This is a genomic window from Pseudomonas gorinensis (assembly GCF_042015035.1).
Taxonomy (GTDB): Bacteria; Pseudomonadota; Gammaproteobacteria; order Pseudomonadales; family Pseudomonadaceae; genus Aquipseudomonas; species Aquipseudomonas gorinensis.
In genome coordinates, this window is record NZ_CP167125.1 from 4,463,770 (window position 1) to 4,925,142 (window position 461,373).

Sequence of the window (461,373 nt, forward strand, 5' to 3'; positions counted from 1 at the left end):
GGAATACTCCTTCCAGGACGGCCTCACCGGTATCGCCAACCGCCGCATGTTCGATACCGTGCTGGAACGCGAATGGGCCAGCGCCCAGCGTAGCCAGTTGCCGCTGTCGTTAATCATCCTGGATATCGATTTTTTCAAGCAGTACAACGACCACTACGGCCATATCAAGGGTGATGAATGCCTGCGCCAGGTGGCACGCACGCTGTCATTGGCGGCCAACCGACCGCGGGACTTCATCGCGCGCATCGGCGGCGAGGAATTCGTTTGGTTATTGCCGGAAACCGACGCCGCATCGGCCAGGCAAGTGGCGCAACGTTGCCTGCATCTGATTTGCCAGCAACAGATCGAACATGGGTTTTCACCGGTATCAAACCTGCTGAGCCTGAGCCTGGGGGTCGGCACGCATATCGTGACGCCGAACAGTGCGATGCTGGGGTTTGTCGAAAGCGTCGACAAATTGCTGTACCAGGCCAAGCACAATGGACGGATGCGTGCAGAGTTTGCCGAAATAGAAGTGTGATACCGAGGTCAAAACGCGGGCAAAAAAAATCCCAAGTAGCTGATGGAAACTTGGGATTTAAAAATGCATAAACCGTGGGAGGTGAACGCCCGGCAATAATACCCAGTGTAAAAAGCTGTAACAAGATTATTTTAATCCTTTCGTCGGATTAAAAGCGTCGTAAGTCATTCAATAACCACATATTTTTTAAGGTAGAGGGGTATATGAATGCCACTTTTTGGTGCAAGTATCGCGATTACTTCCACCCCATATATCCCTTTATAAACAATGGTTATTAATTAAAGCGGCGTGACACTTTTAGAGGATTGCCCGTTCAACCGTTTGCAGGTTTCTCGAAGTTCGACACTGTTAGACGATGCCGCACTGGCCACACGCTCCACTTGCCGGCACAAGGCAATGCGCTCGGCCGCCGCTTCGCGTTGGCGGTCGACCTCGGCATTGAACTGCACGAAATAGATCCCCAGTGCCCCTGCGACACACAGCACCCCGAACGCGAAATAACGCAAGCTGTTGGACGATTCAGCCGCTGGCGGGTTCATGAGGTTATAGCGCCCTGCTCTTTTCGTAGCGGACGTCGTCACCCATCTCGTTGGCCACCACCAAGGTGCCAATGGCATAAAGCGTTTGCATACTTGCCTCCTCCATGCAGGACGCAATTGTATGCAAAATGAAACATGGGATTGTGGTGGATTTGTAAAGCGCCTGCCCCGCAGGGGCTGATCAAGAGCACAGGCGCTGCTGGCCAGTCGTTTATTTACGCGCCACTTTGTAGCGCAGGCAGTCCTGATAGAACGTCTGGCGAATCGCCTCGGGCTTGAGCCGAGAGCGGCTGTCATAGGTCTGCTCGGTGATGCCCATGGCCATCATGCGCATCCACGATTTATTGAACTTGATGGTCTGGATCTTTTGTCGCGCGGCATACAGCGAAACCCCTGACAGCTTGAGTTCCTGGGCCCTGGCGGCAGTACCTGCGCCCCAACTGCACATGTACTTGTCCCCCTCGCGCAACTCCCGTGCCTGCACGGTAGCCGCGCCGCCGGCCAGGGAGCAGGCGAACAGCATGATTCCAACAGTGCGCATTTGTTCCCTCACCTAACCACCTGAAAATAAAAGCGATTCTGGCGAGAATTTTGTTACAAAGGGGCCACTAAATTGCCTTATTGCACACGGTAGGAGTGAGTTCTATCGCACTTACAGGGACTGCATGGGTTCACCACCGATAAGTGGCGCTCGCCTGCACGGTGCGTTGCGAGCCATACCAGCACCAGGAGTAGGACAAGCAGGACGCCACGTATTCTTTATTCGCCAGGTTGGTGGCGTTCAGCGCCAGGCGCAGGTTGTCCTTGGGGTTGGCGATATTCGCAATGTCGTAGTGCACCGCCGCGTCAAACAAGGTGTAGCCCGGGACTTTCAGGGTGTTGGCCGTATCCCCCCAGGACGATCCGACATAGCGTGCGCCAGCACCGGCGCCGAATCCTTTCAACTGGCCATCATGGAAGGTGTAGTCAGCCCAGGCCGAGGCCGTATGACGCGGCAGGCCGTACGTGGTCGTGCCTTTGACCGGGATCGCCGGCCCTACGCCCACATCGCTGACCGGCGCGTACTGCGCGGTGCTGTTGGACTTGCTCGCACGGTTATCCAGGTACGCGTAGGCGGCGGTGATGTCCAGGTTGTCGTTGAGGCTGGCCTTGCCTTCCAGTTCAAAGCCACGGGATTGCTGTTCGCCGTCCTGGATGTTGCAACGGCCATTGCCACACAGGTGGGTCGGGTCTGGGTCGATGGTAGGCACGTTGCTCTGGCGCAGGTCGAAAATCGCCGCCGTGATAAAGCTGTTGCTGCCTGGCGGTTGGTACTTGATACCGATTTCATACTGCTTGCCCTCGGTCGGCTTGAACACCGAACCACCGTAGCCGGTGCCCGATTGCGGGTTGAACGACTCGGCATAGCTGGCGTAAGGCGCCAGACCGTTTTCAAACAGATAGACCAGGCCCACACGCCCGGTAAACGCCTTGCTGTCCAGGGAGGATTTGCTCTTGGCGCCACTGCTCAGGGTCTTGGTAGTGCTGTCGGTGCTGGCCCAGTCATAGCGACCGCCGAGCAACAGCACCCATTGGTCCCACTTCATTTGCTCCTGCAGGTAGACCCCCGTCTGTTCGCTGCGCGAGGTCGCATCGGTGGTGAACGCTGGCGTGGCCACGGGCGCGCCGTAGACCGGGTCGAAGATATCCAGGTCCGGCCCCGAGCCGTAACCGGCCTTGGTGTCGGTGCTGGTGTTCTGGTAATCGAGGCCCATCAACAACGTGTGCTGCAATGGCCCGGTGTCGAATTTGGCTTGCAGTTGGTTGTCGAGATTGTAGGCGTCCATGTCGACATCGGTGGCAATGGTCGAACGCTTGGACGTGCGGTAATCCGCCCTGAGGTAGCTGTTGTAGAGGCTCCGATAGACACCTTCGGCACGCAGGTAACGCGCGTTCTGGCGCACGGTCCAGACATCGTCGACATGATGTTCGAACGCGTAGCCAAGGGAGTAATACTCACGGTCACTCTTCTCGAAATTCTTTTCGCCGTCGTAGAAGTCCACGTCGATCTTGCGCCCGGTCGGACTGTGCAGCACCGAGCCCCAGGCCGGCACCGAGCCGTAGGATGCGCCCTGGGGGTCCTTCTGGAAATGCCCGAGCAAGGTCAGCGAGGTGGCCTCGTCGGGGCGCCAGGTGAATGCACTGGACAGCGACTGGCGGCGGGTCTCGGTGTGTTCGACCTGGCCGTCGGCCTCGTCGAACAATCCCGCCACACGGTAGGCATACACGCCCTGATCGTCGATCGGGCCACTGAGGTCGAAGGTGGTGCGCTTCTTGTTGAAGGTGGTGCGCTTCTTGTTGAAGGTGCCGTATTCGACGCCCACTTCATGAAACGGCGTGTCCAGCGGGCGCTTGGTGACCATATTGATCACCCCGCTCGGCGTGCCCTGGCCATACAGCACCGACGCCGGGCCGCGCAGTACTTCGACGCGCTCCAGGTCGAAAGCATCCTTTTGCGGCAAGGCGTCACGGCTGGAAGGCACGCGCAGGCCATCGAGGTAGGTGGATGGGGCGAAGCCACGGATGGTCAGTTGGTCCAATCGCGAGGCCGTGGCGCCACGGGTTTCCGGAACGACAGCGGCGCTGTAGCGCAGGATCTGGTTAAGGCTCTCGGCGTTCTGTGCGCGCATCTGGTCTTTAGTGACGATAGAAATCGACTGCGGGGTTTCAATCACTGCGGTGTCGGTCTTGGTTCCTGACAGGCTGCGCGTGGCCACGTAGCCGGCCACCGGCCCGGTCGGACTGTCGGCCCGGTCGGCCGCGCTGATGGTCGTGGCCTGTAACTCCATGGCCCCGCCGTTATCCGGGATAGCTTCCAGACGGTAGCGGTCGGCGGAGATCTTCAGCGCCTGCAAGCCGCTACCGGCGAGCACATGATTCAGCGCTACCTCAGTGTCGTATTGCCCGCTCAAGCCATTGCTGCGTTTGCCACGGGCCAGGCTTGCATCGAAAGCCAGCACCAGGCCCGCCTGTTCGGCCAGGCTATTGAGTGCCTGGCTCAATTCGCCGGCCGGAATCTGGAAACGGCGCAAGGCGCTGCGGCTTTCTTCAGCGAAGGCGGACGGCACGATCAGCAGCGGCACGGCGGCAAAGGCAATCGCCACGGACAGGGCCAGTGGGTGCAAGGGACGAGCAAGGCGCGACATGGGAAATCCTGCGTAATGGAGGTTCTATTAACCATGACGGGCACGCAGGAAAATCGGGCAAGGATGAGAGCAGTTTTTATTTGAGTGGTGTACTGCAATCGGTTGGATCGCTTTTTTGTGTAGCCCTTTGGGTAGGTTTTTCGCGTCTTTTTCCTGACTGTGGTGAGCCCTTTCTGATTTTCAAAACCGTTCATCCAGCCGCTTTTCGCTGCGGCAGACTCCGACGCCTTGCCTTCTGCCGAGACGTCACGGATGACCAACGCTTCCCACATTGCCCATATCGAACATGAGCTGGATGGCTTCCATCAGAGCCTGGTGACGTATCGCCAGCAACTGGGGGCCTGGTATTCGCGCGCGCTGGATTCGGTGAGCCACGCCGCTGATTTACCGTCGTTGCTGGGGATGGATCGGGTGTTGCGCGCGGGGAATTCGCAACGTTCCGTGAGCCTTTCCGATACCGACTTCTCCACCGTGGCCCGCTGCCCGGCGGGCGGTATGTTGCAGATCGAAAGCAAGTTCGAGTCGGTGTATGACGTGCCGATCGGCGATATCCCGGTTGAGGTGATCGGCCTGGATGACGGCAGTTCTACCGTGGTCATGCTCGATGAACAGGGTAAAGGCTCACACCCATGCGTCGCGGGCGCGCGCTACCAGGTACGGGTGCAAGGCGGCGTGTCGGCGCAACAGGTGGACGCGTTGTTTGTGTCCTACGCCGGGTTGACCGCAGACCTGGAGCAATGGCTGCGGTCGCAGTGGGAAGGGTTCAAGCCGCATTGACAACAGTCGACGGCCAGCGCGATTGGCAGCGGGATATTGGCCGGCAGTTGGGCGGCATACTGGCGTCGACGACAAAAAAACAACATCGTGCGTTTAAAGCTACTAGGAGCTGGAAGTGGCTACAGACCAAATAAAAAGGACCCAGACAATCCAATTTTTAATCCATCCATGAACGGCGCAGAAATGAAATTTCGTGAAGAGGGCACGCCTTTCACTCTGTTTCCAACCTCGGAATAAAAATGTTATTTCATCCAAACTCTGACCATATCCCTTTCGACGCCAGCTTGTACTATTTCGTAGGCGTCTTTGACATTTACGACAGAGAGGAAACCAAGGGGGAAGAGCTCGCACACTACAACCCCAACAATAATAAAGACAGAGAAGCCCTCATACTTAAATACTGTCTGGACCCTTCCAGCAAGCTTTCATATCGCCACAGATATAAATTAATGGAAAATTTACTCAGCGCACTAAAAACCGAAAACTTTAACTTTCACTCTTATTTCGAGAATGCCCCAGAGAAATACTCAACAATGGCATGGAACGAAACAGAAATAGCCGATCCACGGGGTTTCTTCGTTGATATCTAACGGTTAGCCAGCGATGCCTGGAAAGATGACCTCCAAAAAGCTAACCTCGAAGACCAATCAGAGTGGTAACGCCACCACTTTCCCAGACCACTTCCTTTTGTGCAAGCTTGCTCGCACTGAGTGTCTAAGCGACCCCAGTCAGAAAAAGGAAAAAAGGGGACAGGAGTAGAAAGGGGAAAGAACTACTTACAGGCTAAAGGCTCGATTCACTATTTGATTAAACAAATCCTTCCCCGCCTCCCAAGAGATAAAAAATTAAAATCGTACATATAAATGAATCTGGAGGTGAGGCCAGGGGAAAGCATACACCCAATAAATGATGCGAGATTCACAACCTTCCCCCATCACCCCCACGCCACCACCAACAACCCCACCCCCAACACCAAACACAACGGCGAATAAAACCACGTATCCAACCGCGCAAACCGCGACCCGCTGACTTTCTTGAAAAAACCCACCAACTCCGAATCCCCAATCGCCCTGGCAAACATGAGCACGGCAATCGCGCTGATCCCCCATTGCAATGCGCCATGGGACACCGGCGAGAAATACAGCCCTGCCCGCAGGCACACCAGCAATGCAATCGCGACCAACCCCATCGCCACCAGGAAAGTGCCCAACGCCGAGGGCTTGAACGCCGGGCGTGGCCCGCTGGCAAATTCGCCGGGCAGTTGGGGGATGGCGGCGAGACTGCCAAGTTTGCCGCCGGCGGCCCAATACAGGTGGACCATGCTGATGCAGGTAAAAATGCCGACGACCCATCGTGCAACGACGAAGCTCATGGTGGTTCTCCCTGAAAAGATGCGAAGTAGGATAGCCCCCCTGAAATTTTTTGCAGGCATTTCGTCGGCGGCTGATGGTAAAGTGCCGCCCCATGAAACTTGCCCGTGCCGACCGCTCGATCATTGCCTGGATGCTCTACTGCTGCGTCCTGTTCAATGTGTTCGCGTGCAGTATCGGGCATGGGCAGATGGTCGGGATGCAGCTCAATGGCCTCGGCGGTCAGTTCTGTACGGTGGACCCGCGCACCCAGGCGCCCACGCCGTCCAACTCCACCGATGAAAGCCTGCCAACCCTGTCCAAGGCGTTTGGTTGCCCGCTGTGTTCGACCGGCGGCATGGGCCCGGCATTCAGTTCCAGCCTGAATGTGGCGGTATTGCCACAGCCTCATGCCCCCCCTCCGGCCATTGTCGCCACCGCTGACCTCCCCGCCCGCTTTACCTGGCCAACGGCCCATCCTCGCGCGCCGCCCGCCTTTGCCTGATCCCTTTGCTTTCTGATCTGCACTGACCACCGTTTCCGCGAGGAAGTACGGCGGCCGTGCGTTGTTTCAAGCCAAGTTTTTCAGGATTCAACTCATGAAACATTTACCCCTGTTAGCAGGCCTGTTCGGCTGCCTGCCTGTCTGCGGCTGGGCCGTTGAGCTGGCCCCAACCACTATTGATGGCGAACAAACCGCCGAGCCCGGCCTGGCCTTGGACCAACCCAGCGGCATGGCGTCGCGGCTGGGCCTGAGCGTGCGGGAAACCCCGGCCTCGGTGGCCATCGCCACACGCAACGACATCGAGCGCCATGGCGCCAGGACCTTCCGCGACGCCGCCAACACCTTGCCCGGTGTCAACGCCAGTGCACCGCCAGGGTTTGGTGGTTTTGTGTCGTATCGGGGATTTACCAGCAGCCAGATCACCCAGATGTTCAACGGTATCAATGTGGCGACCGGCCTGGCGCGGCCAGTGGATGCGTGGATTTATGACCGCGTGGAACTGGTCGGCGGCCCCTCCTCGCTGATCAACGGTGCCGGCTCCGTGGGGGGATCGCTGAACTATGTGACCAAGCTGGCCAGCCGCGAGGAACAGGCCGCCGAAGGCCAACTGACCTATGGCAGCTACGATACCGCCGGCATGGCCTTCGGCCTGAACCATGCGCTCACCGAGCCAGGCGCCGACGTGCAGCACTATGCCCGCCTGGACGTCAGCCGCAACACCAACCACAGCTATATCGACCGCGACCAGCGCGACGCCTGGAGCGTGGCGTTTTCCCTGCTCAGCGACTTGACCCCCAACCTGTCCCACACCCTGGCCCTGGAATACCAGGATGAACACGAAGACAGTCCTTACTGGGGCACGCCCGTGCTCAACCCCAAGGCCGGTGAGTTGAAGATCGACACACACAACCGCTTCAATAACTACAACGTCGCCGACGGTCGTTACGAACAACGCACCCTCTGGGCACGCTCGATCATCGACTACCGGATCAACGACAGCACCACGTTGAAAAACACCCTTTACCACCTGGACAGCCAACGCGATTACCGCAACCTGGAAACCTACCAGTACAACGCCGACAACAGTGCGGTGAACCGTTCAACCGCCTACCAGGTGCGCCATCAGGGCGAACAGCACGGTAACCAGTTCGAGCTGCGTCATGAAGACCGCGTCTTTGGCCTGTCGACCACTTGGTCCGGGGGCTTCGAGTACAAGGTCAATAGCACCACCAACAGCCCGCTCAGGGCGGCCGGCAATAGCACAGTGGACCCTGATCACTACGACCCTGGGCACTTCTACGACATCCCAGGTACACGACCCGGCTTTATCAGGGACAAGACCAACGAGGTCACGACCAAGGCACTGTTCGTGGAAAACCGCCTGGGCCTGACCGATAAATTGTCACTGCTCACTGGCCTGCGTTACGACGCGATCGACCTGGACGTGACCAACCACGGCAGCGTGACGACCACTAACCCACGCCACTTCACGCGCAGTTGGGAGCCGGTGACCGGCCGGGTTGGCCTGACTTACCAGTTCATCCCCTCAGCCAACGTGTATGTGCAATACAGCACCGCCGCCGAGCAGCCGAGTACCACGACTCAAGTGTTTGACGTGTCGACAGGCAAGCAGTGGGAAGTGGGCAGCAAGTTCGACTACCTGGACGGTCGAGGTTCGGCCACCGTCGCCGCCTACAAGATCGAGCGCAAGGACTTTGCCGTCACCGATCCGCTGGACCCGAACAACAGCATCCCGGTCGGCGCGCAATCGTCCAAGGGGATCGAGTTGGCCAGTTCATTACGCATCACACCCAGGCTGCTCGCCGAAGGCAACTTCGCCTGGGTAGATGCCGAGTATGAGGAGTTCAACGAGAAGATCGCCAGCGGTGCGGTGGTGTCGCGCAAGGGCAATACGCCCACCAATGTGCCCAAGCGCGTGGGCAACCTGTGGCTGACATACGATTTTGCCGAAGATTGGCAGGGTGGCGTGGATGCGCGCTACGTCGCCGAAGTGTACGCGGACAATGCCAATACCCAGACGGTACCGGCCTACACGTTGTTCGGCACCTTCCTGCGCTACAAGGTGGACGCGCGCACCTCGGTGACGGGCCGGGTGCGCAACCTGACCAATGCGGTGTATGCCGAATTTGCCCATGTGTCGCCAGCGTATTACCTGGGGGCGCCGAGGACGTTTGAGGTGGCGGTACAGACCCGGTTCTAACGCTGTAATGCGAACAAAATGTAAAAGGGGCTTGCTCCCGACAGCGGTGCATCAGCTGGATATGGAATAGTCCTTACACGACCGCATTCTTTGTGGCGAGCGGGCTTGCCCCGCGTTGGGGCGCGAAGCGGCCCCATTCCAGGCGATGTGTTTTTAACTGACACACCGCGCTGCCTGGTTTTGGGGCTGCTGCGCAGCCCAACGCGGGGCAAGCCCGCTCGCCACAACAGGCCCGCTCGCCACATTTTTAGCACTCCCGCGGTCGAGAGAGGGAACGTTACCTCAAGCTGGCTTCGACTTTCTGCGCCACATCCTCCGTCAACCACGCCTTCCACACCTCTGGGTGTTCCTTGAGGAACGCTTGGGCGACCTCCCGCGGCGCGGTGTGATTCTCGCTCATCGTCGCCAAGGCCTTGTTCAGCGGTTCAATGGGGAACTCGACCTTCTCGAAGAACCCGGCGATCTGCGGATGCGCCTTCTGGAATGGCGTGGATACGCCAATGCTCAATTTGGACGCCAGCGAACGTGTCGGTTTCGGATCGGGATTGTCCGCGTCGGTCAGGGTCTTCCAGGCCTCGGCATCAAATGGCGGCTCTTCGAGCTGGATCAGCTTGTAGCGCCCCATCAGCGGCGTCGGCGACCAGTAGTAGAACAACACCGGCTTGCCACGGCGAATCGACGAAGCGATCTCGGCGTCCAGCGCCGCGCCCGAGCCGCTGCGGAAATTCACATAACTGTCGTCCAGGCCATAGGCCTTGAGCTTCTGCTTGTTCACCACTTCGGAGGTCCAGCCAATCGGGCTGTTGAGAAAACGACCCTTGCCGGGTGATTCCGGGTCTTTGAACACGTCCTTGTAACGCGCCAGGTCCTTCACGCTCTTGAGGTCCGGTGCCAGGGGCTTGAGGCCTTTGGCAGGATCACCCTTGACCACGTATTCCGGCACCCACCAACCTTCGGTGGCCCCCTTGACCGTATCGCCCAGGCCCACCACCTTGCCTTCAGCCTCGGCCTTGACCCACACCGGGCTGCGCCCTGCCCACTCTTCGCCGATCACCTGGATATCGTTCTTGGCCAGGGCGGTTTCCAGGGTGATGGTGGTGCCTGGCAAGGTGTCGGTGGGCAGGTCATAGCCCTTCTCGACGATAAACCGCAGGACCTCGGTGATCAGGCTGCCGCTTTCCCAGTTCAGGTCGGCAAAGTGTACCGGCGCCTCGGCAGCCGATACCGAGGCCACGGATAGTCCCAGGGTGGTCAGGGACGCGGCCAACAGCGATTTCAATCCTTTCATGCCTTTGCACCTCGCATTTTCTTGCAGCCATGGCGGACGGCTTTGCTGCAATGCGCGAAGCCTCTGAATAGTTAAGTCAACTCAACTGTAGTAGAGGTTCCGAGGGACAAAGGATGTTCGTGGTATTGACCGATTACTCACTGGCCTTGAAGGTCACCAGCTCACCCTTGCGCCATTTGGCGGCCTTGCCGGTCACGGCCTTCAGGGTCTTGGTCAGGCCCTCCTGCAGTTGCTCATGGGCGGCAAATACCAGCATCACGCTGTGGCCTTCCTTGAAGACAATGCCCTGGCCCTCGGCGCAGGACACAAAGGCGTAATCACCCAGGCCATACACCGTCAACTTGATATCGCGGAACTTCAATTCAAACTTGCCGCCTTCGCGACTGGGTAATACCGCGGCGCGGAAATGGTCACCGACCTTGAGTTCCAAACGCGGTTTATCATCCACCACCAGTGCGGTTTCGGTATCGATCTCGGCGATATAGATACCTTCCGGCGTCTGCTCAGTGATGTAGACGAAACGGGATTGAAACTGCTTGACCAACTTTGCGCGCAAATCACCCAGCACGAATAACGCGTGCATATCCAGATTACTGACTGCCAAGGAAACGCCCCCACATCGAAAAAAGCACCGTCCGCCAGAGCGGGCAGCACGAAAAAACGGCCGTAACGGCACGATCACACAACACATTCTTTGAAAAAAACTGAAGAAAATCCCGCTGCTGCGCCGTAAGACTAGTACAGGCGTGCACGATGGACCTCTTGCAAGGTCATCAGGCGTCACAGGAAATCACAGGTTCAACGACACGAGAATACGCGCCGACCAGCTTCAGAGAATAACCCCATTAAAAACGCAGTTTCCGACAACTCATACAAACACACACACCTTGGCATGGAACCAGGCAGCGGCCACTGGCGACAATACTAAAACAGCAACACGGGTCAAAACCACCCGAAACGCTGGTGGTGAGTCCACAAGATAGATCGACAGGAGCTGACCATGCTACGACAACAACACGACGCTACGTCTTCCCGCACTCGTTCATCATGTCACGACGAGCGCCAATACTACTGCTTGCACAGCTCCAACGGGTACTCGAATTCGGTTCTTTACCAAGTTGTTCCGGCCGGCAGGAATTTCTTTCATATCCTCGAAGTCACCAGTGGCAGGATCCGAGGATTTCGCAGCGACCACAACCAGGCCTGCGAATTGGCCAAGCAACTGGAGAGCGCCCTGCACGCCCTGCACGGCGGAATCGTTTCGTCACCTGGATGACTTTACTGCGCCACCGCCCTTCAACAACTGCCATACTGGCCCGTCCATTGAAGTTTGCCCCCCGCGGGTCAGGTTTCATCAGTGCAGTTACCTTGAAGGGAAGGCTATACGTGACGGAATTTGATATTGGCGAATTTTTTATTCATGGCGATGCCAGGGAAGTAGACGGGGAGTTTCAAGCAGTTATCGTGATGCGCGCCAAGTCGCCCTTGACCACCGTTACAACGCACCAAGTCGAAAAAGACCGCTGGTTCAAGACACTCGACACTGCCGCGATCGCGGCCAAGGAAGCCGCCAAGGCCCTCAAGACCGCCGTCGATTGCGGGGCACTGACCTCCTGACAATCCGATCGAACTCTACCGCGCCCCAAGCCTCCGATGCATACCCCACCTGAAAAACCTGCACGGAGAACGATATGGACGCGCCGATACCTACGCTGGAAACCCTATTTGCACAACTGGGCCTGGATTCAACCCCGGAAGGCATTGACGAATTCATCGCCGGGCATCCTTTGCCCGCGGGCGTGAAACTCATCGATGCGCCTTTCTGGTCGGACCGGCAGGCACAGTTTCTCAAGGAAGAGCTGCGCGAAGACGCCGAATGGGCGATCGCGGTGGATGAACTGAACCAGCGCCTGCATCAGTCGCAATAACCTCCCTCAATGCAGGCTGCCTGATTGTTCCAGGCGCAACAACGCTTGCCAGGCAGCCCTGCACGCTTGCGCTTCATCCCGGCTGGCGAAGGCGGTGCCACGCGGCTCACCGTTGACCAGCACCACCCAACACGCATTCTGGCCCAGCGCACGCAGGCTTGGCGGCACGCCACTGCCAATCATCACGGCCACATCGACTTTGTTTTGCATGAAGCTTCTCCGCAACATTAGTTAGCTGGCTAACAATGTTGCCCATGCTACGGTTTTCCTCCCGTTGGAAAAAGCCATCTTCGGAACAGCTTCCTTGCATAAACCGCAATAATCCCTAGCGCGCGGCCTTGGTGCCTTCGGGCTTGTAGCCCAGGCGCAAACCGCCCCAATGCCGGCCCCGGACCATGATCGGCACCGACAGGTCGTGCATCAGCTCGCCGGTATCGCGGGTGTAGGTCTGGAGCAGCACCGCTTGCTGATGGCTGCCGCAGCGAATTCCGGTACGGTCATCGAACTTGCGCTTGGTGCGGTTCTGCACCGCATCGACCTGGGCATCGCCCGTCAAGGCCTGAGAAAACGCCTTGTTGTGGGTTGGCACATAACCTTGTTGGGTGCAGGCGATCGCAAACACCAAGCCTTCATGACGCGGCAGCAATGCTTCCTGGATCGCCGGCAGGACCTGGTCGGTGTAACCGTCGAACCGCGTGTGGTATTTGCTGGGGCTGGTGTTGGGGATCAGCGTGTAGCTGCGGTCGAACAAGTCGTCCAGGGTGATGCGGTTTTGCAGCACATCCGCCTCGAACTGCTCGGCAATCCGGCTCGCACCCTCGCGCGCCAGGTCATAAACACGCTGGTGATAGTCATCCAGCCCGACGGCGGCCAGGCGTTCGCTGATGGTTTCGGCCTGCCCTTCCATCTGCACGGCGGCGCCGGCCAATTCACGGGTTTGCTGGTCGCTCACGTCCAGGTCGCTGCGCATCTGTTCCACCGCATGGAACAGGCTGTCCAATTGTGCGCGGTTGGTGTCGGTGCCCTGGGCGATTTCATTGACCTGCCCTTCCACGTCCGCCGCCAGGCTGGCGATGCTCTCCAACTGCTCACCGGCGTGTTCCACCTGTTCGACGCCGGTGTGCAAGTCCACCGACAGTTGGCGAATCTGCTCCACCACCTGCGTCGTACGTTGCTGGATATCCGCGACCATCAGCCCGACTTCATCGGTGGCCGTGGCAGTACGGCCGGCCAGGCCGCGCACTTCGTCGGCGACCACGGCAAACCCGCGGCCATGCTCACCGGCCCGCGCCGCCTCAATGGCCGCATTCAACGCCAGCAGGTTGGTCTGGCTGGCGATGGATTGGATCACCAGGGTCACACGCTGGATTTCCTCGCTGCGCTGGCTCAGCGCTTCGATCAGCTCGCGGCTGGCATTGGCGCGCTGGCTGAGTTGGCGCATGCGTGTGATCGACTGAGTCAGGACCTCACGCCCCTCCGTGCTGCGCTGATGGGCCTGACTGGCCGCGCCCAGGGCTTGGCGGCTGAGCTGGGAAGTGACTTTTTCAGTATCAATCATCACTTCGGCGTTGCTGACGATCTGCTTGGCAGCGCTCAATTGCGATTGCACGCGAGCGGCCAATTGCTTGACCGAATAGGCCACGCCGGCAGCGGACAACGCGTTATGGCTGGTGGTATAGGAAAGATCGCGCGTCAGGTCACCGATGGCATCGGCGGCGTCGGACGACGAAAGGCTAAGGGCAGGTTTTTTCAGGCGTGGCAGCCAGATCACCAGCAAGGCCAGTGGCACGCACAGGTATATCGGCAGGCTGGCGAACGCAAGGCCCAGCAGTACCAGCACCAGGGCGGTGCTCTGCAGAAGCGGCGTCAACCAGCCGGGCAGCCCGCGCACCACCGCTTGCGGAGGCACTGCTGCGCCCATCAGAGATCCGTCTCCAGCCATCTTCGTCACCCCGCTGTTTGTCATTGTTGTCCCTACATTAAACGCCACTATCCAGCCATTATCCATGGGCCTTTAGTGGGGTAGCTTGCAGCAGATCAATAGACGGGGGCGTAACGGTATTTCCCCGGGGCACCGCAGTCGCGGTCCCCGGCTTCAATGCATCAGGCTTGGCGCTGGTGCTTGTCGATCTGCTCGTGGCGCTCTTGCGCTTCGATGCAGTATTTGGTGGTCGGGCTGATCAGCAGGCGCTTGAGGCCGATAGGCTCGCCGCTGTCATCACACCAGCCAAAGGAATCTTCCTTGATGCGTTCCAGTGCGCGCTCCAGTTGCGGCAGCATGCGCTGGTCGCGGTCGATGGCGTTCACCAGCCAAGTGCGCTCTTCCTCGACGGAAGCGGCGTCAGCCGGGTCCGCCGGGGTGTCCAGGCTTTCAATGGCGATACGGTTCTGTTCAATGCGCTCGTGGTGTTCGACTTTCATGTCCTGCAGCAACTTCTCGAAAAAAGCGTGCTGTTCGGCATTCATGTAGTCATCCGCCGGCATGGCCAGCAACTTTTCCTTTGTCATTGATTTCTCTATAAAAAATACGTGCATTAAGGCGAATAAGGGAGCGTTCCGGTCGACCTGTGCAAGTCTCGGAAAGGCGCCGTCCATTTCAAGCGCCACCCGGCACTCAATTTACGAGGGGCGGCAGTCTAAGGCCGACTTGAGGGCTCAGCAACTGAAAAGACAGGCATTTTTTCCGGGACAACCCCCAAAGGCACCAGGACGGGCTTGGTGAACGGGTCATCGGAGTGTGTTTATAGCAAGAAATTCAATGTTGTGGAGCTATATAGAAGACAAACGGTTGAAACAGACTGTTAATCATAAAATATGGGAGAGGGCTTCCCCCCTCCTGCATTCAGTGCTCAACAGTCACACGTTCATTTAGCGCTTAAGCTTGCGCTTGTTGCGGTATTGGTCGATCACCACCGCGACCACGATGATCAGGCCCTTGATGATGTCCTGGATGTACGCATCCACCCCGACGAAAGTAAACCCGCTGGCCATCACCCCAAGGATCAGCGCGCCGATCACGGTGCCGGTAATGCGCCCTACGCCGCCTGCCAGGCTCGTGCCGCCGATCACCGCAGCGGCAATCGCGTCCAGCTCATAAGACATCCCCATGCCGGCCTGGCCGGTGGCCGCACGCGCCGAAGCGACCACGCCGGCCAGGCCCGCCAGCAACCCGGCAATGCTGTAGACGATGATCAAGTGACGCTTGACGTTGATCCCCGAGGTACGCGCCGCCTGCATATTGCCGCCGATGGCATAGGTGTACTTGCCGTACTTGGTGTAGCGCAGGGCGATATGGAAAATCACCGCCACGACCAGGAAGATGATCACCGGCATCGCGCCATGGCCGATGGCCGTGTAGGAGTCCGAAAGCATGCTCACTGGCTGGCCTTCGGTGTAGTAACGCGCCAGGCCACGGGCCGAGACCATCATGCCCAGGGTGGCGATAAACGGCGGGATACCGGTGACGGCAATAATGCTGCCGTTGATCGCCCCCGCCAGCAGCCCCACCCCGAGGCCCATCGCCACCGGGATCCAGACCGGCAGGTCGGTCAGGGACGGAAACACCGCCCGGGAAAAATCGGAAGTCTGTGCCAGGCTGGCGGCGATCATCGCCGATAATGCGAGCACCGAGCCGGAAGACAGGTCGATGCCGGTGGTGATGATCACCTGGGTCACACCGATGGCCAGCAGGCCGATGATCGATACCTGCAGAATCATCAGCACCAGGCGCTGGGAGTTCATCAGGAAGCTCTGGTCGCGCACGATCCAGCCGAACAGCTCAAACACCAGGCCGATACCGATCAGCACCAGGAAGATGCTCAGTTCGGTTGGCAAACGTCGACGGTGCTTGACCGGTGCCGTGGCAGGCTTGTTATCTGTTATTGCGTTCATAGCCAATCACCTTCTTATTCTATGGCGCGGACCAACCGCAGGCCCGCGCGACTGTTCGTCAGTGGACCACCGGCAAACCGGAAGCCAGATGCATGACTTTTTCCTGGGTCGCGTCCGCACGGTCCAGGGTGCCCATCAGTTCACCCTCGTGCATCACCATGACCCGGTCGCTCATGCCGAGCACTTCGGGCAGCTCCGAGGAGATCATGATCACGGCCATGCCTTCACTGGCGAGAAAGGAAATCAGACGGTAAATCTCGGCCTTGGCCCCCACATCGATACCGCGGGTCGGCTCATCAAGGATCAACAACCGAGGGTTGGTCATCAGCCAGCGTGCCAGCAGTGCCTTTTGCTGGTTGCCGCCCGACAGGGTGTCGATGCACTGTTCCAGGGACGGGGTCTTCACCCGCAGCTTCTTGCACATGTCTTCGCACAGCGCGCGCAAGGCTTTCTGCTGGATAAACCCATTGCCCGAATACAGCGGCAGCACCGCCATCTCCATGTTTTCCAGCACCGACAGGCACGGGAACAGGCCGCTGAGCTTGCGGTCCTCGGTCAACAGGGCAAAGCCTTTCTCGATGGCCATGTGCGGGTCGGCGATACGCACCGGCTGGCCATCCAGGGTGATCTGGCCGCTGGAGCTTGGGGTGATCCCGAAAAGGGTTTCCGCCACATTGGTGCGGCCCGAGCCCATCAACCCGGCGATGCCGAGGATCTCGCCGGCATGCAGGTCGAACGACACATCCTTGAACACACCGTCCAGGCTCAAGTCGCGCACCGACAGCAGCAGCTCGCCGATCGGCGCTTCGCGCACCGGGAACAATTGGCTGAGTTCACGGCCGACCATCATCGAGATCAGGCTGTCGCTGTTCATGCTGTCGGCCCGCTGCAGGCCGATATAGTGACCGTCGCGGAACACCGCCACCTCGTCGGCGATGGCGAACACTTCGTTCATCTTGTGGGTGATATAGACAATGCCTTTGCCCTGGGACTTGAGGTCGGCAATGATCGAAAACAGGTGCTCGACTTCCTTCTCGGTAATCGCCGACGTCGGTTCGTCCATGATCAGGATGTCGGAGTCATAGGACACCGCCTTGGCAATCTCCACCATCTGCCGCTCGGCGATGCTCAGGTTGCCGACGTGTTCCTCGGGGTCCAGATTAATACGCAGGCGCGCCAGCAATTCGGCGGTGCAGCGGTGCATTTCGCGGTGGTTGACCATGTGCAGGCTGTTGAGCTGCTCACGGCCGATCCAGATATTCTCGGCGATGCTCATATGGGGCATCAGGTTGAGTTCCTGGTGGATCATCGCGATCCCGGCCTTCTGCGCGGCCAACGGTGTCTCGAACACAATCGGCTGGCCCCGCAGGCGGATTTCCCCGCTGTCGGGCTGGTAGATACCGGCGATGATTTTCATCAGCGTCGACTTGCCCGCGCCGTTCTCGCCCATCAACGCCAGCACCGACCCGGGGCGTACACGCAATTGCACATCGGCCAGGGCCACGACGCCGGGAAAGCCTTTGCTGATGTTGACGATTTCCAGCAGGTAGGGTTCGTCCAGCGGCAGGGGCTGGATACCCGGAGACTGCGAGACAGTGGCTTGAGCAAGCATAAGGGGTACTCCATCTGCAGGGCGGCCGTAACCGCCCTGCCGGCTTATTGTTGTTATGTCAGGGCTACTTGAAGTCTTTGACGTTGTCCGGGGTGATCAACTGGAAAGGGATCACCACGTTCTGCTCCACCGGCTCGTGCTTGGCCATCTTGCGCGCCGCTTCCACCGAACCCACCGCCTGGCCCTTGGCATCCTGGAACGCCGATACGGTCATGTCGCCCTTGGTGATCGCGCTCAAGCCGTCCGGCGTGCCGTCGACACCCGCGATCAGCACACTGCCCTTTTCCTTACCGGCCGACTTCAAGGCCATGGACGCACCGATGGCCATCTCATCATTGTTGGCCAGCACGGCATTGAATTCGCGGCCCTGGGTCAGCCAGTCGTTGACCAGGGTCATGCCCTTGTCACGCAGCCAGATGCCGGTCTGCTCCTGTTCGATCTTGATCCCCGGGTACTTGGCCAGCACTTCCTTCACACCCTTGGTGCGGTTGGTGGTGGAGTTGTTCGCCAGGTCACCCAGCAGGATCACGATCTTGCCCTTGCCACCGAGCTTTTCGGCGATGTACTGCATTTGCAGCTTACCGGCCTCGACATCATCGGAGGTGACGGCGACGACGTCCTTGGGCAGGTCTTTCTGGTCCGGACGACGGTTGACGAACACCAGCGGAATCTTCGCGGCGGTGGCGGCCTTGATGATGTTGGCGGTCGACGCGGTGTCGACCGGGTTAACGATAATGGCGTCGACGTTCTGGCTGATGAAGTTCTCGACCTGGCTCAGTTGCTTGACCACGTCGGCGCGAGCGTCTTCGAATTGCAGTTGCACGCCATCGCCCTTGGGATAGGACTTGGCTTGCTTGTCCATGTCTTCGCGCAGGTAGGTCAGGAAGGTGTCATCGAATGCGGACATGCTCACACCCACCTTGAGATCGGCAGCCGTGGCAAAACCGCTGGCCAGCATCATGGACAGGGCCAGCGCGGTAAAACGGATCGGGGTCTTCATGAACGGTCTGTCTCCAATTTCTTGTTGGTTTTGTGGACGTTGCGTTTATCAGAGCGAATTCGAGGGCAGTCGCACAATCGGGGCCCCGGGAATACAGCAGACCAGGGCGCCTTTGTTTTCGACGCACAGCACATTAAGGAAGGAGAAGTAGAATGGCCGGGCGCGGGGCAGGCCGCGTGGCGCAAGGACGGGGCGTAAAACTCGCAGTACAGCGCTGAAGATTTTCATCTGACGGTACCTGGTTGTTTTTGATCTTGTTTTTGTTGAGTCGCCCGAATCGAGTCCGAACGTACTTTCTGCAACCTGGAAAAGACTTTATTAGAAAATAATTTCCATATCAACCTGTTTTAGAATTTTATTCCATTTTTGTTGAAACCACCTGCTGGCGCTCGGCACTGAGGCGTGCGGCATCCAGTAGCCGGGTGGTTTCCAGTGCGTCATAGGCGTCCACCGGCAGCGGTCCCCGGCCTTGCACGGCGGCTTGCAACTGCCGATAGAACTGGGTCCAGCAGCCCTTCTCCGACGGTACCCGCTCGCGCTCCGGCCCCTGTTCGAACCACCCCCAGCGTCGATGCTCCTCAGCGCCCCAGTGCTCGCCTTCGGTTTTCGGCGACTTACCGGCCATCAGCGCCTCTTCCTGGCCATCCAAACCATCGACGGTGTAGCAACCCAAGGTGCCACTGACGCGAAAGCGCGGCGCCTGGCTATTTTGCAGGGCGCTGCCCCATAAGTGGGAAATCACCCCGTTGGCGTGGGTCAGGGCAACGAAGAAGCCATGGTCGAGGGTGGGATGTTGCGGGGTGAACTGCAACTGTGCGAATACCCGATCCACCGGGCCGAACAGTTGCAGTGCCTGGTCCACCAGGTGGCTACCCAGGTCGCGCAACCAGCCGCCACCGCTAGCATTGCCCACCGCTTGCGGGCTGTAGCGCTCCACACGGGACTCGAAGCGGGTGATGGTACCCAGCGCACCGGCGTCGATCAGTTTGCGCAGGGTCAGGTAGTCCGAGTCCCAGCGCCGGTTCTGGTAGACGCTGAGTAACACGCCCTGGCGTTCGGCGGCGGTGATCAGCGCCTGGGCCTGCTCGGCGTTGGCGGCGAAGGGCTTGTCGCTGACCACCGCCACGCCATGCTCGATGGCCTCCAGCACCAGGGCCGGACGGCCCTTGAGGGTGGTGGAAATCACCAGGGCGTCGACACCGGCTTCGACGATCTGGCCGATGCTGTCAAAGGCCTTGACCCCTGGAAGATCAGTGCTCAATTGCTGGCGGCGCTCGGGTGAACGCGTCACCACGCCGACAAACGCGGCGCCTGGCAGCGTTGCAATCAGCGGCGCATGAAAGAAGCGTCCGCCGTGGCCGTAGCCGACTAGTCCGATTCGCATGATCAACTCCTGAGTTGAATTGGAAACCCAATCAACGGTGGGAGGGGCTTGCCCTAATGCCAGTCATTAAGGCTTTTTTGTAGGAGCGAGCTTGCTCGCGAAAAACTCACAGGCGCCGCGTTCATTCAGGAAACACGCGTTATCGTTGACGTTCTTCGCGAGCAAACTCGCTCCTACACCTCCCACATTGACCGAGTGTTAGCCGTAGAAGCGTGGGCGATCCGGCAGGCTGACCTTGACGATCTGCCCACTGCCCTGCGCTTCGATACACGCATCCGCCGCCACCGCAGCCGCAAAGCCATCCCACGCCGACGGCCCGCCGACGTGCCCCGCCAGCACGCTATCAATGAAGGCCTGCAATTCCACGTCATAAGCGCCGATAAACCGGTCTTTCCAATCCATCAGAATCGCATTGGACAGTTTGGCGCCACTGCGCAATTGCACCTGGGACGGTTCCGGCAGCTTGGCGATGCCAGTCTCCCCCACCACTTCGCACTGGATGTCGTAGCCGTACTGGCAGTTCACAAACACTTCGACGTCGATGCGCGTGCCCTTGGCGGTTTCCAGCAACACGATCTGCGGGTCGCGCAGGTGAGCCAAGGCTTTACTGGTCTTGCGCGGGAACACCACTTGCACGGAAACATAATCGTCGTCGAGCAGCCAACGCAGCACGTCCAGCTCATGGATCAAGGTATCGGTGATCGCCATATCGGTCTTGTAGTTCTCGCCTACCGTCGGGTTGCGGTGGGCGCAGTGCAGCATCAACGGTTCACCGATCTGGCCACTGTCGATCACCGCCTTGAGGGCGCGATAGCCTTCGTCATACGGGCGCATGAAGCCCACTTGTACCAGACGCTTGCCGCAGGCCACTTCGGCCTCGACGATCTTGCGGCAACCTTCGGCGGTGACCGCCAGGGGTTTTTCGCAGAACACCGGTTTGCCGGCGGCGATGGCGGCGAGCACGAACTCTTCGTGGCTCGGGCCCCAGGAGGTCACGAGAACGGCTTGAACTTCAGGCGAACGGATCAGCGCGTGGCCATCGGCATACACCTCGGCGTCCAGCTTCAAATCGGCCACCACCTTGGCGGCCTGCTCAAGGTTGATGTCGGTCACCGCTACCACCTGGCTGTTGAGCAGGGTCTGGCTGCAACGACGAATATGGTCGCGGCCGATGGCGCCGGTACCGATTACACCTAGCTTCAAAGACATACAAACACTCCTCTTGTTATTAGTACTGCCGGGCCTTGGCCAGGTGTTCATTGAGTTTTTTCGCGGCGGCGTTGGTGCGCTCGCTGGTAGACACCTGCGCCACGCCGACCCGCCACCACGACAGGTAGCCGTGAACCATGGTCTTGGGCAGCACCTTGATATCGATCAGGGTCGAGACCGTCTGCTTGCGCGCGTCGGCCAGGGCGGCTTCCAGCTGTTCCACCGTGCTGACCTTGTAGGTCTTGCAGCCATAGGCCGCCGCGCTCATGGCGAAGTCCACCGGTACCAGGCCGCCGTCGAGCTTGCCGCTCTCGGGGTTGCGGAAGCGGAACTCGGTGCCGAAGCTGTCCATGCCATTGCCGATTTGCAGGTTGTTGATGCAGCCGAAGGCCATGTTGTCGAGCAGCACCACATTGATCTTGCGTCGCTCCTGGATCGAGGTGGCCAGCTCCGAGTGCAGCATCATGTAGGAGCCATCGCCGACCAGGGCGTAGACCTCCTTGGTCGGCTCGGCGAGTTTCACGCCAAGGGCGGCATTGATCTCGTAGCCCATGCACGAATAGCCGTACTCGACGTGGTAGGTGTTGACCCCCTTGCTGCGCCAGGCGCGCTGCAAATCGCCGGGCAGGCTGCCGGCTGCGGCGACGATGATCGCGTCGTCAGCCAGGCGCTCGTTGAGTACGCCGAGCACTCGGCTTTGGGTCAGGCACGAGCCGGTCAGTTCGATAAATTCACGCAGCACGGCGCGGTCCAGGTGGTCATCGACCTCAGGCACGAAGGCGTCGCCCTGGTATTCCACCGAATGCACGCGGTCGACTTCCGCCGCCAACCGGGCCTTGGCCTCGCGGACCTGCTCGCCCCAGCCGGCGCGGTAGTCGCCGAGGGCATCGGCCAGCGCTTCCAGGGCGACTTTGGCATCGCCCAGCACTTGCACGCCGTCGAGTTTCACCGCGTCGCAGGGGCTGATATTGAGGTTGAGAAACGTCACCTCGGCATGCTTGAACAGCGATTTCGACGAGGTCGTGAAGTCGGTATAGCGCGTACCGATACCGATGATCAGATCAGCCTCGGGCGCCAGCAGGTTGGCCGCCAGGCAGCCGGTTTCACCGATACCGCCAACGTTCAGCGGATGATCGGACACGACTGCACTCTTGCCCGCCTGGGTTTCGGCGAACGGAATATCAAAACGTTCGGCAAAGGCTTGCAGCGCGGCATTCGCGCCGGAGTACTTCACGCCGCCACCGCAGATGATCAGCGGTTTGCGCTTGCCCCGGAAAGCCGCCAACGCATCGCCGATCATCGCGACGGTGGCCGGGCGGCGGTCGATACGGTGCACACGTTTTTGCAGGAAGTAGTCGGGGTAGTCCCAGGCTTCAGCCTGCACATCCTGCGGCAATGCCAGGGTCACCGCGCCGGTCTCGGCCGGGTCGGTCAGCACGCGCATGGCATGAATCGCCGCGGTCATCAACTGCTCAGGGCGGTTGATGCGGTCCCAGTATTTGCTCACGGAGCGAAACGCATCGTTGGTGCTGATGCTCAGGTCGTGGAACTGCTCGATCTGTTGCAACACCGGGTCGGGCTGGCGGCTGGCGTAGACATCACCGGGCAACAGCAGCAACGGGATACGGTTGGCGGTGGCGGTCGCGGCGGCGGTCAGCATATTCGCCGCGCCTGGGCCGACGGAGGCGGTGCACGCGTAGATCTTGCGGCGCAGGTGTTGCTTGGCAAAACCGATAGCGGCGTGGGCCATGCCTTGCTCGTTACGGCCCTGGTGCACGACCAGGTCGCCGCTGTCCTGCTCCAGGGCCTGGCCCAGGCCGAGCACGTTGCCGTGGCCGAAAATGGTGAACACACCGGCGACGAACTTGCTCTGCACGCCGTCGACTTCGATGTATTGGTTGTCCAGGAACTTCACCAGAGCCTGGGCCATGGTCAATCGGGTAGTGGTCATGTGGCGTCCCTTATCGTTTTTGCAGGTGGGCGATGCTTGCCCCCAACGCCTGCTGGATATCCGTCAGCGCATGCACGCTTTCGGCAAACGGCTCGAACGACAGATAGCCGCTGTAGCCGGTGCTGAGCAAGGTGTCGATCTGGGCTGCATTGCCGAGAATGTCGCCCTCGCCCACCAGCACGCGGTGGCCGTCGCGGATCGAACTCAGCGGGGCCTCGGCCTCTTCCACGCCGGAGATATGCACCAGGCCGGTCAGTTCGGGGAAAAACGCCTGCTCGCCGGCCAGGTGGTGATGGAAGGTGTCGTGCACCAGGCGGAACACATCCAGGCCACCGATGGACTGGATCGCGTCCACCGCCACGCGTTTGTGGCGCAGGGCACACGCCTGGAAACCCAGCGGCTCGATAAAACCGAGAATCCCGTATTCGCGCAGGATCGGCGCCAGTTCGCTCAGTGCCGTGCGCAGACCGGCAGCGCGCTGGGCCTCGTCGCGGGTATCGCCGCGCTCATTGAACGGGCACATCACCAGGCCCTGGGCCCCGCATTCACGGGCGTAGGTGGCGAGCTCGATCGCCTGGGCGCGGCGTTCGGCGTTCCACACATCAAAGGGGTACAGCGCGTTGATCGACAGCACCGTGATGCCCTGTGCCGCGCACATTTCGCGCACGCGGCTGGCCGGGGTGCCGTATTCGATTTGACGGTCCTTGAGGTCGTTGCGAAGCTCGATGGCATCGCATTTCAAGGCCACGGCCAGCTGGATGAAATCCGGTAGGGACAGGTTGGGCGCGACCATACGGTTAAGGGCAAAGCGTAGAGGCGACTTCATTGTTGTTCTCCGTCCAAAACCGGTTAAAGGTCCAGCAGCCAGCTGTGCTGCGGGTCGTTATGGAAATGCCAGGCCCGCTTGGGGCCGGCCATCACGTTCAGGTAGTAGGACTCGTAGCCATACGGCACGCTGACCGGGTGATACCCCTTGGGCACCACCACCAGGTCGCTGTTTTCCACGGCCATGGCCTGGTCGATGCTGCGGTCGTCGGTGTACACCCGCTGGAACACGAAACCCTGGGGCGGGTTGACCTGGTGGTAGTAGGTCTCTTCGAGAAAGCTTTGGTGCGGCAGGTCGTCGGTGTCGTGCTTGTGCGGCGGGTAGCTGGACGAGTGCCCGGACGGCGTGCGCACTTCCACCACCAGCAGGGAATGGGCCGGCTCGCTGTCCGGCAGGATGTCGCACACGTAGCGGGTGTTGGCGCCTTTGCCACGCACGCTGCGCTTGCACTGCTCGGGGCGGATCAGGCGAGGTTCGTAACCCGCCGCACCGGGCGCGGCGCAGACCGCGATTTGCACGTCGCTCAGGGCTGTCACCTGGGCGTCGGTGCCCGGCGGCAAGTAAGCGGCGAACGGCGATTTGTCTTCGAACACCGATTGGCGATCCCCGAGGTTCTGCCAGTTGAAACCTTCGCCCTGGATCGTCACGCGACCGCTGAGCAGCACCAGGCACAGCTCCTGATCGCCGGCGGTGACAGGCAGGGTTTCGCCCAGGCTCAAGCGGTAGGCGGCAAAGCCCACGTACTCCAGGCGGCCGGCTTCCAGGGCGACCATGGTTTGGCCGCGTTTGCTGCTTTTGACCAACAAGCTCATCACCGGGTCCTCTCGCTGAGAAGGGCTCGCAAGGTGTCGTAGCCCTTTTTGGCATAGATATAACTGGGCGCCACCGCCGGGTCCTGCTCGGCTTCCACCACCAGCCACCCTTCGTATCGGGCCGCCAGCAGCACGTCGAGCAGCGCGGCAAAGTCAATATCGCCATCGCCGGGCACGGTGAAGGTGCCGTTGACGATGCAGTCGGGAAAGCTCCACATCTGGTTGCGCGCCAGTTGCACCACCGGCTTGCGCACGTCCTTGAAATGCACGTGGCAGACGCGGTCGATATGCTTGCGCAGCACCTCGAGGGGTTCGCCGCCGCCCATGTAGCAGTGGCCCGAATCGAACAGCAGGCCGACTTCCGGGCCAGTGCGGCGCATCAATTCGTCGATGTCTTGCGGGGATTCGACGTAGGCGCCCATATGGTGGTGGTAGGCCAGGCGCACGCCCTGGGACAGGGTGAAGCGTGCGAGTTCCGTGAGTTTGTCGGCGTAGTCCTGCCACGCCTGCTCACTGTGCAAACGCGGGCGTTCAATCAGGCGGATGCGTGAGCCCTGGATCGAATCGGCGACTTCGCCGTACACCAGTACGGTGGCGCCGTTTTGTTTCAGCAGTTCGACGTGGCCGGCGATGGCCTCGATTTCTTCCGCCACCGAGCGCCGGGCCAGGCGGCTGGAATACCAGCCGGAGACCAGCGCCAGGTCATAGGGACGCAATACGTCGCCGACGCCCTTGGCGTCCTTGGGGAATTTGCCGTTGAGTTCAAACCCTTCGTAGCCGATTTCCTTACCTTCGCTCAAGGCAGTGCTCAGGGGCGTTTCACCGCCCAGGGCCGGCAGGTCGTCGTTGCTCCAGGAGATCGGGTTGATGCCAATTCGGATTGCGGGCATGGCTGCACCTATTGTTTTTATCTGACTTAAGCCTGGTGAGATTTGCTTTTATGTGGGAGGGGACTTGCCCCCTCCCACATTGGAATTGCATTGCACATTGAGAACGGTGATCAGGTTCGGGCACTGCGCCAGGCGCCGATGAGTTGCTCAAAGGTCGCCTGTACCTGCTGAATCAACGTCTCATCATCGATCTCCCCCGCCATCCACAAACGACTCGGTTCCTGGAAGATCGTACGGCCCACGGCAAACCCACGGCAGGTGCTGCTCTGACTGGCGTTGCGGAACCCCTCGGCCAGGCTTTCGGCTGACGCATTCAGGCCCAGCAGTACCACGCCACGGCAGTACGGGTCGCGTTCCTGGATCAGCGCATCGAGCTTTTTCCAATCCTCGGCCGGCTGCGCCTCGATCTTCCACCACGCCGGGTAGATACCCAGGTTGTACAGGCGCTTGAGGCTGCGGTAGAGCACGTCCGGGTAGGTGGACGGATGATCCTTGGGCGGGATGACTTCCAGCAGCAGTTCATGACCGCTGACCAGGGATGCCTCATACACCGCCTTGAGCTGGGCTTCCTGTTCCAGGCGCAGCAATGGCTCGTCATCGGGGTGGTATTGCACCAGGCACTTGATGATCTGCTCCTGGGGCCAGGCGATCAGGTTGCTGCCGATCGACCGCCCATGCTCGAACGCCAGGGGCCGCGAGTTCTGCACCTCCACCGGACGCGCGATCCACCAACCACGACCGCTGGCGGCGTTGAGCGCGTCCTGGCCAAAGCGCTGGTCGGCGAGCAGGCCCACATCGGCCGCCACGCCCTGCTCGCGCAGCTTGTGCTCCACCCGCTCCACCGCCTGGATAAACAGCTGCTTGATCGCACTGATGCGCGTCAGGTCCTGCCCACCGCGCTGCGCCAGGTCGACCAATTGCCAGCGGTGGTCGAAGGCGAAAATGAACAGCTGTTTCCACGCCTTGCGGGGCACGCTGACGCGGTGCAGGCGTTGCAGGGTTGCGTCCTGGTCCGGGCGGGTAATCGGTACCGGGCTGTTGAACAGGTAATCCAGTTCGGCCGGCGTCGGCATGGCCGGGGCGCAGGCGTGGCGGGAGACCACCAGGCCGCCGCAGGCATTGGCCAACTGGCTGCAACGCTCGTCGCTGGCGTCGTTCAGCCAACCGCTGAGGAAGCCCGACATAAAGGCATCGCCGGCGCCCAGCACATTGAGCACTTCAACGCGCACGCCGGGGTAGATCGCACCGTCTTCCAGCCGCGCAGGGATCGCACCGTGAATCACCGTGCAACCCTGGGGGCCGAGCTTGACCACCAGGGTCGCCGGGGTCAGTTCGCGCACGGTGCGCAGGGCGGTGAGCAGATCTTCACTGCCACCGGCGATCAGAAATTCTTCTTCCGTACCGACGATCAGGTCGAAGCGCGGCAGGATTTTCTGCACATGCTGGCTGACCTTCTGGTCGGCGACGAAACGGGTCTCGCCATCGGCCTTGCCCGCCAGGCCCCACAGCACCGGACGGTAGTCGATATCCAGCACCCGCTGGACGTTGTGCTTGGCTGCATAGTCCAGGGCCTGGATGCTGGCCTTGTACACGCCGTCGGTGGAGAAATGCGTGCCGGTGATCAGCAACGCCTTGCTGGAGGCGATAAAGGCTTCGTTGATGTCTTCGCCGCGCAGGGCCATGTCGGCGCAGTTTTCACGGTAGAACACCAGGGGGAAGGTCTCGCGGTCCTTGAGGCCGAGCAGCACCAGCGCGGTGAGGCGCTCCGGGTCGACCTTGATGCCGCTGACGTCGCAGCCCTCACGTGCCAGGGACTCCACCAGGAAACGCCCCATATGGTCGTCGCCCACCCGGCTGAGCATGGCCGACTTGAGCCCCAGCCGGGCGGTGCCGAAGGCGATATTGGCGGAGGAACCGCCGAGGTATTTGGCGAAACTGGACACGTCCTCAAGCCGTGCACCGACTTGCTGTGCATAGAGGTCGACGCCCAGGCGCCCGAGGCAAATCAAATCCAATTGACGCCCACTGGCAAAACGAGTCTGGCCCATGCTGGCTCCTGTTATTTTTATCAGCCTGCGTTGTGCCGCCGTAGCGACGGCAAACGCTCTTGGTGGAAGCAGACTAGAACGTTCAGCGTCCTCAATCAATATTTATTCCAGAATTATTTTTAGTGGAATATTTTTTCCAATACGTCAGCATAGGGGCCTGCCAGCCCGCGTGGATCGTTTCAGCAGACCACGGGCCCGGTGATGCCGGGGTATTTTTTTGCGCCTACCCTGTAGACTTGCGTCCACCCATCAGCGCACCGAAGAACAAGCCAGAAGGATTGCCCATGTCCCGCACCGATCAGCCGGCCACGCCCGAGACCGCTTCCCAAGACACTCTCGCCAGCCCTCCGATCAATGCCGAACGCTTGTTGCAGCTGATCACCGATGAGTACGAAAGCCTGCCGCGCCAGCTCAAGCGCATTGCCAGTTATATGAGCCAGCAGAGCGACCGGATCATGGTCGACCGCATCAGCGACATCGCCCGCGAATGCGAAGTGCACCCGTCGGCCATCGTGCGGTTCTCCCAGCGCTTCGGCTTCAGCGGGTTCAGTGAGATGCAGGCGCTGTTTCGCGAGGCCTACACCCACAAGACCACGCCGGTGCAGAACTACCAGCAGCGCATCCGCAGCATGATCGCCAACAAGTCGCAGAAAGCCAGTGGCGGTGACCTGGCGCGCGAGTGCGTCAACGCCACCCTTTCGGGGATCGAACGCCTGGGGCTGGAGCTCGATGATGCAGCCTTCGAGAAAGCCGTGGACCTGGTGGTCAACGCTGACAATATCTACGTGGTGGGCGTACGGCGCTCCTTCGCGGTGGCCGATTACCTGGTCTACAACCTGCAACACACCAACAAGCGCATTCACCTGATTTCCGGCCTGGGTGGCAGCTATCGCGAGCAGATGCGCAGCGTGCGCGCCAACGACCTGGTGATCGCCATCAGTTTCACCCCCTACGGTAAAGAGACCCAGCACTGCCTGCGCATCGCCCAGCACCACCAGGCCAAGACCCTGATCATCACCGATAGCAACCTCTCGCCCCTGGCCAAGCGGGCGAATGCGGTGCTGCTGGTCAATGAGGGTTCGTCGTTTGCCTTCCGTTCGTTGAGCGCCACCTTGTGCCTGTGCCAGGCGTTATTCATTGCCGTGGCGTATCGACTGGAATTGAAGGTGGACGAAATTCACGAGCAAGTCGGATTCGACGACTGACCATCAAACACCCCAAATCAAATGTGGGAGGGGGCTTGCCCCCGATATAGGGTATCAGTCGCCGGCTCGGCTGACTGACACCCTATATCGGGAGCAAGCCCCCTCTCACAAATAACTCGGATCAGTGCATGAAGATCGCGATCAGGATGATCACCGGGATCGGCACGCCGAGGAACCACAGAAGTAATGAGCGCATGGTGTTCTCCTTGAGTTAACGAACGTAGGTTTCGGTTTCGACGTACACCACGGCATCGCGGCGACGGCCACCAAAGGTCGCGGCGAAGCTGGCAAAGAAGGCGCCGATCAACAGGGCGACAAAGGTCCACAGTGAGGTATAGGCGGCGACTTTGGCGGCCGTATCCGCGGCTTGCTTGGCTTTGAGCTTGGCGTCTTCGACCGCTTTACGGGCATCGCCGTAGACTTTGTCGATACGCGCTTCGGCATCGGCCTGGCTGAGGTTGGTGCGCTGGCTGATCAACTGGGCCAGGTAGGCACGGTCGTCTGCGGCGAGTTGGCCATCATTGCTCAGGGTGCGGGTGAAGATGCGTGCAACCACGCCATGGGCAGCGTCATCACTGACGGCGACCGGGCGATCATCACGAAACAGGCTGTCGACGTAGTAGTCGAAGTCGCCGCCGTTAACGCCTTTGGCTGCGCTGCCCGCGGCTTGAGTGATCCCGTTGGCCGCGCCTGCTGCCACGCTGGCACCGGCTTTCACACCACCGCTCACCACACTGCTGACCGAACCGACCACCAGCACTGCGGTGATCAGCGTGGCGACCGCCCAGGCCAGGAAGCCATGGGCCGTGTCGCGAAAGTACACCTCATCGCCATGCATATTGGCCCACTTCACCCGCAACCGGCCGGCGATGTAGCCGCCCAGGCCCGAGGCGACGATCTGGGTAAAGGCCAGCCAGACAATGGTGGAAATGCCAAGGCCCTTGGCGCTGATACCGCTGTCGGCCCACGGCGACACCGCCGAAAAGCCCAGGCCGAAGCCCAGCAGCACCAGGATCAGGGACAACGCAGCCGCGGCAGCGGCCCCGGCGAAAATCGCCCCCCAGGAAACCCCGGAGAGCGTGCTCGACTCTTGCAGCGTGGATGAGGATGTAATCATTGTTGTTCAGCTCCCGGCAGGAAATTAAGTGTTACAAGTCTCAAAAGGGACAGTGCAGCCAGCGTGCCAGGCAGTTGAAAAAATAAAATTCATAATTTTCAAACAGTTAACAAAATTGAACTCCCTTGAACCATGCAACTTGCAATAAATGACTGTTTCAGGCGGGCGTTATGCATTCCCTGTGGGAGGGGCTGGCCCTAATGCCAACGTACAGCCGCTTGTGTAGGAGCGAGGGGGACGCCTAGTTCTTGCTCGCGAAAAACTCACAGGCGCCGCGTTGATTCAGGAGGCACGCGTTATCGTTGACGTTTTTCGCGAGCAAGCTCGCTCCTACAAAAATGCCTTGACCGACTGGCGTTAGGGCCTTCCCCCCCGCCCTCACCGGCCGATGCCAGCCATGAAACTTGTGTCAGTTTTGCCAATATGAAGTTTTATTTAGGAAGCATTCAGCCATTTCTTGGCAAAATGCCCCCACTTCTAGTGTGAATCGCTCACCAGGTAATCCTATGACCCGCATTTTGACTATCGAGGATGACGCCGTAACGGCCCGCGAGATCGTCGCCGAGCTGAGTAGCCATGGACTGGACGTAGATTGGGTGGACAACGGCCGTGAAGGCCTGGTCCGCGCTGTGAGTGGTGATTACGATCTGATCACCCTCGACCGTATGCTGCCGGAACTCGATGGCCTGGCCATCGTCACCACCCTGCGCACCATCGGCGTGTCGACACCGATCCTGATGATCAGCGCGCTCTCCGATGTGGACGAACGCGTGCGCGGCCTGCGCGCCGGTGGCGACGACTACCTGACCAAACCCTTCGCCTCCGACGAAATGGCCGCCCGCGTCGAGGTGCTGCTGCGACGCAAAAGCACGGTCAAGGAATTTGAAACCGCGTTGCGCGTGGCCGACCTCGAACTCAACCTGATCAGCCGTGAAGCCAGCCGCGCCGAGCAACCCCTGAGCCTGCTGCCCACCGAATACAAACTGCTGGAATTCCTAATGCGCAACACCGGGCAGATCCTGTCGCGGATGATGATCTTCGAGGAAGTCTGGGGTTATCACTTCGACCCGGGCACCAACCTGATCGATGTCCACATCGGTCGCCTGCGCAAGAAAATCGATCCACCGGGCCTCACGCCGCTGATCCGCACGGTACGAGGTTCCGGTTATGTCATTGCTGAACCCCTCTAAGGGCTGGCGTTCTTCCAGCAGCCGCTTGCTGGCGCTGTACAGTTCGCTGTTCGTGGCCTGGAGTTGCATCCTCATGGGGGTGCTGTACTACGAGGTGTCGGGTTACCTGGGCGACCTGTCGCGCCATTCGCTGATGCAGCGCCAGCATCTGTTCCAACGCTTCGACGGCGAAGAACTGGTCGAAGCCCTGACCACCAGCATGACCTTCGACATGAAGGGCGTGGACGCCTATGGCCTGTTCGACGAGCAATTTCGCCCGTTGAGCGGACCGATCCGCGCGATCCCGCCAGACCTTCCGAGGGACGGCAAGATCCACGCCCTGGTTAATTGCGTCGACTCTGACGACCCGAAACTGCCCAAGGACAGCTGCGACGCCGTGGTGACCCATACCGACGACGGCCGCTGGCTGGTGCTGGTGCGCGCCAACGGTTCGCTGTTCGGCGTGACCCGGATCATCTGGCATGCGTTGTTGTGGGCGCTGTCCCTGACCATCATCCCCGGCGCGGCCGGCTGGCACCTGTTGCGCCGCCGCCCGTTACGGCGAATCCGCGGGATCCAGGCCAGCGCCGAAGCCATCGTCGCCGGCGACCTCACCCACCGTTTGCCGCTGTCGAATCGGCGTGACGAGCTCGATATGCTCGCCGCCATCGTCAACGCCATGCTCGACCGTATCGAGAAGCTGATGAACGAGGTCAAGGGCGTGTGCGACAACATCGCCCACGACCTGCGCACCCCGCTGACCCGCCTGCGGGCGCAGCTGTACCGTATCCGGCAGGAGGCAGAGAAAGACTCGGGCTACGCCGTGAAACTGGACGACGCGATTGCCGAGACCGATACCCTGATGGCGCGCTTTCGCGGGCTGTTGCGCATCTCGGAACTGGAAGACCACCAGCGCCGCTCCGGCTTCCTGGTGATGGACCCCCTGCCCCTGTTACGCGAACTGCATGACTTCTACCTGCCCTTGGCCGAGGAAGGCGAATTGCACCTCAGGCTGGATGTTCCGGAGTCCCTGCCGTGGATCACCGGCGACCGTGCCCTGTTGTTCGAGGCCCTGTCCAACTTGCTGAGCAATTCGATCAAGTTCTCCCCACCGGGTGGTGAAGTGATTTTGCGCGGGCTCAATGACGCCGGCAGCGCACGCATCGAAGTGCACGACTCCGGGCCAGGCATACCGGCAGCGGAGCGTGATGCGGTGTTCCAACGTTTCTATCGCGTGGACGAAGGCGACCAGCGAGGAGGCTTCGGGCTGGGCTTGTCGATTGTCGCGGCGATCATCAACTTGCATGGGTTCAAGTTGGAAGTCGGTACCAGCGAGCAAGGCGGTGCGCGCCTGGTCCTTGAATGCCGCCAGCAGCTGATGCCCGAAGCCTGAGAGCCTGTGGGAGATCCCCCTACCTGTGGCTGGCGAGCGGGCTTGTTGTGGCTAGCGTGCTTGTTGTGGCGAGCGGGCTTGCCCCGCGTTGGGGCGCGTAGCGGCCCTAAAACCAGTCTCCCGGTTCTACCAGAAGAAATGCGGTGGCCTTATTGGGGGCTGCTTCGCAGCCCAACGCGGGGCAAGCCCGCTCGCCACAGAGGGGGGCAGTTTGATGCGCCACAGCGCTCCCCTGATAGAGCGGATCAGCCCGGGAAATTCGCCCGCAACGCCTCGACCCCACCTGTGTAAACCCCGGCAAACAACGCTTCCACCGCGGCATCCGTGGTACCCGCCGCCGGGGTAAACACGCCCGACCAGGTCACCTTGGCCGACGACTCCGTCAGCGCCTCGACCTGCAGCGTCGACAGGTACGCACTCACCGGAAACGGTGACTGTTCAATCGTATAGCTGTAGGTGCGCGCCACGTTATCGAAAGTCTGCAAACGCTCGACCACCACGCCGCCGTCAGCGGTTTGCAGGTGACGTAGGCGGCCGCCTTCACCGAGCTCGCTCTTGGTGATCAGCGGCAGCCAGTCCGGCAGGCTGTTGAAGCCACCCACTAGCTGCCAGACCTGATCGGCCGATACCGGAATTTCAATTACTGCGGCTGCTTTTGGCACGGTAAATCTCCAGAAGTCATAGGAAAACATCGCCCAGACTGCCACGCCCTGCACGTCAATGCATCAATTCCCTCAACCGATACCACAGCATCCCCAGTGCCAGCAGCGGCGAACGCAATGCCTTGCCGCCGGGGAAGGTCATGTGGGGCACCTGGCTGAAAATATCCAGGCCTGGGCTTGTACCGGCGTGAATGCCTTCGGCCAGCAGTCGCGCGCACCAATGGGTGACGTTCAGCCCATGCCCGGAATACCCCTGGGCGTAGAACACGTTGGGGTACTGCTTCAAGCGCCCGACCTGCGGGAAGCGGTTGGCGGTAATGCCGATCTTGCCGCCCCATTGGAACTCGATGGCGGTGGTGGCCAACTGTGGGAACACCTTGAGCATTTTCGGCCGCATATAGGCCGCGATGTCCACCGGATCGCGTCCGGAGTAATGGCAAGCGCCACCGAACAACAGGCGACGATCTGCGGATAGCCGGTAGTAATCCAGGCCGACTTTCTGGTCGCACAGCGCCAGGTTCTGTGGGATCAGTTGACGGGCCAGCGCCGGCGACAACGGCTCAGTGGCGATGATGTAGCTGCCGGCGGGCAGCACCTTGCCACTCAAGCGCGGCTCCAGTTCTTCCAGATGTGCATTGCACGCCAGCACCAGGTTGGCAGCACGCACCGTACCGGCGGCGCAACGCACCTTAACCGTGTCGCCGTGGATCAGTTCCACCACCTCGGTGTGTTCAAAGATCTGCACGCCGAGGGACTCGGCGACCTTCGCCTCACCCAGCACCAGATTGAGTGGGTGCAAATGCCCGGACCCCATGTCCACCAGGCCACCGGCATAGACCGTCGAACCCACCACCTGTTGTATATCCAGAGGGCCCACCAGGCGGGTTTCATGGGCATACCCCAATGCCGCCAGGTGCTCCTGCTCGCCGTTGAACGCAGCAAACTGCGCCGGGGTATTGGCCAGTTCACAAAAGCCCCAGCGCAAGTCGCAGTCGATGCCGTGCTCGATAATGCGTTCACCCACCAACGCCACCGAATCGATCCCGGCACGCTCCAGGTAACGCACGCCCTCCTCGCCCACGTACTTGGCAAACCCCGCCACGTCATGGCCGATACCGCGAATCAACTGCCCGCCATTACGCCCGCTGGCGCCCCAACCGATGCGTCGGGCCTCCAGCAGGATCACCGAGAGCCCGCGCTGCGCCAGCTCGATGGCCGTGTTGACGCCGGTGAACCCGCCGCCGATCACACACACGTCGGCGGTCAAGTCGGCGCCCAGTGAAGGGCGCTCGACAACCGCGTTGGCCGTGGCTCGGTAATAGGAACGGGCGTGGTCACGGGACTGCGTCATTTATTGGTCTTCACTTTGCTCCACGCGCGGGTCATCAGGCGCATGGTCGCCGGGGTCGGCGTGGTGGAAATATAGAGTTTGTCGAGGACTTCCTGGGACGGATACACCTCAGGGTTGTTCACCAGTTCCGGGTCCATGAACGCCTTCGCCGCCGGGTTGGCGTTGGCATAGCCGACCGAGGCACTGACCTTGGCAATCACTTCGGGATCCAGCAGGTAGTTGATAAACGCGTGGGCTTCTTTCGGGTTGCTCGCATCGGCCGGAATCGCCAGCAGGTCAAACCACAGGTTGGAGCCTTCCTTGGGAATCGAGTAGGCAATGTTCACTCCGTTCTTGGCTTCCTTGGCGCGGTTGGCGGCCTGGAATACGTCGCCGGAATAACCAAAGGCTACGCAGATATCACCGTTGGCCAAGTCCGAGATGTACTTGGAAGAATGGAAGTAGGTGATGTAGGGGCGCAGCGTCAGCAACTTGGCCTCGGCTTCCTGGTAGTCCTTGGGATTCTCGCTGCGCGGGTCCTTGCCCATGTAATTGAGGATCGCCGGGAACAGCTCGTCCGCCGAATCAAGGAAGGCCACGCCGCACTGGTTGAGCTTCTTGAGGTTCTCCGGCTCGAACAGTACCGCCCACGAATCGATATGGTCGATGCCCAGCACCTGCTTGACCTTGTCGACGTTATAGCCGATGCCATTGGTGCCCCACAGGTACGGCACCGAGTGCGCGTTGCCGGGGTCGTTTTTCTCCAGCAGCTTGAGCAGCTTGGGGTCGAGGTTCTTGAAGTTGGGCAACTGCGCACGGTCCAGCTTGAGGAACGCGCCGGCCTTCACCTGGCGCGCGAGGAAGTGGTTGGACGGCACCACCACGTCATACCCGGTGCGCCCCGCCAGCAACTTGCCCTCCAGGGTTTCGTTGGAGTCGAACACGTCGTAGATCACCTTGATCCCCGTCTTGGCCTGGAAATCGGCCAGGGTGGTTTCGCCGATGTAGTCGGTCCAGTTGTAGACGCTGACGGTTGGCGCCGCCTGGCTGGCACTGCTGAACGCCGCCACCAGGGCCAGCGGGAGAAGCTTTTTCACGAGACGCATATCGACACCCCTTTATGATTATTTAGACGCTCAACAACAGGAACTCACGCTCCCAGGAACTGATCACCCGCTTGAAATTCTCATGTTCGGCGCGTTTGACCGCGACGTAGCCACGCACGAACTTGTCGCCCAGGTACTGCTTGACCGTCGCGCACTCCTCCATGCGCACCAGGGCGTCTTCGAGGGTGATGGGCAGGCGCAGGTTGCGCCGCTCGTAGGCGCGGCCCTCCACCGGGGCGCTGGGTTCGATCCGTTCGATCATGCCCAGGTAGCCACACAGCAGGCTGGCGGCGATCGCAAGGTAAGGGTTGGCATCCGCGCCGGGCAGGCGGTTTTCCACGCGCATGGCGTCGGGGTTCGAGGTGGGCACGCGCAGGCCGACCGTGCGGTTTTCTTCGCCCCACTCCACATTGACCGGCGCCGATGTGTCCGGCAAAAAGCGGCGGAACGAGTTCACGTTCGGCGCGAACATCGGCAACAGCTTGGGGATGTACTTCTGCAACCCGCCAATGTGATGCAGGAACAGTTGGCTCATCTTGCCGTCGGCGTCGACAAACACCGGCTTGCCCGTGGCGATCTCCACCACGCTCTGGTGCAGGTGCATGGCGCTGCCCGGCTCATCGGCCACGGGCTTGGCCATGAAGGTCGCGGCCACATTGTGCTTGAGCGCGGCCTCGCGCAGGGTGCGCTTGAACACGGTGATCTGGTCAGCAAGGTCCAACGCGTCGCCATGGCGGAAGTTGATTTCCATCTGCGCCGGGCCGTCTTCGTGGATCAGCGTATCGAGGTCCAGGCCCTGGGCTTCGCACCAGTCATAGACGTCCTCGAACAGCGGGTCGAACTCGTTGGCCGCGTCGATGGAAAACGACTGCCGACCGGTCTCGGCACGGCCGGAACGACCCACCGGGGTTTTCAGCGGCAGGTCCGGGTCTTCGCAGCGCTGAGTCAGGTAGAACTCCATTTCCGGCGCGACAATCGGCTGCCAGCCTTGCTCGGTATAGAGCTGCAGGACCTTCTTGAGCACATTGCGCGGCGACAGTTCGATGGGGTTACCCTGTTTGTCGAAGGTGTCGTGGATCACGATGGCGGTGGGTTCAATCGCCCACGGCACCACATAGGTGGCATTGGCCACCGGGCGGCAGACCATGTCGATGTCGGCCGGGTCGAGCAGGTCGTAGTAGATATCGTCGTCGACAAAGTCCCCGGTTACCGTTTGCAGCAACACACTTTCCGGCAGGCGCATGCCTCGCTCATGCAGGAACTTGTTGGTGGGTGCGATCTTGCCGCGTGCAATGCCAGTCAAATCACTGATCACGCATTCGACCTCGGTAATCTTGTGTTCTTTCAGCCAGGCGGACAGCTGATCGAAGGGGGCGTTCATAAGGACCTCGTCATGGGTGGAGTGCTGCGCCGGCTTGTACTCCTGGCGCATTGAGGTCTATCTTGGGCCAGCCGTCGAACGGCATCTATCCACTTTGCACGAACCACAACGCACCAATAGAGTGCGTACGGATCACCCCATGACACAGGCAACCGCCTTGCGCGTACAGGCCTTCACCACCGGTGATGTGGCCGCTCAATGCCGTGCGACACCCGGCTGGGTACAGCAGTACCAGCAGATGTCCCCGGGGCATTTCGCCGGCCGTATCCGCTACCTCGACCTGCAAGGCGTCGAGGTCTACGAAGAGTGCATGAACACCCGTGTGGAGCAGCATTTCAATGCGCCGCCGGGGTCCCTGGCGTTCTGTTTCGATGGCAGCGACAACGCGCTGTACCTGCTGAATGGTGAAAGCCGCAACACGTGGATCACCCCGGAGAACTACCGTGAAGTGGCGGTGGTGTTCGGCCCGCAGTTCGTGCAGCGCCATGGGCTGGATGTGGCGAAACTCGAAGGGCTGTTCATGGCGCCGCTGCTCTGCCAACAGAATGCGTTGTTCAGTCGCTGGCTCAGTGGAACCCTGACGCGCTTGTCCAGCACGATCGACCCGGTCAGCCGCGACACCCTCACCCAACAGTTGCTCGACGATTGCCTGTTCATTCTCGATAACGCATGCGTGTGCCTGGACCGCAGTTCATTGCAGCGGCGCAGCCAAGAACGCCAGTTGATGGCACGCATTGGCGAATGGGCGGCGGATGCACCCGATGAAAGCGTCAACCTGCTGGAACTGGCGCGTATCGCCGGCGTGCCGCTTCGCCAGTTGCAGCAGGGCTTCAAGACCTACACCGGGATGAGCCCGGCGCAGTGGTTGCGCTTGCGGCGCTTGAACGGCGCGCGGCGGGAGTTGTTGAGCGGTAGCGGAACGACCGTGGCCGAAGTGGCGATGAACTGGTCGTTCTGGCATTTGGGGCGGTTCTCTAACAGCTATAGAGCGCTGTTCAAGGAACTGCCGAGCGAGACCCTCAAGCGCTCACTTTGAAATGCATTCGACAATGTGGGAGGTCTCACTAAATCCCCGACTTAGCACTGTCGCACAGCAAACTAGAGCCTTGTGGCGAGCGGGCTTGCCCCGCGTTGGGCTGCGCAGCAGCCCCAAAACCAGTCTCTGCGGAATATCTGGTACACCGCATTCGTCCTTCATTGGGGCCGCTTCGCAGCCCAACGCGGGGCAAGCCCTAATGCCGTTCAGTTAAGCGGACATCGCCTTCTGTAGGAGCGAGCTTGCTCGCGAAAAACGTCAACGATAACGCGTGTTTCCTGAATGAACGCGGCGTCTGTGAGTTCTTCGCGAGCAAGCTCGCTCCTACAAAAAAACCTTAACTGAACGGCATTAGGGCAAGCCCGCTCGCCACAACAAGCCCGCTCGCCACAGGGGGGTCAGTTTGCTGCGCGATAGCGCTGTCGTGAGGCCTCCCACATTGGGTTCGCTATCAGGCTTGGGAGTTGAGGAAGGCTGCCATCAACTGGTTCACCCGCTCCGCCGCCTCCAACTGCACCATATGCCCCTGCCCCGGCAATATCTCCACCTGGGCCTCCAGCCCCTGGGCATGGCTGGCCGGGATGATTGCATCGTCATCGCCCCAGATCACCAGGCTCGGCTGCTGCCCCACCACGTTGCGCAGATCCAGGCGCTGCCGCCCGCCATCGAACAGCTGGGCATTGAGTTGGCGTAATGCCTGGTCCACGCCTTCGAGGCGCTTGAACTTGAGCATGTCCTCCAGCATCTGCCGCGTGACCAGTGCCGGGTCGCTGAACAGTTGCACCAACTGCGGCTTGAGCGCGTTGCGGTTGTTGGCCTCGGTAAACCCTTGCAGGTAGTCCCCGTTGATCGCTTCACCCAGCCCGGCGCTGGCAATCAGGGTCAGCGAGGCGACCCGCGCCGGCGCTTGCCGCGCCACTGTCAGGCTGACCAAACCACCCATGGAGTGCCCGGCCAGGTGCACACGGTCGAGTTCAAGGTGATCGAGCAACGCCAGCAGCGCCTGGCCCAGCTCGTCGGCGTCGCCGTTTTGCAGGGCCTTGCCCGACTCGCCGTGCCCCGGCAGGTCCAGGGCGATCACCCGCCGCTCGGCGGCCAGGGCCGCGTGATTGAACAACCAGTTGTTCAAGTCGCCGCCAAAGCCATGCACCAGCACCAGCGGCGTGCCGCCCTCGCCGAGGTCGAGGTAGCGCAGCAGGCGCCCGCCCACCTCGACTTTCTGCGCGCGGGGCCCCGAGGCTTCCGCCTCGGCCGCACTGGACACGAACCCGGCCTGGAAGCCTTCGATCACCGCGTCAATCTCGGCTTCCGTGGCCTCGCCCTCCACCACGATCCCGAGCAACGCCCCCACCGGCAAGGTCTCGTCGCTCAGCGCCAGCACCCGGCGCAGCACACCGCTGAACGGCGCCTCGACACTGCTGGAAATCTTGTCGGTCTCCACATCCAGCACTTCCTCCCCCTTCTCCACCGAGTCGCCGGGTTGTTTCAGCCACACATCAATGCGGCCCTCGGTCATCGACAACCCCCACTTGGGCATGGTCAAGGTATGGATCATGCGGCAGTCCTCTTGTCGGCGATCTTCAGCACAGCCGCCTCGATCTTCGCGGCATTGGGGATGTACAGGTCTTCCAGCGCATCGGAGAACGGCACCGGTGTGTGTGGCGCGGTGACCATTTCGATGGGCGCGCGCAGGAACGAAAACCCGCGCTGTGCGACCAAGGCGCTGATATCGGTGGCGATGGAGCAACGTGGGTTGGATTCGTCGATCACCACCAGGCGCCCGGTTTTCTCCACGCTTTCGAGGATGCTGTCTTCGTCCAGCGGGCTGGTGGTGCGCAGGTCCAAGACTTCGCAGTCGATACCCTGGCGCGCCAGGTTGGCCGCGGCTTCCAGGGCGATATGCACCATGCGCCCGTAGGTCACCAGGGTGACGTCATTGCCTTCGCGTACAAAGTTGGCTTCGCCAAAAGGTACGGTGTACAGCTCTTCCGGCACTTCGCCCTGCAGGCTGTAGAGCATTTTGTGCTCGAGGAAGATCACCGGGTCGTTGTCGCGGATCGCCTGGATCAGCATGCCCTTGGCATCATACGGCGTGGCCGGGCACACCACCTTGAGGCCGGGGATGTGCGTCCACATCGAGGTGAGCATCTGCGAATGCTGGGCCGCGGCGCGCAGGCCGGCGCCGTACATGGCGCGTACCACCAGCGGCGTGGTGGTCTTGCCACCGAACATATAGCGAAACTTGGCGGCCTGGTTGAGCAACTGGTCGAGGCAGCAGCCGATAAAGTCGACGAACATCAATTCGCACACCGGGCGCATGCCGCGGGTCGCCGCGCCGACCGCCATGCCGACGTAGCCGACTTCGGACAATGGCGCATCGAGTACGCGGTCGGGAAACTGCGGGTACAGGCCCTTGGTCACGCCGAGCACGCCCCCCCAGGCATCCTGCTCGCCGGGGGAACCGGTGCCGCCGGAGACGTCCTGGCCGATGATGAACACACTCTGGTCCCGGCGCATTTCCTGGGCCAGGGCTTCGTTGATAGCTTGCTGATAACTGATTTTGCGAGCCATGACGGTCTCTCCACGAATTGTTTTTGTAGTGGGTGGCGATTAGCGGTAAGCCACGTAGACATCGCTGAGCAGGTCGGCGGCCTGGGGCTTGGGATCGGACTTGGCCAGGCGCACGGCGTCTTCGATCAGTTGTGCGACCTCTGCGTCGATGCGCTCGAATTGCGCCGCATCGAGCCAGCCTTCGGCGTTGCAGCGTTGACGAAACAGCGCCAGGCAATCGTGGGATTCGCGCAGGTTCTTGACTTCATCCGGGCCGCGATAGGTTTGCGCATCGCCTTCGAAGTGGCCGTAGAAACGGCTCAGCTTGACCTCCACCAGGGTCGGCCCCTGGCCATTGCGTGCGCGCTCCACGGCCACGCCAAGGGCTGCGTGCACGGCGAAGAAATCATTGCCATCGACAATCACCCCCGGCATGCCAAAGCCCACGGCGCGCTCGGCAATGTCCTTGCATGCCACCGACCAGCCTGAACCGGTGGCTTCGGCATAGCCGTTGTTTTCCGCGACGAACAGGCACGGCAGCTTCATGATCGAGGCCAGGTTCATGGCTTCGAACACCGCCCCCTCGTTGGAGCCACCGTCACCGAAAAACGCCACGGCCACACCCTGGCTGCCCTTGAGCTTGGAGGCCAGCGCCGCACCGGCCGCCAACGGCGCACCGGCACCGACAATGCCGTTGGCGCCGAGCATGCCTTTCTCCTGGTCGGCGATGTGCATGGAGCCGCCCTTGCCGCCGCACACGCCGGTTTTCTTGCCGTAGATCTCGGCCATCATGCCGAACACATCCACGCCCTTGGCGATGCAATGGCCGTGGCCACGGTGGTTGGAGGCGATGCAATCTTCATCGTTGAGGTGCGCCATCACTCCCGCTGCGCTGGCTTCCTGGCCGGCATACAGGTGCACGAAACCGGGGATCTCGCCGGTGGCGAATTCCACATGCAGGCGTTCTTCGAAATCACGGATGGTGCGCATCACGGTGTAGGCATGCAGCAATTGATCGGTGGACAGGTGAGTGGACATCTTGTTGTTCTCCAGGTTGTCTCGACACACAAAAGGCTGGCAGCGGCCAGCTGCAACCTGCTCAGCACAGCCTGTGCCAAGGCGCGAAAAAACCGCGCAAAGCCTTGATCCAGAGCAGTGCCCCGCGGTTGTGCGGCGACACCCCCGAGCCGCAAAATGAGACGGGCCATTGCAACCTGCCCGCGGTGTCTCAGCCCGAATGAGACGCTGCGTCTCACGCCGGGCAGTTGGTCAGGCCGCCCTTGTCCCTCTGCGCACATGCGCGCTTAATGGCGGGCATAACAACAAAGATCGAGAACCGGAGGCCTTATGCTCGCCGCGAACTCCAAGGACCATGTCGACTGCGTCAGTCGCGTGGTGCGCAATGCCGATCGCCTGCCCCAGGCGCCAGTGCCGTCACTCATTTTCGATTCGTGGCGGCGCTCCATGGAACAACACCACCTCGACCCTGGCTCACTGCAAGGCCCGCGCATCCTCAGCGAACCACGGCTCAAGGAATGCCGCGAGCGCGCCGAGCTGTTCATGCGCATCGCCAGCGAGGCCGTCGGTCAGCTGCACCACCGTGTGCGCCAGGCCGACTACTGTGTGATGCTCACCGACGCCCAGGGCCAGACCATCGACCACCGCGTGGACACGGCCATTCGCACCGATTGCCGCAAGGCCGGCCTGTACCTGGGCACCTGCTGGTCGGAAGCCGAGGAAGGTACGTGTGGCGTGGCCACCGTCCTCACCAGCAAGGCGGCGGTCACGGTGCACAAGCGCGATCACTTCCGTGCAGCCTTTATCAGCCTGACTTGCTCCGCCGCGCCGATCTTCGACCCCCAGGGCAACCTGCTGGGGGTGATGGACGCCTCGGCGCTCAAGTCCCCGGATGACCGGCGCAGCCAGCACCTGGTGCGGCAGATGGTGGCGCAGAGCGCCCAGGCCATCGAGAACGCCTTCTTCATGCACAGCGCCCGCCAGCACTGGGTGCTCCAGGCCCACAGCACGCCAGGGTATGTCGACAGCCAGCCCGACCTGTTGCTGGCCTGGGACCAGGACGGCCGCCTGCATGCCCTCAACAGCAAAGCGCGCCAGGCCCTGCGGCTGCGCTTTGGCCAAGTGCCGGAGCATATCGGCGAGGTTTTCGACCTGGACGCCTTGCACGCCGTCACCGATCAATCGACCCAGCAGTTGAACTGGCTCGGCGAACCTGGCGCGTTACATGTGCGGGTCAACCCACCCCGACGCAAACCGGCGCGGGTGGTTGCAAACACCCAGGTCGACCCGCGCGTGGAAGAACACCTGCGCCTGGCTGTGCGCGTGAAGGACCGTAACCTGCCGGTGCTGGTGCAAGGTGAAACCGGTGCGGGCAAGGAGGTTTTCGCCCGCCAGTTGCATGAGCGCAGTGCGCGCCGCGAGGGACCGTTCGTGGCAGTGAACTGCGCGGCGATCCCGGAAAACCTGATCGAAAGCGAGCTGTTCGGCTACGTGGCCGGTGCCTTTACCGGCGCCTCCAGCAAAGGCATGCCGGGGTTACTGGTGCAGGCCGATGGCGGCACGCTGTTCCTCGATGAAATTGGCGACATGCCGCTGGCCCTGCAGACCCGCTTGCTGCGGGTCATGGCCGAAGGTGAAGTGGCCCCGCTGGGCGCCGCGAAAACCCGCGCAGTGGATATCCAAGTGATCTGCGCCAGCCACCGTGACCTGGCCGCGCTGGTGAGCGAGGGGCGGTTTCGCGAGGACCTGTACTTTCGCCTGGGTTGTGCGCGCTTCTGCCTGCCGCCCCTGCGCGAACGCAGTGACAAGCTGGCCTTGATCAACCGGCTGGTGACCCAGGAAGCCCGCGGCGGTGGCATCTCGGTGGGCATCGCCCCGGCCGCGCTGGAGTTGCTGCTGGGCTATGCCTGGCCGGGCAATGTGCGGCAACTGCGCCATGTACTGGCGTATGCCTGTGCGGTGTGCGAGGGCGGTACGATCCAGCTGGCGGATTTACCCGTGGAAGTGCGCGGCGAGCGGGCCGAGGCCGATGTGCAAGCCCCTGTCAGCCCGGAGCGCCAGGTGGTGCTGGATGCGTTGATTCGGCATCGCTGGAAGCCATTACCGACGGCGCAGGCATTGGGGATTTCCAGAGCGACACTCTACCGACGCGTCAACCAGTTGGGCATCGACATGCCGGGCAAACACTGAACCTGTGGGAGGGGCTTGCCCCCCTCCCACACCGGACCGATGCAGCCCCCGAGGTATCAGCGGTAGACCAGGCCACCATCGATCAACGGGGACTGCCCGGTCATGTAATCCACATCCGGCCCCGCCAGGTAAGCCACCAGCCCCGCTACATCCTCTGGGGTTTCCGCACGGCCCAGGGCGATGCCGTCCACGTACTTCTTGTAGGTGGCCCCCACCTCGGCACCAGTGATCTCGGCCATGCGCTTGTCGATCTCGACCCACATGTCCGTGCCCACCACACCGGGGCAATATGCGTTGACCGTAATCCCGACGCTGGCCAGTTCCTTGGCTGCCGCCTGGGTCAAGGCGCGCACGGCAAACTTGGTCGCCGAGTACACACCAAGCAGGGCGAAACCTTCATGCCCGGCAATCGAGCAGGCGTTGATGATCTTGCCCTTCTGCTTGAGCGCCTTGAATTTATTGCCGGCCGCCTGGATGCCCCACAACACCCCCTGCACGTTGATGCCCAGGGTGCGTTCGACCTGTTCCGGGGTCACGTCCAACAGCGAATCGATCTGCGCCACCCCGGCGTTGTTGACGATGATGTCGAAGCCACCCAGGGTCTGGTGCGCGTGCTCCACGGCCGCCACCACCTGCTCGCGCTTGGACACATCAGCGATGAACACCGAAGCCTTGCGCCCCAGGGCCACCACTTCGGCGGCTACCGCTTCAAGCTTGGCGCCATTGATGTCGACCAGGGCGATATCCGCACCATCCCGTGCCAGGCGCAAGGCGATGGCTCGGCCAATGCCTTGCCCGGCGCCGGTCACCAGCGCAACTTTTCCAGCGATGACTTTTCCAGCAGTACTCATGACGAACTCCTGCAATGATCAGAGAAGCCTCGTCTATCGCAGGTCCGCGCCGCAGCTGTCGAGCCGCGAGTGGATCGACGTGCGGGCTGAGACGCGATGTCTCAGCCCGCGCCTGGCCTGAACGCTTGTAAAACCGCGCCGTTATGCCTAGCTTATGCGCCCCTCGCCCCGCGCTTCTAAGGCCCTGCCCCATGGTTTTGCGTTTTCGCCCCGTCGTCACTTCCCGCTTCGCCCTCGGCTTGCTGCTCAGCGGCGGTATTGGCAACAGCCTGGCGGCGGAGATCGAACTGCCGGCGGTGAACGTCCAGGGCCAGGACGAGTCCGGTTATCGCAGTGAAACTGCCGCCGTCGGCGGCTTCAGTGAAGCACCGCTGCTGGACACCCCCGCCTCGATCACGGTGATCAACGCCGCGCTGATCAAGGACCAGCAAGCCCGCCTGCTCAGTGAAGTGCTGCGCAACGATGCCTCGGTGGGCGACAGCTATGCGCCGATCGGCTATTACGAAAACTTCGTGGTGCGCGGCTTCTCGCTGAATGCCGCGAGCAGCTACAAGATCAATGGGCGCACCATCACCGGCGAACAGAACGTCGCCCTGGAAAACAAGCAGCAAGTGGAAGTGCTCAAGGGCCTGGCCGGTTTGCAGAGCGGGATTTCCGAGCCCAGCGGCGTGATCAACTACGTGACCAAGCGCCCGGAAGACGTACGCTCGGTGACGGTCTCCACCGACGATCGCGGCAGCGGCTATCTCGCCACCGATGTCGGCGGCTGGTTTGGCAGCGAGCAGCAATTGGGCCTGCGCGCCAACGTCGCCCATGAAGACCTCAACTCCTACGTGGAGCATGCCGACGGCCAGCGGGATTTTGTGTCCCTGGCCTTCGACTGGAACATCAGCCCCGACGCGGTGCTGCAACTGGATGCGGAGTACCAGAACAAGCAACAACGCTCGGTGCCGGGCTATCAATTGCTCGGCGGTACGCAAGTGCCCCACGACGCCTCGCCGAAAAAACTGCTGGGCCATCAAACCGGTTCCAAGCAGGTCGGCATCGATTCGTTGAACCTCAACGGCACGTTCGAGTACCGCTTCAGCGACCAGTGGAAAGGCAGTGTCAGCGCGGCGCGCAGCAAAGTGGTGATTGATGACTACAGTTCGTTTGCGTGGGGCGGTGCCACGACCGGCCTCGGTAACTATTTCACCCCCGAAGGCAACTACGACGTCTACGACTACCGCAGCCCCGACGACACCCGCCGTGACGATGAAGTCCAGGCGGCGATGACCGGCATGTTCGACACCGCAGGCATCGGCCATGAACTGACCTTCGGCACCAGCGCATTTCGCCGGGTGATCGACAAGCGTAAGTTCGTCAACGAGTACATCGGCACGACCAATATCGACGAGGATGCGCCGAGCTTCACGCCCACCGACAAACCGTTGAACGCCCGCCATCGCAACCTCGACAGCCGCCAGTACGGCGTGTTCGTCACCGACCGCCTCCGCTTCAATGAGCACTGGCAAACCATCCTCGGCGGTCGCGAAGTGCGCCTGGATGAAAAAGCCTTCGACGACAATGGCGACCCGGCGCGCCATACCCAGCAATACGTGTTCCTGCCGCAAGCGTCGCTGATCTACAAACCGGTGGAAGACATTTCGCTGTACACCACCTACAGCAAGGGCTTGTCCCTGGGCGGCACGGCGCCGTGGTTTGCGACCAACCCGGGCGAAACCCTGGCGCCGACCGTGTCGCGGCAGATCGAAGCCGGGGTGAAATACGACTGGCGCCGCATCAGCTTCGCCGCCGCCGTCTTCCAGACGCGCCAGGCCTACCAGTACGCCAAGCCGGATGACGCCGGGGCCTTCACCTATGTGCAACAGGGCGAGCAGAAGAACACTGGCGTGGAATTGTCGGCCAACGGCTGGGCGACCGAGCGCTTGCAGATCGCAACCAGCGTGGCGGCGATTCGTGCACGGGTCAGCGGCAGCGGCACAGCGGCCTACGAAGACCACCAGGCGATCAACGTGCCCAAGCTGCGCGCCAGTGTGTACGCCGATTATGCGTTGCCATGGGTCAATGGCCTGGCGCTGCTCGGCGGCGTGCAATACAGCGCCAAGAAGTACGCCAATCGCACCGGCAATGTCGAAGTCGGGGATTACGCGGTGGTCAACGTCGGCAGCCGCTACAGCACCCGCGTCGACGGGTATGAAACCGTGTTTCGCCTGAGCGTCGACAACCTGTTCGACAAGCGCTACTGGCGCGACGCAGGCGAGTACATGGGCGATGACTACCTGTTCCAGGGCGCGCCGCTGACGGCGCGCCTGAGTGCTACGGTGAACTTCTGATCGCTTATTTGGGCATCTTGCGAAAGCCGACGGCCAGGCGGTTCCAGCTATTGATCGTGGAGATCGCCACGCTCAGGTCGACCTGTTCCTGAGCGCTGAACTCGGCGGCCAGCGCGTTGTAGTCTTCGTCAGGGGCATGGGTCTGGCTGAGCAGGGTCAGGCTTTCGGCCCAGGCCAGGGCGGCGCGTTCACGCGGGGTGAAGAACGGCGTTTCACGCCAGGCCGACAAGGTGTACAAGCGCCGTTCGGTTTCACCGCCCTTGCGCGCATCGGCGGTGTGCATGTCCAGGCAGAATGCGCAGCCGTTGATCTGGGAAACACGCAGGCGCACCAGCTCCAGCAGCGGCAGCTCGATGGACAGTTTGCCGACGGCAGCTTCCAGGGCGCGCATGGCTTTCATGGCGTCCGGGGAGGCGGTGTAGAAATCGGTACGGGTTTGCATGATGGAACTCCAGGGCGGTGAGGATTGGTGGCTAGGTTAGTCACCGCCGTGGTCGGGAAAAATATCCAATTGCGCAGAAGATCAGGTGACCAATTGTGGGAGCAGGCCGCCCTTATCAAACATAAACAAGTTATTGAATATCAAGGATTAAGATTTCTTCCTGAGTGACCACATTTTTGTGGCAGCGGGCTTGCCCCGCGTTGGGCCGCGAAGCGGCCCCTGACAAAGACACCTGCGCGGTGTCAGGTACGCCTCAGTGGCTGGTTGGGGGGCCGCTTCGCGGCCCAACGCGGGGCAAGCCCGCTCGCCACAACAGCCCTCCCACACACGCCCCCAAAAAGCACTACCCCGGCAACGACATCACGCGCAGCGGCCGCACCGATTTGTAGGAAAAGCTCGAGTAAATCTCCTTCACGCAGGGCAGCGTCTGTAACACTTCCCGCGCGAACTCGCCGAATGACTCCAGGTCTTTGGCCACCACCTCCAACAGGAAGTCATAACGCCCCGACACGTTATGACACGCCACGATTTCCGGTATCGCCAACAGCCGCTGCTCGAAGGCGCGGGCGATTTCCTGGGTGTGGCTCTCCATCATGATGCTGACAAACGCCGTTACGCCATAGCCCAGGGCCTTGGGCGACAGGATCGCCTGGTAGCCGCTGATCACCCCGCTCTCTTCCAGGTGTCGGACCCGGCGCCAGCACGGCGAAGTGGTGAGCGCGACGCGGTCGGCCAGTTCGGCCACGGTCAGGCGGGCATTGCCTTGCAACGCGTTTAAAAGGGCTTTGTCGGTGCGGTCCAGACTGACGGGCATAACGTGCCTCTGATCATTATTTTTATGGATGTTTCATCCCATAACCCGGGATTTATCAGCAAACTTTGCAAAGTTCGGCTGTGGTTATGAGCATAGCATTGTAGGAAATAAGGAGCGCCAGACATGAACAATAAACATCCTGCCTTCGGCTTTTCCACCCGTGCCATCCACCACGGTTACGACCCCCAGGACCACCATGGCGCGCTGGTGCCGCCGATCTACCTGTCTGCAACCTTTGCCTTTCCCACCGCGGAATACGGCGCGGCCTGTTTTGCCGGGGAAGAAAGCGGCCACTTCTACACCCGCATTTCCAACCCGACCCTGGCCTTGCTGGAGTCGCGCATGGCCACCCTGGAAAACGGCGAAGCCGCGATAGCGTTCAGCTCTGGCATGGGCGCGATTGCCGCGACCTTCTGGACCCTGCTGCGCCCCGGCGACGAGGTGATCGTCAGCCAGACCGTGTACGGTTGCACCTACGCCCTGCTGCACCATGGCATCAGCGAGTTCGGTATCAAGGTGCGCCATGTCGACCTCACCGACCTGGCCGCGCTGCAAGCCGCACTGTCCCCCGCCACCCGCATGATCTACTGCGAAACCCCCGCCAACCCCACCTTGCAACTGGTGGACATCGCCGCCATCGCCGCGCTGGCCCATCAGCAGCCCAACATCACCGTGGTGGTCGACAACACCTACTGCACGCCTTACCTGCAACGCCCCCTGGACCTCGGTGCCGACGTGGTGGTGCATTCGGCCACCAAGTACCTCAGCGGGCATGGCGATATCACTGCTGGCATTGCGGTGAGCAACCAGGCCCTGGCGCATCGTATTCGCCTGCAAGGGCTCAAGGACCTGACCGGCGCGGTCATGTCACCCCAGGATGCAGCGCTGCTGATGCGCGGCCTCAAGACCCTGGCGCTGCGCATGGATCGCCATTGCAGCAACGCCCAGGCCGTGGCCGAGGCCTTGCAGGCGCACCCGGCCGTGGCATGGGTGACTTACCCTGGGTTGCGCTCTTTCCCGCAGTACGAATTGGCGGCCCGGCAAATGCGCCAGTCCGGCGGGATGATTGCCTTCGAACTCAAGGGCGGTATCGACACCGGCCGGCGCTTCATGAACGCGCTTCAGTTGTTCACCCGCGCCGTCAGCCTGGGTGACGCCGAATCCCTGGCCCAGCACCCGGCGAGCATGACCCACTCCACCTACACCCCGGAAGAACGCGCACAGCACGGCATCAGTGAGGGCCTGGTGCGTTTATCGGTAGGCCTGGAGGACGTCGCCGACCTGCTGGCGGACGTTCGGCAGGCCCTGGCCCAGTGCATGCGTATCGCGCCCCGTCACACCCGGACAGCTGAACCGGCGCTGAAATAACGCCAACGCCTGGGGTTAAGCGTTCCCACAACGGTGGCCGGCCCAGTCCGACCGCCGTTGAGGCAATTGCATCGCGTTTTCGCGGATTGGATCCCCATGCCGAGCCGGGCCTGTACTAGCATAGGTTTTCCGGCGGGCGGGATTTTCACTGTGGGTTATTCGCATTGGCCAGCACCTTGCCCCCCCGTCGCGATAAGGCCGAATACCCGCACTTTTCATGGATGAGTTGATGAACGCACACCTGTTCCCCCATATCGGCAAGGTCATCGCCAGCACCGGCAGCCGCCATTTCCCGCGCATGCTGCATGACCTGATCCTCACCCAACTGGCCGTGGACGCCACCCATATCACGCAACTGCAGGTCAGCCCCGAAGGCCATACCCGGCGCAAGATCAGCCCGGTGTACACCGACTCGGTGACCGCCGGCAGCGCCGAACCACCCGCCGCCCAACTGCACCTCACGCGGCGCAAGGACGATATGCGCTACGTACTGTCGGTGTACCGCTCGCCCCCGTCAGCGTGTTTTTCCGCTCAGGAACGCAGCCTGCTGCAAGACTTCTCCACCTTGCTGCTGCCCATGGTGGAAAAACACATCAACGCCATCCAGCCTTGCCGCACTGTCAGCGACCCGGTCGTAGCGCAAAACCACGGCCTCGACACCCTGCGCCGACGCATCGAAGAACGCCTGGTGCAATCGGGGCTGAACCTGTCCAAGCGCGAGCTGGAAGTGTGCGTCGGCCTGCTGGCCGGGCGCACCGCGCCGGAGCTGGCGGAACAACTGGCGTTGAAGGTCAACACCATCGAGAGCTACCTCAAGCGCGCGTCGGTCAAGCTGGGTATCAGCGGGCGGCATTCGTTGTTGCGGTGGATGTATGCGACGCAGGAAGGGGCGGCCGTGAGTTGAGGGGGCCGCCTCTCAAGCCTTCACCTTCAAATGCCGCGCATACCAGGGCCGCTTCGGCACGCGCTTGAACAACCCCTTCAACATCTCGTCCTCGGCACCGAAGGTAATGCGCAACGCCAGCTTCATGGTCTCCGGGTCCATCTCCATCGACCGCCCCATCTGCAGCCCCGGCGTGGTGCTGCAGCCATGGGTGTCCGGCCCCAGCCAGGGGTCGCCGACCTCGACCCAACGCCCCGCTGCGAACCATGCCACGCCGTTGACTTCAAGCCGGCTGACCTCACCGGGATGGAAGCGTTCATGGGCGCGAAACCAGTCTTCGACGCGGTCGTCGATCCAGCCATGGAAGTGCCAGAACACCGGGTTCACATGGGAGGAAAACGGATCGCCAAGGAAGTCGTTTTCCGCCGCATACCAGCGTGCAGCAAAGTCCGCGGGGTCACGGGCGAACGGTACCGGGGCGCCGTTGGAGGGGTCGCGAGGCACGGAGGCCCAGCGCATGTGCAGCCAGTCGTGCAGCCCCAGTTCCATCTCGGAGCCGAGTTGGCCCAGGGTCAGTTTGGCCAGGTAGCGTGGGTCGCGGTACTGGGATTCCCACACCTGGAAGTTGCTGTGGTAGGTCTCGGCGGCCTTGATATCGCTGACCCATTGGGTGTAGTCGCCGTCGTCCGGTGCCAGCCAGGTGGGGGGCAAGGCAAAGCCGTCGTGGTTGTCGAAGTAACGCACGAAGCCCAGGCGATCGCGCTCCAGGGGCGGTTGCGGTTCGGGGAATTGCGCCCATGAGGGCAGGTGTTGCATCGAGCGCGCGGTACCGAGCATGTGGCGGTGCATGAAGAAGAAGTCGATGCCCGAGCCGTTGCGGTCCTTGAGTGTGCCGCGGGCGTCGCGTTCCTTGCCGCGCGGGCCGGGTTGCCAGCCGATGCCGCGCAGCGCGTCGCGTTTTTCTTCGGAGAGTTTGTGCCATTGGTCACGGGTGGCGTGCCACAGCTGGTGGAACAGCCGGTGCTCCGGTGAAACCAGCCAGGCCAGCAGGGCCGGGTTGAGGCCGATGCGTTCGCGGGCTTCGGGAAACACCTGTTTGTGCGCGACGAAGCGGTTGTCGCGTTCAACCAGCGCGAGGGGCCGGTCCAGGTCGAGGATGTGCCCGCTGAGGGTGCTGCTGCCGGCATTGGCGAAGTTGGCCCAGACTTCGTCCAGGGTCATCTTGAATTCATAGGCCGGTGTGCCGTCGGCGGTGTCGCGGTCGATCAGGCGCCAATAGAGCACGGCGCCCTCGCCCGTGAGCAAATCACCGAGGACGCGATAGCGCGGTTCAGCGTCGGCACGCAGGTTTGCAGCCGTGTCGAGATAGCCGCGCAGGCCACGGCCGCGTGGGGCGATATCCAGCAGCAATTCCAGCCCCTGCAACGGCAGGCCCTTGAGGCCAGCATCGCGGCCTTCCAGGCGCAGGCTCCACACGCCGCGCAGCGTGTTCGCCAGATGTTGGCCGGCAGTGTCGGCCAGGTCTACGGTGGCTTCGCCGGGCGTGATGGGAAATTCTTCGCGCGTCAACTCGCGATGGGCATAAAAGGCCGCCGGCACGGCTGCGCCGGTCAGCGCCAGGCCTGCGATGAACCCACGTCGAGAGATGGTCATTGTCTACCTTAGGAAACGCCTTTATCAGAGCTAGAACGTTTGCTCATGGGGGAAATTTAGCTTGCCGCCCGCGACGCCTAAATTTGCGCGCTCATGGCTCGTTCTTCCCAGATAGCAAAGGCCTCAACTGACTGAGACGGCAATGACAAAACCACGTTCGAAAAAGGCGCTGTATATCGGCTTGCCGCTGGCATTGGCCATCGGTGCCGGCGCCGGCTTCCTGGCCTGGGATCACTGGTTCAGGGGCAATGCCGGTTACCCGTTGGCGGTGATCAAGCAGGCCAACGACCTGCAGGATCGCTTGCTGTCGTTCGACAGCCATATCACCGTGCCGCTGGATTTCGGCACGGCCGGCAACGAAGCCGACAAAGATGGCGGCGGCCAGTTCGACCTGGCCAAGGCGGCGCGGGGTCGGTTGTCCGGCGCGGCGCTGACGATTTTCGGCTGGCCGGAAATCTGGAACGGCGCCAATGCACCGCACAAACCCACCGAAGGGTTTGTCGAAGAGGCCCGCCACGAGCAGGAAGTGCGCTACAAGATCATCTCCGGCATGGTGCGCGACTTCCCCAATCAGGTCGGCATCGCCTACACCCCGGACGACTTCCGGCGCCTGCATGGCGAGGGCAAGTTCGCGATCTTTATCAGCATGCTCAATGCCTACCCGCTGGGTAATGACCTGAACCAGCTGGACTTATGGGCTGCGCGCGGCATGCGCATGTTTGGCTTCAGCTATATCGGCAATAACGCCTGGTCCGATTCGTCGCGGCCGCTGCCGTTTTTCAATGACTCCACCGATGCCCTCGAAGGCCTGTCGGACATCGGCAAGCAAGCGGTACAGCGCCTCAACGATTTGGGGGTGATCATCGATGTGTCGCAGATGTCGACCCTGGCCCTGGAGCAAGTGGCACAACTGAGCCGCACGCCAATGGTCGCCTCGCACTCGGCGCCACGGGCGTCAGTGGACATCCCGCGCAACCTCAGCGACAAGGAACTGCAACTGATCAAGAACAGCGGCGGCGTGGTGCAGGTGGTGGGCTTCCCCGCCTATTTGCGCCCGCTGAGCCAGCCAACCCAGGACAAGCTCAACGCCCTGCGCGCTCGTTTCGACCTGCCACCATTGCCCAACCTCGCCATGGCCCTGATGCCAGGTGACGCGATCATTGCGGCATGGCCCGAGCAGAAGTTCGGCCAGTACGCCCAGGGCCTGTACGGCATCCTGGAGGAAGAACCCAAGGCCACGCTCAAGGATTGGGGCGACGCCATTGACTACACCGTGCGCAAGATCGGTATCGATCACGTCGGCATCGCCTCGGACTTCAACGACGGCGGCGGCCTGCAGGGCTGGGAGAACGTCGGCGATGTGCGCAACGTCACCGCCGAACTGATCCAGCGCGGCTACTCCGAAGCCGATATCGCCAAGCTGTGGGGAGGCAACTTCCTGCGGGTGTGGGACCAGGTCCAAAAAGCCGCCAAACCTTTGGCCAACCGCTAACCACCGGTGAAGTAAGTCCATGACCGACCGCCGTACGTTTCTCAAACAGGCCGGGGTAATCGCCGCCAGCCTGCCGCTGGGCGCTGCCCTCCTGCCCCAGGCATCGGCCGCCAGCGCGCCGGACAGCCCATGGGCGGACCTCAAGCAACTGTTCGACCAGGATCCGAGCTACCTGCACTTCTCCAACTTCCTGGTGGCGTCACACCCCAGGCCGGTGCGTGAGGCCATCGAACGCTACCGCCGACAGATCGACCGCAACCCTGGCCTGGCGATGGACTGGGGACGTGAAGAAGCCTGGAAACGCGAAGGCCAGGTGCGCGAGTGGGCCGGCCGTTACTTGAAGGCCAGCCCGCCCCAGATCGCCCTCACCGGCAGTACGTCCGAAGGGCTGGCGATGATCTATGGCGGGATCAAGGTGCGGCCCGACCAGGAGATCCTCACCACGGTTCACGAGCATTACGCCACGCAGAACTGCCTGGATTTTCGTGTCGCCAAGCAAGGCACCCAGGTGCGCCGCATCCGCCTGTTTGAACAGGCCAGCCAGGTCTCCATCGACGAGGTGCTGGGCAATATCCAGCACTCGATCCGCCCCAACACCCGCGTACTCGGCATGACCTGGGTGCAGTCCGGCAGCGGCGTGAAGCTGCCCATCGGCGAAATCGGCCAACTGGTCGCAGAACATAATCGCAACCGTGACGATCAGGACCGCATCCTGTATGTGGTCGACGGCGTGCACGGTTTCGGCGTGGAAAACCTCGACTTCCCGGATATGCACTGCGACTTCTTTATCGCCGGCACCCACAAATGGATGTTCGGCCCCCGTGGCACCGGGCTGGTCTGCGCCCGCGACCCGGTGAATAAATACGTCACGCCGATGGTGCCCACGTTCTCCGAAGACAAGGACTTCGCCACGATCATGACGCCCGGCGGCTATCACGCCTTCGAGCATCGCTGGGCGGCGGACGAGGCCTTCAAGCTGCATTTGCAACTGGGCAAGGCGCAGGTACAGACGCACATCCATGCCCTCAACACCGAACTGAAAACCCAGCTGCTGGCCCTCCCTCAGGTCGAACTGGTCACGCCTCGCAGCCCCGGCTTGTCGGCCGGTTTCACCTTTTTTCGGGTCAAGGGCCAGGACAGCGACGCCGTAGCGGATTACATGATGAACAACCGCGTGGTGATCGATGCGGTGGACCGCGATGTTGGACCGGTGATCCGCACCGCCCCCGGCTTGCTCAATAACCTCGATGAGATCCAACGCTTCATAAGCCTGCTGAGCCAGCAAGTGTGACGGTGATTTTTCCCTTTGAACGAGAGGCTCCCATGACTCCATTGCGACTCACCCCTTTGACCGCCTTGACGCTGACGGCCCTGTGCACGGCATGGCTGCCCAACCTGGCCCAGGCAGCCACGCCGCAACCCGGAAAAGTGTTCAAGGACTGCAAGGACTGCCCGGAAATGGTGGTATTGCCGGCCGGCACCTTCACCATGGGCACCCCGGCAGATGAAGTCGGCCGCGAGCCGGACGAAGGCCCACTGCATGACGTGACCTTCGCCAAGCCCTTCGCCATGAGCCGCTTCCAGATCACCGCCGGCGAGTGGGACAGCTACGTGCGCCAGACCGGGGTGAAGATCGCCGACGGCGACACCCGCCCCGGCCGCGAATGCATCGCCAGCAAGCCACGCTATCCTCAGGGCCCGCGCCAACCGGCAGTGTGCATGGACATGGACGACATCAAACGCTACGTGGCCTGGCTGTCGAAAAAGACCGGGCAGCAGTACCACATGGTCAGCGAGTCCCAACGTGAATATGCCGCGCGCGCAGGCTCGACCGGGCCATTCCCCTTCCCGTTCGACGAGGGCAAGGGCTACAGCATCGCCCAGCACGCCAACACCTACGGCCCGGCGGATGGGTACAGCTATTCGTCGCCGGTGGGCAGCTACCCGCCGAATGCGTTTGGCATGTATGACATGCACGGGAACGTCTATGAGCGGGTGGCCGACTGTTACCACGCGGATTACATCGGCGCGCCCACCGATGGCAGTGCCTGGGTCGAGCCCACGTGCGAGCTGTACCAGATTCGTGGCAATGACTGGGGTGAGGCGCCGGTGTTCTCGCGCTCGGGCAATCGCAACAACATCTACCCGCAGACCCGCGGGGATTGGATCGGCTTCCGCGTCGTGCGCGATCTCTAAGCCCAGCCCCTACCCTGTAGGAGCGAGCGTGCTCGCGAAGAACTCATTGGCACCGCGCTGATCCTGAATACACGCGTTATCGTTGACGTCTTTCGCGAGCAAGCTCGCTCCTACAGGGGATCGCGGCGCTTCAGCCTTTGAGCGCCAGCAACTCCAAACCTTCATGCAACGCCGGGAACAGGCTGTTGTTGAAGTTGTTCCAACGCAGTTCAAGGATGGTGTCGTCCGGCGAGATCTCGGTCTTGAGTACGTCGTGGAACACTTCGCCGGAATCGATGCCATTGTCCACGTAGTGGAACGAGGCGCCGGTCAGGTACAGCGGCTCGCACGGTGTGGTCGCCTTGGTCGCCCAATCCACCACCGCTTGCCCCCGCGCGCCGTACAGCGCATTCCAGGTGGCATAGGCACCACGGCGCTCGTACGGCGACTCGATACGGGTAATGCCCGGGTGGATATTCATGATCCGACGCGCGAACGGCGCACCTGGGCGCACCAGTTCATCGAGAATCACCAGCAAACCATCCAGCACCACGATGTCGGCCTTCAATTCGACCAGCGTGTCATACAGGCGACGTTCGAAATCCTGCTTGCCGGCGATATGCTCCGCACTGCCCCGTGGCAGACGGCGATAGGTGGACGGCACGCTCAGCAGCAGGTCGTTGACCAGGCGCCCCTGCACCCGCAAGTCCGCGGGGTACAGCCATGGGCGCCCAGGCGTGCAGGAAAAGCCATAGTCGGCGACCAGTTGCTGGTCCCGTGGGTTCTGCTCGTCATCGTCATACACCACGCCCACCAGGTGGTAGGCCTCGCCCAGCGGCGTGTCGTTCAGCGACCCCACCAGAAACTCCAGTACCGACTTCATGTAGCGCTCATGGTCCTTGTAGGCCACCGGCTGCCCGGCCTTGTCGGCGGCAGCATTTCTCAGGGACCAGACATACACCAGGTTCTTCTTCGTCATTGTTTCGCTCTCGCTGAAGGGACCACGCCCCGCGTCGTTACGCGTGCGCCTACAGAACAAGAACGAGCCAGCCGCCCGGCAATTTATCCGTCACTGCCGCCGCCGGGCATACCGAGCTAAATACTCGCGCCGACGCTTCGTTTGTCATGGGTAAGGGTCTGTGTGCCCAGCCCCCTCTTTTTCACTCTCCGGGATGTACTTATGACCGACCCCAAGCGCGGCGCCTTCAGCGGTTTGCTCGCATTGCTCAGGCCCTTTCGCACCCTCGTGACGGTCTCCGTTGCCCTGGGCATGGCGGGTGGCCTGGCCATCACCTTGCTGCTGGCGACTATCAATAATGCCCTGCACGCCTCCACCGGCATGACCCAGGGCGTGATCCTGGCCTTTGCCGCGCTGTGCCTGCTGGCCCTGACCAGTTCGATCGTGTCGGACATCGGCACCAACTATGTCGGTCAACGCATCATTGCCGCGCTGCGCAAGGACCTTGGCGAAAAAGTCCTGTCGGCGCCTATCGAGCAGATTGAACAGTATCGCTCCCACCGCCTGATCCCGGTGCTGACCCACGACGTCGACACCATCAGCGACTTTTCCTTCGCCTTTACACCCCTGGCGATCGCCACCACCGTCACCCTCGGTTGCCTGGGCTACCTGGCGTACCTGTCGGTGCCGATGTTCCTGATGATGATCGTGGCCATCGTCATCGGCAGCAGCGTGCAGTTCATTGCCGGCCACAAGGGCATTCGTGGCTTTGACGAAGCCCGCGACCTGGAAGACGAGTTGCAGCGCTACTACTCGGCGATCGCGTCAGGCGCCAAGGAGCTGCGTATCCACCGCCCCCGACGCTTTCGCATGAACACCCATCGCATCCAGGAAACCGCCGACCGCATCAGCGATATCCAGGTGCGCTCGGTGAATATCTACATCGTGGCCAAGACCTTTGGCTCGATGCTGTTCTTCGTGGTGATCGGCCTGGCCCTGGCGATGCAGGCCTACAACCCCAACCCCGACCCCGCGGTGATCACCGGTTTCGTGCTGGTGCTGCTCTACATGAAAGGCCCGCTGGAGCACGTAGTGGGTTACCTGCCGATTATCGGCAAGGCGCGGATTGCCTTTGCGCGTATCACCGAACTGTCCGAACGCTTCTCGTCGCCGGAACCGCACCTGCTGATGGATGGCAGCGAGGCGCCGACACCGGTGGTGCACAGCCTGGAGTTGCGCGGCGTCAGCTACAGCCCGCCGGCGGTGGAAGGCAGCCAGCCATTTCACCTGGGGCCGATCAACCTGAGCATCAAGCAGGGCGATATCGTGTTTATCGTCGGTGAAAACGGTTGCGGCAAGACCACGTTGATCAAGCTGTTGCTGGGCCTGTATCAGCCCCACGCCGGGGAAATCCGCCTCAATGGCGAGACCGTCACCGACCCGCTGCGCGATGACTATCGCCAATTGTTCACGACGGTGTTCGCCGACTATTACCTGTTCGATGACCTCGTCCAGGGCAGCGCCACCCAGTCGCTGGACAGCGCCACCCGGTACCTGGAGCGCCTGGAAATCGCGCACAAGGTCAGCGTCAAGGACGGCGTATTCAGCACCACCGACCTGTCCACCGGCCAGCGCAAGCGCCTGGCGCTGGTCAACGCCTGGCTCGAAGAACGCCCCGTGCTGGTGTTCGACGAATGGGCCGCCGACCAGGACCCGGCCTTCCGACGCATCTTCTACACCGAGCTGCTGCCGGACCTCAAACGCCTGGGCAAAACCATCATTGTGATCAGCCACGACGACCGTTACTTCGATATCGCCGACCAGTTGGTGCGCCTGCGCGCGGGCCAGGTGGTGCATGAAATGGCACCGGCGTGAAATTTTTTTCCGGTTTCTCCAGTTAGGAACGTCTCACTAGTGGTAATGAGAACCAGACTCAATAAATACTTATAAACTGCCCACTTCACACACAGAAGAGAAAGCATTCATGTCAGTACGACTCGGTCTGAGCCCCCTGAGCAAAGCGCTATCCATGCGACGGGCCCTGAACTTCAACCTTACGCCCTGCGCGCTCGCGATTGCGGTATCGCTGCCCATCGCCGGGTATGTACAGGCCCAGGAGCTCGAGATCGATATTCCTGCACAGCCGTTGGGGACGGCGTTGCAGGAATTTGGCCGCCAGACCAATCTGCAAGTGCTGTACAGCCCGACCGATGTGCAAGGCAAGAACAGCACTGCGGTCAAGGGCAAGCAAGCACCCGACAAGGCGATCGCCTCGCTGCTCAACGGCACGGGTGTCCACTACAGCCTGCAAGGCAACGCCGTGACCATCAGTGCAGCCGCGACTTCGGGGCTGGAACTGGGGGCTACGCAAGTCACCGCTAACCAGTTGGGCACCGTGACGGAAGGCACCGGCTCGTATACCCCTGGCACTATTGCCACGGCGACACGCATGGTGCTGACGCCTCGCGAAACGCCGCAGTCGATCTCGGTGGTGACGCGCCAGGTGATGGATGATTTCGGGCTTAACGCCATCGATGACGTCATGCGCCATACCCCGGGCATCACCGTGTCGACCTACGACACCGAGCGCACCAACTACTATTCCCGTGGCTTCTCTATCGTCAACTTCCAGTACGACGGCATCCCGACCCTGCGTGACGCCCAATACTCAGCGGGCCAGACCCTGACCGACATGGCGATCTACGACCGTGTCGAGGTCCTCAAGGGCGCCACCGGCCTGCTCACCGGCGCTGGCGGCCCAGGGGGCACCATCAACCTGATCCGCAAAAAACCGACTTCCGAGTTCAAGAGCAGCATCGAACTGGGCGCCGGATCCTGGGACAACTACCGCTCCCAGGTCGACGTCAGCGGTCCCCTGACCGAAACCGGCAATGTGCGTGGCCGTGCCGTCGCGGCGTATCAGGACAAACAATCGTTCCTTGACCACTACTCGCGCAAGACCGGTGTGCTCTACGGCATCCTCGAATTCGACCTGGACGAAAACACCCTGTTGACCCTCGGCGCCGACTACCAGGACAGCGATCCGAAAGGCTCCAGCTGGACCGGCACACGGACCATCTTTGATGCAACGGGAAACAAGCTGAACCTGCCGCGTTCGTTCAACAACGGCCCGAAATGGGGTTCATGGGAGCAATACAGTCGTACCGCTTTCGCGACCCTGGAACACACCTTTGACAATGGCTGGGTCACCAAAGGCCAATACAACCACCAGATCAACGGCTATAACGCGCCTCTGGGCTACATCTCCCAGGACTCCGCCACCGCCAGCTCCATCTACGCACGCAAATACGTGGGCGACACCACCAGTGACAGCCTCGATGTGTACGCCTCGGGGCCATTCGAGCTGTTCGGCCGCGAACACGAACTGGTGATCGGCCAGTCCCTGTCCATTTCCAAATGGAAAGCCAAGGACTACACCGCGACCACTTACTTCAACAACTCCTATGACTTCTACAATTGGAATGGCCAAGCCATCGAGCCGCTGTGGACCGCCACCAAGATCAATGACGAAACCACCCGCCAGACCGGTACCTACGTCACGGGCCGCTTCAGCCTGACGGACGAGCTGCACCTGTTGCTCGGCTCGCGTATCGCCAACTACCAGGTCACCGGTACCAGCGACACCCAGGAAAGCGGCAAGGTGGTGCCGTATGCGGGCCTGACGTATGACCTGAACGACAATTTCACCGCGTATGCCAGCTACACCGAAATCTTCCAGCCCCAAACCCAGTACCGCACCCGCACACGCGCCATGCTTGCCCCCAACGAGGGCAAGAACTATGAGCTTGGCGTCAAGGGTGAATTCTTTGGCGGCCGTTTGAATTCCAGCCTCGCCTACTTCGAAGTGCACGAAGAAAACCGCCCGCTGGCCGACACGGCGTGGAACTCCCAGCCGGGCGTCGACTATTCGTACATCGGCACCAAGACCAAGACCAAGGGCTACGAAGCGGAAATCTCCGGCGAATTGGCCCAGGGCTGGCAACTGCAAGCGGGCTACACCCACAAGATCGCCCGCGATGACGATGGCAAGAAGGTCGCGACCTGGGAGCCGGAAGACCAAGTCAGTTTCTATACCACCTATAAACTCCAGGGCAACCTGGACAGGCTCACCGTCGGTGGCGGCGCGCGCTGGCAGAGCGCTGGCTGGCAGACCGTCAACAACTGGGGCTACCCCGGTGGTGGCCGCTCCGAGAAATTCACCCAAGACCCGTACTGGCTGGTTGATTTGATGACCCGTTACCAAGTGACCGATAACCTTTCGGCCACCCTCAACGTCAACAACCTGTTCGACAAGCACTACTACACCAACATCGGTTTCTATGACTCGGCTTACCCTGGCGACCCACGCAACGTGATGCTCACCACGCGCTGGGACTTCTAACCCCGCAACCCGCAAAGCCCCTGGTCACTCCGTGGCCAGGGGCTTTTTTGTGCCCGCTGCGCAAGCCTGGATGAACACGCGGTATCAGACAGCAAAACGCCCCTGGCCATCGCTGGCCAGGGGCGCCCTTTACAGCAACCGCTTACTCCATCGCTGCCACAAAGCTGCTGATGAACTCAGCGTTATCCACGATCCGGTGGTGAGTCGTATCGATCACCACCGAACGCCGGATACCCGCCTGGCCAATCACCTCGCGCATACCGGACTCGATCAACGCCTGGTGGATACCGCCCTCACTCAGGGCCGCCCACCAGCAATTGACCGGCGCCCGGATGGCGCGGTAATCGGTGTCTTGCAGGCGCTCATCCAGCACCTGCTTGAGCGCCCAGGAGCGCTCGGTTTCGCCGCCCGACAGCAACTCATCCTTGAGCACGCGGAAGCTATCGCCCAGGGTCCGCTCAGCCCAATCGGACACCTGCTGCCATTGCTCATCCTGGCTGCCGCACGTCGCCTGCCACACCGCGTGGATCTGCTCGGCGTACGCCGGGAACATCACCGCCAGCAACTCCACGCGCCGCTCGGCCGCAGACGTCACCCGCTGATCCAACTGCGCCCCCTGCTGCCAGAACGCAGTAAAGCGGGCCGGGGGCGGCGCATCGATCCAGCCCACTGATTCCACCACGCGGCCCGCCTGTTCCAGGCGGTAAGCCACCTCCATGGCCAGGTTGCCGCCCAGGGACCAGCCGGCCAGGCGGTAAGCGCCGTGGGGCTGTGCGCTCAACAATTGCTGGGTGTAGTCCTCGACCATCTGCGCCCAGGTCGGCACTTCAACGCTTTCGTCCACCAGTGCCCGGCACATCACGCCCAACACCGGACGCTGCTCACGCAACGCCAGGGCAATGGCCTTGTAGCAATGCACCGAGCCAAAACTTGGGTGGAACAGGTACAGCGGCGTGCCCTGGGCCTGGCTATTGAGCCGGACGATCAACGAGCGCTCGCCCTCGCCCTCGAGGCAACGCGCCTGAGCCGCGACCGTCGGGTGCAGCATCAACTGGTTGACGCCCAGCGCGACACCGCACACCTGATGAATGCGGTCCTTGAGCATCAGCACCAACAGCGAATGACCGCCCAGCTCGAAGAAGTTGTCATGCAACCCGACACGTTCGACTTGCAGCACCTGCGCCCATGCCGCGGCAATCTGTTGTTCGGCCTCAGTCTGCGGCGCAACGTACTCGCGGCCAGCGGCCTCGGGCTTGGGCAGCGCCTTGCGGTCCAGTTTGCCGTTGGGGCTCAGCGGCATGTGCTCCAGCACTACCCATTGCGCCGGGACCATATAGTCCGGCAGGTGGCTGGCCAGGTGGGTGCTCAAGCGCTCGCGCCAATCGTCACCGTTCGGTTGCAGCACCACATAAGCCACCAGTTGCTTGCCATCAACCACCTGCACGCTCGCTTCACGCACAGCCGGGTGTTCCAGCAGGCGCGCTTCGATTTCACCCAGCTCGATGCGCAAGCCGCGCAGCTTGACCTGGTGATCGAGGCGGCCCAGGTATTCGATGACGCCGTCGGCACGCTGGCGTACCCGGTCGCCGCTGCGGTACAGCCGCGCCCCAGGGTGGAACGGGCAAGGCACGAAGCGCTCGGCGGTCAAGCCCGGACGCCGATGATAACTACGCGCCAAGCCTGCGCCGCCCAGGTACAGCTCACCGGCAACTCCGACCGGCACGGGTGACAGGTCGGCATCCAGCACATGGGTGCGCAGGTTGGCAATCGGTTCGCCGATCGGCACCGTGTCGTGCCCCTCGTCGACGCAGGTCCAGTGGGTCACGTCGATGGCGGCTTCGGTTGGGCCATACAGGTTGTAGAGGCCGGCTTGCGGCAGTTTGGCAAAGACTTGCTGCTGGGCGTCGACCGGTAGCGCCTCGCCGCTGCACACAATGCGCTGCAGGCTTTGGCAACGGGTCACCGCCGCATCCTGGAGGAACGCCTGCAACATCGAGGGCACGAAGTGCACTGTAGTGACCTGCTCGGCGGTGATCACACTGATCAACCGGGCCGGGTCGCGATGATCCCCCGGCGCTGCAACCACCAGGCGCGCACCGCTCATCAGCGGCCAGAAGAACTCCCACACCGACACGTCAAAGCTGAACGGGGTCTTTTGCAGCACCGTGTCGCTGGCACCGAGGCCATAGGCTTCCTGCATCCATTGCAGGCGGTTGGTCAGGGCCGAATGCCGGTTGCCCGCGCCTTTGGGCTGGCCGGTGGAGCCGGAGGTGTAGATCACATAGGCCAGGTTTTCGCCGTCCAGGACGATACCTGGGTTGCTATCGCTGTAGCCTTCGAACCACGACTCACCCAGCACCAGATGATCCAGGCCCTGGGGTATGGGGAGCTGTTGCAGCAGGTGCGCTTGAGTCAGCAGCAACTTCACCCCGCTGTCTTCAAGCATGTACGCCAGGCGCTCACGTGGATACTCGGGGTCCAGCGGCACATAGGCGCCACCGGCCTTGAGCACCGCCAGCAGGCCAACCACCATTTCGATGGAACGCTCCAGCGCCAGGCCCACCAGCACGTCCGGCCCGACGCCAGCCGCGATCAAACGATGGGCCAGGCGGTTGGCGCGGCGGTTCAGTTGCGCGTAGCTCAGACGCTGCTGGCCAAACACCAGGGCCGGCGCATCCGGCGTGCGCGCGACCTGTGCTTCAATCAACTGATGCACGCAACGCTGCGACGGGTAATCGCGAGCGGTAGCGTTCCAGTCGTGGATCACTGCTTGCTGTTCCTGGTCATCCAGCAACGGTAACTGGCCGATACGCTGCTGGGTGTCCTGGGTCATGCCGTCGAGCAGGTTCAGCCAATGGCCGGCCATGCGTGCCAGGGTGGCCGGCTCGAACAGGTCCGTGGCGTAGGTGAACGAGGCGGCAAGCCCCTCGGCCGACTCATGGGTATTGAGGCTCAAGTCGAACTGGGCCGTGTGGCCGTCCCACGCCAGGCCACTGACCTGCAGGCCGGGCAGCGGCTCAGCCTGGTCGTGACCACTGGCTTGGGTTTGATGATTGAACAGCACCTGGAACAACGGGTTGAAGCTCAGGTTGCGTTCCGGCTGCAACGCCTCCACCAACTGCTCGAACGGCAGGTCCTGGTGGGCCTGGGCCTCCAGCGCGCGCTGTTTGACCTGGGCCAGTAACTGGGCAACCGTCTGCTGCCCGTCGATATCGGCCTTGAGCACCTGGGTATTGACGAAAAAGCCAATCAGGCGCTCGGTTTCCACGCGGTTGCGGTTGGCGATGGGCACGCCGACGCGGATGTCCCGCTGGCCGCTGTAGCGGTGCAACAACGCCTGGAATGAGGCGAGCAGGAGCATGAACAATGTCATGTCCTCACGCTGGGCCAGCGCGCGCAACGCGGTGACCCGTGCCGCCGGTACGTGGATGTCCAGGCTCGCGCCGCGATGGCTTTGCTGGCTCGGGCGGGCGTGATCCAGCGGCAATTCCAACACCGGTTGTTCACCCCCCAGCAGGTCTCGCCAGTAAGCCAGCTGGCGCGCCTTCTCGCCGGCCTCCATCCACTGGCGCTGCCACACTGCATAGTCGGCGTACTGGATCGGCAGGGCCGGCAATTTCGGCACCTCGCCCTGGCTGAAGGCGGCGTACAACTGCACCAGCTCGTCGACCATCACCTGCATCGATCCCCCATCGGAGATGATGTGATGCTGTACCAGCACCAGCACGTGGTCGTCAGCAGCCACCCGCAGCAGCCACACCCGCATCAGCGGGCCCTGGGTCAGGTCGAAAGGCTGCGCAATGTAAGCCTCCACCTGGCTGCGCAGGGCCGACGCATCCACATCGACCTGGGCGATCTCAACGCTGGCCGGCGCGCCAATCACCTGCACCACACGCCCGTCCTCCGGTTTCAGGTGGGTGCGCAGGCTTTCGTGACGCGCAACCAGGGCGTCAAAACTGCGCTGTAGCGCCACGGGATCCAGGCGGCCTTTGAGGCGCAACGCGCTCGGCACATGGTAGGCCGCGCTGTGCGGGTCCAACTGCCAGAGGAACCACTGGCGTTCCTGGGCATAGGACAACGGCAAGGGCTGCCCTCGCTCCACCGCGACCAGGGGTGGCGCCAATGGCATGCCGCTTTCGGTCGACAGCGCTGCGACAAACCCCTGCAGCCGTGGGTATTCGAACAGGCTTCTGAGCGCAACCTCTCGGCCCAACACATTGCGCAGGCGGGAGATGACTTGCATCGCCAGCAACGAGTGGCCGCCCCGCTCAAAGAAGTGATCCGACAGCCCGACCCGCTCGACCCCAAGGATGTCAGCCCAGAGGGCCGCGACCTGTTGCTCAAGCTCAGTCACCGGCGCGACCCAGGCGTATTGCGACGAGCTGGCGTCGGGTTTCGGCAGAGCCTGGCGATCCAGCTTGCCGTTCGGATTGAGCGGCATGCGGTCGAGGAAGATCAGGTGCGCCGGCACCATGTAGTCCGGCAGTTGTTCACGCAAGGTGGCCTTGAGCGCTTCGGCATCCTGTTGCTCGGCGACCAGGTAGGCGATCAGTTGATGGTCGGCCGCCAACACCAGCGCTTCACGCACGCCGGGCTGGGCCAGCAGCAACGTCTCGATTTCCCCCAGCTCAATGCGGAAACCACGGATTTTTACCTGGTGGTCGACACGCCCGACGTACTCGATCACCCCGTCGGCACGGTAGCGCGCCAGGTCGCCGGTGCGGTACAGGCGCGCGCCGGTTGCGCCGAACGGGTCCGGCACAAAGCGTTCGGCGCTCAACAGCGCACGGTTCAGATAGGCGCGGGCCAAACCGCAGTGGCTGCCGATGTACAGCTCGCCCACCGCGCCCAGTGGCGCCAGGTTCAGGTCGCGATCCAGCACATACAGGGCACGGCCTGGCAACGAGCGGCCAATCGGGCTGGCGGTGGCGCCGATGGTCTCGCTGGACGTGCAATCCAGCACGCTCGAGACCACCGTGGCCTCGGTCGGGCCGTAGGTATTCAACAATCGAACATGGCCCAGGCCGGCCTTCAACCACTGTGCCGGGCCGTCCAGCGGCATGGCTTCACCGCCGATATGGATCTGGCGCAGCGCGCCATACGAGCGCGGCCCCGCCGCCAGGCAGTCGAGCAAAAACAGGTTCCAGTAGGCGGTGGGCAAGTCGGCCAGGGTGATGCCTTGAGCGATGATTTCCTCGTACAGCCGCGCGCTGTCCCACAGCTCCGGGCCGCGCAGCACCACGGTGGCGCCGTGGGTCAGCGCCGGATAGAGCTGCTCGACGAACCCGTCGAAGTTCAGGGTGGCGAATTGCAGGACGCGATCGTCCTGGGTCAACCGCGAATAGCCCGCCGCGATGCTGGAGAACTCGGTCAGCGCCCCATGGTTGATCGCCACGCCCTTGGGTTTGCCGGTGGAACCGGAGGTGTAGATCACGTAGGCGAGGTTTTGCGGGTCGACGGCTACCCGCGGATCCGTCTCGGGGTACTGAGTCAAATCCGTATGCGTCAGGTCCAGCGTCGCCAAGCCTTCGGGTAGCGGCAGGTCGAGAGTCGCCTGGGTCAGCACCAGGCGCACGCCGCTGTCTTCAAGCATATGCAGCAGGCGTTCACGCGGGTATTGCGGGTCGAGCGGCACATAGGCGCCGCCGGCCTTGAGCACCGCCAGCAGGCTCACCACCATCTCGAACGAGCGCGCCACCGCCACGCCAACCAGCCCTTCCGGGCCAACACCCCGCGCGATCAGCGCATGGGCCAGGCGGTTGGCTCGGCGGTTCAATTCGGCATAGCTCAGCGACTGTCCGCCCAGGCACAGTGCCGTGTGCTCCGGACGCCGTTGCGCCTGGTGCTCGAACAGGTGCTGCACCCCCTGTTGAATCGAGCACGCCGGGGCCGGGGTATTCCAATCCCGCAGCAGGCGCGCGTGTTCCTGGCGATCGAGCAGCCTCAACTCGCCGATGGGTTGCCGGGCATCTCGCGCCACAGCGTCCAACAGGTTCTGCCAATGCCGCGCCAGGCGTGCCACGGTGGCGGCCTCGAACAGGTCGCTGGCGTAGGTCAGCGAGGCCCATATGCCTTCGGCGGACTCCTGGGTATCCAGGCTCAGATCGAAATGCGTGGTGTGGCTGTCCCACTCCAGCCCTTCCACCCGCAGGCCGGGCAACTGCTCGCCACGCGGCACACGCGCCTCGGCCTGGTGGTTGAACATCACCTGGAACAGTGGGTTGTGGCTCAGGCTGCGCTCCGGTTGCAGGGCTTCCACCAACTGCTCGAACGGCAAGTCCTGGTGCGCCTGGGCTTGCAGGGCGCGATGCTTGACCTGCTGCAACAGCTGGGCAAAGGACATCTGCCCGTCGATATCGGCCTTGAGCACCTGGGTGTTGACGAAGAAGCCGATCAGGCGTTCGGTCTCCACCCGGTTGCGGTTGGCGATCGGCACCCCGACACGGATGTCCGACTGCCCGCTGTAGCGATGCAACACGGCCTGGAACGACGCCAGCAACAGCATGAACAGCGTGACCCCTTCGCGTTGCGCCAGGCCCTTGAGGCGGGCAACCACGTCGGCATCCAGGCCGACTTCCAGCTGGGCGCCACGGTAGCTCTGAACCGCGGGGCGCGGGTGGTCCAGCGGCAACTCCAGTACCGGTTGCTCGCCGCCCAGCAGGCCCTGCCAGTACTCCATCTGGCGCTGCTTCTCGCCGGCGTCCATCCACTCGCGCTGCCACCCGGCGTAATCGGCGTATTGCAGCACCAGCGCGGGTAATTGCGCCGGCCGCCCCTGGCTGAACCCGGCGTACAGTTGCACCAGCTCATCGACCATGACTTGCATCGACCAGCCGTCGGAAACGATATGGTGCTGAACCAATATCAGCACATGTTCCTGTTCACTCAGTTGCAACAGTGTCACGCGTAGCAGCGGGCCCTGGTACAAATCGAAAGGCCGGGCGATTTCCGCTTCCACCCGCGCCTGTACCTGCTGCGGCGATGCACCGAGCAGCCGCGCCTCATCCAGCCTCAGTGTGGCGACGGGCAGGATGTGCTGCCGCGTGGACTCACCGTCGGAGACAAACACGGTGCGCAAGGTTTCATGGCGTGCGAGCAAGGCGTCAAAGCTGCGCTGCAAGGCCGCGCGATCCAGTTGCCCGCTCAGGCGCAATGCGTTGGGCACGTGGTAGGCCGCACTCTCAGGCTCCAGTTGCCAGAGGAACCACTGCCGCTCCTGGGCATAGGACAACGCCAGGGGTTGCTCACGGCTGAGCGCGAGCATCGGCGGGGCCAGCACCGTGGCGTCCTGCGCCTGCAACGCCAGCACAAACCCTTCCAGTTGCGGCTGTTCGAACAACGTGCGCAGGGCAACTTCGCGCGCCAGCAACTGGCGCAGGCGCGAGATCACCTGCATGGCCAGCAAGGAATGCCCGCCCAGTTCAAAAAAGTGATCGCTCAGGCCGATCCGTTCGGCGCCGAGTACCTCGGCCCAGATCGCAGCCACCTGCTGCTGCAAAAGGCTGACCGGCTCGACGAACACCCTCTGGGCCTGGGCAACGTCGGGCAGCGGCAGGCCGCGGCGGTCGAGCTTGCCGTTGGGAGTCAGCGGCATCTGTGCGAGGAACATGAAGTGCGCCGGCACCATGTAGTCGGGCAAACGGGCTTTCAAGGCACGCCGCAGTGCTTCACGGAATTCAACCGCGTTGACCAGGGCAGGATCGGCAGGCACCACATAGGCCACCAGTTGCTTGCCGGTCGGGCCGTCCTGGGCCACGACCACGGTTTCGCCGACGCTGTCCTGCTCTCGCAGGCGCGCTTCGATTTCACCCAGTTCGATGCGGAAGCCGCGGATTTTCACTTGATGGTCGACGCGGCCGAGGTAATCCACCACGCCATCCGGACGGCCACGGGTCAGGTCGCCGCTGCGGTACACGCGGCTGCCGGGTTTGCCGAAGGGGTCTGGCACGAAGCGTTCGGCGGTCAGGGCCGGACGTTCCAAGTAACCCCGGGCCACGCCCTCCCCGCCCAGGTACAACTCACCGGCCACACCGATGGGTTGCAGGTTGAGTTGCGCGTCCAGCACATAGCCGCTGCGGTTGCCGAGCAGTGTGCCGATGGGCGCATAGACCGCACCGCATGGGTCACCCTTGCGGGCCTTCCACAGCAGCGGCGTGACCACGGTTTCGGTCGGGCCGTAGCCATTGAACAGGTAGGTCGGTTTCAGCGCACGCCAGGCCAGGTCGTAGCTGGCTTGCGCCACCGCATCCCCGCCGAAGCAGTACACCCGCACGGCCGGTGGGTTGCCGTCGCGCTCGGCATGCTCGGCCAGCTGTTGCAGGTACACCGGCGGGAACACGGCCATCGTCACCTGGTGGCGATGCATCTGCGCGTAGGTGTATTCGGGCAACCACAGGCTGTCATCGCGGATCAGCACGCTCGCGCCGTTGATCAGCGGGTGCATCCAGCCTTCGTGGGAACCGTCGAAGGCGAGCGACATGAAGTGCAGTTCGCAATCGGCCGGCGAGGTTTCATAGCGCTCGCCCGTGGCAATGATGTGCGCCACCAGCGGGCCGTGGGACACCGCCACGCCCTTGGGCAGGCCGGTGGAGCCGGAGGTGTAGATCACGTAGGCGAGGTTATCGCCGTGCAGCTTCACGTCTGGAGCCGTGTCGCTGTAATCGGCCCATTCCTCGGTGCGATCGATCGCCAGGGTATCCAAGCCGTCAGGGATCGGCAGTTGCTGCAACGCCCGCGTATGCGTCAGCAGCAACCGGGCGCGGCTGTCTTGCATCATGTACAGCAGGCGATCACGCGGGTATTCGATATCCAGCGGCACATACACCCCACCCGCCTTGAGCACCGCGAGGAACGCCACCATGATCTCGGCGCTGCGCGGCATGGCAATCGCCACGCGCACTTCCGGGCCCACACCACGGGCGATCAGCGCACGGGCCAGGCGGTTGGCCTGGCGGTCCAGCTCGCCGTAAGTCAGGGTCTGCGCGTCGAACTTCACCGCCACGGCCTCCGGTGTTTCAGCGGCGCGGTCAGCGACCAATTCGTGCACCAGGCGCGTGGCCGGGAAGCCGGAATCGGTGCGGTTCCACAGTTGCAAGATGTGCTGCTGCTCGTCGCGATCCAGCAGGTTCAATTGGCCAAGGGTTTGCGACTGATCATCGACCATCGCCTGCAACAGGTTCTGCCAGTGGCGCGCCATGCGCTCGATGGTCGAGGCGTCGAACAGATCGGTGGCATAACCCAGCGACGCCCACAGCCCGTCGCGGTTTTCCTGCACGTCCAGGTCGAGGTCGAAGTGGGCCGTGCGGCGCTCCCACGTCAAGCCTTCGATGCGCAAGTGCGCGAGTGCCGACGGCGTATCGCCCGGGCGCCCTTCGGCCTGGTGGTTGAACATCACTTGGAACAGCGGGTTGAGGCTCAGGCTGCGCTCCGGCTGCAAGGCTTCCACCAGTTGCTCGAACGGCAGGTCCTGGTGGGCCTGGGCCTCCAGAGCGCGCTGTTTGACCTGGGCCAGCAACTGGGCAACGGTCGTCTGCCCATCGATCTCGGCCTTGAGCACCTGAGTATTGACGAAGAAGCCGATCAGGCGCTCGGTTTCCACGCGGTTGCGGTTGGCAATGGGCACGCCGACGCGGATGTCCTGCTGGCCGCTGTAGCGGTGCAACAACGTCTGGAACGAGGCCAGCAGCAACATGAACAGCGTTACACCGTGAGCCTGGGCCAATGCCTTGAGATCGGTGGCCAGGGCCGCTGGCAGCGCTACGTCCAGGCGAGCGCCGCGATGGCTCTGCTGCGCCGGGCGCTGATGATCGAACGGCAGCTCCAGCACCGGCTGTTCACCCCCCAGCAGGTCTCGCCAGTAAGCCAACTGACGCGCCTTTTCGCCGGCCTCCATCCAATCGCGTTGCCACAGCGCATAGTCGGCGTACTGGATCGGCATGCCCGGCAATTGCGGCATCTCGCCCTGGCTGAAGGCGGCATACAGCTGCACCAGCTCGTCGACCATCACCTGCATCGACCAGCCATCGGAGACGATATGGTGCTGCACCAACACCAAGACATGCTCGTCCTCGGCCAGGCGCAGCAGGGTCACACGCAACAGCGGCCCGGCTTGCAGATCGAACGGCCGGGCAATCTCGGCGGCGACCTGCGCGTGCAGCTCGACCTCGCTCACCTCACCCAGGGCAATCGACACCGGGGCCTGGGCTTGAATGACTTGGCGCGCTCCCTCTGGCAGCACCTGAATACAGGTGCGCAAGCTCTCATGGCGAGCGACCAGGGCATCGAAACTACGTTGCAGCGCCGAACGGTCCAACGCGCCCTTGAGGCGCAGGGCGCTGGGGATGTGGTAAGCCGCGCTGTGCGGGTCCAGTTGCCAGAGGAACCACTGGCGCTCCTGGGCATAGGACAACGGCAGTGGTTGCTCACGGCTGGCCGGCAACAACGCGAGAACCGGCTCGCCAACGCTCGCTTCCAGGGCGTGCAAGGCGGCGGCAAAGCGTTCGAGACGCGGTTGTTCGAAAAGCAGTTTCAACGGCACTTCACGCCCCAGGGCATGACGCAGACGCGACACCACCTGCATCGCCAGCAACGAGTGGCCGCCTCGCTCAAAGAAGTGATCCGCCAGCCCGACCCGCTCGACACCCAGGATGTCGGCCCAGAGGGCCGCGACCTGTTGCTCAAGCTCCGTCACCGGCGCGACCCAGGCGTGTTGCGACTGGCTGGCGTCGGGTTTCGGCAGCGCCTGGCGATCCAGCTTGCCGTTCGGATTGAGCGGCATGCGGTCGAGGAAGATCAGGTGCGCCGGCACCATGTAGTCCGGCAGTTGCTCACGCAAGGTAGCCTTGAGCGCTTCGGCATCCTGTTGCTCGGCGACCAGGTAGGCGATCAGTTGATGGTCGGCCGCCAACACCAGCGCTTCACGCACGCCGGGCTGGGCCAGCAGCAACGTCTCGATTTCCCCCAGCTCAATGCGGAAACCACGGATTTTTACCTGATGGTCGACACGCCCGACGTACTCGATCACCCCGTCGGCACGGTAGCGCGCCAGATCGCCGGTGCGGTACAGGCGCGCGCCGGTTGCGCCGAACGGGTCCGGCACAAAGCGTTCGGCGCTCAACAGCGCACGGTTCAGATAGGCGCGGGCCAGGCCGCAATGGCTGCCGATGTACAGCTCGCCCACCGCGCCCAGTGGTGCCAGGTTCAGGTCGCGATCCAGCACGTACAGGGCACGGCCTGGCAACGAGCGACCAATCGGGCTGGCGGTAGCGCCGATGGTCTCGCTGGACGTGCAATCCAGCACGCTCGAGACCACCGTGGCCTCGGTCGGGCCGTAGGTATTCAACAATCGAACATGGCCCAGGCCGGCCTTCAACCACTGCGCCGGGCCGTCCAGCGGCATGGCTTCGCCGCCGATATGGATCTGGCGCAGCGCGCCATATGTGCGCGGCCCCGCCGCCAGGCAGTCGAGCAAAAACAGGTTCCAGTAGGCGGTGGGCAAGTCGGCCAGGGTGACGCCTTGAGCGATGATTTCCTCGTACAACCGCGCGCTGTCCCACAGCTCTGGACCGCGCAGCACCACGGTGGCGCCGTGGGTCAGCGCCGGATAGAGCTGCTCGACGAACCCGTCGAAGTTCAGGGTGGCGAATTGCAGGACGCGATCGTCCTGGGTCAACCGCGAATAGCCCGCCGCGATGCTGGAAAACTCGGTCAACGCCCCGTGGTTGATCGCCACGCCCTTGGGTTTGCCCGTGGAGCCGGAGGTGTAGATCACGTAGGCGAGGTTTTGCGGGTCGACGGCTACCTGCGGATCCGTCTCGGGGTACGGGGTCAAATCCGTATGCGTCAGGTCCAGCGTCGCCAAGCCTTCGGGCAGTGGCAGGTCGAGAGTCGCCTGGGTCAGCACCAGGCGCACGCCGCTGTCTTCAAGCATATGCAGCAGGCGTTCACGCGGGTATTGCGGGTCGAGCGGCACATAGGCGCCGCCGGCCTTGAGCACCGCCAGCAGGCTCACCACCATCTCGAACGAGCGCGCCACCGCCACGCCAACCAGCCCTTCCGGGCCAACACCCCGCGCGATCAGCGCATGGGCCAGGCGGTTGGCTCGGCGGTTCAATTCGGCATAGCTCAGCGACTGTCCGCCCAGGCACAGTGCCGTGTGCTCCGGGCGTTGCAGCGCTTGCGCCGCGAACAGCCCATGCACACCCGCACTGTGTTGCAACACTGGCGCTGCGTGATTCCAGTCCTGTAACAGCCCGCGTTGCTGGGCCTCGGTCAACATCGTCAGTTGCGCGATGCGCGCGCCCGCCCGCCCCACGACGGCACGCAGCAAGCCCTGCCAATGCTCGGCCATGCGCTGCACGGTGGCGGCGTCGAACAGGTCAGTGGCGTAGGTCAGCGAGGCCCAAATACCGTCGGGCGATTCCTGGGTGTCCAGGCTCAAGTCGAACTGGGCGCTCTGGCTGTCCCACTCCAGCGCCTCCACCGCCAGGCCGGGCAACTGCTGCTCGCCGCGTACCCTGCGGCCTTCAGTCTGGTGGTTGAACATCACCTGGAACAGCGGGTTGTGGCTCAGGCTGCGCTCCGGTTGCAGGGCTTCCACCAACTGCTCGAACGGCAGGTCCTGATGACTCTGGGCTTGCAGCGCGCGCTGCTTGACCTGGGTGAGCAACTGGCTGAAGGTCATCTGCCCGTCGATATCGGCCTTGAGCACCTGGGTGTTGACGAAGAAGCCGATCAGGCGTTCGGTCTCCGCGCGGTTGCGGTTGGCGATCGGCACGCCGACACGGATATCCGACTGCCCGCTGTAGCGATACAACAGGGTCTGGAACGACGCCAGCAACAGCATGAACAGCGTCACGCCCTCACGCTGGGCCAACGCTTTGAGGCCGGTGACCAGCGTCGCCTCCAGGCCCATGTCCAGTCGCGCGCCGCGATAGCTTTGTACGGCCGGGCGCGGGTGGTCCAGCGGCAACTCCAATACCGGCTGCTCGCCCCCCAGTTGCTCGCGCCAGTACTCCAATTGGCGCTCTTTCTCACCGGCTTCCATCCAACTGCGCTGCCACAAGGCGTAGTCCGGGTATTGAATCGCCAACGCCGGCAAGCGCGCCTCCTGGCCCTGGCTGTAAGTCACATAACACTGCACCAGCTCATCGACCATCACTTGCATCGACCAGCCGTCTGACACGATGTGGTGCAGCACCAGCACCAGCACATGCTCATCCGGCGCCAGTTGCAGCAGCTTGACCCGTAGCAGCGGGCCTTGCTGCAGGTCGAACGGCTTGGCGACTTCTGCTTGCACCAGCGCTTCAAGCTGCTCGGGGTCGCCGTTTTCATGGGCGATTTCAACGCGCACCACGGGGTCGATCACCTGCAGCACCTGCTCGGCATCTTGATGCAGGTGGGTGCGCAGGCTTTCATGGCGGGCCAGCAGGCTATCGAAGCTGCGTTGCAGGGCGACACGGTCGAGCCGGCCCTTGAGCCGCAAGGCGCGCGGCAAGTTGTAGGCCGGGCTTTGCGGCTCCAGTTGCCACAAAAACCACTGCCGCTCCTGGGCATAAGAGAGTCGAAGGGGCTCACCGTCCTGACGCTTGAAAACCGGGGCAATCTCAAACAGGTTGATGCCTTGTTGCTTGAGCATGACCGCCAACGCTTTCTTTTGTTGCGCAGAAAGTGACCCTACCGACTCGATTAATGCTTGCACGCCACGCCCCTCAGGAAATCAATTTATCCAAATCTTCTGCTGATAGACGTTTGAGGGCCTCCAAGGATTTAGCCAATGCGTCCTGCACCGGCGAATTAATTGTCTGTTGCGCCGCCACGCCGGCAGTGAATTCGGCCAGGGTCGGTGTGGTGAAAATCGATTTGACGTCGAATTCGCTGTGCAACTGCTCACGCAGGCGAACCACCACTTGCGTGGCCAGCAGGGAATGGCCGCCCAGTTCGAAGAAGTTGTCGTGCAAGCCCACACGCTCCACCTCCAGCACCTCGGCCCAGATCGCGGCAATCTGCTGCTCCAGCTCACTCTGCGGCGCGACGTACGGCCGTGCCTGCAAGTTGGCATCCACCTTGGGCAGCGCTTTGCGGTCCAGCTTGCCGTTGGGGCTCAAGGGCATGTGCTCCAGCAGCATCCATTGGGCCGGGACCATGTAGTCCGGCAGATGGCTGGCCAGATGGGCGCTCAAGACCTCACGCCAATCCTCCTCGGCGCCTTGCAGCACCAGGTAGCCAACCAGGTATTTGCCGTCGACCGCTAGCACCGCGACCTCACGCACCCAGTCGTGCTCCAACAGGCGCGCTTCGATTTCACCCAGTTCGATACGCAGGCCACGCAATTTCACCTGATGGTCAATGCGCCCGGCGTATTCGATTACGCCATCGTCGCGATAACGCGCCAGGTCGCCGGTGCGGTACAGGCGTTCGCCTTTTACGAACGGGTTGGCGATGAAACGCTCGGCGGTCAGCGCCGGACGACGGTGATACCCCCGCGCCAGGCCGATACCCCCCAGGTACAACTCGCCCAACACGCCGACCGGGGCGGGCTCGAAGTTGTTGTCGAGGATGTAGCAGCCGAGGTTGGCAATCGGACGGCCAATCGGTACGGCGTCGCGACCTTCGTCGAGGCAGGTCCAGTGGGTCACGTCGATGGCCGCTTCGGTCGGGCCATAGAGGTTGTAGAGCGCGGCGTGCGGAAGTTTGGCGAAGACTTGTTGCTGTGCGTCCACCGGCAAGGCTTCGCCGCTGCAGATGATGCGTTGCAGGCTGTGGCAATCGGCGACTTCCGGGTCCTGGAGAAACGCCTGCAACATCGACGGCACGAAGTGCAGCGTGGTGATCTGTTCGGTCTGAATCAGGCTGATCAGCTTGGCTGGATCGCGGTGATCCCCCGGTGCTGCCACAACCAGGCGCGAACCGGTCATCAGCGGCCAGAAGAATTCCCACACCGACACGTCGAAGCTGAACGGGGTCTTTTGCAGCACGCTGTCGCTGGCATCCAGGGTGTAGGCTTCCTGCATCCAGTGCAGGCGGTTAAGCAACGCCGCATGCCGGTTGCCCGCCCCCTTGGGTTGGCCGGTGGAGCCGGAGGTGTAGATCACGTAGGCCAGGTTTTCGCCGTCCAAGGCGATGCCAGGGTTCTCTTCGCTGTAGCCTTCGAGTGTTGATTCACCCAGCACCAGGGTTTCCAAACCTTGGGGGATCGGCAGTTGCGCCAGCACCTGCGCTTGAGTCAGCAGCAGCTTCACGCCGCTGTCTTCGAGCATGTAGGCCAGGCGGTCGCGCGGGTATTCCGGGTCCAGCGGCACGTACGCACCGCCGGCCTTGAGCACCGCCAGCAAGCCGACCACCATTTCGACGGAACGCTCCAGCGCCAGGCCCACCAGCACATCCGGCCCGACGCCTGCCTCGAGCAAACGATGGGCCAGGCGATTGGCGCGGCGGTTCAGCTCGGCATAGCTCAACGACAGATCGCCGAAGCGCAACGCCGGCGCCTGCGGTACGCGCGCGACCTGCGCTTCAATCAACTCATGCACGCAACGCTGCAACGGGTAGTCCCGCGCGGTGGCATTCCAGTCCTGCAGCACCTGCCGACGCTCGGTGATATCCAGCATCGGCAAATCGCCCAGGCGCTGTTGGCCGTCATCGACCATGGCTTGCAACAGGTTGACCAGGTGCCGGCCATAACCGTGCACGGTCGAAGCCTTGAAATAGCCATGGGCAAAACTGAAGTGCAGCGACAGGGTCTCGCCGAGGTCCACCAGCACGGTCAGCGGGTAACTCGTTTGTTCATGGGCCTTGGGCACGCCGAAGCGAATACCGCTGCCGCCGCTCTGTTCCAGGGCTTTGGACACCGGGTAGTTTTCGAACACCAGGATGTTGTCGAACAGTGCCGCCCCGCCCTGCCCGGCCCACCGTTGAATGTCATACAGGCCGGTGTGTTCATGCTCGCGCAGCGCCAGGTTCTGCGCCTGGACCGCCTGCAACCAGTCGGCCACCGTGTGTTGCCCGTCCACGGCGCAGATCACCGGCAGGGTGTTGATGAACAGGCCAAGCTGTTGCTCTACACCGGAAAGCTCCGCCGGACGCCCGGCCACGGTGGCGCCGAAAGACACCACCGCCTGGCCGCTATGGCGTTGCAGCAGAATCAACCAGGCCGCCTGCACCAGCGTATTGAGGGTGACCTTATTACACCGTGCAAAGGCTTCCAGCCGCGCGGTCAGTGATTGCGCCAGGCTGTACTGATGGTCGCCATAGCCGTCGATAGCGTCGGGCTGGTGGCTGCCCAGGCGGGTCGGCGTTTGCAGCGCGCTCAACTGCGCGCGCCAGAAGGCTTCAGTGGCGCCGGCATCCCGCTGTTGCAGCCAGCCAATGTAGTCGCGATAGCGTCCGCCAGCCTCGGGGACGGCCACGCCGGCATAGCGTTGCAGCACTTCGCCAAACAGACGCGAGTTGCTCCAGCCATCCATCAGGATGTGGTGATAGGTGTAGATCAGCTCATGGCGCTGCTCATCGGTGCGCACCAGCAGCAAACGCAGCAGTGGCGCCTTGGCCAGGTCGAAGCCCTGGCGGCGCTGGGCACGCTGCAGGTTGTGCAGTTCCAGTTCACGTTCGGGCATGGCGCGCCAGTCCAGCACTTCGATCCGCACTGGCGCATCGCGGTACACCACCTGGCACGGCCACTCCAACTGGCCTTCCCAGAAGAACCCCGTGCGCAACACCTCATGGGCCTGCACCGTGGCCTGCCAGGCTTGCTGGAAGCGTGCCACGTCCAGGCCCTCGGCCGTGACGCGGACCTGGTTGATGTAGTCACCCGCGGCCTGTTCATACAGGGTGTGGAACAACATGCCCTGCTGCATTGGCGACAAGGTGTAGATATCCTCCACGCCCTCGGCGGCCAGCGGCAGCGACTCCAGTTGTGCCTGGTCCAGGCGCGACAATGGGAAGTCGCAGGCCGTGAAGCCGCTGTTGCCCGGGGTGCAGCAGTGCTCTATCAGGGCCGTCAATTCGCGGGTAAACGCCTCGCTCAGCGCTTCGATCTCACGGGCCTCGAACATCAATGGGCTGAAGGTCCAGCCGATCTGCAACTCACCGCCATACACCTGGCCATTGAGGGTCAACCAGTTGCTTAACGGGGTATCGGGGCTCTGCTCGGCGCCGGCAGGTTCCGACGCGGGGGCAAACAGGCCGTCCGGCTGATCAAAACTGCCGTCGAACTGGCCCAGGTAGTTGAAGGTGATACGCGGCTGCGGCAATTGGCTGAAGGCCTGGCGTGTCGGCGCATCGCCCAAGTAGCGCAGCGCGCCAAAGCCCAGGCCCTTGTTGGGGATAGCACGCAGTTGCGCCTTGATCTGCTTGATCGAGCCGGCCAGGGTCGCGGCCGGGGTCAGGCGGACCGGGAACAGGCTGGTGAACCAACCCAGGGTGCGGGTCAGGTCGATGTCGTCAAACAAGTCTTCGCGGCCATGGCCTTCAAGCTGGATCAGGCTTGAAGCGTGCCCGCTCCACTGGCAGATCACCCGTGCCAGGGCGGTCAGCAGCAGATCGTTGATCTGCGTGCGATAGGCCGTGGGTGCCTGTTGCAGCAGTTGCCGGGTGTGTTCGGCATCCAGTTGGCTGACCACGGTCTGCGCCAACCGGCCGGGGCACGCGCCGTGCGGATCGCGGCACGGCAAGTCGGTGGCCACGCCCTGCAACTGCTGTAGCCAGAAGTCTTTTTCCGCCTGCATCGAGGGGCCGCGCGCGTGGGCCTGCAAGCGCTCGGCCCAGGCCTTGAACGATGACGTCTTGGCCGGCAGCGTATGTTGGCGATACAGGCTTTGCAGGTCTTCAAGGAATACCCGCCAGGACACGCCGTCCACCACCAAGTGGTGCATCACCAGCAACAGGCGCTGGGAGCCATCGGCCAACTCGGCGAGTACCGCGCGCAGCAACGGGCCATGTTGCAGGTCCAGGCTACGTTGGGCCCGTTCGCAGAGGGCCAGGAGTTCGCTGGCATCTTGTACGCGCTCGTGCCACAGCAGGCTCGCGCTCGGTGCGTCATGGCGCGCGACCCAGCCATCGGCCTGCTGGCTGAAACTCAGGCGCAGCACATCGTGATGCCGGGTGATGGCTTGCAGGGCTGCCGTCAACCGCTCGGCCTCTAGCGGCTGGCGCGGGGTCAGCAGCAGCGATTGGTTCCAGTGATGCGCGTGCGGCAGTTTTCGTTCGAAAAACAGTTGCTGGAACGGCAGCAACGGCGTCACGCCCTGCACCGGGCCCTGGTCGATCACGTGGGCGGTCTGCAACTGCGCCACGCGCGCCAGGCTGCGCACGGTCTGATGCTGGAACAGGGCCTTGGCGCTGAAGTGGATACCTTCGGCACGGGCGCGGCTGACCACCTGGATCGAGATGATCGAGTCGCCGCCGCGTTCGAAGAAATTGTCGTTCAAGCCGACGTGCTCGACCCCGAGTACTTGCGCCCAGATCGCGGCGATCCGTTGTTCCAGCGCACTTTGCGGGGCTTCGTACGGTTGCGCGGCTTCGGGTTTTGGCAGGGCCTTGCGGTCCAGCTTGCCATTAGGGCTGAGCGGCATCTGCTCCAGTCTCAGCCATTGGGCCGGGACCATGTAGTCCGGCAAATGGCTGGCCAGGTGGGCGCTCAAGACGTCACGCCAATCCTCCTCGGCGCCTTGTAGCATCAGGTAGCCAACCAGGTATTTGCCGTCGACCGCTAGCACCGCGGCCTCACGCACCCAGTCGTGCTCCAGCAGGCGCGCTTCGATTTCACCCAGTTCGATACGCAGGCCACGCAATTTCACCTGATGGTCAATGCGCCCGGCGTATTCGATTACGCCATCGTCGCGATAACGCGCCAGGTCGCCGGTGCGGTACAGGCGTTCGCCTTTTACGAACGGGTTGGCGATGAAACGCTCGGCGGTCAGCACCGGACGACGGTGATAACCGCGCGCCAGGCCGATACCCCCCAGGTACAACTCGCCCAGTACGCCGACCGGAGCGGGCTCGAAGTTGTTGTCGAGGATGTAGCAGCCGAGGTTGGCAATCGGACGGCCAATCGGTACGGCGTCGCGGCCCTCTTCAATGCAGGTCCAGTGGGTCACGTCGATGGCGGCTTCGGTCGGGCCATAGAGGTTGTAGAGCGCGGCGTGCGGAAGTTTGGCGAAGACTTGTTGCTGCGCATCCACCGGTAAGGCTTCGCCGCTGCAGATGATGCGTTGCAGGCTGTGGCAATCGGCGACTTCCGGGTCCTGGAGAAACGCCTGCAACATCGACGGCACGAAGTGCAGCGTGGTGATCTGTTCGGTCTGAATCAGGCTGATCAGCTTGGCTGGATCGCGGTGATCCCCCGGTGCTGCCACAACCAGGCGCGAACCGGTCATCAGCGGCCAGAAGAATTCCCACACCGACACGTCGAAGCTGAACGGGGTCTTTTGCAGCACGCTGTCGCTGGCATCCAGGGTGTAGGCTTCCTGCATCCAGTGCAGGCGGTTAAGCAACGCCGCATGCCGGTTGCCCGCCCCCTTGGGTTGGCCGGTGGAGCCGGAGGTGTAGATCACGTAGGCCAGGTTTTCGCCGTCCAAGGCGATGCCAGGGTTCTCTTCGCTGTAGCCTTCGAGTGTTGATTCACCCAGCACCAGGGTTTCCAAACCTTGGGGGATCGGCAGTTGCGCCAGCACCTGCGCTTGAGTCAGCAGCAGCTTCACGCCGCTGTCTTCGAGCATGTAGGCCAGGCGGTCGCGCGGGTATTCCGGGTCCAGCGGCACGTATGCACCGCCGGCCTTGAGCACCGCCAGCAGGCCAACCACCATTTCGACGGAGCGCTCCAGCGCCAGCCCCACCAGCACATCCGGCCCGACGCCTGCCTCGATCAAACGATGGGCCAGGCGATTGGCGCGGCGGTTCAGCTCGGCATAGCTCAGCGACACATCGCCGAAACGCAACGCTGGCGCCTGCGGTGCACGCGCGACCTGCGCTTCAATCAGCTCATGCACGCAACGCTGCACTGGGTAGTCCCGCGCGGTGGCGTTCCATTGGTAAACGATTTGCTCGCGCTCAGCCGCGTCCAGCACCGCCAGGTCCTGCAACGGCAACGCCGGGTTGGCCACGGCCACGCGCAACAGGCCCAGCCAGTGGCGCAGCATGCGCGACGCCGTGGCGGCGCCGAACAGGTCGGTGGCGTAGGTCAACGAGGCCCGCACGCCGTCGGCGCTTTCCTGGGTGTCCAGGCTCAGGTCGAACTGGGCGCTGCGGGTCTCCCATTCCAGGTTGGCCACGCGCAGGCCCGGCAGTTGCCGGGCGCTCGCCTGGGTGTTGGCCTGATGGTTGAACATCACCTGGAACAACGGGTTGTGGCTCAGGCTGCGTTCCGGTTGCAACGCCTCGACCAACTGCTCGAAGGGCAGGTCCTGGTGGGCCTGGGCTTCCAAGGCGCGGCGCTTGGTGTGCTGGAGCAATTGAGCAAAGCTCATTTGGCCGTCGAGATCGGCCTTGAGCACCTGGGTGTTGACGAAAAAGCCGATCAGCGATTCGGTCTCGACGCGGTTGCGGTTGGCAATCGGCACGCCGACCCGGATGTCCTGCTGGCCGCTGTAGCGATACAGAAACGCCTGGAACGACGCCAGCAGCAGCATGAACAGCGTCACGCCTTCACCCTGGGCCAAGGCTTTCACCCCGGCCACCAGCGCGGGTTCCAGGGCGATGTCCTGGCGCGCGCCCAGGAAGCTCTGTTGCGCCGGACGCGGGTGATCGAGGGGCAGCTCCAGCACCGGTTGCGTGCCACCGAGCAGCTCACGCCAATAGGCCAACTGCCGCGCCTTCTCGCCCGCTTCCATCCAGCGGCGTTGCCATAGGGCGTAGTCAGCGTACTGGATCGGCAACGGCGCCAGGGTGCAGTCCTGGCCCTGGCTGTAGGCCGCGTAGCGTTGCATCAGTTCCTGCACCATCACGCCCATGGACCAACCGTCCGAGACAATATGGTGCTGCACCAGCACCAGCACGTGCTCGTCTTCACTCAGGGTGAGCAGGCTGACCCGCAGCAGCGGACCTTGCTGCAAATCGAACGGCCGCGCGATTTCGGCTTCCACGCGCGCCTTGAGCCGGGCCTCGTCGACCGGGCTTTCAGCGATCCGGACCACGGTATGGGCCAGCACTTCCTGGGAACGCTGTTCATCGCCCAGGTGCAAACGGGTGCGCAGGCTTTCATGCCGCGCCACCAGGGCATCGAAGCTGCGTTGCAGGGCAGCCTTGTCCAGCCGCCCGCTCAGGCGCAGGGCTCCGGGGACGTGATACGCGGCGCTGTCCGGGTCGAGCTGCCAGAGGAACCACTGGCGCTCTTGGGCGTAGGACAGCGGCAAGTGTTGGCCGTCCTCGCGGATTGCGGCAATCGGCAATTGAGCGAAACTCATGCCACGGCTTTGCAGACGTTGATAGAACTGCTGGCGCTGTTCCAGCGGCAAGCGAAGAAAGCGCGAGACCAGGTCGATATTCGGGTTGGAAAGCATGGTTCAAATCGCCTCTAGTTCGCTCAAAAAGTCACGAAGGTCATCAAAGTCTTCCGCCGTACCCGCGCGGAAGGTGGCAGCCGCCTGGGCATAGGCGCGCAGTGAATCGGTCTGGAACACTTCCACCAGCGGCACTTCCAGGCCCAGTTCAGCCTGAACCCGCGAGGTGATCTGGATGGCCAGCAGCGAATGGCCGCCGACTTCGAAGAAGTTGTCGTTCAAGCCCACCTGCGGCAGACGCAGCACCTCGGCCCAGATCGCGGCGATCTGTTGCTCCAGCTCGGTTTCAGGCGCCACGTAGTGTTGTTGCAACTGGCTCGGGTCCGGCGCGGGCAAGCCCTTGCGGTCGAGCTTGCCGTTGGGGGTCAGCGGCATCTGCGCGAGGAACATGAAGTGCGCCGGCACCATGTAGTCCGGCAGGCGGGACTTGAGGGCGCGGCGCAGGGCATCGCGGAACTCCACCGCGTTGATCAGGGCGGGGTCGGCAGGCACCACATAGGCCACCAGTTGCTTGCCGGTCGGGCCGTCCTGGGCCACGACCACGGTTTCGCCGACGCTGTCCTGCTCTCGCAGGCGCGCTTCGATTTCACCCAGTTCGATGCGGAAGCCGCGGATCTTCACTTGATGGTCGACACGGCCGAGGTAATCCACCACGCCATCCGGACGGCCACGGGTCAGGTCGCCGCTGCGGTACACGCGGCTGCCGGGTTTGCCGAAGGGGTCTGGCACGAAACGTTCGGCGGTCAGGGCCGGACGTTCCAAGTAACCCCGGGCCACGCCCTCCCCGCCCAGGTACAACTCGCCGGCCACGCCGATGGGTTGCAGGTTGAGTTGCGCGTCCAGCACATAGCCGCTGCGGTTGCCGAGCAGTGTGCCGATGGGCGCATAGACCGCCCCGCATGGGTCCCCCTTGCGGGCCTTCCACAGCAGCGGCGTGACCACGGTTTCGGTTGGGCCGTAGCCATTGAACAGGTAGGTCGGTTTCAGCGCACGCCAGGCCAGGTCGTAGCTGGCTTGCGCCACCGCATCCCCGCCGAAGCAGTACACCCGCACGGCCGGTGGGTTGCCGTCGCGCTCGGCATGCTCGGCCAGCTGTTGCAGGTACACCGGCGGGAACACGGCCATCGTCACCTGGTGGCGATGCATCTGCGCGTAGGTGTATTCGGGCAACCACAGGCTGTCATCGCGGATCAGCACGCTCGCGCCGTTGATCAGCGGGTGCATCCAGCCTTCGTGGGAACCGTCGAAGGCGAACGACATGAAGTGCAGTTCGCAATCGGCCGGCGAGGTTTCATAGCGCTCGCCGGTGGCAATGATGTGCGCCACCAGCGGGCCGTGGGACACCGCCACGCCCTTGGGCAGGCCGGTGGAGCCGGAGGTGTAGATCACGTAGGCGAGGTTGTCGCCGTGCAGCTTCACGTCTGGAGCCGTGTCGCTGTAATCGGCCCATTCCTCGGTGCGATCGATCGCCAGGGTATCCAAGCCGTCAGGGATCGGCAGTTGCTGCAACGCCCGCGAGTGAGTCAGCAGCAACCGGGCGCGGCTGTCTTGCATCATGTACAGCAGGCGATCACGCGGGTATTCGATATCCAGCGGCACATACACCCCACCCGCCTTGAGCACCGCGAGGAACGCCACCATGATCTCGGCGCTGCGTGGCATGGCAATCGCCACGCGCACTTCCGGGCCCACACCACGGGCGATCAGTGCACGGGCCAGGCGGTTGGCCTGGCGGTCCAGCTCGCCGTAAGTCAGGGTCTGCGCGTCGAACTTCACCGCCACGGCCTTCGGTGTTTCAGCGGCACGGTCGGCGACCAATTCGTGCACCAGGCGCGTGGCCGGGAAGCCGGAATCGGTGCGGTTCCACAGTTGCAAGATGTGCTGCTGCTCGTCGCGATCCAGCAGGTTCAATTGGCCAATGCTCTGCGCCTGATCATCGACCATCGCCTGCAACAGGTTCTGCCAGTGGCGCGCCATGCGCTCGATGGTCGAGGCGTCGAACAGATCGGTGGCATAACTCAGCGAGGCGCCCAGTTGCTCCGGGGACTCTTCGATGTCCAGGGTCAGGTCGAATTGCGCGACGGCTTCGTCCCAGCTCACCGGGCTCATGTCCAACTGCGCAAGGCCGCGTAAATGCCGGCCGGACTGGCTGATATGGTGGTTGAACGCGACCTGGAACAACGGGCTAAGGCTCAGGCTGCGCTCCGGCTGCAAGGCTTCGACCAGTTGCTCGAACGGCAGGTCCTGGTGGGCCTGGGCCTCCAGCGCACGCTGTTTGACCTGGGCCAGCAACTGGCGGACGGTGGTGTGCCCGTCGATGTCAGCCTTGAGTACCTGGGTGTTGACGAAGAAGCCGATCAGGCCCTCGATCTCCACGCGGTTGCGGTTGGCGATGGGCACGCCGACGCGAATATCCCGTTGGCCGCTGTAGCGATGCAACAGCGCCTGGTAAGCCCCCAGCAACAGCATGAATACGGTCACGCCTTCACGCTGGGCGAGGGCCTGGAGACGCTCGACCAACGGCGCCGGCAGCGCAATATTCAGGCGCGCGCCACGATGGGTGGGCACCGCCGGGCGCTGATGATCGAACGGCAGCTCCAGCACCGGTTGTTCGCCCCCCAGCTGCTCTCGCCAGTAAGCCAGCTGGCGCGCCTTCTCCCCCGCCTCCATCCAGTCGCGCTGCCACTGCGCGTAATCGGCGTACTGGATCGGCATGCCCGGCAATTGCGGGATCTCGCCCTGGCTATAGGCGGCGTAGAGTTGCACCAGTTCATCGACCATCACCTGCATCGACCAGCCATCGGAGATGATGTGGTGCTGCACCAGCACCAAGACATGCTCGTCCTCGGCCAGGCGCAACAGGGTCACACGCATCAGCGGGCCCTGGCGCAGGTCGAACGGCTGGGTGATGCGCGCCTCGACCTGCGCCTTGAGGTGGGCTTCATCGGTGTCGACCGGGTGCAATTCGATCCGCGCCCGCGGGCTGATCACTTGAACGGTACGACCGGCCTCTGGCTGGAAGTGGGTACGCAGGCTTTCGTGGCGCGCCACCAGCGTATCGAAGGCGCGCTGCAGGGCGTCGCGATCCAGCCGGCCTTTCAGGCGCAAGGCGCGGGGCACATGGTAGGCGGCGCTGTGCGGGTCCAGCTGCCAAAGGAACCACTGGCGCTCCTGGGCATAGGACAGGGCCAAGGGTTGGTCACGTTCGGCCCGCTCAATCCGGGTGATTGCAACGCGGGCCTGGGTCAGGGCGCGGACAAAGTTGCCCAGCACGGGCTGCTCAAACAACGCCTTCACATTCACGTCCAGGCCCAAGCCATGGCGCATACGTGACACGGCTTGGGTGGCCAATAGGGAGTGGCCGCCCAGCTCGAAGAAATGGTCGTGCATCCCGACACGTTCCACGTCGAGTACCTCAGCCCAGATCGCGGCGACCTGTTGCTCCAGCTCGCTGCTCGGCGCGAGGTACTCACGGCCGACGACATCGGGCTTGGGCAGCGCTTTGCGGTCCAGCTTGCCGTTGGGGCTCAAGGGCATGTGCTCCAGCAGCATCCATTGCGCCGGGACCATATAGTCCGGCAAATGGCTGGCCAGGTGAGCGCTCAAGACCTCACGCCAATCCTCCTCGGCGCCTTGCAGCACCAGGTAGCCGACCAGGTATTTGCCGTCGACCGCCAACACCGCGGCCTCACGCACCCAGTCGTGCTCCAGCAGGCGCGCTTCGATTTCACCCAGCTCGATACGCAGGCCACGCAATTTCACCTGATGGTCAATGCGCCCGGCGTATTCGATCACGCCGTCGTCGCGATAACGCGCCAGGTCGCCGGTGCGGTACAGGCGCTCACCTTTTACGAAAGGGTTGGCAATGAAACGCTCGGCAGTCAGCGCCGGACGACGGTGATACCCCCGCGCCAGGCCGATACCCCCCAGGTACAACTCGCCCAACACGCCGACCGGGGCGGGCTCGAAGTTGTTGTCGAGGATGTAGCAGCCGAGGTTGGCAATCGGACGGCCAATCGGTACGGCGTCACGGCCCTCTTCAATGCAGGTCCAGTGAGTCACGTCGATGGCGGCTTCGGTCGGGCCATAGAGGTTGTAGAGCGCGGCTTGCGGAAGTTTGGCGAAGACTTGTTGCTGCGCATCCACCGGTAAGGCTTCGCCGCTGCAGATGATGCGTTGCAGGCTGTGGCAATCGGCGACGTCCGGGTCCTGGAGAAACGCCTGCAACATCGACGGCACGAAGTGCAGCGTGGTGATCTGTTCGGTCTGAATCAGGCTGATCAGTTTGGCTGGATCGCGGTGATCCCCCGGCGCTGCCACAACCAGGCGCGAACCGGTCATCAGCGGCCAGAAGAATTCCCACACCGACACGTCGAAGCTGAACGGGGTCTTTTGCAGCACGCTGTCGCTGGCATCCAGGGTGTAGGCTTCCTGCATCCAGTGCAGGCGGTTAAGCAACGCCGCATGCCGGTTGCCCGCCCCCTTGGGTTGGCCGGTGGAGCCGGAGGTGTAGATCACGTAGGCCAGGTTTTCGCCGTCCAAGGCGATGCCGGGGTTCTCTTCGCTGTAGCCTTCGAATGTTGACTCACCCAACACCAGGGTTTCCAAACCTTGGGGGATCGGCAGTTGCGCCAGCACCTGCGTTTGAGTCAGCAGCAGCTTCACGCCGCTGTCTTCGAGCATGTAGGCCAGGCGTTCGCGCGGGTACTCCGGGTCCAGCGGCACGTACGCACCGCCGGCCTTGAGCACCGCCAGCAAGCCGACCACCATTTCGACGGAACGCTCCAGCGCCAGCCCCACCAGCACATCCGGCCCGACGCCTGCCTCGAGCAAACGATGGGCCAGGCGATTGGCGCGGCGGTTCAGCTCGGCATAGCTCAGCGACACATCGCCGAAACGCAACGCTGGCGCCTGCGGTGCACGCGCGACCTGCGCTTCAATCAGCTCATGCACGCAACGCTGCAACGGGTAGTCCCGCGCGGTGGCATTCCAGTCGCCGAGCACCTGGCGGCGCGCGGCCTCCGTCAGCGACGGCAAATCCCCCAGGCGCTGCGCTGTGGTGCTGGCCAAGCCTTGCAACAGGTACTGGAAGTGCGTGGCCAGTTGCTCGATCTGCGCCTCACTGAACACCTGCACATCAAAGCTGAACTCGAATTCCAGGCCCGCGCCTGCCCCCAACAAGACGGTCAGCGGGTAGTGGGTCTGCTCGATGTTCTGCACATCACTGAAGGTCAACCCGGCCGGCGCGCCAGCGGCCAGCGCGGCGGAAACCGGATAGTTTTCAAACACCAGCAGCGTGTCGAACAACGCCGCGCCACTGGCGCCCGCCCAACGCTGGATATCGAACAAGGGCGTGTGCTCGTGCTCACGCAAGCTGAGGTTCTGTGCCTGTACCTGTTGCAACCACTCACTGACCCACAAGGTCGGGCTCGGGGTGGCGATCACCGGCAAGGTATTGATGAACAGCCCGACCTGCTGCTCCACACCCGGCAACCCCGCCGGCCGCCCGGCCACCGTGGCGCCGAACACCACGGTGTCCTGGCCGGTCTGGCGTTGCAGCAGCAACAGCCAGGCGGCTTGCACCAGCGTGTTCAGGGTGATTTTGTGGGCCTGGGCAAACGCCTTGAGTGGCGCGGTCTGCGCGACGCTCAGGGCCAGGGCGTAGCTGCCCTTGGCCGAAGAATGCTCGGTCGGGGTGGCGCACGCCAAGCGCGTCGGCGCCTGCAACGTGGCCAACTGGCCTTTCCAGAACGCCTCGCTGGCCGACGAGTCCTGGCCTTGCAACCAGCCAATGTAGTCGCGGTAATGCCCTTGCAGCGCCGGCAACGGCTGGCCGACATAGTGCTGCAAGACCTCCCCCAGCAATTGCGCCCGGCTCCAACCGTCCAACAGGATGTGATGGTTGGTGAGGATCAGGTGAAAGTGATCGACACCGATACGCACCAGTTTCAGGCTGAGCAACGGCGCCCGATCCAACACGAAACCTTGCGCGCGCGTGGATTCGCTCAACGCATCCAATGCCGCTTGCGGGTCTGGTTGCGCCTGCCAGTCGTACTCGACGAAGGGCAAGGCGCTCTCGCGATACACCGCTTGCAACGGCTGCGCCTGGTCCTGCTGCCAGATAAACCCGGTGCGCAACATGTCGTGCCGCGCCAGCACCTGCTCCCAGGCGCGTTTGAAGCGCGGCACGTCCAGGCCGTGGAGATTGGCGCGCAGCTGGCTGACATAGATTGCATCCTGGCCCTGCTGGTACAGGCTGTGGAACAGCATGCCCTGTTGCATCGGTGACAGTGGGTACAGGTCCTGCACGTCGCGCGATGGCAGCGCCAGGTCGTCCAGTTGCCGTTGAGTGAGGCGGGCCAGGCTGACATCGGCCGGCGTGAAAGCACCGTGTTGCGGATCGACGCAATGCTCGATCAGCGCCAACAGCTCGCGCTGGTAATCGTCCGCCAGGCCCTGAAGGGTCGAGGCCTGGAACATCTCGCGGCTGAAGCCCCATTGCAGCGCCAGTTCGCCACCGTACACCTGGCCCTCCACCGTCAGCCAGTTGGCCAGCGGTGCTGCCGGGTCCTGGGCCTGGCCACTGCCTTGGCTGGCGGGTACGAACAGCGCCGACTCATCGAACTGGCGGTCGAACTGGCCCAGGTAGTTGAAGGTGATGCGCGGCGCGGCCAACCCGGCGAGGGACGCGCGGGCCTCGGGCGTGCCCAGATAACGCAGCAGGCCGTAGCCCAGGCCCTTGTCGGGCACGGCACGCAGTTGCTCCTTGACCGCTTTGATCGCGCTCGACAACTCGCCCTCAGCTTGCAGGCGGACCGGGAACAGGCTGGTGAACCAACCGACGGTGCGGGTCAGGTCGAGCCCATCGAACAGGTCTTCGCGGCCATGGCCTTCGAGCTGGATCAGCGCGGCAGGCTGGCCGCTCCAACGGCAGATCACGCGGACCAACGCGGTCAGCAGCAGGTCATTGACCTGGGTGCGATAGGCCAGCGGCGCGTCCTGCAACAACCGGCGGGTCTGCTCGGCATTGAGGCGGGTCTCGAGCCTGCCCTCCAGGTGGTTTTGCAGGCCGCCCTGGGGGTTGTCGCACGGCAGCTCGGTGTCGCTGGACTGGGCCTGCCAGTACGGCAATTGCGCGCTGAGGGTGCTTGCATGGGCCTGCAACTGCCGCGCCCAGTGCTGGTAGGCGCTGGTCTTGTTTGGCAAGGGCTGCTCGCGATAAGCCTGTTGCAGGTCCTCCAGCAGAATGCGCCAGGACACGCCATCGACCACCAGGTGGTGCACCACCAGCAGCAAGCGTTGTGTGCCATCGGCCAGGCTGACCAACGCGGCACGCAGCAGCGGGCCTTGCGCCAGGTCGAGGCTGCGCTGGGCTTCGTCACACAGTGCTGCCAGCTCAGCATCGGTGCTCGCGTGGGATTGCCACAACGCCGCCTCCGTCACCGGCACGGCGTAGGCTTGCTGCCAGCCGTCGCCCTGTGGGGTAAAACGCAGGCGCAGGGCGTCGTGATGGTTGATCAAGTGCGTCAAGGCGGCGTCCAGCCGCGCAGGCTCCAGCGCCTCGCGCGGGGTCAGCAACAGTGACTGGTTCCAATGCTGGCGCGCCGGGATCGCCTGGGCGAAAAAACCCTGCTGCACCGGGGTCAGGATCACCTCCCCGCTCACCGGGCCCTGATCGATAACGATCGACGCGTCCTGGCTCGCTACCCGCGCCAGGCTGCGCACACTCTGGTACTGGAACAGGTCGCGCGGGCTCAGGCGTATGCCCGCCTGGCGCGCACGGCTGACCACCTGGATGGAGATGATCGAGTCGCCGCCCAGTTCGAAAAAGTTGTCGTCCAGGCCGACCTGCTCGACCCCGAGCACATCGCGCCAGATCGCCGCCAACGCTTTCTGTACAGGCTCCTGCGGGGCCGCGAATGCCTGCTGCGCCACGGCTTCCGGCACTGGCAAGGCCTTGCGGTCGAGCTTGCCGTTGGCGGTCACCGGCAGCTGGTCCAGGGTGATCAAGTGGGTGGGGACCATGTACTCCGGCAAGCTGTCGAGCAGCCAGGCCTTGAGGTCGATTGGCGCGTCGCCATTCGGCACCAGGTACGCCACCAACTGCTTGCCGCCGTGAACCAGCACCACGGCTTCACGTACGCCGGGGTGCTGCATCAGTTGCGCTTCAATTTCGCCCAGCTCGATGCGCAGACCGCGCAACTTGACCTGATGATCGAGGCGGCCCAGGTATTCGAGCACGCCGTCGGCCCGTTGGCGAACGCGGTCGCCGGTACGGTACAGGCGCTCCCCCGCGACGAACGGGCTCGGCACAAAGCGCTCCGCCGTCAAGCCAGGGCGCCGATGGTAACTGCGCGCCAGGCCGGTGCCGCCCAGGTACAGCTCGCCGGATACGCCAGCGGGCACGGGGTTGAGCTGGGCGTCGAGCACATAGGTGGCGAGGTTGGCGATCGGGCGGCCAATGGGCACGCTATCGGCGCCTTCGTCGACGCACGTCCAGTGGGTCACGTCGATGGCGGCTTCGGTCGGGCCGTAGAGGTTGTACAGGGCGGCGTTCGGCAATTTGGCGAACACCTGGCGTTGCGCGTCGAGGGGCAATGCCTCGCCGCTGCACACGATGCGCTTGAGGCGGGTACAGCGCTGCACGCCCGGCTCATGGATAAACGCCTGGAGCATCGACGGCACAAAGTGCAAGGTGGTGATGGCGTGCTGGCCGATGGTCTCGATCAGGCGCGCGGGCTCGCGGTGTTCGCCTGGCGCGGCCACCACCAGGCGAGCGCCGGTCATCAGCGGCCAGAAGAACTCCCATACCGATACGTCAAAGCTGAACGGAGTTTTCTGCAGGACCGCGTCACTGGCATCCAACGCGTAGGCCTGCTGCATCCAGCACAGGCGGTTGACCAGTGCACGGTGGCTGTTGCCGGCGCCCTTGGGCTTGCCGGTGGAGCCGGAGGTGTAGATCACGTAGGCCAGGTTCTGCGCCTGCATGGGCACCGCCGGCGAGGCGCTGCTATAGCCCTCCAGCCACAGCGCGGGCTGGTCCAGGGCAATCACCCGCAGGCCAGCGGCAGGCAACAACGGCAATAGGCTCTGTTGGCTGAGCAGCAGCGCAATGCCGCTGTCTTCGATCATGTAGGCCAGGCGTTCCTGGGGGTATTCGGGGTCCAGCGGTACATAGGCGCCACCGGCCTTGAGGATCGCCAGCAGGCCGACCACCATGTGGAGGGAGCGCTCGACACAAATCCCCACCAGCACGTCCGGGCCGACGCCCTGCTCGCGCAAGGCGTGGGCCAGTTGATTGGCGTGCGCGTCGAGTTGCGCATAGGTCAAGGTGGTGGTGCCGAACACCAGCGCCGGGGCATCCGGTGTGCGCTGCACCTGGTCTTCGATCAAGTGGTGCATGGCACGCTCAGTCGGGTACGGCGCGGCGGTCTGGTTCCAGGCCTGCACCAGCAGGTGCTGCTCGTCGGCGGCCAGCATCGGCAACTCACCGATGCGCTGCTCACCATCGGCCACCATGGCCTGCAACAGACGGATCCAGTGGCGCGCCATACGGGCGATGGAGGGCGCGTCGAACAGGTCGTTGGCGTAAGTCAGCGCGGCATGCAGGGTGCCGGACTTTTCATAGGTATCAAGGGTCAGGTCGAACTGGGTGGTGCGGCCCTGCCACTCCACCAGGGCCAGTTCCAGGCCAGAGGCAGTGCGGACCGAGGCGATGTCGGCCACCACCGGCTGGTGGTTGTACATCACCTGGAACAGCGGCGTATGGCTGAGGCTGCGCTCGACCTTCAGGGCTTCTACCAAGCGTTCGAACGGCAACTCCTGGTGGTCCTGGGCGCCCAGGGCATGCTCCTTGATGGCGTGCAGCAACTCGGCCACGCGGGTCTGCCCGGTCAGCTCGGTGCGCAGCACCTGGGTGTTGACGAAGAAGCCGATCAGCCCTTCGACTTCACTGCGATTGCGGTTGGCGATGGGCACGCCGATGCGCAGATCAACCTGCCCGGTGTAGCGATGCAACAACACGTTGAACGCGCCAAGCAGCAGCATGAACAGCGTGACATTGTGCTTTTGCGCGCAGTTGCGCAGTTGTACCGCCAGTGCCGGGTCGATTGCGAAGGTATGGCGCGTGCCCTGATAGCTGGGCATGGCCGGGCGTGGACGGTCGGTCGGCAATTCCAGTACCGGGTGCTCATCGCCCAGGCGCGCTTGCCAGTAGTCGAGCTGGCGCGCCTGCTCCCCGGCTTCCAGCCAGCAGCGCTGCCACAGGGCATAGTCGCTGTACTGGATCGGCAATGGCGGCAGTTGCGGCGTGTCGTTGCGCTCGTGGGCGTCGTAAAAGCGGATGAACTCGTCGATCAGCACGTTCATCGACCAGCCATCGGAGACGATATGGTGCAGGGTCAGCAGCAGCACGTGTTCCTGTGCATCGAGCTTGAGCAACTGCACACGCAGCAACGGCCCGTGCTCCAGGTCGAACGGCAACAGCGATTGACGGGTTGCCGCCTGGTTGACGGCCTGCTCGCGCGCCGTCGGCTCCAATGCGCTGAAATCCAGGTGTTCGATGGCCAGCGATGGCTCGACGGCCACCTGCACCAGGCGCTCATCGGCCTGGCGCTGGAACACCGTGCGCAACGTTTCATGGCGCGCCACCAGGCTGGCGAATGCCTGCTCCATGGCGCGCTGGTTCAATGCGCCCTTGAGCCGCACCGCCCCCGGCAAATTGTAGGCGCCGCTGGTCGGGTCCAGTTGCCACAGAAACCACATGCGCTGCTGCGCGTAGGACAACGCCTGGCGATCCTGCGCCTCCACCCCTGCCGGAATCGGAAACCGGGAAAAATCCACCCCTTCCTTCTGCAACGCCTGCAGGAACAGCTGGCGTTTTTCCAGGGGCAACCCGATAAACCGGCGAGCAAGTTTCAAGGAGTCTTCAGCATTCATTTCTTGGAGTCCGGAGCAATAGGCGGGAAGCACAAAGGCACGTCGTCCCTATAAAACGAACCGGAGAAGGAAAAATTAGCGGAGGGCGGGAGGCGTCGAGCAGCGCGTCATCAAGGGTTACATCAATCTCCGCTGAGTCACGCCAACTCGGGCTAGCATTGACGCACACCACTTTTTGCAACTACATTTAGTTACACGCAGGGAACGCCGTGTCCAAAAATGAAAAGCTGCTCGCCAAACTGCTCAATGAACACATGACATTCACCTGGCCCGAGCTCGTCACGCTGCTGCGTCGGCTTGGCTACACACAAATCGAGGGGGCGGGAAGCCGCGTCAAGTTCGACATCGGCGACCCCACGGCAATGATCACCTTGCACAAGCCTCACCCCGGCAACGAACTGAAACACTACATTCGTCGCCAGGTCATCGAACAATTGAGATCAGGAGACCTGATTCAGTGAACAACCAACTGAAATACAACGGCTACATCGGCTCTATCGAAGCCAGCCTCGAAGACAACTGCCTGTTCGGCAAAATCCTCTTCATCAAGGCGCTGGTCAGCTATGAAGGGAAAACCGTCGCCGAGTTGGACGCGGCCTTCCGCGAGGCCGTGGATGACTATCTCGCGACCTGCCAGACCCTGGGGCAAACCCCGGAGAAGCCATGCAAAGGCTCGTTCAATGTGCGGGTCGGCCATGACCTGCACCTGGCCGCGGCCCTGGCGGCAACCCGTAAGAAAGTCACGCTCAACGACCTGACGCGCCAGGCGTTGAACGAGTTCCTGCAACACCACGGCGCAGACCCGGCGATCGGTTGATCAGCCCAGTCGCCGATAACCCAGCACCGCCGCCCCCAACACCACGGCGCCCGCCGCCAGCGACACCCAGAAGCCGCTGGCCGCGCCAAACTGGTCGATCATCCAGCCGCAGCTGGCGGCGCCGATGGCCACGCCGATACTGAGACCGGTGATCAGCCAGGTCATGCCTTCGGTGAGGCGGCTCGGCGGGACGATTTGTTCCACCAGGGCCATGGACACGATCAGCGTCGGGGCGAAGAACAGGCCGGAAACGAAGATCGCCACCGCCAACCCAGGGATGTTCGTCACCAACAGCAGTGGCAAGGTGGTCAACGCCGTGGCCACCCCGCAGCACAGAAACTGCCGGGGCAGCGGCGCCTTCAACTTGAGCGCGCCGAACGCCAACCCCGCCAGGCACGAACCGATGGCATACACCGACAGCACAATGCTCGCCGCTGCGGGTTGGCCCTGCTGCTGGGCAAAGGCGACACTGACCACATCCACCACGCCGACGATCACACCCATGGCCAACAGCAGGATCATCAGGATCAGTACCGACGGTGAAGCGATCAACCAGCGGCCGTGATGGCCCTGGTGCTCATGCACCGGCGGTTCCGTTGCGCGTTGCAACACAAAGACGGTGACGCCCACTGCCAGCAGCAGCGCCGCCACCAAAGGCCCTGCTTCCGGGAACAGCACGACGCTCAGGCCAACGGAGATCGGTGGGCCGATGATAAAACACACCTCATCGAGCACCGACTCCAGGGCAAACGCGGTCTGCAGCTTGGGCTGGCCGCGGTACAGTGCGGTCCAGCGCGCCCGTACCATCGCCGACATATTGGGCATGCAACCGGCCAGGGCGGCGAACAGGAACAACGTCCAGCTGGGGGCCTGGAAACGCGTACACAGCAACAGCAACAACAACGCCCCGCCACCGATCAGCGCAGCGATCGGCAGCACCCTGCCCTGGCTGTAGCGGTCGACCAGCCGTGACACCTGCGGCGCGCAGAATGCCGTAGCCAGGGCAAATATCGCCGCCACCGACCCGGCCAAGCCATAACCGCCGTGGACCTGCGAGAGCATGGTGATCAGGCCGATACCGGCCATGGACACGGGCATGCGTGCCAGCATCCCGGCAAGTACAAAAGCCCGGGCACCGGGCGCCTGGAACAATTCGGCGTAGGGGTTTGCCATCACTGCACTGTCTTCTTATAAGGAGGTGCGCAACCTTTTATCACACCAGCCGCTTGATCTGCTTGTGCCGCCACACCAACCGAAAGTACGTCGTCTGCAATGCCAGCATCGCCAGGTACGTCACGGGAAACGCCATCCACACCCCTTCCAGGCCGAAATGCGCGTTGAACAGATACGCCATTGGCAGTTCAACGCCCAGCACGCAGAAAATCGAGATCGCCACCGGCATCAGCACCACGCCGCTGGCACGCATGATCCCGCCGATCACCGCCTGGAAGCCGAACACCAGGATGCTCCACAGCATGATATGCAGCAGGTGTTCGGCGTTGATCCGTGCGGCGTCGTCCGTGATGAACAAGCCCAGCAACCAGTGGGATAACAGGTAGCCCAGCAGGATCAGGCCACCTGTCAGGCACAGGTTGATCAGCAACCCCGTACGCAGGATCGGCCCGATGCGTTCCAGTCGACCGGCACCAATCGCCTGGGCGCCCAGGATCGACGCGGTAATGGCAATCGACAGCGCCGGGAATTGCACATAGTTGACGATTTGGGTGACCGCGCCATAGGCCGCCGTGGCTTGTGAACCATGGCTGTTGACCAGGGCGAGGATGACCAATTCCGACAGCGACAGCACCACCATCTGCAAACCGGTAGGCAGTCCGATGCGTAGCACCTTGCCTAGAATCACCCGATCCAGACGCAAGGCCGCAAGCAGTTCACGATCCGGCGCCATCACATGGTTTTTATGACGCAGGCGCAGGATCAGAAACAGCATCGCCGACGCGTTACCCACCAGCCCGGCATACACCGCACTCTGGATGCCCATCGGCGGCAAGCCAACCCAGCCGCGGATCAGCGCCGGGGTCAGCAGCAGGCCGACCAGGGTCGAGACCATCAGCGCCAACAACGGCGAAACCGTGTCGCTCACCCCGCGCAACAGTTGGGTGTAGAGGATAAACACCAGCAGCAGCGGCATGATCAGCATCATCATCTGGGCATAACCCACCGCGTCATCCAGCACATCGATGGGGGTGCCCAGTGCCTGCAAGGCCGGGCGCGCGAACAGGCTGCCGAGTACCGCCGCGATCAAGCCCACCAGCGCGCCGAGGGTCAAGGTGGCCCCGGTGATGGCCTTGACCATCCCGGTTTCCTGGGCGCCCCAGGCCTGGCCGATCAGCACCGAGGCCCCCGCGCCCAGGCCGATCACCAGCGCAATAAAGAAGAAGACGATGGGAAACATCCCCGACACCGCCGCCAACGCCTGGGTACCGAGCATTTGCCCGACATAGATGCCATTGAGCGTGCCGGAAAAACTCTGCAGGAAGTTGGACAGCACCATCGGTGCCAAAAAGATCAGGTAGATCTGCCACAACGGCCGTTGTTGGGTGACTTCCATGGTAGTTCGAGTCCCTGGATTTATGATCAGGCAGTAAAAGCGTTGCGCGACAGCCAGGCCAGGTACGTCTGCACGTCTACCGGCCAGTGCGCGATCTGCTTGGAAAAGTCCGCCGCATCCTGGGCAAACAGCGCCCGCGCGGCATCCTCGAAACCCGGCAGGTCGCCGCCAATGGCGCTCATGAAGCGATAGCTGGCCTCCTTGGCATGGCGCATTTGATCACGGCAGGCATGGGCATTGCGCGCTTCATCGACCAATCGGCGCAACGCGGCCGAAGCGCCGCCACGCTGCTGGCCCAACCACGCCCAGTGGCGAGGCAGCAAGGTGACTTCCCGCGCGACCACGCCCAGCTTTGGGCGCCCGACCGTGGGCACCGCGGGGGGCTCGTCATCGGTGTCTGTCGGTGCGGGTTGTTCCGGCGCATAACCTGCCGGCCAGGGATAGTCGACCTGGGTGCCGGTAGCGTCGTCAAAGACCAGGAAACTGCCCGCCGACAGGCCAAGGTCAACCAGGGCGGCAGCCACCTGGGCATAGGAACCGGCCGCCACGCGTTGGTGACGAACAAAGGCGCTGCATTGGGGAGTGATGTGCGCAGGCATGGCTTATTACCCGGATATTATTTATTTTACCCGGATCATATTAGCCCTAACGCTTCAACTTACAAGGCGATTCTCGTGAAACCTCCCGCCACTGAGCGCCGCCTGGACTGTGTGGCGAGCGGGCTTGCCCCGCGTTGGGCTGCGCAGCAGCCCCAGTAAGATCACCGCGTTTTTTCAGACAAAATGCAGTGCGGGATTGGGGGCTGCTGCGCAGCCCAACGCGGGGCAAGCCCGCTCGCCACACAGGCCCGCTTGCCACAACAAGCCCGCTCGCCACAGGGAGATTGGTCAGGGTCAAGAGAGTGGTGTAGCTACCCATGCCACCATCGCCTGAGGCATGCGTACCGGGCAACGCTCCTGGTCTAGTGACTGATCATCCAAGGCCGTGGCCCGGTCTGGGTCTTGAGGCCCAAGGGGTTGGCCTTGCTCGGCTCGACTTTTTTACCGGTGCCGCAGCAACTGCATCCGGCCGGATGGCGACGGTTCTCCCGGTATTCGCCGACGGTCTGCGGTGCGTGGGCACTGCGCTCGTTGCCGGCGATGGCCTTGCGTTGGTTGGCCGACAGCGTTTGCAGCGCCGGCGCCGACACCCTCAACGGCCCGCCAGGTCCTTCGCAGTACGGACACTGGCTGGGTTCGTTGCGCTGGGCCATCGGCCGCAGCAGCGTGAAAGTGCCACACGCCTCGCAGGCGTATTCGTAGGTCGGCATGGCTACAGGTCCGGGGCAATGGGCAGGTCGATGCTGCCGTCGAGGTATTTCGTCGGGCCGTTGGCGGTGGGGTTGATGTCGAACTCGAAGATCTCCGTGGGCAACCACAAGGTTGCGCAGGCATTCGGAATATCCACCACACCGCTGATATGCCCCTGCACCGGTGCCGAGCCGAGCAACGCATAACCCTGGGCCGGCGAATAGCCGAACTTGGTCAGGTAGTTGATCGCGTTCAAGCAGGCCTGGCGGTAGGCGATGTTGACGTCCAGGTAGTGCTGCTGGCCCTGCTCGTCCACCGAGATGCCTTCGAAGATCAGGTAGTTCTTGTAGTTCGGGGTGATCGGGCTCGGCTTGAACACCGGGTTCTTGATCCCGTACTTGGCCATGCCGCCCTTGATCAGCTCGACTTTCATATGCACCCAGCCGGCCATTTCGATAGCGCCGCAAAAGGTGATTTCACCGTCGCCCTGGCTGAAGTGCAGGTCGCCCACCGACAGCCCGGCGCCGTTGACATAGACCGGGAAGAAAATCTTCGAGCCACGGGACAAATCCTTGATATCGCAGTTGCCGCCATGCTCACGCGGTGGCACGGTGCGCGCGCCGGTCGCGGCCGCATCGTCACGGGCCTGGCCCTTGAGCTTGCCCATATGCGCGGTGGCGGCCAACGGTGCGTTGGCCAGCGGCGGCACGCGGGTGGGGTTGGTGTCGATCAGTTCCTGCTCGCGGCGGTTCCAGTCGGCAAGCATCACCGGGTCGGGCAGGCAGCCAATCAGGCCCGGGTGGATCAGGCCCGCGAAGTTCACCCCTGGGATATGCCGTGAACTCGTGAACATGCCCTTGAAATCCCAGATGGCCTTTTGTGCGCTGGGAAAATGGTCAGTGAGGAACCCACCCCCGTTCTGCCGCGAGAAAAAACCGTTGAAGCCCCACTGGGAGTCGGCCTTGGCGCCGATATCGAGCAAGTCCACCACCAGTAAGTCACCCGGCTCGGCGCCGTGCACCCCCACCGGGCCAGACAGGTAATGCACGGTGGACAGGTCCACATCGCGCACATCGCTGGCGTCGTCGTTGTTCTTGATCGCGCCGGCGGTCCAGTCGTAGGTCTCGAGGATGAAATCATCACCCGGCTTCACCCAGCACGCCATCGGGATATCCGGGTGCCAGCGGTTATGGATCTGCTCGTTCTCGGTGACGGGCTGGTTGAGGTCGACTTTGATCAGCGTTTCGGTCATGGACTGGCTCCTGGACGGATGACGGGATGCGTTCAATCCAGTCTCAGGGGGCCAGCGAAATCGGGAAATACGTTGGATGACGTATGGGCGCGGTCACCCGGTGCCTCAGATCGCCCGCGCCATATGCTCGGTAATCCGCCCGCGCAACCAGCGCTCTGCCGGGTCGTTGTCATGCACTCCGCTCCACACCATTGACAACTCCGCCGCGTCGATCGCAAACGGCGGGTCTTCGGCGCGCAACGCCGTGCCCTCGGTCAATGCACAGGCGGCGTAATCCGGCACCGTCGCAATAATCTGCGTACCCGCCAGCAGTGCACGCAGGCCGCTGAACTGCGGCACCGCCAGTACCACCCGGCGCGCGCGGCCGATGCGGGCCAGGTCCAGGTCGATATTGCCGCTCAAGTCACCCGAGAACGACACCATCGCATGGGGCCGTTCGCAATAGTCATCCAGGGTCAGAGGTTCTGTACCGGCATCGCCACGCAACACCTTGCAGGGGATATCCCGCAGCTTCTTGCGCTTGGCATTGGCCGGCAGATCCGTGGTGTAGCTGACCCCCACAGTGATTTCGCCACTGGCCAGCAACGACGACATCAACAGGTAATTGGCCCGGCGCACCACCACGATGATCCCCGGCGCCTCTTCGCGCAGTTGGCTGAGCAACGGCGGAAACAGGCCGAACTCAGCATCGTCGGACAGGCCGATGCGAAACACCGCGCAACTGGTGGACGGGTCGAAATCCTTGGCGCGGCTGACCGCGCTTGAAATGGTGTCCATGGCCGGTTGCAGCTCCTTGAGTATCGCCACCGCGCGTGGCGTGGGCTCCATGCCCCGCCCGTTGCGCAGCAGCAACGGGTCGTCGAACAGGTCGCGCAAACGGCCCAAGGCCGCGCTGACCGCCGGCTGGCCCATGAAGAGTTTTTCGGCGACCCGGGTCAGGTTCTTCTCGAACATCAGGGCCTCGAAAATCACCAGCAGGTTCATGTCGACGCGGCGCAGGTCGTTGCGGTTCATGGCGATATCCAAACGGTTGGCAAGCCACCAGATAAGCACGCAGGGCACGCTCTGGATTGCATGCCTGTGCTGTCTTTTCCGTGCCGGCACCTGGCGAAATTAACAACGATTAACTCGTCAGCCAGACGGTTAGGCCCCAAGAATGAAGCGGTCTAGACTGCATCCATTCACCGGGAATGCTCCCATCGACTGCGGAAATTCGTCATGGCCCGACTTGAGCACTGTGCTCCACGCTTATCCTCCATCGGTGGCCTCTGCCCCCGACGCGAACGTATCGCCAAGCAGCTGATCCTCGCCAACCTTGGCGAAAGCCTGGCAATCGCCGACCTCGCCCAAGCCTGCGCCTTGTCGCGCAGCCATTTTTCCCGCGCATTCAAATGCACCACGGGGCTGTCGCCCCAGGAGTGGATACGCCAGCAGCGCATCCAGCGCGCCAAGGAACTGATCATCGGCTCCGCGCTGAGCCTGACGCAAATCAGCCTGGAATGTGGGTTCTGCGACCAGGCGCACTTCTGTCATATCTTCACCCGCAGCGAAGGGGTGAACCCGATGACCTGGCGAAATCACCAATTGCGCCGCAAGCAGGTGATTGCCGCCTAGTGATCCTTGCCGACGTGGAATATGCTCAGGCGATTGTCTTTTCAGGGCCTGCGCCAGCATGAATGACCTCAGCGACCAGGCCGTACACTTCGGCCCGTACCGCATTCACCCGCGCCAACGCCTGGTGCTGGAGGCCGGCCGCCCATTGCGCCTGGGACGGCGCGCGGTGGAGATTCTGCTGATCCTGCTGGAGCAGGCCGGCAATGTGGTGAGCAAGCAGGAACTGATCGCGCGGGTCTGGCCGAAAAGCGTGGTGGAAGACGGCAACCTGCGGGTGCATATGGCGGCGTTGCGCAAGGCGCTGGGCGATGGCCAGGCCGGGCAGCGCTATATCGTGACGGTAGCCCAGCGCGGCTACAGTTTTGTCGCCCCACTGAGCATCGAGCCGATGACCCTGCCCACCGACGGCCCTCCCCACAGCCAAGGCCACAACCTGCCGCTGCGGCGTACACGAATGATCGGCCGCCAGGCGCTGATCGACGCGCTGGTGCAGCAATTGCCGCAACAGCGTTTCATCACCCTGACCGGGGCCGGGGGGATCGGCAAGACCACCGTGGCGCTGCGGGTCGCGGAGCTGCTGATCGGGCACTACGCCGATGGCATTCGCCTGCTGGACCTGGCGCCCCTCAGTGCGCCGTCGATGATCCTGCCCAACCTCGCCGCCCTGCTCGACCTGACGCTTACCGAGCATGAGCCGCTGCTCGCCCTCGCGCGCAGCCTGCACGAACGTCAGTTGCTGCTGGTAATCGACAACTGCGAGCACCTGCTCGATGACATGGCCCTGATCTGCGAAACGTTGCTGCGCCATGCGCCCCACCTGCATATCCTCACCACCAGCCGCGAAGCCCTGCGCGCCGAGGGTGAGTATGTGCAACGCCTGGAGCCCCTGGCCTGCCCGCCCGCCACTGGCAACCGTGCCCAGGCCCTGGGCTACCCGGCCCTGCAACTGCTGATCGAACGGGCCATGTCCCATCAGGACAGTTTTGAACTGAGCGAAGCCGAACTGCCCCTGGCCATTGACATCTGCCAGCGCCTGGACGGCATTCCGCTGGCCATCGAGTTGGTAGCGGCGCAAATCGAACGCTTCGGCTTGCCACGCCTGCTGGTGCAAATGGAAGACAACTTCCGCCTGCTCACCCGTGGCCGGCGCAGTGCGCTGCCCCGCCAGCAGACCCTGCGCGCTACGCTGGACTGGAGCTTCGACCTGCTCACGCACTGCGAGCAGATTTGCTTGCGCCGCCTGGCGGTGTTTCGTGACGGGTTCAGCCTGGCCAGCGCGGCGGCAGTGATCGCCGGAGAGCCGATTGCCCCGGCCGAAGTGCTCGGTTCGATCAGCCAACTGGTGGCCAAGTCCCTGCTCAACGTGGAGCCCGGCGATGACGAGGTGGTGTACCGCCTGCTGGACATTACCCGCACCTATGCCCTGGAAAAACTCAGCCAGGCCGATGAACTCGACACCACCCGCGAGCGCCACGCCGCGCGCTGCCTGGTATTGATGGAGCAGGCGCGGGAGGACTGGGAGCGCACGGCGACCCAAGCCTGGATCGACCGCTACGCACCCCTACGCGAAGACGTCCGCGCCGCCCTCGATTGGGGCTTGGGCGACCAGGGCACGCAGCAGTTGGGCATTCGCCTGACGGTCAGCGCAATGCCGCTGTGGCAGGAATTATCCCTGCTGCGCGAGCACAGGTTCTATGTGGGCAAGGCGCTGGTATTGATGCAGCAGTCGAGCGCGCCCTGCACCCAGTTGATGATGCAACTGCAATTGGCCTTGGGCAGCCTGTCCTATCACGCCCTGGGTGGGGCGCCCCAGACGATCGCCGCCTTCGAGCAGGCCAGGCAGTTGGCCGAAGCGCGTCAGGACGTTGCGGGCCAATTGCGGGCCGTTTCCGGGCATATGGCGGTCAACCTGTGTGCCGGTCACTACCGCGAAGCCCTGGAACAGAGTGTGCAGTTCGATCGTCTCGACCCACGTACCGACCCGCTGCTGGACCTGAGCGCCCAGCGCCTGCGAGTACTGGCGCAGCATTTTGCAGGCAACCAGACACTGGCCCTGCACAATGCCGAACAGGTGATCCAGCGCATGGCCCACAGCGGCCATCTCAATCGGTTCACCCATGGCTTCGGCGTGCAATACGACCAGAGCGTCGCCTCACTGACCGTGCTTGCCCGCATCCAATGGCTGCGCGGGGCTCCCGAGCGCGCCTGGCGGACCGCCAGCCAGGCGCTGGAGCTGGCCTTGCAGATCAACCATGGCACCTCGATCTGCTACACCCTGGCCCTGGCCGGTGTGGTGATCGCCCGCTATAACGGCGATGGCGCGGCCGCACAGGCATTGCAGGCACTGCTGTTACAGCATGCCCAGCGCCATTCGGCCCAGCTGTTCCAGACCTGGGCGGCGCACTATGCCGACGGGCCAGGCCAAGGGGATTTGAACGGCCTCGGCCTGGTCAAGGACATCATGATTACACTGGGCGTTGCGACGGTGGACGAACCCGCGGTCGAGCGGGTGCGCAGCGATGCCGCCGGCTGGTGCGCGCCGGAATTGCTGCGGGTGCGCGCGCAGGCGTTGCTGCACCAGGACGCGCCCGACGCCGCCGAAACCCTGCTGTTGGAAGCCCTGGGCCTGGCGCAACAACAAGGCGCCCTGGCCTGGGAGATGCGCACTGCGGAGTCGCTGGCGCGACTGTGGCAAAAACAAGGCCGCCGGCAGGCCGCTCGCGAACTGCTGGGTGGGGTTTACGCGCGATTCACCGAAGGTTTCGCCAGCCAGGACCTAATCCGCGCACGCAGCCTGCTCGACGAGTTGCAGGACCAACGGCCGGCCTGAAAACGGCCCCAGGTAATGCCCATAACCCTGCTGCAAACGCGCCACCTGCACCGGGTCGCGCAGTTGCATCAGCGCGTAGCTGCGCACGCTGTTAAGCAAGCGATAACGCTGCGCCCCCGGACCGGGCTCGACCGTCAGCAACGAAGTGGCGACCAGACGCCCCAGCAGGTACGCCAGGTCGGCGTGTTCCAGCTCGGTACCCGCGACCAGCGTGACAAGGGTCGGCAAGGTCACCGCCATCTTGAACAAACCCAATTGCAGGAACAGCCAGCGCTCCGGCAGGCTAAGGCGCTGGTAGGTCCAGTCCAGGGCCGCGGCCATGGAGCGGTGCCGTTCAACCGCCGTGCGCCGGCCCCGGGTCAGCACCTGCAAGCCATTGCGCAATTGCGCCTGCACACCGTGTACCCCCAAGGCATCGACCTGGGCAGCCGCCAGTTCGAGGGCCAAGGGAATACCATCCAGACGCCGGCAGATATCACGCAGCGGTGCCAGGTCCTGGGGCCGCAGCGCAAAGCCCTGCTGACCGGCCCGAACCCGAGCGACAAACAGTTGCACGGCCGGGTACATCATTGCCTGCTCGACACTGGCCCAGGCGTACGGCATCGGCAATGCCAACCGGGGCACGCGTTGCACCCATTCGCCGGGGACCTGCAGGGCTTCACGACTGCTCAACAACACCGTCACCCGAGGCGCCCGCTCAAGCAGCGTGCGCACCAGATGCCGACAGGCGGCGAGCAACAGGTCAGCGCCATCCAGCACCAGCAGCAATTGGTGTGAAGCCAACTGGCGCGCCAGTTCACGGGCGTTATTGCAGGCTTCAAGACCCAGCGTTCGGGTCACGTGGCGGAGCATTTCCATCGGCGCCTCGACCGTCGCCAGGTCCACCCACCACACGCCGTCGCCGTAGCGCGGCAGCACGCGCTCGGCCAGTGCCAGCGCCAAGGTGCTTTTGCCCACGCCGGCGCTTCCGGTCAACGTCATCAGGCGTTGCCCGGACAGGCGCCGCACCAGCACGCCCAGCAACTCATCGCGACCGATCACCGCGCTGAGCCGCACGGCCAGATTGTGCCTCGGGGTAGTCGCGGCCACGGTGCCCTGCCCCGGCGCCACGAAGCAATACCCGCGTTGGGGGTCGTTGAGGATATAGCGCTGGCCATCCAATGCCCGGCGCAAGGCCGCGATATGCACGCGCAGGTTGTTCTGCTCGACCACGCTGCACGGCCAGACCCGCGCGATCAGGGTGTCCTTGCTGACAAACTGCCCAGGGGTTTCCAGCAACACCGCCAGGATATCCAGGGCCCGCCCGCCCAGCGGCACCGGCCAGCCAGACTTGCTGACCAGGCGCTGTTGTCGGTGAAACGTGTAGGGGCCGAAGCTCACCGAGTGCGGGTTGTTCATGTCCGTAACAGCGCTGAAACACCCGAGCTTGGGCGTCTGCGCCTCCTTTTCCATGGGCCTGGCGCTATCTTGCCAGCTACCCGTGACAGGACAATGCTGGCACAGGGAGCGTCACGGACATTCAGGTGCGCGAGACGGACATCCTGTCGTTAACTGAACTGTTGTCGGTATTGGGTGGGGTTGAGGCCGAGCTTTTCAGTGAACAGAAAACGCATATGCCGCACGCTGCCAAAACCGGCGTAGAAGGCCACGGTCTTGAGCGGCAGGTCGGTGGTTTCCAGCAAATGCCGCGCGCGGTCGATGCGCGCGCCTTGCAGGAAGGCCATGGGCGTCATCTGCACCTCCTTGGTAAACAGCCGCGCAAAATGCCGGGCACTCATGCCCGCCAGCGCCGCCATCGACTCGATGGTGTGTGGCTGATCCAAATGGGCCAGTACCTGGTTCTGCACACGGGTAATCGCGGTTTCAAGGGGCGACACGGCGGCGGTCATCGGGCTGAACTGAGCCTGGCCGCCCTGGCGTTTCATCACCACCAGCAGCACCTTGGCGACTTCCACTGCCACCTGTTTGCCATGGTCCTGGGCTACGACCGACAGCGCCAGGTCGATACCGGCCGTGACCCCACCCGACGTAATCAAGCGACCGTCCTGCAGGTAGATGCGGTCAGTCTCGACGATGGCCTGGGGGAAGGCTTTGATCAAGCGGTCGGTGTAGTGCCAGTGAGTGGTCACCCGGTGGCCGTCGAGCAACCCCGCATGCCCCAGCACAAAGGCGCCGGTGCAGATCGAACCGAAACGCCGCGACCGAGGTGCAGCGGCTCGCAGCCAGGGCAGCAAGTCGGGATGGCATTCGTTATAGGCACCGGGGCCGCCGGGCACCAGCAACAGGTCGTAGGCATCGTGCGCCTGCTCCAACAGCAGGTCGGGCTGGACGACGACGCCGTTGGACGCACGCAGCGGGCCCGGTTCGGTGCCCAGGGTAAGGATCTGGTAGTGCTGCGCCGGCGGCAGGTAGCGGTTGGCAATCGAAAACACTTCAAGCGGCCCGGCCATGTCGAGCAGGAGGAAGTCCGGAAACAGCGCCATGGCCACGGTTTTCATCACGAGAGACGTCCATCGGAAAAGAATGCGGCCGGCATTATGGCACGTCTTTTACTGTCAACCCACATGAGACAGTTATTCAGTTTTTAGCTTCTTAATGAATATCTGGGTAACCAGTAATCTTCTTCTCAACGCAAGCGCCCTGCATGTCGCAGCCCGCGCTCACTTGAGGACACCACCATGCTGACCCTTCGCAAAGCTTCGGAACGCGGCGCCGCCAATCACGGTTGGTTGAAGTCGTTCCACACCTTCTCGTTCGCCAACTACTGGAACCCCAAGGAACAGGGTTTCTCCGACCTGCTGGTGATCAATGACGACCGCGTCGCCGCCGGCAAAGGCTTCGGCCAGCACCCGCACCGCGACATGGAGATTTTCTCCTATGTGCTCGAAGGCGCCCTGGAACACAAGGACACCCTGGGCACCGGCTCGGTGATCCGCCCCGGCGATGTGCAACTGATGAGCGCCGGCCGCGGCGTGGCCCATAGCGAGTTCAACCACAGCCAGACCCGTGGCGTGCACTTCCTGCAGATCTGGATCGTGCCGAACGTGGCCGGCGCCGAGCCGCGCTATCAGCAGGAACACTTCAGCGAAGCACAGAAACGTGGGCGCCTGCAGTTGATCATCTCGCCGGATGGCGCCAAGGGTTCGCTGCATGTACGCCAGGATGCGCGGGTGTATGCCGGGCTGTTCAACGGCGATGAAAGCGCCAGCCTGGACCTGGCGCCAAACCGCCACGTGTACATCCATGTGGCCCGCGGCAGCGTGGAGATCAATGGCCAGCGCTTGCAGGAAGGCGACGGTGCCCGAGTACGTGACGAGCGCCAGATCCGCATAAGCCAGGGTGAGGATGCCGAGGTGCTGGTGTTTGACCTGCGCCCTCAAGAACAGCCGCAGATGCCATGACGGCCCTTGATGGCCCGCCCATGCGGGCCATCGCCGGCGTCGATAGTCACCATCAGCCCAATGAAGTTCTCTTAAAAAATGCAACGCGTAACATCAAACCCATACCCGGCAACACCCCAACTAAAACACTTGGAGCACACCATCATGAAACGCCAACTCTTGCTTAGCCTCGCTTTCTCGGTACTCGCTGCAAACGCTTTTGCCCACCCAGTCGTCGCTGAAGGCGGCTCGGATCGCCTGAATGCCAACCGCGTCGCCGAAGGCGGGGCCGACCGCCTGAATGGCAACCGTGTCGCTGAGGGCGGTGCTGACCGTCTGCAAGAACGCGGCCTGGTCGAAGGCGGTGCTGATCGCCTGAATGGCAACCGTGTCGCTGAGGGCGGCGCTGATCGTCTGCAAGAACGTGGCCTGGTCGAAGGTGGTGCGGATCGCCTGAATGGCAACCGTGTCGCTGAAGGCGGTGCTGACCGTCTGCAAGCACGTGGCCTGGCCGAAGGCGGTGCAGATCGCCTGAATGGCAACCGTGTCGCTGAAGGCGGTGCTGATCGTCTGCAAGAACGTGGCCTGGTCGAAGGTGGTGCGGATCGCCTGAATGACAACCGTGTCGCTGAAGGCGGTGCTGACCGTCTGCAAGAACGTGGCCTGGTCGAAGGTGGTGCTGATCGCCTGAATGGCAACCGTGTCGCCGAAGGCGGTGCTGATCGTCTGCAAGAACGTGGCCTGGCCGAAGGCGGCGCTGATCGCCTGCACAGCAACAACGCCTGACCCCGCGCTGTTCGCGGGGTACCCCAAACCGGCCTGATCAGCCGGTTTTTTTTCGTCTGCATCAAACCACGTCGCGGTCCACCCACACCACCGCCTTACCTATTTGTTGCCGCGCCTCGATGCGCGCATGCACCTGCTTCACCGTCTCCAGGCTGTAATGTCCCTCGATCTCCACCGTCAGCGATCCTTCCAACATCGCCGCAAAAACAGCATTGGCTCGCCGTTGCACGGTCGCGCCATCGGCCATGTGGTCAGCCAAGCGTGGCCGCGTCAAAAACAGTGAGCCGGCCTCCCCCAGTTCAATCGGGTCCAGGTCCGTCAGCGAGCCCGAGACATTGCCGTAATTGACGATCAAGCCTCGCGTGCGGCAAGCGCGGAAACTGTCACGCAAGGTGGTTTTGCCCAGTGAGTCGAACACCACATCTACGCCCTGCCCCGCCGTAGCCTCGCGCACGCGCTCGGCGAATCGCCCTTCGTCATACGTCCAGGCCTGATGGGCACCGCGTTGCAGGGCAATCGCGCATTTTTCAGCGCTGCTACCGGTGGCAAATACCGTCGCGCCCAACCGCCGCGCCATCTGCACCAATAATTGGCCAATGCTGCCCGACGCCGCATGCACCAGGCAGGTACTGCCGGCGTGCAAGCGCGCCACATCGTCAATCAGGTAATGGGCGGTGCAGCCCTGGAACATCGCGGCTGCCGCCTGATCGAAGGTGATTGCGCTGGGAATCTGCGCGATTTTGTCCGCCGGCACAGCGGCGTATTCAGCATAAGCCCCCCAGGCGATACACCAGGCGACCCGATCACCGACGTGCAAATGACTGACGCCGGCGCCTACGTCAACGACCACTCCGGCGCCTTCCATGCCCAAGGTGCAAGGCAGGCGCACCGGGTACGTCGTCGATTGGGCGTACTTGCCCTGGCGCGTGTGGACATCCATGAAATTGATCCCGGCACAGGCCACCTTGACCAGCACATGGCCTGGCGTGACCTGGGGTATGGGAGCGTCATGGCGCAGCAGGGCAACCTCGGGTCCGCCATAGGTTTGCAGGGTGATGGCTTTCATCGGGAACAACTCCGTTTGCACTGGGAAGCGGCCATGGTAAAAGGACCTTATCAGTAGGAAAATTCCCCAAACCCTCCCAACCTCTGTGCGGAAATAACCCGATGTTCGATTGGCAGGACCTGTATTACTTCACCGTCTTGGCCCGCACCCAATCGCTGTCGGCCGCCGCCCGCGAGTTGCAGGTGGAACACGCTACCGTCGGGCGCCGGGTCGACGCCCTGGAAACAGCCCTCGGGGTGAAACTGGTCGACCGCCTGCCCCGCAGCCGACCACTCACTGCCCAGGGCCGGGCATTGGCTGAACTGGCGGCGGGCATGGGCGAGATGGCTACCGAAGTCATGCGCTTGTCACGGGTAGCGTCCATCGAACTGGCCGGCACGGTACGGGTCAGTTGCCCGCCGTCCATTGCCAACCATTGCATCGCGCCCCACGTGGCGCACTTGCGAGCCCAGTACCCACAGCTGAACCTGGTGCTGATGCCCTCCACCCAACTGGCCGCGCTGGATAAGGGCGAAGCCGATATCGCCCTGCGCACCGTACGCCCCGACGAGGACGCGCTGGTGCGGCGCAAGGTCGGTGTGGTGCGCTTCGGGTTGTATGCCGCGCCAGTGTTCAAGCAACTGCCCGCCGCCCACTGGACGTTCATCGCCTACGACAGCAGCCGCGACCACCTGCCCCAGCAAGCGTGGATGCACCAACTGCGCGGCCAGCGCCCGATCGTATTTGCCGCCAGTGAGTTGATCACCCAACAAATGGCGGCCCGCTCCCAGGTGGGCGCGGTGGTATTGCCGACGCTGGTGGGTGATCACGACCCGCAACTGGCGCGCTTGCCCACCGCCAGCGACGGGCCGGTGCGCGATATCTGGCTGACGGTGTACCCGGATATGCGGCGCTCACCGTCGGTGAAAGTGGTGATGGAATTTTTGGTCGATTGCATTGAAGGCGAGCCGCAGCTGCGCCGTTGATTCAGCCCAGGGTGCTGAGGAATTTCTTGCGATACGCCACCGGCAGCATCCCCACCCACGTTGGGGGGCGAAGCGGCCCTGAATCCTGCCACCGAGTGTTGTCTGAAATAACGCGGTGGGCTTATTGGGGCTGCTGCGCAGCCCAACGCGGGGCAAGCCCTAATGCCGTTCAGTTAAGGCTTTTTTGTAGGAGCGAGCTTGCTCGCGAAGAACTCACAGGCGCCGCGTTCACTCAGGAAACACGCGTTATCGTTGACGTTTTTCGCGAGCAAGCTCGCTCCTACAGAAGGCGATGTACGCTTAACTGAACGGCATTAGGGCAAGCCCGCTCGCCACAGAAAGCGCGCTCAACAGAAATGGATCTGGCGGGATGGGGCCATGACAGGCATGTGCATAAAAATTCTATTGTTTATATTAATGACTGGACTTTATGAATTAGCCCTATAACTACAGGGTTATGCCCGATGAGCAGCAAGCGGATAAAAGTGCCCTAAGCTCAGATCCAAAAATTATTTATCGAATGGTTTTTAGAACTTTATGCTTGGCGCAATTTCGTTGAACATCGAGCGCGCCATGTCCATACGTCGTCCCCTCGCCGCTGTATTAGGGTTACTCGCTTTTGCCGTCGCCGTAAGCGCCGAAGCCCAGGAAACCCTGCGCATCGGTTACCAGAAATCCTCGACCTTGATCACCCTGCTGAAAACCCAAGGCACCCTGGAAAAGGCCCTCAAAGCCGAGCATATCGATGTGTCCTGGCACGAGTTCCCCAGTGGCCTGCCGTTGTTGGAAGCACTGAATGTCGGCAACGTGGACATCAGCGCCGACGTGGCCGACACCGTGCCGATCTTCGCCCAGGCGGCCCAGGCCAAGCTCACCTACTTCGCCCAGGAAGCGCCCTCGCCCAACGCCCAGGCGATCGTGGTGCACAAGGATTCGTCGATCCAGCAATTGGCGGACTTGAAAGGCAAGAAGGTCGCGGTCACCAAAGCCGCCGGCACGCACTACCTGTTGATTGCCGCGTTGGCCAAGGCCGACCTGGCGTTCTCGGATATCGAACCGGCCTACCTCTCGCCGGCCGATGGTCGCGCGGCGTTCGAGAACAACAAGGTGGATGCCTGGGTGACCTGGGAACCCTTCCTCACCAGCGTGCAGCGCCAGTTACCGACGCGCACCCTGGCCGATGGCGCAGGCCTGGCCAGCTACAAGCGTTACTACCTGACCGGCACGCCGTACGCCAAGGCCCATCCCGACGTGTTGAAAGTGGTGTATGAACAGTTGGAAAAAGCCGGCCAATGGATAAAGACCCACCCCCAGGACGCAGCGAAAGTGCTTGGGCCGTTGTGGGGCAACCTGGATGTGGCCACGGTGGAAGCGGCGAACGCGCACCGCAGTTATCAGGTGCAGCCGGTGACGGTGGATCAGTTGGGTGAGCAGCAGAAGATTGCCGATGCGTTCTTCAAGGCGGGGTTATTACCCAAGGCCGTGGATGCCACGGATGTGCAGACCTGGCGCCCTTGAGGCTTGCACAGGCCAAATGTGGGAGGGGCGGTGCGACGATTCGACTTGCCCCCGATGGCAGTGGGTCAGTGACAGATGAGCTGACTGATACACCGCCATCGGGGGCAAGCCCCCTCTCACACTTTTGATCCCTATACACCCCGTCAAATCGCGGCTGTTGCTCAAGGCCGTGGATGCCAAGTTAGAGGAGTGTGCGGGCCAGGGCGTTTTTCCACTCGGTGTAACGCCCTGCCATCGCCGGGTCATCCTGCGGTTCAAACCGCTCGCGCTGGCGCTCCAATGCACCCAGCGCCTCATCACTCGCCCAAATCCCCAGCGCCCTCCCCGCCAGGTGCGCTGCGCCCAGCGCCGAGACTTCCGGCGACAGGCTGCGCACCACCGGCCGTTGCAACAGGTTGGCCAGGAACTGCATCAGCCAACGGTTGCGCGTGGCGCCGCCATCCACCCACAGTTCCTTGAGCGGGCTGCCGATGTCTTGCTGCATGGCCTCGAACACATCGCGAATCTGATAGCCGATCGATTCCAGCGACGCGCGCAGGATATGCGCGCCGGACGTGGCTTCGGTCAACCCGCAGATCAGCCCACGGGCGTCGGCCTTCCAGTGCGGTGCGCCGAGACCGGAGAGCGCCGGCACAAAATACACGCCACCGTTATCCGGCAGTTGCGCGGCCTGTTCGGTCAAGGCGTCCAGGGACTCCCCGGCCACCAACCGCGAAGCCCACTGCACGGCGGCGCCGGTATGGACGATATTGCCTTCCATGCCGAAGGTGGGCTGGCTGCCGTCGTGCCAAGCCAAGGTGGTCGACAGGCCATGGGTGGAGGCAATCGGGCCGCTTATGGGCGTCATCAAGGACGAACCGGTGCCGAGGGTGGCCTTGACCAGCCCCGGCGCGAAACCGCCCTGCCCGTAAAGCGCCGCATGGGAGTCGCCGATCATCGACATCACCGGGATACCGGCGGGCAAGCTGCCCACGGCGACCGTTTCGGCGAAGAAACCGGCGCTCGGCTGGATCGGTGCCAAGGCCGCGGCCGGAATGGCGAACAGCTGCAAAAGCTCAGGATCCCAGGCACAGGTGTGCAGGTTGAACAGTTGGGTACGCGCGGCGTTGGAATAGTCGGTGGCGAACACCTGGCCGCCGCTGAGTTTCCACAACAGCCAGCTGTCGACCGTGCCCAGGCAGATCTGCCCGGCAGCGGCGCGGCCGTGGCCATCCTCAAGGTGATCGAGAATCCAGCGAAATTTGCCCGCCGAGAACATCGGGTCCAATGCCAGCCCGGTCTTCTCCAGGATCAGTGCTTCATGGCCCTGCGCATGCAGCTGGGTGCACAACGCGGTGGAGCGTCGGCATTGCCAACTGATGCAAGGCGACAGCGGCTCGCCGCTACGACGATCCCACGCCACCACCGACTCACGCTGGTTGCTGATCGCCAGCGCAGTGATCGGACGATCCACCTGGGCCAGGCATTCTTCAATCGCCGCCAACGTGTTTTGCCAGATCAACAGGGGGTCCTGTTCGGAAAACCCGGCCTGGGGATGGCTGATGCTCAGTGGCCGCGAACCGCGCGCAATCACCTGGCCAAGTTCATTGACCAGCACCGCCTTGGCGTTGCTGGTGCCTTCATCCAGCGCCAGGATCAGCGGAGTGTTGTTGTTCATGGGATTCACCGCAACCGAGTGGCAGCCGCCACGATCCCAGCCGCATCAATGTTATGCAAGGCGCGCGTCGGTTCGCGGGCGCCGGCGGCGGCGTATTCACCATCGCCAATGCCCAGGCGGATCAAGGGAATACCCAATGCAGCTTCGGCCAGCACTTCGGCGACCAGGCTGCCGACGCCGCCGTTGATATTGTGCTCTTCCACACTGATCACCGCGCGCGTGCCGCTCAATGCGCTGAGCAGTACATCGCGCTGCAAGGGCCGGATCGACGACAGGTTGATCACCTGCGCCTGGATGCCCTGTTCCGCCAGCAATGCGGCCGCATCCACCGCTTCATGCACCACCGAGCCCAAGGCCACGATGCTCACATCCGCGCCTTGGCGCAGGATATCCACCTGCCCAGGCACGAATTGGTAGTCGCCCTCGTGCACATCCGGCAGGGCCTTACCATCGAGCCGGATATACACCGGGCCGTGATAGCGCAGCGCGTAATCGACGATCTGACGGCATTCACGCGCATCCGCCGGGGCGAAAATCTGCACATTGCCAAAGCCGCGCATCACCGAGATATCGTCGAGGCTGTGGTGGGTGCTGGCCAGCGGGCCGTAACTGGTGCCGGCATTGAGGCCGAACATCTTGACGTTGGCCTGGTTGTAGCAGACGTCGACCTTGATCTGCTCATTGGCGCGGGAAATCAGGAATGGCGCCGCATTGCAGGTAGCGGCGATCTTGCCGCCCAGGGCCAGGCCCGCAGCGACGCTGACCAGGGACTGTTCGGCAATGCCGACGTTAATCAGACGCTCGGGAAAGCGCTGGGCAAACGGACCGATCTTGGCCGTAGAGGTGGAGTCACTGACCACCGGCACCACGTCCAGCCCGGCATCGACGGCGGCGATAAACGCGTCCACCATGACGCTCGCCAAATGTTCACTCGCCATGGTTCAACTCCTCCAGTGCCGCGTTGATTTCATCACCCTTGGGCACGCGGTGGTGCCATTCGGGACGGGCTTCGATAAACGACACGCCCTTGCCTTTGATGGTGTGGGCGATCAGCACCTGGGGCGCGCCGGTCTTGGTCTGCATGGTTTCCAGGGCCTCGATCAATTGGCCCACATCGTTACCGTCGCATTCGCTGACGCTGAAGCCGAAGGCCGCCCATTTCACGTCCAACGGGTCCAGCGGCATGATCTCGGCGGTAAGGCCGGCCAGTTGCAGCTTGTTCTTGTCGACGATCACAAACAGGTTATCCAGACCGTACTTGGCCGCCGCCATCGCCGCTTCCCAGTTGGAGCCTTCGGCCAGCTCACCGTCGCCGGTCAGCACGTAGATGCGTTTTTTGCTGCCGGACATTTTCGCCGCCAACGCCAGCCCCACGGCCACCGGCAGACCATGCCCAAGCGCGCCGGTATTGAGTTCGATGCCGGGGGTTTTCTGCCGTACCGGGTGGCCGGGCAAGTGGGAATTGAAGTGCTGGTAGGTCGGCAGCCACTCAGTGGGGATGTAGCCTGCCTGCGCCAGGCAGCAGTACAAACCGCCCACGCCATGGCCTTTGCTCTGGATATAGATATCCCGCTCCGGGTCTTCGGTACGTTCCGGGCCGGTGTTGAGGATGCGGAAATACAGGGTGGCCAGGATGTCGGTCTCCGACAAGTCAGCCCCGGTGTGACCGCCGGCCGGTGAGTCGGCATTCAGGCGGATCACATGGCGACGGATCAGGCGGGCCTGTTCCTTGATCTGGTGGGCGTCGTACTGGAAGGCATTCATGCAGCGGCTCCTTTGAGGCTGACCACGCGGGGTGAAAGTGTCCAAAGCTGTTTTGAATATTTATTCAGCAGTGACAATATATTTCTATTTAGACGCCGAACGCTCAGCAGGTCAAGTGAGCGACCGGCGAAAAAATGAAATAAACCCCGGAAACAGCCCTCGGACAAACGGCCAAAATCCCACGCGGGCTTATCTATCCCGTGGCTTTGTGGCGTGTGAAAGTGCCAGCCTAGAGGCACACATGAAAAATTAAGCGCTTGACTTTGACACGGTGTCACTGGAATCTGAATTAACAGTCAGGCACGCATAAATATTCAAGACGCCTGAAAGCACTCCAAAAAAAATAAATCAGGAGAACACTGTGGACGCCAAAGCTATTGTCCAGCATCCGGCCGAACTCAAGCCGCCACCCCGCCCACGTCTGGTGAAACTGCTGCCCAGCAACATCGGCGGCCCGCTGATCGGCCTGGTGCTGTTGGTGCTGGTCTTCTCCTTCAGCTCTGAATTCTTCTTTTCGTTGCGCAATGGCCTGAACATCCTCGATCAGGTCACCGTACTGGGCATCCTGGCGATTGGCATGACGGCGGTGATCGTGATCGGCGGCATCGACCTGTCGGTCGGCTCGGTGCTGGCCTTTTCAATGATGATGCTCGGCTGGCTGTATCAGGATCAGGCCGTGCCGCTGGGCTTCGCGATTCCTATCTCGATTGCCAGCGGCATGCTCGCCGGGTTGGTGTCCGGTGGGTTGATCACCTACGCCAAGCTGCCGCCCTTTATTGCCACGCTGACCATGATGTCGGTAGCCCGTGGCCTGGCAAATATCCTCACCGAAGGCCGGCAGATCGTCGGCTACCCGGACTGGTTCACCAGCCTGGCCACGGTGCGCCACTTTGGTTTCCTCTCGGCCACCGTGGGGCTGTTCCTGGTGATGCTGGTGGTGGCCTGGGTGTTCCTGCGCTTTCGTGCCGGTGGCCGCAACCTCTACGCCATGGGCGGCAGCCCGGAAGTCGCGCGGCTGTCGGGCATCAAGGTGCGTGCGATTACCTTGTGGGTGTACGCCATCAGCGGTGCCCTCGCCGGTATCGCCGCCGTGACCCTCGCCGCACGCCTTGATTCTTCGCAACCGAGTGCCGGGCTGAGCCTGGAACTGGACGCCATCGCCGCCGTGGTGATTGGCGGCGCCAGCCTCAGTGGCGGCGTCGGCAGCATCGGCGGCACCCTCGTCGGCGTGTTGATCATTGGTGTGCTGCGCAATGGCCTCAACCTGCTGGGTGTTTCGCCCTTCATTCAACAAGTGGTGATCGGTGTGGTCATTGCCCTCGCCGTCACCATCGACACCCTGCGACGCCGCTCCAGCACTGCCCGTTAAACCTGTTCGACAGTTGACACCCTCCAACAATAAAACCAGGAGTCACCGACATGTTCAGCCCCAAGAAACTGCTGTTAGCCACCGCTCTCGCCGCCGCCACCCTCACTGCCGCCGGCACCACCTGGGCCAAGGACCTGACCATCGGCCTGGCCGTGGCCAACCTGCAGGCCGACTTCTTCAACCAGATCAAGCAATCGGTGGAAGCCGAGGGCAAGGCCAAGGGGATCAAGGTGATCACCGTGGATGCCCAGGGCAACTCTTCGACCCAGGTCAGCCAGATTGAAGACTTGATCACCCGCCAGATCGATGTGCTGATCTACATCCCGGCTGGCGCCACTGCGGCCGGTGTGCCGGTGAAAGCCGCCAAGGCTGCCGGCATCCCGGTCATCGCTGTCGACCGCAACGCCCCCGACGCACCCGGCGACACCTTTATCGCCAGCGACAGCGTGGACGGGGCCAAGACCCTGGCCGAATACGTGGGCAAGATCACCGACGGCAAGGGCCGTATCGCGATCCTGCAAGGCCAGCTCGGCACCACCCCCGAGAATGATCGCGCCAAAGGTTTTGAAGAAGGGTTGAAAGCCTTCCCGAACCTGAAGGTGGTGGCCCAGCAACCCGCCGAATGGGCCCAGGACAAAGGCTTCGCCGTGGCCCAGGACCTGCTCCAGCGTGACCCGAATATCACCGTGTTCTTCGGCCGCGCCGATGCCATGGCCTTGGGCGCCGCCCAGGCGGTGAAGGTCGGCAACCTCGATCACCCGGTGGTGGTGGTCGGTTTCGACGGTGACGTGGCCGGGCTCAAGGCCGTGCAAAGCGGTGTGCTGAACGCGACCATGACCCAGCAGACGCAGAAAATGGGGCGCCTGGCCGTGGCCTCGGCCATTGACCTGAAAGCCGGCAAGGCCGTGCCCAAGGAACAACTGCTGCCCACCGTGCTGACCACTAAAGAAAACGTCGCGCCGTTCCTGCAACAGCACCCGTAAGCCGTGGAGGTCGTCATGCAAGCCGCTCTGGATACCCGTGCAGCTGAACCCGATGCCGTGCTATGCCTGCGCAATATCAGCAAGGCCTATGGCCCGGTGCAGGTGCTGTCGCAGATCAATGTGGATATTCGCCCCGGCGAAGTCCTGGCGTTGCTCGGCGAAAACGGCGCGGGCAAGTCGACCTTGTCGTCGATCATCGCCGGGCTCGTGCAACCCGAAGCCGGGGGCAGCATGACCTGGCTCGGCGAGCCCTACACCCCAGCCTCGCCGGGTGCCGCACTGGGGGCCGGGATCGGCCTGATCCACCAGGAAATCCGTCTGTTGCCGCAATTGTCGATCGCCGAAAACATCTTCGTCGGCCGCCTGCCCATGCGCCACGGGCGGGTCGACCGCGAGTACATGGAGGCCCAGGCGCAGATCCAATTGGAGCGCCTGGGGCTCAAGGTGCCGGCATCGCGTAAGGTCGAGGGCCTGAGCGTGGCGGCCCAGCAACTGGTGGAAATCGCCAAGGCACTGACACTCAAGGCCAGCCTGCTGATCCTCGATGAGCCCACCGCGGCCTTGGGCGGGGACGAAACCGAGCTGCTGTTCAAGCAGGTGGAACGGCTCAAGGCCGAGGGTGTGTCATTCATCTATATCAGCCATCGCCTGGAAGAAATCGCGCGCATCGCCGACCGTGTGCTGGTGCTGCGCGACGGTCGCCAGATCGCCCTGCATGCCACGGCGCAAGTGCCAGTGCGGGAATTGGTGGAGCAGATGGTCGGGCGCAGCCTGGAGCGAATTTTCCCTGCGTTGCAGGCGCCGCAAGAGCGCGTGATGTTGCAGGTCAAGGATCTGACCTGCCGCGAGTTTGCCTTGCACGGCATCGACTTCAGCGTACGCGCCGGTGAAGTGTTCGGCATTGCCGGGGTGGTCGGCGCCGGGCGGACCGAGCTGGTGCGCACCATAGCCGGTGCGGCACAGGACATCCAAGGGCATACGGTGCTCGATGGCGAGACATGCCAGTTGCGCTCGCCCTTCGAGGCGATCCAGGCCGGTGTGGTGCTGGTACCGGAAGACCGCAAGCAGCAAGGCGTGGTGGTGGAGCATCGCATCGAAGACAACCTGATTTATGGCAACACCGATTTGCTCGACAAACGCGGCTGGGTGTTCCCTGCCCCGCTGCGCGAATTCGCGCGCACGGCGGTGGCGCGGCTGGGTGTGAAAGGTGCGCCGCAGTCGCGGATTTCCAGTCTGTCCGGCGGTAACCAGCAGAAGGTGATCATCGCCAAGTGGCTGGCGCGCAACCCCAAGGTGTTCATCCTTGATGAACCGACGCGCGGGATTGACGTGGGCGCGCGGGCAGCGATCTACGAAGTGATCGCCGACCTGGCAGCCAAGGGCATGGCGGTGATTGTGGTCAGTTCGGACCTGGATGAAGTGCTCGGGCTGTCACACCGCGTGATGGTGATGAGCCGGGGCCGGCAGATGGGGATTCTGGAGCGTGGCGAGGCCACCCCGGTGTCGGTAATGGAAATGGCCACCGCATAACCAAACACCTGCACAGATCCCAATGTGGGAGGGGGCTTGCCCCCGATGAGGGAGTGTCAGTAGATGCATCTGTAACTGCACCACTGCCATCGGGGGCAAGCCCCCTCCCACAGGGGATCTACTGTGATTTCAAAATTGGAGTTATCCATGCAGCTTTTCAGTCGTGACTTTTGGCGAATGGGGACTCTGGAGCGCGGCGAGGCCACCCCGGTTTCGGTAATGGAAATGGCCACCGCATAACCAAACACCTGCACAGCCCCCTCCCACAGGGGTTCCACTGTGATTTCAAGATTGGAGTAGTTCATGCAACTTTTTAGTCTTCAAGACCAAGTGGCCTTTGTCACCGGCGCCGGCAGCGGCATTGGCCAGGCTATCGCCGTCGGGCTCGCCGAAGCGGGCGCGGATGTCGCCTGCTTTGATCTTCCGGGCAGCCCCGGCATTGCCAGCACGGTAGAACGCATCCAGGCCCTGGGCCGTCGAGCCCTGGCCCTCAGCGGCACCGTCACCGAACGCGCCGCGCTGGATGCAGCGGTCGCGCGAACCGAACAAGAACTCGGCCCACTCAGCGTGGCCGTCAACTGCGCCGGCATCGCCAATGCCCAGGCCGCCGAGGACCTGGAACTGCAACGCTGGCAAACCACCCTGGACATCAACCTCACCGGCATCTTCCTCAGTTGCCAGGCCCAGGCCGCGGTGATGTTGCCACGGGGCAAAGGCGCGATCGTCAATATCGCCTCCATGTCCGGCAGCATCGTCAATCGTGGCCTGTTGCAAGCCCACTACAACACCTCCAAGGCCGGGGTGATCCACCTGAGCAAAAGCCTGGCGATGGAGTGGGCAGACAAGGGCCTGCGGGTCAATTGCATCAGCCCGGGCTACACCGCCACGCCGATGAACTCACGCCCGGAAGTCGCCGACCAGGTGAAGATCTTTGAACAGACCACGCCCATGGGCCGCATGGCCAGCGTGGACGAAATGGTCGGCCCGGCGATCTTCCTGGTCAGCCAGGCGTCGTCTTTCTGCACCGGTGTCGACCTGTTGGTCGATGGCGGCTTTGTCTGCTGGTAAGGAGCCCCTCATGTCGCAACGATTCAGCGGTAAAACTGTGGTGATCACCGGCGCCTGCCGTGGTATCGGCGCCGGCATTGCCGAGCGCTTCGCCCAGGAGGGCGCCAACCTGGTGCTGGCCTCCAACGACCTCGAGCGCGTGACCTTCACCGCCGACCAACTGGCCCTGGAATACCAGGTCGATGTCCTCGCGCTGGGCATCGACGTCACCCGTGAAGACGATATCGAAAAGCTCTACCGCGAAGGCCACGCACGCTTTGGCAGCATCGACGTGTCGGTACAGAACGCCGGCATCATCACCATCGATCACTACGACAAAATGCCCCGTGCCGACTTCGACAAGGTCCTGCAAGTCAACACCACCGGCGTGTGGCTGGGCTGCCGGGAAGCGGCCAAATACATGGTCAAGCAAGGCAGCGGCCGGCTGATCAACACCTCGTCCGGCCAGGGCCGCCAGGGGTTTATCTACACCCCGCACTACGCCGCGAGCAAAATGGGCGTGATCGGCATCACCCAGAGCCTGGCGCTGGAGTTGGCGCGACATAACATCACGGTCAACGCGTTCTGCCCCGGTATCATCGAAAGCGAGATGTGGGACTACAACGACCGCGTCTGGGGCGAGATCCTCAGCACCGATGAAAAGCGCTATGGCAAGGGTGAACTGATGGCCGAGTGGGTCAAGAACATCCCCCTGCGCCGAGCCGGCAAACCCTCGGACGTGGCGGGATTGGTGGCATTCCTGGCCTCCGATGACGCGGCCTACCTGACCGGCCAGGCAATCAATATCGACGGCGGCCTGATCATGTCGTAAGGGTTTGGTATCCTCACCCGCATTGATTTCACCACCGAGGCCTTCATGAGCCAGATCGAAGAACAGCGCCTGATCACCAAGATCGCGAGCCTCTATTACGAAGAAGGGCTCAAGCAGTCCGAGATTTCCGCCCAGCTGGACCTGTCCCAATCCTTTATCAGCCGCGCCCTGCGCCGGGCGCTGCAAGAAGGCGTGGTCAAGATCACGGTCATGCGCCTGCAAGGCCTGCACTTGGAGCTGGAAACCCAATTGCAGCGCCGTTATGGCGTGCGCCGGGTGATCGTGGTGGAAGCCACCGAACCGGGCAACGATGAAAGCATCAAGCAGGCCATCGGCTCGGCCGCCGCTCATTACCTGGAGACCAGCCTGTCACCCCAGGACCATATCGGTATTTCGTCGTGGAGCAGCACCATTCGCGCCATGGTCGGCCATTTGCATGCACAACCGGGCAAGCAAGGCGCCCAGGAAGTGGTACAACTGTTGGGCGGCGTCGGCAACAAAGGCGCCTTCGAAGCCACCCTGCTGACCCAACGCCTGGCCACCCTGCTCAACTGCCCGGCGTTTTTGCTGCCGTCACAGAGCATCGAGCAATCGGTGGAAAGCAAGCAGCGCATCATCGAAATGGAAGAGGTCAAGGAGGTGCTGCAACGCTTTGACAGCATCACCCTGGCGATTGTCGGCATCGGCGACCTGGAACCCTCGCAGCTGCTGCGCAACAGCGGCAACTACTACACCGAAGACATGCTGCGCCTGCTCGCCGAACGCGGTGCCGTCGGCGATATCTGCCTGCGCTACTTCGATGCCCAGGGCAAGCCGGTGCTGGAAGAAGATGAAGAATTCGTGGTGTCGGTAGCGCTGCCCAAGCTGCGCTCGATCCACCGCGTGCTCGGCCTCGCCGGCGGGTTGAACAAGGTCCAGGCGATTCGTGGGGCGCTCAAGGGCGGCTACCTCGACATCCTGATCACCGACCTCGACACCGCCCAGGCGCTGAACCACTAACCCTCATTCTGGAGACTGCCGCTCATGACGTCCAAGCTCGAACAACTCAAGCAATTCACCACCGTGGTCTGTGACACCGGCGACCTGGAAGCCATCAGCCGCCTGCGCCCGGTCGACGCCACCACCAACCCCTCCCTGCTGCTCAAGGCCGCCGCCATCCCGGAATATGCCGAGCTGCTGCGCAGCGCCGTGGCCCATGCCAAGGGTGACGTGGGCCTGGCCTGCGACCACTTTGCAGTGGCGGTGGGTGCCGGCATTCTCAAGGTGATCCCCGGGCGCATCTCCACCGAAGTCGACGCACGCCTGTCCTTCGACGAAGACGCATTGTGGGCCAAGGCCAACCAGTTGATCGCCCTGTACGACCAGGCCGGTATCGGCCGCGACCGCGTGCTGATCAAACTGGCCTCCACCTGGGAAGGCATCCGCACCGCCGAGCGCCTGGAAAAAGCCGGGATCCAGACCAACCTGACCCTGTTGTTCTCCTTCGCCCAGGCCGTGGCCTGCGCCGATGCCGGCGTGTTCCTGATCTCACCATTCGTGGGCCGTATCTACGACTGGTACCGCAAGAACACCGGCCTGGACTACACCGGCGTTGATGATCCGGGCGTGCAGTCGGTGACGCGCATCTACAACTACTACAAGACCAATGAAATCAAGACCGTGGTGATGGGCGCCAGCTTCCGCACCCTCAGCCAGATCGAACAACTGGCTGGCTGCGACCGCCTGACCATCAGCCCGGACCTGCTGCAAAAGCTCGACGAAGACCAGGGCACCCTGGAACGCAAGCTGGTGCCAGGCACCGACGGCGAACCGCGCCAGCGGCTGACGCAGGCGCAATTTCGCTGGGCGTCGAATGAAGATGCAATGGCCACGGAAAAACTCGCGGAAGGTATCCGCCAGTTTGCCCGTGACCAGGAAAAGCTGGAGACCTTGCTCGGCGGGCTCTAAGCCCGCCCGGTCAGGGTGAAACCGCCTGCGCCGCGATGTTTTCGAATGGCATCGGTACCGACTTGATTGCGCCATCCAGGTTACGGTACCGGTGATACACACCGGCTGACGGCAACAGCCGACCGCGTTCAACCACACGGCGACCGTCCAGCACGTAACGCACCGTCTGCTCCCCTGCATCCACCCCCTCGCCCGCGCGCAGGTCTTGTGCAAGCACGCGCATGGTCTCGTCAATGCAGGCTTCGAGTTGCTCATTCACCTTGGCCCACTCCAGGTGGCCATCGTCGATGCATTGCGCACCACAGCTGCGAAACGGCTGCCCGACCACGTCAATGCGCCGTTGATACAGCACCGACCCGGCGATGTCCTGGACCTGTACCCGGTTGACCAGGGTAAAGCTGCCCCGGTCCGCGCTCAGCACCAGCTGCGGTTCGACCAGCACCAGCGCGCTGACCGGCCCCTGTGCCGCAGGCAGGCCAGCCGCCTGGCCGGTCTGTTGATAGCGTCGGGAAAAGGCCGCTTCCAGGTTTTGCTCACCGAGCAGCGTCGTCATCGGGCGTGCATCGTGTTCCGCACTATTGCGCGCATCGCGTTCGAGCACACCCGCGCCGGTCTGGGTATTAATGGCGCTGGCGATCAACAACCCCACCACGCCCCCGGCATTCACCGCGCTGCGGGTGACATTGTCACTGACTTGAGCGGCGTCCGCCGCGCGCTTGCTATCAATCACCATCGACGCGGTGACAAGGCCCTGCGCCGGCCACCGCACTTCGACCTTGGCGCCGTGGGCATTGATATAAGACAGCGCGGACGGTGTATTGAAGCCCGGTTCAGGCAGCGGATGCTGGGCGCACGCCCCCAGCATCAGGCCGCTGACAATGAGCAAGGCACTGCCCAGGACCTTCATTGGGCGAACGGAGTGATGACCAGTTGACGGCTGCTGTCCACGGCCTGGTAGTAGGCGTTCGACAAGTTGCTGAAGTTGGGTTGGTCCCACTCACCCTGCGCCGGCTGAGTCACGGCAAACGGCTTGTACCAGAGCAGGTGATTGTCACGCAGGTCGACCACCAGGCCGATACCGCCCACTTGCGGGGTCGGCACGCTGGTAGGCACCACGCTGTAGTAGGTGCGGTATGCGCCACTGGCGGTGTAGGAGATCAACAGCAGGCGATCCACGCCGTACTTGGCTTGCAATGGCGTCAGGTCACGGCCGAAGAAGCCTTCGCGGAATTTGGTTTCCTTGAACTTGGCGAGGTCGATCGACTCGTCCACGCGCTTGGCCTTGTAACCCTTGGCCACCAGCTTGGCGACGATTTCATCGGGAATACTTGCGGCGTCCTGCAGCTTCCAGGTACTGACGTGGGTGCTGAGTTTACTGTTGACACCCTTGTTGATCGCCAGGTCCAACAGCCCCTGATTGCCACCGAGCACCAGCTCCGAGGGCGGCAAGGCAGTCATGGCCACACCAATGGTCTGGCTCTTGTCGTTCCAGAACTGGGTGTCGAGTTCAACCGGCTTTTGGATATTGGCTGCGCAACCAAACAGGCCGGAGCAGATGAAAAACAGGGCGATACAGTTTCGGAACGTGCGAAATGCCACGGGAAAAGTCCTTTTAAAGAGTGGATTGCCGGCAGTGTCTGACGAGCAAATGCCATCACCATGCCATCATTGGCTGGGGATATTAAAAGCAGGAAAAAATGGCGTCAACTTAATAACAGTGTGGGTGTTCGAAGGCGACCAATGGTCGCCCGCGGCGATCAAGCCGGCGTCTGCGCTACACCCTGCCCAAAGCGCCTGATTGCCAGGCAATACCCGATCAACGCCACCGCTGCCAGCAACCCGCCCGCCGCGCCGATCCAGGCGAAGCCGAATTGGCTGCCGACCCAACTGCCCATCAGCGCGCCACCGCCAATACCAATGTTGTAGATACCGGAAAACATCGCCATGGCCACATCGGTGGCGTCCGGTGCCAACACCAGCACTTTCGACTGCATGGCCAGGCCGAAGCCCATGATCGCCATGCCCCAGAACACACTCAGGCCCACCAGGTACGACTGTGCACCACTCAATGGCAGCAACAGCGCCAGGCACGCCGCGAGCAGGAACACCGCACCGATCACGAACAGATGGGGGTTGAAGCGGTGTACCAGGCTGAACAGCAGCGAACCGAGGATGCCCGCACCACCGAACACCAGCAGGAACAGGGTGACCACATTGCCGCTCAGGCCCGCAACGCCTTCAACGAAAGGTTCGATGTAGCTGTAGGCGGTGAATTGCGCAGTCACGGTCATGGCAGTGAGCACATACAGCGCCACCAGCGCCGGGCGCTTGAACAGCAGTGGCAGGCTGCGCAACGAGCCGGAGTTCTGGCTGGGCAACAGCGGCAAGGTGCGCGCCAGCCAGAACACCAGGGCGGCGGCGAAGGCGGCGATCACCAGGAAGGTGGTGCGCCAACCCATGGCTTCACCGAGCAGGCGGCCCAGGGGAATGCCGAGGACCATCGCCAGGGACGTGCCGGTGGCCAGCAGGCCGAGGGCTTGCACCTGCTTGCCGGCGGGCGCCAGGCGCACGGCGAGGGAGGCGGTGATCGACCAGAACAGCGCATGGGACAAGGCAATGCCAATACGGCTGACCATCAACAGGCCGAAGCCAGTGGCCACGCTGGAGAGGATATGGCTGGCGATGAACAGGCAAAACAACACGATCAGCAACTTGCGCCGCTCGATATTGCGGGTCAGCAGCATCACCGGCAGTGACGTCACCGACACCACCCAAGCGTAGATGGTGAGCATCAGGCCAACGCTGGCAATCGGCATGTCGAAGCTGGCGCCGATGGCGCTGAGCAGCCCGACGGGGACGAATTCGGTGGTATTGAACACAAAGGCGGCCAGCGCCAGGGCGATGACCGGTTGCCAATTGGCTTGGGGGGTTGCGGCTGAAAGGCTCATTGAACGGTACGGCACTCTGGCGATGATCGAGCGGCCACCCAGGAGGAGCGCCGCCGCCCAGCATTCTATAGGTTTCTCGGGCGGCTGTTGACGCTGATCCCAGGCATTCGTCGTCCGATCCCTCATGGCGAGGCCAGGGCCATCACGTCAGCGAGCAACGCCATCGGCTTGCCGAGCTTGCCCCTCCACGGGTAACGCGGGTGGTAATAACGCCCAGCGTGACAGGCCGCCTGGGCGCCGGCCAGCGATGCAGCGCGGTGCCCATTGAAGCGAGTGCCACGGCTGGCGGGGGACTCCCCGTCGCGTCAATCACCGCAGCACTGCGCGCATTTGTCGCACACCCTGTGCCCGGCCAGCGCGCGCCTGAACTCAAGCGGCCCTTGACCGACAACCTGAGCCGCCCTACAGCCGGGAAAGATTCCCCACCCACGACCCCATGTTGATGCACATGTCGACACGGCTGACCGAGCGGCTATTTTCGTCGGCGCCTGGTCATGGGATCACGGATCCACCTGCCCCATCATTTCCGGGATGCTTTCCGGCCGGTTGGCATAGCGCTGCGCCAACGCCGCACAGACCATCAACTGAATCTGATGGAACAGCATCAACGGCAGGATCAGCACCCCCATGGTCGCCCCGGCGAACAGCACCTGGGCCATCGGCACGCCCGTCGCCAGGCTCTTTTTCGAGCCGCAGAACAAGATGGTGATGCGGTCTTCCTGGTTAAAGCCAAACACCTTGCCCAACACGGTGGACGCCAACAGCACCAGGCCCAGCAACACGCAGCAGGCCACCACCAGGCCGCCCAGTTCCCACAGCGGGATCTGGTGCCAGATACCTTCGTTGACCGCCTCGCTGAACGCCCCGTACACCACCAGCAGGATCGAGCCCTGGTCGACGAATTTCAGCCAAGCCTTGTTACGCCCCACCCATGCGCCGATCCAGCGCCGAGCGATCTGCCCGGCGATAAACGGCAGCAGCAGTTGCACACTGATCTTCAAGATCGCATCGAGCGTAGAGCCGCCTTCACCGTGGACATTCATCAACAGGGTCACCAGCAACGGCGTGAGGAAGATGCCGAACAGGCTCGACGCCGCCGCGCTGCAAATCGCCGCCGGGATATTGCCGCGGGCCAGGGAGGTGAAGGCAATCGCCGATTGCACGGTGGCCGGCAGCGCACAGAGGTAAAGCATGCCCATGTACAGGTCTTTGCCGATCAACGGCGACAACACCGGCTTGAGCGCCAGGCCCAGCAGTGGGAACAGCACGAAAGTCAGGCTGAATACCAGCAAGTGCAAGCGCCAGTGGCCCGCCCCGGCGACGATGGCCTGGCGCGACAGTTTGGCGCCATGCAGGAAAAACAGCAGCGCGATCGCCAGGTTGGTCACCCAGCCGAAGGCCACGGCGGTCTGGCCACTGGCGGGTAGCAGGGAGGCGAGGATCACCGTGGCGATCAGCGTCAATGTGAAGTTGTCAGGCAGAAAACGGGGGCGAGTCATAAGCAGGATCTTCCGGGGGTTGCCAAGAGCGTCACCGCGACTCTAACGTAACGCCTTGTTACCGACTAACGCCAATGAGCCAGTAAATGCCGCCTAAAGGACATGACAAAACCGTGCGCCGCAGCGTGCCCGGGCTTTCCAGCCTGCCACGGCCGGTGTATGGGCGTACCGAATCGCTGCCCAATCGCGCCCTCACCCGTCGGCACAGCCACCCGTGGGTGCAATTGTCCTACGCGATTTCCGGGGTGCTGGAGATCCAGACCAGCGCCGGCCGTTTCGTCGCGCCGCCTCAGCGCGCGGTGTGGATTCCGGCGGGCATGCCGCACCGGGTGTACAGCTCCCCCCACACCGAGATGCGCAGCCTCTACTTGGATTGCCGGGTCACCGCCTGGGCCGCCGAACGTTGCCAGGTGCTGGAGGTAAGCAGCCTGTTGCGTGAGCTGATTCGCAGCTTCAGCGCGTTGCCGGTGGAATACGCCGAGGACGGCCCCGATGGTCGCCTGGCCCAGGTGATACTGGATCAATTGGCGGCGGCGCCCCAAGTGGATTTGATGCTGCCATTGCCCCTCGACCCCAGGTTGCGCCAGATCTATCGCAGTTTGAACCTGCACCCGGAACAGCAGACGACATTGGGCGATTGGAGCGGGAAGCTGGGGGTCAGTGAAAAGACACTGAGCCGCTTGTTCGTGCGTGACACCGGCCTGACGTTTCGGGCCTGGCGCCAGCGTTTAAGGTTATTGAGCGCCCTGCCCGCCTTGGAGCAAGGCGAGCGGGTCACAGATGTGGCGTTGAGCTGTGGCTATGAGTCCACCTCGGCGTTTATCAACGCGTTTCGGCAGCAGTTCGATGCCACCCCCGGTGAATTCTTCCGCTGACACTAATGTGGGAGGGGGCTTGCCCCCGATGGCAGTAGAACAGTCAGCTTATCTGTAGCTGACCCACCGCTATCGGGGCAAGCCCTAATGCCGTTCAGTTAAGCGTACATCGCCTTCTGTAGGAGCGAGCTTGCTCGCGAAAAACGTCAACGATAACGCGTGTTTCCTGAGTGAACGCGGCGCCTGTGAGTTCTTCGCGAGCAAGCTCGCTCCTACAAAAAAGCCTTAACTGAACGGCATTAGGGCAAGCCCCCTCCCACAATGTTGACCGTACGTCCAATGGGGATCGACGTTCAGCTGCCGTTGCCGCCGTGGGCCTCTTCGAAGAAGTAGTCTTTCCAGCTCGCCGCCTTGTTTTTCAGCACGCCGAGCTCATGCAATTTCTCGGCATAAATATAGGTCCGCTGCGGCACGATGGTGAAGTCGATTTCCGGGTCCTGGACGATTTTCTCCACCAGGTCCAACGGCAGCTTGGATTGCTCGACGCGAATATACGCCTTGGCCGCCGCCGGTTTGTCAGCCTTGATGATCGTCTCCGCCTCCGCCAGGGCGTCATAGAACGCCTTGTAGGTCTTGGGGTTCTCGTCGTGGAATTTCTGCGTGGTGTAGAGCACGTTGAAGGTGGCCGGACCGCCAAGGATGTCGTAGGAACTGAGCACCTTGTGTACGTTGGGGTTCAACAGTTCCTGGTACTGGAACGGCGGGCTGGAGAAGTGCGAATTGATCTCCGAACCGCCGGCAATCAGCGCCGCCGTGGCGTCGGGATGGGCCAGGCTGATGGAGATGTCATCGAATTTCTTGTAGTGGGCGTCGCCGAACTGCTTGGCGGTTTCGATCTGCAAGGTGCGCGACTGGAAGCCCACGCCGGCGGCGGGCACGGCGATGCGGTCTTTCTCGGTGAAGTCCTTGAGGGTCTTGACCTTGGGGTTGTTGGACAGCAGGTAGTTGGGCATCGAACCAAGGGAGGCGATGGCCTTGACGTTCTGTTTGCCCTGGGTGCGGTCCCATAGGGTGAGCATCGGCGGCACACCGGCCGACACCACGTCCAGCGCGCCGGCCAGCAGCGATTCGTTCATGGCCGTAGCGCCGGAAATGCTGTTCCATTCCACCTGGATATCCAGGCCCTGTGCCTTGCCGTGTTTTTCGATCAGGTGCTGGTCGCGCACTACATCAAGGATCAGATAACCGATGCCGAACTGCTGGGCGATACTGATCTTGCCTTCGGCCTGGGCGCCGGGGCTGAGTAACGCACCGGCGGCGGCCAGGGATGCGGCCAGGAGGGTCAGGGAGGAACGTTTGAAAGTCATGGAGGGCTGCCGCGTTTTCGAGGAGGTGATGAAGCCTAGCGGCGGTTTTTAAGAGCGCAAAAGAATATCGCGATCTATTGTTATGCAAATCATCCCCAAATCGGCGCCCGGCTGCTATTGTGCCGCGCTTTGAAAAGCCGCCTGATACCTGCGAGGAAATGGACGTTGAACACTGACGAAAAAATGACCGGGGACCTGTTCGAGGTGGATAAGCGCCTGTCACTCAAGCCCGTGGTGGACTTCAACGCCTACCTGCGCAGCGCATTTGGCGATGGCCCGTGCACCTGCGTACGGTGTGCGGCCAGTGGCGGCGATGAAAGCAGCTATGAACAGCAACACACGTTCACCTTCGACGCTAAGCCGACCCACCGTCGCTTTGCGTCCACGGCCGGCAGTGATGTGCTGTTGATGCTCAAGAAAGCCTGGTTGTCCTACACCAAGGCCGAGCTGCCGTTGAGTGGGGTGCTGGCAGTGGAGACGGTGAAGGAGTTTGTCGAACCGCCACTGCACAGGCGTTTGGTCCCGTTGTTCCTGGCCAGTGGCTTGGTCAAGGACCTGGAAGGTGAATGGCGCCTCCAGCCACAGGCGATGGCCTGATCCCGAGGCCCCGAACCACCGACCAAGGGGGCGCCCCACCTGAGTCCATTGCAGTATGACAGGCGCGGAGGTTGACGCAGGCCAAAGGACGCGCCGAATGTGTCCAAGCCATGGCTCCCTCGCCACAACGACAGTGCTCGCTATTCAACCCCAAGGAATACCGATGTCCACACCCAGTAAAAAGATGAGCCTGCTGGGCCTGACCGCCCTGGTCGCGATCAATATGATGGGCTCGGGCATCATCATGTTGCCGGCCAGCATGGCGCAATTGGGGGCCATTTCGTTGCTGTCGTGGGGTGTCACGGCGGTCGGTTCGATGGCAATTGCCTACGGCTTTGCCCAATGCGGGCTTTTTTGTAAGCGCAGCGGCGGCATGTCGGCCTACACCGAAGAGGCCCACGGCAAGTCCGGGTTCTTCATGTGTTCGTTCCTGTATTTTCTCTCGCTGATCATCGCCAATGTGGCGATTGCGATTTCAGCGGTGGGTTATCTGTCAGCGTTTATCCCCTGGCTGGGCAGTGGGCCGATGCCGTTGTTTATCGGCAGCCTGGCGTTGATCTGGCTGACCACCGCGGCCAACTTCGGCGGCCCACGCATCACCGGGCGCATCGGCGTGGTGACGGTGTGGGGCGTGATCCTTCCGGTGGCGGGGCTGTGCGTGATCGGCTGGTTCTATTTCCGGGCCGAGGTGTTCACCGCGGCATGGAACCCGCACGGACGCTACCTGTGGGACGCCGTCAGCGCGAGTATTCCCCTGACCCTGTGGGCCTTCCTCGGCATGGAGTCGGCCGCCCAAGGCTATGACGCGGTCGAGAACCCCGAGCGCACCGTACCGCTGGCGTGCCTGCTGGGCACGCTGGGGGTCGCGGTGGTGTATGTGCTGTCGACGTCGGTGATCCAGGGCATCGTCCCCAACGCTGAGCTGGCGGCCTCCTCCGCGCCGTTTGCGCTGGTCTATGCGCAGATGTTCAGCCCCTGGGTGGGCAAGCTGATCATGGCGCTGGCGGTGGTGGCTTGCATCGGTTCGCTGCTGGGTTGGCAATTCACCCTGGCGCAGACGGCCAAGATGTCGGCGGACCAACGCCTGTTTCCACGCTTTTTCAGCCGGGTCACCCAGGCCAATGCGCCGGTGCTGGGGCTGCTGGCCTGTGCGACGTTGCAAAGCCTGATCGCCTTGTCGACCATCTCGCCCAGCGCCAGTGCGCAGTTCAGCAAGCTGGTGAACCTGGCGGTGGTGACCAACCTGGTGCCCTATGTGACCGCCCTCAGCGGCTTGCTGGTGATGATGCACAAGGCGCGCGCCAGTGCGACGGTACAGGCGCGGAACACGCTGGTGGTCGTAGTAGCCGTGGGGTATTCGCTGTATGCGATTTACGCATGCGGGGAAGCGCCGGTGTTTGGCGCGATGCTGGTGTTAGCGCTGGGGTATCTGTTGTATGGGTTTCTGGCCAAGCGGTTTGTTGGGGAACCAGCAGATTCACCCGAGGCCTGACGATCCCCTGTGGGAGATGTCGAGCTTTAGCGAGGCTTCGAAGGCGGTGGTGCTGTTGGCTGACACACCGCCATCGGGGGCAAGCCCCCTCCCACATTCTTACCGAGTACACCAGCCACAACACCGGTCGGTTCCAGGGCCGCAAAAGCCAGAACAAAACCAGACCGAAATTTACCGGATATATGCAGATCCAAATGTGGGAGGGGCGGTGCGACGATTCGACTTGCCCCCGATGGCGCCGGGTCAGTTAACCACTAGGTGACTGACACGCCCTCATCGAGGGCAAGCCCCCTTCCACCGTTTTTACCGCGTGTTCCGGAATGATTATTTACGCGCTGCCTCCCATTGCTTGAGCAGGTCGCCGTAGGCCACGGTCTCGCCTTTAGGCTTCTCGTTGGCCAGTTTCGGTTTCGGTGCGCCCGGCTGGTCGAACCAGTATTGCGCGTCACGCTCAGGGTTCATTTTCGGGCCGCACACCGGCTGCACTTTAGAGCGTTCCAGGCGCGTCATGATCGCGTCTTGCTCCTTGGCCAGGTTATCCAGCGCCTGTTGCGGGGTTTTCTCGCCGCTGGCGGCGGCCGCGATGTTGCTCCACCACAGTTGCGCCAGGCGTGGGTAATCCGGCACGTTGGTGCCGGTCGGAGTCCATTCCACCCGGGCCGGGCTGCGGTAGAACTCCACCAGGCCACCGAGTTTCGGCGCCAGGTCGGTCATGGCCTGGGAGTTGATGTCGGATTCCCGAATCGGCGTCAGGCCGACGATGGTTTTCTTCAGCGACACGGTTTTCGAGGTCACGAACTGAGCATAGAGCCAGGCCGCGAGTTTCTGCTTCTCAGGCGTCGACTTGAGGAAGGTCCAGGAGCCCACGTCCTGATAGCCCTTCTTCATGCCCTTTTCCCAATACGGCCCGACCGGCGATGGCGCCATGCGCCATTTCGGCGTGCCGTCGGCGTTCACTACCGGCAGGCCCGGCTTGGTCATGTCGGCGGTAAACGCGGTGTACCAGAAGATCTGCTGGGCGATATTGCCCTGGGACGGCACCGGGCCGGACTCGGAGAAGGTCATGCCCGCCGCTTCCGGGGGGGCGTAGGCTTTCATCCAGTCCACGTATTTCTGCGTGGCAAACACGGCGGCCGGGCCGTTGGTATCGCCGCCACGGGTCACGCTGGAGCCCACCGGGTGGCAGTCCTCCACGCGAATGCCCCACTCATCCACCGGCAAGCCGTTGGGCAGGCCCTTGTCGCCGCCGCCGGCCATGGAGAACCAGGCATCGGTGAAGCGCCAGCCCAGGGACGGATCCTTCTTGCCATAGTCCATATGGCCATAGATGCGCTTGCCGTCGATTTCCTTGACGTCTTCGCTGAAGAACTTTGCGATGTCTTCATAGGCGGACCAGTTCACCGGCACGCCGAGGTCATAACCGTACTTCTCCTTGAACTTGGCTTTGAGTTCCGGACGCTCGAACCAGTCGGCGCGGAACCAATAGAGGTTGGCGAATTGCTGGTCGGGCAACTGGTAGATCTTGCCGTCCGGCGCAGTGGTGAAGGAGATGCCGATAAAGTCCTTGATATCCAGGGTCGGCGAGGTGAAGGCCTTGCCTTCGTTGGCCATCAGGTCGGTGATCGATTCGGTCTTGCCATAGCGAAAGTGCGTACCGATCAAGTCCGAGTCGTTGACCCAGCCGTCATAGATATTCTTGTCGGACTGCATCTGGGTTTGCAGCTTTTCCACCACGTCGCCTTCCTGCAGCAGGTCGTGGGTCAGCTTGATCCCGGTGATTTCACTGAAGGCCTTGGCCAGCACCTTGGACTCGTACTCATGGGTGGTGAGGGTTTCCGACACCACGTTGATCTTCATCCCACGGAACGGTTCCGAAGCCTTGATGAACCACTTGAGTTCCTCAAGCTGCTGGTCGGCCGTGAGGGTCGAGGGTTTGAACTCGCTGCCGATCCATTTTTTCGCCGCGTCTTCGTACGCATCGGCCCAGGCCGTGGCGCTCAAACCGCTGAGGGCCAGTACGGCGGCCAATGAAATGCTATGTCGCAGCTTATTGTTTTTATTCAACATAGAGACCTCCTGGTTAATTTCAAAAAGGACTACAAACGCCACAGCCCCCCTGTAGGAGCGAGCTTGCTCGCGAAAAACCCGACGACACCGCGTACATCCAGAATGCCCGCGTTATCGTTGGCGATTTTCGCGAGCAAGCTCGCTCCTACAAGGTGTCGAGGCACTAGCCCCAACGCATCACACTCAACAGCCATACCAGGGAGAGCGCGGACGCCACCCAGATGCTCCAGTCGGTTACGCCAATCACCAGCAGGTGCAGGTAGGCACTTCCGAGAAGACCGATAAACAAGCGATCACCACGGGTGGTGCTGATCGGCAACAAACCGCGCCGAGGGATACTCGGCGAACGCAGTTCCCAGGTGGTCATGCCCGCCAGAATCAGGGCAATGCCGCCAAAGAACAGCGCCGTAGGGGTGGTCCAGGCCATCCATTCCATCATCGACTCCTCAGACCCGGCCCAGGGCAAAGCCCTTGGCCACGTGGTTGCGAACAAACCAGATCACCAGCATGCCCGGCAGGATGGTCAACACCCCCGCCGCCGCCAGCACGCCCCAATCGATCCCCGACGCCGACACCGTGCGCGTCATCACCGCCGCAATGGGCTTGGCGTTGACCGAAGTCAGGGTGCGCGCCAGCAGCAGTTCGACCCAGGAAAACATGAAGCAGAAAAACGCCGTGACGCCGATGCCGGAGCCGATCAGCGGGATAAAAATCTTCACGAAGAATTTGGGAAAACTGTAGCCATCGATGTAAGCGGTTTCGTCGATTTCCTTGGGCACGCCAGACATGAAGCCTTCGAGGATCCACACCGCCAACGGCACGTTGAACAGGCAGTGGGCCAAGGCCACGGCGATGTGCGTATCGAACAGGCCGATGGACGAATACAGCTGGAAAAATGGCAGCAAGAACACCGCGGGTGGCGCCATGCGGTTGGTCAGCAGCCAGAAGAACAGATGCTTGTCACCCAGGAAGCGGTAACGCGAGAAAGCATAGGCCGCCGGCAACGCCACGCTCAGTGAAATCACCGTGTTCAGGCTCACGTAGTACAGCGAGTTGAGGTAACCGGTGTACCAGCTCGGGTCGGTAAAGATCACCTTGTAGTTGGCCAGGGTGAAGTCCTGCGGAAACAGCGTCAGCCCGCCGAGGATTTCGGTGTTGCTCTTGAAGGACATGTTCAACAGCCAGTAGATCGGCACCAGCAGGAACAGGATATAAATCAGCAGGGGGATGACTTTTCGCTTGCTCATGCTGGCGACCTCAGCGGTTGGCGTCGGAATGGGTCATGGCGGTGTAGAACAACCAGGACACCAACAGGATGATCAGGAAATACACCAGGGAAAACGCCGCGGCCGGGCCCAGGTCGAATTGGCCTACGGCCATCTGGGTCAGCGTCTGGCTGAGGAAGGTAGTGGCGTTACCCGGCCCGCCCCCCGTGAGGACAAAGGGCTCGGTGTAGATCATGAAACTGTCCATAAAGCGCAGCATCACCGCGATCAGCAGCACGCTTTTCATCTTCGGCAATTGGATATGTCGGAAAACCGCCCAGGCGGATGCGCGATCGATCCGCGCCGCCTGGTAGTACACATCTGGGATGGCCCGCAGCCCCGAATAGCACAGCAGCGCGACCAGCGACGTCCAGTGCCATACGTCCATCACCAGCACCGTGACCCAGGCGTCCAGGGTATTGGCCGCGTAGTTGTAGCTGATGCCCAGGGCATTGAGGCTGTAGCCGAGCAAACCAATATCGGCGCGGCCGAAAATCTGCCAAATGGTGCCGACCACGTTCCATGGGATCAGCAAGGGAATGGCCAGGATAATCAGCACCAACGACGACCAGCGGCCCTTGGTCGGCATGGTCAGGGCGATGGCGATGCCCAGGGGGATTTCGATCAGCAGCACGCAGGCCGAGTAGATGAACTGGCGCAACAGCGAGTCATGCAGGCGCGGATCGAGCAGCACCTGTTTATACCAGTCGGCGCCGACAAAGTAGCGGCTGGACTGGTCGAAGATGTCCTGCACCGAATAGTTGACCACGGTCATCATTGGGATCACCGCGCTGAACGCCACCAGCAGGAACACCGGCAACACCAGCCACCAAGCCTTGTTGTTCTGCACCTTGTTCATGGCAGCACCTCCAGCAGGTAGTCGTCGGCATACACCATCAGCCACTGCGCGGGAAAGCTGATGGACGCCCTGCCCTCCGGCACCGGTTTGTCTTCGGCCAGACGCACTTTCAGGGTGGCGCCGTCGAGGTTGAGGGTCACGATCTTGTAGGTGCCGAGGTCTTCCACATGGGTGACGTCGGCCTGCAGGGCGTCAGGGTTGTGCTCATCCCACACATGGACAAATTCCGGGCGGATGCCGACCTGCAGCTTCGTGTAGTCCGTTTCGGAAATGCGCTGCTGCAAGGCCTCCGACAACGGCAGATACGTACCGGCAAAACGCACCCCGCCGGCTTCGGCCTGCACTTCGATCAGATTCATCCCCGGGCTGCCGATGAAATAGCCGACAAAGGTGTGGCTCGGCCGTTCGAACAGGTCCCGTGGCGTGCCGAACTGCACGATCTGGCCGCCGTACATCACCGCGATCTTGTCGGCAAAGGTCGACGCCTCCAGCTGGTCGTGGGTGACGTAGACCATGGTGATATTGAACTGCTCGTGGATCTGCTTGAGCTTGCGCCGCAGTTTCCATTTGAGGTGCGGGTCGATCACGGTCAGCGGTTCATCGAAGAGGATCGCCGATACGTCATCGCGCACCAGGCCACGGCCCATGGAGACTTTCTGCTTTTCGTCGGCAGTGAGGTTGCGCGCCTTTTTGCTCAGCAGGTTTTGCAGGTCGAGGACCTCCGCAATTTCCTGCACCTTGCTGTGAATTTTCGCCTCGGCCATACCCTGGTTTCGCAGGGGGAAAGCCAGGTTGTCGAACACCGTCATGGTGTCGTAGACCACCGGGAACTGGAACACCTGGGCGATGTTGCGTTTCTCCGGCGTCAGCTCGTTGACCACCTGTTGGTCGAACAACACCTGGCCTTCCGAGGGGCTGAGCAACCCGGAGATGATATTGAGCAGGGTCGATTTGCCGCAGCCCGACGGCCCGAGCAAGGCGTAGGCACCACCCTGCTCCCACACGTGGTTCATTGCCCGAATGGCGTAGTCCTCAGGACCGGCCGGCGTAGGGCTGTAGCTGTGCGCCAGGTTCTGCAAATGGATCTCGGCCATCAGGCAACCCTCGCGACACGGCGCCCGGGGGCCTGGACCAAACGGCCCTGGCCATCGAACACAAACAGTTTATGGGTGGGGATATACACGCGGATCGGCGCGTCGACGTCGTACTCATGCACGCCCGGCAGGTGCAGGACCAATAGGAAGTGTTCACTGCGCACATGCAGGAACGTTTCTGAACCGCTGATCTCGGCGACTTCCACGGTCACCGCCAACTCCAGGTCATCGTCGTTGCTCGGTACCAGGCTGATATGGCTGGGGCGCACACCAAAGCGGAACTCGCCTTCGCCGATGGGGCGCAGGTCGACATTCAACGGAAAGTGCACGAAATTGGCGAAGCTCACCTCGTTACCGCTGATACGCCCCGGCATCAGGTTGATAGGTGGTTCGGAAAACAGCTCGGCGGCCAGCACGGTTTGCGGCTGGTGATAGACCTCGGCGGCCCTGCCGCTCTGGATCACTCGGCCTTCATGAAGGATCGTGGTGGTGCCGCCCAGGGCCAACGCCTCGTTGGGCTCGGTGGTGGCGTAGATGGCAATGGTATGCCGCGCCTTGAACAGCTCGCGCATTTCCTGACGCAGCTCTTCACGCAGTTTGTAGTCCAGGTTCACCAACGGTTCATCGAACAGGATCAGTTCGGCGTCTTTGACCAGGGCGCGGGCCATGGCCGTGCGTTGCTGCTGGCCGCCAGACAGTTCCAAGGGGTGACGCTGGAGGAATTTCTCGATGCGCAGCATCCTGGCGGTTTCGAGCACCTTGCTCTGGATCAGCTCGTCGGACACACCGGCCTGGCGCAACGGCGAGGCGATGTTTTCGAATACGGTCATGGTCGGGTAGTTGATGAACTGCTGATACACCATCGACACGTTACGCAGACGCACCGGTTTGTGGGTGACATCCACGCCGTTCATCAGGATGCGGCCGCTGTCGGGCTTGTCCAGGCCGGCCATCAGGCGCATCAGGCTAGTCTTGCCGGACAGCGTGCGGCCCAGCAGGACGTTGAAGGAACCGGCTTCGAATCGCAGGTTGGCGTCGTCGATCCAGGTCTGGCCTTCGACGACGCGGGAGACATGTTCCAGGGTCAATGACATGACACGCCCTTTTTATTATTGGAATGAATCTGGCCAGTCCTCAGAGCGAGTTTCATGCCAAGACGGCAGGTGCTTGATTCACAAGGCAGTGGGCTGAACGTGATGTTCAGGAACGAACAAAAATGAACAGATCGGGCTGAACAATTGAACAATCCTGGGGTTGACAATGAACAGTTATGAACAACACTGTTTGAACCCGATGGAACGATCAACACAGGTCAAATGCGGGAGGGGGCTGCCAGTCAGTTAAGCGTACATGGCCTTCTGTAGGAGCGAGCTTGCTCGCGAAAAACCTCAACGATCACGCGTGTTTCCTGAATCAACGCGGCGCCTGTGAGTTCTTCGCGAGCAAGCTCGCTCCTACAAAAAAGCCTTAGAGCTTGCCCCGTCCCCCATTTTGTCCCCGTTGCATCGGGTAAATAGTGCAAGACCCCAAAACAATAAAAAGAAGGTCGCCCCATGGCCGAACCCTTGGCTCACGACACCTTAATCCAGGAATCCTGGCGCCGCTGCCGTGCGTACGGCCTGGACCACCAGAGCCCCCCCAGCTTCGACCAGCTCCCCGCCGAAGGCATCAGCCAGTTGCTGGAAAGCCAGCATTCCCTGGTACAGACCACTCATCAGGAAGTGCTGCCCTACTACGAGAACATCCTCAGCAACTCCAACTGCCTGATCATGCTGGCCGATAACCAGGGCCAGGTCCTGACTTCGTGGGGCACCCAGCGCTTTATCGAGCCCAAGCTGGCCCGCGGTTTCAGCGCTGGCGCCAGTTGGATGGAGCGCTCCAGCGGTACCAATGCCATCGGCACGGCGCTGGCCTGTGCCCAGGCGGTGCATATCGAGCACGATGAACACTTCTTGAAAGCCAACCGTTTCATGACCGGCTCCGCGGCGCCGATCTTCGATGCCCAGCGTGAAATCATCGCCGTGCTGGATGTGTCCAGCGACAGCTACCTGCCGCCCTCGCACACCCTGGGCATGGTCAAGATGATGAGCCAGACCGTGGAGAACCGGCTGATCCTCAACCTGTTTCGCGGCGAGCATTTTCAGCTGACCTTCAATACTGGCCTGAGCAACCTCGACAGCCAGTGGGCCGGCCTGCTGATCTTCGATGAAAGCGGCCAAGTGCTCTCGGCCAACCGCCGCGCCGACAACCTGCTGGGCATCAGCCTGTCGCGGGTGATGATCGACAGTTTGTTCCAGGTGTCGTTGCTGGAATTGCTCAATCAGCCGGAGGGGTTGCCGTTCTCGTTGCAGGCGGCGGGACGCAATCGCTTCCAATGCGTGTTGAAACGGCCCAAGCAAACGCCGGTGCAGGCGCGCGTGTTCAGCGAACCGATACCGCCCAAGCCCGTCGCGATGGGCCTCAAGACCTTGCATTTCGGTGAAGCCCGCGTGGAAAAAGCCGTACGCCAGGCCGAGCGGCTGCTGGAAAAAGATATCCCGCTGCTGATCCACGGTGAAACCGGGGTGGGCAAGGAGGTGTTCGTCAAAGCCCTGCACCAGGCCAGTTCGCGCAGCCGGCAGGCGTTTATCGCGGTGAATTGTGCAGCCATTCCGGCAGAGCTGGTGGAATCGGAACTGTTCGGCTATGAAAAAGGCGCGTTCACCGGCGCCAATCAGAAAGGCAGCATCGGCCTGATTCGCAAGGCCGACAAAGGCACGCTGTTTCTCGATGAAATCGGTGACATGCCCCTGCCGACCCAGGCGCGTCTACTTCGGGTATTGCAGGAACGTTGCGTGCAACCCGTGGGCAGCAGCGAGTTGTTCCCGGTGGACTTGCGCATCATCTCCGCCACCAACCGCGCACTGCGAGAGCTTGTGCAGGCCGGGCGTTTTCGTGAGGATTTGTACTACCGCATCGGTGGCCTGACCTTGGAACTACCGCCCCTGCGCGAGCGCACCGACAAGCGCGCGCTGTTCCAACAGCTATGGCAGCAGCATCGCGAGCCGACCCAGTGGGCCGGGCTCAGTCCCGAGGTGCTGGCGCTGTTCGAGCAGCACCCTTGGCCGGGCAATTTACGCCAGGTCAGCAGCGTGTTGCAGGTGGCCCTGGCCATGGCCGAAGAACAGCCGATCCGCGCGGAGCATCTGCCGGACGATTTTTTTGTGGATTTGAACCTGACGGCACCGCTGCCGGCCACTGAATACCTGGATGAGACCCTCGACCTGAAGCAACGCCTGAAGGCAGCAGGCGGGAATATTTCCCACCTGGCACGGGAGCTGGGAGTCAGCCGCAACACCTTGTACAAGCGCCTGCGGCAGAACGAAGCCTGAGCTAGCGAGGTTTGACCACCACCAGCAAATCCGTGAAGTACTCCACCCGGATCGGCAGGTTGTCCGCCAGCGCTGAGAGCGCGGCTGCACTGTCGTCCAGCTTGAATACGCCAGACACTCGCACATCCCGCAGGGCCTGGGCATCGAAGCGCACCACCCCATGACGATAGCTGGCCAGGGTTTGCAGCACCTCGCCCAGCGGTTGGTCGTTGACCTTGAGCAGGCCGCGGGTCCAGGCGTCCGGGTCGGTGTTGGCGATGGCTTGCGCGGCCTGGGCATGGCCGTGGTCGAGGATCGAACGCTGGCCGGCAGCGACTTTCACGCTGTCTGCGCCCTCGCCTTTGACCGCCACGGTGGATTCGATCACCGTCACTACCGTCGTGCCGTCCGCTGCGCGCTTGACCATATAACGCGTACCCAGTGCGGTCGCCGTACCTTGATCGGTACGCACCACGAACGGCCGCTGCGCATCCTTGGCCACGTCCACCCATAACTCGCCCTGCAGCAATTCAATCACACGCTGGTGGCCGTCGAATTTCACGTCGACCGCCGAGTTGCTGTTGAGCTGCAATTGGCTGCCGTCTTCCAGGGCGATTTGACGGCGCTCACCGACACCGGTGCGTTGGTCGGCCATCCATACCGGCAAGTGCTCAAGGCCCAACCAGCCACACAGCAATACGCCGAGCAAGCCCACCACCTGGGCACCGCGCGCGCGTTGCGGGGCGAATGCGCGGTTCAAGGCAATCCGCGCCGGTTGCGCCGGCAAGGTGTCGAGGCTGCCCCACAGGCTGCGCATGCGTTCGATGGCCACCCGGTGGCGAGGGTCGGCCTGGCACCAGGCATTGAAGGCTTGGCGGTCGGTGTCGCTGACATCTTCGTCGTGCAGGCGCGTCAGCCAGTTCGCAGCCTGCTGGATGATCTGCTCGGAACTCATGCCAATGGGTCTGCCGCATGCAGGCTGTGGTAGCAATGCACCAGCGCCGTGGAGATGTAGTTTTTGACGGTGCTGGGGGATACGTCCAGGCGGGTCGCGATCTCGTTGTAGGTCAGCCCATCGAGGCGGCTCAACAAGAAGGCTTCGCGCGCCTTGGCGGGCAAGCCGGCGAGCATCTCGGCGATGCGCTCCAGGGCTTGCAGCGCCACGTGGATCGCGGCCGGATCGGGCATGCCTGCCTCTTCGCACTGGATTCCCAGGGCCTCCATGTAGGCTTTTTCAATACGTCGGCGACGCGCGCCATCGATCAACAGGCGCCCCGCCGTTGTCGCAAGGAACGCACGGGGTTCCTTGATGTTTTGCGGCTCGGCCAGCATCAGTACGCGGATGAACGCGTCATGCGCCAGGTCGGCAGCGTGCTGGGAACAACCAAGTTTTTTGCGCAGCCAGCCATGCAGCCAGCCGTGGTGCTCGCTGTACATTGCCGTAAGGGTTTGCTGACGCACTGAATCGCCCAGCGCGGCCGGAATGTCATGCATGCGCAAAAACTTCTCAAATGGGAAATATTACCAATTGCGCAAACAATGCCAGTAAAACGATATCGGGGCAAGGGGGCTCACACTCTCTAAAAGCACCGCGAACCCAATGGGGGTGGCTGCACTAAGCGCGACGGGGACCTCTGTGGCGAGCGTAACCTGTGGCGAGCGGGCTTGTTGTGGTGAGCGGGCTTGCCCCGCGTTGGGCTGCGCAGCAGCCCCAATAAGGCCACCGCGTTTATCCAGGCATATTGAATCGCCTGGTTTTGGGGCTGCTTCGCAGCCCAACGCGGGGCAAGCCCGCTCGCCACAACAAAGCCGCTTGCCACAACAAGCGAGCTCGCCACAACAAGGCCGCTCGCCACAAGAATGCGGTCGACTGGAATGGCTTATGCGAGGTTACAAACCGGGGACATCGTTTACATTTCTAACCGGGGCATGGGCCTCCCCCATGTTTGCCCTCTTAGCGCCAGCTCCATGACACCCCGGTATAGATGCCACGCCCGTCGCCCGGTGTGGACCGGGCCACGTCCAGGCCCTTGTCGTCGTAACCGGGCGTGACGGTGTTGGCGTAACGCCGGTTGGTGAGGTTGCGCAGGTCGACCCAGGCCTGCCAATCCTGCTTGGGCGCGTCATAGCCAACGGTGGCACCCAGCAAGGTATAGGCGGCGGCGGTGTAGGAATTGGCGTAGTCCACCGCCACCCGTGAGGAATGCTCGGTGTTGAGGCTGGTGTAGAAGCCGGTCGGATGGCTGTAGCGCAGTTGTGCCTGGTAATAGTGCTTGGGGATGCCCGGCAACGTGTTGTCGCCGAAGCGCTCATCGTCGCGGTAGTGGAAATCGCTGAAGGTATACGCCTGGCGCAGGGCGAGCGCGCCGCTGCGGCCACCGTCCCACAACGGGCTGAGCAGGCTCAGTTCCACGCCCTGGTGCACGGTGGGGCTGGCATTGGACTCTGCGACGATGGCATTGCGGGTCGAGGTCTGCGCCTGGGTTTCCACGGTGAGCAGTTCGTGGCGCACTTCGGAACGGTACAGCGCCAGGTCCCACTGGCCGAACCCTGCTTCACCGCGCCCGCCGATTTCCAGGGTGGTGGCGGTCTGGTTTTTCAGATTCACGCCTTCGCGTTGCAAACCTGTGGCCGCACCACTGCCTGCGGGGAAGTATTTGTTCGACCCCCAGATCATCGACCAGGCATGGGGTGGCTCGACCGAGCGGCTCAGGTTGCCGTACACCTGCAATTGCGGGTTGAAGTCATAACGCAGGCCGATGCGTGGCGCGTAGTCCCAGTCATGTTGACTGAGCGGTGCCTGGCCTTCGGGATAGGTGACTTGGGTTTCGCGGCGAGTGTAGATCGCGGCAAGGCCAGTGGTCAGCCACAGGTCCGGGACCAGTTCCAGCTCGTTGCCGAGGTGCAGCACGGTGTCGGAGCCCAGGTAGCTGTAGTCGCGGGTCTTGGTGCCGGGGGCAAAGGTGGCCGTATTGCCAGCGGGCGTTCGCACGTATTCCGACGCACCATTGTTCGGCATCGCCTGGGTGGTGCGCAGGCCGAGGGTGGTGGTGCTGGCATGCCCGAACAGCGTGTCCTGGCGGATGTATTTCAGGGTGCTGCTGATATCGGTGTAGGCGACTTTCAGGCGATTGGTGCCTTCACGCAGGTCCATGGGGTAGTCGTGGTAGGCCAGGCCGACTTCGAGCCGCGAGGTATCGTCCAACTGCAGCGTGGTTTTGTTGGCGATCCAGGTGGAGCCGGGTTGCAGGCGCTTCGAATCGCGGGCGGCGTTAAGGCTGTTGGCGGCACGCGGATCGTGGTTGATCTGGTCGCGCGTAAGCTTGCCGGGCGTCTCATTGGTGGTTTCGCGGTAACGGAAGTAAAAGCGCGTTTCCAGGTCCGGGTTGAAGCGATAGCCGAAATTGGCCGCGACCCCTTTGCCGCTGCCGGTGCTCTGGTGCTGGTAACCGTCGGACTCTGAACCGGTGAGGCTGATGTAGTAGTCGGCGTCCCCCAGCACCTGGCCCGAGCTGATCTCACGCAGGGCATAGCCGCGACTGCCCGCCTCGTAGCGCACTTGCAACTTGGGCGCGTCGTAGCCGGTGCGGGTCACATAGTTGACTGAACCACCCAGCGCCAATGCGCCTTGATCGAACCCATTGGCGCCGCGCAGCACTTCGACACGGCTTTGCCACAGCGGGTCCTTGAGTTCATAGGGCGTACCGCCAGGCCCGGTGAGCGGCAAGCCGTCGAACATTTCATACAGCCCCGAGGCATGGGCACCCGGGCTGCGATTCAGGCCCGAGCCACGGATCGACAGCTTCACGCCTTCGTTATTGGCCGCCTTGGCGTACACCCCAGCCTGGTACTTGAACACGTCTTCATTGGTGCTCACCCGCCCCTGCTGCACGCTGTTCATGTCGATGTAGTTGGTGCCGCCAGGCACGCTCTTGAGCTGCGTCTGGGCCACTTCGCCCGCGCTGGCTTCGCTGCTGGTGACTTCGACCGGAGCCAGTTGCAGTTCTTCGGCTTGCACCAGTGAAGTGAGGGTCAAGGCGGCAAACAGCAGCGGAGGTTGACGCAAAAGCATGGGGAGTCCTTTGAATTCGGGGGCGTGGAAGCCAGGGCCTGGCACGCGAACAGTGATGGGAAGGCAAACCGGTGCATCAGGTCACGCCTGATTAACGGACCAGAGCCTTCCCACAACAGCATCGGACGGGGATTATTTTTAAGTCCAAAATCGAATTAACAAATGCAAACTCAGTATTTATAGAAATAACCGGCAAGCATTACTGTGGAGCCACTGAGTCACCCACGCATCACGAGACCGCCCCCATGCAGACATCCGCTACCGTCATCGACTTCACCCTCCACCGCAAACGCCGCCAGGCACGAGCTGCGGCCGAGTTGATGTGGGCGATGTACGCAGCGCGTGCCGGGTTGATGCTGTTCACCGCCCAAGCTTCCCTGCCCAGCGACACTCGCCGGGCGTAAGGCCGATGAGTTTTCTGCACGTGATTCCCGAAGCACCTGAACCGCTGCCCAAGCCCAGCAACGACGATGACGTCATCAGCCTCTGCGTGGCGCATAACCTGCAACGCCTGCGCAGCAAGCGCCACTTGTCGCTGGACGGCCTGGCACGTGCCTGCGGCGTCAGCCGGGCGATGTTGGCGCAGATCGAATCCGGGCGCAGCGTCCCGTCGATCAAGGTTCTGTGCAAGATCGCCAAGGGCTTGAAGGTATCGGTGGCGGCGTTTTTGGAAGACCGCGCGTTTGAAGGGGTTGAGGTACTGCCGGCGCAACAGAGTAAGCGCCTGGTGAGTGCTGACGGGGCCTTCGTCAGCCGCGCGTTATTTCCATACGATACGGCGCGCCAGTCCGAATTCTATGAGATTCGCCTGCGCGCCTTGGGCGAAGAAATTTCCGCAGGCCACGGCCCGGGCATCCAGGAAAACCTGGTGGTGGCCCAGGGCGTGCTGGAGGTCAGCGTCAACGACGAGCGCTATTTGCTTTCCACTGGCGACTCGATCCTGTTTTATGCCGACCAGCCCCACCGCTACCGCAACCCATCGGACAGCGAGGCGGTGGCGTTTCTGGTGATCACCTATCCGGAACGGTTGGATTAATTTGCGCCAAAAAAAACGCCCCGGATAATCGGGGCGTTTTTCAGCATGCAGAACCTGTCAGCAGGTGCAGCACATCATCGGCATGCCGTTGCAGCTCATCATCATCGGCATGGCACAGTCGTTCATCATCTTGTTCATCAGCATGCAGCAGTTGTTCATCATGTCCATGCTCATGCCTGGCATCGGCATCATTTTGCAGAGCATACCGTCAGCCTGCATCGTGCATTCCATCACGCACTTCATCATCGGCATCGACATGCCCATAGGCATCATCATCGGCATGTTCATGTTCGACATCATGGCCATGGCGTCGGCCGACATGCACATCATCGACAGGTTGGCACACTGCATCATCATGGGCATGCCACAGTTCATCATCATCGCCATCATTTCGGCGTTGGTCTTGAACTGAGCCATATCCATGCCCGCTGCCGGCTTCATGGTGCACATCATGGCGTCGCTGGCCATTTCGCACTTCATGGTCGCCATCATCATTGGCATGCCCATCATCGGCATCATTGGCATGGAGGTGTTCATTGGCATCTGCATGGCATTCATCATGTTCGAAACTCCGTAATCGACAGGAAATGAGTAAGCTCTGGGGGCCGATTCTAGAGCGCGGGTGTCACGACGCAAGAAGGTGATCCAGCAGCGGAAAATGACGTTTGAGCGGGTTTCAATCGGATAATGCAGCCCTCCCTGTTGCGATAACGTCGATTACAACGCTGCAACTTCCAAGGTGGCTGCTATCAAATCAACTACATCGCAATAGATATTCGATCGGGCAATAGCCCCATTCCTGAAGGAAATAAACGATCTAACTGGCGCGAACAAATTCTGGCGAGGCGTCACACCGGGCGGTGCTGCAATTCCAGGGTGATACTGACCCGCCGCGTGAAGATGATCAGGATTTCCACCCTCTCCAGGTTTTCGAGCTATTTGAGCAGGACGTCCCACCCATCCCTGGCCTCGACGCCGACGTGCAACTCGGGCAGCGACGAGGCGACTCAAGACATTGCCGACCCAAGCTGAGCCCGGCGACTAATCGGCAGACGGCTCCAGTGCGCGCATAAAATCGTCAGCCTCTGACCCCGCCGGGAATCTGAAACCCTGCATTTCATCGGTGGCCAGGATGTCGCTGAGCACGTCACGCAATTGCATCTCCGTCGGCGAATCTCGCAGCACCGTGTGCGCGTTCAACAGCAGCTCGGCAGCAACCCCATGGACACGCGCGACGTCGATCACCGCAAAGAGCATAAACCGCAGGCGAATCTCGCGATCAGTGGGCCAAACCGTTTTTCGCTTACCCAAGGTAGGGCCTCATATTTAAGAAAAATCCGAGGCTATTGCCGACCGGGAAGCGTTTCAAGTTGCGAGATGCAAGATAGGCCATTTCCTACAGAGGAAACGGAAGCACCGCACTATCTGGCGCAGAGCGCAAGTTCGGGGGATTTCATTGCACCGGCAGGAAATTCATCAATAACAGGCTTTGCGCATAGTTAAGGCCAATACGTCGGTAGCGCTCATCGAGCATCTGGGTCAGCAGGTCGAGGCGCGCGACGATCTTGCCGAACTCCACCGCAAAACTGAGGTTGCTGCCCTCCTCCGAGATCTCGTTAGAAAACAACAGCAGCACGCCATTGGCATCCTGGCGCTGGCTGAGCAACCAGGTTGCCTTCTCGATGTTGCGCGCAGCGTTATTGACGAACTGCGGATTGATCGAGTCGGAAATGTAGAACTGCGTGCGCCCACCGTGTGCGGTGACGAGCATGCTGCCAATCGCGTAGATAAACGCACCCACCCGGTCGCCGCGAAACTCAGGACTCAAGGAATAGCTCAATGCCGCCAGGTCACGACGATCCCCCAGGGCGGGCAATGGTTGACGATTCTCGATGGCCTTGCGAATTTCCCGCGCCGCGCTCACCACGTCCGGGTACCCCGATTGACGCCACTGGTTGGGGTTACGCAGATAAAGTTTGTTCATCAATAGATACAAGCTTTGCAGGTTGTCGCGCATGCCCAGGGTGGCCATACGATCGACGCTGGTCTGGAAGAATTCATCGGGCTTGCCGTTACTGAATTGCTTGGCGATATCGCGTCCCTGCTGCTGAGTGCAAGCGCTGGCACACCCCATCAACACGACCGCCAGCAGCAACGGCCGGCGCGTCCAAAAGGCGGTAAAAACAGGCAAAGTACGCGGCATCGGCACCCGATCTAGTTGTTCTGGCCACACGCAGTATGGTGTCGCTGGCACAACGATAGATCCAGAAAACTCGAAAAAGTGCAGAGGGGCGGCAGAAAACCCGGCGCCGGGCCGGGTTCGCTGGGCTCAAGCGCTTGAATCAGTTGTCAGGATGCTCGCTCGCCAGCGAGTTGGCGGCGTCGACATCAGACATCTCTTCTTCAAGTGGTGCCCTATCCTCTGGGGGCAATGCCCGGCAGCCTGGGCCGGCACGAACAGTGCTGGAGAATCTCATCCCTACAGGGCGTGGCCGCCAGGAACCCGCCGAAAACGGCTGGCTTGGATGGGAGATAGACAGCCAGGCTACGTCGAACGCCCGGCATTACGGTCATGTTGTTTTTTTACGCCTTTCCCACCCCTTCGTTCATATTGATGGTGAATAAACCAGACGACCAAGAGCAGTCCCGACAGACCGATAATGAACAACAACAGCTCTATTGCGGCACCTTCATGTGAAAACATGTTTCGTTCCTCGTCCTGAAGTATCGCGCCTCAAAAACGGGCGCTTCCTAAATTGTTAGTAACAATTCATACATTTTCAGGGTAGACGCCAACGTCGGAGGTGACAACCCCAAAAACCTCAGAACCCTTGATCTAGACACGTCACTCGTCGAAAAACCTCCGCACCCATCGCTCGAGGCAGGGCAACCTCCAAGCAATGAGGGGGGGCATTGCCGCAGCGTTACTGACGTCGGCAACTCGCTGGGACCGTGTCCCAGCCACTTACAGGCTGTTTTTCTCACTCAATGGCAATGATGCAATGATCTCAGCGCGGCACGTTTCCAGTATTTCATCGGCGAGAGACGAATCATCCGGACACGCCCGTGACAACATGACGGCACCGATGGCATGTGCCAGCAAGTTGATCATTTTTGCCCGAACGTCTTGCCCCATCGTATCCAGCCCCTTCAGGTACTTTTCCTCAAGTGCTGCCAGCGTGCTCTCTAATCCGTCCGCAAAGGTCGCCTTCAGCTCATTTGACTGACGAGCAGCGTCACCACATAGCGCTGCCATCGTACAACCCACTCCCCTGCCGTCCCTGTGATCCCTCGACACGTAAAGATTTACAAACCCGGGAAGGTCGAGATCGCAGGTACTCGTGAGAGATTTTGCAAGACTGTTTTCTGCGGCTTCAGCCATCAAATCGGCCTTAGAGCCAAAGTGCTTGTAAAAGCCTCCCTGGGTAAAACCGGCAGTCGCCATGAGTTCTGCCACACCCACACCATCATAGCCACGCTCACGAAACAGCTCTGACGCCGTCTCCACAATATGGGCTCGATTGGCGAGCGATTGCGTCTTGGTGATCTTCATTTCGCGCCCCTGGGACTCCTGAACAATGGCCTGACTATACTCTGATGTCGATCGCAATCAAAACCGTTGACAGCATTGATTATGATCGACATCATAAAAACACCGCCGCATGTCTCTGGGGCTGCGCGCAGGGCTGAACAGCCCTGAAAACTGCATCGCTTATCCACGTCCACTCAAGAGCATTCATTTATGAGCATCCCTGAAACCGTACTGATTACCGGCGCCTCGACAGGCATTGGCGCAACCTACGCCGAGCGTTTTGCCCAACGTGGCCACAACCTGGTACTGGTTGCCCGCGACAAAAGCCGGTTAGACGCACTGTCCTCCCGGCTGCGCGAGCAACACGGTGTTTCCATTGACGTGATCCAGGCTGACCTGACTCAAACCAGTGATCTGATCACCGTCGAAGCTCGCCTACGTGATGACGCCCGTATCGGCATCCTTGTGAATAATGCCGGAGCCGCGCAATCGGGCAGCTTCATCGAGCAATCCACCGACAGCATTGCCAACCTGGTCGCGCTCAACACCACCGCATTGGTACGCCTCGCCAGCGCCATCGCCCCACGCCTGGCACACGCCGGTAATGGTGCGATTATCAATATTGGCTCGGTCGTGGGGCTGGCGCCGGAATTCGGGATGAGCGTCTACGGTGCGACCAAGGCGTTTGTCCTGTTTCTATCGCAAGGGTTGAGCCTTGAACTCTCGCCCAAAGGCGTCTACGTGCAAGCTGTACTCCCCGCGGCCACCCGTACGGAAATCTGGGAACGTGCAGGTATCGATATCAATACCCTGAGCGAAGTCATGAACGTGAGCGACCTGGTCGATGCTGCGCTGGTGGGTTTTGATCGTCGCGAGCCGGTGACCATTCCGCCGTTACAAGACGCCGCGCGTTGGGATGCTCTGCAGTCTGCCCGCCAAGGTTTGCTTTCAGAGATTCGCCAATCGGTAGTCGCCGAGCGCTATCAAGCCCAGGTGTGATTGCCACGCTGCAAGCGGTGATACGCATACGTTGAGGTAAAGGCGCTTGCTGCAAAGGTTCTAACATTACGTTGGGGTGCGCATGCTGTCAGCCCATTGAAGCCAGAGAACTGAAGCATGAAAGCCTTCCTGATCGACCGCTACGGCGAGAACCATGGACATATTGGCGAGGTACCGGTACCTGAACCAGGCATCTACGACGTGTTGGTCAAAGTACATGCCAGTAGCGTCAATATGCTGGATTCGAAGATTGCCAAAGGCGAATTCAAGCTGATCCTGCCGTATTCATTCCCTTTGATCCTGGGTAATGACCTAGCCGGCGTCGTGGTTCGCGTGGGGTCGGGCGTGCAGCACTTCAAGCCGGGTGACGAAGTCTATGCACGCCCACCCGAATCGCGCATTGGCACCTTTGCCGAGACGATTGCGGTGGAGGAAAGTGCCCTTGCGCTGAAACCCAACAATATCACCCTGCAAGAAGCGGCTTCTCTTCCCTTGGTTGCACTGACCGCCTGGCAGGTGCTGGTTGAAACAGCCCGGTTGAAGAAGGGGCAAAAAGTCTTTATCCACGCAGGTTCAGGTGGAGTCGGCACAGTGGCCATCCAGCTTGCAAAACATCTGGGCGCCTTTGTTGCGACGACGACCAGTACAAGTAACGTGGCTTGGGTTAAGGCGTTGGGAGCAGACGTCGTCATCGACTACACGCAGCAAAAATTCGAAAACGTCTTGCGCGACTACGATGTCGTATTGAACAGCCTCGGCCCGGTCGAGCTGGAAAAATCACTCAGTATTCTCAAGCCTGGCGGCCAGCTTATTTCTATCTCTGGGCCACCGACGGCGGAGTTCGCAAAAGAACAGAAGCTGTTCTGGGGGCTGGGTTGGGTAATGCGCCTGTTGAGCAGTGGCATACGCAGAAAAGCCCGCAAACAGAACGTCAGTTATGCGTTCGTGTTCATGCGTGCGAGCGGCGCTCAGTTGAAGAAAATCACTGCGCTTGTCGAGTCTGGCGTTATCACACCAGTCATCGACCGGACCTTCCCTTTCGAGTCAACGGCTGAGGCCTTGAGTTATGTGGAACGGGGCAGAGCCAAAGGTAAGGTGATCATTAAGCTCATATGACTACAACGAGTACTCGATAACTGAAGCTCAGGGCGAGGGCTCATGTCTTTTGCCGTCAGACGTGTGCGAGCAACACCGCCAACAGTAGTCTGGCGCCCATTAATGCTGGAGCAATAACGTTGAACTCACACCTTGCTATAGCCGAAAGCAACTCACGGACACACTGGAGCACCCAATGAAAACCTCTTCCGAAAGAACCGCGATAGTGACCGGTGCATCATCCGGGATTGGCCAAGCGACTGCCGAGGCTCTGCTGCGTGCTGGGTATAGGGTATTTGGCACGAGTCGCAAGGCTGGTGCCAGTCCAACGCAGGTGTCCATGCTCACCTGCGATGTGACAGACGACAACTCTGTCAGTGCTCTCGTCTCCAGCGTGCTCGCCCAGACCGGGCGGATCGATCTGTTGGTCAATAATGCCGGCATTGGCCTGCTGGGCGGTGCAGAAGAGTTCTCGATCCCACAGGTGCAGGCATTGTTCGATGTCAATCTGTTCGGCGTAATCCGTATGACCAACGCGGTATTGCCTTCGATGCGACAACGTGGCCAAGGGCGCATCATCAATATCGGATCTATTTTGGGATTAATACCCGCGCCCTACTCCGCTCATTATTCGGCGGTCAAGCACGCTCTAGAGGGCTATTCGGAATCCCTTGATCACGAGGTTCGAGCCTTCGATATTCGCGTCTCGGTCATCGAGCCGGCATTCGTGCGTACCGTTTTCGATCAAAACAGCATTGAACCGGACGCACCGTTGAAAGAGTACGATCAGGCTCGATCAGGGTTCCGGGCACTACTCGGCGAGGTGATGCCAAAAGCCGATCTTCCTGAAGTCGTGGCAGCGGTCATAGTCAAAGCGGCGACCGATTTCCAGCCTCAGCATCGCTACACGGTCGGCAAGACAGCGCGACAAATCAGTCTGCTGCGCCGCTTTGCCCCCGCAGGATTCTTCGACAAAGCCCTGCGTAAGCAATTCCGCCTGCCGGTTTGAGCAACACGCCCTGGTGTCCGCGACTATCGGGCTAACACTCAGGGTTGAGGGCAAGCATTACTGCGCAGGGCGACAAGATCATCGAACCGCTATCGCCTTAATCGAATGCTCCGTTGAGCACCTCGTAAATTATGCCGGAGGCAATTGCTACCAATATCAAATCAGTGCCCGCTTGTTGCCACTCGTAGCCGTCGTAATGGGGCAACCTGCCCAGCAACCGGCCATCCAGCTTCTTGGCGATGCCTGGAGGAAGAGGTTTTCCCCTAGCCAGGTTCTTTTGTATTCCGGGCGGCAGTGACGGACCTGGGCGCCAATAGTCACGATAGCCACCAACCACCCCCAATACACCGCCCCGGTCAATGCTAGGCCCGCGCGCCCAATCATCCCCGCTCGAACCTTTCCCCTTGTTACCCTGGTTGCCATGGCCTTGGCCACCTTGGGAGTTGCCTTTTCCATTGCCTTGGCCCTTCCCATTACCAGGGTCGGCCACAGCCGCCACAGAGCCAACAGCCAAAGCAAGGCAGGTAACAGCGGCTACAAGCGAGCGAGATTTAAACATGACCGTCTTCTCCAAAAGGGATTACCCCTTGAAAGGTAGACGGTATTGTCGGTTTTAGTTTCGCCCTCTCCCGACTCGCTGCATCCGGTGGTCAGGGCGGCGCCTATCTGGGGTAAGACACGTGCCCGTCCATCGGCTGGCTCGGCATATACCGGTCCGGGCATCGGCGGGCATGCCCTCTTCTGCCACTACCAGCAAGGCCTGACCGAGTAACCGAGACGGGTTACCGACGTGGCGCGCAGATCGTAAAGCCATCCGGCTAACCGTAACTCGCCACGAGTTGCGGCAACTGCCTGAAATGATGCGGAAACGATCATATTTTCAGAGGGCGGCGGTACCAGCCCCCAGAAACGCAATAGCCCCGCAGTGCGGGGCTTTCATTTGAATCTTGGCGGGAAACCAGGGATTCGAACACTCGCAAACGTAATCACCTCCGATGAGGGTGCGACTGATATGGCAAGTACAGGCCAGGACAACGACGCATGTCATACCTTGAAGCGCGCCACCAGATGATTGAGTTCAATAGCCAGGTTGGCCATCTCACTGCAGGCGCTGGCGGTCTGATTGGCACCTGCCGAGCTCTGTATCGACAGTTCTCGGATGCTGGTCAGGTTCTGGTCCGCCTCGCGGGCCACCTGAGCCTGCTCTTCGGAGGCGGTGGCGATCAGCAGGTTGCGATCATTGATCTGGGCTATGGCCTCAGCGATTTGCTTGAGCGACAGGTCGGCATTCTGCGCCACAGAGATTGAGCTGCTGGCCATCTGGGCACTGACGTTCATTGCGCCCACTGCCTGGGTCGAGTCCGCCTGAATCGCGCTGATCATCTGTTCGATTTCCTGGGTCGACTGCTGGGTGCGGTGGGCCAGGGCACGCACTTCATCAGCCACCACCGCAAAGCCGCGACCTTGCTCGCCCGCGCGGGCAGCTTCAATAGCAGCGTTAAGCGCCAGCAAGTTGGTCTGCTCGGCAATCGCGCGAATCACTTCGACCACCTTACTGATGTCCTGAGCTTTGCCTGACAAGGCTTTGACCTGGTCACCCGTGCTGGCCACGTTGCTGGCCAGACTTTCGATGGCTTTGAGGGTCTGCGCCACATTCTCGATACCCGAGCGCGTGAATTCCATGGACTCGCGGGAAGATTGGGCGGCGGCGTCGGCATTGCGTGCCACCTCGTCCACCGCAGCGCTCATTTCGGTCACTGCCGTCGCGGCCTGATTGACCTCATCGTTCTGTCGCACCAACCCGCGACTGGCCTCTTCGGTTACAGCAGTCATTTCTTCAGAGGCTGACGCCAATTGGGTGGAGGAATCGGCGATACGAGCGATGGTTTCCCGCAGGTTGCCCTGCATCTTCGCCAAAGCGGCCAGCAGGCGACCGGCTTCATCACGGCCAATGATCACGACCTCCTTGGACAGGTCGCTGCCGGCGATGCGCTCGGCCACGGCCAACGCATCGCTAATGGGCGTCGTAATGCTGCGGGTCAGCATTGCAGCCAGCACCACGGTAAGTATGACGGTCGCCACCAGCAAGCCAATCACCAGCGTCACACCATTGCTGTACGTCGCGGCAGCATCCAGACCTGAACGCTTGGCGCCCTCATCGTTGAAGTCCGCAAGCTTGTTCAGGTTGTCTTGCAGGGCATTGGTCATCGGACTGATGCGGGTATTGATCAGGGCAACAGCTGCGGCGTTATCACCACTTCGCAACAAAGGTTCCAGCTCATCCAACAGCTTGAAATACTGCTGCACATCGCCTTCGACTGCCCGGTAGAGCTCATTCTCTGCCGGCCCGGTAACCAGGGGCTCGTAATGGCTGATGGTGTCCTTCAGCGTACTGCGGTAGCCGCTCAACGAAGCGATGCGGGTTTGGCGCTGTTGTTCGTCAGTGGTCACGGTGATACGGATACTTTCCAGACGCAGACGCAAGACGCCCACCTGCATCTTGCCAATCTCACGGATGCTCGCCATCCAATTAGTTTCGACATCTTGCTCCGACTCTCGAAGCTTGCCCATTTGCATCACGGCGACAATGCCCAGAGCAAAAACCACTAGGACAATGAGTGAGAAGAAGGCGGCAGACCTTGGAGCCAGATTCATATTCCTGATGTTCATTTTTATCTCTCTGAGGAAGGTCGGTACAACATGGACGCTACTTCGGCAGCCAACATCCGTAAAAGTCGAACAATGCCGCCAACGCATCCACCGGCTCGATTTCTCGTGACTTCGGAACCTGAAATTCACAAGCGGAATCAGTCAGCTCGAAGAATTGATGTCATATAAAGATCGTTGTAGTTCAGCAGGCTGGCACTCCTCACGCGAAACCGGGCAAAAGCTGCAGAATGGATGGAGTCTGTTTGCTCACTGCCTGTCTCCCGCTCATAACCTGTCGCCTCTGGTGGACAGGTTATGAGCCGCTGGCCAAATAGTGGCTTATTGACACCAATGCAACCATCAGATCATCCCTATTCAAATGTAGGAATACTGGAAAAGCGGTTAGGGAAATCCCTACTCCAATGCGCGGGTCACAAAGTGTCGAAGGTCAGTTTTTGCTAGCGACCAACCAAAGCTGATCTGGCCTATCTGACCAGGCAAAAACTCAGAACTCTGATGCGAACAGAAGCCGGAGAAAACAGCCTCGGGAAATTGGTTAGGGAGATAACAGAAAGGGACGTGCGCCCCCACTCCAAATACTTACTGATCAACAAGCACGGGAAACGGATGACGAAGGGTATGTTGCGTTTGCGCTGGGACACTTTCCGTAATGCCGTCATGACAGTGCTCCCCCGCCAAGCGGTACTGCTGGATCAGATCATCAAGCCGGTATTCACACAGGCCATACCCTGCACCAGGCAGGCTTACCCAAATATTCCGGCACTTTTCGATTGCGGTTCCGACCCGGCCTGCATGCACGTCCGGTAGTGCGCGGCATTCGCGGATGTGCTGCAGAGCCAGCAGGTCCTGGCTGATCGGGCTGAAGTCCGACAGGGTCAGCAGCGTTCGGCAATACGGCCAATCTTTGAGCATCTGCTGGTACCGGCCCGAGGCATTAGATGTCAGCCCCTTACTGTTGATGACCTTCGAGCGTCGTCCCTTTGCGAAGGGGGTGATCACTGAAATCCGTGAAGATCTCAGGCTTCCTGTCGATGCCCGTCACGATGACGTCGTAGCCATCCAGGGCGGTGGCCGGCGATGTGCTGGTCCCTTCGGACCAAGTGAGCATATCGAGGAAGGCCAACGCGTCACGACTGCCCGCTTGGATAGCTGAAATTCGTGCCATTGTCTTTTCTCCAGGCGAAAAAAAACCGCATACAAGGCGGGATCAAGGGTAAAAACCAACTCAGTTGGATAAGGTTGGCAAGATGCTGTATTCAAACGAATTTGGCCAAAGACCCCGTCGCGACAAGAAGTTCCGCTCCGTTATTAATTGACAGCCTTTGTGTAGGGGCACATCGCTATCATCTTCGCCAAATTAACCCTACAAGGAACGCGTCAATGGTGTTGAGACCCACCAAAACTACCAATCACCACGGATGGGTTTGGGTCTACAAAAAGATAAGAAGCTTCGGCTTCTCTCGATTTACAGCATTTTACCGGACGTCCCTCTATGTCCTTCGAGGAGACACGGGGTCATTTAAATACAAGCATGGTTGGTCAAAATTTCGTTTCCGCCGTTGATCAATTCCGATCAAGCTATGCTGGTTTACTGTCAGCCTGCTCGATTACGGAAACATCGATGGGGCCGTGAAGGTATCACCAACAAACCGGCCACCTGCAGCGAAAGCGGTAGCCCCCCCGGCAAGAATGCCAACACCGAAGGTATGCACAAAACCTTCTGAGTTGGTGGCGATGATGGCGGCGCCAGCGATCACCCCGGCGCCGCCCACTATCCATATGTTTTTGCTCGGCGACTTCAGTTCCATTGCAGCGATGCTCCCTGTTAAGAATGCGCTGAGTTTATCGCCGCGACCTTCAATAAGAATCTTTCTCGCTGCATCCGGAGGCCGGCGCCTAACTGGAGATAATCCATGGACGGCCAGTTCTACCTGCAAGACAGCCACAGTCACGCCTACGTCGGCGACGGCTTATCGTTCTGGGGCTTTGGTGGCTCTGGGTACGTCACCCACCTGGCAAAGGCCCAGGTGTTTACGCGGGACGGCGCTTGCGATCACCGCGACACCGACATCCCGTGGCCCAAGGCCTACGTGGATGCCAGAGCGCGAGAGTAGGTGTTGACTGCCAGTATGTGACGCTGAGCGAAGCGCTGGACCAATACCCCGACGCAGCTGAGTTTTACATCCAGAAGCCGCTTGCGGTCGGTTCATAAGCGACGCGCAGCGCTACCGGGAAGACCGCCGCAACTGCGGAAGAAGCAACACGCCTTAATCCAGCTCCATGCCGGTCCCCCGTAATACCCCTATCGCCGAACAGCACCAGACGGCGAGGCTATCAGCGCTTATCGCGAGCTTCGGGATTCCTTGCATTGCAGATAAACATGATCCCAGGAGCAATAAAGATACTCCAATAGCCATTTATGCTTGGATACAAAAGCGGCCCGAATACCCCAGTGACAAGCAAAGCGAGCCCTGCCCATAACCGCTTACGCGGCGTGAACCACTCGCGGAACGCTTCAAGCTTTTTACCGGCCATTACCCACGTCCTTGTTTGATAAGCAGCAAAGCATATCACCCAGTTCAACGAATCACGCCAACCGGCGAGGATCCCCTATGTCCGCACAGCAGAAGCCCCCCCTTCGATTTCAAAACCCAATACGGACTCGGCTTCAACCCTCAGGACAATGAGATCGTTGTCGACTTCTTTCTGTGGTGGAGGCGGTGGCGCCGGGACAAGGCAAACAACGTGCGTGGCGCCCTTGAGACCATCGGCGAGAACGCCGGCCACATCAAGCAAGGTCTAGCCCAACTCAGAAAGCTTCCATGATTCAGCCACTATTTGATTTTGATCTCAAACGCGCCTCACGCGAGCACTACATAACAGATAAAGCTGCGATCAATTTTCCACACGTGGGGAGTACAGCTGGCGGCTGGCATTTTCTATCGTACTTCGACCGCAAGACCGAGGTGTCGATGGTGTCGCTGGCAGGTATTCACTACCCAAACACCACCGGTTTTTTTGGTGACTCGGGCGTCATTGACGTAACTGAACAACTAGCCAAGCGTGGTTGGTTTGCCGGATGTGACTATGACTGGTAACGAAGGCCAAAGCTCAACGACAACCCTAACAAGCCCGAACCGTCGATCTCGCCAAGCATGTGTTGTTCCCCCTCACTTTGCACACACTCGACAACTCGCTAGGGGCGAACTCCAACGCAGTACGATTGAGCGTGCTAAGCCACCTGAGTCGCAAACTTACCAACCGCTTCAACAACTTTCTTGGCTCCGTCCTGAATTTCAACAATAACTTGCCCTGCCTGCGTGGCTAGCTCAAGACCTTGCTCAGCTTGGGACTTACTGTTCGCCATCTCCGCTATAGTTTGATCCACCAGCTTCTGATTTTCCAAAACAACTGATGCGATTTCCTCAGTCGCCGTGCTGGTGCGCCCGGCCAATTGTCGAACCTCATCCGCGACGACTGCAAAACCTCGGCCTTGCTCACCTGCGCGTGCAGCCTCAATCGCAGCGTTCAATGCCAAAAGGTTCGTTTGCTGAGCAATACTACTGATGGTCTGAATGATCGAACTGATTAACAGCGACTGCTTTCCAAGCGCTTCGACGCCACCCGAGGCAGCCTGCATATCCCCAGCGACTTTGCGCATGGTGTGCATAGTGTCGTTAACCACTATCGCACCACGTTGAGCAGTAACGTCAGTCTGCTGGGAGATTTCAAATGCCGTTTGTGCAGCATCACTGACTTGGTGTTCACGGGCAACCTGTTCGGTAATAACCGTTGCAAACTTAACTACCTTGCGTAGTGTTCCTTCGGTGTCGTAGACCGGGTTATAGCTCGCCTCCAGCCATACCGTCTGACCCCGACTATCAACACGTTGGAATCGGCCAGCGACAAACTCACCCTTGTTCAACGTCAACCAAAAATCCCTGTATTGCTGGGAAGAAGCCTCCTCTGGCCGACAGAAAATACGATGATGACTTCCTTGCGCTTGTCCCAGGCTGTAACCCATCGCTTTTAAAAACTGCTCATTCGCCGTGATTACATGCCCGGATAGATCGAACTCAATGACCGCCGTCGAGCGCAGTAGCGCGTCAATGAACGATGCGTTTTCCGATGCCTTTTCCACTCTGGACGTAATGTTCGTCGCATAGCCTGCGATATGACTCAACCGGCCAGTCGCATCAGCTACGGGTTGCCAATGAGCATGAATCCACACTAATGAGCCGTCAGCATGCAGGTACCTGTATTCATCAGATATCGACTTACCGGCGGCGACAGCCGCCCGAAAATTGTGAAAACAGGGAAGTTTTGAAACGTACTGCGGAACAATGTCGGCCATGGCACGACCTATAAGCTGATTCTGGGTGTACCCCAAAGCCTGTGCAAAATTGTCGTTGCAGGTGGTAATTGCAAAATTAGTATCGATACTCAGCGTCAGCATTTCACGGTGTAGGCCATCACGCAGTTGGCGCAACTCCGACAACTCAGCTGTTTGAGCCTCAAGCTGATTCTTGATTTTTTTATTGAACATGGAAAACCACCTGTTGGGTGTTAAAAGGTTTATCGGCGTGATCAGCAACACGTTTAGCTATCAGACGAACGAAAAGCAGTGAGACGACGAACGTCACAATCAGGTCGGCAAGCTGCTGTGGCCACACGTCTCAGCTCCAGCCCCAGAAACAAACCTGAAATCCCGGATCAGGCACCGCTTGGAACCTGATTTCGCCTCGAGGATTAGGCCTGGTTGTCATCGAAGTTTTTTGAGCATATCTTGTCTAAAAACTTATACAAGGTATCAGTAGTTGTACAAGAATGAGCAGTGGCCACTGACGCTTTATTTCGACGGCGAGTGCCCTCTTTGCGCCCGGGAGATCAAGATCCTAAATGTGCGAGCAGCACCGGATCGTCTCCTGTTTGTGGACATCAGCGATCCTACCTTCGACGCAAAATCTCTTGGGTTCACGCTCGTTGAAATGCAGTCGATACTGCACGCCAGGTTGGGCGATGGAACCTGGGTCACTGGCTTAGACGCGACGCTTTGGAGCTGGCGAGCAGCGGGCCTTGGTATCTGGGCGGAGCCGTTATCATGGCGTTCGACTAGGCCACTTCTAAACCTTGGCTATCGCCTATTTTGTCGCTTGCGTCCGCATCTAGCATGGCTGCCCCATCCTGATGGCAGCGTTCGGTGTCGCGATGAGGGCTGCGTAGTGCCTGATACCAAACGCGCCACTGGCAGCAAGACGTCGCCTGCAAGAGGTAATGATGAATAAAGCTAGCAGCCTTCGCCTGATCCTAGGTGATCAGCTGTCGTTCGATCTCGCCTCACTACAGGCCGTTGATATCGAATGCGATACCGTGCTCATGGTCGAGGTGATGGAAGAAGCCAGCCATGTTCCTCATCATCCGCAAAAGATCACCCTTATCTTCAGCGCTATGCGCCACTTCGCCGAGGCGTTGCAGCAACGGGGAGTCAAGGTGCAGTACGTAAAGCTCGATGACCCAGAAAATACTGGATCGGTGCCTCGCGAGTTAGAGCGGTGGCGCGCACTTTTGCGACCGGATGAAATCCACATCACCGAGTGCGGCGACTGGCGCTTGGAGCAATCGATAAAGGACTGTGGTTTAGCGATAAAATGGCATTCGGATTCTCGCTTTCTCTGCTCCCGTGCCGAGTTCTTTACCTGGGCGAATGGCAAAAAGCAGCTGCGCATGGAGTTCTTCTATCGCGAGATGCGCCGCAAGAGCCGGCTATTACTCAATGGGGACGGTAGCCCGGTCGGAGGTGCATGGAACTTTGATGCAGAAAACAGAAAGGCTTTACCCAAGGGCGTAAGGCCTCCATCACCCGCACGTTTTACTCCTGACGCAATTACCCGAGATGTTCTTGCGTTAGTTGCCAAAAATTTCGCAAGCCACTACGGCACGCTCGACACATTCGACTACCCGGTAACCCATGCCGAAGCTCAGGCCCTCTGGGATTACTTCCTCGACTGGGGCCTGGCAGCCTTCGGCGACTACCAAGACGCGATGGCCTGTAACGAGCCGTTCCTGTTTCATGCCCGAATAAGCGCCGCGCTGAATATTGGACTGCTGGATCTTCGTCAGCTGTGCAGCGATGTTGAATCGGCGTACCTGTCGGGCAGCATTGCGCTGAACGCTGCCGAAGGTTTTATTCGACAACTGATCGGCTGGCGGGAGTATGTCCGAGGCGTCTACTGGCTGAAGATGCCTGACTATGCCGACGGCAACGCATTCGGTAATTCGCGGTCGCTCCCAGAGTTCTACTGGACGGGCGACACGCAGATGAATTGCATGCGCCAAGCCATCAACCAGAGCCTTGAGCATGCCTACGCTCACCACATTCAACGTCTCATGGTGACTGGCAATTTCGCCCTGCTGGCAGGTATCGCACCGAGTCAGATATGTGAGTGGTATCTGGCGATCTACATGGACGCTTTCGATTGGGTGGAGCTGCCCAATACACTCGGCATGGTTATGCACGCAGACGGCGGATATCTAGGCTCGAAACCCTACTGCGCGAGCGGGCAGTACATCAAGCGTATGTCTGATTATTGCCGTGGCTGCGCATACAAAGTAAGCGAAAGCACGACAGGCGATGCCTGCCCGTTCAACTCGCTCTATTGGCACTTCCTGATGCGCCACGGCGACCGCCTTCGCGGCAACCAGCGCATGGCCATGATTTATAAAAACCTCGACCACATGGATGAATCCAAACAGCAGGCGTTATGGCGACGCGGCGAGTTGTTACTCGCAAAACTGGATGAAGGTCAGTCGTTTTGAAAAAGAGTGAGCTCCCAGTCAAAACCTGCATGACGTGTGGCCTACCATTTACTTGGAGAAAGAAATGGGCGCGCTGCTGGGAGGAGGTGCTCTACTGCTCGGAGCGTTGCCGGCGCAACAAAGCAACGACGCGGTGAAAAGAAATAGAGGGCATTCGACAGACCCTTTGGTGCACCTGATAAGGCTATCTGTTATGAATGAAGAAAGATCGAGCAGCTGCATCCATCAGATGCTCAGAGCATATGCCTTGAAGAAAAGTCAGACATGGCTCCATGTCATAGCGTCCAAAATTGACTCAATCGTTTTTCAAGCCGAACCTGAAGGAGGACGCGAAAATTATCAGCATCATGGCTCGAAAGAACGCGCTCCATTTCCAGCCTCCACAGAAGCGCATGAGCGTCAAATCGACACAATGGATCGCCGGGAGCAAGCCGGTAAGCTTTGCATTGGAGGACTTCCAAAACGCATTGGAGCAGTTCACTCAGTTGTCGAAGACGAAGCCAGACAACCATTGCGATGCCCCCTTAAGCCCTCAATAGCCTAGCTTAAGTTGCATCATTTTTATCGCTATCAGGCCCACTACCACGTTGAAATGTTGTGACCACGTAGCACGAATTCACAGTGGCCGTACATGCTCCCAGAGGACACGCTGGAGCCGCCATCCTAGTAGAATTCGTCGAGCTGATTACTGCCCACTTTGAGATGTTCTATGAGCTCTGAATTAACTGAAGAAGAAATGCGGCGTGCCCTATTCGGTACGCCTCAGCCCGAAGAGCAGATATCTGCTCCTCTAGTAAATGAGCCTGTGGAAGAAATTGTGCTCGCAAAACCCGTTGTCGCTCCAGCAGCCAAGAAGAAGCTGGCGAAAGCATTTACGCCCAGGCTGCGGGTCACGCTACGGGTTGGAAACGAGTTCGAGGGAAAAATGACCGAGTTGATTCACGAGGCTGATACGTTGAGCTCGTTGCTCGCCGAACAAGATGCTGTGAAGGCTGCCAAGAAGAAATACAAATACGTGGAAGTGCTATCCGTTAAATCGATGTAGAAAATCCAATTGTGCCCATGAGTTGAAAGGTCGCGCGTCTAGGACGTCCTCTTATTTTGAACGAGCAAGCCCCTCTCGGCCCTGCTCTCTGCCTGCATCAACTCGGCGGAGTTGTCGACGAACAGCCCGTCACTTGGGGGTAAGTCTGGCAAACCAGCATAATTTTGTTTTTGGGTTCAAAGCCATGATCAATCATGCAACGCTGCACTTCTGCAGTGCGCCCGATGCTTGCGACGTCCAGATTCGACCCAAGTGGCTTCGCATAGCCGCACGCATACATCACCGGCAGGGCTTCGCTGTCATTAGCTACCTTGAATGAAAAATGGCGTGACGCTCCCGCTCTACGCCATGAGACCTGCATACGTTCATCCCGGCCTGAATTAGGCTTGATTGGGTGAAATGCTTCGTCTTCGACAAACGGTAACGCTTCGAGCTGGGACAAGCTGAGCGGCCTCCCCTGCCTTTCTTCAACACAGGCCGGCATATTCTTCATTATGTCGCAGTATTCAAAGCCGTCTTTTCGAGTAAAACCGAGACGCTGCATGCACTGAAAGTGGATTATTTGTTCGTTTATTGGGAAATGGTTTTGTGGCCCTGCTACAGGGTCGCCACATTCTGCCATTGCGGCTTTAACGCCCTCTACAGAGGTAGAAGCGCGTTTCCATTGGGTGAAAGACGCTGGTGGCGGGCACCCGGTGAGTAAAAGTACCGATGAGATCAGGACTGGGATGGTAATGATCTGAGATTTTCTGAACACATTTTGTCCTTAATTTATGCCAGGCTACGCCAATGGCGCCCAAGTCTTTTGAGGGTATCAACTGAGATCACATCTCACCGAAGTTTTGAATCGTCTTCCACTGCTCTTCCACTACACAGCCCTCATCAAGCAGGTACCGCAAGCACTCGCTATAGAGGCACGGTTAACGGATGGTATTTTTTTGGCAGCATCGACCGTTCGAGCAACATCGCTATCCGGCGCCCCAACACCGTATCTCTCAACGATAGCGACGAACTCACTGACATCATGGCCCCGCAGCTCCAGTTTGGGCATTCCATCCTTCGTGAATTTTGGTTGCCCGCATTGATCGCGGGCTTGAGCGATATGCATGAGTTCATGCTCAACCAGGGCACAGAAGTCGGTATCGCTGCACTGGGCGCAGTAGTCAGCAGCCAGGGTGATGATGAAGGCCGGCACGTCGCCGAACCAATCACGCATCTGCTGCTCCATCCGGGCTTTCTGCCAACCGCCTGCGCGGAACGCTACCTGTTCGGCCTGGCCCAGGACTGTCCTGCCCTGCTTCTCGAAGCTCGACGACGCCCACATGACCCGGATGTCTGCATCCAATAAGTGGGCATGGTCTTCGTTTTGAATGCTGCCGGTGTCGGCAAGGATCTCGGTTTGTAGCCATTCCCAAACCTCTGTGGCTGGAGTCAGGCGAATACCGACGTCGGATAGCTCCGACAACTCAATCAGTGATGCGGGAGGCATCGGTCTGTTCATTTATCACCTGATCTTTGAAGCGACAGCACATTTAATTCAGACCGGAAAACGGTACGAATACAGCACTCAGGAGTGAATTAGGCGTGGAGGATAGGTAGCTCATTCATTACAGGCGATACGCATGAGCTCATCAGAGATAATATCGAAGGCGCTTCTTGTCATCTTGATTGGACTTTATCTAACGGGGCGACTCACACCAAAAACAGTGCTGATATTTGTGCTAGGAGGCGTCACCCTATGGCAAATATTTAAAACCTAACCACAATGCAACCCGGCCCGGTAGGCGCTTTCGATTGCCTCCCAGTCGGGTTGCTTGGTTGTCATAAATTGTCTCAGGTGAGCCTAAAGGTGGAATTGAAATAGTGGCTCGTTGCCGGTATTGGTGAGGATCAATATTTGAAAGGAAATCAACCGATGTCTAAAACAGCTGGCGAATACGCACACGCAGCATCCAAGGCTCACCGCCTTAACGCGGAATTTGAAAGGGCAAATGCAGTTGCTGCAGCCGTGACGCTAATCGAGGCAGCCGTTGCTGGTACGAGCACTCTGGCCTCCGAACTGGAGAACCTGAGCACCTACGCCGACCAGATCCAAGAAGCGCTCAAAGTGAAGTGATCCTTCCGTGCCGCACTCACCCGCGGCACACCTAAGCTGTCAAACCCATCAACGGTCCGAGATGTGGCTACCCGCCCCACTGCTGCTTGTAGGCCGCGACGTGCTCAGGAAAGACATCACCGTATGGTGGATATTCGATTCCTAGAACGCTCAACTCTATTGCGTCTTTCCCGCAATCAAACGAGTAGTCCGCAATGCACACACCGGCAGCACGAATCGCCTCTCCGCCCACAATACGCACTGTAAAATTAAAATGTCTCTGATCACGCTGAGCAAAGGCTCTGACTTGCTCCTGGATAATGGAATATCCAGGAGCAGGAACAAATACGCCGAACGCAACCCCCATGGGCGGATCGCCGAGCTCTAAATCGGACCAACCGATATGCTGCCCATTACTGAAAGCTTCGAATCGCGGCATGGAAATTACCTATCAGAGCACTGCTGAATTTCCCGAAGGATAACGCATCAGCTTGATAGCGGGCATTCAGGACAGCGGGCGTGGTCATGATTGACATGATCTTAATCGCGCCACGATTTGGCGCGCTCGATTGCCCCCCAGTCTGGCTGCTTGGTCGTCATGGGGATTCTGTAACCATCTGGTGCGTCTGGGCATGGGCGTGACCGTGGAGCAATCCAACGACCAGGCCCTGAGGCAGCCCGGTTTCCTTGGCGTCGTCCACGGCATCAGCAATGGCCTTGTCGAGAGCGTTTACCGCTGCGTTGATGTCCAGGCTCATTGGCAGCACGTGCCGCAGGCGGGTGACGTTGGTCATGTATTAGACTCTGCAATGAAACTCTGCACCAATCGGAAACCTCACCATAACTCCGACTCATACTGGAGTGACGGTCAAGCACGTGAACTACCCCACCCTGATTGAATCCATTACAGTAATGGAGACTCGAACAACTGCAATCACGGAAGAAACGCCTTTGAAACTTCGTCTTTTAGTCCTACTTTCCAGCATCGCTCTGTGTGCTGAGGTGCAGGCTGCGCCATCTCCCGAAGCCGAAGCTGTCTTTGAACACGCAATGCTTTTAGGTGATGAAATACAGCAACGAGCTAATCAGTTGGTTGAAAAAGAACAGCAGGGTAAAATTGACAAGCTCACACTGAGCCAATCCATACAGGAGGCAACGAAAGGACTTGAGACCTACGAGGACGAGCTGCGTAAAGCTAGCGCCGGAGGACACGGTGTAGCGACTTTCATGTTGGCGAATATGCAAGAGAGTAAAGCGGCAACCTTTCTAAATGGCTATAAGGCTATGCATGTAGAGGCCTGCGCACTTTACCAAAGCGCCGCGGATCAAGGCTTGGTTGCCGGAGCGATTATGCTGTTGCGTGACTGTGACGAGGCGTTCCTGCGATTCAAGTTCGATGACCCCGAGTTTCTTCGCAAGTATAGCCAGCTAGCTAATGCTCTAGAGCGACCAGATCTGTACTCTGACCATTATCCATTGCCGGCGATACGCTCGTACTGCTTCAAAGATTCACTGAAAACGGAAGCCAACCGTCAACTACCCTTGACCACTATGAGGGACTTCTTCGAACCTGTTTCTCTGAGCCTGGAAAAGTTTCGCGCCGACGGGTATTACCTGTTGGCTCTTAAGGGCGATTTCGCGAACCCGAAAGTTCAGGCCTATTTTAAGCAGTCGCAGACGATAGCACCTGACTGCCTAGACCCTTCCAATCTCAAGTCACTTTTCAAAAATATAGAGAGAAAAAGCCACTGACTTCAGCCATCGTTCAACACGATTCGGCGCATTCGAAAACGTGGCGCGGATTATTTACCCCTGCGCTCGACACCACCTGGTGCCTTGTCGCAATGCAGGCAGTGCTCGCAATTCAGCGTACGGCACAGCCAGATCTTCACTCGCTGCCAGTAAGTGACCATGAAGATGTGGCGCGCGCCGGCCAGGGCCAGGGACACATGCAGCGTCAGGCCGGCACTGGTCGGGCCGAAGAAGATGTTCTGGCTGCGTGCCATAACGACAAAACCGCTGATGGCGATCGCCAAGTAGATCAGCTTCCCGAGGATGCCGTCCCTCACCTTCCCGCTCAGTACGCACCAGGCCGCCCACAGCGCGATAAGGCCGCAGGCGATGGAGTTGATCAGTTCAAGATTCATGGTGGATTGCCTCCCCCGAACCGCTGGCGAATGAGCGCCCAGAGGTCAGCGGATTTGATGGCTCGATTGATGGCCGCCAGAAGCGAGCCGCCGAATGCGCCCAGCAGGAAGCCGATGCCGGCGACGATCTTTGGCTCAGTCACGCCCAGGTAGGTGCTGACCATGCTCGTCAGGTAGATCGAGCAGGCCATGCCGGTGATGAGGAAGATCATCCAGGCACGCCAGTCGTTCAAGTCGTCCTTGTGCCACCAACTGGCGATCACCGCTCCAACCAGGCCCGCGATAAGCAATTCGAACCTGTCGATCTTGTCGAGCAGGCGCTGTAGGTACTCCATGCGCTCGACTCCGTGGGGCATGTTTGAAATAGGTCAGCCCCAACAACACTCCCAGCCATAGCGATGGGTGTGGCGGGGCCGAAAACGAAAAGGGCCCGATCAATGTCGAGGCCTGAAAAGGTACACTTGAGGGGGATAGAGACCGCCGCCCCTTCGAAGAACGAAATACTGGATGGATACAGAAAGAAAGATGAAAGGAAGCAAAATTCTTCCGGCAATGCTCGCAGTTGCCCTTCTAGCGACACAGGGGTGCGAACGCCATGAGGAGCGCATATTTCATATGATTCGATGCACCATGGCAGCGAGCATAGAGAAACAAGACGACTCTGTGATAGAGAAGTCTTGGGAAATAACGGGGCTCTATATGCGAGAAAACGGCATCAAAAAAAGCCAAGCAGAGCTAACTGCGATTGCCGCGAACATAAGAGATGAAATTATGGGCCCACCCGATTCTTCATGGGATGAGCGGGACTCCAGAGTAGTGAAAATCGTTAATAGCGAGTTTTGCACGGCCTATCTGAACTTACTTCAACCGAAATAAGTGCGCGTCTTTCCGCGCTGTCAGCCAAAGACCATCCCAGCGTCGACGCCCCAATGCATCGATCTCGCCAATCTGGTCTCGCGCCACTCTGGAAGTCAGGTGTGAACAGAGCGCGCGGGCGCGACCGGTTTTCAAAGTTACAGAAAAGCAGTCGCGACAGTTGGAAGAGTTTGCTAAGACGGGTCTAGATCCTTAGCTCACGGAGCTTCGACTCAAGAAAGGTCGAATGTCACCTGACCCGGGGCTGCTCGGCAAATTTTGATCATGCTGTCCACCATGTACTTTTGACTTTTGATGGTCAAATGGCCGCCGTTTCCTTTCAGGGTCTGCGCGATTTGAATCACGCTGTCGACCATGTAACCCTCCCCGATTACCAAGCTGCCACCAGCCGCAGCGACCTTCAATAACGAATCAACCATATATGCCATTTTCTGCTCCTTGATCCGGCTCCATGCCGGTCACCCGTAATACCCCAACCGAAAATGAATTGCCAACATCTGTCAAGGAAGACGGCGCCTAACCCAGCCGTAATCTCAGCTCCATCAGATAATCACCAGCGGCTCCTCGCCGCTCAAGACCACCAGGCGCATCAGCTCTCATCAGAGATGCAAGAGCTTCTTCAATTGCGAGGTCGGAAAACGTAGTTCCAGATTGCTTCAGCACTGCCAGTAGCAGTTGCTCAATTGCATCAATTTGCGCCTGATTCGACATCTATACTCCCCCCTAGCCGGCCCGATGCCGGGAAGACTTGATACCGCAACGCAAATCAAAATTCCACTACCATTCACGGATGATATCGTCTTATTAGAAAATCTCACGAACCTACAGATTGAGATTTTAGGACACGGATCTTTGCTCTTCATCAACGACTCGCGGATTTTTAGCTATGATGCTTATATGTCATCACTTTCGAAGGGCGGGCAGCGAATGCGTACTTTACTTTACTTAGCGGCAGCCCTCGCACTATTAATTTCATTTTCCAGCTGTAAATCGATTGATTCAGTTCCAAAAAGAACTCCAAAATTATTGGACCCTGGATATTCTGGGCTTCCAAATCATCAACAGCAATTTCGCAGCGCTCAACTAGCCAGAGTAAATGACTACCTGCTGACTGCCATGAGGGCATCTGACTTTGCTTACAGTGACGGCGAATTAGAGGGTTGGTCTAGAACAACCTTAAGCCGACCTAGCATCGGATCCAAAGAAACATCAACGGTCTATATTTCTAAAGTCGATGAAAAGAATAAAACCATAGATATTGCGGTTCGAGGCACTGCCAATCTTGATGATGCCTACATAGACATTCAGACATCAAAGCAGCTTGATAAGGATACAGGAACTTCGTTTCATCGAGGTTTTCAAATGATCGCCAAAATTGTATATGCGTCTATCAGGGAGAAATACGGTAAAAAAATAGATCAGGGTTATATGATAAGGCTTTACGGCCATTCTTTAGGTGGCGCGGTGGCATCAATTGTATCGATGTATCTTCATGAATCTGGAGCAACAATCGAATTTGTAGGAACTTTTGGCGCTCCGCGCTTCACCAACAATGAAGGCGCAAGAAAATACCAGATATTAAACATTGTTACGTACAGAGTTGTTAGATGCGATGACGCAATACCCTTCATGCCCCCACCAAATATAATTGGATGGTCAAACAACAACTACGAAGCTAACGGCAATGTAATTCTTTTAATGCGGACACCATACTTCGATTACTCGGAGCGCATGGATATAGAACGCGACTTCTCACACCAGTTACGCCTTGAGTTAAGCAATGCCGTATCGAGCAAAGAAATCATCCAGGGGCACCGAATGAAAAATTATGGACGGTTGTTAATAAAGCTATTAGCCTCAGAACAACGCCCAGTATTTTACACATTAGCCATGCAATCAACACTTTGCAGTGGAGACCTTGAAAGCAGACCAACACCAATGTCAATGTAAGTACTACTTTCGAGAAAAGTCTTACCGCTACCGTGCCATCTTGGCGATCGCGGGTGATTAATTCATATACTCATCACTTACCTAACTCACTATAATCCGGTTCCATGCCGGCCACTCGGATATCCGACCTCCAACTTACTAGCTCAATCAACATCTTGCATACGCCGCTCTTTATCGAGGCGATTGGCAAAGTCAAGCATTGAATGAATTCCCCTAGAAAGCGGTTGAAGCTCTTTTTCTTTCATCATTCCCTGCTATCTGATTTTAATCAGTCGATCGTGATATTTGGCAAAAGCGGATAAAGGAGCAATGGCTGCTCGCTTTCCTTGGCGAATAGCTTCTTGCATTTGATGTCGGCGATCTACCGCAGCAAACTCCATAACAAATTTTGCTCGCTCGCGTTTAGCGAGATAGTGCGCTTGAATCCAAACGGTGATCAGGGTCGTACTCGGTCCGATTGCAGCACCGACTAAGCCTGCTACAGCAGCATCCACTTTCAAACTCCCACCGACACTGTGTCGGTCACCCGTAATACCCCATATCAACGAATCACGCCAGCCAGCGAGGATCCCCTATGTCCGCACACCACCCCTCCAAGTACCTGCTGATCAGCAAGCATGGCAAGAGGATGACAAAGGGGATGTTGCGCTTGCGCTGGGACAAGGCGCGGGAGAAGGCGCAGCAAAAAGCAATCGATCAGGGGGATCCGATGCTCGCCGCGAAGATTGGCGGGTTTCAGTTTCGTGACATCCGGCCAAAGGCGGCATCGGAAATCGTCGATATTGGCGATGCAAGCCTGCTGCTGGGGCACAGCAAACAGGAAATTACCAAGCGGGTTTACAGGAGGATCGGCGCTACCGCGAAGCCGTCAAAATAGAGAAATTCTGGAACGCTTCCATAATAGTTATGGAACACCTATGAAGAGCCGCCCCTCGCTGCCAAGTGCCAGAAACACAAAAGCCCCGCAAATGCGGGGCTTTCGTTTGAATCTTGGCGGGAAACCAGGGATTCGAACCCTGGAGACGCTATTAACGTCCGCCGGTTTTCAAGACCGGTGCATTCAACCACTCTGCCAATTTCCCTTGTGCGTCACAGGATTATAGTAGCCCATCCCGTCTCAGCGGGCGCCATAATACCCGAATGAAACACACTGTCAAACTCTCGCCATCGCTTGTTACAGAGCGTCTGTTATGATCTTTGCGACTGAACGTTTCAAAACTGAAGGAGTGTCGCCATGCGCGAACAGAATTACGCAGTGAATGGTAACGCGCAGGCTGAGCAGCTTGAAGTCAGCCGCGTCTTGCGCAACACGTACGGCTTGCTCGCCCTTACCCTCGCATTCAGCGGCGTAATGGCGTTCGTGGCCCAACAGATGCGTGTTGGCTATCCGAATATCTTTGTCGTGTTGATCGGTTTCTATGGCCTGTTCTTCCTGACCAACAAGCTGCGTGACTCGGCCTGGGGCCTGGTGTCGGCCTTTGCGTTGACCGGTTTCATGGGCTTTATCCTCGGCCCGATCCTTAACCGTTACCTGGGCATGGCCGGCGGTGCGGAAGTGGTCAGCTCGGCGTTTGCCATGACCGCCCTGGTATTTGGTGGTCTGTCGGCCTACGTGCTGATTACCCGCAAGGACATGAGCTTCCTGGGTGGTTTCATCACCGCTGGCTTCTTCGTGTTGCTGGCCGCGGTGGTCGCGGGCATGTTCTTCCAGATCAGTGGCCTGCAACTGGCAATCAGCGCAGGGTTCGTGCTGTTCTCGTCGGTGTGCATCCTGTTCCAGACCAGCGCCATCATCCACGGCGGTGAACGCAACTACATCATGGCGACCATCAGCCTGTATGTGTCGATCTACAACCTGTTTATCAGCCTGTTGCAGATCTTCGGCATCATGAGCCGCGACGACTGATTCATCCCGCAATAAAAAATGCCCCGTATCGAAAGATGCGGGGCATTTTTGTTTCCAGCGCTTGGCGTGGATGCTCAATACTGGTTCGGCTCCATTTCCAGCTCGACGTTAAAGCGTTCGGCGATATCGCGCTGGATACGCAGCGCCAGGTTCGCTATATCGTGCCCTGTGGCGCCGCCATAGTTGACCAGCACCAACGCCTGCATTTTATGTACACCTGCGTCGCCATCCCGAAAGCCCTTCCAGCCAGCCTTATCGATCAGCCAACCGGCGGCGAGCTTCATCTGCCCGTCCGCCTGGGGGTAGGCCACCAGGTCCGGGTAAAGGCCCCGTAGCTCTTCGGCCAGCGCCTGGGAAACCAATGGGTTCTTGAAGAAACTACCCGCATTGCCCAGCTCCGCAGGATCCGGCAGTTTTTCCCGACGAATGCTGCAAATCGCCCGACTGACGTCGCTCGGGGTTGCCTCGGTGATCCCCTGCCCGGCCAGGCGCTGCTGCACTGGACCGTAGTCAAGTTTCAGGTGGCTGGCGCGGCTGAGGGCAAAACGCACCCGTAGAATCAGCCAGCGCCCGGTTTCATGCTTGAACAGGCTGTCGCGGTAGGCGAACTGGCATTCTTGCAGGCTGAAATCCCGCAGCTCGCCGGTCTGGCGATCCAGGGCCGTGAGGCCGGCAAACACATCCTTGATCTCCACGCCGTAGGCGCCGATGTTCTGCATCGGTGCCGCACCGACGGTGCCGGGGATCAGGCTGAGGTTTTCCAGGCCGCAAAAGCCGTGTTCGAGGGTCCACAGCACAAACGGGTGCCAGGCTTCGCCCGCTTCGGCCTCGACCACCACGTGCAGGCCATCATCGTGCAGCACGCGAATGCCCTGGGTTGCCATGCGCAATACCAAGGCCGGGATGTCCTGGGTCAGCAGCAAATTGCTGCCCCCGCCGATCACCAGCAGCGGTAACGCATGCATAGCAGCGTAGGCCAGCGCTTCACGGACATCGTCGTCGCTATGGGCCTCGGCGAACAATTGGGCGCGCACATCGATGCCAAAGCTGTTGAATGGCTTGAGCGACACCTGCGTAAGCACGTGCAAGGTCATAACCGCCCCTTCAATTCGATCACCAATAAGTCACAGGCTCGCTCGATCAGGTCCAGGACCCGTTCAAAGCCTTGTTCACCTTCGTAATAAGGGTCTGGCACCTCGTCCACCTCGGCGTCGTAGCGACGCAGGAACAAGTCCAGCTCCGCCTTGCCCTGCACTGGCTGCAGCGCTTTGAGGTTGCGCAGGTTGCTGTGATCCATGGCCAGGATCAGGTCGTAACGTGCAAAGTCGGCGCGAGAGACCTGCTGGGCGCGCTGGGCCGACAGGTCATAACCGCGCAGCAGCGCTGCACGCTGACTGCGCTGGTCCGGCGGGTTGCCGACATGCCACTCACCGGTCCCCGCAGATGCCACGTCGACCTGGTCGGCCAACCCGGCTTCGCGCAACTTATGGCGCAGTACGCCTTCTGCGGTGGGCGAGCGGCAGATATTGCCCAGGCAGACAAACAGGACCTCCATCAGGCCCCCAGCAGGCGACGGACGCGCTCGAGGTCTTCCTGGGTGTCAACGCCCGCAGGAGGAGCTTCCAGGGCATCGCCTACATGGATGCGCACGCCATGCCACAAGGCACGCAATTGCTCCAGGGATTCGGTATTTTCCAACCAGCACGGGCCCCAACTGACGAAGTCATGCAGGAAGCCGGCGCGGTAGGCGTAGATACCGATATGGCGGCGATACGGGACGCCCTCCGGCAACACGTCGCGACTCTGGGCGAACGCGTCCCGCGCCCATGGCAAGGTCGAACGGCTGAATGTCAGGGCCAGACCGTTGATATCGCTCACCACCTTGACCACGTTCGGGTTGAACAGCGTGTCAATGTCCTCGATCGGCTCGGCTAGGGTCGCCATGCGCGCTTCGCCATGGGCCGCCAGGTTGGCGGCCACCTGGTCAATCACGCGCGGTGGAATCAACGGCTCGTCGCCTTGCACGTTGACCACGATCGCATCGGGCGCCAGGCCAAGCTTGGTGGCCACTTCGGCCAGGCGGTCGGTACCGGAATTATGGTCTTCGCGGGTCAGCACCGCTTCGGCACCAAACCCTTTGCAGGCTTCGATGATCCGCGGGTCATCGGTCGCCACCACGACTCGCTCGGCGCTGCTCTTGCAGGCCTGCTCCCACACCAGTTGGATCATCGGCTTGTCGCCGATCAGTTGCAGCGGCTTGCCCGGCAAGCGCGTCGAGGCATATCGCGAGGGAATGACAACGGTAAAGGCGGTGGTCATTTATCCAGGCGCTCATCGGTAGTCAGGGTGCGAGCTTCGCTTTCCAGCATGACCGGAATGCCATCACGGATGGGATAAGCCAGGCCGGCCCCCTTGCTGATCAGCTCGGTTTTGTCGGCGCTGAGCTTGAGCGGGCCTTTGCAGATCGGGCAAGCGAGGATATCGAGCAGTTTGGTGTCCATGAGTGTTTCCTGGAAAGAAGCGTTTTAAGGCAAGAGACGGTCGGGTAACAGGCGCATCAACTGCGTGTCGAACCAAGCGACAAACGCCGGCGACGGTACCGCATCCACCGCAAGGTACCACCAGTCTGGCCGGGCAAAGGCGCGGCACTTCACCGCGTCTTTCTCGGTCATGACCAGTGGTAATGACGGCGTGAAATTCAGGACTTCGGCGCTGTAGGGCGCGTGGTCGGCGAAAGCATGGGGTATTGGACGCCAGTGTAGCGTCTCGAGGGTGTTGAAGAAACGTTGCGGGTTGCCGATGCCAGCGACCGCATGCACCTGCTGGCCCATCGGAAAATGATCGACCGACTGGTGCTCGCCGCTGTGCAGATTGACCAACGTGGTGGGCAGCAGACGAAAGGCAAAACCGTCGTCGCGGTCCGTAGTGGCACCATTGTAGAGCAGCGCATCAACGCTCTGCAGGCGCTCCATCGGCTCGCGCAATGGCCCGGCCGGCAGGCAACGGCGATTGCCCAAGCCGCGCGCGGCGTCAATCAGCACCAGTTCAAGATCGCGGGCCAGGCGGTAATGCTGCAGGCCGTCGTCAGAGAGGATCAGGTCGAGGTTGTCACTGGCCAGCAAGGCCTTCACTGCGCGACTGCGATCGGGATCGATCATCAGTGCTACACCGCTGCGCTGCACGATCAGCAAGGGCTCGTCGCCGGCCACTGCGGCGCTTTGGTTGGCCTCGACGCGCCATGGCAACTGCGGCGGCCTGGCGCCATACCCACGACTGACCACCCCCACACGCAAGCCACTGCGCCGGCAATGCTCGATCAACCATAGGATCAACGGCGTCTTGCCAGTGCCTCCTACGGTGATATTACCGACCACAACCACAGGCACCGGCGATTGATAGATGTCGCCCTCGCCCGCCACGAAACGCGCACGCTTGCGCTGCACCACCCGGCGATACAGACACTCCAGCGGCCTCAACAGCGTGAGCGCCGGATGACCTTCGTACCAAGCCTTGAGCAAACGATCGGACATGGCCATCAGGGTTGGCTCGCCGCCTCGACCGTGGACATGCGCAGATGGCTGAAACCCAGCTTGCCGGCGGCATCCATCGCGGTGATCACGGCTTGATGCTGGGTCTTGCCATCGGCACTGATGGACAGGGGCATCTTGGTGTCGCCACCGGATTCCTTCTGCAAGGCCTCCATCAGGCTATTGAGGTCGTTTTTTTCCAGCAACTGATTGTTAACCGAAAACACCCCGTCGGCGCTGATGGCGATGTCCAGTTGCTTGACCTCCTGGTCCTCGGCCGGCGACCCGCTCACTGCTTCCGGCAAGTCGACGCGCAGCTCGGTCTGTCGGGTGAAGGTGGTGGTGACGACAAAAAACAGCAGCAGGATAAACACCACATCAATCAGCGACGCGAGGTTGATATCGACATTTTCCCGTTGCTTGCGGCGAAATTTCACGCTTTGCCCTCGACCAGGTCCACATCACGGTCGCCCTGCACCACTTCCACCAGCTTGATGGCTTCCTGCTCCATGCCCACCACCAGTTCATCGATGCGGCGCTGCAGGAAGCGATGGAAGAACACCGAGGGAATACCGACCATCAGGCCCGCGGCCGTGGTGATCAATGCCTTGGAAATACCGCCGGCCAGCACGGCAGCGTTGGTGGTCATGCCGGAGCCCGTGAAGGCGCTGAAAATATCGATCATGCCCAACACCGTGCCGAGCAGGCCGAGCAACGGCGCCATGGCCGCGATGGTGCCCAGGGCGTTGATGTAGCGCTCCAGCTCATGGATGACGCGGGCAGCCGCTTCTTCAATGCACTCCTTCATGATCTCGCGACCATGCTTGGAGTTGGCCAGGCCGGCGGCGAGAATTTCACCCAGCGGTGAATGGGCGCGCAGCTCCTTGAGCTTTTGCTTGTCCAGTTGCTTGTTCTTGATCCAGCCCCAGACCTGCCCCAGCAGATGCTCCGGGGTGACGCGACTGGCGCGCAGGGTCCACAGGCGTTCGGCAACGATGCCGAGTGCGGCGATGGAACTCATGATGATCGGCAACATCATCCAGCCGCCGGATTTGACCAATTCCCACACAGTGAATGTCCCCTCGAAAAAGTGCGCCACTTTACCATATAGGTTCGGCAGCAGGGTTCGTCGGCCATGGACCCGCCTCTCACGGGCTCCGGTCTTTGGTAACGCAGGATTACGGTAACGCTTCGCGCCAGAAACGGCGTTGACTGCGCGCAACAGTCGGTGGCAGGAACGCCCCCAATTGCACACGCACAGCCCCTTGTTCAGCACTGTCATAAACCTGGGTACCCAGTGCCCGGTAGCGTTCCATCACCTGGGGGTGGGGGTGGCCGAACGCGTTGCCTCGCCCCCTGGAAATCAGCACCGCCGTGGGCGCCAGCCGCTGCACAAAGGGCCAGGACGAAGAACTGCGGCTGCCATGATGGGGCGCCTGCAACCAATCGGTCCGCACAGCCAAGGGCGAGGCAAGAAAAGCCCGCTCGGCGGCGCGATCAATATCCCCCGTGAGCAACATGCGCTCACCCTTGGCCTGGACCTGTAATACACAGGATTTCGGGTTACCACTAATAGCATCTGGCCACTGCCACAGTTCAAATGACACCCCATCCCACTCCCACTGTTCACCGCTGACACAGGGTTCAGTGCCGAGAAACGCCGGCAAGCCTCGTGTTTCGCCTCCGACTACCCGTCTGATCGGCAGCCCACGGGCAATAGCCGCCGCACCGCCGGCATGGTCGGCGTCGGCGTGGCTGAGCAGCATCATGTCCAATACCTCCACCCCGAGTTTTCTCAATGACGGCAATACCACACGCGCGCCAAGATCGACTTCCCCCGAGCGCGGACCCGCATCGTAGAGCAAGGTGTGATGACGGGTGCGCAGCACCAGCGCCTGCCCCTGACCGACATCCAGTTGCACCACCTCAACCTGCCCATGGGGCACCGGCTCCCGCGGCGGAAACACCGCCAACAACAGCATCGGCCACCCCATCGGTCGTAACGGTACGCCCCTGGGCAACAGCAGTAACACTGCACCCGCGACGCTCACCAGCCAATAGCCCATCGGCACCTCGGCCGGTATCCATGCCGGCAGGTGCCCGGCCAGCAACGCCAAGGCGCGGAACAACCCATCCAGCGCCCCACCCGCCAGCCATAACAGCCCCTCCCCCACAAAGGGCACCGCCACCAGCACAGTGCCCAACAATGCCAAGGGCAACACCACCAGGCTGATCCATGGCACGGCAAACAGGTTAGCCAACGGCGCGCTGAGACTGATGGGCAACCCCAGCACCAGCAACAGCGGAAACAGGCCGATCGCGATCAACCACTGGGGACGGGTCCAGGCTTGCCAGGCGCTCCACGGCCCCAAACGCCCACCGAATGCCAGCACCAATACCGCGACAGCCGCGAACGACAACCAGAACCCCGGCTGCAGGCTGGCCAAAGGCTCAAGGATCAGCACGCCATTAAATGCCAGTAACAATGGCCACCAGGCGCCCAAATGGCGAAAACGCAAACGCCACAGCAATACCAGCCCCACCATCACGCAGGCCCTTTGCACCGGCACTCCGAACCCCGCAAGCAGGCCGTAGCCCAGCGCGGCAGCAAATGCCAGGCCACACGCCCAAGGCAGCCACGGCCAGGCGGGGGGCCAGCAACCGTAGCGCGCCAGCAGTGTGACCAGCCCATAGATCAACCCCGCCAGCAAGCCAATATGCTGGCCGGATATCACCAGCAGGTGCACCGTACCGGTGTCCTGCAACACACGCCAATCCTCGGCGGCCAGCCCCGAGCCATCGCCCAGCACCAAGGCGGCCAGCCCGGCCTCGCGGCCTTGGGCATCCACAGCCATCAGTCGTTGGCGGACCGCGTCGCGCCAAGCGTTGCGCGCCGGCGCCAAACGCTCACCGTCTTTCACCGAGCCGGTGGCACCGATGCGCTGGGCCAACAGCCAGGCCTCATGATCAAAGCCATGGAAGTTGAGCACGCCGGATGGCCGCTTGAGCGTCACGGCCAAGCGCCAGCGCTCCCCACTGCGCACCGGTGGCCCGCCATGCCAGGCCACGCGAATACGCTTGGGTAAACGCGCCTTGGGGGACCGGCCGTCGGTCAGTTCGAAACGCACGCCCGTGCTGGTCTGCTGCGGCAACCCGGTCACCCGGCCCTCCACCCAGCGCGTCTGGCCATCGAGGGCCGGTTGCAGGCGGTCATCCAGCGCCCACTGCGCGCTGATGCACGCCCAACTCAAGCCCAGCAGAAAGAACGCCAGCGGGTGGCTGCGAAACGGCAGCAGCATCAACGCCAGCACGCACATGGCCAACACCCCCGCGGCAGGCGGCAACGCGGGTAAAAAACGCAAGGCGAGCAGCCCCAGCGCGAGCGCGAACATCCCTGTCTTCATGAATCATCCCTTCCAAGTGATCCACTCAGTCTTAGCCGGACACCGAGCAACGCCTATGATGTTTTGTCACAAAGTCTGAATTTTCTGTTTATAGAATGCGGGCATACTTGCCCCTCGAACTGACCTGGACCCCTTATGCCCCGGCGCTTATTCAAACGGTACATGCCCGACCCCACCAGTATCAGGGAACACAAGTCATTACAGTTTCTTGGCACCTTGCTGCATGACCCGAACCTCTGGCACCTGAACCGACACTCGGTGGCGCGTGCCATGGCCGTGGGTTTGTTCGCGGCGTTTATCCCGATCCCCTTGCAGATGCTGCTGGCTGCGGTGCTGGCAATCGCGGTGCGCGGCAATATGCCCATTGCCATCAGCCTGGTGTGGCTGACCAACCCGATCACCATGCCGGTGGTGTTCTTTTGTACCTACATGACCGGCGCCTGGCTGATGAATGTGCCGCCGCGCAGCCTGCCCGATGACCTGACCTGGGAATGGATCAGCGGTCAGCTGAGCACGCTGTGGCAGCCGTTCCTGCTGGGTTCGGTGGTGTTGGGCCTGGTATTGGGTGCGCTGGCCTATTGCCTGACCATGATTTACTGGCGCTGGTGGGTCGCGCACCAATGGAAGAAACGCAAACAGCGCCGCGGTTAATCCGCGCGGGCCGGCAACCGCAGGTGCACGCGCAAGCCCTGCCCGGCGTTTTCCGCCCAGAGGCTACCGCCCTGGCGTTGCACGGCATTGCGCGCGATGCTCAAGCCCAGTCCGAAGCCGCCGTCGCCGGGGCGTGAACCCTCCAGCCGGGTGAACGGCGCAAAGATCCGTTCCAGATCGCCCTCATCAATTCCCCCGCCCTGATCTTCCAGCCACAGGTGCCAGTGCTCGTCATCACGGCGTCCATCAAGCCACACAATCCCGCCCACAGGGGAATGTCGTATGGCGTTGCGCAGGATATTTTCCAGCGCCTGGGCCAAGGCATTCAGGTTGCCGCGCACCCAGCAATCAGCCCCGACCACGCACGGCAGGCGCGTGGCTGGCCAGTCGCTTTCAAAACAGGCGTTCTCGCTGAGCATGTCCCACAGCGCTTGCACCTGGATGTTTTCCACCGGCAGCGGCGCCCGCTCGGTATCCAGCCAGGCCAGTTGCAGGCTGTCATCCACCAGGCGTTGCATGGCATCGATCTCCCGTCCCAGCCGCTCACGCAGTAGCGTCAGGTCTCGCTCACTGTCACAGGCCACCCGCAAACGGCTTAACGGCGTGCGCAGTTCATGGGACATGTCCCGCAGCAGTTGCCGTTGCACCACCACCGTGCCTTGCAGGCGCTCGGACATCTGGTCAAAGGCGCGCCCCAATTCGCCGAGTTCATCCTGGCGACTGGTGGCATCGCGGGACAGACGGGTATTCAATTGATCGGCACGCCAGGCGTTGGCCTGCTCGCGCAGCTGGTTGAGAGGCATGATCAGCAGCCGATAAAGGCCGATGCACAGCAACAGGGTAAACAGGCCTGGGATCATGCCATTGGTCACCACCCGCCAGAACAGCTGGTATTGCCCCGGCATAAAGCGTTGGGGCAGTTCGATGACCAGCGAGCCGACGCTGGGGTCGACGGGAAACGGCACCTTCATCCAGGGCAAGCCTTTGACATGGCGGCTGACCGGCCAATCCAGGCCGCGCAAAAAAGTCAGGCGCTGGCTTTCCTTATCGTTCAGTGGCGCGCTGCTGAGCGACTGCAGGTCATTGCCGATCACGCCGACCCAAGTGCTTTCACGCGTTGCCATCAATTGCAGCCAAGCATCCACGCCGGCACGCCCCTGGGTGCTGAAGGCCAACTCGGCACCCGCCGCGTAGCCCCTGAGAATCTCGCGGGACTTGTCCGCCAGGAAGGCGTTCTGCTCCTCCATGTACCGGCCCCACGACCAACTGAGCCAGATCATCAGCAAGCAGAAAGCAATCAGCAGGCACGCCAGCTTCCAGAATATCGAATGCTTGCCCGGAAGCCGCTGCAATGGCCGCTCAAACAGCTTCATCGTGACCGCTCAGTACATAACCCTTGCCCCACACCGTGCGCACTTCGCGCTCGCTGTAGCCGATGGCCTTGAGCTTGCGACGCATCTGGCTGATGTGCATATCGAGGCTGCGGTCGTGGGGTGCATAGCCGCGCTGCAACACATGTTGATAAAGGAAGGCCTTGCTCAGGACCTCTTCCACGTTGCGGTGCAGGGTTTCCAGCAGACGGTATTCACTGCGGGTCAGTCCGGCCCACTGCGCCTGATAGACGACATCGCACAACTCATCATCAAAGCGCAGGGTGCGTGCGTCGTCGCGCATCGCTTGCTGCGTCGGCAACGGCCGACGGTCCAAGGCCACGCGGCGCAGGATGGCTTCGATGCGCACCCGCAGTTCAATCATGCTGAACGGCTTGGGCAGGTAATCGTCCGCGCCCAGGCGAAAGCCGTTGATGCGGTCAGCCTCGGCGCCCAAGGCAGACATCAGGATGACCGGCGTCGCGTGATGCTGGCGCAAGTGCGTGAGAATCGACAAGCCATCCAGCCCCGGCAGCAAAATATCCATCAACACCACGTCGAACACTTGGCTACGCGCCAGTTGCAAGCCTTGCTGGCCGTTCTGGCACCAAGTGACCTGAAACCCGCAGTGCCCCAAATGCTCGTGGACGTAGGCACCGAGCACAGGGTCATCTTCGATGGTCAGGATATTGGGTAGGCTAACTGCCGCGGGATTCATTAGCGTCTGCAAGTCATTCTCAAATACTAATTATTCAAGATTACCCCGCCTCAGGCAATCGCCGAGCGGCGCGAAATGGCCTGAAGACTGCGATGTATCATTAATTTGCAAGATTCCAGGCCGCGCAAATGGCTACACTGCGCACGTGGCGCGGGCCGGATGCCCGCGCGGGACAATTGATTTCAGTGTGGAAGCAGGAGAGTGGCGTGCTTAGAAGAATGGGGATAAAAGGCCGCGTACTGTTGCTGACCTTGTTACCGACCAGCCTGATGGCCTTGTTGCTGGGGGGCTATTTCACCTGGATGCAACTTTCTGAGCTGCAAACCCAATTACTGCAACGCGGCGAAATGATCGCCGAACAGTTGGCACCGCTGGTCGCGCCGGCCCTGAGCAACAAGAACACCGACCTGCTGGAACGCATCGCCACCCAATCCCTGGAACAGCCCGACGTACGCGCCGTGTCCTTCTTAGCGCCGGATCGCGTGTCCATGGCCCACGCCGGCCCGACCATGCTCAACCAGCCGCCGACCGGCAACAGTTCCCACCTGTTGCAGCGCACCGGCAACGACGCCACCCGCTATCTGCTGCCGGTGTTTGGCCGTCATCGCAACCTGGCGGGCGACCTGATCCCCGATGAATCCGACCGCCTGCTGGGCTGGGTCGAGGTGGAACTGTCCCACAACGGCATGTTGCTGCGTGGCTATCGCAGCCTGTTCGCCAGCCTGCTGTTGATCGCTATCGGCTTGATCTGCACTGCCGCCCTGGCGCTGCGTATCAGTCGTACCATCAACTCGCCGATTGGCCAGATCAAGCAAGCCGTCGCCCAGCTCAAGGACGGCAACCTGGAAACGCGCCTGCCGCCGCTGGGCAGCCAGGAGCTGGACCAGCTCGCCTCAGGCATCAACCGCATGGCCGAGACCCTGCAGAACGCCCAGGAAGAATTGCAGCACAGCATCGACCAGGCGACCGAAGACGTGCGCCAAAACCTGGAAACCATCGAGATCCAGAACATCGAGCTGGACCTGGCACGCAAGGAAGCCCTGGAGGCCAGCCGTATCAAGTCGGAGTTCCTGGCCAATATGAGCCATGAAATCCGTACCCCGCTCAACGGCATCCTCGGTTTCACCCACCTGCTGCAAAAAAGCGAACTGACCCCACGCCAGTTGGACTACCTGGGCACCATCGAAAAATCTGCCGACAACCTGTTGGGCATCATCAACGAAATCCTCGACTTCTCGAAAATCGAGGCCGGCAAGCTGGTCCTCGACAGCGTGCCCTTCAACCTGCGCGACCTGCTGCAAGACACCCTGACCATCCTCGCCCCTGCCGCCCATGCCAAGCAGTTGGAATTGGTGAGCCTGGTGTACCGCGACACCCCGCTGGCGCTGGTCGGCGACCCGCTGCGCCTCAAGCAGATCCTGACCAACCTGATCAGCAATGCGATCAAGTTCACCCGTGAAGGCACCATCGTTGCCCGCGCGATGATCGAGGACGAACAGGAAGACAGCGTACAACTGCGCATCAGCGTGCAGGACACCGGTATTGGCTTGTCCAACCAGGATGTGCGCGCACTGTTCCAGGCGTTCAGCCAGGCGGACAACTCACTGTCGCGCCAGCCCGGCGGCACCGGCCTGGGCCTGGTGATCTCCAAGCGCCTGATCGAGCAGATGGGCGGTGAAATCGGCGTCGACAGCACACCGGGCGAAGGCTCGGAGTTCTGGATCAGCCTGAACCTGCCCAAGACCCGCGATGACGTCGAAGACCTGCCCTGTGCGCCGTTGCTCGGCCATCGCGTGGCGGTCCTGGAAAACCACGAACTGGCGCGCCAGGCCCTGCAACATCAATTGGAAGACTGCGGCCTGGAAGTCACCCCGTTCAATACCCTGGAAAGCTTGACCAACGGCATCACCAGCGCCCACCAGACCGAACAGGCGATCGACCTCGCCGTGCTCGGCGTCACCGCCAATGACATTCCGCCCGAGCGTCTCAACCAGCACCTGTGGGACCTCGAACACCTGGGCTGCAAAGTCCTGGTGCTGTGCCCGACCACCGAGCAAATGCTATTCAACCAGTCGGTGCCCAACCCTAACAGCCAGTTGCAGGCCAAGCCGGCCTGTACGCGCAAGCTGCGCCGCGCGCTGGCCGACCTGATCAGCCCGCGCCCATCGCGTAGCGAGCCGGGCGAGCCGTTGTCCAGCCGCGCACCTCGTGTGTTATGCGTGGACGACAATCCGGCCAACCTGTTGCTGGTGCAAACCCTGCTGGAAGACATGGGTGCCAAGGTCCAGGCGGTAGAAAGCGGTTACGCGGCCATCGAAGCGGTCAAGCAGGAAACCTTCGACCTGGTATTGATGGACGTCCAAATGCCGGGCATGGATGGTCGCCAGAGCACCGAGGCGATTCGCCAATGGGAAAGCGAGCGCAATGGCACGCCCCTGCCGGTGGTGGCCCTCACGGCCCACGCCATGGCCAATGAAAAACGCGCCCTGCTGCAAAGCGGCATGGACGACTACCTGACCAAGCCGATCAGCGAGCGGCAACTGGCCCAGGTGGTGTTGAAGTGGACCGGCCTGGCCCTGCGCAACCAGGGGCCGGAGCGCTCGTCCGACAATCTGGGGCCCGGCGTGCAACTGCTGGTGCTCGATCACGAGGAAGGCTTGCGCCTGGCCGCCGGCAAGACTGACTTGGCGGCGGACATGCTCGCGATGCTGCTGGCATCCCTGGAAGCCGACCGCCTGGCCATCACCGTTGCCCGTGAAGCCAACGACAACCATGCCTTGATCGAGCGCGTCCACCGCCTGCATGGCGCCACGCGCTACTGCGGCGTGCCGCAACTGCGTGCTGCCTGCCAACGTGCCGAAACCCTGCTCAAGCAGGACGATGCCAAGGCCGTGGCCGCGCTGGACGAACTGGACATGGCCATTGCACGACTGGCCAGTGAAGCGCGGGTCAGTGTCTGATCCACCTTAATGCAGGGAGCTATTCAATGCGCATCATCCTTTTCAGCAGCCAGGCCTACGACCGCGACAGTTTTCTCGGTGAGCCCTTGCCCGCGGGCCTGGAACTGCAATTCCAGCCGGCCCGCCTCAACCTCGACACCGTCGCCCTGGCCGAACACCACGAAGTGGTCTGCGCCTTCATCAACGACGATCTCAGCGCCCCGGTGCTGGAACACTTGGCCCGCGGCGGCACGCGCCTGATCGCCCTGCGTTCGGCCGGCTATAACCATGTCGACCTGGCCGCCGCCAAGCGCCTGGGGCTGACCATCGTGCGCGTCCCCGCCTACTCGCCTCACGCCGTGGCCGAACACGCCGTGGCATTGATCCTTGCCCTCAACCGCCGCCTGCACCGCGCTTACAACCGCACCCGCGACGGCGATTTCAGCCTGCACGGCCTGACGGGCTTCGATCTGGTGGGCAAGACGGTGGGCGTAGTCGGCACCGGGCAGATCGGCGCGACGTTCGCCAAAATCATGGCCGGTTTCGGCTGCACACTGCTGGCCTACGACCCCTTCCCTAACCCCCACGTCCTGGCTCTTGGCGCTCGCTATGTGAGCCTGCCCGAGCTGCTGGCCCAGGCGCAGATCATCAGCCTGCATTGCCCGCTGACAGCCGACAGCAAACACCTGATCAACGCCCGTTCCCTGGCGCAGATGCAACCCGGTGCGATGCTGATCAATACCGGACGAGGCGGCCTGGTGGACACCCCGGCGCTGATCGAAGCGCTCAAGGAGGGCCAACTCGGCTATCTGGGGCTGGACGTGTACGAGGAAGAAGCCCAACTGTTTTTCGAGGACCGCTCGGACCTGCCCTTGCAGGACGACGTCCTCGCCCGCCTGCTGACCTTCCCCAATGTAATCATCACCGCGCACCAGGCCTTCCTCACCCGTGAAGCGCTGGCGGCGATCGCCGGCACCACCCTGGCCAATATCGCGGCATGGGCCGACGGCCGGGCACAAAACCTGGTCGAGGGATGATCAGCGGTCACATACCCGGCTCATGATCGAGCGGCACCCGTGATAGGATGCCGCGCCTATTTGGAGGATCCATGGCCGAACACGATTTCCGCTTCAGCTTGCTGAGCCCGCAACACACCCTGATCGAATGCCGCGCCTTGGTGCCGGGCCGTTACCAGGTCACCGGCAACGGGGGCTCGATCAAGCATGGCGACGTACTGATCGTCACCCTGCGCGGCAGTAAAACCCTGTCGATGCGCCTCACCGTCGAAGGTGATGCGCGCTACTCCATCCGCCCGGCGGGCCAATGGGTTGCCATGGCCCAGGGGCCGAAATTCGGCGAGCTGGAGATTCACACCTGGAAGGTCAACTGCGACAGCTGCGACGCTGTGCTGGAGTTTGAATTCGCGGTGGAAACCAAGCTGACCAAGGAGCCGCTGCAGCCGGCCGCCAACGCGCGCATTGCCGAGTTAGGCTGGACCCACGAAGGCGACAAACACCGCTGCCCGAAATGCCAGCAGGCTGCGCAATGAAAGGCCCGCTTCTGCTCGCCGTCCTCGGTACGGCATTGACAGGCTGCGCCGGCGACACGGCCAAGCTCAAGCAGGATCACAGCTACGTGGTGGAATGGATTGGCGAGCGGCCGCTGATGGATTACGCCCACCTCACCGTCACCCTGGGATCTGACGGCCGTGCCTATGGCAACGGCGGCTGCAACCATTGGTTCGCGCCGTACACCGTCAAGGGCGACAAGCTCAGCTTCGGCAAGCTCGGCAGCACCCGCAAACTCTGCGCCGAGGCATTGATGGAGCAGGAACACCGCTTCTTCCAGGCCCTGCAAGGCGTCGAGCGCTGGGATACCTCGCCGATCGAACAGACCCGCTTCTGGCCGGCCGAAGGCAAGCCCATTCGCCTGTGGCTCGAAGAGGGTTGAACCCCCAATCTATGGATTGATGGGATCCAAATGTGGGAGGGGGCAAGCCCGAACGCTAGTCAGTTAAGGCTTTTTGTAGGAGCGAGCTTGCTCGCGAAAAACTCACAAACGCCGCGTTCATTCAGGAAACACGCGTTATCGTTGACGTTTTTCGCGAGCAAGCTCGCTCCTACAGAAGGCGATGTAGGCTTAACTGACTGGCGTTCGGGCTTGCCCCCTTCCACATTTTGAAGTGTTGCTTTAACCGCGCAGGGCCTTAAGTTTGGCGAGCACCCCTTCCGCCGTCTGCTCGCCCATCAACTGCTCACGCACCTTGCCCTTGTCATCGATGATGTACGTCACCGGCAACGCCTCGCTGCGCGGAATATCGAAGATCCCATCCGGGTTCTGCGCCAGCACCGTGAACTTGATGCCCAGCTTGTCACTGGCTTCCTTCAGTTCCGCACCCTGCACATTGTCGAAATTGACCCCGAACACGCCAACGTTCTGCCCTTTCAATTGTTCTGACAAGGCGTTGAGCTCCGGAATTTCAGTACGGCAAGGGCCACACCATTCCGCCCAGTAATTGACCACCAACCATTGCTTGTCCAGGCGCTCGGCCGCAACCTTCTGGCCGTACTGGTCAACGCCATAGTCATTGCCGCAGCCGCTGAGCAGCAGGGTTGTGATGATCGCCAATGCACCGATCAGTCGCCTTGTCATGGGGTAATCCTTCGCAAAAATGAACGTTCACTGCGACCTATCGCCTCTTACGGTTTAAGGACGGGCCGCAGCGCAGGTAGAATACCCGCCACCTTACGCAAGATGCGACCCGCACATGACCGATCTGACGCTTTATCACAACCCGCGCTGCTCGAAATCCCGCGGTGCGCTCGAACTGCTCGAAGCGCGCGGCCTTGCCCCCACCGTCGTGCGCTACCTCGAAACCCCGCTGGACGCCACACAATTGAAGGCCCTGCTGGCCAAGCTGGGCGTCAGCGCACGTCAATTGCTGCGCACCGGCGAAGATGAATACAAGGCCCTGAACCTGGCGGATGCCAGCCTGACTGAAGCCCAGTTGATCGCCGCCATTGCCGCGCATCCAAAGTTGATGGAGCGCCCGATCCTGGAAACCGCCGACAAGGCCATCATCGGCCGCCCGCCAGAGAACGTGCTGGAGATCCTGCCGTGACGGCGCCGTATGTGCTGGTGTTGTATTACAGCCGCAATGGCTCGGTCAGCGAAATGGCCCGGCATATTGCCCGAGGCATCGAGTTGGGCGGACTGGAAGCGCGCTTGCGCACCGTGCCAGCCATCTCCACCGAATGCGAAGCCGTGGCGCCGAGCATTCCCGATGAAGGCGCACTCTATGCGAGCCTGGATGACCTCAAGCACTGCTCGGGCCTGGCGCTGGGCAGCCCGACACGCTTCGGCAACATGGCCGCACCGTTGAAATACTTTATCGACAGCACCAGCAACCTGTGGCTCACCGGCGCCCTGGTCGGCAAGCCGGCGGGTGTATTCACCTCCACCGCCAGCCTGCACGGTGGCCAGGAGACCACGCTGATGTCGATGCTGCTACCGCTGCTGCACCACGGCATGCTGATCACCGGCCTGCCTTACAGCGAACAGGCACTGCTCGACACCCAGGGCGGCGGTACGCCTTATGGCGCCAGCCACCACGCCGGGCCCGACGGCAAGCGCCTGCTCGACCCCCATGAAATTGCGCTGTGCAAGGCCCTTGGCCTGCGCCTGGCAAAAACCGCGGCACTGTTGGAGAACGGCCGTGGCCAGGAAGCCTAAGGTCCTGCCCCCACAGGCGTGGCTCGAACCGCGGGTCAAGGTCGCGCGCGCCCTGAGCCTGTTGGCGTTTTTCGGGTTGGTGGGGTTGCTGTGCATTTACTACCTGTTCGTGGCCGACCTGCATGGCGCACGCCCATGGGTGATCCTGCTGATCGAACTGGTGCCGCTGCTGGTACTGGCGCCGGGAATGCTCATCGGCAGCGCTCGCGGGCATTCGTGGATGTGCTTCGTGGTGAATTTGTATTTCATCAAGGGCGCGCTGGCGGCGTATGACCCGAACCGCCAGTGGTTCGGCGTTCTGGAAATGCTGGCGAGCCTGGCGCTGTTTTGTACGGCGCTGCTGTATGTGCGTTGGCGGCACCAACTGAATCGCCGGCTGGCCGAGTAACGCGGGGCAAGCGGGCTTGTGGTGGCGAGCGGGCTTGCCCTAATGCCGTTCAGTTAAGGCTTTTTTGTAGGAGCGAGCTTGCTCGCGAAAAACTCACAGGCGCCGCGTTGATTCAGGAAACACGCGTTATCGTTGACGTTTTTCGCGAGCAAGCTCGCTCCTACAGAAGGCGATGTACGCTTAACTGAACGGCATTAGGGCTTGCCCCGCGTTGGGCTGCGAAGCAGCCCTGACCCAGGCGCCGCATTCTTTCAGGCAGAACCAATTAGCCGGTCTTAGGGCCGCTTCGCAGCCCAACGCGGGGCAGCCCGCTCGCCACCACAAGCCCGCTCGCCACAACAAGCGGACTCGCCACATTAAAAAACCGGCTCAATGGTTGACGGTGTACGCCAACATCATCGACAACTGGCACATTGGCCGCCCACTCTCGGCATGCCACTGGTTGAACGCGCCCTGCACCGTCGCCAAGTCGCGCAGGCTGGTCGGCGCCTTGTCGACAATCTTCTGCGCATTCAATGCGGCGACCACGTCATCACTCGGCACAAACGTGTCCTTGCCCACCATGCGCAGGAAGCGCGGTGCCGACAGCCCACCCAACTGATGGCCGTGCTTGCTCAGGTACTTCCACAAGCCGACGATATCGGTCACCGGCCAATCGGCGATAAACGCACCGAAGCTGCCTTTCTCCTGCTCGATATCCAGGATCATCTGCGCATTGCGCGGCACACTCTTGAGCTTGCCCAGGTGGCGGATGATACGGGTGTCCTGCATCAGGCGCTCGAGGTGCTCAGCGCCCATCAGCACGACTTTTTCCGGGTCAAAACCGAAGAATACCTGCTCGAACGCCGGCCATTTGGCGTCCACCACTCTGTGCTTGAGCCCGGCACGGAATACACGAAGCGCCAGGGTCGACAGGTAGCGATCATCACTGATCCTGCGCAATTGCGCCGGGGTCTTGGGCACTGGCAGGTGCGCCTCCAACTCGGCCGCCGAACCGAAGCGGTTCAGACAGTATTCGTGCAGCCACTTGTAATCGCGCATGCCCTCTCCTGGAAATTGAAATGAAAACGGCGCCCGTGAGCGCCGTCGTTCAGAGCCTTGAAAAGCGTCAGAGGTTCACTACGTTGACGAAGCGCGAAGCGGCGGTCTCGTCGATACGCAGGCTGGTGAAGTCAAACAGGTTGCGATCGGCCAACTGTGACGGGATCACGTTCTGCAGGCTGCGGAAGATACTCTCGGTGCGGCCCGGCGTCTTGCGCTCCCACTCCTGAAGCATCTCCTTGACCACCTGGCGCTGGAGGTTTTCCTGGGAGCCGCACAAGTTGCACGGGATGATCGGGAATTGCTTGAAATCCGAATAGGCCTGGATGTCCTTCTCGTTGCAATAGGCCAGCGGGCGGATCACCACGTTGCGCCCATCATCGGCGCGCAGCTTGGGCGGCATGGCCTTGAGGGAGCCGTTGAAGAACATATTGAGGAAGAAGGTTTCGACGATGTCATCGCGGTGATGACCCAGGGCCATCTTGGTCGCGCCGATTTCGTCGGCAAAGGTATAAAGCGTGCCACGGCGCAGGCGCGAGCACAGCGAGCAGGTGGTCTTGCCTTCGGGGATGAGTTCCTTGACTACCGAGTAAGTGTCTTTCTCGACGATGTGGTAATCGATGCCCAGCTCTTTCAAGTACGCCGGCAGTACGTGCTCGGGGAAGCCCGGTTGCTTCTGGTCCATATTGACGGCGACGATCTCGAACTTGATCGGCGCGACCTTTTGCAGGTGCAGCAGCACGTCGAGCATGGTGTAGCTGTCTTTGCCGCCGGAGAGGCAGACCATGACCTTGTCGCCGTCCTCGATCATGTTGAAATCGGCGACCGCTTCACCGGCCAGGCGACGCAGGCGTTTTTGCAGTTTGTTCTGGTTGACCGTAAGAGTGCCCATGGCGCTTGGATCCGCTGGAGGTATGTGACGAAAAGCCGGGTATTTTACCGATAAGGTTGGCCAAGTTCCAATGTAGGAGGGAGCAAGCCCTCTCCCACACTTGGCTGCATGGCCGACTACAGACCGCGCCGCGATTAACCCCACTGTTTACAGCGCAATTTGCTCTAAAGCCCTACGGTTTTTCCGGTCATCACTTCCTATACTGCGACTTGAGGTCGCACACATATCCAGACCTTTCAGGCCATCTGGCCCGTGGGCGCTCCAATGGGGGGCGATGGTAATAACGACAGGAGTGACTGGCATGATCCATCACGTCGTGGGGCTTTTTACCCATCCCGACCAGGAATGGCGGGAAATTCGTGGCGATAAAGAAGAAAGCATCGGCCACATGTACCTCACTCATACCTTGATTCTCGCGGCGATCCCCGCCGTGTCTGCCTTTATCGGTACTACCCAGGTGGGCTGGGTCATCGGCAACCGCTCCCCGGTCATGCTGACCCAGGAAAGCGCGCTGTGGATGACCATCATGTCGTACCTGGCCATGCTCGGCGGCGTAGCGGTCATGGGCGCCTTCATTCACTGGATGGCGCGCACCTACGACGCCAGCCCCAGCATGGCGCGTTGTGTCGCCTTTGCCACCTACACGGCGACACCGCTGTTTATCGGCGGGCTCGCGGCGCTCTATCCGCATATGTGGCTCGGCATGGTGGTCGGAACGGCAGCCATTTGCTACACGGTGTACCTGCTGTACGTAGGGCTGCCGACTTTTATGAACATCGACCCCGATGAAGGCTTCCTGTTTTCCAGCTCGGTACTGGCCGTGGGCCTGGTGGTGCTGGTCGCGATCATGGCGTTTACCGTGATTGTCTGGGGCCTGGGCGTGGGCCCGATCTACACCAACTGAGTATTCACACCGCAGGCAAGGCCACCGCAAGGTGGCTTTGTGCGTCATGCATGACCATTCGGCGCCTGACAGATTCGGAAACACCCAGCTTTGCGGCATACTGGGCACCTCTGGAGATATGTACAGCATGCCCGAGCAACTCAATACCCGCGTCGAAGATTGTTTCCTGCTAGCCGAATCCTTTTTCAAACGAAGCTTCAAACGCCCCCAGGTCAGCCTCAAGCTGCGGGGCCAGAAAGCCGGTGTCGCGCATTTGCATGAGAACCTGCTGCGCTTCAACCCACAGTTGTACCGAGAAAACAGCCAACACTTCCTGAAGCAAACCGTGGCGCATGAAGTCGCGCACCTGATCGCCCACCAATTGTTTGGTGAACGCATCCAGCCCCATGGCGAGGAATGGCAGTTGATCATGCGCGGCGTCTATGAACTACCGCCGGACCGCTGCCACACCTATGCAATCAAGCGCCGCCAGGTGACCCGTTACATCTATCGTTGCCCGTGTGCCGACAGCGACTTCCCATTTTCGCCGCAGCGCCATGGGCTGGTGCGGCAGGGGCGGCGTTACCTGTGCCGGCGCTGCCGACAGACCTTGGTGTTTACCGGGGAAACCCGCGTCGAGTGAAGGTTGCGGTGCCTGCCAGGGCCTCATCGCGGGCAAAACCGACGCCCACAGTTGATCGACATGACAGCGCGGTCAAATGTGGGAGGGGGCTTGCCCACCGATAGCGCCGGTGAAGTCACCCCACAACCTTGCTCCGCCGCAAATCGGCTATGCGCTGGGCACTGAAACCCAGCTCCGCCAACACTTCATCACTGTGCGCGCCCACGGCGGCGCCAATGTGCCGGGGCGCGGGCAACCCTTCCGAAAACCTCAACGGGCAGGCAATCTGGGCCTGGCTCGAGCCATCCCCCCTGGGCACCTGGCTGACCAGCGCCCGCGCCTTTAACTGCGGATGGGCCACGGCTTCGCTGAGCGTCAGCACCGGTTCAACGCAGGCATCCACCCCGGCAAACAGCTCGCACAACTCCTCGAAACTGCGCTTCTCGAACTCCACCTGCAAGGCCTGCTTAAGCGCCGGCTGCTGCTCTGGCTTCAAACCCTGCGCAGCCAACTCCGGGCGCCCCAACGCTTCACACAACCGCTGCATAAAAGCCGGCTCCAGGCTGCCCACTGACATCCAGCGCCCATCCCGCGACCGGTAGTAATCGTAGAAACTACCGCCATTAAGCACATGGCTTTCCCATTCCGGCTCCACCCCGCAGGCCAGGTAGCCAGCGCCTGCCATGGCATTCAGGCTGAACGAACAATCGGTCATGCTCACGTCCAGATACTGGCCCACGCCGCTTTGCTGTCGAGCGATCACAGCAGCGAGCAGGCCCACCACCGCATGCAACGACCCGCCGCCGACATCCGCCAACTGTATGCCCAACGGCAATGGCCCGCTGTCCCGACGCCCGGTGTAACTGGCCACGCCGGCCAGTGCCAGGTAATTGATATCGTGCCCGGCGCGGTCCTTATAGGGGCCGGTCTGGCCGTAGCCGGTAATCGACACATAAATCAGCCGCGGATTGATCGCCTTCAATGCGTCATAACCCAAGCCCAGGCGTTCCATCACCCCGGGACGAAATTGCTCAAGCACAATGTCGTAGCCCTTGACCAGCTCGCGCACAATCTCCAGCGCCTCTGCCTGCTTGAGGTCCAAGGCAAGGCTGCGCTTATTGCGGTTGAGGTAGGCATGGCTTGCCGACGTCCCCTGGTCATGGGGCGGCAATACCCGTAACAGGTCCATGCGCGTGGGCGACTCGATGCGCAGTACGTCGGCGCCCATGTCGGCGAGCATCAACGAGGCAAACGGGCCGGGTAGCAAGGTGGAAAAATCCAGGACTTTGAGGGACGCCAAGGGACCTGACATGGAGACTCCTGCTGGGTTTCGAATGCCCACAGACTAGGCAGCCTTGCGCCGACCGGCAATCGTCAGAACGATCAGCGACAGTGACCGTTTTGATCATGGCGGGCTTTTTCGCGTCGGCGGCTTTATCATTGGCCCACGTTTGCTTGCAGAGTGTTCCATGAAGTTCGCGATTGCACTGTTTTCCGCCGCCCACGCGCCCTCCTCGCGCCGCGCCTTGTTGTTCGCCAAGGCCGCATTGGCCGGTGGGCATGAGATTGTGCGCCTGTTTTTTTACCAGGATGGCGTGTACAGCGCTTCCAATGCCATCGTCACGCCCCAGGACGAGCAGGATATTGCCCGCCAATGGCGTGAGCTGGTCAGCGCGCACCAGCTCGACGGCGTCGTCTGCATCGCCGCGGCGTTGCGCCGTGGCGTGCTCAATCACGAAGAAGCCACGCGCTATCAACGCAGCGCGGTCAACCTGGAAGCGCCATGGGCATTGTCCGGCCTGGGCCAATTGCATGACGCCGCCCAGGCGGCCGACCGCCTGATCTGTTTTGGAGGACCGTGACATGGCCAAATCCTTGCTGGTGATCAGCCGCCAGGCGCCTTGGTCCGGGCCGAGTGCGCGGGAGGCCCTGGACATCGTGCTGGCCGGCGGCGCGTTCGACCTGCCCATCGGCCTGCTATTGCTCGATGACGGCGTGTTCCAACTGGCCCCGCACCAGGACGCCAAGGCCGTGCAGCAAAAAGACCTCAGCGCCAACCTGCAGGCGCTGGGACTGTTTGGCATCGACGACGTGTTCGCCTGCAGCCACAGCCTCGCCGCCCGCGGGCTTGTGCACTCGACCCTTGCCCAGCCGCTGGACAGCGCAGCCATCACCCAGCTGATTGACCGTTACGACCAGGTGATCACCCTCTGATGTCGACTTTACATGTGATATCCCACTCCCCGTTTACCGATAGCCGCCTCGAGAGCTGCCTGCGTATCTGCGGCAGCGAGGACGCCATCCTGCTCTGCGGCGATGGCGCCTACGGGCTGCACGCCCCTGCCCTGCTGACCAGGGGGGTGAAGGTCTTTGTGCTGGCCGAGGACATGCTGGCGCGTAATCTACCGCTGCCAGACTGGGCCGATAGCGTGGACTACCCGGGTTTCGTGCAGTTGTCGATTGACTACGACAAGGTCAACAGCTGGTTATGAACACCCTGACCGTAGGCGCTCGTACCCTTGAACTGGACAAGGACGGTTACCTCGTCGACCTGAATGCATGGTCCGTCGACGTGGCCAACGCCCTGGCCGCCGCCGAGCCTCTGGAGTTGACCGCGGACCACTGGGAAATCCTCGAGTTACTGCGCCAGTTCTATGCCGAATTCCAGCTGTCCCCCGCCACGCGCCCCCTGATCAAGTACACCGCCTTGAAGCTGGGCCCGGAAAAGGGCAACAGCCTGCACCTCAACAAACTGTTCAACGGCACTCCCGCCAAACTCGCCGCCAAGCTGGCGGGCCTGCCAAGGCCGACGAATTGCTTATGACCGACTTTGCCCCGCTGACCCTCGAAACCCCTGCCGAGCACCCCTTCGCGCAATTCGTACGCATCCTGGGCAAAGGCAAACGCGGCGCGCGCAACCTGACCCGCGAAGAAGCGCGCGAAGCCATGGGCATGCTGCTCGATGAAAAGGTCGAGGACACCCAGCTCGGCGCCTTCCTGATGCTGTTGCGGCATAAGGAAGAAAGCCCTGAAGAGCTCGCTGGCTTCACCGAAGCCGTGCGCGAACGCCTGCACGCACCGGCACTGAACGTAGATGTCGACTGGCCAACCTATGCCGGCAAGAAACGCCACCTGCCCTGGTTCCTGCTGGCGGCCAAATGCCTGGCGCAACATGGCGTGCGCATCCTGATGCACGGCGGCGGCGCACACACCGCCGGCCGGTTGTACACCGAGCAATTGCTGGAAGGCTTGCAGATCCCGCTGTGCCGCAACTGGCAGCAGGTGGAGGCGGCCTATGAACACGGCAACCTGGCGTTTATCCCGCTCGGCGATTGGGCACCGCAACTGCAACGCATGATCGACTTGCGCAATACCCTGGGCCTGCGTTCACCGATCCACTCCCTGGCGCGCCTGCTCAACCCACTGAATGCCCGGTGCGGCCTGCAAAGCATTTTCCACCCGGGCTACCAGGGTGTTCATCGCGATGCCAGCGGCCTGCTTGGCGACAATGTGATTGTGGTCAAGGGCGACGGTGGCGAGATCGAGATCAACCCCGACACGCTCAGCCACCTGTACGGCACCACGGGCGGGGCCAGTTGGGACGAAGAATGGCCCGCCCTCTCCGCCCAGCGCCATGTCAAGCCGGCCACGCTTGAGCCGGAGCACTTGAAGGCACTGTGGCGCGGCGACGTCGAGGACAGCTACCCGCAACTGGCCCTGATCGCCACCATGGCGTTGGCGCTGCGCGGCCTCGGCCACCCACGGGAACAGGCGTTCGAATTGGCCCAGCAATACTGGGACGCGCGGGACAAATCGATTTAATCGATCATTAACTTCCGGTCTTTGCGCTTTTAGTTCGAACTCATCCCTCTAGACTGGGCTCCAACGTTTATTAGCCAAGGAGCCCATCATGGGTTTGCTGATCAAAGGACACTGGCATGACCAGTGGTACGAAAGTAGCGCCGATGGCGCCTTCCAACGGGAACAGGCGCAACGCCGCAGCTGGGTGACCGCCGATGGCCAGCCCGGGCCAAGTGGTGAGGGTGGCTTCAAGGCCGAGGCCGGTCGCTATCACCTGTATGTTTCCCTGGCCTGCCCCTGGGCGCACCGTACCCTGATCCTGCGCAAGCTCAAGGGCCTGGAAAGCCTGATCGACGTCTCCGTGGTCAGCTGGCTGATGCTGGAAAACGGCTGGACCTTCGACAAGGCCCTCGGCTCCAGTGGCGATACGCTGGATGGCTTCGACTTCATGCACCAACGCTATACCGCCGACACCGCCGACTACACCGGGCGCGTTACCGTGCCGGTGCTGTGGGATAAGCAGTTGAATCGCATCGTCAGCAACGAATCGGCAGAGATCATTCGCATGTTTAACAGTGCGTTCAATGCACTGACCGGCAATACCCTGGACTTCTACCCCGAGACGCTGCGCCCAAGCATCGACACGCTGAACGAGCGCATCTACCCCGCCGTCAACAACGGTGTGTATCGCGCAGGCTTCGCCACTTCGCAGCCAGCGTACGAAAGCGCGTTTGATGATGTGTTTGCCGAACTGGACTACCTGGAACAGCACCTGGGCGACCATCGCTACCTGGCAGGCGAATACCTGACCGAAGCGGATGTGCGGCTGTTTACCACGCTGATTCGTTTTGATGCGGTGTACTACAGCCACTTCAAATGCAACCTACGGCGGATTGCCGATTATTCGAACCTTTCGAATTGGTTGAGGGAGCTGTATCAGTGGCCGGGCGTGGCCGAGACGGTGGATTTCGAGCACATCAAGGGGCATTACTACGCCAGCCACCGGACGATCAATCCGACCGGGATTGTGCCGAAGGGGCCGTTGCAGGCGTTCGATGCCAAGCATGATCGTGGACGGCTGAGCGGTAAGGGTGTCTGGAGCTGATCCAGAGGACTGGTTGGATCAAATGGCCTTATCGGGGGCAAGCCCCCTCCCACATTGGAATGCATTCCAAAATGTGGGAGGGGGCTTGCCCCCGATGCATTTAGGCTCAGACCTGGGCCTGGGCGCCTTCAAACCACTTCAGCTTCTCACGCAACACCACTACCTCACCGACAATCACCAGCGTCGGCGCATGCACTTCATGCTCCGCTACCATGCGCGGCAAGTCAGCCAAGGTGCCTGTAAACACGCGCTGGTTGGCGGTAGTGCCCTGCTGGATCAGCGCTGCCGGGGTATCCGCCGCGCGACCATGCTTGATCAACTGCTCGCAGATGATCGGCAAGCCAATCAGGCCCATGTAGAACACCAGCGTCTGCGAAGGCCCCACCAGGTCCTGCCAAGGCAGGTCCGAGGTACCGTCCTTCAAGTGCCCGGTGATAAAGCGTACCGATTGCGCATAGTCGCGGTGTGTCAGCGGAATCCCGGCATACGCCGCGCAACCACTGGCGGCGGTAATTCCCGGCACCACCTGGAACGGGATGCCATGGGCCGCCAGTTCCTCGATTTCTTCGCCACCCCGCCCAAAGATGAACGGATCCCCCCCCTTGAGGCGCAACACGCGCTTGCCTTGCTTGGCCAGGTCCACCAATTGCTGGTTGATCTGGTCTTGGGGCACGGCGTGATCGGCGCGACGCTTGCCGACATATACCCGCTCGGCATCGCGACGACACAGCTCGAGAATCGCCGGCGCCACCAGGCGGTCATACAGCACCACATCGGCTTGTTGCATCAGGCGTAAGGCGCGGAAGGTCAGCAGGTCCGGATCGCCCGGGCCAGCGCCGACCAGATAGACTTCACCCGGCGCATAAGGCGGCGCACCGTTGACCTTGTCGATCAGCAGGCGCTCGGCCTCATCGCCCTGCCCGGCCAGTTGCCGGTCGGCAATCGGGCCTTGGAACACCTCCTCCCAGAACGCGCGGCGTTGCTGCACGTCCGGGTACAAGGCTTTGACCTGGGCGCGGAAACGCGCCGCCAACCCGGCCAATTGGCCGTAGGTAGACGGAATCCAGGTTTCCAGCTTGGCGCGGATCAAGCGCGCCAGCACCGGCGCGTCGCCGCCGCTGGACACCGCGATCACCAAGGGCGAACGGTCGACAATCGCCGGGAAGATCACGCTGCACAAGGCCGGCGCATCCACCACGTTGACCGGCACACAACGGCGCCTGGCATCACTGGACACCTGCGCATTCAGTGGTTCGTCATCCGTCGCGGCGATGATCAGGGTGCACCCCTCAAGGTCGGCCTCCTGATAACCGCGCAACATCAGCTCCCCGCCACTGCCCAGCACCAGTTCACGCAACTGGGGTTCAATCTGGGGAGCAACCACCCGCAGCAACGCACCGGCGTCGGCCAGCAGCCGGGATTTGCGCAAGGCAATCTCCCCGCCACCGACGACCAACACACGACTGCCGCGCAGGTTATGAAACAGCGGCAGAAATTCCATTTAGCCGATGACCTCAATGCCCGCCATGTAGGGCTTCAGCACGTCAGGTACACGGATCGAGCCGTCGGCCTGCTGGTAGTTTTCCAGCACCGCCACCAGGGTGCGGCCAACGGCCAGGCCCGAACCGTTGAGGGTGTGCACCAGTTCCGGCTTGCCAGTTTCCGGGTTGCGGAAACGCGCCTGCATGCGACGCGCCTGGAAATCACCGCAGTTGGAGCACGACGAAATCTCGCGGTATTTGTCCTGGCTGGGCACCCATACTTCGAGGTCGTAGGTCTTCACGGCGCTGAAGCCCATGTCGCCGGTGCACAACGCCAGTACGCGGTACGGCAGCTCCAGCAATTGCAGGACGCGTTCGGCGTTGGCGGTCAGCCCCTCGAGGGCTTCCATGGAGGTCGACGGCTCGACCACTTGCACCATCTCGACCTTGTCGAACTGGTGCTGGCGAATCATGCCGCGGGTATCGCGACCCGATGCACCGGCCTCACTGCGAAAGCACGGCGTGTGTGCGACAAACTTGATCGGCAGTTGCTTGGCGTCGAGGATCTCGCCGGCCACGATATTGGTCAGCGACACTTCGGCGGTCGGGATCAGGTACAAGTCGGCTTCGCCATCGCGACCGATCTTGAACAGGTCTTCTTCGAACTTCGGCAGTTGCCCAGTCCCCTGCAGGGCCGGCGCCTGAACCAGGTAAGGCGTGTACGCCTCTTCGTAACCGTGCTCGCCGGTGTGCAAGTTGATCATGAACTGCGCCAGGGCACGGTGCAGGCGCGCGATCGGTCCACGCAGCAGGGCGAAGCGCGCGCCGGACAGCTTGGCGGCGGTTTCGAAATCCAGGCCACCGCTCAGTTCGCCCAGGGCGACATGGTCCTTGATCTCGAAATCAAAGGTTTTCGGCGTGCCCCAGCGGCGCACTTCGACGTTGCCGTCTTCATCGGCGCCCACCGGCACGGACTCGTGCGGCAGGTTGGGAATACCCAGCAGGATTGAATCCAGCTCGCCCTGAATCTTCTCCAGCTCGATTTTACCGTCGGACAGCTCGGTGCCCATGCGCTCGACATCGGCCATCAACGGCGCGATGTCTTCGCCGCGCTGCTTGGCCTGACCGATGGATTTGGAACGCGCATTACGCTCAGCCTGCAGTGCTTCAGTGCGGGTCTGGACGGTCTTGCGCTGTTCTTCCAGCGCTTCGATGCGCGCAACATCCAAGGCAAAGCCACGGGATGCCAGGCGGTCCGCTACGTCCTGAAGGTTGCTACGTAACAGTTTGGAATCGAGCATGTCGTTCTCTCGTTTATCAAAGTTTGGTCAAGGACAGGCCGGCCCAGGTGGCGAGCAGCCCGCCGAACACGCTGATGCCCAGGTACCCGAAGGCGACCAGGGCCTGCCCGCTTTCCAGCAGGCGCAGCGTATCCAGTGAAAAGGATGAAAAGGTCGTCAGACCGCCTACAAAGCCGACAATCAAGCCGGCCCGAATTTCAATCGGCACTTCCGGGCGCAACAGGAACCAGCCGTACAACAGCCCAATGATCAGGCAACCCACCAGGTTGACGGCCAGGGTCGCCGCATAAAAATGCTTCGGCCAATTGGCGTTTACCCAAGTACCGGTGGCGAAACGCAATAATGTACCAGCGATGCCGGCAACGGACACGGCAAGAATCGTCTTGAGCACTACTTTCTCCGCTGTTTTGGGCTGAGGCGATCGAGTTGGGCGAGGTGATTGAGCTTTTCACCGATCTTCAGCTCCAGGCCGCGAGGCACTGGCTGGTAGAACGGCTGCGGCTCCAGATCGTCGGGGAAGTAATCTTCGCCGGCGGCATAGGCGTCCGGCTCATCGTGGGCATAGCGATATTCATCGCCATAGCCCAGTTGCTTCATCAGTTTGGTCGGGGCATTGCGCAGGTGCAGCGGTACTTCGAGGGAACCATGCTCGGCGGCGGCCCGCAGGGCCGACTTGAACCCCATGTACACCGCGTTGCTTTTTGGCGCGCAGGCCAGGTAGGTGATGGCTTGGGCCACCGCCAACTCGCCTTCAGGGCTACCGAGGCGCTCCTGCACCTCCCAGGCCGCCAGGCATAGGCTCAAGGCGCGCGGGTCGGCGTTGCCGATGTCTTCGCTGGCCATGCGCACCACGCGGCGCGCCAGGTACAACGGGTCACACCCGCCATCGATCATCCGCGCGAACCAGTACAGCGCGCCGTCCGGGTTGGAACCACGTACCGACTTGTGCAGTGCAGAGATCTGGTCATAGAAGGCTTCGCCGCCCTTGTCGAAGCGGCGGCGGGTATCGCCGAGCAGGCTTTGCAGCAGGTCAACGCCAATTTCGCTGCCGTCTTCGGCCAGGTCGGAGGCGTTCTCCAACAGGTTGAGAAAACGTCGGCCGTCGCCGTCGGCAGCGCTCAGCAGGATCTTGAAGCCTTCGTCACTGAGGCTCAGCTGGCGCTTGCCCAAGCCCTTGTCTTCGCTCAAGGCGCGATGCAGCAGCTTGCGCATCGCCGCTTCGTCGAGGCTCTTGAGCACATAGACCCGCGCCCGAGAGAGCAAGGCGTTGTTCAATTCGAAGGACGGGTTCTCGGTGGTGGCCCCGATAAAGATCAGCGTGCCATCTTCGACATAAGGCAAAAATGCATCCTGCTGCGACTTGTTGAAGCGATGCACTTCGTCAACGAACAGGATGGTGCGCTTACCGTATTGCCCGGCCTGCTGCTTGGCGACCTCGACGGCCTGGCGGATCTCCTTGACCCCGGCCAGGACCGCCGAGACCGTTTCAAAGTGCGCGTCGGAGACCTTCGCCAGCAGCCTGGCCAGGGTGGTTTTACCCACGCCCGGCGGCCCCCAGAAAATCATCGAGTGCAGCGCACCCTGCTCCAGGGCTTCGCGCAGAGGCTTACCGCGAGCGAGCAGGTGTTCTTGACCGACATACTCATCCAGGTTGGTGGAGCGCAAGCGCGCGGCCAGGGGCTGGGCAATCGGGTCACTTCGAAACAGATCCATGGGCAGCGCTTGAGACCTCTAGGCAGGTTATTCCTGGATCACGTCGGCACCCTTGGGGATGTCGAACTTGAACTTGGATGCCGGTACCGGCTGGTTGGCCTTGACCCCGGAGAACAGGATATCGGTACGCTGGCCGACACTGTCGATCAGGCGCATGTTGTTGATCATGCCGTTGCCGAACGACAGGTTCAGGCTGTCAAACAGCGTGTCCTTGGATTTCGGCTTGAGGGTGAATTCGATCACATTGCTGGTTTGCTTGGAGGTGATGTCGAAGCTTTTGTTGATTTCCGACACGTCGCCCGACAGCAACAAAGCTGGGGTCTGGCTCAGGCGCGGATCCAGCGTTTTGATGGTCGCCTGTTCCAGGTCAGGATCCCACAGCGTGACCTTCTTGCCGTCGGAAACGATGGTCTGTTCAGCCTTACCTTCGGTGTGCCAGTAAAACAGGCCTGGACGCTGCACGGCCATCTCACCCGCGGTTTCCTGCAACCGGGTACCACCGGCATCCAGGGTCAGCTGGGAGAAACGCGCAGTCAGGGTCTGGGATTTGTCCAACAGGTTTTTCAAGCTGTCGACGGAAGCCTGGTCAGCGTGGGCCGAGACAGCAGTCAGGGCCAGTGCCGGCAACAACAGCATGCGGATAAGACGCATGGGAGTCCTCATTGAGTCGTTTAAGGCGCGCCGCGTAATGCCACGCGGCGCGTGATCAGTCGCGCATCTGCCCAGGAGCGATGACTTCGCGCGAGCCGTTGGTGTTCATTGCGGTGACGACGCCAGCGTTTTCCATGGCTTCGATCATACGGGCGGCGCGGTTGTAGCCGATCTTCAGCTTGCGCTGCACCGCGGAGATCGAGGCGCGACGACTTTCCAGCACGAACGCCACGGCCTCGTCGTACAGCGCATCGGTTTCGGCATCATCGTCACCGCCGCCGCTGCCACCGTCGAAGCCGCTGCCGGCCTCTTCGACACCGGCGAGGATGTCATCGTTGTACTCCGGCGCGCCGCGCAGTTTCCAGGCTTCCACCACGCGATGCACTTCGTCGTCGGAAACGAAGGCGCCGTGGACCCGGATCGGCAGGCTGGTGCCCGGCGGCATGTAGAGCATGTCACCGTGCCCCAGCAATTGCTCGGCGCCGCCCTGGTCGATGATGGTGCGCGAGTCGATCTTGCTGGAAACCTGGAACGCCATCCGGGTCGGAATGTTGGCCTTGATCAGGCCGGTGATCACATCCACCGAAGGACGCTGGGTGGCGAGGATCAAGTGGATACCGGCCGCACGCGCTTTCTGGGCGATACGTGCGATCAGTTCTTCGACCTTCTTGCCGACGATCATCATCATGTCGGCAAATTCATCGACTACCACCACGATGGTCGGCAGCTTGCTCAGCAAGGGCGCTTCGTCGTGGATGCTTTCGCGCTTGTACAGCGGGTCGGTCAACGGCGTGCCGGCATCCTGGGCTTCCTTGACCTTGGCGTTGAAGCCCGACAGGTTACGCACGCCCATCTTCGCCATCAGCTTGTAGCGGCGCTCCATCTCGGCCACGCTCCAACGCAGGGCGTTGGCGGCGTCCTTCATGTCGGTGACTACCGGGCAAAGCAGGTGTGGAATGCCTTCGTAGATCGACAATTCCAACATTTTCGGGTCGATCATGATCAGCTTGGCGTCTTCCGGGCCGGACTTGAACAGGATCGACAGGATCATCGCGTTCACACCCACCGACTTACCGGAACCGGTGGTACCGGCCACCAGCAGGTGAGGCATCTTGGCCAGGTCGGTGATCACCGGCTTGCCGCCGATATCATGGCCCAGGGCCAAGGTCACCGGCGATTTGAAGTTGTCGTACTCCGGCGTCGACAGCACCTCGGAGAAGCGCACGATCTGGCGGTCTTCGTTGGGAATCTCGATACCCACGGTGGTCTTGCCGGGGATCACTTCCACCACGCGCACGCTGGTCACGGCCAGGGAGCGCGCCAGGTCCTTGGCCAGGTTGGAAATGCGGCTGACCTTGACGCCAGCGGCGGGCTGGATTTCGTAACGGGTAATCACCGGGCCGGGGTGGATCGAATCCACCGATACCTCGACGCCAAATTCCTTGAGCTTGATTTCCAGCAGGTGGCCGACGGCCGCCAGGGACTCAGGGGAATAATTGAGTTGTTTCTTTTCGGCCGGGTCGAGAATCGAGATCGGTGGCAAGGTGCCTTCGACCGCGCTGTCGACAAACAAGGGGGCCTGCTTCTCTTTCTGGACGCGATGGCTCGGCTCCGGGGCCTTGGTCGGCGCAGGGGCGATCACCGGTGGCACCTGTTTCTCACGGTCCGACATGTGCTTGCTCAGGGCCTGCTCGCGCTCGATCAAGCGTTCCTTGACCTTGGCTTGCTCGCGGCGATCCGGCGTACTCGGCGCGACCACTTCGTTGACGCGGGTGTCCACCTCACGCAGTTGCGCGACCATGCGCTTGCGATCGACCCGGGCCGCCCACCAGCGGTTGGCAGCGCCTTGGAACAGTTCCAGCAGGTCAAGGGTGATCTTGCCGGTCACGTCCATCACCTTGAACCATGACAGGTCGGTGAACACCGTGAGGCCGAACAGGAACAATGCGATAAACATCAGGGTGCTGCCCTGGATGTTCAGGGTCTTGCGCGCCAGGTCGCCGAGGCTTTCGCCCAATGCGCCACCCGCGCCCGCCGGCAGGCCGGTGGGCGCGTGGAAATGGATATGAGCCAGCGCCGCGCCGGACAGCACCAGGAACACCAGGCCGATCAGCCGCCAGGAAAACAGCCAGCCACTCCACTGCCACGGCTCATGACGCTGGCGGAAGATCTGCCAGGTCTTGATCGCCAGCAACAGCGGGAAGATATAAGCGAAGTAGCCCAATACCATGAACAGGATATCGGCGCTGTAGGAACCGGCAGGCCCACCGAAATTCTGCACGTCTTCGATCTTGCTGTTGTGGCTCCAACCCGGATCGTCCTTGCCATAGGTGAGCAAGGCCATCATCAGGAACAGGCACAACGCACCGATAGCGATCAGCGCACCTTCCTTGAGTCGATAGTGCAGGTGCTGGCGCCAGGCCGGCACGACTGTCTTGGGTGTCGCGGTGGATTTCTTCAAAACGGGTCTTTTCCTGCGCCTTCAGCGCGTCCATCTGTTGAATGACTGCACACTACCGCTCAATCCGAGCAGTTGAAAAATGAACGAACATTGTTGAATTTACTTTTAACATTCCGTGACTGATTCACGAAACGGCGATAACGCCACAATGGCCGCATTGTACGGGTTTGTGCCCCCGATGCCACGCCACTTGCCTTTCTTCAGGCAGCATAGCCAATTGTGTGTCACACCATGTTCAATTTGAGCATGCATTGTCTTTGCTGACAAAGGCTTATGAGCTGTTTTTGCCAATCCAGGCAAGCTTGGCAAATGGCCTGCATCGGCCAGACCCGATTACGACCACACCTCGCGCACAGAGTTGCAGAACCTTCCGCTCACGTTAATCCACGCCAATGGCCGATTCGGACTGGCCCCATGGCGCTGGGTCGACAATAATCACCCCCTTGGGGCAGGCAACATGCCTGCCACTCCCCTCCCCTTCCGTAAGCCTGGATGCCATGCTGACCTGGTTGCAACGCAATACCCTGACGTTCCCGCCGCTGGCCAAAGCCATGCGCGAACCCAACGGCCTGCTCGCCGCCGGTGGCGACCTGTCGGCCGAACGATTGATCCAGGCCTACCGCCATGGCTGCTTTCCATGGTTCTCGGAAGGCCAGCCGATCCTGTGGTGGTCGCCGGACCCGCGCACCGTGATTTTTCCGGACGAGCTGCACGTATCCCGCAGCCTGGGCAAATTATTGCGCCAACAGCGTTATACCGTGACGTTCGACCAGGACTTCGCAGCGGTCATCCAGGCCTGCGCCGCGCCCCGCGCCTATGCCGATGGCACCTGGATCACCGAAGGCATCCAGAGCGCCTACCAGGCGCTGCACAAACGCGGTTATGCGCACTCCGTGGAGGTATGGGACAACGGAGAGCTGGTGGGCGGGCTGTATGGCCTGGCGATGGGCCAGCTTTTTTTTGGCGAGTCCATGTTCAGCCGCGCTGACAACGCCTCGAAATTTGGCTTCGTCACGCTGACCCGTCAATTGCAGGCCTGGGGGTTTGTGCTGATCGACTGCCAGATGCCCAATGATCACCTGCACAGCCTGGGCGCCCGCGCCATTCCCCGCAGCGAGTTCGCCGGCTTCCTGCACGACCACTTGGATCAACCCAGCTCTGGGCCGTGGGTTTCCTAGGCGACATCCGCGCACCTGGCTTACACTTATTTCAAAGCTTATCCGAGGGTTGATCATGACCGAGCTGGCGCGTTTGAAGTTTTATGCCACTCAAGCCCACTCTTGCAGCTATCTGCCAGACGAACAGGCCACCACCCTGTTCCTCGACCCCAGCCAGCCGATGGATGTGCATGTGTATGCCGACCTTTCGGAAATGGGTTTTCGGCGCAGCGGCGATCACCTCTACCGGCCCCACTGCCAGAACTGTAATGCCTGCGTGCCGGCACGCATCCCGGTGGCGCAGTTTTTACCCGATCGTAACCAGAAGCGCATCCTCAAGCGCAATGCCGACCTGACTGTCACCGCGAGCAAGCCTCGATTCAGCGAAGAATACTTCGACCTGTATCAGCGCTACATTGAACAACGCCATGCCGACGGCGATATGTTCCCCCCCAGCCGCGACCAGTTTTCCACGTTCCTGGTGCGCGACCTGCCCTTCTCGCGCTTCTACGAGTTTCGCCTCGACGGCCGCCTGCTGGCCGTCGCCGTGACCGACCTGCTGCCCAACGGCCTGTCGGCGGTCTATACCTTCTATGAGCCGGCCGAGGAACGTCGCAGCCTGGGACGTTTCGCGATCCTCTGGCAAATCGGCGAAGCTCTACGCCTGGAACTGGAGGCGGTGTACCTGGGCTACTGGATCAAAAACTGCAAAAAGATGAACTACAAGACCCAATATCGGCCCATTGAACTGCTAATTAATCAAAGATGGGTCACGCTTAACTAGAACCCCTTGGCTTAAACACCCTTTTTCGGGCACAATGCACGCCGCTTTTGCCTGGCGCAGTTGCACCGGGCCATTCACTGGATACCGAGGGCTTTACTGCATGTCGAAAGAAGACAGCTTCGAAATGGAAGGCACTGTCGTCGACACCCTGCCCAACACCATGTTTCGTGTGGAGTTGGAAAATGGGCACGTCGTAACCGCGCATATCTCCGGCAAGATGCGCAAGAACTACATTCGTATTCTTACCGGTGACAAAGTGCGCGTCGAGCTGACGCCCTATGACTTGAGCAAAGGGCGCATCACTTACCGCGCTCGCTAATCAAGTCAATACAAAACGCCCGGTTATGCCGGGCGTTTTTGTGTGCGTGCTATTTACCAAGTGCCAAAACCAAATGTGGGAGGGGGCTTGCCCCCGATAGCAGTGTTTCAGTCGCTACATAAGTGACTGATCTACCGCTATCGGGGGCAAGCACCCTCCCACATTGGCGCCCGCAGCTATCGATCAGGCCATTTCAGCCGTGGTTTCGAACTCGAAGGTCAGTTCGCCGTCCTTCAGGTCGATATGCACCACGCCACCATGGTCGGACAATTCGCCAAACAGGATCTCTTCGGCCAATGGCCGCTTGATCTTGTCCTGGATCAGACGTGCCATTGGGCGAGCACCCATTGCCGCGTCGTAGCCACCCTCTGCCAGCCAATTGCGCGCCGCGTCCGTTACGTCCAACTGCACGCGCTTGTCTTCCAACTGCGCTTGAAGCTCGGTAAGGAACTTGTCCACCACGCTTTTGATGACCTCATGGCTGAGGCGACCAAACTGGATAATAGTGTCCAGGCGGTTGCGGAACTCCGGCGTAAAGCTCTTCTTGATGACTTCCATCGCATCGGACGAGTGATCCTGATGCGTAAAGCCGATCGAGGCCCGCGCAGCCGTTTCAGCACCGGCGTTGGTAGTCATGATCACGATCACATTGCGGAAGTCCGCCTTGCGCCCGTTGTTGTCGGTCAGGGTCCCGTGATCCATGACCTGCAGCAGCAGGTTGAAGACTTCCGGGTGAGCCTTCTCGATTTCATCGAGCAACAATACGCAATGCGGCTGCTTGGTGATTGCCTCGGTCAACAGGCCGCCCTGGTCGAAGCCAACATAGCCTGGAGGCGCACCGATCAGGCGCGACACGGTGTGACGCTCCATGTACTCGGACATGTCGAACCGCACCAACTCGATCCCCATGGCCTTGGCCAACTGCCGCGCAGCCTCGGTCTTGCCGACGCCGGTAGGGCCGGCGAACAGGAACGAACCGACAGGCTTGTCCGGCGACTTGAGGCCCGCACGCGACAGCTTGATCGCGGTGGACAGCGAGTCGATGGCCGCATCCTGGCCGAAAACGGTGAGCTTGAGGTCACGTTCCAGATTACGCAGCAGTTCCTTGTCGGAGCTGGTGACGTGTTTTGGCGGAATCCGCGCAATTTTCGCCACGATATCCTCGACCTGGGCCACGTCGATGCGCTTCACCCGCTTCTCGACCGGCTGCAGACGCTGATAAGCACCCGCCTCATCGATCACATCGATCGCCTTGTCCGGCATGTGACGGTCATTGATATAGCGCGATGCCAGCTCAGCCGCCGCCCGCAATGCTTCATCGGTGTACTCGATGCCGTGGTGCGCCTCGAAACGGCCCTTGAGCCCGCGCAGGATACCGATGGTGTCTTCAACCGAAGGCTCGGACACGTCGACTTTCTGGAAGCGACGCGCCAGTGCGCGATCTTTCTCGAAGATCCCACGGAATTCCTGGAACGTGGTCGAACCGATGCAGCGAATGTCACCCGACGACAGCAGAGGCTTGAGCAGGTTGGACGCATCCATCACCCCACCGGACGCCGCACCGGCACCAATGATCGTGTGGATCTCATCAATGAACAGGATCGCCTGCGGGCGTTTTTTCAATTCGCCAAGCAAAGCCTTGAAGCGCTTCTCGAAATCGCCACGGTACTTGGTGCCCGCGAGCAACGCGCCCAGGTCCAGCGAATAGACAACGCTGTTGGCCAGCAGGTCTGGCACCTGGTTATCGACGATGCGCTTGGCCAGGCCTTCGGCGATCGCGGTTTTACCGACACCCGCCTCACCCACCAGCAGCGGGTTGTTCTTGCGACGGCGCGCGAGGATCTGCGCGACACGCTCCACCTCAAGCTCACGCCCTACCAGCGGATCGATCCGCCCCTGGCGCGCCAATTCATTAAGGTTGCTGGCATAGGCATCCAGTGGATTGCCCGAAGAAGAAGACTCACCGCCCTCGTCATCCTGCATTTCCTGCTCACCCTCGGAATGATCGCCGTGCCCAGGCACCTTGGAGATACCGTGGGCGATATAGTTGACGACATCAATACGGGCAACGCTCTGTTGCTTGAGCAGGAATACCGCCTGGCTTTCCTGTTCGCTGAAGATCGCCACAAGCACGTTGGCGCCCGTGACTTCACGCTTGCCGGAGCTCTGTACGTGGAAAACAGCACGCTGCAACACCCGCTGGAAGCCCAGGGTTGGCTGGGTTTCGCGGTCCTCGTCATGCACGGGGATCAGTGGCGTGGTGGAGTCGATAAACTCCTGCAGGTCATGCTTGAGTTTGTCGAGGTTGGCGCCGCACGCACGCAATACGGTGGCGGCAGCTTCGTTATCCAAAAGTGCCAGCAGCAGGTGCTCGACGGTCATGAATTCATGACGCTTCGAACGAGCCTCCTTGAAGGCAAGATTGAGGGTGACTTCGAGCTCGCGGTTTAACATAGCTTCACCTCATACCCAAGTGGTCGGCGTTAACCGTCCTTCTCGATTTCACAGAGTAGCGGATGCTGGCTTTCCCTGGCGTACTGGTTGACCTGCATGGCCTTTGTCTCGGCGATGTCGCGGGTAAACACTCCACATACTGCCCGTCCTTCTGTGTGAACGGCCAGCATTACCTTGGTCGCCAACTCGCGGTTCAGGTTAAAAAACACCTCGAGCACTTCGACCACGAAATCCATCGGTGTGTAGTCATCATTGAACAAAACCACCTTGTACATCGGCGGCGCCTGTAAAGCAGGCTTGGCCTCCTGAACAGCAATGCCTGCAGAACCGTCGTCATCGTGTTCGTGATCCGGTCGATCCTGATTGAATGTTAGTCGAATCTGGCTGATTGCATGCATGGAAAGAAAGGTTCGTCAGTGGTTCAAATACAGTGGTGGGGGCGAGCTGTCAGAATTTCAACTCTGACTATACGGTCGCCTTGACTATCGGCAAAACGGTGTTACAACCAATAGAACCCACAGTGGGTAAAAAAGGTCCGCGCAGTCAACCTTATTTATTCGGGTTAGGACGGATAAACTGGATGATACTCCAGTGATGGAGTCTGGTGCAGAAGGAAATGTGTATGTCTGGCGTCAAGATCAATGGCAAGGTCAAGTGGTTCAACAACGCCAAAGGATATGGCTTTGTGCAGGAGGATGGAAAAACCGAGGACCTTTTTGCGCATTACTCAGCGATCATAATGGATGGCTATAAAACGCTGAAAGCGGGCCAAGCTGTGAGCTTTGAAATCATTCAAGGACCGAAAGGGCTGCACGCCGTCAAGATCGAACCAGTGAAAGCGGAAACACTGGAAAAACCCGCAGCCCCGCACGCTCATAAAGAAAAGAAACAAACGGCCTGAACCATCGGCTGCCGAGCGAGCAAATTGCGATAAAAAAAACGGCCACCCAGTCAAATCGGGGCGGCCGTTTTTTGTTGCCTGAACCCTACACCTACATATGCGAAATCAGCGCATCGCCGAAGCCTGACGAAGAGACCAGCTTGGCACCTTCCATCAAGCGCTCGAAGTCATAGGTCACGGTCTTGGCCGAGATAGCGCCATTGGTGCCCTTGATGATCAGGTCGGCCGCCTCGGTCCAACCCATATGGCGCAGCATCATTTCTGCCGACAGGATCAATGAGCCCGGGTTGACCTGGTCCTTGCCCGCATACTTGGGCGCAGTCCCGTGGGTGGCCTCGAACATGGCCACGGTGTCGGACAGGTTGGCGCCCGGCGCAATACCGATACCACCCACCTCCGCCGCCAGGGCGTCGGACAGGTAGTCGCCGTTCAGGTTAAGCGTCGCGATCACGTCATATTCAGCCGGACGCAGCAGGATCTGCTGGAGCATCGCGTCGGCAATGGCATCCTTGACCACCACATTCTTGCCGGTCTTGGGGTTCTTGAACTGCATCCACGGGCCACCATCAAGCAGGGTGGCACCGAACTCTTCAGCCGCCACTTCGTAGGCCCATTCCTTGAAGGCACCTTCGGTGAACTTCATGATGTTGCCTTTGTGCACGATGGTCAGCGAGTCGCGGTCGTTATCCACCACATATTGCAGGGCCTTGCGCGCCAGGCGCTTGGTGCCCTCCAGCGATACCGGCTTGATACCAATGCCGCAATCCTGATCGAAACGGATCTTGGTGACACCCATTTCTTCCTTAAGGAACTTGATCACCTTGATGGCTTCCGGCGAGCCGGCTTTCCACTCGATGCCGGCGTAAATATCTTCGGAGTTTTCACGGAAGATGGTCATATCCACGTCACCGGGCTTCTTGACCGGACTCGGTACACCCTCGAACCAGCGCACCGGACGCAGGCACACATACAGGTCGAGTTGCTGGCGCAGGGCTACGTTCAATGAACGGATACCACCACCGACTGGAGTGGTCAGCGGGCCCTTGATGGACACCACGTAATCCTTGACCGCATCCAGGGTCTCCTGGGGCAGCCAGGTGTCCTGGTCGTAGACTTGGGTCGCCTTTTCGCCGGCGTACACCTCCATCCACGAGATTTTGCGCTTGCCGCCGTAGGCTTTTTCAACAGCCGCGTCGACTACCTTGATCATCACCGGGCTGATGTCGACGCCAATACCGTCACCTTCGATATAAGGGATGATCGGTTGGTCAGGAACATTGAGAGAATGGTCTGGATTGACGGTGATTTTTTCGCCGACTGCCGGAACCTGAATCTTCTTGTATCCCATGCTGAACTCCATCTATGGATTGAACATCTGGCTGCGTTCGAGCCTACTCCAGATAAATGGCGACTGAAACCTCGCGCCATGCTCATTTGCATCGAAAACAGCACATTTAGTCGCCTACAAGCCTGAAAGCAAAGGGAAAAGCGCCAATCTTGAGCACATCGTGCGACTTTAGGCGTAATCCGGTACCTGCGACCTTTAGACCAATGGACGACACACCTTTTGTATGAAGGCTCGGCGTAAGCATAGCGACCTATGTATAATGCCGCCGCTGACCAAAGAGTCACGACGGCGGACCGCTCTAGAACAACGCCCTCCGCCACAAAGCAGGACTATTACAATAGTCCACCCGCTTGACGCTCGACTGATGCAACCCAACATCACCGCGAAGAAACCTCGACCTTTCGCTCATGGATGACTTTGAACGAACGCGCTCTACCCGGCGCATCTCGAGTTTCTGCGCACGCTTTCAGCAAAGAAGAGAGTTAATCCGAATATGCCCACCCGCTCGAAGATCATCTACACCTTCACCGACGAAGCCCCAGCCCTCGCCACCTATTCACTGCTGCCTATCGTAGAGGCCTTCACCGCTTCCGCTGATATTGCCGTGGAAACCCGCGACATCTCCCTCGCCGGGCGCATCCTCGCAAGCTTCCCCGAGCAACTGGGCACCAAGGCCGTACCGGACCACCTCGCCGAACTGGGCGCCCTGGCCGTGACCCCTGAAGCCAACATCATCAAGCTGCCTAACATCAGTGCCTCGACCCCCCAACTGCAGGCGGCGATCAAGGAACTGCAGGCCCAGGGCTATGCCCTGCCGGACTACCCCGAAACCGTAACCACCGACGCGGAAAAAGAAACCCGTGCACGTTACGACAAGGTCAAGGGCAGCGCCGTGAACCCGGTCCTGCGCGAAGGCAACTCCGACCGTCGCGCCCCCCTGTCGGTCAAGAACTACGCACGCAAGCACCCGCACAAAATGGGCGCCTGGGCTGCCGACTCCAAGTCCCACGTTGCCCACATGAGCAACGGCGACTTCTACGGCAGCGAAAAAGCCGTACAGATCGAAGCCGCTGACACTGTCAAAATTGCGCTGGTCGCCCAAGACGGCACCACCACCGTCCTGAAGGAAAAGACCACGGTCAAGGCCGGCGAAATCATCGACAGCGCCGTACTGAGCAAGAAAGCCCTGCGCAGCTTCATCGCCGCTGAAATCGAAGACGCCAAGAAACAAGGCGTACTGCTGTCGGTTCACTTGAAAGCCACCATGATGAAGGTCTCCGACCCGATCATGTTCGGCCAGATCGTTGCCGAGTTCTATAAAGACGCCCTGGCCAAGCACGCAGACGTGCTGGCCGAGATCGGCTTCAACCTGAACAACGGTATCGGCGACCTGTACGCACGCATCAAGGCCCTGCCGGCCGAGCAGCAAGCGCAGATCGAAGCTGACATCCAGGCGGTCTACGCCTCGCGCCCTTCCCTGGCGATGGTCAACTCCGACAAAGGCATCACCAACCTGCACGTGCCGAGCGACGTCATCGTCGACGCTTCGATGCCGGCCATGATCCGTGACTCCGGTAAAATGTGGGGCACCGACGGCCAACTGCACGACACCAAGGCCGTGATTCCGGATCGCTGCTACGCCACCATCTACCAGGCCGTCATCGAAGACTGCAAGGCCAATGGCGCGTTCGATCCAACCACCATGGGCAGCGTACCGAACGTTGGCCTGATGGCGCAGAAAGCCGAAGAGTACGGCTCTCACGACAAGACTTTCCAGATCAAGGCTGACGGCGTGGTCCGCGTCACCGACAGCAAGGGCAACCTGCTGATGGAACAGCCCGTCGAAGCCGGCGACATCTTCCGCATGTGCCAGGCCAAAGACGCGCCGATCCAGGACTGGGTCAAGCTGGCCGTCAACCGCGCTCGCGCCAGCAACACCCCAGCCATCTTCTGGCTGGACCCGAAGCGCGCCCACGATGGCGCCGTGATCGAAAAAGTCCAGACCTACCTGAAAGACCACAACACCGAAGGCCTGGACATCCGCATCATGTCGCCGGTCGACGCGATGAAGTTCACCCTGGAGCGCACCCGCAAGGGCCTGGACACCATCTCGGTGACCGGTAACGTACTGCGCGACTACCTGACCGACCTGTTCCCGATCATGGAACTGGGCACCAGCGCCAAAATGCTGTCGATCGTGCCACTGATGAACGGCGGCGGCCTGTTCGAAACCGGCGCTGGCGGTTCGGCACCCAAGCACGTGCAACAGCTGCTGGAAGAGAACTTCCTGCGCTGGGACTCCCTGGGCGAATTCCTGGCCCTGGCAGCCTCCCTGGAACACCTGGGCGTGACATACAACAACCCGAAAGCCCTGGTACTGTCCAAGACCCTGGACCAGGCCACCGGCCAGTTCCTCGACAACAACAAGTCGCCATCGCGCAAAGTCGGCAACATCGACAACCGCGGCAGCCACTTCTACCTGGCGCTGTACTGGGCCCAGGCCCTGGCGGCACAGACCGAAGACACGGCACTGCAAGGGCAGTTCAGCGAACTGGCCAAGACCCTGGCCGCGAACGAAGCAACCATCGTTGCCGAGCTCAACGCCGTACAGGGCAAGCCAGTGGACATCGGCGGCTACTACGCGCCGAACCCGGAGCTGACCAGCAAGGCCATGCGCCCAAGCAACACCCTCAACGCGGCGATTGCCAAGTTGAAGTAAGGTTGTAAGGATGCAAAGAAGCCCCGGCCCTGTGCCGGGGTTTTTGTTTATGTGCTTTTTGCTGAAGAAACCCAATCAAGTTGTGGGAGGGGGCTTGCCCCCGATGGCACATACCGACCAGGCTACTTATAGCTGATCCACCGCTATCGGGGGCAAGCCCCCTCCCACATTGACTGCAATCCTGCCGATAGGCCGAGCCGTACAACTGAATCGAGGCATCCCATGACCTGGCAACCCCACATCACCGTCGCCACCATCGTCGAAGACAACGGCCGCTTCCTGATGGTCGAAGAACTCAAGAACGGGCGTGCCGTGCTCAACCAGCCCGCCGGCCACCTCGACCCGCATGAAACCCTGACCGAAGCCGCCGTGCGCGAAACCCTCGAAGAAACCGGCTGGGACGTGGAAGCCACCGGCGTCGTCGGTATCTACCTGTACACCGCCCCCAGCAATGGCGTGACCTACCAGCGGGTCTGCTTTACCGCCAAGGCGCTGAAACACTACCCGGACTATCAACTCGACGAGGGCATCGTGCGCGCCCGCTGGCTGACGCGCGACGAGCTGATAGCCTTGCGCGACGACTGGCGCAGCGAGCTGATCATCCGCTGTATCGACGATTATCTGGCCGGTCAGCGCCACAGTCTCGAATTGATCCGCCCTTCTCTTTAGCCTTGCAGGCGCGAGCCTGCTAGAATCGCGTCCTTTTTAAAGACACCCGTTGAAATCCTATGCGTGATCCAGCCCCTTCTGACACACAAAAGAAGCGCGTCATCGTCGGTATGTCCGGCGGCGTGGATTCTTCCGTTTCCGCCGTTCTGCTCATGGAGCAGGGCTATGAGGTGGAAGGCCTGTTCATGAAGAACTGGGAAGAAGACGATGGAACGGAATATTGCACCGCCATGGACGACCTGGCGGATGCCCAGGCCGTGTGCGACAAAATCGGTATAAAGCTGCACACCGCCAACTTCGCCGCCGAGTACTGGGACAATGTGTTCGAGCACTTCCTGGCCGAATACAAGGCCGGTCGTACGCCGAACCCGGACATCCTGTGTAACCGCGAGATCAAGTTCAAGGCGTTCCTCGACTACGCCATGATGCTCGGCGCCGACCTGATTGCAACTGGCCACTATGTGCGCCGTCGCGACATCGATGGCCGCACCGAACTGCTCAAGGGCCTGGACCCGAACAAGGACCAGAGCTACTTCCTGCACGCCGTCGGCGGCGAACAGATCGCCAAGACCCTATTCCCGGTCGGCGAGCTGGAGAAACCCGAAGTGCGCCGGATCGCCGAGCAACACGGCCTGGCCACGGCCAAGAAGAAGGACTCCACCGGGATCTGCTTTATTGGCGAGCGCCGCTTCAGTGACTTCCTCAAGCAGTACCTGCCGGCACAACCGGGCGAGATCAAGACCACCGACGGCGAGGTCATCGGCCGCCACCACGGCCTGATGTACCACACCATCGGGCAGCGCCAGGGCCTGGGCATCGGCGGCTTGAAAGACGCCGGTGAAGAACCCTGGTACGTACTGATCAAGGACCTGGAGCACAACGTACTGGTTGTTGGACAGGGCAATGAACACCCGCTGCTGTTCTCCCGCGCCCTGCTGGCGTCGGAGATCTATTGGGTCAACCCGATCGACCTGAGCACCCCGCGTCGCCTGACCGCCAAGGTGCGCTATCGCCAGAGCGATCAACCCTGCACCCTGGAAAAAACCGCCAGCGGTTACCGTGCCACCTTCGATGACCCGCAACGCGCGGTCACACCTGGCCAGTCCGTAGTGTTCTACGACGGGGAGATTTGCCTGGGGGGCGGCGTGATCGAAATCGCCGAACCCTGGAGCACCCCGGCATGAGCCCAACCCAGGAGCAACTGACGGCACTCGGCGGTGTATTCCTCGCCGCGGTGCTGGTGGACAAGATCGCCAAGACCGGCCAGGTCACCGAAGCGGGCCTGACCTGCATGCTCGGCAGCCTGCTGATCCGCGACCCCAAGGACACCCTGGAAGTCTACGGCGGCGACGACCTGGCCCTGCGCGAAGGTTACCGCGCGCTGATCGGCGCACTCGAGCGTGACCCGAGCACCTTGCAACGTGAGCCGCTGCGCTATGCCTTGTCGATGCTCGGTCTCGAGCGCCAACTGGCCAAGCGCGACGACCTGCTCGAGACCATTGGCAAACGCCTGCCGCAGATTCAATCCCAGGTGGAACACTTCGGCCCAGCCCACGAAAACGTGATCGCCGCCGTGGGTGCGCTGTACCAGGACACCTTGAGCACCTTGCGCCAGCGGATCCAGGTCCACGGCGACATGCGCAACCTGCAACAACCGAACAACGCCTCGAAAATCCGCGCGCTGCTCCTGGCCGGTATTCGTTCGGCGCGGTTGTGGCGCCAGTTGGGCGGTCATCGTTGGCAGCTGGTCATCAGCCGTCGCAAATTGCTCAAAGAGCTTTACCCGTTGATGCGCAACGAATAAGTCGTATCAACGGGCCCTTTTCAAGCCGTTACGCGTAATACGCCGGTCAGTTGGCAACGGACCGGCGGATTTTTTCATGTATGATACGCGCCCCATTTCGTTGCCCGACTGTCCGAGAACACCCCATGCAGCTCTCTTCGCTCACTGCGGTTTCCCCTGTTGACGGCCGCTACGCCGGCAAAACCCAGGCCCTGCGCCCTATTTTCAGCGAATACGGCCTGATCCGTGCTCGTGTACTGGTTGAAGTGCGCTGGCTCCAGCGCCTGGCCGCTCACCCTGCCATCAGCGAAGTGCCGGCGTTCTCCGCCGAAGCCAACGCCGTGCTCAACACCCTGGCGGAAAACTTCTCCCTGGAACACGCTGAGCGTGTCAAAGAGATCGAGCGCACCACCAACCACGACGTAAAAGCCATCGAGTACCTGCTCAAGGAACAGGCGGCCAAGCTGCCGGAACTGGCCCAGGTCAGCGAGTTCATCCACTTTGCCTGCACCAGCGAGGACATCAACAACCTGTCCCATGCCCTGATGCTGCGCGAAGGCCGTGATGACGTCATGCTGCCGCTGATGCGCCAGACCGCCGAAGCTATCCGCGAACTGGCGATCCGTTTCGCCGCCGTGCCGATGCTATCGCGCACCCACGGCCAGCCGGCGTCGCCGACCACCCTGGGCAAAGAACTGGCCAACGTGGTGTACCGCCTGGAGCGTCAGATCGCACAGGTCGCCGCCGTGCCATTACTGGGCAAGATCAACGGCGCTGTCGGCAACTACAACGCGCACCTGTCGGCCTACCCCGAGATCGACTGGGAAGCCAATGCCCGCGCCTTCATCGAAGACGAGCTGGGCCTGGGCTTCAACCCGTACACGACGCAGATCGAACCGCACGACTACATCGCCGAGCTGTTCGACGCCATTGCACGCTTCAACACCATCCTGATCGACTTCGATCGCGATATCTGGGGCTACATCTCCCTGGGCTACTTCAAGCAGCGCACTATTGCCGGCGAAATCGGTTCGTCGACCATGCCGCACAAGGTCAACCCGATCGACTTCGAAAACTCCGAAGGCAACCTCGGCATCGCCAACGCCCTGTTCCAGCACCTGGCCAGCAAGTTGCCGATCTCCCGCTGGCAGCGCGACCTGACCGACTCCACCGTACTGCGCAACCTCGGCGTCGGCTTTGCCCACAGCGTGATCGCGTACGAAGCCAGCCTCAAAGGCATCAGCAAGCTTGAGCTCAACGAGCAGAAGATCGCCGCTGACCTGGACGCTTGCTGGGAAGTGCTGGCCGAGCCGATCCAGACCGTGATGCGCCGCTATAACATCGAAAACCCGTACGAGAAGCTCAAAGAGTTGACGCGTGGCAAGGGCATCAGCCCTGAAGCGCTGCAAACTTTCATCGACGGCCTGGACATGCCAGCCGCTGCCAAGGCCGAGCTGAAACTGCTCACCCCGGCCAACTACATCGGCAACGCCGTGGCCCAAGCCAAACGCATCTGATTACCGCAAGACCCCTGAGACGCCCGGCCGCGCCGGGCGTTTTTATTCCAGTCTGAAAAGTGCTTTTTTTCAATAGGTTACACATGAATCCTGATATCCCTCTTCAACTTCTGGGCGGCATCACGGCACGGGAGTTCCTGCGCGACTACTGGCAGAAAAAACCCCTGCTGATCCGCCAGGCCATCCCTGACTTCGAAAGCCCGATCGACGCCGACGAACTGGCCGGCCTCGCCTTGGAAGAGGAAGTCGAGTCGCGCCTGGTGATCGAGCATGGCGAACGCCCATGGGAGCTACGTCGCGGTCCATTCGCCGAAGACACCTTCAGCACCCTGCCTGAGCGCGAGTGGACCCTGCTGGTACAAGCGGTCGACCAGTTCGTGCCGGAAGTGGCCGATCTGCTGGAGCAGTTCCGCTTCCTGCCGAGCTGGCGCATCGACGACGTGATGATCAGTTTCGCTGCGCCGGGCGGCAGCGTGGGTCCACACTTCGACAACTACGATGTGTTCCTGCTGCAAGCCCAGGGCAAGCGCAACTGGAAGATCGGCCAAATGTGCAGCTCCGAAAGCCCGCTGCTGCAACACGCCGACCTGCGCATCCTCGCCGAATTCGAAGAAAGCGCCGAATGGGTACTGGAACCGGGCGACATGCTCTATCTGCCGCCACGCCTGGCACACTTCGGTATCGCTGAAGATGACTGCATGACCTACTCGGTAGGTTTCCGTGCACCGAGCGCCGCTGAAGTGCTGACCCACTTCACCGACTTCCTCAGCCAGTACCTGACCGACGAAGAGCGCTACACCGACGCCGACGCCCAACCAGCCGGCGACCCGCACCAGATCCAGAGCGACGCCCTCGACCGTCTCAAGAGCCTGCTGGCCGAGCACATGAGCGACGAGCGCATGCTACTGACCTGGTTTGGCCAGTTCATGACCGAGCCGCGCTACCCGGAACTGGTTACCGGACCGGAAGACCTGTCGGAAGAAGACGTGGTGAGCAGCCTGGAAGACGGCGCCGTGCTGATTCGCAACCCGAGCGCGCGCCTGGCCTGGTCGGAAGTGGACGACGACCTGCTACTGTTCGCCAGCGGCCAGAGTCGCTACCTGCCGGGCAAACTGCGCGAGCTGCTGAAGCTGATCTGCGCCGCCGACGCGCTGCACATCGAGAACCTCAGCCCATGGCTGGCGGACGAAGATGGCCGCGACCTGTTGTGCGAACTGGTCAAACAAGGAAGCCTGGGGTTTGCCGATGAATAAAATTCACGTAAGTGTCGCGGACTGGCAAAAGGATATCGCCGAGATTCGGCGCATTCGTGAAGCGGTATTTATCGCCGAACAATCGGTCCCACCAGAACTGGAGTGGGACGCAGACGACGCAGATGCAGTGCATTTCCTCGCATACGAGGGCGACTTCCCGATTGGCACCGCTCGCCTGCTGCCCAGCGGCGAGATCGGTCGCGTGTCGGTCCTCAAGGACTGGCGCGGGCTGAAGGTCGGCGACAAGCTGATGGAAGCCGTGATTGGCGAGGCCGAGAAACGCGGCCAGACCAAACAGTTCCTTAGCGCGCAGGTCTATGCGGCACCGTTCTATGAGCGACTGGGCTTCAAGATCACCAGCGAGGAATTCCTGGAAGTCGGGATTCCGCATGTCGACATGGTGCGCGGGGGCTGATCCCCGTGGCGAGCGGGCTTGCCCCGCGCTGGGCTGCGTAGCAGCCCCAAAAACCAGACGCCGCGCTCTTTCTGAAGGAACGCGGCGTTTTTTATTGGGGCTGCTACGCAGCCCAACGCGGGGCAAGCCCGCTCGCCACGACAGACTTACCCACTACAGCAGGCTTGATCCTCACTAAACTTGCGACCTGCCAGGCCGACAAACTGGCACTATCAAGCCTAAATGACTCGCAGAGATAACGGACATGTCCCTTCGCACCCTGCTCACCGCTCTCCTCCTGACCGCCAGTTGCACGGCATTGGCCGACACCGAAGTCGTCAACCTGAACAACCGTACCAGCGCCGACCTGCTGCCCGTGGGGCAGAACTTCATCGGCAAGGACGGTACCGTCAGCGCCTACGGCAACCAACTGATCGTGAATGCCGCCCCCGGCAAGATCCAGGACCTGCGCGCCCTGCTCGCCCAACTGGACACGCCGGCCAAACGCCTGCTGATCACCGTCGATACCAATGAAAACAACCAGCAGAACAGCGGCGACAGCCAGACGCGCATCATCAGCTACGGCACCGCCAGCCGCGAGGGCGGCATCCAGCAGATCCAGGCCAGCGAAGGCGTACCCGCGTTGATCCAGGTCGGCCAGAGCGTCCCCCTGACCACCACGCAGCCCGATGCCTACGGCCGCCCGCAGAACCAGACCCAGTACCGCAACGTCACTCAGGGCTTCTACGTCACCGCCAGCGTCACCGGCGACACCGTGCACCTGGCGATCAGTACCAACCGTGACCGCATGAGCCAGGAACGTGCCGATGTAGTGAACGTGCAAAGTACCGACACAACCGTCAGCGGCCGGCTGGGCGAATGGATCCCCCTGGCCGGCATCAACCGTGAGACCCAGGCCGATAAATCCTCCACAACCCGCAGCTACTCTACTCAGGGCCGTGACGACCTGACTTTGCGGGTTAAGGTCGACACCCTGAACTGAAGCACCAAAAACTGACTGACGAGTCGTATTAGACTAAAGATGTAGTGCTATAAAAAAAGCACTACAAAACATTTGACGATCCAAAAAAGCCTGTGCATGATGGCCTCGCTCCCGCTAATCAGGGGCCCTGGCAAGGGCCTTCGGATCGACGCTCCAAGCTACCCACCCGAGCCGATTCGTGTCTGTACCGCCCACAAGGTGTGTTTGACGAGGTTGCGACTGGAACGAAGTTGTCCCGAGGGACGGAAGCTAACCAGGTAACCCGGCTACACACTGATGGATCGTACAAAGGCCCACGATGCCCGAAGACCGTTCGCAGTTCGCCCTTACCTGCTCAACTCCCCCCTTGAGCCATCGTTCATCCCGTCGCCATCCCCGCCGAACTTGACTTGAACACCCAAGCTTCTGGTCAGCGAGCAGCCACAACCACGCATTCACTACGTGGCTGGCAAATGGAATTTTCCACCTAGACCTATGCGACGAGGTTTTCCCCCATGGCACTGACACGCGAACAGCAAATTGCAGCCCTTGAAAAAGACTGGGCTGAAAACCCACGCTGGAAAGGCGTAACCCGCGCTTATTCCGCTGCTGACGTCGTCCGCCTGCGTGGCTCGGTTCAACCTGAGCACACCTTTGCAAAACTCGGCGCCGAGAAGCTGTGGAACCTGGTGACCCAGGGCGCCAAGCCTTCCTTCCGTCCCGACAAAGATTTCGTCAACTGCATGGGCGCCCTCACTGGCGGCCAGGCAGTCCAACAGGTGAAAGCCGGTATCCAGGCGATCTACCTGTCCGGCTGGCAAGTGGCAGCGGACAACAACTCCGCTGAATCCATGTACCCCGACCAATCGCTGTACCCGGTGGACTCCGTACCGACCGTGGTCAAGCGTATCAACAACTCGTTCCGCCGTGCCGACCAGATCCAGTGGAAAGCCGGTAAAGGTCCGGGCGACGAAGGCTACATCGACTACTTCGCACCGATCGTGGCTGACGCCGAAGCCGGTTTCGGCGGCGTACTGAACGCCTACGAGCTGATGAAGAGCATGATCGAGGCGGGCGCCGCCGGCGTGCACTTCGAAGACCAACTGGCCTCGGTGAAAAAATGCGGCCACATGGGCGGCAAGGTACTGGTGCCGACCCAGGAAGCCGTACAGAAGCTGACCGCTGCCCGCCTGGCGGCTGACGTTGCCGGTACACCGACCATCATCCTGGCCCGTACCGACGCCAACGCCGCCGACCTGCTGACATCGGACTGCGACCCGTACGACCAACCGTTCGTCACTGGCGAACGCACCCAGGAAGGTTTCTACAAAGTACGCGCCGGTCTTGACCAGGCGATCGCCCGTGGCCTGGCCTACGCGCCGTACGCCGACCTGATCTGGTGCGAAACCGCCAAGCCGGACCTGGCTGAAGCCCGTCGCTTTGCTGAAGCGATCAAAAAGGAATACCCGGACCAACTGCTGTCCTACAACTGCTCGCCTTCCTTCAACTGGAAGAAAAACCTGGACGACGCGACCATCGCCAAGTTCCAGCGCGAACTGTCCGCCATGGGCTACAAGCACCAGTTCATCACCCTGGCCGGCATTCACAACATGTGGCACAGCATGTTCAACCTGGCGCACGACTACGCCCGCAACGACATGACCGCCTACGTGAAGCTGCAAGAGCAAGAGTTCGCTGACGCCGCCAAGGGCTACACCTTTGTGGCTCACCAGCAGGAAGTGGGTACCGGCTACTTCGACGACATGACCACCGTGATCCAGGGCGGCACCTCGTCCGTGACCGCACTGACCGGCTCGACCGAAGAAGAACAGTTCCACTGAGTGCATGAGCACACGGCCATCGCGGACCCGATAAAGAGCTAACCGCAGTGCCGCACGATCTGACGCCCCGACTGGTTCGGGGCGTTTTTTTGCCTGAGCGATCCGCCCCAGGTCAATGAGCCCCCAAATGTGGGAGGAGGGCCTGCCCTGATGCCTGTCAGTCCAGAAGGAGCACCCTAACTGTGGCGAGCGGGCTTGCCCCGCGCTGGGCTGCGAAGCAGCCCCATTACAGGCGATGTGTTTTCAACTGACACACCGCGGTGCCTGGTTTTGGGGCCGCTTCGCAGCCCAATGCGGGGCAAGCCCTAATGCCGTTCAGTTAAGCGTACATCGCCTTCTGTAGGAGCGAGCTTGCTCGCGAAAAACGTCAACGATAACGCGTGTTTCCTGAGTGAACGCGGCGCCTGTGAGTTCTTCGCGAGCAAGCTCGCTCCTACAAAAAAGCCTTAACTGAACGGCATTAGGGCAAGCCCGCTCGCCACAGGTGACTGTTTGCTCGTTCTATCTCTTAACTGACAAGCCCCCCCCACACCCCGGGAACGCATGCAACCTGAATATTTTTTACAAAACATTGATCCAGCGCGGTATTCGCTGCAAATAAATCGGTTAAAAGATCCGCTCCGGCAACTAGCGGAAATCAACCAAGTAACGGCAACTTCCCCCGCTACACCATCAGCACCTGCTTAAAACCCACCCAAACAATATTCATTATCATTTAGAACAAGAAAGCTTCGTTACAGGTTAAACAAAACACATTTGATCAAATGCCCGCTAATGCCCACTATGCAAGGGCTGCAGCCCCAAGGAGGTGCACTATGTGCTTATTCCCGCGAATAATTTCGCTATAGGAATTTTACTTGCCCGGTGTTTAGCCATAAAATCAACGCGATTGATTGCGCTGCGACATATCGTCACTGCATCGTTACTTTTTCGAGCTCAGAGACCTTTGCTCTCTGTTAAGGATTTCCAGCATGACCGAAGCGACAGGACTCATGGCCCACAACTGGGGCTTTGCCATTTTCCTCCTCGGTGTTGTCGGCCTTTGTGCCTTCATGCTTGGCGTCTCCAGCCTCCTCGGGTCAAAAGCCTGGGGCCGCAGCAAAAACGAACCGTTCGAGTCCGGCATGCTACCCACAGGTGGCGCCCGCTTGCGGCTCTCAGCCAAATTCTATCTGGTCGCGATGCTCTTCGTGATCTTCGATATCGAAGCCCTCTTTCTCTTTGCCTGGTCTGTGTCCGTCCGCGAAAGCGGCTGGACCGGATTCGTCGAAGCCCTCGTTTTCATAGCAATTCTGTTGGCAGGCCTTGTCTACCTATTTCGAGTGGGCGCCCTTGACTGGGCTCCGGAAGCTCGTCGCAAGCGGCAAGCGAAGCTGAAACAATGAGGCTTTGGCGATGCAATACAATCTCACCAGGATCGACCCGGATGCTCCTAACGAGCAGTACCCCATCGGCGAACGGGAAACCGTTTCCGACCCGTTAGAAGACCAAGTCCACAAAAACATCTACATGGGCAAGCTGGAAGACGTGCTGAGTGGCGCGGTCAACTGGGGACGTAAGAACTCCCTGTGGCCGTACAACTTCGGTCTGTCCTGCTGCTACGTGGAAATGACCACCGCCTTCACGGCGCCCCACGACATCGCACGCTTCGGCGCCGAAGTCATCCGGGCATCACCGCGCCAGGCGGATTTCATGGTTATCGCCGGAACCTGCTTTATCAAGATGGCGCCGATCATTCAGCGTCTCTACGAGCAAATGCTCGAGCCAAAGTGGGTTATCTCCATGGGTTCGTGCGCCAACTCCGGTGGCATGTACGACATCTACTCCGTGGTTCAGGGGGTGGACAAGTTCCTGCCCGTGGACGTCTACGTGCCTGGCTGCCCGCCCCGCCCTGAAGCATTCCTGCAAGGCTTGATGCTGTTGCAGGAATCGATTGGCAAGGAGCGTCGCCCACTTTCCTGGGTTGTCGGAGATCAAGGCGTTTACCGCGCCGAGATGCCGTCACAAAAGGAACAGCGCCGCGAACAGCGTATTCAGGTCACCAACCTGCGCAGCCCCGACGAAGTCTGATCCAGAACCGATTCTTTTATAGAACGAAAACCTGGCTTCATTCTTTACGTTGACCGAAAGCGATAAAAAACCATGACTACAGGCAGTGCTCTGTACATCCCGCCTTACAAGGCAGACGACCAGGATGTGGTCGTCGAACTCAATAACCGTTTCGGCCCTGATGCCTTCACCGCCCAGGCCACACGCACCGGCATGCCGGTGCTGTGGGTGGCACGTGCCAAGCTCGTCGAAGTCCTGACCTTCCTGCGCAACCTGCCCAAGCCGTACGTCATGCTCTATGACCTGCATGGCGTGGACGAGCGTCTGCGCACCAAGCGCCAGGGGCTGCCGAGCGGCGCCGATTTCACCGTGTTCTATCACCTGCTGTCGATCGAACGTAACAGCGACGTGATGATCAAGGTCGCCCTGTCCGAGAGCGACCTGAGCATTCCCACCGTGACCGGTATCTGGCCGAACGCCAGCTGGTACGAGCGTGAAGTCTGGGACATGTTCGGCATCGACTTCCCCGGCCACCCGCACCTGACGCGCATCATGATGCCGCCGACCTGGGAAGGTCACCCGCTGCGCAAGGACTTCCCTGCCCGCGCCACCGAATTCGACCCGTTCAGCCTCAACCTCGCCAAGCAACAGCTGGAAGAGGAGGCTGCACGCTTCCGTCCGGAAGACTGGGGCATGAAGCGTTCCGGCGCCAACGAGGACTACATGTTCCTCAACCTGGGTCCGAACCACCCTTCGGCCCACGGTGCCTTCCGTATCATCCTGCAACTGGACGGCGAAGAGATCGTCGACTGCGTGCCCGACATCGGCTACCACCACCGTGGCGCCGAGAAGATGGCCGAGCGTCAGTCCTGGCACAGCTTCATCCCGTACACTGACCGTATCGACTACCTCGGCGGCGTGATGAACAACCTGCCGTACGTGCTCTCGGTCGAGAAGCTGGCCGGCATCAAGGTACCGGACCGCGTCGACACCATCCGCATCATGATGGCCGAGTTCTTCCGGATCACCAGCCACCTGCTGTTCCTGGGTACCTATATCCAGGACGTCGGCGCCATGACCCCGGTGTTCTTCACCTTCACCGACCGTCAGCGCGCCTACAAGGTCATCGAAGCCATCACCGGTTTCCGCCTGCACCCGGCCTGGTACCGCATCGGCGGCGTGGCCCACGACCTGCCGAACGGCTGGGAACGCCTGGTCAAGGAATTCATCGACTGGATGCCCAAGCGCCTGGACGAGTACCAGAAAGCCGCGCTGGACAACAGCATCCTCAAGGGCCGCACCATCGGCGTCGCCGCCTACAACACCAAAGAGGCCCTGGAATGGGGCGTCACCGGTGCCGGCCTGCGTTCCACCGGCTGCGATTTCGACCTGCGTAAAGCACGCCCGTACTCCGGCTACGAGAACTTCGAGTTCGAAGTACCGCTGGCGGCCAACGGCGATGCCTACGACCGTTGCATCGTGCGCGTCGAAGAAATGCGCCAGAGCCTGAAGATCATCGAGCAGTGCATGCGCAACATGCCGGCAGGTCCCTACAAGGCGGATCACCCGCTGACCACGCCGCCGCCGAAAGAGCGCACCCTGCAGCACATCGAAACCCTGATCACGCACTTCCTGCAAGTTTCGTGGGGCCCGGTAATGCCGGCCAACGAATCCTTCCAGATGATCGAAGCGACCAAGGGTATCAACAGTTATTACCTGACGAGCGATGGCGGCACCATGAGCTACCGCACCCGGATTCGCACCCCAAGCTTCGCCCACTTGCAGCAGATCCCTTCGGTGATCAAAGGCGAGATGGTCGCGGACTTGATTGCGTACCTGGGTAGTATCGATTTCGTTATGGCCGACGTGGACCGCTAAGCATGAACAGCACGCTTATCCAGACAGACCGTTTCACCTTGAGTGAAACCGAGCGCTCGGCCATCGAGCACGAGCTGCATCACTACGAAGACCCGCGCGCGGCGTCGATCGAAGCCTTGAAGATCGTCCAGAAGGAACGTGGTTGGGTGCCGGACGGCGCCCTCTACGCCATCGGCGAGATCCTTGGCATTCCTGCCAGCGACGTTGAAGGCGTGGCCACGTTCTACAGCCAGATCTTCCGCCAGCCGGTTGGCCGCCACATCATTCGCGTGTGCGACAGCATGGTCTGCTACATCGGTGGCCACGAGTCGGTGGTCAGCGAGATCCAGAACAAACTGGGCATCGGCCTCGGCCAGACCACCCCGGACGGCCGCTTCACGCTGCTGCCGGTGTGCTGCCTGGGCAACTGCGACAAGGCGCCGGCGTTGATGATCGACGACGACACATTCGGTGACGTGCAGCCTGCTGGCGTGACCCAATTGCTCGAGGGCTACCCATGACCCTGACTTCCTTCGGCCCGGCCAACCTGATCAAGCGTTCGGCCGAAACCCACCCGCTGACCTGGCGCCTGCGTGACGACGGCGAGCCGGTATGGCTCGACGAGTACCAGGCCAAGAACGGTTACGCCGCTGCGCGCAAAGCCTTCGCCGACATGAGCCAGGACGACATCGTCCAGACGGTGAAAGACGCCGGCCTCAAGGGTCGCGGCGGTGCAGGCTTCCCCACCGGCGTGAAGTGGGGCCTGATGCCCAAAGACGAATCCATCAACATCCGCTACCTGCTGTGCAACGCGGATGAAATGGAGCCCAACACCTGGAAAGACCGCATGCTGATGGAGCAACTGCCCCATCTGCTGATCGAAGGCATGCTGATCAGCGCCCGCGCGCTGAAAACCTACCGTGGCTATATCTTCCTGCGCGGCGAATACACCACCGCCGCCAAGCACCTCAACCGTGCCGTGGAAGAAGCCAAGGCCGCTGGCCTGCTGGGCAAGAACATCCTTGGTTCGGGTTTTGACTTCGAACTGTTCGTGCACACCGGCGCCGGGCGTTACATCTGCGGTGAAGAAACCGCACTGATCAACTCCCTCGAAGGCCGCCGCGCCAACCCACGCTCCAAGCCGCCCTTCCCTGCCGCCGTGGGCGTGTGGGGCAAGCCGACCTGCGTGAACAACGTCGAGACCCTGTGCAACGTGCCGGCGATCATCGCCGACGGCGTGGACTGGTACAAATCGTTGGCTCGCGAAGGCAGTGAAGACATGGGCACCAAGCTCATGGGCTTCTCCGGCAAGGTCAAGAACCCTGGCCTGTGGGAACTGCCGTTCGGCGTGACCGCGCGCGAGCTGTTCGAGGACTACGCCGGCGGCATGCGCGACGGCTACACCTTGAAAGCCTGGCAACCAGGCGGCGCCGGTACCGGTTTCCTGCTTCCTGAGCACCTCGACGCACAAATGTATGCCGGCGGCATCGGCAAGGTCGGCACCCGGATGGGGACCGGCCTGGCGATGGCAGTCGACAACACCGTGAACATGGTCTCGCTGCTGCGCAACATGGAGCAGTTCTTTGCCCGTGAATCCTGCGGTTTCTGCACCCCATGCCGCGACGGTTTGCCGTGGAGCGTCAAGCTGCTGATGGCCCTGGAAAACGGCGAAGGCCGCGAGGGTGACATCGAGACCCTGCTGGGCCTGGTCGGTTTCCTCGGCCCAGGCAAGACCTTCTGTGCTCACGCACCGGGCGCCGTAGAGCCATTGGGCAGCGCAATCAAATACTTCCGCTCGGAGTTCGAAGCCGGCATCGCGCCCACCAGCGCCGCCGTCCCGCCTCTGGCAAGGCCGATCGTAGTCGGCGCGTAACGCTTAAACAGGCGAAGGGTCCGTGCCCTTCGCCTTGTCATGTGCTGACGCCTTGATGGCTGTGTTGATGCACATGAATAACAAGATTCCATTAGCCACGCCCGCTGACAACGGGCCAACGAAGAACTTTGAACCATGGCCACTATCCACGTAGACGGCAAAGCGCTCGAAGTCGATGGGGCGGACAACCTGTTACAGGCGTGTCTGTCACTCGGCCTCGATATCCCGTATTTCTGCTGGCACCCCGCGCTTGGTAGCGTCGGTGCCTGTCGCCAGTGTGCGGTCAAGCAGTACACCGACGAGAACGACACCCGTGGTCGTATCGTCATGTCCTGCATGACCCCTGCCACCGACAACACCTGGATCTCCATCGACGATGAAGAATCCAAGGCGTTCCGCGCCAGCGTTGTCGAATGGCTGATGACCAACCACCCCCACGACTGCCCGGTCTGTGAGGAAGGCGGTCACTGTCACCTGCAAGACATGACGGTGATGACCGGCCACAACGAGCGCCGTTATCGCTTCACCAAGCGCACCCACCAGAACCAGGACCTCGGCCCGTTCATTTCCCACGAAATGAACCGCTGCATCGCCTGCTATCGTTGCGTGCGCTTCTATAAAGACTACGCTGGCGGCACCGACCTCGGCGTTTTCGGCGCCCACGATAACGTGTACTTCGGTCGCGTCGAGGACGGCGTGCTGGAAAGCGAATTCTCCGGCAACCTCACCGAGGTCTGCCCGACCGGTGTCTTCACCGACAAGACGCACTCCGAGCGCTACAACCGCAAGTGGGACATGCAGTTCGCACCGAGCATCTGCCATGGCTGCTCCAGCGGTTGCAACATCTCCCCGGGCGAGCGCTACGGTGAACTGCGTCGCATCGAAAACCGCTTCAACGGTTCGGTCAACCAGTACTTCCTGTGCGACCGTGGCCGTTTCGGCTATGGCTACGTCAACCGCGAAGACCGCCCGCGCCAGCCCCTGCTGGCCGGCGGCGCCAAGCTGAGCACCGATGAGGCCCTCGATAAGGCCGCTGACCTGCTGCGCGGGCGCAATATCGTCGGTATCGGTTCGCCCCGCGCCAGCCTCGAAAGCAACTACGCGTTGCGCGAACTGGTCGGCGCCGAGCACTTCTACTCCGGTATCGAAGCCGGTGAACTGGAACGTATCCGCCTGGTCCTGCAAGTGCTGAACGACAGCCCGCTGCCAGTGCCGAACATGCGCGACATCGAAGACCACGACGCGATCTTCGTGCTCGGTGAAGACCTGACCCAGACCGCCGCGCGTATCGCGCTGTCCCTGCGTCAATCAGTCAAAGGCAAGGCCGAAGACATGGCCGACGCCATGCGCGTACAGCCTTGGCTCGACGCTGCGGTGAAAAACATCGGCCAGCACGCGCTGAACCCGCTGTTTATCGCAAGCATCGCTGAAACCAAGCTCGACGATATCGCCGAAGAATGCGTACACGCCGCCCCTGACGACCTGGCCCGCATCGGTTTCGCCGTGGCCCACGCCCTCGATGCCAGCGCGCCTGCCGTCGAAGGCCTGGACGCTGAAGCGCTGGCACTTGCCCAACGCATCGCCGACGCCCTGCTGGCGGCCAAGCGCCCACTGATCATTGCCGGGACCTCGCTGGCGTCCAAGGCGTTGATCGAAGCCGCCGCAAACATCGCCAAGGCCCTGAAGCTGCGTGACAAGAACGGCTCCATCAGCCTGGTCGTGCCGGAAGCCAACAGCCTTGGCCTGGCCATGCTCGGGGGCGAGTCCCTGGACGCGGCCCTGCAAGCGGTCACCGACGGCAAGGCCGACGCGATCGTGGTACTGGAAAACGACCTGTACACCCGCACCGATTCGGCCAAGGTCGATGCCGCGCTGAACGCCGCCAAGGTGCTGATCGTGGCCGACCACCAGAAGACCGCGACCAGCGAGCGAGCCGACCTGGTACTGCCGGCCGCGACCTTCGCCGAAGGCGACGGTACCCTGGTCAGCCAGGAAGGCCGCGCCCAGCGCTTCTTCCAGGTGTTCGATCCGAAGTACATGGACGCCAGCATCCTGGTTCACGAAGGCTGGCGCTGGCTGCATGCCTTGCGCTCGACCCTGCTGAACCAGCCGCTGGACTGGACCCAGCTCGACCACGTCACCGCAGCTGTCGCCGCAAGTGCACCGCAACTGGCACGTATCGTCGACGCCGCACCGTCCGCCGCGTTCCGCATCAAGGGCTTGAAACTCGCCCGTGAACCGCTGCGCTACTCCGGTCGTACCGCCATGCGTGCCGATATCAGCGTGCACGAACCGCGCACCCCGCAAGATAACGACACCGCATTCGCCTTCTCCATGGAAGGTTACTCGGGTTCCGTCGAGCCACGTCAGCAGGTGCCGTTTGCCTGGTCGCCGGGCTGGAACTCGCCGCAGGCCTGGAACAAGTTCCAGGACGAAGTCGGTGGTCATATCCGCGCTGGCGACCCAGGCACCCGCCTGATCGAAACCCAGGGCGATGCGCTGAACTGGTTCGCCGCCGTACCGCGTCCGTTCAATCCGGCCCCCGGTACTTGGCAGGTCGTGCCGTTCTTCCACCTGTTCGGCAGCGAAGAAACCTCTTCCAAAGCCGCGCCGGTGCAAGAGCGCATTCCCGCTGCCTATGTATCCGTGGCCAAGTCCGAAGCCGACCGCCTGGGCGTCAACGACGGCGCCCTGCTCAGCCTGAACGTGGCCGGCCAGACCCTGCGTCTGCCGCTGCGCATCAACGAAGCGTTGGGGGCCGGCCTGGTTGCACTGCCTAAAGGTTTCGCCGGTATTCCCGCGGCAATCTTTGGCAAAACCGTTGACGGTCTGCAGGAGGCAGCGCAATGACCTGGTTCACCCCTGAAGTGATCGACGTGATCATCTCGGTCGTCAAGGCCATCGTGATCCTGTTGGCCGTGGTCGTCGCGGGCGCCCTGCTCAGCTTCGTCGAACGTCGCCTGCTGGGCTGGTGGCAGGACCGCTACGGTCCGAACCGCGTTGGCCCGTTCGGCATGTTCCAGATCGCTGCCGACATGCTGAAAATGTTCTTCAAGGAAGACTGGACCCCGCCGTTTGCCGACAAGGTGATCTTCACCCTGGCACCGGTCGTGGCCATGAGCGCCTTGCTGATTGCCTTCGCGATCATCCCGATCACCCCGACCTGGGGCGTGGCGGACCTGAACATCGGCCTGCTGTTCTTCTTCGCCATGGCGGGTTTGTCGGTCTACGCGGTGCTGTTCGCCGGCTGGTCGAGTAACAACAAGTTCGCCCTGCTCGGCAGCTTGCGTGCCTCGGCCCAGACCGTGTCCTACGAAGTGTTCATGGGCCTCGCGCTGATGGGCATCGTGGTGCAGGTCGGCTCGTTCAACATGCGCGACATCGTCGAGTACCAGGCGCAGAACCTGTGGTTCATCATTCCGCAGTTCTTCGGCTTCTGTACCTTCTTCATCGCTGGCGTGGCCGTGACTCACCGTCACCCGTTCGACCAGCCGGAAGCGGAACAGGAACTGGCCGACGGTTACCACATTGAATACGCCGGCATGAAATGGGGCATGTTCTTCGTCGGTGAGTACATCGGCATCATCTTGATCTCGGCCCTGCTGGTCACGCTGTTCTTCGGCGGCTGGCACGGTCCATTCGGCATCCTGCCGCAGCTGGCGTTCTTCTGGTTCTTCCTGAAGACCGCGTTCTTCATCATGCTGTTTATCCTGCTGCGCGCTTCCATTCCGCGTCCACGATACGACCAGGTGATGGATTTCAGCTGGCGTTTCTGCCTGCCGCTGACCCTGATCAATTTGCTGGTGACTGCTGCCGTTGTGTTGTTGAACACGCCAGCGGGCGCGGTTCAGTGAGGATTTGACCCATGTTCAAATATATTGGCGACATCGTTAAGGGTACCGGTACCCAGTTGCGAAGCCTGGTGATGGTGTTCGGTCACGGCTTCCGCAAACGCGACACCCTGCAATACCCGGAAGAAGCGGTGTACCTGCCGCCGCGCTATCGCGGCCGCATCGTGCTGACCCGCGACCCCGATGGCGAAGAGCGTTGCGTAGCCTGCAACCTGTGCGCCGTGGCGTGCCCGGTGGGTTGCATCTCCCTGCAGAAAGCTGAAACCGAAGACGGTCGCTGGTACCCGGACTTCTTCCGCATCAACTTCTCGCGCTGCATTTTCTGCGGCCTGTGCGAGGAAGCTTGCCCGACCACCGCGATCCAGCTCACACCGGATTTCGAGATGGCCGAGTTCAAACGTCAGGACCTGGTGTACGAGAAAGAAGATCTGCTGATCTCTGGTCCCGGTAAAAACCCTGATTACAACTTCTATCGTGTTGCAGGTATGGCCGTTGCCGGTAAGCCGAAGGGCGCCGCACAAAACGAAGCCGAGCCGATCAACGTGAAGAGCTTGCTGCCTTAAGGAAGAAAGATGGAATTCGCTTTCTATTTCGCATCGGGTATCGCGGTTGTGTCCACGCTTCGCGTGATCACCAACACCAACCCCGTGCACGCCCTGCTCTATCTGATCATTTCGCTGATCGCCGTGGCCATGACCTTCTTCAGCCTCGGCGCACCGTTCGCCGGTGTCCTGGAAGTGATCGCCTACGCCGGCGCCATCATGGTGCTGTTCGTGTTTGTGGTGATGATGCTCAACCTCGGGCCGGCTTCGGTCGCCCAGGAGCGCGTCTGGCTCAAGCCCGGCATCTGGCTCGGCCCGGTCGTCCTCGCAGCCCTGCTGCTGGGTGAACTGCTGTATGTGCTGTTCGCTCACCAGAGCGGCCAGGCCATCGGCCACACCACCGTGGATGCGAAAGCCGTGGGCATCAGCCTGTTCGGCCCGTACCTGCTGGTGGTCGAACTGGCTTCGATGCTGCTGCTCGCCGCAGCCATCACCGCCTTCCACTTGGGCCGCAACGAAGCCAAGGAGCAATGACGATGCCTGCTATCCCTTTGGAGCATGGTCTGGCGGTCGCCGGCATCCTGTTCTGCCTTGGCCTGGTCGGCCTGATGGTCCGCCGTAACATTTTGTTCGTGTTGATGAGCCTGGAAATCATGATGAACGCTGCGGCACTGGCGTTCATCGTGGCGGGTGCACGTTGGGGCCAGCCGGATGGACAAGTCATGTTCATCCTGGTGATCAGCCTGGCAGCCGCCGAGGCCAGTATTGGCCTGGCGATCCTGCTGCAACTGTATCGTCGCTTCCACACGCTTGATATCGACGCTGCCAGTGAGATGCGCGGATGAACATGATCTTTCTGACTTTCGTATTTCCCCTGATCGGTTTCCTGCTGCTGTCGTTCTCCCGTGGACGCTGGTCGGAAAACCTTTCTGCCCTGATCGGCGTGGGTTCCATTGGCCTGTCGGCGATCGTCGCCGCCTACGTCATCTGGCAATTCAACGTCGCGCCACCCGAAGGCGGTCACTACACCCTGGTGCTGTGGCAATGGATGTCGGTGGAGGGCTTCAAGCCCAACTTCGCCCTCTACGTCGACGGCCTGTCGATCACCATGCTAGGCGTGGTGGTGGGCGTGGGCTTCCTGATCCACCTGTTCGCATCCTGGTACATGCGCGGTGAAGCGGGCTACTCGCGCTTCTTCTCGTACACCAACCTGTTTATCGCCAGCATGCTGTTCCTGGTGCTCGGCGATAACCTGTTGTTCCTGTACTTCGGCTGGGAAGGCGTGGGCCTGTGCTCGTACCTGTTGATCGGTTTCTACTACAGCAACCGCAACAACGGTAACGCGGCACTCAAGGCCTTTATCGTCACCCGCATCGGCGACGTGTTCATGGCCATCGGCCTGTTCATCCTGTTCCAACAAGTGGGCACGCTGAACATCCAGGAACTGCTGGTGCTGGCACCGCAGAAATTCCAGGTCGGTGACTTCTGGATCACCCTGGCGACCCTGATGCTGCTGGGCGGCGCCGTGGGTAAATCCGCACAGCTGCCGCTGCAAACCTGGCTGGCGGATGCGATGGCCGGCCCTACACCGGTCTCGGCACTGATCCACGCCGCGACCATGGTGACCGCCGGTGTCTACCTGATCGCCCGTACCCACGGCCTGTTCACCCTGGCGCCGGACATCCTGCACCTGGTGGGCGTGGTCGGCGGCGTGACCCTGGTACTGGCCGGCTTCGCCGCGCTGGTGCAGACCGACATCAAGCGTATCCTCGCCTACTCGACCATGAGCCAGATCGGCTACATGTTCCTGGCCCTGGGCGTTGGCGCCTGGGACGCGGCGATCTTCCACCTGATGACCCACGCCTTCTTCAAGGCCCTGTTGTTCCTTGCCTCCGGTGCGGTGATCGTTGCCTGCCACCACGAGCAGAACATCTTCAAGATGGGCGGCCTGTGGAAGAAACTGCCACTGGCCTACGCCAGCTTCATCGTCGGTGGTGCCGCGTTGGCCGCCTTGCCGTTGGTGACCGCCGGTTTCTACTCCAAGGACGAAATCCTCTGGGAAGCCTTTGCCAGCGGTAACCAGAACCTGCTGTATGCAGGCCTGGTCGGTGCATTCATGACCTCGCTGTACACCTTCCGCCTGATCTTCATCACCTTCCACGGTGAAGCCAAGACCGAAGCCCACGCAGGCCATGGCATCTCCCACTGGTTGCCACTGTCGGTGCTGATCATCCTGTCGACCTTCATCGGCGCCCTGATCACCCCGCCACTGGCCGGTGTACTGCCGGAAAGCGCCGGCCATGCCGGTGGCGCCGCCAAGCACAGCCTGGAAATCGCCTCGGGCGCCATTGCCATCGCCGGTATCCTGCTGGCGGCCCTGCTGTTCCTCGGCAAGCGTCGCTTCGTGACCGCCGTGGCCAACAGTGGCATCGGCCGTTTCCTCTCGGCCTGGTGGTTCGCTGCCTGGGGCTTCGACTGGATCTACGACAAACTGTTCGTCAAGCCATACCTGGCCATCAGTCATGTACTGCGTAAAGACCCGCTGGACCAGACCATCGGTTTGATCCCGCGCGCTGCCAAAGGCGGTCACACCGCCCTGAGCCGTACCGAGACGGGCCAACTGCGTTGGTATGCAGCTTCCATGGCGGCCGGTGCCGTGCTGGTGATCGGCGCCATCGTTGTGGTAGCGGTCTGATATGAACTTTGCGAACTTGCGAAAGGAAACGAGCCCGTCATGATTCTGCCCTGGCTAATCCTGATCCCCTTTATCGGCGGCCTGCTCTGCTGGATGGGTGAACGCTTCAGCGCCACCCTCCCCCGCTGGATTGCGTTGCTGACCATGTCCCTGGAACTCGCTCTCGGCCTCTGGCTGTGGGCCCATGGCGACTATTCATTTGCTCCGGCACCGGGTGTCGATCCGACGTTCGCGCTTGAATTCAAGCACGTGTGGATCCAACGCTTCGGCATCAACGTGCACCTGGCCCTCGACGGCCTGTCGCTGTTGATGATCCTGCTGACCGGCCTGCTGGGTATCCTCTCGGTACTCTGCTCCTGGAAAGAGATCCAGCGTCACGTGGGCTTCTTCCACCTGAACCTGATGTGGATCCTGGGCGGCGTTGTCGGCGTGTTCCTCGCCCTCGACCTGTTCATGTTCTTCTTCTTCTGGGAAATGATGCTGGTGCCGATGTACTTCCTCATCGCGCTCTGGGGTCACAGTTCTTCGGACGGCAAGAAAACCCGGATCTACGCGGCGACCAAGTTCTTCATCTTCACCCAGGCTTCCGGCCTGATCATGTTGGTGGCGATCCTTGGCCTGGTACTGGTCAACTTCAACAGCACGGGCGTGATTACCTTCAACTACGCCGACCTGTTGAAAACCAAGATGTCCCTGACCACCGAGTACATCCTGATGCTGGGCTTCTTCATCGCCTTCGCGGTGAAGCTGCCGGTGGTGCCGTTCCACTCCTGGCTGCCTGACGCCCACGCCCAGGCGCCGACCGCGGGTTCCGTGGACTTGGCCGGTATCCTGCTGAAGACCGCTGCGTATGGCCTGCTGCGTTTCGCCCTGCCGCTGTTCCCGAATGCCTCGGCCGAGTTCGCGCCGATCGCCATGACCCTGGGTCTGATCGGGATCTTCTACGGTGCGTTCCTGGCCTTTGCGCAAACCGACATCAAGCGTCTGATCGCCTTCTCGTCTGTTTCCCATATGGGTTTCGTGCTGATCGGCATCTACTCCGGTAGCCAGCTGGCGTTGCAAGGCGCGGTGATCCAGATGCTCGCTCACGGTGTCTCGGCTGCCGCGCTGTTTATCCTCAGTGGCCAGCTGTACGAGCGCCTGCATACCCGTGACATGCGTGAGATGGGTGGCGTGTGGTCGCGCATTGCCTACCTGCCGGCGATCAGCCTGTTCTTCGCCGCCGCGTCCCTGGGCTTGCCGGGTACCGGCAACTTCATCGGCGAGTTCCTGATCCTGATGGGTTCGTTCGTACACACGCCATGGATCAGCGCCATCGCCACCTCCGGCCTGGTGTTCGGTTCGGTCTACTCGCTGATCATGATCCACCGCGCGTACTTCGGTCCGGCCAAGTCCGACACCGTGCTGCACGGGATGGATGCTCGCGAACTGATCATGGTGCTCGGTCTTGCGGTCTTGCTGATCTACATCGGCGTTTACCCGCAACCGTTCCTGGACACTTCTGCCGCAACGATGCATGGCGTGCAGCAGTGGTTCGGCACCGCCTTCTCTCAACTCGCTTCGGCCCGGTAAGAGCGCTATGGAATTCACGATCCAACACTTTATCGCGCTTGCGCCGCTGCTGATCACCAGCCTCACCATCGTGGTGGTGATGCTGGCGATCGCCTGGCGCCGCAATCACTCGCAAACGTTCCTGCTGTCCTGCGCGGGCTTGAACCTGGCCCTGCTGTCGATTATCCCGGCACTCAAGGTCGCACCACTGGCGGTCACCCCGCTGATGATGATCGATGACTTCGCGTTGCTGTATATCGCGCTGATCCTCGTGGCGACCCTGGCCTGCGTCACCCTCGCCCACGCCTACCTCGGCGAAGGCGGCACGGGCTACCCGGGCAACCGCGAAGAGCTGTACCTGCTGATCCTGCTGGCTGCGGCCGGCGGCATCGTGCTGGTCAGCGCGCAGCACCTGGCCGGCTTGTTCATCGGCCTGGAACTGCTGTCGATCCCGACCTACGGCCTGGTGGCCTACGCCTTCTTCAACAAGCGCTCCCTGGAAGCCGGCATCAAGTACATGGTGCTGTCGGCCGCCGGTTCCGCGTTCCTGTTGTTCGGCATGGCCCTGCTCTACGCCGAAGCCGGCAGCCTGAGCTTCACCGGTATCGGTCACGCCCTGGCCGCCACCAACAGCCCCGCGCCGATTGCCCAACTGGGCCTGGCGATGATGCTGATCGGCCTGGCGTTCAAGCTGTCGCTGGTGCCGTTCCACTTGTGGACCCCGGACGTGTACGAAGGCGCCCCGGCGCCGGTCGCCGCGTTCCTGGCCACCGCGTCGAAGGTTGCCGTGTTTGCGGTGATGGTGCGTCTGTTCCAGATCTCTCCTGCCGCCAACACCGGCGTGCTGAGCAACGTGCTGACCGTGATCGCCATTGCGTCGATCCTGTTCGGTAACCTGCTGGCACTGACCCAGAACAACCTCAAGCGTCTGCTGGGTTACTCGTCCATCGCCCACTTCGGCTACCTGCTGATCGCCCTGGTGGCGAGCAAAGGCCTGGCCGTGGAAGCGATCGGCGTGTACCTGGTCACCTACGTGATCACCAGCCTCGGCGCGTTCGGCGTGATCACCCTGATGTCCTCGCCTTACAAAGGCCGTGACGCCGACGCCCTGTACGAATACCGCGGCCTGTTCTGGCGCCGTCCGTACCTGACCGCCGTGCTGACCGTGATGATGCTCTCCCTGGCCGGTATCCCGCTGACCGCGGGCTTCATCGGCAAGTTCTACATCGTCGCTACCGGTGTCGAAGCCCACGAGTGGTGGTTGGTTGCATCCCTGGTGCTGGGCAGTGCCATCGGCGTGTTCTACTACCTGCGCGTGATGGTCACCCTGTACCTGATCGAGCCAAACCTGCGCCGTGTTGACGCCGAGCTGCACTGGGAACAGAAAGCCGGTGGCGTGATGCTGCTGGCCATCGCCCTGCTCGCCTTCTTCCTGGGCGTGTACCCACAACCGTTGCTCACCCTGGTGCAGCACGCGGTGCTGGGCGTTTGATTGCCTAGCGGGATGTCAGTAAACAGAAACGGCGCCTTCGGGCGCCGTTTTGCATGCTGGGGAAAATTGTTCCAGGCTTCGTTCAAACAATCAGTTCCTGAGCGGTCATCATCAGCTCAGTGCCGACCCGATTTTTTAACGTCTCGATGAAGCGGGTAATTTTCGCATCGATGAACTGCCGTGATGTGTAGACGGCGTAAACATTGCGCTCGTAGGTGTGATACTCAGGCAGAACACGCACGAGCCTGCCTGAACGCAGGTCCTCGATAGCTGAAAAGCCGGCCAGCAAACCTATGCCTGCGCCCTCTCGAATGGCGGACGCCATTGCGTCCATATCATTGACGCTGAAACTCGGGCCCTGGGGGGCGAACGTGGCATCCCCGGCCTTGCTCTTCAATTGCCACTCATCCCGCACATAATCGACGGTGCCCAACAGCAAGCACTGGTGATCATCGAGATCTTCCGGCGTCACAGGGGCTGGGTGTCGTTCCAGATAGGCTGGAGACGCAACCAGCACACAATGGCTAACACCGATTTTTTGGCTGACATACGCTGAATCCGGCAGCGTGCGGGCGATCAGAATAGACACGTCCAATTGGTCTTCCAAAAGGTTAGGCATCCGCTGAGAAAGCAATAAGTCCACGGTGACTTCGGGGAATTCCCGGCGGTACTCCAGCACGGCCGAGGTGACCAACTGCCGCGCCAGCCCCGGCACACAATGCACACGCAATGTCCCCCTGGGTTTCAGCGCGGCATTACTCGCCTCGGCTTCTGCGTTTTCAAGGTCCGCCAGAATCTTGGTACAGCGCTCATAAAAGCGCCGGCCAGCGTCCGTCACCGAAAGACGGCGGGTCGAGCGCTGCAACAGGCGGGTGTCGAGCACGTTTTCCAGCGCGGAAACCGCACGCGAGACATTGCCGACCGTAGAGTCAAGATGGTTAGCCACAGCAGTAAAACTGCCCATCTCAACCACTTTGACGTACACCGACATGTTCGTAAGCTTATCCATCCAGATCTACCTGTCGATCCAATTCCCAACGTTCTTCACTGCAGAAGTACGCCACCAAAAAACACTAACGTCTTGAACTTCGATCCGGACAGTCATCGCCGCATGACGCGTGCGGCAATGCAGATGCTACACGCTCCTGCCTGTGCTCGATATTCCCTCCAGACACAACAATGATTCCCTCCTGGCCGGCTAAATCAAACGGTTCCCAGTCCATAGACTGGGTTGCACAGGGCGCCTGAACAAGCCCTGCCGCGGCACCCCAGGCGCCGAGCTGTATGAACGTTTGATAATCCAACCGAAGGGCAACCCCATGAACACGTCTTACGACCCGCTTTATCTCTTTATCGGTGGTGAATGGATCAGTGCCGAAGGACGCGCAACCGCTGCTGTCGTCAACCCCGCAACCGCACGTGAGATCGGGCGCGTTCCACTCGCCACCACCGACGACCTCAATCACGCCCTCGAAGTGGCGCAACTGAGCTTTGAGCAATGGCGCCAGACCGTACCTGACAAGCGCGCAAAAATTCTCAAACGTGCTGCCGATCTCATCCTGGAGCGCGCCCCCCACATTGCCGAGCAAATGACCCTTGAAGAGGGCAAGCCGCTTGCAGAAAGCCTGGATGAGGTCACGCGTGCGGCTGAATACTTCGAGTGGTTTGCCGAAAGCGCACGCCGCATCGATGGGCGCGTAGTGCCGGCCAATCGTCCCGGTGTGCTGCAACTGGTAAAACGCCAAGCGATCGGCCCTGTCGCTGCGTTCACGCCCTGGAATTTCCCAGCCATTACGCCCGCTCGCAAGCTCTCGGCAGCCTTGGCCGCAGGTTGCAGTGTCATCCTCAAGCCAGGGGAAGAAAGCCCCTCCACGGCGCTGGCCCTGGCGCGTGCACTCGACGATGCAGGCTTGCCTAAAGGCGTGTTGCAGGTGGTCTTTGGTGTACCGGATCAGGTTTCCAGCCACCTGATCGCCTCCTCCATCATTCGAAAGGTGACCTTTACGGGTTCGGTTCCCATCGGGCGGCTGCTATCAGCCCGCGCGGCAGAAGGCGTCAAGCCCATCACCCTGGAATTGGGAGGGCACGGGCCAGTACTGGTATTCGATGACGCCGACGTCGAAAAAGCCGCCGTCGAAGGCGTTGCCAATCGGTTCCGCGGGACTGGCCAAGTCTGCATCTCATCAACGCGGTTTCTGATTCAGCGTGACGTCTACGAAACCTTTGTCGATCACTTTGTGACGGCCACCCTCGCGTTGAACATTGGCGATGGCCTGCTGCCTGGTACCCAGGTTGGACCGCTCGCCAATCCAAGGCAGTTGGCCAAGATGGAAGCGTTGGTGGCTGATGCCGTCGCCAAAGGTGCACGCGTGTTGGCCGGTGGTAAACGCCTGGAATGCAGCGGCTACTTTTTTGAGCCCACCGTGTTGGCGGATGTGCCTATGAGCGCCCGAGTCATGCATGAAGAACCCTTTGGGCCTATCGCCGTACTGATGCCATTCGATCACTTGGCGGATGGTTTGAAGGAGGCAAATCGACTGCCCTACGGGCTGTCAGCCTACGCGTTCACGTCCAGCGCTCGAACAGCCATTGACGTCGCTGACGGGTTGGAGGCCGGAATGATCGGCATCAACCAATACCGCATCGTCGCCACGGAACTTCCCTTCGGCGGCATGAAAGAAAGCGGCCACGGTTCGGAAGGCGGCATTGAAGGCATCGAGCACTACCTCACCCACAAATTCATCAGCCAGGCTTAAGGAGACCTCATCATGTCCACGCTCAATTTCAGCAGCCCTCGTGAAGCGGCCCGGGCGTTTACACCCAAGCTGTCGCAATTCGTCGATTCAACGCTGTATCCGCAGATCTGGAGCGACCCGGCATTGTCCCCGCGCGACCGAAGCCTGATCACCGTGGCGGCATTGATTGCCGGCGGTCACTCTGAAGAGTTGCCCGCGCACTTGCGACGGGCAGTCAGCAACGGGGTGACCCATGACGAAATCGCCGCCGCGATCACTCACCTGGCGTTCTACGTAGGCTTTCCAGGCGCCATCACCGCCTCCGCTATCGCCAATGCCACGTTTACCGAATCGGAGAAAAACTGACCATGAAAGCCATCAGCATTAGCGCCTTCGGCGCGGCGGACGTACTTGAACTGGCAGACGCTCCCACCCCTGAAGTCCGCCCGACTGACTTGCTGGTACGGGTCTATGCGGCGGGTGTGAACCGTGCGGATCTGACCCATCGAACAGGTGGCTACGGCCATCCAAATTTCGGTGACTCACCGATCATCGGTCTGGAGATCGCCGGCGAGGTGATTGGCAAAGGTGATGAGGTCAAGGATTTTGAGATCGGAGATCGAGTGATGGGCGTTGTCGGCGGTGGGGCCTACGCCGAGCTTGCACGCATCGACTATCGCATGGCCATGCCTATTCCTGCGCAGTTGGACTATGTGCACGCAGCCGCTATTCCCGAGGTCTTCGTCACCGCCCATGAAGCAATGATGCACCTGGCTCGGCTCAAGTCCGGCGATTCGGTATTGATCCATGCCGCTGCGGGTGGTGTGGGATCTGCCGCCGTGCAACTGGCATACGCCACCGGGGCCACGGTGTATGCGACAACCGACGGCAGCAAGCTGGCGCGTGTCGAACATTTGGGAGCCGATACGGCCATTGACTACAAGACGCAGGATTTTGCCCAAGTCATCGCCGATAAAACCCATGGTCGAGGGGTTGATGTCGTCATTGATTTCGTGGGCGAGCCCTACTTCGCACGCAACATCGCTTCCCTTGCCCATGGAGGCCGGCTGGTACAGGTCGGTATCCTGGGCGGAGGCGGTAAGGTAAGCGTAGAACTGGAGCACATCCTTTACCGTCACTTGCAAATCATCGGTACGGTCATGAAGTCCCGTACACAGCCAGAGAAGCACGACATGATCAAGCGCTTCCGCGCGCATTGGCTTGATCGCTTCGAGGGCGCCGGAAGTCTGGAGCCGGTCGTTGACAGCACGTTCCCGCTGTCTCGTGCGGCCGATGCCCATCGCCGAATGGAATCATCCGAGAATGTTGGAAAAATCATTCTGACGATGCAACCGGCTGACTTGGTTTAAGCCCGGCAGCAGGTTGCCACCCTAAAAAACGTTGTTGGTGAGTTTCCCGTCAAGCTCGTTGATTTCCGGTTCGTCGCGCGCTTACGGACGCCCCAGGATTAAGCCCTCCAGCGCTTCGCGAAGTTGCGGATGCGTTGGCAGGCGAATACCGAAGGTATCGTGCAGCACCCTCGACAATTCGTCGGCACTGTCTATCCGGTGTTTTTCGCTGGGGCGATCCAGGGTGTGAATCGCATAGTCAGCATTGTTCAAGGTGTGGCGTCGACCGGGCGCCAGCAGTGCCACTTTCAACTGGCCGAGAAACGGCGAACCTGGGTGGGTGGAGACGTACCAATTGCCGATTTCATAATCGATGTCCGCCTGCACTTGCAGGTCGAACACATACAAGCCGCGCCACTCCCCGGCGACCAGGGCCCACAGGGTGTAGCTGCCGTCGTTGAAGGTCAGGCGATAGGGTTCATGGGCGGTCGCCTGCACCGCTTCGGTGTCCAGCAGCAACGGGCTGCTGGGCACCATGCCGCCAAAGCCGACATCGGTCATATAGCGCACGCCGTCCAGGGTCACCAGGCTCAGGCGATGGGTCCGCGCGGTGCGTGCATCGGGTGGCCCGCCCATCACCACCCTGCCGGTGATCCCACGCGCGTCGAAACCCAGTTCCTGCAGCAACGCGAGAAACATCTGGTTCAACTCGTAGCAATAACCACCGCGCCCCTCGAACAACACTTTTTGCTCGACGCTGGGCAGGTCGATCGGTACCGGCAGCTTCATCAGGGTCGACAGGCTTTCAAAGGCAAAGCGGCAGACATGACGCAGCTGCAAATCCCGCAGGGTCTGCAACGTAGGCGGGGGCGGCGCATCGTAACCGAGGTGTTGCAGGTACAAACGGCTATGGGTCAGCTGGAGCATGGCGCGATCCTTGGGCACGGTGCAAAGGCCTCACTATGCCGTCCTGGCATGCACCTTGTCATTTTGAGTGAACCTTTTTGGACGCTTTCCTCTCCATCTATGAACAAGACAGGGAGGCAACATGAGTACCGCAAAAATCTACACCATCCACTACCAACTGCACGGCCAGCCGAAATCTTTTGTGGTGCGCGCAGAAATCATGAACAACGCCGAAGCCTGGCACTGGGCAGCCGTCGACGCCGACATCGCCCATGTCAGTCGTATCGGCCGGGTAGGTCACGAGCAGGTGAAAAAAACCACGCGGCCCTGGGCAGAGAAATACGGCATCACCGACGTCAGTTGGACACCGCCCAAATAAAGCAAAGCCCCGCTCAATGGCGGGGCCCGTATTAGTGTTTCAAGTCGCCCAACGGATCGTAGGGCGGCTTTTTTTTCGCCTCGTCCTTACCTTTCCTATCCAGCGGGGCGATGGCCGGACCTACCGGGTCGACCTGCGGGTCTGCCACATCCGGCGAGTCCGGGTCGAAGCCCAGCTCATCCTGGCCGCTGGCATGTTCGTTGGAGTGTGGGCCATCCGAGGGTTTATTCATGACTGTCTCCTGTTAAAGCGGGCGGGCTTTGTCGTGGAGGGTTTCCAGGTCTTGCTCGACGCGCTCCACCTCATCGTGTTCGTCACGCTCCTTCGGATCATTGGGGCGCAATGCATCGTTATCGCGCTCTTCTTCACCGGGTGTGCGGTCGGGGTCGGGAGTGCCGGGCGGCGGCTGCTTGTATTCGGGCATGATGCTTCACCTCACGGGGGTTAGTGGCCTGCATCGTTTTAGAGGAAGTACCGCAAACCATCGTTCAACTTGATTGCCCCAGGCATGAGAAGATGCCGGCACATTCCTTCTGGAGACCTGCCCCGGATGTTCGAGCTCAAACCCTGCGACCCCGTCACCTACCGCCGTCAGACCCGTCGCAGCACGCTGATCGTGGCCGTGCTTTTCGTGGCCTTGGCGATGCTGCTGTCGAGCCTGGCCGTGATGCTGTTCGGCGAGCCTGGTGGTGATAACTTTCGCTTCAACGTCGGTGGTGTATTTGCCGGCGTGTTGATCACTGTTGCCCTGGTGCGCGGCCCGTTGTGGCACCAGCCGTGGCTGGCGCCCGCGGTGTATGGCTGGCAGCTCAAGCGCCAGTTGATGCGCGTGACCAATGTGATGCACACCGTGACCGAACGGGTGCAGGCCAACGACCCGACCGCGCTCAAGGTGCTGCGCTTCTACCACCTGGGGCTGACGCAAATGCACGAGCTGGACGCCAACTCCAGCGCCCAGGCGCAGTTGGTTGGCGAGATCGAGGCGCATAAGGCCAAGATGCAGGCGCTGGGGCTCGACACCGAACAAACCCGCTTCAACCCCGCCTGGCTGGACAGTATCAAAGCCGCTTGAGCCTGCGGATACACGCGCCCTGCCCCATCAGCTGGAACGCTTGGCGCGCCAGCAGAACAGCGCACTTACCGCAATCGCCGCGCCCGCCAGGCCAAACACCCAGGGCGCCGACGCCACCGGCAGCAACAGGCCTGCCAGCAGCGGCCCGAGGCCGGCACCGATATCGCGCCACACTGCGTTCGACGCCAACGCCGACACCCGCATGGCACCGGGGTTGCGCTCGGCCACCAGGGTAGTCACCAGGGGCAGTTGCAAGGCACGCAGCACCAGCACCGCCGCCGCGCCGATGATCACCCAATAGCTGCCAAACGCAGCCAGGGCCAGTGCACTCAAGAACGAAAACAGCAACAACATGGCGGTGGCGCCGAAGCGTTGTGCCGCGCGCCCCCCCAAGGGGCTGAGGAGCAATTCCGACAGGTAACGCAGGGCCATCAAGCCCCCAGCGATCAGCACCGCGTCACCGCCCATGATCTTCTGCGCCTGAATCGACAGACCGAAGATAAACAAGCCATCCAGCGCCACGCCTTCGATAAATGACCAGAGCGCCACACTGTCGGGCCATTTGAAACGGCGCCCCGGGGTGCTGTGCAAGTCGTGCCCGGTGCCGGGCAAACCGCGCGCCATCCACAGCCCCACCAGGCAGCAGCCGGCAAGAATCAGGAAAATCGGACGCGGCCCGGCCCACAACGTCAGCAACCCACCCAGGGGCAAGGCCAGCATCGGCCCAAGCGCAATCAACGCCCGCGATCGCCCGGCCCGGCGCGCGGCGCCCGCAGGCTCCGAGGTGGCCAGCACCTGGGTGGACAGGTTCAACGCGGCAAAACACAAGCCCCAGACCAGGCGCAAGCCCAGCAGGGCGGCAAACCCCGACAGCATCGAATTGCCCACGGCGCACAATGTCGCGGCCCCCGCCGCGATCATGCAGGTCAAGCGGTCGCCGTGGCGCGCGTAAAAATTCAATACATGCCGGTAACCGAAAATCCGTACCAGGCGGTTGGCGGCCAACAACACCCCGGCCTGGGCCAAAGTGATGCCGAACGCCTGGTACTCCATCGGCAGCAGCAGGTAGAGCAACACATCACTGGGCAGGCATAAGGCAAGGGTCAGCGCGGCGCGACGGGAGTGAGTATCAGCGGTGCGGAGGGCCAGGCTGGACATAAATCTGAAACATCCCGAAATATTCAGGTCGCCAAGGTAGCCTTCCCACGCCGGTTTTTACAACGCCCAATCACGCTTTTTCCCCATAGGGCAGTAAGCGCAAGCCACTGGCCACGGCGCCCACCAACGCGAACACGCAGCCCAGCCACAAGGCATATTGCGGACCGCTGCCCAGGAACAGGTGGAAACACAATGCCACCAGCGAGGCGCCCAATGTCTGCCCCAGTAACCGTGAAATCGCCACGATGCCACTGGCCCCACCGCTGCGCGCCAACGGCGCACTGGTCATCAGCGCCTTGAGGTTGGGCGACTGGAAAAAGCCAAACCCGGCGCCGCACAGTGCCATGCGCCAGCCGATATCGAACGTCGACGCACCGCTGCCGAGTGTCGCCAGCGCGGCCATGCCGACACTGAGCATCAGCAGGCCGATGCCGCACAGCGCCCCCAGGGAGACACGGTCGGCCAGGCGCCCCGCCACCAGCGCCATGACCGCCACGACGGCTGGCCAGGGCGTCATCAGAAAGCCCGTTTCCACTTGGCTATGCCCGAGCACCGCCTGCAACAGAAAGGGCAGCGACACAAAGGCCAGGCCCTGGGCGCTGAACGCGCAGATCGCCGTGAGGGAAGACAAGGCAAACACCGGCCGCTTGAACAAATCCAGGGCCAGCATCGGCGCCGGGTGCCCGGCCTGCCGGCGCAACAGCAACGCGCCACAGACCAGCGCCAGCGCGACCAGGCCCAGGGTCAGTGCGCCCTGGGCGCCGTGCACCGCCGTGCCCAGGCCGAGGACCAGCAAGGCAAATAACCCGGCACACAGCACGGCCGCCAGACGGTCGAAGGCATGCCCGGTCATGGGCAGGGTCGGCAATGAACGCAGGCCCAACACCAGGGCCAACAGCCCCAACGGCACATTGATCAGGTACAGCCAGTGCCAGGTCGCCACCGACAGGATCGCCGACGCGGCGGTCGGCCCCAGGGTAAAGGCCAGCCCCACCACCAACGAGTTGTAGCCCAGGCCACGGCCCAGCATTTTCGACGGGTAGATATGCCGCAACAGCGCCGTATTCACGCTCATGATGGCTGCCGCGCCCAACCCCTGCACCACTCGCGCCGCCGTCAGGGTCACCAGCGACCCGGCCAATCCGCAAAACAGCGAAGACAGGATAAACAGCAGCAAACCGCCGAGGTACACCCGGCGATGGCCCAGCACATCGCTCAACGAAGCGAACGGCAATACCGTGGCGATAATCGCCAACTGGTAGGCATTGACCACCCAGATCACCGAGGCGGAATCGGTGCCGATCCCTTCGGCCAGGGTCGGCAGCGCCGTGTTGACGATGGCCGTGTCCAGGGTCGCCATGCCGATCCCCAGGGAAATGGCGATGACCGCCGGCAGGCGTTTGTTAAAGGGCAACCCATCGGCAACAGAAGACATGAACGATCCAGGCGGGTGACAAAGGCCTCTAGACTAAGGGCTGTGCCGACATTTTTCAGTGATCGATTGCCTGTCTGTCAGAGTTTTCATGTTCGCTTCGAAACAGCAGGCCCGTGGGGTGGATCGCTTAGCCCGTCAGTGCACCCAGGTCCAGGCGCCCGGCCTGAAGCGGCGGGCACCAGTAGTAGCCGCCGGTCAACGGCGTGCTGATGCGATACAAGCCATCGACAATCCCGTCTTCCAGCCCGCTCATGCGGCGCAGTTGCGCTTCGAATGCGTCGAAGGAATGGCCGAAGGCAAGAAACATCAAGCCAGCCTGGCCATTTTCGGCCCACGGCATCGAGCGGCGTACCACGAAAGCTTCCGGGGTGAAACTCTCTTGGGCGGTGCGTTTGGTATGGGCGGATTCGGGGGCGTCGTCGAGTTCTTCGTTGTCGCCATGGCGGCGGCCGATGATGTGGTCGCGCTCCTCGGCGGGCAAGGCGGCGAAGCCATCGAGGTCGTGCTGCCATTGCTGGATCGCGGCGAAGCTGGCACCGCTGTCGGTCAGCGCGGCTTCCACGGCGGCATCGTCGTGGGGGTTTTCGGTGCCGTCTTCGTAGTCGGTCAGGTCGAAGCCGGTCTTGAAGCGAAAACCTTCGGTCGACTGCACCAGTCGAAAAGCCGGGGCCAAGGCTTTTTCAAAGGCGCGACTGCGCAACAGCAGCTCACCGCGATCCACACCATGCAACCACACCCACAGCGCCTGCTGGGTGGAGGGGTTGTGCGCACCTGGCCCGCTGACAGCCGGGAATGGGCGCAAACCGTCGATCTGTGCGCCCAGGGCGGTTACCAGCGGCTCACCGAACCCGACCACGGCCGCCGAATCCACACGCTGCACCAACGCATCCAGCGCAGCGGGCACGGCGTCCAGGGAATCCACGGCAAAAAACAGATGGCGTGCCTGCAAGGGCACCGGAGCGGCAAGAATGCCCGGCTGGTACTGACTCATATGAACTCCTTCAAGAAAGCCGCGCAGTTTACCCGCCACGCGCGCCCCTGCGTACTGCAAAGCGCACAAGCCTTGCCATGGAGACCGTTGTTGGGTGACTCTCTAGTCATGTTTTGCAACTATTCCAGGGGTAGCAACATGACCACCGATAACCTGCTCGCCCAGCTGTTTCCCGTTTCCACCGCCGACATTCCCGAGCAATTTCGCCTGGCGGCGCCTATCGAACAGCGTGATTACCTGGTCGACGGCCAGTTGCGGGTCTGGGACGGTCCGTTGGCCCAGGTCCTCAGCCCCGTGCAACTGGGCGACACGCGTGTGCAGATTGGCAGCACACCACTGCTGGATGCCGACACCGCCCTCACCGCCCTCGACGCCGCCGTGCGCGCCTATGACCGTGGCCAGGGTGAATGGCCGACAATGCGTGTGGCGCAACGCATCCTGCATGTCGAAGCGTTTCTGCGGCGCATGCGCGAACAACGTGATGCGGTGGTCAAGCTGCTGATGTGGGAAATCGGCAAGAACCTCAAGGACTCGCAAAAAGAGTTCGACCGCACTTGCGACTACATCACCGACACCATCAATGCCCTCAAGGAACTCGATCGCCGTAGCAGCCGCTTCGAACTGGAGCAGGACACGCTCGGCCAGATCCGCCGCGTGCCGATGGGCGTGGCGCTGTGCATGGGCCCCTACAACTACCCCTTGAACGAGACGTTCACCACGCTGATCCCCGCGCTGATCATGGGCAATACCGTGGTGTTCAAGCCGGCCAAGCTGGGTGTGCTGCTGATCCGTCCGTTGCTGGAGGCGTTCCGCGACAGTTTCCCGGCCGGGGTGATCAATGTGATCTACGGCAGCGGCCGCGAAACCGTCAGCGCGCTGATGGCCAGCGGCAAGATCGATATCTTTGCGTTTATCGGCACCAACAAGGCCGCCAGTGATTTGAAAAAACTGCATCCCAAGCCACACCGCCTGCGCGCGGCCTTGGGCCTGGACGCGAAAAACCCCGGCATCGTGCTGCCGCAGGTGGACCTGGACAATGCGGTCAGCGAGGCGCTCACTGGCTCGTTGTCGTTCAACGGCCAGCGTTGCACGGCCTTGAAGATCCTGTTTGTGCATGAAGACGTGGTCGATCGCTTTATCGAGAAGTTCAACCAGAAACTGGCCACGCTCAAACCCGGCATGCCGTGGGAAGACGGCGTGTCGCTGACGCCGCTGCCGGAAGTGGGCAAGGTGGATTACCTCACGGCGCTGGTGGCGGATGCGACGCAGCACGGCGCCCAGGTGGTGAATGCCCAGGGTGGCGTCAGTCGCGGGTCGTTCTTTTACCCGGCGGTGCTGTACCCGGTGAACCCGCAGATGCGTGTGTACCACGAAGAACAGTTCGGCCCGGTGGTGCCGATCGTGCCCTACCGCGACCTGGAAACCGTGGTCGATTACGTGCTCGAATCGGACTTCGGCCAACAGTTGAGCCTGTTCGGCACCGACCCGGTGCAAATCGGACGCCTGGTGGACACCTTCGCCAACCAGGTCGGCCGGATCAATATCAATGCCCAATGCCAACGCGGGCCGGACACCTTCCCCTTCAACGGCCGCAAGAACTCGGCCGAGGGCACGCTGTCGGTGCATGATGCGTTGCGCGTATTTTCGATCCGCACCCTGGTGGCAACCAAGTTCCAGGACAACAACAAGGCGTTGCTCAGCGAGATCCTGCGCAACCGCGATTCGAGCTTCCTGACCACCGACTACATTTTCTAAAAACGCACCGCAGAAAATGTGGGAGGGGGCAAGCCCTAATGCCGGTCAGTTAAGAGATAGAACGGGCGACCGGTAACCTGTGGCGAGCGGGCTTGTCCTGCGTTGGGGTGCGAAGCGCCCCCAATGAAGGACAAATGCGGTGTACCCGATATTGCGCAGGGGCTGGTTTTGGGGCTGCTGCGCAGCCCAACGCGGGACAAGCCCGCTCGCCACAGTGACAGCATTCTTCCTTAACTGATGGAGTGCATTAGAGCTTACCCCCTCCCACACTTGAACCGAATTCGCCCTGACTGGCTGAGGCCCCTTTACTCCCGATGAATCTACCCCTCTTCGCCCGGCGCCTGCTGCGCCCCCTGCTCGACCCGTATCGCCGTTATCGTCATGCCAAGCTGATCCACGCGGTGCGCGTGTCCATCGGCTTGCTGGCGACGATCCTGCTGACCACCGGCATCAACCTGCCCCACGGTGAGTGGGCGTCGGTGACCATGCTGATCGTGATCGGCGGCTTGCAGCATCACGGCAATATCGGCAAGAAAGCCGTGGAGCGCGCCTACGGCACCTTGATCGGCGCCAGCGTCGGTTTGCTGCTGGTGGTGCAACAGGCTTACTTCGGCCAACCCTTGCTGACCTACCTGTTGATGTCGGTGGTGTGCGGGTTCTTTTCCTATCACGCCATCGGCAAGGGCGGCTACATCGCGTTGCTGTCGGCGATCACGGTGTTCATCGTCGCCGGGCATGGTGACAACCCGCTGTCGGATGGCTTGTGGCGCACCGTCGATATCCTGATCGGTATCGTCCTGGCCCTGGCATTTTCCTTCGCCCTGCCGCTGTACGCCGTGTATTCGTGGCGCTACAACCTGGCCAGCGCATTGCGCGACTGTGCCGCGATCTATAGCCGGATCATCAACGGCCAGTCGGTCACCGATGATGAGCACCTTAAACTGCTCAACCGTTTGAACGCGGCCATCGTGCAGTTGCGCTCACTGATGCCATCGGTGTCCAAGGAAGTGCGAATTTCCATGACCGAGCTGGACCACATCCAACGCCACCTGCGCATGTGTATCAGCACCCTGGAGATTCTCGGCAATACCCGGCCGGACCCGCGTGACGAGCAGGCGATGGCGCGCATGCAGGTAATGTTGAAGGCCGAGCACCGGCAGATTCGCGTGCAGCTGGTGGGCATGGCGCGGGCGTTGAAATCCGGGGTGACAGAGCGCCTGGAACGGCCTGGCCACCTCGGAGGCGACAAGCCGACACTGGATGCGCCGGTCTATAGCGCGTTGGATGGCTACCGATTGTTGACGGTGCAACTGGCGGCAAATGTGGATGCACTGCGTCAACGCTTGGCCAAAAGCGCGGGGCACTGGAAGATATAAACAGATGGCCTTTTGACGTGTTTAAGCACGTCAACACTTTCATACTTTCTCTTACATTTTTTTCACGAATTATTCACATCCCGGGACGTAGGGTGAAGCCTCATCCGTTACAAACGTTGCACATCAAGCCCGCCGCCCCAGCGGGCTTTTTTTTGCCTGCGCAAAACACTGTAGGAGCGAGCTTGCTCGCGAAAAGCATTAAACGATAACGCAGCGGTCTCAGGCTGGTTAACCGCGGTGATCGTGCGTTCTTCGCGAGCAAGCTCGCTCCTACAGGGAGGTCAGCGTGAGGCCTTGGCGGCGGGGGCTGCCGCTTGTTCGCGAATGGCCCGCTGGGTGTCCAGCACCTTGGCCAACGCGGTTTCCGCTTCCGGGCTCTGCTGCGGCACGCGAATCGCCGCCGACACCAGGGTGATCAACTTGGCCATCACCTCGGCATCCGTGGCCGGGCGGCCCAGGCTCATGGAGTTCATCAACAGGCGCAGTTCAGTGCCGGCCATCACCCCGGAAATCGCCTTGAGGGCAAATTGCAGGCGCACCCCCAACTCGTTGCGCGGTAAGTCCGGCAAGGCCAGGGCGAAGGCTTCGAAGAAACGCTGGAACACCGGCTGGTAATGCACCTTGAGGTATTCCTGGATAAACGGCGACGTGTCGCTGTACACCCGACCGAGGAAGCGAATGAATGAGCGCCCTTCCCCGCTCGCGGGGTCGCTGCGTTCCAGGCCCATGGCCGGGGCAAACAGCACACCCAGCAGCGTGTCGCAATCAAGGGGCCCGTCGGATTCGGCTTCACAGCGCGCCAGCAACTCCAGGCGCTGCTCGTTAAGCGGCTCCAGGCGCTGCATCAGCAGGGTTTTCATCAGGGAGTCCTTGTCCCCGAAGTGGTAGTTCACGGCAGCCAGATTCACCTGGGCACGCTCGGTAATCTGCCGTAACAAAACCGCGTCATATCCGTACTTTATGAAGAGAGCCTCTGTCGCATCCAGCAATCGAGTCTTGGTAATGTTTGGAGCGCTGACTTTCTTCGCGACCATAGAAGTTCCACGTGGGAAATATGTTTTAAAAAATTATTTGATTTTTTATACCGGGGCCGTCGCTCGAAATCAAGTAGTGACACTGCGCCATATGATCGAAAAGCCTTGCAGTGTGGCGCATTGAAGGCCGCCGAAGGTCTTTTTTGGGGGCGAAAAGCACCGCATCGGGAATCGTTTCAAAGCGTAAAACCGCTCTACATCCATGGCTGGCGAAGCGGATTGAACGCGGTTACTATTCAAACAATATTTTAAAAACAAGAAATCAAACCAGTCCGTGACGCGTACCAGGTAGCTCCCGAACTTGTTACAACGATTTTCCGGGGGCGTGTCGGCACCGTCGAGACTGCAGGCGTAGTCATGATGACAGACACCCACGCGCACCCAGGCTTGATCTCCCTGCAAGGCATCGGCAAGCGCTATGAGCTCGCCGGGCAGCAACTGTCCATTCTCAATGATGTGTGCTTGTCCATCGCCAGCGGCGATAGCTGCGGCATCCTCGGTGCTTCGGGCTCCGGCAAAAGTACCCTGCTCAATATCCTCGGCCTGCTGGACGTGCCCAACTGCGGCCAGTACCACTTTGCCGGCCACGATATTTTCAGCGCCAGCCCCGATGAATTGGCGGCGATCCGCAACCAGCAGATCGGCTTCGTGTTCCAGAGCTTCAACCTGCTGCCGCGTCTCAGCGCCCTGGATAATGTCGCGCTGCCCTTGAGCTATCGCGGCGTATCACGCCATGAATCGGTAGAACAGGCACTGCGCATGCTTGAACAGGTTGGCCTGGCCGACCGCGCTCATCACCGCCCCGCCGACCTGTCCGGCGGCCAGCGCCAGCGTGTGGCGATTGCCCGGGCCCTGGTCGGCAGCCCCTCGGTGATCCTGGCCGACGAACCCACCGGCAACCTCGACAGCACCACTGCCCAGGAGATCATGGACCTGCTCCTGGCGCTCAATCGCGAGCAACAGGTCACCCTGATCATCGTCACCCACGACGCGCACATCGCCGAGCGCCTGGAGCGCAAGATCCTGGTGCGCAACGGTGTGGTGCATGAGGCTGGCGGCCTATGAACCTGCGGGTCGAACAGAGCCTCAGCCAACTGCTGCACGAAGCGTTCGTCAGCCTGCGCACCCTGGGCAAGCGCTCGATCCTGGCGCTGCTGGGTATTGTGATCGGCAGCTCGTCAGTGGTGGCGCTGATCAATATCGGCCACAACGCAGCGGTGGACGCCGCAATGATCTTCAAGGACATGGGCACCGACACCCTGATCGCCCAGTTCCCGCCCAAAGGCACCGCCAACGTGCCGATGCGCACCCAGCTCGACCTCGATGCCGTACGCCGGGCCGTGCCGGGGATCGCCCATATCGGCGCGATCATCCCGTTCAGCGGGCCCATGGTGTTCCATGGCCGCACCACCAACGCCAACTTCGTCGGCATCACCCCGGATATCCCGCCGACCATGCGCCTGGTGCTGCGCGAAGGACGCTTCCTGTCCCCCTTCGACGCAAATGAAACCTACGGCGTGATCGGCGACCAGCTCGCCCAGGCCCTGGGCGCGCCGGGTGACCCACTGAAGCTGGGCGACCGGGTGCGCATCAATGACTACCTGTTTCAGGTGGTGGGCATTTTGTCCAACCAGCCCCGGGCGATGCTGATGCCGGTGCAGGCCAACGAGACGCTGTTCATGCCTGCGGACGGCATGCGCCGCATCTACGCCAACCCGCAAATCAGCAATGTGATCATCCGCGCCGCCCCCGGCGAGGACATGGAACGCGTGGCGCGGGACGCCGCCGTCGCGCTGCGAACCCAACTGAGCGACCACGACGTCGAGATCACGGTGCCCCAGCAAATGATCGATGGCATGACCCGGCAAAGCCGCACCTTCGCCTACCTGCTGCTGGCCTTGGGGGCGATCTCCCTGGTGGGCGGCGGCGTCGGTGTGATGAATGTGATGCTGATGAACGTCTCGGAACGCCGACGCGAGATCGGCATTCGCATGGCCCTCGGTGCGCGCCAGCGGGATATCCGCAACCTGTTCCTGCTCGAAGCCGTGACCCTCACCGCCGTCGGCGCACTGTGCGGCGCCGTGCTGGGCATGACCGCCGCCTGGCTATACGCCTGGTTGTCGGGCTGGGAATTCGCCCTGGCTGTCGCCGCCCTGCCCCTGGGCGTGGGCAGCACGTTGCTGGTGGGGCTGTTCTTCGGTATTTACCCGGCAGTCTCGGCCTCGCGGTTGCAACCGGTGGAGGCCCTGCGCGATGAGTAAATGGCTCTGGTTGCTCGCCTGGGTCAGCCTGCACGGCGTGGCCGCCGACGTCGTCATCAAACCGTCAGCGCCCAGTACCACCCGCAGCGGTTATGAGCGTGGCGTTTCGCTCAACGCCCAGGTCACCAACATGACCCTGGGAGATGCCGTGTACCTGGGCCTGCGCAATAACCCGGCGATCCGTAGCGCCTACCTGCAGCGGGTGGCGCAGAAGTTCGACCTGCGCGTGGCCGAAGATGTGTTCAACCCCAAGCTCACCCTCAACAGTTATTACCGCAGTACCCGTGGCTCGACAGACAACACACGCAACGCCAACCTGGCGCCGGCCACCAGCCTGCTCAGCGAATACGGCACGCGGCTGAGCATGGCGTGGACCCAGCAACTGACCAACGCCGACCGCGCCGGCCGCTACCGCAGCGACGGCCTCGACCTGGCGATCATCCAACCGCTGATGCGCGGCGCCGGCTGGGACGCCACCACCGCGCCGCTGCGCCTGTCGCGCCTGTCGGAGCAGGCCAACCGCCTGAACCTCAAGGCCACCGTGGCGCAGACCATCAGCCAGATCATCGCCACCTACCGCGAGCTGCTGCGCGCCCAGGAACAACTGAGCATCGTGCAGGATGCCCTCAAGCGCTCGGGCACGTTGCTGGAAGTGAACAAGGCATTGATCAGTGCCGGGCGCATGGCCGAGTTCGAAATCGTGCAGACCGAAGCCGACATCGCCACCCAGCAACTGGGCGTGGAAGAGGCGCAAAACCAACTGGACACCAGCCGCCTGGCCCTGCTGCGCCTGCTGGCCCTGGACCTGTCGACGCCGATTCGTGCCACCGAGGCCCTGGAAGCCAGGCCCATGCAAATCGACAAGCGCCAGGCGTTCACTCTGGCGCAGACCCAGCAACCGGAATACCTTGCCGCCCTGCTCGGCAGCCAGCAGGCCGACCTCAACCTGGTGATTGCCAAGGACTCCGGGCGCTGGCAAGTGGACCTGGTGGCCGGGGCGAACCAGGTCCGCGATGCCTACAATAACAATGCCGGCAGCACCAACAACCGCACCTGGGACAGCTACGCCGGGGTGCAGGTGCAGATCCCCATCGGTGATATCAGCACGCGCCAGGCCGAAGTGCGTGCGCGGGTGAACGTGGAGGACCAGGAGATCCGTATCACCGACGCGCGCCAGGAACTGGAGCGCAACGTCAACGATGTGGTGCGCGACCTCGGTACGCGCTGGCGCCAATATGAAATCTCCCAGCGCGCCGTGGAGCTGTCGCGGCGCAAGATCGACATCGAGCGGGAAAAACTCAGCGCCGGACGCTCCACCAACTTCCAGGTGCTGAGCTTCGAGACGGACCTGCGCAACGCCGAAAATGCACAGCTCAATGCACTGATCGCTTATTTGAACGCCCAGACCCAACTCGATCTGACCCTGGGCATGACGCTGGAAAGCTGGGAAATCGCCCTCAATGACTACTGACAAAAAACGCCTGCTGGGTGCTGTCTTGATCGTGCTGCTGGCGGCTGCGGGGATCACCGCGCTCAGCCTGCGCAGCCCGGCCGCCAACACGGCGCCGGTGGGCGAACAATGGCTGGCGGTGAAACCCGACCCGCTGGTGCACCAGATCGGCCTGGTGGGCAAGATCGAGCCCGACACCACCCTCACCCTCACCGCGCCCTTTGACGGCAATGTGGAGGCCAACCTGGTGGAACAAGGCCAGCGGGTCGAGGCCGGCCAGGTGCTGTTGCGCATGGACCCGGCCACCCTCGAAGTGCAACTGCGCGACGCCCTCTCGGCACAGCTCAAGGCGCGGCGCACCGTGCAGGAAATGCAGGACTGGGACAGCAGCCCCACCGTCAGCCGTGCGCGCCGCAGCCTGCGCACCGTAGAAATGACCGCCGGCAATACCCAGCGCAAACTCACCGAGAGCGAAAACCTGTTCCAGCGCGGCATCATCCCGCGCAATGAGCTGGACGACCTCAAGCAACAGACCCAGCAACAACAACTGGACCTCGCCTCGGCCCGCAGCGAACTGCAGCAGGCGCTGGAGCAAGGCAAAGGCGAGTACCGGCAAATTGCCGATATGGAGCTGACCAACGCCACGGTGAAATACGACGCCCTGCACAAGTTGCTCGAAGGTCGCGAGGTCAAGGCGCCATTCTCCGGCATCGTCGTGCCCGCGCCCGGCAGCAGCACCCCATCGGCCCAAGGCGGCAGCAACAATGCACCGGTGCAGGCCGGCAGCAGGGTCAGCCAGGGCCAGGTGCTGTTCGGCCTGGCCAATATCGAGCGGCTGAAAATCGTCGCCAAGGTCTCCGAACTGGACATCAACCAGTTGCACCAGGGCCAGGCCGTGGAAGTGATGGGCGATGGTTTTGATGGCGAGCGACTGACCGGCTCGGTCAGCGTGGTCAGCGGCCTGGCGATAGCCGGCGACAGCCAGGGCAGCGCGCAGTTTCCGGTGACCCTGTCGATCCCCAAGCTGACGCCGCAGCAGTTGCAGCGGGTGCGGCTGGGGATGAGCGCACGCTTGACCATCGTCACTTACAACAATGCCCAGGCGATCATCGTGCCGGCGCCGGCAATCACCCGTGGCGAGGATGGCATGACAGTGGAGTATCGAGAGGCGATGGATAAGCCGGTAGAGCAGGTGAAGGTGACCACCGGGCAATCGACGCCGCAGGGCGTGGAGGTGTTCGGCCTCAAGCCCGGCTTTGTGAAGACCTCAAGATAAATGCAGAACCCCTGTGGGAGGGGGCTTGTCTCCGATGGCAGTGGGTCAGCCGAAGATGCATTCACTGACACTCCCTCATCGGGGCATGGGTATCTACACAATTTTCAGTGGTCTGTGGCGAGGGAGCTTGCTTCCGTGGCGGCCTTTGGGCCGACCATGTGGTTGGATTTGACCGAGTACATATCCGTTGCTGCGGTAACGGCTGCTTAGGGTTCCGCTCTTACAGCGGGTCACTTTTGGAAAAGAGCCCCAAAAGTAACCAAAAGGGCTCTTGCCCCACCACTCGGTACCTCGCTTAGGCTCGGTATGCCCGAACGCAGGCTTGAATCCGTGGGCCGCCGTCATGGGCCATCCCTGGCCCAGGACGGCTAACCCGGCGTCCTGCCGGGTTACCCACGGATTCAAGCCTGCGTTCGGCCAGCGTGGTTAACGGGGCGCATGAGATCAAGATCAAAAGCCAGAGCCAGAGCCAGAGCCAGATCAAAAGATTGCTGACTTCGTCAGCGTTTAAGGAAATAGAAGCCACACCGCGTACGCTTCAATGATCAGGTCGGCTTTAAGGCCGCCTCGCTTTTGTTTTTGATCTGGGATCGCCCCGTCAAACAAGCCTGCGTTCGGGCACACCGAGCCTAAGCGAGGTACCGAGTGGTGGGGCGAAGCGTTTTTGGTTACTTTTGGCGCTCTTCTCTTCCAAAAGTGACCCGCTGTAAGAGCGGAACCATAGGCAGCCGTTACCGCAGCAACGGATATGTACTCACCCAACCCCCAAAAAGCGGTCGGCCCGAAGGCGGCCACGGGACCAAGCTCCCTCGCCACAGACCGCTGAAAAAAGTTGTGTAGATACTTATGGCCATCGGGGGCAAGCCCCCTCCCACATTTAGATTTCTGTCAGCGTTGAAGCCAGTGCCTTGGCTTGAAGCGCCACATCGGTCACCGCCGTGCTCTCCCACCACATCCCGCGCAACGGCGGGCCCATGGCGAACAAGCGCGCACTGACCTGGCCCTGGGCATCCAGCACCGCCCCCGACGCATCCGCCGCAATCCCCAACGCCAACGGCCCAGGCTGGACCAACCCGCGCTTGAGCAACTGTTGCGGCAGTGGCCGGGCCACGCGGCGCCAGTCGTACTCGATGCCGCTGGAGTTGATCAGGGCTGCGCCCGACACCAGAGTCACCGCAGGTTCGCCACGCCGGCGCAAACGAATGGTCACGCCGCTGCCCGAAGGCTCCAGCCCCTTGTACGAGGCCGCTTGAATCCGCAACCGCCCTTCCTCATGCAGCCTGGCCACCAACTGCGCACTCAACGGCGGCGAACGGTGATGATGGCTTTCCCACCATGGCCGCACATGCCGCACGAACTGACGCTTCTCGCCCTCGCTGGCCTGGCTCCACAACCGGCCGATATGGGCGCGCACCGTGTCCAGCGGCGCCTGCCAATCGATACCCTGCTCCAGCGCGAGGCGGCATTGGCGACGCACCTCGCGCAGCAGTTGCCGAGGGCTTCGCAGGTTGTGGTTCGCGCCGAGAAAGTCTTCCCAGCTGGGCGGTTGCCGGCGCACATGGGGCAGCAGGCCGTGACGGGAAAACACCTCGATCGGCCCACGATGCCCGGCCTGTTCCAGGGACACCACGGCATCCACCATGGTCAGCCCGGAGCCGATGATCAGCACGGGCGCCTGCGGGCCGATCTGGGTCATGGCCTGCACGTCCCACGGGTCGACGGCCGCAGCGTTCAAACCGCTGGACTCGGTCTGGGGCGTGCGCGCCGCCGGGAACATGCCAGTGGCCAACACCGCTTGGGCGCCGCGCAGTTGCTGGCCGTTGTCGAGGGTCAGCAATACCCCCTCGTCCTCGACTTGCAGATCGACCACCTCGGCGCGGATATGCTCGACGGTGGACGCCGAAAACGCCTTGGCTTCAGCCAACCGTTGCTGTGCATACAGGCCAAAAATGCCGCGTGGCGGGAACAGTTCGCTGATGGGCACGTGCTGCTGGTCGGACTCAGGCCAACCGCCCGCACCGATGTAGTCGGTGAGCCATTGGGTCAGGTCGTCGGCATTGTCCGGGTCGACACTCATGCGCGCCGCATTGCCATTTAAGGTGTGGCCCAACTCGACCGCGCTGTAGGCCTCGCCACGCCCGAGTTCGCGGCGCGGTTCGATCACCAGGATTTGCCGTTGGCCAGGCAGGCGCAGCAGTTGCACAGCCAGCATCGTGCCGCTCAGGCCGCCGCCGATGATCAGGACATCAGCGTTGCGGATGGTTTCACTCATGCGGATTCGCCCTTACTGTTTACCCAGATAAATGTCATGCAAATCGCCCCGCGCCAGCAACTCGGCGGCGCTGCCACTCAGGACCACCCGCCCAGTATCCAGCACGTAGCCGTGGGACGCATAGTTGAGCGCCACGTTGATGTTCTGCTCGGCGACCAGGAAGCTCACCTGCTGCTCGCGGTTGAGCTGCGCGATGATCTCGAAGATCTCTTGCACGATCATAGGCGCCAAACCCATGGACGGCTCGTCGAGCAGTACCAAAGTAGGACGGGTCATCAACGCCCGGCCGATGGCGACCATCTGTTGCTCGCCACCGGAGGTCAGCCCGGCGCGGGTGTGGCGCTTGGTCTTGAGCCGGGGGAACCAGGCGTAGATGCGCTCCAGGTCGTGTTCCATGGCCTTGCGGCTCAGGCGCCGCACAAAACCACCGCTGCGCAGGTTGTCTTCCACGCTGAGCTGGCCGAACACATGGCGGCCTTCGAGCACATGCACCATGCCTTGGCGCACACGTTGGCTGGGGTCGACACCGGCCAGGTCGACGCCGGCGTATTCGATCACGCCACGGCTGACTTCGGCGCGCTCGGCACGCACCAACCCGGAGATCGCCTTGAGGGTAGTGCTCTTGCCGGCGCCGTTCGCGCCGAGCAAGGCGACGATGGCGCCCTTGGGCACGCTCAGCGACACCCCGGCCACCGCCAGGATCGCGCCGTCGTAGATGACCTCGATGTCGTTGACCGTCAGCAGCGCGGCGTGTGCAGGTTCTGCGGCAGGCAGGCTCATGGTTTATTCATCCCCGGTGCAGGTGCGTGGCGTCAGGCCTTTTTCCTTGGCGAAGGCCGCGGACTTTTCATCGATCAGCGGACGCAACAGTGCGCGGTCGGCGGCGATCCAGTCGCTGACCAGCGTCCACTGAGCACCGTCCCACTGCTGTACCCGCGCCGAGCCGCCGCCTTCGTGGTCGCGGCACGACAGCTTGAGGTTCTGCATCAGGCCCAGGTAACCCATGGCCTTGAGGCGCGCGTCGTCGATATTCAAGTGCTCCAGGCCCCAGCGGCCTTCTTCGCCATTGAGCGGGCGCTGGCCGAACCTGGCCTGGGCCGTGCGGATCGCCTCCACCGCCACGGCAGCATTCACCAGGCCGGAGTTGTAGTACACGCTGCCGAAGTTCTTCAGGTCCTTGAGGTCGCTGTGGCCCTTGTCGAGGACGGATTGCTTGAGGCGTTTGTGGATCTCGAAGTCGCTGCCGGCCGGGTACGGCGTGAGGGCCAGGTAGCCCTTGGCGGCGGCGCCTGCGGGCAATACGTCTTCGCTGGAACTGGCCCAGATATCGCCGATGATATGGTCCACCGGGAAGCCGAAGCGCGCAGCGGTCTTGACCGCCACGGGGGTCGACACGCCCCAGGTGCGCAGGAACACCCAGTCCGGGTTGGCCTGGCGGACCTGGCGCCATTGCGCCGATTGTTCGTTGCCTGGGTCGGCCACCGGAATCTGGATATTTTCAAAACCGTATTTTTCGGCGAGCAACTTCAACGGGCCGAGGGTTTCGCGACCGTAGGCCGAGTCGTGGTAGACCGTGGCGATCTTCTTGCCCTTGAGCTTGTCGAAACCACCCTCGCGCTGGGCGATGTAGTTCACCAGGGTCGACGCCTCGCTGTAGAACGTCAGCATCACCGGAAAGTTATACGGGAACACCGTACCGTCGGTGGCTTCGGTGCGCCCGTAACCGAGGGTGATCAGCGGGATCTTGTCCACCTCTGCCCTTTCGCTGAGCGCATAGGCCGCCGGCGCGCCATTGGGCTGGTACACCGCGACCGGCGCGCCCTCCAGGCCATGCTTGAAGCGCTCGTAGCATTCGATGCCTTTCTCCGCCGTCCACTCGGTCTCGCATTCCTGCCACACCAACTTGACGCCATTGATGCCGCCTTCGACCTCGTTGATATAACGCAGGTAGTCGATCATCCCGGCCCACACCTGCACACCGCTGGACGCGTAGGCGCCCACGCGATAGGTGGCCAGGGGAATGAATTGCTGGTCCGGCGAGGCCATCGCTTGGGGGACAGCACCGGCCAGGGTTGCCAACGTAAACGCGGCGCCGATCAAGGAACGTTTCAAGGATGCACGCATAAGGATTCTCTTGGAGGAATGTCAGAAACGCAGCGGCCACTGCCGCACACGGTCACGCAGGTTGTGCAACAGGCGGATCAAGCCCTCGGGCTCCTTGATCAGGAACACGATGATCAACACACCAAAGATGATTTTTTGCAGGTTCTGCAACTGCCCCGCGTCCACCGAACCGCCGAACAGCGCCTGCCCGGCATGGCTGAGGACAATCGGCAGCAGGCTGATAAACGCCGCACCCACGAAGTTGCCGGCGATGCTGCCCATGCCGCCGATGATGATGATGAACAGGATCTGGAATGAGCGATTGATATCGAAGCTGCTGGCGCTGGCCGTGCCCAGGTAGGCGAACGCCCACAGCGCGCCGGCAATGCCCAGGTAAAACGAGCTGACCGCAAACGCCAGGCGCTTGTAGCGCACCACCGGGATGCCAACCACGGCGGCGGCGGTGTCCATGTCGCGGATCGCCATCCAATTGCGCCCGACCTGGCTGCGCACCAGGTTGATGGCGGTCCAGGTCAACAGCAGCACCGTCACCAACGTCAGCCAATAGCGGCCCAGCGGCGTGTTGAGGTCATGGCCGAACAGCGCCAGCTTCGGCGCAGAGATGGTCCCGGACGAGCCGTAGTTGTAGAACCAGGGAAACTTGACGAACAGCCACTCCAGGAAAAACTGCGCGGCCAGGGTGGTGACCATCAGGTAGAAGCCCTTGATCCGCGAGCTGGGCAAGCCGAACAGCAAACCGACCAACGCACTGATAATCCCCCCACCGAGCAGCGCCAGCGGCAGGCCCAGCTCCGGCAGGCGTAACAGGAAACCGTAGGTCGCGAACGCGCCGACGGCCATGAAACCCGCCGCGCCGACCGAGGTTTGCCCGGTATAGCCGGTCAGCAGATTCAAGCCAAGCCCGGCCAGGGACAGCACCAGGAACGGGATCAGGATCGCATTGAGCCAATAGTCATTGCCCCACAGCGGCACCACGATAAAGGCCAGGGCCAGCAGGCCGATCAGGCCCCAGGGCACGCGTCGCTGTACCAGCAACAACGGCGCGGTTTGTTGAGCAACGGGAATCGACATGGTTTCAGACTCGCTCGATGGCGCGCTCGCCGAACAGGCCGGCGGGACGGATATACAGGAAGGCCAAGGCCAATACATAGGCGAACCACGGCGTGATGCCGCCGCCGATCAACGGGCCGATATACACCTCGGCAAGGTTTTCCGCCGCGCCGACAATCAGCCCGCCGACGATGGCCCCGCCAATCGAGGTAAAGCCGCCGATGATCAGCACCGGCAGGGCCTTGAGCACCACCAGCGACAGCGAAAACTGCACGCCCTGGCGCGCCCCCCAGAGCAAGCCGGCCACCAGCCCGACAATCCCCGCCACCGCCCAGACGATCTGCCAGATACGGTTGAGGTTGATGCCGATGGACAGCGCCGCCGTGGTGTCATCCGCCACCGCACGCAGGGACACACCGATGCGGGTCTTGTTGAACAGCAGCGCAAGGACCGTCACCAACAACACGGCAGCCGCGGCCGCGATCAGATCGAACTGACTGAGCATCAGCGGCCCGATGAACAGCGGCACGTCATCAATGCCCAGGTCCAGTGCACGCACCTGGGACCCCATCAAGCCCTGGGCCAGGCCCTCGATGATGAACGACAGGCCAAGGGTGGCCATGAACAGGGTGATCTGCGAACGGTTCACCAAGGGCCGCAGGACCAGGCGCTCGATGAGCAAGGCACCGACGATCATCACGATCACCGTCAGCAGCAGTGCCAGGGCAAACGGCACGCCCTGGTCATGCAGGCTGACGAAGGTCAGCGCGGCAAACAGCAGCATCGAGCCCTGGGCAAAATTGAACACACCGCTGGCCTTGTAGATCAGCACGAAGCCGATGGCGACCAACGAATACATGGTGCCGGCCAGCAGGCCGCCGAGCAGGGTTTCGAAGAAGAACGTCATTCGTTTGCCACTCCGAGATAAGCCGCGATCACATCGGGGTTGGCCTGTACCTCGGCGGGGGTTCCGTCGCCGACCTTGCGCCCGTAGTCGAGCACCACCACATGGTCGGACAGGCCCATCACCACGCCCATGTCGTGCTCGATCAACACCACGGTGGTGCCCAGGTCGCGGTTCACATCGGCGACGAAGCGTGCCATTTCCTGTTTTTCCTCGGCGTTCATGCCCGCCATGGGTTCGTCGAGCAGTAACAGGCTAGGCCCAGCGATCAATGCCCGGCCCAACTCGACACGCTTCTGCAGGCCATAAGAGAGGTTGCCCACCAGCACATCACGCTGAGCTTGCAACTCAAGAAACTCGAGAATGCCCTGGGCGCGCAGGCGGAACGCTTCGGCTTCCCGGCGTGCGCGCGGCAAGCCCAGGGCTTGTTCAATAAAACGGCTGCGCATATGCCGCGACAGGCCGGTAAGGATGTTGTCGAGCACGCTCATCTTCTTGAACAGCGCGTTGTTCTGGAAGGTGCGACCAATGCCCCGGCGCGCGGCACCCAGCGGGTCGATGCGCTGGAAGTGCTGGTCTTCGAAGACGATCTCGCCAGCATCGAAGCGGTACACGCCGTTGAGCACATTGAGCAATGAGCTTTTACCGGCACCATTGGGACCGATCAGCGCGCAGATCTCGCCGCGCGCCACCTCGAAGGACAAGGCATTGATCGCCTTGACGCCCTTGAACGACAGCGAGATATCCCGCACCTGGAGAATGGCTTGGCTCATGCGATGTCCCGTTTGAATTCCGCCAGCCACACCGGCGAAGGGGTGGATTTGTGGGGTTGCCAGATGTAAGCCAGGCGCTGAAAGCCGAGCAGCTTGCGCACACGGTTTTTCAACAGGCGACGCAGGCCGCTTTGCGGGTGGGCGATGGCCCAGTCGCACAGGCGCCGACGCCAGGTGCCATGGGGTGCAAGGCGACTTTCGATTTCGTCGGCCAGGTGCTGCAAGCGTGCGGGTGACAACAGCAAGCCGGTGGGGGCGACTTCGCTGCGATCACGCCGCGCCGAGGCCAGGCTTTCCGGAAAGGCCAGGCCATGGCCGCTGTTCAGCCATTGCTCCAACACCACCGCCAGCCCCCCCTCCCAGTGGGTGCCCTCTTCGCTCCACAACGCGGTTTCGCCGCTGGGTTGCCACCAGCGTACGAGGTGCTGCGTCGGGTCGATCGGGCCGAGCAACGGGGCAAAATCCAGCAGGTTGGCCGACTGCCAATGCCGCACTTGCTGACGGTCCTGGGTGTAGGCATGGGTGGGACGGATGCGCCATAAATGTTGTTGCAGCGCTTCGGGCTCCAAGTCATCGGCCAGGGTCAGGACTTGCCCGCCGATGGCTTGAGCCGCAAGAGCCAGGAGCAACAGGTTCGGCTCGAACGCCCCGCTGAGGGCCAAGCGCGATTGCTCGTCAAAGCCCTGCTGACGCAAGCCATCGGCCAGGCGTTCCACATCTCGCAAGGCGTCGATCCAGCGCCACGCATACCACTGGCCCTGGCGCTTGTGGCGCAAGGCGGTGTGCAGCGGCGTGGTCTGCGCCCAGTGGTGCAGCTGTTCCAGCGCGTTGGGCAGGTTGCCGAGCCGCTCGGCGGGCCATTCCAGGGCCAGCGGGCTTTTTAGTACGTGCACGCTCATAGGGGTAAAGCTCCTACTGGGAGTTAAGCGTGCGGTGGTCCGCTGGCTGTCTGGGGTCAAGCGGTAACGGTAAATAGCAATCAGAGCAAAGCATTAACTATGCCAATGCAGAATTGCCTTCAAACTCAGCTAATTCATAGGCCTACAACGACGGGCAGGAGCCTCGTTGAACAAAGTGCATATCAACTGTTGCTGGAGCAACAGAAAGCCAACTAAGCCGTCAGTGTGAGCAACAGCGACCTCATACCTAAACCTGCTTAGCCACACGAGCATGAGCGTATCTTTCGAAATAAAAAAAACTCCCGCTATACCTGTCAAACCTGACAGTAGACGTCGCACATCCCCCCGAATAATCTTTAGCCTCATGCTCCCACAGAGGAAGAATCATCATGAACACTTCCGGAAAAATCTCAGCCAACACATCTCTAAAGTGCACTGCAACGATCAAAGACGAGGAAGATGAATATGACGCATTCGATGGCGTTCACTATTCACTCTTCATGAATGACCTGCCACTCAAGTGGCTCCTCAACCTACGCACCGAAAAAAATGAGAACCAAGACTTTCAAGAATTTTCTTTTTTTATCCCTAACGATGGCGACGTCACTGACAAAACATACGCCATCACTTCAGACTTCACTACCACCTCTGGCGTTAATGCCCTCTGGTCAAAATCAGGCCCCTTCTCTCAAATCAACTACACCGCCACCGAAGGCAGCCTGAAACTGACATTTGACAATAGCACCAAAACAATCAAGGCGACTTTCAACTTCAAGGGTCAGAACAGGGGTAAAACAGTCACCGTGAGTGAGGGCGTTCTGGAGCTTGTGGGGTTCACAGAAAGCAGAAGAAATTATGCGGCACCGACAGTTGTGTGCGACCTGAGTCGCGATATCAACGCACGCTATGAGTCTAATGAGGATAATCTATACATCAGTTCAAATAACCAGATCGCGGGATGGTCGCGAGCGTTTGCGACAAGGCCAGACGTATACGACTATCGAATAGCCATATTCATTTCAAGAGACCTTCCGACAGGCACCTACGCTATCAGTGAAGACAGCAAAGAGGTCAGTGTTATTTTTTATAACATGAGTGGATCTTATATCTACCATGGCGAAGAAGGTCAGTTGACAATACGTTCACTCCCCAACGTTGACAGTAACAATAACATTACGGGAACCTTCGCAGGAACGTTCAACTTTGTGGCCGGTGCAACCGACCCCAGTGGTGGGCGACACTTTACCGAAGCACGCAATGGCGTTTTCAGTATTACTCGATAGGCGTTTATCTTTCATGCGGGGTTTGCGATCTTTATCACATCCCCCGCTGAACCATTTACACAGCAGGATCATATGTGTACTTGTCTCACTGCAAACCTTCCAAAATCCTGTAACCACTGCCTGGATGGGAACTCGACAACCTTGCTCCGTTGCCAAATAACTTCTCGCGCAACGTGCCCTGGGCATATTCAGTCTTGTACACACCGCGCTTCTGCAACTCCGGCACCAGCAACTCCACGGCGTCGATGAAGGTTTCGTGAGTCAATGCATAGGCCAGGTTGAAGCCATCCACATCGGTTTCTTCCACCCACTCCTGCAACAGATCCGCCACGGTTTCCGGACCACCGACAAACAGCGGGCCAAAACCGCCGATGCCGACCCAATCGGCGAGCTCGTTGGGCGTCCAGACCTTGTTCGGGTCTGCCGTGGAAAAGGCTTCCACCGCCGATTGAATGGCGTTGGTATGCACATGCTTGAGCGGTTCATCCGGTTTGAACTGGCTAAAATCGATACCGGTCCAGCCGGAGATCAGCGCCATCGCGCCTTCGTAGCTGACGTAGGATTTGTACTCGTCGAACTTGGCTTTGGCCTTGGCATCCGTCTCGCCGACGATCACCGTCTGCAGGTTGAAGATCAGGATTTTCTTCGGATCACGCCCGGCCTCGGCGGCACGACGGCGGATGTCGGCAACGGTCTTTTTCAGCAAGACTTTAGATGGCGCGGCGACGAACACACACTCGGCCTGTTCAGCGGCGAACTGCTTGCCACGGCTGGACGCACCGGCCTGGTACAGCACCGGCGTGCGCTGCGGCGAGGGTTCACACAGGTGAATACCGGGCACCTGGAAGTGTTTGCCGACATGACGGATCTCGTGGATCTTGCTCGGGTCGCTGAAAATCCGGCGCTCGCGGTCGCGCAACACGGCGCCCTCCTCCCAACTGCCTTCCCAGAGTTTGTAGCAGACCTCCAGGTATTCCTCGGCGTAGTCGTAGCGCGCGTCGTGTTCGGTCTGGGCTTTCTGGCCGAGGTTCTTGGCGCCGCTTTCCAGGTAGGAGGTGACGATGTTCCAGCCGATACGGCCCTTGGTCAGGTGGTCGAGGGTGGAGAGCCGACGGGCAAATGGATACGGATGCTCGAAGGACAGCGAGGCAGTCAGGCCGAAGCCCAGATGCTCGGTGACCAGCGCCATCGGCGCGATCAGCGACAACGGATCGTTGACCGGCACCTGGGTCGCCTGGCGGATGGCCGCGTCGCCATTGCCGTTGTACACATCGTAGATACCCAGCACGTCGGCGATGAACAAGCCGTCGAACTTGCCGCGCTCAAGGATTTTCGCCAGGTCGGTCCAGTACTCCAGGTCCTTGTACTGCCACGAACGGTCACGCGGGTGCGCCCACAGGCCGGGCGATTGGTGGCCGACACAGTTCATGTCGAAGGCATTCAAGCGGATTTCACGGGACATCAAAGCACTCCGTTGAGGTGATAGTTGCCGACGATCTGGTATTTCCAGCGCAACGGGTCATCGAGGCTCGACGGCAGTTCGGTGCGTTGGCCGGTCAGTTCGAATTCGGCGTTGCTCGCGGCGATGAGGGCTTCGGCGGCGGCGATCTGCGCTTCGGTGGCGGCCACCGGGCTGGGGTGGGTTTCAGCGCGTTCCAGCAGGGAGGCGGCCACGTCGACGCGGATCTGTAGATCACCGAAGCGGCTGATGACATAGGGGTCATCGCTTGTCTCGACATGGCGGCGGGTGCTGTCCAACAGTTGGCGCGCAAGGCTCAGTGCGGTCATGGTCAATCCTCAGTTCCAGGCGTGGCGCGCGGGCTTCACGCCGTTGAGCACGAAATTGCCGATCAGGTGGTATTTCCAGCGGGCCGGGTCGTGCAGGGTGTGGGTGCGTGCGTTGCGCCAGAAGCGGTCAAGGTTATGTTTGCCGGTGACGGAGCGGGTGCCGGCCAGTTCGAAGAGCTTGCTGCTGGCGAGCAACGCGGTTTCGGCCGACAGGACTTTGGCCTGGGCGACGATCAGTGAAGCGTTGGCGACGGTGTCTTCATTCGGTTCGGCCAGGGCCAGGTCCACAGCCTTGCCGGCCTTGGCGAGGATGGCTTCGGTGCCGTGCACACGCCATTCCAGATCGCCGATGGCGGCGATGGTGAACGGGTCTTGCCAGCCGTGATCCTGCTGGCTGTCGATCCAGGGTCGCGCCTGGCGCGCATAGATCTTGGCTTGTTCAAGGGCGCCCAGGGCGATACCGGTGTCGACCGCCGCCTGGATGATCTGTGAAATCGGGCCGTTGGCGGTGGGTTGATCGAAGGCCTGGTGAGCGGGGATCACCGCGCTGAGGGGCACGGTTACGCCATCGAGGGTCACGCCGCCGCTGGCGGTGGTGCGCTGGCCGAAGCCGTCCCAACTGTCGATAACGGTGAGGCCTGGCGCATCGCGTTCAACCAAGGCAATAAACGCCTGGCCGTGCTCGTTATTGCCAACGGTGGGCACCAGATGGGCGAACAGCGCACCGGTGCAGTAGAACTTCTCGCCATTGATCTGCGCGGTGTCGCCGTGAAAACGGATCTGGGTATCGAAGGTGCCGGCGTTTTTGCTCTTGGCCTCGGAGAACGCATTGCCGAAACGGTAGCCGGCCAGGACCTTGCCGAAGTAGTGTCGCTTTTGTTCCTCGGTGGCGGTTTGCAGCAGGATATCCACCACGCCCAGGTGGTTCTGTGGGATTTGCCCCAGTGAAGGGTCGGCAGCGGAGATCAACTTGATCACCTCGGCCACGGTCACATAGGACACCTCCGCGCCGCCGTAGGCTTTGGGAACGGTGATGCCCCACAAGCCGCTGGCGGAAAACTCGTCAAGCTCGGCAAGCGGCAGGCGCCGCTCACGGTCGCGCGCACTGGCGTCGACCGCAAAGCGTTCGGCCAGGCGCCGGGCGACCTCGATGGCTTCCGCGTCCGAGCGGATGATATGGGCAGGGTGTTGAGGGTGGGCAGACATGGGCCGACTCCAGGCTCCGAGGGGATGCTGGAGTGATTGCAGGAGTCGTGCCTGAATTTAATCGTCAGTAAAATCAGTGGGTTGCTGCGTATACGGGCGCGCAACCGCGGTTTCAAACCAGCAAAGTGTCCATCCACTGTTGGCTGGCAAACAGTTAGATCACCACATTGCGCACAAAGCGCACGGCAACGTGGCCGTCATTGCGATAGGCATGGGGCTGGTGGCTGGCGAACATGAAGAATTCGCCGGCACCGATGGTGTTTTCCTGGTCGCCGACCACCAACGTCAGGCTGCCCTCGAAGACGAACAGTTGCTCGCTCCACCCTTCCAGGTCGGGGTCCGGGCAATAGCGATCACCCGGCTCAAGGCGCCACTCCCACAATTCGACCTCACGCCGCGCCGTGGCCTTGGCCAGCAACACCGCCTTGCTGCCGTCGATTTCGCCGGCCCAGGCCAGCTCGTTGATGCGGCTGTGATCGCGCACATCCGGCGCCTGGATCAGGTCGCTGAACGCCACATCCAGCGCTTCGGCCACACGGTCGAGGGTGGACAGGCTGACGTTCTTCTCCCCCGCTTCGATGGCCACCAGCATGCGCCGGCTGACCCCGGACTTTTCCGAAAGCGCAGTCTGGCTCATGTCGGCAGCATGACGCAGGCGACGAACGTTCTGGCTGACGTGCTGCAGGACCGAAGCCCGTTGTGGATTTTCTTTGTGCACTATATTGCTCAATGGGTGGGTGTGCGCAGTATACTGCCCAGCGTGCGGCGCATTGTGCGGTCCGTGCCTTTCCCTTGCAAGACCGAGCCGCCATGACCACCCCGAAATCCTCCCCGCGTTTCAACCGCTTCAGCAAAGCCGAATGCATCCTGGTGTTTATCACGATGATTTGGGGCGGCACGTTTTTGCTGGTGCAACACGCCATGACCGTCAGCGGGCCGATGTTTTTCGTGGGCCTGCGCTTTGCCGCGGCGGCGGTTGTGGTGGGGTTCTTTTCCTTGCGGACCTTACGCGACCTGACGTTGTTCGAACTGAAGGCGGGCGTGTTTATCGGCGTGGCGATCATGTTCGGCTATGGCTTGCAGACCATTGGCCTGCAGACGATCTTGAGCAGCCAATCGGCGTTCATTACCGCGCTGTATGTGCCGTTTGTGCCGTTGCTGCAATGGCTGGTGCTGGGCCGTCGTCCGGGGTTGATGCCGAGCATTGGCATCATGCTGGCGTTTGCCGGGTTGATGTTGTTGACCGGGCCGGCTGGGGCATCGCTGAATTTCAGCGCTGGGGAGATCGCGACCTTGATCGGTGCGGTGGCGATAGCCGCCGAGATCATTTTGATCAGTGCGTTTGCCGGGCAGGTAGACGTACGCCGGGTGACCGTGGTGCAACTGGCAACGGCGTCGCTGCTGTCGTTCCTGATGGTGGTGCCGATGGGCGAAGCGTTGCCGGGGTTCTCCTGGCTGCTGCTGTTCAGCGCCGTGGGCCTGGGCCTGACCAGTGCGGTGATCCAGGTCGCAATGAACTGGGCGCAGCAGAGCGTTTCGCCGACACGGGCCACGTTGATCTATGCCGGGGAACCGGTGTGGGCAGGCGTTGTGGGGCGGATCGCTGGCGAGCGGTTCTCGCCGATTGCGATGCTGGGGGCGGCGTTGATTGTGGTGGCGGTGATTGTGAGCGAGATGAAGACGCGCGGGCAAAAGGCGCAGGCGCTGGAAGAGGCGTTGGAGCAAGAGCGTCAGAATTGAGGCAGCTGGGGGCTGCGAAGCAACCTAACGCGGGCAAGCCCTGATGCCAGTCTGTCAAGGAGGAACACGGTAACTGTGGCAAGCGGGTGTGTTGTAGCAAGCAGGCTTGTTGTGGCAAGCAGGCTTGTTGTAGCAAGCGGGCCTGCTGTGGCAAGCGGGCCTGTTGTGGCGAGCGGGCTTGCCCCGCGTTGGGCTGCGCAGCAGCCCCAATAAGAACGCTGCGGTGTGCCAGGCTGCTCCCGGGGCTGTGTTTTGGGGCTGCTTCGCAGCCCAACGCGGGGCAAGCCCGCTCGCCACAACAAGCCCGCTTGCCACAGCAGCCACAGCAGCCACAGGGGAGCGATCAGGTCCGAAACACTGCCAAATGGGATTATTCGACCTATCTTGTAGGATCCTGCCACATCTTGCCGTTTGGTGATCACGAAAGCGGCACGTATGATGCATCCCAAACTCCTGCAGATTAGAAGCCTATGTCCCTGATAGTTCTACTGCTTCTGCCTTTCATTGGCAGCTGTCTGGCGGCCTTGCTGCCGCATAACGCACGTAACACCGAATCCCTGCTGGCTGGCCTTGTGGCCCTGGTCGGAACCGTTCAAGTCGCCCTGCTCTACCCCCAGATCGCCCACGGTGGCGTGATCCGCGAAGAATTCATGTGGTTGCCCAGCCTCGGCCTGAATTTCGTCTTGCGTATGGACGGGTTCGCCTGGCTGTTCTCGATGCTGGTGCTCGGCATCGGCACGCTGGTGTCGCTGTATGCGCGTTACTACATGTCGCCGGACGATCCGGTGCCGCGCTTCTTCGCGTTTTTCCTGGCGTTCATGGGCGCCATGCTCGGCCTGGTGATTTCCGGCAACCTGATCCAGATCGTGTTCTTCTGGGAACTGACCAGCCTGTTCTCGTTCCTGTTGATCGGCTACTGGCACCACCGCGCTGATGCACGGCGCGGTGCGTACATGGCGTTGATGGTGACGGGCGCCGGTGGATTGTGCCTGCTGGCGGGCGTGATGCTGCTGGGGCATATCGTCGGCAGCTATGACCTGGACAAGGTGCTGGCGGCGGGTGATCAGATACGTGCGCATTCCCTGTACCCGGTGATGCTGGCCCTGGTGCTGATTGGCGCGCTGAGCAAAAGCGCGCAGTTCCCGTTCCACTTCTGGCTGCCCCACGCGATGGCAGCGCCCACCCCGGTTTCAGCCTATCTGCACTCGGCGACGATGGTGAAGGCCGGCGTGTTCCTGCTGGCCCGCCTGTGGCCGTCGCTGTCCGGCAGCGAAGAATGGTTCTATATCGTCGGCGGTGCCGGCGCGATTACCCTGCTTCTCGGCGCTTACTGCGCCATGTTCCAGAATGATCTCAAAGGCCTGCTGGCCTACTCCACCATCAGCCACCTCGGGCTGATCACCTTATTGCTTGGCCTGAACAGCCCGCTGGCCGCCGTCGCAGCAGTGTTCCACATCCTCAATCACGCCACCTTCAAGGCCTCGCTGTTCATGGCGGCGGGCATCATCGACCACGAAAGCGGCACCCGGGACATCCGCAAACTCAGTGGCCTGGTGCGCTTGATCCCGTTTACCGCGACCCTGGCGATGGTGGCCAGTGCATCCATGGCCGGCGTACCGTTGCTCAACGGCTTCCTGTCCAAAGAGATGTTCTTCGCCGAAACCGTGTTTATCTCGGCAACCGCCTGGGTGGAAATCGCCCTGCCGATGATCGCGACCATCGCCGGTACGTTCAGCGTGGCCTACGCCCTGCGCTTTACCGTGGATGTGTTCTTCGGTCCGGCCGCCACCGACCTGCCGCACACACCCCACGAGCCGCCGCGCTGGATGCGCGCGCCGGTTGAGCTGCTGGTGTTTACCTGCCTGCTGGTGGGTATCTTCCCGGCCCAAGTGGTCGGTTCGATCCTCGCTGCCGCCGCGCTGCCGGTGGTCGGCGGCGTGCTGCCGGAGTACAGCCTGGCGATCTGGCACGGCTGGAATGCACCGATGATCATGAGCCTGGTGGCCATGTCCGGCGGTGTGGTGCTGTACCTGCTGCTGCGTAAGCAACTCAAGCGTGGCCGCTTCAAATACCCGCCAATCATCAGCTACTTCAACGGCAAGCGCGGCTTCGAACGCAGCCTGGTGGTGATGATGCGCGGCGTGCGCAAGATCGAGAAACGCATCAGCACCAAGCGCCTGCAGACCCAATTGTTCCTGCTGGTGCTGGTGGCCGTGATCGGCGGCATGATCCCCGTGATCAACAGCGGCCTCAGCTGGGGCGACCGGCCGAAGATCCCGGGCTCCATCGTGTTCGTGACCCTGTGGTTGCTGGCGATTGCCTGCGCCCTGGGCGCTGCCTGGCAAGCCAAGTACCATCGGCTGGCCGCCCTGACCATGGTCAGCGTGTGTGGCCTGATGACCTGCATCACCTTCGTGTGGTTCTCGGCGCCGGACCTGGCGCTGACGCAACTGGTGGTCGAAGTGGTCACCACCGTGCTGATCCTGCTGGGCCTGCGCTGGCTGCCTCGGCGGATCGAAGAAGTCTCGCCACTGCCCAGCTCGCTGCGCAAGGCACGCGTTCGGCGCCTGCGCGACTTCCTGCTGTCCACCGTGGTCGGCGGCGGCATGGCGCTGCTGTCCTACGCGATGTTGACGCGCCAGACGCCTAACGACATCTCATCGTTTTACCTCAGCCGCGCCCTGCCCGAAGGCGGTGGCAGCAACGTGGTGAACGTGATGCTGGTGGACTTCCGCGGCTTCGACACCCTCGGCGAAATCACCGTGCTCGGCGCCGTCGCGCTGACCGTCTACGCCCTGCTGCGGCGCTTCCGCCCGTCAAAAGAGAGCATGGAATTGCCGCCGCAACAGCGCCAGTTGGCGCCGGACGTGGCCACCGACCTGGTCAACCCGCGCCAGGCCAGCGACACCGCCCTGGGCTTCATGATGGTGCCGGCAGTGCTGGTGCGCCTGCTGCTGCCGATTGCGCTGGTGGTGTCGTTCTACCTGTTCATGCGCGGCCACAATCAACCGGGCGGCGGGTTTGTCGCCGGGCTGGTGATGTCGGTGGCGTTTATCCTGCAATACATGGTCGCCGGCACCCAGTGGGTCGAGGCGCAGATGAGTTTGCGGCCGATGCGCTGGATGGGCTTCGGGCTGTTCTCGGCGACCCTCACCGGGCTGGGTGCGTTGTTTGCCGGCTACCCATTCCTCACCACCCATACGTGGCATTTCAGCTTGCCGGTGCTGGGCGACATTCATATCGCCAGCGCGTTGTTCTTCGACGTCGGCGTGTACGCCATGGTCGTCGGCTCGACCCTGTTGATGCTCACCGCCCTCGGTCACCAGTCGGTACGGGCCCATAAACCGAGCAACCAGGCCAAAGTGGTTGCCGCAACGGAAGGAGCCGCCTGATGGAAGAAGTCATTGCAATTGCCATTGGGGTCCTGGCTGCCTCGGGCGTCTGGTTGATCCTGCGGCCACGGACGTTCCAGGTGGTGATGGGCCTGTGCCTGCTGTCATACGGGGTCAACCTGTTCATCTTCAGCATGGGCAGCCTGTTTATCGGCAAGGAGCCGATCATCAAGGACGGCGTGCCGCAAGACCTGCTGCATTACACCGACCCCCTGCCCCAGGCACTGGTGCTGACGGCGATCGTGATCAGCTTCGCGATGACCGCGTTGTTCCTCGTGGTGCTGCTGGCATCGCGGGGCCTGACCGGCACCGACCATGTGGACGGCCGGGAGCCCAAGGAATGAACCTGGCGTACTCCCTGATCGCCGCGCCGATCCTGCTGCCCCTGCTGACCGCGGCATTGATGCTGATGCTTGGCGAAAAGCGCCGGCCACTCAAGGCCCGTATCAACCTGTTCTCGACCCTGCTCGGCCTCGGCCTCTCGGTGTTCCTGATGGGGTGGATGCACGGCAGTAGCGATGCGGTGGTGGTTTACCTGCTGGGCAACTGGCAAGCGCCGTTCGGCATCGTGCTGGTGGCGGATAAGTTATCGGTGCTGATGCTGGTGCTGACCGGCATCGTCGGCGTCAGCGCGCTGTTGTTTGCCATGGCCCGCTGGGACCGTGCCGGCACCAGTTTCCATGCGCTGTTCCAGATTCAGTTGATGGGCTTGTACGGTGCCTTCCTGACCGCCGACCTGTTCAACCTGTTCGTCTTCTTCGAAGTGCTGCTGGCCGCGTCCTATGGCTTGATGCTGCACGGTTCGGGGCGCGCACGGGTGTCGTCGGGGCTGCATTACATCGCGATCAACCTGCTGGCCTCGTCGCTGTTCCTGATCGGCGCGGCGATGGTCTATGGCGTCACCGGCACGCTGAACTTCGCCGACCTGGCGTTGAAAATCCCGCTGGTGCCGGAAGCCGATCGCGGCCTGTTGCATGCCGGCGCGGCGATCCTCGCCACCGCATTCCTGGCCAAGGCGGGCATGTGGCCGCTGAATTTCTGGTTGGCACCCGCCTACTCCTCGGCCAGCGCGCCGGTGGCGGCGATGTTCGCGATCATGACCAAGGTCGGCGTGTACACCGTGCTGCGTTTGTGGACCCTGCTGTTCTCTGGCCAGGCCGGCGCGTCGGCACTGTTCGGCGGCGACTGGCTGGTGTACGGCGGCATGGCCACGATCATCTGCGCCTCACTGGCCATGGTGGCGGCGCAGCGCCTGGAGCGCATGGCCAGTCTGAGCATTCTGGTATCGGCCGGCATCCTGCTGTCAGCGGTGGGGTTCGCCCAGCCAAGCCTGACGGCAGGCGCATTGTTCTATCTGGTCAGCTCGACATTGGCGCTGAGTGCCCTGTTCCTGCTGGCGGAACTGATCGAGCGATCGCGCTCGGCCAACGACCTGCCTTTGGATGAAGAAATCGATGCGCTGCCCAAAGCCATGGAGTCCTTGCATCCACGGCCAGGCGTCAACCTCGATGACGAACAGAAAGCCGTGGTCGGCCAGGTCATTCCCTGGACCATGGCGTTCCTCGGCCTGAGCTTTATTGCCTGCGCCCTGCTGATTATCGGCATGCCCCCGTTGTCGGGGTTTATCGGCAAACTCAACCTGCTGAGTGCGCTGCTCAATCCGATCGGCCTCTGGTTCAGCATTGATGAGCCGATTCGCCCGGCTGCCTGGGGCCTGGCCGCCTTGTTGATCCTGTCGGGCCTCGCATCGCTGATGGCCTTCGCCCGCCTGGGCATCCAGCGCTTCTGGACCCCGGAAGAGCGCCCTTCGCCGCTGCTGCGCCGCTTCGAATGCCTGCCGATTTTCTTCCTGCTGGGCTTGAGCGTCGTGCTGACGTTCAAGGCCGAACCGCTGATGAACTACACCCTGGACATCGCCAAGAGCCTGAACAACCCAGAACGCTACGTCATGGCCGTCATGGCCCAGCGCCCGATACCCAGCCCCGAAGCCCGCGCCGCGCTGGAGGTGCAACCATGAAGCGCCTGTTCCCTGCCCCGTGGCTGTCGCTGGCGTTGTGGGTGCTGTGGCTGGTACTCAACCTGTCCGTCAGCCCCGGCAACCTGCTGCTAGGGGCACTGCTGGGCTTTCTCGCGCCGCTGCTGATGGCGCCACTGCGTCCGCTGCCGATCCGCATCCGCCGCCCTGGGGTGATCATCCGCCTGTTCTTTCTGGTCGGCCGCGACGTGATCATCTCCAACCTGCAGGTGGCCTGGGGGGTGCTGGTGTGCGGCTCGCGACCACCGCGTTCGCGCTTCGTCAAAATCCCCCTGGACCTGCGCGACCCCAATGGGCTGGCTGTGCTGTCAATGATCACCAGCGTGACGCCCGGTACCGTCTGGTCCGAACTGGCCCTGGACCGCAGCATCCTGCTGTTGCACGTGTTCGATCTGGATGACGACGCGCAGTTTATCCAGCACTTCAAACACGCCTACGAACGGCCCCTGATGGAGATCTTCGAATGAGCCCCCTGCTCTCCAATGCGATCCTGTTCAGCCTGTTCCTGTTCTCCCTGGCCATGGTGCTGACGTTGATCCGCCTGTTCAAAGGCCCCTCGGCCCAGGACCGGGTACTGGCGCTGGACTACCTGTATATCCTGGCCATGCTGATGATGCTGGTGCTGGGTATTCGTTATGCCAGCGACACCTACTTTGAAGCGGCGCTGCTGATTGCGCTGTTCGGCTTCGTCGGCTCATTTGCCCTGGCGAAATTCCTGCTGCGTGGGGAGGTGATTGAATGATGCCGTTATGGATGGAAATCGTCGTCGCGGTACTGTTGGTGTTGAGCAGCGTGTTCGCACTGATCGGCGCGATTGGCTTGCTGCGCATGAAAGACTTCTTCCAGCGCATGCACCCGCCGGCACTGGCCTCGACGCTGGGCGCGTGGAGTGTGGCATTGGCATCGATTATCTATTTTTCGGGGCTCAAGTCCGGACCGGTGCTGCACGGCTGGTTGATTCCGATTTTGCTGTCGATCACCGTGCCGGTGACCACCCTGCTGCTGGCGCGCACGGCGTTGTTTCGCAAGCGCATGGCTGGCGATGATGTACCCGCCGAAGTCAGCAGCCGCCGTTGATCCCTATAGAAAACACGGTCAAAACTGTGGGAGGGGGCTTGCCCCCGATGGCGGTGGATCAGTCAGCTCACCTGTAGCTGACCCACTGCTATCGGGGGCAAGCCCCCTCCCACATTTGGATTGGCGCTAGGCAAAAGACCTGATGTGCGCCGCCAATTCCGCCAACCCCTTATCATCGGCCCGCACATGATCGTGGGAAGAGATATAGCCCTCATATGCCTCAAAAAACTTATCCACCTTAGAGCTCAACGGCTTGAACGTACTGTCCTGCCCAGTCCCATGCATGGGAAACAGCTTCGCATGCAGATGATCCACCCCATACCCTTCCAGCATCATCCCCGTACGGGCCACATCGGGAAACGCACGGTCGATCTGAAGCGCGGTTTTCTTCGCTGCAACGGCAAGCCCGGCCAACACCTCATCCGACTGCGCAAACGCATAGCTGCCGTAGTGCTGCTTTGGGATTACCACGCTGAAACCCGGTGTATTGGGAAAGATCGAAAGAAACGCCATATGCTGGTCGTCTTCCCACAGAATGTGCGCTGGGGAGGTCTTTTGAACAATGCTGCAGAAGATACAATCCATTTGAATCACCGCTGGTTTCATCGTGGGTTTGGTCGTGTCGACCATCTAAAGCCAGGCTGCGGCGGACGTCAAAACAAATGGCAACTTTCCGAAATGTCCTAGGACGTATGCGATGAGTAAAACCTACACCCCTGCCACCGCCGCCGCCGACGTCGAAACCACGCTCGCCTGGCTTGGCGGGCGCTGGAAGCTGATCATTCTGTTCCACCTGTTCGGCGGCCAGGTGCAGCGTTATTCCGACCTTGAGCGACTGATCCCGGATATCTCGCAAAAGATGCTCGCCCAGCAATTGCGCCAGCTCGAAGCCGATGGCCTGGTACAGCGCACGGTCTACCCAGTGGTGCCGCCCAAGGTGGAATACCGTATGACCGAGTGGGGGCAGAGCCTGTGCCCGGTACTGGATGGCCTGCTCAAATGGCAAGCCGCCAAACCGACGAATTAGACCGTAGGGACGGTGCCGCCGTCGATCACGTACTCGGTGCCGCTGATCGACGCGGCGCGGGGCGAGACCAGGAAGGCGATCAAGTCAGCCACCTCCTGAGGCTTGGCCGGCCGTCCAAGCGGAATACCGCCGAGCGCCTGCATGATGATCTGCTTGCCCCCCTCGTAATCCGTTCCCGCCTGCTCCGCCAGGCGCTCCGCCAGTGCTACCGCCGCGTCCGTCTCCACCCAGCCCGGCGAAACCCGCACCACCCGAATACCCTTGGGCGTGACTTCTTTCGACAGGCTCTTGCTGTAGGTCGCCAATGCTGCCTTTGCAGCGGCATACGCCGTGGTCGAATCCGGCAACGGCAACTCCCGCTGGATCGACGTGACATGAATAATCACCCCGGCGCCGCGCGCGAGCATCCCAGGCAGGAGCGCCCGATCCACCCGCACTGCCGCCATCAGGTTCTGGCCCAGGGCATTCGCCCACTGCTCATCATCGAGCACCGCAAAACCACCGCCGGGCGCGCTTGAGCCGCCGAGCACATTGACGATGATATCGACGCCGCCAAGCCGAGCCTTCACCGCCTCAGTAGCACTCGCACAACCGGCGGCAGTGCCTAGGTCGGCAGCGATGAAATGCACGCCTTCGGGCGTCGAATCCGCCGCCGAACGCGCGACCGAAATCACCTGGGCGCCTTGTTCACGCAACACCGCCACCACGGCGGCGCCGATACCTTTGGTGCCACCGGTGACCAGCGCACGAAGGCCTTTTAGTCCGAGATCAAAGCTCATGGAACCTACTCCTGGATAAACGAAGACCGCAGGATAGGAACCGGGCGGATAGCCCACAAGAACGCACGAAAAGGTAATGGGCTAACCCAAAAGTTAGTGTCTGGATTCAGGGGGCCTCGTAACACACCCAACTGTAGGAGTCGGCTTGCCAGCTCCTAAAAGGGCAATGGGGGCTTGTCCTTACAGAATCGGTGCGCCAAATCTGTTCAGGCGTGGCATCCAGTGATCCAGGATCTGCGCCGATGCCAGCACATGATGTGCCCGCCCGATCAACAGCCGACGCGGCACAAAACCGATGTACCGGGAGTCATCGCTGTTATCGCGATTGTCCCCCAGCATGAAATAGCTGTCGGCCGGCACCACCACCGGCCCGAAATTGCGCAGTGCCCGCACCGTCGGCATAAACTGCACCGTGCGCTGACGGTTGGCCGCCCGTTCGGTCAGCTTGATTCCTGGCACCGTATGGCCGGGCAGGATGGGTTCGCTGATGTCCTGCGCGTCACTGTAGGTGGCAGGCACGCCGTTGACCCACAACACCTCATCCTTCATTTCCAGGGTGTCACCGGGAATACCGACGATGCGCTTGATCAGGCGCATGCCATCCTTGGGCGACGAGAACGTCACCACATCGCCGCGCTGGGGGTTATCGAGTTTGGCCAGGGAGATGTCCGTGAGCGGCAGCTTGAGGTCGTAGGCCACGCGATTGACCAACACCACATCGCCCTCCAGCAATGTCGGGCGCATAGAGCCAGAGGGAATGGGATTCCAGTCGGCCAGGGATGTACGGAAAACGCCGAAGCACAACCAGAAAATAATTGCGTAACGGTAACGGATCAACCAACTTCGCATACATCCTCGCACGGCAGAAAGGGGGCGTAAGGGCTATCTTTATCGCCGCTCGGTTGTTACACGCAAAGATTAAATTAACATTAGCGCCAGGCTAAAAGCCCCCGTTGACTGTCGTTGCGTCCAGCGCATAAAGAGGAGTGTCCACCATGGAGATCAAATGTTCTGTCTTTATCGCCGCCAGCATCGACGGCTTTATTGCCCGTCCAGACGGTGATATCGAATGGTTGCTCCGGCCGGAATATGAAACCGCTGAGTTGAAAGGCATGACCTATGAACGCTTTATCGCCACGGTCGATGCGCTGGTGATGGGCCGAAAAACCCTGGAGAAAGTAGTGTCCTTCCCCAAGTGGCTCTATGAGGGTACACCGGTCATCGCGCTCTCTCATCAGCCGCTGCAAATCCCTGCACATCTGGAGGGCAAGGTCGAGGTCATGGCGGGAGATGCAACCACACTCGTGGCGGCGTTAGCTGAGCGCGGCATGAAGCATCTCTATATCGACGGTGGCCAAACGATCCAGGCGTTTCTTGAAGCGGGCCTGATCAATGAGCTGATCATTACCCGTATCCCGGTTTTACTCGGGCAAGGGATCCCGCTATTCAGTCAGGTTGGCAGTGAGCATGAGCTCCACCACGTCGGAACGTACGTGTCGGACAATGGTTTTGTGCAGAGTCGATATCAAGTGGCAGCAGGCTCTCGCACCGCGCAATAGGGGGCAAGCCCCCTCCCACACTGGATCGGGTGAGCCGCTCACTAAAAACAGGGCGCAAAAAAAACGCCCCGAACCAGTCGGGGCGTTTTTTATTCAGGGTTTGCTGATCAAGCCTGGTCCGCCAACCGCCACGTCGTCCCGCCTTTGCCGTCTTCCAACACCACGCCCATCGCGGTCAGTTGGTCACGGATACGGTCGGATTCCGCCCAGTCCTTGTTGGCACGAGCCGCCAGACGCGCCTGGATCAGCGCATCGACCTCAGCCGCATCCACACGCCCTTCGGCGCCGGCTTGCAGGAAGTCGTCGGCTTCCATCTGCAACACGCCCAGGACGCTGGCCAGTTCTTTCAAGCGCGCCGCCAGGCCCGCCGCTGCGTCGAGATCACTCTCGCGCAGGCGGTTGATCTCGCGCACCATTTCGAACAGCACGGCGCAGGCTTCGGGGGTGCCGAAGTCGTCGTTCATCACTTCGGTAAACCGCGCCACGAATGCTTCGCCGCCAGCCGGTGCAACGGCGGGCAAGCCTTTCAACGCGTGGTAGAAGCGCTCCAGGGCGCCTTTGGCGTCCTTGAGGTTGTCTTCCGAGTAGTTGATGGCGCTGCGGTAGTGGCTGGATACCAGCAGGTAACGCACCACCTCCGGGTGGTACTTTTCCAATACGTCGCGGATGGTGAAGAAGTTGTTCAAGGACTTGGACATCTTCTCGCCATTGATGCGGATCATGCCGCAGTGCATCCAGGCGTTGGCGTAGGTCTTGCCGGTGGCGGCTTCGCTTTGGGCGATTTCGTTCTCGTGGTGCGGGAACTCCAGGTCGCTGCCGCCGCCATGGATGTCGAATGTCTCGCCCAGGCAGCAGGTGGACATCACCGAGCATTCGATGTGCCAGCCCGGACGCCCGGCGCCCCATGGCGATTCCCAGCTTGGTTCGCCGGGCTTGGTGCCTTTCCACAGCACGAAGTCCAGCGGATCCTGCTTGGCTTCGTCGACTTCGATACGCGCGCCGATGCGCAGGTCTTCGATTTTCTTGCGCGACAGCTTGCCGTAGCCCATGAACTTGGCGACGCGGTAGTACACGTCGCCATTGCCTGGGGCGTAGGCGTAGCCTTTGTCGATCAGGGTCTGGATCATCGCGTGCATGCCAGGGATGTGGTCCGTGGCACGCGGCTCCATGTCCGGCTTGAGGATGTTGAGGCGCGCCTCATCCTCGTGCATGGCGGCGATCATGCGCTCGGTCAGCGCGTCGAACGACTCGCCGTTTTCGTTGGCGCGGTTGATGATCTTGTCGTCGATGTCGGTGATGTTGCGCACATAGGTCAAGTCATAGCCGCTGAAACGCAACCAGCGGGTCACCAGGTCGAAGGCAACCATGCTGCGACCGTGGCCGATGTGGCAATAGTCGTACACGGTCATGCCGCACACGTACATGCGCACCTTGTTGCCATCCAGCGGCTTGAAGACTTCTTTGGTCTTGCTGAGTGTGTTGTAGATCGTTAGCACGACAGTTCCTTAAAACAGAATCACTGGCCCCACGAATCACGCAAGGTCACGGTACGGTTGAATACCGGCTGACCTGGTTTCGAGTCCTTGATATCCGCGCAGAAGTAGCCTTCGCGCTCGAACTGGAAACGGTCTTCCGGCTGTGCGTCGCCCAAGGATGGCTCGGCACGACAACCGGTGAGCACTTGCAGGGAGTCAGGGTTGATGTTGTCGAGGAAGCTGGCGCTGTCTTCGGCCTTTTCAGGATTCGGCGAACGGAACAGGCGATCGTACAGACGCACTTCGCACTCGATGCTGGCAGCGGCCGGCACCCAGTGGATCACGCCCTTGACCTTGCGGCCTTCAGGGTTCTTGCCCAGGGTTTCCGGGTCGTAGGAGCAACGCAGCTCGACGATGTTGCCATCGGCGTCCTTGATGGCTTCGTCGGCACGGATCACGTAGCTGCCGCGCAGGCGCACTTCGCCGTTCGGCTCCAGGCGCTTGTAGCCTTTTGGCGGCTCTTCCATGAAGTCATCGCGGTCGATGTAGATTTCACGCGCGAACGGCAGCTTGCGCACGCCCAGTGCTTCGTTCTGCGGATGACGCGGCAGCTCGAGGTTGTCGACCTTGTCTTCCGGGTAGTTGGTGATCACGACTTTCAACGGGCGCAGCACGCACATGGCACGCGGCGCGTTCGCGTCGAGGTCCTGGCGGATGCTGAACTCCAGCATGCCGTAGTCGACCACGCCGTCGGAGCGGTTGGTACCGACCATCTCACAGAAATTGCGGATCGACGCCGGGGTGTAGCCGCGACGGCGGAAGCCCGACAGCGTCGACATGCGCGGGTCGTCCCAGCCATGCACGTGCTTTTCATCCACCAGTTGCTTGAGCTTGCGCTTGCTGGTGATGGTGTAGTTCAGGTTCAGACGGCTGAATTCGTACTGGCGCGGGTGCGCCGGTACCGGCAGGTGCTCCAGGAACCATTCGTACAGCGGGCGATGGCTCTCGAACTCCAGGGTGCAGATGGAGTGGGTGATGCCTTCGATGGCGTCCGACTGACCGTGGGTGAAATCGTAGTTGGGGTAGATGCACCACTTGTCACCGGTCTGGTGGTGGTGGGCATGACGGATGCGGTACATGATCGGGTCGCGCAGGTTCATGTTCGGCGAAGCCATGTCGATCTTGGCGCGCAGCACGCGGGCACCGTCCGGGAACTCACCGGCACGCATGCGGGCGAACCAGTCGAGGTTCTCTTCTACCGAACGGTCGCGGAACGGGCTGTTCCTGCCTGGCTCGGTCAGGGTGCCACGGTATTCCTTGGCCTGCTCCGGGGTCAGGTCGTCGACGTAGGCCTTGCCGGCCTTGATCAGCTCGACGGCCCAGTCGAACAACTGGTCGAAGTACTGGGAGGCGTAGCGCACTTCACCGGACCACTCGAAGCCCAGCCACTTGATGTCGCTCTCGATGGCGTCGATGTATTCCTGGTCTTCCTTGGCCGGGTTGGTGTCGTCGAAACGCAGGTGCGTGACGCCACCGAACTCCTGGGCCAGGCCGAAGTTCACACAGATCGACTTGGCGTGACCGATGTGCAGGTAGCCGTTGGGCTCTGGCGGGAAGCGGGTGACGATCTGCGTGTGCTTGCCCGAATCCAGGTCCGCCTGGATGATCGGGCGCAGGAAATTGACCGGGACGGCAGGTCCGGCCTTGGAATTCGAGGTAGGGTCGACAGTGGGCTTGCTCATAGGATCCTTGAACAGACAGGTTCGTGGCCGGGTGGGGCCAGATAAAACAAAGGCGATATCATAGCCGATGCTGTCAACCACCTGACAGAGCACGGCCAAAAACTGCTGGTTTAATTGCCCGGGCGGTAAAAAACCACCTCGAAATTCCTGCAGGGCACGTTAAACTGCGCGTCTTGGCCGTCGTTTAGCCAAACCGGTCGTGGCGCCGAGGCGCCCGAACCCACGAATTCCCTGAAAAGAGTAGTACACATGACTCAAGTCAAACTGACCACCAACCACGGTGACATCGTCATCGAGCTGAACGCCGAGAAAGCGCCGATCACCGTCGCCAACTTCATCGAATACGTGAAAGCCGGCCACTACGAAAATACCGTTTTCCACCGTGTCATCGGCAACTTCATGGTCCAGGGCGGCGGTTTCGAGCCAGGCATGAAAGAAAAGAAAGACAAGCGTCCAAGCATCCAGAACGAAGCGGACAACGGCCTTTCCAACGACAAGTACACCGTTGCCATGGCCCGTACCATGGAGCCGCATTCGGCCTCCGCGCAGTTCTTCATCAACGTGGCCGACAACACCTTCCTGAACCACAGCGGCAAGAACGTTCAAGGCTGGGGCTACGCGGTGTTCGGTAAAGTCACCGAAGGCACTGACGTTGTCGACAAGATCAAAGCAGTTTCCACCACCAGCAAGGCCGGCCACCAGGACGTGCCAGCAGAAGACGTGATCATCGAGAAAGCCGAGATCATTGAGTGATATTGCTGATTTCAGATTTGCATCTGGAAGAGGAACGCCCGGACATTACCCGGGCGTTTCTGGATCTGCTCCACGGCCGCGCCCGTGGCGCCCAGGCGTTGTACATTCTGGGGGACTTCTTTGAAGCCTGGATTGGCGACGATGGGATGACCCCCTTCCAGCGTTCGATCTGCGCAGCTCTGCGCGAGCTGAGCGACAGCGGTACCCCGATTTTTATCATGCATGGCAACCGCGATTTCCTGATCGGCAAGGCGTTCTGCAAAACCACAGGCGCTACCTTGCTCAAGGACCCGAGTGTCGTGCAGCTCCATGGCGAGCCCGTGCTGCTGATGCACGGCGACAGTCTCTGCACCCGCGACCTCGGCTATATGAAGCTGCGGCGCATCCTGCGTAACCCGCTGGTGCTGTTTATCCTGCGTCACCTGCCACTGCGCGCCCGCCACGCGCTGGCGCGCAAGCTGCGCAGCGAAAGCCGTGCGCAGACGCGGATGAAGGCCAACGATATTGTCGACGTCACCCCGGAAGAAGTGCCGCGGGTGATGCAGCAATTTGGCGTGCGCACCCTGGTCCACGGCCATACGCACCGTCCGGCGATCCACAAGTTGCAGATTGGCGACCAGGCGGCCAAGCGCATTGTGCTGGGGGATTGGGACAAGCAGGGCTGGGCGTTGCAGGTGGATGAGCAAGGGTTTCAGTTGGCGGCGTTTGATTTTGTGAACCCGCAACTGGCGTTGCCTGGCGCCTGATCCCCAAACACCACTGATCCAATGTGAACAAAGATCCAAATGTGGGAGGGGGCTTGCCCCCGATAGCAGTAGGCCAGTCAATATTGCTGTGACTGATCCACCGCCATCGGGGTGCAAGCCCCCTCCCACATTTAGATCCCTGTACGTTTTCGGAATCAGTGACCGGAAGCAGCCGGCCCCGCCTTCGCGGTAAACGGCGGCTTGGCCAGCCACACCAGCAGCATCAACCCCATGAACATCCATCCCAGCAGCGTGAAGTAATCCACGGTGGACATCATGTATGCCTGGCTGGTGAGGATCTGGTCCAATTGCGCATAAGCCTTCTGCCCTGCCCCGCCGAGTGCGTTCAACGCATCACGGGTCGCCGAGTCGTAGGTCGTCATGTTTTCGCTCATGTACGCGTGGTGCTGGTCCGCCCGGCGAATCCAGATCCACGTGGTCAGCGACGCTGCGAAGCTCCCCCCCAGGGTCCGCAGGAAGGTCGCCAGGCCCGCACCATCGGCAATCTGCTGCGGTGGCAGGTCGGACATCAAGATGCTCAAGGTCGGCATGAAGAACAGTGCCACGCCGATGCCCATGAACAGCTGCACCAGGGCGATGTGGGTGAAGTCCACCTCATTGGTGAAGCCTGCCCGCATGAAGCAACTCAAGCCAATCGCCAGGAACGCCAGGCCGGCCAGCAGGCGCAGGTCGAACTTGTGCGCGTACTTGCCGACAAACGGCGACATCAGCACCGGCAGGATGCCGATCGGCGCCACCGCCAGGCCCGCCCACGTCGCGGTGTAGCCCATCTGGGTTTGCAACCACTGCGGCAGGATCAGGTTGATGCCGAAGAACCCCGCATAGCCCAGGATCAACACAATGGTACCGATGCGGAAGTTCCGGTAGGCAAACAGCCGCAGGTTGACCACCGGGTGCTGGTCAGTCAGTTCCCAAATGATGAACACCGCCAGGGCAATCGCCGAGATCACCGCGCCGACGATGATGAAGTTGGATTCGAACCAGTCCAGGTCGTTGCCCTTGTCGAGGATGATCTGCAAGGCGCCGACACCGACGATCAAGCTCAGCAATCCGACGTAATCCATCGGCTGGTAACTGGTGACCACCGGGCGTGCCTTCAATTGCGAACGCACCACCATCACCGCAAAGATGCCGATGGGCACGTTGATAAAGAAGATCCACGGCCAGCTGTAGCTATCGGTGATCCAGCCACCCAGGATGGGGCCGGCAATCGGCGCCACCACGGTGACCATCGCCAATAACGCCAAGGCCATGCCGCGCCTCGCGGGGGGGTAGACGGCGATCAACAGGGTCTGGGTCATCGGGTACAACGGCCCCGCCACCAGGCCTTGCAGCACCCGAAAGCCAATCAGCTCGGGCATCGAGGTGGAGATACCGCACAGAAACGAGGCCAGCACGAACAGGAGGGTGGCCCACAGGAACAGCTTCACCTCACCAAAGCGCCGGCTCAACCAGCCGGTCAGCGGCAAGGCGATGGCATTGCTCACCGCAAATGAGGTGATCACCCAGGTGCCCTGCTCCGAACTCACGCCGAGGTTGCCGGAAATCGTCGGCAACGCCACGTTGGCGATCGTGGTGTCGAGCACCTGCATAAAGGTCGCCAGCGACAGGCCAATGGTGGCCATCAACAGGCTCGGCGGTGAGAAGGAGGCGTTATTGCTCATCAGCGTTGCGCAGCCTTGGGAGCAGCGACGCTGTTGTCATGGATCAATTGGGTGATCATGGCGTCGGCCTCGGCCAATTGGCGTTCATACACATCCGTGGTGAACGAGGCCTTTTGCGGGGCCTGTTGCGCCAGTACCGGGCCGCTCTGGTCATGCAGGTCGACATTGACCACGGTGCTCAAGCCCACGCGCAGCGGGTGCTTGGCCAGTTCGTCGGCATTGACATGGATGCGCACCGGCACCCGTTGCACGATCTTGATCCAGTTACCGGTGGCGTTCTGTGCCGGCAGCAGGGCAAACGCGCTGCCGGTGCCCGCGCCGAGGCTGTCGACCGTACCGCTGAACTTCACGTCGCTGCCGTAGATATCCGCCTCGATGTCCACCGGCTGGCCGATACGCATGTTGCGCAACTGGGTTTCCTTGAAGTTGGCGTCGATCCACAGCTGGTTGAGCGGGATTACCGCCATCAACGCCGTGCCCGGCTGGACACGCTGGCCCAGTTGCACGGTGCGCTTGGCCACGTAGCCGGTGACAGGGGCGATCAAGGTGCTGCGCGCATTGGCCAGGTAGGCTTGGCGCAGTTGTGCGGCGGCGGCTTGCACGTCCGGGTGGGACGAGATCACGGTGTCATCCACCAGGGCGTTGCTGGTTTTGAGTTGTTGCTCAAGGTTGGTCAGGGCGTTCTTGGCCGCGGTCAGGCTGTCACGGGCGTGGGACAGCTCCTCCTGGGAGATCGCCCCGCCCTGGGCCAGGGTCTTGCGTCGGTTGTAGTTGTCCTGGGCGGTTTGCACATCGGCTTTCTGGGCGTTCACCTGGGCTTTCATGCCATCGACATTGCTGTACAAGCCACGCACCTGACGCACGGTGCGCGCCAGGTTGGCCTGGGCACTTTGCAGGCCGACCGCTGCGTCGTTCGGGTCGAAATTGACCAGCACCTGGCCTTCATGGACCAGGTCGCCATCGTCGGCGCCGATGCTGACCACGGTACCGGTGACCAGCGGGGTGATTTCCACCACGTTGCCATTCACGTAGGCGTCGTCGGTGCTCTCGTTGAAGCGACCGTAGAGCTCATACCAGCCCCACACACCGACGCTCCCGAGGATCACGATCAGCGCCAGGCCGATCAGCATCACTTTGCGTTTGCGGGGGTTGCTGTCGTCTTTGGGTTGTTGCGTTGCATTGCTGTTTTCGGCAGTGGCCATGACAAATACCTCAAATTATTCCGTGCGTGTAGCTGGGGTGGTCGACGCCACGTTTGCGGCGTTGTAGCCGCCACCCAGGGCTTGCATCAGTTGAATCGACAGATCGATTTGTGCGGCATTCAAGGTCGCCAGCTGACGCTGGGCCTGCAGCAATTGCTGCTCGATGCTCAGTACATCCAGGTAATTGCCGATGCCGGAGCTGTACCGTTGCAACCCGGTGTCGTAGGACTGCTGGGCAATGTCCGCGGCATGTTGCTGGGCCTGGATCTGCCGGCCGGTGTCGCGCAGTTGTGAAAGGGTATTGCCGATATCGCCAAGGGCTTGCACCAGGGTTTTGTTGTACTGGGCCACCGCCAGGTCGTAGTCGGCATCGCGGGCATCGAGGTCGGCGCGCAGGCGGCCACCGTCGAAGATCGGCAGCGAAATCGTCGGCGCAATGCTGAAGAAACGGCTGGCCGAACCAAACATCGCATCCCCCAGCAACGACTCAGCCCCGGCGCTCGCGCTCAGGTTGAGGTTGGGGTAGAAGCGCGTCTTGCTGGCGGCGACGTTCTTGCTCGCGGCCTCGACCCGCCAGCGTGCGGCGATCAGGTCCGGGCGCCGGCCGAGCAGTTCGGCAGGCAGCACCGAAGGTACCGCGACGGCACTGGGTTTCAGCACGTTGGGGCGTACCAGTTCGTTGCCACGGTCCGGGCCTTTGCCGAGCAACACCGCGAGGGCGATCTTGGCGCTCTGCAGTTGCTTTTCGGCATCGATCAGTTGTGATTGGGAGCTGGCTTCCAGGCTTTCGGTCTGCTGGTACTGGTACTGGCTGTCGATACCCGAATTCAGCCGGCGCTTGCCCAGGTCGAGCATCTGCCGGGTGCGCTTGAGGTCGTCATTGGCCAGGTCACGCACGATATGGGCCTGGCCCAGGTCGCTGTAGGCTTTGGCCACGTTGGCCGCCAGGGTCAGGCGCGCGGCCTGCTGGTCGACCTGGGCGGCACGCGCTTCACCCAACGCGGCTTCCCAGGCGGCGCGTTGGCCACCCCATAAGTCGAAGTTGTAATTGAAGCTGGCACCGATGTTGCGCACGGTGGCGTAGGCATCGCCCTGCCCCAGCGGGTCCTGATCCTTGGCCAGGCGTGAACGGCTGACGCCGGCGCTGGCGTCCAGGGTCGGCATACGTGCAGCGTTGGCCGCATACGCCGCTGCTTCGGCCTGGTGGGCACGCGCGCTGGCGACTTGCATATCCGGGCTGTTTTGCAGGGCTTCCTGGATCAGGCTGTCGAGTTGCGGGTCACCGAGGCTTTTCCACCAGTCGGCGCTGGGCCAGGCGGCGGCCGACAGGCTCACGCCACTGAGGGACTTGCCGGTTTGCAGGGTGTTGGCATCGAGGCGTTGACCCTGGGTGTCGAGGCCACTGAAGTTGGCGCAACCGGCCATGCTCATGGCCATCAGCACCAGGCAAAGGGCACGTGTGTTCATTCTTTACCTACCCGCTGAAGGGTGATGGGATCACCAGCAGCTATCAGAATTTTCTTGAGGATCTTTTCCAGGGTTTCCAGCTCGCCGGGCTCCAAGGCGCCAGCCAACTGGTTCAACGCGTCGGCGCCGATGTGCGGGAGCATGTCCGCCAAGCGCTGACCGTCGGCGGTGAGCACCAACTGCACCTGACGGCGGTCCAGTTCGGAACGCTTGCGGTCCAGCAGGCCCTTTTGCTCCAGGCGATCAAGCATGCGTGTCATCGAACCGCTGTCCAGGGACAGGTTGCGACACAGCTCCGCCGGGGTGTCGACACCGAACTGGGCCATGATGATCAACACCTTGAACTGCGCGGCGGTAATGCCGTGGGGTTCCATGTGGGCGTCGATGATGCGGTCCTTGAGGATGGCGGCACGACCCAGCAACAGGCCGAGGTGGCAGTTGTGGAAGTTGTCAGGGGTGAAGTGTTTCATCGAAAGCCACCTTATTACTGCCTAGGCAGTTAATGTATGACGAGATATTACTGCTTAGGCAGCGAATGTCAAATTAAATAATTAGCTTGCTTGGTAATTGGCTGGCGGTCGGGGGGAAATGCGGTCAAACCTGTGGATTGGGTGGTCCCACCCAATCTCCGATTTGGCGCTGTCGCACAGCAAAGTGGAATCCCTGTGGAGAGCGGGCTTGTCTTAATGCCAGTCAGTTAAAGGCGAACACTGTAACTGTGGCAAGCGGGCTTACTGTGAGTCCGCTCGCCCCCGCTGAGTCGCCGCCCCTACCTTTTTTGACCGAGCAGGACTCAGAAATCGCGCTTGTAGAAGATATCCAGGGAACTGGCGACGCCGCTGGCCACTTCCAGGTACACCTTCTTGCTCAACAGGTAGCGCAAGGCGATGGTGTTGGCCGGTTCGAACACCCCCACGCCATAGCGCAGGCTGAGTTTCTCGGTGATCTTGCCGCTGGCGACCACGGCAGTGTTGTTGCCGCTGCCCTGGGTGTCGAGGTCGAAATCCTGGATGCCAAGTTTATTGGCAATATCCGAGGTCACCCCGGCACTGCCCATCAGGCCCAGGCCCAACGCTGCTTGCGCAAGCATATTGTTGTCTTCGCCGGTGGTGGTACGCGAACGTCCCAGCACCAGGTAGGACAGGGCGTCCTCCTGGGCCATTGCCGGCTCGGAGAAGATCTGCGTGGTCGGCTGTTCGGCACTGCCACTCAAGCGAATACCGGCGGTTACGGTCCTGGACGGCTCGGTGGTGACCCGTACCGCTTCAATATCGAGGAACGGTTGATCCAGGGGCCCGGCGAACAACAGGCGCGCGCGGCGCACCGTGAGCCGTTGCCCATAGGCGCGATAGCGACCATCGTTGAGCCACAGTTCGCCCCGGGTGTCGAGGTTGTCGCCGATATGCACATGCCCCTGAACCTTGGCGGTCAGGCCGAAGCCCGAGAAGTTGAGCTGCTCTTCACCCACCACGACATCGATGTCCATGGCCATCGCCATCGGCGGCTTGCCCTCCTCGGTCTGGCGGCCAACGATCACCGTGTCATCGGAGACCTTGACCGTCGAAGGCGGCAGTTCGCGCACGGTGATATCGCCACGAGGGATATGCACCTTGCCGGCAATCGCCAGCTTGTCGTTCTTCAAGCTGATCTTCAGGTCAGGCGCCACTTCCAACGCGGCGTAGGGCTCTACGGTGACCGGCAGTTGCGAGCCCTGCAGGCTGAGGTCCACCGCCAGCGCCTGACCCCAGTCGATCTGCCCCTTCAGGCTGCCCTGCCCGGCCTTGCCGCTGCGCCAGGCGCCGTTGAGTTGCACGCTTTCGCCGGCAATCAACGCCTGCACATTCAAGCCCTCGAGGCTGACGGGCAGCTCAGGCCCGGACACTTCACCACCCACCAGATTCACGTTGCCGTTGACCTGCGGCGCCAACAGTCCACCGGAGATCCGCCCGCTGCCGTTGAGCTTGCCGGTGAGTTTTTCCACCATCGGCACAAACGGGCGCGCCACTGCGAGGTCGAGGCCCGTAAGGCTGAAATTGCCGGTGATCGGTTTGTTTTTCGGCAACGGGTTGATCTGCGCCTGCAACAGCAACTCGCCGAGCTTGCCGCCCTGGAAGTTGAGCTGGGTGTCGATACGCTTGGGGTTGAGGGTGGTTTCCAGCTTCAAGGTGTCGTAGGGAAAATCCAGCCACTGGTCCTTATCCTTGACACGCAAGGTGCCGCCGCTGGCATCCACCGAGACCACGCCCTTGGGGCCACTGCCGGGCAGGTCGAGCTGAACGTCGGCGTTGAGCTTGCCTTGCCAGGCGAAATCTTTCGGCAAAAAGGCCGCCAGGCTGTCGATGGGGAATTGCTTGAGGTGGTAGCGCAGCTTCGGCTCGGGCATCAGGCGCTGGTCTTCACCGCACAGGCTGGCTGCACCGGACACCCAGCAGTGGGCCGCGAAGGTCAGTTTGCCGTCGGCCAGGCGTTCGATTTTCGCCGGGGCCTGCAGCTTCCAGTCCTGGCCACCGGCCTGCACCTCGCCGCTCGCGAGGCGCCCACGCCAGTTGCTGTTGTCGAGGTTGCCGTCGAGGGCCAGGGCCAGCTTGAGCAGCGGTCCCGCCAGGTCAAGTTGGACGCTCTGGCGCCGGATATCGCCTTGGGCGCTGGCGGTCAGGGTACCGACCTGGGTGTCGCCACTTTGAATGCCACTGCCCTTGAGGTCGATCTTTGCGCGCTGGGCGCTATCGAGGGTGGCGTCGAGGGTGAGGCTTTGCAGACGATTATCGACATAGGCCAATTGCTGGCCCTTGAGGTCGAGTTTGCCTTGTGGCGCCTTGAGGCTACCGGCCACATCGATTCGGCCATTGACCTGCCCACGTAGCTGCGGCCACAGCTGGGCCAGGCGACTCAGCCTGATATCGATCTGCCCGGCCAGGCGTTGTTGCAGGCTGCCGCTGCCGTTGATGCGGTTGTCGCCCAAGCGGATATCCAGGTTGGGCAAGGTCCATTGCTCGCCTGTGCCTTCGGCCTTGGCCGCCAGCACGGCGGGTTGGCCACGCAGGCGGCCCTTGAGGTCAAGGTCGGCGTTGAGCTTGAGTTGCTCGTTCTTGAATTCGCCTTTGCTGCGCAGCGGACCCGCCAGGGTGCCAGGCAATTCGCCGACCCAGTACGCCGGGTTCAGGGCCGAAAGGTCCAGTGCGGTGTCCCAGGCAATACCGTCGGCGAATTGCAGGTTCAGGTGGCCTTCGGCCTTGCCTTGGCCGGCGGTCAGTTTCAACTCGGGCAGGAACACTTGCTTGAGATCGCCGCTGAAGGGCGTGACCACATTGAACCGGCCCGCCGGGCCGTCGAGATCAGCCTTGAAGTTGCCGAGGTAGTTGCCGTCCTTATAGGAGATTTCACCGTTAAAGGTACGTAACGCGACCTGAGGCTCGTCGATCAGCGGATACAGGCGATGCCAGGGAAAATCCAGCCAAGCGATTTTCGCCTCGGCACTCAAACCTTCTTGCCAGTCCAGCTGTGCCGTGAGTTTCAGGCTTTGTTGCTCACCGGCGGTCAAATCCAGGCCGGAAATCTGCGCGCCCTTGGCGTCGACCGTGCCTTGCAACAATACATCCACCGGGCCTTTTTCCGCCGGCAGGATGGCTTTGCCCAGCAGTTGGTAACCACTGCTCAAGTCGCCCTTGGCGGTAAGGTCGAGTTGATTGAGTTGCAGGGTATCGGGCAAGTCCGCACTGGGTTTGAAGCCATCGGCGGTGATGTGCAACTGCGCTGGCAGGTTCTCCACCAGCGGTTGCAGTTCGCCACTGAGTTTGGCGGGCAGGTAGCCACTGCTGTCGGCATCGAGCTTGAGGGTCTTGAGCAGGTCGCCGTCGAGTCTGAGCGCAACCTTCCACGGCGCACCGCCTGGCGCATAAGGCAGGCTCAGGTTGCCGCTGGCAGTCAACGGCCAGTCGCCCGTGGGTTGCAGCAGGCCGGACAGGTCCAGCACCAGGTCGTCCCGTTGCAGGTGCACCGTATCGATCTGCATACCGGCGACGGTCCAATGCGCCGCCAGTTGCAGGCCCTTGAGTTGTTCGCTGCCGTTAAACAGCAGCCGGCCGACGCGAACGTCGCCCAACTGGATGGCGACGGGCAACGTCAGGTCCGGCAGCGTGATCGGGCCACTGCTCTGCTCGGTACTGGGCGGGAATTGCAGGCTGGCTTGATCCACCTCCAATCGATCGATGCACAAGGTCAGGCGCAGCAGGCAGGCAGGCGACCAATCAAACTTCGGTGCGTCGAGTTCGACACGGCTGCTGTCTTGCTGCCACAGCAGATGATCGGCGCTCCACTGGCCGCCCAGGCGCCCCTGGAAATTCTCCACGCTCAGCCCCGGCACGTGGCCCAAGGCCCAACGGCTGCCCGCCTGGGTCCCGAGCACCGTCCACAGCGCCAGCCCTATCAAGGCGAGAAAGGCAACGATGGCCAGCCCCGCTATTTTCAAACCTCGCATCACAACTCAGGCCCCATGGAAAAGTGCACACGAAACCCACCTGGCTCTTCCAAGGCATGGGCCAGGTCCAGGCGGATCGGTCCTACCGGCGAGACCCACCGTACGCCGACGCCGACGCCGGTTTTCAGGCTGGGGATTTCCAGGGTATTGAAGGCGTTGCCCTGGTCGACGAAGGTCGCGATTCGCCATTTCTCGGCGATGGAATATTGGTACTCGGCGCTCAGGGCCACCATGTAGCGACCACCGATGCGGTCGCCCTGGTCGTTTTCCGGCGACAGGGTCTGGTACTCATAGCCGCGCACGCTCTGGTCGCCACCGGCGAAGAAGCGCAAAGACGGCGGCACCGACTTGTAGCCATTGGTAGCGCTGCCACCGAACTGCGCCCGTGCCAGGAAGCGATGATTGTCCCACAGGGTGGTCAGGCCCTTGACCGTGGCCGTGCCGTAAAGCAGGTTGGTATCGGAACCGAGCCCTTCCTTGGCGACCTTGGCATCGAACATCAGGCGGTAGCCATGGTGCGGGTCGATGCGGTTATCGCTGCGCAGGTAGGAATAGCTGATCCCCGGCATCACCAGGTTGCTCAGGCCCGAGTCATCGCCCAGGCGATATTCTTCGCGTTGCCATTTGAGGGAGATCACCCGGGTCCAGCCGCTGGGCAACTTGCTGTGCCATTCAGGGCCAAGGGTGAGCAGCTTGCTCAGGGTGTCTGTGTTGGCCAGTTCTTCATTCTGGTAGCCGCCGGCAAACCGCAGTTTGTCGGTGAGCGGCGGGTCGAGCGGAATGTCGTACCACAGCCCGACGTTCTGGCGCGGCGCCGACAGTTCGGCTTCCCAGCCGTAGCTGTGGCCCTGGGGGTTGACCCAGTGGCGGGTCCAGTTGGCTTTGCCCCGTGGACCGACGTCGGTGGAATACCCCAGGCCAAGGCCCATGGTGCGCGGCTTGCGGGTTTCCAGTCGCACGGCGACCGGGATCACATCATTGGCCGAGGCCGCCGGGGCGGCGTCCACGCGCACGCCTTCAAAAAAGCCACTGGATTGCAGGGCCTGGTTGAGTTCGGCGATCAGTTCGGAGTCGTAGGGCGTGCCATTTTTAAACGGCACCATGCGTTGCAGCAGCTCTTCATCAAACGGCGTGTCACCGGCAAAGCTGACCTTGCCCAAGGTGTAGCGTGGGCCGCTGTCATAGATCAGTTCGATATCGGCGACGCCCGCCTGGGGGTCCACCGAGAGTGTCTGGCGCGTGAAGCGCCCGCTGAAAAAACCGTAGCGCGAGGCCTGGTTCTGGATCAGACGCTTGGCGTCTTCGTAGTGGCCGTGGTTGAGCACGGCGCCGGATTTTAGGTCGTCGCTGACGGGTACGCGGAACGCCTTGAGGTTCGCGGCCTCGCCGTCGACCCGAATGGTCACGTTGCGCAAATGCACCGGTTCGCCGGGGTCGATGGTGAGGATCAGGCGCGGAGTCTTGCCGCCCTTCACATCGCTTGCGATCCGTGGCTGATAGAACCCCAGCGCCTGGGCGGCTTTGCGCGCCTGTTCCTCGGCGCCACGGCTGAACCGTTGCAAGGCCTCTTCATCACGATCGCCCACCCCGCCGATATAACCTTCGATATTGGCCTTCAGCGCATCGTTCGTTGGCTTGATCCGTACGTCCAATTCGCTTTGCGCGAACGCGCCGCAGCTTGTGAACAGCAGAACCAAGCCGCTGGTAAATCTTCCTGGAAACTTCATAGGCGCGGATGCTACACGACCTCGGGAGCAACTTAGAACACAGATGATTCTGAAAAATTCTGCGTTAAGCCGTTGAAGCCTGTAACGCCTGGGGATTGGGGTGAAAAAACACATGTTCCAGGACAGGTCCTACAGCAACCTCGCCGATTTCCTCATAGCCCTGACGCTGGTAGAAATCCAGATAGCGTGGATTCCCCGTGTCCACCACCACACCGGACGAATGCGGGTCCTCGGCACACCAGTTGTGCACCGCCGTCAGCAACTGTTCGCCGTAATGCTTGCCCTGGAACTGTGGGTGAATACCCAGCAGCGGCAACACATGCACCGATTCGGCGGGCAGGCATGCCAGCACCGCATGATGGTAATCGAGGTAGCGCCGCGTGCCACGCACACCCGTGCTCAGCCACATGCGCAGTTGCCAGGCCCAGCTTTCGGTGATCCCCAGGCGCCGTTGCGGCGGCGCGATCAAGGCGATGCCGATCAGCCGGTCATTGACGAACAGGCCAATGGCGGGAAGTTTCTGAAAGAAATGCTGCTTGACCAGTTCGCGCACGGTGGCGCGCACCCGCTGTTCATAGCCTGGGCGCTCGGCTTCGAAGATGTAGGCAAAGGTCGGCTCATGGCGATAAGCCTGATACAGCAGGGAGCGGGCCTCGGGGGAATAGTCGCTGTTGAGCAAGCGAACTTCGGCAAGGGTGGTTAAAGAGTCAGGCATACGGTGAGTCTCCCTGGGCGCCATTCAAAAGATGGCGTTCTTATGAGTACGAACTTACGCGGCACCAGTCGTTCCCAGACATTAGCAGTGCATCTGTCCTACCGCCACGCTGGCCCCCGTCCGACTTGTCCGCTAGCATCGCCCTTTTGCCAGACTGGACTGCCGACCATGAAAATCGTCTCCTTCAATATCAACGGGCTGCGGGCTCGCCCCCATCAGCTGGCGGCGCTGATTGAAAAGCATCAACCCGACGTGATTGGCCTGCAGGAAACCAAGGTGCATGACGACCAGTTCCCCTTGGCCGAAGTACAGGCACTGGGCTATCACGTGTATTACCACGGCCAGAAAGGCCACTACGGCGTGGCCCTGCTGTCGCGCAAAGAAGCCTTGAGCGTGCACAAAGGCTTTGCCAGCGATGAAGAAGATGCCCAGCGCCGCTTTATCTGGGGCACCTTCGCCGATGAAAATGGCCATCCGGTGACCATCATGAACGGCTACTTCCCTCAGGGCGAAAGCCGCGACCACCCGACCAAGTTCCCGGCCAAGCAGCGCTTCTACGAAGACCTGCAACAGCTGCTGGAAAGCCAGTTCAGCAATGACCAGGCACTGGTGGTGATGGGCGACGTGAATATTTCCCCGGAAGACTGCGATATCGGCATCGGCGCCGACAACGCCAAGCGCTGGCTGAAAACCGGCAAGTGCAGCTTCCTGCCGGAAGAGCGCGAGTGGATGGCCCGCCTGAAGAACTGGGGCCTGGTGGACAGCTTCCGTCACCTCAACCCCGATGTGACCGACCGTTTCAGCTGGTTCGACTACCGCAGCCGTGGGTTCGAGGATGAGCCCAAGCGTGGGCTGCGGATTGACGTGATCATGGCCTCCAATGGCTTGCTGCCGCGCGTCAAGGATGCCGGTGTGGATTACGATCTGCGTGGCCTGGAGAAGCCGTCTGACCATGCGCCGATCTGGTTGGAACTGAGCTGATTCCCTGGCCGGACTCGGTCAAATGGGGGAGGTCCCGATGAATCTCCGATTTAGCGCGGTCGCACGACAAACTTGAACCCCTGTGGCGAGCGGGCTTGTCGAATCGTCGCACCGCCCCTCCCACCGTTTGATTGGCGGCATGCCAGTCATATTTATGCAACCTGACTGACTTAATCTCGCGGCACTCCCTTTGGCTTGAGAAGGTGCCGGCATGATGCTGCGCGTTCTGTTCCTGTTGTGTAGCGCGTTTTCCCTCTCGGCTGTTGCTGCCCCTCTACCCGTTCCCGACCAAGGCCCTGCCCTGCGCATCCAGGGCTCGAACACTATTGGCGCAGCGCTGGGGCCGGCACTGGTCAAGGGCTTGATGGAGCAGCAGGGGCTGCAAGGCGTACACAGCGAACCCGCCGAAGGCGCCAATGAACAACGGGTCGTCGGCAAGACGCGCCAGGGCAAGGTCGTGACCATAGAGGTCGCGGCCCATGGTTCCAGCACCGGGTTTGTCGCGCTGAAAAAATCCAGCGCCGACCTGGCAGCTTCATCCCGCCCGATCAAGGACAGTGAACTGGTGGAGCTCGAACCCCTGGGTGACCTGAAAAGCCCTGAGGCCGAGCAGGTCATCGCCATCGACGGCCTGGCGATCATCCTCAATCCGCGCAACCCGCTGGACACCCTGAACACCGAGCAACTGGCGCAGATCTTCAATGGCGAAATCAGTACCTGGGAGGCCCTGGGCGGTGTCGGCGGGACGATCAATCTGTACGCGCGCGATGACCAGTCCGGTACCTATGACACCTTCAAGGAACTGGTGCTGAGCCGGCGCGGCAAACCCCTGGCGGCGTCCGCCAAGCGTTTCGAGTCCAGCGAGCAACTGTCCGACGCGGTGAGCCGTGACCCCCATGGCATCGGCTTTATCGGCCTGCCCTATGTGCGTCAGGCCAAGGCGGTGGCGATTGTCGATGGTGACTCGCAACCCATGTTGCCCTTGAACAGCCTGATCGCCACGGAGGATTACCCTCTCTCCCGACGACTGTTCTTTTACCTGCCACCGTCCACACGTAATCCATGGGCCAAGGCGCTGGTGGACTTTACCCAGAGCAGCAAAGGCCAGGCGATTGTCGCGGCCAACGGATTTATCGCACAGCAGGTGCAGGCGATTGGGGTAGAGCCGCGAGCGTCGATGCCCGAGGACTATCAGGCGATCGCCCGCGACGCCCAGCGCCTGACGGTGAATTTTCGTTTCGAGGAAGGCAGCGCCAGCCTGGATAACAAGGCGCGTCAAGATCTGCAACGCGTGGTGGCCTATATCAAAAGCCACGACAAGCTCGACAAGCAGGTGACGCTGGTAGGGTTTGGCGATGCCAAGAGTGACCCGCAGCGCGCGGCGCTGCTGTCGAAATTGCGGGCGATGGCGGTGCGCCGTGAATTGGTCAAGAGCGGCGTGGTGCTGAGGGATATTCGCGGGTTCGGCGCGCAAATGCCGGTGGCGGCGAATACCGCGGATGAAGGGCGGATCAAGAATCGGCGGGTGGAGGTTTGGGTGTACTGAGGGCTGTGGGATCTTCAGGGCCTGATCCGGCCTCATCGGGGGCAAGCCCCCTCCCACACTTTGAATGTATTCCCAAATCAAAATGTGGGAGGGGGCTTGCCCCCGATTGCAGGCGACGCGGTGTTACTGCCCGCTGCGCATCATCTCCCGTGGCACATACTTGCCGATCTCGAACTTGCCGATCGCCGCGCGGTGCACTTCGTCCGGGCCGTCGGCCAGGCGCAGGGTACGTTGCATGGCGTACATGTAGGCCAGCGGAAAGTCGTTGGAAACCCCGGCGCCACCATGAATCTGGATCGCGCGGTCGATCACTTTCAACGCCACATTCGGCGCCACGACCTTGATCTGGGCGATTTCGCTTTTCGCCACTTTGTTGCCCACGGTGTCCATCATGTACGCCGCTTTCAAGGTCAGCAGGCGCGCCATGTCAATTTCCATGCGCGAGTCGGCGATCTTGTCGATATTGCCGCCCAGGCGTGCCAATGGCTTGCCGAATGCGGTGCGGCTGACGGCGCGCTTGCACATCAATTCCAGTGCGCGCTCGGCCATGCCGATGGAGCGCATGCAGTGGTGGATGCGGCCCGGGCCAAGGCGACCCTGGGCGATTTCAAAGCCACGGCCTTCGCCGAGCAGCACGTTTTCATACGGCACGCGCACATTGTCGAACAGCACTTCGGCGTGGCCATGGGGCGCGTCGTCGTAACCGAACACCGGCAGCGGGCGCACTATCTTCACCCCCGGGGCGTCCACCGGCACCAGGATCATCGAGTGTTGCTGGTGACGCGGTGCATCAGGATTGCTCAGGCCCATGAAGATCAGGATCTTGCAGCGCGGGTCGCAGGCGCCGGAGGTCCACCACTTCTTGCCGTTGATCACCCACTCGTCGCCCTGGCGTTCGGCGCGGGCAGCCATGTTGGTGGCATCCGAGGAGGCCACATCGGGCTCGGTCATGGCGAAGGCCGAGCGGATTTCGCCGCGCAGCAGCGGTTGGAGCCAGCGTTGTTTCTGCTCTTCGTTGGCGTAGCGCACCAGCACTTCCATGTTGCCGGTGTCGGGGGCCGAGCAGTTGAACGGCTCCGGGCCCAGCAGCGAGCGGCCCATGATCTCGGCCAGTGGCGCGTATTCAAGGTTGGTCAGGCCGGCGCCCAGCTCGGATTCAGGCAGGAACAGGTTCCACAGGCCCTCGGCTTTGGCTTTCGCCTTCAGCTCTTCCATGATCGCGGTGGGCTGCCAGCGGTCGCCTTCGCTGACTTGGCGTTCGAACACCGGCTCGGCCGGGTAAACGTAAGCGTCCATGAACGCTGTAACGCGTTCACGCAGTTCCTGAACCTTGGGCGAATAGGCGAAATCCATGAGCAGCTCCCTTCTTGGAGAGGTTGTTTAGGTCATGCATTCGATGCTAGAACAGGGTTGATAATTTACCTAGCCTATTCTCGGCGTGTATTAACATTCATCACCGATATATGATCGACGTATGGCCACCTAACAATAAGAGCGCAACGAAATGAATCTGAGCAAGGTCGACCTCAACCTCTTCATCGTCTTTGACGCGATCTACACCGAAGCCAACCTGACCCGCGCCGGGCAGATTGTCGGCATTACCCAACCAGCGGTATCCAACGCTCTGGCCCGCTTGCGCGAGACCTTCAACGACCCGCTGTTCGTGCGCACCGCCCAAGGCATGGTGCCCACGCCGATGGCGCAGAACATCATCGGTCCGGTGCGCAATGCGTTGTCGTTGCTGCGGGTGTCGGTGCAGGAAAGCCGGATTTTCAACCCTCAGCAGGCGGCCAAGACCTATCGCATCAGCATGACCGACCTCACCGAGGCGGTGATCCTGCCGTTGCTGTTCCAGCGTCTGCGCCGCCTGGCACCGACGGTGGTGATCGAGAGTTTCCTGTCCAAGCGCCGCGAAACCACCAAGGAACTGGCCGCCGGGCGCCTGGATTTTGCCGTGGACGCGCCGCTCAACACCGACCCGCAGGTGCGCCACGTCAAGCTGATGGAAGACCGCTACGTCTGTGCCATGCGCAAGGGCCATCCCATGGCGGGCAAGGACAAATTCACCTTGGATGACTACCTGTCGCTGACCCATATCCATATCTCCAGCCGCCGCAATGGCCTGGGCCATGTCGACCTGGCCCTGGGCAAGATGGGCATCCAGCGCAAGATTGCCCTGCGCTCCCAGCATTACCTGATGGCCTCCCAAGTGTTGCAGCAGACCGACATGGTGATGACCGTGCCCGAACGCTTCGCCCGCCGTCATGACCTGCACTGGTTCAACCTGCCGGTCAATGACGTGCCGCCGGTGGAAACCCACCTGTACTGGCACGAAAGCACCGACCAGGACCCGGCCAACCGCTGGATGCGTGAGCAAATGATCGAGTTGTGCCAGCAAGTCACGGCTCACGAAAAGAAGCTGGATAAACAGCAGGCCTGAGGGTGAAAAGCCTCCCCTGTGGGAGGGGGCTTGCCCCCGATGGGCTGCGCAGCGGCCCTTGACGTTCACGTCAACCTGCCATTAGCTTAACGCCAAGACCTTCTTGAGCGCCCCCATGAGCACGACCTACAGCATCTCCGACCTCGCCCGCGAGCTCGACATCACCACCCGCGCCATTCGCTTCTATGAAGAACAAGGCCTGCTGGCCCCGGAACGCCGAGGCCAGGAACGCATCTACTCGGCGCGGGACAAGGTCAGCCTGAAGCTGATCCTGCGTGGCAAGCGCATCGGTTTTTCCCTGGCCGAGTGCCGTGAATTGATCGAACTCTACGACCCCGCCAGCGGCAACCATATCCAGCTCAACAGCATGCTGGCGAAGATCGCCGAACGCCGTGAACAGTTGGAGCAACAGTTGCTGGATATCGAACAAATGAAGCTGGAACTGGACACCGCCGAAGAGCGCTGCACCCAGGCCCTGGCCGAGACCATCCAAGGCCAGGCTGGCCATTGAACAGAAGGTAGTTGCCATGTCCCTCCCCTCCCACGTGCGCCTGGTCGAAGTCGGCCCGCGCGACGGTTTGCAGAACGAAGCCCAACCCATCAGCGTGGCCGACAAGGTGCAGTTGGTGGATGCCCTGAGTGCCGCCGGCCTGGGCTATATCGAGGTGGGCAGTTTCGTCTCGCCCAAATGGGTGCCACAGATGGCCGGTTCCGCTGAGGTGTTTGCGCAGATCCAGCGCAAGCCCGGTGTCACCTATGGCGCGTTGGCACCGAACCTGCGCGGGTTTGAAGACGCGCTGGCGGCCGGCGTGAAGGAAGTCGCAGTGTTTGCGGCAGCCTCCGAGGCGTTTTCCCAGCGCAATATCAACTGTTCCATCAGCGAAAGCCTGGAGCGTTTTGCGCCGATCATGGCGGCGGCCAAGCAGCACGGCATCAGTGTGCGTGGCTATGTGTCCTGTGTGCTGGGTTGCCCGTACGAAGGCGCGGTCGCCCCGGAGCAAGTGGCGGCAGTGGCTCGTGAGCTGTATGCCATGGGCTGCTATGAAGTGTCCCTGGGCGACACCATCGGCACCGGCACGGCCGGCGCCACGCGGCGGCTGTTCGAGGTGGTGGGTGCGCAGGTACCGCGGGACAAGTTGGCGGGGCACTTCCACGACACGTATGGGCAGGCGATCGCCAATGTCTACGCCAGCCTGTTGGAAGGGATCAATGTGTTCGACAGCTCTATCGCGGGCCTCGGCGGCTGCCCCTACGCCAAGGGCGCCAGCGGTAACGTCGCCACCGAGGACGTGGTGTACCTGCTCGATGGGCTGGGGATCCACACGGGCATCGACCTGGAGCAACTGATCCGGGCCGGCCAACAGATCTGCACAGTGCTGGGCCGCCCCACCGGTTCGCGTGTGGCCAAGGTGCGTAGCACACAGTGAGTAACCGATCCGTGACGATGTGTTACCGCACCGCTACACATCGAGTAACACGGGAACATATTTTGTGGCATTCGCCGTAGGCCAAATCGCACACAAAAATTAACTCATTGATTCTAAAAGACTTTATAAAGTTGGCACGGGTTCTGCTATCTCTATGGCATAACAAGAATAAAAAGCGCCAAACCTAATAAAAATAAGACGTAACGACTCTGACATAACAAAAACAACACGGCAGAGACGCAGCTAACAGATTTTTTTGGAGAAGATGTGCTTCGCAGGGTACGGCATGCCGAAACCCGCAACCGGATAGAGAAAAATAAAACTACCTCAGGTAGCTGCCACTGGTTGGATCGCTTGCGAAGAAGCAGATCAGCGCTCAAAAAAATACGTTTGCTCTTGACCCCGGATGGGGGTCGCCAAAAACAGCGGTAAAGGGTCACGGTTACCAAAAACAACAACAGACCGCCCCTCAATAATAAAAAAAGAGCAGGCAACGACAAATTAAAGGGGACCCTAGGGTCCCCTTTGTGCTGTGTGCACGCCTCCTCAGGCAGCGGCGCTTTCCCTCAGTCGTTGCGCGACGCCAACTCCTCGATACTGATCTCGCGCATGCGGAATTTCTGGACCTTGCCCGTGACGGTCATCGGAAATTCGTCCACGAACTTGAAATGCTTGGGCGTCTTGAAGTGCGCGATGCGCCCCTTGCACCAGGTGTGCAACTCCAGCGCGCTGACCACGTGCCCAGGGTGAAACTTGACCCAGGCCACAATCTCTTCGCCATAACGCTCATCCGGAACACCAATAACCTGCACGTCGGCCACCGCCGGATGGGTAAAGAAAAACTCTTCCAGCTCCCGCGGGTACACGTTCTCGCCACCGCGAATGATCATGTCTTTGTTGCGCCCGGCGATGCATACGTAGCCGTGCGCGTCCATGGTCGCCAGGTCGCCGGTGTGCATCCAGCCCGCGTCGTCGATGGCCTCGCGGGTACCTTCCGGGTTGTTCCAGTAGCCGAGCATCACGCTGTAGCCACGGGTACACAGCTCGCCCGTCTCGCCGCGCGCCACGGTGTTACCGTCGATGTCGATGATCTTGTGTTCGAGGTGTGGCTGGGTACGCCCCACCGTGGTGACCCGACGCTCCAGGTCATCATCGGCGCCGGTCTGCAACGACACCGGGCTGGTTTCGGTCATGCCGTAGGCAATCTGCACCTCGCCCATATGCAATTCGCCGATGACCCGGCGCATCACTTCAATGGGGCACGTGGCGCCGGCCATGATGCCGGTACGCAGGGACGACAGCTCCAACTCGCCCCGGCGCGGATGATCGAGCATGGCGATAAACATGGTGGGCACGCCGTACAGGCCAGTGGCGCGCTCTTCGGCGACGGCGGTGAGCGTCAGCAGCGGATCGAAGCCGTCATTGGGGTAGATCATGGTGGTGCCATGGGTGATACAGCCCAGGTTGCCCATCACCATGCCAAAGCAGTGGTACAGCGGCACCGGGATCACCAGGCGATCCTGCGCGGTGAGGCCCAGGCTTTCGCCGACCATGTAGCCGTTGTTGAGGATGTTGTGGTGACTGAGGGTGGCTCCCTTGGGGAAGCCGGTAGTGCCGGAGGTGTACTGGATATTGACGGCTTGATCAAAGCTCAGGCTGGCTTGACGGCTGCGCACCTGTTCCGGCGCGACTCCCGCCCCGAGTGCCGCCAACTGCGACCAGGGCAGGAAACCCGGGGGCGGGCTGGGGTCAAGGCTGATGACGCCACGCAGGTCGGGCTTCAGCGCCTGCACCATGGCATGGTAATCGGACGTCTTGAATGACCCGGCGCACACCAGCCACTGGCAACCGGATTGCTTGAGCACGTATTCCAACTCACTGCTGCGATAGGCCGGGTTGATATTGACCAGGATCACCCCGAGCTTGGCGCTGGCGATTTGGCTGATACACCATTCGGCGCAATTGGGCGCCCAGATGCCCAGGCGGTCGCCGGTTTGCATGCCCAGGGCCAGGAACGCGCGGGCGTGCAGGTCAACGGTCTCGGCCAGTTGCCGCCAGGTGTAGCGGCGCTGTTGGTGGCGCACCACCAGGGCTTCGCCATCGGGATGCTGCGCAACGGTGCGATCGAAGGCCTGACCGATGGTCATGGCCAGCAGCGTCTTGTCCTGGGAGCCACGGCTGTAGCTCGGATTCGGTTGATCCATAACGACCCCTGTTGTCTTTTTTGTAGGTTGACGTAAACGTAAACTACGATTGACAGCACCGCAACGCAAGCTTACGTTAACGTAAAGGTGATCGCCCTCCCCCGGCGCCCCACCCACATAACAACAAAGTTCAACTTAAGGTGCCCGTCCATGAGTTATCCCTCCCTGAACTTCGCCCTCGGTGAAACCATCGACATGTTGCGCGACCAGGTGCAGTCCTTCGTGGCCAAGGAGATCGCCCCTCGCGCGGCACAGATCGACATCGACAACCTGTTTCCCGCCGACCTGTGGCGCAAGTTTGGCGACATGGGCCTGCTGGGCATCACGGTGCCGGAAGCGTACGGCGGTGCCGGCCTGGGTTACCTGGCCCACGTGGTGGCCATGGAAGAAATCAGCCGCGGTTCGGCGTCGGTGGCGCTGTCCTACGGCGCCCACTCCAACCTCTGCGTCAATCAGATCAACCGCAACGGCAACCATGAGCAGAAGCTCAAGTACCTGCCTCAACTGATCAGCGGCGAACATGTGGGCGCCCTGGCCATGAGCGAGCCGAATGCCGGCTCCGATGTGGTCTCGATGAAGCTGCGCGCCGACAAGCGTGGCGACCGCTACGTGCTCAACGGCAGCAAGACCTGGATCACCAACGGCCCTGACGCCAACACCTATGTGATCTACGCCAAGACCGACCTGGAAAAGGGCCCCCACGGCATCACCGCCTTCATCGTCGAGCGTGACTGGAAAGGCTTCAGCCGCAGCAACAAGTTCGACAAACTGGGCATGCGCGGCTCCAACACCTGCGAGCTGTTTTTCGATGATGTGGAAGTCCCCGAAGACAATATCCTCGGTGCCCTCAACGGCGGTGTGAAAGTGCTGATGAGCGGCCTGGACTACGAACGCGTGGTGCTCTCCGGTGGCCCGACCGGGATCATGCAGGCGTGCATGGACCTGATCGTGCCCTACATCCACGACCGCAAGCAGTTCGGCCAGAGCATCGGCGAATTCCAGCTGATCCAGGGCAAGGTCGCCGACATGTACACCCAACTCAATGCCAGCCGCGCCTACCTCTACGCAGTGGCGCAAGCCTGCGAGCGTGGCGAAACCACGCGCAAGGATGCGGCCGGGGTGATCCTCTACAGCGCCGAACGCGCGACGCAGATGGCCCTCGATGCCATCCAGATCCTCGGCGGCAACGGCTATATCAACGAATTCCCTGCCGGACGCCTGCTGCGTGACGCCAAGCTGTATGAAATCGGGGCCGGCACCAGTGAGATTCGGCGGATGCTGATCGGTCGCGAACTCTTCAACGAAACCCGCTGAAGGAACACGTCATGGCCACCTTGCACACCCAGCTCAACCCGCGCTCGGCGGAGTTCATCGCCAATGACGCAGCGATGCGCCAACAGGTCGACGCCCTGCACACCCTGCTCGCCCACGTGCAGCAGGGTGGCGGCGCCAAGGCCCAGGAGCGCCACACTTCACGCGGCAAACTGTTGCCGCGCGAGCGCATCAACCGCTTGCTCGACCCAGGCTCACCGTTCCTTGAACTCAGCCAACTGGCCGCCCACCAGGTGTATGGCGAAGACGTGCCTGCCGCCGGCGTGATTGCCGGGATAGGCCGGGTCGAAGGGGTTGAATGCATGATCGTCGCCAACGATGCCACGGTGAAGGGCGGCTCCTACTACCCGCTGACCGTGAAGAAACACCTGCGCGCCCAAACCATCGCCGAGCAGAATCGCCTGCCGTGCATCTACCTGGTGGACTCAGGTGGCGCCAACCTGCCGCGCCAGGATGAAGTGTTTCCCGACCGTGAGCACTTCGGGCGGATCTTCTTCAACCAGGCGAACATGAGTGCCCAGGGCATCCCGCAGATCGCCGTGGTGATGGGTTCGTGCACCGCCGGCGGCGCCTACGTGCCGGCGATGGCCGACGAAGCGATCATGGTGCGCCAGCAGGCCACCATCTTCCTCGCCGGCCCGCCGCTGGTGAAGGCGGCGACCGGTGAAGTGGTCAGCGCTGAAGACCTCGGCGGTGCCGATGTGCACTGCAAGATTTCTGGCGTAGCCGACCACTATGCCGACAGCGACGAGCACGCCCTGGCCCTGGCCCGCCGCAGCGTCGCCCACCTCAATTGGCACAAGCAGGGCCAGTTGCTGCAACGCACGCCGGTGGCGCCGTTGTATAGCAGCGAGGAGCTCTATGGCGTGATCCCGGCCGATGCCAAGCAACCGTTCGATGTGCGCGAAGTGATCGCACGGCTGGTGGACGGCTCGGTGTTCGATGAATTCAAGGCCCTGTTCGGCACCACCCTGGTGTGCGGTTTTGCCCACTTGCACGGCTATCCGATTGCGATCCTGGCCAACAACGGGATTTTGTTTGCGGAAGCCGCGCAAAAAGGCGCGCACTTTATCGAGCTGGCCTGCCAGCGCGGGATTCCGCTGCTGTTCTTGCAGAACATCACCGGCTTTATGGTCGGCCAGAAATACGAGGCCGGCGGTATCGCCAAGCATGGCGCCAAGCTGGTCACCGCCGTGGCCTGCGCCAAGGTGCCGAAATTCACGGTGATCATCGGCGGCAGCTTTGGTGCCGGTAACTATGGGATGTGCGGCCGCGCCTACGACCCGCGCTTTTTATGGATGTGGCCGAACGCGCGCATCGGTGTGATGGGTGCCGAGCAGGCCGCAGGGGTGCTGGTGCAGGTCAAGCGTGAACAGGCCGAACGTGCAGGGGTTGCGTTCAGTGCCGAGGAAGAAGCGGCGATCAAGCAGCCGATCCTCGACCAGTATGAAACCCAGGGCCATCCCTACTACTCCAGCGCGCGCTTGTGGGACGACGGCGTCATCGACCCGATGCAGACCCGCGACGTGCTGGCCCTGGCGCTGTCTGCCGCGCTGAATGCCCCCATCGAGCCGAGCCGCTTCGGCGTGTTCCGCATGTAACCTGTAGGAGCGAGCTTGCTCGCGAAGGTCGTTAACGATAACGCGAGCATTCTGGATGAACGCGTTGCCTGGACGTTTTTCGCGAGCAAGCTCGCTCCTACAGGAGACCTCTCATCATCATGGAGCTCCTTGCATGAGCGATTTCAACACCCTCGAACTGATCACCGACAGCCGTGGCTTTGCCACGCTATGGCTCAGTCGTGAAGCCAAGAACAACGCATTCAACGCCGAGATGATCCGCGAACTGATCATCGCCCTCGACCAGGTGCAAGGTGATCCGTCCCTGCGCTTCCTGGTCCTGCGCGGGCGCGGCAAGCACTTCAGCGCCGGGGCCGACCTGGCCTGGATGCAGCAATCGGCCGAGCTGGACTACCACACCAACCTGGACGACGCCCGCGAACTGGCCGAGCTGATGTACAACCTGGCGAAGCTGAAGATCCCCACCCTGGCAGTGGTGCAAGGCGCGGCCTACGGTGGCGCATTGGGCCTGATCAGTTGCTGCGACATGGCGATTGGTGCCGATGACGCACAGTTCTGCCTGTCAGAAGTGCGTATTGGCTTGGCGCCAGCGGTGATCAGCCCGTTTGTGGTACAGGCGATCGGCGAGCGCGCAGCCCGGCGTTATGCGCTGACGGCCGAACGGTTTGGCGGCCAACGGGCGCGGGATATCGGCCTGCTGGCGGAAAGCTATCCGACCGATACGCTGGAACAACAGGTCGCGCAATGGGTTGCCAACCTGCTGCAAAACAGCCCGGCGGCGATGCGCGCCAGCAAAGACTTATTGCGCGAGGTCGGTAACGGCGCTCTCACCCCGGCCCTGCGCCGCTATTGCGAAAATGCCATCGCCCGCATTCGCGTCAGCGCCGAAGGCCAGGAAGGCTTGCGCGCGTTCCTGCAAAAACGTACGCCCAGTTGGCAATCCCAGGAGCCCCGTTCATGAGCACACTGACCACCGTACTGGTGGCCAACCGTGGTGAAATCGCCTGCCGGGTGATGCGCACCGCCAAGGCCATGGGCTTGACCACCGTCGCTGTACACAGCGCCACGGACCGCGACGCGCGCCATAGTCGCGAGGCGGATATCCGCGTCGACCTGGGGGGCAGCAAAGCCACGGACAGCTACCTGCAGATCGACAAATTGATCGCCGCGGCCCAGGCCAGCGGCGCCCAGGCGATTCATCCGGGCTACGGCTTCCTGTCGGAAAACGCCGGGTTTGCCCGCGCGGTCGAGGCCGCTGGCTTGATCTTCCTCGGCCCGCCCGCCTCGGCGATCGACGCCATGGGCAGCAAGTCGGCCGCCAAGGCGTTGATGGAGACCGCCGGCGTGCCGCTGGTGCCGGGTTACCACGGCGAAGCCCAGGACCTGGAGACGTTCCGCGATGCCTGCGCGCGTATCGGCTACCCGGTGCTGCTCAAGGCCACGGCCGGCGGCGGCGGCAAGGGAATGAAAGTGGTCGAGGACGTCAGTCAGTTGGCCGAGGCATTGGCCTCTGCCCAGCGCGAGGCGCTGTCGTCGTTCGGCAATGGGCAGATGCTGGTGGAAAAATACCTGCTCAAGCCGCGCCATGTGGAGATCCAGGTGTTTGCCGACCAGCAGGGGCATTGCCTGTACCTCAATGAGCGCGATTGCTCGATCCAGCGTCGGCACCAAAAAGTCGTCGAGGAAGCCCCGGCGCCTGGCTTGAGTGCTGAACAGCGCAAGGCCATGGGCGAAGCGGCGGTACGCGCAGCCCAGGCCATTGGCTATGTGGGCGCGGGCACGGTGGAATTTCTGCTGGATGCCCGTGGCGAGTTTTTCTTTATGGAAATGAACACGCGCCTGCAAGTGGAACACCCGGTGACTGAAGCGATTACCGGCCTCGATCTGGTGGCCTGGCAGATTCGCGTGGCCCAGGGTGAAGCGCTGCCGATCACCCAGGCACAAGTGCCGCTGATCGGCCATGCCATCGAAGTACGGCTGTACGCCGAAGACCCCTCCAACGATTTCCTGCCGGCCACCGGGCACCTGGCGCTGTACCGCGAATCAGCCCCCGGCCCGGGGCGACGCGTGGACAGCGGCGTCGAGCAGGGCGACAGCGTGTCGCCCTTCTACGACCCGATGCTCGGCAAGCTGATTGCCTGGGGCGAAGACCGTGAACAGGCGCGATTGCGGCTGTTGAGCATGCTGGATGAATTTGCGGTGGGCGGGCTGCGGACCAACCTGAGCTTCCTGCGTCGAATCATCGCCCACCCCGCGTTTGCCGCGGCGGAGCTGGATACCGGGTTTATCCCGCGCTATCAGGATGAGCTGCTGCCGGTACCTGGCGCCTTGAGCGATGAGTTCTGGCAGGCCGCGGCCGCGGCGTTCATACAGAGCTTGCCAGCCGGTGACGGGCCTTGGGCGGACACGCGCGGTTTTCGTGCCGGCCTGCCCGCCGAAGTCTCGCTGCACTTGAGCTGCAATGGGCAGGATCGGTTGGTGACATTACCCACCCAGCCCCCGCTGTTGCGCGGCGAACAACTGCTGATCGAGCACCAGGGCGTACGCCGCGCTCATCTGGCGGTGCGCAGCGAAAGCACCCTGTACCTGCGCTGGGATGGCGAGTTGCACGCGGTCAGCCTGTTCGACCCGATTGCAGCGGTCGAGGCCGGCCAGTTCCATCAAGGCGGCCTGACCGCGCCCATGAACGGCAGCATCGTGCGGGTGCTGGTGGAAGTCGGCCAAGCCGTGGAGGCCGGCACGCAACTGGTGGTGCTGGAAGCAATGAAGATGGAACACAGCATCCGTGCGCCGCAGGCCGGGGTGATCAAGGCGTTGTTCTGCGAGGAAGGCGAAATGGTTGCCGAAGGCTGCGCGCTGGTGGAGCTCGAAACAGCCGACTAGAACTTCGCCGTGGCCTGCACCACCACGCCGAGGATGCGGCAATCCTCGGTGAACCGCTGCTTCGGATAGGTGGGGTTGAGCGGCACCAGGTAAAGCTGGCCGCTTTCTTCCATGAGTTGGCGAAAAGTCGCCTGGGGGCTGTCAGCCCATTGGGCGACCACCAGCTTGCCAGGTTGGGCATCGATAGCCGGGTCCACCAGGATCAGCATGCCCGCACCGATGCTCAGGCCGCTGGGGGCGGTCATGGCGTCTCCCCTCACCGGGAGCCAGAAGGCGTCACCGCGGGCGTGGTAGTCCGTCAGTTCGAAGCGGGTGGTGGCGTACGCGCCGTGCTCTTCGCGAATTTCGCACATGCCCGTCCAATCGTTGACCGGGTATCGAAAATACGGGTTGTAGGGAGGTTGCGCGGGCAGTGCCTCGGCGGTCTTTTCGCGAATCTGCAAGGCGACTTCCAGGTAGCCCAGCCCCAGTTCCGCGAGAACCCGGTTCATGTCGGCCAGGCTTGGCACACGGCGTTTGTTGAGCCAATGGCCCACCCCGCCCTGGGACATGCCCAGGCGTTCGGCCAGTTGATCCTGCGTGACCTTGCGGTCTTTCATGTTGGCTTTGACCAACGCTATCCAGTTATCCATGGTGCGTGACAATACGATGCGTATTTTTCAGGGCAATAAACAGTTTGTAGTAATCCATAAAACGACATAAATACGATACGTACTATCATCGAACATAAGGTTTTCGACACCCACCCAGAGTACCGCCCCTTATGACGACAAGCCCGCACCGCCTGCCTGAAACACCCGAAACCAGCGAATTGCTCGACATGCGCGGCAGCAGCGCCGCCCAGCGAGCCCTGGACTATTACTTGAAAGAAGATATGTCGCCATCGCCCTCGGATGACACCTTCTTTCGCGTCAAACCCGACATCAGCCACGAAGAAGCCCTGGTGCACGCCTCGGACCTGCTGCGCAGTGCTGCCGCCACCGCCTACGAATCAGCGAACAGCCATCAAGGCAATCAACGCGACCTGGCATTCTCAGTGGTGTATTTGATCGATATGGCGAAGGCGATGGTGGAGCAGTCGCTGCAGGCGCCGAAGGCTCAGGCAAGCGTGTGACGGGCGCGCAGGAAAAATATTTCTATCTCACGGATAAAAACATTTGACTTGCAAATGATAATGATTATTATTGGGCTCAGCTGATCGCGAGATCAGTCGATAGACCAAGGGACCTTAGGTCGGACTCTTGGAATATCTCCTCATCAGGCTAATCACGGTTTTTGACCCGGCTCTTTGGCCGGGTCTTTTTTTTTGCCAGTTTCCCTGGCATGGCTTCAGGCTAATGAAGACTGTGTGTTGCTGAATGGCGCGCATGGTAGCAAAAGACCATCGTCCAAAGAAAGCCGATCGAAGGCTCTAGCCCAGATCTTTGAGAAATAGCGCTTGAGAATCAATCTCATAGATTCTAAGCTGCCCCAGCGTCAAGGACGACGCCCCCCCTCCTCCGCAACAATTTTGCGTCAAGATTTTGCCCGGTGCCTGTGTAATATAACCGCCACAACATTCATACCCAGGCAACCCGACTATGACCGTGGCCTTGACCTCTATCAAGATCAGCACCGACTTCGACAGTGGCAATATCCAGGTTCTGGATGCCAGCGATGCCTATCAGTTGCTGCTCGCCATCGAACCCGATACCCGCAGCGCACATTTCCAGTGGTTCCACTTCAAGGCCGAAGGCATGCACGTGGGCCATACCCACACTTTCCGCCTGAGCAACGCCAGCCATTCTTCCTATAAGCATGCGTGGAGCGGCTACAACGCTGTCGCCTCCTACGACCATATCAACTGGTTCCGCGTGCCCACGCGCTTTGATGGCGAGACCTTGCACATCAGCCTCGAAACCCGTGAGAAACACGCCTGGTTCGCCTACTTCGAACCCTACAGCCGCGAACGCCACGACTGGCTGATCGAGCAGGCCGTGACCCGCGCAGGCGCTAAATTGCTGGCCACCGGTAAAAGTGTCGAAGGCCGTGATATCCAGTTGCTACGTCGTGGCAAAGGCGGCAGCAACCGGCGCAAGGTCTGGATCATCGCCCAGCAACACCCCGGCGAACACATGGCCGAATGGTTCATGGAAGGCATCATCGAACGCCTGCAACAGGATGGCGATGCCGAGCTGAGGAAGCTCCTGGCCGTTGCCGACCTGTACCTGATCCCCAACATGAACCCTGACGGTGCCTTCCATGGCCACTTGCGCACCAACGCCATGGGCCAGGACCTCAACCGCGCGTGGCAGAGCGCCAACCAGGAAACCAGCCCGGAAGTGCTGTTCGTGCAGCAACAGATGGAAAAGCATGGCGTCGACCTGTTCCTCGACATCCATGGCGACGAGGAAATCCCCTACGTGTTCACCGCCGGTTGCGAAGGCAACCCGGGATACACCCCGCGCATCGAAGCCCTGGAAAAACACTTCCGCAGCCACCTGAGCGCGCTGACCCGTGACTTCCAGACCACCCACGGCTACACCCGCGACCTGCCGGGCGAAGCCAACATGACCTTGGCCTGCAATGCCGTCGGCGAGAAATACGATTGCCTTTCGCTGACCCTGGAAATGCCGTTCAAGGACAACGACGATGCGCCCAACCCGCACACCGGCTGGTCGGGCAAACGCTCGATGCAATTGGGTAAGGATGTGTTGAGCACGATCGCCGATATCGTGACCGTCCTGCGCTAACCCTTGCCTGGTCCGGCAAGGGTTCAATGGCAGCCTCAGTCTTTGGTACCGGTCATGCTTTGCAACACGCCATCGCGCCGAATGAGCCCGTGGAATAACGCCGCCGCCAGGTGCAAAAGCACCGTCAGGAACAGCAGGTAGGCCAGATACCCATGGGCCTTGCGTAACACCGCGAACAATGGTGCATTCGCGCCTACCAGCGCCGGCAGTTGTATCGAACTGCTCAGCATCACCGGGTCGCCCGCGGCTGAAATCATCGCCCAACCCAGCAGCGGCAGCACCAGCATCAAGGCATACAGCACCAGGTGAGACGCCTTGGCCGCCAGTGTTTGCCACAACGGCAAATCGCTGGGCAGCGGTGGTTGGCGCGTGGAAAAGCGCACCACCAGCCGCACGATCACCAGCGCCAGAATCGCAATCCCCAACGGCTTGTGCAGGTGAATCAACCATTCATGCCGCTCGGACACCGACGCGGCCAACCCCGCACCGATAAACAGCATCGCGATGATCATCAGCGCCATCAACCAATGCAGCAGGCGCGCCAGGGGCGTGAAAAACCGTGGTTGGGCATTCATGGCTTCGACTCCTGAGGGGCATTGTGCAAGGGGCTGACTTCGCCAGCGCGACGCAGGTAAGAACTGGCATACGCAGCCGAACGGGCCGCCAGCAGCGGATCATTGGACGCCTCGATGCCGCTCGGCAAAATCAGCGGGTCGAAGTTGATGTCACGGCAATCCCCATCGGCCTGTGGCTGGCTGCTGTCCAGCACCAGGCTGCCGACGTTGATGACCTTGTGCTCACCGGCCCAGGTCTTGCTCGCATCGTCCAGCGGGTCACCGGGGTTGGCCAGGGTCATGTTCAATTGCCAACGCAGCGGTCCTGCCGCCAGGCGCTGCACCAGGTCTTTCTCCAGAAAGTCATTGCCTGCCGGTGCGCTATCGCCGGGTGCATCCTGGCTCTGCGGTACGACGCCCCAGCGCACGGCCTGGCGTTTGCCGTCAGCGCTCACCAGGTAGAACGCATTGATGCCGTTGTAGGTTTCAGTGGCATAGCTGGCCGATGGCCTGGCGGTCTTGACCCACGCCAGGAACGGCGCGGTCTCAGGGTGAGAAGCAAAAAACGCCGGCATACTCGCCGGGTTCGGCTTGCCGGTGGCCGGGTCGGGCGCGCCGGCCTTGAGCAGTTGGTAGAACGCCTCGGGCGTGCCCACCGGGAACACCGGCATGCTGTTCATCCCGGTGCGCCACTGCTGGCCGTTGGCTTGGGTAAATTGCACGGCAAAACTGCGGATCGGCACGCTGCTGTCCGGTGCATAGGGGTTGCCGCTGGGCAAGGCAAATCGGCCGATGATGGGGGTTTTGGCTGCGCTGAAGACTTGGGCGCTGGAATACGCGCGCGCCTCGGCGCTGCTCTCGAAATAACCCGCGACGCACACACCCTTGGCGTGGTTGCGGCGGAACCCCGGATGCACACCGTTATTGGTTTCCAGGGCATTGACCAGCGTCGTGGGCCGCAGGCGTTGTGGGTCGAGGGTGCCGTTGACGTAGGCAAACGCCCCCGCAACAACCGCAACAACCGCACCGATGCCGACAAGTCGAGCAATCAGGCTCGCAGTACTCAGCGCAAGACGGGGTGGTGGTGAGTGATCTACCATCAGGAAACTCCAGGGCCAAGGGCCTTTGGCGGTGAACATAGGGTCGGTGCATTGAGACGAATGCCGATCCGCTCTATTCCCTGGCCTTTGATTTATTTTCGAGAAAGGGGAATAACCTTCAGCGCCGGACGTCTCTCTAGTCCCAACGTAGCGACCAGCCAGCATCCCATGCACGAACTCGACGAACAGTTACGTGAACTCATCCCCAGGCTGCGGCGCTTTGCCGTGTCCCTGACCCGTCACGCCAGCAGCGCCGACGACTTGGTGCAGTCGACCCTGGAACGGGCGATCATCCGCTGGGACGACAAACGTCTGGAAGGCGACCTGCGCGCCTGGCTGTTCTCGATCCTCTACCGGCAGTTCCTCGACGCCCATCGACGCACCCGCCGCTATGCACGCATGCTCGAATTCTTCACCGGGCGCGATGATGCCGAGCCCTCGGTCGAGCGCACGGTGATGGCCCAAGCCACCTTGCAAGCCTTCGATCAACTCAACACCGAGCAACGTGCGCTGCTGCTGTGGGTGTCGGTCGAAGGTTTGAGCTACAAGGAAGTCGCAGAAATCCTCGACGTGCCCATCGGCACGGTGATGTCGCGCCTGTCGCGGGCGCGCCAGGCCCTGCGCCAACTCAGCGATGGCGAAATCGCCAGCCCTTCCCTGCGGATACTCAAATGATCAGCCTGCCCCCCAGCGAACGCGATTTGCATGCCTACGTCGATCACCAGCTCCTGGAGAGTGATCGGCGTGTGCTTGAAACCTACTTGGCGGCCCACCCCGAAGTCGCGGCCCAAGTCCACGCCTGGCAGCAGGATGCGCAATTGCTGCGCGCGGCACTGAGTGGCGTCCTGCACCAGCCGGCCAACCCTGGGCTGGACCCGATGCTGATTCGCCAGCGCATCAAGCATCAGTCCCGCCGCCATTTCGCGACAGCGGCGGTGCTGCTGATTGCCGTCAGCCTCGGTGGCATTGGCGGCTGGCACGCCCGTGAAGCCACGCAATCGCCGCTGCTGCCCATGGCCGACGCCATGCAGGCCTACCGCCTGTTTGCCCAGGACGGCATCATGCCGGCCGACTACCGCTCTTCGGACAGCGGCACGATGCAAACCTGGCTTGATCGCTACTTCAACCAGGCCCACCGCCTGCCGGACTTGAGCCAGGCAGGTTTCAAGCCGGTCAGCGCACGCTTGCTCACCACCGAGCAAGGCGCAGCGGCGATGGTGTTGTACGAAGACGCGCAAGGTCGACACATCAGCTTCTACATCCGCCCACCGGGCCCGGACAACGGCTTTCTGCCCCGTGGCAACCGTAGCGCTGACGGCTTACACGCCGAATACTGGTCCGGCGCCGGCTACAACTATGCGATGGTCAGCCCGGTGGATCAGCCCACCGCGCCGCTGTTGAAGTTCTAGAAACTCACGTCCAACACCACGGTATCGGTCCAGGTCTCGGCGTTGCAGGTGCACCCGGCCCTCCCAAACCCGCGCCGCCTGCTGAGCGCTTGGGCGGGTGTCTACAGGCCATGCCTTTTCGAGATGGCTGGCGGCGCCCTTCTCGATTGGTCAAAACATGGCCGGGGCTCTAAAGTAAGCGACCACCGCACCACAGAGTGACTTGCATTGGCCGTGTTTCCCCTGATCCGACGCCTGCTCGGTAAAACCCCCGGCACCCGCGTCGACGCCTCCATCCCGATGTTCTTTCAGCACAAGGCCGAGCAACAGGGCTACACCCTCAGCGCCGGCCAGGCCCAGGCGATCGCCGCCATGGCCCGCGAAACCGCGCACCTGCTGGCCGGCCAACCGACCCGTAGCCTGTACCTGCACGGCCCGGTGGGGCGCGGCAAAAGCTGGCTGCTCGATGGTTTTTTCCAGGCGTTGCCAATGGCCGAAAAACAACGCGTGCATTTCCATGACTTTTTCGCCCGCCTGCACCGGGGCATGTTCGCCCATCGTCAGCAGCCAGACGCACTGGCCACGACCCTGGATGAGCTGCTCGAGGGCTGCCGCGTACTGTGCTTCGACGAGTTCCACGTCCACGATATTGGCGATGCCATGCTGATCAGCCGGCTGTTCAAAGCCTTGTTCAAACGCGGTGTCCTGGTGCTGGTCACCTCCAACTACCCGCCCGCGGGCCTGTTGCCCAACCCCCTGTACCACCAGCGTTTCAAGCCGGTGATCGACTTGATCGCGGCGCGTATGGAGGTGTTGGAAGTCAGTTCGCCCCGCGACTTCCGCAGCCTGCCCCAGGCCCATGCCGAACAGCGCTTCACCCAGGGGCAATACGTGTGGCCGGGCACGCCGGCACAACGTGAGGCCCTTGGCTTGCCCACCACCGATTGCCCGCCGCAGCCCCTCAGCGTCGGCGCCCGCCAGTTGACCTGCCGCCAGCGCGAAGCACACCGCATCGCTTTCACGTTCAGCGACCTGTGTGAACAACTCACTGCGGTAATGGACTACCTGCTGCTGTGCGACGACTTCGACCACTGGATCATCGATGGGCTGCCATACCTGGCGGATTGCCCGATCGCCGTGCAACAGCGCTTTATCAACCTGGTAGACGTACTCTACGACCGCGATAAGCAGTTGACCCTGATCGGCGAACAGCCCCTGGCCAAATCCCTGGAAGGCCAGGCCATCGACCTGGCCCGCACGGCCAGCCGCCTGAACCAATTGCAAACGGTCAGCCCGCAACGCGCGCCCGACCCGGTATCATGAGCGCCTTTTACGCCCTCTTGCCGAGTGACCGCGCCGTTCATGAATACCCTCGCCCAACTCAAGGCCGGCCAACTGGCCGGTATCACGCGCCTGGACCTGTCCTGCGGGCTGACTGAATTCCCCCGGGAAATCTTCGAACTGGCCGACTCCCTGGAAATCCTCAACCTCAGCGGCAACGCCCTGAGCAGCCTGCCGGATGACCTGCATCGCCTGCCGCACCTGCGCGTACTGTTCTGCTCGGACAACGCCTTTACGGAACTGCCCGAATGCCTGGGCCAGTGCGCCAAACTGAGCATGATCGGCTTCAAGGCCAACCAGATCCGCCACGTACCGGCGGCCGCGCTGCCGCCGCAGTTGCGCTGGCTGATCCTCACCGATAACCGCATCAGCCAACTGCCCGACGAACTGGGCCAGCGGCCGTTGCTGCAAAAACTGATGCTGGCCGGCAACCAACTCGCGCATTTGCCGCCGAGCCTGGCCAACTGCCAGAACCTTGAGCTGATCCGCATCGCCTCCAACCGTCTGACCCGCTTGCCCGAATGGCTGCTGACACTGCCGAGCCTGACCTGGCTGGCCTACGCTGGCAACCCGGTGGAAATGGCGGTTGACGTGGCCGACGACGACGCGACACCGGATATTCCCTGGGCGCAACTGGCGCTCGCCGACGTGCTCGGCGAAGGCGCCTCCGGAGTGATTCGCAAGGCCACGTGGCAACCTGAGGCCAAGCCCGTCGCGGTCAAACTCTATAAAGGCGCCATCACCAGCGACGGCTCGCCATTGCATGAAATGCAGGCCTGCATCGCGGCCGGGCAGCACCCCAACCTGATCAAGGTCGAAGGCCGTGTGGTGGGCCACCCCGACGGCCAGGCCGCGCTGGTGATGGACCTGATCGAACCGAGCTACCGTAACCTCGCCGCCCTGCCCAGCCTCGCGTCCTGCACCCGCGACATCTACGACCCTGCCACCCGCTTCAGCCTCGCCGTGGCATTGCGCATGGCGCGGGGCATCGCCTCGGTGGCCGCACACCTGCACCGGCACGGCATCACCCATGGTGACCTGTACGGCCACAATATCCTGTGGAATGCGGCGGGTGATTGCCTGCTGGGGGATTTTGGCGCCGCGTCATTCCATGCCACGGCAGATACCCTGGAGACCAGGGCGTTGCAGCGCATTGAAGTGCGGGCGTTCGGGGTGTTGCTCGGGGAGTTGCTGGAGCGGATCGACACGGGCTTGAGCGACGACACGCGTCAGGTGCTAGAAGGCTTGCAGGCGCGTTGCTGCCAGCCGGAGGTGTTGGCACGGCCGAGTTTCGAGGAAGTCGAAGCGCTGCTGCAATCTATCCCACACCCCTGAACCCAATGTGGGAGCAAGCCCCCTCCCACACTGGGTTGCTGGTGGCAGGTAGAAAGCAGCCCGGCTGTGGATCTCGTGGATACCGCCAATCCCCTGTGGGAGATGTCGAGCTTTAGCGAGGCTTCGAAGGCGGTGGCATTGTTGGCAGGTGTGTTGGCTGACCCACCGCCATCGGGGGCAAGCCCCCTCCCACATTTGATCGCGGGTGGCAGGTAGAGAGCAGCCCGGCTGTGGATCTCGTGGATACCGCCAATCCCCTGTGGGAGATGTCGAGCTTTAGCGAGGCTTCGATGGCGGTGGCACGGTTGAAAGGTGTGTTGGCTGACCCACCGCCATCGGGGGCAAGCCCCCTCCCACATTCAAGCCGAGCTTATTCAGCTCTCAATCAGCCTGCCAAGCCGACGAACATATCCTGCACGTCGTCATGGTTGTCCAGACCTTCGAGGAAGGCTTCGACTTCCGCCATCTGCGCCTCGGTCAAGCCGCTCACCGGGTTTTTCGAGATGTAGCCCAGCTTGGCCGACAGTACGGTGAAGCCCTGCTCCGGCAAGGCTTTTTGCACGGCGTCCAGGTCGGTGGTCTCGGTAATGAACAGGGTCGTGCCTTCTTCTTCACCCTCTTCGAAGTCCTGGGCGCCGGCTTCAATCGCGGCCATTTCCGGATCAGCGTCCGGGCTGTCCGGCGACGCTTCGATGAGGCCAACGTGGTTGAAGTCCCAGGCCACGGAACCGGAAGCCCCCAGTTGGCCCTTGCGGAAGGCCACGCGGATTTCCGCCACGGTGCGGTTGATGTTGTCGGTGACGCACTCGACGATCAACGGCACCTGGTGCGGGGCGAACCCTTCGTAGGTCACGCGGTGGTACTGCACGGTTTCACCCAGCAGGCCGGCGCCTTTCTTGATGGCGCGGTCCAGGGTTTCCTTGGGCATCGAAGCCTTTTTGGCCTGTTCCACCACCAGACGCAGGTGGGCGTTGGTCGCCGTGTCGGCGCCATTGCGCGCGGCGATGGTGATCTCTTTCACCAGCTTGCCGAAGATCTTGCCCTTGGCATTGGCTGCCGCTTCTTTATGTTTGACTTTCCACTGTGCGCCCATGACTCACTCTCTTCTCGTCCATCGCGCCGAAACGTCTACTGGCCGGCGCTTTGGGGGCAGAGTTTATAGGGCAAAAACGCTCTGATCCACCAAAAACCGGCCATACCCCTCAGGTTCGCAAGGGTTTGATCGTCGCATCCTGCTCCGGCACCAAGCCCTTCATTGGCGCCAGCTCAAAGAACGCCTGAATCAAACGCAACGACCGGCGCCGCTCCATGCACCCGAGCATATGCCGGTTCAGCAGCCCCTCGCCGCGGATCGGCACCGCCTGCACGCGCGGGTCCTGGCTGACCTCCATCGACGACACCACGCCGACCCCCAATTCAGCCGCGACGGCTTCGGTCACCGCCTCGCGGCTGTCCAGTTCCAGCAACACCCTGGGTTGCACATTGGTCGCCAGGCAGGCGTCGTCGAAGGTGCGTCGGGTGATGGAGCCGGGCTCGCGCAGCACCATGATCACCTCGTTCAATTGCTCCAGGCCAATGCCCTTGGGCAGCGTCGCCCACGGGTGGCTGGCCGGTACCAACGCGCAAATCCGCGACTCGCCCAAGGGTTGCAGGTGCAAGCCATTGCGCGGCTCCACCTCAGTCAGCACCGCTACATCCACGTGCTCGGCCAGCAACGCCGCCAGGGTTTCCTGGGCATTGCCCAAGCGCAGGTTGACGGTGATGCCGGGGTAACGCGCACGCAGGCTGGCAATCATCGGCATCACCAGGTGCGGGCCGTCCGCCGCCACTTCCAGGCGCCCGGAGAGCAATTGTCGATTGGCCTCCAGCAGGGTCTGCGCCTCGTCGACCAGGCCGAAGATCGCGCGCGTGATCGCCGCCAGGCGCGCGCCCTCCTCGGTCAACTCGACCCGCCGCGCCGTGCGACGCAACAGCGGGATCTGGTAGTGCTCTTCCAGGGCCTTGATATGCCCGGTGACCGCCGGCTGGCTGATGAACAGCCGCGCTGCCGCACGGGTAAAGCTGCCCTCGCGGGCCACGGCATCGAATGCGCGCAATTGGAACAGGTTCATGGGGATTGACCTGGCTATCGGCCTGACTGATAGCTCGCATAACAACAAACAATTTGATTGATAACAAGCCAAACTGCAATTTAGGCGCCGTAGCTTCACCCCCGAACAGCTTGCAAGGACTTGAGATGAGCACTGCCGCGCCGATCCTGCTGACACCTGGCCCCTTGACCACCTCTGCCCGCACTCGCCAGGCAATGATGGTGGATTGGGGGTCATGGGATGACCGTTTCAACCAACTCACTGCCAGCACCTGCGCGCAACTGCTGGCGATCCTCAACGGTGCCGAAAGCCACCATTGCATCCCCTTGCAGGGCAGCGGCACCTTCGCCGTCGAAGCCGCCATCGGCACCCTGGTGCCCCGCGACGGCAAGGTGCTGGTGCTGATCAACGGCGCCTATGGCAAACGCCTGGCGAAGATCTGTGAAGTACTCGGCCGTACGTTCAGCACCTTTGCGACCGCCGAGGACGAACCCACTACCGCCGCCGACGTCGACCGCCTGCTGCACGCCGACCCGGCCATCACCCACGTCGCCTTGATCCACTGCGAAACCAGCACCGGCATTCTGAATCCGCTGCCGCAGATCGCCGAGGTGGTCAAACGCCACGGCAAGCGCCTGATCGTCGACGCCATGAGCTCGTTCGGCGCACTGCCGATCGATGCCCGCCAAGTGCCGTTCGAGGCGTTGATCGCCGCCTCGGGCAAATGCCTGGAGGGCGTGCCCGGCATGGGCTTTGTCTTCGCCGAAAAACAGGCGCTGGCCGCCGCCCAAGGCAACTGCCACTCCCTGGCGATGGACCTGTTCGAGCAGCACAGCTACATGGCCAAGACCGGCCAATGGCGCTTCACCCCGCCCACCCACGTGGTCGCCGCCCTGCACGAAGCGCTGCTGCACTACCACGAAGAGGGCGGCCTGCCCGCGCGCCATCAGCGCTACGCCAATAACTGCCAGGCGTTGCTCGACGGCATGGCCGAACTGGGCCTGCGCAGCTTCCTGCCGGCAGCGATCCAGGCGCCGATCATCGTCACCTTCCACGCGCCAAAAGACCCGCGCTACCAGTTCAAGGCGTTCTACGAACGGGTCAAGGCCAAGGGTTTCATTCTGTATCCCGGCAAATTGACCCAGGTCGAGACCTTCCGCGTCGGCTGCATCGGCCACGTCGATATCGCCGAGATGCAGGCGGCGGTGGCGGCAGTCGCCCAGGTGCTGCAAGAGATGGAAGTGTTGGACATTTGATTCTCCCCATGACCCACAGGATTCGACCCATGAACTATCAAACCCCCAACACCCTCCAGGCCGTCATCCTCGACTGGGCTGGCACCGTAGTCGACTTCGGTTCGTTCGCTCCCACGCAGATCTTTGTCGAAGCCTTCGCCGAGTTCGACGTGCACGTCTCGATCGAAGAAGCCCGTGGCCCGATGGGCATGGGCAAGTGGGACCATATCCGCACCCTCTGCGACCAACCGGCGGTCGCCGAGCGCTACCGCAAGGTGTTCGGCCGCACGCCCAGCGATGACGACGTCACCGCCATCTACCAGCGCTTCATGCCCTTGCAGATCGAGAAAATCGCCGCACACTCGGCCCTGATCCCCGGCGCCCTCGACACCATCGCGGCGCTGCGTGCACAGGGGATCAAGATCGGTTCCTGCTCGGGCTACCCCAAGCCAGTGATGGACAAGGTTGTCGCCCTGGCGGCCCGCAACGGCTATAGCGCCGACCACGTGGTTGCCACCGACGAAGTCCCCAATGGCCGTCCATGGCCGGCCCAGGCCCTGGCCAACGTGATCGCGCTGGGCATTGACGATGTGGCGGCCTGCGTCAAGGTCGACGACACCGTCCCGGGCATTCTCGAAGGCCGCCGCGCCGGGATGTGGACCGTGGCCCTGACCTGCTCCGGCAACGCCCTGGGCCTGACCTACGCGCAATTTCGCGCACTGGACAGCGCCACCCTGGCCAGCGAACGCACGCGCATCGAGACGCTGTTCCAAGCCTCGCGCCCGCACTACCTGATCGACACCATCAGCGACCTGCCGGCGGTGATCACGGACATCAACCAGCGCCTGGCGCGCGGTGAAATGCCGCAAGCGCACTGATCAAGGTCAACACAACGGCATTCGCGTCGGGCAAATCCGGCAAAACAGGCTTACAGTAAAAGGACTTCGTCGCCAAAGAACGGAGGTTTGCCCTGATGAGTGAGGAAGAAAGCGATGCCGTGGAAAAATTCCGATACACGCTACAGCACCATGTCGATTGCGTTGCACTGGTTGATGGTGGTGTTGCTGGCGGTGGTCTACGCCTGCATTGAGTTTCGCGGGATCTTTCCCAAAGGCAGTGGCGGGCGGGCGTTGATCGTCGAAATGCACTTCATGTTCGGCCTGACCGTGTTTGTGCTGGTGTGGCTGCGCCTGTTTGCACGCAGCCTGGGCGTTGCACCGAAGATCGTTCCGGCCCCCCCGCAATGGCAGTCCTCGCTGGCGACCCTGATGCATCTGGCGCTGTACGTGTTCATGATCGGCATGCCGATCGCCGGTTGGCTGATCGTCAGCGCCCAAGGGCATTCCGTGATGTTCTACGGGGTCGAGTTACCGCTGCTGATCGGTGAAAACAAGGACCTGGCCAAGCAGATCAAGGAATGGCACGAACTGGGCGGTTCGATCGGTTATTGGTTGATCGGGCTGCACGCGGTGGCCGGCCTTTACCACCATTACTTCATGCGCGATAACACGGTGTTGCGCATGATGCCCAAGCGCTAGGCGCCAATCCCACGACGGCCCTGCAAGCCGCCCGTATGGACGAAGATCAGGCGAGTGCCGCGACCGAAGCGTCCGGCCTCGACCTGTTGCTTCAACGCCAGCAACGCCTTGCCGGTGTACAGCGGCTCGAGCGGCACACCGCAGGCCTGTTCGGTGGCGTCGATAAAGTCGAGCAGGAGTGGGTCGACCTTGGCAAACCCACCCCGGCTGGCGTCCAGCAGTTCATATCCCTGCTGCACGATGGCCTGCACGTTTTGCGCGACACCGTGATCATCCGGCACCGCCATTGCGCCAAACACCGGATGCGCACCAGCCTCTGCCAGCACCAGGCCCGCCAGGGTGGTGCCAGTGCCCGCCGCCAGCCACCAGGCCGTGTAATCCGCCCACCCCAGGTTGCCCAACTGCGCGCGAGCCTGCTCGACCAACACGCCACACCCCGACGCCCCGCAGAGCGTGCCGCCGCCTTCGGGCACAGGATGTAAGTCCGGATACTGCTCACGCCATGGTGCCCAGAATCCAGGTTCGTGACGTGCGCGATAGCCGCCATACCCCAGCCAATGCAACTGCATGCCGAAGGCTTTCAGGTCGACCACGGTGGGGGTGTCTTGAGGATGGCCGCGCAACAGGCCGACGGTAGGGAAACCGAAGCGTTTGCCCGCCGCCGCCAGCGCGTGCAAATGGTTGGAGTGCGCTCCGCCCAGGCTGATGATTCCGTTCGCACCGGCCTGTTGCGCCTGGGCCAAGTGCCCGGTGAGCTTGAACCACTTGTTGCCGCTGATCAGCGGGTCGATGCGGTCCAGGCGCAGCACGGCCAGTTCGACCCCGTTCAGCCAGTCCAGCGGCAAGGGTTCAAGCGGCGCACAGGGAAGCCAATCGAAGGGACCCATCGGGGGAACATCTGCATGAAAAAGGGGCGGTAGTCTAACACCGCCCCGCCTCGGTTCCTTACAGCTCGGCCGCCAGGCGCGAGCCCTGGTTGATGGCGCGCTTGGCGTCCAGCTCGGCCGCCACATCGGCACCGCCGATCAAGTGCACGTGCTGGCCCGCGGCGACCAGGCCGTCCTGCAATTCGCGCAACGGATCCTGGCCGGCACAGATGACGATATTGTCCACCGCCAACAGCTGCGGCTCGCCCTCGGCGCCGATGCGGATATGCAGGCCCTCATCGTCGATCTTCAAGTATTCGACGCTGTTGAGCATCTGCACCTGCTTGTTCTTCAACCCGGTGCGGTGAATCCAGCCGGTGGTCTTGCCCAGGCCGTCGCCGACCTTGGAAGCCTTGCGTTGCAGCAGGAACACATCGCGCGCCGGTGCATGACGCTCGGGCTTGATCCCGGCCACGCCGCCACGGGCTTGCAGTTGGGTGTCGATGCCCCACTCTTTCCAGAACGCATCACGGTCCAGGCTGGTGGAGACGCCCTGGTGCACGAGGAATTCCGACACATCAAAGCCGATGCCACCGGCACCGATCACCGCGACGCGCTTGCCCACCGGCTTACGCTCAAGGATCACGTCCAGGTAGCTCAGCACCTTGGCATTGTCGATACCCGGGATCGCCGGGGTGCGTGGCGCAATGCCGGTGGCCAGGATAATCTCGTCATAGCCGCCCGCCACCAGTTGCGCGACATCCACACGGGTGTTGAGGCACACCTCGACGTGGGTGGTCTGCAACTTGCGCTTGAAGTAGCGCAGGGTTTCGAAGAACTCTTCCTTGCCCGGTATGCGCTTGGCGATATTGAACTGGCCGCCGATCTCGCTGGCGGAGTCAAACAACGTGACTTGATGGCCGCGCTCAGCCGCCACGGTAGCCGCTGCCAGGCCTGCGGGGCCGGCGCCGACCACGGCGACTTTCTTGATCTGTTTCACCGGCAGGTAGTTCAGCTCGGTCTCGTAGCACGCCCGCGGGTTGACCAGGCAAGTGGTCAGCTTGCCGCCAAAGGTGTGGTCCAGGCAGGCCTGGTTGCAGCCGATACAGGTGTTGATTTCATCGGCGCGACCGGCAGCGGCCTTGTTGACCAACTCCGGGTCAGCGAGAAACGGTCGTGCCATCGAGACCATGTCGGCATCGCCTTCGGCAAGGATCTGCTCGGCAATCTCCGGGGTGTTGATGCGGTTGGTGGTGATCAGCGGAATCTGCACCGCGCCACGCAACTTGGCGGTGACTTTACTGAAGGCGCCACGCGGTACCTTGGTCGCGATGGTCGGGATACGCGCTTCGTGCCAGCCAATCCCGGTGTTGATGAGCGTGGCGCCGGCCTGCTCGATGGCCTTGGCCAACTGCACGATTTCTTCCCAGGTGCTGCCGCCTTCGACCAGGTCGAGCATCGACAGGCGGAAGATAATAATGAAGTTCGGGCCCACCGCTTCGCGCACCCGGCGCACAATCTCGACCGCCAGGCGCATGCGGTTTTCGTAGCTGCCGCCCCAACGGTCGGTACGGTGGTTGGTATGAGCGGCGAGGAACTGGTTAATGAAGTAGCCTTCGGAGCCCATGATTTCCACGCCGTCGTACGCGGCGGACTGGGCCAGCAGCGAGCAGGTGACGAAATCCTGGATCTGCTTTTCGATGCCCGCCTCGTCCAGCTCCTTGGGCTTGAACGGGTTGATCGGTGCCTGGATCGCACTCGGCGCGACCTGCTTGGGGCTGTAGGCATAACGGCCAGCGTGGAGGATCTGCATGCAGATCTTGCCGCCCGCGTCATGGACGGCCTGCGTGACGATCCTGTGCTTCTGCGCCTCCTGCTCGGTGGTCAGCTTGGCCGCGCCGGCATACACCCCGCCTTCGTCGTTCGGGCCAATGCCGCCGGTGACCATCAGGCCCACGCCGCCACGGGCGCGCTCGGCAAAATAGGCCGCCATGCGCTCGAAACCGCCCGGTTTCTCTTCCAGGCCGGTGTGCATCGAGCCCATCAGGGTACGGTTGCGCAAGGTGGTAAAACCCAGGTCCAACGGGGCCAGCAGGTGCGGGTACGCAGCAGCGGTCATGGTCAAGCTCCACAACGGATCATCACGGGGGTGTGGCAGGCTCGTAGGGCCCGTCATCGGTTTATGTCCCACAGACTAAGAGGCGAGGGATGACGGCTCAATGACTGAAACTGACAAGTTATTGATCCAAATGCACAGTGCCCCTTGGCAAGCCGGGGCATGGGCCCTACCCTAGGTGCGAACCCTGCACTTGGTCCGTTGTCTGTTCCCCCATGCGTAAACTTCTCGTTCTTACCGTCACCATGGCCCTGGTTGCCGCCATCGCCGCGTATCTGGTCTGGACCCAGGAGCGCCCCGTGGCGCATTACCTGTCCGACCTGCGCATTACCCTGGCCGTCAACGAAGGCCAGCCGGCCGACCGCGGCAATCTGCTGGGCATCCAGCCCGAGCTGTTCCCCGCTGACTACCAGAGCCTGGAACGCCTGCACCTGAAGCTGGCGGCCTACCTGCAAAAAGCCCGCGACCAGGGGCTGATCAATGAAAAGACCATCGTGGTGCTGCCGGAACACATCGGCACCTGGCTGATGCTCGGCGGTGAGAAAAACGAGCTGTACCAAGCGACCCATGTCAAAGATGCGATGAATTGGCTGTCGATCAGCAACCCGTTGCAGTTCCTGCGGGCCTGGATCAGCGCCACCGGCGATAACCGCATGGACGATGCCTACCTGCGCATGAAAGCCCCGGAGATGGCGCGCGATTACCAGGTACTGTTCGGCGGCCTGGCCAAGGAATTTGGCGTGACCCTGGTGGCCGGCTCCATCGCCCTGCCCAACCCCAGCGTCCGCCAAGGTCACTTGCAGGTCGGCCATGGTGCGCTGTACAACGCCAGCCTGGTGTTTGCCGCCGACGGTTTGCCCGTGGGCCAGCCGCAACGCCAGCTCTACCCGATCTACGATGAGCGCGGTTTTATCGAGCCGGGCGATGAAACCATCGTCAGCGTAGTCGACACCCCGGCTGGACGCCTGGGTATCCTGATCGGCAGTGACAGCTGGTACCCGGACAACTATCGCAAGCTCAACGAACAAGGCGCACAGCTGATCGCGGTGCCGGCGTTTGTCATCGGTCGCGACACCTGGGACCGCCCATGGCGTGGCTTCAAAAGTGTGTCCACCCCACCGGAAATCAGCCTCAAGCCCGAAGAGCTCAGCGAGGGCGAGGCCTGGCGCCGTCTCACCCTCATCAGCCAGCCCGCCATCAGCCAGGCCAGCGCCGGCATGAGCGTGTTCCTGCGTGGGCAGTTCTGGGACCTGGGCACTGCCGGGCACAGTTTCCTCAGCAGCAACGGGCAAATCATCGCCGACGGCGACGCCCGCGGCGCACGCCTGCTGAATATCTGGTTGTAATGCCGTGAAACCGGTGCGCCTGGGGGATCTGTCGGTGGGCTTCGTGCACACCCTGGCCGACGCAATCCACAGCCACGGCCTCGACCCGCACCCCCTGCTGCTGCAATACGGCCTTGACCCGGCACGCCTCGCCGAAGCGGGCGCGCGCTTGTCGATCCCGCGCTATATGCGCCTGGGCCATGCCGCCATCCAACTCACCGGCGACCAGGCCCTGGGCCTGCGCATGGGCCAACTCAGTCGCTTGAGCCAGGCCGGCCTGGCCGGGGTCACGGCCGCCCAGGCCCCCAACGTGCGTGAAGCGGCGCGCACCCTCACACGCTTCGAAGCGCTGTACGGTTCCAACTATCGCGGGCAATCGAGTTTTCATGAGGATGCCGAAGGCGCCTGGCTGCGCTTCTATTCCATCAGCCCCTACAACGCCTACAACCGCTTTGTGGTGGACTCGATCATCGCCGGGTGGCTGCACCAACTGTCGAGCCTGGCCCAGCAACCGGTGCAGGCACAGCGCATCGAGATTGAATTCGACGCCCCCGAGTACAGCGACCAGTACAGCATGCTGGGTGACGGCCTGGTCCATTTCGGCGCCGACATCAATCAACTGCGCCTCAGCCAGCAAACCCTGGCCCTGCGCAACCCACAGCACTGTCCAAGCACGTGGCAACTCTTGCTGCAATTGTGTGAAAGGGAATTGGAGCAGCTGACTCGCACCCGCAGCCTGCGCGAGCGCATTACCCGGTTGCTCGGGCCGATGCTCAATGGTGGCCGGGAACCCGACCTGGAAGAAGTGGCGGCACGCTTGAAGCTGCCCACCTGGACGCTACGCCGCAAACTGGCCGAAGAAGGCACTCAGTTTCGCGCAATCCTCAACGACACCCGCCGCGACCTGGCCATGACTTACATTCGCGATACGGAACTGGCGTTCGGCGAGATCGCCTATTTGCTCGGTTTTGCCTCGGCCCAAGCCTTTCAACGGGCGTTCAGGCGGTGGAACAACCAGACCCCAGGGGAATTTCGCCGCAGTCAGCGGCACTCCGCCTGAAGTCGGTCTTACAGCTCGGTGGCGTCATCGGCCGGATCCAGAGGGTCCAGTTCAAAGGCCTGGTACTCCAGCAGTTCTTCCTGGTAATCGTCCATGGTGGGCTCCTTGTTTTGAATTAAAAGCGGCTGCAGACAGATGACCTGCACAGCCAGCCTAAAGTGCCGTGATGACGAAAATATGTCGACGTCATGACGTTCCTGCACTCCAAGATTAAACGTAGCAGCGTTATACGGATTTAGCACAGGAGGCTTTAAGTACAATTGCAATCATTGCAATTGCAATAACATACCGATTTCCACTAAGGTAAGGGCATTCGTCGCCAGGTGCCCTCCCTATGACCACCGCTACCGCCCGCGCCGCGCAGCTCTGTCTCGACGCCTTGAGTTGTGCGACAACGGCCTGCCGCTCACCGCTATACACCGTGATGAGCATCGCCAACACCCTGGAATCCAGCCGACAGGCCTGGGTGATCCGCGGCCAGTCCCACTCCCGGCGCGTAGATGGATGGCCCAGCTGGTTCGCACGCAATACCGGGGAAAAACCGCTGCTGTACCTGCACAGCGCCGTGTCGTCTGCGCAGTTATGCGCCTTGACGGCGGAGACGACGCAGCGCGGCATCTTGTGCAACGACATCGAAAACCACGCCTCCCCCTGGCCCAAGGGCACGCAGCCGTCCCTGCCGATATGGCTGGCGACCCATCCGCGCTGCACGCCCTACGACCCGGCTTCGGGCGAGGAAGCCCAGGCGATTGTGCTGGCAGGGTTGCGCACGCTGTATGTCGAAGGCCAACCGGGCTTCTATTACCTGGCGCTGCATGACCACGCAAGCGCAGTGCCCTTGAGCGCACAGGACCGTGAGGATGCGCTCAAGGGCATGTACCCGATCCAGGGCGGTCCCTCATGGGATGTGCGATTGCTCGGCGCAGGCCGGGCGCTGGAAGAAGTCGTTCAGGCGGCGCGATTGTTGGAAGAGGATTGGAAGATCACGGCCCAACTGTGGAGCTGTCCCAGCTATACGCGGTTGGCCCGTGAAGCGGCGACCACTGAACGCTGGAATCGCCTACATCCGACGGCCCCCAAACGCAGCTGCCACTTACGTGATTGCCTGGCCGGAAATGCGGCGCCGGTCATTGCCGTCACCGGTTATCCGCAGGCAATTGTCGATCAGTTGGCGGCGTATGTGGATGCGCGGTTCGTGGCGCTGGGAGCCGGTTCGGTGCAGGCGACCGCGCCCAGTCGCTACTGGATTGCGGTATTGGCATTGAACGCCTTGGCGGAAGAAGGGCTTATTGATGCCCGGCAGGTGGACCTGGCGATAAACCGGTATGCACTGAAATGAACAGGCATGCACGCCATTGTGGGAGGGGACTTGCGCCCTCCCACATGGGATCGGCATCAAGCTTCCGACTTGCGTCGGCCACGGGTTTGAACACCTGCCGCCATCGCCATCCCGGCAGTACGCTCCAACGCCTCGGCAAACGCCTGGCGCTGCTCCGGTTCGATCTGCGACAGGAACAACTCGTCCACCGTGCTTTCGTAGATCTTCCACATTTTTTTACGCAATGCCCGGCCGGCATCGGTGATCGACGCAAATGCCGCGCGACCATCGCCGTCGGAGCGTGAACGCACTACCAGGCCGTCCTTTTCCAGGCGGTCTACCAGGCGTGTGAGGTTATAGCGCTCGATGGCCAGCACATCGGCCAACTCGTGCATGCGGCGGGTGCCTTCGGGGCCGCTTTCCAGGCCCCACAGTGCGTCGTACCAGGCGTAAGGCGGCAAGTCGGCGGCCGCCAGGCGGCGCTCGATTTCACGGATGACCGTCCTGTGGGCCCTGACAAAACGGAACCATACATCGGGCTCTTTCGACGACATGCAACACCATCCGGTGGATTTCAAGAAGGTTGCAATAGTAGCTCATCCCGCGCTAGATTCGCTCATGTAGTTGCAATTGCAATCATATTGCAACACTCCCACAAGGAGCCCACCACTTGAAATCCGCCTACCCTGGAGCCTCACATGACCCCGAATAACACAGTCAGACGCGACGCAGATCCACAGGAAACCCGCGAGTGGCTGGAGTCCATCGAGTCGGTGCTGTCCACCGAAGGCCGCCCGCGCGCCCACTACCTGATCGACCAGTTGCTGGATTTCGACGTGGCGCGGCATGGTGACTTCTACGGGCGGGTGACCACGCCCTACATCAACACGATCCCGGTAGACCGCCAGCTGCCCTACCCCGGCAACCTGGCCATCGAACGCCGCACCAATGCGTTTATCCGCTGGAATGCCATGGCCATGGTGCTGCGCGCCGGCAAACATTCCGGTGTCGGTGGGCATATCGCCACCTATGCGTCGGCCGCCGTGCTGTATGACGTCGGCTTCGACCATTTTTTCCGTGGGCGCACCGACACGTTCGATGGCGACCTGGTGTACATCCAGGGTCACTCCTCCCCAGGCATCTACGCGCGTGCCTACCTCGAAGGCCGCATCAGCGAAGCGCAGTTGGACAACTTCCGGCGCGAGGCCGGTGGCCAGGGCTTATCGTCCTACCCCCACCCACGATTGATGCCGGACTTCTGGCAATTCCCCACCGTGTCCATGGGGCTCGGGCCGATCACCGCCGCCTACCAGGCGCGCTTTATGCGCTACCTGGAGTTGCGCGCGCTCAAGCAGCACCAGGGCCGCAAGGTCTGGGCGTTCCTCGGTGATGGCGAAATGGACCAGCCGGAATCAATGGCCGCCATTTCCCTGGCCGGGCGCGAAAAGCTCGACAACCTGATCTTCGTGGTCAACTGCAACCTGCAACGCCTGGACGGCCCGGTACGCGGCAATGCCAAGGTGATCCAGGAATTCGAAAGCCTCTACCGCGCGGCGGGCTGGAATGTGATCAAGGTGATCTGGGGCAGTGGCTGGGACGCGCTGCTGGAAAAAGACCAGAGCGGGCTGCTGCGCCAACGCATGATGGAGTGCGTGGACGGCGATTATCAGAACTACAAATCCCAGGATGGCGCCTATGTGCGCGAACATTTCTTCGGCAAATACCCAGAGTTGCTGGCACTGGTTGCAGACCTGTCCGACGAGGATATCTGGAAACTTTCACGAGGCGGTCATGACCCCGACAAGGTCTATAACGCCTATGCTGCCGCTGTGCGTCATACCGGCCAGCCCACGGTGATCCTGGCGAAAACCGTCAAGGGTTTTGGCATGGGCGAAGCTGGCGAAGGCCAGAACATTAACCACCAACTGAAAAAAATGGGCGCCGATGCCGTCAAAGCCTTCCGCGACCGCTTCGGCCTGGAAGTGCCTGATGAGCAGTTGGCCGAAATCCCTTACCTCAAGCCAGCCGCCGAGAGCGAAGAGGCTCGCTACTTCGCCGCACGGCGCCTAGCGTTGGGCGGCTATGTGCCAGCGCGCCACACCGCCGTCGAGTCACTGCAGATTCCGGAGCTGAGCGCCTTCGCCACCCAGCTCAAAGACACCGGCGAGCGCGCCATCTCCACCACCATGGCCTTTGTGCGGATCCTCGGCACGCTGCTCAAGGATCCGCACCTAGGCAAGCGGGTCGTACCCATCGTGCCGGACGAATCACGCACCTTCGGTATGGAAAGCCTCTTCCGTCAGATAGGTATCCACTCCGCCGTCGGCCAGCTCTACACCCCACAGGACGCTGGGCAACTGAGCTACTACAAGGAGAGTAAGGACGGACAGATCATGCAGGAAGGCCTGAATGAATCTGGCGCCATTTCCTCCTGGATCGCGGCGAGTACGTCCTACAGCAACCACGCCCTGATGACCATACCCTTCTACATTTTCTACTCGATGTTCGGCTTCCAGCGCGTCGGCGACCTGGCCTGGGCGGCTGGCGACGCACGGGCGCGCGGTTTCCTGCTGGGCGCCACGGCCGGGCGCACCACCCTGATGGGCGAAGGCTTGCAGCATGACGATGGGCATAGCCATATCCTGGCGTCAGTGATTCCCTGCTGTGTGTCGTATGACCCGACCTTTGCCTACGAGCTGGCGGTGATCATTCGCGAGGGCATGCGGCGCATGTATGTCGAGCAGGAGGATATTTACTACTACATCACCCTGCTCAACGAGAACTACCCACACCCGGCAATGCCCGAAGCCGTGGAAGAAGGCATTCTCAAGGGTTTGTATCCCCTGAGTACTCATCAGCAAGCAAAGGTGCAATTGATGGGCAGTGGTTCGATCCTGCGGGAAGTGATCGCTGCGGCTGCATTGCTCGACAAGGATTTCGCCGTACACAGCACCGTATGGAGTGCGCCCAGCCTGACCGAGTTGCGCCGTGATGGGCATGAAGCGGAACGCTGGAACCTGCTGCACCCGGAACGTGAACCGCGCTTGAGTTACGTCGAACAATGCCTGGCCGGACAGATGGGCCCGGTGGTGGTGGCCACTGACTACATGAAGCTCTTCGCCGACCAGATCCGCCCCTTCGTGGCAAACCGGCGCTTTGTTGCGCTGGGCACGGACGGCTTCGGGCAGTCGGATACACGGGAAACCTTGCGCGAGTTCTTCGAGGTGGACCGGCATTTCATCGTGCTGGCGGCACTGAAGGCGCTGGCCGACGACGGGTTGATCGGACGCGACAAAGTCAGTGAGGCGATCAGGCGCTACGGAATCAATGTCGACAAGACCAATCCCGTAGCGGTCTGATTTACTGTGCAGGCGTCGGCAGGGGTGGAATCGGCTCTGTCGGCGGCGGCAGGTCCGACGTGGTTGGCGCTGGTGTCGGTGCAGGTGTCGGTTCTGCCTGCGGGGCAATCGGCGCAGCCTCCGGCGCAGGTACAACCGGCTCCGAGGCGGCCGGCGCCGCGGGTGCTTCCTTCGGCGTTGGCGTTTTCTCGGCCGCTGGGGCGACCTTGGGTTCCGGTACCCCCAGGTCCGCCTTGGGCGTCTCTGGAATATGCGCCGCCTTCTTGACTTCCTGAGGCAGGAACACGTCCACCAGGGCAAAGTAGCGCTCGTAGAACTTCGGCGCCGAGACGGTCTCGCTCGCCACCTTCACCATCGAGTCATCGGTGGAGCCAATCGGCATCGACACCGAGCCCAGCACGCCCACCCCCAGGCTTGCGGAGTTATTGACCTTCTTCAGCGCATAGCGGTCCTGCAGGGCGTTGGCGAACATCGTCGAGTGGTTTTTGCCCTTGCCGTCATCGGCACACACCACGTTGAAGCTGATTTGCAGGTGAGTCTCGCCGGTCTGCTGGAAACTCTTGTTACCCACTACCAGTTTCGGATCGCTGCTGGTGATGATGTAGCCCTGGCTCAGCAGGGCACGCCGTGCGGCCTCGCACGCTGCCACGTCAGTGACCGGGTAATCCCGGGAAAACGTACCAGAGTCGTCGAAATTTTCATGTTCATAAATAGCGGTCTTGGGTGACGAGCAGCCCGCGGCGCCCGCCAGCACCAGCGCCAACCCGAGGCTACGCAAGTGAAATGATGTCGACATTGAAAATCCTGAGGAAAACAGTCAGGGCGGTATTGTGCAACAGAACGAGGCCTTGGCGCGCGCATTCCTGTCGGTAAAACGTCACAGGCCTACACATCGGTGCCTACAGGAAAAAGCCCGGCACACATATGGTCAATAAACACGCGGAGTTTGGCCGAGGCATGGCGACTTGATGGCCACAACATCCAGAAACTACCCCGGTGCTCGAGGTAGTCGTCCAGTACACGCTGTAAACGCCCCTGCTCCACGGCCTGGTTGACCATGTAGTCCGGAAGGCAAGCGATACCCAACCCCTCAAGCACCACATGGTTGAGGGACTCGATGGTGGTACTGACCAGCGGTGCGCGCAGTGTCGGCTCGGCAATGCCTGGCACCTGGCGCAATGGCCAGTTTTCCAGCTTGCCGGTGGCGCAGAATTTATGGCGCAGGCAGGCATGGCGGCTCAGGTCCTGCGGCTGCTGCGGGGTGCCATGTTGGTCGAAGTAACCGGGGGTGCCGACCAGCACCAACTGGTAATAGCCCAGATGCCGCGCCATCAAGCGCGAATCTTCCGGTTTACCGGTGCGAATCACCGCATCGAAACCCTCCTCGATCACGTCCACCATACGGTCGGAAAAATCCACATCCAATTCGATAGCCGGGTAGGCGCGCATAAAGTCGCTGAGCACCGGCATCAACAGGCCGCGCACCTGCGGCACACTGATGCGCAACTTACCCCGAGGGATGGCCCCGGCTTGCGTCAACTCCTGCTCGGCCGCCTCGACCTCGGCCAGGATGCGCCGTGAGCGCTCAAGGAACAGCGCACCCTCACTGGTCAAGGTGATACTGCGCGTGCTGCGGTGAAATAGCCTTACGCCCAGGCGCTCTTCCATGCGTGCGATGCTTTTACCCACCGCCGACGATGACACCCCCAGCACGCGACCGGCAGCCGTAAAGCTGCGAGTCTCCGCCACCTGCACAAATACCGAGAGACTGCTCAGGCTGTCCATGAACGAATCCTTGAGTATTGCGGACATAGGTGTCCGATAAGTTCAGAACCTTAGCCTGTTTTTCCGTTGCTCACAGCCCCCTACTCTGCCCCCCTTGCCCCTTTGCATGGATAGAGCGCTATGAGCAACAGCCCTTCACTGACCGATTGCCCAACGACAGCCCAGCCTGACGTACTACCGCTGGGCGGCTTGCTGGCCCTGGCGTGCGCCGGGTTTATCACCATCCTCACTGAAGCCATGCCCGCCGGGCTCCTGCCGCAGATGGGCGAAGGCCTCGACGTATCGCCTGCGCTCGTCGGTCAATTGGTCACTCTCTACGCGCTTGGGTCACTACTCGCGGCGATACCGTTGACGCTGCTGACCCGAGGCTGGCGTCGGCGGCCATTGTTACTGGTCGCCATCGGTGGTTTCGCGCTGGTCAACAGTGTCACGGCGCTGTCCAGTCACTATGGGCTGACCCTGGGGGCCCGCTTTTTTGCCGGGGTCTTCGCCGGCCTGCTCTGGGCGTTGTTGGCAGGCTATGCAAGCCGGATGGTTGCTCCGCACTTGCAAGGCCGGGCGATCGCCGTAGCGATGCTGGGCGCGCCATTGGCCTTGTCACTGGGTGTGCCCGCCGGCACATTCCTAGGCACCGTTGTAGGCTGGCGCCTGAGCTTTGCGATCATGACCGGGCTGACGCTGGTGCTGTTGATCTGGGCGCGCTGGCAGCTCCCTGACTTTGCCGGCGAACCGCCAGGAAAACGCTTGGGAATGCGTGAAGTATTGACCTTGCCAGGTATTCGTCCGGTGTTATGGGTGACCTTTACCTACGTGCTCGCCCACAACATTCTCTACACCTACATCGCCCCGCTGCTGGCGCCTGCCGCGATCACCGCCGATATCGACCGGGTGCTACTGGTGTTTGGCCTGGCGGCGCTGCTGAGCATCTGGTTAGCCGGCCTGTTGATTGATCGTTGGTTGCATACACTGCTGCTGATCAGTTGTGCGCTGTTTGGCTTGATAGCCGTGGGGCTGGCGTTCTGGATCAACATACCCGCCGTCATCTACGTGGCTATCGCCCTCTGGGGCCTGGCATTTGGCGGCCTGCCCGCATTGTTGCAGACCGCACTGGCCAAATCGGCAGGCGCGTCGGCGGATGCCGCGCAATCGATGCTGGTGACCGTATGGAACCTGGGGATAGCGGGCGGCGGGCTGGCCGGCGGGGTGTTGCTTGAGGGCTGGGGGGTTGCGGCGTTTCCATGGGCGGTGGTGCTGTTGATGCTACTGGCGTTGGCCGGTGCATCACAGGCTGCGCCTTCTACCTCAATCCCTTGAGTCCTCCTGAAGATAGGTCAGGAGGTGTAAACCTTATTCAGGACGGGACACACATAAAAAAGCCCCAGGTCCTTTCAGGCCGAGGGCTTTTGTTCAAACCGACATCAATACTTCTTGATATCAGCCTTGCTTTCCAACTGCTTGCGGTACGCCGCGAAGTCTTGCTGACCCACGCGGGAAGCGAGGAAGCGGCGGTATTGCGCCTTTTCTTCGTCCGATGGGGCGGCGGCTTCGTTGACACCATTCAAGCGCACGATCACCAGGCTACCGTCAGCCAGGGTCACGGTGGTGAAGGTCGGCTTGTCCTTGGCCACGGGCTTGGGCATGCGGAACAGCGCTTGCAGAACAGCTGGGTCAATCGTTTCCTGGCTACGGGTCGCCGCTTCAGTGACTTTCCAGGCCTGGCCATCGACTGGCTGGTTCAGCGGAGTCTTGCCATCACGCAAGCTGGCGATCAACTCGTCAGCGTGAGCCTTGGCAGCCGCGCTGGCGCGTTCCTTGGCCATCTGCGTACGGATCGCGGCCGCAACGCTTTCCAGCGGCAGTTGCTTAGGCTTGAGGTGCTCTTTGGCACGCAGCACGATGATGGTTTCCGGATCCAGCTCGATGGCGGTGCTGTTGGCACCCTCATCCAACACTTCCGGGCTGAATGCAGCGGTGACCACGGCACGGTTGGCCGCAATGCCTTCGCCACCTTCACGGCCAAATGGCGCGGAGGTGTGCACGGTCAGCTTGAGGTCAGAGGCTGGCTGGGCCAGGTCGGAAGCTTCGAATGCCGCATCTTCCAATTGCTTGGTCGCTTCGACGAAACGCTGCTCGACCTGCTGGGTCTTGAGTTCGCGGGTCAGCTTGTCTTTCAGGCTGGCAAATGTCGGCACTTGCGGTGCCTCGACACCCAACAGCTTGATCAGGTGCCAACCGAAGCTGCTGCGTACCGGCGCCGAGACCTGATCCTTGTTCAATGCATACAAGGCAGTCTCGAAGTCCGGATCGTAAACGCCTGGGCCGGCATAACCCAGGTCGCCACCATTGTTGGCCGAACCTGGATCCTGGGAAAACTCCTTGGCCAGGGCTTCGAACTTCTCGCCCTTGGCCAGGCGCGCCTGGATTTCCTCGATCTTGGCCTTGGCTTGCGCCTCGCTGACCTTGTCGTTGACTTCAATCAGGATGTGCGCCGCACGACGCTGTTCAGCGAGGTTGGCGGTTTCTTTCTGATAGGCAGCCTGCAGGTCTTCGTCCTTGACGGTAACCTGGTCGAAGAAGGACGACTTCTTCAGTTCCAGATAGTCGATGACTACCTGGTCCGGGGTCATGAATTCCTTGGCGTGCTGGTCATAGTAAGCCTTGACCTCGTCGTCGGTGAGCTTCACCGCCGCAGGGTTGGCCTTGATATTGACGGTGGCGAAATCGCGGGTCTGTTTTTCCAGGCGGGCGAATGCCAGTACCTCGGCGTCGGTCACAAAACCGCTGCCGGCGATGCCTGCGCGAACCTGGCCGATCAGCATTTCCTGGGTCAGCATCTGACGGAACTGCAGACGGCTGTAGCCCAGTTGACGAATCACTTGGTCAAAGCGTTCGGCACTGAATTTGCCGTCGACCTGGAATTCCGGCGTCTGCAGGATCACTTGGTCCAGTGCCGCTTCGGAGAAGCCGAACTTGGAGTCAGCCGCACCTTGCAGCAGCAGCTTGCGATCGATCAGGCCCTTGAGGGCTGCATCGCGCAGCAATTTTTCGTCCAGCAGGGAGGCATCAAAATCCTTGCCCAGCTGTTGCATGAGCTGACGACGTTGCATGTCGACGGCCTGGCTCAGTTCGGTCTGGGTGATTACTTCACCGTTGACCTTGGCCACGTCCTGCTTGGTGTTGGTCGAAGCCTGGAAAATGGCCTCGATACCGGTGAACGCCATCAATGCGACGATGATCCCGATAATGGTCTTGGCAATCCAGCCTTGTGAATTGTCCCTGATATTCTGCAGCATGCGTCCCCCAGAAACGGTTGAACTTCAAAATTAGGCAACCGTGGAGCGTGGGTAGAGTCCGGATAGAAGAAAGGCGCATCCGAGGATGCGCCTTCTCGTAACTGGCGGAGCGGACGGGGGTTTGAACCCACACCCCCGGCGTGGCGACCCGATGGATAAGTGGGTCAGCTTCCGCTCCGCTGCCAGGCCAGACCTGCGTCGGACCCGGGTAGGTAAAGGCTTGATCGAAACTTAGTTAACGGCTTCTTTCAGGGCTTTACCGGCTTTGAAACCTGGTTTTTTGGCAGCAGCGATTTGCAGTGCTTTGCCAGTCTGTGGGTTACGGCCAGTGCGAGCTGGGCGGTCAGTCACAGAGAAAGTACCGAAGCCTACCAGTACCACCGAGTCGCCGGCCTTCAGAGCGCCAGTGACGGATTCGATTACTGCGTCCAGCGCACGGCCAGCAGCAGCTTTCGGGATATCAGCGGATGCGGCGATAGCATCAATCAGTTCCGACTTGTTCACTCTAAGTCCCCTTATATATCTATTGAGTATGATTCTAAGTTTTTTGGTGAAAGCAAAAACCAGTGCTGAATGGCCTACAGACACTTAAGAGCCGCTTTATAACAAGGGCTCTAAAAAGCTGTCAAGGAAGCCCCCAGGCTTTAACGCATTAATGCGTGCTAATTCTTTCCTTGGAATCAGACTCGCGTTTTTCGTCCTTCGCGACTATCTCCGGAGCCACATCCGGCAAGGGCTCCGGCGCGTATTGCAGCGCAATTTGCAGGACTTCGTCAATCCATTTAACCGGTTTAATCTGAAGATCTTGCTTGATATTGTCAGGAATTTCCTTCAAGTCGCGAACATTCTCTTCAGGAATGATCACCGTCTTGATTCCACCCCGATGTGCAGCAAGCAATTTCTCTTTCAGGCCACCGATAGCCAATACCTGGCCACGCAGGGTGATTTCCCCGGTCATGGCCACATCGGCGCGCACGGGAATGCCGGTCAGGGCCGAGACCAGGGCCGTGCACATGCCTACGCCTGCGCTAGGGCCGTCTTTAGGGGTCGCCCCTTCCGGCATGTGGATGTGAGTGTCGTGCTTCTCGTGGAAGTCCAGAGGGATCCCCAGGCTTCGGGCACGACTGCGCACCACGGTCTGGGCAGCGGTGATGGATTCGACCATCACGTCACCGAGGGAACCGGTCTTGATCAGTTGGCCCTTACCCGGGATCACCGCGGCTTCGATGGTCAGCAACTCGCCGCCCACCTGGGTCCACGCCAGGCCAGTCACCTGCCCGACCTGATCCTGCTGCTCCGCCAGGCCGTAACGGAATTTACGTACGCCCAGGAAGTGCTCCAGGGAGTCGGCGGCAACCTTCACCGAGAAACGTTTTTCCAGCGCATGTTCCTTGACCGCCTTGCGGCAAATCTTCGCAATCTGGCGCTCAAGCCCCCGCACGCCGGCCTCGCGGGTGTAGTAACGCACCAAGTCGCGAATGGCCTCGACCTCGAATTCGATCTCGCCTTTCTTCAGGCCATTGGCCGAAATCTGCTTGGGCGCGAGGTATTTGACCGCGATGTTGATCTTCTCGTCCTCGGTGTAACCCGGCAGACGAATCACCTCCATCCGGTCCAGCAAAGCTGGCGGAATGTTCATGGAGTTGGAGGTGCACAGGAACATTACGTCGGACAAGTCGTAGTCGACTTCCAGGTAATGGTCGTTGAAATTGTGGTTCTGCTCGGGGTCGAGCACTTCGAGCAAGGCAGACGCCGGATCGCCACGCATGTCGCTGCCCATTTTGTCGATTTCATCGAGCAGGAACAGCGGGTTGCGCACACCCACCTTTGTCATCTTTTGAATCAATCTTCCTGGCATCGAGCCAATGTAAGTGCGGCGATGACCACGGATTTCCGCTTCATCACGTACGCCACCAAGTGCCATGCGCACGAATTTACGGTTAGTGGCATTGGCAATGGACTCGGCCAGGGAGGTTTTACCCACGCCCGGTGGACCAACCAGGCACAACACCGGACCACGAATTTTCTTCACGCGCTTTTGCACGGCAAGATATTCGAGGATGCGCTCTTTGACTTCTTCGAGGCCGTAGTGGTCGGCGTCAAGAATGTCTTCAGCGCGGGCCAGGTCCAGACGCACCTTGGTCTGAGCCTTCCACGGCACCTGTACCAGCCAGTCGATATAGGACCGGACCACAGTGGCCTCGGCCGACATCGGCGACATTTGCTTGAGCTTGTTCAGCTCGGCATTGGCTTTGGTCAGGGCATCTTTCGGCAGGCCAGCGGCATCGATGCGTTTTTTCAGCTCTTCGATTTCGTTGTGGCCTTCCTCGCTGTCGCCGAGCTCTTTCTGAATGGCCTTCATCTGCTCATTCAAGTAGTACTCGCGCTGGCTGCGCTCCATTTGTTTCTTCACACGACCACGTATGCGCTTCTCGACCTGCAGCAGGTCGATTTCGGCATCCAGCAGCGCCAGCACGTGCTCGACACGGGCCGACAGGTCGATGATTTCGAGAATGTCTTGCTTCTGTTCGATCTTCAGCGCCATGTGCGCGGCCATGGTGTCGACCAGGCGGCTTGGCTCATCGATGCTGTTGAGGGACGACAGGACTTCCGCCGGGACTTTCTTGCCCAGCTGCACATATTGCTCGAACTGCGAAAGCAAGCTGCGTACAAACACTTCAGATTCGCGCTCAGGGGCCTCGGCTTCGTCGATCAGCGCCACTTCCGCGCGCAGGTGGCCGTCCACCTCCATGAAACGCTCCACCGCGCCGCGTTGCTCACCTTCCACCAGCACCTTGACGGTGCCATCCGGCAGCTTGAGCAGTTGCAACACAGTCGCAACAGTGCCGACGCGATACAAGGCATCTTCGCCTGGATCATCATCAGCAGGATTTTTCTGGGCCAACAGCAGGATCTGCTTGTCGCCCGTCATCGCAGCCTCGAGGGCTTCGATAGACTTCTCGCGCCCCACGAACAGCGGGATAACCATGTGCGGATAGACGACGACATCACGCAACGGCAGGAGAGGCAATTCGATGGTTGTCTTCATGATTTCGCCTCTATGACAGTTGAAAAGTAAGCTTGAAACCAAGATGGGGGCTGCATGCAAAAAAAACAAGCTTATTGCCAGCAGTTAAACGCAGGAAAACCGGTACAGCCAAAACGCGTCCTAAAAACTAAGGGGCCCCTAAAGGCCCCTTGTTTGTAAAGCAACTGCAAAACGCTTACGCGTCTGGCGCAGCCTTGGCAGCAGGCTCACTGTTTTCGTAGATATACAGTGGCTTGGACTTACCTTCAATAACGCTTTCGTCGATCACCACTTTACTCACCTCGGATTGCGAGGGGATTTCGTACATGGTGTCAAGCAACACGCCTTCGAGAATCGAGCGCAGGCCACGCGCACCGGTCTTGCGCTCCAGTGCCCGCTTGGCCACCGATTTGAGTGCGTCGGTACGGAACTCGAGGTCTACACCTTCCATTTCGAACAGCTTGGCATATTGCTTGGTCAGGGCGTTTTTCGGCTCGGTGAGGATCTGAATCAGAGCAGCCTCATCCAACTCGTCCAACGTGGCCAGGACCGGCAGACGGCCAACGAATTCCGGGATCAGACCGAACTTGACCAGATCGTCAGGCTCGACTTCACGCAGGGACTCGCCCACCTTCTTGCCTTCTTCCTTGCTGCGTACCTCTGCACTGAAACCAATGCCGCCACGGGTGGAACGGTTTTGAATAACCTTTTCCAGACCGGAGAACGCACCGCCACAGATGAACAGGATGTTACGCGTATCAACCTGAAGGAATTCCTGCTGCGGATGCTTGCGGCCGCCTTGTGGCGGTACGGAAGCAACCGTGCCTTCAATCAGCTTCAACAGTGCCTGCTGAACGCCTTCACCGGAAACATCCCGTGTGATCGACGGATTGTCGGACTTGCGGGAAATCTTGTCGATTTCGTCGATGTAGACAATACCCATCTGGGCCTTCTCAACATCGTAGTCGCACTTCTGCAGCAGTTTCTGAATGATGTTCTCGACATCTTCACCCACGTAGCCAGCCTCGGTGAGGGTGGTGGCGTCGGCGATGGTGAACGGAACGTTCAGCAGGCGAGCGAGGGTTTCTGCAAGCAGGGTTTTACCCGAGCCTGTAGGTCCAATCAGCAAGATGTTGCTCTTGCCGAGTTCGACTTCGTCGCCTTTCTTGTCACGCTGGTTCAAGCGCTTGTAGTGGTTGTACACCGCTACGGCCAGAACCTTCTTTGCACGCTCTTGACCAATCACATACTGGTCAAGGATGCCGCTGATTTCTTTAGGCGAAGGCAATTTATGCGCGCTGCTTTCGGCCTGGGCTTCCTGCACCTCCTCACGGATGATGTCATTGCACAGGTCGACGCACTCGTCGCAGATAAAGACCGAGGGGCCGGCAATCAATTTGCGTACTTCATGCTGGCTTTTGCCACAGAAGGAGCAATAGAGCAGCTTGCCGTTGTCCTCGCCGTTGCGGGTGTCAGTCATTCGTTCGATCCAAATCCGATAGGCTTGCAACACAAGATGAAGGCTTATGCGGGCTTTTTCAAGCCCGCCGGTGATCGGACAAGCCGACCAGCCCTATTTTGAGCAGCTTATATTAAGCGGGGCGCTTTTCGATCACTGCGTCGATCAACCCGTAATCACGTGCCGCTTCGGCACTCATGAAATTGTCACGGTTGGTATCACGCTCGATTTCTTCCAAGGTATGCCCGCTGTGCTTGGCCATCAGCGTGTTGAGACGCTCACGAATAAAGAGGATCTCCCTGGCATGGATTTCGATATCCGATGCCTGGCCCTGGAAGCCGCCCAGTGGCTGGTGAATCATCACACGCGAGTTCGGCAGGCAGTAACGCTTGCCTTCGGCACCAGCGGTCAGCAGGAATGCGCCCATGCTGCATGCCTGGCCGATGCAGGTGGTCGACACGTTCGGCTTGATAAACTGCATGGTGTCGTAGATCGACATGCCCGCAGTCACCGAACCGCCCGGCGAGTTAATGTAAAGATGGATGTCCTTGTCCGGGTTTTCCGCTTCAAGGAACAGCAGTTGCGCACAGATCAGGTTGGCCATGTAGTCCTCTACAGGACCCACCAGAAAGATCACTCGCTCCTTGAGCAGGCGCGAGTAGATGTCGTAGGCGCGTTCGCCACGAGCGGACTGCTCGACAACCATCGGGACCAGGCCGCCTGCGGCCTGGATATCAGAGTTCTGCTGAATATAGGAATTACGGAACATGCTCTGCAGTTACTCCCAAATAGTCATGTCTTGAAAACACATAAGCCAGCGCGAGGCTGGCTTATGGTTGTATTTCGAACGAGTTGGGCAATCAGTCGGCTTGTGGTGCTTCGACCGGTTTGACTGCTTCTTCGTAAGAGACCGATTTATCGGTCACCTTAGCCTTCTGCAGAACAGTATCCACAACTTGTTCTTCCAGCACAACCGAACGTACTTCGTTCAGCTGCTGGTCATTCTTGTAGTACCAAGCCACGACCTGCTCAGGCTCCTGGTAGGCCGAAGCCATTTCCTGGATCATTTCGCGAACGCGGTCTTCGTCAGGCTTGAGGTCGAACTGCTTGACCACTTCAGCCACGATCAGGCCCAGCACGACGCGGCGCTTGGCCTGCTCTTCGAACAGCTCGGCCGGCAGTTGATCAGGCTTGATGTTGCCACCAAATTGCTGAACAGCTTGTACGCGCAGGCGATCCACTTCGTTGGACAGCAGGGCCTTAGGCACTTCGATCGGGTTGGCGGCCAGCAGACCGTCCATCACCTGATTCTTGACCTTGGACTTGATGGCCTGGCGCAGCTCGCGCTCCATGTTCTTGCGAACTTCGGTGCGGAAGCCTTCGATACCGGTTTCCTTGATACCGAATTGAGCGAAGAACTCTTCGTTCAGCTCTGGCAGCTTAGGCTCGGAAACGCTGTTGACAGTCACGGTGAACTCGGCGGCTTTGCCAGCCAGGTCCAGGTTCTGGTAGTCAGCTGGGAAAGTCAGGTTCAGGACGCGTTCTTCACCAGCCTTCGCGCCAACCAGGCCGTCTTCGAAGCCCGGGATCATGCGATTGGAGCCCAGCACCAACTGAGTACCCTTGGCGGAGCCGCCGGCGAATACTTCGCCATCAACCTTGCCCACGAAATCGATGTTCAGCTGGTCTTCGTTCTGGGCGGCACGGTCGGCCACTTCGAAACGAGTGTTTTGCTTGCGCAGGATTTCCAGCATGTTGTCCAGGTCCGAATCGGCCACTTCAGCGCTCAGGCGCTCGATAGCGATACCGTCGAAACCGGCAACGGTGAACTCTGGGAACACTTCGAATACGGCAACGTATTCCAGGTCCTTGCCTGCTTCCAGGGACTTAGGCTCGATCGACGGCGAACCAGCCGGGTTCAGCTTTTGCTCAACAACGGCTTCGTAGAAGGAAGCCTGGATCACGTCACCTACCGCTTCCTGGCGCGCATCAGCACCAAAACGGCGCTTGATTTCGCTCATTGGCACTTTGCCTGGACGGAAGCCAGCGATCTTGGCCTTTTGGGCAGTCTGCTGCAGACGCTTGTTGACCGCAGTCTCGATGCGCTCTGCCGGCACGGTGATGCTCAGGCGGCGCTCGAGAGCAGTAGTATTTTCAACAGAAACTTGCATGGATATTCCTCGTTGCACAGACGTTAGCCGGCCGTTTCCGACCCCAGAATCAAGGGCATGCATTCTAGTGGGTCAAACTCAAGAAGTCACCCTACTGGAAACGGGTAAAAAAACAGCAGGCAATTTATCGGTACGAATGCACGAATGCAGCTCGCCCCGGTGACAAATAACAGCCAATCACGCCAGGGCTCTGCGCCAACCCTTCTATATATAGAAGAAGTCGCCGATCATCTCCCTGACAGCCCACCCCCACGAACAGGACAGGCAAGCAGTGCGGCATCATCGAGATACATAAATACGACGAAACGCCCCGCTCTTGCGACCCAGCACCTACAGCCGCCGGGTACTCGAACCGCTAAAACAAAAAAGGCGCCAGACTGTTAAATCTGGCGCCTTTCGAATATGGGGTGGACGAAGGGGATCGAACCCTCGACAACGGGAGTCACAATCCCGTGCTCTACCAACTGAGCTACGCCCACCATATTGCGTTAACAAAGAAACCAAACCACTTCTTTGTTGAGCCCTACCCAGCCTGTCGGCTGCGCATGGCTTTAATTGGTGCGGATGAAGAGACTCGAACTCTTACGCCTCGCGGCGCTGGAACCTAAATCCAGTGTGTCTACCAATTCCACCACATCCGCGCTTGAAGCTCTTAAAGCAAAGGCGCCAGATGATTAATCTGGCGCCTTTCTAAATATGGGGTGGACGAAGGGGATCGAACCCTCGACAACGGGAGTCACAATCCCGTGCTCTACCAACTGAGCTACGCCCACCATATAGCGCTACTTGTGCCAAAGCTGCCTAATGGCGCACCCGGCAGGACTCGAACCTGCGACCATCCGCTTAGAAGGCGGATGCTCTATCCAGCTGAGCTACGGGCGCCTGATTAATCTGTACTCTTGGAGGATTACAAACTAAGTGCTTCCAGCCTTGCAGAACAGCAATTCTGCTCGACCTTCTTAACCAGTGCTAGGCTGTGCCCGACAAGTGCGACGAATAGTATAGAGGCCCCGGAAACCCGTCAAATCTTTTTTAAAAAAAATTCATTTTATTTAAGGGGTTAGGCCAATTTGCAGACCAAGCGCCTTTGCCCTCACGCCTTGGCGTGCGAGAATGCGCGCACTTTTCTTCCCCCTCTCGATGGTTAATCACGCGTAATGACTGCACAACTTATCGACGGCAAATCAATCGCCGCCAGCCTGCGCCAGCAGATCGCCAAACGCGTCACCGAGCGTCGCCAGCAAGGTCTGCGCACGCCGGGTCTCGCGGTGATCCTGGTCGGCAGCGATCCTGCCTCTCAGGTTTATGTCTCGCACAAGCGTAAAGACTGTGAAGAGGTCGGCTTTATCTCCAAAGCCTACGACCTGCCTGCCAACACGACTCAACAGGCCCTGACCGACCTGATTGACAGCCTCAACGACGACCCGAGCATCGACGGCGTCCTGCTGCAATTGCCGCTGCCTGAGCACCTGGACGCCTCCAAGCTGCTGGAGCGCATCCGCCCGGACAAGGACGTCGATGGCTTCCACCCGTATAACGTCGGCCGCCTCGCCCAGCGTATCCCGCTGCTGCGCCCGTGCACGCCCAAAGGCATCATGACCCTGCTCGAAAGCACCGGTGTCGACCTCTACGGCCTCGACGCCGTCATCGTCGGTGCTTCCAACATCGTCGGTCGCCCGATGGCCATGGAGCTGCTGCTGGCCGGCTGCACCGTGACCGTGACCCACCGCTTCACCAAAGACCTGGCCGGCCATGTCGGCCGCGCCGATCTGGTCGTGGTCGCCGCCGGCAAGCCAGGGCTGGTGAAAGGTGAATGGATCAAGCCAGGCGCCATCGTTATCGACGTCGGCATCAACCGCCAGGAAGACGGCAAGTTGGTCGGCGACGTGGTGTACGAAACCGCCCTGCCCCGCGCCGGCTGGATTACCCCGGTGCCAGGCGGCGTTGGCCCGATGACCCGTGCCTGCCTGCTGGAAAATACGCTGTATGCGGCGGAAACCCTGCACGCCTGACCCTCTGGCGCGCTGAACAAAAGCCCTGCCTGATCGCAGGGCTTTTGTTTTTTTGATCACCCGTCAATAAAGCTGCTCTCCTCCCCCCTCCCAAAACGCCACGGGTTGTTGAAGTCAGCCACATAAAGGACTCGCCCGAGCATCCTGCTCAATAGCTAGCCGCAATGCCGGGTTTCTCGATTCTTCGACATCCTTTTCACCCGCCATCGACGGGAACGGGCGCAACTTACCCCCACTCCTTTGAAGAACTCCATCAGGCCCGCCCACAAGCGGGCCTTTTTTTTCCGCGGGTGGGTACAAACCCAACCAATCATCGGCTTACAGCCTTTATTTAAAGGCTCTCTATCGTTTTCTGATCCATACTCTTAAAATGTAACGTCATTTTTCATATAACCCGTTGCAGAACGGTATTTCCTTACTTTTTAGCGAGTTCATCCGCGTGAAAATTCGTCTCTCTCTCGTCAGCCTATTGTTTGCTTTCACAGGCACCTTCGTGCAAGCCGCCGAAACCACCCTGGCGCCGCGCGACACCTCCAAACTGCAAATTGCCTCCGGCAGCGCCATGCTGGTCGACCTGCAGACCAACAAGGTGATTTATTCCAGCAACCCGGACGTGGTGGTACCCATCGCTTCCGTGAGCAAGCTGATGACCGGGTTGATCGTGCTCGAAGCCAAGCAAAACATGGACGAGTACATCGACATCAACATCAAGGACACCCCGGAAATGAAGGGTGTGTTCTCCCGGGTGAAAATCGGCAGCGAAATGCCCCGCAAAGAAATGCTGCTGATCGCCCTGATGTCCTCGGAGAACCGCGCCGCCGCCAGCCTGGCCCACCACTACCCAGGCGGCTACCCGGCCTTTATTGCAGCGATGAACGCCAAGGCCAAGGCGCTGGGCATGACCAGTACCCATTACGTCGAGCCCACCGGCCTGTCGATCCACAACGTGTCGACCGCCAGGGACCTGAGCAAGCTGCTGGCCTATGCGCGCAAATACCCGATGCTGAGCCAGCTGAGCACCACCAAGGAAAAAACCGTGGCGTTCCGCAAGCCCAACTACACCCTGGGCTTCTCCAACACCGACCACCTGATCAACCGCGCCAACTGGGACATCAAGCTGACGAAGACCGGCTTCACCAACCAGGCCGGTCACTGCCTGGTGCTGGTAACCAGCATGGGTAACCGCCCGGTGTCGCTGGTGATCCTCGACGCCTTCGGCAAATTCACCCACTTCGCCGATGCCAGCCGCATTCGCAACTGGGTCGAAACCGGCAAGAGCGGTTCGGTGCCGGATGTGGCATTGCGCTACAAAGCCGATAAGAACCTGAAGAACCGCGCCAACGCGGCAGAGGTTCGACGCTGAACCAACCCGCCAGGACAAGGTGTCACCTTGGCGGATGCCCCGACTCGCTCGGGGCATTTTTTTGTCCGATAGACACACAAAACAGATTTTTGCGGGGGAGTCGGTCGCCCCAGGCCGCTGCCTGATCTGCGGCAAAATAGCGCACGAATGCGCTTTTACTTTGCGCAGGAACTGCCGCTAAATGTTCATCCCTTTCAGTCGACGTCTTTCATGGCTAGCTTCAAACGCATAAGCCCCTGGATCGCCTGCCTTGCCGTGCTGCTCAACATGCTGGCCATGCCGCTCGGCCGTGCCCTGCAGCCGCCGGATATGGGGCTGTTGCTATGGGGCGGATTCTGCTCGGGGGGCACCTCGCAGGCATTACCTCCCAGCTTGAGCAAGCTGATCGACCCACTCCAGTCAGCCCCGTCCAGCAGCCCCATGAAACACAGCGATTGCTGTTGCGGCCATGCCGGGCTGGCGGCACTGCCCTCCGACTACTATCGACATTTCCTGCCGCGCTACGCGCTTGCCATCGCCCTCGTCAACCCTGAGCTGCCGACGCTGCACCCCAGGATTCGCTGGCCCAGCCTGAGCCCACGCGCCTCCCCCACCGCCTGGTCGACACCTGCACCCACCTAGGTGAGGTGCGCTCTTCTTTTTCACCGCCCCCTGAGGTGGTTGAACCCCTTTGAAGTGTCTTGTTTATCAGGAAGTGTGCGTTATGCCTGCTCCATTGACTTTGCCGTGCGCAAAGCGCGTTTGCGTGTCCCGATCCCTATGGCCGCTCCTGTCGGTCGGTTTGTTCGCCATCAACCCGCTGCCCCTGGTTTTGGCCGAAGCCAGTAGAACCGAAGACTCAACCCTCACCCTCGGCACCGTCACGGTCCAGGGCGCCACCGGCAGCAATGGCCCGCTGAGTACCAGCAGTGTGCTCAGCTCAGTGGATGTGCTCGGCGCCGATATCCTCGAAAAAATGCCGGTCAATTACAGCTGGGAGTTGTTCAGCCGTGCGCCGGGGGTGATGCTCACCGAATTCAACCAAGGCACCACCTCCGGCAAGATTTCCTTTCGCGGTTTTAACGGCGAAGGTGAAGTCAACGCAGTGAAGTTGCTGATCGACGGCATTCCGAGCAACAGCAACGACGGCAATATGCCGTTCATGGACATGATCTTCCCCCTGGAGCTGGACAGCATAGAAGTGGTACGCGGTACCAGCGATGCGCGCTACGGCCTGAACAACATCGCCGGTAATGTGAACATGCTGACCCGCACCGGTGGCGACTACACCAAGGCACGTATTCGCTATGGCAGCTACAACACGCAGGAGACCCAGCTCGCCAAGGGTATCGAAAGCAGCAACTGGACGCAGAATTACTTCTTCGCCTACCAGAAATCCGACGGCTACCGCGATCACGCCCAGGCAGACAAGTTTTCCATGGCCGGCAAATGGTTCTATACCCCGGACGACAACCGCTACCGTATCGGCCTGATCGCCCGTCACTACGAAACCGAGGCGCAGGAACCCGGCTACCTGAGTGAAGAGGATGCCCACCAGCACCCGACCATGACCAACAGCTACAACGCCACCGACAAAGGCACGCGGCGGATGAACCAGCTCAGCGTGCACTTCGACACTGAGCTGTCCGACACCTTGGCCTGGGCGGCGAAAACCTACGTCAACACCTTCGACGACCGGCGCTGGACGCAATATTGGCGCACCAGCGCCCAGCAAGAGCGCGATGCGTACGAAACCCAATACGGCGCCCTCACCTCCCTGACCTGGCGCCCTGAAGTCAGCTGGTTGTATGACTTCGCCCTGGAAGGCGGCGCGGACATGCAACAGCAACAGAACAAAAGCGAGCGCTACCGCACCAAGGACCGGGTCCGGCAGGCCCAAACCCGTGACCAGCAATTCGACTTCGATACCTACGGCGCCTACGTGCAGGCCGAGATCAAACCGTTCGAGTCGCTGAAGATCATCCCGGCCTATCGCGTCGATAAGATCCAGGGCGACTTCACCAACGAAATGACCGGCCTGGACTACGACATCAATGACTATGGGCTGATCAAACAACCCAAGCTCAGCGTGGTGTATTCACCGTGGGACGTTGCCAGCGTCTATGCCAACTGGGGCCGTACATTTCAGGTGGGTACCGGTGCCGCGGCCTACAAGATTCCGCCAAGGGATACGGATCTCGCGCCGTCCATCAACGAAGGCTGGGAAACCGGCATCAAGTTCACGCCCGCCGATTGGATCGACGGCCGCGTGGCTTATTGGCAACAAAAGGCCAGTGGCGAAGTCAGTCGTCGACTCAACGACCCGAGTGGTGAGTCGGATAACGTCGGCCAAACCCGGCGCTGGGGTTACGACGCGCAAGTGAACCTGCACCCGAACGAGCGTACCGATCTCTGGATGGCCTACGCCTGGCAGTACTCGAAAATACTCCAGCCCAGTTCAACCTTGCCCAACAGCAAAGGCCAGGAAATCGACCACATCCCTCATCACCTGTACAACGCCGGGGTCAGCTACAAGGCGACCCCTGCCCTGCAATTGACGGCGTGGATGAATGGCCAGACGAATTACTACCTTGAACGCGAAAATACCCGGGGGACTTACGGTGGCTACGTCCTGATGAACCTCGGCGCCAGTTACCGGGTGACCGAGTCGGTCAGTGTCGATCTGCAGCTGAAGAACCTTACCAATCGCTACTATGAATACGTCTGGTACGACCCGGACGGTGCCCAGGCTTCGCTGCATTCACCCGGTGACGGGCGGGCGTTGTATACCGGCGTCAGTGTGGATTTCTGAGGCAAGCAGTCGCTGGGGCTCAGTCAACGTTCAGGTCGGCAGGCGCAAAAACTGAACGTTGACTTCGAACCCGTCGTCTCTGCCGGCCGCGGGCGAAGCCAGGGTCATACGCGCCTTGACCCCTTGGACGATGGTCTTGGCAATGGCTAGGCCGAGCCCTGTGCCGCTGGCTTCGCTGCTGCCGCGCACAAAGCGCTCGGTCAGGCGCTGTAACACTGGTGCAGGCACAGCCGGCCCACCATTGACCACCCGCAGCAGCGCCTGGTCCGTCAGGCTGACTTCAACCGGTTGGTCCTCCGCCCCATACTTCAATGCATTCTCGATCAGGTTGCGCAGCAGAATACCGAACGCGTCCGGGTCAATCGCCGCATACACACTGCCCTGGGTAGGAAGCTGCAAGCGGATGCGCTGACCGCTGCTGCGATTCCATTCATCGACCCCATGGGCCAGCAAAGGGATCAGGTCCTGGGGCGCCTCGGACAACAGCCCGCCGCCCTCGGCCTTGGCCAACTGCATGAGCTTTTCCGACAGCCGTGCCAGCTCGCGCAATGAGTTTTCGATCTTCGTCGCACGCATGCGTAATGGACCTTCCGGCGCTTCCTGGCGCAGGCGCTGGATCTGCGCCAACGTCGCGGCCAACGGTGTGCGCAATTCATGGGCACTGTTGGCGGTGAAGCTACGCTCGGCCTCCAATGCCTTGCGCAGGCGCTCCAACAGGTGGTTGACCGCGTCGGCCAACGGGTCGATTTCTGCCGGCAACCGCGCCACGCTGATCGGCGACAAATCCCCCACCCCTCGGGCTTCCACGGCACGGCGATAGGCCAACACGCTACGCAGGCTGACGCGCACAAACAGCCAAGTGCCCAACAAGCTGATGGGGATCAACGCCAATAGCGGCAGCAACAAAGCAAACAAGGCTTCCCGCGCCGCCTCGCGGCGATGCCCCAGCGGCTCGGCGATCTCAATGAACAACGTATTGCGCAGCGCACTCGCACCATACAGCCGGTACTTTTTCGTGGTAGAGAACCCTTCGCGCGGCGAGTCGTTGAATATCTTCGGGTTGGCGTCATGGGACTGCATCAGGATCTGGCCCTGGGCATCACGCACCAGGTAGGTCAGATACTCCTTGTGCATCTTCAAGGTTGCGATGTGCTGGGCGGTGCGCGGTTCTTCGCGGTTGCTGATTTCCAGCACGGCCAGGGGCAGGATGCGTTGCGCGGTCTCTTCCAGGGCACTGTCGAACGCTTCGTTCAACTCATGTTGCACCACCAGCCAGGCGCCGACGGTCGCGCCCAGCCAGAGCAAGGTCATGCCCAGGGTCAGTCCCAGGCCAAGGCGCCTTTGCAGGCTGATCGGCGACTTCATACGGTCATCAACCGATAGCCCATGCCGCGCACGGTTTCCACCAGCTCACGCCCCAGTTTTTTACGCAGGCGGCTGATGTAGACCTCGATGGTGTTGCTCTCGATTTCGGCGCCAAAGGCATACAAGCGCTCTTCGAGCTGCGACTTCGACAGCAACGCCGTAGGGCGCTGCACAAACGCCTCGAACAGCGCCCACTCGCGTGCCGTGAGGTCAATGGTGACGCCGGCGCGCTGCACGGTGCGCGCGTTCATGTCGACCTGCAATTCACCGAGCCTGATCAGCGGGTTCGGGTTACCGCTGTAGCGGCGGGCCACCGCGGCCACACGGGCCGAGAGTTCAAACAGGTCGAACGGTTTGACCAAGTAGTCGTCGGCGCCGGCATTCAGGCCGGCGATGCGGTCGGAAATCTGGTCCTGGGCGGTGAGGATGATCACCGGGGTCACGTTGCCAGCCGAACGCTGCTGGCGCAAAAAGTCCAGCCCGCGACCGTCAGGCAACATCAGGTCCAACAGAATCAGGTCATACGGCGTGGTACGCACACTGGCGCTCGCATGCTCCAGTCGCTGCACCCAATCGACGGCGTGGCCGTCATCGGCAATCTGTTCGCGTACCGCCTCGCCCAGCCCAGGTGCGTCCTCGACCAATAAAACGCGCATCTGGCACCTCCTCTGATGGTTGTCGTGCAGCACCCTAGCGGCCTTACCTGACGTGAATCTGAAGATTCAGCCGGTTGTCAGGAATGCCCCCTAGGGTATGCCGCACAGGCCCATCGAATCGGAGATAGATCATGAAACCCGCTTTTATTGCCAGCACCGCCCTGCTGAGCGTCCTGCTCGGCAGGTACGCCCTGGCCGATGACGACTGCCGCGAGCCGGTCAACGACTGGCAACCGCGCGAAACCTTGCGCCAGCAGGTCGAGCAGCAATACGGCTGGAGTGTGCAGCGCATCAAGGTCGACGACGGTTGCTACACGCTCAAGGCCACCGACCGCAAGGGCAATGCGATCGAAGCCAGCTACGCACCCGCCTCACTTCGCCTGCGCAAACTGGAAATCCATTTCGGCGACAACGGCGACGCACGGGATTACCTCGACCGCCCTGGCGCTCAATGAGCCTGACGCTTTCCAAGGCTTTCAGGTTGCTGTCAGCCAGCAGGTCCAGGCTTTCGCCACAACGCTCAACCAGGACATCCCCATGAAAACACTCTTCGCTGCAACCTGCCTCGCCGGCGCCCTTGCTCTCCCGAGCCTGGCCCAGGCCCGAGAAGTCACCCTGACCACCCAGCTCAAGCCCTACAGCGGCAACGGTGCGTACCTGGCGATCTATGTCACTGACGCCAACGGCCAGTACCAGAAAACCCTTTGGGTGGCTGGCAAGAAAGCCAAGTACTACCGCCACCTGAGCGACTGGGCCCGTGGCAGCGGCATGAACCCAAGCGAGTTTGACGGGCTCAGCGGCGCCAGCGTCGGCAGCGGCGACACCCTCACCGTCAGCGTTGAACTGGCCGACACCTTGATCGATGCCGGGTATCAGATCCGTATCGACAGCGCCGTGGAAGACAAACGCGACAGCCGCGCCGACGTCAGCGTTGCCCTGACATCGAGCGGGTCGAGCAAGCCGGTGAGCGGCAACACTTACGTCGAGTCGTTTACCTACGCCCTGTAGTACTCGCCACTTCTGGAGGCTGAACATGCTTCGCCAGTTCCACTCACTGCCCGGACTGATCGCCGCCCTGCTGGTCATGATCATGGCCATCAGCGGCGCAGTGTTGTCCGTCAACCCAGCGCTGGAACGCCTGCACAGCACGTCAATCGAGGCCGGGCAGCTCAATGTCGGCCAGTTGGCCGGGCGCATCGCCCAGCATTTTCCGGGGGTGGAGCAGATTCAGCGCACCGCGTCCGGGACGTTGATCATCTACTACAACCAGGACGGCCAGGCCGCTGCGCAAACGGTCGATCCACTGACGGGCGAGGGCCTTGGCCCCTACGAACCGTCGGCCGTTTCGCGCTGGGTCAAAGACCTGCATCGCTCGCTGTTCATGGGCACCGCAGGGCATGGGGTCGCGGGTATCGGCGCGTTTTTCATGCTGATCCTTTCAGTGTCCGGCGCGCTGTTGCTGGCGCGCCGCCTGGGCGGCCTGCGCAACCTGCTGCGACCGCTGCGGGGCACGTTCAGCCAACGCTGGCATGCCGAAGTCGGGCGCCTGGCCGTGCTTGGCCTGTTGCTCTCGGCCCTGACGGGGCTCTACCTGTGCGCCAGCACCTTTGGCCTGGTCGCCGACGGCAGCCAGAGCGAGCCGGCCTTCCCGACCGCCATCAGCGCCGGCGTGGCGCAACCGGTGGCCAACCTGCAAGCCTTGCAGGCCACCGACCTGAATGACCTGCGCGAACTGGTGTACCCGAGCCCCGGTCACCCGCAAGACGTGTTTTCCCTGCGCACCGCCCAGGGCGATGGCTACGTGGACCCGGTCAGCGGCGCGTTGGTGTCTTATCAGGCCCATGACTCGCTGCATGACCTTTACCAATTGATCTATCAATTGCACACCGGTGAAGGCCTCTGGTGGCTGGGCTTGTTCCTTGGCCTCTGCGCCCTCAGCGTGCCCCTGATGAGCGTGACCGGCGTGCTGCTCTGGTGGCGCCGCCGCAAGGCCGGCCCGCGTATTCGTCATAACAGCCCTGCCCACGCCGCCGACAGCGTGATTCTGGTGGGCAGTGAAAACAACACCACCTGGGGCTTTGCCAGCACCTTGCATGACGCGCTGCACCAGGCCGGCCATCGGGTGCATAGCGCAGCGATGAATGAATGGACAGGGGATTACCGCAGCGCGCAGCGGGTATTGATCCTGACGGCCACTCATGGCGACGGCGACGCGCCCGCCTCGGCCACACAGTTCCTCAAACGGCTGGAGCAATGCGCGATCAAACCCGGCCTGCCTTTTGCCGTACTGGGTTTTGGCGATCGACAGTTTGCGCAGTTCTGCCAATACGCCCCCGTCGTGCAGGCCGCCATGGAGCAGGCCGGCGGCGTGGCGTTATTGCCACTGGAAACCATCAACCGCCAGTCCTCCCAGGAGTTCATGCGCTGGGGCCTGGACCTGGGTGAAGTCCTCGGGCAGGCGTTGAAACTGGTCCACAACCCTGAGCGACCACGTACCCATCAACTGGTACTGGCCGAATGCACTGTCTATGGCGAGCAAGTACAGGCACCGACCCACATCCTGCGGTTCAAGGCACCCGGCGGGCTGCCGCGTTTCCAGGCCGGCGATCTGGTCGGCATCTACCCGCCGGGCAGCCCGTTGCCACGCTTTTATTCGCTGGCCAGCAGCCGTGACGATGGCGTACTGGAGATTTGCGTGCGCAAACACGAAGGTGGGCTGTGCTCGGGTTTCCTGCATGGCCTGGCAATCGGCGCGTCGATCGAAGCCTTTATCCAACCCAACCCGCAATTTCGCCCGGCGTCGGGTGCACACCCGGTGATCCTGATTGGTGCGGGTACCGGCATTGGCCCCCTGGCCGGTTTTATTCGCAACAACAAGGCCAGGCACCCGATGCACCTGTATTGGGGTGGGCGTAACCCGGCGTCGGATTTCCTCTATGAACCGGAGCTCAACCGTTACCTGGCCGACCACCGCCTGACCACGTTACGCGCCGCGTTTTCCCAAGTGCAGGACCGCAGCTACGTGCAAGACCGGTTGATCAACGATGCCCTGACGTTGCGGCGGCTGATTGAAAAAGGCGCCCAGGTGCTGGTGTGTGGCAGTCGCGAGATGGCCAAAGGCGTGATGCAGGCCCTGGATGAAGTACTGGTGCCACTCAACTTGAGTGTGCAAGCCCTCAAGACACAAGGACGCTACCGTGAAGATGTCTACTGATAGCCAACGCTACAGCCTCAACGGCGAGACCATGGGCACGCGCTACAGCGCCGTGTTCTATGCCGAGGCGGGCCTCGACATCGAGGCGATCAGCCGCAGCCTGGCCCAGGCCGTGGAGCGGGTGGACCAGCAAATGTCCCTCTGGAAAGCCGATTCCGACCTCAATCGCCTCAACGCCGCCCCCGAGCAGACCTGGCTGCCGGTGCCCAAGGAACTGGCCAGCGTGTTGGCGACAGCACTGCGGGTCAGCCAGCAATCCGCCGGCGCCTTCGACATCGCGGTCGGTGACCGGGTCGAGGCCTGGGGCTTTGGCCCTTGCGCCCCCACGATCACCGCACACAACGTCGACACCCTGGCGCCACGCCCCCGCCTGAGCGCCCATGGGGGGTTGACGGTGGACCTGCAACGACATCAAGTGCGCAAACACGCGCCGCTGCACCTGAACCTCAACGCGATCGCCAAAGGCTTTGGCGTCGATGAACTGGCACGCTGCCTGGACGGTTTCGGGCTGACCCGCTACCTGGTCGGTATCGACGGCGAAATGCGGGCCCGAGGTGTCAAGCCGGATGCCCAACCTTGGGTCGTGGCCGTTGAAAAGCCGTGCCGGGGCCGACGGGAAGTCATGGGCGTGATGGAGCTCTGCGATGCGGCCATCGCCACCTCTGGCGACTACCGGCACTGGGTTGACCTCGAGGGGCGACAGTATGCCCACACCCTTGACCCGGCCACTGGCGCGCCCTTGTGCAATACGATCGCCGCCGTCACGGTGGTAGCCGCCTCGTGCATGCTTGCCGATGCCTGGGCCACGGCGTTGATGGTGCTCGGCGAGATCGAAGGCCCACGCCTGGCGCAGGCGCGCGGCATGGACGCGCTGTTCGTGCTGCGCGAGGGTGACCAACTCAAGGAAATATCGATTGTCGACGGCATTCTGCAGGCGCAGATTGAGAACCGTCCGATCCAAACACCGCCCACGAACACGAGTCCCGCTCAACCATGAAATTCATGCACCGGCACACCGAGTCCCATCGCAGTGATCGTATCGGCTGGCTGCGCGCCGCCGTCCTGGGGGCCAACGACGGTATCGTCTCCACCGCCAGCCTGCTGATCGGCGTCGCTGCCGCCAACGCTACCCACGCTTCGCTGCTCGTCACCGGCATGGCCGGGTTGGTGGCGGGCGCAATGTCCATGGCGGCCGGCGAATACGTTTCCGTGCATTCCCAAGCCGATACCGAGCGGGCCGACCTGTCACGGGAACGGGCGGAGCTGGCGAGCAACCCGAAGGCCGAACATAGCGAGCTTGCCCACATCTACATGCACCGCGGGGTGTCACCCGAACTGGCCCACCAGGTCGCCGATCAGTTAATGGCACACGACGCCCTGGGCGCACATGCCCGTGACGAGTTGGGCATCAGCGAGGCACTCACGGCCAAACCGCTGCAAGCGGCACTCGCCTCGGCCGCCAGTTTTGTGGTCGGTGCCGCATTGCCACTCGCGGTAACGGTGATCGCGCCGCCCCACAGCGTGGTGCCGTGGATATCCGGCATGTCCCTGCTGTTTCTGGCCAGCCTGGGCGGCGTCGCGGCCAAGGCCGGCGGAGCAAGCATCATCACCGGCGCTTGGCGAGTGACCCTGTGGGGGGCACTCGCCATGGGCGTTACGGCGACCGTAGGAGCGCTGTTTGGCGCGGTGGTGTAGGTGGCGCTTACTTTTTCTCAGCCAACACCTTGAGCGCCTGCGCCGCTGCCTGCTCCTGCCCGGCCTGGGCAGTGGCGTTGGCGGCTTCACGCCAGCGTTGTGCGTCCACGTTGGCCGGCAACTGGCTCGGGCGCTGGGTCAGGATGGCCCAGTGTCCGGCGCTCTTCCATGCCGATTCAAAATCACTGAAGTCCATCAACAGTCGCCGGTCCATGCCTGAACGCAACAACACGGTGCTCTTCTGCTGGTTAAAGCCGACGACCACCACGTAGTGCGGTTCAGACCAGAACCGGCCACTGATGCGCGCCATCACCGGGTAGCCCGCCGCCACCTGCGCCAGCACCGCGGTCAGCTTGGCATCCAGCGGGTACACCATCAGCCCGTACTCACGCGCCAGCACCTGCATGTTGCGCTCCAGATCAGCCTGCGCAGCGGGCAAGCGCAGCGGTTTATCGAGCAAGCCCGGTGTCATCACAATGCCTTGTTGCGACAGCATGCTGGCTAATGCCGTAGGACCGCTCTGATAGGCATCGCTGCGAAACGTCGGGACGCCATTGAGTTCAACGCGCTCCGGCAAGCCCGCAAGCTTCGACGGATGACCGGAACAGGCCGCCAGCCCGAGGGCACAGGCCAGCAACCAGGATGTTTTAACGTTCGACCGTAACCGCAATTTTTTACTCTCTTGATCAACTGTCGGTGAGGGGCCTGATCATAGCCCAATCGCGCCGACAGTAAACCGCGGGCAATGGCGTTCTCTATAGCCGAGAACCCCAGTAAACACGCGGTGATAGAGCAAACAAGTTGGATGGACACGACCATTGGTCAATAGCAGGCAACCGCCGGGTAGCTAGACTGTCCATTGAGAAGACTGTGTGTGCCCCCTACGGGGCGAAGGAGGCCCGAATGAGCCTTGCAACAACGATTGTCCTGTTGATCTGCGGTTGGCTGGCGGTAGCCGGCGCCATGTTGTGGGGGGTGTTGCGCATTACCCGCCGGCACCATCACCCCCACGCCAGACCCACTGCGCCCGCCAAGCCGCATAAGCGCGCGGTGCACCACGCCTAGCCAGGCATGCAATTGAAGTCCTGCGTCGCGGCGACTTCCTTGCCGTGACCATCCATCAGGGATGCGCGCACGGTGGTGCCCAGGCTGGATTCCACCAGGGTGTAGTGTTCACCCGCCTTGAAGTGCTTGTACTCCACGCGGCCCTGGCAATCCTGCTGGTTATCGTCGCCCGGTTCCTCCTCATAGAGCGTCACATCCAGGCGGTGGTCCCCCGGTGGCACTTCAAAAAAGCGCCCGTCATCCACGCGTTTGCCATCCACGCGCTCGGCCATCAAGTCATTCGGGGCTTCTTCCTTCAAGCCGATCCAGGCTTCGCTCGGGTCAGCCTTGGGAATCGGGCCGGCACAGGCCGACAACAACAAGACCGCGCCCAGGGCGGGAATCAGCAGGAGTGGTTTAAGTGACAGGTTTTTCAAGTTCATGGCAGGGCTCCAAAGGACATCGATCAAGGCGCTGGACGCAGAAAAGTGACTCGCGTCCGATGGGGTACAAGCTTGAGGAGCTCGCCTTTGTAGAACAAATGAATACACATGAAACGATCTTCAGCGCATAACTAAAACTTCCTTCACCTGGCTGAAAGGTGCGTGTTAGGTGGGTCGGTCAAGACTGCCGGGGTTTGCAATCCTGCTCCCTCCGGAGGTTCACGCATGCTCGGGCTGGTAAAGACCGCACTGCAAAAGCCATACACGTTTATCGTGCTGGCCATATTTATCTGCATCGTCGGGCCCATGGCGGCCCTGCGCACCCCCACCGATGTTTTTCCCGATATTGGCATCCCCGTCGTCGCCGTGGTGTGGCAATACAACGGCCTGTCGCCGGACGCCATGGCCGGTCGGGTGATCTACACCTATGAACGCTCCTTGAGCACCACCGTCAACGACATCGAACATATCGAATCGCAATCGCTGCCCGGCATGGGCATCGTCAAGATCTTCTTCCAACCCGGCGTGGATATCCGCACCGCCAATGCCCAAGTCACGGCGGTATCACAAACCGTACTCAAGCAAATGCCGCCGGGCATCACGCCGCCGCTGATCCTCAACTACAGCGCCTCGACGGTGCCGATCCTGCAAATGGCGTTCTCCAGCCCGACGCTGTCTGAAGCCAGGATCCGCGACCTGGTGCAGAACAATATCCGCCTGCCCTTGAGCGCCCTGCCCGGCCTGGCCATGCCCACGCCGATGGGCGGCAAACAGCGCCAGATCACCCTCGACCTCGACCCGCAGGCGCTGGCCGCCAAGGGCTTGTCGGCACAGGACGTGGGCAACGCCCTGGCGCTGCAAAACCAGATCATCCCGGTGGGCACCGCCAAGCTCGGCCCCAACGAATACACGATCCTGCTCAACAACAGCCCGAAGGCCATCGATGAGCTCAACGACCTGCCGATCAAAACGGTTGATGGCGCACTGATCACCATCGGCCAGGTGGCCCACGTGCGCGACGGCTCGCCGCCGCAGACCAATATCGTGCGCGTCGACGGCCATCGCGCGGTGCTGATGCCGGCGTTGAAAAACGGCAGCATCTCGACCCTGTCGATCATCGACGGCATCCGCCAGATGCTGCCGCGCATCAACGAAACCCTGCCGCCGTCGCTGAAGACTTCGCTGTTGGGCGACGCCTCGGTATTCGTCAAGCAATCGGTGGGCAGCGTGGCCCAGGAAGGCATCATCGCCGCGCTGCTGACCAGCGCAATGATTCTGTTGTTCCTCGGCAGCTGGCGCTCCACGCTGATCATCGCCGCATCGATTCCCCTGGCCGTGCTGTCGGCCATCGCGCTGCTGGCGGTCAGCGGGCAAACCCTTAACGTGATGACCCTCGGCGGGCTGGCGCTGGCGGTGGGGATCCTGGTGGACGACGCCACGGTGACCATCGAAAACATCAACTGGCACCTGGAACAAGGCAAGGCGGTGAAGACCGCGATCCTCGACGGCGCCGCGCAGATCGTCGGCCCGGCATTCGTCTCCCTGCTGTGCATCTGCATCGTGTTTGTGCCGATGTTTTTGCTGCAAGGCATCGCCGGTTACCTGTTCCGGCCGATGGCCCTGGCGGTGATCTTCGCCATGGCCAGTTCGTTCATCCTTTCGCGCACCCTGGTGCCCACCCTGGCGATGTTCCTGCTCAAGCCGCACACGCCGGAGCCCGGTGCGGGGCATCATCCGGAAGATGACTTCATCAACCACCACGAAGGCGAGCAGCACCGCCAACCGCGCAATGCCCTGCTGCAATCGGTGTTGAATTTCCAGCAGGGGTTCGAGCGTCACTTCTCGAATATCCGCGACACCTACCATGGCCTGCTGACCCTCGCGCTGGGCACCCGCAAGGGCTTTATCGTCGGCTTCCTGGCCTGTGTGCTGGCGTCGTTCCTGCTGCTGCCGAGCCTCGGCCAGGACTTCTTTCCCGCCACCGACGCCGGCGCATTGGCGCTGCATGTGCGCCTGCCGCTGGGCACGCGTATCGAAGAAAGCGCGGCGGCCTTCGACCGGATTGAAGCGCGGATTCGCGAAGTGATCCCCGCCGAAGAGCTGGACACCATCGTCGACAATATCGGCATTCCGCTGAGCGGCATCGACATGGCCTACAGCAGCAGCGGCACCATCGGTCCGCAGGACGGTGATATCCAGGTCAGCCTGAAAAAGGGCCACGCGCCCACCGCCGACTACGTGAAAAAACTGCGTGAGGCGCTGCCCCAGAGTTTCCCCGGCAGCCACTTCGCCTTCCTGCCAGCGGACATCAGCAGCCAGATCCTCAACTTCGGCGCGCCGGCCCCGCTGGACGTGAAAATCTCCGGGCGCAGCGATGAAGAAAACCGCGCCTATGCCGTGGAGCTTGAGCGTCGACTGCAACACGTACCCGGCATCGCCGACCTGCGTATCCAGCAGTCCACCGGCTACCCGTCGCTGCAAGTGAATGTCGACCGTATGCGCGCCAACGGCCTGGGCATTACCGAACGGGACGTGACCAACAGCATGGTCGCCTCCCTCGCCGGCAGCTCGCAAACCGCACCGACCTTCTGGCTTAACCCGGCCAATGGCGTGTCCTATTCCATCGTCGCCGCCACCCCGCAATATCGTCTCGACAGCCTGCCATCGCTGGAAGCGCTGCCGGTGACCGGTGCCGACGGCCAGTCGCAGATCCTCGGCGGCGTGGCGACCATCTCCCGCGTGCAAAGCCCGGCAGTGGTCACGCACTACAACATCGAACCGACCCTGGACCTGTACGCCAACGTGCAAGGCCGTGACCTCGGCGGCGTGGCCCGCGACGTGCAAAAAGTGCTGGACGACACCGCATCGATGCGTCCCAAGGGCGCGGTGATCAGCCTGCATGGCCAGATCGATGCGCTGCACGAAGCCTTCAGCGGCTTGAGCTTTGGCCTGCTCGGCGCGGTGGTGCTGATCTACCTGCTGATCGTGGTCAACTTCCAGTCGTGGGTCGATCCGTTCGTGATCATCACCGCATTGCCGGCGGCGCTCGCAGGGATCGTGTGGATGCTGTTCCTCACCGGGACGTCGTTGTCGGTGCCGGCATTGACCGGCGCAATCTTGTGCATGGGCGTGGCCACCGCCAACTCGATCCTGGTGGTGAGCTTCTGCCGCGAACGCCTGGCCGAGCATGGCGATGCTCTGAAGGCCGCGCTGGAAGCCGGCTATACGCGCTTTCGCCCGGTGTGCATGACGGCCCTGGCGATGATCATCGGCATGTTGCCCCTGGCCCTTTCCGAAGAACAGAACGCGCCCCTTGGCCGAGCGGTGATCGGCGGCTTGATCTGCGCCACCGTCGCCACCCTGTTATTTGTTCCCGTGGTCTTCAGCCTGGTCCACGGTCGTCACTCTACTCGCGCAGTTGCTGGAGAAAACCCACATGTCGTCTGATCACAACCCCTCGCGCAAGCGTCTGATGCTCATGGGTGTCGGCGGCCTGACCCTGGCCGCCCTGTTGGTCGCCAACGGCCTGCATGCCCGCACGATGCACGAACAGTCGGTCACCGCCTGGACCGAAACCGCCGCCATCCCCCAAGTCATGGTGTTCCAGCCACAACAGAACGTGGCCGGCGACACCCTGCGCCTGCCCGCGCACCTCGAGGCCTGGAGCAAGGCGCCGATCCATGCGCGGGTCAGCGGTTACCTGAAGGACTGGAAAGTCGATATCGGCAGCCAGGTCAAGGCCGGGCAAATCCTCGCCGAGATCGACAGCCCCGACCTCGACCAGCAACTGGCGCAAACCCATGCGCGCCTGGTGCAGCAACAGGCCAATGCACGCTTGGCCGAAACCACCGCCACACGCTGGCAAAACCTGCTGGGCAGCCACTCGGTGTCACGCCAGGAAGCCGATGAAAAAACCTCCAACGCCGCAGCCGCAAAGGCCAACGCCGAGGCGGCCGCGGCCGACTATGCACGGCTATCGGCGCTTGAAAGCTACAAGACCATCCGGGCCCCCTTCGCCGGCACCATCACTGCGCGCAACACCGATATCGGCCAGTTGATCAAGGCCGATACCGACAGCGATCCGGAACTGTTCAACATCGCCGACACCCACCAATTGCGCCTCTATGTGCCGGTACCGCAGAACTATGCGGCGGTGATTCACCCAGGGTTGGAAGCCGAACTGACGGTGCCTGAGCATCCCGGCAAACACTTCAAGGCGCGCCTGATCGGCGACTCCACCGCCATCGACCGTCGCTCCGGCACCCTGCTTGCGCAGTTCGTCGCCGACAACCCCCACGGCGAACTGCTGCCCGGTGATTACGCCGAAGCCACCCTGCCGATTCCGGCGGATACTCATGGCGTCAGCATCCCGGCCAGTGCGCTGATCTTCCGTGCCCAAGGCACTCAGGTCGCGGTGCTCGATGCGCGCAACCATGTGCACCTGCAAGACATCCATATCGGCCTCGACCTCGGCGAACGCCTGGTCATCGACCAGGGCCTGAAACCCGCTGACCGCATCGTCGACAACCCGCCCGACGCCCTGCGCGAAGGCGACCCGGTGCAACTGGCCGACGCCTCCGGAGGTGCGCATGCGCCCAAGGCTTAAGCCCCTCGCGGCGTTGATGCTGCTGGCATTGCAAGGCTGCTCGATGGCGCCGACCTACCACGTGCCGTCGATCGACCTGCCGGCGAACTACCGCGAACAGACCAGCGACGGTCCATGGCACAGCGCGCAGCCGTCCGACCAGCTGGCGCCGCAGTGGTGGACGCTCTACCACGAGCCCCGCCTGAATCAGCTGCAACAACAACTGATCGAGGCCAACCCGGACCTGGCGGCAGCGCTGGCGCACTTCGATGCGTCCCAGGCGTATGCCAGCCAACTGCATGCCGGGCTGTTCCCGCAAATCACCGCCAGCGCGCAGCCGTTGCGCCAGCGCCAATCGGATTCACGGCCGCTGCGCGGGGATACGCAGCCATCGGTATACAACAGCAACACCGCCGGTTTTTCCCTGAGCTACGACCTGGACCTGTGGGGCAAAATCCGCAACCAGGTCGCGGCCGGTGATGCCCAGGCGCAAGCGTCCGGCGATGACTTGGCCGTGGCGCGCCTGAGCCTGCAACGTCAGCTGGCGACGCTGTATGTGCAGCTCAATGGGCTGGATGCACAGCGTCGGATTCTCAACCGTTCGCTGGAGGATTACAGCCAGGCCCTGCAACTGACGCGCAGCCGTTATGAAGGCCAGATCGCCTCCGAACTGGACCTGACTCGCGCGCAAAATCAACTGGCCGAAGCCAAGGCACAACTGGATGAAGTCACCGGCCAGCGCAACCTCACCGAACATGCGATCGGTGAACTGGTGGGCGTGGCGGCCAGTGACTTTACGCTGCCGCAGAGCCAACACCTGATGACCCTGCCCGGGATTCCCTCGCAGTTGCCAAGCCACCTGCTGCAACGCCGCCCGGATATTGCCGCGGCGGAACGCCGGGTGTTTGCCGCCAATGCGAATATCGGCGTGGCCAAGGCGGCGTGGTATCCGGATTTCAGTTTGACCGGGTTGATCGGGGGGCAGACGCAAGGGGTGGGCAACCTGCTGTCCGCCAGCAACCGCTATTGGGCATTGGGGCCGATGATGAACTTGCCGATCTTCGATGGGGGACGCCTGAGCGCCAATGAACGCCAGGCAAAGGCCGAGTTTGAAGAAGCGTCGGCGCAGTACCGCAGCCAGGTGCTCAAGGCCGTGCGTGAGGTGGAAGATAACCTGGCGCAACTGCGGGACTTGCAGCAGGAAGCGCAGGATGAACAAGCCGCGGCAGATGCGGCGCAGCACACCCAGTCCCTGGCGATGAACAGCTATCAGGCGGGCGCGGTGAGTTATCTGGATGTGGTGACGGCGCAGACGGCGGCATTGCAAGCCCAGCGGACATTGCAGGCGGTGCAGACGCGGCAGTTGCAGGCGAGTATCGGCTTGGTCACAGCCCTGGGCGGCGGTTGGCAGCCTGAGGCCTGACACCGCCCTCAGGCACCGTTCAGGCTAAATGCAGGAGGACAGCCAGTTCATCCGTAGCTGAGCCACCGCTATCGGGGGCAAGCCCCCTCCCACATTTTTTTGTGCCTTTCAGGCGGCGAGTTTGCCGCTGGCGATGGCGGCTGAAGCGGCCACCATCGCGCGCAACAGCACTGCACAGCCTGCCGCCAGGTCATCCGGTGCCGCATTCTCGATTTCGTTATGGCTGATGCCGCCTTCGCACGGCACGAAGATCATCCCCGCCGGGCCCAGTTCGGCGACGAAAATCGCGTCGTGCCCTGCCCCGCTGACGATGTCCATGTTCGACAGGCCCAGGCCATTCGCCGCATCGCGCACAGCGTCCACGCAACCTTTATCGAAGTACAGCGGCGGGAAGTCGGCGGTGGGTTCCATCTCAAAGCTCAAGCCGTGTTTGGCGCTGGTGTCCTCAATCACCTTGCGCACCTGGGCAATCATCGAATCCAACCGCGCCGGTTCCAGATGACGGAAGTCCAGGGTCATGCGCACTTCACCGGGAATGACGTTGCGTGAGCCAGGATAGGCCTGCAGGCAACCGACGGTCCCGCAAGCATGCGGCTGATGCCCCAGCGCCGCCGCATTGACCGCCGCCACCACCGCCGCCGCGCCTACCAGAGCGTCCTTGCGCAGGTGCATCGGCGTCGGCCCCGCATGCGCTTCAACGCCGCGCAGTTTCAGGTCGAACCACTTCTGCCCGAGGGCGCCGAGCACCACGCCGATGGTTTTCTTCTCATCCTCAAGAATCGGCCCCTGTTCGATATGGGCTTCGAAATACGCACCGACCTTGTGCCCGCTGACGGGACGCGTACCTGCGTAGCCAATCGCATTCAGCGCATCGCCCACGCTGACGCCGTCCACATCGACCTTGGCCAAGGTATCGGCCAGGGTGAATTTTTCGGCAAACACCCCAGACCCCATCATGCACGGGGGGAAGCGCGAACCTTCCTCGTTGGTCCACACCACCACTTCCAAGGGCGCTTCGGTTTCGAGCTTGAGGTCATTGAGCGTGCGCAGCACCTCCACCCCTGCCAGCACGCCAAAGCAGCCATCGAACTTGCCGCCTGTAGGCTGGGTGTCGATATGGCTGCCGGTCATCACCGGCGGCAAGTTGGGATTGCGCCCAGGGCGGCGCGCGAAAATATTGCCGATGCCATCAATGGTCACGGTACAGCCGGCGTCTTCGCACCATTGCACGAACAGATCGCGGGCCTTGCGATCGAGGTCGGTGAGGGCCAGGCGGCACACGCCGCCCTTGGGCGTGGCGCCGAGTTTGGCCAGGTCCATCAGCGACTGCCACAAACGGTCGCGGTTGATGTGCTGATGGGTCGATTGCAGAACGTCGAGGGCAGCGTTCATGGGGATCTCCTCAGGCTGTATTTCTTATGAATTGACTTTGACGACTACCGGGCTGATTCCGCGCTTGGCATTCAAGCCGTAATACAACAACCCGCCCAACGCCGAACCGGTAAACCAGCCGTAGCTGTAGAACCAGCTGAACGCATCGCTGCCCAACGACAGCAAGGTCAACACCACCGGCACGCCAAAGGCGACAAAGCCACTCCAGTTCCACGCCGGGTACACGTCGTCGCGGTACAAACCGGCCAGGTCCAGTTGCTGTTTGCGAGTGATGAAGTAGTCCACCACCATGATCCCGGCGATTGGCCCCAGCAAGCTCGAATAGCCCAGCAACCAGTTGGAATACACCGTCTCCAGGCTCACGTCCGAGACGATCAGCCCGAGCTTTTTCAGCAGCTCATGGGCCATCAACGCCAGCCCGACCAGGCCGGTGAGGATCACCGCCGTGGTGCGGTTGATCAGCTTGGGCGCGATGTTCTGGAAGTCGTTGGTGGGCGAGACGATGTTCGCCGCCGTGTTGGTGGACAAGGTGGCGACGATGATCAACGCCATGGCCACGGCGACCCACACCGGGCTCTGGATATGGCCGATCAAGGTGACGGGGTCGGACACGCTGACGCCCACTAATTTCACCGAGGCGGCGGTCATGATCACGCCCAGGGCCGCGAACAGGAACATGGTCAGCGGCAGGCCGAAAATCTGCCCGAGGATCTGGTCCTTCTGGCTTTTGGCATAACGACTGAAGTCAGGAATGTTCAACGACAAAGTGGCCCAGAAGCCCACCATCGCGGTAAGGCCGGCCATGAAGTAACCGGTGAGGCTGGCACCTTCGGGGCGTTTCGGTGGAATGGCCATGAGTTCGCTGAGGGAGACATTGGGCATCGCCCACACCAGCAAACCAATGCCCACCGCCACCAGCAGCGGCGCCGACAGGGTTTCCAGGCGCTTGATCGACTCGGCGCCGCGCAGCACCACCCACAAATTCAGGGTCCAGAAAATCATGAAGCCGATCACTTCACCGGTGCCGCCGAGGGACTTCCAACCGTCGAAAATCGAGCCCAGGAACAGGTGAATCGCCAACCCGCCGAACATCGTCTGGATACCGAACCAGCCACAGGCTACCAGCGCGCGTATCAGACACGGCACGTTGGAGCCGAGGATGCCGAACGACGAGCGCAGCAACACCGGGAACGGAATCCCGTACTTCGTGCCGGGGAAGGCGTTGAGGGTCAGCGGAATCAGCACCACGATATTGGCCAGCAGGATCGCCATCAGCGACTCGCCCACCGACAAACCGAAGTACGCCGTGAGTACCCCGCCCAGGGTGTACGTGGGCACACAGATCGACATACCGACCCACAGCGCGGTGATGTGCCACTTGTTCCAAGTGCGTTCATGCACCTTGGTCGGTGCCATGTCGTGGTTGTAGCGAGGGCTGTCGAGGACGTCGGGGCCGGCGTCGAGTTCGTACAGGCCGTTGCGTTCTATGACTTGCGATCTGTTCTGTTGCATGGCCGCTCCACGGTTTTTTCGAATTATTGTTGCTCATCCCACGCTTTACGCAGGATGGCCGGAGTACCTCGTTGACAACACGACATCACGGGCCCGGCCAGCCGCCACTGCACTCAATAATCGTGCCGACCACTGACCTTCAACCCGCACCGCTTATATAACGTGCTGATGTTAATCAGCTTTCCAATTGAGCCTGCGGTACTTGCCGCGCTACTCAGGCTAAATAACGCGAAAGTTGTCCGAACCCTCAGGGCTCAATCTGGTGCATCACAATTATTTTTATTTACCGCGCCCGTCAAGCGGCATATCTCAAGCGTCTGATTTGCAATAAGAAATGTTGCTCATATTGAGAACCTGTCAAGTGCGTCAAAATGGTGAGCGCTCGCTACATTTTGGTGATTTTCAATTTTTATCCATATAAATCAACAAGTTAATATCAATATAAGCTTATAAAAAATATTCTTGCTCATTCTAAAAACTCGGGCTAGTTTCTATTCCTGTCACCGATGACAGGTTTTATGCACCCCACGGTGAACAGCATGACAACACTTAGAACTGGCACAAGCCGGTCAAGCCTTGTGAGGAACTCGACATGTCGCTGTTGATCCGTGGCGCCACCGTTATTACCCATGATGAAAGTTACCGCGCCGATGTTTTATGCGCAGGCGGTCTAATTCGCGCCATTGGCATGGACCTGGATATTCCCGCCGGCACTGAGATACTCGACGGCAGCGGCCAATACCTGATGCCCGGCGGCATTGACCCGCATACCCACATGCAATTGCCCTTCATGGGCACCGTGGCCAGTGAAGACTTTTTCAGTGGCACCGCAGCAGGCCTGGCGGGGGGCACCACCTCGATCATCGACTTTGTGATCCCCAACCCGCAGCAGTCCTTGCTGGAAGCCTTCCACCAGTGGCGCGGCTGGGCGGAAAAGTCCGCATCCGACTACGGCTTTCACGTGGCGATCACTTGGTGGAGCGAGCAGGTGCGCGAAGAAATGGCCGAGCTGGTCAGCCACCACGGCATCAATAGTTTCAAGCACTTCATGGCCTACAAGAACGCGATCATGGCCGCCGATGACACCCTGGTGGCCAGCTTCGAACGCTGCCTGGAACTGGGCGCGGTGCCCACCGTGCATGCGGAGAACGGCGAGCTGGTGTATCACCTGCAACGCAAGCTGATGGCCCAGGGCATCACCGGGCCGGAGGCCCATCCACTGTCGCGTCCCTCCCAGGTGGAAGGCGAAGCGGCCAGCCGCGCGATTCGTATCGCCGAGACGCTCGGCACGCCGTTGTACCTGGTGCACGTTTCAACCCGGGAAGCCCTGGACGAAATCACTTACGCCCGGGGCAAGGGCCAGGCGGTGTACGGCGAAGTGCTCGCCGGCCACCTGTTACTGGATGACAGCGTCTACCAGCATCCCGACTGGCACACCGCGGCCGGCTATGTGATGAGCCCGCCGTTCCGCCCACGCGGGCACCAGGAAGCGCTGTGGCATGGCCTGCAATCGGGCAACCTGCACACCACCGCCACCGACCATTGCTGCTTCTGCGCCGAACAGAAAGCCGCCGGCCGCGACGACTTCAGCAAGATCCCCAACGGCACCGCGGGGATCGAAGACCGCATGGCGCTGCTTTGGCACGAAGGGGTCAACACCGGGCGCCTGTCGATGCAGGAGTACGTCGCGCTGACCTCCACCAACACCGCGAAGATCTTCAACCTCTACCCACGCAAAGGCGCGATCCGCGTCGGCGCCGATGCCGACCTGGTGCTGTGGGACCCCGAGGGCACCCGCACCCTTTCAGCCAAGACCCACCACCAGCAAGTGGACTTCAACATCTTCGAAGGCAAGACCGTGCGCGGCGTGCCGAGCCACACCATCAGCCAGGGCAAGCTGGTCTGGGCCGATGGCGACCTGCGCGCCGAGCGCGGTGCCGGGCGCTATGTGGAACGGCCGGCGTATCCGTCGGTGTTTGAGCAGTTGAGCAAGCGGGCGGAGTATTCCAGGCCGGTGGCTGTGAAACGCTGAGCCCCCCATGTAGGAGCGAGCTTGCTCGCGAAAAACGTTAACGAAAACGCGGGAAGCCTGATACTCAACGGCGCTCTCAGGTTTTTCGCGAGCAAGCTCGCTCCTACACATTGCGTCAGCAAATGCCCGTCAGAGGCAAAATAACCGTGAGGCCAACACCGTGATCCAGACCCTGAGCCACCTCCCCCATCCCCCTGAAGACGGGGCCACCCTCGCCAGCCATTTCACCGACCTGGCACCGCCCCTCACCGCCCGGCAAGCGCAACTGGAAGCCTCGCGCTGCCTGTATTGCTACGACGCGCCGTGCGTGAATGCGTGCCCCAGCGAGATCGATATCCCCTCGTTCATCCGCAATATCCACACCGACAACGTCCAAGGCGCAGCGCAGAAAATCCTCTCGGCCAACATCCTTGGCGGCAGTTGCGCACGCGTCTGCCCCACCGAGATCCTGTGCCAGCAAGCCTGCGTGCGTAACAACGCCGAAGAATGCGCGCCGGTGCTGATCGGCCTGTTGCAGCGCTACGCCATCGACAACGCGCACTTCAGCGAACACCCGTTCCAGCGTGCCGCGCCCACCGGCAAGCGCATCGCCGTGGTCGGCGCAGGTCCCGCAGGGCTCGCCTGCGCCCATCGCGCCGCCCTGCACGGGCATGACGTGGTGATTTTCGAAGCGCGGGAAAAGGCCGGCGGCCTGAATGAATACGGGATCGCCAAGTACAAGCTGGTGGATGACTTCGCCCAGAAGGAACTGGAGTTCCTCCTGCAAATCGGCGGCATCGAGATTCGCCACGGCCAGCGCCTGGGCGACAACCTCACCTTGAGCGAACTGCACCAGCAATTCGATGCGGTGTTCCTTGGCCTGGGCCTGGCCGCCAGCAAACACCTCGGCCTGCCCCACGAAGACGCCCCCGGCCTGCTCGCTGCCACCGACTACATCCGCGAGTTGCGCCAGGCTGACGACTTGACCCAACTGCCCCTGGCCGACCGTTGCATCGTGCTCGGCGCCGGCAATACCGCCATCGACATGGCCGTGCAAATGGCCCGCCTCGGCGCGCGCGACGTCAACCTGGTCTACCGCCGAGGCCTGGCGGACATGGGCGCGACCCAGCATGAGCAGGACATCGCCAAGGCCAATCAGGTGCGCCTGCTGACCTGGGCCCAACCCGAAAAAGTGCTGCTGGATGACCAGGGCCACGTCCGCGGCATGCGCTTCGCCCGCACTCGCCTGGAAAACGGCTGCCTGCAACCCACCGGAGAGACCTTCGAATTGGCCGCCGATGCGATCTTCAAGGCCATTGGCCAGGGCTTCGATAACGAGGCGCTGCACGACCCCCTGGCCCAACAACTGCAGCGCGTCGGCGCGCGTATCTTCGTCGATGAACAGCTGCGCACCAGCATCCCCGGCGTATATGCCGGTGGCGACTGCGTCAGCCTCGGCCAGGACCTCACCGTGCAAGCGGTACAACACGGCAAGCTGGCCGCCGAAGCCATGCACGCCCAACTCATGCTTAACGTGGAGGCTGCGTAATGGCCGATCTCTCGATTGTATTCGCCGGAATCAAGGCCCCCAACCCGTTCTGGCTGGCCTCCGCGCCGCCCACCGACAAAGCCTATAACGTGGTCCGCGCGTTTGAAGCGGGCTGGGGTGGCGTGGTCTGGAAAACCCTGGGTGAAGACCCGGCGGCGGTCAACGTGTCGTCGCGTTACTCGGCGCACTACGGCGCCAACCGCGAAGTGCTGGGCATCAACAATATCGAGCTGATCACCGACCGCTCCCTGGAGATCAACCTCAGGGAAATCACCCAGGTGAAAAAGGATTGGCCGGACCGCGCGCTGATCGTGTCGCTGATGGTGCCGTGCGTTGAAGCATCCTGGAAAAACATCCTGCCCCTGGTAGAAGCCACCGGCTGCGACGGCATCGAGCTGAACTTCGGTTGCCCCCACGGCATGCCCGAGCGCGGCATGGGCGCGGCTGTGGGCCAGGTGCCAGAGTATGTGGAACAGGTGACGCGCTGGTGCAAGACCTATTGCTCACTGCCGGTGATCGTCAAGCTCACGCCGAATATCACCGACATTCGTGTGGCGGCGCGGGCGGCCTATCGCGGCGGTGCGGACGCGGTGTCGCTGATCAACACCATCAACTCCATCACCAGCGTGGACCTGGAACGCATGGTCGCCCTACCGATGGTCGGCACCCAGAGCACCCACGGCGGTTACTGCGGCTCGGCGGTCAAGCCGATTGCCCTGAACATGGTCGCCGAAATCGCCCGCGACCCGCAGACCCAAGGCCTGCCGATCTGCGGCATTGGTGGCATCGGCAACTGGCGCGACGCGGCGGAATTCGTCGCCCTCGGCTGCGGCGCGGTGCAGGTGTGCACGGCGGCGATGCTGCATGGGTTTCGCATTGTGGAAGAGATGAAGGATGGATTGTCACGCTGGATGGACAGTCAGGGTTACACCAGCCTGCAAGAATTTTCCGGGCGGGCGGTGGGCAACACCACGGATTGGAAGTACCTGGACATCAACTATCAGGTCATTGCCAAGATCGATCAGGAGACGTGCATTGGCTGCGGGCGTTGCCATATTGCCTGTGAAGATACGTCGCACCAGGCCATCGCCAGTTTGAAACAGGCGGACGGCACCCATCAGTACGAGGTGATCGACGACGAGTGCGTGGGTTGCAACCTGTGCCAGATCACCTGCCCGGTGGCGGATTGCATCGAGATGGTACCGGTGGACACCGGCAAGCCGTTCTTGAATTGGACGCAGGATCCGCGTAATCCCTACCGGGAGGCGGTGTAGTCCTGTAGACCGCTATCGGGGGCAAGCCCCCTCCCACATTGAGCGCATTATGTCTGAAAGAATGCGATCCACTGTGGGAGGGGGCTTGCCCCCGATGAGGCCCTCAGCCTCACCACAAGACTCAAGGCTCCAACCCAATCCCGCGCAAAATCACCCCGGTCACCGTCTGGATCGCCTTCTCGAACTGCATATCCGACAACGGCTGGTGATCATTCAAAATCTTCACCTGGTGATCAAAGTCGGCATAGTGCTGGGTCGATGCCCAGATCATATACAGCAGGCTCGACGGCTCCACCGGCAGGATGCGTTTGTCTTCCACCCACTGGCGAATCTTCGCCTCCTTCATCTTGGCCCAGTCGTACAGGCTTTCATCCAGCGCCTCACCGAGGGTCGGCGCGCCGTGGATGATCTCGTTGGCCCAGACTTTCGAGCCATAGGGCCGCGTGCGCGAGCGCTGCATCTTGGCGCGGATGTAGCTGCTGAGCACCACCCGCGGGTCATCGAAGGTCTCGAAGCTCAAGGCGTCCTGCTTCCACACCTCCAGCAGATCGAACAGCACGGCGCTGTACAGCTCGCTCTTGGTGGTGAAGTAATAATGCAGGTTGGAACGTGGCAGCTGCACTTCTTCAGCGATATCGGCCATGGCGGTGCTGCCATAGCCCTTTTCGGCGAAGACCTTCTCCGCCGCCAGCAGGATTTTTTCGACGTTGACCCGGCGAATTCCGATCTTGTGATTGCCCATAAGGGCTCCCTGACAACAACATGGGCTAAAGACTACCATCGGCTCTAGACCGCGGCGACAGGCCGCAATGAAAGTTCTTACCTTCACCTTCCCCACGGATATTGGATTGGTTAGGATCGCGGTCCCTATCCAGGATCATTCCCATGCCTATTCGACCTCGCGTACCCGCCGACGACCCGTTGCTGGGCGCCCTGTGGGAGCGCTCGGTACGCGCCACCCATGACTTCCTCCCCGAGGACGATATCCAGCGTTTACTGCCCCTGGTACGCGACACTTACCTGCCGATGCCTGCCCTTGACGTCTGGGTGTATGAAGATGAACAGGGTATTGCCGGTTACATCGCCACCGGCAGGAACAATGTGGAAATGCTGTTTATCGACCCCACGCGCCGCGGCCAGGGGATCGGCCGCCAGTTGCTGGACCACGCCCGTGCGCGCCACGACACCTTGACCGTCGACGTCAACGAGCAGAACCCCCAGGCTGTGGGTTTCTACCTGCACTACGGTTTTGTCCAGGTCGCGCGCTCGCCGCTGGATGGCAAAGGCAAACCGTTTCCCTTGCTGCACATGGCTTTACCGACTCCTCCCACTGAAGGTACGGAACAATGCTGATCAAGAAAACCCTAACCGCCGTCGCCCTGCTCGCCTCCCTGCTCGGCGCCTCGGCGGCGTTTGCCCACGCCCACCTCAAAAGCTCGGAGCCGGCCGCCGACAGCACCGTCGCCGCACCGAAGGACTTGCGCCTGACCTTCAGCGAAGGCGTCGAAGCCACCTTCACCAAGGTGTCCCTGAGCAAGGACGGCACCGAAGTGGCAATCAAGGACCTGGCAACGCCAGACGCCGACAAGAAAACCCTGGTGGTGACGCCCGCCGCCCCGCTGGCGGACGGTCACTACAAAGTGGTGTGGAACGCAGTCTCGGTCGATACCCACAAGAGCAATGGCGAATACAGCTTCCAGGTCGGCCAATAACCCATGGCAACCCTGCTGGTGCTGTGCCGCTTTGTGCATTTCATCGTCGTGCTGCTGATGTTCGGGGCCTGTGTATTCAGGCCCTGGCTCCTGGGCGCTGAACCGCAGGCGGTGCTGGACCGACAAGTGTTGCGCATCACCCGTGGGCTGGGCTGGACGGCCCTCGCGTCGGGGGTGATCTGGTTACTGTTGATTACCGCCAGCATGGCCGGTTCATGGCCGGCGGCGCTGGAACTGTCGACCGTGCAGTTGGTGCTGGGCAAGACCTTTTTTGGCCAGGTGTGGACCTGGCACCTGCTGTTGAATGGGCTGCTGGTCATCGCCCTGATGACCGCGTGGAAGGCCCCGCGCCTGCCGTTGATCACGCTGCTGCTGATGACCCTGGCCCCGGTCGGCCACGGCGCCATGCTCGATGGGCTGAGCGGGCAGCTGTTGATCCTCAACCAGATGGTGCACCTGGTGTGCGTCGGCGCATGGTTGGGGGGGTTATTGCTGCTGGTATTGATCCTCAGGCAGCCACACGGTGTTGAGCTGGCGCCGGTCCTGCGTCGTTTCAGCGGCGTCGGTTATGGCCTGGTCGCGGGCTTGCTGGTGACCGGCCTGATCAATGTGCGCGTCCTCACCGGGCAGCTGTGGCCCACGCCGTTGTTCAGTGGTTTTGCGTTGATTCTATTGATCAAGGTGATGCTGGTGCTGGGCATGTTGGCGCTGGCGCTGCTGAACCGGCTGCGCCTTGATCGCTGCGAACAGCGGCTGGGCAGCTTGAAGGCCAGCGTGATGCTGGAATGGCTGCTCGGTGTTTGCGCCGTCGCCGCCGTTTCACTCCTTGGCACCCTGCCTCCCATGGTCCTGGCGGGCTGAATGTGGGAGGGGCGGTGCGACGATTCGACTTGCCCCCTCCCACATTGACACTGCCCGCTCTGGATCAACCCATACACAGTCATCGTATAACTTCTGCTTGACACCCCGCAAAAACCCCGCAAATATCCGCCCCAATGTTGTACGACGACGTATAACAAATAATAAAAACAACAAATGAAAGGGAGCATCACTGTGAGTCAATTCGCCCGCTATTCTTCCGCGCGTCTCAGTGTTATCGGTCTCGGCAGCCTGGCCTTCACCCTGCCCCTCCTCGCCCAAGCCGAAGGTTTTGTCGACGACGCCAAGGCCACGCTCAACCTGCGTAACGCCTACTTCAACCGCAATTTCACCAACCCGAGCAACCCTCAGGGCAAGGCCGAAGAGTGGACGCAGAGCTTTATCCTCGACGCCAAGTCCGGCTTTACCCAAGGCACTGTCGGCTTCGGGATCGATGTGCTGGGCCTGTACTCACAAAAGCTCGACGGCGGCAAAGGCACCGGCGGCACCCAGTTGCTGCCGATCCACGATGACGGCCGCCCCGCCGACAACTTCGGGCGCCTGGGCGTGGCGTTGAAGACCAAGCTGTCGAAGACCGAATTGAAGGTGGGCGAATGGATGCCGGTGCTGCCGATCCTGCGTTCCGACGACGGCCGCTCGCTGCCACAGACCTTCCGCGGCGGTCAGGTGACGTCCAGCGAAATCGCCGGCCTGACCCTCTACGGCGGGCAGTTTCGCGGCAATAGCCCGCGCAACGACGCGAGCATGGAAGACATGTTCATGAACGGCAAAGCCGCATTCACCTCCGACCGCTTCAACTTCGGTGGCGGTGAATACAGCTTCAATGACAAGCGCACCCAGGTCGGCCTGTGGTATGCCGAACTGAGCGATATCTACCAGCAGCAATACCTCAACCTGACCCACAGCCAACCGCTGGGCGACTGGACCCTGGGCGCCAACCTCGGCTTCTTCAACGGCAAGGAAGACGGCAGCGCCCTGGCCGGCGACCTGGACAACAAGACCGTGTTCGCCCTGCTTTCGGCCAAGTACCAGGGCAACACCTTCTATGTCGGCCTGCAAAAGCTCACCGGCGACAGCGTGTGGATGCGGGTCAACGGCACCAGCGGCGGCACCCTGGCCAACGACAGCTACAACTCCAGCTACGACAACGCCAAGGAAAAATCCTGGCAGGTGCGCCATGACTTCAATTTCGTGGTGCTTGGCATTCCCGGGCTGACCATGATGAACCGCTATATCAGCGGCAGTAACGTACACACCGGGGCGATCACCGACGGCAAGGAATGGGGGCGTGAATCGGAACTGGCCTACACCGTGCAGAGCGGTGCGCTGAAGGATTTGAACGTCAAGTGGCGCAACTCGACCCTGCGTCGGGATTTCAGCAATAACGAGTTCGATGAGAACCGGATCTTTATCAGCTATCCGATCTCGTTGCTGTAACTCCTGTGGCGAGCGGGCTTGTTGTGGTGTGAGGACCGACTGCTGTGGCGAGCGGGCTTGTTGTGCCAAGTGGGTTTTCTGTGGCGAGCGGGCTTGCCCCGCGTTGGGCTGCGAAGCAGCCCCAATCAATCGGAATGCGGAGTATCAGGCACTCCTCAGCGGCTGGTTCTGGGGCTGCTGCGCAGCCCAACGCGGGGCAAGCCCGCTCGCCACAGAAAGCCCGCTCACCACAACAAGCCCACTTGCCACAACAAGTCTGCTTGCCACAGTAAGCCCACTTGCCACAGTAGACCGCTCGCCACAGCCTCGTTACACCTTTTGTCCAATGGCGCGTTGACAACCCAGGGGATCCCTAACAATACTTCGGCATAGTCATACGACAACCTACAACAAAAATTTGGAATCTCCATGACCACGACTACCCCCACTCCCTTCAACCGCCTGCTGCTCACCGGTGCCGCCGGCGGCCTCGGTAAAGTCCTGCGCGAACGCCTGCGCCCTTACGCCCAAGTACTTCGCCTGTCGGACATTGCCAACATGGCCCCGGCGGCCGACGCCAGCGAAGAAGTGCAACCCTGCGACCTCGCCGACAAACAAGCCGTGCATCACCTGGTGGAAGGCGTCGACGCCATCCTGCATTTTGGCGGTGTCTCGGTCGAACGCTCCTTCGAAGAAGTGCTAGGCGCCAATATCAGCGGCATCTTCCACATCTACGAAGCCGCGCGCCGCCATGGCGTCAAGCGCGTGGTCTTCGCCAGCTCCAATCATGTGATCGGCTTCTACAAGCAGGGCGAACAGCTCGACGCCCACTCCCCACGCCGCCCAGACAGCTACTACGGCTTGTCCAAGTCCTATGGCGAAGACATGGCCAGTTTCTACTTCGACCGCTACGGCATCGAGACCGTCAGTATCCGTATCGGCTCTTCGTTCCCGGAACCGCAGAACCGCCGGATGATGCACACCTGGCTGAGCTTCGACGACCTGACCCAACTGCTCGAACGCGCGCTGTATACGCCGAACGTCGGCCACACCGTGGTCTACGGCATGTCGGCTAACCTCGACACCTGGTGGGACAACCGCTACGCCGCGCACCTGGGCTATGCCCCGAAAGACACCTCCGAAGTCTTCCGTGCCCAGGTCGAAACCCAGCCCCCCGTAGCGGCCGATGACCCGGCCAAGGTGTATCAAGGCGGGGCATTCTGCGCCGCTGGACCGTTCGGTGACTGACGCCAGACCAACCCAAGGGAATGAGTGGCCATGACTGCAGAATTGATTGTCGACGCCCGCAATGCCGTGGGCGAGTGCCCGGTATGGGTGCCCGAGGAAAACGCCCTGTACTGGGTGGACATCCCCAACGGTGGCCTGCAACGCTGGAGCGCCGCCACCGGCCATCTCGCTGCGTGGAAAGCCCCGCAGATGCTGGCCTGCATCGCTCGCACCGACGCCGGCAACTGGGTTGCGGGGATGCAAACCGGCTTCTTCCAACTCACGCCGCATAACGACGGCAGCCTCGACACCACGCCATTGGCCAGCGTCGAGCACCCTCGCCCGGACATGCGTCTGAACGACGGCCGCTGTGATCGCCAGGGCCGTTTCTGGGCCGGCAGCATGGTGCTGAACATGGGCGCGAATGCGGCCGAAGGCATCCTCTATCGCTATGCATCGGGTTCAGCGCCCCATGCCCAGCTGGACGGTTTTATCACCCTCAACGGCCTGGCCTTCAGCCCCGATGGCCGCACGATGTACGCCTCGGATTCACACCCGCTGGTCCAGCAGATCTGGGCCTTCGACTACGACACCGAGACCGGCACGCCGTCCAACCGCCGCGTGTTCGTCGACATGCACCAGCACCCAGGTCGTCCCGACGGCGCCGCCGTGGACGCCGACGGTGGCTACTGGATCTGCGCCAACGACGCCGGCCTGATCCACCGCTTTACCCCCGATGGCCGCCTGGACCGCTCCCTGAGCGTACCGGTGAAAAAACCCACCATGTGCGCCTTTGGCGGCAGTCGCCTGGACACGCTGTTCGTCACCTCGATACGAGACGACCAGAGCGAGCAGTCACTGTCCGGCGGCGTGTTCGCCCTCAACCCCGGCGTCCAAGGACTGCCTGAGCCAACGTTTACCCTCTAGCTGCATCGCTGTGCCTTGAATACAACAATAACAACACAGGAGTGACCTCCCATGGACTTCAAACGCACCTTGCTGGCCGCTGCACTTCCCCTGAGTGTCCTGTTCACCGGCGCCGCCCACGCGCTGGAAATAAAATTCGCCGACGTTCACCCCGCCGGCTATCCCACTGTCGTAGCCGAAGAGAACATGGGCAAGGCCCTGACCAAACAAAGCAACGGCGAACTGACCTTCAAGTACTTCCCCGGCGGGGTCTTGGGCTCCGAGAAAGAAGTGGTCGAGCAGGCCCAGGTCGGCGCGGTGCAGATGACCCGCGTCAGCCTTGGCATCGTCGGGCCCGTGGTGCCGGACGTGAACGTATTCAACCTGCCGTTCGTGTTTCGTGACCAGGCGCATATGCGCAAGGTCATCGACGACGAGATCGGCGACGAGATCCTCGCCAAGATCACCGACTCCGAGTTCGGCCTGGTGGCCCTGGCCTGGATGGACGGCGGCACGCGCAACCTCTACACCAAGAAACCGGTGCGCAAGATCGAAGACCTCAAGGGCATGAAGATCCGCGTGCAAGGCAACCCGCTGTTCATCGACGCCTTTAATGCCATGGGCGCCAACGGCATCGCCATGGACACCGGCGAGATCTTCAGTGCCTTGCAGACCGGGGTGATCGACGGCGCGGAAAACAACCCGCCCACCCTGCTGGAACACAACCACTTCCAGAACGCCAAGTACTACACCCTCACCGAACACTTGATCCTGCCCGAGCCCATCGTGATGTCGAAGATCACCTGGAACAAACTCACTCCGGCGCAGCAAGTCATGGTGAAAAACGCCGCCAAGGCCGCCCAGGCCGATGAGCGCGCGCTGTGGGATGCCAAGTCCGCCAGCAGCGAAACCAAGCTCAAGGCCGCCGGTGTCGAGTTCATCAGCGTCGACAAAAAACCCTTCTACGACGCCACCGCAGCGGTTCGCGCCAAGTACGGCGCGCCCTACGCCGACATCATCGCGCGCATCGACGCCGTTCAATAACCTTCCCTGCCTCTCGCAAAAGGCCCGGCGCGGTCGGCATCGACGCGCCCGGTTACGGTGAACGCCATGAAGAATCTCCTGCTGCGCATCAACGACCGCCTCTACATGACCTGCGTCTGGGTCGCCGGCCTCTCGGTTCTCGGGGTGGCACTGATCATTCCCTGGGGTATCTTCGCCCGCTACATCCTCGGCACCGGCTCCAGCTGGCCGGAGCCTACCGCCATCCTGCTGATGCTGGTGTTCACCTTTATCGGCGCCGCCGCCAGCTATCGCGCTGGCGCACACATGTCGGTGGCGATGATCACCGACCGCCTGCCCCCCCGCCAACGCCAGGTCATCGGCATCGTCTCGCAGCTGCTGATGGGCACCATCTGCCTGTTCATGGCCATTTGGGGCACCAAGCTGTGCCTGTCCACCTGGAACCAGTTCATGAGCGCCATTCCGACCCTGCGCGTGGGCATCACCTATATGCCGATCCCGATTGGCGGGCTGCTGACCCTGATCTTTGTGGTGGAAAAACTCCTGCTCGGTGACCAGAGCAACCGGCGCGTGGTGCGCCTCGACCTGGTGGAAGAAAGCGAAGGGGCCGCCTGATATGGACGCATTGATTCTGTTGGGCAGCTTTATTGCCTTGATCCTGATCGGCATGCCGGTGGCCTACGCCCTGGGTTTGTCGGCATTGATTGGCGCGTGGTGGATCGACATCCCGTTCCAGGCCCTGATGATCCAGGTGGCCGGCGGGGTAAATAAATTTTCGCTGATGGCGATTCCGTTCTTCGTGCTGGCCGGGGCGATCATGGCCGAGGGCGGCATGTCGCGCCGCCTGGTGGCGTTTGCCGGCGTGCTGGTGGGCTTTGTGCGCGGCGGCCTGTCCTTGGTCAACATCATGGCCTCGACGTTTTTCGGCGCGATCTCCGGTTCGTCGGTGGCCGACACGGCCTCGGTCGGCTCGGTGCTGATCCCGGAGATGGAACGCCGTGGCTATCCCCGCGAATTCGCCACCGCGGTGACCATCAGCGGTTCGGTGCAGGCACTGTTGACGCCGCCCAGCCATAACTCGGTGCTCTACTCCCTGGCAGCGGGCGGCACGGTGTCGATCGCCTCGTTGTTCATGGCCGGTGTGGTCCCCGGCCTGTTGATGAGCGCGTGCCTGATGGTGCTGTGCCTGATCTTCGCCAAAAAGCGTAATTACCCCAAGGGCGAAGTCATTCCCTTGAAGCAAGCGCTGAAAATCTGCGCCGACGCGCTGTGGGGCCTGATGGCCATGGTGATCATCCTCGGCGGCATCCTCTCCGGCATCTTTACCGCCACCGAATCCGCCGCGATCGCAGTGCTGTGGGCGTTCTTCGTGACCATGTTCATCTACCGCGACTACAAATGGAGCGAACTGCCCAAGCTGATGCACCGCACGGTACGCACCATTTCCATCGTGATGATCCTGATCGCCTTCGCCGCCAGCTTCGGCTACATCATGACCCTGATGCAGATCCCGGCGAAGATCACCACGCTGTTCCTGACCCTGTCGGACAACCGCTACGTGATCCTGATGTGCATCAACGCCATGCTGCTGTTGCTCGGCACGGTGATGGACATGGCGCCGCTGATCCTGATCCTTACTCCGATTTTGCTGCCCGTGGTGCTCGGCATCGGCGTCGACCCGGTGCACTTCGGCATGATCATGCTGGTGAACCTGGGCATCGGTTTGATTACGCCGCCGGTGGGCGCGGTGCTGTTTGTGGGGGCGGCCGTGGGCAAGGTCAGTATCGAGCGGACCGTGAAGGCGTTGCTGCCGTTCTATGCGGTGCTGTTCCTGGTGTTGATGGCGGTGACCTACATTCCGGCGCTGTCGTTGTGGCTGCCCAGTGTGGTGCTGTGATGATGATTGAACTTGAAGATAACCTCACCCACCTGACCTTGAACCCGGCCGTGGGCGGCAGCATCGTCAACTGGACAGTGCGTGCCACCGGGCAGCCGTTGCTGCGACACAACGATGAGCAGGCGATCCATACCGGTTTGCCGGGCAAGCTGGGGTGCTATCCGTTGGTACCCTGGTCCAACCGCATTGCCCATGGCGGTTTCGACAACCCCGACGGTTGGCTGGCACTCACGCCCAACAGCCTGACCGATCCGCTGCCGATTCATGGCTCTGCCTGGCAGCACGGGTGGCAAGTGGTCAGCCAGGCGGCGGATGAGGTGGTGCTGGCGCTCGAATGCGCCACGCCGTTTGCCTACCGCGCCGAGCAGCGTGTTCGCTTGAGCGACGGGGTTCTAGGTATCGAACTGCGGGTGACGCACCTGGCTGCAACAGCGGCGTGGCATGGCGTGGGCCTGCATCCGTACTTTCCACGCCGACCGGGCACCCGGTTGCAGGCCAAGGCCGCACAGGTGTGGATGAGCGATGCGTCCAAGCTGCCGACCGGGTTGGCGGCGGTGCCGGGAGAGTGGGATTTCCAGGCATTGAAAAACCTGCCCGAAGGCGCGGTGGACAATGGCTTTTGCCAGTGGGACGGGGACTGCCGGATCGAACAGCCGGAACTGGGTTATGCGCTGGAATGCCAGGCCAGCGGGGCCGATTACTTCCTGCTGTACTGCCCGCCGGGGTTGGGGTTCTTTTGCATCGAGCCGGTGAGCCATCCGGTGAATGCTCATCACCTGCCAGGGCGGCCGGGCCTGACACTGCTGGAACACAACCAGTCGGTCCAACTCAATTTCAACCTGAAATACACCCCCCTGTAGGAGCGAGCTTGCTCGCGAAAAACCTCAGGGCAACGCGGGTCATCAGGCCCCCCGCGTTATCGTTGACGATCTTCGCGAGCAAGCTCGCTCCTACAGGGATCAGCGCCATGCTCAAGGTGGGGAGTTTTTCAGGCGCCCAGCCGTGTCGATACTCACCACCACCGACAACCCCGGCCGCAGCCGTTCACTCTCAGCCTGATCCGGGTCCACGGTAATCCTTACCGGCACGCGCTGGGCAATCTTCACAAAGTTGCCCGTGGCGTTATCCGCCTGCAACAGGCTGAACTCCGAGCCGGTGGCTGGGGATATATGCTGCACCGTGCCGCGAAACTTGCGGTGGTTCAGCGCATCCACGGTGAAGGTCACCGGTTGGCCCACCTGCACGTTGTTCATCTGGGTTTCCTTCATATTCGCGATCACCCACAGGTGCTTCGGCACCAGCGCCATCAACTGCGCGCCGGAGTTGACGTAGGCACCCAGCCTCACGCCAATCTGCCCCAGTTGACCGTCACGGGGTGCAGTAATGCGGGTGTTGGACAGGTCGATACGCGCCAACTCCAACGCCGCTTCGGCACTGGCCACGGCCGCTTCCAGGGAACCGCGATTGACGATGACCGTCTGCAAATCCTGCCGCGCGATTTCCAGGCTGGCCTGGGCTTGCGCGACCGCCGCAATAGTCTGTGCATGGGCGGCGCGGGTTACGTCCAGCTCGCGCTTGGACACCGAACCGTCGCTGATCAACGCTTCATTGCGCCGCAAGTCGGCGGTGCTTTTGCGCGCCTGCGCCTGGCTGTCCACCAATGCGGCCTGGCGCAGTTTGATCGTTGCTTCGGCACTGTTGCGTTGCTGCACCACATTGGCCAGCGAAGCCTTCTGCACCGCCAGTTGGGCCAGGGCCTGGTCGAGGCGCTGCTGGTAGATGCGGTCATCCAGGCGCACCAGCAAGTCGCCGGCCTTGACGTACTGGAAGTCCTGCACCGGCACCTCGAACACATAGCCGCTGAGCTGCGGGCCGATAATGGTCACCTGGCCGCGCACCAGGGCGTTCTCGGTGGTTTCCACCGCGCTGCTGAACGGCGGCAGCTGCCAGGCGTACAGCACGACCAGCACGCCCACCAGGGCAATCGCGGCAAAGCCCAGGGACGAAAGGATGCGTACCCACAGGGAGCGCGGTTCGGTGACGGTGGCCCCCGGTGGTGTGGTGCCTTCCGGGGTGGCGGCGATGGCATTGGTAGTGGTCGTGGTCGGTTCGGTCATGAAGAGGCGCCGCTGGGTTGAACGGGAGTGGCTGCTTTAGTGGTGCTCATCAGCCACAGACTGCGGATAAAGATCCAGATCATGGTCAGGATCGCGATGATCGCGATCAGCATGAACACATCGTTGTAGGCCATGACATTGGCCTCACGGGTTGCCGCGGTGGCCAGGCTGCGAATCCCCATGAGGTTGCGCAACTCCGGGTCAGCGACGATGCCGCCATAGGCCGAGCCGCCGCCCTGCACTCGGGCGGCCACGCGAGGGTCGAGCAAGGTCAGGTGCTCGACGATCATGCTGGAGTGAAACTTCTCGCGCACCACCTGGAACGTGCCGAGCAACGCCGCGCCGATCAGGCCGCCGAGGTTCTGGCAGATCCCGAACATCACCGAGAAACTCACCAGGTTGCGTGGGTTGGTCAGCACGTTTTTAGTCCCCAGCACCATGGTCGGCCCCAAAAAGAAGGTGCCGCCAAAGCCTAGCAGGAACTGGCTGATATACAGGTTCTGCGGGCGGGTCAGGTTACTGGAGAAACTGTCCATCACCGAGCCGGTGGCCATCAGCGCCAGGGCAATCACCAGCGGCATCAGCAAGTGCGCCGGGTTGATCGTCAGCGCACTGACCACCAGCCCGCTGATCGCCCCAGCCAGCATCACCACGTACAGCGTGTGCATCTGCTCGTAGCTCATGTTCAACATCTGCATGAACCCCACCGCGCCGGTGGACTGCTCGGACAACACCATGCGAATCAGGATCACCGCCAGCGCCAGGCGAATCATGGTGCCGCTGCCCAGCCAACGGGTCATCAGCAGCGGGTTGGCGCGATTATGCTCAATGGCCAGACCAGTCATGATCAACACCAGGGAACAGGCCGAGGCCACGCCGATCCACGGCGCTTCCAGCCACCAATCGATACGCCCCAAGGACAGCACCGCGCAGAGCAGCGCCACACCGCTGGCGAGAATGGCGAAGGTGAGGAAGTCGAGTTTTTCAAAGGTCTTGAAACGGTCGCCGGGCGGCAACTTGAGCAGGAACACGCAGCCCAGGCAGATCAGCGCCATGCCCAGTTCGAACAGGTACAAGCCGCGCCATTCGGCGATTTGCAGCAGGTCTTCGGAGAACAACCGCGCCAGGGGCAAGGCCAGCTGCGCGGTCCCCAACCCCAGCACCAGCGCCTTCAAGCGCCATTTGGCGGGGAACGCCTGGATCATGTAGTACAAACCCAGGGAACTGAGCGCCGCCCCCACCATCCCGTGGGCTGCCCGCACGGCGATGGCCGAGTTGAGGTCGTTGACGAACAAGTGGCCGAAGGTCACCAGTGCATAGAGCACCAGGAACACCTCGGTAAACGCACGCAGGCCGAATTGCTGGCGAAACTTCACCAGCAGCAGGTTCATGCACACGTTGGTCATCACATAGGCGGCGGGCAACCAGGCCATTTCCGCGGTGGTCGCGCCCAAGGCGCCTTGCAGGTATTGCAGGTTGGCGATCACCAGCGAGTTGCCCAGGCCGCCGGTGATGGCTACGAGTACGCCGACCAAGGCATACAGCCAGCGCTTGTGGGTGGGGTGCAACGGCGTCGACGGCGAGCCCGGCAGGCTCGGGCGCTCGTGAGGCTGCCAGGTGCGGGGGGTGTATTTGTCCATTCGGTGACCTTGATGAGCCGACACGCAAGGTCGGTGACTCCATTACTCAGGGAGTAGTAAACCTGAGAGGAGTTCATCTTGCCATGTTGAAGGGGCAATTGATGCCTGGCGTGGGCAAGGTCAAGTATGGGGGTTGGCGGTGATGGCGGCGTCTGGGCTGACCAGCTTTCTGGGTTGGGTACAGAGCAAGGTCTATCTGGTCCATGGAGATCAAAATGTGGGAGGGGCTTGCCCCCTCCCACATTGGATCTCCTTTGTATTGGAGACCACACGCCCTATCAGATCCAGCCGAGCCAGCTCCAGTAAGTCGCCGCAAACACCAGCATCAGCAGGTAGCCGATCAACGTGACCAAAATCCCCACCTTGGCAAACTGCCGTGCCGTAAACGTCCCAGTCCCCAAACACACCATGTTCTGCGGCGCGTTGATCGGCAGGATAAACCCGTAGCTGACGACAAACCCCAACAGCATCGTCACCCCCAACCGGTTGAATTCCCCCGGCAGGGTCTGCAACACCGCAATCAGGATCGGCAGCAACGCCGAGGTCAATGCCGTGGCGCTGGCAAACCCCAAGTGGATCACGATCAAGAATGCCCCAAGAATCGCAAACACCCCCAGCGGCCCCACGTGGTCCAAGCCGGTGTGCGCCACCACCTGGGAACCCAGCCACTGCCCGGCCTGGGTGGTCAGCAGCGCCGTGCCCAGGCTGATGCCCACGCCAAACACGATCACCGTGCCCCACGGGATACGCGATTGCACGTCCTTCCAGGTCATCACGCCAATGCCCGGCAACAACAGGAACACCAGGCCGGCATAGGTCGTCGAGGTGGTGTCGAAGTTGTGCAGGCGCCCTTCCGTGGCCCAGGCCAGCAGAAGCAGCACCGACACAGCCAGCAGGCGCTTCTGCGGCCCGGTCATCGGGCCGATATCCACCAGCGACTGCGCCACCGCCTCTTTGCCGCCAGGGATGCTGTCGCTTTCCGGCGGCAGCAGCTTGATCACCAGGAACAACAGCACCGCCGACATGATCAGCGCCCATGGCGCCCCCGCGATCAGCCAGTCGATCCACGACACGCGCTGGCCGAGCATCTTGTCCATAAAGCCCACGGTCAGCAGGTTTTGTGCGGCGGCGGTCTGGATGCCGACGTTCCAGATGCTGGTGCCCTGGGCCACCACGATCATCAAGCCCGCAGCGATGTTGGAGCGTTTGTCGACGCCAAACGCAGCGACCACGCCCATCATGATCGGCACCACACAGGCACTGCGCGCGGTGGCGCTGGGGACGACAAGGCTGAGCAGGATAGTCACCGCGATCGCCCCCAGCAGAATGCCGCGCGTGCTGGTGCCCACCCGCGTCAGGGTGACCAGGGCGATACGCCGGTCCAGACCGGTGTGAGTCATGGCGGCGGCGATGAACAACGCACCCGCCACCAGCGCGAGCGCGGGGTTGGAAAAGCCGGTGAGCGCCATGCTGATGGCCGGGCTGGAACCGATCAGGTGCGTGGGGTCCTGCAGCGACGGCGCGGTGCCGAGCAGGAACGCCATCAGCGAAGTGATCATGATCGCGCTGGCTTCATACGACACCGCCTCGGTGATCCACACCACCACGGCAAACGCGAGGATCGCCAGCATGCGATGCCCCGCCACCGGCAAGTCGGCGGGCATCGGCAACAGCAGCACCCCGACCATCACCAGCACGGCGACGACCAGGCCCAGGGGCAACTTGAAGGATGCAGCGGTTGTTACGGGGGCGCTCATGGGGTTCTCCGTCGGCCGTCAAATCAGGCAGGGAGCATGGCGCAAAATGCCGCAGGCGGTGTTGACAGGTATCAAGACCCTAGGCCAATAACTGGCTCAATACCGCCCGCAACTTCCCGGGCTTGACCGGTTTGTTCAACAATGGCGCGTCCAGCCGCCGCAGCATGCGCCGGCATTGGTCGGTGCGGTCAGCCGTGATGATCACCGCGGGAATCGGCTGGTCGAAGTGCTCGCGCAGGTACTTGACCACCTCGCAACCCACCACGCCGTGGTCGAGGTGGTAGTCCGCCAGGATCAACTCCGGCGCCCTGCCCTGCAACGCCAGCAAGGCGCCGGCCTGGTCGGTGGCGGTAACCACCTCGCAGCCCCACTGGCCGAGCAGCGCGCTCATGCTTTCCAGGATGCTGAGTTCGTTATCCAGCACCAGCAAACGCCGCCCCGGCAAGGGGTTGCCCGTCGTCGCTTGCACCGGCAGCTGGCTGATGGCCAACGGCATGTCCTCGCTGATGGGCACTTCGATGCTGAACATCGACCCGCGCCCCGGCCACGAGCGCACCGCCACCGGGTAGCCGAGGATCTCGGCGATGCGCTCGACAATCGCCAAGCCCAGGCCCACGCCCTTGCGGTCCGAGGCACGGCCGACGTCCAGCTGGTTGAATTCGAGGAAGATCGCGTCGAGCCGATCGGCCGGGATGCCGCGCCCGGTGTCCCACACTTCCAGGCGCAGGCGGTCGCCACGGCGGCGCGCGCCGAGCAGGATGCAGCCGTCGTCGGTGTAACGGCAGGCGTTGCTGAGGAAATTGCGCAGGATGCGCGTGACCAGGCGCAAGTCGGTGCAAATCGCGTAGTGGCCGGTATGCGCGCGCAGATTGAGCCCGGCGGCCAAGGCCACTGACTGGAATTCCGAGACCAGCGGCGCAAACAGTTCATCCAGGCGATACACCGCCACATCCGGCTTGACCGCGGCCTGGTCGAGCCGCGAGATATCCAGCAGGTCGGTGAGCAAATCCTCGGCGCCTTCCAGGGCCTGGTGGGTGCGCTCGACCAGCACCTGCTCGACGCTGGGCAAGTTGCGTTCGCGCAGGGTGGCGATCAACAGGCGCGCGGCGTTGAGCGGTTGCAACAGGTCATGGCTGGCGGCGGCGAGGTATTTGTCCTTGCTGCGGTTGGCGGCCTCGGCGGCATCGCGGGCATCGCGCAGTTCCTGTTCGACCTGTTCGCGCTGGGCGATCTGCTGTTGCAGGTTGCGGTTGGCTTCCAGCAACTCATCGGTGCGCGCCGCCACCCGTTGCTCCAGCTCATCGTTAAGGCGGATGTAGCGCTTGCGCTCGGCCTCCAGCTCATCGAGCCGCGCGGTCAGTTCCGGGTAATGGCTCTTGCGCGCCGACTGGTCGCCCAGCCCCAGCAACCCGGCCAGGGCGCGCTGCTGGTCGTCAGAGAGCTTCGCCATAGACGACCTCGACGTCACGCTGGCTCGACTCACGGGGGTTGGTGAGGATGCACGGGTCGTGCATGGCATGCTGGGACAGGAACGGAATATCCGCCACGCGCACCCCGTGCAAACCGAGGGTTTCGTGAAAGCCGATCGCGTGTTTCAGGGCAATCAGATGCTCCACCAACCGCCCACGAATCTGCCGATGGTTGAGGCCCCGGCAGTCGATGCCGAACGTCTCGGCAATCACCTTGAAACGCTCCGGCGCCGAGTTGTAGTTGAACGCCACCACGTGTTCCACCAGCACCGCGTTGCACAAGCCATGGGGCAGGTCGAGAAACCCGCCGAGGCTGTGGGACATGGCATGCACCGCGCCGAGGATCGCATTGGAGAACGCTAAGCCGGCCTGCATGCTGCCGAGCATGATCTTCTCGCGCAGGGCAATGTCACCGGGGTTGGCGATCATCTGCACCAGGTTGCCGTTGATCAAGCGCATGGCTTCCAGCGCATGGGGATCGGTGAGCGGGCCGTGGCCGGTGGACACGAACGCTTCGATGGCATGCACCAGCGCGTCGATACCGGTACAGGCGGACAGGAACGGGTCCATGCTGGCCGTGGTTTCCGGGTCGATCAGCGACACATCCGGCACCACCGCCTTGCTGACGATGGAGAACTTCATGCGTTCCTGTTGGTTGGAAATGATCACGAACTGCGAGACATCCGCCGACGTGCCGGCGGTGGTGGGGATCAGGATCAACGGCGGGCTGGGCACGCGAAGGGTGTCCACCCCTTCGAATTCGAGGATGTTGCGTCCATGGGCGACCACAATGCCGATGGCCTTGCCGCAGTCCATGGGGCTGCCGCCACCGATGGCGACGATCACGTCGCAATGGTTGTCGCGGTACACCTCGGCGCCCAGCATCACTTCTTCTACGCGCGGGTTGGGTGATACGTCGCTGTACAGGCAATAGTCGATGCCGATGGCTTGCAGGCTGGCTTCCACATCGGCCACCCACCCCGCGGCGATCACACCAGGGTCGCTGACCACCAGGACCTTGCGCGCACCAAAGGTCTTGGCGTAATTACCGACGTTGTGCCGGCAGCCGGCACCAAAGATGATTTCAGGCGAGACGAATTTACGCAGGAGGCTCAGATTTGGGCTCATTGGAAAGCCTGTTGTTATTATTTTTGGGAGATGCACTTCACACTAACCCATTCGCGGACGAATGCAATCAGACCAAAGGGTCATTCCCAAAACGAGCCCGGCCAGCGCGTGGCTGGCCGGGGGTGGATCAGCGGCTGGCGAAGTACATGGTCACTTCAAAGCCGATACGCAGGTCGGTAAACGCGGGTTTAGTCCACATGGGGCGATCCTCTTGTTGTGCCGGAAGATTCCGGTGAAGGCATTAATGCATGGGGGGATGGGGGTGCGAATGCTACTTTCGAACGAGTGAGGGCACTGCATTAGTCGCGAACGTACAGGGAGCAACATGTGGGAGGGGGCTTGCCCCCGATGAGGGAGTGTCAGTTGAAACAGCTGTGACTGACACACAGCTATCGGGGGCAAGCCCCCTCCCACAGTTGATTGCATTTCAAGTTGAAATCAGAAGAACCCCAACGGATTGATGTCGTAGCTCACCAGCAGGTTCTTGGGACGAGGGTACGAATGCTGCTTTCGAACGAGTGCGGGCACTGCATTGGTCGCGAACGTACGGGGAGCAACATGTGGGAGGGGGCTTGCCCCCGATGAGGGAGTGTCAGTTGAAACAGCTATGACTGACACACCGCTATCGGGGGCAAGCCCCCTCCCACAGGGGACCGCGTTGCATCGGAGGGTTAGAAGAACCCCAACGGATTGATGTCGTAGCTCACCAGCAGGTTCTTGGTCTGCTGGTAGTGATCCAACATCATCTTGTGGTTCTCACGCCCCACGCCGGACTTCTTGTAGCCGCCAAACGCGGCATGCGCCGGGTACAGGTGGTAGCAGTTGGTCCACACGCGACCGGCCTTGATCGCCCGGCCCATGCGGTAGGCACGGTTGATATCACGGGTCCACAGCCCGGCACCCAGGCCGAATTCGCTGTCGTTGGCGATCGCCAGGGCTTCGGCTTCGTCCTTGAAGGTGGTGATACCCACCACCGGGCCGAAGATTTCTTCCTGGAACACGCGCATCTTGTTGTGGCCCTTGAGCAGGGTCGGCTGGATGTAGTAACCGCTGGACAGGTCGCCCTCCAGGCGCTCGGCCGCGCCGCCGGTGAGCAACTCGGCGCCCTCTTCCTGGGCGATTTTCAGGTAGGACAGGATCTTGTCGTATTGCTGCTCGGACGCCTGGGCGCCGACCATGGTTTCGGTGTCCAGCGGGTTGCCGCGCTTGATCTTGACGATCTTCTTCATCACCACTTTCATGAAGTCGTCGTAGATCGACTCCTGCACCAGCGCCCGCGACGGGCAGGTGCACACTTCACCTTGGTTGAAGAACGCCAGCACCAGGCCTTCGGCGGCCTTTTCGATGAACTGTGGCTCGGCGTTCATGATGTCTTCGAAGAAGATGTTCGGCGACTTGCCGCCCAGTTCCACGGTCGACGGGATGATGTTCTCGGCGGCCGCATGCATGATGTGCGCGCCGATGGGCGTCGAGCCGGTAAAGGCGATCTTGGCGATGCGCTTGCTGGTGGCCAGCGCTTCGCCGGCTTCGCGGCCAAAGCCCTGGACGATATTCAGCACGCCCGGTGGCAGCAGGTCATTGATCAACTCGGCAAACACCATGATCGACAGCGGCGTCTGCTCGGCCGGCTTGAGCACGATGCAGTTACCGGCGGCCAGGGCCGGGGCGAGTTTCCAGGCCGCCATCAGCAGCGGGAAGTTCCACGGAATGATCTGCCCGACCACGCCCAATGGCTCATGGAAGTGATAGGCAGCGGTGTGTTCGTTGATCTCGGCGGCGCCGCCTTCCTGGGCACGGATGCACCCGGCGAAATAGCGGAAGTGGTCAGCGGCCAGGGGCACGTCGGCGTTGAGCGTCTCGCGCACGGCCTTGCCGTTGTCCCAGCTTTCGGTCACGGCCAGCACTTCGAGGTTCTGTTCGATGCGGTCGGCGATTTTCAGCAGCACCAAGGCGCGATCCTGGGCCGAGGTCTTGCCCCAGGCGTCAGCGGCGGCGTGGGCGGCGTCGAGGGCCTTGTCGATGTCGGCGGCGTTGGAGCGCGGGAATTCGGCGATCTGCTCACCGGTCACCGGCGAGGTGTTGGTGAAGTACTGGCCGCTCTGCGGCGCGACGAATTCGCCGCCGATGTAGTTACCGTAGCGCGACTTGAAGCTGACGATGGCGCCAGGGGTGCCAGGTTGTGCGTAGATCATGTTAAGGCCTCTGTCTGGGTCCGGGCCTGTCGGTCAACAGGCGATGACCCGATAGTAGAGAGCCCCCGCTGCCGGGCGAATGCGCCGTTGGCAGGGGGGCTCTTGTCATTTGGTCGTAGATTCAGTGTTTGGCGACCAGTTCTTTGGGCAGCTTGAAGGTCCAGAGCATGCCGCCCTGGTTGAAGTCCTTGATGCGCTTGGCCACTTCACCGCCCCACAACGGCACCGCGCCGCCCCAGCCGGAGAGCACCGAGACGTACTGTTCGCCGTCCATTTCCCAGGTCACAGGCGAGCCGAGTACGCCGGAACCGGTCTGGAACTCCCAGACCTTCTCGCCGGTCTTGGCGTTGAACGCCTGCAGGAAACCTTCCGGCGTGCCGGTGAACACCAGGTTGCCCTTGGTGGTCAGCACCCCGCCCCACAGCGGCGCGAAGTTCTTGTGGCGCCAGACTTCCTTGCCGGTCTTCGGGTCGATGGCACGCAGTACGCCGATGTAGTCTTCGTTCAACGGCTTGATGGTGAAGCCCGCCCCGAGGAACGCCGCGCCTTTTTTGTAGGCGATGTCTTCGTTCCAGATGTCCATGCCCCATTCGTTGGACGGCACATAGAACAGCCCGGTGTCACGGTTGTAGGCCATCGGCATCCAGTTTTTCGCGCCGAGGAACGCCGGGGCGACGAACACCGAGGTGCCCTTGGTTTCACCGCCCGGTGCGCCTGGGCGACTGGCTTCGTTGTAGATCGGCCGGCCGTCCTTATCCAGGCCGCTGGCCCAGGTGATCTTGTCGACAAACGGGAAGCCACGGATGAACTTGCCGTTGGTGCGGTCGAGCACGTAGAAGAAGCCGTTACGGTCGGCGGTGGCCGCAGCTTTGATTTCCTTGCCGCCTTCGGTGTAGTTGAAGGAGACCAGCTCGTTCACGCCGTCATAGTCCCAGCCGTCGTGGGGCGTGCTCTGGAAGTGCCACTTGATGGTGCCGTCATCCGGGTTCAGCGCCAGACGCGAGGATGAATAGAGGTTGTCGCCGGGGCGCAGGTGCGAGTTCCACGGCGCCGGGTTGCCGGTGCCGAACAGCAGCAGGTTGGTTTCCGGGTCGTAGTAGCCGCCCAGCCATGGCGCCGCGCCGCCGGTCTTCCACAGGTCGCCAGGCCAGGTCTTGCCCGCCTCGCCGCCGGAAATGCCGTTCTCCACAGCCTTGCCGTCCTTGTAGACATAGCCCATATGGCCTTCGACGGTTGGACGCATCCACAGCAGGTCGCCGTTTTTCGGGTCGTAGGCCTGGATCTTGCCCACCACGCCGAATTCGCCACCGGCCACGCCGGTAATCAGCTTGCCGTTGACCACCAGGGGCGCGGCGCTGATCGAGTAACCTTCCTTGTGGTCGGCAACCTGCTTGCTCCACACCACTTTGCCGGTGTCTTTATTCAGCGCTACCAGCTTGGCATCGAGGGTGCCGAAGAACACCAGGTCGCCGTACAGCGCCACACCACGGTTGATCACGTCGCAGCAGGGGCGGATGTCATCGGGCAGGCGCGCATCGTACTGCCAGAGTTTCTTGCCGGTGCGCGCATCCACCGCGAACACCCGGGAGTAGGAACCGGTGAGGTACATCACCCCGTCCTTGATCATCGGCTGCGCCTGCTGGCCGCGCTGTTTCTCGCCGCCAAAGGAGAAGGCCCAGACCGGGCGCAGGTCCTTGACGTTGTCCACATTGAGGGTGTCGAGCGGGCTGTAGCGCTGGCCCTGCACGCCCAGGCCGTTGGTGACGATCTGCCCAGGGTTTTTCGGGTCCTGGAGGATGTCCTGGTCGGTCACGGCGGCCATGGCTTGGCCGGATAACAGAATGGCACCGAGCAACACACTCAAGGCGAAGGGTTGGCGGCGTGCGGGTTGGGTCATGACGGCTACCTCTGCGGTTTTTTGTTATACCCGGGAAATTTTCCCGGTCTGGTAGCGATTCTTGGGCGCAGGGGCAGTTGTCACAATTGACCGCAGTATCGAGATTGCTAGTTCCTTAGTAGCGGGTCTGGCCGCTCAGCGCGCCGAGTCGACGCGTTGCATCTGCTCGCGCTCATAACGCGGATACAAGTGGCTGACGCTGCGGATCAGTTCGTAGCGGCTCAGGCTGATGGCGGCGAAACGCTCGGGAATGGGGCTGCGGATCATCTCGGCCATGTCGCTGCCCTGGGCGGCACCGTCGCGCAGCAATTGGTCGAGCCAGGTGAGGTAGTCGCGCATCTGGGCGAAGGGCTGCGCGTCACTGGCGACCGGGCCGTGGCCGGGCACGATCAACGTCCAGGGCAAAGCTTGCAGGGTGTCGAGGTCGGCCAGCCACGCCGTCAACCCAGGGCTGTTGGGCGTGGTAAGCGCGCGTTGGTAGAACACCAGGTCGCCGGTAAACAGTACGCCAGTGCTCTGGTCGAGAATGGCCAGGTCGGCGCCGGTGTGGCCGGTCAATGCGAGCAGGCGCAAGTCGTGGCGGCCAACGCTCAGCACACCGGGTTCCAACACCTGGGTGGGCAACACCACCTCGGTGCCGCGCATCCAGTCGCCGACCATGCGGTAGAGGTTTTCCGCCATGCCGTCGCCTTGCTCATGCAGCAGGCGCGTGGTGTCGGCCAGGGCGCCGATAGGCACGTCCTTGAACGCCTGGTTGCCCAGCGCATGGTCGGGGTGATGATGGGTAATCAGCACCTGGATCACCGGCTTGGGGGTGACGCGGGCGATGGCCTCGCGCATGGCTTCGCCGTAGCGCCGCGACGGGCCGGTGTCGATCACCACCACGCCCGCCTCGGTGACGATAAAAGCGGTGTTGACGATATTGCCGCCATTGGCCTTGGCGAAGTTGTCGGTACTGCCTTCGAGCAGCCAGGTGTCATCGGCGATCAACCGTGGCTTGAGGGCGTAGTCCAGGTCCGCCAGCGCGGGCAGGCTCAAACTCAGGCACAGCAATAGAATCCAGCGCATGCCGCGCTCCTTCTGGTCAGGGAATGGCGGCGTCGAATTCATTGCCACTGTTGTCGCGCAACACCAGGCGGGTCGGCCCTGGCGCGTCGATATCAAAGGCCAGGTTGGGGTTTTCGCTGACCGCCGGGAACAGCTCCAGCTCGGCCAGCACCTGGCCGTCCTGGCCCCGCAGTTGCGCATGGTTGAGGTAGAACTCGGGGATGCCGCTGACCATGCCGTTGTCCATCGGATGCGCCACCTGCACGCGCACCCGACTGAACTCGCCACGCGGGTAACGCCCGCCGAGCACTTCACCGATGTGTTCTTCCCAGCCGGGCTGGGTGCGTACCACGCTGGGCGCGGTGCAGCCGCCGCCGGCCGCATCGATCAGGGTCGAGCCGACGTGCCACAGCCCGTCGTCGGTGAGCACTGCCGCGCGCAACGGCGTGGCCTGTTCGATACGAATCCGCAGCGATAGCCACGGCAGCACCCCGGCCTTGGGCTGGAAGTCGACGATCTTCGGCAATGGGTTGAGCTCGGCCCAGGCGAGGATTTTCAGCACATGGCCCTTGAACACCCGGGCGTCGATCTCCAGCGGCACCTGGCGCGCATCTTCGGCAAACGGCGGCGCCATCAGCTTGACCCGTTCGTCGAACACAAACGGCGCTTCGGCCAGGAACTGCTTGTGGTAGAACGCCCACATCACCGACGGCACCGGATCCTTGCCTGGCTCGACGTCCACGGCGTGGGCCGCCAGCGGTAACCAGCAGGCCAGCAGGCAGCTCAGTCGCACGTTCAGTCGCCAGATCATCGCCTGCTCCTATTGGTACATCTCGGGCACTTCGTATTGCAGGCCGTAATGGCTGTAGATGGCTTGCAGCGAACCGTCGCGGATCAGGCCTTCAAGGGCCTCTTCCACCGCGTAGGCCAACTGGCGATTGCTTTCATGCACCGCCATGCCGATTTCCCAGCGTTGCCTGCCCATGTTCGGGTAGGCGTTCTCGGCCAGGGCCAGTTGCGGGTCGTGGGCCTCATGCACCTGCCAGTCGATTTCGCCACGCATGGCCATCACCGCATCGACCTCACCGGCCTTCATCGCCGCAAAGGCCTGGGGCACGCCGGGGTAGTGATGGGTCTTGCCGGCAAGCATGCCGTTGAACACCGAGGTCAGGTAGAACGACGGCACGCTGTCGACTTCGACACCGACCGGGTGCTGCTCGAACACCGCCACGCTGGCGACCTTGTCCAGGCGCCGGCGATCGTAGGCCACCTGCCATTGTTCGTTCTGGTAAGGCCCGAACATCACCACATGGCCGTTTTCCAGCTCGCCCTGGTCATTGCGCTTTTGCGCGTAATCGCGGTCGTAGGGCGCGCGCATCATCAGGTCGGCCAATTGCTGGTTGTGCAACGGGCTGCCGCGCCAGATGTAGTCGCGCAGGTCGTCGTCAAGCTTCTCGCCGGCCGGCGCCCAGATCAACGTGAGTTGCACCCCCAGCGCCTTGGCCAGGGCCTGGGCCAGCTCCACGTCGACCCCACGCGGGGTGGCGCCGTCTTCAAAGCTGTAGGGGGCAAAGTCCTTGTACACCGCCACTTTCAGTTCGCCGTCGGCGATCATCTGGTCATAGCTGCGCACCTGTGCCTGTGCCGTCTGGCAACACAGCAGGGCCAGGCCAAGCACATAAGCGAACAGGCGCATGGCTTACTCCTCGACGTGCACGGTGTCCAGGTAGGTGCGCACGGCCCACAAGGCTTCCTGGCTCAGGTAGTCGGCCATCTTCGGCATATACACCCGGCCGTCGCGTACCGCGCCATGACGCACGCGCTCGACGAACCACTCATCACCGGCTTCGCCCACGTCGAGCATGCGCAGGTCGGGGGCGATGCCGCCGGACTTGGCTTCCAGGCCGTGGCAGGCGGCGCAGTTCTGGTTATAGGCGGACGAGCCGATTTCCACGGCCCGGTCGTGTTCAGGGGAGGTGCGGTACGGATTGACCGCCGCCCAGCCGTCTTCGTTGACCGGCACGCCGGCGTCCTTGATCGAGGTCAGGCCCTTGGTTTCCACGGCTTGCGGGACCACGTTGCCATGGGCCCAGGCGGAGCCCGCAGCGATCACACCGGCCAACAGCCCGGCGACAAGCAAGGCGTTGTGTTTTGTTGTCATTATTTTTGCCCTCAGGATTGCACGCAAAACCTCATTGCAGAGGCTATGGCAACCATCTTAGAAACCCCGGGGCATGGGCCGTATGCTGCTTTGGTGGCCGGCTTATCCTCCCTTGGTAGTAGGGCTTGTGGGGCACGCCTAAAACAGCGGCGCCACGGGAAGTCTTCCCGGCCACAGCGGGCGTTTTTCCGTATCCGTCCGGCCCCCTGACGCTCCACCCTGTGCAGGCCAAAACCTCCACTGGGAACTGCAACCATGACAATAAGATCGCTACCCGCCCTCTCACCTTTAAGCCTTGCCGTGCAAGCCTTCGTGCTGGTGGGCAGCCTGTCCCTCAGTGCCGCGGGCTATGCCGCCGCCGAGCCCGCAGCAAAGCAAACCCGCAACGTCACCTGGGAAGACATCGCCAACGACCACCTGACCACCCAGGACGTGCTGCAATACGGCATGGGCACCAACGCCCAGCGCTGGAGCCCGCTGGCCCAGGTCAACGACAAGAACGTGTTCAAGCTCACCCCGGCCTGGTCCTACTCGTTCGGCGATGAGAAACAACGCGGCCAGGAATCCCAGGCCATCGTCAGCGACGGCGTGGTCTACGTGACCGGTTCCTACTCCCGCGTGTTCGCCCTCGACGCCAAGACCGGCAAGCGCCTGTGGACCTACAATCACCGCCTGCCCGACAACATTCGCCCCTGCTGTGACGTGGTCAACCGGGGAGCGGCGATCTTCGGCGACAAGATCTACTTCGGTACCCTCGACGCGCGCCTGATCGCCCTCGACAAGAACACCGGCAAAGTGGTGTGGAACAAGAAGTTCGGCGACCACGCCGCTGGCTACACCATGACCGGCGCCCCGGTGCTGATCAAGGATAAGGTCAGCGGCAAGGTGCTGCTGATCCACGGCAGCTCCGGCGATGAGTTCGGCGTGGTCGGCCAGCTGTTTGCGCGCGACCCGGACACCGGCGAAGAGGTCTGGATGCGTCCGTTCGTGGAGGGCCATATGGGCCGCCTCAACGGCAAGGACAGCACGCCGACCGGCGACGTGAAAGCCCCGTCGTGGCCGGATGACCCGACCACCGAAACCGGCAAGGTCGAGGCCTGGAGCCACGGCGGCGGCGCACCTTGGCAGAGCGCGAGCTTCGATGCCGAGACCAACACCATCATCGTCGGCGCCGGCAACCCCGGCCCGTGGAACACCTGGGCGCGCACCTCCAAGGACGGCAACCCCCACGATTTCGACAGCCTCTACACCTCCGGCCAGGTCGGCGTCGACCCGAGCACCGGCGAAGTGAAATGGTTCTACCAGCACACACCGAACGATGCCTGGGACTTCTCCGGCAACAACGAACTGGTGCTGTTCGACTACAAGGACAAGGACGGCAAAGTGGTCAAGGCTACCGGCCACGCCGACCGCAACGGTTTCTTCTACGTGGTCGACCGCAACAACGGCAAGCTGCAGAACGCCTTCCCGTTTGTCGACAACATTACCTGGGCCAGCCATATCGACCTGAAGACCGGCCGCCCCGTGGAAAACCCAGGCCAGCGCCCGGCCAAGCCATTGCCGGGTGAAACCAAGGGCAAACCCGTGGAGGTCTCTCCGCCGTTCCTGGGCGGCAAGAACTGGAACCCCATGGCCTACAGCCAGGACACCGGCCTGTTCTACATCCCGGGCAACCAGTGGAAAGAGGAATACTGGACCGAAGAGGTCAACTACAAGAAGGGCTCGGCCTACCTGGGCATGGGCTTTCGTATCAAGCGCATGTATGAGGACCACGTCGGCACCCTGCGCGCGATGAACCCCACTACCGGCAAGGTGGTGTGGGAACACAAGGAACACCTGCCGTTGTGGGCCGGCGTGCTGGCGACCAAGGGCAACCTGGTGTTCACCGGGACCGGCGATGGTTTCTTCAAGGCCTTCGACGCGAAAACCGGCAAGGAGCTGTGGAAGTTCCAGACCGGCAGCGGCATCGTCTCGCCGCCGATCACCTGGGAACAGGATGGCGAGCAGTACATTGGCGTCACCGTCGGCTATGGCGGCGCGGTGCCGTTGTGGGGCGGCGACATGGCCGAGCTGACCAAGCCGGTGGCGCAAGGCGGGTCGTTCTGGGTGTTCAAGATCCCGAGCTGGGATCAGAAAACCGCGCAAAAATAACCCCTGCGAGAATGCCGGGCCGCCTTTTGCAGTAAGCGGGCTCCTGTGGCGAGCGGGCTTGCCCTAATGCCGTTCAGTTAAGCGTACATCGCCTTCTGTAGGAGCGAGCTTGCTCGCGAAAAACGTCAACGATAACGCGTGTTTCCTGAGTGAACGCGGCGCCTGTGAGTTCTTCGCGAGCAAGCTCGCTCCTACAAAAAAGCCTTAACTGAACGGCATTAGGGCAAGCCCGCTCGCCACAGTAAGCCCGCTTGCCACAGTAAACCCGCTCCCCACAGGATCCCTAGAGGTTGCACGATGAACTACCTGCCCTTGTTACTCCTGCTCTCCCTGCCCCTGGCGCACGCCGACGACGGCGACGACGCCCCACTGGTCGTCAACGGCTGTACGATCGCCGAACACAGCCAATGCCCCGGCGCCAACCTCAAGGGCGCCAACCTCAGCAACCAGGACCTGAGCAGAATGAACCTGGCCGGTGCCGACCTGCGCGACGCCGATTTGCGCCATGCCAACCTCGACCTGGCCAACCTGGAAAAAGCCCGGTTGCAGGGCGCCAACCTGACCCGCGCCAGCTTGCAGCAAAGCAACCTGCGCCTGGCCGACTTCACCGGCGCGACGCTGATGGCGATCCAGGGTTGGGGTCTGTTTGCCCAGGGCGCACAGTTCGAAAACGCCAACCTCAGCGCGGCCTACCTGCAATTCGCACGGCTGTCGGGGGCAAAAATGCACAAGGCCAACCTGCGTGCCGCCGACCTGGAAATGACCTGGCTGAGCAAGGCCGACCTGCAAGGAGCGGACCTGAGCGATGCGAATCTACAGGAAGCCAAGTTCGGCGAAAGCAACCTGGAACAGGCCACGCTCACCGGCAGTCGCCAGCACTATGCGAACTTTCAGGATGCCAATATGGAAGGCTGCAAAGACTGTCCTACCACCTGGAATCGCTAGACCACCACGATTCAAAATGTGGGAGGGGGCTTGCCCCCGATGGCGGTGGATCAGTCAATGCCTGAGTGACTGAAGCACCGCTATCGGGGGCAAGCCCCCTCCCACATTTGAAGGGTGTAAAACAGAGAGAAAACTGTCAGCCCGCTACGCGCACCACGCCCATGTCGATCCCCAGATGCACCAGTTCGGCATGGGAACTGACCTGCAACTTGCTCTTGAGCAAGGTCAAGTGGTTGGACACGGTCTTGCTGCTGATATTCAGCTGGTCGGCAATCGCCCGGGTAGGCGTGCCCTTGGCCAGCATCAGGAAAATCTCCAGCTCGCGCGGGGTCATGCCCTGCAGGCGTTGATCGCTGGGGGTGTAGGCCAGCTCGGTGGCCAGGGCCTGTTCGATATAGGCGTGGCCGTCGAGGATGCGCCGCACCGCTTCGATCAACACCTCGGGCGCCGAGCTTTTGGTCAGATAGCCTGAGGCCCCCGCCTCCAGGGCCTGGCGCACCAGCGGTAATTCGTCGTGCATGCTGAAGAACAGCACGCGCAACTGCGGCAGGCGCTGGCGCAGGCGGCGCGTGGTTTCCAGGCCGCTGATACCCGGCAGGCCGAAGTCCATGATCACCAGGTTCGGCACCGCTTCCTGCACGCGGCTGAGGGCTTCTTCACCACTGGCCGCCTCGCGCACTTCAATGGCCGGCAGCAGCGCCCGCAACAGGCTGGCATAGCCCTGGCGCACCACCGCGTGGTCATCCACCAACAGAATATTCATGAAGCCTCCAATGGCATGTTCAACGCCAGCGCCCAACCGGCGCCGGGATGGCTGAGGATTTTCAGTTCACCGCCCAGGCAGCGCGCGCGTTCGGCCATCGAATACAGGCCGACACCCGGGCGCTGCGGCGTGTGTGCACCGCGCCCGTTGTCGCGCACCCACAGGCGCAGGCGCGAACCGCGATGGTGCAGGCGCACGCAGACATGGCTGGCGTCGGCATGCCGCACGACATTGGTCAGGGCCTCCTGGAGCAGGCGGTAGAGGTGGGTCTTGCTCGCTCCGGACAATGCCGGCAAATCGGTGCTGACCCGTAGCCGGCAATCGATGCCATGGCTGGCCTGCCACTGCGTGACCAGCATCGAAAAAGCCTCGGCCATCGGCAGGTGTTGCAGGGCCACCGGGTACAGGTCGTGGACCAGCGCGCGGAAACCTTGCTGCAAGTGGTCGCAGTGATCTTCCAGTTGCGCCACCGTGCGCGCCAGCAATGGCGGCTGGTCGGTGACCAGGCGTAACAGGCAGGCCTGGGCGCGAATGCCGGCCAGGTATTGGCCCAGGTCATCGTGCAGGGTCTGGGCCAGGTGATTGCGCTCCTGCTCCTGCACCGCCATCAGGGTCTGGGTCAGTTGGGTGTTGTCGGTGCGCGCCTGCTCCAGGGCGTGGGTCATGCGGTTGAAATGCAGCGCCAGTTGCCGCGCTTCCGGCGACCCCGCGCTGTGCAGACGGACATTGAGCTGACCGGCGCACACCTGCTGCAGGGCCCGCAGCAACTCATCGAGCACGCCCATGCCACGGCGCACCGCCCAACGGATGGTCAACAGGCTCAAGGCCAGCGCCAACGCGCACAGGCCCAACAGTTGTTGCAGGGAGTCCCAGACTTCGTCGATTTCATCCCGTGGGTCGACCGCGATCGACACGCGCCGGCCGTCCGGCAAGTCCAGTACCTGGGGACTGCGCCGCGCCTGGGCAAACAGCAGGCGGCCGAGCCAGGCATCCAGGCCATCTGCCGCCGGTGCCTGCAAGGTTTCGCCAGGCCCCAGCCAATGCACGCGCACATGACGCAGGCTGGCGGTGAGGTGTGGCTGCAGGCTGGCGGGGTCGCGCTCGGCGGTTTCGCTGAGGTAGTGCACCACCGCTTCGGCCGATTGCAGCTCGCGCTCCACATCCGCCAAGGCCTGGTGCATCAACAGGCCAGTGCAGGCGCAGGTGACCAGGGCGAAAAAGCCGCACACCCACAGGTTGATGCGCCACAGCGCCGACATGCCTAGCGCGCCACGCTGGCGGGCACGCTCGACGCCGGGCGTGGTGCGTGCAGCTTGTCGACGCCGATCAGGCTGACGATCAGCAGGAACGGTAGGAGCAGGACCTTGAGGATGTGCATGAGCGTTCATCTCCCGAGTGAGCGCGACGCGGATGCCCCATGCTAAGACCGCGCCACGCGCGCGGGGCTACTACCTTGGTACTGCCCCAGCGGTACTTTCTGCATATTTGCAGCGCCCCCAAGGGTTCCTATGCTGGCGCTACCTGTCATGGAGTGCCTTATGCGCCTGCTCGCCCCCTACGCCGTGCTGTACCTGCTGGCGATCGCTTGCGCCGCCGGGGTGGCCAGCGCCAGCCAGGCCGCCGAGGCGCCGCTGGCGGTACAGATTGGCTACCTGGGCTACCGGCCGGATCCGGGGCCGCTGCTGTCGAATGTGATCCCCGAGCCGAGCGATGCCGGGCAACGCGGCGCCGAGCTGGCGATCATCGACAGCAACAGCACCGGCGCCTTTCTCAACCAGCGCTACAGCCTGACCAGCGCTACGGTGGACACCCCCGAGGCCCTGCTCGCCGCCGCCCAGGCCCAGCACGCCCAGGGCCTGCGCGTGTTCGTGGTCAACGCCCCCGCCGCCAGCCTGCGCCAACTCAGCGCGGCACTGCCCGACAGCCTGCTATTCAACGCAGGCAGCCCGGATGACAGCCTGCGCAGCACCGACTGCCTGGGTAACGTGCTGCACAGCCTGCCGAGCCGGGCCATGCTCGCCGATGCCCTGGCGCAGTTCATGGTGGTGCGCAAATGGCAAAAGGCGCTGCTGATCGTCGGCCCCACCGAGGATGACCAAGCCTACGCCGCCGCCCTGCGCCGCGCCGCCAAGCGTTTCGGCGTGCAACTGGTGGCGGAAAAAGCCTGGCGTTTCGATAACGACCAACGCCGCAGTGCCCAGGCGGATATGCCGCTGTTCACCCAGACCGCCGAATACGACGTGGTACTGGTGGCCGATGAGCGCGGCGACTTCGGCGAGTACGTGCCCTACCAGACCTGGTACCCGCGCCCCGTCGCCGGCACTCAGGGCCTGACGCCCACCGGCTGGCACAAAACCGTCGAGACCTACGGCGCCGCGCAATTGCAAAAACGCTTCGAGGCCCTGGCCGGGCGCTGGATGAACGACCGCGACTTCGCCGCCTGGATGGCCGTGCGCAGCGTCGCCAGTGCGGTCAACAAGTTGCGCCAGGTCGAGCCCATGGCCATCCGCCAACTGGAGATCAGCGAACAATTGCCACTGGACGGTTTCAAGGGCCGCAAGCTCAGCTACCGCCCGTGGAACGGCGAGTTGCGCCAACCGATCCCGATCGTGCAGCCCCGCGCCCTGGTCAGCACCTCGCCCCAGGACGGTTTCCTGCACCCCTTCAACGAAATGGACAGCCTGGGCTACGACAAGCCCGAGGTGACCTGCCGCTTCCCCTGATCGCTCCCCTACTCACAATAATAAGGAATCCGCCATGCGCCGCACCCTGCTCTCATGCGCCCTGCTGCTTGCCGCCGGGCACGCCATGGCCAGCACCGCCTGGGTCTCCAACGAGAAAGACAACAGCCTGAGCCTGATCGACATGCAGACCCTGCAAGTCACCGACACCCTCAAGGTCGGCCAGCGCCCAAGGGGCTTGTTGCTGTCCCACGACAACACGTTGCTGTACATCTGCGCCAGCGACTCGGACCGGGTACAGGTGATGGACGTGGCGACGCGCAAGATCATCAAGGAACTGCCCTCCGGCAAGGACCCCGAGCAGTTCGCCTTGCACCCCAATAACCGCTGGTTGTACGTGTCCAACGAAGACGATGCGCTGGTGACAGTGATCGACACCGAGACCTCCAAGGTGCTCGGCCAGATCAACGTCGGCGTGGAGCCTGAAGGCATGGCCGTGAGCCCGGACGGCAAGTGGGCGGTGAACACCAGCGAAACCACGAACATGCTGCATTGGATCGACACCAGCACCCAGACCCTGGCCGACAGCACCCTGGTGGACCAGCGCCCGCGCTTCGTCGAGTTCAACCACGATGGCTCGCAGCTGTGGGCTTCGGCGGAAATCGGCGGCACCGTGACCATCCTCGACGTGGCCAGCCGCACGATCCTCAAGACCCTGACCTTCAAGATCAAGGGCGTGCACCCGGACAAGGTGCAGCCGGTCGGGATCAAGCTCAGCGCCGACGGCAAGTACGGCTTTGTCGCCCTCGGCCCGGCCAACCATGTGGCGGTGATCGATGCCAAGACCTTCGAAATCCTCGACTACCTGCTGGTGGGCCGCCGCGTCTGGCAGATGGCATTCACCCCGGACGAAAAACAGTTGCTGGCCACCAATGGCGTGAGCGGCGATGTATCGGTGATCGATGTGGACAGCCTCAAGGTGATCAAGTCGGTCAAGGTCGGACGTTATCCGTGGGGCGTGGTGGTGACGCCATGAACGCCCTGGAGGTGCGCGACCTGAGCTTCGCCTATGGCGCACGCCAGGCCCTGCACGAGGTGAGTTTCAGCCTGGCGCCCGGAGGGTTTGCCGCGTTGCTGGGGCCCAACGGCGCGGGCAAATCCACCTTGATCGCGCTGCTCACGCGGTTGTACGACTTGCAAAGCGGCGATATCCGCGTGGGCGGCCACTCCCTGCGCGATGCGCCACGCGCAGCACTCACGCAACTGGGGGTGGTGTTCCAGCAAAGCACCTTGGACCTGGATTTGAGCGTGGAGCAGAACCTGCGCTACCACGCCGCGCTGCACGGCTTATCGCGGCGCCAGACCGACCTGCGCGTTGCCGCCGAGCTGGCGCGCCAGGCCCTGACGGAACGGCGCCGCGAAAAAGTCCGCGAACTCAACGGCGGTCACCGGCGCCGCGTCGAAATCGCCCGGGCGTTGCTGCACGAACCCCGCTTGCTGCTGTTGGATGAAGCCAGTGTCGGCCTCGACCCCGCCAGCCGCCTGGCCCTGAACCAGCACGTGCGCAGGCTGTGCCTGGAGCAAGGCATCAGCGTGCTGTGGACCACCCACCTGCTCGATGAAGTGCAGCCCGACGATGCGCTGATGATTCTGCACCAGGGCCGCTTGGTGGCCAGCGGGCAAGTCGACGCGTTGATCCAGGCCCAGGGCGGCGACCTGGGCAGCGTGTTCGCGCGCCTGACCCGCCCCGCCCCCACAGGAGCCGTGGCATGAACGCTTACTGGCAATGCTTGCGCGGCATCGTGCTGCGCGAGTGGCTGCGCTTTGTGTTGCAGCGCACCCGGTTTCTCAGCGCCCTGGTGCGCCCGCTGTTGTGGTTGCTGGTGTTTGCCGCCGGGTTCCGCGCTGCGCTGGGCATTTCGGTGATCGAACCCTACGACACTTACATCCCCTACGAGGTCTACATCATCCCGGGGCTGGCCTGCATGATCCTGCTGTTCAACGGCATGCAGGGTTCGTTGTCGATGGTTTACGACCGCGAGATGGGCAGCATGCGCGTGCTGCTGACCAGCCCGCTGCCGCGCACATTTTTGCTGTGCAGCAAGCTGCTCGCCACCGCGTTGATTTCGCTGTTGCAGGTGTACGGGTTCCTGGCGATTGCCTGGGTGTATGGCGTGCAACCGCCGGCCATGGGGCTGCTGATCGCCCTGCCCGCCTTGCTGCTGGTGGCCTTGATGCTGAGTGCCCTGGGCCTGCTGCTGTCGAATGCCATTCGTCAGTTGGAAAACTTTGCCGGGGTGATGAATTTCGTGATCTTCCCGCTGTTTTTCCTGTCATCGGCGCTGTACCCGCTGTGGAAGATGCGCGACTCCAGTGAATGGCTGTACTGGTTGTGCGCGATCAACCCGTTTACCCACGCCGTGGAGCTGGTGCGCTTTGCCCTGTATGAACGCTTCGCCGGCCTGGCCCTGGCGGTGTGCCTGGGCTTGACCGTGCTGTTCGCGGTGTTGGCGGTACTGACCTTCAACCCTCAGCATGCGGCGTTGCGCAAAAAGGGCTGAGGCTGGCAAAAACTACTACTTTAGTACTGGTTTTCCTGTCTATCGTCGCATTCCCAAGGGCTCGGGACTCACGTGTAATGGCCGCATAACGATAAGGATTGCCCCGCCATGCTGCCTGCCCGACTGCCTCTGTTGGCACTGCTGTGTCTGTTCATCGCTTACGCGCATGCCGACACCCCACTGTTTTCCGCCGACGGCTACCGCATCAGCCTGTACCGCAGCCCCACGCCCGATCACTTGCCGGGCGCCACGATCATCGACACCCCGGCCCTGCAAGCCCTGCTGGCGCAGACCCCGGCACCGGTGCTGATCGACGTGTATCGGCGCCAATGGCTGCAAGGTCGCTTCATCGAAGACCAGCCTCACGCCAACCTGCCCGGCAGCCACTGGCTGGCCAATACCGGCGATGGCGACCTCACGCCGGAATGGCAAAGCTACTTCGTGCGCCACCTGTACACCTACAGCGGCGGCGACCCGACACGACCGCTGGTCTTCTATTGCCGCTCCGATTGCTGGTTGAGTTGGAACGCGGTAAAACGTGCCGCCAACCTGGGCTATACCTCTGTGTACTGGTATCGCGATGGCCTGGATGCCTGGGAAGCGGCGAAGCTGCCGGTGTCGGTTGCGCAACCCGAGCCATTTGAATAACCACAATAAGAAAGGTGAACGGCCATGTACAAAATCCTGATTGCCGATGATCACCCGCTGTTTCGCGAAGCGATCCATAACGTCATCAGCGACGGTTTCCCCGGCAGCGAAGTGATGGAGACCGCCGACTTGGACAGTGCCCTGGCGCTGACCCAGGAACACGACGACCTGGACCTGATCCTGCTCGACCTGAACATGCCCGGCATGCACGGCCTCAATGGCCTGATCAACCTGCGCAACGAGTCGCCGACCATTCCGGTGGTAATCGTGTCGGCCGAGCAGGACAAGCAGATCGTGCTGCAAGCCATCACCTACGGTGCCGTTGGTTTTATCACCAAGTCCTCGCCGCGCCAGCAGATGACCGAGGCGATCCAGCAGATTCTCAACGGCAACGTGTACCTGCCGCCGGACATCATCCGCACCCAGAAAACAGGTACCCACCGCCGCCTCAACGAAAACCCCGGCTTCGCCCCCGAACTGCTGCAGGCATTGACCCGCAAGCAGTTGCTGGTCCTGGAACGCATGACCAAGGGTGAGTCGAACAAACAGATTGCCTACACCCTGGAAATTGCCGAGACCACCGTGAAGGCCCACGTGTCGGCGATCCTGCGTAAATTGAATGTGCACAACCGGGTGCAGGCGATACTCAGTGCCGGAGATATAGATTTCGGCTCGTACCTGCGCCGCTGATCGTCCAGAAACAACACAGTTCAAAGGTGGGAGGGACTTGCCTCCAATGGCAGTGGGTCAGTGACATAAAAGTTGACTGATACACCGCTATCGGGGGCAAGCCCCCTCCCACAGGTTGATCTGCATTTGATGGGGTTTCGGGGTTCACTTGCCGAGCAGGTAGCCCGCACCGGCCTCGTACCCACACCACTGATCTTCCTGACACAACACCAATCAAAGGTGGGAGGGGGCTTGCCCCCGATGGCAGTGGGTCAGTGACATAAAAGTTGACTGACACACCGCTATCGGGGGCAAGCCCCCTCCCACAGGTTGATCTGCGTTTGATGGGATTTCGGGGTTCACTTGCCGAGCAGGTGGCTCATGGCAGTCTTGAGCTTCATCGGCCGCACTGGCTTATGCATCAAGGTGTGCCCCAGTTCGCGGATCTGTAGCTTCAGCTCGTTGTTGTAGTTGGCGGTGATCATCATCGCCGGGATCGGGCTGGCGCGCCGGGCGTTGATGCGTGCCACGGCGTCGACACCGTTCTGCTCATCGTCCAGGTGGTAGTCGGCGATCAACAGGTCCGCCTCGGCATGGTAGTTGTCCACCTGCCGCGCCAGGTCCTGCTCCGACAGTGCGGTGATCACGCTGCACCCCCAGCCTTCGAGCAAGGTGCGCATCCCCGCGCAAATGGCTGCGTCGTTATCCAGCACCCACACCCGCGCGCCTTGCAGGCGTTCGAGCATCGGCTCGGTCATCGCCGGCATGGGCAATGAACGCGGGGCGGTGGCGCTGAGCGGCACTTCCACCGAGAACATCGAGCCCTTGCCCGGCCAGGATTTGACGGTGATGCGATGGCCGAGTATCCCGGCGATCTTCTCTACGATCGCCAGCCCCAGGCCCAGCCCGCGATCCTGATCGCGCCGCTGCACATCACCGCGCTTGAACTCCTGGAAAATCTCCTCCAGGCGCTCCTCGGCAATGCCCATGCCGCTGTCCCACACCTGGATCGACAAACGCTGGTGCTGACGCCGGCAACCGAGCACGATGCGCCCCTGATAGGTGTAGCGAATCGCATTGCTCAGCAGGTTGCGCAGGATACGCGCAAGCAGCTGGATATCGCTGCGCACCAGCGCCGAACAGCCGATAAAGTGCAACGCCAAACCTTCGCTGCGGGCCAGTTCGGTGTATTCCACAGCCAGGTTGTCGAGCAACTCGCTCAAGGCGAACGGGGCGATATCGGCCTTGATCACCCCGGCGTCCAGCTTGGAGATATCCACCAGGGTACCCAGCAGGTTTTCCACGTCTTCCAGGGAATTGCTCACGTTGCGCACCAGGGTTTCATTGGCCTGGGGCTCGCGGCGTTCGAGCAAGGCACCGGTGAACAGCCGCGCGGCGTTCAGCGGTTGCAGCAGGTCGTGGCTGACGGCGGCGAGGAATTTGGTTTTCGACAGGTTGGCCTGTTCCGCCTCCAGCTTGGCTTCACGCAGGCGTGACTCCACCCGGCGGCGCTCGTCGATCTCGCGCAGCAGTTGGTCGTTGAGCGAGGTCAGCTCCGAGGTGCGCTGGGCGACGCGCTGCTCCAGATGCAGGTAAGCCTGATGCAAGGCTTCGGCGGTGCGGCGGCGTTCGGTGATGTCGCGGATCAGCACGAAAATCCCCACCACTTCGCCATTGGCCAGGCGGTTGGGCACGTAGGAGCGCAGCATGTAGCGCTCCTGGTTCTTGATATTGGTTTCGGCGAATTCGAAGGTCACGCTCTCCCCCGCCAGCGCGCGGGCGACATACGCATCCAGGCGCTGGCAGTGCTGTTCGCTGTGCACTTCGCGCAGGCTCTGCCCGAGCATCATGCCCCGTGGCCAGCAGTACCATTCTTCGTAGACTTTGTTGGTGAACTCATACACCAGGTCGGCATTCAGGTAGCCGATCAGGGCCGGCACATGGTCGGTGATCAGGCGAATCCAGCGCTCGCTTTCCTGGGCTTTTTGCGCGGCGGCCTGTTCCCGCCGCAGCGTTTCGGCGCGCAGCCGGGCGTTGATCAACAAATGGTTGCTGGCGCGCAGTTCGGCCATCGCCTGGTTGAGTGCGTCGGTGCGCTCGCGCACTTGTTCGGCCAGCACCACCGAATGCTGGAAGGTGGTGTACGGGTCATTGCCCTGGGTCACGCCGGACTCGATACGCTCGATCAACGCCGCATTGATCCGCGCCAGCTTGTGGTTGTCCTGGCGCAGTCGCGCCACCTCGGCCAACAGTTCAGTGCGATCCAGGAGCTCGACCTCGGGCAATGGCGACGCCGGTGAAGGTTTGGTTGATATGCATGCCATTGAACTGTTCTCCGTAGGTGTTGAACCCCATCACCCGATGGTCACGCAGAAAGCAGCCGATTTGTTCGAGGTTGTCGCTGTCTTCCAGCTCCAGGCGCCGCAGGAAGCAGTCGCAACCAATGGTCAGCAGCAAGTCGCCAAGACGCGATTGCAGGCCGTCGAACAGGTTTTCCAGGTTCGGCAGGATCGGCCCCGGCTTCATCGCGGTGAGCACGATGCCGTTTTCCACCGCACAGTAGAAACTCAGGCTCAGGTCGTCATGCACCTGCTGGATCGCCCGCACGTAGTACTGGTCATGGATACGCACCGCCAGCGGGTGGGCGGCGAAGATACGGTGGTCAAGGTCGGCCACGGCCACGCCGATATGTCGCGCGTATTCTTCGGCGGCGGGTTCGGCGTTGAGTTCGAAGACCCGGCGCGACGGGCTGTCGGCGCCGGTCACCACCAGCTTTTCGCTGCGCGGCAGAATGTGGTGAGTGGTGAAGACCTCGAAATCCAGCCAGGTATTGACCAGCACCACCACCGCCGCACCGCTGTGGAAGGCGCCGTTGAAGTACACGTGAGTGTGGGTGAGGAAGTTGTCGTCACCGGCCGAACCGCCGAAGTGCGGAATGTCGCCAAGCGCGGCACTGAGGGCGGCGAGCACCATTTCTTCACGACTGGACAAACCATCGAGCAAGGTCAGGGCGAAGGTATTGCCCTTGATCGGCGCCAGGGTGTTGCTGCGACAGCCGCCGACGAGACGTTCGACCATCTGCTGGGCGTCGATCAGGCTGAAGTGTTCCACCTGGTCGATCAATTCGGTGGCGATGGAAAAGTGCGCGTGGTTAAAGCCCATTGCCGTGACGCAATTACGGCCATAGCCTTCAGGCGTGATCTCGCCGGCACTGGTGCAGCCCACCACCCGTACGCTGCCGAAGCACTGTTGCAGGGCCTGGCCCAGGGCCTGTAGATCGTAGGAGGCTGAGCAGAAAAACAGCACGAAGCCCAGGTATGGATGCAGCAGTTGCTCGGCCAATTCCTCGGCGGCCTGCCTGGCATCGATCGCCTGGGACATGGCACTGACTACGCCTTCACTGTTGTGCATCGTTGGTTCCCCCTCTGAGGCATGAGTGTACGAAGGGCGGGGGGCGGGACCTATGCTACTTGGGTACTGGGTGGGGGGATGCGATGGGATGAAGTTTCACGGTATCGCACCGCCCCTCCAGTTGGATTGCAGTGCAGGGGTTACCAGGTGAGCACGGCTCCGACGGCGAAGGTATCGGTGTCTTCATTCTGCGCGCGGGTGTCATGCCCCTTGATCTGGAACTGGTTGTACTCGGCCACCAGCTTCAGGTTGGCATTCACGTCGTGGAACAGTGCAATGCCCCGGGTCTCATAATCCGCGCCGCTGCCCACCACGCCGTTGCCGTCGTCCTGGGTCTTGCCATAGGACAACGCCAGGCGGTTCTTGCCCAGCTTGTACGAGCCCTGGAGCAGGTAGCCGTTGCTGTCGACATTACGCAGGGTCGCCTCGCCGGCATTGTTGGTGAAGAACGGGTTGATGCCCTTGGCCTGGAAGCCCGAGCCGGTCAAGGACAGGCCGCCCATTTTCGCCTGCACGCCATAACCCAGGCCCTTGGAGGTGACGGACGCCACGGTCGAGTCGGTGTTGTCGGAGGTCTGGTAGCTGCCGTTGAGCCAGCTGTAGATTTTCGCCCCGCCGAGGTCGAACTGGTAGGTGACCTCGCTCTCGGTGCGCGGGTTCTTCTGGTAGGCCTTGCCTTGGGGGCTGCTGTCGTTGGTATCCACCGGGTCGAGGATGCCCACGGCAACGCGCAGGCCATCCATCACCGGGGTGCGGTAGGTGATCTGCGAGGTGGGGAACGGGTACGGGTAACCGCTGCCGATATTGCCGAACGACACCCCGCCGCCATCCACCAGGCCGAGGCTGTCGCTGACCTGGCCGTAGCCCGCGAGCAGCTCATCGAGCAGGATATTGGAGCGCGCGAACAGGCCGAAATCCTTGCCGATCAGCACCTCGCCCCACTCCGGGTTGGCCACGGTGCCGTAGAACTGGCGGACGTCGATGGCGGTGTCGGTGCCATTGGTTTCGCTGTCGTTGATGGTCACCCAGAACGATGCGCGGGCGCCGAGTTTGAGGTCGTCAGCCTGCTTGCTCATGTTGAAGCCCAGGTAGTTGGGCAAGAAGCCCATCTTCACCCGCGCCTGGCGCCGATCGTATTGGTCACCGACGCGGTCCACCTTGCTGTTGACGTAGAAGGCGTTGATGTAGCCATCGGTGGAAAAGGTCGTGTCGTCTTTGTCATACAGCATGATTTCCGCATCGGCGAACGGGCTGAGCCCGAGGCTGAGAATAAAAGCAGGTAACAGACGCAGGGGGAGGTTCTTATTGTTATGCATGGTGCGCTCCGCAACAGGGACGTGATGTCGGAGGCGATTATCGAAAGATGCCAGGCCCCGGCCTACGCTGCCTTGGCCGTGATTTGAGGGTGCTTTGGGCGGGCCGGGGGAGCCCGGCAAATGGGGCGTAAGACGGGCCCGGAGACAGGCCCGGCACTTAGGACGTAAGACCGGCCTTGACCAACATGCCGAGGGCCACCAGGACACACAGGCTGGCGAACCCCACTTGCAAGGTGCGCGCAGGGATATGCGCACACAGGCGCCGGCCGATGAGCATGCCGACGATGCTCGCGCCGATAAACACCCAGCCCACCGCTTCGATGCTCACACCGGCCTGCATGGCGCCCGCCACACCGATCAACGAGATCAGGCTGATCACCATCAACGAGGTGGCGACGATGCCACGCATCTGCACATCGGTCAGTTGCTTGAACGCCGGCACGATCAGAAAGCCACCGCCGACCCCAAGCAGGCCCGACACGGCACCGGTCACCGCGCCCAACGCGGCCAAGGTCGCGCTGCATTTGGCGGTCCAGGCCAGGCGCCCGGTCTGCTGGTCGAGCATGCAGTTTTTCTGGCCCCAGGACGCGGCGCCATGGTCACTCGGCCCGGTCTCGACCTTTTCGCGCTGCAGCATGCGCCAGGCCACCAGCACCATCAGCGCACTGAACAGGCCCATCAGCAGCGGCTCGGGCATTTGGTGGGCGAGAAATACGCCCAAGGGTGAAAACAGCGCACCGAGCAAGGCGATCAACAACGCGGCGCGATAACGGACCAGGCCATGGCGCAACCCATCGATCGCCCCGACCGCCGCCGCCGCGCCCACGGCAAGCAACGACACCGGCGCGGCCTGGGTCATGCTCAACCCCAGGCCCAGTACCAACGCCGGCACCCCGAGGATGCCACCACCGGCACCGGTCAGGCCCATGACCAGGCCCATCAACATCCCCAAAAGACTGGCCAGCAGCATTCAATCCACCTTGGTCAGACGGGTCTGCCACTCACGGCCCTTGAGCAGGCCAATGCCTGCCGAACCGCCGGTGACAACGATATCGCCACTGATGGTCGGTCCCCAGTGTTGGTCATTCATGGTCGATCGCCTTTCTTATCGTCATGCACACAAGGGTCGCTGCCGTATGGCCTCACGCCCAGCTTTTCATGACCGCGCCGCAGTAAAGACCGGACAAGGTCTTCATCACTTGGATCACTTCGTGGCTGGCCAGGCCGTAGAAGATGTATTTACCTTCGCGGCGGGTCGACACCAGCCCTTCGTCGCGCAGGATGCCCAACTGTTGTGACAGCGTGGGCTGGCGCACACCGGTCATGGTTTCCAGCTCGCCGACATTGCGCTCCCCCTGGGTCAACTGGCACAGGATCAACAAGCGATCCTCGTTGGCCAGGGCCTTGAGCAAGGAACACGCCTTGGACGCCGACGCGCGCAACTGGGCGACTTCGCCTTCACTCAGAGTAGATTCCATTTGCCGCGGGTCCTTTCTCTCACTTAAGCTCAAAACATTATGTGTAAATGTAAACTGATTGTAATCACTTTTTTCCTCACCGGGGACAGCCGCCATGCCAGCGTTGATTCAAGCCTTTCTGGACGAGGCATCGTCGACCTACACCTACGTCGTCTATGAAACCGATGGCAGCGCCTGCGCCATCGTCGACTCGGTGCTCAACTACGACCCGGCGTCCGGACGCACCGACACCGCCCAGGCCGATAAGGTGATTGCTTTTGTGCGCGAACATCACCTGCAGGTGCAGTGGCTGCTGGAGACCCACGCCCATGCGGACCATCTGTCTGCCGCGCCGTACTTGCGGCGGATACTGGGCGGCAAGATCGCCATTGGCCAGTGCATCAGCAAGGTGCAGGACGTGTTCAAGAACCTGTTCAATCTGGAGCCGGAATTTCGCGTCGACGGTTCGCAGTTCGATCACCTGTTTGCACCGGATGAGGTGTTCCACATCGGCTCTCTGAAGGCCCAGGCCCTGCACGTCCCCGGGCATACGCCGGCGGACATGGCCTACCTGATCGACGACCAGTTGATCCTGGTGGGCGACACCCTGTTCATGCCGGATGTCGGCACCGCCCGCTGTGACTTCCCCGGCGGCGATGCGCGCCAGTTGTATGCGTCGATGCGCAAACTCCTGGCCTTCCCACCCCAGACCCGGCTGTACGTGTGCCATGACTACCCACCCGAGGGCCGCGCGGCCCAATGCCTGACCACCGTGGCCGAGCAGCGCGCGGGGAATATTCATGTGCATGACGGGGTGGACGAAGCGGCGTTTGTGGCGATGCGTACCCAGCGCGATGCGGGCCTTGGGATGCCCACGCTGTTGTTGCCGGCGATCCAGGTGAATGTGCGAGCGGGCAATATGCCGCCCGCGGAGGGGAATGGGGTGGTGTACCTGAAGATTCCGTTGAATCAGCTCTAAAGCCATCCTGCGTGGCGTCCATGCCGTTGCATGCTCCGGGGGTATTTCGCAGGTGTGATCAGGCTACGGCAAATTTCGACACGATCTGCTTGAGGTCCACCGCCAGCCTCGACAGCTCTTGGCTGGCGATCGAGGTCTGACCGGCCGCCGACGAACTCTGGATGGAAAGATCGCGAATACTGATCAGGTTCTGGTCCACGGACCGGGCCACGTGGGCCTGCTCCTCGGAGGCGGTCGCAATCAACAGGTTACGGTCATTGATATCCGTGATGGCCTCGGTGATCTGAGTAATGGCCAGGCCCGCTTCATGGGCGATCTTCAACGAGTCCAGCGCTTCGTTGCGGTTGAGGGCCATGGAAGACACCGCGTCACTGGAGCACGTCTGGATTTTCGCAATCATCTGCTCGATTTCCTGGGTCGAGGTTTGCGTTCTATGGGCCAGTGCCCGCACTTCGTCGGCCACCACCGCAAAGCCCCGCCCCTGCTCCCCTGCCCTGGCGGCTTCAATGGCCGCGTTCAAGGCCAGCAGGTTGGTTTGCTCGGCAATCGAGCGAATGACTTCAACCACCCGGGCGATGTCCTGTGCCTGCTTGGCCAACCCTTCGACTTCGATACCGGTCTGCTGCACCGTGGCGCTGAGTTTCTCGATCGAGGCGATGGTTTGCGTCACCCGCTCATGGCCAACTTTGGCCGAGCGCTGGGAGTCTTGCGTCGACTGGGAAGCCGAAACCGCATTGCGCGCCACTTCTTCCACCGCCGCCGTCATCTCGTTAACCGCCGTGGCCGCCTGATCCGTCTCCATGCTTTGGCGTTCAATCCCTGCACTGGACTCGCGGGTAATGGCGCTCATCTCTTCCGCAGCCGAGGCCAACTGCCCGGACGCCTCAGAAATATGCTGCAAGGTGCTTTTCAGGTTCATTTGCATAGACGCGGTCGACCGTTGTAATTCGGTCAACTCGTCATTGCCGTTGACGGCGATGGCGACACGCAAATCGCCGTCGGCAATTTTGCCGGTCGACACCAACAATTCACGTACCGGCTTGATAATGCTGCGGGTAAACAAACGCGCAACCACGAGGGTGACCAGCACTGAACCGATCATCAGTAGCCAGGTAAACAGACGCGCGGCTTGATACTCACCGGAGGCAACTTGCACCGCCTGGCTGGAGCCGCGGGCATTCAACTCGATCAGTTCGCTGATGGAGCGTTGCACTTCAAGCGCAATAGGCCCGTTGACGTCACGCAAGTAAGTCGACATCTGCTCAGGGGACAGGGTGGAGACTTGCGCAAGAAACTCATCGGTTTTCTGGACGTAGTTCTTGATCCCGCTCATTGCCTGGTTGTACTTGGCCTGTTCCTCGGGGCTCGACACTAACGGTGCATAGCGCTCGGCAACTTCAAGCGCGGCAGCACGAATGCTTTTGAGTTTCTCAAGGGACGCGGGGTCCTGGTGGTCGCTTTCCATGGCAAAACGACGCAGATCAAGACGCAGCTTGTAAAACGCCGCATCTATCTCACCGCCCAGACGAATACTGGGCAGCCAGTTAGTTTCTATATCGACAGTCGACGAATAAACTTTGTCGACTTTTATCAGCGTCATGGCCCCTTGTATCAACAGTAGAAGGCACACCACACCAAAACATAGCGTGGTACGAAAGTTCAACTTCAAGGCTCTCATGGACATCGCGGCTCACCCCTTTCCTGGGCCGCGAACTTCACGGCCTTATGGGTGTTAATGTGTTGAAACGGATGTGAAAAATACGTGACTGATTAAGCAATTTTTTATTTATAGGTGGAAATAATAAAACAACTACTTTAGTTATCTAGCTAACTATCAAAGTGGTGAGTCTTATCACCTGTTGGTATCAGACCATCAAGCCATCCGGTGGCAGTGGCAACGCGGTCTTGTAACGCACCTGTTTGAGCGCAAAGCTTGAGCGAATATTCGCCACCCCCGGCACTTTGGTCAGGAAGTCCATCATGAAGCGCTCCAGTGACTGGATCGTTGGCACCAGTACGCGGATCAAATAGTCGGGGTCGCCGGCCATCAAATAGCACTCCATCACCTCGGGCCGGTCGGAAATCGCGCCTTCGAATTGCTGCAAGGCCAGTTCGTTCTGTTTCTCCAGGCTGACGTGGATAAACACGTTCACGTGCAGCCCCAGCAAATCGGCATCCAGCAGGGTGACCTGGTCACGGATCAGGCCCAGTTCCTCCATCGCCTTGACCCGGTTGAAGCACGGCGTGGGGGAGAGGTTGACCGAACGGGCGAGGTCGGCGTTGGTGATGCGCGCATTCTCCTGCAAGGCGTTGAGAATGCCGATATCGGTACGGTCCAGTTTGCGCATGAGACAAAATCACCTGTTTATTATGTTTATGCAGTTTTTTTATCCGCAAATGAGCCGGAGCGCAACGAAACAGAGATAAATATTCTTCTACGCCGAGCCTATGATTGTTGTAGGACAAGATTTCTTCTACCCGAAGACTGACTGTCAGCTAGCGCGCCCACTACAAGAAATTCACAAGATCGAGCGTAGAAAGCCATGAACCAGCCGTATGCACCACTGCGCCTGCACGTTCCCGAACCCTCGGGCCGCCCAGGCTGCAAGACCGACTTTGCCTACCTGCGCCTGACCGACGCCGGCCTGGTGCGCAAACCCGCCATCGACGTAGAACCCGCCGACACCGCCGACCTGGCCAAGGGCCTGATCCGCGTGCTCGACGACCAGGGCCAGGCCCTGGGCCCATGGGCCGAAGGGGTGCCTGTCGAGGTCCTTCGGCGCGGCATGCGCGCCATGCTCAAGACGCGGATCTTCGACAACCGCATGGTGGTCGCCCAGCGTCAGAAGAAAATGTCGTTCTACATGCAGAGCCTCGGCGAAGAAGCCATCGGCAGCGCCCAGGCCCTGGCCTTGAACATCGACGACATGTGCTTCCCCACCTACCGCCAGCAAAGCATCCTGATGGCCCGCGACGTACCGCTGGTGGACCTGATCTGCCAACTGCTGTCCAACGAGCGCGATCCGCTCAAGGGTCGCCAACTGCCGATCATGTACTCGGTCAAGGACGCAGGTTTCTTCACTATTTCCGGTAACCTCGCCACCCAATTCGTACAAGGCGTGGGCTGGGGCATGGCCTCGGCAATCAAGGGCGATACCAAGATCGCCTCCGCCTGGATCGGCGACGGCGCCACCGCCGAATCGGACTTCCACACCGCGCTCACCTTCGCCCACGTGTACCGCGCACCGGTGATTCTCAACGTGGTCAACAACCAGTGGGCGATCTCCACCTTCCAGGCGATTGCCGGCGGTGAAGCCACCACCTTCGCCGGACGCGGCGTCGGTTGCGGCATCGCCTCCCTGCGCGTGGATGGCAACGACTTTATCGCGGTGTATGCCGCCTCCGCCTGGGCTGCCGAGCGTGCGCGCCGCAACCTCGGGCCAACCCTGATCGAATGGGTTACCTATCGCGCCGGCCCGCATTCCACGTCGGATGATCCGTCCAAGTACCGCCCTGCCGACGACTGGAGCCACTTCCCCCTGGGTGACCCGATTGCCCGCCTCAAGCAGCACCTGATCAAGATTGGCCAGTGGTCCGAAGAGGAACACGCGGCGGTCAGTGCCGAACTTGAAGCCGAGGTGATCGCCGCGCAGAAAGAAGCCGAACAGTACGGCACCCTGGCCGGTGGCCAGATTCCAAGCGCCGCGACCATGTTCGAAGACGTCTATAAAGAGATGCCGGAGCACTTGAAGCGCCAGCGTCAAGAGTTGGGGGTCTGACATGAACGATCACAACAACAGCATCGAATTGGAAACCGCCATGACCACCACCACCATGACCATGATCCAGGCCCTGCGCTCGGCCATGGATGTGATGCTTGAGCGTGACGATAACGTGGTGGTATTCGGCCAGGACGTCGGTTATTTCGGCGGCGTGTTCCGTTGCACCGAAGGCTTGCAGAGCAAATACGGCAGTTCGCGGGTGTTCGACGCACCGATCTCGGAAAGCGGCATTATCGGCGTGGCGGTGGGCATGGGTGCCTACGGCCTGCGCCCGGTGGCAGAAATCCAGTTCGCCGACTATGTCTACCCCGCCACCGACCAGATCATCTCGGAAGCCGCGCGCCTGCGTTATCGCTCCGCCGGCCAGTTCACCGCGCCGCTGACCATGCGCATGCCCTGCGGCGGCGGCATCTACGGCGGCCAGACCCACAGCCAGAGCATCGAAGCGGTGTTCACCCAGGTCTGCGGCCTGCGCACGGTGATGCCGTCCAACCCGTATGACGCCAAGGGCCTGCTGATTGCCTCGATCGAAAACGATGACCCGGTGATCTTCCTGGAGCCCAAGCGCCTGTACAACGGCCCGTTCGATGGCCACCACGACCGCCCGGTCACGCCGTGGTCGAAACACCCGCAGGCACAAGTGCCGGACGGTTACTACACCGTGCCGCTGGATGTGGCCGCCATCGTGCGCCCAGGCTCGGCCGTGACCGTGCTGACCTACGGCACCACCGTGTATGTGTCGCAAGTCGCCGCCGAGGAGACCGGCATCGACGCCGAGGTCATCGACCTGCGCAGCCTGTGGCCGCTGGACCTGGAAACCATCGTCAAGTCGGTGAAAAAGACCGGCCGTTGCGTGGTGGTGCATGAAGCCACCCGTACCTGCGGCTTCGGCGCCGAACTGGTGGCGCTGGTGCAGGAACATTGCTTCCACCACCTGGAAGCGCCGATCGAACGCGTCACCGGTTGGGACACCCCCTACCCACACGCGCAGGAATGGGCGTATTTCCCAGGTCCGTCCCGAGTGGGCGCGGCGTTGAAACGGGTCATGGAGGTCTGAATGGGCACGCACGTTATCAAGATGCCGGACATTGGCGAAGGCATTGCGGAAGTTGAACTGTCGGCCTGGCATGTGAAGGTCGGCGATATGGTGGTCGAAGACCAGGTGCTGGCGGATGTGATGACCGACAAGGCGATGGTGGATATTCCCTCGCCGGTCCATGGCAGGGTGATTGCCCTCGGCGGCGAGCCGGGTGAAGTCATGGCCGTGGGCAGTGTCTTGATCAGCATTGAAGTGGAAGGCGCAGGCAATACCAAGGATGCGCCGGTCACCGCGGCACCGGTGAAAGCCGCGCCGGTGGTTGAAGCCAAGGCGGCCCCGGTGGTGGAAAGCAAGCCGGCAGCCAAGCCGGCCGTGGCGCCACACGCCCCCGTGGCTCGCGATGCCAATGAACGCCCACTGGCCTCCCCCGCCGTGCGCAAGCATGCGTTGGATGCGGGTATCCAACTGCGCCTGGTCCAGGGCACGGGCCCTGCCGGCCGGATCCTGCACGAAGACCTGGACGCCTACTTGCTGCAGGGTTCGCTGAAAGCGTCCGTTGCCACCAACCCCTACGCCGAACGCAACGACGAAGAACAGATCCCGGTGATCGGCATGCGCCGCAAGATCGCCCAGCGCATGCAGGATGCCACCCGCCGCGCCGCGCATTTCAGCTATGTGGAGGAGATCGACGTCACCGCCCTGGACGAATTGCGTGTGCACCTCAATGAGAAGCACGGTGCGACACGCGGCAAGCTGACCCTGCTGCCATTCATCGTGCGCGCCATGGTCGTGGCGTTGCGGGAGTTCCCGCAGATCAATGCGCGGTACGACGACGAAGCCCAGGTCATCACCCGCCTTGGCGCCGTCCACGTGGGCGTCGCGACGCAGAGCGATGTAGGGCTGATGGTGCCGGTGGTGCGTCACGCCGAGGCGCGCAGCCTGTGGGGCAATGCCGAGGAAATCGCGCGCCTGGCCACCGCCGCGCGCAATGGCAAGGCCAGCCGCGACGAACTGTCGGGGTCGACCATTACCCTGACCAGCCTGGGTGCCTTGGGCGGTATCGTCAGCACCCCGGTGCTGAACCTGCCGGAAGTGGCCATCGTCGGCGTCAACCGCATCGTCGAACGGCCGATGGTGATCAAGGGCCAGATCGTGATCCGCAAGATGATGAACCTCTCCAGTTCCTTCGATCACCGAGTGGTCGATGGCATGGACGCGGCACAATTCATCCAGGCCATTCGCGGCTTGCTCGAACAACCCGCCAGCCTGTTCCTGGAGTAAGGGCATGACTCAAACACTGCATACCACCCTACTGATTATCGGCGGCGGCCCCGGCGGTTATGTGGCCGCCATTCGCGCCGGCCAGTTGGGCATCCCGACCATTCTGGTCGAAGGCCAGGCATTGGGCGGTACCTGCCTGAATATCGGCTGCATTCCGTCCAAGGCCCTGATCCATGTGGCCGAACAGTTCCAGCAAACCATCCACCACAGCCAGGGTTCCCAGCTGGGCATCGAAGTGGATGTGCCGACCCTGGACATCCGCAAAAGCGTGGAATGGAAAGACGGCATTGTCGATCGCCTGACCACTGGCGTTGCCGCGCTGCTGAAGAAACACAAGGTGCAGGTGATCCACGGCTGGGCCAACGTGGTGGACGGCAAGACCGTCGACGTCGGCGACCAGCGCATCCAGTGCGAACACCTGTTGCTGGCCACCGGCTCGAAAAGCGTCAACCTGCCGATGCTGCCGATTGGCGGGCCGATCATCTCCTCCACCGAAGCCCTGGCGCCGACCCGCGTGCCCAAGCGCCTGATTGTGGTGGGCGGTGGCTATATCGGCCTGGAGCTGGGCATTGCCTACCGCAAGCTCGGCGCCGAAGTCAGCGTGGTGGAGGCGCAGGAGCGCATCCTGCCCGCCTATGACGCCGAACTGACCCAACCGGTGGCTGAGTCCCTCAAGCAACTGGGAGTGAAGCTTTACCTCAAGCACAGCGTCACCGGCTTCGAACACAACCACCTGCAAGTGCGCGACCCGAATGGCGACACCTTGTCACTGGTGACCGACCAGGTATTGGTGGCCGTCGGTCGCAAACCCAATACCCAGGGTTGGAACCTCGAGGCGCTGGACCTGGAGATGAATGGCGCGGCGATCAGGATCAACAACCGTTGCCAGACCAGCATGCACAATGTGTGGGCGATCGGCGACCTGAGCGGCGAGCCGATGCTGGCGCACCGGGCCATGGCCCAGGGCGAGATGGTCGCGGAACTGATCAGCGGTCAACACCGCGAATTCAACCCGGCGGCGATCCCGGCGGTGTGCTTTACCGACCCGGAACTGGTGGTGGTCGGCAAGACGCCCGATGAAGCCAAGGCCGCCGGCCTGGACTGCATCGTGTCGAGTTTCCCGTTTGCCGCCAACGGCCGCGCGATGACCCTGGAGTCGAAAACCGGTTTCGTACGGGTGGTGGCGCGGCGTGACAACCACCTGATTGTCGGCTGGCAAGCCGTCGGTGCCGGCGTGTCCGAGCTGTCCACCGCGTTCGGCCTGAGCCTGGAAATGGGCGCGCGCCTGGAAGACGTGGCGGGCACTATCCATGCCCATCCGACGCTCGGTGAGGCGGTGCAGGAAGCGGCACTGCGTGCGCTCGGGCATGCCTTGCACCTTTAACCGGGCTCACAACGCCGTCTGTAGGAGCGAGCTTGCTCGCGAAAATCGTCAACGATAACGCGTGAAACCAGAATGAACGCGGCGCCCTTGAGTTTTTCGCGAGCAAGCTCGCTCCTACAAGGGACGCGGGGGATGCGAACGGACCTGCGAATGCAGTATTGTTGCGCCCATTCAGAAAAAAACCGACTTGACCAAAGATAGAGGGTGTCATGGGTAACGAAAGCATCAATTGGGACAAGCTGGGTTTTGACTACATCAAGACCGACAAGCGGTTTCTCCAGGTCTGGAAAAACGGCGAATGGCAAGCCGGCACCCTGACCGACGACAACGTGCTGCACATCAGCGAGGGCTCCACTGCCCTGCACTACGGTCAGCAGTGCTTCGAAGGCCTCAAGGCCTACCGCTGCAAGGACGGCTCGATCAACCTGTTCCGTCCGGACCAGAACGCCGCACGCATGCAGCGCAGTTGCGCGCGCCTGCTGATGCCGCACGTCCCGACCGACGCGTTCATCGACGCGTGCAAACAAGTGGTCAAGGCCAACGAGCGGTTCATCCCGCCGTACGGCAGCGGCGGCGCGCTGTACCTGCGCCCGTTCGTGATCGGTACCGGTGACAACATCGGCGTGCGTACCGCGCCGGAGTTCATCTTCTCGGTGTTCTGCATCCCGGTCGGCGCCTACTTCAAGGGCGGCCTGGTGCCACATAACTTCCAGATCTCCACCTTCGACCGCGCCGCGCCACAGGGCACCGGGGCCGCCAAGGTCGGTGGCAACTACGCCGCCAGCCTGATGCCAGGCTCGGAAGCGAAGAAATCCGGTTTCGCCGACGCGATCTACCTGGACCCGATGACCCACTCGAAAATCGAGGAAGTCGGCTCGGCCAACTTCTTCGGGATCACCCACGACAACAAGTTCATCACACCGAAGTCGCCTTCGGTGCTGCCAGGCATCACCCGCCTGTCGCTGATCGAACTGGCCAAGACCCGCCTGGGCCTGGAAGTGATCGAGGGCGAAGTGTTCATCGACAAACTGTCGGACTTCAAGGAAGCCGGCGCCTGCGGGACTGCCGCCGTGATCTCGCCGATCGGCGGTATCCAGTACAACGGCAAGCTGCACGTGTTCTACAGCGAGACCGAAGTCGGCCCGATCACCCAGAAGCTCTACAAAGAGCTGACTGGTGTGCAGACCGGCGACGTCGAAGCGCCAGAGGGTTGGATCGTAAAAGTCTAAGCCAGCAACACTGCAATACCCTGTGGGAGGGGGCTTGCCCCCGATGGCGGTGCATCAGTTAAAACTGTACGGGCTGACACTCCGCCATCGGGGGCAAGCCCCCTCCCACATTTGATTTGCAGTGTTCTCAAGATTGAGTCGGGATATTCTCGACAATCTTCTTGCCCATGCTGATCCTCGGCTCCACCCCATACCCCAGCGCCTCGTAAAACCCCGCCACCGCATCATTGCCACTGGTGATCTGCAGGTTGATCTTCATGCAGCCCAGGGCCGTCAGTGCCTGTTCCGCATGCCGCACCAGCGAGGAACCCAGGCCATGACGCCGATAGTCGGCGTGCACGGCCACCGAGTACAGCCAGCCGCGATGGCCGTCGTAGCCGGCAAGAATCGTCCCGATCACGGTTTTTTTGTCCGTCGCCACGAAAAACAGCCCGTCATTGACCGCCAGTTTCTTATCGATCGCCAAGGTCGGCAGGTTATGCGCCGTGTCATAACCAAACGCCTCCTGCCATAACGCCACCACCTGCGCCCGATGCTGGCGGTCGCGATATGGCCCGATGGGATGGCGCGACAACAGCGCCTTTTCCATCACCAACGTGCGCTCATTGCCGTGGTAGACATCGCGTACCGTGTGAAAGCCCAGCTTGGTGTAGAACGGCTCGGCGGTCAGCGAGGACGGCACACTCAGGGTCGTCACCCCCGCGTCCCGCGCGCGCAGTTCGATTTCAATCATCAGCAGCCGACCAATGCCCTGCCCGTGCAGCGCCGGGTTGACGAACACCGAGCGCACCACATTTCCATCCAAGGCCGCCGTGGCGACGATCACCGAGTCCTGCATCGCCACCAGCACCACACGGCGCTTGAGCAGGTCCAGCACCGCGTCCGGCGTGAAGTTGCTGGCCACCCGCGCAATCACCTCCGCCGGATAATCCCGCGCATTGCTGCTGTGCAAAGCCGCGAGGATGACCTGGCTGATCCCTTCGGCATCGGCGGATTGGGCGAGACGAACGACGGTAGACATGGTTCCTCCTGGCTGACGGCGCTATAACAGTCGCCACTGTACCAATGTGGGAGGGGCCTTGCCCCTGATAGCGGTGTGCCAGTCAGATAACCTGTAACCGAAAGATTGCTATCGGGGGCCAGTCGAATCGTCGCACCGCCCACTCCCACATTTTGACCGCATTCCACCCCCGGCAGCCGATTCGGCTGCCCTACCCCCCTTTTCAGCTTTCCCGGCTGAGCCGCCCCGTTGTTTCAGCCGGGATTCATACCGCACAAGCCACAAAATAGCCCCACAGCTCACCCCATGGATTCGTGCACCCATGCAAACCACCAACACCGTCCTGATGATTCGCCCGGCGCGCTTTGCCTTCAACCCGGACACCGCGATCAACAACCGCTTCCAACGTGCGCCCCTCGACCCGCTCGGTGCACAGCAGAAAGCGCTGGAAGAGTTCGACGGCTACGTCGACACCCTGCGCCAGCACGGCGTGGAAGTACTGGTGGTGCAGGACACCCCGGCGCCTCACACCCCGGACTCGATCTTTCCCAATAACTGGTGGAGCAGCCACGCCGATGGCAGCCTGGTGCTGTACCCGATGGAAGGCCAGAACCGCCGACTGGAGCGCAACAAGGGGGTGCTGCAAGTGCTGGAGCAGCGCTTTGCGATCAAGGACACCATCGACCTCAGCCACCTCGAACAACAAAACATCTTCCTCGAAGGCACCGGCAGCATGGTGCTCGACCGTCAGCACCGTATCAGCTACGCCTGCCATTCCGGGCGCACCCACCACGCCGCCCTGCGCCAGTTCGCCGAACGTCTCGACTATCAACTCTGCGTGTTCCACGCCGTCGACCGGCACCATGCGCCGATCTACCACAGCAACGTGATGATGAGTGTCGGCCGCGACCTCGCGGTGGTGTGCCTGCAAGCGCTGCCCGATGCCAACGAACGCCAGGCCCTGGAGCGCTCGCTGCGCGACACCGGCAAAGACATCCTCGGCCTCGACTTCGACCAGCTCGAAGCCTTCGCCGGCAACATGCTCGAAGTCCACGACCGCGACGGCCAGCCGCTGCTGGTGATGTCTGCCAGTGCCTGGAGCGCGCTGCAACCGGCCCAGCGCCAGCATGTGGAGCGTCACACACGGCCGGTGGTGGTGAACATCGACAACATCGAACGCATCGGCGGCGGCAGTGCCCGCTGCATGCTGGCAGAAGTGCATCTGCCCGCCCGTCCCTCATTTCAATAAGGAGTCTTGCCATGACCCGTTATATCGACGTCAACGACCTCAGCTACCTGGTTTCGCAAAAAGGCCTGCAAACCTGCATCACCGAGATGGCCGAGTACATCCGCGCCGACTACCTGCGCTGGCAGGACTTCGAGAAATGCGCACGCCTGGCCAACCACTCGCCGGATGGCGTGATCGAATTGATGCCGGTGTCCGACGCCTCGCTGTACGCCTTCAAATACGTCAACGGCCACCCGAAAAACACCCTGGCTGGCATGCTTACCGTGATGGCCTTTGGAGCCCTGGGCGACGTGGACACCGGTAAACCGGTGCTGCTGGCGGAGATGACCCTGACCACCGCGATTCGTACCGCCGCCACCTCAGCCCTGGTGGCCCGCTACCTGGCCCGCGACAACAGCCGCAGCATGGCGTTGATCGGCAACGGCTCCCAGAGCGAATTCCAGGCACTGGCCTTCCACGCGATGCTCGGCATCAACGAGATCCGCCTGTTCGACATCGACGCCAGGGCCACCGCCAAGCTGGCCGCCAACCTCAAGGCGTTCCCGGCAATCAAGGTGATCCTGGCCGGCAGCGTGGCCGAGGCTGTCAAAGGTGCGGATATCGTCACCACCGTCACCGCCGACAAAGCCTACGCCACCATCCTCACCGACGAGATGATCGAACCCGGCATGCACCTTAATGCCGTGGGCGGCGACTGCCCAGGCAAGACTGAGCTGGACCGACGCATCGTCGAGCGCGCCCGGGTGATCGTCGAATACGAACCGCAAAGCCGCATCGAAGGTGAAATCCAGCACATGCCGGAAGACTCGCCGGTGACCGAGTTGTGGCAGGTGATCAACGGCCAGCAGCCCGGCCGTGAAAATGCGCGCCAGGTCACCCTGTTCGACTCGGTGGGGTTTGCCATCGAAGACTACTCCGCCCTGCGCTACGTGCTCGACGTCGCCAAGGCGCTGGATGTCGGCAGCGAGCTGGAACTGGTACCCGACCTGGCCGACCCGAAAGACCTGTTCGCGCGCCTGGCCCAACAACCTCGTGCACAGCACAAAAAGCGCGCCTGAGACCGCTCTGGCCTGCCGCTTTGCGCCCAGGGCAGGCCGGATTTCCCGGACTGAAAAGCCGATTCATAGGGTGCTACAGCCGATTCCGCTGCATTGCTTGTTTTAACAGCGCAATTTGCGCTTTGAGCCGGGGGTAAACGACACAAAAAACGCACCACCATGAAGCATTCTCTGTGGCGAGCGGGCTTGCCCCGCGTTGGGCTGCGCAGCAGCCCCAATAAAAACGCCGCGTCGTGTCTGTAAAAACGCGGTGAATGGCTTGGGGCTGCTACGCAGCCCAACGCGGGACAAGCCCGCTCGCCACAACAAGTGGGCTCCCCACAAGAAGCCGAACGACCACAAAGCTGCACTAAACAATAAAGACTCGATTCACCTTTTGACTGCCCTGACATCAATTACAAAATATAGGGACTTACACATGACTCCACTGCGATCACTCTTCGCTGCGTTGCTGTTGCCACTGTGCGCCACCACCGCCCACGCCCAGGATTGGAAAGAAATCCGCTTTGGCGTATTCCCCGAGTACCCCCCGTTTGAATCCGTGGCCGCCGATGGCAGCCTGCAAGGTTTCGATATCGAGTTGGGCAACGCCATCTGCGCCAAGCTCGAAGTCAAATGCACCTGGGTGCACAACGAATTCGACGGCATGATCCCGGCCCTGCGTGCGCGCAAGTTCGACGCGATCATGTCGTCCATGGCGGTGACCCCGGCGCGCGAGAAAGTCATCGACTTCACCGACCGCCTGTTCCTCAGCCCGACCTCGGTCATCACCCGTAAAAGCGCCGAGTTCGGCGACACGCCGGAATCGTTGAAAGGCAAGCAAGTCGGTGTGCTGCAAGGCTCGCTGCAAGAAGCCTATGCCCGTGCCCAACTGGCCAAGCTCGGCGCGCAGATCAAGGCATACCAGTCCCAGGAACAGAACTACGCCGACCTGCAGAACGGCCGCCTCGACGCCACCCTGACCGACAAGCTCGAAGCCCAGCTCAACTTCCTGTCCAAGCCTGAAGGCGCCGACTTCAAGACCGGCCCGGCCTTCAAGGACCCGACCCTGCCCCTGGACATCGCCATGGGCCTGCGCAAGAACGACCAGGACTTGCGTGCGCTGATCAACAAGGGCATCGCCGCTGTACAGGCAGACGGCACCTACGCGCAGATCCAGAAGAAATACTTCGGTGATCAAGACATCTACAACGAGTAAGCCCCACCGGCCAAAGCCCTTGTAGGAGCTAGCTTGCTCGCAAAGGTCGTAAACGGTAACGCAGCGAATCCGGTTTAACGCGGTGCCCTTGAGTTCTTCGCGAGCAAGCTCGCTCCTACAAAAGGGCGTCGTTCCTTTAGAGATCCCCCCATGAACGAACTCCTCAACTTGCAAGGCTACGGCCCGATGCTGGCCCAGGGTGCCTGGATGACGCTCAAGCTGGCGCTCCTGGCGCTGGCCCTGAGCCTCACCCTGGGCCTGGTCGCCGCCGGTGCCAAGCTCTCCAGCGCCAACTGGCTGCGCGTGCCGGCGACGCTCTACACCACGCTGATCCGCAGCGTGCCGGACCTGGTGCTGATCCTGCTGATCTTCTACAGCTTGCAACTGTGGCTCAACGACCTGAGCGAAGTATTCGGCTGGAACTACTTCGAAATCGACCCGTTCACCGCTGGGGTGATCACCCTGGGGTTTATTTATGGCGCGTATTTCACCGAAAACTTCCGTGGCGCGATCCTCAGCGTGCCGGTCGGCCAACTGGAAGCCGCGACCGCCTATGGCCTGAGCCGCTGGCAGCGGTTTCGCCTGGTGCTGTTCCCGCAGTTGATGCGCTTCGCCCTGCCGGGCCTGGGCAATAACTGGCTGGTGCTGCTCAAGTCCACGGCGCTGGTGTCGATCATCGGCCTGTCGGACCTGGTCAAGGCCGCGCAAAACGCTGGCAAGACCACCAATGAGCCGTTGTACTTCCTGATCCTCGCCGGCCTGGTCTACCTGGTGATCACCACCCTCTCCAACCGCATCTTCAAGCGCCTCGAGCGGCGCTACAACCTCGGCATCAAGGGGATGGCGCGATGATCGAACTGTTCCAGCAATACGGCCTGGCCTACCTGTTCAGCGATGGCGCGGGTTTGTCCGGCGTCGCCATGACCCTGTGGCTGTTCATTATCTCGGTGGTGTTCGGCTTTGTCCTGTCGATCCCCCTGGCACTGGCCCGCGTCTCGGAACACGTCTGGCTGCGCTGGCCAGTGGAGGTGTACACCTACCTGTTCCGGGGCACGCCGCTGTATATCCAACTGTTGATTTGCTACACCGGGCTGTACAGCCTGGAGGTGGTGCAGGACAACGCCCTGCTCAACCAGTTTTTCCGCAATGCCTTGAACTGCACCCTGCTGGCCTTCGTGCTCAACACCTGCGCCTACACCGTGGAAATCTTTGCCGGGGCGATCCGTAATATTCCCCACGGCGAACTCGAAGCGGCACGCGCCTATGGCCTGCATGGCTGGCGCCTGAACCTGTTTGTGGTGGTACCGGCCGCGTTGCGCCGGGCGTTGCCGGCCTACAGCAATGAAATGATCCTGATGCTGCACGCCACATCGCTGGCGTTTACCGCCACCGTCGCCGATATCCTCAAGGTGGCCCGCGATGCGAATGCCGAAACGTTCCTGACGTTCCAGGCCTTCGGTATCGCTGCCCTGCTCTACATGCTGCTGTCCTTTGCACTGGTGGGCCTGTTTCGACTGGCCGAACGTCGCTGGATGCGTTTTCTTGTTCCTACCCGAGGCTAACCCATGAATCAGTCCGCGCAGGCCCTGGCCACTTATCCTGTCGATGTCCCCGCTACACGAACGGCCACGGCTGCCGTCAAGCTGCAGGTCGAAGGCATCCATAAACGCTACGGCGAACACGAAGTGCTCAAGGGCGTGTCCCTCAACGCACGCAACGGCGATGTGATCAGCCTGATCGGCGCCAGCGGCTCGGGCAAAAGCACCATGCTGCGTTGCATCAACTTCCTCGAACAACCGGACGCCGGGGTCATCACCCTGGACGGCATCAGCATCGAAATGCGCCAGGGCCGCGCCGGTACCCGCGCACCGCACCAGGAGCAATTGCAGAACCTGCGCACGCGCCTGGCCATGGTGTTCCAGCATTTCAACCTGTGGAGCCACATGACCGTGCTGGAGAACATCACCATGGCCCCGCGCAGGGTGTTGGGCGTGAGCGCCGCCGAGGCGGAAAAACGCGCGCGCCTGTACCTGGACAAGGTCGGCCTGCCTGGCCGGGTGGCGGATCAATACCCGGCGTTCCTGTCTGGCGGTCAACAGCAGCGCGTGGCCATCGCCCGGGCCCTGGCGATGGAGCCGGAAATCATCCTGTTCGATGAACCGACCTCCGCCCTCGACCCTGAACTTGTAGGAGAGGTCCTCAAAGTCATACAGACGTTGGCTGAGGAAGGTCGTACCATGTTGATGGTCACCCACGAAATGGGCTTTGCCCGCCAGGTGTCCAGCCAAGTGCTGTTCTTGCATCAGGGCCGGGTCGAAGAACAAGGCGGCGCCGAGATCCTCGACCACCCCAACAGCGAACGCTTGCAGCAATTTCTTTCCAATCGTTTGAAGTGAAACCCATGGATACCAAGGCCAACGGACCCCATTCTTCCCCTGCGCTGGATCGCATCGATGAGGCAATCATCGACGTGCTGCGGCATCAGGGGCGTATCACCTACGAAAAGCTCTCGTCACTGGTCCACCTCACTCCCCGGCCCTGCCTGGAGCGGGTGCGCAAGCTGGAGCGACGTGGGGTGATCCGCGGGTATGGGGCGATCATCGATGTGCAGATGGTCTCGCCAGGGCTGTCTCTGCTGGTGCTCGTGGCCTTGTCCAACCAGAGCGGGCGCTCGGCGCAAAAGGCTTTCGAAGCCTGCGTCAAGGCCTGCCCGCAGGTGTTCGAATGCCAGCTGATCAGCGGGCCGTTCGACTACAGCCTGCGCATGCGCTGCCGGGATATGGAGCATTACCGGGTGCTGACCGAGACCTGGTTGAACAATGATGAGTTGCACATCGACAAACTCGTGGCACATCCCGAACTCGCAATCGTCAAGAACACCGCCACTGAACTGGCATAAGGATCAAGCCCAGTTGTATGTGGCGAGCAGGCTTGCCCTAATGCCGTTCAGTTAAGCGTACATCGCCTTCTGTAGGAGCGAGGGGGACGCCTAGTTCTTGCTCGCGAAAAACGTCAACGATAACGCGTGTTTCCTGAATGAACGCGGCGCCTGTGAGTTTTTCGCGAGCAAGAACTAGGCGTCCCCCTCGCTCCTACAAAAAAGCCTTAACTGAACGGCATTAAGGCTTGCCACAACAAGCTCCCTGCCACATTTTTTAAGCGTGCCCGCTGGAGATGCGCTTACCCGGCTTTGCCCCAATCAGGCTCGCCTGCCCATCCTTCTGCTTCCCCGTCCGCGCCTCGCTGATCAACCCCGGGATCAACTTGCCCTCCGGCAAGTTCTTCCAGAACCGGCTTGGCAAATGCCCTTCCATCACCTTGGGGTTCAACCGCGCCGGGTTGAAGATGTGGCTGTAATAGGTCAACCACATGGCACTGTGGGGGTCCTCGACATTCTGCGCCAACTGCTGCCACGCCTCTGGGCACTGGCGTTGATGGATCAGTTGCTCGCCATCGTAGTAAACCCCATCCAACGGTGTCGCGATCATCCAGCGATGGCGGCCCATGCGCCCGATAAAGTGCTGGCTGGCGCTGCGGAGAATGTCATGGGCCGGCTCATGCCAGGCCACGTACTCCGGCAGCTCGGGCCCGGCCTCCTGGGGTACCGCGATAAACCGCACGAACGCATGCAGGTGATGAGCCTCGCGGCTGACCTGCTTGATTCGCCGTTGCAGTTCGCTGCCCAGTTTGTCCCCCGCGAGCATTGCCGTGCGGTCGCCATGGCTGACCCGCCACAGCACCTCATACAACAGGCTCCAGCGCTGCTCGCCGTGGTAACAGGCGGCGGCTTCCAGCAGTTCGAGCAACGCCTTGGGAATCCGCGCCTGGAACGGCCCCAGCCCCTCGGGGATCGGTTCGTCGGTGGCGAACAGGTCCGCCACTTCAGCCTCGCCCCAACTCACCTGGCTGGGATCGACCTGATGGCTGAGCAGCCAACGCGCCTGTTCGCGCCAGGTACTGAACAGGTTGTCGCATTCCAGGCTGATCATCCCCACAACCCCATTTGTTGCGGCTGCGGACGGTCACGCAGTTGTTCACGCAGCAGCACGCTGGTGCTTTCAGCCTGTTGCGGGTGGTAGTCGCTGGTGATGAAAAATGGCTTGGCCTTGGCCAGCACGCAGCGCATGCGGGCCAGGTCTTCGAAACGGATCTTGCGTTCACGGCGCAGGTCCACCAGGCGCTGGGTGGTGCGCAGGCCGATACCGGGGATACGGGCGATCAGGGTCGCTTCGGCACGGTTCAGGTCCAGGGGGAAGACGTCGCGGTGTTCCAGGGCCCAGGCCAGCTTGGGGTCGATATCCAGGGCCAGGTGGCCAGGGCCTTCGAACAGTTCATTGGCGCTGAAGCCGTAGCTGCGCAGCAGGAAATCCGCCTGGTACAAACGGTGCTCGCGCATCAATGGCGGCGCGGCCAGGGGCACGCTTTTCGGGCTGTTGGGGATGGGGCTGAACGCCGAGTAATACACGCGGCGCAGCTTGAAATTGCCATACAACGCCTCGGCCCCATGGAGGATGGTGCTGTCGTCGGTGTCGTCGGCGCCGACGATCATCTGCGTGCTCTGCCCGGCCGGCGCGAAACGCGGGGCACGGGGTTCGTTGAGCACGGTCTGTTCGCCGGTGTAGATGGTCTGCATGGCCTGCTTGATCGATACGATCTGCTTCTCCGGCGCCAGGGTTTGCAGGCTGGCATCCGTGGGCAATTCGATATTCACACTGAGGCGATCAGCATACCGCCCGGCCTCGGCGATCAACGCCGGGTCGGCTTCGGGAATGGTCTTGAGGTGGATATAGCCGCGAAAGTCATGTTCTTCGCGCAGCAGCTTGGCCACCCGCACGAGCTGCTCCATGGTGTAGTCCGCCGAGCGGATGATGCCCGAGCTGAGGAACAGCCCGCTGACGCAATTGCGCCGATAGAAATCCAACGTGAGCGTGACCACCTCCTCCGGGCTGAAGCGTGCCCGCGGCACGTCGCTGGAGCGGCGATTGACGCAGTATTGGCAGTCGTAGAGGCAGAAGTTGGTGAGCAACACCTTGAGCAGCGACACACAGCGCCCATCCGGCGTGTAGCTGTGGCAGATGCCCATGCCATCGGTAGAACCCAGCCCCGCCTTGCCCTCCGAGCTACGCTTGGGCGCGCCACTGCTGGCGCACGAGGCATCGTACTTGGCGGCGTCGGCGAGGATGCTGAGTTTTTCGATCAATTGCATGGAGGGCTACCGATACTGGTTTTTTATACAGTACCAGTCGCCCCACAGTGTTGCCAGTACCACCTGTAGGAGCGAGCTTGCTCGCGAAGAACGCAAGACCCCCGCGTCAACCCAGAATGCCCGCGTTATCGTCGACGGTTTTCGCGGCAAGCTCGCTCCTGCAAGGGGGTCAGCTGGCGGCGGCGAGCAGCCGGTCCTGCACCGAGCGGCCCTGGCCACGATGACGATCATGCTCGAACAGCGACGCCGCAATCTCATCCGCACGAATCGGCAACACCGACAGCAACGTATCGCTCAAGCCATGGCTGGCCTGGCTGAAGCCCTGGATGTAGATGCCGGCCTTGCAGCGCTCATCGGTGACGAGGCGGTAGTCGCGCGCCACTTCAAAGTCACCCAGATACTCCTCCAGCGGCGCCAGCAATTCGCGATGCATCTGGCGCTCGTAGCCGGTGGCCAGGATCACCGCGTCGTAGTGGCTGACGCTGGTTTCGCCAGTGCCGTTGTTGCGCAGGGCCAGTTCGATGCCCAACGGACCGGGGGTGGCCTTCTCGACCACGGTCATGGTGCGGAACGCATGGCGCGCAATGCCGGAGACTTTCTGGCGGTAGAAGATGCCGTAGATGCGTTCGATCAGGTCCAGGTCCACCACCGAATAGTTGGTGTTCTGGTACTCGGCGAGCAGGCGTTCACGCTCGGTGCCGGCCTGCTGGAACACCAGGTCGGTGAAGGCCGGCGAGAACACTTCGTTGACGAACGGGCTGTCATCGGCCGGCTTGAGTGCCGAGCCGCGCAGGATCATGTCGACCTGCACCGACGGGAAGCTGTCATTCAAGTCGATGAAGGCTTCGGCCGCACTCTGGCCGCCGCCGATCACCGCGATCCGCATCGCCTTGCCGTCGACACAGGGCTGCTGGGCCAAGCGCGACAAATACTGGGAATGGTGGAACACCCGGCCATCATCCTTCAGGGCCTTGAACACCTCCGGCACCCGCGGCGTGCCACCGGCGCTGACCACGACCGCACGGGTGGTACGCACATGCTGCTCACCCTGGGCATCGCGGGAAATCACCCGCAGCGCCTCGACCTGTTGTTGATGCAGGATCGGCTCGATGGCCAGCACTTCCTCTCCGTAGCGGCCCACGGCCTGGAACTGCCCGGCGACCCAGCGCAGGTAGTCGTTGAACTCCATGCGGCACGGGTAGAAGGTGCCCAGGTTGATGAAGTCCACCAGGCGGTCATGGGCCTTGAGGTAGTTGACGAAGGAGTACGGGCTGGTGGGGTTGCGCAGGGTCACCAGGTCCTTGAGGAACGAAATCTGCAGTTCGCTCTGGGTCACCAGGGTATTGCCGTGCCAGCGGTAATCAGCCTGTTTGTCGAGAAACAGCACGTCCAGTTTGCCCTGCGTCTTTTCACGCTCCTGCAGGGCGATGGCCAGCGCCAGGTTCGAAGGGCCGAAACCGATACCGATCAGGTCGTGAACCGCGGGCGAAGCAATTGCCTGTGTCATTCCAGTGTCCTCTGGATAAGCCCCGTGGCGGTGGGGCGGGAATACCTTCAAGACCTGCACAACAGGTCATGTGTTGATAGGAAACGAGGACAATGAAATAAAATTTAACCGATCGCCGATCAGTGCGCGTCCCACTCGCGCATCCGGACCCGGCAGTGCTTCATGGCATTGACGATGTGTTTTTCCACCAGGCTGCGTGAAATACCCAGGCGTTCGGCGATTTGCGAATGGGACAAACCCTCGAGTTTGCGCAGCAGGAAGCTGTGGCGGCACGGCGCGGGTAATTCGGCCAGCGCCCGTTCGAGCAACTCCAGGCGCTGGGCCTGATCATGGCTGGTGTGGGGCGCGTAGCTGGAAAACCGCTCTTCATGGTCCAGCACGTCCAGCGGCTCGACCTGGCGCAGCGCATTGCGCCGGTGCCCGTCGATGACCAGGTTCAACGCCGTGCGGTACAGGAAGGCTCGAGGCTGGTCGATGGGCGTCTCGCTGGTCCGCTCCAACACCCGCACATAAGCGTCATGCACCACATCTTCGGCCACCTGGCGGTTGCCCAGCTTGGCGTTGAGGAAACACACCAGCTCACGATAGTAGTTTTCCAACATGACTCCCGGCCTACGGGCGGCGGCATTAGGTGCTGTAGGAGCGAGCGTGCTCGCGATGTACGTCAACGATAACGCGGGAAACCAGAGTGAACGCGGCGTCCTTGAGCTCTTCGCGAGCACGCTCGCTCCTACACAAATACAGGCCATTCAGTAATGGCAGTTTGGCTGCGTGCAATTTATAGTAATTCTCATCTACTTTTAAAGAAGTCTTGCACCCATCGGCGATTTTTTTACTCGCCACAGCGCTATTTGCGTGTGTAACCGCCTAAATCTTCGGGCAATTCCCTCGTTTAACTGTCAGCCCCCCGCAATCGCGGCCCGAACTTCCCTGGCTGGAACCAAAGCATGAAACGCCCTCGCCCCGCCCGACGCGCCCTGCTCGCTGCCGCGTGCCTGCTTCCCATCATCGCCGTGGCCGCCTGGCAGGTGCTGCCCCAGGGCGCCGACAATCTGACGACCGTCACCGTCACGCGCGGCAATATCGAAAACAGCGTCACCGCCCTGGGCACCCTGCAACCGCGGCGCTACGTGGATGTGGGCGCCCAGGCGTCCGGGCAGATCCGCAAGATCCATGTCGAGGCCGGCGACCAGGTCCAGGAAGGCCAGTTGCTGGTGGAGATCGACCCTTCGACGCAAAAGGCCAAGCTCGACGCCAGCCGCTACGCCATCGAAAACCTCAAGGCCCAATTGCAGGAGCAGAAGGCCCAGCACGCACTGGCGCAGCAGAAGTACCAGCGCCAGCAGCGCCTGGCCGCCGGCAATGCCACCCGCGAAGAAGACGTGCAAACCGCCAAGGCCGAACTGAGCGCCACCCAGGCCCGGGTCGCGATGTTCCAGGCGCAGATTCTCCAGGCCCAGGCCAGCCTGCGCAGTGACGAAGCCGAGTTGGGTTATACGCGCATCTATGCGCCGATGACCGGCACCGTGGTCGCCGTGGATGCGCGCGTCGGCCAGACCCTCAACGCGCAGCAGCAGACGCCGTTGATCCTGCGCATCGCCAAGTTGTCGCCGATGACGGTGTGGGCTGAAGTCTCGGAAGCCGATATCGGCCATGTCAAACCCGGCATGACGGCCTATTTCACCACCCTGAGCGGCGGCAACCGCCGCTGGACCAGCACCGTGCGGCAAATCCTGCCGATTCCCCCCAAACCGCTGAATGAGACCCAGGGCAGTGGCAGCCCGACCAGCTCCAGCAAAAACGGGACCGGCCGCGTTGTGCTGTACACGGTGCTGCTGGATGTGGATAACCCCGACAACGCGCTGATGGCTGAAATGACCACCCAGGTGTTCTTTGTCGCCGGCCAGGCACGGGATGCGCTGACCGTGCCCGTCGCGGCATTGCAGGGAACGTCGCGCGCCGACAGGCAGATCGCGCGCGTGGTCACGAAAAAGGGGCGTATCGAGGAGCGCGAAGTGCGCCTGGGCCTCAGCGATCGCTTGCGGGTCGAGGTGCTCGACGGCCTCAACGAAGGCGATCACCTGCTGATCGGCCCGCTCGACGGCAGTGGGGGTTGACGTGACCACGCCCCTGATCGAACTCAAGCACATCCGCAAATCCTACGGCGGCGGCGATAGCCCGCAGGTCGACGTGCTGCGCGGGATCGACCTGTCGATCCATGCCGGGGAGTTCGTCGCCATCGTCGGCGCCTCCGGTTCCGGCAAGTCCACGCTGATGAATATCCTCGGCTGCCTCGACCGCCCAAGCACAGGCGACTACCTGTTCGCCGGGGAAAACGTCGCGCACCTGGGCAGCGACGAACTGGCCTGGCTGCGTCGCGAGGCGTTCGGCTTTGTGTTCCAGGGCTACCACCTGATCCCGTCGGGCACGGCCCAGGAAAACGTCGAGATGCCGGCGATCTATGCCGGCCTCAGCGCCGCCGAACGCCACGCCCGCGCCAACGCCCTGCTCACGCGCCTGGGCCTGGCCGAGCGCACCGGCAACCGTCCGCACCAGCTGTCCGGCGGCCAGCAACAGCGCGTCTCGATTGCCCGCGCACTGATGAACGGCGGGCATATCATCCTCGCCGACGAACCCACCGGCGCCCTCGACAGCCACAGCGGCGCCGAGGTCATGGCCCTGCTCGACGAACTGGCGAGCCAGGGCCACGTGGTGATCCTGATCACCCACGATCGCGAAGTGGCCGCGCGCGCCAACCGCATCATCGAGATTCGCGACGGCCTGATCATCAGCGACTCTGCCGCCGATGAACATTACGTCGCGGCCACCGCCAGCCGCGACGCATTGCAAGCCGTGGACCTGCGCCAACGCTTGATCGACGGTGCCGAACACAACGGCGCGTGGAAGGCTGAACTGTTGGACGCGGTGCAAGCCGCATGGCGGGTGATGTGGATCAACCGCTTCCGCACCGCGCTGACGTTGCTCGGGATCATCATCGGCGTGGCCTCGGTGGTGGTGATGCTGGCGGTCGGCGAAGGCAGCAAGCGCCAGGTCATGGCGCAGATGGGCGCGTTCGGTTCCAACATTCTGTATCTGAGCGGCTCGTCACCCAACCCACGCACACCGCTGGGGATCGTGACCCTCAACGACGTCGCGGCCCTGGCCAGCCTGCCCCAGGTCAAGCGCATCATGCCGGTCAACGGCACCGAGGCTGGGGTGCGTTACGGCAACGTCGACTACATGGCTTATGTGGGCGGCAACGACACCAATTTCCCGGAGATCTTCAACTGGCCCGTGGTCGAGGGCAGCTACTTCACCGCCGCCGACGAACAGGCCGCCGCCACCGTAGCGGTGATCGGCCATCGCATCCGCGAGAAGCTGTTCAAGGGCCAGGTCAATCCGATCGGGCAGTACATCCTGATCGAAAACGTGCCATTCCAGGTGGTCGGCGTGCTGGCGGAAAAAGGCGCCACCTCCGGAAACAAGGACAGTGACGACCGCATCGCGATTCCCTATAGCGCCGCCAGCGTGCGCCTGTTCGGCAGCTACAACCCCGAATACGTGGTGATTGCCGCCGCCGATGCGCGCAAGGTGCATGACGCCGAAGTGGCCATCGACCAATTGATGCAGAAACTGCACAACGGCAAGCGCGACTATGAACTGACCAACAACGCCGCGATGATCCAGGCCGAAGCCCACACCCAGAACACCCTGTCGCTGATGCTCGGTTCGATTGCGGCGATTTCCCTGTTGGTGGGCGGCATCGGCGTGATGAACATCATGTTGATGACGGTGCGCGAGCGCACCCGCGAAATCGGCATCCGCATGGCCACCGGCGCACGCCAGCGCGACATCCTGCGTCAGTTCCTCACCGAAGCGGTGATGCTCTCGGTGGTCGGCGGCTTATGTGGTATCGCCCTGGCACTGCTGGTGGGCGGCCTGTTGCTGCTGGCCCAGGTCGCGGTGCAGTTTTCCCTGGTGGCGGTGCTCGGCGCATTTGGCTGTGCGCTGGTCACCGGCGTCGTCTTCGGCTTTATGCCGGCCCGTAAAGCTGCCCGGCTCGATCCGGTTAAGGCATTGACCAGTGAATAAACCCTCCCCCCTGCCGCACGTGTCAGTCATCAGCCTGTGCCTGTTGCTCAACGCCTGCACCGGCCCTGCCCCCGCCGTGGACAGCGGTATCGCAGCACCGGCTGCCTGGCAATACGCCGAGCGAAACGCCGCCCAGGCCATCGACCAACGCTGGTGGACCCAGTTTGGCAGCCCGCAACTCAACCGCCTGATCGACCAGGCCCGGCGTGACAGTTTCGACGTCGCCGCCGCCATGGCACGGGTGCGCCAGGCCCAGGCGACGGCGGTGATTGCCGGTGCGCCGCTGCTGCCCGAGGTGAATCTGAACCTCACCACCAGCCGCCAGAAATTGTTGCGCGGCCAGGGTGGGCCGGACCTGGATGCCTCGCAAAGCGACGATACCGTGGAGAACTTCGGCGCCAATTTCACCGCCAGTTATGAAGTGGACTTCTGGGGAGGCCGCGCCGCCGCCCGGGACAGCGCGCTGTACAGCCTGCGCGCGAGCGAGTCGGACCAGGCCACAGTGGAATTGACCCTGCTCGGCAACGTCGCCGACCGTTATGCCCAGACCCTCGCCGCCCGCCAACGCGAGCAGATCGCCGAGCTGAACCTGGCCAATGCGCGCAACGTGCTGGCCCTGGTGCAGACTCGCTACGACGCCGGCTCTGCCACCGCCCTGGAGCTGGCGCAACAGAAAAGCCTGGTCGCCAGCCAGCAACGGCAACTGCCGCTGATCCAGCAAGTCGCCGAAGAGTCGCGCATCACCCTCGCGACCCTGCTTGGCCAACCCGTGCAAGCCCTGGACCTGGGCACAGAGTCTTTCGCGACGCTGACCTGGCCGAGTATCGGTGCGGGTGTGCCCAGCCAATTGCTGAGCCGTCGCCCCGACCTGGCCAAGGCCGAGGCCGAATTGGCCGCCGCGCAAGCCAATGTGGCCATCGCCCGCGCGGCCTTGCTGCCCAAGGTGACCCTTGGCGCTACGCTCGGCTCAGACGCCTACAAGGCCGCGGATATGCTGCGCAGCCCGTACTACACGCTGACCGCCGGGCTGGTCGGGCCGATTTTCAACCACGGCCGTTTAAGGGCTGAACGCGACAAGGCCCGCGCGCGCCAGGATGAACTGCTGCAAACCTATCGCGGCGCAATCATCAACGGCTTTGCCGATGTGGAAAAAACCCTCAGCAGCATCACGCGCCTGGACCAGCAACGCCAATGGCAACGCGAAGAGCTGCAACAGGCGCAGACCGCCTTCCAGATCGCCGAAAGCCGTTACCAGGCGGGCGCCGAAGACCTGCTCACGGTGCTGGAAACCCAGCGCACCCTGTACACGGCCCAGGACCTGGACGTACAACTGCGGCTGTCACGCCTGCAGGCCAGTATTGCGCTGTACAAAGCGTTGGGGGGCGGCTGGCACTCCGACATCCGATAAACAAAATTCGCATTTCATACACGCGCTGTTTTTTCCTCCTACATTTTTAAGCGTGCGGTCCTTGGTAAAAAAGTCACTCTCCCGACTGACCAGGACCGCAGATGAAATCCCTGACCACTGCCAGCGCCATCACCTTCCGTTGCCTGGTCCTGATGGCCACCCTCATACCCTCCGTCGGCCACCCCCAGGCGCAGCCCTCCCCCTTCGGTATCGAATGGTTTCTCGACTGCCCGCAGCCCGCGCTTGAGCGCCTGGACCCGGAGGTCATCGAACGCACCCAATGCGGCATCGTCACCGCGCCCCTCGACCACGCCGCCCCTGAGCGCGGCAGCATCAGTTTTGACATCACGCGCGTCGGCGCCAAGCAACCGCTGTCTCGCCAGGGCGCGCTGTTTGCCAACCCTGGCGGGCCGGGGCTCGATGCGGGCGGCGCCTTCGCCGTGCACCTGGCGACGGTGTGGAAGCATTACGCCCGGCAACCCGACTGGGGCGATACCTACCGCGAGCTGGCCGACACCTATGATGTGGTCGAAGTCACCCCTCGGGGCCTGGGCAGCCTGCCAGGGTCGCGCCTGGAGTGTCAGTCCGAGCGCAAGATCGTGCCGCAAGGGGACATCAGCGAAGACCGCAGCGAGGCCAACCTGGCCGCTGTGCGCCACAACGCGCGGTTGATCGCCCAAGCCTGCGCCAGCCATCCGCTGACGCCCTACATCACCACCGAGCAGACGGCCCGCGACCTGGAGTTTGTACGCAAGCAACTGGGCGAACTGCGCTTCAACTACCTGGGTAACGCCTACGGCACCTGGCTCGGCGCCTGGTACGGCGGCCTGTTCCCGGCCCATGTCGGGCGCATGGTGCTCGACTCGAACCTGAACTGGACGTCCACCTTCGAGCACGCCAGTTTTATCGTGGCCAGCGAAAAGGAAAAAATCTTCGATCGCTTCGTCGCCACCCCCGCCGCCCTTTACCCAGGGCTCTACCAATTGGGCGATTCACCGGTGGCGGTGCGCAGGGTCTTCATGGAACTGCTGCCCAGTGTGCGCACGGCCCTGCGCTCCAACAACCGCTACTACAGCGACCCCGCCGGTTTGATGGGGGCCCACGTGCTCAGCCGCTGGCTGCGGGAAGCCCCCGACAGCGATGACCTGACGCTGGAGGCTCGGGCACGCGCGTATCTATTCAGCCCCGACGCCGAGATCGAACAGCGGGCCAAGGCAATGTTCAGCCTGCTGCTGCAGCGCGTGCGCGAACCGCTGCAGGCCAATGTGCCGAAGCCGGGGCCGCTGCGCATGTCGGCTGCCGACTCGGTAAAAACCGCCATCCTGTGCAATGACTCGGTCTACTCCAGCGAAGAACAGTGGCAGCAGAAAGAGTCCGAATCCCTCGCCAAGCACCCCGTCGCCGGCAGTGCCCTCGAAGCTCGCCAATGCACGACCTGGCCACGCAAAACCGCCGCCCCGCTGCCGCACAAGGCACTGGCACAGCTCGACAGCCTGCTGATGGTGCAAGCCGAATTCGACGACCATGCCCCGTCCACTGGTGCCGCCTGGGCCTTTGAACGCACCTTCCCGGCCAGTCGCGTGCAGCTCAAGGACGCCTATGTCCACGGGGTTTCGTTCAGCGGCGTGAGTGCCTGCGTGAACCGCTGGGTCGGGGACTACCTGATGCACGGCACCAAGCCACCCCGTTCGACGGTGTGCACCGATGCCACCTTGCAGTGAGCTTCCCCGCACCCGTTTGCGACCCCTTCGCACCAGAAACGACACCTCGCGTTGACGCCCCGGCCCAATCGTTATTAAGTGCTATTTATCCGCATTAATACGATAAATCGAACCCATGCTGACTCGCCCGCTACGCCGCAAACGCCAGAAGCTGTCCGATGTGATTGTCGAGTCGGTCAAGCGCTCCATCGTCACCGATGCGCTGAAGCCCGGCGACCGCCTGCCCACCGAGCGCGAGCTGATGGAAAGCTTCCAATGCTCCAAGGGCTCGGCCCGTGAGGCGCTCAAGGCGCTGGAGGTCGAGGGCCTGGTGAGTACGCGCACCGGCCCCAGTGGCGGGGCGTATCTGAACCAGGCCGGCACTGAACCGGCCAGCCGCGCCTTGCGCAATTACCTGCACTTCCAGCACCTGGATGGCGAGCAGGTGTACCAACTGCGCAAGGTGATCGAGGTGGAACTGGCAGTGTCGGTACTCGGGCGCCTGAGTGAAGCCGATTACCAGGCCCTGCAGGACAACGTGGATTTTTGCAGCGCTCCGGAAGACAGCGAAGCCGGCCAGCGCGAACAGCGCCTGGCGGAACTGGAGTTCCATAACCTGCTGGCCAAGGCCTGCCCTAACCCGTTGCTGAGCTTTATGGCGCAGTTTCTCAACGACCTGCTGCGCGACCTGGTGGTGCTGAAAAAAGCCTACAAGCCCAAGCGCAAACAGTTCGACGCGGCCAACCTCGACTATCACAAGCAGCTGCTGAGCGCTTTTCGTGCCGGCGACGAAGGCGCGGTGCGCAGCCTGATGCATGAACACATGTGCGACGCCGAACACCATATGACCGCCCTCGAAGGCCAGGTCAGCCCGCATTTTCTACTGGAGTTCGATCACTCTTAAGACCCTACTCCCAGCGTTTGACCCTGTTCCAACCCAGCTACCGCGTCGCCCCAATAACAGGCCTGCCCACAGGCCCTGCTCCACCGTATCGCCATTGCTACTCCTGCCAATAACTAAACCAGGGAGTCACCCCATGCAGCGTCGTACGTTATTGAAAGCCAGCCTCACCGCAGCCGCCGCCCTCAGCCTCCCGCTGAGTGTGCGTTCGGCATTTGCCGCCGAGCCCTTTACCTTTTACGGCCTCAAGTCCATGTCTGGCGCCTTTGCCAGCTATGGCAAATTTGCCGACATGGGTTCGCGCCTGGCGGTGGAACAACATCGCGAAATCCTCGGCCGCCCGCTGAACTACAAAGTCATCGATACCGAAGGCAACGCCGGCAAGGCCGTGCGCAAGGTCCAGGAAGCCATCCAGCAGGACGGCGCGCGGTTCTTCCAGGGCTGTACGCTGTCATCGTCGGCCCTGGCGGTGGCCAAGGAAGTCGACAAGGCCGGCGGCGTGTTCATGACACCGGTGGGCGCCGATGAGGTCACCGGCAAGGACTGCAACGCCGCCACGTTCCGCTGGTCGGTGCCCACCTACGGCGCGATCCGCGAAACCCTGGTGCCGTTGATCAAGTTGCTGCCGGACGCCAAGCGCTGGTACACCATCACCCCACAGTACGTGTTCGGTGAAGCGTTGCTCGAAGGCGCCAAAAACGTGCTCAAGGAGCACGGCCTGGAACATGTCGGCAACAGCTATCACTCGTTGCAGGAGCAGGAATTCTCCGGCTACCTGACCAACGCCATCTCGACCAAGCCCGACGTGCTGGTGCTGCTCAACTTCGGCAGCCAGTCGTCCAACACCCTGCGCCAGGCGGTGAACTTCGGCATCAAGGAACGCATGAAAATCCTGCTGGTGTGGTCCGCCGGCCTCGACCAGTTCCAGGAGCTGGGCAGCGACGTGCTGGAAGGCGTGTACCTCGGCGCGCAGTACTGGCACCAGGTCGATACCCCGCTCAACCGCGAACTGGTCAAGCTGACCCAGGCCAAGTACGGCATCAACCCCACCTACCCGCTGGCCGCCGACTACATCAGCACCAAGGTCATGCTCGACACCATTGTTTCCACCGGCAGCTTCGACGGGCCGACCGTGGCCAAGGCCATGCAGGGCCTGAGCTTCGAAGGCCCGACCGGCAAGGAGTCGATCCGCGCCGGCGACCACCAGGTGATCAAGGATTACTACCTGCTGGTTGGCAAGGCCGCTGGCGAGATGGCCGACAAGGATGACCTGGCCAAGGTACTCAGCGCCGGCCAGTCGTTCCCGCCGGTGGACGCCACGGGCTGCACGCTCGCCTGATCCGCTAAAACATCACCGGTTGTACACGGCAGGGCCGCTCGCGCGGCCACCTGTTCGAGGGTTTGTGCATGCTTAATCTTTACCTGTTCCAGATACTCAATGGCCTTGGCCTGGGGATGATCTACTTCCTGATCGCGGTCGGGCTGACGATCATTTTCGGCTTGCTCAACTTCGTCAACTTCGCCCACGGCGCGTTCTTCCTGCTGGGCGCGTACATCTGCTACACCGCCGTGAGCCTCACCGGCAACTTCTGGCTGGCGCTGCTGCTCGCGCCGCTGGTGGTGGCCGCGCTGGCGTGGGTGATCGAGCGATTATTGATCCAGCGGATTTATCACCTGCCGCACATGTTCCAGATCCTGGTGACCCTAGGGATTGCGCTGATCATCCAGGAGGCCAGCGTGATGATCTGGGGCCCGGTGGGCAAGAGCGTGGCCGTGCCGGAACTGCTGCGCGGGGTGCTGGTGGTGGGTGATTTCGTCTACCCCTACTACCGCCTGTTCCTCATCCTGTTTTCCGGGCTGGTCGGCCTGGGCCTGTGGCTGCTGCTGGAACGCACGCGCTTTGGCGCCCTGGTGCGCGCCGGCAGCGAGAGCACCGAAACCGTGTCGCTGCTGGGCACCAATATCTTCCGGCTGTTCTCCATGACCTTTGCCCTCGGCGTAGGCCTGGCGGGCATGGCGGGCGTCCTGTTCGCACCGTTGCGCGGTGCCCAACCCTTTGTCGGGCCGGAAATTCTCGGGATCGCCTTTGTGGTGGTGGTCATCGGCGGCATGGGTTCCTTCAGCGGTGCGCTGGTGGGCGGTTTGCTGGTGGGCGTGGTGCAAAGCCTGATGACCACACTCTGGCCCCAGGGTGCGAGCCTGATGATCTACGGCGCCATGGCCGCGGTGATTCTGGTGCGCCCCTACGGCCTGTTCGGGAGAGCCTGACATGAGCGAGAAAAACCCCCTGCCGTTTGCCAAGACCCAGTCACGCGCCATGCTGCTGTGGGTGCTGGCGGTGTTGATCGGCCTGCCGCTGATCCTACCTTCGGCGACCCTGGCCACCGAGATCCTGATCTTTGCCATGGCAGCCCTGGCCTGCAACCTGTTGCTCGGCTACACCGGCCTGTTGTCGTTTGGCCAAGGCATCTTCTTCGGGGCCGGCGCCTATTGCGCGGCGCTGCTGATGATCCACTTGCACCTGGGCCTGTTCGTCGCCCTGCTGGGGGCTGCCATCGCCGGTGGTTTCCTCGCGTTGCTGGTGGGCGCCCTGGCGATCCGGCGCACCGGGATCTACTTCGTGATGCTGACGTTGGCCTTCAGCCAGATGGCCTACTTCGTTGCCTACACCTTGAGCGACTGGACCGGCGGCGACAACGGCCTGCTCAGCGTGCCGCGCCCGGAGATCCGTATCGGTGACACCGTGCTGCTGTCATTGGCTGACGCGCGAGCGTTCTACGCCTTCGTCGCGGTGCTGTTCCTGCTGATCTTTATCGGCGCGCGCCGAGTGATCGCCTCACCGTTCGGCAGCACGCTGATGGCGATCCGCGAAAACGAAACCCGTGCCTCGGCCATCGGCTACGACACCCGCCACTTCAAGATCCTGGTGTTCGTGCTGTCCGGCGCGGTCACCGGGATTGCCGGGGCGCTGTACGCCATGTTGCTGCACTTTGTGCCGCTGTCGAACATCGACCTGGCGATGTCCGAGAACATCCTGATCATGACCATCGTCGGCGGTACCGGCTCGCTGTTCGGTTCATTGCTGGGTGCCGGCTCCATCGTGCTGCTGGGGGACTTCCTTTCCGACCTGTGGCCGCGCTGGCTGATGCTGCTGGGGGTGATCCTGATCCTGGTGGTGATCTTCATGCGCGGGGGGTTGTGGGGCGGCCTGGCGTCGCTGTTCGAGAAAGTGCGCGGCCGTCGCAAAGCGGCCATCGTCGCCAAGGAGCAAGGGCTATGAGCATCCTGTTGGAAACCAAGGACCTGGAGCTGGCCTACGGCGCGTTCCATGCGGTCAACGGCGTCAACCTCAAGGTCGAAGCCGGCACCATCCATACCATCATCGGCCCCAATGGCGCGGGCAAGACCAGCCTGTTCCACTGCCTGACCGGCGAACGCCAGGCCACCGCCGGGGCCATCCACTTCGACGGCCACCCCCTGATGCGCAAACCGGCCCACGCCCGTGTCGGCCTGGGCATGGCGCGCTCGTTCCAGCTCACCAGCCTGTTCCAGAACCTCAGCGTGCGCGAAAACCTGCGCCTGGCCGCCCAAGGCCGCGACGGTGCGCGCGCCTTGAACTTCTGGCGCCACGTCGACAACCAGCGCGAACACCGGGAGATGGCCGACCAGGTGCTCGAACGCCTGCAACTCACCGCGCGCGCCGAGACCTTGGCCGGCGAGTTGTCCCACGGCCAGCAACGGGTGCTGGAAGTGGGCATGTCGATCTGCTCCAAACCCAAACTGTTGATGCTCGACGAACCCACTTCGGGCATGGGCATCGACGATATCCCGATCATGACCCAACTGATCAGCGACCTGGGCCGCGACCATACGGTGCTGTTGATCGAACACAACATGAGCATCGTCATGTCCATCAGCCAACGCATCACCGTGATGAGCCACGGCCAGATCCTGGTGGAAGGCACGCCGGAGTTCGTGCGCGCCGATGAACGTGTACGCACCGCTTACCTTGGGGAGGCTGCCTGATGCTGATCGTCGAGAATATCCATTCCTACTACGACAAAAGCCACGTGCTCGAAGGCGTGTCGCTGAGGGTCAACCCCGGCGAACTGGTGACCCTGCTGGGCCGCAACGGCGCCGGCAAGACCACCACCTTGCGCAGCATCCTCGGCATCATTTGCCCGCGCCAGGGCCAGATCCACTTCAATGGCCAGGCGCTGGTGGGGCAGAAGATCTTTGAAATCGCGCGCCAGGGCTTGGCGCTGGTGCCGGAAAACCGCGGGATCTTTCGCCTGCTCAGCGTTGAGGAAAACCTGCGCATCGCCGCGCGCAAGACCAGCCGCTGGCAGCTGGAAGATGTGTACGGCATGTTCCCGCGCCTCAAGGAACGGCGCAAAAACGCCGGCCACGCCTTGTCCGGCGGCGAGCAACAAATGCTCGCCATCGCCCGCGCCCTGCTTAACGACCCCAAGCTGCTGATCCTCGACGAGCCCACCGAAGGCCTGGCCCCGGTGATCGTCGACGAGCTGGTGAAGATCCTGCGCAAGGTCAAGGACGACGGCCTGCCGGTGCTGCTGGTGGAACAGAACCTGATGGTCTGCGACAAGCTCGCCGACCGCCATTACGTGCTCGAACAAGGCCGCGTGGTGTACGAAGGCAGCGCTGCAGACTTCCGCGCCGACCCGACAATCAAGAATCGCTACCTGGCCCTGAGCGCCTGACCGGAGTACGAAGATGAATAGCTTTGCCCAACCGCTCCAGAGCAATGCCCCGCTGATCAACCGCGACCGCCTGTGGCAATCGCTGATGGACCTGGCCCAGCTCGGCGCCACCGTCAAGGGCGGCGTCTGCCGCCTGGCCCTCACCGACCTGGATCGCCAGGCCCGTGACCTGTTCGTGCAATGGTGCGAGGCGGCCGGGTGCAGCGTCAGTGTCGACGCCATCGGCAATATTTTCGCGCGTCGCCCTGGCCGCAATCCCGCCCTGCCGCCGGTGATGACCGGCAGCCATATCGACACCCAGCCCACCGGTGGCAAGTTTGATGGTTGCTACGGGGTGATGGCGGGCCTTGAAGTGATCCGCACCCTGAATGACCTGAAGATCGAGACCCAAGCGCCGATTGAAGTGGTGGTGTGGACCAACGAAGAAGGCTCGCGCTTTCCGCCGTGCATGATGGGCTCCGGGGTATTTGCCGGTAAGTTCGACTTGCAGGACACCCTCGACAAGCAGGACGAGCAAGGCCTGTCGGTGGGCGCCGAGTTGCAGCGCATCGGCTATGCCGGTGCCCGCGCGGTGTCGGGTCACCCGGTCGGTGCGTATTTCGAAGCGCATATCGAACAGGGCCCGGTGCTGGAAGACCAGGCCATTACCCTTGGCGTGGTGATGGGTTGCCTGGGCCAGAAGTGGTTCGACCTGACCCTCACCGGCGTCGAAGCCCACGCGGGCCCGACGCCCATGCACCTGCGCAAGGACGCCCTGGTGGGCGCCGCCGAGGTCGTCAGCGCAGTCAACCGCATCGCCCATCAACAACAACCCCACGCCTGCGGCACGGTCGGTTGCCTGAGCCTGCACCCCGGTTCGCGTAATGTGATTCCCGGCCAGGTGCAGATGACCATCGACCTGCGCCACCTGCATGCCGACAAGCTGCAAGCCATGGTCGATGAAGTGCGTGGCGTGATCGAAACCACCGCCGCCACACACGGCCTGAGCTACGAGTTGACCCCCACCGCCGACTTCCCACCCCTGGACTTCCACCCGGCCTGCGTCAACGCCGTGCGCGACGCCGCCAGCGCCTTGGGCCTGAGCCATATGGACATCGTCAGCGGTGCCGGGCATGACGCGATCTTTGTCGCCGAACTCGGCCCGGCCGGGATGATTTTCGTGCCGTGCGAAGGCGGCATCAGCCACAACGAAATCGAAAACGCCGCGCCGGATGACCTGGCAGCGGGCTGCGCGGTGTTGCTACGCGCCATGGTCAATGCGGCACAGGGGGATCAGCCATGAGTGAGATGGGCCAACTGACGGCGGTGCAACTGCTGGCGCATTTTCGCGATAAGAGCCTGTCACCGGTTGAAGTGACCGAAGACGCGCTGCTGCGCATCGAGCGCTACAACCCGGTGGTGAACGCCTACTGCCATGTCGACCCCGAGGGCGCGCTGCATGCAGCGCGGGCTTCGGAAGAACGTTGGTTCAAGGGCGAACCCTGCGGCGCGCTGGACGGCGTACCGGCGTCGATCAAGGACCTCACGCTGACGATCGGCATGCCCACCCGCAAGGGCTCGCGTACGTCTAGCGCCGAGGGACCGTGGGACGTCGACGCGCCCTTCCCGGCCTTTATGCGCAAGGCCGGCGCGGTGCTGCTGGGCAAGACCACCACCCCGGAATTCGGCTGGAAAGGCGTCACCGACAACCCGCTGTACGGCATCACACGCAACCCGTGGGACACGCGCACCACGGCGGGCGGGTCTTCCGGCGGCGCGGGCGCGGCGGCGGCGTTGAACCTGGGCGTGCTGCACCAGGGCAGCGATGCGGGCGGTTCGATCCGCATTCCCTGTGCATTTACCGGGACGTTCGGGATCAAGCCGACCTTCGGCTACGTGCCGCAGTGGCCGGCCAGTTCCATGACGATCTTGTCCCACCTGGGGCCGATGACCCGCACCGTGGAAGACAGCGTACTGATGCTGCAAACCGTGGCGCAGCCGGATGCGCGGGATGGCCTGATCGGCGCGCCGAGGACCACGCCATGGTTGGCGGGGGCGATGGACTTGAAGGGCCTGCGCGTGGCCTACAGCCCCACGTTCGGCTATGTGAACGTCGATCCCCAGGTGGCCAGCGTGGTCGCCCAGGCGGTTCGAGGCCTGGAGCAATTGGGCGCCCATGTCGAGCAGATCGATCCAGGCTTCAGTGACCCGCTGGAGGTGTTCAGCACTTTATGGGCGGCTGGCGCCGCCCGCCTGACCGGCTCGATGAGCGATGCGCAAAAACAGCTGCTGGACCCCGGCCTGCTGCGTATCGCGCAACGCGGCGTGCAGTTGAGCCTGGAGGACTTCAACGCCGCGCTCGAAGCCCGGGCGGCGCTGGTGGCAAGGATGGCAGCGTTCCACGAGCACTACGATGTGCTGGTGTCGCCGATGATGCCGATCACCGCGTTCGAGGCCGGGCACGACGTACCGCCAGGCTCCGGGATGCAGGCATGGACGCAGTGGACGCCCTTCACCTACCCCTTCAACCTGACGCAGCAACCAGCCGCGTCGGTGCCGTGCGGGCTGGCGGCGAATGGCCTGCCGGTGGGGTTGCACGTGGTCGCGGCGCGGTTTGCCGATGAGACGGTGTTGCGGGTTTGCCAGGCATATGCCAAGGCATTCCCTACCGATCATCTGCCAGCCCCGATCACCGGAGTAGCGTAGATCCAACTGTGGGAGGAGGCTTGCTCCCGATGAGGGTGTGCCAGAAGCCGATCGGTCAACTGACACACTGCAATCGGGAGCAAGCCCCCTCCCACAGTTCTTGATCGCATTCCACTACAATAGTCCCCCATTCATCCCTGGGGGCTTCATGGACATCGAACTGGCACGCACCTTCCTCGAAATCTCCCGCTGCGGCAGCCTCGCCGCCGCCGCCGAGAAACTGCACGTCACCCAGACCGCCATCACCGCCCGCGTGAAAAACCTGGAAAGCCAGCTGGGCAGTACCCTGTTTGTACGCAACCGCGCCGGCGCGCGCCTGACCGCCGATGGCGAGGCGTTTGTGGTGTATGCCAACCAGTTGCTGCAAACCTGGGAAGCCGCGCGGCGCGATCTGCCGTTGCCGGATGGCTACCGCAACGTGTTGCATATCGGTGGCGAAGTCAGCCTGTGCAACCCATTGATGCTCGGCTGGGCCCAGGCCCTGCGCGAACACATCCCCGGGTATGCCCTGCGCACCGAAATCCGCGAAGGCGAGTACCTGTTGCGCCAGCTGGAGCTGGGCGTACTCGACGCCGCGCTGGTGTTCCAGCCGCAATACTGGCCGGGGTTGCAGGTGGAGCAGGTGCTGGAGGAAAAACTGATCCTGGTGCAACGGGTGAGTCAGCCGGACCCGTATGTGTATATCGACTGGGGCCCGGGTTTTCGCCAGCAGCATGACGCCGCCCTGCCCGACAAGGCCCGCGCCGCCTTGAGTTTCAACTTGGGGCCGCTGGCGTTGCAGTACATCCTGGAGCACGGCGGCGCGGGGTACTTCCGCACGCGGGTGGTGCAGAGCTACCTCGACAGCGGCGTGATGCAACGCGTGCCGAAGGCGCCGGAGTTCAGCTTCCCGACATTCCTGGTGTACTCGCGAGCGCGGGATTCGGCCGTATTGCAGCAGGCGCTGGGGTTGCTGCGTGAGGTGGTCAAGGCCGAAAGCGACTGGTCGCAACGCTGGGACCCGTTGATTTGAGTCACCAACCACCGCCGTGCATGCTAGCCTGCGGGTGTTTCCTTTTGCAGCCTTACCGATGAACAAGAAAAAGTCCGTCACCATCAGCGACATCGCCAAACGGGTCAACATGACGACCATCACGGTGTCTCGGGCGCTGAACAAACCCGACCAGGTCAAGCCCGCGACCCTGGCGCGCATTCTCGAAGTGGCGCGGGAGCTGGACTACGTGCCCAACGCCTTCGCCCGCGGGCTCAAGCGCAGTGAAAGCCTGATCATCGGCGTGATCACGGCGTCGGTCGACAACCCGTTCTACAGCGAGATGATCAAGGCGATTTCCCGCGAGGCCAAACAGCACGGCTATACGATCATGCTGGTGGACACCGATGAGCTGGCAGAGCTGGAAAGCAAGGCGGTGGACACCCTGCTCGGCTACCGCGTGGCGGGGATTATCCTGTCGCCGGTGTCCGATGAGCCGAGCTACCAACCCGACTACCTGGAGCGCCTGGGCAACGGCAAGACCCCGGTGGTGCTGCTCGATCGCACGATCCACGACAGCCCGTTCAGCCGTGTGGTGCTCGACAACTACCACAGCGGCATCCAGGCCGCGCATTACCTGTTGCGCCAGACCCCTGACCTCAAGCGCCTGCTGGTGCTGACCGGCCCCGAGCATTCACGCATCACCGTCGAGCGCCTCAAGGGCCTGCGCGAAGTGCTGGCCGAACACCCGCAGGTGCAGGTCGAGGTGCAGGCCGGCGACTACACGCTGATGCCCTCCTACCTGCACACCCTCGACTACCTTGCCGAACATTCGGCGCCGGACGCGATCATGGGCTTCAACCAATTGATCACCCTCGGTGCCCTGCGCGCGCTGCGCATGCACAACATCCCCCATGACAGCCTGACCATCTGCGGCATCGACCGGCTGCCCTTCGCCGATATCTTCGGCGTGCCGATCGCCTGCGTCGCCCACGACGCCTCCCTGGCCGGCAGCAGCGCGGTACGCCTGCTGCTCGACCGCCTGGAAGACCCATACAAGCCACGGGACAAGGTGGTTATCGCCGGCCGGCTGGAGAACGGCTAGCGGCTGGTGTAGCCACCGTCGATCGGCAGGCTGACACCGCTGATCATGCTGGCCGCGCGGCTCAACAGGAACAGCACCGGCAACGCCACTTCCACGGTTTGCGCAAACCGCCCCAAGGGGATCGCCGCCAGCGCCGGGTCGCGCTTGGCCGGCTCGGACCAGGCCATGGTCGCCATTGGCGTGAGCGTCACCGTGGGGTTGACGCTGTTGACGCGAATACCAAAGCGGCCCCATTCGGCGCACTGCACGCGGGTGATCGCATCCAGTGCGGCCTTGGAGGCGCAGTAGCCGAGGTGGTCGTCCAGCGCCACCAGCGACGCCTGGCTGGACACATTGACGATACTGCCGGCGATCTTCGCCGCGATCATCTTCGCCGCCACGCGGCTGGCGACCTGGGCCGCGGCACGGGCGTTGACCTGCATCACCTGGTCGAAGGCGTCGGCGCTGATGGCCGCGGCGGGTTCCAGGCGTGAAATACCGGCACAGTTGACCAGGCCGTGCATGGGCGGCAGGTCTTGCAGCGCGGTATCCAGGGCGGCGCTGTCGGCGATGTCCAGGCACAGGGTTTGGCAGCCGAGTTGAGACAGGGCTTGGGCGTCGCGGCCAAGGGCAATCACTTCGGCGCCGCTGTTGATGAGTTGCAGGGCGATTTCGCGGCCGATACCGCTGCTGGCGCCGGTGACGAGGATGCGCTGGTGGGTGAAGTCGAAGGTGGCTTGCATGAATGAAATTCCCAAAAACAATGAAGATCCGCTGTGGGAGGGGGCAAGCCCCTCATATAAAAAACAAAATAACTTATTGATTGTTAAGGATTAAAACTCCAGCTGGATGACCGCATTTTTGTGGCAGGCGGGCTATTTTTGTGGCGAGCGGGCTTGCCTGTGGTAATGAGCGGGCTTGTTGTGGCGAGCGGGCTTGCCCCGCGTTGGGCTGCGCAGCAGCCCCAAATCCCGCACCGCGTTTGGTCTGAAAAAACGCGGTGATCTTACTGGGGCTGCTGCGCAGCCCAACGCGGGGCAAGCCCGCTCGCCACAGGGGTGGTCGGATGTTCAGTGGGCTTGCAGGCTGTGCATGACGGGCTTCAGGGCCGGATACAGCTTCAGGTACTCGGCGAACGCGCGGTCATAGGCCTCGACGTTTTCCACCTTCGGCTCCGCCCGCAATTGCAGTTGCACCCACCCCTTCGCCATCTCCCCATCACTCACCAACCCCACCGTATGCGCCGCCAGCAACGCCGCGCCGAGGGCCGCTTCCACTTCCTGGACGATGGTGTACACCGGGTAGCGCGTGACGTCCGCGATGATCTGCATCCACAAATCCGAATGGCTCGCCCCACCCACCACAATCAAGCGCGGGTCCAGGGAATGCGCGCCACGGGTGCCGGCCTCGATGTTGTGGCGCAGGGCGAAACTCACCCCTTCCAGGACCGCGCGGTACAGGTGAATGCGGCTGTGGTACAGGTTGAGCCCGACAAAACTGCCACTGGCGCGGTCGTCCCAGACCGGGCTGCGTTCGCCCATCAGGTAGGGCAAAAACAGCAAGCCTTCACTGCCCGCCGGGATCTTCATCGCGCGTTCTTCCAGCAATACCAGGCTGTCCTGGCCGGTGGCCCGGGCCTGTTGCTCCTCGGCCTGGCAGAACTGCTCGCGAAACCAGCTGACCGACGCCCCGGCGGTGATTGCGCCGCCGAAGATGTACAGGTCGCGTTGGCCGTTGTAGACATGGGGAAAACTCACCAGGCCGTGGTGCGCATCCACCTGCAGGTTCAGATAGCCCCAGCACATGCTGGTGCCGATCATCGCCACGTGGTTGCCCGGCTGTGTCACCCCAGCGGCCAGGGTTGCCATGGCCGCATCCACCCCGCCGGCGAGGACCGGCATACCGGCCGCCAAGCCCAATCGCGTGGCCCAGGCGTCCCGCAGTTCGCCGACCACTTCGCCGGAATACACCAACCGTTCGGGCATCATCGCCAGGGGGATACCCAGCGCGGCAAGCATCTCCTGCGACCAGCCCCGCTGCGCCACGTCGTACACCCCGCCCATGTTGCCGGCGCTGCTATGGTCCACCGCCAGTTCACCGGTCAGGCACCAGTTGATATAGCTGTTGGGCGGCAGCAAGTAACGGGTGTCAGCCCACACTTCGGGCTGGTGCTGCTTGAGCCAGAGCATCTTGGTGAAACCGTAGTAGCTGTCTACCGAATTGCCGGTGACCGCGTACAGACGCTCCAAATCAACGTGCTCACGCACCCACGCTACCTGCTCGCCGGCACGCCGGTCCATCCAGATCAGGCAGGGGTGCAGCGGCGTGATCTGCGCATCCACCGCAATCCCCGAACCACCGTACAGGCTGCTGATACACAGGGCCTTGACCTGTTCTTTCGCAACCCCGGCCTTGGCCATGCACTGCGCAACGCAGGCCTCGACCGCGTCCAACCACACCTGTGGCCACTGCTCGGCCCAGCGCACTTTCGGGGTATCCACGCGATACCCCTGGCTGTGCTGGGCGATGATCGTGCCTTGAGCATCCACCAGCAGCGCCTTGGTACTCTGGGTTCCAATGTCGACGCCCATCACGTAGTTCATGTCAAACCACCGGCTTCAACAGCACCTTGATCGACTTGGTCGAGTTGGCCAATTCGAAGGCTTCGGCAAAATCGTCCAGCGGGAAGTCGTGGGTGACGATGCCTTTGGAGGTGACCAGGCCACGCTCGAACAAGTCGATGGCGATCGGGTAGCAATACGGCCCCAGGTGGGCGCCGCGTACGTCCAGTTCCTTGCGGTCACCGATGATCGACCAATCGACGCTGGTCTCGGCACCAAACACGCTGAACTCGACAAACCGCCCGAGCTTGCGGATCAGGTCCAGGCCCTGGGTCACGCCGGCCGGGACGCCGGTGGTCTCGATGTACACGTCGCAGCCGTAGTTGTCGGTCAGGCTGTTGATGATCTCGCGGGCGTTGTCACGGGACGGGTTGATCACCACATCGGCACCGAATGTTTTCGCCAGTTCCAGGCGCTCGTCGACCATGTCGATCACCACCAGTTTCTTCGGGGTTTTCAACGCGGCGACCTGGACCATGCACAGGCCCAGGGTACCGGCGCCGGCGATCACCACCACGTCATCAAGCTGGAGGTCCCCACGGTTCACGGTGTGGATCGAGCAGGCCATCGGTTCCACCAGCGCGGAATCCTCCAGGGACACCGACTCGGGAATCTTGTGCACGATGGCGGTCTTGGGGATGCGCATGTACTGGGCCATGCCGCCTTCGGCCACTTCGCGCTGGAAGCCGAAGATGTTATGCACTTCGCACATCCAGTACTTGCCCGACTTGCAGAAGCGGCACTTGCCACAGGGCACGATCTGCTCGGCGATCACCTTGTCGCCGACGGAGACCTCGAAGTGCTCCTCGGCACCCTCGCCCACCTCGACCACATAGCCAAAAAATTCATGGCCCGGCACCACCGGCGCCTTGACCCAGGGGTTGTCGCCGCCCCAGAACATGGCCGCGCCGGAGTGGCACTTGCAGTCACTGGCGCAGATGCCGCAGGCGGCGATGCGAATCACCAGTTCATTGGGGCGCGCCTGGGGTTTGCCGATGCGTTCCAGGCGATAGTCTTTCGGGCCGTGGCAGACGACGGCTTGCATATGAGTGTGCTTTTCCATGGTATTGGGTCCTGTGTGGATAGAGGTTTATCGATGGCGCTGACGGCTGATAAAGATCGCCAGCAAAATGATCCCGCCCTTGATCACGCTCTGGACGTAAGGCGAGACGCCAAGCATGTTCAGTCCGTTATTCAGTACGCCGAGCAGCATCGCGCCGAGCAACGTGCCGACGATCACCCCGCGCCCACCGGCAATCGACGCACCGCCCAGCACCACGGCGGCGATCGCATCCAGCTCGAACGAGACCCCCGCATTCGGTTGGCCGCTCATCAGGCGCGAGGTAAGCACCAGCCCGGCAATCGCGGCCGTCAGCCCGCTGATGGCGTACACCAGCAACTTGAAGCGCGCCGCGCGCACCCCGGACAAGCGCACGGCTTCTTCATTGCCACCGATGGCGTAGATGTAGCGGCCGATGCGCGTGTGTTGCAGCAGCACATAGGCGGCAAAGTAGGTGATCAGCATGATCAGGATCGGCACTTCGATGCCGAACAGGCTCTGGCGACCGAAGAAGCCGAACCACTCCGGCAGCCCGGAAATCGGGTAGCCATCGGTGTACATCAGGCCCAGGCCACGGGCGATGCCCATGGTCGCCAGGGTCACGATGATCGGCGGCATGTGCAGGTAGGCCACGAACAGTCCGTTGCCGATACCGAAGGCCACGCCGACCAGCATGCCGGCGCCAATCGCCAGGCCCGGCGGCAGCCCCGCGACCATCAGGCCGGCGGTCAGGGTGCCGGACAAGGCCATCACCGGCCCCACCGACAAATCGATACCGCCAGTGAGGATCACGCAGGTCATGCCCACCGCGATAATCGCGTTGATCGACACCTGGCGAGCGATATTCGACAGGTTGCTGGCCGTGAGGAAGGTGTCGCTGGCCAGGATCATCACCAGGGTCACCACCACCAGCCCCACGAAGGGATAGAACGCCGGCGAGCGCACCAGCTGCGCCAGGTTCAGGCGCAGTCGGCGGGTGTCGACGCTGTTAATGGACGTATTCACTTGAGCCCCCTGTTGCATGGCGCATGACCTCTTGAGGATTGACGGCGCAGCCTTCGAGCAGCTTGACGATGGCGCCTTTGTGGAACACGGCGACGCGGTCGCACATGCCAATGATTTCGGGCAGTTCGGAGGAAATCATGATGATCGCGTAGCCCTGCTCGGTCAGGCTGCGCATCAGCGCGTAGATCTGGGCCTTGGCGCCGACATCGATGCCACGGGTGGGCTCATCGAATACCAGCACGTCGCAGTGGTGGTTGATCCAACGCGCGATCACCACCTTTTGCTGGTTGCCGCCGCTGAGGTTGAACACCCGGCTTTCGCCGCTGGGCGCCTTGATCGACAGCTGGCGCATCAGGTCTTCGACACTGGCGCACTCCTTGGCCTTGTCGATCAGGCCCGAGGCGCCCTGGTACTTGGGCAGGTTGTTCAAGGAGATATTTTCGCGAATGCTGAAATCGGTGATCAGCCCTTCGCTCTTGCGGCTCTCAGGGAGCAGGCCGATACCGTGGGCCAGCGCCTGGGCCGGGTCGTCGAGGGTGATTTTCTCGCCTCGCAGCCACACGTCTTTGCTCACCGATGGCAGCGCGCCCATCATGCCCAGGGCCAGTTCGGTGCGGCCCGAGCCCACCAGGCCGGCAAAGCCGAGGATCTCGCCCTTGTGCAGGTTGAAGCGGTTGCGCGGGCCGTTGCGCACCAGCTGGATGTCCTTGACCTCCAGCAACACCGGGCCACGCTCGCTGCTCGGCTTGGAAGGGAAACTGCATTCGAGGCGGCGGCCCACCATCATTTCCACCAGGCGGTCGATATCGCTGTCGGCCACTTCGGTGACGCCCACATTGGCGCCGTCACGCAGCACGCTGATGCGGTCGCACACCTGAAAGATTTCCTCCAGGTGGTGAGAGATAAAGATCACCGCGACGCCCTGGCGCTTGAGCTCGCGCATGATGTCGAACAGCAGCTCGGCTTCGCTGGGGGTCAACGTCGCGGTCGGTTCATCCAGCACCAGCAGGCGCGCATCCAGGGCCAGGGCCTTGGCGATTTCGACAAACTGCTGCTCGGCCACGCTCAGGTGCTTGACCGCGCACTTCAGGTCAATCGTCACACCGAGGCGCTTGAACAACGCTTCGCACGCCTCGACCATTTCGCGCTTGCGCAGCAGCCCGAAGCGGTTGCTCAGCTCATGGCCGAGGAAGATATTTTCCACCGCCGTGAGGTAGGGGATCAGGCTGAATTCCTGGAACACGATGCCGATGCCCGCGGCAATCGCATCGCGGTAGGTCGCGAAGTGCCGGGGTTGGCCATCGATCAGGATGTGCCCTTCGTCCTGATGTTCGACGCCGCCGAGGATTTTCATCAGGGTCGATTTGCCGGCGCCATTTTCCCCCAGCAACGCGTGAATCTCGCCACGCTCCACCTGCAGGTCGATGGACTTGAGGGCCTGCACACCGGGGTAACGCTTACAGATATTTTCCAGCTTCAGAAGACTGCTCATACCGCCGACCTCGTATTCAGAAGGATGGCCTCAAGCCCCACGACGCACGTGGGGCCTGGGTGATTTACCAGCTGAAGTCCTTGGCCTTGGCCTGGTCGATCAGGGTGATGTCCACTGGAATGGTGGCGGGTACCTGAGCGCCCCACTTCTTCGCCAGGGCGATGCCCAGGGCCAGGCGGATCTGATCGCGGGGGTATTGGGCGGAGGTGGCGATGAACTTGCTGCCGGGTTTCTGGATCGCCTTGATCGCTTCCGGCGCACCGTCGACGCTGACCAGTTTCACGTCCAGGCCACTGGCTTCGATGGCCGAGAGTGCGCCGAGGGAGCCGTTGTCATTCACGC

General features: G+C 61.6%; 395 protein-coding genes, 5 tRNA genes and 5 pseudogenes (2 of these 405 cut by a window edge). 205 read left to right on the top strand and 200 right to left on the bottom strand.

The features are described from left to right. Positions 1–520 carry the 3' portion of a sensor domain-containing diguanylate cyclase gene (locus tag AB7933_RS20240; protein WP_024076001.1) on the top strand. 425 nt of this gene lie to the left of the window's left edge, so the window shows 520 of its 945 coding nt (coding positions 426–945); its start codon lies beyond the left edge, outside the window; it ends in the stop codon at positions 518–520. Between the two features lie 278 nt (positions 521–798). Here the strand turns inward: AB7933_RS20240 and AB7933_RS20245 are convergent, their stop codons facing one another. From AB7933_RS20245 to AB7933_RS20255, 3 genes are all read right to left on the bottom strand, one after another. Further along, positions 799–1,059, bottom strand: coding sequence for a hypothetical protein (locus AB7933_RS20245; RefSeq protein WP_024076002.1), 261 nt, complete (start codon positions 1,057–1,059; stop codon positions 799–801). 211 nt (positions 1,060–1,270) lie between these two features. Further along, positions 1,271–1,600 (bottom strand): hypothetical protein, encoded by a 330-nt coding sequence (locus tag AB7933_RS20250; protein WP_024076003.1) that lies wholly within the window; start codon positions 1,598–1,600, stop codon positions 1,271–1,273. Between the two features lie 130 nt (positions 1,601–1,730). Next, entirely contained in the window at positions 1,731–4,244 is a 2,514-nt protein-coding gene (locus tag AB7933_RS20255; protein ID WP_024076004.1) for a TonB-dependent siderophore receptor, read from the bottom strand. A gap of 252 nt (positions 4,245–4,496) precedes the next feature. Here AB7933_RS20255 and AB7933_RS20260 point away from each other — a divergent pair, with 252 nt between their 5' ends. Then, entirely contained in the window at positions 4,497–5,021 is a 525-nt protein-coding gene (locus AB7933_RS20260) for a hypothetical protein (protein ID WP_024076005.1), read from the top strand. Between the two features lie 934 nt (positions 5,022–5,955). On the opposite strand, the gene AB7933_RS20265 is transcribed toward AB7933_RS20260, so the two are convergent. After that, a complete protein-coding gene (locus tag AB7933_RS20265; RefSeq protein WP_024076007.1) occupies positions 5,956–6,393 on the bottom strand; it encodes a DUF3995 domain-containing protein in 438 nt (145 codons plus the stop codon). Positions 6,394–6,485: 92 nt separating this feature from the next. Between AB7933_RS20265 and AB7933_RS20270 the strand changes: the two genes are divergently transcribed. Then, positions 6,486–6,875, top strand: a complete 390-nt coding sequence (locus tag AB7933_RS20270; protein WP_041160960.1) for a DUF2946 domain-containing protein — start codon at positions 6,486–6,488, stop codon at positions 6,873–6,875. Between the two features lie 94 nt (positions 6,876–6,969). Continuing rightward, positions 6,970–9,096 carry a TonB-dependent receptor gene (locus AB7933_RS20275; protein WP_024076009.1) on the top strand — a complete coding sequence of 709 codons (2,127 nt, stop codon included), beginning with the start codon at positions 6,970–6,972 and terminating at the stop codon, positions 9,094–9,096. A gap of 277 nt (positions 9,097–9,373) precedes the next feature. On the opposite strand, the gene AB7933_RS20280 is transcribed toward AB7933_RS20275, so the two are convergent. Continuing rightward, on the bottom strand, positions 9,374–10,384 hold the full coding sequence (locus AB7933_RS20280; RefSeq protein WP_024076011.1) for an ABC transporter substrate-binding protein: 1,011 nt from the start codon (positions 10,382–10,384) through the stop codon (positions 9,374–9,376). 133 nt (positions 10,385–10,517) lie between these two features. Next, positions 10,518–10,967 carry a hypothetical protein gene (locus AB7933_RS20285; RefSeq protein ID WP_051448895.1) on the bottom strand — a complete coding sequence of 150 codons (450 nt, stop codon included), beginning with the start codon at positions 10,965–10,967 and terminating at the stop codon, positions 10,518–10,520. Between the two features lie 803 nt (positions 10,968–11,770). On the opposite strand from AB7933_RS20285, the gene AB7933_RS20290 reads away from it, so the two are divergent. Beyond that, positions 11,771–12,001, top strand: coding sequence for a hypothetical protein (locus tag AB7933_RS20290; protein WP_024076014.1), 231 nt, complete (start codon positions 11,771–11,773; stop codon positions 11,999–12,001). 74 nt (positions 12,002–12,075) lie between these two features. Further along, positions 12,076–12,312, top strand: coding sequence for a DUF2789 domain-containing protein (locus AB7933_RS20295; RefSeq protein ID WP_024076015.1), 237 nt, complete (start codon positions 12,076–12,078; stop codon positions 12,310–12,312). A 6-nt stretch (positions 12,313–12,318) separates the two neighbouring features. Here AB7933_RS20295 and AB7933_RS20300 read toward each other — a convergent pair whose 3' ends face one another. The 14 genes from AB7933_RS20300 to AB7933_RS20365 form a co-directional block, all read right to left on the bottom strand. After that, complete coding sequence (locus AB7933_RS20300; RefSeq protein ID WP_024076016.1) at positions 12,319–12,522, bottom strand: hypothetical protein; 204 nt, start codon at positions 12,520–12,522, stop codon at positions 12,319–12,321. 115 nt (positions 12,523–12,637) lie between these two features. Further along, positions 12,638–14,320, bottom strand: a complete 1,683-nt coding sequence (locus AB7933_RS20305) for a methyl-accepting chemotaxis protein (protein ID WP_370694614.1) — start codon at positions 14,318–14,320, stop codon at positions 12,638–12,640. Between the two features lie 95 nt (positions 14,321–14,415). Next, positions 14,416–14,820: a TraR/DksA family transcriptional regulator gene (locus tag AB7933_RS20310; RefSeq protein WP_003191666.1), complete on the bottom strand. Its 405-nt coding sequence runs from the start codon at positions 14,818–14,820 to the stop codon at positions 14,416–14,418. 360 nt (positions 14,821–15,180) lie between these two features. Further along, entirely contained in the window at positions 15,181–16,203 is a 1,023-nt protein-coding gene (locus tag AB7933_RS20315; protein WP_024076018.1) for an ABC transporter permease, read from the bottom strand. Between the two features lie 58 nt (positions 16,204–16,261). Beyond that, positions 16,262–17,815 carry a sugar ABC transporter ATP-binding protein gene (locus tag AB7933_RS20320; RefSeq protein ID WP_024076019.1) on the bottom strand — a complete coding sequence of 518 codons (1,554 nt, stop codon included), beginning with the start codon at positions 17,813–17,815 and terminating at the stop codon, positions 16,262–16,264. 64 nt (positions 17,816–17,879) lie between these two features. Further along, entirely contained in the window at positions 17,880–18,815 is a 936-nt protein-coding gene (locus AB7933_RS20325; RefSeq protein WP_024076020.1) for a sugar ABC transporter substrate-binding protein, read from the bottom strand. 48 nt (positions 18,816–18,863) lie between these two features. After that, the gene (locus AB7933_RS20330) at positions 18,864–19,043 is read right to left on the bottom strand and encodes a hypothetical protein (RefSeq protein WP_081730344.1); all 180 of its coding nucleotides are present in this window, start codon (positions 19,041–19,043) and stop codon (positions 18,864–18,866) included. Positions 19,044–19,170: 127 nt separating this feature from the next. Further along, on the bottom strand, positions 19,171–20,199 hold the full coding sequence (locus AB7933_RS20335) for a Gfo/Idh/MocA family protein (protein ID WP_024076021.1): 1,029 nt from the start codon (positions 20,197–20,199) through the stop codon (positions 19,171–19,173). 198 nt (positions 20,200–20,397) lie between these two features. After that, entirely contained in the window at positions 20,398–21,408 is a 1,011-nt protein-coding gene (locus AB7933_RS20340) for a Gfo/Idh/MocA family protein (RefSeq protein ID WP_024076022.1), read from the bottom strand. Positions 21,409–21,427: 19 nt separating this feature from the next. Further along, complete coding sequence (gene iolD / locus AB7933_RS20345) at positions 21,428–23,359, bottom strand: 3D-(3,5/4)-trihydroxycyclohexane-1,2-dione acylhydrolase (decyclizing) (RefSeq protein WP_024076023.1); 1,932 nt, start codon at positions 23,357–23,359, stop codon at positions 21,428–21,430. Positions 23,360–23,369: 10 nt separating this feature from the next. Continuing rightward, positions 23,370–24,185: a TIM barrel protein gene (locus AB7933_RS20350; protein WP_024076024.1), complete on the bottom strand. Its 816-nt coding sequence runs from the start codon at positions 24,183–24,185 to the stop codon at positions 23,370–23,372. Between the two features lie 23 nt (positions 24,186–24,208). Continuing rightward, entirely contained in the window at positions 24,209–24,997 is a 789-nt protein-coding gene (gene iolB / locus AB7933_RS20355) for a 5-deoxy-glucuronate isomerase (RefSeq protein ID WP_024076025.1), read from the bottom strand. After that, positions 24,997–25,887: a myo-inosose-2 dehydratase gene (gene iolE, locus AB7933_RS20360; protein ID WP_024076026.1), complete on the bottom strand. Its 891-nt coding sequence runs from the start codon at positions 25,885–25,887 to the stop codon at positions 24,997–24,999. The genes iolB and iolE overlap by 1 nt, the downstream gene beginning before the upstream one ends. A gap of 110 nt (positions 25,888–25,997) precedes the next feature. Further along, positions 25,998–27,935, bottom strand: coding sequence for a bifunctional 5-dehydro-2-deoxygluconokinase/5-dehydro-2-deoxyphosphogluconate aldolase (locus tag AB7933_RS20365; RefSeq protein ID WP_024076027.1), 1,938 nt, complete (start codon positions 27,933–27,935; stop codon positions 25,998–26,000). A 284-nt stretch (positions 27,936–28,219) separates the two neighbouring features. Here AB7933_RS20365 and AB7933_RS20370 point away from each other — a divergent pair, with 284 nt between their 5' ends. After that, positions 28,220–29,140, top strand: coding sequence for a MurR/RpiR family transcriptional regulator (locus AB7933_RS20370; protein ID WP_024076028.1), 921 nt, complete (start codon positions 28,220–28,222; stop codon positions 29,138–29,140). 211 nt (positions 29,141–29,351) lie between these two features. Here AB7933_RS20370 and AB7933_RS20375 read toward each other — a convergent pair whose 3' ends face one another. Continuing rightward, positions 29,352–30,257, bottom strand: coding sequence for a hypothetical protein (locus AB7933_RS20375; protein WP_024076029.1), 906 nt, complete (start codon positions 30,255–30,257; stop codon positions 29,352–29,354). A gap of 506 nt (positions 30,258–30,763) precedes the next feature. Here AB7933_RS20375 and AB7933_RS20380 point away from each other — a divergent pair. After that, on the top strand, positions 30,764–31,447 hold the full coding sequence (locus tag AB7933_RS20380; protein WP_003219726.1) for a response regulator transcription factor: 684 nt from the start codon (positions 30,764–30,766) through the stop codon (positions 31,445–31,447). Further along, positions 31,425–32,819 (top strand): sensor histidine kinase, encoded by a 1,395-nt coding sequence (locus tag AB7933_RS20385; RefSeq protein WP_024076030.1) that lies wholly within the window; start codon positions 31,425–31,427, stop codon positions 32,817–32,819. The genes AB7933_RS20380 and AB7933_RS20385 overlap by 23 nt, the downstream gene beginning before the upstream one ends. 245 nt (positions 32,820–33,064) lie before the next feature. On the opposite strand, the gene AB7933_RS20390 is transcribed toward AB7933_RS20385, so the two are convergent. The 4 genes from AB7933_RS20390 to AB7933_RS20405 are packed head-to-tail and all read right to left on the bottom strand — an operon-like array spanning position 33,065 to position 37,298. Beyond that, the gene (locus AB7933_RS20390; protein WP_051448929.1) at positions 33,065–33,511 is read right to left on the bottom strand and encodes an SRPBCC family protein; all 447 of its coding nucleotides are present in this window, start codon (positions 33,509–33,511) and stop codon (positions 33,065–33,067) included. A 25-nt stretch (positions 33,512–33,536) separates the two neighbouring features. Beyond that, positions 33,537–34,832 (bottom strand): NAD(P)/FAD-dependent oxidoreductase, encoded by a 1,296-nt coding sequence (locus tag AB7933_RS20395; RefSeq protein WP_024076032.1) that lies wholly within the window; start codon positions 34,830–34,832, stop codon positions 33,537–33,539. Next, the gene (locus AB7933_RS20400; protein WP_024076033.1) at positions 34,829–35,917 is read right to left on the bottom strand and encodes a polyamine ABC transporter substrate-binding protein; all 1,089 of its coding nucleotides are present in this window, start codon (positions 35,915–35,917) and stop codon (positions 34,829–34,831) included. The genes AB7933_RS20395 and AB7933_RS20400 overlap by 4 nt, the downstream gene beginning before the upstream one ends. Before the next feature lie 22 nt (positions 35,918–35,939). Continuing rightward, positions 35,940–37,298, bottom strand: a complete 1,359-nt coding sequence (locus AB7933_RS20405) for a glutamine synthetase family protein (RefSeq protein WP_041161242.1) — start codon at positions 37,296–37,298, stop codon at positions 35,940–35,942. Positions 37,299–37,437: 139 nt separating this feature from the next. On the opposite strand from AB7933_RS20405, the gene AB7933_RS20410 reads away from it, so the two are divergent. Further along, on the top strand, positions 37,438–38,334 hold the full coding sequence (locus AB7933_RS20410) for a helix-turn-helix domain-containing protein (RefSeq protein ID WP_024076035.1): 897 nt from the start codon (positions 37,438–37,440) through the stop codon (positions 38,332–38,334). Positions 38,335–38,785: 451 nt separating this feature from the next. Here the strand turns inward: AB7933_RS20410 and AB7933_RS20415 are convergent, their stop codons facing one another. Genes AB7933_RS20415 through AB7933_RS20425 form a run of 3 tightly spaced genes read right to left on the bottom strand, consistent with a single transcriptional unit; the run spans position 38,786 to position 41,922 of the window. Then, positions 38,786–39,889: an acetoin dehydrogenase dihydrolipoyllysine-residue acetyltransferase subunit gene (locus tag AB7933_RS20415; RefSeq protein ID WP_024076036.1), complete on the bottom strand. Its 1,104-nt coding sequence runs from the start codon at positions 39,887–39,889 to the stop codon at positions 38,786–38,788. Further along, positions 39,886–40,905 carry an alpha-ketoacid dehydrogenase subunit beta gene (locus AB7933_RS20420; protein WP_024076037.1) on the bottom strand — a complete coding sequence of 340 codons (1,020 nt, stop codon included), beginning with the start codon at positions 40,903–40,905 and terminating at the stop codon, positions 39,886–39,888. The genes AB7933_RS20415 and AB7933_RS20420 overlap by 4 nt, the downstream gene beginning before the upstream one ends. 39 nt (positions 40,906–40,944) lie before the next feature. Next, a complete protein-coding gene (locus tag AB7933_RS20425) occupies positions 40,945–41,922 on the bottom strand; it encodes a thiamine pyrophosphate-dependent dehydrogenase E1 component subunit alpha (protein ID WP_024076038.1) in 978 nt (325 codons plus the stop codon). A gap of 309 nt (positions 41,923–42,231) precedes the next feature. On the opposite strand from AB7933_RS20425, the gene AB7933_RS20430 reads away from it, so the two are divergent. After that, the gene (locus AB7933_RS20430; protein ID WP_024076039.1) at positions 42,232–44,091 is read left to right on the top strand and encodes a sigma-54-dependent Fis family transcriptional regulator; all 1,860 of its coding nucleotides are present in this window, start codon (positions 42,232–42,234) and stop codon (positions 44,089–44,091) included. Between the two features lie 56 nt (positions 44,092–44,147). Here the strand turns inward: AB7933_RS20430 and AB7933_RS20435 are convergent, their stop codons facing one another. After that, on the bottom strand, positions 44,148–44,942 hold the full coding sequence (locus AB7933_RS20435) for an acetoin reductase (protein WP_305452099.1): 795 nt from the start codon (positions 44,940–44,942) through the stop codon (positions 44,148–44,150). Positions 44,943–45,133: 191 nt separating this feature from the next. Between AB7933_RS20435 and AB7933_RS20440 the strand changes: the two genes are divergently transcribed. Continuing rightward, complete coding sequence (locus AB7933_RS20440; protein ID WP_024076041.1) at positions 45,134–47,278, top strand: TonB-dependent siderophore receptor; 2,145 nt, start codon at positions 45,134–45,136, stop codon at positions 47,276–47,278. Between the two features lie 4 nt (positions 47,279–47,282). Here the strand turns inward: AB7933_RS20440 and AB7933_RS20445 are convergent, their stop codons facing one another. Next, a complete protein-coding gene (locus AB7933_RS20445; protein ID WP_024076042.1) occupies positions 47,283–47,720 on the bottom strand; it encodes a carboxymuconolactone decarboxylase family protein in 438 nt (145 codons plus the stop codon). A 343-nt stretch (positions 47,721–48,063) separates the two neighbouring features. Continuing rightward, on the bottom strand, positions 48,064–48,534 hold the full coding sequence (locus AB7933_RS20450; protein ID WP_024076043.1) for an Lrp/AsnC family transcriptional regulator: 471 nt from the start codon (positions 48,532–48,534) through the stop codon (positions 48,064–48,066). A gap of 123 nt (positions 48,535–48,657) precedes the next feature. Here AB7933_RS20450 and AB7933_RS20455 point away from each other — a divergent pair, with 123 nt between their 5' ends. Beyond that, on the top strand, positions 48,658–49,902 hold the full coding sequence (locus AB7933_RS20455) for a methionine gamma-lyase (RefSeq protein ID WP_024076044.1): 1,245 nt from the start codon (positions 48,658–48,660) through the stop codon (positions 49,900–49,902). Positions 49,903–50,131: 229 nt separating this feature from the next. Then, a complete protein-coding gene (locus tag AB7933_RS20460; protein ID WP_024076045.1) occupies positions 50,132–50,806 on the top strand; it encodes a helix-turn-helix transcriptional regulator in 675 nt (224 codons plus the stop codon). 12 nt (positions 50,807–50,818) lie between these two features. Here AB7933_RS20460 and AB7933_RS20465 read toward each other — a convergent pair whose 3' ends face one another. Continuing rightward, entirely contained in the window at positions 50,819–52,438 is a 1,620-nt protein-coding gene (locus AB7933_RS20465) for a hypothetical protein (protein WP_024076046.1), read from the bottom strand. A 142-nt stretch (positions 52,439–52,580) separates the two neighbouring features. Between AB7933_RS20465 and pvdM the strand changes: the two genes are divergently transcribed. The 3 genes from pvdM to AB7933_RS20480 are packed head-to-tail and all read left to right on the top strand — an operon-like array spanning position 52,581 to position 56,126. Further along, positions 52,581–53,930 (top strand): pyoverdine-tailoring dipeptidase-like protein PvdM, encoded by a 1,350-nt coding sequence (gene pvdM, locus AB7933_RS20470; RefSeq protein WP_024076047.1) that lies wholly within the window; start codon positions 52,581–52,583, stop codon positions 53,928–53,930. 19 nt (positions 53,931–53,949) lie between these two features. Continuing rightward, complete coding sequence (locus AB7933_RS20475; RefSeq protein ID WP_024076048.1) at positions 53,950–55,221, top strand: aminotransferase class V-fold PLP-dependent enzyme; 1,272 nt, start codon at positions 53,950–53,952, stop codon at positions 55,219–55,221. Between the two features lie 32 nt (positions 55,222–55,253). After that, positions 55,254–56,126, top strand: coding sequence for a formylglycine-generating enzyme family protein (locus AB7933_RS20480; RefSeq protein WP_024076049.1), 873 nt, complete (start codon positions 55,254–55,256; stop codon positions 56,124–56,126). A gap of 130 nt (positions 56,127–56,256) precedes the next feature. Here the strand turns inward: AB7933_RS20480 and AB7933_RS20485 are convergent, their stop codons facing one another. Next, complete coding sequence (locus AB7933_RS20485) at positions 56,257–57,084, bottom strand: N(5)-hydroxyornithine transformylase PvdF (RefSeq protein ID WP_024076050.1); 828 nt, start codon at positions 57,082–57,084, stop codon at positions 56,257–56,259. 201 nt (positions 57,085–57,285) lie between these two features. Here AB7933_RS20485 and AB7933_RS20490 point away from each other — a divergent pair, with 201 nt between their 5' ends. Further along, the gene (locus AB7933_RS20490; protein WP_024076051.1) at positions 57,286–58,938 is read left to right on the top strand and encodes a cyclic peptide export ABC transporter; all 1,653 of its coding nucleotides are present in this window, start codon (positions 57,286–57,288) and stop codon (positions 58,936–58,938) included. A gap of 154 nt (positions 58,939–59,092) precedes the next feature. Next, a complete protein-coding gene (locus AB7933_RS20495) occupies positions 59,093–61,465 on the top strand; it encodes a TonB-dependent siderophore receptor (protein WP_081730345.1) in 2,373 nt (790 codons plus the stop codon). A 142-nt stretch (positions 61,466–61,607) separates the two neighbouring features. Here AB7933_RS20495 and AB7933_RS32520 read toward each other — a convergent pair whose 3' ends face one another. Genes AB7933_RS32520 through AB7933_RS20505 form a run of 3 tightly spaced genes read right to left on the bottom strand, consistent with a single transcriptional unit; the run spans position 61,608 to position 93,894 of the window. Beyond that, positions 61,608–75,164 (bottom strand): non-ribosomal peptide synthase/polyketide synthase, encoded by a 13,557-nt coding sequence (locus tag AB7933_RS32520; RefSeq protein ID WP_024076053.1) that lies wholly within the window; start codon positions 75,162–75,164, stop codon positions 61,608–61,610. 10 nt (positions 75,165–75,174) lie between these two features. Then, complete coding sequence (locus AB7933_RS32525; protein WP_024076054.1) at positions 75,175–82,956, bottom strand: non-ribosomal peptide synthetase; 7,782 nt, start codon at positions 82,954–82,956, stop codon at positions 75,175–75,177. 3 nt (positions 82,957–82,959) lie between these two features. After that, positions 82,960–93,894 (bottom strand): non-ribosomal peptide synthase/polyketide synthase, encoded by a 10,935-nt coding sequence (locus AB7933_RS20505; protein ID WP_375156272.1) that lies wholly within the window; start codon positions 93,892–93,894, stop codon positions 82,960–82,962. Between the two features lie 209 nt (positions 93,895–94,103). Between AB7933_RS20505 and AB7933_RS20510 the strand changes: the two genes are divergently transcribed. Beyond that, positions 94,104–94,355, top strand: a complete 252-nt coding sequence (locus tag AB7933_RS20510; protein WP_024076056.1) for a type II toxin-antitoxin system HicA family toxin — start codon at positions 94,104–94,106, stop codon at positions 94,353–94,355. Beyond that, the gene (locus AB7933_RS20515; RefSeq protein WP_024076057.1) at positions 94,352–94,711 is read left to right on the top strand and encodes a type II toxin-antitoxin system HicB family antitoxin; all 360 of its coding nucleotides are present in this window, start codon (positions 94,352–94,354) and stop codon (positions 94,709–94,711) included. Before AB7933_RS20510 ends, AB7933_RS20515 begins: the two co-directional genes overlap by 4 nt. On the opposite strand, the gene AB7933_RS20520 is transcribed toward AB7933_RS20515, so the two are convergent. Genes AB7933_RS20520 through AB7933_RS20530 form a run of 3 tightly spaced genes read right to left on the bottom strand, consistent with a single transcriptional unit; the run spans position 94,712 to position 97,879 of the window. Continuing rightward, positions 94,712–95,884: an MFS transporter gene (locus AB7933_RS20520; protein ID WP_024076058.1), complete on the bottom strand. Its 1,173-nt coding sequence runs from the start codon at positions 95,882–95,884 to the stop codon at positions 94,712–94,714. A 40-nt stretch (positions 95,885–95,924) separates the two neighbouring features. Then, the gene (locus tag AB7933_RS20525; RefSeq protein ID WP_024076059.1) at positions 95,925–97,280 is read right to left on the bottom strand and encodes an MATE family efflux transporter; all 1,356 of its coding nucleotides are present in this window, start codon (positions 97,278–97,280) and stop codon (positions 95,925–95,927) included. Between the two features lie 26 nt (positions 97,281–97,306). Continuing rightward, positions 97,307–97,879 (bottom strand): DUF2239 family protein, encoded by a 573-nt coding sequence (locus tag AB7933_RS20530; protein WP_024076060.1) that lies wholly within the window; start codon positions 97,877–97,879, stop codon positions 97,307–97,309. A gap of 335 nt (positions 97,880–98,214) precedes the next feature. Here AB7933_RS20530 and AB7933_RS20535 point away from each other — a divergent pair. Beyond that, positions 98,215–98,313, top strand: a pseudogene (locus tag AB7933_RS20535) (hypothetical protein); the annotation flags it as partial. Between the two features lie 183 nt (positions 98,314–98,496). Here the strand turns inward: AB7933_RS20535 and AB7933_RS20540 are convergent. The 3 genes and pseudogenes from AB7933_RS20540 to AB7933_RS20550 form a co-directional block, all read right to left on the bottom strand. After that, positions 98,497–98,589 (bottom strand): annotated as a pseudogene (locus AB7933_RS20540) (FmdB family zinc ribbon protein); the annotation flags it as partial. Positions 98,590–98,591: 2 nt separating this feature from the next. After that, positions 98,592–99,821, bottom strand: coding sequence for a formamidase (gene fmdA, locus AB7933_RS20545; protein WP_024076062.1), 1,230 nt, complete (start codon positions 99,819–99,821; stop codon positions 98,592–98,594). A gap of 105 nt (positions 99,822–99,926) precedes the next feature. Continuing rightward, entirely contained in the window at positions 99,927–100,835 is a 909-nt protein-coding gene (locus AB7933_RS20550) for a LysR family transcriptional regulator (protein WP_024076063.1), read from the bottom strand. Between the two features lie 204 nt (positions 100,836–101,039). Between AB7933_RS20550 and AB7933_RS20555 the strand changes: the two genes are divergently transcribed. Both AB7933_RS20555 and AB7933_RS20560 read left to right on the top strand, forming a co-directional pair. After that, positions 101,040–101,435 (top strand): helix-turn-helix domain-containing protein, encoded by a 396-nt coding sequence (locus AB7933_RS20555; protein ID WP_024076064.1) that lies wholly within the window; start codon positions 101,040–101,042, stop codon positions 101,433–101,435. 58 nt (positions 101,436–101,493) lie between these two features. Continuing rightward, complete coding sequence (locus AB7933_RS20560; protein ID WP_024076065.1) at positions 101,494–104,265, top strand: ATP-binding protein; 2,772 nt, start codon at positions 101,494–101,496, stop codon at positions 104,263–104,265. On the opposite strand, the gene AB7933_RS20565 is transcribed toward AB7933_RS20560, so the two are convergent. Continuing rightward, positions 104,212–105,717, bottom strand: a complete 1,506-nt coding sequence (locus AB7933_RS20565; protein ID WP_024076066.1) for a winged helix-turn-helix domain-containing protein — start codon at positions 105,715–105,717, stop codon at positions 104,212–104,214. The two genes, AB7933_RS20560 and AB7933_RS20565, sit on opposite strands and share 54 nt — an antisense overlap. Positions 105,718–105,812: 95 nt before the next feature. After that, complete coding sequence (locus AB7933_RS20570; RefSeq protein ID WP_041160963.1) at positions 105,813–106,763, bottom strand: GlxA family transcriptional regulator; 951 nt, start codon at positions 106,761–106,763, stop codon at positions 105,813–105,815. Positions 106,764–106,943: 180 nt separating this feature from the next. Here AB7933_RS20570 and AB7933_RS20575 point away from each other — a divergent pair, with 180 nt between their 5' ends. Continuing rightward, a complete protein-coding gene (locus AB7933_RS20575; protein ID WP_024076068.1) occupies positions 106,944–107,666 on the top strand; it encodes a pirin family protein in 723 nt (240 codons plus the stop codon). A gap of 144 nt (positions 107,667–107,810) precedes the next feature. Beyond that, positions 107,811–108,431 carry a phage infection protein gene (locus AB7933_RS20580; RefSeq protein WP_081730347.1) on the top strand — a complete coding sequence of 207 codons (621 nt, stop codon included), beginning with the start codon at positions 107,811–107,813 and terminating at the stop codon, positions 108,429–108,431. A 61-nt stretch (positions 108,432–108,492) separates the two neighbouring features. Here AB7933_RS20580 and AB7933_RS20585 read toward each other — a convergent pair whose 3' ends face one another. Next, positions 108,493–109,497 carry a quinone oxidoreductase family protein gene (locus AB7933_RS20585; protein WP_024076069.1) on the bottom strand — a complete coding sequence of 335 codons (1,005 nt, stop codon included), beginning with the start codon at positions 109,495–109,497 and terminating at the stop codon, positions 108,493–108,495. Positions 109,498–109,598: 101 nt separating this feature from the next. On the opposite strand from AB7933_RS20585, the gene AB7933_RS20590 reads away from it, so the two are divergent. Then, the gene (locus tag AB7933_RS20590; protein ID WP_024076070.1) at positions 109,599–110,462 is read left to right on the top strand and encodes a LysR family transcriptional regulator; all 864 of its coding nucleotides are present in this window, start codon (positions 109,599–109,601) and stop codon (positions 110,460–110,462) included. A 573-nt stretch (positions 110,463–111,035) separates the two neighbouring features. After that, positions 111,036–111,980: an aliphatic sulfonate ABC transporter substrate-binding protein gene (locus tag AB7933_RS20595; RefSeq protein ID WP_041161243.1), complete on the top strand. Its 945-nt coding sequence runs from the start codon at positions 111,036–111,038 to the stop codon at positions 111,978–111,980. A gap of 181 nt (positions 111,981–112,161) precedes the next feature. Here the strand turns inward: AB7933_RS20595 and AB7933_RS20600 are convergent, their stop codons facing one another. The 3 genes from AB7933_RS20600 to AB7933_RS20610 are packed head-to-tail and all read right to left on the bottom strand — an operon-like array spanning position 112,162 to position 115,401. Further along, complete coding sequence (locus AB7933_RS20600; RefSeq protein ID WP_024076072.1) at positions 112,162–113,637, bottom strand: FGGY family carbohydrate kinase; 1,476 nt, start codon at positions 113,635–113,637, stop codon at positions 112,162–112,164. 5 nt (positions 113,638–113,642) lie between these two features. Continuing rightward, on the bottom strand, positions 113,643–114,575 hold the full coding sequence (locus AB7933_RS20605) for a transketolase family protein (protein WP_024076073.1): 933 nt from the start codon (positions 114,573–114,575) through the stop codon (positions 113,643–113,645). Beyond that, positions 114,565–115,401 carry a transketolase gene (locus AB7933_RS20610; RefSeq protein WP_024076074.1) on the bottom strand — a complete coding sequence of 279 codons (837 nt, stop codon included), beginning with the start codon at positions 115,399–115,401 and terminating at the stop codon, positions 114,565–114,567. Before AB7933_RS20610 ends, AB7933_RS20605 begins: the two co-directional genes overlap by 11 nt. Before the next feature lie 361 nt (positions 115,402–115,762). Between AB7933_RS20610 and AB7933_RS20615 the strand changes: the two genes are divergently transcribed. The 7 genes from AB7933_RS20615 to tal all read left to right on the top strand — a co-directional run bounded on the left by AB7933_RS20615 (position 115,763) and on the right by tal (position 123,109). Continuing rightward, positions 115,763–116,770 carry an ABC transporter permease gene (locus AB7933_RS20615; RefSeq protein ID WP_024076075.1) on the top strand — a complete coding sequence of 336 codons (1,008 nt, stop codon included), beginning with the start codon at positions 115,763–115,765 and terminating at the stop codon, positions 116,768–116,770. A 50-nt stretch (positions 116,771–116,820) separates the two neighbouring features. Further along, positions 116,821–117,753: a sugar ABC transporter substrate-binding protein gene (locus AB7933_RS20620; protein WP_024076076.1), complete on the top strand. Its 933-nt coding sequence runs from the start codon at positions 116,821–116,823 to the stop codon at positions 117,751–117,753. Between the two features lie 15 nt (positions 117,754–117,768). Next, positions 117,769–119,283: a sugar ABC transporter ATP-binding protein gene (locus AB7933_RS20625; protein ID WP_041160964.1), complete on the top strand. Its 1,515-nt coding sequence runs from the start codon at positions 117,769–117,771 to the stop codon at positions 119,281–119,283. A gap of 303 nt (positions 119,284–119,586) precedes the next feature. Next, a complete protein-coding gene (locus tag AB7933_RS20630; RefSeq protein ID WP_024076079.1) occupies positions 119,587–120,351 on the top strand; it encodes an SDR family oxidoreductase in 765 nt (254 codons plus the stop codon). Between the two features lie 10 nt (positions 120,352–120,361). After that, entirely contained in the window at positions 120,362–121,162 is an 801-nt protein-coding gene (locus tag AB7933_RS20635; protein WP_024076080.1) for an SDR family oxidoreductase, read from the top strand. Between the two features lie 45 nt (positions 121,163–121,207). Continuing rightward, positions 121,208–122,161: a sugar-binding transcriptional regulator gene (locus AB7933_RS20640; protein ID WP_024076081.1), complete on the top strand. Its 954-nt coding sequence runs from the start codon at positions 121,208–121,210 to the stop codon at positions 122,159–122,161. A gap of 24 nt (positions 122,162–122,185) precedes the next feature. Further along, positions 122,186–123,109 (top strand): transaldolase, encoded by a 924-nt coding sequence (gene tal, locus AB7933_RS20645; protein ID WP_024076082.1) that lies wholly within the window; start codon positions 122,186–122,188, stop codon positions 123,107–123,109. 10 nt (positions 123,110–123,119) lie between these two features. Here the strand turns inward: tal and AB7933_RS20650 are convergent, their stop codons facing one another. The 4 genes from AB7933_RS20650 to AB7933_RS20665 all read right to left on the bottom strand — a co-directional run bounded on the left by AB7933_RS20650 (position 123,120) and on the right by AB7933_RS20665 (position 127,556). Then, the gene (locus AB7933_RS20650) at positions 123,120–124,016 is read right to left on the bottom strand and encodes a hypothetical protein (RefSeq protein ID WP_024076083.1); all 897 of its coding nucleotides are present in this window, start codon (positions 124,014–124,016) and stop codon (positions 123,120–123,122) included. After that, complete coding sequence (locus AB7933_RS20655) at positions 124,013–124,708, bottom strand: hypothetical protein (protein WP_024076084.1); 696 nt, start codon at positions 124,706–124,708, stop codon at positions 124,013–124,015. Before AB7933_RS20655 ends, AB7933_RS20650 begins: the two co-directional genes overlap by 4 nt. 158 nt (positions 124,709–124,866) lie before the next feature. Next, positions 124,867–126,057 (bottom strand): sugar transporter, encoded by a 1,191-nt coding sequence (locus AB7933_RS20660; RefSeq protein WP_024076085.1) that lies wholly within the window; start codon positions 126,055–126,057, stop codon positions 124,867–124,869. Between the two features lie 500 nt (positions 126,058–126,557). After that, positions 126,558–127,556: a bile acid:sodium symporter family protein gene (locus tag AB7933_RS20665; RefSeq protein ID WP_024076086.1), complete on the bottom strand. Its 999-nt coding sequence runs from the start codon at positions 127,554–127,556 to the stop codon at positions 126,558–126,560. Between the two features lie 86 nt (positions 127,557–127,642). Here AB7933_RS20665 and AB7933_RS20670 point away from each other — a divergent pair, with 86 nt between their 5' ends. After that, the gene (locus tag AB7933_RS20670; protein WP_024076087.1) at positions 127,643–128,431 is read left to right on the top strand and encodes an AraC family transcriptional regulator; all 789 of its coding nucleotides are present in this window, start codon (positions 127,643–127,645) and stop codon (positions 128,429–128,431) included. Positions 128,432–128,724: 293 nt separating this feature from the next. On the opposite strand, the gene AB7933_RS20675 is transcribed toward AB7933_RS20670, so the two are convergent. Continuing rightward, a complete protein-coding gene (locus AB7933_RS20675; RefSeq protein WP_024076088.1) occupies positions 128,725–129,738 on the bottom strand; it encodes an ABC transporter substrate-binding protein in 1,014 nt (337 codons plus the stop codon). Positions 129,739–129,903: 165 nt separating this feature from the next. Between AB7933_RS20675 and AB7933_RS20680 the strand changes: the two genes are divergently transcribed. Beyond that, a complete protein-coding gene (locus AB7933_RS20680) occupies positions 129,904–130,335 on the top strand; it encodes a hypothetical protein (RefSeq protein ID WP_024076089.1) in 432 nt (143 codons plus the stop codon). Between the two features lie 163 nt (positions 130,336–130,498). Continuing rightward, positions 130,499–131,827 (top strand): putrescine-ornithine antiporter, encoded by a 1,329-nt coding sequence (gene potE, locus AB7933_RS20685; protein WP_024076090.1) that lies wholly within the window; start codon positions 130,499–130,501, stop codon positions 131,825–131,827. A 324-nt stretch (positions 131,828–132,151) separates the two neighbouring features. Here potE and AB7933_RS20690 read toward each other — a convergent pair whose 3' ends face one another. The 6 genes from AB7933_RS20690 to AB7933_RS20715 all read right to left on the bottom strand — a co-directional run bounded on the left by AB7933_RS20690 (position 132,152) and on the right by AB7933_RS20715 (position 138,206). Then, positions 132,152–133,894, bottom strand: coding sequence for an ABC transporter substrate-binding protein (locus tag AB7933_RS20690; RefSeq protein WP_024076091.1), 1,743 nt, complete (start codon positions 133,892–133,894; stop codon positions 132,152–132,154). 163 nt (positions 133,895–134,057) lie between these two features. Continuing rightward, positions 134,058–134,330, bottom strand: coding sequence for a DUF2160 domain-containing protein (locus AB7933_RS20695; RefSeq protein WP_014718862.1), 273 nt, complete (start codon positions 134,328–134,330; stop codon positions 134,058–134,060). 10 nt (positions 134,331–134,340) lie between these two features. Beyond that, positions 134,341–135,141, bottom strand: a complete 801-nt coding sequence (locus AB7933_RS20700; protein ID WP_003174634.1) for a carbohydrate ABC transporter permease — start codon at positions 135,139–135,141, stop codon at positions 134,341–134,343. A gap of 10 nt (positions 135,142–135,151) precedes the next feature. Next, complete coding sequence (locus tag AB7933_RS20705) at positions 135,152–136,018, bottom strand: carbohydrate ABC transporter permease (protein WP_024076092.1); 867 nt, start codon at positions 136,016–136,018, stop codon at positions 135,152–135,154. Continuing rightward, complete coding sequence (locus AB7933_RS20710; RefSeq protein ID WP_024076093.1) at positions 136,015–137,112, bottom strand: ABC transporter ATP-binding protein; 1,098 nt, start codon at positions 137,110–137,112, stop codon at positions 136,015–136,017. Before AB7933_RS20710 ends, AB7933_RS20705 begins: the two co-directional genes overlap by 4 nt. Further along, on the bottom strand, positions 137,112–138,206 hold the full coding sequence (locus tag AB7933_RS20715; protein WP_024076094.1) for an ABC transporter ATP-binding protein: 1,095 nt from the start codon (positions 138,204–138,206) through the stop codon (positions 137,112–137,114). The genes AB7933_RS20710 and AB7933_RS20715 overlap by 1 nt, the downstream gene beginning before the upstream one ends. Positions 138,207–138,665: 459 nt before the next feature. Here AB7933_RS20715 and AB7933_RS20720 point away from each other — a divergent pair, with 459 nt between their 5' ends. Beyond that, complete coding sequence (locus AB7933_RS20720; protein WP_024076095.1) at positions 138,666–140,483, top strand: sigma-54-dependent Fis family transcriptional regulator; 1,818 nt, start codon at positions 138,666–138,668, stop codon at positions 140,481–140,483. Position 140,484: 1 nt separating this feature from the next. On the opposite strand, the gene AB7933_RS20725 is transcribed toward AB7933_RS20720, so the two are convergent. The 3 genes from AB7933_RS20725 to AB7933_RS20735 form a co-directional block, all read right to left on the bottom strand. Next, complete coding sequence (locus tag AB7933_RS20725) at positions 140,485–141,417, bottom strand: FecR family protein (RefSeq protein ID WP_024076096.1); 933 nt, start codon at positions 141,415–141,417, stop codon at positions 140,485–140,487. Then, positions 141,414–141,956 (bottom strand): sigma-70 family RNA polymerase sigma factor, encoded by a 543-nt coding sequence (locus AB7933_RS20730; RefSeq protein ID WP_024076097.1) that lies wholly within the window; start codon positions 141,954–141,956, stop codon positions 141,414–141,416. Before AB7933_RS20730 ends, AB7933_RS20725 begins: the two co-directional genes overlap by 4 nt. A 460-nt stretch (positions 141,957–142,416) precedes the next feature. After that, a complete protein-coding gene (locus AB7933_RS20735; protein WP_024076098.1) occupies positions 142,417–144,534 on the bottom strand; it encodes a TonB-dependent receptor family protein in 2,118 nt (705 codons plus the stop codon). A 245-nt stretch (positions 144,535–144,779) separates the two neighbouring features. On the opposite strand from AB7933_RS20735, the gene AB7933_RS20740 reads away from it, so the two are divergent. Beyond that, positions 144,780–144,938 (top strand): hypothetical protein, encoded by a 159-nt coding sequence (locus AB7933_RS20740; RefSeq protein WP_024076099.1) that lies wholly within the window; start codon positions 144,780–144,782, stop codon positions 144,936–144,938. A gap of 5 nt (positions 144,939–144,943) precedes the next feature. Then, positions 144,944–145,570 carry a helix-turn-helix domain-containing protein gene (locus AB7933_RS20745; protein WP_024076100.1) on the top strand — a complete coding sequence of 209 codons (627 nt, stop codon included), beginning with the start codon at positions 144,944–144,946 and terminating at the stop codon, positions 145,568–145,570. 57 nt (positions 145,571–145,627) lie between these two features. On the opposite strand, the gene AB7933_RS20750 is transcribed toward AB7933_RS20745, so the two are convergent. The 4 genes from AB7933_RS20750 to AB7933_RS20765 all read right to left on the bottom strand — a co-directional run bounded on the left by AB7933_RS20750 (position 145,628) and on the right by AB7933_RS20765 (position 149,123). Next, on the bottom strand, positions 145,628–146,131 hold the full coding sequence (locus AB7933_RS20750) for a hypothetical protein (RefSeq protein WP_081730348.1): 504 nt from the start codon (positions 146,129–146,131) through the stop codon (positions 145,628–145,630). 480 nt (positions 146,132–146,611) lie between these two features. Continuing rightward, positions 146,612–146,881: a hypothetical protein gene (locus AB7933_RS20755; protein WP_024076101.1), complete on the bottom strand. Its 270-nt coding sequence runs from the start codon at positions 146,879–146,881 to the stop codon at positions 146,612–146,614. A 142-nt stretch (positions 146,882–147,023) separates the two neighbouring features. After that, positions 147,024–147,773, bottom strand: coding sequence for a hypothetical protein (locus AB7933_RS20760; RefSeq protein ID WP_024076102.1), 750 nt, complete (start codon positions 147,771–147,773; stop codon positions 147,024–147,026). 762 nt (positions 147,774–148,535) lie between these two features. After that, entirely contained in the window at positions 148,536–149,123 is a 588-nt protein-coding gene (locus tag AB7933_RS20765; protein ID WP_024076104.1) for a TetR/AcrR family transcriptional regulator, read from the bottom strand. A gap of 189 nt (positions 149,124–149,312) precedes the next feature. Here AB7933_RS20765 and AB7933_RS20770 point away from each other — a divergent pair, with 189 nt between their 5' ends. The 3 genes from AB7933_RS20770 to AB7933_RS20780 all read left to right on the top strand — a co-directional run bounded on the left by AB7933_RS20770 (position 149,313) and on the right by AB7933_RS20780 (position 152,205). Further along, positions 149,313–150,101: an SDR family NAD(P)-dependent oxidoreductase gene (locus AB7933_RS20770; RefSeq protein WP_024076105.1), complete on the top strand. Its 789-nt coding sequence runs from the start codon at positions 149,313–149,315 to the stop codon at positions 150,099–150,101. 117 nt (positions 150,102–150,218) lie between these two features. After that, a complete protein-coding gene (locus AB7933_RS20775; protein ID WP_024076106.1) occupies positions 150,219–151,217 on the top strand; it encodes an NADP-dependent oxidoreductase in 999 nt (332 codons plus the stop codon). A 175-nt stretch (positions 151,218–151,392) separates the two neighbouring features. After that, on the top strand, positions 151,393–152,205 hold the full coding sequence (locus AB7933_RS20780) for an oxidoreductase (protein WP_024076107.1): 813 nt from the start codon (positions 151,393–151,395) through the stop codon (positions 152,203–152,205). A gap of 97 nt (positions 152,206–152,302) precedes the next feature. Here the strand turns inward: AB7933_RS20780 and AB7933_RS20785 are convergent, their stop codons facing one another. The 5 genes from AB7933_RS20785 to AB7933_RS20805 all read right to left on the bottom strand — a co-directional run bounded on the left by AB7933_RS20785 (position 152,303) and on the right by AB7933_RS20805 (position 156,683). Beyond that, positions 152,303–152,764 carry an anti-virulence regulator CigR family protein gene (locus tag AB7933_RS20785; protein ID WP_024076108.1) on the bottom strand — a complete coding sequence of 154 codons (462 nt, stop codon included), beginning with the start codon at positions 152,762–152,764 and terminating at the stop codon, positions 152,303–152,305. A 485-nt stretch (positions 152,765–153,249) separates the two neighbouring features. Beyond that, on the bottom strand, positions 153,250–154,875 hold the full coding sequence (locus AB7933_RS20790; protein WP_024076109.1) for a methyl-accepting chemotaxis protein: 1,626 nt from the start codon (positions 154,873–154,875) through the stop codon (positions 153,250–153,252). 579 nt (positions 154,876–155,454) lie between these two features. Then, positions 155,455–155,787, bottom strand: coding sequence for a glycoside hydrolase family protein (locus tag AB7933_RS20795; protein WP_236645986.1), 333 nt, complete (start codon positions 155,785–155,787; stop codon positions 155,455–155,457). A gap of 37 nt (positions 155,788–155,824) precedes the next feature. After that, complete coding sequence (locus AB7933_RS20800; RefSeq protein WP_236645987.1) at positions 155,825–156,040, bottom strand: hypothetical protein; 216 nt, start codon at positions 156,038–156,040, stop codon at positions 155,825–155,827. Positions 156,041–156,482: 442 nt separating this feature from the next. Beyond that, positions 156,483–156,683: a hypothetical protein gene (locus AB7933_RS20805; protein WP_024076110.1), complete on the bottom strand. Its 201-nt coding sequence runs from the start codon at positions 156,681–156,683 to the stop codon at positions 156,483–156,485. A gap of 105 nt (positions 156,684–156,788) precedes the next feature. Here AB7933_RS20805 and AB7933_RS20810 point away from each other — a divergent pair, with 105 nt between their 5' ends. Next, positions 156,789–156,989 (top strand): hypothetical protein, encoded by a 201-nt coding sequence (locus tag AB7933_RS20810; protein ID WP_176902627.1) that lies wholly within the window; start codon positions 156,789–156,791, stop codon positions 156,987–156,989. A 220-nt stretch (positions 156,990–157,209) separates the two neighbouring features. Here AB7933_RS20810 and AB7933_RS20815 read toward each other — a convergent pair whose 3' ends face one another. Then, the gene (locus tag AB7933_RS20815) at positions 157,210–157,410 is read right to left on the bottom strand and encodes a hypothetical protein (RefSeq protein ID WP_024076111.1); all 201 of its coding nucleotides are present in this window, start codon (positions 157,408–157,410) and stop codon (positions 157,210–157,212) included. Positions 157,411–157,697: 287 nt separating this feature from the next. On the opposite strand from AB7933_RS20815, the pseudogene AB7933_RS20820 reads away from it, so the two are divergent. After that, positions 157,698–157,946: pseudogene (locus AB7933_RS20820) on the top strand (hypothetical protein); the annotation flags it as partial. Positions 157,947–158,107: 161 nt separating this feature from the next. Here AB7933_RS20820 and AB7933_RS20825 read toward each other — a convergent pair. Together AB7933_RS20825 and AB7933_RS20830 are read right to left on the bottom strand one after the other, a co-directional pair. Beyond that, positions 158,108–158,545: a methyl-accepting chemotaxis protein gene (locus AB7933_RS20825; RefSeq protein WP_370694643.1), complete on the bottom strand. Its 438-nt coding sequence runs from the start codon at positions 158,543–158,545 to the stop codon at positions 158,108–158,110. 105 nt (positions 158,546–158,650) lie between these two features. Further along, positions 158,651–159,421, bottom strand: a pseudogene (locus AB7933_RS20830) (PAS domain-containing protein); the annotation flags it as partial. A gap of 271 nt (positions 159,422–159,692) precedes the next feature. On the opposite strand from AB7933_RS20830, the gene AB7933_RS20835 reads away from it, so the two are divergent. The 4 genes from AB7933_RS20835 to AB7933_RS20850 all read left to right on the top strand — a co-directional run bounded on the left by AB7933_RS20835 (position 159,693) and on the right by AB7933_RS20850 (position 162,736). After that, positions 159,693–160,160 carry a thiol-disulfide oxidoreductase DCC family protein gene (locus AB7933_RS20835; RefSeq protein WP_081730350.1) on the top strand — a complete coding sequence of 156 codons (468 nt, stop codon included), beginning with the start codon at positions 159,693–159,695 and terminating at the stop codon, positions 160,158–160,160. Next, complete coding sequence (locus AB7933_RS20840) at positions 160,153–161,691, top strand: cryptochrome/photolyase family protein (RefSeq protein ID WP_024076114.1); 1,539 nt, start codon at positions 160,153–160,155, stop codon at positions 161,689–161,691. The genes AB7933_RS20835 and AB7933_RS20840 overlap by 8 nt, the downstream gene beginning before the upstream one ends. After that, positions 161,688–161,828, top strand: coding sequence for a DUF2256 domain-containing protein (locus tag AB7933_RS20845; RefSeq protein ID WP_081329435.1), 141 nt, complete (start codon positions 161,688–161,690; stop codon positions 161,826–161,828). The genes AB7933_RS20840 and AB7933_RS20845 overlap by 4 nt, the downstream gene beginning before the upstream one ends. Before the next feature lie 572 nt (positions 161,829–162,400). Continuing rightward, positions 162,401–162,736, top strand: coding sequence for a hypothetical protein (locus tag AB7933_RS20850; RefSeq protein ID WP_024076116.1), 336 nt, complete (start codon positions 162,401–162,403; stop codon positions 162,734–162,736). Positions 162,737–162,833: 97 nt separating this feature from the next. Here the strand turns inward: AB7933_RS20850 and AB7933_RS20855 are convergent, their stop codons facing one another. Beyond that, complete coding sequence (locus AB7933_RS20855) at positions 162,834–163,493, bottom strand: hypothetical protein (RefSeq protein WP_081730351.1); 660 nt, start codon at positions 163,491–163,493, stop codon at positions 162,834–162,836. Between the two features lie 111 nt (positions 163,494–163,604). After that, entirely contained in the window at positions 163,605–164,237 is a 633-nt protein-coding gene (locus AB7933_RS20860) for a putative metallopeptidase (RefSeq protein ID WP_041160965.1), read from the bottom strand. 414 nt (positions 164,238–164,651) lie between these two features. Between AB7933_RS20860 and AB7933_RS20865 the strand changes: the two genes are divergently transcribed. Then, positions 164,652–164,852 carry a hypothetical protein gene (locus AB7933_RS20865; RefSeq protein WP_024076118.1) on the top strand — a complete coding sequence of 67 codons (201 nt, stop codon included), beginning with the start codon at positions 164,652–164,654 and terminating at the stop codon, positions 164,850–164,852. 67 nt (positions 164,853–164,919) lie between these two features. Here the strand turns inward: AB7933_RS20865 and AB7933_RS20870 are convergent, their stop codons facing one another. Together AB7933_RS20870 and AB7933_RS20875 are read right to left on the bottom strand one after the other, a co-directional pair. Continuing rightward, the gene (locus tag AB7933_RS20870; protein ID WP_024076119.1) at positions 164,920–165,270 is read right to left on the bottom strand and encodes a hypothetical protein; all 351 of its coding nucleotides are present in this window, start codon (positions 165,268–165,270) and stop codon (positions 164,920–164,922) included. A 157-nt stretch (positions 165,271–165,427) separates the two neighbouring features. Continuing rightward, the gene (locus tag AB7933_RS20875; protein WP_024076120.1) at positions 165,428–165,625 is read right to left on the bottom strand and encodes a hypothetical protein; all 198 of its coding nucleotides are present in this window, start codon (positions 165,623–165,625) and stop codon (positions 165,428–165,430) included. Positions 165,626–165,707: 82 nt separating this feature from the next. Here AB7933_RS20875 and AB7933_RS20880 point away from each other — a divergent pair, with 82 nt between their 5' ends. Beyond that, a complete protein-coding gene (locus AB7933_RS20880) occupies positions 165,708–166,583 on the top strand; it encodes a hypothetical protein (protein WP_143036947.1) in 876 nt (291 codons plus the stop codon). Positions 166,584–166,633: 50 nt separating this feature from the next. Here the strand turns inward: AB7933_RS20880 and AB7933_RS20885 are convergent, their stop codons facing one another. After that, positions 166,634–166,978, bottom strand: coding sequence for a hypothetical protein (locus AB7933_RS20885; protein ID WP_024076122.1), 345 nt, complete (start codon positions 166,976–166,978; stop codon positions 166,634–166,636). After that, positions 166,975–167,313, bottom strand: a complete 339-nt coding sequence (locus tag AB7933_RS20890) for a hypothetical protein (RefSeq protein WP_003218335.1) — start codon at positions 167,311–167,313, stop codon at positions 166,975–166,977. The genes AB7933_RS20885 and AB7933_RS20890 overlap by 4 nt, the downstream gene beginning before the upstream one ends. A 172-nt stretch (positions 167,314–167,485) precedes the next feature. On the opposite strand from AB7933_RS20890, the gene AB7933_RS20895 reads away from it, so the two are divergent. Beyond that, the gene (locus AB7933_RS20895) at positions 167,486–167,854 is read left to right on the top strand and encodes a hypothetical protein (RefSeq protein ID WP_024076123.1); all 369 of its coding nucleotides are present in this window, start codon (positions 167,486–167,488) and stop codon (positions 167,852–167,854) included. Between the two features lie 212 nt (positions 167,855–168,066). Here the strand turns inward: AB7933_RS20895 and AB7933_RS20900 are convergent, their stop codons facing one another. Continuing rightward, on the bottom strand, positions 168,067–168,282 hold the full coding sequence (locus AB7933_RS20900; protein WP_024076124.1) for a hypothetical protein: 216 nt from the start codon (positions 168,280–168,282) through the stop codon (positions 168,067–168,069). An 88-nt stretch (positions 168,283–168,370) separates the two neighbouring features. Further along, positions 168,371–168,565, bottom strand: a complete 195-nt coding sequence (locus AB7933_RS20905) for a hypothetical protein (protein ID WP_024076125.1) — start codon at positions 168,563–168,565, stop codon at positions 168,371–168,373. Between the two features lie 141 nt (positions 168,566–168,706). On the opposite strand from AB7933_RS20905, the gene AB7933_RS20910 reads away from it, so the two are divergent. Next, positions 168,707–169,804 carry a lipase family protein gene (locus AB7933_RS20910; protein WP_158244164.1) on the top strand — a complete coding sequence of 366 codons (1,098 nt, stop codon included), beginning with the start codon at positions 168,707–168,709 and terminating at the stop codon, positions 169,802–169,804. 254 nt (positions 169,805–170,058) lie between these two features. On the opposite strand, the gene AB7933_RS20915 is transcribed toward AB7933_RS20910, so the two are convergent. Then, positions 170,059–170,298: a hypothetical protein gene (locus AB7933_RS20915; protein ID WP_143036948.1), complete on the bottom strand. Its 240-nt coding sequence runs from the start codon at positions 170,296–170,298 to the stop codon at positions 170,059–170,061. Between the two features lie 83 nt (positions 170,299–170,381). On the opposite strand from AB7933_RS20915, the pseudogene AB7933_RS20920 reads away from it, so the two are divergent. Then, a pseudogene (locus tag AB7933_RS20920) lies at positions 170,382–170,681 on the top strand (integrase); the annotation flags it as partial. A gap of 114 nt (positions 170,682–170,795) precedes the next feature. Here the strand turns inward: AB7933_RS20920 and AB7933_RS20925 are convergent. Continuing rightward, positions 170,796–170,886 (bottom strand) — tRNA-Ser (locus AB7933_RS20925). Between the two features lie 152 nt (positions 170,887–171,038). Here AB7933_RS20925 and AB7933_RS20930 point away from each other — a divergent pair. Then, the gene (locus AB7933_RS20930; protein WP_010209655.1) at positions 171,039–171,710 is read left to right on the top strand and encodes a Bax inhibitor-1/YccA family protein; all 672 of its coding nucleotides are present in this window, start codon (positions 171,039–171,041) and stop codon (positions 171,708–171,710) included. 74 nt (positions 171,711–171,784) lie between these two features. Here AB7933_RS20930 and murB read toward each other — a convergent pair whose 3' ends face one another. From murB to AB7933_RS20970, 8 genes are all read right to left on the bottom strand, one after another. After that, positions 171,785–172,804, bottom strand: coding sequence for a UDP-N-acetylmuramate dehydrogenase (gene murB / locus AB7933_RS20935; protein ID WP_024076127.1), 1,020 nt, complete (start codon positions 172,802–172,804; stop codon positions 171,785–171,787). After that, the gene (locus tag AB7933_RS20940) at positions 172,801–173,265 is read right to left on the bottom strand and encodes a low molecular weight protein-tyrosine-phosphatase (protein ID WP_024076128.1); all 465 of its coding nucleotides are present in this window, start codon (positions 173,263–173,265) and stop codon (positions 172,801–172,803) included. The genes murB and AB7933_RS20940 overlap by 4 nt, the downstream gene beginning before the upstream one ends. Further along, complete coding sequence (kdsB, locus tag AB7933_RS20945) at positions 173,265–174,029, bottom strand: 3-deoxy-manno-octulosonate cytidylyltransferase (RefSeq protein WP_024076129.1); 765 nt, start codon at positions 174,027–174,029, stop codon at positions 173,265–173,267. Before kdsB ends, AB7933_RS20940 begins: the two co-directional genes overlap by 1 nt. Continuing rightward, positions 174,026–174,211 (bottom strand): Trm112 family protein, encoded by a 186-nt coding sequence (locus AB7933_RS20950; RefSeq protein WP_003174668.1) that lies wholly within the window; start codon positions 174,209–174,211, stop codon positions 174,026–174,028. Before AB7933_RS20950 ends, kdsB begins: the two co-directional genes overlap by 4 nt. Positions 174,212–174,235: 24 nt before the next feature. Next, on the bottom strand, positions 174,236–175,246 hold the full coding sequence (gene lpxK / locus AB7933_RS20955; protein ID WP_024076130.1) for a tetraacyldisaccharide 4'-kinase: 1,011 nt from the start codon (positions 175,244–175,246) through the stop codon (positions 174,236–174,238). Beyond that, entirely contained in the window at positions 175,246–175,674 is a 429-nt protein-coding gene (locus AB7933_RS20960) for an ExbD/TolR family protein (protein ID WP_024076131.1), read from the bottom strand. Before AB7933_RS20960 ends, lpxK begins: the two co-directional genes overlap by 1 nt. Then, on the bottom strand, positions 175,671–176,306 hold the full coding sequence (locus AB7933_RS20965) for a MotA/TolQ/ExbB proton channel family protein (protein ID WP_024076132.1): 636 nt from the start codon (positions 176,304–176,306) through the stop codon (positions 175,671–175,673). Before AB7933_RS20965 ends, AB7933_RS20960 begins: the two co-directional genes overlap by 4 nt. A 109-nt stretch (positions 176,307–176,415) precedes the next feature. Next, positions 176,416–178,641 (bottom strand): DNA internalization-related competence protein ComEC/Rec2, encoded by a 2,226-nt coding sequence (locus AB7933_RS20970; RefSeq protein WP_236645988.1) that lies wholly within the window; start codon positions 178,639–178,641, stop codon positions 176,416–176,418. Positions 178,642–178,776: 135 nt separating this feature from the next. Between AB7933_RS20970 and AB7933_RS20975 the strand changes: the two genes are divergently transcribed. Next, the gene (locus AB7933_RS20975; RefSeq protein ID WP_024076134.1) at positions 178,777–179,292 is read left to right on the top strand and encodes a DUF2062 domain-containing protein; all 516 of its coding nucleotides are present in this window, start codon (positions 178,777–178,779) and stop codon (positions 179,290–179,292) included. On the opposite strand, the gene AB7933_RS20980 is transcribed toward AB7933_RS20975, so the two are convergent. Both AB7933_RS20980 and AB7933_RS20985 read right to left on the bottom strand, forming a co-directional pair. Next, complete coding sequence (locus tag AB7933_RS20980; protein WP_024076135.1) at positions 179,289–180,665, bottom strand: sensor histidine kinase; 1,377 nt, start codon at positions 180,663–180,665, stop codon at positions 179,289–179,291. The two genes, AB7933_RS20975 and AB7933_RS20980, sit on opposite strands and share 4 nt — an antisense overlap. Further along, complete coding sequence (locus AB7933_RS20985; RefSeq protein ID WP_024076136.1) at positions 180,652–181,380, bottom strand: response regulator transcription factor; 729 nt, start codon at positions 181,378–181,380, stop codon at positions 180,652–180,654. The genes AB7933_RS20980 and AB7933_RS20985 overlap by 14 nt, the downstream gene beginning before the upstream one ends. 206 nt (positions 181,381–181,586) lie before the next feature. Here AB7933_RS20985 and AB7933_RS20990 point away from each other — a divergent pair, with 206 nt between their 5' ends. From AB7933_RS20990 to AB7933_RS21005, 4 genes are all read left to right on the top strand, one after another. Then, complete coding sequence (locus AB7933_RS20990) at positions 181,587–184,340, top strand: response regulator (protein WP_024076137.1); 2,754 nt, start codon at positions 181,587–181,589, stop codon at positions 184,338–184,340. Positions 184,341–184,366: 26 nt separating this feature from the next. Continuing rightward, positions 184,367–185,356: a 2-hydroxyacid dehydrogenase gene (locus AB7933_RS20995; protein ID WP_024076138.1), complete on the top strand. Its 990-nt coding sequence runs from the start codon at positions 184,367–184,369 to the stop codon at positions 185,354–185,356. A gap of 71 nt (positions 185,357–185,427) precedes the next feature. Beyond that, positions 185,428–185,868 carry a hypothetical protein gene (locus AB7933_RS21000; RefSeq protein WP_024076139.1) on the top strand — a complete coding sequence of 147 codons (441 nt, stop codon included), beginning with the start codon at positions 185,428–185,430 and terminating at the stop codon, positions 185,866–185,868. Next, the gene (locus AB7933_RS21005) at positions 185,865–186,269 is read left to right on the top strand and encodes an META domain-containing protein (protein WP_024076140.1); all 405 of its coding nucleotides are present in this window, start codon (positions 185,865–185,867) and stop codon (positions 186,267–186,269) included. The genes AB7933_RS21000 and AB7933_RS21005 overlap by 4 nt, the downstream gene beginning before the upstream one ends. Before the next feature lie 240 nt (positions 186,270–186,509). Here AB7933_RS21005 and AB7933_RS21010 read toward each other — a convergent pair whose 3' ends face one another. Next, positions 186,510–186,971 carry a TlpA disulfide reductase family protein gene (locus AB7933_RS21010; protein WP_024076141.1) on the bottom strand — a complete coding sequence of 154 codons (462 nt, stop codon included), beginning with the start codon at positions 186,969–186,971 and terminating at the stop codon, positions 186,510–186,512. A 115-nt stretch (positions 186,972–187,086) separates the two neighbouring features. On the opposite strand from AB7933_RS21010, the gene arsC reads away from it, so the two are divergent. Genes arsC through AB7933_RS21025 form a run of 3 tightly spaced genes read left to right on the top strand, consistent with a single transcriptional unit; the run spans position 187,087 to position 188,439 of the window. Next, a complete protein-coding gene (gene arsC, locus AB7933_RS21015) occupies positions 187,087–187,440 on the top strand; it encodes an arsenate reductase (glutaredoxin) (protein WP_024076142.1) in 354 nt (117 codons plus the stop codon). Next, complete coding sequence (gene wrbA / locus AB7933_RS21020; protein ID WP_024076143.1) at positions 187,437–188,051, top strand: NAD(P)H:quinone oxidoreductase; 615 nt, start codon at positions 187,437–187,439, stop codon at positions 188,049–188,051. Before arsC ends, wrbA begins: the two co-directional genes overlap by 4 nt. Beyond that, the gene (locus AB7933_RS21025; protein WP_024076144.1) at positions 188,035–188,439 is read left to right on the top strand and encodes a DUF2069 domain-containing protein; all 405 of its coding nucleotides are present in this window, start codon (positions 188,035–188,037) and stop codon (positions 188,437–188,439) included. Before wrbA ends, AB7933_RS21025 begins: the two co-directional genes overlap by 17 nt. A gap of 369 nt (positions 188,440–188,808) precedes the next feature. Here the strand turns inward: AB7933_RS21025 and AB7933_RS21030 are convergent, their stop codons facing one another. Together AB7933_RS21030 and ttcA are read right to left on the bottom strand one after the other, a co-directional pair. Further along, a complete protein-coding gene (locus tag AB7933_RS21030) occupies positions 188,809–189,480 on the bottom strand; it encodes a DNA-3-methyladenine glycosylase I (protein ID WP_024076145.1) in 672 nt (223 codons plus the stop codon). 67 nt (positions 189,481–189,547) lie between these two features. Then, positions 189,548–190,372, bottom strand: a complete 825-nt coding sequence (ttcA, locus tag AB7933_RS21035) for a tRNA 2-thiocytidine(32) synthetase TtcA (protein ID WP_024076146.1) — start codon at positions 190,370–190,372, stop codon at positions 189,548–189,550. A 301-nt stretch (positions 190,373–190,673) separates the two neighbouring features. On the opposite strand from ttcA, the gene AB7933_RS21040 reads away from it, so the two are divergent. After that, complete coding sequence (locus AB7933_RS21040; protein WP_024076147.1) at positions 190,674–191,276, top strand: Yip1 family protein; 603 nt, start codon at positions 190,674–190,676, stop codon at positions 191,274–191,276. A gap of 127 nt (positions 191,277–191,403) precedes the next feature. Further along, positions 191,404–191,898, top strand: a complete 495-nt coding sequence (locus AB7933_RS21045; RefSeq protein ID WP_041161247.1) for a SprT family zinc-dependent metalloprotease — start codon at positions 191,404–191,406, stop codon at positions 191,896–191,898. A 115-nt stretch (positions 191,899–192,013) separates the two neighbouring features. Here the strand turns inward: AB7933_RS21045 and AB7933_RS21050 are convergent, their stop codons facing one another. After that, entirely contained in the window at positions 192,014–193,189 is a 1,176-nt protein-coding gene (locus AB7933_RS21050; RefSeq protein ID WP_024076149.1) for a CaiB/BaiF CoA transferase family protein, read from the bottom strand. Positions 193,190–193,346: 157 nt separating this feature from the next. Between AB7933_RS21050 and tusD the strand changes: the two genes are divergently transcribed. The 6 genes from tusD (at position 193,347) to AB7933_RS21080 (ending at position 196,783) form a co-directional block, all read left to right on the top strand. Beyond that, positions 193,347–193,739, top strand: a complete 393-nt coding sequence (tusD, locus tag AB7933_RS21055) for a sulfurtransferase complex subunit TusD (RefSeq protein WP_041160966.1) — start codon at positions 193,347–193,349, stop codon at positions 193,737–193,739. Position 193,740: 1 nt separating this feature from the next. Next, on the top strand, positions 193,741–194,091 hold the full coding sequence (gene tusC / locus AB7933_RS21060) for a sulfurtransferase complex subunit TusC (protein WP_024076151.1): 351 nt from the start codon (positions 193,741–193,743) through the stop codon (positions 194,089–194,091). Then, complete coding sequence (gene tusB, locus AB7933_RS21065) at positions 194,091–194,369, top strand: sulfurtransferase complex subunit TusB (RefSeq protein WP_024076152.1); 279 nt, start codon at positions 194,091–194,093, stop codon at positions 194,367–194,369. The genes tusC and tusB overlap by 1 nt, the downstream gene beginning before the upstream one ends. Then, on the top strand, positions 194,366–194,701 hold the full coding sequence (locus AB7933_RS21070; protein ID WP_024076153.1) for a TusE/DsrC/DsvC family sulfur relay protein: 336 nt from the start codon (positions 194,366–194,368) through the stop codon (positions 194,699–194,701). The genes tusB and AB7933_RS21070 overlap by 4 nt, the downstream gene beginning before the upstream one ends. Then, positions 194,698–195,699 carry a glycosyl transferase family protein gene (locus AB7933_RS21075; RefSeq protein WP_024076154.1) on the top strand — a complete coding sequence of 334 codons (1,002 nt, stop codon included), beginning with the start codon at positions 194,698–194,700 and terminating at the stop codon, positions 195,697–195,699. The genes AB7933_RS21070 and AB7933_RS21075 overlap by 4 nt, the downstream gene beginning before the upstream one ends. An 88-nt stretch (positions 195,700–195,787) precedes the next feature. Further along, on the top strand, positions 195,788–196,783 hold the full coding sequence (locus AB7933_RS21080; protein ID WP_024076155.1) for a glutathione S-transferase family protein: 996 nt from the start codon (positions 195,788–195,790) through the stop codon (positions 196,781–196,783). Positions 196,784–196,889: 106 nt separating this feature from the next. Here the strand turns inward: AB7933_RS21080 and cysG are convergent, their stop codons facing one another. Genes cysG through ftsK form a run of 6 tightly spaced genes read right to left on the bottom strand, consistent with a single transcriptional unit; the run spans position 196,890 to position 204,390 of the window. Continuing rightward, positions 196,890–198,284 (bottom strand): siroheme synthase CysG, encoded by a 1,395-nt coding sequence (gene cysG / locus AB7933_RS21085; protein ID WP_024076156.1) that lies wholly within the window; start codon positions 198,282–198,284, stop codon positions 196,890–196,892. Next, positions 198,285–199,565 carry a serine--tRNA ligase gene (serS, locus tag AB7933_RS21090; RefSeq protein WP_024076157.1) on the bottom strand — a complete coding sequence of 427 codons (1,281 nt, stop codon included), beginning with the start codon at positions 199,563–199,565 and terminating at the stop codon, positions 198,285–198,287. Positions 199,566–199,581: 16 nt separating this feature from the next. After that, positions 199,582–199,956 carry a fluoride efflux transporter CrcB gene (gene crcB / locus AB7933_RS21095; protein ID WP_024076158.1) on the bottom strand — a complete coding sequence of 125 codons (375 nt, stop codon included), beginning with the start codon at positions 199,954–199,956 and terminating at the stop codon, positions 199,582–199,584. Next, complete coding sequence (locus AB7933_RS21100; RefSeq protein WP_024076159.1) at positions 199,956–201,278, bottom strand: replication-associated recombination protein A; 1,323 nt, start codon at positions 201,276–201,278, stop codon at positions 199,956–199,958. Before AB7933_RS21100 ends, crcB begins: the two co-directional genes overlap by 1 nt. A 27-nt stretch (positions 201,279–201,305) precedes the next feature. Beyond that, positions 201,306–201,929 (bottom strand): outer membrane lipoprotein chaperone LolA, encoded by a 624-nt coding sequence (gene lolA, locus AB7933_RS21105; RefSeq protein WP_024076160.1) that lies wholly within the window; start codon positions 201,927–201,929, stop codon positions 201,306–201,308. Between the two features lie 55 nt (positions 201,930–201,984). Further along, positions 201,985–204,390, bottom strand: a complete 2,406-nt coding sequence (gene ftsK / locus AB7933_RS21110) for a DNA translocase FtsK (protein ID WP_024076161.1) — start codon at positions 204,388–204,390, stop codon at positions 201,985–201,987. Between the two features lie 497 nt (positions 204,391–204,887). On the opposite strand from ftsK, the gene aat reads away from it, so the two are divergent. The 3 genes from aat (at position 204,888) to infA (ending at position 206,650) form a co-directional block, all read left to right on the top strand. After that, a complete protein-coding gene (gene aat, locus AB7933_RS21115; protein ID WP_024076162.1) occupies positions 204,888–205,568 on the top strand; it encodes a leucyl/phenylalanyl-tRNA--protein transferase in 681 nt (226 codons plus the stop codon). A 55-nt stretch (positions 205,569–205,623) separates the two neighbouring features. Continuing rightward, entirely contained in the window at positions 205,624–206,331 is a 708-nt protein-coding gene (locus AB7933_RS21120; RefSeq protein ID WP_024076163.1) for an arginyltransferase, read from the top strand. Positions 206,332–206,431: 100 nt separating this feature from the next. Continuing rightward, complete coding sequence (infA, locus tag AB7933_RS21125; RefSeq protein WP_002553999.1) at positions 206,432–206,650, top strand: translation initiation factor IF-1; 219 nt, start codon at positions 206,432–206,434, stop codon at positions 206,648–206,650. 183 nt (positions 206,651–206,833) lie between these two features. On the opposite strand, the gene clpA is transcribed toward infA, so the two are convergent. Next, positions 206,834–209,104, bottom strand: coding sequence for an ATP-dependent Clp protease ATP-binding subunit ClpA (clpA, locus tag AB7933_RS21130; RefSeq protein ID WP_024076164.1), 2,271 nt, complete (start codon positions 209,102–209,104; stop codon positions 206,834–206,836). A gap of 29 nt (positions 209,105–209,133) precedes the next feature. After that, positions 209,134–209,502: an ATP-dependent Clp protease adapter ClpS gene (gene clpS / locus AB7933_RS21135; protein WP_010567912.1), complete on the bottom strand. Its 369-nt coding sequence runs from the start codon at positions 209,500–209,502 to the stop codon at positions 209,134–209,136. Between the two features lie 224 nt (positions 209,503–209,726). On the opposite strand from clpS, the gene cspD reads away from it, so the two are divergent. After that, positions 209,727–210,005: a cold shock domain-containing protein CspD gene (gene cspD, locus AB7933_RS21140; RefSeq protein ID WP_024076165.1), complete on the top strand. Its 279-nt coding sequence runs from the start codon at positions 209,727–209,729 to the stop codon at positions 210,003–210,005. Between the two features lie 91 nt (positions 210,006–210,096). On the opposite strand, the gene icd is transcribed toward cspD, so the two are convergent. Then, positions 210,097–211,353 carry an NADP-dependent isocitrate dehydrogenase gene (gene icd / locus AB7933_RS21145; protein ID WP_024076166.1) on the bottom strand — a complete coding sequence of 419 codons (1,257 nt, stop codon included), beginning with the start codon at positions 211,351–211,353 and terminating at the stop codon, positions 210,097–210,099. Positions 211,354–211,846: 493 nt separating this feature from the next. Between icd and AB7933_RS21150 the strand changes: the two genes are divergently transcribed. The 22 genes from AB7933_RS21150 (at position 211,847) to nuoN (ending at position 238,421) form a co-directional block, all read left to right on the top strand. Beyond that, a complete protein-coding gene (locus AB7933_RS21150) occupies positions 211,847–214,072 on the top strand; it encodes an NADP-dependent isocitrate dehydrogenase (protein ID WP_024076167.1) in 2,226 nt (741 codons plus the stop codon). Between the two features lie 222 nt (positions 214,073–214,294). Next, the gene (locus AB7933_RS21155) at positions 214,295–214,741 is read left to right on the top strand and encodes an NUDIX hydrolase (RefSeq protein WP_024076168.1); all 447 of its coding nucleotides are present in this window, start codon (positions 214,295–214,297) and stop codon (positions 214,739–214,741) included. A 59-nt stretch (positions 214,742–214,800) separates the two neighbouring features. Next, positions 214,801–215,925 (top strand): tRNA 2-thiouridine(34) synthase MnmA, encoded by a 1,125-nt coding sequence (gene mnmA / locus AB7933_RS21160; protein ID WP_024076169.1) that lies wholly within the window; start codon positions 214,801–214,803, stop codon positions 215,923–215,925. Next, a complete protein-coding gene (gene hflD / locus AB7933_RS21165) occupies positions 215,922–216,545 on the top strand; it encodes a high frequency lysogenization protein HflD (RefSeq protein WP_024076170.1) in 624 nt (207 codons plus the stop codon). The genes mnmA and hflD overlap by 4 nt, the downstream gene beginning before the upstream one ends. A gap of 125 nt (positions 216,546–216,670) precedes the next feature. Further along, the gene (gene purB / locus AB7933_RS21170; protein WP_024076171.1) at positions 216,671–218,041 is read left to right on the top strand and encodes an adenylosuccinate lyase; all 1,371 of its coding nucleotides are present in this window, start codon (positions 216,671–216,673) and stop codon (positions 218,039–218,041) included. Positions 218,042–218,124: 83 nt separating this feature from the next. Then, positions 218,125–219,294 (top strand): cupin domain-containing protein, encoded by a 1,170-nt coding sequence (locus AB7933_RS21175; protein WP_024076172.1) that lies wholly within the window; start codon positions 218,125–218,127, stop codon positions 219,292–219,294. Next, on the top strand, positions 219,287–219,709 hold the full coding sequence (locus AB7933_RS21180; RefSeq protein WP_024076173.1) for a GNAT family N-acetyltransferase: 423 nt from the start codon (positions 219,287–219,289) through the stop codon (positions 219,707–219,709). The genes AB7933_RS21175 and AB7933_RS21180 overlap by 8 nt, the downstream gene beginning before the upstream one ends. Before the next feature lie 244 nt (positions 219,710–219,953). After that, positions 219,954–220,691 (top strand): secretin N-terminal domain-containing protein, encoded by a 738-nt coding sequence (locus AB7933_RS21185; protein ID WP_024076174.1) that lies wholly within the window; start codon positions 219,954–219,956, stop codon positions 220,689–220,691. Positions 220,692–221,185: 494 nt separating this feature from the next. Next, positions 221,186–222,511: an isocitrate lyase gene (aceA, locus tag AB7933_RS21190; RefSeq protein WP_024076175.1), complete on the top strand. Its 1,326-nt coding sequence runs from the start codon at positions 221,186–221,188 to the stop codon at positions 222,509–222,511. 971 nt (positions 222,512–223,482) lie between these two features. Continuing rightward, on the top strand, positions 223,483–223,896 hold the full coding sequence (locus AB7933_RS21195) for an NADH-quinone oxidoreductase subunit A (protein WP_003219575.1): 414 nt from the start codon (positions 223,483–223,485) through the stop codon (positions 223,894–223,896). 10 nt (positions 223,897–223,906) lie between these two features. Further along, a complete protein-coding gene (locus tag AB7933_RS21200; protein ID WP_003219572.1) occupies positions 223,907–224,581 on the top strand; it encodes a NuoB/complex I 20 kDa subunit family protein in 675 nt (224 codons plus the stop codon). 72 nt (positions 224,582–224,653) lie between these two features. Next, on the top strand, positions 224,654–226,438 hold the full coding sequence (nuoC, locus tag AB7933_RS21205; protein ID WP_024076176.1) for an NADH-quinone oxidoreductase subunit C/D: 1,785 nt from the start codon (positions 224,654–224,656) through the stop codon (positions 226,436–226,438). Between the two features lie 2 nt (positions 226,439–226,440). Next, a complete protein-coding gene (nuoE, locus tag AB7933_RS21210; protein ID WP_003174721.1) occupies positions 226,441–226,938 on the top strand; it encodes an NADH-quinone oxidoreductase subunit NuoE in 498 nt (165 codons plus the stop codon). After that, on the top strand, positions 226,935–228,290 hold the full coding sequence (gene nuoF, locus AB7933_RS21215; RefSeq protein ID WP_024076177.1) for an NADH-quinone oxidoreductase subunit NuoF: 1,356 nt from the start codon (positions 226,935–226,937) through the stop codon (positions 228,288–228,290). The genes nuoE and nuoF overlap by 4 nt, the downstream gene beginning before the upstream one ends. A 135-nt stretch (positions 228,291–228,425) precedes the next feature. Beyond that, positions 228,426–231,140, top strand: coding sequence for an NADH-quinone oxidoreductase subunit NuoG (gene nuoG / locus AB7933_RS21220; RefSeq protein ID WP_024076178.1), 2,715 nt, complete (start codon positions 228,426–228,428; stop codon positions 231,138–231,140). Then, the gene (nuoH, locus tag AB7933_RS21225) at positions 231,137–232,144 is read left to right on the top strand and encodes an NADH-quinone oxidoreductase subunit NuoH (protein WP_017137518.1); all 1,008 of its coding nucleotides are present in this window, start codon (positions 231,137–231,139) and stop codon (positions 232,142–232,144) included. Before nuoG ends, nuoH begins: the two co-directional genes overlap by 4 nt. A gap of 11 nt (positions 232,145–232,155) precedes the next feature. After that, entirely contained in the window at positions 232,156–232,704 is a 549-nt protein-coding gene (gene nuoI / locus AB7933_RS21230; protein ID WP_003174725.1) for an NADH-quinone oxidoreductase subunit NuoI, read from the top strand. Between the two features lie 9 nt (positions 232,705–232,713). Next, positions 232,714–233,217 carry an NADH-quinone oxidoreductase subunit J gene (gene nuoJ, locus AB7933_RS21235; RefSeq protein WP_003174726.1) on the top strand — a complete coding sequence of 168 codons (504 nt, stop codon included), beginning with the start codon at positions 232,714–232,716 and terminating at the stop codon, positions 233,215–233,217. 2 nt (positions 233,218–233,219) lie between these two features. Continuing rightward, the gene (nuoK, locus tag AB7933_RS21240; RefSeq protein WP_003174727.1) at positions 233,220–233,528 is read left to right on the top strand and encodes an NADH-quinone oxidoreductase subunit NuoK; all 309 of its coding nucleotides are present in this window, start codon (positions 233,220–233,222) and stop codon (positions 233,526–233,528) included. Continuing rightward, a complete protein-coding gene (gene nuoL / locus AB7933_RS21245) occupies positions 233,525–235,378 on the top strand; it encodes an NADH-quinone oxidoreductase subunit L (RefSeq protein ID WP_024076179.1) in 1,854 nt (617 codons plus the stop codon). Before nuoK ends, nuoL begins: the two co-directional genes overlap by 4 nt. Positions 235,379–235,417: 39 nt before the next feature. Next, positions 235,418–236,950 (top strand): NADH-quinone oxidoreductase subunit M, encoded by a 1,533-nt coding sequence (gene nuoM / locus AB7933_RS21250; RefSeq protein WP_024076180.1) that lies wholly within the window; start codon positions 235,418–235,420, stop codon positions 236,948–236,950. Between the two features lie 7 nt (positions 236,951–236,957). Continuing rightward, positions 236,958–238,421 carry an NADH-quinone oxidoreductase subunit NuoN gene (nuoN, locus tag AB7933_RS21255; RefSeq protein ID WP_024076181.1) on the top strand — a complete coding sequence of 488 codons (1,464 nt, stop codon included), beginning with the start codon at positions 236,958–236,960 and terminating at the stop codon, positions 238,419–238,421. A gap of 82 nt (positions 238,422–238,503) precedes the next feature. Here nuoN and AB7933_RS21260 read toward each other — a convergent pair whose 3' ends face one another. Beyond that, positions 238,504–239,430, bottom strand: coding sequence for a LysR family transcriptional regulator (locus AB7933_RS21260; RefSeq protein WP_024076182.1), 927 nt, complete (start codon positions 239,428–239,430; stop codon positions 238,504–238,506). A 310-nt stretch (positions 239,431–239,740) separates the two neighbouring features. Here AB7933_RS21260 and AB7933_RS21265 point away from each other — a divergent pair, with 310 nt between their 5' ends. From AB7933_RS21265 to AB7933_RS21275, 3 genes are read left to right on the top strand one after another with little or no spacing between them, the layout of a single operon-like run. After that, positions 239,741–241,177: an NAD-dependent succinate-semialdehyde dehydrogenase gene (locus tag AB7933_RS21265; protein ID WP_024076183.1), complete on the top strand. Its 1,437-nt coding sequence runs from the start codon at positions 239,741–239,743 to the stop codon at positions 241,175–241,177. 12 nt (positions 241,178–241,189) lie between these two features. Further along, positions 241,190–241,522, top strand: a complete 333-nt coding sequence (locus AB7933_RS21270; protein WP_024076184.1) for a carboxymuconolactone decarboxylase family protein — start codon at positions 241,190–241,192, stop codon at positions 241,520–241,522. Between the two features lie 2 nt (positions 241,523–241,524). Beyond that, positions 241,525–242,526 carry an NAD(P)H-quinone oxidoreductase gene (locus tag AB7933_RS21275; protein WP_024076185.1) on the top strand — a complete coding sequence of 334 codons (1,002 nt, stop codon included), beginning with the start codon at positions 241,525–241,527 and terminating at the stop codon, positions 242,524–242,526. An 81-nt stretch (positions 242,527–242,607) separates the two neighbouring features. On the opposite strand, the gene AB7933_RS21280 is transcribed toward AB7933_RS21275, so the two are convergent. Beyond that, on the bottom strand, positions 242,608–243,432 hold the full coding sequence (locus tag AB7933_RS21280) for an arylamine N-acetyltransferase family protein (protein ID WP_024076186.1): 825 nt from the start codon (positions 243,430–243,432) through the stop codon (positions 242,608–242,610). Positions 243,433–243,553: 121 nt separating this feature from the next. On the opposite strand from AB7933_RS21280, the gene AB7933_RS21285 reads away from it, so the two are divergent. Next, positions 243,554–243,790: a DUF6555 family protein gene (locus AB7933_RS21285; protein ID WP_024076187.1), complete on the top strand. Its 237-nt coding sequence runs from the start codon at positions 243,554–243,556 to the stop codon at positions 243,788–243,790. Positions 243,791–243,821: 31 nt separating this feature from the next. On the opposite strand, the gene AB7933_RS21290 is transcribed toward AB7933_RS21285, so the two are convergent. Both AB7933_RS21290 and AB7933_RS21295 read right to left on the bottom strand, forming a co-directional pair. After that, positions 243,822–244,022 (bottom strand): DUF6021 family protein, encoded by a 201-nt coding sequence (locus tag AB7933_RS21290; RefSeq protein WP_024076188.1) that lies wholly within the window; start codon positions 244,020–244,022, stop codon positions 243,822–243,824. A 12-nt stretch (positions 244,023–244,034) separates the two neighbouring features. After that, positions 244,035–244,214, bottom strand: coding sequence for a hypothetical protein (locus AB7933_RS21295; RefSeq protein ID WP_024076189.1), 180 nt, complete (start codon positions 244,212–244,214; stop codon positions 244,035–244,037). Between the two features lie 126 nt (positions 244,215–244,340). Here AB7933_RS21295 and AB7933_RS21300 point away from each other — a divergent pair, with 126 nt between their 5' ends. After that, a complete protein-coding gene (locus AB7933_RS21300; RefSeq protein WP_024076190.1) occupies positions 244,341–244,862 on the top strand; it encodes a DUF3087 domain-containing protein in 522 nt (173 codons plus the stop codon). Positions 244,863–244,889: 27 nt separating this feature from the next. Here the strand turns inward: AB7933_RS21300 and AB7933_RS21305 are convergent, their stop codons facing one another. The 3 genes from AB7933_RS21305 to AB7933_RS21315 form a co-directional block, all read right to left on the bottom strand. After that, complete coding sequence (locus AB7933_RS21305) at positions 244,890–246,020, bottom strand: MFS transporter (RefSeq protein WP_024076191.1); 1,131 nt, start codon at positions 246,018–246,020, stop codon at positions 244,890–244,892. 70 nt (positions 246,021–246,090) lie between these two features. Then, positions 246,091–247,455, bottom strand: a complete 1,365-nt coding sequence (locus AB7933_RS21310; RefSeq protein ID WP_024076192.1) for an MFS transporter — start codon at positions 247,453–247,455, stop codon at positions 246,091–246,093. Positions 247,456–247,582: 127 nt separating this feature from the next. Further along, positions 247,583–248,446: a Dyp-type peroxidase gene (locus tag AB7933_RS21315; protein WP_024076193.1), complete on the bottom strand. Its 864-nt coding sequence runs from the start codon at positions 248,444–248,446 to the stop codon at positions 247,583–247,585. Positions 248,447–248,584: 138 nt separating this feature from the next. Here AB7933_RS21315 and AB7933_RS21320 point away from each other — a divergent pair, with 138 nt between their 5' ends. Both AB7933_RS21320 and AB7933_RS21325 read left to right on the top strand, forming a co-directional pair. Next, a complete protein-coding gene (locus AB7933_RS21320; RefSeq protein ID WP_024076194.1) occupies positions 248,585–250,201 on the top strand; it encodes an NADP-dependent glyceraldehyde-3-phosphate dehydrogenase in 1,617 nt (538 codons plus the stop codon). A 314-nt stretch (positions 250,202–250,515) separates the two neighbouring features. Then, entirely contained in the window at positions 250,516–251,577 is a 1,062-nt protein-coding gene (locus AB7933_RS21325; protein WP_024076195.1) for an FUSC family protein, read from the top strand. A gap of 281 nt (positions 251,578–251,858) precedes the next feature. On the opposite strand, the gene AB7933_RS21330 is transcribed toward AB7933_RS21325, so the two are convergent. Next, complete coding sequence (locus tag AB7933_RS21330; protein WP_024076196.1) at positions 251,859–252,611, bottom strand: TetR/AcrR family transcriptional regulator; 753 nt, start codon at positions 252,609–252,611, stop codon at positions 251,859–251,861. A 357-nt stretch (positions 252,612–252,968) separates the two neighbouring features. Here AB7933_RS21330 and AB7933_RS21335 point away from each other — a divergent pair, with 357 nt between their 5' ends. The 4 genes from AB7933_RS21335 to AB7933_RS21350 are packed head-to-tail and all read left to right on the top strand — an operon-like array spanning position 252,969 to position 257,598. Further along, positions 252,969–253,676 (top strand): ABC transporter ATP-binding protein, encoded by a 708-nt coding sequence (locus tag AB7933_RS21335; protein WP_024076197.1) that lies wholly within the window; start codon positions 252,969–252,971, stop codon positions 253,674–253,676. Further along, a complete protein-coding gene (locus tag AB7933_RS21340; RefSeq protein WP_024076198.1) occupies positions 253,673–254,872 on the top strand; it encodes an ABC transporter permease in 1,200 nt (399 codons plus the stop codon). The genes AB7933_RS21335 and AB7933_RS21340 overlap by 4 nt, the downstream gene beginning before the upstream one ends. Next, a complete protein-coding gene (locus AB7933_RS21345) occupies positions 254,865–256,343 on the top strand; it encodes a TolC family protein (protein ID WP_024076199.1) in 1,479 nt (492 codons plus the stop codon). Before AB7933_RS21340 ends, AB7933_RS21345 begins: the two co-directional genes overlap by 8 nt. Beyond that, positions 256,333–257,598, top strand: coding sequence for an efflux RND transporter periplasmic adaptor subunit (locus AB7933_RS21350; RefSeq protein ID WP_024076200.1), 1,266 nt, complete (start codon positions 256,333–256,335; stop codon positions 257,596–257,598). The genes AB7933_RS21345 and AB7933_RS21350 overlap by 11 nt, the downstream gene beginning before the upstream one ends. A gap of 877 nt (positions 257,599–258,475) precedes the next feature. On the opposite strand, the gene AB7933_RS21355 is transcribed toward AB7933_RS21350, so the two are convergent. From AB7933_RS21355 to AB7933_RS21385, 7 genes are read right to left on the bottom strand one after another with little or no spacing between them, the layout of a single operon-like run. Then, entirely contained in the window at positions 258,476–259,870 is a 1,395-nt protein-coding gene (locus AB7933_RS21355; protein WP_024076201.1) for an FAD/NAD(P)-binding protein, read from the bottom strand. A gap of 12 nt (positions 259,871–259,882) precedes the next feature. Next, a complete protein-coding gene (locus AB7933_RS21360; RefSeq protein ID WP_024076202.1) occupies positions 259,883–260,650 on the bottom strand; it encodes an ABC transporter ATP-binding protein in 768 nt (255 codons plus the stop codon). Between the two features lie 3 nt (positions 260,651–260,653). Beyond that, entirely contained in the window at positions 260,654–261,994 is a 1,341-nt protein-coding gene (locus AB7933_RS21365) for an ABC transporter substrate-binding protein (RefSeq protein ID WP_024076203.1), read from the bottom strand. Positions 261,995–262,015: 21 nt separating this feature from the next. Continuing rightward, positions 262,016–263,065, bottom strand: coding sequence for a branched-chain amino acid ABC transporter permease (locus AB7933_RS21370; RefSeq protein WP_024076204.1), 1,050 nt, complete (start codon positions 263,063–263,065; stop codon positions 262,016–262,018). A 4-nt stretch (positions 263,066–263,069) separates the two neighbouring features. Next, positions 263,070–263,951, bottom strand: coding sequence for a branched-chain amino acid ABC transporter permease (locus tag AB7933_RS21375; RefSeq protein WP_024076205.1), 882 nt, complete (start codon positions 263,949–263,951; stop codon positions 263,070–263,072). Next, positions 263,948–264,721 (bottom strand): ABC transporter ATP-binding protein, encoded by a 774-nt coding sequence (locus AB7933_RS21380; protein WP_024076206.1) that lies wholly within the window; start codon positions 264,719–264,721, stop codon positions 263,948–263,950. The genes AB7933_RS21375 and AB7933_RS21380 overlap by 4 nt, the downstream gene beginning before the upstream one ends. Then, on the bottom strand, positions 264,718–265,620 hold the full coding sequence (locus tag AB7933_RS21385) for an AMP-binding protein (protein WP_024076207.1): 903 nt from the start codon (positions 265,618–265,620) through the stop codon (positions 264,718–264,720). The genes AB7933_RS21380 and AB7933_RS21385 overlap by 4 nt, the downstream gene beginning before the upstream one ends. Positions 265,621–266,009: 389 nt before the next feature. Between AB7933_RS21385 and AB7933_RS21390 the strand changes: the two genes are divergently transcribed. Further along, complete coding sequence (locus AB7933_RS21390) at positions 266,010–266,903, top strand: hypothetical protein (protein WP_024076208.1); 894 nt, start codon at positions 266,010–266,012, stop codon at positions 266,901–266,903. 85 nt (positions 266,904–266,988) lie between these two features. On the opposite strand, the gene AB7933_RS21395 is transcribed toward AB7933_RS21390, so the two are convergent. The 4 genes from AB7933_RS21395 to AB7933_RS21410 form a co-directional block, all read right to left on the bottom strand. Beyond that, positions 266,989–268,365: an LLM class flavin-dependent oxidoreductase gene (locus AB7933_RS21395; protein ID WP_024076209.1), complete on the bottom strand. Its 1,377-nt coding sequence runs from the start codon at positions 268,363–268,365 to the stop codon at positions 266,989–266,991. Then, positions 268,365–268,691: an acyl-CoA dehydrogenase gene (locus tag AB7933_RS21400; protein WP_024076210.1), complete on the bottom strand. Its 327-nt coding sequence runs from the start codon at positions 268,689–268,691 to the stop codon at positions 268,365–268,367. The genes AB7933_RS21395 and AB7933_RS21400 overlap by 1 nt, the downstream gene beginning before the upstream one ends. 9 nt (positions 268,692–268,700) lie before the next feature. Beyond that, positions 268,701–269,897 carry an SfnB family sulfur acquisition oxidoreductase gene (locus AB7933_RS21405; protein WP_024076211.1) on the bottom strand — a complete coding sequence of 399 codons (1,197 nt, stop codon included), beginning with the start codon at positions 269,895–269,897 and terminating at the stop codon, positions 268,701–268,703. A 154-nt stretch (positions 269,898–270,051) separates the two neighbouring features. Beyond that, on the bottom strand, positions 270,052–270,615 hold the full coding sequence (locus AB7933_RS21410; protein ID WP_024076212.1) for a helix-turn-helix domain-containing protein: 564 nt from the start codon (positions 270,613–270,615) through the stop codon (positions 270,052–270,054). Between the two features lie 92 nt (positions 270,616–270,707). On the opposite strand from AB7933_RS21410, the gene AB7933_RS21415 reads away from it, so the two are divergent. The 7 genes from AB7933_RS21415 to AB7933_RS21445 all read left to right on the top strand — a co-directional run bounded on the left by AB7933_RS21415 (position 270,708) and on the right by AB7933_RS21445 (position 278,141). After that, complete coding sequence (locus AB7933_RS21415; protein ID WP_024076213.1) at positions 270,708–271,637, top strand: DMT family transporter; 930 nt, start codon at positions 270,708–270,710, stop codon at positions 271,635–271,637. Between the two features lie 470 nt (positions 271,638–272,107). Then, positions 272,108–275,029: a monovalent cation/H+ antiporter subunit A gene (locus AB7933_RS21420; RefSeq protein WP_024076214.1), complete on the top strand. Its 2,922-nt coding sequence runs from the start codon at positions 272,108–272,110 to the stop codon at positions 275,027–275,029. Next, positions 275,029–275,373: a Na+/H+ antiporter subunit C gene (locus AB7933_RS21425; protein WP_007986256.1), complete on the top strand. Its 345-nt coding sequence runs from the start codon at positions 275,029–275,031 to the stop codon at positions 275,371–275,373. The genes AB7933_RS21420 and AB7933_RS21425 overlap by 1 nt, the downstream gene beginning before the upstream one ends. Beyond that, complete coding sequence (locus AB7933_RS21430) at positions 275,370–277,046, top strand: monovalent cation/H+ antiporter subunit D (protein WP_024076215.1); 1,677 nt, start codon at positions 275,370–275,372, stop codon at positions 277,044–277,046. The genes AB7933_RS21425 and AB7933_RS21430 overlap by 4 nt, the downstream gene beginning before the upstream one ends. Continuing rightward, positions 277,043–277,531 (top strand): Na+/H+ antiporter subunit E, encoded by a 489-nt coding sequence (locus AB7933_RS21435; protein ID WP_024076216.1) that lies wholly within the window; start codon positions 277,043–277,045, stop codon positions 277,529–277,531. The genes AB7933_RS21430 and AB7933_RS21435 overlap by 4 nt, the downstream gene beginning before the upstream one ends. Then, positions 277,528–277,806, top strand: coding sequence for a K+/H+ antiporter subunit F (locus tag AB7933_RS21440; RefSeq protein ID WP_024076217.1), 279 nt, complete (start codon positions 277,528–277,530; stop codon positions 277,804–277,806). Before AB7933_RS21435 ends, AB7933_RS21440 begins: the two co-directional genes overlap by 4 nt. Continuing rightward, complete coding sequence (locus AB7933_RS21445) at positions 277,803–278,141, top strand: Na+/H+ antiporter subunit G (RefSeq protein ID WP_024076218.1); 339 nt, start codon at positions 277,803–277,805, stop codon at positions 278,139–278,141. The genes AB7933_RS21440 and AB7933_RS21445 overlap by 4 nt, the downstream gene beginning before the upstream one ends. Positions 278,142–278,267: 126 nt before the next feature. Here AB7933_RS21445 and AB7933_RS21450 read toward each other — a convergent pair whose 3' ends face one another. Then, on the bottom strand, positions 278,268–278,726 hold the full coding sequence (locus tag AB7933_RS21450; protein WP_024076219.1) for an HIT family protein: 459 nt from the start codon (positions 278,724–278,726) through the stop codon (positions 278,268–278,270). 112 nt (positions 278,727–278,838) lie between these two features. On the opposite strand from AB7933_RS21450, the gene AB7933_RS21455 reads away from it, so the two are divergent. Continuing rightward, on the top strand, positions 278,839–279,168 hold the full coding sequence (locus tag AB7933_RS21455; RefSeq protein WP_024076220.1) for a winged helix-turn-helix transcriptional regulator: 330 nt from the start codon (positions 278,839–278,841) through the stop codon (positions 279,166–279,168). Here the strand turns inward: AB7933_RS21455 and AB7933_RS21460 are convergent. Together AB7933_RS21460 and lepB are read right to left on the bottom strand one after the other, a co-directional pair. Further along, positions 279,165–279,947 (bottom strand): SDR family oxidoreductase, encoded by a 783-nt coding sequence (locus AB7933_RS21460; protein WP_024076221.1) that lies wholly within the window; start codon positions 279,945–279,947, stop codon positions 279,165–279,167. The two genes, AB7933_RS21455 and AB7933_RS21460, sit on opposite strands and share 4 nt — an antisense overlap. A gap of 180 nt (positions 279,948–280,127) precedes the next feature. After that, complete coding sequence (gene lepB / locus AB7933_RS21465) at positions 280,128–280,796, bottom strand: signal peptidase I (RefSeq protein WP_024076222.1); 669 nt, start codon at positions 280,794–280,796, stop codon at positions 280,128–280,130. A gap of 146 nt (positions 280,797–280,942) precedes the next feature. On the opposite strand from lepB, the gene AB7933_RS21470 reads away from it, so the two are divergent. Continuing rightward, the gene (locus AB7933_RS21470; RefSeq protein ID WP_024076223.1) at positions 280,943–281,506 is read left to right on the top strand and encodes a dihydrofolate reductase family protein; all 564 of its coding nucleotides are present in this window, start codon (positions 280,943–280,945) and stop codon (positions 281,504–281,506) included. A 107-nt stretch (positions 281,507–281,613) separates the two neighbouring features. Here AB7933_RS21470 and cysS read toward each other — a convergent pair whose 3' ends face one another. Both cysS and AB7933_RS21480 read right to left on the bottom strand, forming a co-directional pair. Further along, positions 281,614–283,002, bottom strand: a complete 1,389-nt coding sequence (gene cysS, locus AB7933_RS21475) for a cysteine--tRNA ligase (protein WP_024076224.1) — start codon at positions 283,000–283,002, stop codon at positions 281,614–281,616. A gap of 20 nt (positions 283,003–283,022) precedes the next feature. Continuing rightward, positions 283,023–284,723 (bottom strand): glutamine--tRNA ligase/YqeY domain fusion protein, encoded by a 1,701-nt coding sequence (locus tag AB7933_RS21480; protein WP_024076225.1) that lies wholly within the window; start codon positions 284,721–284,723, stop codon positions 283,023–283,025. A 249-nt stretch (positions 284,724–284,972) separates the two neighbouring features. Here AB7933_RS21480 and AB7933_RS21485 point away from each other — a divergent pair, with 249 nt between their 5' ends. Together AB7933_RS21485 and lpxH are read left to right on the top strand one after the other, a co-directional pair. Then, the gene (locus AB7933_RS21485) at positions 284,973–285,476 is read left to right on the top strand and encodes a peptidylprolyl isomerase (RefSeq protein WP_024076226.1); all 504 of its coding nucleotides are present in this window, start codon (positions 284,973–284,975) and stop codon (positions 285,474–285,476) included. Continuing rightward, positions 285,473–286,222, top strand: coding sequence for a UDP-2,3-diacylglucosamine diphosphatase (lpxH, locus tag AB7933_RS21490; RefSeq protein ID WP_024076227.1), 750 nt, complete (start codon positions 285,473–285,475; stop codon positions 286,220–286,222). The genes AB7933_RS21485 and lpxH overlap by 4 nt, the downstream gene beginning before the upstream one ends. A 155-nt stretch (positions 286,223–286,377) precedes the next feature. On the opposite strand, the gene AB7933_RS21495 is transcribed toward lpxH, so the two are convergent. The 7 genes from AB7933_RS21495 to AB7933_RS21525 all read right to left on the bottom strand — a co-directional run bounded on the left by AB7933_RS21495 (position 286,378) and on the right by AB7933_RS21525 (position 297,495). Continuing rightward, on the bottom strand, positions 286,378–287,907 hold the full coding sequence (locus AB7933_RS21495; protein ID WP_024076228.1) for a DHA2 family efflux MFS transporter permease subunit: 1,530 nt from the start codon (positions 287,905–287,907) through the stop codon (positions 286,378–286,380). Then, positions 287,907–289,109 (bottom strand): efflux RND transporter periplasmic adaptor subunit, encoded by a 1,203-nt coding sequence (locus AB7933_RS21500; RefSeq protein WP_024076229.1) that lies wholly within the window; start codon positions 289,107–289,109, stop codon positions 287,907–287,909. Before AB7933_RS21500 ends, AB7933_RS21495 begins: the two co-directional genes overlap by 1 nt. A 15-nt stretch (positions 289,110–289,124) precedes the next feature. After that, the gene (locus tag AB7933_RS21505; protein ID WP_024076230.1) at positions 289,125–290,576 is read right to left on the bottom strand and encodes an efflux transporter outer membrane subunit; all 1,452 of its coding nucleotides are present in this window, start codon (positions 290,574–290,576) and stop codon (positions 289,125–289,127) included. Next, a complete protein-coding gene (locus tag AB7933_RS21510; RefSeq protein WP_024076231.1) occupies positions 290,573–291,046 on the bottom strand; it encodes a MarR family winged helix-turn-helix transcriptional regulator in 474 nt (157 codons plus the stop codon). The genes AB7933_RS21505 and AB7933_RS21510 overlap by 4 nt, the downstream gene beginning before the upstream one ends. A 323-nt stretch (positions 291,047–291,369) precedes the next feature. Then, the gene (locus AB7933_RS21515) at positions 291,370–295,053 is read right to left on the bottom strand and encodes a translocation/assembly module TamB domain-containing protein (RefSeq protein WP_024076232.1); all 3,684 of its coding nucleotides are present in this window, start codon (positions 295,051–295,053) and stop codon (positions 291,370–291,372) included. Beyond that, a complete protein-coding gene (locus AB7933_RS21520) occupies positions 295,053–296,780 on the bottom strand; it encodes an autotransporter assembly complex protein TamA (RefSeq protein ID WP_024076233.1) in 1,728 nt (575 codons plus the stop codon). Before AB7933_RS21520 ends, AB7933_RS21515 begins: the two co-directional genes overlap by 1 nt. Positions 296,781–296,844: 64 nt before the next feature. Next, positions 296,845–297,495: a GNAT family N-acetyltransferase gene (locus tag AB7933_RS21525; protein WP_024076234.1), complete on the bottom strand. Its 651-nt coding sequence runs from the start codon at positions 297,493–297,495 to the stop codon at positions 296,845–296,847. A gap of 168 nt (positions 297,496–297,663) precedes the next feature. Here AB7933_RS21525 and xthA point away from each other — a divergent pair, with 168 nt between their 5' ends. Both xthA and AB7933_RS21535 read left to right on the top strand, forming a co-directional pair. Next, a complete protein-coding gene (gene xthA, locus AB7933_RS21530) occupies positions 297,664–298,476 on the top strand; it encodes an exodeoxyribonuclease III (protein ID WP_024076235.1) in 813 nt (270 codons plus the stop codon). A 211-nt stretch (positions 298,477–298,687) separates the two neighbouring features. Next, positions 298,688–300,022: a substrate-binding domain-containing protein gene (locus tag AB7933_RS21535; protein ID WP_024076236.1), complete on the top strand. Its 1,335-nt coding sequence runs from the start codon at positions 298,688–298,690 to the stop codon at positions 300,020–300,022. A gap of 123 nt (positions 300,023–300,145) precedes the next feature. Here AB7933_RS21535 and AB7933_RS21540 read toward each other — a convergent pair whose 3' ends face one another. Then, complete coding sequence (locus AB7933_RS21540; RefSeq protein WP_024076237.1) at positions 300,146–301,375, bottom strand: acyl-CoA dehydrogenase; 1,230 nt, start codon at positions 301,373–301,375, stop codon at positions 300,146–300,148. 151 nt (positions 301,376–301,526) lie between these two features. On the opposite strand from AB7933_RS21540, the gene AB7933_RS21545 reads away from it, so the two are divergent. The 3 genes from AB7933_RS21545 to AB7933_RS21555 all read left to right on the top strand — a co-directional run bounded on the left by AB7933_RS21545 (position 301,527) and on the right by AB7933_RS21555 (position 303,889). Then, the gene (locus tag AB7933_RS21545) at positions 301,527–302,462 is read left to right on the top strand and encodes a LysR family transcriptional regulator (protein WP_024076238.1); all 936 of its coding nucleotides are present in this window, start codon (positions 301,527–301,529) and stop codon (positions 302,460–302,462) included. 115 nt (positions 302,463–302,577) lie between these two features. Beyond that, positions 302,578–302,973, top strand: coding sequence for a MerR family transcriptional regulator (locus AB7933_RS21550; protein ID WP_024076239.1), 396 nt, complete (start codon positions 302,578–302,580; stop codon positions 302,971–302,973). Between the two features lie 16 nt (positions 302,974–302,989). Then, on the top strand, positions 302,990–303,889 hold the full coding sequence (locus AB7933_RS21555) for a hydroxymethylglutaryl-CoA lyase (RefSeq protein WP_024076240.1): 900 nt from the start codon (positions 302,990–302,992) through the stop codon (positions 303,887–303,889). A 566-nt stretch (positions 303,890–304,455) separates the two neighbouring features. Here the strand turns inward: AB7933_RS21555 and AB7933_RS21560 are convergent. After that, the gene (locus AB7933_RS21560) at positions 304,456–306,093 is read right to left on the bottom strand and encodes an AMP-binding protein (protein ID WP_024076241.1); all 1,638 of its coding nucleotides are present in this window, start codon (positions 306,091–306,093) and stop codon (positions 304,456–304,458) included. 150 nt (positions 306,094–306,243) lie between these two features. On the opposite strand from AB7933_RS21560, the gene AB7933_RS21565 reads away from it, so the two are divergent. From AB7933_RS21565 to AB7933_RS21580, 4 genes are all read left to right on the top strand, one after another. Continuing rightward, positions 306,244–307,407 (top strand): isovaleryl-CoA dehydrogenase, encoded by a 1,164-nt coding sequence (locus AB7933_RS21565; RefSeq protein WP_024076242.1) that lies wholly within the window; start codon positions 306,244–306,246, stop codon positions 307,405–307,407. An 11-nt stretch (positions 307,408–307,418) separates the two neighbouring features. Further along, complete coding sequence (locus AB7933_RS21570; RefSeq protein ID WP_024076243.1) at positions 307,419–309,026, top strand: carboxyl transferase domain-containing protein; 1,608 nt, start codon at positions 307,419–307,421, stop codon at positions 309,024–309,026. Between the two features lie 133 nt (positions 309,027–309,159). Continuing rightward, positions 309,160–309,966, top strand: a complete 807-nt coding sequence (locus AB7933_RS21575; RefSeq protein WP_024076244.1) for a gamma-carboxygeranoyl-CoA hydratase — start codon at positions 309,160–309,162, stop codon at positions 309,964–309,966. After that, entirely contained in the window at positions 309,963–311,888 is a 1,926-nt protein-coding gene (locus tag AB7933_RS21580) for an acetyl/propionyl/methylcrotonyl-CoA carboxylase subunit alpha (RefSeq protein WP_024076245.1), read from the top strand. The genes AB7933_RS21575 and AB7933_RS21580 overlap by 4 nt, the downstream gene beginning before the upstream one ends. On the opposite strand, the gene AB7933_RS21585 is transcribed toward AB7933_RS21580, so the two are convergent. Further along, positions 311,885–312,520, bottom strand: a complete 636-nt coding sequence (locus tag AB7933_RS21585) for a LexA family protein (protein WP_024076246.1) — start codon at positions 312,518–312,520, stop codon at positions 311,885–311,887. The two genes, AB7933_RS21580 and AB7933_RS21585, sit on opposite strands and share 4 nt — an antisense overlap. Positions 312,521–312,651: 131 nt before the next feature. On the opposite strand from AB7933_RS21585, the gene AB7933_RS21590 reads away from it, so the two are divergent. Further along, complete coding sequence (locus AB7933_RS21590; protein WP_024076247.1) at positions 312,652–313,002, top strand: DUF6124 family protein; 351 nt, start codon at positions 312,652–312,654, stop codon at positions 313,000–313,002. Positions 313,003–313,468: 466 nt separating this feature from the next. Beyond that, complete coding sequence (locus tag AB7933_RS21595) at positions 313,469–314,620, top strand: M14 family metallopeptidase (RefSeq protein WP_024076248.1); 1,152 nt, start codon at positions 313,469–313,471, stop codon at positions 314,618–314,620. 35 nt (positions 314,621–314,655) lie between these two features. Here AB7933_RS21595 and AB7933_RS21600 read toward each other — a convergent pair whose 3' ends face one another. Both AB7933_RS21600 and AB7933_RS21605 read right to left on the bottom strand, forming a co-directional pair. Continuing rightward, positions 314,656–315,195 carry a cytochrome b gene (locus AB7933_RS21600; RefSeq protein WP_024076249.1) on the bottom strand — a complete coding sequence of 180 codons (540 nt, stop codon included), beginning with the start codon at positions 315,193–315,195 and terminating at the stop codon, positions 314,656–314,658. Continuing rightward, complete coding sequence (locus tag AB7933_RS21605; protein WP_041161248.1) at positions 315,192–316,274, bottom strand: catalase family peroxidase; 1,083 nt, start codon at positions 316,272–316,274, stop codon at positions 315,192–315,194. The genes AB7933_RS21600 and AB7933_RS21605 overlap by 4 nt, the downstream gene beginning before the upstream one ends. Before the next feature lie 168 nt (positions 316,275–316,442). Between AB7933_RS21605 and AB7933_RS21610 the strand changes: the two genes are divergently transcribed. The 4 genes from AB7933_RS21610 (at position 316,443) to AB7933_RS21625 (ending at position 320,338) form a co-directional block, all read left to right on the top strand. Continuing rightward, positions 316,443–316,949 carry an RNA polymerase sigma factor gene (locus tag AB7933_RS21610; RefSeq protein WP_024076251.1) on the top strand — a complete coding sequence of 169 codons (507 nt, stop codon included), beginning with the start codon at positions 316,443–316,445 and terminating at the stop codon, positions 316,947–316,949. Continuing rightward, a complete protein-coding gene (locus AB7933_RS21615; protein WP_024076252.1) occupies positions 316,946–317,683 on the top strand; it encodes an anti-sigma factor family protein in 738 nt (245 codons plus the stop codon). Before AB7933_RS21610 ends, AB7933_RS21615 begins: the two co-directional genes overlap by 4 nt. Before the next feature lie 207 nt (positions 317,684–317,890). Then, positions 317,891–318,985, top strand: coding sequence for a cell division protein ZapE (gene zapE / locus AB7933_RS21620; RefSeq protein ID WP_024076253.1), 1,095 nt, complete (start codon positions 317,891–317,893; stop codon positions 318,983–318,985). A gap of 39 nt (positions 318,986–319,024) precedes the next feature. Further along, positions 319,025–320,338, top strand: coding sequence for a protein kinase (locus AB7933_RS21625; RefSeq protein WP_041161249.1), 1,314 nt, complete (start codon positions 319,025–319,027; stop codon positions 320,336–320,338). 385 nt (positions 320,339–320,723) lie between these two features. On the opposite strand, the gene AB7933_RS21630 is transcribed toward AB7933_RS21625, so the two are convergent. Both AB7933_RS21630 and AB7933_RS21635 read right to left on the bottom strand, forming a co-directional pair. Beyond that, positions 320,724–321,431, bottom strand: coding sequence for a YebC/PmpR family DNA-binding transcriptional regulator (locus tag AB7933_RS21630; protein WP_024076255.1), 708 nt, complete (start codon positions 321,429–321,431; stop codon positions 320,724–320,726). A gap of 109 nt (positions 321,432–321,540) precedes the next feature. Further along, positions 321,541–322,449, bottom strand: coding sequence for a LysR substrate-binding domain-containing protein (locus AB7933_RS21635; RefSeq protein WP_024076256.1), 909 nt, complete (start codon positions 322,447–322,449; stop codon positions 321,541–321,543). A 125-nt stretch (positions 322,450–322,574) separates the two neighbouring features. Between AB7933_RS21635 and AB7933_RS21640 the strand changes: the two genes are divergently transcribed. The 3 genes from AB7933_RS21640 to AB7933_RS21650 all read left to right on the top strand — a co-directional run bounded on the left by AB7933_RS21640 (position 322,575) and on the right by AB7933_RS21650 (position 325,201). Continuing rightward, the gene (locus AB7933_RS21640; RefSeq protein WP_024076257.1) at positions 322,575–323,684 is read left to right on the top strand and encodes a 2-aminoethylphosphonate--pyruvate transaminase; all 1,110 of its coding nucleotides are present in this window, start codon (positions 322,575–322,577) and stop codon (positions 323,682–323,684) included. 29 nt (positions 323,685–323,713) lie between these two features. Beyond that, positions 323,714–324,541 carry a phosphonoacetaldehyde hydrolase gene (gene phnX, locus AB7933_RS21645; RefSeq protein ID WP_024076258.1) on the top strand — a complete coding sequence of 276 codons (828 nt, stop codon included), beginning with the start codon at positions 323,714–323,716 and terminating at the stop codon, positions 324,539–324,541. A gap of 114 nt (positions 324,542–324,655) precedes the next feature. Next, positions 324,656–325,201 carry a cytochrome b gene (locus AB7933_RS21650; protein WP_024076259.1) on the top strand — a complete coding sequence of 182 codons (546 nt, stop codon included), beginning with the start codon at positions 324,656–324,658 and terminating at the stop codon, positions 325,199–325,201. On the opposite strand, the gene AB7933_RS21655 is transcribed toward AB7933_RS21650, so the two are convergent. Then, a complete protein-coding gene (locus tag AB7933_RS21655; protein ID WP_024076260.1) occupies positions 325,198–326,088 on the bottom strand; it encodes a 1-aminocyclopropane-1-carboxylate deaminase/D-cysteine desulfhydrase in 891 nt (296 codons plus the stop codon). The two genes, AB7933_RS21650 and AB7933_RS21655, sit on opposite strands and share 4 nt — an antisense overlap. Positions 326,089–326,146: 58 nt before the next feature. Further along, a complete protein-coding gene (locus AB7933_RS21660; RefSeq protein ID WP_024076261.1) occupies positions 326,147–328,186 on the bottom strand; it encodes an NADPH-dependent 2,4-dienoyl-CoA reductase in 2,040 nt (679 codons plus the stop codon). A 212-nt stretch (positions 328,187–328,398) separates the two neighbouring features. Here AB7933_RS21660 and AB7933_RS21665 point away from each other — a divergent pair, with 212 nt between their 5' ends. Next, entirely contained in the window at positions 328,399–329,529 is a 1,131-nt protein-coding gene (locus AB7933_RS21665) for a carbon-nitrogen hydrolase family protein (protein WP_024076262.1), read from the top strand. Positions 329,530–329,533: 4 nt separating this feature from the next. Further along, on the top strand, positions 329,534–330,568 hold the full coding sequence (locus AB7933_RS21670) for an AraC family transcriptional regulator (protein WP_024076263.1): 1,035 nt from the start codon (positions 329,534–329,536) through the stop codon (positions 330,566–330,568). A gap of 8 nt (positions 330,569–330,576) precedes the next feature. On the opposite strand, the gene AB7933_RS21675 is transcribed toward AB7933_RS21670, so the two are convergent. Beyond that, entirely contained in the window at positions 330,577–330,714 is a 138-nt protein-coding gene (locus AB7933_RS21675; protein ID WP_158244169.1) for a hypothetical protein, read from the bottom strand. A gap of 188 nt (positions 330,715–330,902) precedes the next feature. Here AB7933_RS21675 and AB7933_RS21680 point away from each other — a divergent pair, with 188 nt between their 5' ends. After that, on the top strand, positions 330,903–331,907 hold the full coding sequence (locus AB7933_RS21680; RefSeq protein ID WP_024076264.1) for a transketolase-like TK C-terminal-containing protein: 1,005 nt from the start codon (positions 330,903–330,905) through the stop codon (positions 331,905–331,907). A gap of 56 nt (positions 331,908–331,963) precedes the next feature. Here the strand turns inward: AB7933_RS21680 and AB7933_RS21685 are convergent, their stop codons facing one another. Continuing rightward, complete coding sequence (locus AB7933_RS21685) at positions 331,964–332,440, bottom strand: MarR family winged helix-turn-helix transcriptional regulator (protein WP_024076265.1); 477 nt, start codon at positions 332,438–332,440, stop codon at positions 331,964–331,966. A 144-nt stretch (positions 332,441–332,584) separates the two neighbouring features. On the opposite strand from AB7933_RS21685, the gene aceE reads away from it, so the two are divergent. Continuing rightward, entirely contained in the window at positions 332,585–335,245 is a 2,661-nt protein-coding gene (gene aceE / locus AB7933_RS21690) for a pyruvate dehydrogenase (acetyl-transferring), homodimeric type (RefSeq protein ID WP_024076266.1), read from the top strand. A gap of 1 nt (position 335,246) precedes the next feature. Here the strand turns inward: aceE and AB7933_RS21695 are convergent, their stop codons facing one another. Both AB7933_RS21695 and AB7933_RS21700 read right to left on the bottom strand, forming a co-directional pair. Further along, positions 335,247–336,041: a DUF2242 domain-containing protein gene (locus AB7933_RS21695; protein ID WP_024076267.1), complete on the bottom strand. Its 795-nt coding sequence runs from the start codon at positions 336,039–336,041 to the stop codon at positions 335,247–335,249. Positions 336,042–336,130: 89 nt separating this feature from the next. Continuing rightward, on the bottom strand, positions 336,131–337,030 hold the full coding sequence (locus AB7933_RS21700) for a LysR family transcriptional regulator (RefSeq protein ID WP_024076268.1): 900 nt from the start codon (positions 337,028–337,030) through the stop codon (positions 336,131–336,133). A 120-nt stretch (positions 337,031–337,150) separates the two neighbouring features. Between AB7933_RS21700 and AB7933_RS21705 the strand changes: the two genes are divergently transcribed. Next, positions 337,151–338,344 carry an MFS transporter gene (locus tag AB7933_RS21705; protein ID WP_024076269.1) on the top strand — a complete coding sequence of 398 codons (1,194 nt, stop codon included), beginning with the start codon at positions 337,151–337,153 and terminating at the stop codon, positions 338,342–338,344. Positions 338,345–338,448: 104 nt separating this feature from the next. Here AB7933_RS21705 and AB7933_RS21710 read toward each other — a convergent pair whose 3' ends face one another. The 10 genes from AB7933_RS21710 to AB7933_RS21755 form a co-directional block, all read right to left on the bottom strand. Next, positions 338,449–340,323 carry a SurA N-terminal domain-containing protein gene (locus AB7933_RS21710; RefSeq protein WP_024076270.1) on the bottom strand — a complete coding sequence of 625 codons (1,875 nt, stop codon included), beginning with the start codon at positions 340,321–340,323 and terminating at the stop codon, positions 338,449–338,451. A 231-nt stretch (positions 340,324–340,554) separates the two neighbouring features. Beyond that, positions 340,555–340,827 carry an HU family DNA-binding protein gene (locus AB7933_RS21715; RefSeq protein WP_003174819.1) on the bottom strand — a complete coding sequence of 91 codons (273 nt, stop codon included), beginning with the start codon at positions 340,825–340,827 and terminating at the stop codon, positions 340,555–340,557. A gap of 148 nt (positions 340,828–340,975) precedes the next feature. Beyond that, positions 340,976–343,372, bottom strand: coding sequence for an endopeptidase La (lon, locus tag AB7933_RS21720; protein WP_024076271.1), 2,397 nt, complete (start codon positions 343,370–343,372; stop codon positions 340,976–340,978). 175 nt (positions 343,373–343,547) lie between these two features. Continuing rightward, entirely contained in the window at positions 343,548–344,831 is a 1,284-nt protein-coding gene (gene clpX, locus AB7933_RS21725; protein ID WP_010564906.1) for an ATP-dependent Clp protease ATP-binding subunit ClpX, read from the bottom strand. 112 nt (positions 344,832–344,943) lie between these two features. Then, on the bottom strand, positions 344,944–345,579 hold the full coding sequence (clpP, locus tag AB7933_RS21730) for an ATP-dependent Clp endopeptidase proteolytic subunit ClpP (protein WP_024076272.1): 636 nt from the start codon (positions 345,577–345,579) through the stop codon (positions 344,944–344,946). 91 nt (positions 345,580–345,670) lie between these two features. Further along, entirely contained in the window at positions 345,671–346,981 is a 1,311-nt protein-coding gene (gene tig, locus AB7933_RS21735; protein ID WP_024076273.1) for a trigger factor, read from the bottom strand. A 403-nt stretch (positions 346,982–347,384) separates the two neighbouring features. After that, a tRNA-His gene (locus AB7933_RS21740) sits at positions 347,385–347,460 on the bottom strand. 77 nt (positions 347,461–347,537) lie between these two features. Then, positions 347,538–347,622 (bottom strand) — tRNA-Leu (locus tag AB7933_RS21745). Positions 347,623–347,678: 56 nt separating this feature from the next. Then, positions 347,679–347,754 (bottom strand) — tRNA-His (locus AB7933_RS21750). A gap of 32 nt (positions 347,755–347,786) precedes the next feature. After that, positions 347,787–347,863: transfer RNA gene (locus tag AB7933_RS21755), tRNA-Arg, on the bottom strand. Positions 347,864–348,138: 275 nt separating this feature from the next. Between AB7933_RS21755 and folD the strand changes: the two genes are divergently transcribed. The 4 genes from folD to AB7933_RS21775 all read left to right on the top strand — a co-directional run bounded on the left by folD (position 348,139) and on the right by AB7933_RS21775 (position 353,147). Continuing rightward, positions 348,139–348,993: a bifunctional methylenetetrahydrofolate dehydrogenase/methenyltetrahydrofolate cyclohydrolase FolD gene (folD, locus tag AB7933_RS21760; protein WP_024076274.1), complete on the top strand. Its 855-nt coding sequence runs from the start codon at positions 348,139–348,141 to the stop codon at positions 348,991–348,993. Between the two features lie 439 nt (positions 348,994–349,432). Further along, on the top strand, positions 349,433–350,356 hold the full coding sequence (pbpG, locus tag AB7933_RS21765) for a D-alanyl-D-alanine endopeptidase (protein ID WP_024076275.1): 924 nt from the start codon (positions 349,433–349,435) through the stop codon (positions 350,354–350,356). 210 nt (positions 350,357–350,566) lie between these two features. Then, positions 350,567–350,977, top strand: coding sequence for a DUF2946 domain-containing protein (locus AB7933_RS21770; protein WP_041161251.1), 411 nt, complete (start codon positions 350,567–350,569; stop codon positions 350,975–350,977). Between the two features lie 82 nt (positions 350,978–351,059). Beyond that, positions 351,060–353,147 carry a TonB-dependent receptor gene (locus tag AB7933_RS21775; RefSeq protein ID WP_024076277.1) on the top strand — a complete coding sequence of 696 codons (2,088 nt, stop codon included), beginning with the start codon at positions 351,060–351,062 and terminating at the stop codon, positions 353,145–353,147. A 30-nt stretch (positions 353,148–353,177) separates the two neighbouring features. On the opposite strand, the gene AB7933_RS21780 is transcribed toward AB7933_RS21775, so the two are convergent. Further along, positions 353,178–354,512 (bottom strand): sensor histidine kinase, encoded by a 1,335-nt coding sequence (locus tag AB7933_RS21780; protein WP_024076278.1) that lies wholly within the window; start codon positions 354,510–354,512, stop codon positions 353,178–353,180. Next, a complete protein-coding gene (locus AB7933_RS21785) occupies positions 354,509–355,168 on the bottom strand; it encodes a response regulator transcription factor (RefSeq protein WP_024076279.1) in 660 nt (219 codons plus the stop codon). The genes AB7933_RS21780 and AB7933_RS21785 overlap by 4 nt, the downstream gene beginning before the upstream one ends. Positions 355,169–355,299: 131 nt before the next feature. Here AB7933_RS21785 and AB7933_RS21790 point away from each other — a divergent pair, with 131 nt between their 5' ends. The 5 genes from AB7933_RS21790 (at position 355,300) to AB7933_RS21810 (ending at position 360,077) form a co-directional block, all read left to right on the top strand. Next, complete coding sequence (locus tag AB7933_RS21790) at positions 355,300–355,623, top strand: PepSY domain-containing protein (RefSeq protein WP_024076280.1); 324 nt, start codon at positions 355,300–355,302, stop codon at positions 355,621–355,623. 82 nt (positions 355,624–355,705) lie between these two features. Further along, positions 355,706–356,176: a DUF2271 domain-containing protein gene (locus tag AB7933_RS21795; RefSeq protein ID WP_024076281.1), complete on the top strand. Its 471-nt coding sequence runs from the start codon at positions 355,706–355,708 to the stop codon at positions 356,174–356,176. Between the two features lie 25 nt (positions 356,177–356,201). Beyond that, positions 356,202–358,382, top strand: a complete 2,181-nt coding sequence (locus AB7933_RS21800; RefSeq protein ID WP_024076282.1) for a PepSY domain-containing protein — start codon at positions 356,202–356,204, stop codon at positions 358,380–358,382. Further along, entirely contained in the window at positions 358,372–359,379 is a 1,008-nt protein-coding gene (locus tag AB7933_RS21805; RefSeq protein ID WP_024076283.1) for an FAD:protein FMN transferase, read from the top strand. Before AB7933_RS21800 ends, AB7933_RS21805 begins: the two co-directional genes overlap by 11 nt. Next, complete coding sequence (locus AB7933_RS21810; RefSeq protein ID WP_024076284.1) at positions 359,376–360,077, top strand: VIT1/CCC1 transporter family protein; 702 nt, start codon at positions 359,376–359,378, stop codon at positions 360,075–360,077. Before AB7933_RS21805 ends, AB7933_RS21810 begins: the two co-directional genes overlap by 4 nt. Positions 360,078–360,084: 7 nt before the next feature. On the opposite strand, the gene AB7933_RS21815 is transcribed toward AB7933_RS21810, so the two are convergent. Then, positions 360,085–360,747, bottom strand: a complete 663-nt coding sequence (locus AB7933_RS21815; RefSeq protein WP_024076285.1) for a C39 family peptidase — start codon at positions 360,745–360,747, stop codon at positions 360,085–360,087. 233 nt (positions 360,748–360,980) lie between these two features. Here AB7933_RS21815 and AB7933_RS21820 point away from each other — a divergent pair, with 233 nt between their 5' ends. Next, positions 360,981–361,142 carry a hypothetical protein gene (locus AB7933_RS21820; protein WP_168232119.1) on the top strand — a complete coding sequence of 54 codons (162 nt, stop codon included), beginning with the start codon at positions 360,981–360,983 and terminating at the stop codon, positions 361,140–361,142. Here AB7933_RS21820 and AB7933_RS21825 read toward each other — a convergent pair. Continuing rightward, entirely contained in the window at positions 361,139–361,549 is a 411-nt protein-coding gene (locus AB7933_RS21825; RefSeq protein WP_041161254.1) for a hypothetical protein, read from the bottom strand. The genes AB7933_RS21820 and AB7933_RS21825 overlap by 4 nt on opposite strands. A gap of 240 nt (positions 361,550–361,789) precedes the next feature. On the opposite strand from AB7933_RS21825, the gene AB7933_RS21830 reads away from it, so the two are divergent. The 3 genes from AB7933_RS21830 to AB7933_RS21840 are packed head-to-tail and all read left to right on the top strand — an operon-like array spanning position 361,790 to position 367,572. Beyond that, positions 361,790–365,011, top strand: a complete 3,222-nt coding sequence (locus tag AB7933_RS21830) for an efflux RND transporter permease subunit (RefSeq protein WP_024076287.1) — start codon at positions 361,790–361,792, stop codon at positions 365,009–365,011. Further along, positions 365,001–366,170, top strand: a complete 1,170-nt coding sequence (locus AB7933_RS21835; RefSeq protein WP_024076288.1) for an efflux RND transporter periplasmic adaptor subunit — start codon at positions 365,001–365,003, stop codon at positions 366,168–366,170. Before AB7933_RS21830 ends, AB7933_RS21835 begins: the two co-directional genes overlap by 11 nt. Further along, complete coding sequence (locus tag AB7933_RS21840) at positions 366,154–367,572, top strand: efflux transporter outer membrane subunit (protein ID WP_024076289.1); 1,419 nt, start codon at positions 366,154–366,156, stop codon at positions 367,570–367,572. Before AB7933_RS21835 ends, AB7933_RS21840 begins: the two co-directional genes overlap by 17 nt. Before the next feature lie 108 nt (positions 367,573–367,680). Here the strand turns inward: AB7933_RS21840 and AB7933_RS21845 are convergent, their stop codons facing one another. Together AB7933_RS21845 and AB7933_RS21850 are read right to left on the bottom strand one after the other, a co-directional pair. Then, positions 367,681–368,964 carry a Zn-dependent hydrolase gene (locus tag AB7933_RS21845; RefSeq protein WP_024076290.1) on the bottom strand — a complete coding sequence of 428 codons (1,284 nt, stop codon included), beginning with the start codon at positions 368,962–368,964 and terminating at the stop codon, positions 367,681–367,683. Positions 368,965–368,988: 24 nt separating this feature from the next. Continuing rightward, the gene (locus AB7933_RS21850; protein ID WP_024076291.1) at positions 368,989–370,476 is read right to left on the bottom strand and encodes an NCS1 family nucleobase:cation symporter-1; all 1,488 of its coding nucleotides are present in this window, start codon (positions 370,474–370,476) and stop codon (positions 368,989–368,991) included. 592 nt (positions 370,477–371,068) lie between these two features. Here AB7933_RS21850 and hydA point away from each other — a divergent pair. The 3 genes from hydA (at position 371,069) to preA (ending at position 375,310) form a co-directional block, all read left to right on the top strand. Next, positions 371,069–372,508, top strand: coding sequence for a dihydropyrimidinase (hydA, locus tag AB7933_RS21855; RefSeq protein ID WP_024076292.1), 1,440 nt, complete (start codon positions 371,069–371,071; stop codon positions 372,506–372,508). Positions 372,509–372,668: 160 nt separating this feature from the next. After that, on the top strand, positions 372,669–374,036 hold the full coding sequence (locus AB7933_RS21860; RefSeq protein ID WP_024076293.1) for an NAD(P)-dependent oxidoreductase: 1,368 nt from the start codon (positions 372,669–372,671) through the stop codon (positions 374,034–374,036). After that, positions 374,036–375,310: an NAD-dependent dihydropyrimidine dehydrogenase subunit PreA gene (gene preA / locus AB7933_RS21865; protein WP_024076294.1), complete on the top strand. Its 1,275-nt coding sequence runs from the start codon at positions 374,036–374,038 to the stop codon at positions 375,308–375,310. Before AB7933_RS21860 ends, preA begins: the two co-directional genes overlap by 1 nt. 121 nt (positions 375,311–375,431) lie before the next feature. Here preA and AB7933_RS21870 read toward each other — a convergent pair whose 3' ends face one another. Beyond that, entirely contained in the window at positions 375,432–376,052 is a 621-nt protein-coding gene (locus AB7933_RS21870) for a TetR/AcrR family transcriptional regulator (protein ID WP_041160967.1), read from the bottom strand. Positions 376,053–376,195: 143 nt separating this feature from the next. Between AB7933_RS21870 and AB7933_RS21875 the strand changes: the two genes are divergently transcribed. The 10 genes from AB7933_RS21875 (at position 376,196) to AB7933_RS21920 (ending at position 385,230) form a co-directional block, all read left to right on the top strand. Then, positions 376,196–376,663: a GNAT family N-acetyltransferase gene (locus AB7933_RS21875; protein WP_024076296.1), complete on the top strand. Its 468-nt coding sequence runs from the start codon at positions 376,196–376,198 to the stop codon at positions 376,661–376,663. Beyond that, positions 376,657–377,022 (top strand): copper homeostasis periplasmic binding protein CopC, encoded by a 366-nt coding sequence (copC, locus tag AB7933_RS21880; protein WP_024076297.1) that lies wholly within the window; start codon positions 376,657–376,659, stop codon positions 377,020–377,022. The genes AB7933_RS21875 and copC overlap by 7 nt, the downstream gene beginning before the upstream one ends. A gap of 3 nt (positions 377,023–377,025) precedes the next feature. Continuing rightward, complete coding sequence (copD, locus tag AB7933_RS21885) at positions 377,026–377,883, top strand: copper homeostasis membrane protein CopD (RefSeq protein WP_024076298.1); 858 nt, start codon at positions 377,026–377,028, stop codon at positions 377,881–377,883. 192 nt (positions 377,884–378,075) lie between these two features. Next, on the top strand, positions 378,076–379,338 hold the full coding sequence (locus AB7933_RS21890; protein WP_024076299.1) for an OprD family porin: 1,263 nt from the start codon (positions 378,076–378,078) through the stop codon (positions 379,336–379,338). 408 nt (positions 379,339–379,746) lie between these two features. Further along, complete coding sequence (locus AB7933_RS21895) at positions 379,747–380,565, top strand: NAD-dependent epimerase/dehydratase family protein (RefSeq protein WP_024076300.1); 819 nt, start codon at positions 379,747–379,749, stop codon at positions 380,563–380,565. Positions 380,566–380,595: 30 nt separating this feature from the next. Further along, positions 380,596–381,471 (top strand): SMP-30/gluconolactonase/LRE family protein, encoded by an 876-nt coding sequence (locus AB7933_RS21900; RefSeq protein WP_024076301.1) that lies wholly within the window; start codon positions 380,596–380,598, stop codon positions 381,469–381,471. A 51-nt stretch (positions 381,472–381,522) separates the two neighbouring features. Next, positions 381,523–382,494, top strand: coding sequence for a TRAP transporter substrate-binding protein (locus AB7933_RS21905; RefSeq protein WP_024076302.1), 972 nt, complete (start codon positions 381,523–381,525; stop codon positions 382,492–382,494). 66 nt (positions 382,495–382,560) lie between these two features. Beyond that, entirely contained in the window at positions 382,561–383,088 is a 528-nt protein-coding gene (locus AB7933_RS21910) for a TRAP transporter small permease (protein ID WP_024076303.1), read from the top strand. Position 383,089: 1 nt separating this feature from the next. Next, positions 383,090–384,370 (top strand): TRAP transporter large permease, encoded by a 1,281-nt coding sequence (locus AB7933_RS21915; RefSeq protein ID WP_024076304.1) that lies wholly within the window; start codon positions 383,090–383,092, stop codon positions 384,368–384,370. A 2-nt stretch (positions 384,371–384,372) separates the two neighbouring features. Beyond that, positions 384,373–385,230, top strand: a complete 858-nt coding sequence (locus AB7933_RS21920) for an aldose 1-epimerase (protein WP_041161255.1) — start codon at positions 384,373–384,375, stop codon at positions 385,228–385,230. A gap of 111 nt (positions 385,231–385,341) precedes the next feature. On the opposite strand, the gene AB7933_RS21925 is transcribed toward AB7933_RS21920, so the two are convergent. The 12 genes from AB7933_RS21925 to pedF all read right to left on the bottom strand — a co-directional run bounded on the left by AB7933_RS21925 (position 385,342) and on the right by pedF (position 399,778). Further along, positions 385,342–386,487 (bottom strand): HlyD family secretion protein, encoded by a 1,146-nt coding sequence (locus AB7933_RS21925; protein ID WP_024076306.1) that lies wholly within the window; start codon positions 386,485–386,487, stop codon positions 385,342–385,344. After that, positions 386,484–388,127, bottom strand: coding sequence for an MFS transporter (locus tag AB7933_RS21930; RefSeq protein ID WP_024076307.1), 1,644 nt, complete (start codon positions 388,125–388,127; stop codon positions 386,484–386,486). Before AB7933_RS21930 ends, AB7933_RS21925 begins: the two co-directional genes overlap by 4 nt. A 278-nt stretch (positions 388,128–388,405) precedes the next feature. Continuing rightward, positions 388,406–389,884 (bottom strand): DASS family sodium-coupled anion symporter, encoded by a 1,479-nt coding sequence (locus AB7933_RS21935; protein WP_024076308.1) that lies wholly within the window; start codon positions 389,882–389,884, stop codon positions 388,406–388,408. A 79-nt stretch (positions 389,885–389,963) separates the two neighbouring features. Then, entirely contained in the window at positions 389,964–391,334 is a 1,371-nt protein-coding gene (locus tag AB7933_RS21940; protein ID WP_024076309.1) for an ATP-binding response regulator, read from the bottom strand. Further along, positions 391,318–392,481, bottom strand: coding sequence for an alcohol dehydrogenase-like regulatory protein ErcA (gene ercA / locus AB7933_RS21945; RefSeq protein ID WP_024076310.1), 1,164 nt, complete (start codon positions 392,479–392,481; stop codon positions 391,318–391,320). Before ercA ends, AB7933_RS21940 begins: the two co-directional genes overlap by 17 nt. A 127-nt stretch (positions 392,482–392,608) precedes the next feature. Beyond that, on the bottom strand, positions 392,609–392,680 hold the full coding sequence (gene pqqA / locus AB7933_RS21950; protein WP_010209364.1) for a pyrroloquinoline quinone precursor peptide PqqA: 72 nt from the start codon (positions 392,678–392,680) through the stop codon (positions 392,609–392,611). Between the two features lie 472 nt (positions 392,681–393,152). Beyond that, positions 393,153–394,673 carry an aldehyde dehydrogenase family protein gene (locus AB7933_RS21955; protein WP_024076311.1) on the bottom strand — a complete coding sequence of 507 codons (1,521 nt, stop codon included), beginning with the start codon at positions 394,671–394,673 and terminating at the stop codon, positions 393,153–393,155. A 121-nt stretch (positions 394,674–394,794) separates the two neighbouring features. Beyond that, a complete protein-coding gene (locus tag AB7933_RS21960) occupies positions 394,795–396,570 on the bottom strand; it encodes a PQQ-dependent methanol/ethanol family dehydrogenase (protein WP_024076312.1) in 1,776 nt (591 codons plus the stop codon). Positions 396,571–396,705: 135 nt separating this feature from the next. Further along, on the bottom strand, positions 396,706–397,638 hold the full coding sequence (locus AB7933_RS21965; protein WP_024076313.1) for a quinoprotein relay system zinc metallohydrolase 1: 933 nt from the start codon (positions 397,636–397,638) through the stop codon (positions 396,706–396,708). A 16-nt stretch (positions 397,639–397,654) separates the two neighbouring features. Then, positions 397,655–398,416 carry a quinoprotein dehydrogenase-associated SoxYZ-like carrier gene (locus AB7933_RS21970; protein ID WP_041161256.1) on the bottom strand — a complete coding sequence of 254 codons (762 nt, stop codon included), beginning with the start codon at positions 398,414–398,416 and terminating at the stop codon, positions 397,655–397,657. A gap of 21 nt (positions 398,417–398,437) precedes the next feature. Continuing rightward, a complete protein-coding gene (locus AB7933_RS21975; protein WP_024076315.1) occupies positions 398,438–399,313 on the bottom strand; it encodes a substrate-binding periplasmic protein in 876 nt (291 codons plus the stop codon). 3 nt (positions 399,314–399,316) lie between these two features. Beyond that, a complete protein-coding gene (pedF, locus tag AB7933_RS21980) occupies positions 399,317–399,778 on the bottom strand; it encodes a cytochrome c-550 PedF (RefSeq protein ID WP_024076316.1) in 462 nt (153 codons plus the stop codon). Between the two features lie 255 nt (positions 399,779–400,033). Here pedF and exaA point away from each other — a divergent pair, with 255 nt between their 5' ends. Then, on the top strand, positions 400,034–401,929 hold the full coding sequence (gene exaA / locus AB7933_RS21985) for a quinoprotein ethanol dehydrogenase (RefSeq protein ID WP_024076317.1): 1,896 nt from the start codon (positions 400,034–400,036) through the stop codon (positions 401,927–401,929). 297 nt (positions 401,930–402,226) lie between these two features. After that, positions 402,227–402,874 carry a pentapeptide repeat-containing protein gene (locus tag AB7933_RS21990; RefSeq protein WP_024076318.1) on the top strand — a complete coding sequence of 216 codons (648 nt, stop codon included), beginning with the start codon at positions 402,227–402,229 and terminating at the stop codon, positions 402,872–402,874. A 136-nt stretch (positions 402,875–403,010) separates the two neighbouring features. On the opposite strand, the gene AB7933_RS21995 is transcribed toward AB7933_RS21990, so the two are convergent. Together AB7933_RS21995 and AB7933_RS22000 are read right to left on the bottom strand one after the other, a co-directional pair. Further along, positions 403,011–403,637, bottom strand: coding sequence for a response regulator transcription factor (locus AB7933_RS21995; RefSeq protein WP_024076319.1), 627 nt, complete (start codon positions 403,635–403,637; stop codon positions 403,011–403,013). Further along, complete coding sequence (locus AB7933_RS22000; protein ID WP_024076320.1) at positions 403,634–404,896, bottom strand: sensor histidine kinase; 1,263 nt, start codon at positions 404,894–404,896, stop codon at positions 403,634–403,636. The genes AB7933_RS21995 and AB7933_RS22000 overlap by 4 nt, the downstream gene beginning before the upstream one ends. Positions 404,897–405,175: 279 nt before the next feature. On the opposite strand from AB7933_RS22000, the gene AB7933_RS22005 reads away from it, so the two are divergent. The 6 genes from AB7933_RS22005 (at position 405,176) to AB7933_RS22030 (ending at position 410,217) form a co-directional block, all read left to right on the top strand. Beyond that, complete coding sequence (locus tag AB7933_RS22005) at positions 405,176–406,360, top strand: ABC transporter substrate-binding protein (RefSeq protein WP_024076322.1); 1,185 nt, start codon at positions 405,176–405,178, stop codon at positions 406,358–406,360. Between the two features lie 34 nt (positions 406,361–406,394). Beyond that, positions 406,395–407,354, top strand: coding sequence for a YVTN family beta-propeller repeat protein (locus AB7933_RS22010; RefSeq protein ID WP_024076323.1), 960 nt, complete (start codon positions 406,395–406,397; stop codon positions 407,352–407,354). After that, positions 407,351–408,091, top strand: coding sequence for an ABC transporter ATP-binding protein (locus AB7933_RS22015; RefSeq protein WP_024076324.1), 741 nt, complete (start codon positions 407,351–407,353; stop codon positions 408,089–408,091). The genes AB7933_RS22010 and AB7933_RS22015 overlap by 4 nt, the downstream gene beginning before the upstream one ends. Beyond that, the gene (locus tag AB7933_RS22020; protein ID WP_021492851.1) at positions 408,088–408,879 is read left to right on the top strand and encodes an ABC transporter permease; all 792 of its coding nucleotides are present in this window, start codon (positions 408,088–408,090) and stop codon (positions 408,877–408,879) included. Before AB7933_RS22015 ends, AB7933_RS22020 begins: the two co-directional genes overlap by 4 nt. A 108-nt stretch (positions 408,880–408,987) precedes the next feature. Beyond that, on the top strand, positions 408,988–409,527 hold the full coding sequence (locus AB7933_RS22025; RefSeq protein ID WP_024076325.1) for a PQQ-dependent catabolism-associated CXXCW motif protein: 540 nt from the start codon (positions 408,988–408,990) through the stop codon (positions 409,525–409,527). Between the two features lie 24 nt (positions 409,528–409,551). Beyond that, positions 409,552–410,217 (top strand): response regulator transcription factor, encoded by a 666-nt coding sequence (locus AB7933_RS22030; RefSeq protein WP_024076326.1) that lies wholly within the window; start codon positions 409,552–409,554, stop codon positions 410,215–410,217. 338 nt (positions 410,218–410,555) lie between these two features. Here the strand turns inward: AB7933_RS22030 and AB7933_RS22035 are convergent, their stop codons facing one another. From AB7933_RS22035 to AB7933_RS22055, 5 genes are all read right to left on the bottom strand, one after another. Next, the gene (locus AB7933_RS22035; protein WP_024076327.1) at positions 410,556–412,520 is read right to left on the bottom strand and encodes a PAS domain-containing hybrid sensor histidine kinase/response regulator; all 1,965 of its coding nucleotides are present in this window, start codon (positions 412,518–412,520) and stop codon (positions 410,556–410,558) included. Further along, positions 412,450–413,607: a nitric oxide-sensing protein NosP gene (nosP, locus tag AB7933_RS22040; protein WP_024076328.1), complete on the bottom strand. Its 1,158-nt coding sequence runs from the start codon at positions 413,605–413,607 to the stop codon at positions 412,450–412,452. Before nosP ends, AB7933_RS22035 begins: the two co-directional genes overlap by 71 nt. 140 nt (positions 413,608–413,747) lie before the next feature. Further along, positions 413,748–414,923, bottom strand: a complete 1,176-nt coding sequence (locus AB7933_RS22045) for a porin (protein WP_024076329.1) — start codon at positions 414,921–414,923, stop codon at positions 413,748–413,750. Between the two features lie 157 nt (positions 414,924–415,080). Next, positions 415,081–415,893, bottom strand: coding sequence for a sulfite exporter TauE/SafE family protein (locus tag AB7933_RS22050; protein WP_024076330.1), 813 nt, complete (start codon positions 415,891–415,893; stop codon positions 415,081–415,083). Between the two features lie 172 nt (positions 415,894–416,065). Beyond that, positions 416,066–416,401 carry an ArsR/SmtB family transcription factor gene (locus AB7933_RS22055; protein ID WP_024076332.1) on the bottom strand — a complete coding sequence of 112 codons (336 nt, stop codon included), beginning with the start codon at positions 416,399–416,401 and terminating at the stop codon, positions 416,066–416,068. A gap of 94 nt (positions 416,402–416,495) precedes the next feature. Here AB7933_RS22055 and AB7933_RS22060 point away from each other — a divergent pair, with 94 nt between their 5' ends. Further along, the gene (locus tag AB7933_RS22060; protein WP_024076333.1) at positions 416,496–417,359 is read left to right on the top strand and encodes an MBL fold metallo-hydrolase; all 864 of its coding nucleotides are present in this window, start codon (positions 416,496–416,498) and stop codon (positions 417,357–417,359) included. A gap of 58 nt (positions 417,360–417,417) precedes the next feature. On the opposite strand, the gene AB7933_RS22065 is transcribed toward AB7933_RS22060, so the two are convergent. Beyond that, complete coding sequence (locus AB7933_RS22065; RefSeq protein WP_024076334.1) at positions 417,418–419,043, bottom strand: methyl-accepting chemotaxis protein; 1,626 nt, start codon at positions 419,041–419,043, stop codon at positions 417,418–417,420. Positions 419,044–419,224: 181 nt separating this feature from the next. Beyond that, the gene (locus tag AB7933_RS22070; RefSeq protein ID WP_017847498.1) at positions 419,225–419,707 is read right to left on the bottom strand and encodes an Lrp/AsnC family transcriptional regulator; all 483 of its coding nucleotides are present in this window, start codon (positions 419,705–419,707) and stop codon (positions 419,225–419,227) included. Positions 419,708–419,902: 195 nt separating this feature from the next. Between AB7933_RS22070 and AB7933_RS22075 the strand changes: the two genes are divergently transcribed. The 5 genes from AB7933_RS22075 (at position 419,903) to AB7933_RS22095 (ending at position 426,074) form a co-directional block, all read left to right on the top strand. Next, positions 419,903–421,138, top strand: a complete 1,236-nt coding sequence (locus tag AB7933_RS22075; protein WP_024076335.1) for a 3-methyl-2-oxobutanoate dehydrogenase (2-methylpropanoyl-transferring) subunit alpha — start codon at positions 419,903–419,905, stop codon at positions 421,136–421,138. A 1-nt stretch (position 421,139) separates the two neighbouring features. After that, the gene (locus AB7933_RS22080) at positions 421,140–422,198 is read left to right on the top strand and encodes an alpha-ketoacid dehydrogenase subunit beta (protein ID WP_024076336.1); all 1,059 of its coding nucleotides are present in this window, start codon (positions 421,140–421,142) and stop codon (positions 422,196–422,198) included. After that, positions 422,199–423,461: a dihydrolipoamide acetyltransferase family protein gene (locus AB7933_RS22085; protein WP_024076337.1), complete on the top strand. Its 1,263-nt coding sequence runs from the start codon at positions 422,199–422,201 to the stop codon at positions 423,459–423,461. 4 nt (positions 423,462–423,465) lie between these two features. Beyond that, a complete protein-coding gene (gene lpdA, locus AB7933_RS22090) occupies positions 423,466–424,845 on the top strand; it encodes a dihydrolipoyl dehydrogenase (protein WP_024076338.1) in 1,380 nt (459 codons plus the stop codon). A 209-nt stretch (positions 424,846–425,054) separates the two neighbouring features. Then, positions 425,055–426,074: a branched-chain amino acid aminotransferase gene (locus tag AB7933_RS22095; RefSeq protein WP_024076339.1), complete on the top strand. Its 1,020-nt coding sequence runs from the start codon at positions 425,055–425,057 to the stop codon at positions 426,072–426,074. A 127-nt stretch (positions 426,075–426,201) separates the two neighbouring features. Here AB7933_RS22095 and AB7933_RS22100 read toward each other — a convergent pair whose 3' ends face one another. Further along, complete coding sequence (locus tag AB7933_RS22100) at positions 426,202–427,095, bottom strand: GNAT family acetyltransferase (RefSeq protein WP_024076340.1); 894 nt, start codon at positions 427,093–427,095, stop codon at positions 426,202–426,204. 301 nt (positions 427,096–427,396) lie between these two features. Between AB7933_RS22100 and ctlX the strand changes: the two genes are divergently transcribed. The 7 genes from ctlX (at position 427,397) to AB7933_RS22135 (ending at position 433,478) form a co-directional block, all read left to right on the top strand. Continuing rightward, positions 427,397–428,323, top strand: coding sequence for a citrulline utilization hydrolase CtlX (gene ctlX / locus AB7933_RS22105; RefSeq protein WP_024076341.1), 927 nt, complete (start codon positions 427,397–427,399; stop codon positions 428,321–428,323). Positions 428,324–428,334: 11 nt separating this feature from the next. Beyond that, positions 428,335–429,381, top strand: coding sequence for an ornithine cyclodeaminase (locus tag AB7933_RS22110; protein WP_024076342.1), 1,047 nt, complete (start codon positions 428,335–428,337; stop codon positions 429,379–429,381). A gap of 418 nt (positions 429,382–429,799) precedes the next feature. Beyond that, positions 429,800–430,579 carry an ABC transporter substrate-binding protein gene (locus tag AB7933_RS22115; protein ID WP_024076343.1) on the top strand — a complete coding sequence of 260 codons (780 nt, stop codon included), beginning with the start codon at positions 429,800–429,802 and terminating at the stop codon, positions 430,577–430,579. A gap of 150 nt (positions 430,580–430,729) precedes the next feature. Then, positions 430,730–431,431: an ABC transporter permease gene (locus AB7933_RS22120; protein ID WP_024076344.1), complete on the top strand. Its 702-nt coding sequence runs from the start codon at positions 430,730–430,732 to the stop codon at positions 431,429–431,431. Then, entirely contained in the window at positions 431,428–432,141 is a 714-nt protein-coding gene (locus AB7933_RS22125) for an ABC transporter permease (RefSeq protein WP_024076345.1), read from the top strand. Before AB7933_RS22120 ends, AB7933_RS22125 begins: the two co-directional genes overlap by 4 nt. A gap of 3 nt (positions 432,142–432,144) precedes the next feature. Continuing rightward, entirely contained in the window at positions 432,145–432,975 is an 831-nt protein-coding gene (locus AB7933_RS22130; RefSeq protein WP_024076346.1) for an ABC transporter ATP-binding protein, read from the top strand. A gap of 5 nt (positions 432,976–432,980) precedes the next feature. Beyond that, positions 432,981–433,478: an Lrp/AsnC family transcriptional regulator gene (locus AB7933_RS22135; RefSeq protein ID WP_041160970.1), complete on the top strand. Its 498-nt coding sequence runs from the start codon at positions 432,981–432,983 to the stop codon at positions 433,476–433,478. Positions 433,479–433,734: 256 nt separating this feature from the next. On the opposite strand, the gene AB7933_RS22140 is transcribed toward AB7933_RS22135, so the two are convergent. The 4 genes from AB7933_RS22140 to AB7933_RS22155 all read right to left on the bottom strand — a co-directional run bounded on the left by AB7933_RS22140 (position 433,735) and on the right by AB7933_RS22155 (position 437,894). Continuing rightward, positions 433,735–434,568, bottom strand: coding sequence for a TIGR03915 family putative DNA repair protein (locus tag AB7933_RS22140; RefSeq protein WP_024076348.1), 834 nt, complete (start codon positions 434,566–434,568; stop codon positions 433,735–433,737). Next, a complete protein-coding gene (locus AB7933_RS22145; RefSeq protein ID WP_024076349.1) occupies positions 434,565–435,785 on the bottom strand; it encodes a putative DNA modification/repair radical SAM protein in 1,221 nt (406 codons plus the stop codon). Before AB7933_RS22145 ends, AB7933_RS22140 begins: the two co-directional genes overlap by 4 nt. Before the next feature lie 169 nt (positions 435,786–435,954). Further along, positions 435,955–437,292: a lysine N(6)-hydroxylase/L-ornithine N(5)-oxygenase family protein gene (locus AB7933_RS22150; RefSeq protein ID WP_024076350.1), complete on the bottom strand. Its 1,338-nt coding sequence runs from the start codon at positions 437,290–437,292 to the stop codon at positions 435,955–435,957. A 119-nt stretch (positions 437,293–437,411) separates the two neighbouring features. Further along, positions 437,412–437,894 carry a sigma-70 family RNA polymerase sigma factor gene (locus AB7933_RS22155; RefSeq protein WP_024076351.1) on the bottom strand — a complete coding sequence of 161 codons (483 nt, stop codon included), beginning with the start codon at positions 437,892–437,894 and terminating at the stop codon, positions 437,412–437,414. Positions 437,895–438,239: 345 nt separating this feature from the next. Between AB7933_RS22155 and AB7933_RS22160 the strand changes: the two genes are divergently transcribed. From AB7933_RS22160 to AB7933_RS22225, 14 genes are all read left to right on the top strand, one after another. Then, positions 438,240–439,409 (top strand): efflux RND transporter periplasmic adaptor subunit, encoded by a 1,170-nt coding sequence (locus tag AB7933_RS22160; RefSeq protein ID WP_024076353.1) that lies wholly within the window; start codon positions 438,240–438,242, stop codon positions 439,407–439,409. Between the two features lies 1 nt (position 439,410). Beyond that, on the top strand, positions 439,411–441,384 hold the full coding sequence (locus AB7933_RS22165; RefSeq protein ID WP_024076354.1) for a MacB family efflux pump subunit: 1,974 nt from the start codon (positions 439,411–439,413) through the stop codon (positions 441,382–441,384). Further along, positions 441,377–442,792: an efflux transporter outer membrane subunit gene (locus AB7933_RS22170; RefSeq protein ID WP_024076355.1), complete on the top strand. Its 1,416-nt coding sequence runs from the start codon at positions 441,377–441,379 to the stop codon at positions 442,790–442,792. Before AB7933_RS22165 ends, AB7933_RS22170 begins: the two co-directional genes overlap by 8 nt. A gap of 101 nt (positions 442,793–442,893) precedes the next feature. Continuing rightward, positions 442,894–444,513: an alpha/beta fold hydrolase gene (locus AB7933_RS22175; RefSeq protein ID WP_024076356.1), complete on the top strand. Its 1,620-nt coding sequence runs from the start codon at positions 442,894–442,896 to the stop codon at positions 444,511–444,513. A gap of 115 nt (positions 444,514–444,628) precedes the next feature. After that, complete coding sequence (locus tag AB7933_RS22180; protein WP_024076357.1) at positions 444,629–445,396, top strand: FadR/GntR family transcriptional regulator; 768 nt, start codon at positions 444,629–444,631, stop codon at positions 445,394–445,396. A gap of 133 nt (positions 445,397–445,529) precedes the next feature. Continuing rightward, on the top strand, positions 445,530–446,732 hold the full coding sequence (locus AB7933_RS22185) for an ABC transporter substrate-binding protein (RefSeq protein WP_024076358.1): 1,203 nt from the start codon (positions 445,530–445,532) through the stop codon (positions 446,730–446,732). Positions 446,733–446,800: 68 nt separating this feature from the next. After that, the gene (locus AB7933_RS22190; protein ID WP_024076359.1) at positions 446,801–447,661 is read left to right on the top strand and encodes a branched-chain amino acid ABC transporter permease; all 861 of its coding nucleotides are present in this window, start codon (positions 446,801–446,803) and stop codon (positions 447,659–447,661) included. Position 447,662: 1 nt separating this feature from the next. Further along, a complete protein-coding gene (locus AB7933_RS22195) occupies positions 447,663–448,673 on the top strand; it encodes a branched-chain amino acid ABC transporter permease (protein WP_024076360.1) in 1,011 nt (336 codons plus the stop codon). Continuing rightward, positions 448,670–449,419, top strand: coding sequence for an ABC transporter ATP-binding protein (locus AB7933_RS22200; protein ID WP_024076361.1), 750 nt, complete (start codon positions 448,670–448,672; stop codon positions 449,417–449,419). Before AB7933_RS22195 ends, AB7933_RS22200 begins: the two co-directional genes overlap by 4 nt. Continuing rightward, positions 449,419–450,114: an ABC transporter ATP-binding protein gene (locus AB7933_RS22205; RefSeq protein WP_024076362.1), complete on the top strand. Its 696-nt coding sequence runs from the start codon at positions 449,419–449,421 to the stop codon at positions 450,112–450,114. Before AB7933_RS22200 ends, AB7933_RS22205 begins: the two co-directional genes overlap by 1 nt. Positions 450,115–450,127: 13 nt before the next feature. After that, the gene (locus AB7933_RS22210) at positions 450,128–451,396 is read left to right on the top strand and encodes a Zn-dependent hydrolase (protein ID WP_024076363.1); all 1,269 of its coding nucleotides are present in this window, start codon (positions 450,128–450,130) and stop codon (positions 451,394–451,396) included. Beyond that, on the top strand, positions 451,393–452,799 hold the full coding sequence (locus AB7933_RS22215) for an amidase (protein WP_024076364.1): 1,407 nt from the start codon (positions 451,393–451,395) through the stop codon (positions 452,797–452,799). Before AB7933_RS22210 ends, AB7933_RS22215 begins: the two co-directional genes overlap by 4 nt. 148 nt (positions 452,800–452,947) lie before the next feature. Next, the gene (locus AB7933_RS22220) at positions 452,948–453,811 is read left to right on the top strand and encodes a LysR family transcriptional regulator (RefSeq protein ID WP_024076365.1); all 864 of its coding nucleotides are present in this window, start codon (positions 452,948–452,950) and stop codon (positions 453,809–453,811) included. Between the two features lie 58 nt (positions 453,812–453,869). Continuing rightward, on the top strand, positions 453,870–454,874 hold the full coding sequence (locus tag AB7933_RS22225) for a LacI family DNA-binding transcriptional regulator (RefSeq protein WP_024076366.1): 1,005 nt from the start codon (positions 453,870–453,872) through the stop codon (positions 454,872–454,874). Here AB7933_RS22225 and AB7933_RS22230 read toward each other — a convergent pair. From AB7933_RS22230 to AB7933_RS22255, 6 genes are all read right to left on the bottom strand, one after another. Continuing rightward, positions 454,871–455,596, bottom strand: a complete 726-nt coding sequence (locus AB7933_RS22230) for an SDR family oxidoreductase (RefSeq protein ID WP_024076367.1) — start codon at positions 455,594–455,596, stop codon at positions 454,871–454,873. The two genes, AB7933_RS22225 and AB7933_RS22230, sit on opposite strands and share 4 nt — an antisense overlap. A 327-nt stretch (positions 455,597–455,923) precedes the next feature. Continuing rightward, complete coding sequence (locus AB7933_RS22235; RefSeq protein ID WP_024076368.1) at positions 455,924–457,456, bottom strand: FGGY-family carbohydrate kinase; 1,533 nt, start codon at positions 457,454–457,456, stop codon at positions 455,924–455,926. Position 457,457: 1 nt separating this feature from the next. After that, positions 457,458–458,537, bottom strand: coding sequence for an alcohol dehydrogenase catalytic domain-containing protein (locus tag AB7933_RS22240; RefSeq protein ID WP_024076369.1), 1,080 nt, complete (start codon positions 458,535–458,537; stop codon positions 457,458–457,460). 27 nt (positions 458,538–458,564) lie between these two features. Continuing rightward, positions 458,565–459,557 carry an ABC transporter permease gene (locus AB7933_RS22245; RefSeq protein WP_024076370.1) on the bottom strand — a complete coding sequence of 331 codons (993 nt, stop codon included), beginning with the start codon at positions 459,555–459,557 and terminating at the stop codon, positions 458,565–458,567. Beyond that, positions 459,523–461,031 carry a sugar ABC transporter ATP-binding protein gene (locus tag AB7933_RS22250; protein WP_024076371.1) on the bottom strand — a complete coding sequence of 503 codons (1,509 nt, stop codon included), beginning with the start codon at positions 461,029–461,031 and terminating at the stop codon, positions 459,523–459,525. The genes AB7933_RS22245 and AB7933_RS22250 overlap by 35 nt, the downstream gene beginning before the upstream one ends. Positions 461,032–461,095: 64 nt before the next feature. Beyond that, on the bottom strand, positions 461,096–461,373 hold the 3' end of the coding sequence (locus AB7933_RS22255; protein ID WP_024076372.1) for a substrate-binding domain-containing protein. It continues 646 nt past the right edge of the window; the window shows 278 of its 924 coding nt (coding positions 647–924); its start codon lies off the right edge, out of view; its stop codon occupies positions 461,096–461,098.

What these genes read in the sequence shown, in the direction of transcription:
- AB7933_RS20710 (WP_024076093.1), bottom strand. Translation starts at nt 137,112, where the DNA reads ATGGCCGAGATCCATTTGCAGAACCTGGCGCACAGCTACAGCCCTACG.
- AB7933_RS20735 (WP_024076098.1), bottom strand. Translation starts at nt 144,534, where the DNA reads ATGCTTTTGCGTCAACCTCCGCTGCTGTTTGCCGCCTTGACCCTCACT.
- AB7933_RS21635 (WP_024076256.1), bottom strand. Translation starts at nt 322,449, where the DNA reads ATGAACCTGTTCCAATTGCGCGCATTCGATGCCGTGGCCCGCGAGGGC.
- serS (WP_024076157.1), bottom strand. Translation starts at nt 199,565, where the DNA reads ATGCTCGATTCCAAACTGTTACGTAGCAACCTTCAGGACGTAGCGGAC.
- icd (WP_024076166.1), bottom strand. Translation starts at nt 211,353, where the DNA reads ATGGGATACAAGAAGATTCAGGTTCCGGCAGTCGGCGAAAAAATCACC.
- nuoE (WP_003174721.1), top strand. Translation starts at nt 226,441, where the DNA reads ATGAACAGCACGCTTATCCAGACAGACCGTTTCACCTTGAGTGAAACC.
- lpdA (WP_024076338.1), top strand. Translation starts at nt 423,466, where the DNA reads ATGACTCAAACACTGCATACCACCCTACTGATTATCGGCGGCGGCCCC.
- AB7933_RS22065 (WP_024076334.1), bottom strand. Translation starts at nt 419,043, where the DNA reads ATGTCCATGAGAGCCTTGAAGTTGAACTTTCGTACCACGCTATGTTTT.
- AB7933_RS21505 (WP_024076230.1), bottom strand. Translation starts at nt 290,576, where the DNA reads ATGAACACACGTGCCCTTTGCCTGGTGCTGATGGCCATGAGCATGGCC.
- AB7933_RS22130 (WP_024076346.1), top strand. Translation starts at nt 432,145, where the DNA reads ATGAATCAGTCCGCGCAGGCCCTGGCCACTTATCCTGTCGATGTCCCC.
- AB7933_RS20340 (WP_024076022.1), bottom strand. Translation starts at nt 21,408, where the DNA reads ATGTCTTTGAAGCTAGGTGTAATCGGTACCGGCGCCATCGGCCGCGAC.
- AB7933_RS21775 (WP_024076277.1), top strand. Translation starts at nt 351,060, where the DNA reads ATGCCTGCTCCATTGACTTTGCCGTGCGCAAAGCGCGTTTGCGTGTCC.
- AB7933_RS20550 (WP_024076063.1), bottom strand. Translation starts at nt 100,835, where the DNA reads ATGAACCGCAACGACCTGCGCCGCGTCGACATGAACCTGCTGGTGATT.
- AB7933_RS20350 (WP_024076024.1), bottom strand. Translation starts at nt 24,185, where the DNA reads ATGAAGTCGCCTCTACGCTTTGCCCTTAACCGTATGGTCGCGCCCAAC.
- AB7933_RS22215 (WP_024076364.1), top strand. Translation starts at nt 451,393, where the DNA reads ATGAGTGAGATGGGCCAACTGACGGCGGTGCAACTGCTGGCGCATTTT.
- AB7933_RS20495 (WP_081730345.1), top strand. Translation starts at nt 59,093, where the DNA reads ATGCGACGGGCCCTGAACTTCAACCTTACGCCCTGCGCGCTCGCGATT.
- lon (WP_024076271.1), bottom strand. Translation starts at nt 343,372, where the DNA reads ATGAAGACAACCATCGAATTGCCTCTCCTGCCGTTGCGTGATGTCGTC.
- AB7933_RS22185 (WP_024076358.1), top strand. Translation starts at nt 445,530, where the DNA reads ATGCAGCGTCGTACGTTATTGAAAGCCAGCCTCACCGCAGCCGCCGCC.
- AB7933_RS21780 (WP_024076278.1), bottom strand. Translation starts at nt 354,512, where the DNA reads ATGAAGTCGCCGATCAGCCTGCAAAGGCGCCTTGGCCTGGGACTGACC.
- AB7933_RS20600 (WP_024076072.1), bottom strand. Translation starts at nt 113,637, where the DNA reads ATGAACAACAACACTCCGCTGATCCTGGCGCTGGATGAAGGCACCAGC.
- AB7933_RS21385 (WP_024076207.1), bottom strand. Translation starts at nt 265,620, where the DNA reads ATGAGCGTGCACGTACTAAAAAGCCCGCTGGCCCTGGAATGGCCCGCC.
- AB7933_RS21405 (WP_024076211.1), bottom strand. Translation starts at nt 269,897, where the DNA reads ATGTCTGCCCACCCTCAACACCCTGCCCATATCATCCGCTCGGACGCG.
- AB7933_RS22200 (WP_024076361.1), top strand. Translation starts at nt 448,670, where the DNA reads ATGAGCATCCTGTTGGAAACCAAGGACCTGGAGCTGGCCTACGGCGCG.
- AB7933_RS20555 (WP_024076064.1), top strand. Translation starts at nt 101,040, where the DNA reads ATGGCCCGACTTGAGCACTGTGCTCCACGCTTATCCTCCATCGGTGGC.
- AB7933_RS21195 (WP_003219575.1), top strand. Translation starts at nt 223,483, where the DNA reads ATGACCGAAGCGACAGGACTCATGGCCCACAACTGGGGCTTTGCCATT.
- AB7933_RS22010 (WP_024076323.1), top strand. Translation starts at nt 406,395, where the DNA reads ATGCGCCGCACCCTGCTCTCATGCGCCCTGCTGCTTGCCGCCGGGCAC.
- AB7933_RS20730 (WP_024076097.1), bottom strand. Translation starts at nt 141,956, where the DNA reads ATGCATGACATTCCGGCCGCGCTGGGCGATTCAGTGCGTCAGCAAACC.
- AB7933_RS20420 (WP_024076037.1), bottom strand. Translation starts at nt 40,905, where the DNA reads ATGGCTCGCAAAATCAGTTATCAGCAAGCTATCAACGAAGCCCTGGCC.
- AB7933_RS20860 (WP_041160965.1), bottom strand. Translation starts at nt 164,237, where the DNA reads ATGAACAGACCGATGCCTCCCGCATCACTGATTGAGTTGTCGGAGCTA.
- AB7933_RS22075 (WP_024076335.1), top strand. Translation starts at nt 419,903, where the DNA reads ATGAACCAGCCGTATGCACCACTGCGCCTGCACGTTCCCGAACCCTCG.
- AB7933_RS20930 (WP_010209655.1), top strand. Translation starts at nt 171,039, where the DNA reads ATGCGCGAACAGAATTACGCAGTGAATGGTAACGCGCAGGCTGAGCAG.
- AB7933_RS20385 (WP_024076030.1), top strand. Translation starts at nt 31,425, where the DNA reads ATGTCATTGCTGAACCCCTCTAAGGGCTGGCGTTCTTCCAGCAGCCGC.
- AB7933_RS21805 (WP_024076283.1), top strand. Translation starts at nt 358,372, where the DNA reads ATGTCTACTGATAGCCAACGCTACAGCCTCAACGGCGAGACCATGGGC.
- AB7933_RS21990 (WP_024076318.1), top strand. Translation starts at nt 402,227, where the DNA reads ATGAACTACCTGCCCTTGTTACTCCTGCTCTCCCTGCCCCTGGCGCAC.
- AB7933_RS22205 (WP_024076362.1), top strand. Translation starts at nt 449,419, where the DNA reads ATGCTGATCGTCGAGAATATCCATTCCTACTACGACAAAAGCCACGTG.
- AB7933_RS21580 (WP_024076245.1), top strand. Translation starts at nt 309,963, where the DNA reads ATGAGCACACTGACCACCGTACTGGTGGCCAACCGTGGTGAAATCGCC.
- AB7933_RS20260 (WP_024076005.1), top strand. Translation starts at nt 4,497, where the DNA reads ATGACCAACGCTTCCCACATTGCCCATATCGAACATGAGCTGGATGGC.
- AB7933_RS21625 (WP_041161249.1), top strand. Translation starts at nt 319,025, where the DNA reads ATGAATACCCTCGCCCAACTCAAGGCCGGCCAACTGGCCGGTATCACG.
- exaA (WP_024076317.1), top strand. Translation starts at nt 400,034, where the DNA reads ATGACAATAAGATCGCTACCCGCCCTCTCACCTTTAAGCCTTGCCGTG.
- AB7933_RS20895 (WP_024076123.1), top strand. Translation starts at nt 167,486, where the DNA reads ATGGATACAGAAAGAAAGATGAAAGGAAGCAAAATTCTTCCGGCAATG.
- preA (WP_024076294.1), top strand. Translation starts at nt 374,036, where the DNA reads ATGGCCGATCTCTCGATTGTATTCGCCGGAATCAAGGCCCCCAACCCG.
- nuoM (WP_024076180.1), top strand. Translation starts at nt 235,418, where the DNA reads ATGATTCTGCCCTGGCTAATCCTGATCCCCTTTATCGGCGGCCTGCTC.
- AB7933_RS21550 (WP_024076239.1), top strand. Translation starts at nt 302,578, where the DNA reads ATGAGCACGACCTACAGCATCTCCGACCTCGCCCGCGAGCTCGACATC.
- AB7933_RS21310 (WP_024076192.1), bottom strand. Translation starts at nt 247,455, where the DNA reads ATGTCTTCTGTTGCCGATGGGTTGCCCTTTAACAAACGCCTGCCGGCG.
- AB7933_RS21555 (WP_024076240.1), top strand. Translation starts at nt 302,990, where the DNA reads ATGTCCCTCCCCTCCCACGTGCGCCTGGTCGAAGTCGGCCCGCGCGAC.
- AB7933_RS21450 (WP_024076219.1), bottom strand. Translation starts at nt 278,726, where the DNA reads ATGGATTGTATCTTCTGCAGCATTGTTCAAAAGACCTCCCCAGCGCAC.
- AB7933_RS20875 (WP_024076120.1), bottom strand. Translation starts at nt 165,625, where the DNA reads ATGACCAACGTCACCCGCCTGCGGCACGTGCTGCCAATGAGCCTGGAC.
- AB7933_RS20410 (WP_024076035.1), top strand. Translation starts at nt 37,438, where the DNA reads ATGACACAGGCAACCGCCTTGCGCGTACAGGCCTTCACCACCGGTGAT.
- AB7933_RS20305 (WP_370694614.1), bottom strand. Translation starts at nt 14,320, where the DNA reads ATGGATAATGGCTGGATAGTGGCGTTTAATGTAGGGACAACAATGACA.
- nuoH (WP_017137518.1), top strand. Translation starts at nt 231,137, where the DNA reads ATGACCTGGTTCACCCCTGAAGTGATCGACGTGATCATCTCGGTCGTC.
- AB7933_RS21075 (WP_024076154.1), top strand. Translation starts at nt 194,698, where the DNA reads ATGACCGACTTTGCCCCGCTGACCCTCGAAACCCCTGCCGAGCACCCC.
- aceE (WP_024076266.1), top strand. Translation starts at nt 332,585, where the DNA reads ATGACCCCGAATAACACAGTCAGACGCGACGCAGATCCACAGGAAACC.
- AB7933_RS21525 (WP_024076234.1), bottom strand. Translation starts at nt 297,495, where the DNA reads ATGCCTGACTCTTTAACCACCCTTGCCGAAGTTCGCTTGCTCAACAGC.
- AB7933_RS21050 (WP_024076149.1), bottom strand. Translation starts at nt 193,189, where the DNA reads ATGTCAGGTCCCTTGGCGTCCCTCAAAGTCCTGGATTTTTCCACCTTG.
- AB7933_RS22095 (WP_024076339.1), top strand. Translation starts at nt 425,055, where the DNA reads ATGGGTAACGAAAGCATCAATTGGGACAAGCTGGGTTTTGACTACATC.
- AB7933_RS21615 (WP_024076252.1), top strand. Translation starts at nt 316,946, where the DNA reads ATGATCAGCCTGCCCCCCAGCGAACGCGATTTGCATGCCTACGTCGAT.
- AB7933_RS22155 (WP_024076351.1), bottom strand. Translation starts at nt 437,894, where the DNA reads ATGTTGGAAAACTACTATCGTGAGCTGGTGTGTTTCCTCAACGCCAAG.
- AB7933_RS20885 (WP_024076122.1), bottom strand. Translation starts at nt 166,978, where the DNA reads ATGAATCTTGAACTGATCAACTCCATCGCCTGCGGCCTTATCGCGCTG.
- AB7933_RS21425 (WP_007986256.1), top strand. Translation starts at nt 275,029, where the DNA reads ATGGAAGAAGTCATTGCAATTGCCATTGGGGTCCTGGCTGCCTCGGGC.
- AB7933_RS22225 (WP_024076366.1), top strand. Translation starts at nt 453,870, where the DNA reads ATGAACAAGAAAAAGTCCGTCACCATCAGCGACATCGCCAAACGGGTC.
- AB7933_RS20395 (WP_024076032.1), bottom strand. Translation starts at nt 34,832, where the DNA reads ATGACGCAGTCCCGTGACCACGCCCGTTCCTATTACCGAGCCACGGCC.
- AB7933_RS20725 (WP_024076096.1), bottom strand. Translation starts at nt 141,417, where the DNA reads ATGAGTTCCGAGCAGATCATCCAGCAGGCTGCGAACTGGCTGACGCGC.
- AB7933_RS20760 (WP_024076102.1), bottom strand. Translation starts at nt 147,773, where the DNA reads ATGCCGCGTACTTTGCCTGTTTTTACCGCCTTTTGGACGCGCCGGCCG.
- AB7933_RS21545 (WP_024076238.1), top strand. Translation starts at nt 301,527, where the DNA reads ATGAATCTGAGCAAGGTCGACCTCAACCTCTTCATCGTCTTTGACGCG.
- AB7933_RS21030 (WP_024076145.1), bottom strand. Translation starts at nt 189,480, where the DNA reads ATGCGCGATTACAAGTGGCTGCACGAATACTGTCTGAACCGCTTCGGT.
- AB7933_RS21835 (WP_024076288.1), top strand. Translation starts at nt 365,001, where the DNA reads ATGTCGTCTGATCACAACCCCTCGCGCAAGCGTCTGATGCTCATGGGT.
- AB7933_RS20565 (WP_024076066.1), bottom strand. Translation starts at nt 105,717, where the DNA reads ATGGAAAAGGAGGCGCAGACGCCCAAGCTCGGGTGTTTCAGCGCTGTT.
- AB7933_RS21900 (WP_024076301.1), top strand. Translation starts at nt 380,596, where the DNA reads ATGACTGCAGAATTGATTGTCGACGCCCGCAATGCCGTGGGCGAGTGC.
- AB7933_RS20650 (WP_024076083.1), bottom strand. Translation starts at nt 124,016, where the DNA reads ATGAAGGTCCTGGGCAGTGCCTTGCTCATTGTCAGCGGCCTGATGCTG.
- AB7933_RS21265 (WP_024076183.1), top strand. Translation starts at nt 239,741, where the DNA reads ATGAACACGTCTTACGACCCGCTTTATCTCTTTATCGGTGGTGAATGG.
- AB7933_RS21540 (WP_024076237.1), bottom strand. Translation starts at nt 301,375, where the DNA reads ATGGATTTCGCCTATTCGCCCAAGGTTCAGGAACTGCGTGAACGCGTT.
- AB7933_RS20485 (WP_024076050.1), bottom strand. Translation starts at nt 57,084, where the DNA reads ATGACGAAGAAGAACCTGGTGTATGTCTGGTCCCTGAGAAATGCTGCC.
- AB7933_RS22135 (WP_041160970.1), top strand. Translation starts at nt 432,981, where the DNA reads ATGGATACCAAGGCCAACGGACCCCATTCTTCCCCTGCGCTGGATCGC.
- AB7933_RS20570 (WP_041160963.1), bottom strand. Translation starts at nt 106,763, where the DNA reads ATGAAAACCGTGGCCATGGCGCTGTTTCCGGACTTCCTCCTGCTCGAC.
- purB (WP_024076171.1), top strand. Translation starts at nt 216,671, where the DNA reads ATGCAGCTCTCTTCGCTCACTGCGGTTTCCCCTGTTGACGGCCGCTAC.
- infA (WP_002553999.1), top strand. Translation starts at nt 206,432, where the DNA reads ATGTCGAAAGAAGACAGCTTCGAAATGGAAGGCACTGTCGTCGACACC.
- AB7933_RS21000 (WP_024076139.1), top strand. Translation starts at nt 185,428, where the DNA reads ATGGCCGAACACGATTTCCGCTTCAGCTTGCTGAGCCCGCAACACACC.
- AB7933_RS20330 (WP_081730344.1), bottom strand. Translation starts at nt 19,043, where the DNA reads ATGAAAATCTTCAGCGCTGTACTGCGAGTTTTACGCCCCGTCCTTGCG.
- hflD (WP_024076170.1), top strand. Translation starts at nt 215,922, where the DNA reads ATGAGCCCAACCCAGGAGCAACTGACGGCACTCGGCGGTGTATTCCTC.
- AB7933_RS20530 (WP_024076060.1), bottom strand. Translation starts at nt 97,879, where the DNA reads ATGCCTGCGCACATCACTCCCCAATGCAGCGCCTTTGTTCGTCACCAA.
- AB7933_RS22210 (WP_024076363.1), top strand. Translation starts at nt 450,128, where the DNA reads ATGAATAGCTTTGCCCAACCGCTCCAGAGCAATGCCCCGCTGATCAAC.
- aceA (WP_024076175.1), top strand. Translation starts at nt 221,186, where the DNA reads ATGGCACTGACACGCGAACAGCAAATTGCAGCCCTTGAAAAAGACTGG.
- AB7933_RS20610 (WP_024076074.1), bottom strand. Translation starts at nt 115,401, where the DNA reads ATGAATGCCTTCCAGTACGACGCCCACCAGATCAAGGAACAGGCCCGC.
- copC (WP_024076297.1), top strand. Translation starts at nt 376,657, where the DNA reads ATGCTGATCAAGAAAACCCTAACCGCCGTCGCCCTGCTCGCCTCCCTG.
- AB7933_RS20970 (WP_236645988.1), bottom strand. Translation starts at nt 178,641, where the DNA reads ATGAAGACAGGGATGTTCGCGCTCGCGCTGGGGCTGCTCGCCTTGCGT.
- nuoK (WP_003174727.1), top strand. Translation starts at nt 233,220, where the DNA reads ATGCCTGCTATCCCTTTGGAGCATGGTCTGGCGGTCGCCGGCATCCTG.
- clpS (WP_010567912.1), bottom strand. Translation starts at nt 209,502, where the DNA reads ATGCATGCAATCAGCCAGATTCGACTAACATTCAATCAGGATCGACCG.
- AB7933_RS21940 (WP_024076309.1), bottom strand. Translation starts at nt 391,334, where the DNA reads ATGGCGAAGCTCTCTGACGACCAGCAGCGCGCCCTGGCCGGGTTGCTG.
- AB7933_RS21830 (WP_024076287.1), top strand. Translation starts at nt 361,790, where the DNA reads ATGCTCGGGCTGGTAAAGACCGCACTGCAAAAGCCATACACGTTTATC.
- AB7933_RS21365 (WP_024076203.1), bottom strand. Translation starts at nt 261,994, where the DNA reads ATGCGTGCATCCTTGAAACGTTCCTTGATCGGCGCCGCGTTTACGTTG.
- AB7933_RS20660 (WP_024076085.1), bottom strand. Translation starts at nt 126,057, where the DNA reads ATGAGCCTTTCAGCCGCAACCCCCCAAGCCAATTGGCAACCGGTCATC.
- AB7933_RS20300 (WP_024076016.1), bottom strand. Translation starts at nt 12,522, where the DNA reads ATGCAAAACAAAGTCGATGTGGCCGTGATGATTGGCAGTGGCGTGCCG.
- nuoL (WP_024076179.1), top strand. Translation starts at nt 233,525, where the DNA reads ATGAACATGATCTTTCTGACTTTCGTATTTCCCCTGATCGGTTTCCTG.
- AB7933_RS21590 (WP_024076247.1), top strand. Translation starts at nt 312,652, where the DNA reads ATGACGACAAGCCCGCACCGCCTGCCTGAAACACCCGAAACCAGCGAA.
- AB7933_RS20690 (WP_024076091.1), bottom strand. Translation starts at nt 133,894, where the DNA reads ATGTTGAATAAAAACAATAAGCTGCGACATAGCATTTCATTGGCCGCC.
- AB7933_RS21850 (WP_024076291.1), bottom strand. Translation starts at nt 370,476, where the DNA reads ATGCAACAGAACAGATCGCAAGTCATAGAACGCAACGGCCTGTACGAA.
- AB7933_RS20745 (WP_024076100.1), top strand. Translation starts at nt 144,944, where the DNA reads ATGAGTTTTCTGCACGTGATTCCCGAAGCACCTGAACCGCTGCCCAAG.
- AB7933_RS21665 (WP_024076262.1), top strand. Translation starts at nt 328,399, where the DNA reads ATGCGTAAACTTCTCGTTCTTACCGTCACCATGGCCCTGGTTGCCGCC.
- AB7933_RS20280 (WP_024076011.1), bottom strand. Translation starts at nt 10,384, where the DNA reads ATGAAAGGATTGAAATCGCTGTTGGCCGCGTCCCTGACCACCCTGGGA.
- AB7933_RS21370 (WP_024076204.1), bottom strand. Translation starts at nt 263,065, where the DNA reads ATGTCGATTCCCGTTGCTCAACAAACCGCGCCGTTGTTGCTGGTACAG.
- AB7933_RS22180 (WP_024076357.1), top strand. Translation starts at nt 444,629, where the DNA reads ATGCTGACTCGCCCGCTACGCCGCAAACGCCAGAAGCTGTCCGATGTG.
- AB7933_RS21595 (WP_024076248.1), top strand. Translation starts at nt 313,469, where the DNA reads ATGACCGTGGCCTTGACCTCTATCAAGATCAGCACCGACTTCGACAGT.
- AB7933_RS21510 (WP_024076231.1), bottom strand. Translation starts at nt 291,046, where the DNA reads ATGAAACACTTCACCCCTGACAACTTCCACAACTGCCACCTCGGCCTG.
- pvdM (WP_024076047.1), top strand. Translation starts at nt 52,581, where the DNA reads ATGACAAAACCACGTTCGAAAAAGGCGCTGTATATCGGCTTGCCGCTG.
- fmdA (WP_024076062.1), bottom strand. Translation starts at nt 99,821, where the DNA reads ATGACCGAAACGCTGATCAAAGTCGACCTCAACCAGCCCGTCACCGAG.
- AB7933_RS21010 (WP_024076141.1), bottom strand. Translation starts at nt 186,971, where the DNA reads ATGACAAGGCGACTGATCGGTGCATTGGCGATCATCACAACCCTGCTG.
- cspD (WP_024076165.1), top strand. Translation starts at nt 209,727, where the DNA reads ATGTCTGGCGTCAAGATCAATGGCAAGGTCAAGTGGTTCAACAACGCC.
- lolA (WP_024076160.1), bottom strand. Translation starts at nt 201,929, where the DNA reads ATGCGTCTTATCCGCATGCTGTTGTTGCCGGCACTGGCCCTGACTGCT.
- AB7933_RS20375 (WP_024076029.1), bottom strand. Translation starts at nt 30,257, where the DNA reads ATGATTACATCCTCATCCACGCTGCAAGAGTCGAGCACGCTCTCCGGG.
- AB7933_RS20905 (WP_024076125.1), bottom strand. Translation starts at nt 168,565, where the DNA reads ATGTCGAATCAGGCGCAAATTGATGCAATTGAGCAACTGCTACTGGCA.
- AB7933_RS21435 (WP_024076216.1), top strand. Translation starts at nt 277,043, where the DNA reads ATGAAGCGCCTGTTCCCTGCCCCGTGGCTGTCGCTGGCGTTGTGGGTG.
- AB7933_RS20800 (WP_236645987.1), bottom strand. Translation starts at nt 156,040, where the DNA reads ATGGCACGAATTTCAGCTATCCAAGCGGGCAGTCGTGACGCGTTGGCC.
- AB7933_RS20950 (WP_003174668.1), bottom strand. Translation starts at nt 174,211, where the DNA reads ATGGACACCAAACTGCTCGATATCCTCGCTTGCCCGATCTGCAAAGGC.
- AB7933_RS21380 (WP_024076206.1), bottom strand. Translation starts at nt 264,721, where the DNA reads ATGAGCCAAGCCATTCTCCAGGTGCGGGATATCTCGCTGTCGTTCAAG.
- AB7933_RS21840 (WP_024076289.1), top strand. Translation starts at nt 366,154, where the DNA reads ATGCGCCCAAGGCTTAAGCCCCTCGCGGCGTTGATGCTGCTGGCATTG.
- AB7933_RS22125 (WP_024076345.1), top strand. Translation starts at nt 431,428, where the DNA reads ATGATCGAACTGTTCCAGCAATACGGCCTGGCCTACCTGTTCAGCGAT.
- tusC (WP_024076151.1), top strand. Translation starts at nt 193,741, where the DNA reads ATGGCCAAATCCTTGCTGGTGATCAGCCGCCAGGCGCCTTGGTCCGGG.
- AB7933_RS21320 (WP_024076194.1), top strand. Translation starts at nt 248,585, where the DNA reads ATGACCACCGATAACCTGCTCGCCCAGCTGTTTCCCGTTTCCACCGCC.
- AB7933_RS22050 (WP_024076330.1), bottom strand. Translation starts at nt 415,893, where the DNA reads ATGCTGCTGGCCAGTCTTTTGGGGATGTTGATGGGCCTGGTCATGGGC.
- ercA (WP_024076310.1), bottom strand. Translation starts at nt 392,481, where the DNA reads ATGAGCCCAAATCTGAGCCTCCTGCGTAAATTCGTCTCGCCTGAAATC.
- AB7933_RS21500 (WP_024076229.1), bottom strand. Translation starts at nt 289,109, where the DNA reads ATGGCCACTGCCGAAAACAGCAATGCAACGCAACAACCCAAAGACGAC.
- AB7933_RS21175 (WP_024076172.1), top strand. Translation starts at nt 218,125, where the DNA reads ATGAATCCTGATATCCCTCTTCAACTTCTGGGCGGCATCACGGCACGG.
- AB7933_RS21360 (WP_024076202.1), bottom strand. Translation starts at nt 260,650, where the DNA reads ATGAGCCTGCCTGCCGCAGAACCTGCACACGCCGCGCTGCTGACGGTC.
- AB7933_RS20505 (WP_375156272.1), bottom strand. Translation starts at nt 93,894, where the DNA reads ATGAATGCTGAAGACTCCTTGAAACTTGCTCGCCGGTTTATCGGGTTG.
- AB7933_RS21295 (WP_024076189.1), bottom strand. Translation starts at nt 244,214, where the DNA reads ATGCCCGAATACAAGCAGCCGCCGCCCGGCACTCCCGACCCCGACCGC.
- AB7933_RS22020 (WP_021492851.1), top strand. Translation starts at nt 408,088, where the DNA reads ATGAACGCTTACTGGCAATGCTTGCGCGGCATCGTGCTGCGCGAGTGG.
- AB7933_RS22150 (WP_024076350.1), bottom strand. Translation starts at nt 437,292, where the DNA reads ATGACACAGGCAATTGCTTCGCCCGCGGTTCACGACCTGATCGGTATC.
- aat (WP_024076162.1), top strand. Translation starts at nt 204,888, where the DNA reads ATGCTGACCTGGTTGCAACGCAATACCCTGACGTTCCCGCCGCTGGCC.
- AB7933_RS20450 (WP_024076043.1), bottom strand. Translation starts at nt 48,534, where the DNA reads ATGCCCGTCAGTCTGGACCGCACCGACAAAGCCCTTTTAAACGCGTTG.
- AB7933_RS22235 (WP_024076368.1), bottom strand. Translation starts at nt 457,456, where the DNA reads ATGAACTACGTGATGGGCGTCGACATTGGAACCCAGAGTACCAAGGCG.
- AB7933_RS22030 (WP_024076326.1), top strand. Translation starts at nt 409,552, where the DNA reads ATGTACAAAATCCTGATTGCCGATGATCACCCGCTGTTTCGCGAAGCG.
- AB7933_RS21045 (WP_041161247.1), top strand. Translation starts at nt 191,404, where the DNA reads ATGCCCGAGCAACTCAATACCCGCGTCGAAGATTGTTTCCTGCTAGCC.
- AB7933_RS20825 (WP_370694643.1), bottom strand. Translation starts at nt 158,545, where the DNA reads ATGCACACCATGCGCAAAGTCGCTGGGGATATGCAGGCTGCCTCGGGT.
- AB7933_RS22000 (WP_024076320.1), bottom strand. Translation starts at nt 404,896, where the DNA reads ATGTCGGCGCTGTGGCGCATCAACCTGTGGGTGTGCGGCTTTTTCGCC.
- AB7933_RS21605 (WP_041161248.1), bottom strand. Translation starts at nt 316,274, where the DNA reads ATGGTAGATCACTCACCACCACCCCGTCTTGCGCTGAGTACTGCGAGC.
- AB7933_RS20275 (WP_024076009.1), top strand. Translation starts at nt 6,970, where the DNA reads ATGAAACATTTACCCCTGTTAGCAGGCCTGTTCGGCTGCCTGCCTGTC.
- nuoI (WP_003174725.1), top strand. Translation starts at nt 232,156, where the DNA reads ATGTTCAAATATATTGGCGACATCGTTAAGGGTACCGGTACCCAGTTG.
- AB7933_RS21040 (WP_024076147.1), top strand. Translation starts at nt 190,674, where the DNA reads ATGATCCATCACGTCGTGGGGCTTTTTACCCATCCCGACCAGGAATGG.
- nuoN (WP_024076181.1), top strand. Translation starts at nt 236,958, where the DNA reads ATGGAATTCACGATCCAACACTTTATCGCGCTTGCGCCGCTGCTGATC.
- AB7933_RS21960 (WP_024076312.1), bottom strand. Translation starts at nt 396,570, where the DNA reads ATGACCCAACCCGCACGCCGCCAACCCTTCGCCTTGAGTGTGTTGCTC.
- AB7933_RS20445 (WP_024076042.1), bottom strand. Translation starts at nt 47,720, where the DNA reads ATGCAAACCCGTACCGATTTCTACACCGCCTCCCCGGACGCCATGAAA.
- AB7933_RS20580 (WP_081730347.1), top strand. Translation starts at nt 107,811, where the DNA reads ATGAAACGCCAACTCTTGCTTAGCCTCGCTTTCTCGGTACTCGCTGCA.
- AB7933_RS21930 (WP_024076307.1), bottom strand. Translation starts at nt 388,127, where the DNA reads ATGGACAAATACACCCCCCGCACCTGGCAGCCTCACGAGCGCCCGAGC.
- AB7933_RS20740 (WP_024076099.1), top strand. Translation starts at nt 144,780, where the DNA reads ATGCAGACATCCGCTACCGTCATCGACTTCACCCTCCACCGCAAACGC.
- nosP (WP_024076328.1), bottom strand. Translation starts at nt 413,607, where the DNA reads ATGCACAACAGTGAAGGCGTAGTCAGTGCCATGTCCCAGGCGATCGAT.
- AB7933_RS20460 (WP_024076045.1), top strand. Translation starts at nt 50,132, where the DNA reads ATGAACGCACACCTGTTCCCCCATATCGGCAAGGTCATCGCCAGCACC.
- AB7933_RS21440 (WP_024076217.1), top strand. Translation starts at nt 277,528, where the DNA reads ATGAGCCCCCTGCTCTCCAATGCGATCCTGTTCAGCCTGTTCCTGTTC.
- AB7933_RS20850 (WP_024076116.1), top strand. Translation starts at nt 162,401, where the DNA reads ATGAGCTCTGAATTAACTGAAGAAGAAATGCGGCGTGCCCTATTCGGT.
- AB7933_RS20270 (WP_041160960.1), top strand. Translation starts at nt 6,486, where the DNA reads ATGAAACTTGCCCGTGCCGACCGCTCGATCATTGCCTGGATGCTCTAC.
- AB7933_RS21870 (WP_041160967.1), bottom strand. Translation starts at nt 376,052, where the DNA reads ATGGGCAATCACAAGATCGGAATTCGCCGGGTCAACGTCGAAAAAATC.
- AB7933_RS21460 (WP_024076221.1), bottom strand. Translation starts at nt 279,947, where the DNA reads ATGAGCTTTGATCTCGGACTAAAAGGCCTTCGTGCGCTGGTCACCGGT.
- AB7933_RS20520 (WP_024076058.1), bottom strand. Translation starts at nt 95,884, where the DNA reads ATGGCAAACCCCTACGCCGAATTGTTCCAGGCGCCCGGTGCCCGGGCT.
- AB7933_RS21875 (WP_024076296.1), top strand. Translation starts at nt 376,196, where the DNA reads ATGCCTATTCGACCTCGCGTACCCGCCGACGACCCGTTGCTGGGCGCC.
- AB7933_RS20810 (WP_176902627.1), top strand. Translation starts at nt 156,789, where the DNA reads ATGGACGGCCAGTTCTACCTGCAAGACAGCCACAGTCACGCCTACGTC.
- AB7933_RS22230 (WP_024076367.1), bottom strand. Translation starts at nt 455,596, where the DNA reads ATGCAAGCCACCTTCGACTTCACCCACCAGCGCATCCTCGTCACCGGC.
- AB7933_RS21575 (WP_024076244.1), top strand. Translation starts at nt 309,160, where the DNA reads ATGAGCGATTTCAACACCCTCGAACTGATCACCGACAGCCGTGGCTTT.
- clpX (WP_010564906.1), bottom strand. Translation starts at nt 344,831, where the DNA reads ATGACTGACACCCGCAACGGCGAGGACAACGGCAAGCTGCTCTATTGC.
- AB7933_RS21290 (WP_024076188.1), bottom strand. Translation starts at nt 244,022, where the DNA reads ATGAATAAACCCTCGGATGGCCCACACTCCAACGAACATGCCAGCGGC.
- copD (WP_024076298.1), top strand. Translation starts at nt 377,026, where the DNA reads ATGGCAACCCTGCTGGTGCTGTGCCGCTTTGTGCATTTCATCGTCGTG.
- iolB (WP_024076025.1), bottom strand. Translation starts at nt 24,997, where the DNA reads ATGAGCTTGTTGGTCAAAAGCAGCAAACGCGGCCAAACCATGGTCGCC.
- AB7933_RS20425 (WP_024076038.1), bottom strand. Translation starts at nt 41,922, where the DNA reads ATGTCCACTCACCTGTCCACCGATCAATTGCTGCATGCCTACACCGTG.
- AB7933_RS20255 (WP_024076004.1), bottom strand. Translation starts at nt 4,244, where the DNA reads ATGTCGCGCCTTGCTCGTCCCTTGCACCCACTGGCCCTGTCCGTGGCG.
- AB7933_RS20315 (WP_024076018.1), bottom strand. Translation starts at nt 16,203, where the DNA reads ATGAACGCAATAACAGATAACAAGCCTGCCACGGCACCGGTCAAGCAC.
- AB7933_RS21285 (WP_024076187.1), top strand. Translation starts at nt 243,554, where the DNA reads ATGAGTACCGCAAAAATCTACACCATCCACTACCAACTGCACGGCCAG.
- AB7933_RS20320 (WP_024076019.1), bottom strand. Translation starts at nt 17,815, where the DNA reads ATGCTTGCTCAAGCCACTGTCTCGCAGTCTCCGGGTATCCAGCCCCTG.
- tusB (WP_024076152.1), top strand. Translation starts at nt 194,091, where the DNA reads ATGTCGACTTTACATGTGATATCCCACTCCCCGTTTACCGATAGCCGC.
- AB7933_RS21355 (WP_024076201.1), bottom strand. Translation starts at nt 259,870, where the DNA reads ATGAGTGAAACCATCCGCAACGCTGATGTCCTGATCATCGGCGGCGGC.
- nuoC (WP_024076176.1), top strand. Translation starts at nt 224,654, where the DNA reads ATGACTACAGGCAGTGCTCTGTACATCCCGCCTTACAAGGCAGACGAC.
- AB7933_RS21080 (WP_024076155.1), top strand. Translation starts at nt 195,788, where the DNA reads ATGGGTTTGCTGATCAAAGGACACTGGCATGACCAGTGGTACGAAAGT.
- AB7933_RS21820 (WP_168232119.1), top strand. Translation starts at nt 360,981, where the DNA reads ATGAGCCTTGCAACAACGATTGTCCTGTTGATCTGCGGTTGGCTGGCG.
- AB7933_RS21695 (WP_024076267.1), bottom strand. Translation starts at nt 336,041, where the DNA reads ATGTCGACATCATTTCACTTGCGTAGCCTCGGGTTGGCGCTGGTGCTG.
- AB7933_RS22175 (WP_024076356.1), top strand. Translation starts at nt 442,894, where the DNA reads ATGAAATCCCTGACCACTGCCAGCGCCATCACCTTCCGTTGCCTGGTC.
- murB (WP_024076127.1), bottom strand. Translation starts at nt 172,804, where the DNA reads ATGACCTTGCACGTGCTTACGCAGGTGTCGCTCAAGCCATTCAACAGC.
- AB7933_RS22005 (WP_024076322.1), top strand. Translation starts at nt 405,176, where the DNA reads ATGCGCCTGCTCGCCCCCTACGCCGTGCTGTACCTGCTGGCGATCGCT.
- AB7933_RS21905 (WP_024076302.1), top strand. Translation starts at nt 381,523, where the DNA reads ATGGACTTCAAACGCACCTTGCTGGCCGCTGCACTTCCCCTGAGTGTC.
- AB7933_RS21275 (WP_024076185.1), top strand. Translation starts at nt 241,525, where the DNA reads ATGAAAGCCATCAGCATTAGCGCCTTCGGCGCGGCGGACGTACTTGAA.
- folD (WP_024076274.1), top strand. Translation starts at nt 348,139, where the DNA reads ATGACTGCACAACTTATCGACGGCAAATCAATCGCCGCCAGCCTGCGC.
- AB7933_RS22085 (WP_024076337.1), top strand. Translation starts at nt 422,199, where the DNA reads ATGGGCACGCACGTTATCAAGATGCCGGACATTGGCGAAGGCATTGCG.
- AB7933_RS22190 (WP_024076359.1), top strand. Translation starts at nt 446,801, where the DNA reads ATGCTTAATCTTTACCTGTTCCAGATACTCAATGGCCTTGGCCTGGGG.
- AB7933_RS20695 (WP_014718862.1), bottom strand. Translation starts at nt 134,330, where the DNA reads ATGGAATGGATGGCCTGGACCACCCCTACGGCGCTGTTCTTTGGCGGC.
- xthA (WP_024076235.1), top strand. Translation starts at nt 297,664, where the DNA reads ATGAAAATCGTCTCCTTCAATATCAACGGGCTGCGGGCTCGCCCCCAT.
- AB7933_RS21100 (WP_024076159.1), bottom strand. Translation starts at nt 201,278, where the DNA reads ATGGATCTGTTTCGAAGTGACCCGATTGCCCAGCCCCTGGCCGCGCGC.
- AB7933_RS20560 (WP_024076065.1), top strand. Translation starts at nt 101,494, where the DNA reads ATGAATGACCTCAGCGACCAGGCCGTACACTTCGGCCCGTACCGCATT.
- AB7933_RS21630 (WP_024076255.1), bottom strand. Translation starts at nt 321,431, where the DNA reads ATGGGCGCACAGTGGAAAGTCAAACATAAAGAAGCGGCAGCCAATGCC.
- AB7933_RS21685 (WP_024076265.1), bottom strand. Translation starts at nt 332,440, where the DNA reads ATGTCGTCGAAAGAGCCCGATGTATGGTTCCGTTTTGTCAGGGCCCAC.
- AB7933_RS20625 (WP_041160964.1), top strand. Translation starts at nt 117,769, where the DNA reads ATGCAAGCCGCTCTGGATACCCGTGCAGCTGAACCCGATGCCGTGCTA.
- AB7933_RS21420 (WP_024076214.1), top strand. Translation starts at nt 272,108, where the DNA reads ATGTCCCTGATAGTTCTACTGCTTCTGCCTTTCATTGGCAGCTGTCTG.
- AB7933_RS21375 (WP_024076205.1), bottom strand. Translation starts at nt 263,951, where the DNA reads ATGACGTTCTTCTTCGAAACCCTGCTCGGCGGCCTGCTGGCCGGCACC.
- clpA (WP_024076164.1), bottom strand. Translation starts at nt 209,104, where the DNA reads ATGTTAAACCGCGAGCTCGAAGTCACCCTCAATCTTGCCTTCAAGGAG.
- cysG (WP_024076156.1), bottom strand. Translation starts at nt 198,284, where the DNA reads ATGGAATTTCTGCCGCTGTTTCATAACCTGCGCGGCAGTCGTGTGTTG.
- AB7933_RS21480 (WP_024076225.1), bottom strand. Translation starts at nt 284,723, where the DNA reads ATGAGCAAGCCCACTGTCGACCCTACCTCGAATTCCAAGGCCGGACCT.
- AB7933_RS21155 (WP_024076168.1), top strand. Translation starts at nt 214,295, where the DNA reads ATGACCTGGCAACCCCACATCACCGTCGCCACCATCGTCGAAGACAAC.
- AB7933_RS20675 (WP_024076088.1), bottom strand. Translation starts at nt 129,738, where the DNA reads ATGACTTTCAAACGTTCCTCCCTGACCCTCCTGGCCGCATCCCTGGCC.
- AB7933_RS20975 (WP_024076134.1), top strand. Translation starts at nt 178,777, where the DNA reads ATGCCCCGGCGCTTATTCAAACGGTACATGCCCGACCCCACCAGTATC.
- AB7933_RS21700 (WP_024076268.1), bottom strand. Translation starts at nt 337,030, where the DNA reads ATGGACAGCCTGAGCAGTCTCTCGGTATTTGTGCAGGTGGCGGAGACT.
- AB7933_RS20590 (WP_024076070.1), top strand. Translation starts at nt 109,599, where the DNA reads ATGTTCGATTGGCAGGACCTGTATTACTTCACCGTCTTGGCCCGCACC.
- AB7933_RS21565 (WP_024076242.1), top strand. Translation starts at nt 306,244, where the DNA reads ATGAGTTATCCCTCCCTGAACTTCGCCCTCGGTGAAACCATCGACATG.
- AB7933_RS20390 (WP_051448929.1), bottom strand. Translation starts at nt 33,511, where the DNA reads ATGTTTTCCTATGACTTCTGGAGATTTACCGTGCCAAAAGCAGCCGCA.
- AB7933_RS20940 (WP_024076128.1), bottom strand. Translation starts at nt 173,265, where the DNA reads ATGGAGGTCCTGTTTGTCTGCCTGGGCAATATCTGCCGCTCGCCCACC.
- tusD (WP_041160966.1), top strand. Translation starts at nt 193,347, where the DNA reads ATGAAGTTCGCGATTGCACTGTTTTCCGCCGCCCACGCGCCCTCCTCG.
- AB7933_RS20785 (WP_024076108.1), bottom strand. Translation starts at nt 152,764, where the DNA reads ATGTTTAAATCTCGCTCGCTTGTAGCCGCTGTTACCTGCCTTGCTTTG.
- AB7933_RS21965 (WP_024076313.1), bottom strand. Translation starts at nt 397,638, where the DNA reads ATGCGCTGGATTCTATTGCTGTGCCTGAGTTTGAGCCTGCCCGCGCTG.
- AB7933_RS21770 (WP_041161251.1), top strand. Translation starts at nt 350,567, where the DNA reads ATGGCTAGCTTCAAACGCATAAGCCCCTGGATCGCCTGCCTTGCCGTG.
- AB7933_RS22100 (WP_024076340.1), bottom strand. Translation starts at nt 427,095, where the DNA reads ATGTCTACCGTCGTTCGTCTCGCCCAATCCGCCGATGCCGAAGGGATC.
- AB7933_RS21330 (WP_024076196.1), bottom strand. Translation starts at nt 252,611, where the DNA reads ATGGTCGCGAAGAAAGTCAGCGCTCCAAACATTACCAAGACTCGATTG.
- AB7933_RS21485 (WP_024076226.1), top strand. Translation starts at nt 284,973, where the DNA reads ATGACTCAAGTCAAACTGACCACCAACCACGGTGACATCGTCATCGAG.
- AB7933_RS21520 (WP_024076233.1), bottom strand. Translation starts at nt 296,780, where the DNA reads ATGAAGTTTCCAGGAAGATTTACCAGCGGCTTGGTTCTGCTGTTCACA.
- AB7933_RS21535 (WP_024076236.1), top strand. Translation starts at nt 298,688, where the DNA reads ATGATGCTGCGCGTTCTGTTCCTGTTGTGTAGCGCGTTTTCCCTCTCG.
- AB7933_RS22115 (WP_024076343.1), top strand. Translation starts at nt 429,800, where the DNA reads ATGACTCCACTGCGATCACTCTTCGCTGCGTTGCTGTTGCCACTGTGC.
- AB7933_RS21120 (WP_024076163.1), top strand. Translation starts at nt 205,624, where the DNA reads ATGACCGAGCTGGCGCGTTTGAAGTTTTATGCCACTCAAGCCCACTCT.
- AB7933_RS22145 (WP_024076349.1), bottom strand. Translation starts at nt 435,785, where the DNA reads ATGCAATTGATCGAAAAACTCAGCATCCTCGCCGACGCCGCCAAGTAC.
- potE (WP_024076090.1), top strand. Translation starts at nt 130,499, where the DNA reads ATGTCCACACCCAGTAAAAAGATGAGCCTGCTGGGCCTGACCGCCCTG.
- AB7933_RS21640 (WP_024076257.1), top strand. Translation starts at nt 322,575, where the DNA reads ATGAGCACTGCCGCGCCGATCCTGCTGACACCTGGCCCCTTGACCACC.
- AB7933_RS20405 (WP_041161242.1), bottom strand. Translation starts at nt 37,298, where the DNA reads ATGAACGCCCCCTTCGATCAGCTGTCCGCCTGGCTGAAAGAACACAAG.
- AB7933_RS20765 (WP_024076104.1), bottom strand. Translation starts at nt 149,123, where the DNA reads ATGAAGATCACCAAGACGCAATCGCTCGCCAATCGAGCCCATATTGTG.
- AB7933_RS22240 (WP_024076369.1), bottom strand. Translation starts at nt 458,537, where the DNA reads ATGGAAAAGCACACTCATATGCAAGCCGTCGTCTGCCACGGCCCGAAA.
- tal (WP_024076082.1), top strand. Translation starts at nt 122,186, where the DNA reads ATGACGTCCAAGCTCGAACAACTCAAGCAATTCACCACCGTGGTCTGT.
- AB7933_RS20245 (WP_024076002.1), bottom strand. Translation starts at nt 1,059, where the DNA reads ATGAACCCGCCAGCGGCTGAATCGTCCAACAGCTTGCGTTATTTCGCG.
- ttcA (WP_024076146.1), bottom strand. Translation starts at nt 190,372, where the DNA reads ATGGGCACTCTTACGGTCAACCAGAACAAACTGCAAAAACGCCTGCGT.
- AB7933_RS21910 (WP_024076303.1), top strand. Translation starts at nt 382,561, where the DNA reads ATGAAGAATCTCCTGCTGCGCATCAACGACCGCCTCTACATGACCTGC.
- AB7933_RS21325 (WP_024076195.1), top strand. Translation starts at nt 250,516, where the DNA reads ATGAATCTACCCCTCTTCGCCCGGCGCCTGCTGCGCCCCCTGCTCGAC.
- AB7933_RS21660 (WP_024076261.1), bottom strand. Translation starts at nt 328,186, where the DNA reads ATGACCGCTGCTGCGTACCCGCACCTGCTGGCCCCGTTGGACCTGGGT.
- AB7933_RS20525 (WP_024076059.1), bottom strand. Translation starts at nt 97,280, where the DNA reads ATGGAAGTCACCCAACAACGGCCGTTGTGGCAGATCTACCTGATCTTT.
- AB7933_RS21340 (WP_024076198.1), top strand. Translation starts at nt 253,673, where the DNA reads ATGAACCTGCGGGTCGAACAGAGCCTCAGCCAACTGCTGCACGAAGCG.
- phnX (WP_024076258.1), top strand. Translation starts at nt 323,714, where the DNA reads ATGAACTATCAAACCCCCAACACCCTCCAGGCCGTCATCCTCGACTGG.
- AB7933_RS21270 (WP_024076184.1), top strand. Translation starts at nt 241,190, where the DNA reads ATGTCCACGCTCAATTTCAGCAGCCCTCGTGAAGCGGCCCGGGCGTTT.
- AB7933_RS20995 (WP_024076138.1), top strand. Translation starts at nt 184,367, where the DNA reads ATGCGCATCATCCTTTTCAGCAGCCAGGCCTACGACCGCGACAGTTTT.
- AB7933_RS21430 (WP_024076215.1), top strand. Translation starts at nt 275,370, where the DNA reads ATGAACCTGGCGTACTCCCTGATCGCCGCGCCGATCCTGCTGCCCCTG.
- AB7933_RS20595 (WP_041161243.1), top strand. Translation starts at nt 111,036, where the DNA reads ATGTCCATACGTCGTCCCCTCGCCGCTGTATTAGGGTTACTCGCTTTT.
- AB7933_RS21335 (WP_024076197.1), top strand. Translation starts at nt 252,969, where the DNA reads ATGATGACAGACACCCACGCGCACCCAGGCTTGATCTCCCTGCAAGGC.
- AB7933_RS22070 (WP_017847498.1), bottom strand. Translation starts at nt 419,707, where the DNA reads ATGCGCAAACTGGACCGTACCGATATCGGCATTCTCAACGCCTTGCAG.
- ctlX (WP_024076341.1), top strand. Translation starts at nt 427,397, where the DNA reads ATGCAAACCACCAACACCGTCCTGATGATTCGCCCGGCGCGCTTTGCC.
- iolD (WP_024076023.1), bottom strand. Translation starts at nt 23,359, where the DNA reads ATGACCACTACCCGATTGACCATGGCCCAGGCTCTGGTGAAGTTCCTG.
- AB7933_RS20900 (WP_024076124.1), bottom strand. Translation starts at nt 168,282, where the DNA reads ATGGCATATATGGTTGATTCGTTATTGAAGGTCGCTGCGGCTGGTGGC.
- AB7933_RS21395 (WP_024076209.1), bottom strand. Translation starts at nt 268,365, where the DNA reads ATGTCCCGTGAAATCCGCTTGAATGCCTTCGACATGAACTGTGTCGGC.
- AB7933_RS20265 (WP_024076007.1), bottom strand. Translation starts at nt 6,393, where the DNA reads ATGAGCTTCGTCGTTGCACGATGGGTCGTCGGCATTTTTACCTGCATC.
- AB7933_RS21795 (WP_024076281.1), top strand. Translation starts at nt 355,706, where the DNA reads ATGAAAACACTCTTCGCTGCAACCTGCCTCGCCGGCGCCCTTGCTCTC.
- AB7933_RS21975 (WP_024076315.1), bottom strand. Translation starts at nt 399,313, where the DNA reads ATGCGCCTGTTCGCTTATGTGCTTGGCCTGGCCCTGCTGTGTTGCCAG.
- nuoG (WP_024076178.1), top strand. Translation starts at nt 228,426, where the DNA reads ATGGCCACTATCCACGTAGACGGCAAAGCGCTCGAAGTCGATGGGGCG.
- AB7933_RS21315 (WP_024076193.1), bottom strand. Translation starts at nt 248,446, where the DNA reads ATGAGTCAGTACCAGCCGGGCATTCTTGCCGCTCCGGTGCCCTTGCAG.
- AB7933_RS20380 (WP_003219726.1), top strand. Translation starts at nt 30,764, where the DNA reads ATGACCCGCATTTTGACTATCGAGGATGACGCCGTAACGGCCCGCGAG.
- AB7933_RS22060 (WP_024076333.1), top strand. Translation starts at nt 416,496, where the DNA reads ATGCCAGCGTTGATTCAAGCCTTTCTGGACGAGGCATCGTCGACCTAC.
- AB7933_RS20585 (WP_024076069.1), bottom strand. Translation starts at nt 109,497, where the DNA reads ATGAAAGCCATCACCCTGCAAACCTATGGCGGACCCGAGGTTGCCCTG.
- AB7933_RS21935 (WP_024076308.1), bottom strand. Translation starts at nt 389,884, where the DNA reads ATGAGCGCCCCCGTAACAACCGCTGCATCCTTCAAGTTGCCCCTGGGC.
- AB7933_RS21785 (WP_024076279.1), bottom strand. Translation starts at nt 355,168, where the DNA reads ATGCGCGTTTTATTGGTCGAGGACGCACCTGGGCTGGGCGAGGCGGTA.
- AB7933_RS20815 (WP_024076111.1), bottom strand. Translation starts at nt 157,410, where the DNA reads ATGGCCGGTAAAAAGCTTGAAGCGTTCCGCGAGTGGTTCACGCCGCGT.
- AB7933_RS20605 (WP_024076073.1), bottom strand. Translation starts at nt 114,575, where the DNA reads ATGGCGAGTGAACATTTGGCGAGCGTCATGGTGGACGCGTTTATCGCC.
- AB7933_RS21995 (WP_024076319.1), bottom strand. Translation starts at nt 403,637, where the DNA reads ATGAATATTCTGTTGGTGGATGACCACGCGGTGGTGCGCCAGGGCTAT.
- AB7933_RS21280 (WP_024076186.1), bottom strand. Translation starts at nt 243,432, where the DNA reads ATGCTCCAGCTGACCCATAGCCGTTTGTACCTGCAACACCTCGGTTAC.
- AB7933_RS21200 (WP_003219572.1), top strand. Translation starts at nt 223,907, where the DNA reads ATGCAATACAATCTCACCAGGATCGACCCGGATGCTCCTAACGAGCAG.
- AB7933_RS20295 (WP_024076015.1), top strand. Translation starts at nt 12,076, where the DNA reads ATGGACGCGCCGATACCTACGCTGGAAACCCTATTTGCACAACTGGGC.
- AB7933_RS21070 (WP_024076153.1), top strand. Translation starts at nt 194,366, where the DNA reads ATGAACACCCTGACCGTAGGCGCTCGTACCCTTGAACTGGACAAGGAC.
- lepB (WP_024076222.1), bottom strand. Translation starts at nt 280,796, where the DNA reads ATGCGAAGTTGGTTGATCCGTTACCGTTACGCAATTATTTTCTGGTTG.
- AB7933_RS20475 (WP_024076048.1), top strand. Translation starts at nt 53,950, where the DNA reads ATGACCGACCGCCGTACGTTTCTCAAACAGGCCGGGGTAATCGCCGCC.
- AB7933_RS20440 (WP_024076041.1), top strand. Translation starts at nt 45,134, where the DNA reads ATGGTTTTGCGTTTTCGCCCCGTCGTCACTTCCCGCTTCGCCCTCGGC.
- AB7933_RS21005 (WP_024076140.1), top strand. Translation starts at nt 185,865, where the DNA reads ATGAAAGGCCCGCTTCTGCTCGCCGTCCTCGGTACGGCATTGACAGGC.
- AB7933_RS22160 (WP_024076353.1), top strand. Translation starts at nt 438,240, where the DNA reads ATGAAACGCCCTCGCCCCGCCCGACGCGCCCTGCTCGCTGCCGCGTGC.
- tig (WP_024076273.1), bottom strand. Translation starts at nt 346,981, where the DNA reads ATGCAAGTTTCTGTTGAAAATACTACTGCTCTCGAGCGCCGCCTGAGC.
- hydA (WP_024076292.1), top strand. Translation starts at nt 371,069, where the DNA reads ATGTCGCTGTTGATCCGTGGCGCCACCGTTATTACCCATGATGAAAGT.
- AB7933_RS21705 (WP_024076269.1), top strand. Translation starts at nt 337,151, where the DNA reads ATGAGCAACAGCCCTTCACTGACCGATTGCCCAACGACAGCCCAGCCT.
- AB7933_RS21515 (WP_024076232.1), bottom strand. Translation starts at nt 295,053, where the DNA reads ATGCGAGGTTTGAAAATAGCGGGGCTGGCCATCGTTGCCTTTCTCGCC.
- nuoJ (WP_003174726.1), top strand. Translation starts at nt 232,714, where the DNA reads ATGGAATTCGCTTTCTATTTCGCATCGGGTATCGCGGTTGTGTCCACG.
- AB7933_RS21455 (WP_024076220.1), top strand. Translation starts at nt 278,839, where the DNA reads ATGAGTAAAACCTACACCCCTGCCACCGCCGCCGCCGACGTCGAAACC.
- AB7933_RS22055 (WP_024076332.1), bottom strand. Translation starts at nt 416,401, where the DNA reads ATGGAATCTACTCTGAGTGAAGGCGAAGTCGCCCAGTTGCGCGCGTCG.
- AB7933_RS20795 (WP_236645986.1), bottom strand. Translation starts at nt 155,787, where the DNA reads ATGCTCAAAGATTGGCCGTATTGCCGAACGCTGCTGACCCTGTCGGAC.
- AB7933_RS21895 (WP_024076300.1), top strand. Translation starts at nt 379,747, where the DNA reads ATGACCACGACTACCCCCACTCCCTTCAACCGCCTGCTGCTCACCGGT.
- AB7933_RS20805 (WP_024076110.1), bottom strand. Translation starts at nt 156,683, where the DNA reads ATGGAACTGAAGTCGCCGAGCAAAAACATATGGATAGTGGGCGGCGCC.
- AB7933_RS21345 (WP_024076199.1), top strand. Translation starts at nt 254,865, where the DNA reads ATGAGTAAATGGCTCTGGTTGCTCGCCTGGGTCAGCCTGCACGGCGTG.
- AB7933_RS20250 (WP_024076003.1), bottom strand. Translation starts at nt 1,600, where the DNA reads ATGCGCACTGTTGGAATCATGCTGTTCGCCTGCTCCCTGGCCGGCGGC.
- AB7933_RS22045 (WP_024076329.1), bottom strand. Translation starts at nt 414,923, where the DNA reads ATGCATAACAATAAGAACCTCCCCCTGCGTCTGTTACCTGCTTTTATT.
- AB7933_RS21585 (WP_024076246.1), bottom strand. Translation starts at nt 312,520, where the DNA reads ATGGATAACTGGATAGCGTTGGTCAAAGCCAACATGAAAGACCGCAAG.
- AB7933_RS21915 (WP_024076304.1), top strand. Translation starts at nt 383,090, where the DNA reads ATGGACGCATTGATTCTGTTGGGCAGCTTTATTGCCTTGATCCTGATC.
- lpxK (WP_024076130.1), bottom strand. Translation starts at nt 175,246, where the DNA reads ATGGCCATGTCCGATCGTTTGCTCAAGGCTTGGTACGAAGGTCATCCG.
- AB7933_RS20790 (WP_024076109.1), bottom strand. Translation starts at nt 154,875, where the DNA reads ATGAACATCAGGAATATGAATCTGGCTCCAAGGTCTGCCGCCTTCTTC.
- AB7933_RS20750 (WP_081730348.1), bottom strand. Translation starts at nt 146,131, where the DNA reads ATGATGAATGCCATGCAGATGCCAATGAACACCTCCATGCCAATGATG.
- AB7933_RS20770 (WP_024076105.1), top strand. Translation starts at nt 149,313, where the DNA reads ATGAGCATCCCTGAAACCGTACTGATTACCGGCGCCTCGACAGGCATT.
- AB7933_RS20335 (WP_024076021.1), bottom strand. Translation starts at nt 20,199, where the DNA reads ATGCGAATCGGACTAGTCGGCTACGGCCACGGCGGACGCTTCTTTCAT.
- AB7933_RS20370 (WP_024076028.1), top strand. Translation starts at nt 28,220, where the DNA reads ATGTCCCGCACCGATCAGCCGGCCACGCCCGAGACCGCTTCCCAAGAC.
- AB7933_RS22025 (WP_024076325.1), top strand. Translation starts at nt 408,988, where the DNA reads ATGCTGCCTGCCCGACTGCCTCTGTTGGCACTGCTGTGTCTGTTCATC.
- AB7933_RS20985 (WP_024076136.1), bottom strand. Translation starts at nt 181,380, where the DNA reads ATGAATCCCGCGGCAGTTAGCCTACCCAATATCCTGACCATCGAAGAT.
- AB7933_RS20715 (WP_024076094.1), bottom strand. Translation starts at nt 138,206, where the DNA reads ATGTCATTGACCCTGGAACATGTCTCCCGCGTCGTCGAAGGCCAGACC.
- AB7933_RS21150 (WP_024076167.1), top strand. Translation starts at nt 211,847, where the DNA reads ATGCCCACCCGCTCGAAGATCATCTACACCTTCACCGACGAAGCCCCA.
- AB7933_RS20430 (WP_024076039.1), top strand. Translation starts at nt 42,232, where the DNA reads ATGCTCGCCGCGAACTCCAAGGACCATGTCGACTGCGTCAGTCGCGTG.
- AB7933_RS21810 (WP_024076284.1), top strand. Translation starts at nt 359,376, where the DNA reads ATGAAATTCATGCACCGGCACACCGAGTCCCATCGCAGTGATCGTATC.
- AB7933_RS20665 (WP_024076086.1), bottom strand. Translation starts at nt 127,556, where the DNA reads ATGACTCGCCCCCGTTTTCTGCCTGACAACTTCACATTGACGCTGATC.
- AB7933_RS20285 (WP_051448895.1), bottom strand. Translation starts at nt 10,967, where the DNA reads ATGCACGCGTTATTCGTGCTGGGTGATTTGCGCGCAAAGTTGGTCAAG.
- AB7933_RS21300 (WP_024076190.1), top strand. Translation starts at nt 244,341, where the DNA reads ATGTTCGAGCTCAAACCCTGCGACCCCGTCACCTACCGCCGTCAGACC.
- AB7933_RS21470 (WP_024076223.1), top strand. Translation starts at nt 280,943, where the DNA reads ATGGAGATCAAATGTTCTGTCTTTATCGCCGCCAGCATCGACGGCTTT.
- AB7933_RS20365 (WP_024076027.1), bottom strand. Translation starts at nt 27,935, where the DNA reads ATGGGCCAGACTCGTTTTGCCAGTGGGCGTCAATTGGATTTGATTTGC.
- AB7933_RS22140 (WP_024076348.1), bottom strand. Translation starts at nt 434,568, where the DNA reads ATGATCAGCCTGGAATGCGACAACCTGTTCAGTACCTGGCGCGAACAG.
- AB7933_RS22250 (WP_024076371.1), bottom strand. Translation starts at nt 461,031, where the DNA reads ATGAGCAGTCTTCTGAAGCTGGAAAATATCTGTAAGCGTTACCCCGGT.
- AB7933_RS20670 (WP_024076087.1), top strand. Translation starts at nt 127,643, where the DNA reads ATGCCGCCTAAAGGACATGACAAAACCGTGCGCCGCAGCGTGCCCGGG.
- AB7933_RS20780 (WP_024076107.1), top strand. Translation starts at nt 151,393, where the DNA reads ATGAAAACCTCTTCCGAAAGAACCGCGATAGTGACCGGTGCATCATCC.
- AB7933_RS21600 (WP_024076249.1), bottom strand. Translation starts at nt 315,195, where the DNA reads ATGAATGCCCAACCACGGTTTTTCACGCCCCTGGCGCGCCTGCTGCAT.
- AB7933_RS20465 (WP_024076046.1), bottom strand. Translation starts at nt 52,438, where the DNA reads ATGACCATCTCTCGACGTGGGTTCATCGCAGGCCTGGCGCTGACCGGC.
- AB7933_RS20435 (WP_305452099.1), bottom strand. Translation starts at nt 44,942, where the DNA reads ATGAGTACTGCTGGAAAAGTCATCGCTGGAAAAGTTGCGCTGGTGACC.
- AB7933_RS20865 (WP_024076118.1), top strand. Translation starts at nt 164,652, where the DNA reads ATGTCTAAAACAGCTGGCGAATACGCACACGCAGCATCCAAGGCTCAC.
- AB7933_RS21650 (WP_024076259.1), top strand. Translation starts at nt 324,656, where the DNA reads ATGCCGTGGAAAAATTCCGATACACGCTACAGCACCATGTCGATTGCG.
- AB7933_RS22035 (WP_024076327.1), bottom strand. Translation starts at nt 412,520, where the DNA reads ATGGCATGCATATCAACCAAACCTTCACCGGCGTCGCCATTGCCCGAG.
- AB7933_RS20415 (WP_024076036.1), bottom strand. Translation starts at nt 39,889, where the DNA reads ATGATCCATACCTTGACCATGCCCAAGTGGGGGTTGTCGATGACCGAG.
- AB7933_RS20890 (WP_003218335.1), bottom strand. Translation starts at nt 167,313, where the DNA reads ATGGAGTACCTACAGCGCCTGCTCGACAAGATCGACAGGTTCGAATTG.
- AB7933_RS21260 (WP_024076182.1), bottom strand. Translation starts at nt 239,430, where the DNA reads ATGGATAAGCTTACGAACATGTCGGTGTACGTCAAAGTGGTTGAGATG.
- AB7933_RS20575 (WP_024076068.1), top strand. Translation starts at nt 106,944, where the DNA reads ATGCTGACCCTTCGCAAAGCTTCGGAACGCGGCGCCGCCAATCACGGT.
- AB7933_RS20310 (WP_003191666.1), bottom strand. Translation starts at nt 14,820, where the DNA reads ATGACAAAGGAAAAGTTGCTGGCCATGCCGGCGGATGACTACATGAAT.
- AB7933_RS20635 (WP_024076080.1), top strand. Translation starts at nt 120,362, where the DNA reads ATGTCGCAACGATTCAGCGGTAAAACTGTGGTGATCACCGGCGCCTGC.
- clpP (WP_024076272.1), bottom strand. Translation starts at nt 345,579, where the DNA reads ATGTTCCGTAATTCCTATATTCAGCAGAACTCTGATATCCAGGCCGCA.
- AB7933_RS20490 (WP_024076051.1), top strand. Translation starts at nt 57,286, where the DNA reads ATGACCGACCCCAAGCGCGGCGCCTTCAGCGGTTTGCTCGCATTGCTC.
- AB7933_RS20325 (WP_024076020.1), bottom strand. Translation starts at nt 18,815, where the DNA reads ATGAAGACCCCGATCCGTTTTACCGCGCTGGCCCTGTCCATGATGCTG.
- AB7933_RS21610 (WP_024076251.1), top strand. Translation starts at nt 316,443, where the DNA reads ATGCACGAACTCGACGAACAGTTACGTGAACTCATCCCCAGGCTGCGG.
- arsC (WP_024076142.1), top strand. Translation starts at nt 187,087, where the DNA reads ATGACCGATCTGACGCTTTATCACAACCCGCGCTGCTCGAAATCCCGC.
- AB7933_RS21790 (WP_024076280.1), top strand. Translation starts at nt 355,300, where the DNA reads ATGAAACCCGCTTTTATTGCCAGCACCGCCCTGCTGAGCGTCCTGCTC.
- AB7933_RS20640 (WP_024076081.1), top strand. Translation starts at nt 121,208, where the DNA reads ATGAGCCAGATCGAAGAACAGCGCCTGATCACCAAGATCGCGAGCCTC.
- AB7933_RS21400 (WP_024076210.1), bottom strand. Translation starts at nt 268,691, where the DNA reads ATGACCGCACTGAGCCTTGCGCGCCAACTGTTGGACAGCACCCGCCGC.
- AB7933_RS21495 (WP_024076228.1), bottom strand. Translation starts at nt 287,907, where the DNA reads ATGAGCAATAACGCCTCCTTCTCACCGCCGAGCCTGTTGATGGCCACC.
- kdsB (WP_024076129.1), bottom strand. Translation starts at nt 174,029, where the DNA reads ATGACCACCGCCTTTACCGTTGTCATTCCCTCGCGATATGCCTCGACG.
- AB7933_RS21445 (WP_024076218.1), top strand. Translation starts at nt 277,803, where the DNA reads ATGATGCCGTTATGGATGGAAATCGTCGTCGCGGTACTGTTGGTGTTG.
- AB7933_RS21710 (WP_024076270.1), bottom strand. Translation starts at nt 340,323, where the DNA reads ATGCTGCAGAATATCAGGGACAATTCACAAGGCTGGATTGCCAAGACC.
- AB7933_RS21570 (WP_024076243.1), top strand. Translation starts at nt 307,419, where the DNA reads ATGGCCACCTTGCACACCCAGCTCAACCCGCGCTCGGCGGAGTTCATC.
- AB7933_RS22220 (WP_024076365.1), top strand. Translation starts at nt 452,948, where the DNA reads ATGGACATCGAACTGGCACGCACCTTCCTCGAAATCTCCCGCTGCGGC.
- mnmA (WP_024076169.1), top strand. Translation starts at nt 214,801, where the DNA reads ATGCGTGATCCAGCCCCTTCTGACACACAAAAGAAGCGCGTCATCGTC.
- AB7933_RS21185 (WP_024076174.1), top strand. Translation starts at nt 219,954, where the DNA reads ATGTCCCTTCGCACCCTGCTCACCGCTCTCCTCCTGACCGCCAGTTGC.
- AB7933_RS22245 (WP_024076370.1), bottom strand. Translation starts at nt 459,557, where the DNA reads ATGCAACAGGGGGCTCAAGTGAATACGTCCATTAACAGCGTCGACACC.
- AB7933_RS21305 (WP_024076191.1), bottom strand. Translation starts at nt 246,020, where the DNA reads ATGTCCAGCCTGGCCCTCCGCACCGCTGATACTCACTCCCGTCGCGCC.
- AB7933_RS21955 (WP_024076311.1), bottom strand. Translation starts at nt 394,673, where the DNA reads ATGATCTACGCACAACCTGGCACCCCTGGCGCCATCGTCAGCTTCAAG.
- AB7933_RS20840 (WP_024076114.1), top strand. Translation starts at nt 160,153, where the DNA reads ATGAATAAAGCTAGCAGCCTTCGCCTGATCCTAGGTGATCAGCTGTCG.
- AB7933_RS20720 (WP_024076095.1), top strand. Translation starts at nt 138,666, where the DNA reads ATGGCCGAACCCTTGGCTCACGACACCTTAATCCAGGAATCCTGGCGC.
- AB7933_RS21845 (WP_024076290.1), bottom strand. Translation starts at nt 368,964, where the DNA reads ATGAACGCTGCCCTCGACGTTCTGCAATCGACCCATCAGCACATCAAC.
- AB7933_RS20400 (WP_024076033.1), bottom strand. Translation starts at nt 35,917, where the DNA reads ATGCGTCTCGTGAAAAAGCTTCTCCCGCTGGCCCTGGTGGCGGCGTTC.
- AB7933_RS21560 (WP_024076241.1), bottom strand. Translation starts at nt 306,093, where the DNA reads ATGGATCAACCGAATCCGAGCTACAGCCGTGGCTCCCAGGACAAGACG.
- AB7933_RS32525 (WP_024076054.1), bottom strand. Translation starts at nt 82,956, where the DNA reads ATGCTTTCCAACCCGAATATCGACCTGGTCTCGCGCTTTCTTCGCTTG.
- AB7933_RS20620 (WP_024076076.1), top strand. Translation starts at nt 116,821, where the DNA reads ATGTTCAGCCCCAAGAAACTGCTGTTAGCCACCGCTCTCGCCGCCGCC.
- AB7933_RS21920 (WP_041161255.1), top strand. Translation starts at nt 384,373, where the DNA reads ATGATTGAACTTGAAGATAACCTCACCCACCTGACCTTGAACCCGGCC.
- AB7933_RS21680 (WP_024076264.1), top strand. Translation starts at nt 330,903, where the DNA reads ATGACCACCGCTACCGCCCGCGCCGCGCAGCTCTGTCTCGACGCCTTG.
- AB7933_RS21350 (WP_024076200.1), top strand. Translation starts at nt 256,333, where the DNA reads ATGACTACTGACAAAAAACGCCTGCTGGGTGCTGTCTTGATCGTGCTG.
- iolE (WP_024076026.1), bottom strand. Translation starts at nt 25,887, where the DNA reads ATGCCCGCAATCCGAATTGGCATCAACCCGATCTCCTGGAGCAACGAC.
- AB7933_RS20870 (WP_024076119.1), bottom strand. Translation starts at nt 165,270, where the DNA reads ATGCCGCGATTCGAAGCTTTCAGTAATGGGCAGCATATCGGTTGGTCC.
- pedF (WP_024076316.1), bottom strand. Translation starts at nt 399,778, where the DNA reads ATGACAACAAAACACAACGCCTTGCTTGTCGCCGGGCTGTTGGCCGGT.
- AB7933_RS21415 (WP_024076213.1), top strand. Translation starts at nt 270,708, where the DNA reads ATGACCACCCCGAAATCCTCCCCGCGTTTCAACCGCTTCAGCAAAGCC.
- AB7933_RS21180 (WP_024076173.1), top strand. Translation starts at nt 219,287, where the DNA reads ATGAATAAAATTCACGTAAGTGTCGCGGACTGGCAAAAGGATATCGCC.
- AB7933_RS22195 (WP_024076360.1), top strand. Translation starts at nt 447,663, where the DNA reads ATGAGCGAGAAAAACCCCCTGCCGTTTGCCAAGACCCAGTCACGCGCC.
- AB7933_RS20480 (WP_024076049.1), top strand. Translation starts at nt 55,254, where the DNA reads ATGACTCCATTGCGACTCACCCCTTTGACCGCCTTGACGCTGACGGCC.
- nuoF (WP_024076177.1), top strand. Translation starts at nt 226,935, where the DNA reads ATGACCCTGACTTCCTTCGGCCCGGCCAACCTGATCAAGCGTTCGGCC.
- AB7933_RS20630 (WP_024076079.1), top strand. Translation starts at nt 119,587, where the DNA reads ATGCAACTTTTTAGTCTTCAAGACCAAGTGGCCTTTGTCACCGGCGCC.
- AB7933_RS20705 (WP_024076092.1), bottom strand. Translation starts at nt 136,018, where the DNA reads ATGAACAAGGTGCAGAACAACAAGGCTTGGTGGCTGGTGTTGCCGGTG.
- AB7933_RS20980 (WP_024076135.1), bottom strand. Translation starts at nt 180,665, where the DNA reads ATGAAGCTGTTTGAGCGGCCATTGCAGCGGCTTCCGGGCAAGCATTCG.
- AB7933_RS21925 (WP_024076306.1), bottom strand. Translation starts at nt 386,487, where the DNA reads ATGACCGAACCGACCACGACCACTACCAATGCCATCGCCGCCACCCCG.
- AB7933_RS22110 (WP_024076342.1), top strand. Translation starts at nt 428,335, where the DNA reads ATGACCCGTTATATCGACGTCAACGACCTCAGCTACCTGGTTTCGCAA.
- AB7933_RS21800 (WP_024076282.1), top strand. Translation starts at nt 356,202, where the DNA reads ATGCTTCGCCAGTTCCACTCACTGCCCGGACTGATCGCCGCCCTGCTG.
- AB7933_RS22080 (WP_024076336.1), top strand. Translation starts at nt 421,140, where the DNA reads ATGAACGATCACAACAACAGCATCGAATTGGAAACCGCCATGACCACC.
- AB7933_RS20700 (WP_003174634.1), bottom strand. Translation starts at nt 135,141, where the DNA reads ATGAGCAAGCGAAAAGTCATCCCCCTGCTGATTTATATCCTGTTCCTG.
- AB7933_RS22015 (WP_024076324.1), top strand. Translation starts at nt 407,351, where the DNA reads ATGAACGCCCTGGAGGTGCGCGACCTGAGCTTCGCCTATGGCGCACGC.
- AB7933_RS22120 (WP_024076344.1), top strand. Translation starts at nt 430,730, where the DNA reads ATGAACGAACTCCTCAACTTGCAAGGCTACGGCCCGATGCTGGCCCAG.
- AB7933_RS20455 (WP_024076044.1), top strand. Translation starts at nt 48,658, where the DNA reads ATGAACAATAAACATCCTGCCTTCGGCTTTTCCACCCGTGCCATCCAC.
- AB7933_RS21390 (WP_024076208.1), top strand. Translation starts at nt 266,010, where the DNA reads ATGAACACTTCCGGAAAAATCTCAGCCAACACATCTCTAAAGTGCACT.
- AB7933_RS20775 (WP_024076106.1), top strand. Translation starts at nt 150,219, where the DNA reads ATGAAAGCCTTCCTGATCGACCGCTACGGCGAGAACCATGGACATATT.
- AB7933_RS21655 (WP_024076260.1), bottom strand. Translation starts at nt 326,088, where the DNA reads ATGGGTCCCTTCGATTGGCTTCCCTGTGCGCCGCTTGAACCCTTGCCG.